The organism is Candidatus Chlorohelix allophototropha (assembly GCF_030389965.1).
Taxonomy (GTDB): Bacteria; Chloroflexota; Chloroflexia; order Chloroheliales; family Chloroheliaceae; genus Chlorohelix; species Chlorohelix allophototropha.
On the sequence record NZ_CP128399.1, the window covers coordinates 2358641 to 2820013 of the forward strand.

Annotated in this window: 387 protein-coding genes, 6 tRNA genes, 2 other RNA genes and 1 other annotated feature (2 of these 396 only partly in view); of the genes, 160 read left to right on the plus strand and 235 right to left on the minus strand. The window is 46.4% G+C overall.

Annotated elements, in window-relative coordinates; translation table 11 throughout:
* On the plus strand, positions 1-170 hold the end of the coding sequence (locus OZ401_RS10350) for a PAS domain S-box protein (RefSeq protein ID WP_341468157.1). 3265 nt of this gene lie to the left of the window's left edge; only the last 170 of its 3435 coding nucleotides appear in the window; its start codon lies off the left edge, out of view; it ends in the stop codon at positions 168-170.
* 27 nt (positions 171-197) lie between these two features.
* On the opposite strand, the gene OZ401_RS10355 is transcribed toward OZ401_RS10350, so the two are convergent.
* Positions 198-989, minus strand: coding sequence for an enoyl-CoA hydratase/isomerase family protein (locus tag OZ401_RS10355; RefSeq protein WP_341468158.1), 792 nt, complete (start codon positions 987-989; stop codon positions 198-200).
* A 189-nt stretch (positions 990-1178) separates the two neighbouring features.
* Between OZ401_RS10355 and OZ401_RS10360 the strand changes: the two genes are divergently transcribed.
* The 7 genes from OZ401_RS10360 to OZ401_RS10390 all read left to right on the plus strand — a co-directional run bounded on the left by OZ401_RS10360 (position 1179) and on the right by OZ401_RS10390 (position 8791).
* Complete coding sequence (locus tag OZ401_RS10360; protein WP_341468159.1) at positions 1179-2630, plus strand: FAD-binding oxidoreductase; 1452 nt, start codon at positions 1179-1181, stop codon at positions 2628-2630.
* A 9-nt stretch (positions 2631-2639) separates the two neighbouring features.
* Positions 2640-3986, plus strand: coding sequence for an FAD-binding oxidoreductase (locus tag OZ401_RS10365; RefSeq protein ID WP_341468160.1), 1347 nt, complete (start codon positions 2640-2642; stop codon positions 3984-3986).
* Positions 3987-4051: 65 nt separating this feature from the next.
* Complete coding sequence (locus OZ401_RS10370; protein ID WP_341469874.1) at positions 4052-5452, plus strand: (Fe-S)-binding protein; 1401 nt, start codon at positions 4052-4054, stop codon at positions 5450-5452.
* A gap of 114 nt (positions 5453-5566) precedes the next feature.
* Positions 5567-5911 (plus strand): cyclic-di-AMP receptor, encoded by a 345-nt coding sequence (locus OZ401_RS10375; RefSeq protein ID WP_341468161.1) that lies wholly within the window; start codon positions 5567-5569, stop codon positions 5909-5911.
* A 10-nt stretch (positions 5912-5921) separates the two neighbouring features.
* Positions 5922-7061 (plus strand): acetoin utilization protein AcuC, encoded by a 1140-nt coding sequence (locus tag OZ401_RS10380; RefSeq protein WP_341468162.1) that lies wholly within the window; start codon positions 5922-5924, stop codon positions 7059-7061.
* Positions 7058-7516, plus strand: coding sequence for a universal stress protein (locus tag OZ401_RS10385; protein ID WP_341468163.1), 459 nt, complete (start codon positions 7058-7060; stop codon positions 7514-7516). The genes OZ401_RS10380 and OZ401_RS10385 overlap by 4 nt, the downstream gene beginning before the upstream one ends.
* A gap of 12 nt (positions 7517-7528) precedes the next feature.
* Positions 7529-8791 carry a hypothetical protein gene (locus tag OZ401_RS10390; protein WP_341468164.1) on the plus strand — a complete coding sequence of 421 codons (1263 nt, stop codon included), beginning with the start codon at positions 7529-7531 and terminating at the stop codon, positions 8789-8791.
* A 41-nt stretch (positions 8792-8832) separates the two neighbouring features.
* Here OZ401_RS10390 and OZ401_RS10395 read toward each other — a convergent pair whose 3' ends face one another.
* Genes OZ401_RS10395 through OZ401_RS10410 form a run of 4 tightly spaced genes read right to left on the minus strand, consistent with a single transcriptional unit; the run spans position 8833 to position 13135 of the window.
* Positions 8833-9942, minus strand: coding sequence for a carboxylate-amine ligase (locus OZ401_RS10395; protein WP_341468165.1), 1110 nt, complete (start codon positions 9940-9942; stop codon positions 8833-8835).
* A 16-nt stretch (positions 9943-9958) separates the two neighbouring features.
* Complete coding sequence (locus OZ401_RS10400) at positions 9959-11368, minus strand: ATP-grasp domain-containing protein (protein ID WP_341468166.1); 1410 nt, start codon at positions 11366-11368, stop codon at positions 9959-9961.
* A gap of 55 nt (positions 11369-11423) precedes the next feature.
* Positions 11424-12404 carry an ATP-grasp domain-containing protein gene (locus tag OZ401_RS10405; protein WP_341468167.1) on the minus strand — a complete coding sequence of 327 codons (981 nt, stop codon included), beginning with the start codon at positions 12402-12404 and terminating at the stop codon, positions 11424-11426.
* A gap of 17 nt (positions 12405-12421) precedes the next feature.
* On the minus strand, positions 12422-13135 hold the full coding sequence (locus OZ401_RS10410; RefSeq protein WP_341468168.1) for an esterase family protein: 714 nt from the start codon (positions 13133-13135) through the stop codon (positions 12422-12424).
* Positions 13136-13660: 525 nt separating this feature from the next.
* On the opposite strand from OZ401_RS10410, the gene panC reads away from it, so the two are divergent.
* Positions 13661-14509: a pantoate--beta-alanine ligase gene (panC, locus tag OZ401_RS10415; protein ID WP_341468169.1), complete on the plus strand. Its 849-nt coding sequence runs from the start codon at positions 13661-13663 to the stop codon at positions 14507-14509.
* Positions 14510-14520: 11 nt separating this feature from the next.
* Here panC and OZ401_RS10420 read toward each other — a convergent pair whose 3' ends face one another.
* Entirely contained in the window at positions 14521-14925 is a 405-nt protein-coding gene (locus OZ401_RS10420) for a response regulator (RefSeq protein WP_341468170.1), read from the minus strand.
* 258 nt (positions 14926-15183) lie between these two features.
* Here OZ401_RS10420 and OZ401_RS10425 point away from each other — a divergent pair, with 258 nt between their 5' ends.
* Complete coding sequence (locus OZ401_RS10425) at positions 15184-15528, plus strand: rhodanese-like domain-containing protein (RefSeq protein ID WP_341468171.1); 345 nt, start codon at positions 15184-15186, stop codon at positions 15526-15528.
* Here the strand turns inward: OZ401_RS10425 and OZ401_RS10430 are convergent, their stop codons facing one another.
* The 6 genes from OZ401_RS10430 to OZ401_RS10455 all read right to left on the minus strand — a co-directional run bounded on the left by OZ401_RS10430 (position 15529) and on the right by OZ401_RS10455 (position 21956).
* A complete protein-coding gene (locus OZ401_RS10430) occupies positions 15529-15993 on the minus strand; it encodes a hypothetical protein (RefSeq protein WP_341468172.1) in 465 nt (154 codons plus the stop codon). It abuts the gene before it with no gap.
* Between the two features lie 17 nt (positions 15994-16010).
* A complete protein-coding gene (locus OZ401_RS10435; protein ID WP_341468173.1) occupies positions 16011-16439 on the minus strand; it encodes a type II toxin-antitoxin system Phd/YefM family antitoxin in 429 nt (142 codons plus the stop codon).
* Between the two features lie 55 nt (positions 16440-16494).
* Positions 16495-16932 carry a hypothetical protein gene (locus OZ401_RS10440; RefSeq protein WP_341468174.1) on the minus strand — a complete coding sequence of 146 codons (438 nt, stop codon included), beginning with the start codon at positions 16930-16932 and terminating at the stop codon, positions 16495-16497.
* A gap of 91 nt (positions 16933-17023) precedes the next feature.
* Entirely contained in the window at positions 17024-19075 is a 2052-nt protein-coding gene (locus OZ401_RS10445; RefSeq protein WP_341468175.1) for an amylo-alpha-1,6-glucosidase, read from the minus strand.
* Positions 19076-19101: 26 nt separating this feature from the next.
* Entirely contained in the window at positions 19102-20538 is a 1437-nt protein-coding gene (locus tag OZ401_RS10450; protein ID WP_341468176.1) for a DUF790 family protein, read from the minus strand.
* Positions 20539-20624: 86 nt separating this feature from the next.
* Positions 20625-21956 carry a GNAT family N-acetyltransferase gene (locus OZ401_RS10455; RefSeq protein WP_341468177.1) on the minus strand — a complete coding sequence of 444 codons (1332 nt, stop codon included), beginning with the start codon at positions 21954-21956 and terminating at the stop codon, positions 20625-20627.
* Positions 21957-22126: 170 nt separating this feature from the next.
* On the opposite strand from OZ401_RS10455, the gene OZ401_RS10460 reads away from it, so the two are divergent.
* A complete protein-coding gene (locus tag OZ401_RS10460; protein ID WP_341468178.1) occupies positions 22127-24898 on the plus strand; it encodes a transglycosylase domain-containing protein in 2772 nt (923 codons plus the stop codon).
* Between the two features lie 11 nt (positions 24899-24909).
* On the opposite strand, the gene ffs is transcribed toward OZ401_RS10460, so the two are convergent.
* The 9 genes from ffs to OZ401_RS10505 all read right to left on the minus strand — a co-directional run bounded on the left by ffs (position 24910) and on the right by OZ401_RS10505 (position 34267).
* An RNA gene (gene ffs, locus OZ401_RS10465) (signal recognition particle sRNA small type) lies at positions 24910-25003 on the minus strand.
* Between the two features lie 61 nt (positions 25004-25064).
* The gene (locus tag OZ401_RS10470) at positions 25065-25502 is read right to left on the minus strand and encodes a hypothetical protein (protein ID WP_341468179.1); all 438 of its coding nucleotides are present in this window, start codon (positions 25500-25502) and stop codon (positions 25065-25067) included.
* A gap of 20 nt (positions 25503-25522) precedes the next feature.
* A complete protein-coding gene (locus OZ401_RS10475) occupies positions 25523-26983 on the minus strand; it encodes a ribulose-bisphosphate carboxylase large subunit (protein ID WP_341468180.1) in 1461 nt (486 codons plus the stop codon).
* 192 nt (positions 26984-27175) lie between these two features.
* On the minus strand, positions 27176-27856 hold the full coding sequence (rpe, locus tag OZ401_RS10480; RefSeq protein WP_341468181.1) for a ribulose-phosphate 3-epimerase: 681 nt from the start codon (positions 27854-27856) through the stop codon (positions 27176-27178).
* Between the two features lie 217 nt (positions 27857-28073).
* On the minus strand, positions 28074-29177 hold the full coding sequence (gene gap / locus OZ401_RS10485; RefSeq protein ID WP_341468182.1) for a type I glyceraldehyde-3-phosphate dehydrogenase: 1104 nt from the start codon (positions 29175-29177) through the stop codon (positions 28074-28076).
* 28 nt (positions 29178-29205) lie between these two features.
* On the minus strand, positions 29206-31236 hold the full coding sequence (gene tkt / locus OZ401_RS10490; protein ID WP_341468183.1) for a transketolase: 2031 nt from the start codon (positions 31234-31236) through the stop codon (positions 29206-29208).
* Entirely contained in the window at positions 31233-32210 is a 978-nt protein-coding gene (locus OZ401_RS10495) for a phosphoribulokinase (protein WP_341468184.1), read from the minus strand. The genes tkt and OZ401_RS10495 overlap by 4 nt, the downstream gene beginning before the upstream one ends.
* An 18-nt stretch (positions 32211-32228) precedes the next feature.
* Entirely contained in the window at positions 32229-33260 is a 1032-nt protein-coding gene (locus OZ401_RS10500; protein ID WP_341468185.1) for a fructose-bisphosphatase class II, read from the minus strand.
* Positions 33257-34267, minus strand: a complete 1011-nt coding sequence (locus OZ401_RS10505) for a tagatose 1,6-diphosphate aldolase (RefSeq protein ID WP_341468186.1) — start codon at positions 34265-34267, stop codon at positions 33257-33259. The genes OZ401_RS10500 and OZ401_RS10505 overlap by 4 nt, the downstream gene beginning before the upstream one ends.
* 197 nt (positions 34268-34464) lie before the next feature.
* Here OZ401_RS10505 and OZ401_RS10510 point away from each other — a divergent pair, with 197 nt between their 5' ends.
* A complete protein-coding gene (locus OZ401_RS10510) occupies positions 34465-35364 on the plus strand; it encodes a LysR family transcriptional regulator (RefSeq protein WP_341468187.1) in 900 nt (299 codons plus the stop codon).
* Here the strand turns inward: OZ401_RS10510 and OZ401_RS10515 are convergent.
* A complete protein-coding gene (locus OZ401_RS10515; protein WP_341468188.1) occupies positions 35351-36265 on the minus strand; it encodes a LysR substrate-binding domain-containing protein in 915 nt (304 codons plus the stop codon). The two genes, OZ401_RS10510 and OZ401_RS10515, sit on opposite strands and share 14 nt — an antisense overlap.
* 2 nt (positions 36266-36267) lie before the next feature.
* Entirely contained in the window at positions 36268-37173 is a 906-nt protein-coding gene (locus OZ401_RS10520; protein WP_341468189.1) for a LysR family transcriptional regulator, read from the minus strand.
* Positions 37174-37300: 127 nt separating this feature from the next.
* On the opposite strand from OZ401_RS10520, the gene OZ401_RS10525 reads away from it, so the two are divergent.
* The 4 genes from OZ401_RS10525 (at position 37301) to OZ401_RS10540 (ending at position 40315) form a co-directional block, all read left to right on the plus strand.
* Complete coding sequence (locus OZ401_RS10525) at positions 37301-37609, plus strand: ribulose bisphosphate carboxylase small subunit (protein WP_341468190.1); 309 nt, start codon at positions 37301-37303, stop codon at positions 37607-37609.
* Positions 37610-37670: 61 nt separating this feature from the next.
* The gene (locus OZ401_RS10530) at positions 37671-38540 is read left to right on the plus strand and encodes an AAA family ATPase (RefSeq protein ID WP_341469875.1); all 870 of its coding nucleotides are present in this window, start codon (positions 37671-37673) and stop codon (positions 38538-38540) included.
* 266 nt (positions 38541-38806) lie between these two features.
* Positions 38807-39598, plus strand: a complete 792-nt coding sequence (locus OZ401_RS10535) for an SDR family NAD(P)-dependent oxidoreductase (protein WP_341468191.1) — start codon at positions 38807-38809, stop codon at positions 39596-39598.
* A 75-nt stretch (positions 39599-39673) separates the two neighbouring features.
* Positions 39674-40315: a TetR/AcrR family transcriptional regulator gene (locus OZ401_RS10540; RefSeq protein WP_341468192.1), complete on the plus strand. Its 642-nt coding sequence runs from the start codon at positions 39674-39676 to the stop codon at positions 40313-40315.
* Here OZ401_RS10540 and OZ401_RS10545 read toward each other — a convergent pair.
* The 3 genes from OZ401_RS10545 to OZ401_RS10555 are packed head-to-tail and all read right to left on the minus strand — an operon-like array spanning position 40305 to position 42449.
* Positions 40305-40784, minus strand: a complete 480-nt coding sequence (locus OZ401_RS10545; RefSeq protein ID WP_341468193.1) for a YbaK/EbsC family protein — start codon at positions 40782-40784, stop codon at positions 40305-40307. The genes OZ401_RS10540 and OZ401_RS10545 overlap by 11 nt on opposite strands.
* Before the next feature lie 13 nt (positions 40785-40797).
* Positions 40798-41901 carry an iron-containing alcohol dehydrogenase gene (locus OZ401_RS10550; RefSeq protein ID WP_341468194.1) on the minus strand — a complete coding sequence of 368 codons (1104 nt, stop codon included), beginning with the start codon at positions 41899-41901 and terminating at the stop codon, positions 40798-40800.
* A 50-nt stretch (positions 41902-41951) separates the two neighbouring features.
* Entirely contained in the window at positions 41952-42449 is a 498-nt protein-coding gene (locus tag OZ401_RS10555) for an MgtC/SapB family protein (protein ID WP_341468195.1), read from the minus strand.
* Between the two features lie 435 nt (positions 42450-42884).
* On the opposite strand from OZ401_RS10555, the gene OZ401_RS10560 reads away from it, so the two are divergent.
* Complete coding sequence (locus OZ401_RS10560) at positions 42885-43058, plus strand: hypothetical protein (RefSeq protein WP_341468196.1); 174 nt, start codon at positions 42885-42887, stop codon at positions 43056-43058.
* Positions 43059-43141: 83 nt separating this feature from the next.
* On the opposite strand, the gene uvrC is transcribed toward OZ401_RS10560, so the two are convergent.
* From uvrC to OZ401_RS10590, 6 genes are all read right to left on the minus strand, one after another.
* Positions 43142-45172, minus strand: coding sequence for an excinuclease ABC subunit UvrC (gene uvrC / locus OZ401_RS10565; RefSeq protein ID WP_341468197.1), 2031 nt, complete (start codon positions 45170-45172; stop codon positions 43142-43144).
* A 3-nt stretch (positions 45173-45175) separates the two neighbouring features.
* Positions 45176-45982 carry an alpha/beta fold hydrolase gene (locus tag OZ401_RS10570; protein WP_341468198.1) on the minus strand — a complete coding sequence of 269 codons (807 nt, stop codon included), beginning with the start codon at positions 45980-45982 and terminating at the stop codon, positions 45176-45178.
* Positions 45983-46000: 18 nt separating this feature from the next.
* Positions 46001-46621 carry an NUDIX hydrolase gene (locus OZ401_RS10575; RefSeq protein WP_341468199.1) on the minus strand — a complete coding sequence of 207 codons (621 nt, stop codon included), beginning with the start codon at positions 46619-46621 and terminating at the stop codon, positions 46001-46003.
* Positions 46622-46667: 46 nt separating this feature from the next.
* Positions 46668-47288 (minus strand): DNA-3-methyladenine glycosylase, encoded by a 621-nt coding sequence (locus tag OZ401_RS10580; RefSeq protein WP_341468200.1) that lies wholly within the window; start codon positions 47286-47288, stop codon positions 46668-46670.
* Positions 47289-47322: 34 nt separating this feature from the next.
* Positions 47323-47793 carry a hypothetical protein gene (locus OZ401_RS10585; RefSeq protein WP_341468201.1) on the minus strand — a complete coding sequence of 157 codons (471 nt, stop codon included), beginning with the start codon at positions 47791-47793 and terminating at the stop codon, positions 47323-47325.
* A gap of 84 nt (positions 47794-47877) precedes the next feature.
* Entirely contained in the window at positions 47878-49752 is a 1875-nt protein-coding gene (locus OZ401_RS10590) for an alpha-amylase family glycosyl hydrolase (protein ID WP_341468202.1), read from the minus strand.
* 113 nt (positions 49753-49865) lie between these two features.
* Here OZ401_RS10590 and OZ401_RS10595 point away from each other — a divergent pair, with 113 nt between their 5' ends.
* Both OZ401_RS10595 and OZ401_RS10600 read left to right on the plus strand, forming a co-directional pair.
* Positions 49866-51434: a hypothetical protein gene (locus OZ401_RS10595; RefSeq protein WP_341468203.1), complete on the plus strand. Its 1569-nt coding sequence runs from the start codon at positions 49866-49868 to the stop codon at positions 51432-51434.
* 112 nt (positions 51435-51546) lie between these two features.
* Positions 51547-53079 carry a hypothetical protein gene (locus OZ401_RS10600; RefSeq protein ID WP_341468204.1) on the plus strand — a complete coding sequence of 511 codons (1533 nt, stop codon included), beginning with the start codon at positions 51547-51549 and terminating at the stop codon, positions 53077-53079.
* A gap of 12 nt (positions 53080-53091) precedes the next feature.
* Here the strand turns inward: OZ401_RS10600 and OZ401_RS10605 are convergent, their stop codons facing one another.
* Positions 53092-55500 (minus strand): MMPL family transporter, encoded by a 2409-nt coding sequence (locus OZ401_RS10605; RefSeq protein WP_341468205.1) that lies wholly within the window; start codon positions 55498-55500, stop codon positions 53092-53094.
* Positions 55501-55860: 360 nt separating this feature from the next.
* Complete coding sequence (locus OZ401_RS10610) at positions 55861-56871, minus strand: alpha/beta fold hydrolase (RefSeq protein ID WP_341468206.1); 1011 nt, start codon at positions 56869-56871, stop codon at positions 55861-55863.
* Positions 56872-57159: 288 nt separating this feature from the next.
* Here OZ401_RS10610 and OZ401_RS10615 point away from each other — a divergent pair, with 288 nt between their 5' ends.
* Entirely contained in the window at positions 57160-60162 is a 3003-nt protein-coding gene (locus tag OZ401_RS10615) for a protein kinase domain-containing protein (RefSeq protein WP_341468207.1), read from the plus strand.
* 379 nt (positions 60163-60541) lie between these two features.
* The gene (locus OZ401_RS10620) at positions 60542-61159 is read left to right on the plus strand and encodes a DoxX family protein (RefSeq protein ID WP_341468208.1); all 618 of its coding nucleotides are present in this window, start codon (positions 60542-60544) and stop codon (positions 61157-61159) included.
* 176 nt (positions 61160-61335) lie between these two features.
* Here OZ401_RS10620 and OZ401_RS10625 read toward each other — a convergent pair whose 3' ends face one another.
* Positions 61336-61860: a methylated-DNA--[protein]-cysteine S-methyltransferase gene (locus OZ401_RS10625; protein ID WP_341468209.1), complete on the minus strand. Its 525-nt coding sequence runs from the start codon at positions 61858-61860 to the stop codon at positions 61336-61338.
* A gap of 182 nt (positions 61861-62042) precedes the next feature.
* Here OZ401_RS10625 and OZ401_RS10630 point away from each other — a divergent pair, with 182 nt between their 5' ends.
* On the plus strand, positions 62043-62336 hold the full coding sequence (locus OZ401_RS10630; protein WP_341468210.1) for a Nif11-like leader peptide family RiPP precursor: 294 nt from the start codon (positions 62043-62045) through the stop codon (positions 62334-62336).
* Positions 62337-62371: 35 nt separating this feature from the next.
* Here OZ401_RS10630 and OZ401_RS10635 read toward each other — a convergent pair whose 3' ends face one another.
* A complete protein-coding gene (locus OZ401_RS10635) occupies positions 62372-63061 on the minus strand; it encodes a Crp/Fnr family transcriptional regulator (protein ID WP_341468211.1) in 690 nt (229 codons plus the stop codon).
* Between the two features lie 115 nt (positions 63062-63176).
* Here OZ401_RS10635 and OZ401_RS10640 point away from each other — a divergent pair, with 115 nt between their 5' ends.
* A complete protein-coding gene (locus tag OZ401_RS10640) occupies positions 63177-63758 on the plus strand; it encodes a hemerythrin domain-containing protein (RefSeq protein ID WP_341468212.1) in 582 nt (193 codons plus the stop codon).
* 15 nt (positions 63759-63773) lie between these two features.
* A complete protein-coding gene (locus tag OZ401_RS10645) occupies positions 63774-64079 on the plus strand; it encodes a 4Fe-4S dicluster domain-containing protein (RefSeq protein ID WP_341468213.1) in 306 nt (101 codons plus the stop codon).
* Positions 64080-64241: 162 nt separating this feature from the next.
* Here the strand turns inward: OZ401_RS10645 and OZ401_RS10650 are convergent, their stop codons facing one another.
* The 12 genes from OZ401_RS10650 to OZ401_RS10705 form a co-directional block, all read right to left on the minus strand.
* Positions 64242-66428, minus strand: coding sequence for a hybrid sensor histidine kinase/response regulator (locus tag OZ401_RS10650; protein WP_341468214.1), 2187 nt, complete (start codon positions 66426-66428; stop codon positions 64242-64244).
* A 42-nt stretch (positions 66429-66470) separates the two neighbouring features.
* A complete protein-coding gene (gene kaiC, locus OZ401_RS10655; RefSeq protein ID WP_341468215.1) occupies positions 66471-67994 on the minus strand; it encodes a circadian clock protein KaiC in 1524 nt (507 codons plus the stop codon).
* A gap of 3 nt (positions 67995-67997) precedes the next feature.
* Positions 67998-68294, minus strand: a complete 297-nt coding sequence (locus OZ401_RS10660; protein ID WP_341468216.1) for a circadian clock KaiB family protein — start codon at positions 68292-68294, stop codon at positions 67998-68000.
* Between the two features lie 3 nt (positions 68295-68297).
* Complete coding sequence (locus OZ401_RS10665) at positions 68298-69146, minus strand: response regulator (protein ID WP_341468217.1); 849 nt, start codon at positions 69144-69146, stop codon at positions 68298-68300.
* A 191-nt stretch (positions 69147-69337) separates the two neighbouring features.
* Positions 69338-72199, minus strand: a complete 2862-nt coding sequence (locus tag OZ401_RS10670) for a response regulator (RefSeq protein WP_341468218.1) — start codon at positions 72197-72199, stop codon at positions 69338-69340.
* A gap of 43 nt (positions 72200-72242) precedes the next feature.
* Positions 72243-72611 (minus strand): response regulator, encoded by a 369-nt coding sequence (locus OZ401_RS10675; RefSeq protein ID WP_341468219.1) that lies wholly within the window; start codon positions 72609-72611, stop codon positions 72243-72245.
* A gap of 24 nt (positions 72612-72635) precedes the next feature.
* Positions 72636-72974: an STAS domain-containing protein gene (locus OZ401_RS10680; protein ID WP_341468220.1), complete on the minus strand. Its 339-nt coding sequence runs from the start codon at positions 72972-72974 to the stop codon at positions 72636-72638.
* A 2-nt stretch (positions 72975-72976) separates the two neighbouring features.
* Complete coding sequence (locus tag OZ401_RS10685) at positions 72977-73432, minus strand: ATP-binding protein (RefSeq protein WP_341468221.1); 456 nt, start codon at positions 73430-73432, stop codon at positions 72977-72979.
* A complete protein-coding gene (locus OZ401_RS10690; RefSeq protein WP_341468222.1) occupies positions 73432-74946 on the minus strand; it encodes a GAF domain-containing SpoIIE family protein phosphatase in 1515 nt (504 codons plus the stop codon). Before OZ401_RS10690 ends, OZ401_RS10685 begins: the two co-directional genes overlap by 1 nt.
* Positions 74939-75277: an STAS domain-containing protein gene (locus OZ401_RS10695; RefSeq protein ID WP_341468223.1), complete on the minus strand. Its 339-nt coding sequence runs from the start codon at positions 75275-75277 to the stop codon at positions 74939-74941. The genes OZ401_RS10690 and OZ401_RS10695 overlap by 8 nt, the downstream gene beginning before the upstream one ends.
* 8 nt (positions 75278-75285) lie before the next feature.
* Positions 75286-76494, minus strand: a complete 1209-nt coding sequence (locus tag OZ401_RS10700; RefSeq protein WP_341468224.1) for a glycosyltransferase — start codon at positions 76492-76494, stop codon at positions 75286-75288.
* Positions 76487-77257, minus strand: a complete 771-nt coding sequence (locus OZ401_RS10705) for a dolichyl-phosphate beta-glucosyltransferase (RefSeq protein ID WP_341468225.1) — start codon at positions 77255-77257, stop codon at positions 76487-76489. The genes OZ401_RS10700 and OZ401_RS10705 overlap by 8 nt, the downstream gene beginning before the upstream one ends.
* 554 nt (positions 77258-77811) lie before the next feature.
* Between OZ401_RS10705 and xylA the strand changes: the two genes are divergently transcribed.
* From xylA to OZ401_RS10765, 12 genes are all read left to right on the plus strand, one after another.
* Positions 77812-78981, plus strand: coding sequence for a xylose isomerase (gene xylA, locus OZ401_RS10710; protein WP_341468226.1), 1170 nt, complete (start codon positions 77812-77814; stop codon positions 78979-78981).
* Between the two features lie 17 nt (positions 78982-78998).
* Positions 78999-79346 (plus strand): hypothetical protein, encoded by a 348-nt coding sequence (locus OZ401_RS10715; protein WP_341468227.1) that lies wholly within the window; start codon positions 78999-79001, stop codon positions 79344-79346.
* A 350-nt stretch (positions 79347-79696) separates the two neighbouring features.
* The gene (locus OZ401_RS10720) at positions 79697-81160 is read left to right on the plus strand and encodes a M20/M25/M40 family metallo-hydrolase (protein ID WP_341468228.1); all 1464 of its coding nucleotides are present in this window, start codon (positions 79697-79699) and stop codon (positions 81158-81160) included.
* On the plus strand, positions 81160-82800 hold the full coding sequence (locus tag OZ401_RS10725; protein WP_341468229.1) for a hypothetical protein: 1641 nt from the start codon (positions 81160-81162) through the stop codon (positions 82798-82800). The genes OZ401_RS10720 and OZ401_RS10725 overlap by 1 nt, the downstream gene beginning before the upstream one ends.
* 43 nt (positions 82801-82843) lie before the next feature.
* Complete coding sequence (locus OZ401_RS10730) at positions 82844-83860, plus strand: ABC transporter ATP-binding protein (protein ID WP_341468230.1); 1017 nt, start codon at positions 82844-82846, stop codon at positions 83858-83860.
* Between the two features lie 9 nt (positions 83861-83869).
* Complete coding sequence (locus OZ401_RS10735; protein ID WP_341468231.1) at positions 83870-84613, plus strand: ABC transporter permease; 744 nt, start codon at positions 83870-83872, stop codon at positions 84611-84613.
* Between the two features lie 103 nt (positions 84614-84716).
* Positions 84717-85289 carry a DUF2378 family protein gene (locus OZ401_RS10740; RefSeq protein ID WP_341468232.1) on the plus strand — a complete coding sequence of 191 codons (573 nt, stop codon included), beginning with the start codon at positions 84717-84719 and terminating at the stop codon, positions 85287-85289.
* Positions 85290-85457: 168 nt separating this feature from the next.
* Positions 85458-85607, plus strand: a complete 150-nt coding sequence (locus OZ401_RS10745; protein ID WP_341468233.1) for a hypothetical protein — start codon at positions 85458-85460, stop codon at positions 85605-85607.
* 63 nt (positions 85608-85670) lie between these two features.
* Entirely contained in the window at positions 85671-86030 is a 360-nt protein-coding gene (locus OZ401_RS10750; RefSeq protein WP_341468234.1) for a hypothetical protein, read from the plus strand.
* 1 nt (position 86031) lies between these two features.
* Complete coding sequence (locus OZ401_RS10755) at positions 86032-86667, plus strand: class I SAM-dependent methyltransferase (RefSeq protein ID WP_341468235.1); 636 nt, start codon at positions 86032-86034, stop codon at positions 86665-86667.
* 215 nt (positions 86668-86882) lie between these two features.
* Entirely contained in the window at positions 86883-88244 is a 1362-nt protein-coding gene (locus OZ401_RS10760) for a TrpB-like pyridoxal phosphate-dependent enzyme (protein WP_341468236.1), read from the plus strand.
* Between the two features lie 173 nt (positions 88245-88417).
* On the plus strand, positions 88418-88717 hold the full coding sequence (locus OZ401_RS10765; protein ID WP_341468237.1) for a DUF2103 domain-containing protein: 300 nt from the start codon (positions 88418-88420) through the stop codon (positions 88715-88717).
* A gap of 2 nt (positions 88718-88719) precedes the next feature.
* Here OZ401_RS10765 and OZ401_RS10770 read toward each other — a convergent pair whose 3' ends face one another.
* The 20 genes from OZ401_RS10770 to mraZ form a co-directional block, all read right to left on the minus strand.
* Positions 88720-90126 (minus strand): glycosyltransferase family 4 protein, encoded by a 1407-nt coding sequence (locus tag OZ401_RS10770; RefSeq protein ID WP_341468238.1) that lies wholly within the window; start codon positions 90124-90126, stop codon positions 88720-88722.
* Between the two features lie 19 nt (positions 90127-90145).
* Entirely contained in the window at positions 90146-91240 is a 1095-nt protein-coding gene (locus tag OZ401_RS10775) for a saccharopine dehydrogenase family protein (RefSeq protein ID WP_341468239.1), read from the minus strand.
* Entirely contained in the window at positions 91241-92761 is a 1521-nt protein-coding gene (locus OZ401_RS10780; RefSeq protein ID WP_341468240.1) for an FAD-dependent oxidoreductase, read from the minus strand.
* A 1-nt stretch (position 92762) separates the two neighbouring features.
* Positions 92763-93845, minus strand: coding sequence for a cell division protein ZapE (gene zapE / locus OZ401_RS10785; RefSeq protein WP_341468241.1), 1083 nt, complete (start codon positions 93843-93845; stop codon positions 92763-92765).
* Positions 93846-94186: 341 nt separating this feature from the next.
* Positions 94187-95353 carry a cell division protein FtsZ gene (ftsZ, locus tag OZ401_RS10790; RefSeq protein ID WP_341468242.1) on the minus strand — a complete coding sequence of 389 codons (1167 nt, stop codon included), beginning with the start codon at positions 95351-95353 and terminating at the stop codon, positions 94187-94189.
* Positions 95354-95476: 123 nt separating this feature from the next.
* On the minus strand, positions 95477-96817 hold the full coding sequence (gene ftsA / locus OZ401_RS10795) for a cell division protein FtsA (protein ID WP_341468243.1): 1341 nt from the start codon (positions 96815-96817) through the stop codon (positions 95477-95479).
* A gap of 4 nt (positions 96818-96821) precedes the next feature.
* Positions 96822-97769, minus strand: a complete 948-nt coding sequence (locus tag OZ401_RS10800; RefSeq protein WP_341468244.1) for a PLP-dependent cysteine synthase family protein — start codon at positions 97767-97769, stop codon at positions 96822-96824.
* On the minus strand, positions 97769-98704 hold the full coding sequence (locus OZ401_RS10805; RefSeq protein ID WP_341468245.1) for a cell division protein FtsQ/DivIB: 936 nt from the start codon (positions 98702-98704) through the stop codon (positions 97769-97771). Before OZ401_RS10805 ends, OZ401_RS10800 begins: the two co-directional genes overlap by 1 nt.
* A gap of 6 nt (positions 98705-98710) precedes the next feature.
* The gene (locus tag OZ401_RS10810) at positions 98711-99868 is read right to left on the minus strand and encodes a D-alanine--D-alanine ligase family protein (protein WP_341468246.1); all 1158 of its coding nucleotides are present in this window, start codon (positions 99866-99868) and stop codon (positions 98711-98713) included.
* A gap of 4 nt (positions 99869-99872) precedes the next feature.
* Entirely contained in the window at positions 99873-100853 is a 981-nt protein-coding gene (murB, locus tag OZ401_RS10815) for a UDP-N-acetylmuramate dehydrogenase (protein ID WP_341468247.1), read from the minus strand.
* Entirely contained in the window at positions 100850-102226 is a 1377-nt protein-coding gene (murC, locus tag OZ401_RS10820) for a UDP-N-acetylmuramate--L-alanine ligase (RefSeq protein WP_341468248.1), read from the minus strand. The genes murB and murC overlap by 4 nt, the downstream gene beginning before the upstream one ends.
* 5 nt (positions 102227-102231) lie before the next feature.
* Positions 102232-102996 carry a hypothetical protein gene (locus tag OZ401_RS10825; protein ID WP_341468249.1) on the minus strand — a complete coding sequence of 255 codons (765 nt, stop codon included), beginning with the start codon at positions 102994-102996 and terminating at the stop codon, positions 102232-102234.
* A gap of 21 nt (positions 102997-103017) precedes the next feature.
* On the minus strand, positions 103018-104628 hold the full coding sequence (locus OZ401_RS10830) for an FtsW/RodA/SpoVE family cell cycle protein (protein WP_341468250.1): 1611 nt from the start codon (positions 104626-104628) through the stop codon (positions 103018-103020).
* A gap of 5 nt (positions 104629-104633) precedes the next feature.
* Entirely contained in the window at positions 104634-106043 is a 1410-nt protein-coding gene (murD, locus tag OZ401_RS10835) for a UDP-N-acetylmuramoyl-L-alanine--D-glutamate ligase (protein WP_341468251.1), read from the minus strand.
* 2 nt (positions 106044-106045) lie between these two features.
* Entirely contained in the window at positions 106046-107182 is a 1137-nt protein-coding gene (gene mraY / locus OZ401_RS10840) for a phospho-N-acetylmuramoyl-pentapeptide-transferase (RefSeq protein WP_341468252.1), read from the minus strand.
* Positions 107179-108660, minus strand: a complete 1482-nt coding sequence (locus OZ401_RS10845) for a UDP-N-acetylmuramoyl-tripeptide--D-alanyl-D-alanine ligase (RefSeq protein WP_341468253.1) — start codon at positions 108658-108660, stop codon at positions 107179-107181. The genes mraY and OZ401_RS10845 overlap by 4 nt, the downstream gene beginning before the upstream one ends.
* A 300-nt stretch (positions 108661-108960) precedes the next feature.
* Positions 108961-110820, minus strand: a complete 1860-nt coding sequence (locus OZ401_RS10850; RefSeq protein ID WP_341468254.1) for a peptidoglycan D,D-transpeptidase FtsI family protein — start codon at positions 110818-110820, stop codon at positions 108961-108963.
* A gap of 18 nt (positions 110821-110838) precedes the next feature.
* Positions 110839-111348, minus strand: coding sequence for a hypothetical protein (locus OZ401_RS10855; RefSeq protein WP_341468255.1), 510 nt, complete (start codon positions 111346-111348; stop codon positions 110839-110841).
* Positions 111349-111420: 72 nt separating this feature from the next.
* On the minus strand, positions 111421-112389 hold the full coding sequence (gene rsmH, locus OZ401_RS10860) for a 16S rRNA (cytosine(1402)-N(4))-methyltransferase RsmH (protein WP_341468256.1): 969 nt from the start codon (positions 112387-112389) through the stop codon (positions 111421-111423).
* On the minus strand, positions 112389-112832 hold the full coding sequence (gene mraZ, locus OZ401_RS10865; RefSeq protein ID WP_341468257.1) for a division/cell wall cluster transcriptional repressor MraZ: 444 nt from the start codon (positions 112830-112832) through the stop codon (positions 112389-112391). The genes rsmH and mraZ overlap by 1 nt, the downstream gene beginning before the upstream one ends.
* Before the next feature lie 591 nt (positions 112833-113423).
* Between mraZ and OZ401_RS10870 the strand changes: the two genes are divergently transcribed.
* Entirely contained in the window at positions 113424-114200 is a 777-nt protein-coding gene (locus OZ401_RS10870; protein WP_341468258.1) for an SDR family NAD(P)-dependent oxidoreductase, read from the plus strand.
* Positions 114201-114265: 65 nt separating this feature from the next.
* On the opposite strand, the gene groL is transcribed toward OZ401_RS10870, so the two are convergent.
* Both groL and groES read right to left on the minus strand, forming a co-directional pair.
* Positions 114266-115897, minus strand: coding sequence for a chaperonin GroEL (gene groL / locus OZ401_RS10875; protein WP_341468259.1), 1632 nt, complete (start codon positions 115895-115897; stop codon positions 114266-114268).
* Between the two features lie 44 nt (positions 115898-115941).
* Complete coding sequence (groES, locus tag OZ401_RS10880; RefSeq protein WP_341468260.1) at positions 115942-116238, minus strand: co-chaperone GroES; 297 nt, start codon at positions 116236-116238, stop codon at positions 115942-115944.
* Positions 116239-116636: 398 nt separating this feature from the next.
* On the opposite strand from groES, the gene OZ401_RS10885 reads away from it, so the two are divergent.
* Positions 116637-117512 (plus strand): decaprenyl-phosphate phosphoribosyltransferase, encoded by an 876-nt coding sequence (locus OZ401_RS10885; RefSeq protein WP_341468261.1) that lies wholly within the window; start codon positions 116637-116639, stop codon positions 117510-117512.
* A gap of 1 nt (position 117513) precedes the next feature.
* Here the strand turns inward: OZ401_RS10885 and OZ401_RS10890 are convergent, their stop codons facing one another.
* The 4 genes from OZ401_RS10890 to OZ401_RS10905 form a co-directional block, all read right to left on the minus strand.
* A complete protein-coding gene (locus OZ401_RS10890; protein ID WP_341468262.1) occupies positions 117514-117753 on the minus strand; it encodes a cytoplasmic protein in 240 nt (79 codons plus the stop codon).
* 24 nt (positions 117754-117777) lie between these two features.
* Entirely contained in the window at positions 117778-118623 is an 846-nt protein-coding gene (locus OZ401_RS10895; protein ID WP_341468263.1) for a metal ABC transporter ATP-binding protein, read from the minus strand.
* 77 nt (positions 118624-118700) lie between these two features.
* On the minus strand, positions 118701-119153 hold the full coding sequence (locus OZ401_RS10900; RefSeq protein ID WP_341468264.1) for a GNAT family N-acetyltransferase: 453 nt from the start codon (positions 119151-119153) through the stop codon (positions 118701-118703).
* Between the two features lie 9 nt (positions 119154-119162).
* Complete coding sequence (locus tag OZ401_RS10905; protein WP_341468265.1) at positions 119163-120413, minus strand: GNAT family N-acetyltransferase; 1251 nt, start codon at positions 120411-120413, stop codon at positions 119163-119165.
* Between the two features lie 169 nt (positions 120414-120582).
* Here OZ401_RS10905 and gcvPB point away from each other — a divergent pair, with 169 nt between their 5' ends.
* The 7 genes from gcvPB (at position 120583) to OZ401_RS10940 (ending at position 129766) form a co-directional block, all read left to right on the plus strand.
* The gene (gene gcvPB, locus OZ401_RS10910; RefSeq protein WP_341468266.1) at positions 120583-122052 is read left to right on the plus strand and encodes an aminomethyl-transferring glycine dehydrogenase subunit GcvPB; all 1470 of its coding nucleotides are present in this window, start codon (positions 120583-120585) and stop codon (positions 122050-122052) included.
* A gap of 160 nt (positions 122053-122212) precedes the next feature.
* A complete protein-coding gene (locus OZ401_RS10915) occupies positions 122213-123076 on the plus strand; it encodes a hypothetical protein (protein WP_341468267.1) in 864 nt (287 codons plus the stop codon).
* Entirely contained in the window at positions 123076-123768 is a 693-nt protein-coding gene (locus tag OZ401_RS10920) for a class I SAM-dependent methyltransferase (protein ID WP_341468268.1), read from the plus strand. The genes OZ401_RS10915 and OZ401_RS10920 overlap by 1 nt, the downstream gene beginning before the upstream one ends.
* Before the next feature lie 112 nt (positions 123769-123880).
* Positions 123881-125113, plus strand: a complete 1233-nt coding sequence (locus OZ401_RS10925) for a glycosyltransferase family 4 protein (protein WP_341468269.1) — start codon at positions 123881-123883, stop codon at positions 125111-125113.
* Complete coding sequence (locus tag OZ401_RS10930; protein WP_341468270.1) at positions 125110-127584, plus strand: glycosyltransferase family 4 protein; 2475 nt, start codon at positions 125110-125112, stop codon at positions 127582-127584. Before OZ401_RS10925 ends, OZ401_RS10930 begins: the two co-directional genes overlap by 4 nt.
* Complete coding sequence (locus OZ401_RS10935; RefSeq protein WP_341468271.1) at positions 127584-128267, plus strand: class I SAM-dependent methyltransferase; 684 nt, start codon at positions 127584-127586, stop codon at positions 128265-128267. The genes OZ401_RS10930 and OZ401_RS10935 overlap by 1 nt, the downstream gene beginning before the upstream one ends.
* Positions 128268-128272: 5 nt before the next feature.
* On the plus strand, positions 128273-129766 hold the full coding sequence (locus OZ401_RS10940) for a glycosyltransferase family protein (protein WP_341468272.1): 1494 nt from the start codon (positions 128273-128275) through the stop codon (positions 129764-129766).
* Positions 129767-129844: 78 nt separating this feature from the next.
* On the opposite strand, the gene OZ401_RS10945 is transcribed toward OZ401_RS10940, so the two are convergent.
* The 12 genes from OZ401_RS10945 to prfA all read right to left on the minus strand — a co-directional run bounded on the left by OZ401_RS10945 (position 129845) and on the right by prfA (position 145046).
* A complete protein-coding gene (locus tag OZ401_RS10945) occupies positions 129845-130852 on the minus strand; it encodes a copper resistance CopC family protein (RefSeq protein ID WP_341468273.1) in 1008 nt (335 codons plus the stop codon).
* Between the two features lie 142 nt (positions 130853-130994).
* Entirely contained in the window at positions 130995-131537 is a 543-nt protein-coding gene (locus tag OZ401_RS10950; protein ID WP_341468274.1) for a cyclic di-GMP-binding domain-containing protein, MshE-related, read from the minus strand.
* A gap of 146 nt (positions 131538-131683) precedes the next feature.
* On the minus strand, positions 131684-133147 hold the full coding sequence (locus OZ401_RS10955; RefSeq protein WP_341468275.1) for a UbiD family decarboxylase domain-containing protein: 1464 nt from the start codon (positions 133145-133147) through the stop codon (positions 131684-131686).
* On the minus strand, positions 133107-134105 hold the full coding sequence (locus tag OZ401_RS10960) for a P1 family peptidase (RefSeq protein ID WP_341468276.1): 999 nt from the start codon (positions 134103-134105) through the stop codon (positions 133107-133109). The genes OZ401_RS10955 and OZ401_RS10960 overlap by 41 nt, the downstream gene beginning before the upstream one ends.
* Before the next feature lie 30 nt (positions 134106-134135).
* Positions 134136-135011 (minus strand): hypothetical protein, encoded by an 876-nt coding sequence (locus OZ401_RS10965; RefSeq protein ID WP_341468277.1) that lies wholly within the window; start codon positions 135009-135011, stop codon positions 134136-134138.
* A 34-nt stretch (positions 135012-135045) separates the two neighbouring features.
* Entirely contained in the window at positions 135046-136527 is a 1482-nt protein-coding gene (locus tag OZ401_RS10970; protein ID WP_341468278.1) for a hypothetical protein, read from the minus strand.
* 122 nt (positions 136528-136649) lie between these two features.
* On the minus strand, positions 136650-137729 hold the full coding sequence (locus OZ401_RS10975; RefSeq protein WP_341468279.1) for a lysylphosphatidylglycerol synthase transmembrane domain-containing protein: 1080 nt from the start codon (positions 137727-137729) through the stop codon (positions 136650-136652).
* Positions 137730-137922: 193 nt separating this feature from the next.
* The gene (locus OZ401_RS10980; RefSeq protein WP_341468280.1) at positions 137923-139995 is read right to left on the minus strand and encodes a glycosyltransferase family 39 protein; all 2073 of its coding nucleotides are present in this window, start codon (positions 139993-139995) and stop codon (positions 137923-137925) included.
* Entirely contained in the window at positions 139989-142166 is a 2178-nt protein-coding gene (locus tag OZ401_RS10985; RefSeq protein WP_341468281.1) for a glycosyltransferase, read from the minus strand. The genes OZ401_RS10980 and OZ401_RS10985 overlap by 7 nt, the downstream gene beginning before the upstream one ends.
* Positions 142163-143053 (minus strand): glycosyltransferase family 2 protein, encoded by an 891-nt coding sequence (locus OZ401_RS10990; RefSeq protein ID WP_341468282.1) that lies wholly within the window; start codon positions 143051-143053, stop codon positions 142163-142165. Before OZ401_RS10990 ends, OZ401_RS10985 begins: the two co-directional genes overlap by 4 nt.
* 16 nt (positions 143054-143069) lie before the next feature.
* Positions 143070-143966 carry a peptide chain release factor N(5)-glutamine methyltransferase gene (gene prmC, locus OZ401_RS10995; protein WP_341468283.1) on the minus strand — a complete coding sequence of 299 codons (897 nt, stop codon included), beginning with the start codon at positions 143964-143966 and terminating at the stop codon, positions 143070-143072.
* A 15-nt stretch (positions 143967-143981) separates the two neighbouring features.
* Positions 143982-145046 (minus strand): peptide chain release factor 1, encoded by a 1065-nt coding sequence (gene prfA / locus OZ401_RS11000; RefSeq protein ID WP_341468284.1) that lies wholly within the window; start codon positions 145044-145046, stop codon positions 143982-143984.
* Positions 145047-145414: 368 nt separating this feature from the next.
* Between prfA and OZ401_RS11005 the strand changes: the two genes are divergently transcribed.
* Positions 145415-146269 (plus strand): sugar phosphate isomerase/epimerase family protein, encoded by an 855-nt coding sequence (locus tag OZ401_RS11005; RefSeq protein ID WP_341468285.1) that lies wholly within the window; start codon positions 145415-145417, stop codon positions 146267-146269.
* Positions 146270-146353: 84 nt separating this feature from the next.
* Here OZ401_RS11005 and OZ401_RS11010 read toward each other — a convergent pair whose 3' ends face one another.
* Positions 146354-147796, minus strand: coding sequence for an aspartate kinase (locus OZ401_RS11010; RefSeq protein ID WP_341468286.1), 1443 nt, complete (start codon positions 147794-147796; stop codon positions 146354-146356).
* A gap of 365 nt (positions 147797-148161) precedes the next feature.
* On the opposite strand from OZ401_RS11010, the gene accC reads away from it, so the two are divergent.
* The 6 genes from accC to OZ401_RS11040 all read left to right on the plus strand — a co-directional run bounded on the left by accC (position 148162) and on the right by OZ401_RS11040 (position 153467).
* Positions 148162-149688, plus strand: coding sequence for an acetyl-CoA carboxylase biotin carboxylase subunit (gene accC, locus OZ401_RS11015; RefSeq protein ID WP_341468287.1), 1527 nt, complete (start codon positions 148162-148164; stop codon positions 149686-149688).
* Between the two features lie 39 nt (positions 149689-149727).
* Positions 149728-150243 (plus strand): acyl-CoA carboxylase biotin carboxyl carrier protein subunit, encoded by a 516-nt coding sequence (locus OZ401_RS11020; RefSeq protein ID WP_341468288.1) that lies wholly within the window; start codon positions 149728-149730, stop codon positions 150241-150243.
* Positions 150244-150346: 103 nt separating this feature from the next.
* Positions 150347-152008, plus strand: a complete 1662-nt coding sequence (locus OZ401_RS11025; RefSeq protein WP_341468289.1) for an acyl-CoA mutase large subunit family protein — start codon at positions 150347-150349, stop codon at positions 152006-152008.
* Positions 152009-152124: 116 nt separating this feature from the next.
* Entirely contained in the window at positions 152125-152439 is a 315-nt protein-coding gene (locus OZ401_RS11030; protein ID WP_341468290.1) for a hypothetical protein, read from the plus strand.
* 265 nt (positions 152440-152704) lie between these two features.
* Entirely contained in the window at positions 152705-153034 is a 330-nt protein-coding gene (locus OZ401_RS11035) for a hypothetical protein (protein WP_341468291.1), read from the plus strand.
* Between the two features lie 163 nt (positions 153035-153197).
* The gene (locus OZ401_RS11040) at positions 153198-153467 is read left to right on the plus strand and encodes a hypothetical protein (protein WP_341468292.1); all 270 of its coding nucleotides are present in this window, start codon (positions 153198-153200) and stop codon (positions 153465-153467) included.
* 349 nt (positions 153468-153816) lie between these two features.
* Here the strand turns inward: OZ401_RS11040 and menC are convergent, their stop codons facing one another.
* Positions 153817-154926 carry an o-succinylbenzoate synthase gene (gene menC / locus OZ401_RS11045; RefSeq protein WP_341468293.1) on the minus strand — a complete coding sequence of 370 codons (1110 nt, stop codon included), beginning with the start codon at positions 154924-154926 and terminating at the stop codon, positions 153817-153819.
* Between the two features lie 26 nt (positions 154927-154952).
* A complete protein-coding gene (gene mshB / locus OZ401_RS11050) occupies positions 154953-155843 on the minus strand; it encodes an N-acetyl-1-D-myo-inositol-2-amino-2-deoxy-alpha-D-glucopyranoside deacetylase (RefSeq protein ID WP_341468294.1) in 891 nt (296 codons plus the stop codon).
* Positions 155844-156060: 217 nt separating this feature from the next.
* Between mshB and OZ401_RS11055 the strand changes: the two genes are divergently transcribed.
* From OZ401_RS11055 to OZ401_RS11065, 3 genes are read left to right on the plus strand one after another with little or no spacing between them, the layout of a single operon-like run.
* Positions 156061-156984, plus strand: a complete 924-nt coding sequence (locus OZ401_RS11055; RefSeq protein ID WP_341468295.1) for an RNA polymerase sigma factor — start codon at positions 156061-156063, stop codon at positions 156982-156984.
* Positions 156971-157561, plus strand: coding sequence for an anti-sigma factor family protein (locus OZ401_RS11060; RefSeq protein WP_341468296.1), 591 nt, complete (start codon positions 156971-156973; stop codon positions 157559-157561). Before OZ401_RS11055 ends, OZ401_RS11060 begins: the two co-directional genes overlap by 14 nt.
* Before the next feature lie 44 nt (positions 157562-157605).
* The gene (locus OZ401_RS11065) at positions 157606-158310 is read left to right on the plus strand and encodes an ABC transporter ATP-binding protein (RefSeq protein ID WP_341468297.1); all 705 of its coding nucleotides are present in this window, start codon (positions 157606-157608) and stop codon (positions 158308-158310) included.
* 2 nt (positions 158311-158312) lie between these two features.
* On the opposite strand, the gene OZ401_RS11070 is transcribed toward OZ401_RS11065, so the two are convergent.
* From OZ401_RS11070 to OZ401_RS11085, 4 genes are all read right to left on the minus strand, one after another.
* The gene (locus OZ401_RS11070; protein ID WP_341468298.1) at positions 158313-162194 is read right to left on the minus strand and encodes a CheR family methyltransferase; all 3882 of its coding nucleotides are present in this window, start codon (positions 162192-162194) and stop codon (positions 158313-158315) included.
* Positions 162195-162427: 233 nt separating this feature from the next.
* Positions 162428-163621: a lycopene cyclase family protein gene (locus tag OZ401_RS11075; protein WP_341468299.1), complete on the minus strand. Its 1194-nt coding sequence runs from the start codon at positions 163619-163621 to the stop codon at positions 162428-162430.
* A 232-nt stretch (positions 163622-163853) separates the two neighbouring features.
* Entirely contained in the window at positions 163854-164306 is a 453-nt protein-coding gene (locus OZ401_RS11080) for a DUF4395 domain-containing protein (RefSeq protein ID WP_341468300.1), read from the minus strand.
* A 205-nt stretch (positions 164307-164511) separates the two neighbouring features.
* Positions 164512-164718, minus strand: coding sequence for a DUF1059 domain-containing protein (locus tag OZ401_RS11085; RefSeq protein WP_341468301.1), 207 nt, complete (start codon positions 164716-164718; stop codon positions 164512-164514).
* A gap of 491 nt (positions 164719-165209) precedes the next feature.
* Here OZ401_RS11085 and OZ401_RS11090 point away from each other — a divergent pair, with 491 nt between their 5' ends.
* Positions 165210-167390, plus strand: coding sequence for a protein kinase domain-containing protein (locus tag OZ401_RS11090; RefSeq protein ID WP_341468302.1), 2181 nt, complete (start codon positions 165210-165212; stop codon positions 167388-167390).
* Positions 167391-167746: 356 nt separating this feature from the next.
* Here the strand turns inward: OZ401_RS11090 and OZ401_RS11095 are convergent, their stop codons facing one another.
* Positions 167747-167938 carry a hypothetical protein gene (locus OZ401_RS11095; protein ID WP_341468303.1) on the minus strand — a complete coding sequence of 64 codons (192 nt, stop codon included), beginning with the start codon at positions 167936-167938 and terminating at the stop codon, positions 167747-167749.
* Between the two features lie 1068 nt (positions 167939-169006).
* On the opposite strand from OZ401_RS11095, the gene OZ401_RS11100 reads away from it, so the two are divergent.
* Complete coding sequence (locus OZ401_RS11100) at positions 169007-169234, plus strand: hypothetical protein (protein WP_341468304.1); 228 nt, start codon at positions 169007-169009, stop codon at positions 169232-169234.
* Between the two features lie 264 nt (positions 169235-169498).
* On the opposite strand, the gene OZ401_RS11105 is transcribed toward OZ401_RS11100, so the two are convergent.
* The 9 genes from OZ401_RS11105 to OZ401_RS11145 all read right to left on the minus strand — a co-directional run bounded on the left by OZ401_RS11105 (position 169499) and on the right by OZ401_RS11145 (position 177653).
* A tRNA-Lys gene (locus OZ401_RS11105) sits at positions 169499-169571 on the minus strand.
* 167 nt (positions 169572-169738) lie between these two features.
* Complete coding sequence (locus OZ401_RS11110) at positions 169739-171622, minus strand: sialidase family protein (protein ID WP_341468305.1); 1884 nt, start codon at positions 171620-171622, stop codon at positions 169739-169741.
* 113 nt (positions 171623-171735) lie between these two features.
* Positions 171736-171993 (minus strand): hypothetical protein, encoded by a 258-nt coding sequence (locus tag OZ401_RS11115; RefSeq protein WP_341468306.1) that lies wholly within the window; start codon positions 171991-171993, stop codon positions 171736-171738.
* Positions 171994-172347: 354 nt separating this feature from the next.
* The gene (locus tag OZ401_RS11120; protein WP_341468307.1) at positions 172348-172923 is read right to left on the minus strand and encodes a DUF3501 family protein; all 576 of its coding nucleotides are present in this window, start codon (positions 172921-172923) and stop codon (positions 172348-172350) included.
* Positions 172924-172982: 59 nt separating this feature from the next.
* Entirely contained in the window at positions 172983-174323 is a 1341-nt protein-coding gene (locus tag OZ401_RS11125) for an anaerobic glycerol-3-phosphate dehydrogenase subunit C (RefSeq protein WP_341468308.1), read from the minus strand.
* 85 nt (positions 174324-174408) lie between these two features.
* Positions 174409-174834: a rubrerythrin family protein gene (locus tag OZ401_RS11130; RefSeq protein ID WP_341468309.1), complete on the minus strand. Its 426-nt coding sequence runs from the start codon at positions 174832-174834 to the stop codon at positions 174409-174411.
* A gap of 254 nt (positions 174835-175088) precedes the next feature.
* Complete coding sequence (locus tag OZ401_RS11135) at positions 175089-176051, minus strand: zinc-binding dehydrogenase (protein ID WP_341468310.1); 963 nt, start codon at positions 176049-176051, stop codon at positions 175089-175091.
* A gap of 15 nt (positions 176052-176066) precedes the next feature.
* Positions 176067-177293 (minus strand): ArsA family ATPase, encoded by a 1227-nt coding sequence (locus OZ401_RS11140; RefSeq protein WP_341468311.1) that lies wholly within the window; start codon positions 177291-177293, stop codon positions 176067-176069.
* Between the two features lie 231 nt (positions 177294-177524).
* On the minus strand, positions 177525-177653 hold the full coding sequence (locus OZ401_RS11145; RefSeq protein ID WP_341468312.1) for a hypothetical protein: 129 nt from the start codon (positions 177651-177653) through the stop codon (positions 177525-177527).
* A 162-nt stretch (positions 177654-177815) separates the two neighbouring features.
* Between OZ401_RS11145 and OZ401_RS11150 the strand changes: the two genes are divergently transcribed.
* The 3 genes from OZ401_RS11150 (at position 177816) to OZ401_RS11160 (ending at position 181624) form a co-directional block, all read left to right on the plus strand.
* The gene (locus OZ401_RS11150) at positions 177816-178970 is read left to right on the plus strand and encodes an IS3 family transposase (RefSeq protein WP_341468313.1); all 1155 of its coding nucleotides are present in this window, start codon (positions 177816-177818) and stop codon (positions 178968-178970) included.
* Between the two features lie 324 nt (positions 178971-179294).
* Positions 179295-180413, plus strand: coding sequence for a GGDEF domain-containing protein (locus OZ401_RS11155; protein ID WP_341468314.1), 1119 nt, complete (start codon positions 179295-179297; stop codon positions 180411-180413).
* Positions 180414-180436: 23 nt separating this feature from the next.
* Positions 180437-181624, plus strand: coding sequence for a metallophosphoesterase (locus OZ401_RS11160; protein WP_341468315.1), 1188 nt, complete (start codon positions 180437-180439; stop codon positions 181622-181624).
* Here OZ401_RS11160 and OZ401_RS11165 read toward each other — a convergent pair.
* The 21 genes from OZ401_RS11165 to OZ401_RS11265 form a co-directional block, all read right to left on the minus strand.
* Positions 181596-181988, minus strand: coding sequence for a Rieske (2Fe-2S) protein (locus OZ401_RS11165; RefSeq protein ID WP_341468316.1), 393 nt, complete (start codon positions 181986-181988; stop codon positions 181596-181598). The two genes, OZ401_RS11160 and OZ401_RS11165, sit on opposite strands and share 29 nt — an antisense overlap.
* On the minus strand, positions 181978-182511 hold the full coding sequence (locus OZ401_RS11170) for an NUDIX hydrolase (protein WP_341468317.1): 534 nt from the start codon (positions 182509-182511) through the stop codon (positions 181978-181980). The genes OZ401_RS11165 and OZ401_RS11170 overlap by 11 nt, the downstream gene beginning before the upstream one ends.
* A gap of 185 nt (positions 182512-182696) precedes the next feature.
* Positions 182697-184550, minus strand: coding sequence for an SUMF1/EgtB/PvdO family nonheme iron enzyme (locus OZ401_RS11175; RefSeq protein WP_341468318.1), 1854 nt, complete (start codon positions 184548-184550; stop codon positions 182697-182699).
* Between the two features lie 138 nt (positions 184551-184688).
* Complete coding sequence (locus OZ401_RS11180; RefSeq protein WP_341468319.1) at positions 184689-187154, minus strand: serine/threonine protein kinase; 2466 nt, start codon at positions 187152-187154, stop codon at positions 184689-184691.
* Between the two features lie 282 nt (positions 187155-187436).
* On the minus strand, positions 187437-188987 hold the full coding sequence (locus OZ401_RS11185; RefSeq protein ID WP_341468320.1) for a flotillin family protein: 1551 nt from the start codon (positions 188985-188987) through the stop codon (positions 187437-187439).
* Positions 188988-189027: 40 nt separating this feature from the next.
* Entirely contained in the window at positions 189028-189726 is a 699-nt protein-coding gene (locus OZ401_RS11190) for an NfeD family membrane protein (protein ID WP_341468321.1), read from the minus strand.
* A 72-nt stretch (positions 189727-189798) separates the two neighbouring features.
* Positions 189799-190314 (minus strand): GNAT family N-acetyltransferase, encoded by a 516-nt coding sequence (locus OZ401_RS11195; protein WP_341468322.1) that lies wholly within the window; start codon positions 190312-190314, stop codon positions 189799-189801.
* 5 nt (positions 190315-190319) lie between these two features.
* Entirely contained in the window at positions 190320-191183 is an 864-nt protein-coding gene (locus OZ401_RS11200; RefSeq protein WP_341468323.1) for an MBL fold metallo-hydrolase, read from the minus strand.
* Positions 191184-191219: 36 nt separating this feature from the next.
* Positions 191220-192419 (minus strand): trans-sulfuration enzyme family protein, encoded by a 1200-nt coding sequence (locus OZ401_RS11205; protein ID WP_341468324.1) that lies wholly within the window; start codon positions 192417-192419, stop codon positions 191220-191222.
* 12 nt (positions 192420-192431) lie between these two features.
* The gene (locus OZ401_RS11210; RefSeq protein ID WP_341468325.1) at positions 192432-193391 is read right to left on the minus strand and encodes a ribose-phosphate diphosphokinase; all 960 of its coding nucleotides are present in this window, start codon (positions 193389-193391) and stop codon (positions 192432-192434) included.
* Positions 193392-193553: 162 nt separating this feature from the next.
* Entirely contained in the window at positions 193554-193889 is a 336-nt protein-coding gene (locus tag OZ401_RS11215; protein ID WP_341468326.1) for a zinc-ribbon domain containing protein, read from the minus strand.
* A gap of 607 nt (positions 193890-194496) precedes the next feature.
* Positions 194497-195198, minus strand: a complete 702-nt coding sequence (locus OZ401_RS11220; RefSeq protein ID WP_341468327.1) for a response regulator transcription factor — start codon at positions 195196-195198, stop codon at positions 194497-194499.
* Positions 195199-195234: 36 nt separating this feature from the next.
* Positions 195235-197160, minus strand: a complete 1926-nt coding sequence (locus tag OZ401_RS11225) for a sensor histidine kinase (protein ID WP_341468328.1) — start codon at positions 197158-197160, stop codon at positions 195235-195237.
* Positions 197161-197205: 45 nt separating this feature from the next.
* Positions 197206-197577, minus strand: coding sequence for a hypothetical protein (locus OZ401_RS11230; RefSeq protein ID WP_341468329.1), 372 nt, complete (start codon positions 197575-197577; stop codon positions 197206-197208).
* A gap of 72 nt (positions 197578-197649) precedes the next feature.
* The gene (locus OZ401_RS11235; RefSeq protein WP_341468330.1) at positions 197650-198105 is read right to left on the minus strand and encodes an SRPBCC family protein; all 456 of its coding nucleotides are present in this window, start codon (positions 198103-198105) and stop codon (positions 197650-197652) included.
* A 134-nt stretch (positions 198106-198239) separates the two neighbouring features.
* On the minus strand, positions 198240-199268 hold the full coding sequence (locus tag OZ401_RS11240; RefSeq protein WP_341468331.1) for an ethylbenzene dehydrogenase-related protein: 1029 nt from the start codon (positions 199266-199268) through the stop codon (positions 198240-198242).
* Positions 199269-199296: 28 nt separating this feature from the next.
* On the minus strand, positions 199297-200217 hold the full coding sequence (locus OZ401_RS11245) for a c-type cytochrome (RefSeq protein ID WP_341468332.1): 921 nt from the start codon (positions 200215-200217) through the stop codon (positions 199297-199299).
* A 56-nt stretch (positions 200218-200273) separates the two neighbouring features.
* Positions 200274-200888 (minus strand): QcrA and Rieske domain-containing protein, encoded by a 615-nt coding sequence (locus OZ401_RS11250; RefSeq protein ID WP_341468333.1) that lies wholly within the window; start codon positions 200886-200888, stop codon positions 200274-200276.
* A gap of 84 nt (positions 200889-200972) precedes the next feature.
* The gene (locus OZ401_RS11255) at positions 200973-201887 is read right to left on the minus strand and encodes a cytochrome b family protein (RefSeq protein WP_341468334.1); all 915 of its coding nucleotides are present in this window, start codon (positions 201885-201887) and stop codon (positions 200973-200975) included.
* A 48-nt stretch (positions 201888-201935) separates the two neighbouring features.
* Positions 201936-202688: a selenite/tellurite reduction operon b-type cytochrome ExtP gene (extP, locus tag OZ401_RS11260; protein ID WP_341468335.1), complete on the minus strand. Its 753-nt coding sequence runs from the start codon at positions 202686-202688 to the stop codon at positions 201936-201938.
* A gap of 79 nt (positions 202689-202767) precedes the next feature.
* A complete protein-coding gene (locus tag OZ401_RS11265) occupies positions 202768-204612 on the minus strand; it encodes an FAD-dependent oxidoreductase (RefSeq protein WP_341468336.1) in 1845 nt (614 codons plus the stop codon).
* Positions 204613-205492: 880 nt separating this feature from the next.
* On the opposite strand from OZ401_RS11265, the gene OZ401_RS11270 reads away from it, so the two are divergent.
* On the plus strand, positions 205493-206569 hold the full coding sequence (locus OZ401_RS11270; protein ID WP_341468337.1) for a winged helix DNA-binding domain-containing protein: 1077 nt from the start codon (positions 205493-205495) through the stop codon (positions 206567-206569).
* A gap of 12 nt (positions 206570-206581) precedes the next feature.
* On the opposite strand, the gene OZ401_RS11275 is transcribed toward OZ401_RS11270, so the two are convergent.
* The 3 genes from OZ401_RS11275 to OZ401_RS11285 all read right to left on the minus strand — a co-directional run bounded on the left by OZ401_RS11275 (position 206582) and on the right by OZ401_RS11285 (position 210175).
* A complete protein-coding gene (locus OZ401_RS11275; RefSeq protein ID WP_341468338.1) occupies positions 206582-207706 on the minus strand; it encodes a tetratricopeptide repeat protein in 1125 nt (374 codons plus the stop codon).
* 110 nt (positions 207707-207816) lie between these two features.
* Positions 207817-208206 carry a hypothetical protein gene (locus tag OZ401_RS11280; RefSeq protein ID WP_341468339.1) on the minus strand — a complete coding sequence of 130 codons (390 nt, stop codon included), beginning with the start codon at positions 208204-208206 and terminating at the stop codon, positions 207817-207819.
* Between the two features lie 7 nt (positions 208207-208213).
* Complete coding sequence (locus tag OZ401_RS11285) at positions 208214-210175, minus strand: DNA repair helicase XPB (protein WP_341468340.1); 1962 nt, start codon at positions 210173-210175, stop codon at positions 208214-208216.
* A gap of 344 nt (positions 210176-210519) precedes the next feature.
* Here OZ401_RS11285 and OZ401_RS11290 point away from each other — a divergent pair, with 344 nt between their 5' ends.
* From OZ401_RS11290 to OZ401_RS11300, 3 genes are all read left to right on the plus strand, one after another.
* Positions 210520-211662: an ABC transporter ATP-binding protein gene (locus OZ401_RS11290; protein WP_341468341.1), complete on the plus strand. Its 1143-nt coding sequence runs from the start codon at positions 210520-210522 to the stop codon at positions 211660-211662.
* Positions 211663-211910: 248 nt separating this feature from the next.
* The gene (locus OZ401_RS11295) at positions 211911-214619 is read left to right on the plus strand and encodes a CBS domain-containing protein (RefSeq protein ID WP_341468342.1); all 2709 of its coding nucleotides are present in this window, start codon (positions 211911-211913) and stop codon (positions 214617-214619) included.
* Positions 214620-214733: 114 nt separating this feature from the next.
* Positions 214734-216020 carry a hypothetical protein gene (locus OZ401_RS11300; protein ID WP_341468343.1) on the plus strand — a complete coding sequence of 429 codons (1287 nt, stop codon included), beginning with the start codon at positions 214734-214736 and terminating at the stop codon, positions 216018-216020.
* 134 nt (positions 216021-216154) lie between these two features.
* Here OZ401_RS11300 and OZ401_RS11305 read toward each other — a convergent pair.
* The 24 genes from OZ401_RS11305 to OZ401_RS11420 form a co-directional block, all read right to left on the minus strand.
* Positions 216155-216226: transfer RNA gene (locus OZ401_RS11305), tRNA-His, on the minus strand.
* 4 nt (positions 216227-216230) lie between these two features.
* Positions 216231-216610: RNase P RNA component class A (gene rnpB / locus OZ401_RS11310), an RNA gene on the minus strand.
* 18 nt (positions 216611-216628) lie between these two features.
* A tRNA-Gln gene (locus OZ401_RS11315) sits at positions 216629-216702 on the minus strand.
* Positions 216703-216797: 95 nt separating this feature from the next.
* Positions 216798-217700 carry an SDR family oxidoreductase gene (locus OZ401_RS11320; protein ID WP_341468344.1) on the minus strand — a complete coding sequence of 301 codons (903 nt, stop codon included), beginning with the start codon at positions 217698-217700 and terminating at the stop codon, positions 216798-216800.
* Positions 217701-217807: 107 nt separating this feature from the next.
* On the minus strand, positions 217808-218350 hold the full coding sequence (locus tag OZ401_RS11325; protein WP_341468345.1) for a YceI family protein: 543 nt from the start codon (positions 218348-218350) through the stop codon (positions 217808-217810).
* Between the two features lie 87 nt (positions 218351-218437).
* A complete protein-coding gene (locus OZ401_RS11330; RefSeq protein WP_341468346.1) occupies positions 218438-219316 on the minus strand; it encodes a DUF2515 family protein in 879 nt (292 codons plus the stop codon).
* A 366-nt stretch (positions 219317-219682) separates the two neighbouring features.
* A complete protein-coding gene (locus OZ401_RS11335) occupies positions 219683-220951 on the minus strand; it encodes an IS4 family transposase (protein WP_341468347.1) in 1269 nt (422 codons plus the stop codon).
* A gap of 165 nt (positions 220952-221116) precedes the next feature.
* Positions 221117-221983: a HEAT repeat domain-containing protein gene (locus OZ401_RS11340; protein ID WP_341468348.1), complete on the minus strand. Its 867-nt coding sequence runs from the start codon at positions 221981-221983 to the stop codon at positions 221117-221119.
* Between the two features lie 189 nt (positions 221984-222172).
* Positions 222173-224092: an ArnT family glycosyltransferase gene (locus tag OZ401_RS11345; RefSeq protein WP_341468349.1), complete on the minus strand. Its 1920-nt coding sequence runs from the start codon at positions 224090-224092 to the stop codon at positions 222173-222175.
* Positions 224093-224252: 160 nt separating this feature from the next.
* Positions 224253-225074, minus strand: coding sequence for a ferric reductase-like transmembrane domain-containing protein (locus OZ401_RS11350; protein WP_341468350.1), 822 nt, complete (start codon positions 225072-225074; stop codon positions 224253-224255).
* A gap of 124 nt (positions 225075-225198) precedes the next feature.
* Positions 225199-226047: a hypothetical protein gene (locus tag OZ401_RS11355; protein WP_341468351.1), complete on the minus strand. Its 849-nt coding sequence runs from the start codon at positions 226045-226047 to the stop codon at positions 225199-225201.
* 2 nt (positions 226048-226049) lie between these two features.
* Complete coding sequence (locus tag OZ401_RS11360; protein ID WP_341468352.1) at positions 226050-226358, minus strand: hypothetical protein; 309 nt, start codon at positions 226356-226358, stop codon at positions 226050-226052.
* Positions 226359-226598: 240 nt separating this feature from the next.
* Positions 226599-227297, minus strand: coding sequence for a response regulator (locus OZ401_RS11365; RefSeq protein WP_341468353.1), 699 nt, complete (start codon positions 227295-227297; stop codon positions 226599-226601).
* Positions 227298-227633: 336 nt separating this feature from the next.
* Positions 227634-230285 (minus strand): pyruvate, phosphate dikinase, encoded by a 2652-nt coding sequence (gene ppdK, locus OZ401_RS11370; RefSeq protein ID WP_341468354.1) that lies wholly within the window; start codon positions 230283-230285, stop codon positions 227634-227636.
* 155 nt (positions 230286-230440) lie between these two features.
* Positions 230441-230881: an RrF2 family transcriptional regulator gene (locus tag OZ401_RS11375; RefSeq protein ID WP_341468355.1), complete on the minus strand. Its 441-nt coding sequence runs from the start codon at positions 230879-230881 to the stop codon at positions 230441-230443.
* 12 nt (positions 230882-230893) lie between these two features.
* Positions 230894-231889 carry a cysteine synthase A gene (gene cysK, locus OZ401_RS11380; protein ID WP_341468356.1) on the minus strand — a complete coding sequence of 332 codons (996 nt, stop codon included), beginning with the start codon at positions 231887-231889 and terminating at the stop codon, positions 230894-230896.
* Between the two features lie 311 nt (positions 231890-232200).
* The gene (locus OZ401_RS11385; protein ID WP_341468357.1) at positions 232201-233310 is read right to left on the minus strand and encodes a [LysW]-lysine hydrolase; all 1110 of its coding nucleotides are present in this window, start codon (positions 233308-233310) and stop codon (positions 232201-232203) included.
* On the minus strand, positions 233307-234158 hold the full coding sequence (locus OZ401_RS11390) for a segregation and condensation protein A (RefSeq protein WP_341468358.1): 852 nt from the start codon (positions 234156-234158) through the stop codon (positions 233307-233309). Before OZ401_RS11390 ends, OZ401_RS11385 begins: the two co-directional genes overlap by 4 nt.
* A gap of 18 nt (positions 234159-234176) precedes the next feature.
* Entirely contained in the window at positions 234177-234692 is a 516-nt protein-coding gene (locus tag OZ401_RS11395; RefSeq protein ID WP_341468359.1) for a hypothetical protein, read from the minus strand.
* A gap of 11 nt (positions 234693-234703) precedes the next feature.
* Complete coding sequence (locus OZ401_RS11400; protein WP_341468360.1) at positions 234704-235372, minus strand: site-2 protease family protein; 669 nt, start codon at positions 235370-235372, stop codon at positions 234704-234706.
* Positions 235373-235522: 150 nt separating this feature from the next.
* Positions 235523-236458 carry an alpha/beta hydrolase gene (locus OZ401_RS11405; protein WP_341468361.1) on the minus strand — a complete coding sequence of 312 codons (936 nt, stop codon included), beginning with the start codon at positions 236456-236458 and terminating at the stop codon, positions 235523-235525.
* Between the two features lie 269 nt (positions 236459-236727).
* Positions 236728-237852 carry an RNA polymerase sigma factor RpoD gene (rpoD, locus tag OZ401_RS11410; RefSeq protein WP_341469876.1) on the minus strand — a complete coding sequence of 375 codons (1125 nt, stop codon included), beginning with the start codon at positions 237850-237852 and terminating at the stop codon, positions 236728-236730.
* Between the two features lie 391 nt (positions 237853-238243).
* The gene (dnaG, locus tag OZ401_RS11415; RefSeq protein WP_341468362.1) at positions 238244-240262 is read right to left on the minus strand and encodes a DNA primase; all 2019 of its coding nucleotides are present in this window, start codon (positions 240260-240262) and stop codon (positions 238244-238246) included.
* Positions 240263-240765: 503 nt separating this feature from the next.
* Positions 240766-241545 (minus strand): metallophosphoesterase family protein, encoded by a 780-nt coding sequence (locus tag OZ401_RS11420; protein ID WP_341468363.1) that lies wholly within the window; start codon positions 241543-241545, stop codon positions 240766-240768.
* Between the two features lie 190 nt (positions 241546-241735).
* On the opposite strand from OZ401_RS11420, the gene OZ401_RS11425 reads away from it, so the two are divergent.
* Genes OZ401_RS11425 through OZ401_RS11435 form a run of 3 tightly spaced genes read left to right on the plus strand, consistent with a single transcriptional unit; the run spans position 241736 to position 246309 of the window.
* Complete coding sequence (locus OZ401_RS11425) at positions 241736-242890, plus strand: acyl-CoA dehydrogenase (protein ID WP_341468364.1); 1155 nt, start codon at positions 241736-241738, stop codon at positions 242888-242890.
* Between the two features lie 14 nt (positions 242891-242904).
* Complete coding sequence (locus tag OZ401_RS11430) at positions 242905-244062, plus strand: acyl-CoA dehydrogenase (RefSeq protein WP_341468365.1); 1158 nt, start codon at positions 242905-242907, stop codon at positions 244060-244062.
* Between the two features lie 33 nt (positions 244063-244095).
* Positions 244096-246309 carry a hypothetical protein gene (locus tag OZ401_RS11435; RefSeq protein ID WP_341468366.1) on the plus strand — a complete coding sequence of 738 codons (2214 nt, stop codon included), beginning with the start codon at positions 244096-244098 and terminating at the stop codon, positions 246307-246309.
* A 7-nt stretch (positions 246310-246316) separates the two neighbouring features.
* Here the strand turns inward: OZ401_RS11435 and OZ401_RS11440 are convergent, their stop codons facing one another.
* Complete coding sequence (locus OZ401_RS11440) at positions 246317-247228, minus strand: DnaJ domain-containing protein (RefSeq protein ID WP_341468367.1); 912 nt, start codon at positions 247226-247228, stop codon at positions 246317-246319.
* 181 nt (positions 247229-247409) lie between these two features.
* On the minus strand, positions 247410-248603 hold the full coding sequence (locus OZ401_RS11445) for an NAD(P)/FAD-dependent oxidoreductase (protein WP_341468368.1): 1194 nt from the start codon (positions 248601-248603) through the stop codon (positions 247410-247412).
* Positions 248604-248902: 299 nt separating this feature from the next.
* Between OZ401_RS11445 and bchG the strand changes: the two genes are divergently transcribed.
* The 16 genes from bchG (at position 248903) to OZ401_RS11525 (ending at position 270015) form a co-directional block, all read left to right on the plus strand.
* Positions 248903-249823: a (bacterio)chlorophyll synthase gene (bchG, locus tag OZ401_RS11450; RefSeq protein ID WP_341468369.1), complete on the plus strand. Its 921-nt coding sequence runs from the start codon at positions 248903-248905 to the stop codon at positions 249821-249823.
* 4 nt (positions 249824-249827) lie between these two features.
* Positions 249828-250691 carry an alpha/beta fold hydrolase gene (locus OZ401_RS11455; RefSeq protein ID WP_341468370.1) on the plus strand — a complete coding sequence of 288 codons (864 nt, stop codon included), beginning with the start codon at positions 249828-249830 and terminating at the stop codon, positions 250689-250691.
* A 168-nt stretch (positions 250692-250859) separates the two neighbouring features.
* Complete coding sequence (locus tag OZ401_RS11460) at positions 250860-251891, plus strand: transketolase C-terminal domain-containing protein (RefSeq protein ID WP_341468371.1); 1032 nt, start codon at positions 250860-250862, stop codon at positions 251889-251891.
* 128 nt (positions 251892-252019) lie between these two features.
* Positions 252020-253231 (plus strand): winged helix-turn-helix domain-containing protein, encoded by a 1212-nt coding sequence (locus tag OZ401_RS11465; protein ID WP_341468372.1) that lies wholly within the window; start codon positions 252020-252022, stop codon positions 253229-253231.
* 74 nt (positions 253232-253305) lie between these two features.
* Positions 253306-253761, plus strand: a complete 456-nt coding sequence (locus OZ401_RS11470; protein WP_341468373.1) for a GNAT family N-acetyltransferase — start codon at positions 253306-253308, stop codon at positions 253759-253761.
* Between the two features lie 181 nt (positions 253762-253942).
* Complete coding sequence (locus OZ401_RS11475) at positions 253943-255904, plus strand: GAF domain-containing sensor histidine kinase (RefSeq protein WP_341468374.1); 1962 nt, start codon at positions 253943-253945, stop codon at positions 255902-255904.
* 2 nt (positions 255905-255906) lie between these two features.
* Positions 255907-256551, plus strand: a complete 645-nt coding sequence (locus tag OZ401_RS11480) for a response regulator (protein WP_341468375.1) — start codon at positions 255907-255909, stop codon at positions 256549-256551.
* 163 nt (positions 256552-256714) lie between these two features.
* A complete protein-coding gene (locus OZ401_RS11485) occupies positions 256715-258085 on the plus strand; it encodes an alpha/beta hydrolase family protein (protein WP_341468376.1) in 1371 nt (456 codons plus the stop codon).
* A 485-nt stretch (positions 258086-258570) separates the two neighbouring features.
* Positions 258571-263175 carry an alpha-amylase family glycosyl hydrolase gene (locus tag OZ401_RS11490; protein WP_341468377.1) on the plus strand — a complete coding sequence of 1535 codons (4605 nt, stop codon included), beginning with the start codon at positions 258571-258573 and terminating at the stop codon, positions 263173-263175.
* A 140-nt stretch (positions 263176-263315) separates the two neighbouring features.
* Positions 263316-264446, plus strand: coding sequence for a VIT1/CCC1 transporter family protein (locus tag OZ401_RS11495; protein ID WP_341468378.1), 1131 nt, complete (start codon positions 263316-263318; stop codon positions 264444-264446).
* A 195-nt stretch (positions 264447-264641) separates the two neighbouring features.
* Entirely contained in the window at positions 264642-264884 is a 243-nt protein-coding gene (locus tag OZ401_RS11500; RefSeq protein ID WP_341468379.1) for a hypothetical protein, read from the plus strand.
* 74 nt (positions 264885-264958) lie between these two features.
* Entirely contained in the window at positions 264959-265921 is a 963-nt protein-coding gene (locus OZ401_RS11505) for a PAC2 family protein (protein WP_341468380.1), read from the plus strand.
* 198 nt (positions 265922-266119) lie between these two features.
* Positions 266120-266698: a nitroreductase family protein gene (locus OZ401_RS11510; protein WP_341468381.1), complete on the plus strand. Its 579-nt coding sequence runs from the start codon at positions 266120-266122 to the stop codon at positions 266696-266698.
* A gap of 20 nt (positions 266699-266718) precedes the next feature.
* On the plus strand, positions 266719-267621 hold the full coding sequence (locus OZ401_RS11515) for a phosphotransferase (RefSeq protein WP_341468382.1): 903 nt from the start codon (positions 266719-266721) through the stop codon (positions 267619-267621).
* Complete coding sequence (aroA, locus tag OZ401_RS11520; RefSeq protein WP_341468383.1) at positions 267618-268958, plus strand: 3-phosphoshikimate 1-carboxyvinyltransferase; 1341 nt, start codon at positions 267618-267620, stop codon at positions 268956-268958. Before OZ401_RS11515 ends, aroA begins: the two co-directional genes overlap by 4 nt.
* A 142-nt stretch (positions 268959-269100) precedes the next feature.
* Positions 269101-270015 carry an ATP-binding response regulator gene (locus OZ401_RS11525; protein ID WP_341468384.1) on the plus strand — a complete coding sequence of 305 codons (915 nt, stop codon included), beginning with the start codon at positions 269101-269103 and terminating at the stop codon, positions 270013-270015.
* A gap of 45 nt (positions 270016-270060) precedes the next feature.
* On the opposite strand, the gene OZ401_RS11530 is transcribed toward OZ401_RS11525, so the two are convergent.
* From OZ401_RS11530 to OZ401_RS11550, 5 genes are all read right to left on the minus strand, one after another.
* Positions 270061-271335, minus strand: a complete 1275-nt coding sequence (locus OZ401_RS11530; protein WP_341468385.1) for a DUF4097 family beta strand repeat-containing protein — start codon at positions 271333-271335, stop codon at positions 270061-270063.
* Positions 271336-271356: 21 nt separating this feature from the next.
* Positions 271357-272292, minus strand: a complete 936-nt coding sequence (locus OZ401_RS11535) for a DUF4097 family beta strand repeat-containing protein (RefSeq protein ID WP_341468387.1) — start codon at positions 272290-272292, stop codon at positions 271357-271359.
* Between the two features lie 119 nt (positions 272293-272411).
* Positions 272412-274013, minus strand: a complete 1602-nt coding sequence (gene serA, locus OZ401_RS11540; RefSeq protein WP_341468388.1) for a phosphoglycerate dehydrogenase — start codon at positions 274011-274013, stop codon at positions 272412-272414.
* Between the two features lie 191 nt (positions 274014-274204).
* Entirely contained in the window at positions 274205-274369 is a 165-nt protein-coding gene (locus OZ401_RS11545; RefSeq protein ID WP_341468389.1) for a hypothetical protein, read from the minus strand.
* A 69-nt stretch (positions 274370-274438) separates the two neighbouring features.
* Entirely contained in the window at positions 274439-274747 is a 309-nt protein-coding gene (locus tag OZ401_RS11550) for a hypothetical protein (protein WP_341468390.1), read from the minus strand.
* A 285-nt stretch (positions 274748-275032) separates the two neighbouring features.
* Here OZ401_RS11550 and bchU point away from each other — a divergent pair, with 285 nt between their 5' ends.
* A complete protein-coding gene (gene bchU, locus OZ401_RS11555; RefSeq protein WP_341468391.1) occupies positions 275033-276046 on the plus strand; it encodes a bacteriochlorophyllide d C-20 methyltransferase BchU in 1014 nt (337 codons plus the stop codon).
* A 77-nt stretch (positions 276047-276123) separates the two neighbouring features.
* Here bchU and OZ401_RS11560 read toward each other — a convergent pair whose 3' ends face one another.
* From OZ401_RS11560 to OZ401_RS11595, 8 genes are all read right to left on the minus strand, one after another.
* Complete coding sequence (locus tag OZ401_RS11560; protein ID WP_341468392.1) at positions 276124-276936, minus strand: hypothetical protein; 813 nt, start codon at positions 276934-276936, stop codon at positions 276124-276126.
* 79 nt (positions 276937-277015) lie between these two features.
* On the minus strand, positions 277016-277660 hold the full coding sequence (locus OZ401_RS11565; RefSeq protein ID WP_341468393.1) for a YczE/YyaS/YitT family protein: 645 nt from the start codon (positions 277658-277660) through the stop codon (positions 277016-277018).
* Positions 277661-277730: 70 nt separating this feature from the next.
* Positions 277731-278582, minus strand: a complete 852-nt coding sequence (locus OZ401_RS11570; RefSeq protein ID WP_341468394.1) for a lipoate--protein ligase family protein — start codon at positions 278580-278582, stop codon at positions 277731-277733.
* Positions 278575-279531, minus strand: coding sequence for a LysR family transcriptional regulator (locus OZ401_RS11575; protein WP_341468395.1), 957 nt, complete (start codon positions 279529-279531; stop codon positions 278575-278577). The genes OZ401_RS11570 and OZ401_RS11575 overlap by 8 nt, the downstream gene beginning before the upstream one ends.
* A 217-nt stretch (positions 279532-279748) precedes the next feature.
* Positions 279749-281377 (minus strand): molybdopterin-dependent oxidoreductase, encoded by a 1629-nt coding sequence (locus OZ401_RS11580; RefSeq protein WP_341468396.1) that lies wholly within the window; start codon positions 281375-281377, stop codon positions 279749-279751.
* A gap of 231 nt (positions 281378-281608) precedes the next feature.
* Positions 281609-284584 carry a hypothetical protein gene (locus OZ401_RS11585; protein WP_341468397.1) on the minus strand — a complete coding sequence of 992 codons (2976 nt, stop codon included), beginning with the start codon at positions 284582-284584 and terminating at the stop codon, positions 281609-281611.
* A complete protein-coding gene (murJ, locus tag OZ401_RS11590; protein ID WP_341468398.1) occupies positions 284585-286183 on the minus strand; it encodes a murein biosynthesis integral membrane protein MurJ in 1599 nt (532 codons plus the stop codon).
* A gap of 85 nt (positions 286184-286268) precedes the next feature.
* Entirely contained in the window at positions 286269-287648 is a 1380-nt protein-coding gene (locus OZ401_RS11595) for an AI-2E family transporter (protein WP_341468399.1), read from the minus strand.
* Between the two features lie 274 nt (positions 287649-287922).
* On the opposite strand from OZ401_RS11595, the gene OZ401_RS11600 reads away from it, so the two are divergent.
* Positions 287923-290433, plus strand: coding sequence for a S8 family peptidase (locus OZ401_RS11600; protein WP_341468400.1), 2511 nt, complete (start codon positions 287923-287925; stop codon positions 290431-290433).
* Positions 290434-290458: 25 nt separating this feature from the next.
* Positions 290459-291196 carry a hypothetical protein gene (locus OZ401_RS11605; RefSeq protein WP_341468401.1) on the plus strand — a complete coding sequence of 246 codons (738 nt, stop codon included), beginning with the start codon at positions 290459-290461 and terminating at the stop codon, positions 291194-291196.
* Here OZ401_RS11605 and OZ401_RS11610 read toward each other — a convergent pair.
* Positions 291193-292848: a GAF domain-containing protein gene (locus OZ401_RS11610; protein ID WP_341468402.1), complete on the minus strand. Its 1656-nt coding sequence runs from the start codon at positions 292846-292848 to the stop codon at positions 291193-291195. The genes OZ401_RS11605 and OZ401_RS11610 overlap by 4 nt on opposite strands.
* A gap of 469 nt (positions 292849-293317) precedes the next feature.
* On the opposite strand from OZ401_RS11610, the gene OZ401_RS11615 reads away from it, so the two are divergent.
* Positions 293318-294673 (plus strand): MFS transporter, encoded by a 1356-nt coding sequence (locus tag OZ401_RS11615; RefSeq protein ID WP_341468403.1) that lies wholly within the window; start codon positions 293318-293320, stop codon positions 294671-294673.
* On the opposite strand, the gene OZ401_RS11620 is transcribed toward OZ401_RS11615, so the two are convergent.
* On the minus strand, positions 294590-295879 hold the full coding sequence (locus tag OZ401_RS11620; protein WP_341468404.1) for an MFS transporter: 1290 nt from the start codon (positions 295877-295879) through the stop codon (positions 294590-294592). The two genes, OZ401_RS11615 and OZ401_RS11620, sit on opposite strands and share 84 nt — an antisense overlap.
* Before the next feature lie 103 nt (positions 295880-295982).
* Here OZ401_RS11620 and OZ401_RS11625 point away from each other — a divergent pair, with 103 nt between their 5' ends.
* Entirely contained in the window at positions 295983-298355 is a 2373-nt protein-coding gene (locus OZ401_RS11625; protein ID WP_341468405.1) for an ATP-dependent helicase, read from the plus strand.
* Between the two features lie 34 nt (positions 298356-298389).
* Positions 298390-299172, plus strand: a complete 783-nt coding sequence (locus OZ401_RS11630) for an alpha/beta fold hydrolase (RefSeq protein ID WP_341468406.1) — start codon at positions 298390-298392, stop codon at positions 299170-299172.
* Here the strand turns inward: OZ401_RS11630 and OZ401_RS11635 are convergent.
* On the minus strand, positions 299169-300188 hold the full coding sequence (locus OZ401_RS11635; RefSeq protein WP_341468407.1) for an aldo/keto reductase: 1020 nt from the start codon (positions 300186-300188) through the stop codon (positions 299169-299171). The genes OZ401_RS11630 and OZ401_RS11635 overlap by 4 nt on opposite strands.
* A 148-nt stretch (positions 300189-300336) precedes the next feature.
* Here OZ401_RS11635 and OZ401_RS11640 point away from each other — a divergent pair, with 148 nt between their 5' ends.
* Positions 300337-301020, plus strand: a complete 684-nt coding sequence (locus OZ401_RS11640) for an NUDIX hydrolase N-terminal domain-containing protein (RefSeq protein ID WP_341468408.1) — start codon at positions 300337-300339, stop codon at positions 301018-301020.
* Positions 301021-301134: 114 nt separating this feature from the next.
* On the opposite strand, the gene OZ401_RS11645 is transcribed toward OZ401_RS11640, so the two are convergent.
* On the minus strand, positions 301135-301386 hold the full coding sequence (locus OZ401_RS11645) for a hypothetical protein (protein WP_341468409.1): 252 nt from the start codon (positions 301384-301386) through the stop codon (positions 301135-301137).
* Positions 301387-301770: 384 nt separating this feature from the next.
* Between OZ401_RS11645 and OZ401_RS11650 the strand changes: the two genes are divergently transcribed.
* From OZ401_RS11650 to dinB, 6 genes are all read left to right on the plus strand, one after another.
* Positions 301771-302655: a PIG-L family deacetylase gene (locus tag OZ401_RS11650; protein WP_341468410.1), complete on the plus strand. Its 885-nt coding sequence runs from the start codon at positions 301771-301773 to the stop codon at positions 302653-302655.
* A gap of 21 nt (positions 302656-302676) precedes the next feature.
* The gene (plsX, locus tag OZ401_RS11655; RefSeq protein ID WP_341468411.1) at positions 302677-303696 is read left to right on the plus strand and encodes a phosphate acyltransferase PlsX; all 1020 of its coding nucleotides are present in this window, start codon (positions 302677-302679) and stop codon (positions 303694-303696) included.
* 234 nt (positions 303697-303930) lie between these two features.
* On the plus strand, positions 303931-305172 hold the full coding sequence (locus OZ401_RS11660) for a zinc-dependent metalloprotease (RefSeq protein ID WP_341468412.1): 1242 nt from the start codon (positions 303931-303933) through the stop codon (positions 305170-305172).
* 3 nt (positions 305173-305175) lie between these two features.
* Positions 305176-305817: a hypothetical protein gene (locus OZ401_RS11665; protein ID WP_341468413.1), complete on the plus strand. Its 642-nt coding sequence runs from the start codon at positions 305176-305178 to the stop codon at positions 305815-305817.
* 6 nt (positions 305818-305823) lie between these two features.
* Positions 305824-306927, plus strand: coding sequence for a DNA double-strand break repair nuclease NurA (locus OZ401_RS11670; RefSeq protein ID WP_341468414.1), 1104 nt, complete (start codon positions 305824-305826; stop codon positions 306925-306927).
* A 4-nt stretch (positions 306928-306931) separates the two neighbouring features.
* Positions 306932-308008, plus strand: a complete 1077-nt coding sequence (gene dinB, locus OZ401_RS11675; protein WP_341468415.1) for a DNA polymerase IV — start codon at positions 306932-306934, stop codon at positions 308006-308008.
* A 6-nt stretch (positions 308009-308014) separates the two neighbouring features.
* Here dinB and OZ401_RS11680 read toward each other — a convergent pair whose 3' ends face one another.
* Both OZ401_RS11680 and OZ401_RS11685 read right to left on the minus strand, forming a co-directional pair.
* Positions 308015-308710, minus strand: a complete 696-nt coding sequence (locus OZ401_RS11680; protein WP_341468416.1) for a response regulator transcription factor — start codon at positions 308708-308710, stop codon at positions 308015-308017.
* 48 nt (positions 308711-308758) lie between these two features.
* Entirely contained in the window at positions 308759-309367 is a 609-nt protein-coding gene (locus OZ401_RS11685; protein ID WP_341468417.1) for a 3'-5' exonuclease, read from the minus strand.
* 216 nt (positions 309368-309583) lie between these two features.
* Between OZ401_RS11685 and OZ401_RS11690 the strand changes: the two genes are divergently transcribed.
* The 3 genes from OZ401_RS11690 (at position 309584) to OZ401_RS11700 (ending at position 313993) form a co-directional block, all read left to right on the plus strand.
* On the plus strand, positions 309584-311251 hold the full coding sequence (locus tag OZ401_RS11690) for an AMP-binding protein (RefSeq protein WP_341468418.1): 1668 nt from the start codon (positions 309584-309586) through the stop codon (positions 311249-311251).
* A 227-nt stretch (positions 311252-311478) separates the two neighbouring features.
* On the plus strand, positions 311479-311709 hold the full coding sequence (locus tag OZ401_RS11695; RefSeq protein ID WP_341468419.1) for a hypothetical protein: 231 nt from the start codon (positions 311479-311481) through the stop codon (positions 311707-311709).
* Between the two features lie 112 nt (positions 311710-311821).
* Entirely contained in the window at positions 311822-313993 is a 2172-nt protein-coding gene (locus tag OZ401_RS11700; RefSeq protein WP_341468420.1) for a carboxypeptidase regulatory-like domain-containing protein, read from the plus strand.
* 34 nt (positions 313994-314027) lie between these two features.
* On the opposite strand, the gene OZ401_RS11705 is transcribed toward OZ401_RS11700, so the two are convergent.
* Complete coding sequence (locus tag OZ401_RS11705) at positions 314028-315932, minus strand: indolepyruvate oxidoreductase subunit beta family protein (RefSeq protein ID WP_341468421.1); 1905 nt, start codon at positions 315930-315932, stop codon at positions 314028-314030.
* 24 nt (positions 315933-315956) lie between these two features.
* Positions 315957-318092: a thiamine pyrophosphate-dependent enzyme gene (locus OZ401_RS11710; protein WP_341468422.1), complete on the minus strand. Its 2136-nt coding sequence runs from the start codon at positions 318090-318092 to the stop codon at positions 315957-315959.
* Positions 318093-318338: 246 nt separating this feature from the next.
* Between OZ401_RS11710 and OZ401_RS11715 the strand changes: the two genes are divergently transcribed.
* On the plus strand, positions 318339-318971 hold the full coding sequence (locus OZ401_RS11715) for an Lrp/AsnC family transcriptional regulator (RefSeq protein WP_341468423.1): 633 nt from the start codon (positions 318339-318341) through the stop codon (positions 318969-318971).
* A gap of 8 nt (positions 318972-318979) precedes the next feature.
* Here OZ401_RS11715 and OZ401_RS11720 read toward each other — a convergent pair whose 3' ends face one another.
* The 6 genes from OZ401_RS11720 to OZ401_RS11745 form a co-directional block, all read right to left on the minus strand.
* Positions 318980-319459, minus strand: a complete 480-nt coding sequence (locus OZ401_RS11720) for a HEAT repeat domain-containing protein (RefSeq protein WP_341468424.1) — start codon at positions 319457-319459, stop codon at positions 318980-318982.
* Positions 319460-319567: 108 nt separating this feature from the next.
* A complete protein-coding gene (locus OZ401_RS11725) occupies positions 319568-320056 on the minus strand; it encodes an NUDIX domain-containing protein (protein ID WP_341468425.1) in 489 nt (162 codons plus the stop codon).
* Entirely contained in the window at positions 320053-321531 is a 1479-nt protein-coding gene (locus tag OZ401_RS11730; RefSeq protein WP_341468426.1) for a thymidylate synthase, read from the minus strand. The genes OZ401_RS11725 and OZ401_RS11730 overlap by 4 nt, the downstream gene beginning before the upstream one ends.
* A gap of 22 nt (positions 321532-321553) precedes the next feature.
* Complete coding sequence (locus OZ401_RS11735; protein WP_341468428.1) at positions 321554-322621, minus strand: hypothetical protein; 1068 nt, start codon at positions 322619-322621, stop codon at positions 321554-321556.
* A complete protein-coding gene (locus OZ401_RS11740; protein ID WP_341468429.1) occupies positions 322618-324492 on the minus strand; it encodes a DUF3696 domain-containing protein in 1875 nt (624 codons plus the stop codon). Before OZ401_RS11740 ends, OZ401_RS11735 begins: the two co-directional genes overlap by 4 nt.
* 91 nt (positions 324493-324583) lie before the next feature.
* A complete protein-coding gene (locus OZ401_RS11745) occupies positions 324584-324745 on the minus strand; it encodes a hypothetical protein (RefSeq protein ID WP_341468430.1) in 162 nt (53 codons plus the stop codon).
* Between the two features lie 320 nt (positions 324746-325065).
* Between OZ401_RS11745 and OZ401_RS11750 the strand changes: the two genes are divergently transcribed.
* The 7 genes from OZ401_RS11750 to OZ401_RS11780 all read left to right on the plus strand — a co-directional run bounded on the left by OZ401_RS11750 (position 325066) and on the right by OZ401_RS11780 (position 331925).
* Complete coding sequence (locus OZ401_RS11750) at positions 325066-325335, plus strand: hypothetical protein (protein ID WP_341468431.1); 270 nt, start codon at positions 325066-325068, stop codon at positions 325333-325335.
* A 27-nt stretch (positions 325336-325362) separates the two neighbouring features.
* A complete protein-coding gene (locus OZ401_RS11755) occupies positions 325363-326697 on the plus strand; it encodes a phenylacetate--CoA ligase family protein (RefSeq protein ID WP_341468432.1) in 1335 nt (444 codons plus the stop codon).
* A 41-nt stretch (positions 326698-326738) separates the two neighbouring features.
* Positions 326739-327038 carry an EthD family reductase gene (locus OZ401_RS11760; RefSeq protein ID WP_341468433.1) on the plus strand — a complete coding sequence of 100 codons (300 nt, stop codon included), beginning with the start codon at positions 326739-326741 and terminating at the stop codon, positions 327036-327038.
* Positions 327039-327054: 16 nt separating this feature from the next.
* Positions 327055-327831 (plus strand): enoyl-CoA hydratase/isomerase family protein, encoded by a 777-nt coding sequence (locus OZ401_RS11765; protein WP_341468434.1) that lies wholly within the window; start codon positions 327055-327057, stop codon positions 327829-327831.
* A gap of 31 nt (positions 327832-327862) precedes the next feature.
* Positions 327863-328681 carry a 1,2-phenylacetyl-CoA epoxidase subunit PaaC gene (locus OZ401_RS11770; protein WP_341468435.1) on the plus strand — a complete coding sequence of 273 codons (819 nt, stop codon included), beginning with the start codon at positions 327863-327865 and terminating at the stop codon, positions 328679-328681.
* Positions 328682-328724: 43 nt separating this feature from the next.
* Positions 328725-329924 (plus strand): thiolase family protein, encoded by a 1200-nt coding sequence (locus OZ401_RS11775; RefSeq protein ID WP_341468436.1) that lies wholly within the window; start codon positions 328725-328727, stop codon positions 329922-329924.
* A gap of 141 nt (positions 329925-330065) precedes the next feature.
* Complete coding sequence (locus tag OZ401_RS11780) at positions 330066-331925, plus strand: hypothetical protein (protein ID WP_341468437.1); 1860 nt, start codon at positions 330066-330068, stop codon at positions 331923-331925.
* A 73-nt stretch (positions 331926-331998) separates the two neighbouring features.
* Here OZ401_RS11780 and OZ401_RS11785 read toward each other — a convergent pair whose 3' ends face one another.
* The gene (locus tag OZ401_RS11785; protein ID WP_341468438.1) at positions 331999-334953 is read right to left on the minus strand and encodes a fibronectin type III domain-containing protein; all 2955 of its coding nucleotides are present in this window, start codon (positions 334951-334953) and stop codon (positions 331999-332001) included.
* 455 nt (positions 334954-335408) lie between these two features.
* Here OZ401_RS11785 and OZ401_RS11790 point away from each other — a divergent pair, with 455 nt between their 5' ends.
* The 3 genes from OZ401_RS11790 to corA all read left to right on the plus strand — a co-directional run bounded on the left by OZ401_RS11790 (position 335409) and on the right by corA (position 339162).
* Positions 335409-336725, plus strand: a complete 1317-nt coding sequence (locus OZ401_RS11790) for a magnesium transporter MgtE N-terminal domain-containing protein (RefSeq protein ID WP_341468439.1) — start codon at positions 335409-335411, stop codon at positions 336723-336725.
* 12 nt (positions 336726-336737) lie between these two features.
* Positions 336738-338102: an Nramp family divalent metal transporter gene (locus OZ401_RS11795; protein ID WP_341468440.1), complete on the plus strand. Its 1365-nt coding sequence runs from the start codon at positions 336738-336740 to the stop codon at positions 338100-338102.
* 82 nt (positions 338103-338184) lie between these two features.
* Positions 338185-339162, plus strand: coding sequence for a magnesium/cobalt transporter CorA (corA, locus tag OZ401_RS11800; RefSeq protein ID WP_341468441.1), 978 nt, complete (start codon positions 338185-338187; stop codon positions 339160-339162).
* A gap of 45 nt (positions 339163-339207) precedes the next feature.
* Here corA and OZ401_RS11805 read toward each other — a convergent pair whose 3' ends face one another.
* The 4 genes from OZ401_RS11805 to OZ401_RS11820 all read right to left on the minus strand — a co-directional run bounded on the left by OZ401_RS11805 (position 339208) and on the right by OZ401_RS11820 (position 343156).
* Complete coding sequence (locus tag OZ401_RS11805; RefSeq protein ID WP_341468442.1) at positions 339208-340221, minus strand: NAD-dependent epimerase/dehydratase family protein; 1014 nt, start codon at positions 340219-340221, stop codon at positions 339208-339210.
* Positions 340222-340292: 71 nt separating this feature from the next.
* Positions 340293-341858, minus strand: coding sequence for an MFS transporter (locus OZ401_RS11810; RefSeq protein ID WP_341468443.1), 1566 nt, complete (start codon positions 341856-341858; stop codon positions 340293-340295).
* Positions 341859-342013: 155 nt separating this feature from the next.
* Positions 342014-342508: a 2-vinyl bacteriochlorophyllide hydratase gene (bchF, locus tag OZ401_RS11815; protein ID WP_341468444.1), complete on the minus strand. Its 495-nt coding sequence runs from the start codon at positions 342506-342508 to the stop codon at positions 342014-342016.
* Positions 342509-342646: 138 nt separating this feature from the next.
* Positions 342647-343156 (minus strand): hypothetical protein, encoded by a 510-nt coding sequence (locus OZ401_RS11820; RefSeq protein WP_341468445.1) that lies wholly within the window; start codon positions 343154-343156, stop codon positions 342647-342649.
* 357 nt (positions 343157-343513) lie between these two features.
* Here OZ401_RS11820 and OZ401_RS11825 point away from each other — a divergent pair, with 357 nt between their 5' ends.
* A complete protein-coding gene (locus OZ401_RS11825; protein ID WP_341468446.1) occupies positions 343514-344665 on the plus strand; it encodes an ArsA family ATPase in 1152 nt (383 codons plus the stop codon).
* 23 nt (positions 344666-344688) lie between these two features.
* Entirely contained in the window at positions 344689-345936 is a 1248-nt protein-coding gene (locus OZ401_RS11830; protein ID WP_341468447.1) for an ArsA family ATPase, read from the plus strand.
* A gap of 180 nt (positions 345937-346116) precedes the next feature.
* Here OZ401_RS11830 and OZ401_RS11835 read toward each other — a convergent pair whose 3' ends face one another.
* From OZ401_RS11835 to OZ401_RS11845, 3 genes are all read right to left on the minus strand, one after another.
* Positions 346117-346893, minus strand: a complete 777-nt coding sequence (locus OZ401_RS11835) for a helix-turn-helix transcriptional regulator (RefSeq protein WP_341468448.1) — start codon at positions 346891-346893, stop codon at positions 346117-346119.
* 2 nt (positions 346894-346895) lie between these two features.
* On the minus strand, positions 346896-347582 hold the full coding sequence (locus OZ401_RS11840) for a hypothetical protein (protein ID WP_341468449.1): 687 nt from the start codon (positions 347580-347582) through the stop codon (positions 346896-346898).
* 430 nt (positions 347583-348012) lie between these two features.
* Positions 348013-349599 (minus strand): sensor histidine kinase, encoded by a 1587-nt coding sequence (locus tag OZ401_RS11845; protein ID WP_341468450.1) that lies wholly within the window; start codon positions 349597-349599, stop codon positions 348013-348015.
* A 185-nt stretch (positions 349600-349784) separates the two neighbouring features.
* On the opposite strand from OZ401_RS11845, the gene cobS reads away from it, so the two are divergent.
* The 4 genes from cobS to OZ401_RS11865 are packed head-to-tail and all read left to right on the plus strand — an operon-like array spanning position 349785 to position 353020.
* On the plus strand, positions 349785-350549 hold the full coding sequence (gene cobS / locus OZ401_RS11850; RefSeq protein WP_341469877.1) for an adenosylcobinamide-GDP ribazoletransferase: 765 nt from the start codon (positions 349785-349787) through the stop codon (positions 350547-350549).
* 45 nt (positions 350550-350594) lie between these two features.
* Complete coding sequence (locus OZ401_RS11855) at positions 350595-351236, plus strand: histidine phosphatase family protein (protein WP_341468451.1); 642 nt, start codon at positions 350595-350597, stop codon at positions 351234-351236.
* 42 nt (positions 351237-351278) lie between these two features.
* Positions 351279-351968 carry a bifunctional adenosylcobinamide kinase/adenosylcobinamide-phosphate guanylyltransferase gene (gene cobU / locus OZ401_RS11860; protein ID WP_341468452.1) on the plus strand — a complete coding sequence of 230 codons (690 nt, stop codon included), beginning with the start codon at positions 351279-351281 and terminating at the stop codon, positions 351966-351968.
* A gap of 5 nt (positions 351969-351973) precedes the next feature.
* On the plus strand, positions 351974-353020 hold the full coding sequence (locus OZ401_RS11865) for a YihY/virulence factor BrkB family protein (protein ID WP_341468453.1): 1047 nt from the start codon (positions 351974-351976) through the stop codon (positions 353018-353020).
* Between the two features lie 49 nt (positions 353021-353069).
* Here OZ401_RS11865 and OZ401_RS11870 read toward each other — a convergent pair whose 3' ends face one another.
* Positions 353070-354080 (minus strand): MerR family transcriptional regulator, encoded by a 1011-nt coding sequence (locus OZ401_RS11870; RefSeq protein ID WP_341468454.1) that lies wholly within the window; start codon positions 354078-354080, stop codon positions 353070-353072.
* Positions 354081-354354: 274 nt separating this feature from the next.
* Here OZ401_RS11870 and OZ401_RS11875 point away from each other — a divergent pair, with 274 nt between their 5' ends.
* The 8 genes from OZ401_RS11875 (at position 354355) to OZ401_RS11910 (ending at position 363983) form a co-directional block, all read left to right on the plus strand.
* A complete protein-coding gene (locus OZ401_RS11875) occupies positions 354355-355044 on the plus strand; it encodes an SOS response-associated peptidase (protein ID WP_341468455.1) in 690 nt (229 codons plus the stop codon).
* Positions 355045-355368: 324 nt separating this feature from the next.
* Entirely contained in the window at positions 355369-356433 is a 1065-nt protein-coding gene (locus OZ401_RS11880) for a glucose-1-phosphate thymidylyltransferase (protein WP_341468456.1), read from the plus strand.
* Positions 356434-356461: 28 nt separating this feature from the next.
* Positions 356462-357469 (plus strand): dTDP-glucose 4,6-dehydratase, encoded by a 1008-nt coding sequence (gene rfbB / locus OZ401_RS11885; RefSeq protein ID WP_341468457.1) that lies wholly within the window; start codon positions 356462-356464, stop codon positions 357467-357469.
* Between the two features lie 126 nt (positions 357470-357595).
* The gene (locus tag OZ401_RS11890) at positions 357596-358363 is read left to right on the plus strand and encodes a hypothetical protein (RefSeq protein ID WP_341468458.1); all 768 of its coding nucleotides are present in this window, start codon (positions 357596-357598) and stop codon (positions 358361-358363) included.
* A 180-nt stretch (positions 358364-358543) separates the two neighbouring features.
* Entirely contained in the window at positions 358544-359545 is a 1002-nt protein-coding gene (gene chlG / locus OZ401_RS11895; protein ID WP_341468459.1) for a chlorophyll synthase ChlG, read from the plus strand.
* 275 nt (positions 359546-359820) lie between these two features.
* Positions 359821-360624, plus strand: coding sequence for a hypothetical protein (locus tag OZ401_RS11900; protein WP_341468460.1), 804 nt, complete (start codon positions 359821-359823; stop codon positions 360622-360624).
* Between the two features lie 11 nt (positions 360625-360635).
* On the plus strand, positions 360636-361568 hold the full coding sequence (locus OZ401_RS11905) for a glucosaminidase domain-containing protein (protein WP_341468461.1): 933 nt from the start codon (positions 360636-360638) through the stop codon (positions 361566-361568).
* Between the two features lie 36 nt (positions 361569-361604).
* Entirely contained in the window at positions 361605-363983 is a 2379-nt protein-coding gene (locus OZ401_RS11910; RefSeq protein ID WP_341468462.1) for a hypothetical protein, read from the plus strand.
* Here the strand turns inward: OZ401_RS11910 and prmA are convergent.
* The 8 genes from prmA to OZ401_RS11950 form a co-directional block, all read right to left on the minus strand.
* Entirely contained in the window at positions 363980-365002 is a 1023-nt protein-coding gene (prmA, locus tag OZ401_RS11915; RefSeq protein ID WP_341468463.1) for a 50S ribosomal protein L11 methyltransferase, read from the minus strand. The genes OZ401_RS11910 and prmA overlap by 4 nt on opposite strands.
* Positions 364999-365766, minus strand: a complete 768-nt coding sequence (locus tag OZ401_RS11920) for an alpha/beta hydrolase (RefSeq protein WP_341468464.1) — start codon at positions 365764-365766, stop codon at positions 364999-365001. Before OZ401_RS11920 ends, prmA begins: the two co-directional genes overlap by 4 nt.
* Before the next feature lie 12 nt (positions 365767-365778).
* Positions 365779-367338 carry an undecaprenyl-phosphate glucose phosphotransferase gene (locus OZ401_RS11925; protein ID WP_341468465.1) on the minus strand — a complete coding sequence of 520 codons (1560 nt, stop codon included), beginning with the start codon at positions 367336-367338 and terminating at the stop codon, positions 365779-365781.
* Positions 367339-367355: 17 nt separating this feature from the next.
* Complete coding sequence (locus tag OZ401_RS11930) at positions 367356-368390, minus strand: glycosyltransferase family 2 protein (RefSeq protein WP_341468466.1); 1035 nt, start codon at positions 368388-368390, stop codon at positions 367356-367358.
* 153 nt (positions 368391-368543) lie between these two features.
* Positions 368544-369713: a pyridoxal phosphate-dependent aminotransferase gene (locus OZ401_RS11935; protein WP_341468467.1), complete on the minus strand. Its 1170-nt coding sequence runs from the start codon at positions 369711-369713 to the stop codon at positions 368544-368546.
* A gap of 98 nt (positions 369714-369811) precedes the next feature.
* On the minus strand, positions 369812-371077 hold the full coding sequence (locus tag OZ401_RS11940; RefSeq protein ID WP_341468468.1) for an ABC transporter substrate-binding protein: 1266 nt from the start codon (positions 371075-371077) through the stop codon (positions 369812-369814).
* Between the two features lie 70 nt (positions 371078-371147).
* On the minus strand, positions 371148-371957 hold the full coding sequence (locus OZ401_RS11945; protein ID WP_341468469.1) for an ABC transporter ATP-binding protein: 810 nt from the start codon (positions 371955-371957) through the stop codon (positions 371148-371150).
* 18 nt (positions 371958-371975) lie between these two features.
* Positions 371976-373316: an ABC transporter permease gene (locus tag OZ401_RS11950; RefSeq protein WP_341468470.1), complete on the minus strand. Its 1341-nt coding sequence runs from the start codon at positions 373314-373316 to the stop codon at positions 371976-371978.
* Between the two features lie 221 nt (positions 373317-373537).
* Here OZ401_RS11950 and OZ401_RS11955 point away from each other — a divergent pair, with 221 nt between their 5' ends.
* The gene (locus OZ401_RS11955; protein ID WP_341468471.1) at positions 373538-374089 is read left to right on the plus strand and encodes a macro domain-containing protein; all 552 of its coding nucleotides are present in this window, start codon (positions 373538-373540) and stop codon (positions 374087-374089) included.
* A 15-nt stretch (positions 374090-374104) separates the two neighbouring features.
* Here OZ401_RS11955 and OZ401_RS11960 read toward each other — a convergent pair whose 3' ends face one another.
* From OZ401_RS11960 to OZ401_RS11985, 6 genes are all read right to left on the minus strand, one after another.
* Positions 374105-374764 carry an NUDIX hydrolase gene (locus OZ401_RS11960; protein ID WP_341468472.1) on the minus strand — a complete coding sequence of 220 codons (660 nt, stop codon included), beginning with the start codon at positions 374762-374764 and terminating at the stop codon, positions 374105-374107.
* 12 nt (positions 374765-374776) lie between these two features.
* Entirely contained in the window at positions 374777-375193 is a 417-nt protein-coding gene (locus OZ401_RS11965) for an acyl-CoA thioesterase (protein WP_341468473.1), read from the minus strand.
* Between the two features lie 91 nt (positions 375194-375284).
* Complete coding sequence (locus OZ401_RS11970; protein ID WP_341468474.1) at positions 375285-376439, minus strand: pyridoxal phosphate-dependent aminotransferase; 1155 nt, start codon at positions 376437-376439, stop codon at positions 375285-375287.
* Positions 376440-376504: 65 nt separating this feature from the next.
* Positions 376505-377902 carry an MFS transporter gene (locus tag OZ401_RS11975; RefSeq protein WP_341468475.1) on the minus strand — a complete coding sequence of 466 codons (1398 nt, stop codon included), beginning with the start codon at positions 377900-377902 and terminating at the stop codon, positions 376505-376507.
* Positions 377903-378042: 140 nt separating this feature from the next.
* A complete protein-coding gene (locus OZ401_RS11980) occupies positions 378043-379008 on the minus strand; it encodes a VOC family protein (RefSeq protein ID WP_341468476.1) in 966 nt (321 codons plus the stop codon).
* 48 nt (positions 379009-379056) lie between these two features.
* A complete protein-coding gene (locus OZ401_RS11985) occupies positions 379057-380754 on the minus strand; it encodes a beta-galactosidase (RefSeq protein WP_341468477.1) in 1698 nt (565 codons plus the stop codon).
* Between the two features lie 279 nt (positions 380755-381033).
* Between OZ401_RS11985 and OZ401_RS11990 the strand changes: the two genes are divergently transcribed.
* From OZ401_RS11990 to OZ401_RS12000, 3 genes are read left to right on the plus strand one after another with little or no spacing between them, the layout of a single operon-like run.
* A complete protein-coding gene (locus OZ401_RS11990; RefSeq protein WP_341469878.1) occupies positions 381034-381732 on the plus strand; it encodes a glycosyltransferase family 2 protein in 699 nt (232 codons plus the stop codon).
* Between the two features lie 54 nt (positions 381733-381786).
* Positions 381787-382674, plus strand: a complete 888-nt coding sequence (locus tag OZ401_RS11995; protein ID WP_341468478.1) for a hypothetical protein — start codon at positions 381787-381789, stop codon at positions 382672-382674.
* A 4-nt stretch (positions 382675-382678) separates the two neighbouring features.
* The gene (locus OZ401_RS12000; RefSeq protein ID WP_341468479.1) at positions 382679-383866 is read left to right on the plus strand and encodes a metal-dependent hydrolase family protein; all 1188 of its coding nucleotides are present in this window, start codon (positions 382679-382681) and stop codon (positions 383864-383866) included.
* Between the two features lie 50 nt (positions 383867-383916).
* On the opposite strand, the gene OZ401_RS12005 is transcribed toward OZ401_RS12000, so the two are convergent.
* The 7 genes from OZ401_RS12005 to OZ401_RS12035 all read right to left on the minus strand — a co-directional run bounded on the left by OZ401_RS12005 (position 383917) and on the right by OZ401_RS12035 (position 391850).
* Positions 383917-384843: a DMT family transporter gene (locus tag OZ401_RS12005; RefSeq protein WP_341468480.1), complete on the minus strand. Its 927-nt coding sequence runs from the start codon at positions 384841-384843 to the stop codon at positions 383917-383919.
* A gap of 157 nt (positions 384844-385000) precedes the next feature.
* On the minus strand, positions 385001-385843 hold the full coding sequence (gene rsmI, locus OZ401_RS12010; protein ID WP_341468481.1) for a 16S rRNA (cytidine(1402)-2'-O)-methyltransferase: 843 nt from the start codon (positions 385841-385843) through the stop codon (positions 385001-385003).
* Positions 385843-387675: an ATP-binding protein gene (locus OZ401_RS12015; RefSeq protein ID WP_341468482.1), complete on the minus strand. Its 1833-nt coding sequence runs from the start codon at positions 387673-387675 to the stop codon at positions 385843-385845. Before OZ401_RS12015 ends, rsmI begins: the two co-directional genes overlap by 1 nt.
* Before the next feature lie 203 nt (positions 387676-387878).
* Positions 387879-388886: an isocitrate/isopropylmalate dehydrogenase family protein gene (locus tag OZ401_RS12020; RefSeq protein ID WP_341468483.1), complete on the minus strand. Its 1008-nt coding sequence runs from the start codon at positions 388884-388886 to the stop codon at positions 387879-387881.
* A 131-nt stretch (positions 388887-389017) separates the two neighbouring features.
* Positions 389018-390130, minus strand: coding sequence for a 3-phosphoserine/phosphohydroxythreonine transaminase (serC, locus tag OZ401_RS12025; RefSeq protein ID WP_341468484.1), 1113 nt, complete (start codon positions 390128-390130; stop codon positions 389018-389020).
* Between the two features lie 201 nt (positions 390131-390331).
* Positions 390332-390976, minus strand: coding sequence for an SMI1/KNR4 family protein (locus OZ401_RS12030; protein WP_341468485.1), 645 nt, complete (start codon positions 390974-390976; stop codon positions 390332-390334).
* A 49-nt stretch (positions 390977-391025) separates the two neighbouring features.
* Positions 391026-391850 carry an SDR family oxidoreductase gene (locus OZ401_RS12035; protein ID WP_341468486.1) on the minus strand — a complete coding sequence of 275 codons (825 nt, stop codon included), beginning with the start codon at positions 391848-391850 and terminating at the stop codon, positions 391026-391028.
* A gap of 108 nt (positions 391851-391958) precedes the next feature.
* Between OZ401_RS12035 and OZ401_RS12040 the strand changes: the two genes are divergently transcribed.
* The 13 genes from OZ401_RS12040 (at position 391959) to mce (ending at position 405563) form a co-directional block, all read left to right on the plus strand.
* The gene (locus OZ401_RS12040) at positions 391959-393431 is read left to right on the plus strand and encodes a phytoene desaturase family protein (RefSeq protein ID WP_341468487.1); all 1473 of its coding nucleotides are present in this window, start codon (positions 391959-391961) and stop codon (positions 393429-393431) included.
* A gap of 201 nt (positions 393432-393632) precedes the next feature.
* Entirely contained in the window at positions 393633-394547 is a 915-nt protein-coding gene (gene pdxS, locus OZ401_RS12045; protein WP_341468488.1) for a pyridoxal 5'-phosphate synthase lyase subunit PdxS, read from the plus strand.
* A gap of 69 nt (positions 394548-394616) precedes the next feature.
* A complete protein-coding gene (gene pdxT / locus OZ401_RS12050; RefSeq protein WP_341468489.1) occupies positions 394617-395234 on the plus strand; it encodes a pyridoxal 5'-phosphate synthase glutaminase subunit PdxT in 618 nt (205 codons plus the stop codon).
* A gap of 38 nt (positions 395235-395272) precedes the next feature.
* A complete protein-coding gene (locus OZ401_RS12055) occupies positions 395273-396448 on the plus strand; it encodes a hypothetical protein (protein WP_341468490.1) in 1176 nt (391 codons plus the stop codon).
* A gap of 16 nt (positions 396449-396464) precedes the next feature.
* A complete protein-coding gene (locus tag OZ401_RS12060) occupies positions 396465-398234 on the plus strand; it encodes a R3H domain-containing nucleic acid-binding protein (RefSeq protein ID WP_341468491.1) in 1770 nt (589 codons plus the stop codon).
* A 14-nt stretch (positions 398235-398248) separates the two neighbouring features.
* Entirely contained in the window at positions 398249-398581 is a 333-nt protein-coding gene (locus OZ401_RS12065; protein WP_341468492.1) for a cyclic-di-AMP receptor, read from the plus strand.
* Between the two features lie 18 nt (positions 398582-398599).
* On the plus strand, positions 398600-399355 hold the full coding sequence (locus tag OZ401_RS12070) for a zinc ribbon domain-containing protein (RefSeq protein ID WP_341468494.1): 756 nt from the start codon (positions 398600-398602) through the stop codon (positions 399353-399355).
* A 3-nt stretch (positions 399356-399358) separates the two neighbouring features.
* Positions 399359-399661 (plus strand): DUF167 domain-containing protein, encoded by a 303-nt coding sequence (locus OZ401_RS12075; RefSeq protein ID WP_341468495.1) that lies wholly within the window; start codon positions 399359-399361, stop codon positions 399659-399661.
* A gap of 263 nt (positions 399662-399924) precedes the next feature.
* On the plus strand, positions 399925-400677 hold the full coding sequence (locus OZ401_RS12080; protein ID WP_341468496.1) for a dolichyl-phosphate beta-glucosyltransferase: 753 nt from the start codon (positions 399925-399927) through the stop codon (positions 400675-400677).
* Positions 400678-400680: 3 nt separating this feature from the next.
* The gene (gene tsaD / locus OZ401_RS12085) at positions 400681-401790 is read left to right on the plus strand and encodes a tRNA (adenosine(37)-N6)-threonylcarbamoyltransferase complex transferase subunit TsaD (RefSeq protein WP_341468497.1); all 1110 of its coding nucleotides are present in this window, start codon (positions 400681-400683) and stop codon (positions 401788-401790) included.
* Positions 401791-402007: 217 nt separating this feature from the next.
* Positions 402008-403675, plus strand: a complete 1668-nt coding sequence (locus tag OZ401_RS12090) for an ATP-binding protein (protein ID WP_341468498.1) — start codon at positions 402008-402010, stop codon at positions 403673-403675.
* Between the two features lie 60 nt (positions 403676-403735).
* On the plus strand, positions 403736-405040 hold the full coding sequence (locus tag OZ401_RS12095; protein WP_341468499.1) for an AAA family ATPase: 1305 nt from the start codon (positions 403736-403738) through the stop codon (positions 405038-405040).
* A 112-nt stretch (positions 405041-405152) separates the two neighbouring features.
* Positions 405153-405563: a methylmalonyl-CoA epimerase gene (mce, locus tag OZ401_RS12100; RefSeq protein ID WP_341468500.1), complete on the plus strand. Its 411-nt coding sequence runs from the start codon at positions 405153-405155 to the stop codon at positions 405561-405563.
* Between the two features lie 44 nt (positions 405564-405607).
* Here mce and OZ401_RS12105 read toward each other — a convergent pair whose 3' ends face one another.
* The 6 genes from OZ401_RS12105 to OZ401_RS12130 form a co-directional block, all read right to left on the minus strand.
* Complete coding sequence (locus OZ401_RS12105; RefSeq protein WP_341468501.1) at positions 405608-405976, minus strand: roadblock/LC7 domain-containing protein; 369 nt, start codon at positions 405974-405976, stop codon at positions 405608-405610.
* Positions 405976-406509 carry a GTP-binding protein gene (locus OZ401_RS12110; RefSeq protein ID WP_341468502.1) on the minus strand — a complete coding sequence of 178 codons (534 nt, stop codon included), beginning with the start codon at positions 406507-406509 and terminating at the stop codon, positions 405976-405978. Before OZ401_RS12110 ends, OZ401_RS12105 begins: the two co-directional genes overlap by 1 nt.
* Positions 406510-406530: 21 nt before the next feature.
* Positions 406531-407538 (minus strand): DUF4388 domain-containing protein, encoded by a 1008-nt coding sequence (locus OZ401_RS12115; RefSeq protein ID WP_341468503.1) that lies wholly within the window; start codon positions 407536-407538, stop codon positions 406531-406533.
* 214 nt (positions 407539-407752) lie between these two features.
* Positions 407753-409783, minus strand: coding sequence for a hypothetical protein (locus OZ401_RS12120; RefSeq protein WP_341468504.1), 2031 nt, complete (start codon positions 409781-409783; stop codon positions 407753-407755).
* Between the two features lie 22 nt (positions 409784-409805).
* Entirely contained in the window at positions 409806-410942 is a 1137-nt protein-coding gene (locus OZ401_RS12125) for a sortase (protein WP_341468505.1), read from the minus strand.
* Between the two features lie 306 nt (positions 410943-411248).
* Positions 411249-411321: transfer RNA gene (locus tag OZ401_RS12130), tRNA-Glu, on the minus strand.
* 129 nt (positions 411322-411450) lie between these two features.
* On the opposite strand from OZ401_RS12130, the gene OZ401_RS12135 reads away from it, so the two are divergent.
* Positions 411451-413805, plus strand: coding sequence for a glycoside hydrolase family 31 protein (locus OZ401_RS12135; protein ID WP_341468507.1), 2355 nt, complete (start codon positions 411451-411453; stop codon positions 413803-413805).
* A gap of 2 nt (positions 413806-413807) precedes the next feature.
* The gene (locus tag OZ401_RS12140; RefSeq protein ID WP_341468508.1) at positions 413808-414584 is read left to right on the plus strand and encodes a nucleoside phosphorylase; all 777 of its coding nucleotides are present in this window, start codon (positions 413808-413810) and stop codon (positions 414582-414584) included.
* A gap of 2 nt (positions 414585-414586) precedes the next feature.
* Here the strand turns inward: OZ401_RS12140 and OZ401_RS12145 are convergent, their stop codons facing one another.
* Positions 414587-415264, minus strand: a complete 678-nt coding sequence (locus tag OZ401_RS12145) for a thiamine diphosphokinase (RefSeq protein ID WP_341468509.1) — start codon at positions 415262-415264, stop codon at positions 414587-414589.
* A 103-nt stretch (positions 415265-415367) separates the two neighbouring features.
* Here OZ401_RS12145 and OZ401_RS12150 point away from each other — a divergent pair, with 103 nt between their 5' ends.
* Together OZ401_RS12150 and OZ401_RS12155 are read left to right on the plus strand one after the other, a co-directional pair.
* Positions 415368-415775, plus strand: coding sequence for a hypothetical protein (locus OZ401_RS12150; RefSeq protein ID WP_341468510.1), 408 nt, complete (start codon positions 415368-415370; stop codon positions 415773-415775).
* 3 nt (positions 415776-415778) lie between these two features.
* On the plus strand, positions 415779-417680 hold the full coding sequence (locus tag OZ401_RS12155) for an ArnT family glycosyltransferase (RefSeq protein WP_341468511.1): 1902 nt from the start codon (positions 415779-415781) through the stop codon (positions 417678-417680).
* 40 nt (positions 417681-417720) lie between these two features.
* Here the strand turns inward: OZ401_RS12155 and panB are convergent, their stop codons facing one another.
* From panB to OZ401_RS12170, 3 genes are all read right to left on the minus strand, one after another.
* Entirely contained in the window at positions 417721-418581 is an 861-nt protein-coding gene (gene panB, locus OZ401_RS12160; RefSeq protein ID WP_341468512.1) for a 3-methyl-2-oxobutanoate hydroxymethyltransferase, read from the minus strand.
* A gap of 58 nt (positions 418582-418639) precedes the next feature.
* The gene (locus tag OZ401_RS12165) at positions 418640-420871 is read right to left on the minus strand and encodes an amylo-alpha-1,6-glucosidase (RefSeq protein WP_341468513.1); all 2232 of its coding nucleotides are present in this window, start codon (positions 420869-420871) and stop codon (positions 418640-418642) included.
* Between the two features lie 145 nt (positions 420872-421016).
* Positions 421017-421089: transfer RNA gene (locus tag OZ401_RS12170), tRNA-Arg, on the minus strand.
* Between the two features lie 480 nt (positions 421090-421569).
* On the opposite strand from OZ401_RS12170, the gene OZ401_RS12175 reads away from it, so the two are divergent.
* The 10 genes from OZ401_RS12175 to OZ401_RS12220 all read left to right on the plus strand — a co-directional run bounded on the left by OZ401_RS12175 (position 421570) and on the right by OZ401_RS12220 (position 434063).
* Positions 421570-424134: an McrB family protein gene (locus OZ401_RS12175; protein ID WP_341468514.1), complete on the plus strand. Its 2565-nt coding sequence runs from the start codon at positions 421570-421572 to the stop codon at positions 424132-424134.
* 106 nt (positions 424135-424240) lie between these two features.
* Complete coding sequence (locus tag OZ401_RS12180) at positions 424241-425158, plus strand: SH3 domain-containing protein (protein ID WP_341468515.1); 918 nt, start codon at positions 424241-424243, stop codon at positions 425156-425158.
* Positions 425151-426839 (plus strand): RluA/RlmK domain-containing protein, encoded by a 1689-nt coding sequence (locus tag OZ401_RS12185; protein WP_341468516.1) that lies wholly within the window; start codon positions 425151-425153, stop codon positions 426837-426839. The genes OZ401_RS12180 and OZ401_RS12185 overlap by 8 nt, the downstream gene beginning before the upstream one ends.
* 45 nt (positions 426840-426884) lie before the next feature.
* A complete protein-coding gene (locus OZ401_RS12190; protein ID WP_341468517.1) occupies positions 426885-427700 on the plus strand; it encodes an alpha/beta fold hydrolase in 816 nt (271 codons plus the stop codon).
* Between the two features lie 101 nt (positions 427701-427801).
* Positions 427802-428524, plus strand: a complete 723-nt coding sequence (locus tag OZ401_RS12195) for a 16S rRNA (uracil(1498)-N(3))-methyltransferase (protein WP_341468518.1) — start codon at positions 427802-427804, stop codon at positions 428522-428524.
* Positions 428525-428680: 156 nt separating this feature from the next.
* Positions 428681-430321: an LCP family protein gene (locus OZ401_RS12200; RefSeq protein WP_341468519.1), complete on the plus strand. Its 1641-nt coding sequence runs from the start codon at positions 428681-428683 to the stop codon at positions 430319-430321.
* A complete protein-coding gene (locus OZ401_RS12205; protein ID WP_341468520.1) occupies positions 430322-431572 on the plus strand; it encodes a mannosyltransferase family protein in 1251 nt (416 codons plus the stop codon). It begins immediately after the preceding gene.
* Between the two features lie 80 nt (positions 431573-431652).
* Positions 431653-432327: an O-methyltransferase gene (locus OZ401_RS12210; protein ID WP_341468521.1), complete on the plus strand. Its 675-nt coding sequence runs from the start codon at positions 431653-431655 to the stop codon at positions 432325-432327.
* A 7-nt stretch (positions 432328-432334) separates the two neighbouring features.
* Positions 432335-433030 (plus strand): ribose-5-phosphate isomerase RpiA, encoded by a 696-nt coding sequence (gene rpiA, locus OZ401_RS12215; RefSeq protein ID WP_341468522.1) that lies wholly within the window; start codon positions 432335-432337, stop codon positions 433028-433030.
* Positions 433031-433070: 40 nt separating this feature from the next.
* Complete coding sequence (locus OZ401_RS12220) at positions 433071-434063, plus strand: 2-hydroxyacid dehydrogenase (RefSeq protein WP_341468523.1); 993 nt, start codon at positions 433071-433073, stop codon at positions 434061-434063.
* Between the two features lie 64 nt (positions 434064-434127).
* Here OZ401_RS12220 and OZ401_RS12225 read toward each other — a convergent pair whose 3' ends face one another.
* The 3 genes from OZ401_RS12225 to OZ401_RS12235 all read right to left on the minus strand — a co-directional run bounded on the left by OZ401_RS12225 (position 434128) and on the right by OZ401_RS12235 (position 436570).
* Positions 434128-434700: an ATP-dependent Clp protease proteolytic subunit gene (locus tag OZ401_RS12225; protein WP_341469879.1), complete on the minus strand. Its 573-nt coding sequence runs from the start codon at positions 434698-434700 to the stop codon at positions 434128-434130.
* A 188-nt stretch (positions 434701-434888) separates the two neighbouring features.
* Positions 434889-436322: a trigger factor gene (gene tig, locus OZ401_RS12230; RefSeq protein ID WP_341468524.1), complete on the minus strand. Its 1434-nt coding sequence runs from the start codon at positions 436320-436322 to the stop codon at positions 434889-434891.
* A gap of 176 nt (positions 436323-436498) precedes the next feature.
* Positions 436499-436570: transfer RNA gene (locus OZ401_RS12235), tRNA-Gly, on the minus strand.
* 594 nt (positions 436571-437164) lie between these two features.
* Between OZ401_RS12235 and OZ401_RS12240 the strand changes: the two genes are divergently transcribed.
* The 3 genes from OZ401_RS12240 (at position 437165) to OZ401_RS12250 (ending at position 441835) form a co-directional block, all read left to right on the plus strand.
* Positions 437165-439060, plus strand: coding sequence for a PrkA family serine protein kinase (locus OZ401_RS12240; RefSeq protein ID WP_341468525.1), 1896 nt, complete (start codon positions 437165-437167; stop codon positions 439058-439060).
* A gap of 69 nt (positions 439061-439129) precedes the next feature.
* Complete coding sequence (gene yhbH / locus OZ401_RS12245; RefSeq protein WP_341468526.1) at positions 439130-440302, plus strand: sporulation protein YhbH; 1173 nt, start codon at positions 439130-439132, stop codon at positions 440300-440302.
* A 69-nt stretch (positions 440303-440371) separates the two neighbouring features.
* Positions 440372-441835 carry a SpoVR family protein gene (locus OZ401_RS12250; protein ID WP_341468527.1) on the plus strand — a complete coding sequence of 488 codons (1464 nt, stop codon included), beginning with the start codon at positions 440372-440374 and terminating at the stop codon, positions 441833-441835.
* Between the two features lie 46 nt (positions 441836-441881).
* Here OZ401_RS12250 and OZ401_RS12255 read toward each other — a convergent pair whose 3' ends face one another.
* Genes OZ401_RS12255 through OZ401_RS12270 form a run of 4 tightly spaced genes read right to left on the minus strand, consistent with a single transcriptional unit; the run spans position 441882 to position 447592 of the window.
* Positions 441882-443279 (minus strand): alpha/beta hydrolase, encoded by a 1398-nt coding sequence (locus OZ401_RS12255; RefSeq protein ID WP_341468528.1) that lies wholly within the window; start codon positions 443277-443279, stop codon positions 441882-441884.
* 18 nt (positions 443280-443297) lie between these two features.
* A complete protein-coding gene (gene dprA, locus OZ401_RS12260) occupies positions 443298-444452 on the minus strand; it encodes a DNA-processing protein DprA (RefSeq protein WP_341468529.1) in 1155 nt (384 codons plus the stop codon).
* A 42-nt stretch (positions 444453-444494) separates the two neighbouring features.
* Positions 444495-447020, minus strand: coding sequence for an endonuclease MutS2 (locus OZ401_RS12265; RefSeq protein WP_341468530.1), 2526 nt, complete (start codon positions 447018-447020; stop codon positions 444495-444497).
* 2 nt (positions 447021-447022) lie between these two features.
* Positions 447023-447592 carry a CvpA family protein gene (locus OZ401_RS12270; RefSeq protein ID WP_341468531.1) on the minus strand — a complete coding sequence of 190 codons (570 nt, stop codon included), beginning with the start codon at positions 447590-447592 and terminating at the stop codon, positions 447023-447025.
* A 511-nt stretch (positions 447593-448103) separates the two neighbouring features.
* On the opposite strand from OZ401_RS12270, the gene OZ401_RS12275 reads away from it, so the two are divergent.
* Positions 448104-448724: a Uma2 family endonuclease gene (locus tag OZ401_RS12275; protein WP_341468532.1), complete on the plus strand. Its 621-nt coding sequence runs from the start codon at positions 448104-448106 to the stop codon at positions 448722-448724.
* Between the two features lie 346 nt (positions 448725-449070).
* Here OZ401_RS12275 and OZ401_RS12280 read toward each other — a convergent pair whose 3' ends face one another.
* From OZ401_RS12280 to asd, 6 genes are all read right to left on the minus strand, one after another.
* Positions 449071-449586, minus strand: coding sequence for a hypothetical protein (locus OZ401_RS12280; RefSeq protein WP_341468533.1), 516 nt, complete (start codon positions 449584-449586; stop codon positions 449071-449073).
* Between the two features lie 104 nt (positions 449587-449690).
* The gene (locus OZ401_RS12285; RefSeq protein ID WP_341468534.1) at positions 449691-449900 is read right to left on the minus strand and encodes a hypothetical protein; all 210 of its coding nucleotides are present in this window, start codon (positions 449898-449900) and stop codon (positions 449691-449693) included.
* Positions 449894-450400, minus strand: a complete 507-nt coding sequence (locus OZ401_RS12290) for a hypothetical protein (RefSeq protein ID WP_341468535.1) — start codon at positions 450398-450400, stop codon at positions 449894-449896. The genes OZ401_RS12285 and OZ401_RS12290 overlap by 7 nt, the downstream gene beginning before the upstream one ends.
* A 143-nt stretch (positions 450401-450543) precedes the next feature.
* Complete coding sequence (locus tag OZ401_RS12295; RefSeq protein WP_341468536.1) at positions 450544-451140, minus strand: hypothetical protein; 597 nt, start codon at positions 451138-451140, stop codon at positions 450544-450546.
* Positions 451141-451476: 336 nt separating this feature from the next.
* A complete protein-coding gene (gene thrC, locus OZ401_RS12300) occupies positions 451477-452751 on the minus strand; it encodes a threonine synthase (RefSeq protein WP_341468537.1) in 1275 nt (424 codons plus the stop codon).
* The gene (gene asd / locus OZ401_RS12305; protein WP_341468538.1) at positions 452738-453817 is read right to left on the minus strand and encodes an aspartate-semialdehyde dehydrogenase; all 1080 of its coding nucleotides are present in this window, start codon (positions 453815-453817) and stop codon (positions 452738-452740) included. Before asd ends, thrC begins: the two co-directional genes overlap by 14 nt.
* A gap of 84 nt (positions 453818-453901) precedes the next feature.
* Positions 453902-454129, minus strand: a binding site (T-box leader).
* Positions 454130-454260: 131 nt separating this feature from the next.
* On the opposite strand from asd, the gene OZ401_RS12310 reads away from it, so the two are divergent.
* Positions 454261-455208 carry an alpha/beta fold hydrolase gene (locus OZ401_RS12310; protein ID WP_341468539.1) on the plus strand — a complete coding sequence of 316 codons (948 nt, stop codon included), beginning with the start codon at positions 454261-454263 and terminating at the stop codon, positions 455206-455208.
* 1 nt (position 455209) lies between these two features.
* Here the strand turns inward: OZ401_RS12310 and OZ401_RS12315 are convergent, their stop codons facing one another.
* Complete coding sequence (locus OZ401_RS12315; protein ID WP_341468540.1) at positions 455210-457408, minus strand: hypothetical protein; 2199 nt, start codon at positions 457406-457408, stop codon at positions 455210-455212.
* A gap of 163 nt (positions 457409-457571) precedes the next feature.
* Positions 457572-461373 carry the 3' portion of a magnesium chelatase subunit H gene (gene bchH / locus OZ401_RS12320; RefSeq protein WP_341468541.1) on the minus strand. It continues 77 nt past the right edge of the window, so only the last 3802 of its 3879 coding nucleotides appear in the window; its start codon lies beyond the right edge, outside the window — the gene reads right to left on this strand; the stop codon is at positions 457572-457574.

Here is a 461373-nt window from a genome sequence, read left to right on the forward strand (position 1 = left end):
TCGAAATCGTGCATAAGCTCGACCCAAATATAAAATCTCTTGGAGTTACGGATTATATTAATGACCCAATAATGACGTATTACCGAGAATACGGTTTCGATGGTGCAATCTGCAAACCCTTTACACCATCACTTTTGGAACGAGCATTACACGAGATTTTAAAACCCTGAAAAGCCTGTTAGAAGCAAGGATATTCGCTATCTTCCCTCAAAACGTGGTTTGCGCTTTTCCATAAAGGCGCGGGCGCCCTCCTCAAAATCCTTGCTCTGGAAAAGCTGTACCAATACGGCATAAACATATTGGACATTACTCTCAAAGGTTTGATCAAGCCCTAAACGCATAGCGCGTTTGGTAGCCTGTATAGACAAGGGCGCGTTAGAAGCAATCTCAGCAGCAAGACTATAGCTCTCTTCCAACAAATTATCCGGTTCAATCACCCGGTTGACCAGACCAATAGCAAGGGCTTCATCTGCCGAAAGAGGAGCGCCACGTAAAAATATTTCGCTGGCTTTAGCCCAACCAACTATACGGGGCAACAACCATGTGCCGCCGCTCTCCGGCAGTACACCCAGTTGGGAAAAAGCAGGCGCGAGTTTTGCAGTAGTGGACATTAGGCGAATGTCACAGCCTAAAGTTAAATCCATCCCATACCCTGCTGCCGCGCCGTTAATGGCACATATAACCGGTTTATCAAGATTATGTAAAGCCAATGGAGGAGAATCATTGGGAATACTAACCGGGCTATCTTTAATCAGTGAGCGCAAACCTTTGCCGTCCGCCTCGTCTTTTAGGTCGTATCCAGCGCAAAAACCTCGCCCTGCCCCAGTTAGAACTACAACCCGAACTTCATTGTCCCGCGCCGCTTCTACCAGATAACGACTCAACATATCCAACATTGAGATGCTTAAAGCATTGAGACGATCTGGGCGATTCAGGGTAATAGTCGCAATATAATCCTGCTTACTGTAAAGCACATGGTCTGAACTCATTTGCTAATTCTCCTTTATTCTAAGCTCTGCTCTGCACATTAACGGATACTTACACCGATAAAGGGAAAAGTCAAGCCCCAATTTAAGAGGAGATTTTATTTACTTCTAAAATAAGCGGTACTGTGGTAAAATGGCGACAACTTCACCTTCATTCTGCAATAGAAACTGACGAAGGAGTCTCTTAACCCAATGGATAAAGCACAACTGGTTAAAGAGCTTATCAAGATTTTCGGCGAAGATAGTGTCTTGCACCATGTAGAAGATCTTATGGTGTATGAATATGACTTCTCTATTGATAGCAATCGCCCGGAAGCGGTGGTTTTGCCACGCAATACCGACCAGATTTCCCAACTAATGGATTTATGCGAAAAAAATAAAATTCCGGTAGTGCCACGCGGAGCGGGAACCGGCTTGAGCGGCGGCAGTATTGCGGTGCGAGGCGGGATAGTGGTTTCGCTGGCACGTATGAAGAAACTGGTAAAACACGAGCCTAAAAATCGCTATACGGTAGTTGAACCCGGCATGGTCAATTTTGACCTGAGCAACGAAATTGCCAGCACCGGCTATTTTTTTGCGCCAGACCCTGCCAGCCAACGCGCCAGCACTATCGGCGGCAATATCGCGCTTAACGCCGGCGGTCCGCATTGCCTCGCGCATGGCTCTACCACCAATCATATATTAGGGCTTGAGCTTGTTCTGCCCGGTGGCGAGGTAGTAAAAACGGGTGGGGCTGCCCCTGACCGTCCCGGCTACGACCTGACCGGCTTCATTGTGGGTAGCGAAGGTACGCTCGGCATTGTAACCGAGGCGACCGTCAAAATTATGAAGATACCGGAAGCGGTACAAACCTTCCTCGCCCTTTTCCATACAATTGATGAAGCCTGTGAAGCAGTGGCGCAGGTCATCGGCGCAGGCATAGTGCCTGCCGCGTTGGAAATGCTGGATAAGGTGATGATTGAGATGATAGAACGCGCCATGAACGCCGGATACCCACCCGATGCCGGGGCAGTTCTACTAATTGAGATAGACGGACTCAAAGAAGAATTAGGGGATTTACAGGATACCATAATAGATATTTGTCGCCGCACCGGTGCGTTTGACGTAAAATACGCCACCAGCGAGGAAGAACGACAGAAGTTATGGAAGGGGCGCAAAAGCGCCGCCGGTGCGCTTGGACAGGTTGCGCCTAATTTCTACCTACATGATGGAGTTGTGCCGCGTACCAAATTACCTGAAGTTATGCACAAGGTGATGGAGATTGGGCGCGAATACAATCTAGTAGTGGCAAATATATTCCATGCCGGAGACGGCAACTTGCATCCGAGCCTGCTTTTCGATGCGCGAGAACCGGGCGTTATCGAAAGGGTCATTGAAGCAGGTGAGAAAATCCTGAAACTTTGCGTGGATGTAGGCGGAACCATTACCGGGGAACATGGCATCGGAACTGAAAAGCAAGAGTATATGACTTGGATATTCAGCGAAGCTGACCTTGAGACAATGCGCAAGGTCAAAGATGTTTTCAACCCGAATGATACCGCCAATCCCTGGAAAGTCTTTCCCACTCGCCAGAGTTGCGGCGAAGTTAGCTTGAAAATGCGCATACTGAAATCAAAACCGGGTATGGAAGAAGCTTGGATTTAAGGGTGATTCATGAAAGCAACCGGAAATAAAAAGAAAACTCGCCCGACAGAGATAAAAAACTCGCCGGAAGCACACAAAGAAAAACTGGAAGAATTGGCAGTGGATGGGCAAATACCGAAAGCGGTTGCCTACCCTACCACTAATGAAGAAGCCTGCAATCTTCTCAGGGAAGCCGACTCAACTGGTAAGAAAGTCTCAATTCGAGGCGGCGGCACAAAGCAAAGAATCGGCAATTCTATAGAAGGGCTTGACCTTGTAATCTCAACCCACAAGCTTAATCAAATCCTTGAATATGAGCCTGCCGACCTGACTCTATGCGTGCAAGCAGGCGCAAACCTAGCGCAAGTGCAAAGTGAATTGGCAAAGCACGGGCAATTTCTGCCAATCGCCTCGCCTCTTTCCGCCAACGCCACTGTAGGGGGCGCAATTGCCAGCAACAGCAGCGGACCTACCCGCCTCCAGTACGGCGCGGCGCGAGATTGGCTTATAGGGGTGCGTTTTGCGCTGGCAGATGGCACACTCGCCAAGGGTGGCGGGCGCGTGGTCAAGAACGTTGCCGGGTTTGATATGATGAAATTGATGATAGGTTCTATGGGTACGCTGGCAATGCTCTTAGAATTGAATCTCAAACTATTGCCCTTACCGAAAGCGCGTGCCACTGCCCTAATTCCTTTTAGCGCGGAGCATGAGGCTTGTGAAGCCGCTTTACGCATTATTGATAAAGGCATTTTTCCTACCGCTGAAACAGTGTTAGATTCTAAAGGCGCAGAGGCTCTAGGCTTGGACGCACGTACTATCCTTCTGATTGAAGTCAGAAATACGACACAAGCAGTGGAAAGACAAATGCGCGAAATCCAGCAATTAGTCTGGCAATTGAGCGGCGCGAAGGTAGAGCGTATAAACGATGAGGACAGCCAATCTAAGCTATGGTCACCTGTCACAGACTTCGCCTATCGCGCAGCAGTGAACGCCCCCAATACGTTCGTAATAAAGATAGGGGTCGTTCCTACTCAAGTGGCAATGCTTATCAGACAAGCGCATCAATCTGCTAAGATGAATAATATTCAGGTTGAGTGTATGGCGCATGCCGGACACGGTATAATGTATGTGGTGGGCAACTATCCTGAAAAAGAGGAAGAATCAGCCTTGAAAGCTATTAAAGAGATTATTGCCAAAGCAGAATCAAATAGCGGTTCAGCGATAATAGAGCAAGCGCCACCAGCGCTCAAAGCGCAGTTTAAAGATATATGGGGCAATGCCTTGAGCCGTACTGAATTGCGGCTTATGCGCGAAATCAAGAAAAAACTCGATCCCAATCGTACTCTAAATCCCGGAAGGTTCGTTAATAGCATCTAAACCTAAGCGCGGTTTTTGTTTCGCGCCATTGGTAATTTGACGGCTACTAGAAAGTGGACTGAGTGATGGACACCGTAAAACTGGTTGACCTTGTGAAAGATAAACGCTTGCCCGGTTTCACCCAAGGGGAAGCCCCCAGCTACGATGATATGACGCGCTGTATCCATTGTGGGCTATGTCTGAACCAATGCCCTACCTACCGAGTCACCGGCAACGAAACAGAGTCGCCACGCGGCAGGCTCTATCTGATGCGGGCTTTTGCGGAAGGGCGTATTTCCGGGCAAAGCGAATCTCTGCAAAAACATCTAAACCAGTGCCTACAATGCCGCGCTTGCGAAAGCGCCTGTCCTAGCGGTGTTAAATACGGGCATCTGGTAGAACTAACCTCTGCTGAAGTTGCTCAACAAACGATTCAAAAGCAAAGCCGTAGCGAAAAGATCATCCGCTGGTTGGTATTCCGACAGCTATTCTCGAAACCAAAGAACCTAAGATATTTTGCGCTTGCCACCCGCCTTTACCAGCGTTCATCTCTGCAAAAAATTAATCGCGCCGTGGGTTTCTTACGATTACCTGCTTTATCTAAAATAGGGCTTGGTAAACTCGCTGAGCTTGAAGAAACAATGCTTCCGCCCATCAGCAAACCATTGTTTGAGCCGCCAGAAGAAGGGAAAGTTCCCGCGCTTACCGAGCAAAAATATCGGGTGGCACTGTTCAGCGGTTGCGTTATGAGCATCGCTTTCGCCAGCATTAATGAAGCCACCGTCAGAGTCTTGACCCGCAACTACTGTGAAGTGGTAGTACCCAAAAGCTTAAATTGCTGTGGCGCACTCCATGTACACAACGGAGACCGTGAATATGGCAAAGAAATGGCTATTCGCAACATCGAGGTGTTCGAGGAAAGCGAGCGCAAATTCGGCAAATTCGATGCCATTATCATCAATGCTGCCGGGTGTGGCGCTATGCTGAAGGAATACGGCGAATTGCTTAAAGCTGATAAGACAATGGCAGAACGTGCCGCAGCATTTTCGAGTAAGGTAAAAGATATTACCGAATTTCTGGCAAGTATTGAGCTTAATCGCAATTTTGGGCGTATTAATCGGCGTGTAACTTATCAGGACGCATGCCATTTATTGCACGGACAGAAAATCCAGTCTCCGCCACGCTCACTGCTAAAGGCGATTCCGGGAATTGAACTGGTAGAGATGAAAGATAGCGACAAATGCTGTGGCAGCGCGGGGATTTACAATGTAACCAATTCTGAATTGAGCATGCAAATCCTCGATGAGAAAATGAATAATGTAGCGGACGCACGCCCCCAATGTATTATCGTTGCCAACCCCGGTTGCCAGCTACAAATGAAATTGGGGGTAAAACGTGCCGGGCTAGAAAAAGGGGCGGGTAAACCGATTGAGGTAGCACATATCATAGAATTACTAGACGAAGCCTACCTAGCGGCTGAAATTTAAGAATAACCGCCTATAAAATACCTAGTGGTTGACTTGATTACTACCTAAACCTATAATGTGCCTGTACTTAGTGGTAGAATGATTGGGAAGTTCAATATTTAGGGGATTTCCATTATGGGAATGAAACTTGTAGTAGCAATTGTACAAAATGATGATGCAGACGAGTTAATTGATGCGCTGACATCATCAGATTACCGTGCCACTAGATTAGCCAGCACTGGCGGGTTTCTACGTCAGGGAAACACCACTATTATTGTTGGAATACCGGAAGAATCTGTTAACCAAGTGTTAAATATTGTTGCCGGGCATGCGCACCCTCATCATCAGAATGTCGTGCCAAATCCTTTCCCTACTCTTACAAGTGTTACGCTGCAAGCCGCAAATGAAGAACCTCCCGAAGTACAAACTGCAAAAGCGACTGTTTTTGTGCTAGATCTCGAACGCTACGAAAGAATCTGAGTATTATATAATGACAAATGAGAATTTAGGGCAATCAAAGAAACTAGCCATAGTGTACGGCCCGGAGTTACTCAACTATGATTTTGGACCGGAACATCCTTTTGGTTCAAAACGCGGGAAAGTTACATGGGAACTTCTCAAAGCCTTAGGCATTCCTGAACGAGAAGATGTATTAAATCTCAATACCAGAGAAGCATCAAACGAAGAATTGCGCTTGTTCCATACACAGGATTATATTGATTTTGTGGAGAGTGCATGCAAGCGTGGGTTTGGGTATCTGGATGGCGGCGATACGCCCGCAATGCTAGGCGGGTTTGAAGCTGCAAAAACCGTAGTAGGTAGTAGTTGGAGTATTTGCGAAGCGGTAATGAAGGGGCAAGCGCGTTACGGGGCTACCATCGTGGGCGGTTTGCATCACTCTTTTCCGGGACGTGCCTCTGGCTTTTGTGTCTTTAATGACCTAGCAGTCAGCATACAGCTATTACGGCGCGAGTTCAAACTAAAAAGAGTAGCCTATATAGACATAGATGCGCATCACGGTGATGGGGTGATGTACGGTTTCTATGAAGACCCGAATGTAATCTTCATTGATTTTCATGAAGATGGACGCTACCTATTCCCCGGTACAGGTGCAATCCATGAATTAGGGCGCGGAATCGCTACTGGTACTAAATTCAACATGCCCATGCCACCCTATAGCGGTGACCAGAGTTTTATACGAGCTTGGGATTCGTTAGTACCGCAATTGCTGCACGACCTCAAGCCCGAATTTATCTTGCTTCAAATGGGAGTGGACGGACACGGTGGCGACCCTCTGACTGAATTGAATTATTCCTCTGCCAGTTATAAACATATCATTCGTTCCCTGCGCGAACAAGCTGAAGAAATTTGTAATGGGCGGTTAGCTTTATTCGGCGGGGGTGGTTACAACCTAGAGTCGTGTGCTCTACGTTGGACTGAAATGATTGCGACCTTGATTGACGCTGAATTGCCGGATTTTCTACCGGATATTTGGCGCACACATTATAAAGAAATTACAGGGGAAGAAGCCCCGGTAACATTTCAAGAAGATTCCACCGGAGACAACACTCTTGTCAGAGTGTCTGAAATGGTGGATTGGTTTCGCATGAAAGGGTATTTACTCGCATGATTAAGCGAATCTTGCTTGCCTACGATGGCAGCCTTGGGTCGCAAATTGCGGCACAACACGCTGCTGAAATTGCTACACACTTTAATGCTGAAGTAACCATTTTGACTGTAGGCGGTCCGCTCTTTGGAGGAGTTAGCAAAGATGCCCCTATCGCACATATGAACGAAGCAGACTATGAAAAAGTGGCAGATGAAGGTCTTGCGATTCTAGCGGACAAAAAGGTACGTGCCCATAAAAGATTCCGCTGGATTGACCCGGCTGATGAAATTTTGCACGAAGCTTTGGAAGGGGGCTACGACCTGATTGTTATGGGGCATCGCAGCGCACATAGCAGTATTCGACGGGATGAAGGCATGCTCGGCAGTGTCGCTATTAAAGTAATTAATCATGCTCCTTGCTCAGTTATGATTGTGCGCCCTGATTCAAATCTCCAGCATCGAAGCAATATCGTTTAGCGGGGGTTCAGCTTGTACGAAATCAAACCAGAACGGCAGCTAGAATTATTGCGTTGGCTTATATCCTTTCAGGATGCCCAGTGGTTGATAAAGACCACTGCGGTCTTGGGAGGGGCTGAGGCGCTTAAGCTAAATAGCAAAGTTCGGAATGCGCTAGGCAAAACCGAAATGAAAGCTGTTCTGGCGTTGGTTGGTAAAAGCAAAGCCGATAACCTAGCCGACGCTTTTGAGATTCTCAAAACTTTCCTGAATCTAGCGTATGGAGAACGCGGGTGGAAGGGTGAATTTCGCCTCTTTTCCGATCACCAGGCTGAGATTGAGGTTTCTTCTTGGATCTTAACCGATAACCTGCGTAAAGCCACCAATTCCGGTATTGAAGCATTCAGCTTTGCGATCGAGGTGCTTTGGAATAGCTGGTTTGAGATGTTATTACCTGATACGCATGTTGAGATTTCCTCTAAGCTGTCAGGCACAAATGGACGCACCAGCGACCTGTTCTCTATTACTTGTTTTAGTGAATCATTTGACATTCCGCCCCAACCTGCCGTTGTAAATCCAGCGGTATCCGAATCGAATCCGGTGGCGGCGGCGCTACAAATCCCGCTTGATGATGAGAAACCAGGAACTACTCCTGTACCTCCCGCCAATACGCTAGTAGATTACACTACTTATACACCACCGATTGAGAGCAGGCACACGCCTCCTGTGTCGCCAACTGAGCAATTTGATAGCAAGTCAATCCCGCTTCCTGCGCCAATGCAAGGAGGAACATTATCGCAAAGGCTAGCTAACAAGCGCATTGGTAGTAATGAAATAAACCCCGAACCTTCGCACACCAATGAAAAAACGTCTGCAAATATTGTGCCGTTATATGACCCAAATGAAGCCCGTCCGCTGTATTCGGTTGATTTAGAGCGGAAAACCAAAGATGCGATAGGGCGGAGTGAACTCAAACGCAACAAACTGATGCAAAAACTTTTCCTCTCCAAAGAAGCGCGTGAATTGTTGGAAAACGCAGCGGATGAGGCAATTGTTCCGGCTTTTAATCTCGCAGCAGGTATCGAGAGCATTTTACAGAACCTGATTGTAGAGCGTAATCATAAGACTCCCGGCTATATCAGCGAAGAAGTGCATGTTATTGGCGGGGCAAATGGTGATTTACAAATTCTTGTAGGCAAGCGAGTTTTTAGCGCAGTGAGTGAAGTGCCACCCGGACATATCCGAGAATTGCTGAATGAAGCAGTAGCGCGTTGGGGCGAAAGCGCAGCAGGCTAATAAAACAGACAAGAGGCTTATAGCCCCTTGCCCGAAATAAACTAAAGACCTTCCATAGTTTCGGTCAAAATTCGATCTACAACCTTTTTAAAATCCCCGGTTTCGTGAAAAGTAGCGAGTTGGCGGTCAGCGCTGGTTCCGCCTTTAATGAGAGTGCGAACATAGTCAATTTCCCTGCGGCTACCTAACTCGTCAACCACTTCATCTACAAATTCCAGTAGTTCATTCAACAAATTATGCGCGCTGACTTCTTCTTGCTTACCAAGGTCAAGCATATTCCCCTCAGTACCATAGCGCACAGCCCGCCATTTATTTTCCATTATCAAGGCGCGGCTATAACGTCGCCAGCCGATATTTTGCTCACGCAATTTATAAAGTTTGGTACAAACCGCTTGAATTAACGCGGCTAAAGCCAAAGTTTCTTCCATTCGGGTTGGCATATCGCAGATACGCACTTCAATTGTGGTAAATTGAGGATGAGGTCGAACATCCCACCAGATTTTCTTGCCATCATCAATACAATGAGTATCCACCAGTGTTTGTACGTAGCTGTCAAAAGCGGCAAAACTTTCAAATTCTTCGGGTATGCCAGTACGAGGGAAACGTCCGAATACCACCGACCGGAATGATTTCAGCCCGGTATTGCGCCCCATCCAGAAGGGGGAACTGGTGGAAAGCGCCAATATATGAGGCAAGAAGTAGCGCAATTCGTTCATTATTTGTACGGCAAGGTCGCGGTCTTCTATACCGACATGCACATGCATTCCGAAAATCAATATCTCGCGAATAACATCCTGTAACTCTTCTTCCAAAATATGGTATCGCTCATGGTGAGTGATTGGCTGAGTCTGCCAACTTGTAAAGGGATGAGTACCGGCAGCGCCAATGGCGAGACCATGCTTGAAAGCAAGTTCTGCCAAAGTATATCTATTGCGAGTCAAATGCTCACGCGCCTCTGTAATGTTTTTGCAGATAGGGGTAACCGTTTCTACACAACTCATTAACATTTCAGGCTTGATATTGTCGCCCAATATAGGAGTGCCAACCGCAATAATTTCAGCATTGCGGGGGCTTAACTCGCGTGTGGTAGGATCTACCAATTGGAACTCTTCCTCGATACCTAATGTAAAGGAAGGTGTAGGGCGTCGCATACTTTACTCCATTTTATTACTCAATAACAAAAGTTGGTACAGTACTTCCGGTTCCTGCTGTAACATTTAGCAGCGATGCGGCAGACAGGCGCGTCAGCAACCCTGCTACTTCACCGTCAAAAATATAAGGGTCACAATCTACCAGTCGTTCCGCTAAAACAGTCTCACCATTATTCAACACGGGATACAGTTCTTTTGCCACCTTAACTTTCTCCTGCACCACAAACGGTTCGGTCAAGGCTGCGTCAAAAGCCGCTTCCCACGAAGCAGCGTCACTCTCCCAACCAATGGTAATACCCTTGCCACCGTACTCGTCATTCGGTTTCAGAACCAGCCTGTCCCTATTGTGCATAACAAAAGCGCGCAGGTCAATTTCTTCACCTTTGTAGGAGGTTTTTCCTTCGCGCACCCGTCTTGTCCATGGCACATGCTTCCCAATCAGTTCAAGTTGGAGTGAAGAAAAGTAACGATGATTTTGCTCATCAGTTAAAAGCCCGAAAATCATCTTCTTATGAAAGATTTTGCAGCGGAAACTGTTAATCATGCAAACCGCGCCATCCTCGTAGGCTTTGAAAACCGGTTTGCACTCCGCTGCCCGTTCGATTAGCTCGCTTCCTAATACCCGCTTTAAAATTAGATCTATTTCATAATCATCTTTACGCAATTTACCATTAGTATAGGTTAATTCACGCGGGTCACAGATGATGGCTTTCACACCGCGCTGTGCAAAATGCTCTTGCAAAAGCTCAAACTCGGTGCGGGTTGGCACATCATCCCAATCTACTATCGCTATTTGTGGCACTCGTTGCGGACGAGTTCCCAAATATTCACGATAGTTATTCAACAACATATCCAGCAATCTTGGCTTCACATCGATGTGGCTAAGCTGATATTTCTCGGTGAATTTTTTCATCACAGGCAAGGTGGTGAATAGTTCCGAGAGACCATCCTCATAGGTTGCGCCTGCGGGGGATTCGGCATTATACTCAACAAAGTGCATCGTCAAACCATCAGCATCAACGCTCAGGAAGCTGTCAAGACGGCTGTGCGCGCTCAAACGCTTATAGCCGGTATCAAACGCCATCAAGCGATGTTCTTCTTCTGTCAAGCCCACATCTTCCAGCAATCGCTCAGCTTCGGCTTTATCACTACCAAGCATAACATCGCCTAGGCATGAAATTGCCCCGGTCAACGCTTTGCACACTTCACGAATATAATTGAAATGAACCCTAGTGGTAAAATGAGGACGTAAAACGTTGCAAAGGGGCTTACCCCCAAAGGTTAGCTTTCGGGGTGGCATGCCATCCACCAGCAGTTGCCAGCTATTGGCAGTAAGCTCAGGGCTGCTGGTTATCAATGAGTGATAATAATCTACAGCTTCTTCAAGCCGCGCCGCTTCTTGCTTGATTTGCCGATTTGCATCCATTCTCTACCCCCAATCGAAGGAGCGGGGTATTTTTACCCCGCTTTTAACTGTTCTATTACTTTGAGTCTTGCACACGAGCAACTCTACCACCAAGAAGTGCATCCCAGCGATAACGTACCGGTTGAGGTTTGCGTTTGCCAGTGGCATAATCAATCACCAGATCGGTCATCGCTCCCATAACCCAATCAAAATAGATTTCGCCTACGCTCCAGTAATCCATATCCGGCGCAGGATTCAGGAAGTCAATAGCATAGGGTACGCCGTCACGAATTGCAAACTCAAGCGTGTTCATATCATAACCGAGCGCTTCGCATAATACCTGACAATCACGTACAATGCGGTCGTGCAATTCTTTCGAAAGATAATTGGGGTCAACTATGTATTTACGCTCAGACGGGTCATAAGGCATTACCTTAATATTATCACGACCGATAGCATAACAGCGCACATATTGGCGGAATTCAATAGCTTCTTGCAAAATCATTGTAAGCTCACCGGTTTGGTTGTAGCAACGCCACAATTGGTCCAAATCATGCACCTTATACACATTCTTCCAACCGCCCCCGGTTGCCGGTTTTAAGAAAGCCGGAAGCCCTGTATAAGCTACCACTTCATCCCACGGCAAGGGATAGGCTAAATTTCTCAGCGACTCGTCAACAATTCCTTCAACATACGCCTTGTTAGGTAGCACTACTGTTTTGGGGTGTGCTACCCCTAGTTTAGTGGCAATTGTTGACTCAATATATTTATCGTCAGCAGTCCACCAGAAAGGGTTGTTGATAACAATAGCTCCTTGAAGCACTGCGTTTTTCAAGTAGCTACGATAGTAAGGGACTTCATGGCTGATACGGTCAATGATAACCTTGTACTCACATGGCTCATCCATGTAAGAACCGCCGAGAGAAACCATCTCGGCAACAACCCCTGCATTTCTCGAATTAACGCTGTCTATGAAAGCCTGCGGAAAAGTGCTTTCCCGCCCAACTATTAGACCAACTTTCAGCGGTTCTTTTACTTTCTTTGCTTTGCTTGCCATTTCCTTCTCCAATGATCTTATAAATACTTACGAATCTGTGCTCTCCAAGCAGGCCAATCATGGTCGTAGCCACCCCAAATATCAAGACGGTGTGGTATACCCTTTAACTCCAGGATTCCGGCAAGTTGTCTTGTTTCGTAAAGGCAAACTGGTACATCCCATTCGCCCGCGATTAGAATAATTTCCTGCCTACGCAGTTTATTGGCAAAGTCTCCTTCACCTAACCCTCCGATATAATCCACCGGTACGTTATAGTAAACATCATTGTTAACAAAGCCGTCCAAATAGGTATGGACGTTATAGCGCCCGCTTTGCGCTACAATCTTGCGGATAACTTCTGGATGCCGGAATCCATAATTGATACTTTGAAATGCGCCAAAACTACATCCAGTTGTCATAATAAAATCGTTCTGGTTTTTATTTCTGATAAATGGCAAAACCTCTTCGGTCACATAACGGTCATAGGCAAGGTGGCGGCTGATTCGCTCTGAAGGCGAAACTTGGTTGTTATACCAGCTTTCATTATCAACGCTATCAATGCAATATAGCTGTAGCCAGCCATTATCCAGCCTATCCCGTAGGACTTCGACCATTTCGCTATCTTCGTACTGGTAAAAACGTCCCATTGAGGTTGGAAATACTATCACTGGAGCACCAGCATGCCCAAAAACCAGTAATTCCATGCGACGTCCGAGGCTGGAACTGTACCATTGGTGGTATTCTCTATTCATATTCTTCTTTCTGGCTGAACGGATTCCAAGACAAAACCTTGCAGAATTTAACATTCAGGTGGGAAATTGTCAACCTACACAAATTATATAGGTGTGCATCAGTTTTTCGCATTACAAAAACAGGATTAAGAGAATATAAAGCCCGACCGACCTTCATTTGACGCTAGGGAAATGGTTTGATCTAGGTCGCCAAAGCTTTTTTTCTTCTTTTTCAGCCGGGGATGGGGCAGTTTCTGTTTTTATTTCTGGCATAAGGGCTAAAGTAGAATGTGCAATAAGTTTATACATTTATAATGTTTCATTAACTTGAGCAAGTTTAGCGTAGAGCCGCTTGCAAAATACAAGAAGCAGAAGGTCAGACCAAAAGATGGCGTACTCACCAACAGGCGCAGGAATCAAAAATAACACTGCTGAAACGACAACGGCAATATATTGTGGCAATTAAAAATTGTGAAAGCCTGAACCTTTGGGTTATAATCGCTCTGATAATGCTAGATAGTGGTTATGTAATCAAAGAGGAACTAAATGGAGCTTATTACGAGTGTGGCGGAGATGGCGCTTGCCACCTCAAACTGGCAGGCTGTCGGCTTGAAAGTTGGATTAGTACCGACAATGGGATACCTGCATGAAGGGCATATTTCTTTAGCGAAACGTGCCAGAGCAGAGAATGATAAGGTAGTAGCCAGTATTTTTGTTAATCCCCTGCAATTTGGTCCTAAAGAAGATTTCAGCCGCTATCCTCGTGATCTCGAACGAGATTTGAATCTCCTCGAAGGCGCAGGAGTAGATGCAGTTTTTCATCCAACCCCGCAGGAAATGTATCCAGAAGGTTTTAATGCCTCGATTGAGGTGTTGGGTATTACTGATGTGCTGGAAGGCGCGCACCGCCCCGGTCACTTCAAAGGTGTAACCACAGTAGTGGCTAAACTCTTTAATATTGTATCCCCTTGTAAGGCTTATTTTGGTCAGAAAGATGCACAGCAGGTCGCGGTTATCAAGAAAATGGTGCGAGATCTAAACTTCCCCCTTGAAATTGTGATTTGCCCCACTCTTCGAGAAGCGGACGGCTTGGCGATGAGCAGTCGTAATATATATCTTAGTGTGGATGAACGCAAGGCAGCAACAGTTTTATACCGTGCGTTAACAGCGGCGCAAACCGCTTTTGAGAACGGTAATAGACAAGGCGATGCTTTACGAAAGCTAATGAACGAGGTTATAAGCTCTGAAACGCTGGCAAAACCGGATTATGTGAGTGTGGCAAATCCTGAAGACCTACGTGAATATGCCGGATTAATACCAACCGGAAAAGGGGTTTTGCTTTCGATGGCGGTACGTTTTGGTTCAACCCGGCTAATCGATAACTTCCAACTGTAGTGGGTTGCTAATTAATAACGTCGCGCTGCGTAATGAATGGCGTTAACCAATTCTTCCCCGCTAAAGGGCTTTACCAAGAAAGAAGAAGCGCCTGATTGCAATGCGCGATGATGATAACTTTCTTCATCCTGTACCGACATAATTATTACCGCAATTGAGGGGATGCGGGTTCTAATCTGCCGAGTGGCGGTTAGCCCGTCCATCTCCGGTAGATTAATGTCCATCAAAATTACATCTGGTCTAAGTTGGAAAGCAAGGTCAATAGCCTGCTTGCCGGTTCCGGCAGAACCAACGACCGCAATGTCATCCTCAAAACCCAACAAATTTATCAAGTTATGCCGAGTGCCTTTTGAATCCTCAGCCACTACAATCTTGATTTTATTACCTAAATTAGAGGTATTAAGCGGACCTGACATGTTGTTTACGGCGAACTTGCCGCTTCCTCCTTCTTAAATGAAAACTAAAACAACTTATAATGAGTATAGCAAAATTCTGGATTAATTTCATTAGTTAATAGCCTGAGAATTTGTTAATGCAAAAAATGGAGAATTTCTGGTAGAAAACCCGTTGCATTATGCTGTAATGCCTTGAGAATAGCGCTGAATTGCCTTAATATTAAGAGGATTTATTACTCTGGCTTAAGTTGTGGCGATTAAAGAGAAAGGCTTTTGTAAATGTCATTAGAACCTTATCATCCAATTGATGCGGATGCTGCGGAAGAATTGATCGCAAAGGGTGTGAAGGTGATAGATGTGCGGCAGCCTTACGAATATGGCTACGACCACATTGAGCAAGCCGTACTGGTATCGATTGACGGTCTTTACTCATTTTCTCAAGCGCTGAACCAACTAAATCTTTCTAAAGATGAGCCGTTAATATTTGTATGTGAAATGGGTCAGCGTAGCACTGCGGCTTGTGAGGTAGCGGCAATTGCAGGGTACACCAATATATATAATCTCTCAGGTGGCATGAATATGTGGCGTTATTCCGGTAAAATGGTAGTAAAAGGGCAAAAATAGTTATTGAGTAGGTTCTTCGCCACGCTTCGAGGCTTTTCGGGCGTTTTGATCCCGGTTTCTACCATTTACGATATCTTTAGCTTCTCGTATAACCTGTGCGAGAAGTTTTTTATTTTGGGCTTTATCTTCCGCAAATTCCGGGTCATTCATACTTGCATCTATCGTTTGGTTGATGACGATATCCACCACTTGCAAGACTTCTTCGGTGATTGAGCGGTTATCAAAGCCCTCGTAGAGCGAGCCTACCAGAACATTACTTGCAAATTCAGCAATTAATTCTGGTTGCGACTGCCCTTTCTGACTTATCTGAACCAAGTTTCCGAGTAGGTGGTATAGCCTTTCTCTTAAATCTTCAATCGGCACATCTGCAAAAGCAAAGCTATACATCACTTTAATGGAGGTAGCAGCTTTATCTACAATTTTATCTTCGTTTTTTTGGAGTATATTAGCCAGTGTATTGGGCATAGCAACAAATCTCCGGTTTATTTTATCAAGCGAATTCCCAACTTGGCAGCGGCTTCTTCTACTGAACCTTCCCGTAAAACCTTGGTTTCTTTTTCTTTATCAGGGTTACCGGGTAATGAAATCAGCGAAGGTGATTCGGCTGTTTCATCTGTGAAATCGTCCGGCAAGGGTAGATTATTCTCATTCGAGAGATGGTTATCCGCTCTTAATAATGAGTTTAGATAATCTTGAAAACTACTAGCCTCTAGTTCCGGTTGTCCAATGAACTCAAGAGTTCGTAAAGTTTCGAGGGTTTGCATGATGTCGCGGAATTTATCCATGCTTAACAGAACCGCCGAGGCTTGATTATTTCGTTTAATAATGAAGTGTGTTTCGCCACTATCCAGCATGTCGAGCAAGTGAGATAATTCGGCGCGTAGTTGTGTTGTTGTAATTTCTTTACCCATAATATGCCTATTGGATAGTTCTAAAAATGATCTCTGACCTCATTTATATTCTTACTTACTTTGATTTGCTGGTTTCGTCTATTATTTTGATTAGTGACTCAAGTTTGGAAATAGCTTCTGTAGCTACTTTACGCATGCTTACAAATGTTACCGGATCAATTTCCTTTGCCCAAAGTCGCATATCAGATTCACTGAGTTCATTCCATTTGGCATCCTGCTGTATGCGCAATTTGATCTTACGCACAGGATCATTTTTCTGAACCGTCCGCGGGTCAGGTGGTTCTTCTTCCTTTGTAGGTAGAATTCCCAGAACCGCTGCCAGTGCATCAACATCAGCAGTACGCACAAAGGGATTACCGGATTTCCCACCGAAACTTTTCAGTTTACCTTCTTGAATGTATTGCAGCACAGTCTGACGGTCAGTTTTGAGGTTAGCGGCGGCTTCTACTGCATCCATAAAAGCAGGTCTAATAATCTTGGAATCATTGCTCATGTTTTTTTGTTACGTTCAATCTATGAAATACTCCAGCAGTTTGAGGTATCATATCCGAAATTGGATTATTAAGCAACCATAATTGAGGTTACTATTCATTTACCAGCTTCCAGAGTCGCATAATTTCGGAGACACTCCATGCTTGAGCTATACAACCCAAAGGTCGGTGCGGTGGTTCAGCATCGAACACCTCGTTGATAGTACCGATTCCACCTTCTTTGAGACAATTTTGGAGGGGTAACAGGTAATTTCGAGCTGCTTTTTTATCCTTGAAAACCCGAAGATGCGCTTCAACAAAAGCCCCCAGCAACCATGCCCATACAGTACCATTATGATAGGCTTCATCTCTTTGTGCTTGATTTCCGGTATAACGTGCCTTATAACGTGGATCGTTCCGGTTAAGTGTTCGCAAACCGTAAGGCGTTAATAGCTCACGTTCGCAAATACTAATTATACTTTTAGCCTGCTTGACTAATTCTTCGGTTTCAAGACTCGCATAGGGGCTAAACGGCAAGGAAAGGGCGAACAGTTGGTTGGGACGAATCGAAGAATCATGCTTGAGTGAATTAATATTGGGGGCAGGCGCGTTTTCTGAATCTATCACGTCGAATAAATAACCGCCTTCTTTGTTCCAGAACTTTCCCAGAAAAGAGCGGCGGGCTTTATTGTACAAAGTATTATAGGTCTGGGTAGTTTTTAAATTAAGTTTACTCGCGAAATAATTCATAATTCCTAGCGCATTACACCAGAGCGCATTGATACATACGGGTTTTCCATGACGAGGTGTTACGACCCAGTTGCCGATTTTTACGTCCATCCAAGTGAGTTGTATCCCCGGTTCTCCGGCATGCAATAATCCATCACTGGGGTCAACCCTGATGCTGTAACGAGTTCCGCGCAGATGCCATTGTATAATTTCTTCAAGACTAGGGAACAATTCGCTAACCAGTTTTGAGTCGGAAGTTGCTTGGTAATAAGAATATATTGCTTGGAAGAACCAAAGAGTGGCATCGGCAGTGTTATATTCAAGTTTTTCCCCTATATCAGGAAAACGGTTTGGTAACATCCCTTCGCTTAAGTAGGCATTGAAGGTGCGCAGTATCGCGGAAGCTTCCCCAAAACGCCCGGTACTAAGTGTTAAACCCGGTAGCGCAATCATTGTATCGCGCCCCCAATCGGTAAACCAATGATACCCGGCAATTATAGTCAAGCCTTTTTCGTCCGCTTTTAGAACCTGCTCTACCGAAGGGCGTGCTACTATAAACTGATCGCTGGCGGCAGCAAGGCATTTGCCAAATTCATCGAGTTTGCTAAACGACTGTATTCCCAACATCCTACGTTGCTGGTTTTTTAGTGAGACTTCAAAATCCTCTTCCGGTGCATCCCCCAATGAGGCTACTAATCCTGCCGACTTACCCGGTTTCAATTCAACGGCATAGATTTGTGGTCCAAACAAATCTTCCAAATGATCTTGCCCACGTTCCATTTCAGCGCGATGGTAGAAGTTATAAAACCAATATCCAGTTTGAGTAGCAGACCAACCCTTCTCATTTTCAAAGCGAATCTGTAATGGTAAACCCGATTCTTTCCTGTAATATTTAAATCCGGAATTATTTTCCAAAATATCACAGTACCAGCGCAGTTCAAGATTAGCGTGAGCTTCGTCATGAGAATTTTTACGATTTATCAAGGGGCGCAAATGTAGCTCAAGCTTATCGCCTTGCTCTATTCCTTCCAGCCGATAACGTACATAGGTTGCGTTATAGCCGTTTGCCATCCAGACTATTTTTATGAGTCGGTAATTACCTACTTCATAGTGAAATTCGACCGACCAGTAATTTTGGATAAATTGCTTTAAATATCTATCACCATGTGGGTCGGCAACCTCATTTGACCATTCATTAACCTCCAGTGGATACACTACCCCATTTATTACTAGCTCTTCGTCAATTTTAGACAAAAGCACCGTGCGTTCGGTAGGTATCTTCTCGGCAGCCACCAGCAAGCCATGATAGCGGCGAGTATTTGCGCCAAAGATTGAAGCGCTAGCCCAGCCCCCCAACCCATTGGTAAGTAGCCATTCCCGGTCAAGCCCACCTTCCAGATCTTTCCAGTCCCCAGGTTTCAGTACCACCCGTGCCATTTGCGGGTACTCTCTATCTTGCGAACTCAAATAGCCCACCGTTCTAGTGCTTCCATTACTTGCCCCAATCTTGGAACGCCTTTGAAAAATATTACGGGATACACTGGCTCTTGCCCATCTTTACTAAAATGTTCTCGCCCACAACGAGTTCGTTCACTGACCATTACTATTAGGTCGCGCCTACCTGCTCTATTAAGTTTTGCAATCTTTCGTTCCAGATACTGTGGTTGCCAAAACCCCATTATTTCAAGCAATGCGCGCCGCCCATCGGTATGTTCAAATGAAAAATCAGGTATCATAACCGTGTCAAAAACCGGAATAATGCGATCCTCACGCTGGATAGCCCATCCTTTGCGCTCTTTCTGCTTTCCGGTTCCGAATTTTTCCTCGAAAGAAATAGCCAGGCTTTGCTCTAATTGGCTATCAAACTCACCGCTCCCTTTGAAATGGCTCCGTAGGTGCGGTTGCGGCTTTAGCTTGAACAAGGCGTTTTTTCCAAACCCTGTAACCAATTCGGCTTCAAGTTCCCAATCTGCTTCACATAGTAGCAAAGCCGGTAAGAACCGGGCAAACTGGATTCCATAACGCCGATCGGTACGCGCTAGAAAAGGCGAAACTGCGCCTTCCAGCAAGATTTCGTAGCCTTCTATTGAGCTTTCATTACCCTCAATCCCACTTTTCGAATAGAGTGGTCGAGTTTCATGCATCAAACCAAAGAGCTTGATGAATTTAAATAGGTCTTTATAATTGTCACGTACTCGGATTATCAGACGAGGTGCAAGATATAGTACCCCGCGCAGCAATTCGACATTATAACGATTAAGTAAGTTTTCAACGGTTAGTTCCGCTGATAGTGCTATTAGCTTGTGTCTGCCCGCCAGATCAGAAAAAAGGACATCGCCAACACGCAATGGCTCATCAGAGTTATTCAAGCTAAAACCGCTCTGGTGCGCGATACTACGCAATATCGTTTCTTTTTTGCTCTCTGGTAGCAGTTGAGCAAGCAGAGTTTCATCATGGCTGGCTACAGCTTTTGTAATTTTACCAGAACTGCCTGTTAAAGCTACTTTTAGAGCAGGATTAGCGAAAGGGCTAAATTCAGGTTTTACAACCTCACGCCACACTGCCAATCGCAAACGGCTCAGTTGCGCTAGTTCGCTTTGCTCATCTTCGTTTTCAGCTTCATTCGGTTGCCCTGTGATGGAACGGAATTCTGTAAAACTATCACAGATAACTTTTGCCAAACCATCTATTTCACGATAATCTAGCCGCGCGCCAGTAAAACGCGCCAGTCTTAAATCCAACTCGTCTCGACTAACATTTTGTTTTACGGCTTCCTGAAAAAGCCCGATCAGGTTCTGGGCACGTTGAGAATCGTCTCCCAATTGTGGACGCATCTGTTTGACAGTGGCAATACCACCGTTGATGTGCAATCGTGCCATCACCTGTGCCAGTTTTAGCATAGGCTATATCCATTTACTTGTAGTTTGCGAACTATGGTTGTTTCTATTATAGCAGATGTAAAGAAATATAAATTTTTCTCTGCTATTTAGCCCATTACAATTATGTTAGTAGCCTGCTGTGGAAAAAGGGTTTCAATCAAAATCCTGCTACGTTCGTTAGTTGGGTAGCAATCAGCAAAGGCGTAAATTAACTCGCTAAGGCTGCGATGACCAAATAGTAACTGTAAAAAAGTTAAGTATGGAAAAAGCGCATCGCCATCTTCAAAACTTTGAGGCTGGTAGGCTCTAATATCAGTCAGTTTGCCTTTTTCAAAAGTTAATTGCAAGTGGCTTACATAAAAATTCAACTTTAATGTACCCGAAAAACCTTCAAAGACACTACCGCTCAATCGTTTTTCTAATATTGGAGCAATCCGGCGTAAAAAGTCCGGCAAATCTGCCACCCGTATGTACCAAGCATACGGCTTGTTAAGCTTCTCAAGTTGTTTTCCCAATGCTTCATATACCGGGCTGGTTTCGCCTAGTGAGAAGATAGCTGCCTCGAAAGGTTTTTCCCGCCCCTTATTTCGTTCATTGGTCATTTCATTCAATACTCTTGTAAGATACTCACAAACAATTCTTATTGGATGACCGGACATTACCGCAACTTCGCATATATTGTAAGAATAGGTTTCTCCCGGCAAAGTGTTAAAATAACCTACCGGAACACCTTCCAAGGTTTCGATAAGCCAATACTTACGAAAGAACAGATACTTTTCATCGGTGAGGCTAATTTCGCGCTGCCAATCGGCATCGTTTCGCACCCGCCAAATCGGCTGGTCTTTACAGTAAGATTCATACAAAGTTGTTAAAACCGGGATGTCGTTTGGGGTGACGGGGCGATATCGATATTGCTCGGTTTCACCTTCAGCAAGTTTGCTTATATTGCGAAAATAAAAAAACTTATAACCGTTAAGGTTAAGCGCCATCTCATAGCCAAATTGTCGGTAATACCACGGGATACCGGTTATTGCCTGAATGATTTCACCCTTAGCCTTGCTAATAGCATGAATGGCTTCAAACTGGGCGCGTATTAGACCTTTGCGCCGATACTCAGGGTCAGTTCCAACTATTTCAGGTTGTCCAACTTTCATTTCAATCCCATTGAATGACCAGATTTGTGAAATCAGACAGAGCGTTGAAACTATTTTACAATCCTGTTTTTGATCCACTACTACCAGAAAATCATCCGGGGAAACACTTGGATAATCTCCCTTTATTAGCGCAAGTGTCCAGTGCTTTACTCTTTCTTCTGGCTTACCCGGTTGCCCATGAATTATAGAATTGAAGTTGGCAATTGCTTCAGCATCGGCTAAGGTAGCTTGCCTTAACAACAAACCATCACCAAGCTCTTTGGGTAATGTGTACTCAATTGACATTCTTATATCTCCTAAACTAAATTGATTAGCTGTGTATAGTATATCATAATTTAGTAATTGCTCAAATTTTTACCTATCAAAATAATTTAAGTTGTACCATAATCGAACATATATGTTATAATCTGGGCGGTGAAGTTGGTAATTCTCAAGAATACAAAGCTGGCAATGGTATGGACCAGTCCTCAAACGGAAACAATCGCTCCCATAAAAATGGCGTAAAAGGCAAGATTATTCCACCTAGAAGTAATCGCCCTACTCCACTACCGGTTCCGGGGCGCCGAAGCGCTAAACCAGCTTACCCTTTTTATGGTGTTTATTCCTCAAATCGTGTTCCCGCTTGGATTCTTAGAAAGAAAAACCGCCGTCCCCCGCGTGGCGGCAAAATTACTGTCCTTGTCCTGATATTATCCTTGGCTATTGGCTTCATTCTTATTGCTGGATTATTTCTTGCTATAGCCGGGTTGGGCAGTGGGGCGGCAATCTTGACTTATTCCTCCTATGCCAAAGGGTTGAGCCTTGATAAGGAATATGCCCTGACATTTGAAACAACCCGAATTTACGACCGCAACGGCGTTTTACTTTTTGAGAAACAGCCCGAAGCCGGAGCACGCGATTTTATATCATTTAAAGAAATTCCTAAAGTATTGGTAGATGCTACCGTGGCTGCTGAAGACCCCACTTTCTTTGAAAATCAGGGGGTTGATATGTATGCCATCTTAAGAGCAGTTTATATAAATCTTTCAAAGCAGGGTAGCTCTGGAGCCAGCACTATTACCCAACAGGTAGCGCGTTTGTTGTATTTACCACCGGAAGAACGCTATACTCCCACTTTTGAGCGTAAATTTCGCGAACTTATTCTGGCGACAATGATCACGGAGAAATTTACCAAAGAACAGGTTCTCGAAAAGTACCTCAATAATATTTACTATGGCAACCTAGCCTACGGGATTGAAGCTGCGGCTGAGGGTTACTTTGGTAAGACGGCAAAAGAACTCACACTGGCAGAAGCCAGTATGTTAGCAGGATTGCCGCAATTACCAAGCCAGTATGACCCCACAATAAATTATGATTTGGCACGTTTGCGGCAAAAACGTGTGCTTGAATTAATGGTTAAATATGAAAAAATCACCGATCAGGAAGCGGCAGATGCGTATGCCTATGATATAAAAGCACACCTGCAAGACCGCCGCGCCAAAACCAATACGATGCGAGCACCCCATTTCGTAAATTATATTCTGTCCGAACTTTCCAGCGATACTGGTTTAAAACAATTAACCGACGCGGGCGTTCTAATCAGTCCCGAGGATTGGGAACTTGGCGGTTTTGATATTTACACCACTATAGATGTACGGTTGGTGGATGAAGCCGAGAAAATTGCTCGAAAACGGGTTGATGAACTCAAACAGCAAAAAGCCAGCAACGCAGCTTTGGTAGCAATGCGCCCTTCTACCGGAGAAGTGCTTTCAATGGTAGGGAGCATTGATTTTTATAACAATGCAATAAACGGACAATTTAATGCAGCAGTTTCTTACCGTCAGCCCGGTTCATCAATAAAGCCTGTAACCTATGCCGCAGCAATGACCAAAGGTTGGACGGCAGCCACTGTAATTGCCGATACGCAGACGAATTTCCCCTCTGGCAATGGTCAGGCTTATTCTCCGGTTAATTCCAACGGCAAGTTTCTAGGACCTGTGACGCTTCGCAACTCCCTTGGTTCCTCCTTGAATGTTCCGGCAGTTAAAACGCTCCAGTTTGATGGAATCCAATACATGATGGATCTTGCCAAAGATATGGGCGTTCAGTTCCAGAAAGGTCCTGAATTTTATGGTCTGACCTTAACTCTTGGTGGTGGTGAGGTACGCTTGCTGGATTTAACAGGAGCTTACTCAGTATTTGCCAACGCGGGGAAAAAGGTTGACCCTGTATTCGTTCTTAAGATTACGAAACGCGATAAGCTGGTATATGAATTCAAGCCGGAGGATGTTAAACCGCGTCAGATTCTTTCGCCGCAAATCTCTTACGTTATTACCAATATTTTGAGCGATAATGAAGCCCGCTTGCTGGTTTTCTCACGTTCCAATCCACTAACATTATCGCGCCCTGCCGCTGCAAAAACAGGTACTACCAACGACTTTAAAGATAGTTGGACGGTGGGTTACACTCCAGACCTTACGGTAGGGGTCTGGATCGGCAATAATGATAATAGTTCAATGTTAGCGGTTGCCGGTAGTATTGGCGGTGGCTATGTTTGGCATGATTTCATGGAAACGGTGTATGGTACGCCAGAACTCAAAGCGGCAATCGAGCAAAAAGACAAGCCGCTAAAGCTTAACTTCGATAAACCCGATGGGCTTGTCACTGTAAAAGTCTGTGTGGATAGTGGGCTTTTGCCTAATGACAATCCGATTTATGATTGTCCTGACAAGCGTGATGAGATTTTCCCGGTTGAATTCGCTCCCAAAACAAAATCAACCTTACATCAACGTGTAAAAATCCCCAAGAAACAATTACCATCGGGTGTTACAACCCCTCCTACTACAACTACGACTCCCTCTGGTACTGGTACACCTAGTTCGGGTGATATAAAAATAGATGATCCGAATTACTGTGTTGCCGGAGATACTTACCCGCCTGACGCGGTTGAGGAGAGAATATTCTTTAACTATCCACCGGAATTGAAGGAATGGGGAATAAGAAATAACAGATTGCCGCCACCAACACAATCTTGCCTGCCATATGTTGCGCCGATTGCTACGCTAACACCGGATGCATTTCCAACGGCACAACCGGGAACCGCTTACCCGGGACTTACAAACCCAGCCATACCGACGAGTGGTACGCTGCCGGTTCAAACCCCAACTACCCTACGCCCTGAGACACCAACTGCTGTTCCCACTAACCGAAGCCAGACACCGCTGCCGACTCCAACCAAATCTGGCTGAAAAAAGGGCAAAAAAATATGCGTCACCCACCCATTACGCACAGCTTACGGCTGCTACTTTCCAGTCCTGACCGGGTTCACAGGCTCCTGCCGGATGACGCATTAAGAATATTACACCTATCGCTTGCTAAAGTCAAATTTTTCGGGTTCTAATTTTGAGATGAATTTTAATTATGGCGAGGCTGGAAGATTAAAGAGCTATTGGAAACAAGTTGCACCAATAATATTAAGCTATCCATCCTAACTTCTAATTTCTTAACCATACGATGCTTTGGGCTTAGCTCTCTCGTCATAATTTGTTTAAGAATTTCGCTAAGATTGGTGAGTTCGATTATAACCTGAGCGGTAAATTCAAAACTGGAAGTGGCAAGTTCGGAGTTATAAGAGGAGAAGTGGCGCCGGATTGAATCTATCAACCGCGCCACTTCTTTTCTGTCTCGATTTTGGATATATGCCAGCACTCCTGATAGGGCTATTTCGGCTCTTTCTGAAAGAGCCGTTTCACTTTCTATCTTTTGCCGTTGCTTAAGCAGTGCTTCTACCTGTTTGGAAATTATTTCCTCCCTATGATTTTGCAACTGCCTAATCAAAGATACGTCCGGCATACTTCCCTTTCCCGCTACTTTTATTGATTAGTCGGAGTTAACACCACATCCGGGGTATCAGTTGAGGTGTAGTTAAACTCGATATCTTTCCAAACATCCATAGCTGCTGCCAATTCGGGTGAATTTCGAGCTGCTTCTTCAAGGATGTCTTTGTCATCTGCCAAGTAATCCCGACCTGAGTTACGAGCCTGTACCATCGCTTCCAAAGCAACGCGGTTAGCAGTAGCGCCCGCTGCAATACCCAAAGGATGCCCGAAAGTGCCACCACCGAACTGCATGATAACATCATCTCCGTACAAATCCAATAGGCGAGCGACGTGACCTACGTGGATACCACCAGAGGCTACCGGCAATACGGTTGCAATATCTGCCCAATCTTGGGTAAAGTAGAGACCACGAGTAGGGTCTTGCTCAATATGGTTTTCGCGTAAAAGGTCAGATACGCCTGTTACAAGGTTTCGGTCGCCTTCCAATTTACCAAAAACGGTACCAGTGTGAAGGTGATCGCCACCAGCCAACCGGAGCCATTTAGCCAGTACCTTGAAGCTGATACCGTGATTTTTCTGGCGATCCATTACGGCGTGCATTGCGCGGTGGCAGTGCAGCAGCATTCCGTTTTCGCGTGCCCAGATCGACAGCGAGGTGTGAGCCGACCAGCCCATTGTCAAGAAGTCTGACATAATTACTTTTGCGCCGATTTCTTTGGCAAATTCGGCTCTTTTGTACATTTCTTCGATAGTACCGGCGGTCACGTTCATATAGTGACCTTTCTGCTCTCCGGTTTCCGCTTCAGCCTTAGCAGTGGCTTCCTGGCAAAACAGGAAACGCTCTCTCCAGCGCATAAATGGCTGGCTACCGATGTTCTCATCGTCTTTGGTGAAGTCCAAACCGCCGCGTAACCCTTCATAAACTACACGCCCGTAGTTTCTGCCGGAAAGACCGAGTTTAGGTTTTACGGTAGCGCCCAGTAAAGGACGACCGTATTTGTTTAGCTTGTCGCGTTCTACCTGAATACCATGCGGGGAACCCTGGAAAGTCTTAATGTATTGGGTTGGGATGCGCATGTCTTCTAGGCGCAGGGCTTGCAGGGGTTTGAAACCGAAAACGTTACCGACAATAGAAGATGACAGGTTAGCAATCGAACCTTCTTCGAAAAGCGCCAGATCATAAGCGATGTAAGCAATGAATTGGTTATCATTTCCCGGTACAGGCTCAATATTGTAGCATTTGGCTTGATACCGCTCAAGGTTGGTCAGTCTGTCAGTCCAGACTACTGTCCAAGTAGCGGTTGAGCTTTCGCCCGCGACAGCAGCAGCGGCTTCTTCGATCGGCACACCGGGCTGCGGAGTTACGCGGAAGGCGGCAAGCACATCGCTATCTTTTGGAACATAGCTTAGATTGAGGTAGCCCATAGTGCGATACTCGCGCACGCCCGCGCTGAACAACTGGTTCTGAGTATTTTTTCCATCTTGCACAGCCATCCTGTTATTACTCCTTCAATAATGTGCCAGCGAGCATATGATTGCCAGCCGGTATAAATTTCCAAAAATTATCGTCTTGTTTTTCTTTACAGCAGCGCTTTATTTGTATGGAAAAACTATAACATATATTACTTATAGTTTCCAGACCCAGAAATTGATATTTTCTATAGATTATTCTCTATAGATGGGATATCAAGCCGGTAGCGCTGTTTTGCATGCTGTCCGTAACTCGGCAACCGTCTCTCTAACTCCACGCTGCTTGTTAAACACAGCCGAACCTGCCACAATTACATTAGCGCCTGCTTCAACTACTTCACGTATATTAGAAGCGTTAATGCCGCCATCAACTTCAAGTTCTACGTCGGGCTTTACCTTTGAGATTAGCTCCCAACAACGTCTGATTTTATCAACAGAAGTTTTAATGAACGCTTGACCGCCAAAACCCGGGTTAACGCTCATAATTAAAACCAAGTCGATGTAGGGTAGAATTTCTTCCAGTACGGAAAGAGGAGTGGAGGGATTGAGCGATACACCTGCTCTGGCTCCGCAAGCATGTATTTGCTGTACAGTGCGATGCAGATGTGGGCAAGTTTCCGCATGTACAGTAATGATATTGGAACCGGCTTTTGCAAAGCTCTCAATGTAACGTTCTGGCTTTTCGATCATCAAATGCGTGTCGAAGGTAGCAGTGGTAACTCCTCTAATCGCCTCTACAATCAGTGGTCCAATTGTAATATTAGGAACGAAATGCCCATCCATAACATCAATGTGAATATAATCTGCGCCTGCCTGTATTACCTCCTCAACTTGACTGCCAAGTCGGGCAAAGTCGGCAGAGAGAATTGAAGGAGCTAACTTAAAACTATTGGGCATTGTAAGCACCTCTCGAACTTAATCAGGTAAAGCCAGCGTCATTGCCGTTGCCTGGCTATTTAAATTTTGGATAAGCCAAATGAGGTTTAGGCTGAGTTTTTATCTCGCGGAAGATATTCTATGAATTATCCTGAGATTAGCCGGAACAATAGATTCCAGTTTCATCTCAGGATAGATCTGTTTATGACTTTTATACTTCGTGGAGATTACTAAACTACTATAATGGCGGGCTTTCGGGAGCGAACCCACCCATTACTAGCGCTCTATCCAGACCTTCTTTCTCGACTGAATAGGTGCGATGAGGCGCTTCGGCATCTCCTTCGTGCGCTTGGATATAGGCAGCCAAATCTACGATACGGCTGGCGTAGCCCCATTCGTTGTCGTACCAAACCACTATTCTGGCAAGATTCTCACTCTCCATAATCGCGGTGCTGGCTCCGTCCACAACTCCAGAATGGCTATCACCTCTGAAATCGCTGGAAACAAGTTCAAGGTTGGTAAAGCCCATAATACCCTTTAACTCGCCTTCTGCGGCATCCTGTAGCACTTTGTTAATCTCTTTAACGTTGGTTTTGCGTTCGAGATTTACTGCCAAATCCACCAACGAAACCGTCAGAGTTGGAACGCGATAAGACATACCGTTTAGTCGTCCCGCCAGAGCCGGTATTACTGTGCCTAACGCTTTGGTAGCGCCGGTAGAAGTAGGGATGATGTTAGCTGCCCCTGCTCTGGCACGTCGCGGATCTTTGTGGCTACGATCAAGGATACGCTGATCGTTGGTATATGAATGGATGGTGGACATCATTCCACTTCTGATTCCGAACTCGCGATGTAAGACATTAGCTACAGGTGCGAGTGCGTTGGTGGTGCAGGATGCCGCCGAAACGATTTCGTGACTATCGGGATGGTAGTCGGTTTCGTTTACGCCCATTACAATCGTGATATCTGCGCCATTACTAGGTGCGGTTATCAATACTCTTTCAGCCCCAGCCTGTATATGGGCGGCGGCTTTATCGGCATTGGTAAAAACACCAGTTGACTCGATTACTAGATCAACCCCATAATCCTTCCAGGGGATTTCCAGAGGATTGGTATGGGAGCTAATCTCGATTGGATGCCCATTGACAACAATTTTGTTATTTAATACTTCCACACGTCCTGCAAATGGCCCGTAAGTCGAGTCATATTGAAGCATGTGGGCATTAATATCAGCCTCGCCTCGATCATTAATTGCTACTATATCGAGGTCAATGCCGCGAGCGATAGCGGATCGTATGATTAGTCGCCCGATCCGTCCAAAACCGTTAATTCCTATTCGCATTCTTATTCCTCCGGAAATAAAATGCTGCTTATTTTTTTACCAATTCAAGAGCTTTTGCTACAACATTGTCCGGAGTGAAACCGAACTCACGCAACAGTACTTTATATGGAGCAGATGCTCCAAAATGTTCTAAGCTGATAACTTCCCCATCAATTCCGACGAAGCGTTCCCAGCCCTGCGCAATAGCTGTTTCCACTGCAAGACGCGACCTGATCGCAGAAGGCAAAATAGCTTCGCGATACTCTTTGGTTTGTGCCAAAAATAACTCCATGCTGAGCATTGATACAACTCGTGTCGAGATGCCCTGTGCTTCCAGCAAGAGTCGTGCTTCAAGGCACAATGAAACTTCCGAACCGCTACCTAGCAGGATTAGTTCGGGATTACCGTTGTTGGCATCTGCCACTACATAAGCACCCTGTTCTGCCGTTCCCGGTCCGGTTGCTTTAGCGGCTACCGGAAGATTCTGGCGACTGAGTATTATTGTAGATGGTCCGTTCTTTCGCTTCAAAGCAATCCGCCATGCTTCGATTGTTTCGTTTGCATCTGCCGGACGCAAAACCACCAAATTGGGTATTGCGCGTAACGCAGCGATTTGTTCAATCGGCTGGTGGGTAGGCCCATCCTCACCCAACCCGATGCTATCGTGGGTGAAAATATATATTACGGGCTGATGCATCAGGGCGGAAAGCCTTATCGCCGGGCGAACATAGTCTGAGAATATCAAGAAGGTTGCGCCATAAGGACGTAAACCTCCATATAAAGACATTCCATTTAATGCCGCGCCCATCCCAAATTCACGTATACCAAAGTGTAAATTTCGCCCGCTGTAATCGCTAGAGCTATAATCACCAAAACCTTTTAATTCCGTGTTATTGGAAGGAGCAAGGTCGGCTGAGCCACCCAGCAAAGCGGGCAGTTTCGGCGCTAAGGCGTTCAAAGCTTTGCCGGATGCTACGCGGGTAGCAACCTCGGTTCCGACAGCAAACTCAGGCAAATTCTCATCCCAACCATCCGGTAGAGCGCCTGATAACAGCGCGTTCCATTCGGCGCTAAGATCAGGATATTCTTGCGAATATGTAGTTAGCTTTGCCAGCCACTCAGCCTGCAATTGTGCGCCTTTCCCGACTGCCTGCCTGAAAAATGCCAGAGCTTCATCAGGTACAAAGAATGGCTCAGTTGAAGGGTAGCCTAACGCTTGTTTGGTTAGTTTAACTTCTTCCTCGCCCAAAGGTGCGCCATGAGATTCATGGCTACCATGTTTATTCGGGCTACCATATCCAATTTCAGTGCGTACTGCAATTAGCGTAGGGCGATCTTCGACTGATTGTGCTTCAATAACAGCACGATCAATTGCTTCAAGGTCGTTACCATCTGAAACACGTCCCACATGCCAACCGTAGCTCTCGAAGCGTGCCAGCACATCCTCACTGCTGGAAACTTCTATGTCACCCTCGATGGTAATATGGTTATCATCCCAAAGACAGATCAACTTGCCCAACTTCAGATGCCCTGCAAGCGAACCGGCTTCGTGCGAGATGCCTTCCATCAGGTCACCATCAGAGCAAATCACATAGGTATAGTGATCTACCAGAGTGTTTCCTTCTCGGTTGAAACGCGCAGCTTTCCAACGCTCCGCCATTGCCATACCGACTGCTGTTGCCAGACCCTGCCCAAGTGGACCGGTTGTGGTTTCAACTCCGGCGGTAAGCCCATACTCCGGGTGACCGGGAGTAAGACTTCCCCATTGCCTGAAGGCTTTTAGCTGTTCGAGTGGTAAATCGAAACCATTCAGGTACAACAGGCTATATAATAACATAGATGCGTGTCCGGCAGATAGTACAAACCTATCCCGATTAGGCCACTGCGGGTCAGCAGGATTATAGCGCATATGTTTGGTCCAAAGCACGTATGCCATGGGAGCCATACCTAAAGGGGCGCCGGGGTGCCCGGAATTTGCCTTTTGCACCCCATCGATAGCCAACGCTCTGATTGTGTTTACACACAAATCCTCAAAAGCGCTGTTTTTCGTTACTTGGCTTACCTGTTCGGATACGCTCATCTAGCGAAACCTCCAACCGGCAAAGGACCGGAACCAGGCTTGGCGCCGGGATTGCGTGCTCTCAACAGGTGATAAACTAGGAACAATTGGGTTAAGGCAAGAGGGTGACTACGGCGGGTAACTAGACCAGCGGTATATTGACCCAATTCCTCTTCCAAATTATGTCCGGTCAGATGGAGTTCATCAATGATATAGCGCTCTAGTTTCAGAGCTTTTTCTTCGGTGATAAATCCAAAAATATCAACAAACTCGGCGACTTTTCCGCTCTCACGACCCATAGACAGACGCACACCACCGGAGCCATCAGGGCGAGTTACAACCTTGCTAAAATCAGGGTGCTGCAAGTTACCAGTCATGGTGAGCTTCACATTTAAGAAGGAATCTGAGCCACCTTCATTATTCGGGTCAGGGTAAAAGCGCACAATGGTATCGGCAAAGGCTCTCTGTGGGCGAATAAACTCTTGTGAATCTGGCTCACGTTTATCTAGGTCTGCCAACACTGCTTCTTCGGTATAACCACGCTTGGTGGTATCGCGGGTTATCTTCCAACGCCGTCGCAAATCTTCAGATGGATCTAGGAAGAGGCGAATATCAAACACATCGCGCATCTCTTTGGTGTAATAGGCAAGCAAGCCGTCAATAATGACGTACTCGGCGGGCTGGATATAGACAGGTGGGTCAAAATCACCACGGCTGTGATTATAAACCGGCTTAAGGATCGGCTTACCTTCTTTGAGCAGTTTCAAATGCTGCTCCATAATATCCATATAGTTGCAATCGGGGTGTAATGGAGTCAAATCCACGACCTTGCGCTGCTGGCGATTGTATTTGTGGTAGTCATCCACGCAGATAACCGTCACTCGCTCAGGACCTAACAATTGCTCAATACCCTGAGTAAGGGTAGTTTTGCCGGTTGCACTATCACCTACAACCCCTAACATTACCGGTCTTTTTGTTGAAACATCCAATTCCATTCTTTCTTACCCCTTTCCTTATCCAATTACAAACCCGGATGGGTCTTCGACCACAGTTACCGGATTATTTGAGACTAATTGCCATAACCTATTCCAGTTATGTTCGGTTTTGATGTGCTTTAAATTCACATCAGTACCAGAACTAAGCATCAATGAATGCGTGAATGCCCCGCTGCCTCTATATTTTACTCCTGCAAGTAGTACGCTATCGGTTATACCTGTAGCTGCAAAATATAATTCTTGTCCCTGTACCAAAGTATCGAGATCTAGAATTCTTTCTAGATCAATGTTGGCATCAATTGCATGTGTGTATTCTACCGGATTTTGTGGAGCTAGACGCGCCAGCATTTCCCCGCCCATCGCTTTGAGAGCACAGGCACTGATGAGAGTTCCGGTAGAACTGGCAATACCTGCCAACATATCGATCCCATAACCGCGTAATCCCACTAGCAAGCCCAATTTGATTTCACCTTCGTCAAAAAGGATTACTTTAGCGCCAAGAGATCTTACGGTTTCAATCGTAGTCCGATTAAATTGCTTGTTAAGGATGGCTACGTTTAAGGCTGAAATTTCCTTACCAAGCTTTTCAGCTACCTTATTAAGATTTGTTGCCAAAGAAGCATTAAGATTAATTACCCCTTTGGCAGCAGCCCCTACTGCTAACCGTTCTATATTTTGTACTGGATTAGTAGAGAAAAGACTGTTTTTCCCTGCCAAAGCTGCTACCGAAATGGCATTAGGCATACCTTTTGCCAGTGCTTCCATACTTTCGAGTGGAAGAATGATAAGGTCTTTTTCGGTGCTACCAGCTACCCCAATTTTCCGATTAGTATTCGAATAGCTACTATTTTCGGGGGTTAGCACTACCATATTTTCAATTGCCAGCTTTTCGAGGGAACGAAACATTTCTTCGGTCGCAGCCTGATAAGCTGCGTCTGCATTCCCTCTTCCAAACCACCTAGACGCTTCAAGGGCAGCCATTTCGGTAACCTTTACCAACTCCAAACCTAAGTGGTTAGTTCGATTATTTGCCCTGAAAGCGTTTGTCATACTGCAACTGCCTCTGTTTTATATGTTTTATGCCAACCTTCTGTAATAGGCAGGTTGGTGTAACGTTCATTCCAAGGTGTCGCCCGATAATTGGCTATAGCGTTCAAAATTCCCAAACGGCTTATAGCGGTAGTTTCTAGGAAGTTCTGCCGTTCCTCAGCAGTTTCTAGAGTCATACCTTCTTGCCAAATGGCGCGACCTACCAAAAACCCACTTGCGCCCTCTTCACAGGCAATCTCGACTAAGCGCTGGAAGGTATCGAAGTTTTCGGCTGCGCTGAGAATTACCCAAGGAACCGGAGAAATTGCAGTCAACTCGCGGCAATAAGCCCGCATCTTGCTCTCATCTTTTTCAAAATGTGGGTCAGAAGGAAACTCAGCTTTCAATAAATCGATACCTAAGCCAGACAAGCGGCGGGCTGATTCGAGCACAACTTGCGGCTTGTCAGCGGCAAATTCAGCCGATTCCTTTTTCTGTCCTTTAATTATTGGATAAGACATCGGCTCAAGTAAGAGAGCGATGTCGTGCTGGCGGCATTCTTCGGCTACTCTAACCACTAATTCTTCTTGTTGAGCGGCTACTGACGAATTCGGGTGATAATAAAGCAACAACTTTACTGCGGCTGCTCCCATACTCTTGATTTTTGGTATGCTCCAGCCTTCGGTAATCGGGGTAATACGGGCTTCATCCGTGCCTTCATAGCCCGATTCTTCCAATGAGACAAGCAACCCGATGTTACCAGGAAGCGCACCGGAAGCAACTATCTGGCTAGCTCCATACACAGGGTCAACGAGAATGGCGCTGGAATGAGGGGCAAAAACACGGGTCATTCGAAGCTTTTCGGTCACCACTTCATTGTAACCAACTTTGATATTCGGCATGGCAGCTTGAAGGGATTTTTTCAACGAGCCACGATGATCAATTGCGGTTACGGTAATGATGCCTTTTTCGTTAGACATCTGCTGCATTCCGCGAATTTTCCCAATGTATGTTGCACTGATACTCATCAACCATTCTCCTTAGTTTTCTGAATTATTATATATATATACTGGTAAATGAAAATCAACAAGTATCATTAAGATTTGACAGTAGACTTGGTGAAAGTTATGCTATTTCAGCAGTGATTTAGGAATGCTCTAAGAATAACAATTCTTATGCATAATGTCCAATACATAAACATTCCTTTATTCATAGGATAAGGTAAATGAATTATACTTTGCATCAGTTAAAAGTTTTCTATACTGTTTCAAATTGTGGAAGCTATACAAAAGCGGCGCAACAACTGGGTTTACAGCAGCCAACCGTTTCTGAACAGGTCAGCACCCTTGAAAAAACCTTCGGGCTTGATTTAATCGAGCGGATTCATGGCGGCTTGCGTCTTACCGATGCTGGAAAGGTTTTATACCAATCGGTGCAACATGTTCTCGGTGTATCTGATGATTTAGGACGGATTGTAGAACAGCTACGTGGGCAAAGTACCGGAACTGTACGAGTTTGTGCGGATACAACTGTGGGCACAAGCGCTATACCCGATGTTATCAGCAAGTTTCAACGATTACATTCTGGTATTCAAATAATTCTCGAAGTAGTAAATCGGGCTAAGGTAATTGAAAGACTCGAAGAAGGTAAGGTAGATCTGGCGGTTATGGGAAGACCACCCGACCTAAGAGGCTTGGAAGTGGAAATATTTTTACCGAATGAACTTCTCATGGTGGCTTCGGTGCGTCATCGTTTGGCATACCAGCTTAAATTGCCGCTCAGCGCAATTTCTGACGAGCGTTTTCTGGTGCGTGAAAGTGGCTCTGGTACTAGAACGGCGCTGATAGAATTACTTGAAACTGTGGGTATTAAACCTAAAATTGCAATGGTCTTGAGCCATAACGAAGCGATTAAGCAGGCAGTTATTGCCGATCTCGGAATTGCGCTAATGTCTCGGAATGTGCTTGAACAGGAACTCAAACTGGGTTTGATGACAATTCTCGACCTAGAAGGTTTGCCGATTATCCGACGCTGGCACGTTGTGTCGCCGCCGGGAAAACTGGTTTCTCCGGCTACGCGCGAGTTCAGGCAATTTTTAAAAAATTACCAGCCTAATTCAAAGTAGAATTGAAAATTCTGCCCCAATCCAGCAGGTAATCTTTAAGTACAGTTGCTGCCAGAGAAAGTTTGCGACCCTCGCGGCAAGCAATACACCAGCGCCGTCTTATTGGGAAGCCTTGAACTTGGAGTACTTTAAGGCTACCAGCCGCTACCTCAACCTCGATAGCTTGCTTAGGAAGCACAGTAATACCCATTTCTACAGCAACGCCCCGCTTTATAGCTTCAATACTACCCAATTCTACTAAGGTTTTGAATTCTACACCCAGTTCCTTTAGTACATTTTCCACATCAAGGCGTGTGCCAGACCCACTTTCCCTGATCAAAAGCGGTTCTTCCGAAAGCTCCGGTAATTTATATTGTCGTTGAACTTTATGCAAGTGATACTCAGGAGAAGCTACTACCACCAATTCATTTGGTAGAAACGGTTCTATAGAAAGCTCGTTTGTATGCTCTACAATACCCATTACTGCCAAATCAGCTTGATTGTTCAATAGCTGACGCTCTACCTGATGTCGGTTATTGATTTCTAGAAATAGTTCAATGTTAGGATAGCGCCGGTGATATTCACCCAATAAGGCAGGGACAATATAAATTCCAGCAGTGGTAGTGGCGGCTAACTGCACCGAACCGACCTTCATAGATTTAATATCAGTGACTACTTGATTGATAGAATCGTATTTTTCTAGGAATACAGTTACCTGTTCGTACAAAACTTGCCCTTCGGCAGTCAGAATAACCCCCCGTCCATATCGCGTAAAGAGACTGAAGCCAAGATTTTTTTCCAAGCTGGCAATTTGAGCGGATAGGGCAGGCTGCGAAATAAATAACTCAGCAGCAGCGCGTGAGTAATTTTCGTATTTTGCTACGGTTAGGAACATTCGCAAATGGTGCAGATTGAATTCCATCTTTATCCTCTCATAGATAAAGCCAACTCTAGAAAAGCGCGGGATGGCGGAGATAAGCGCTTTCGCTCAAGATGTACCAAATACCATTGTCGTTCTACCGGAAATCCTTGCACATCGAGTGTAACCAGTTTTCCGCTCGCTAATTCTAGTTCAAGAGTTGCCGAAGAAATGACCGCAACCCCAATTCCGGCGGCTACTGCCTGTTTTATCGCACCGTTATTACTAAGCTCCATTACTATTTGCATTCCTACCCCGTGCTGAGAAAAGATTTTTTCAGTGGAAGCACGTGTACCTGAGCCAGATTCTCGAACGATAAATGTTTCCTTGCTGAGTTCTTCTACAGGAATATCTTTGCGACCTGCCAAACGGTGTTCTGGATCGGCGATAACCACCAGTTTGTTCGAGCGTAAATGCAGGGCAGTCAGTTCTGGGGTCTCCAAAGTATGCCCCATAACCGCTAAATCAGCTTGATGCGAGAAAAGCTGATCTTGCACCGATGAACGGTTAACCACTTGCAAGCTAATTTTGATTTGGGGATAACGGCGTTTAAATTCGCCTAAAATTGCAGGGACAATATAAACACCCGCCGTTGTATCAGCCGCGATTCGCAGCCTGCCGCGCTCCATCCCCTGTAACTCTTCGATCACCAGCATTGCTTCGTCCATCTGGTTTAGTATCTGACGCGCATAGCGATATAGCTCTTCACCGGCATCTGTCAGGCTGAATTTTCGCCCGGTCTGCTCAAAGAGGGACACGCCTCTTAAAGTATCCTCAAGTTTTTGAACTTGCATTGATACGCTTGGCTGGCTAAGGTATAATACATCTGCTGCTTTCGAAAAGCTTCGCTGCTCCACAACTGTAATAAATATAAACAATTGGTGTAGGGTGGGGTAATTTACTCTTTCCATTATAATTCCTGAGTATTATAGACATTAGTTTATGGGAATTATTATAATCTACTCTTTGTATTTATACAACATCTATGATAAATTTTATTCACGGCAATAACATAATTTTGAAAGGATACGTGAGCTTATGAAGCTTGAAACTTTCTCTTACCTACCTCCTATGAATGAGGCGATGCTAAGAAGCCAGATCCAATATATGATCGATAAAGGCTATGCGCCTGCTATCGAGTATAGTGAGACTGTCGATACTTACAATAGCTATTGGAGCATGTGGGGCTTACCGATGTTCGAGATACGTGACGCGGCAGCGGTAGTTTATGAGCTTAAGGCTTGCCAGAAAGCCAATGACAATTGCTATATCAAGATTAATGGCTTTGATCCGTCAACACAGGCTCAAGCGATCAGTTTTGTTGCTTATACGCCAAACAAGGGGTAGTAAATAAGTGGAATCAACGCTTCTGCAAAATGATGAAACCAACCAACCGCCCGAACAAGTAATGGTAGATCTGCCGCAATCCAACCGTGACCGTCAGATTCACCGGATATTACAAGATTTTGATACCGGGATGATCGGGTTACAAGCTGTGAAAACCAGAATACGCGAGATTTCTGCATTCCTGTTAATAGATCGGATGCGTGAACAGGTTGGTTTAAATGCAGAACGCCCGGTGCTTCATATGAGCTTTACTGGCAGACCAGGCACCGGGAAAACCACTGTTGCCATGAAAATGGCGAGTATCCTTTATGAGTTGGGTTATATCAGGCGAAATCACGTAGTGGTTGTTACTCGCGATGACTTAGTAGGTCAGTATGTTGGACATACCGCTCCCAAAACTAAAGATGTTCTCAAAAAAGCAATGGGCGGGGTATTGTTCATCGATGAAGCTTATTATCTTTATCGACGGGAAAATGAAAGAGACTACGGTCAGGAAGCCATCGAAGTTTTATTGCAGGTGATGGAAAATCAACGCGATGATTTGGTGGTTATTATGGCAGGGTACAAAGACCGGATGGCTGAGTTTTTCGCATCAAATCCGGGAGTACGCTCACGTATATCCCATCACATTGATTTCCCTGATTATAACCTTGATGAGCTAATGCAAATCTCAGATTTAATGCTCAAACAGCAGATGTATTATCTAGATTCTGCGGCAGTTGAACCTTATCGGCAGCTGGTAGCATCTCAAATGGAGTTAGCCCATTTCTCCAATGCTCGTACAATCAGAAATTTGATTGACCTGCTAAAACTTCGACATGCCAACCGCCTGTTCATTGCAAACAAATCGGTTACTAAGGATGATCTGGCTAGATTGGATTTGCCTGATATCCCGAACGAGAGCTTAATTGAAACAGGTTCGGACAATTAATTTGTTCCAAACCTATTTTACATTGCTACAAACAAGCTGATTTCATTGCATCAAACAACACTCGCAGCACAGCGTTACTGAATATCAAAATAAACTAACCTTCCTAAATGTCTAACCTATATACCTAAAAGAGCGCATTCTTCTCTAAACGAAGCGGCGTTCTTTTTTTGTCATCCTCAATCCTTGACAACTGACCAACGGTCAGTTATACTTTATATGACCAACGGTCAGTTAAATTCACTAGATTTTGACAGAGGATAAAATAAATGAGCAACCAAAGTAAAACAGCGCTTATAACCGGAGCTTCCAGTGGTTTTGGAGTGGAATTTGCCGGATTTTTCGCGAAAGATGGGCATGATCTGGTTTTAGTGGCACGTAACGAAAGCGTTATGCTACAGCAAGCGGCAGCATTGAGCGCAAAATATGGAGTAAAGGTTAAAGTTTTACCTAAAGACCTTTCTCGTCCTGAAGCGCCACAGGAAATATTTGATCAACTACACGCTGATAATATTACGGTTGATATTTTGGTTAATAATGCTGGCTACGCGACCTATGGTAATTTTGTAGAATTAAATCTTAACGGAGAGTTAGATATGATGCAGGTAAATATGCAAGCTCTAACTCACCTGACCCGTTTGTTTCTGCCCGGTATGGTTGCACGCAGATTCGGTAAAATACTGAATATCGCGTCAACTGCTGCCTTCCAACCGGGTCCCTTGATGGCGGTTTATTATGCTACCAAAGCTTTTGTATTGTCTTTTTCCGAAGCTTTATATAATGAGCTAAGCGGAACGGGCGTAACGGTAACGGTACTTTGCCCCGGTCCTAGCCAGACCGGGTTTCAGAAGCGCGCTGCAATGGAAAAATCAAAGTTGGTTAGCGGCAAAAAGATAATGGATGCTACAACTGTAGCCCGTATCGGCTATGACGCACTGAATAAAGGGAAGATGACGGTTATTCCCGGTTTCCGCAACACTTTTATGATACAAATTGTTCGCTTTACACCCAGAAAAATGGTGCTCGGTATTGTCAGAAACATGCAAGAACGTACCCATTGAGCTAATCTAAAAACGTTATTGCCTTCCTTATTTTCTACTATAAGGAAGGTTTTTGCTATTTAAGGAGAAATTGTGATGAGGAGGGCGCGTAGCGAAGACCAGAAACAAACTCGCCGAGAGGAACTACTTAATAGGGCGAAGGAACTTTTTTCCGCATCCTCTTTCGAGTCGGTAACAATGGCGGACGTAGCTTTAAAAGCAGGCGTAGCGAAAGGTACACTATTTTTATATTTCAAAAGTAAAGAGGAGCTATTTTTGGAGGTACTTGAGCAATTATTGGAAGAGTGGTTCACCGAAATTGATTCGATGCTACCTGCTACCAATTCGGTGGATGATGTGAGCCGCTTGCTCTGCCAATCCCTTGAGAATCGTGCCATATTGACCCGTTTGCTGGCAATCCTTCATACCACACTGGAAACAAATCTTGCGTTTGATAGGTTGGTTAGTTTCAAACTTTTCCTACGCGATCATCTGCTTGCTACCGGCAATTTGCTTGAGCAAAGGCTGCAATTTCTTAAGCCGGGTGAGGGTGCTGTGCTACTTTTGCAGATTGATGCATTGATTATCGGATTAGGGCATCTTTCCAATCCCGGTGAAATTGCCTTGAAGGTGTTAGAAAAACCGGAACTAGCGACACTGAAAGTGGATTTCAGCTTGCAACTTTCCCACACCCTCAAAGTATTTCTACGTGGTCTTGAAGCTGAGGCTAAAGGCTGATTGGTATTGCTTCGACCAAAGCAATAAATGGTTCGGGCGGAACCTGAATATTGATTCCGCGCTGTCCGCCACTTATATAAATATTTTCCATGATCAAGGCAATTTCATCAATATAAACCCTCCAGCCTTTTTGCATCAACGCCAGTGGTGAAATTCCACCGATTACTAGCCCGGTAAGACTCTCCGCTTCTTTTTTGGTAGCCATCCGCACTTTTTTCTCACCGATTGCCAGCCCTAACCCTTTCAAGTTAAGCTCTTGGATAGAAGGTATCAAGACCAAAACCGGCTTGCTTTTACCACTTTCAGGTAATACTACCAGCGTTTTAAAGACCGTTTCCGGCACTGCACCGATAAGCTCTGCTACTTCCTCGGCAGTATGGAAATCGGCTGAATAGGTGAAAACCTCATAGGGAATATTAGCCGCCTCGAGGATACGAGTTGCATTATTTTTGACGGTATTTTTTGCCATATTATGAACCGATTTACCACAATATCTTGAGCACTTTTTCTAATTGATCGGGCGGTAGCAACGGGAACGGTCCCGAAGTTGAAGCTATTTCTGCTAGATTTATTTCGGTCAAGCCTACATCCTTCAGGTGTTGTGGTAATCCCAAATCCTGTACAAGTTTGTACACCGCTGCGGCGGCTGCCTTTGCCAAACCGACTTCCTCAGTAATTCCGGCACGATCAAGCTCAAGTACCCTTGCTATCTTTGCCAAAGCAGCAGCATGTTTCTCGACCATTAGATACATTACTGGAGCAAGTGTTATACACGAAGTTATACCGTGCGGAACATCAAAACTTGCGCCGATTCGCCTTCCCAAATTATGGCTCAATCCCATAGCAGCGCTCATCGAACTGAAAAAGCTCATCCATGCAGCTACCTGTAACTCACCTCGGACAGCCGTATCTTCAGGATTGGCTTTGCATTTCGGTAGATAAGCGAAAAGCTTGTGGATTGCCTCAAGCGCAAGGACATCATTAATGGGGTGGGCACCGGGCGCGTAAAGAGTTTCAACCGCATGGTCGAGCGCTCTGATTCCGGTGGAAAGCCATAAAACTAGCGGGGTAGAAAGCGTTAGTTCAGGGTCAAGAATTACGGTGTGCGGCACAGCCCTAGGATTAACGAAACCTGTTTTCATCTTGAGGGCTTCGTCGGTTACGCCCACTATATGGGTAAATTCGGCGGCAGAGAGGGTAGTCGGTATTGCCACATGCGGCGGCATCTTACCATGTTCTTTAAAAAGCTCAAGCGCAATGGCTTTAGTGCCATCTATCGGGCTACCACCGCCGACGCTCACCAACGCATCAATCTTATGTTGCCGAGCGATTTCTAGAGCGCGTTCTAGGTCGCTTTTTGGCGTATGCTGTCGAATCCCTGAGAAAGTAGCAATATGGTACTCGCCAAGATATGCTTCAATCTTCTTAACTACATCGGTTTGGGTAGCTAGTGTTTGACCTGTGACAATCAACACACGTTTCCCGCCAAGCCGTATGACTTCTTCTGACAGGCGGTGTGCACTACCTGCCCCAAAGATAACATGCTCCATCGGCAGATAATAAAAATCACCTTTAAGTTCGCTCATTTTCCCCTCTTTGCCCTAAATGTGAATTATAATTTCGAGTTGCTTTACAATTATAGTTCCTTATCATGCCCTGATTTATTGGGTATCTTATTAGAGTTATTGCCGTTTTGCACTTTGCGTTCGACCGGTCTTAATACTCGCAGCGTGAACCAGCCCATAAAAGCAACAACAGTCGCCATAACCAACATTCCAACGCCTGCTAACATCCCAACTGCCGCCGTTACCCAGATGCTGGCAGCAGTGGTTAATCCCCCCACCCTGCTTTCATTACGCCAGATTGTACCTGCGCCAAGAAAACCGATTCCGGTGATAATCTGGGCGGCTACACGGGCAGGGTCACCCACAGTTCCAAGATTGTTGAAACCGTATAGCGATACCAACATAAAAGCGGTTGAACCAAGCCCTACCAATATATGAGTACGTAATCCGGCAGGAACATGGGTTTGTTCACGTTCCCAACCTATAAAAGCGGATAGCAGATAGGCTATAACCAGCCTGAAAGTCATTTGAATATCAAGGGGAAGTCCTTCGAGGAATTTTAAATCCATTTTGTGCCTCTTCCTCAAAAATCAGGAGATTATAATTGGTGTTGTCATTTTGGTAGTGCCGCATAACGACGTGAAAACAGCACCTTAACAACAAAAGACTTGAAAATAAGCGTCCCTCAAGTCTAATTCTGGCATGAAAACAAATCAACTAAAACCAGAAAAACCGATGGACGTGGCGGAGCACTTCTGCCCCAATCCAAATTGTCCTACGGTCGGTCTAAAAGGTCAAGGCAACCGACCTGAAACCGCTTCTGAAGCAAAATTTCCTTGAATTGATGTAGCGCAGATATTGACACCTGTGCTAACAAGGCTATAATTAAATTACATGATATTCACTGACTGTCCTCAATTTTGACTCGCACATCTGTACAACCAAAGGCTCACCTCTATAGATCTACCCGATAAGGTATTAACTAGAAGAGAGGCTACTTTATTATGGATGACAAACAGGATACAAGAAACCTGCAACGTTATCTGTTACTGGCGTTGTTTGCATTTTCGCTGTTGCTGGTAACATTCCTTATTTTCGCGAATCTATATCAGGACACTTTCTTTAATTTCCTTACACCCGGTCAGCGTCCTCTGAATCAGTGGCCACGCTATCGGTAACCTGAAGAAATAAAATTGGGCGGGATTATTGCCCGCCTCTCTGTTTAATCAAAAGTTTTATAACTTTAGTGTTTTCGTGTGTCCTACAAATATTCGCGGAGTTTTGCCAACGCCGCTTTATTCATACCCTCTAGGGCGAGCAATTCTTCGTCACTGGCGTTTTTGATTTTCGCGGCGGTTCCAAAGGCTTTCAACAAAGCTTGTTTGCGGCGTGGTCCGATTCCGGGAACTTCATCCAAGGTGGATTTATAAGCCTCTTTGCTACGTACCTGACGGTGGAAAGTAATCGCGAAACGGTGCGCCTCATCGCGAATACGCTGCACCAGATAAAGCGACTCGCTGTTGCGTGGCAGATACACCGAGAGCGGTTTGCCCGGCTGGAAAATTTCGTCATGCTGTTTGGCAAGCCCCACCACCGGAATATCTTCCATCTCCAATTCTTTCATGACCGCCACCGCTGCACTCAACTGCCCTTTGCCCCCATCAATAATCACCAGATCGGGCAAAATTTGCCAGCTATAATCCACCTTGCTTTTGGCTTTTAACTCCGGTTTGGACTTCTTGCCCTTTTTCGCTTCCTTGCCGGGATGCCCACGCACGCCCCAATTGGCATCATGGGGGTCTTGCACTTCCAACCCTGCCTCTTGCCCGGTAAGCTCAAGCGCACCGTTAATAACGTCAAGTTGCGCCAAGGCTGCCTTTTCCTCTTCGCTTGCCATTTCGTTCATCTCGTCAACGGTTTTGGCGCGTTTGAAGCGGCGACTGAGTACCTCCTGCATCGAGGCGTAATCGTTTGCCCCTTCCACCGTCTTGATTTTAAACTTACGGTAATCGGACTTTTTGGGACTACCATCCTCAAACACCACCATGCTCGCTACCGAATTTGTACCTTGCGTATTGGAAATATCGTAGCACTCGATACGGCGCGGGCGAGCGGATAAGCCTAAAGCCTTTTGTAATTCGTTCAAGGCAAAGGTGGTTTTCTGCTCATCGTTCAACCATTTCAGACGGTTCTGTTGCAAAGCCTCAGTAGCATTTTGCGCCACCATTTGCACCAGCGCCTGCTTGTCGCCCGAATCTGGCACTAACAATTCCACCGAACTACCCGCCCTCGCGCTCAGCCACTCCTTCACCACTTCCAAATCGGAAGGGATATTTTGCAACAGCATGCGGGTTGGTATATAGGTCGCTTCGCTATAATACTGGGTGATAAAGCTGGTTAGAATTTCACTCGGTGTCTCGTCTTGCGTACCCTTCATAAAGAAGTGTTCCCGCCCTACCAATTTACCGCGCCGGATAAAGAAGATTTGCACTGCTGCCTCGCCCTCGTCCAGCGCTATTGCAATTACATCCTCATCATAAGTGTGATTGCTCACCACCTTTTGCTGCTCTGTCACCTGCCTCACCGAGATTAATTGGTCGCGGAAGCGAGCGGCGCGTTCAAAATGTAACTCCTCGGCGGCAGCCTCCATTTTTGCTTCCAGTTGTTGAACCACTTCATCGCTTTTGCCTTCTAGAAACATGATGACCTGATTGATAGCGCCGTTATATTCGGCTTTATCGGCGAACCCGGCGCAAGGGCCTAAGCAACGATGGATGAAATAGTCGAGACAGGGACGATCCTCCTTGCCATTAATAGTCAGGTCGCAATTGCGGTAGGGAAACAGCTTTTGCAATACCTGTACCGTGCGATAAGCAGAACCATTACCCGCAAAGGGTCCGAAATAACGCGCCCCATCGTCCAGTACCTTGCGTACAATAATGGTACGCGCCCAGTCCTCGTTTACCGTAACCTTGATATAGGGGTAGGTTTTGTCATCCTTGAGCAGAATGTTATATTTGGGGCGATGTAGTTTGATGAGGGTATTCTCAAGGTTTAAGGCTTCCCGCTCGGTATCCACCACGATATACTCAAAATCGTGGATGCGCCTGACCATCTCCTCTACTTTGGGAGTCTGCCCATTGAGCGAACCAAAGTAGCTCGAAACGCGGTTGCGCAGCGAAATTGCCTTGCCCACATAGATAATATTATTGCCCTCGTCGCGCATTATATATACGCCGGGTTTGTGCGGCAGGGATTTTACTTTCTCATCCAGATAAGTTTCGCGGCTCATGCTCTATTTCAATTCCTTCAAAAAAGTTACCAACGCCCGGTTGAAAAATTCGGGGTTCTCCAGATTTGCCATATGCCCGGCGTGCGGTACTGCGCTGAACTGCCAGTCGGGGATAGCCTGCGCCATTGCCTTAGCCTTATCCAAAGGCATTAGCTTATCATCTACACCGTGAATAATAAGAGCCGGAACTTTAATCTGCGACAATAGGGGAGTCGAATCCGGACGTTCCGCCAAACCGGGCAAGGTCGCAATAATCGTTTCTGGATGGATGCGCTCGATTATGCCCGATAATTGCGCCACCAAATCGGGCTTGTCGCGGTAGGTTTCGGGCGCGAACAGTCCCGGAATCATGCTTTCGGCAATCGCCCCCGAGCCTTTCTGACGCACCGCTTCCAGCGTTTTGTAGCGCAGGTTGCGCCCTTCCGACGTATCGGGATCGGCTTTGGTATCGGCAAGAATCATGGCGCGGATTCTTTGTGGGTACAAGCGATAGAAGGCGAAAGTGATATAGCCGCCCATTGAAAACCCCAACATTGTTGCCTTTTCTATTTTGAGATGATCGAGTAACGCTGCCACATCCACCGCTAATGCTTCCATTGTATTCACATCGCCGGGTGCAATTCCGCTTTTGCCAAAGCCTCGCAAATCAGGCGCAAGCACGCGCCAGCCCGCTTTCGAGAAATAATCAAGCTGTGACAGCCACATAGTATGGTCGAACGGAAAACCATGCAGCAACAACAAAGGCTCACCCATACCCGCTTCCACCCAGAACATCTCCACCCCGTTGATTTGCGCCTTCTTCTCTGACATCTCTATGATCTCCTTAGCTTAAACCAGCTTGTCCAGTTCAAATAATTCTTGCCAGTGCCCCTGCTTAATTTCCCCCAGAAAATTGTGCAGGATAAAAGCGGTTGCGCCCCAGATTACGTAATTGCGGTAGGTGTAAAAAACCATCTGACGCGAATGTCCGTTTATCCGCCAAGTCTCCAGCGTAAAGGCGCGGGGTTGCAGCAATTCAGGCAAAGGCACATGAAATATTTCACCCACTTCATAACCGTCCGGGATAAAGTTCAAAACTTGCGCCGGATTATGCGGTATCGCCACAAAAGGATGTACCATGAAATTGCTGACCACCGTATCGGCTGCCGGGAGTACACCCAAAATCTTCAAGTCGGCGGGGTTTATCCCAAGCTCCTCCTGAGCTTCGCGCAAGGCAGTAACATCTAGAGTAACATCTTCAGGGTCGAAACTGCCGCCGGGGAAACTGATTTGCCCTTTGTGGTTACGCACCTTCTGGCTACGCCGGATAAACAAAACATTGGGTTCACCCTCTAGCAACCGCACCAGCACCAGTATGGCAGCAGGTCGGCGCGTAGTGCCGGACGGTTTGAAATCGCGCTGCGGTACATCAATCGCGCTATCCTGCGCCTTTTTCTCTACTTCTCGCATATTTTTACTACCTCGGAAAAATTATAAAACTCCGGTCAAGCCACCCCTACCGCCGCGAAACGCAACGATTCTCCGCTACGTAGTAGCGCCAAGGCAAATCCTGACCCTGCGAAATACCGATGCGGGTGGTACTCACTATCTGGAAAGAGGGAAGGCGTATTTCGGGTGGCGGTTGCGCGATAAAAAGCGTTTCGCTTTGTAACCCTAGCCCGTTTAATGTACCATTGATTCCCAACGCAGCGGTCAATTTGCCGGGACCGTTCGCCAAATTGCGCTCTTCCGGCTTCACCTTCAACTCGTCCAATCGCCGCCGTTGACGCATCAAATCAAGACCCGCAACGGGTTGCAAGGCGCGCACCAACGCGGCTGCCGGAAAATCGTTGCGCTCGGTAACGGTATTAAACATCCAGTGGTTGCCATAGGTGAAATAGACATAGGCGTGACCGGGTGCGCCCCACATAGTTTCGTTGCGGGGAGTGCGCCCCTTGTAAGCGTGACAAGCCGGGTCGCCTTGTCCCACATAACCCTCGGTTTCCACAATTAGCCCTGCCGCGCTGCCTTCGTAGGTGTGGCATACCAATACCATTCCCAAAAGCTGTTGCGCTACTTCAAGTGTAGGGGCGTTGTAAAATTCCGGCGGCAATTTATGTTGTTCAAAGTAAGTCAACAGCGCGGTTTCTTCGCTTGCCCTTAAGTTATAGTTATAAACCACGCTGTTGCCAGAAATCTGCGAGTTGGCTTCTGGTTAAATCTTCTTCTGCACCGGACAGATAATAGCCGGAAGAATGTTGCAACAGGTCGTTGCTCGCTCCCAAAAACGCTAGATTGTCACTGGTACGCAGAATTTCAAGAAAATAAGCCAGATAGCCTTTTTCGCCCAGCAGCACCAGCGCAGCGCGACTGTAAAAAGCGGTGGCACGCGCCGAAGCCCATGCTTGCCATTTCCGCTCCCAAGCGTCTGAATCATCTATTTCGCCCGAAGGTTTGCCGCGTGCGTACACTGTATCCGCACCGCTACGCAGGTCGTTTAGGGCGCGAACCAAAGTCCTATACAAGGATTCAGCAACCTTCGCTTCGGACAAAGTAGGGGCTTTGCGCTGCCAGCTATCGCGCAAAGCGCACTGCTCTAAGCAATTTTCAAAAAATCTATCGGGGCTGGAATAAACCAACATAAGCGCATGCTCTCCGTTTCGTTTGTTATAAAATTAGTCTAGCAGCCGTGTCAATTGAGCTTAGCTGAATTTTTATAAATCTAATCACTTCATTATAAAAATATAGCCGTAATTAGAAGGAACTATCACCTTCTTACGTTCTCCCACCGCTTGAACCTGAATCTCATTCGGCGGGTTACCATCGGACAGGCGTTGCCGGTCATCAATCATTTCGCGATAGATTCCCACCAGCGGGAACGGCACTTCAAGCTCGCGATCAAAGTCGGAAAAGTTTAAAAATACCATTGCCACCTGTTCGAGTTCCTGACCGTTAGCAGGGGCGTGCCTATGGTAAGCTATCACACCATCGCTTGGTCTCGAATCACTAAAATAATAATAAGACTCCCGGCTGCGAAGGGCGCGACAATCACGCCGGAGGGTGCCCAATATTCGGTATAGCCGAATAAGCGAACGCCCGGCTACATCATAGAAATGCTCCCAGTGAACCTCCCGTTTGAAACCAATCCGAGCGTTGCCTGCTCCCGGCAGCGTGTAATTCTCGGCAATCTCCTGCCCCTGCCAAAGCATTGGGATTCCCTGACAGGTGTAAAGAGCTATTGCATAGGGCTGTAATTTGTAAAATTTTGAGCGGTCTCCAAATCGAACATCGCCCTGTACATTACTAGGCTCTAGTCCTACCGAAGCAATTAAGCGGTCGTGGTCGTGCGACTCAAGATATTGGAAAGGCGCAACTGCCATCGGGATAGTGTTAATATCGGGATAACCGGAGAAGCGCGTATCCAACAGATGGGCAAAATCGGCATCCACATAGTTAAATTTAGCCATATCGGCTACTTTGTTTAACAAACCATCTTGCCAAGTGGAATTGGAATAAGTGTCATGAATAATCCCACGCGGGTTATATAGGTCTTCGGCACACTGAATCACGCGGCTATAGTTTCCAGTGCCTTGAAATCGTTCAAAAGACTGCGACAGTAAATAAGTCTGGTAAACCAGCGTCCCGTAGTCCTTTAAGGGATTATTATTATAAAATCCCGCCACATTGTCATAGCGGAAGCCGTCAATGTGATATTCCCGTAGCCAGTGGTAATTAGCAGCCAAAAAATACTGCAAGGTGAAGGGTTTGGTAAAATCGGCTTTTGGTCCGTAGTCGCCATCCTGACCGATCATAGGGCTTTCCTTGCCGGTAGCCTGATAAAGCTGCTTATAGGCAAATTCAGGTGCGACATGCTGGTAAACCACATCCAGAATTACGGCGATTCCGTTCAGGTGGCAGGCGTTGACTAGACGCTTAAGCCCTTGTACCCCACCGCAACGCTCGTTCGGTGCAAAGTAATGTAAGGGACCATAACCCCAGTCAAAATCCAGTTTTGGGCTGGTAACAGGCATTAATTCCAGCGTATTCACCCCTAGCGATTTTAAGTAGGCGATACGCTCTATGACGCCATCAAAGGTGACGTTAAATTCCTCCACCTGTAATTCGTACACCACCAAATCATCAATCTCAGGCACTTTGAAATCCTTGTCGCCCCAAGCGAAACTGTCGGATATGTCGGGAAAATCAAAAGCTCCCAGTTCTCCCACATCAGTTGATAGGGCAAAAGGGTCGGTGAACCATTCGACCACTACCTGTCCGGCTTTCCGTAGCTGGTAACGATACAAGTAACGACCCGGTTCACCAAAATGAGTCATGGCGGGTGGGGTTGGAGGCAATTTTAGATTTTCTGTTAGGTTAACAGTAGCTTGCCAAAGATCAAGAGGGCTTCCGGGAACCCACTGCAAAGCCACATCGCGGGGAGGAATATCCGGGGTAAAGCGATCCTCTTTGTGGATTATCCTAACTATCACTTGGTATTGTTCGTCAGGTCGAATGCCGGGTAAGTAAAGTCCAAAAGTGGCGACCGGGTTATCATCGGCATCTGCCTGTACCGAAACGCTAATTTCCTTGAAATTAATCATCCTTTGTCTCCTGCAATAATAAACCAGAGAGTGCCAGTGACTGCATCAAATTTCAAGATAGAGGACAAACTTTGTGGTATATTTTACCTCAAAGAAATAAAAAAGCTAATCATATGTCAAATTCTGCGGAGTATATTTCGCAAGAAGTTCATACAAAAACTAAACGCGCTTTGCAACCTAATTGGCGGTTCTGGTTTTGCATACTTACCCTCCTGATTGCCGGGCAGAATATTGCACATTTGGTAAGCAATGCCCTTGCGCCAATGCAACTGGATTACAGCGAAGGACTGCTGCTCGGTGGCGTGGAGCAAATCTTGCGAGAGCCAAACCCTGCCGCCCTTTATAATTTCAAGCCAGATTTCTACGATGCTACGGTGTTGGCTTACCCGCCCCTATTTCCCTACCTTTCTGCCTTATTAGCTCGTCTTATGACGTTAGTTCTGGGGGTAAGCGGGTGGCTCGTACCCCTTTATGCTATGCGGTTGTTGTCGTTTACCGGACTGAGCTTAACCACTTATTTCATCTATAAATTGGCGCGGCTCTATAACCCAAGCCGCTTGGTTAGCCTTACTGTCGCTAGCCTTTTCCTGTGTGCTCATCCGGTAATTTTCTGGGGCAGCACCGGACGAGTGGATGCGTTGGGAATCAGCCTGATACTTGCCGGACTATATGCCACCCTTAAAAGCTTGAAGGCGCAAGAAAATCCGGGCTTAAACCTGTTACTACTTAAACCCCTGCCGTTATTCTGGCTGGCATTTTTCACAAAGCAATCTTTGGTTGCCGCTCCGTTGGCGCTTGCGCTTTACCTGTTTCTGGCAAGACGAAGACGGCACGCGCTTATTTTTGGCGGTATTTATACGCTTGCGGTTGGGTTGGGTGTGTTGGCGCTGTCGTTACTTACCGATGGACGCTATCTCTTCTTTATTACGATGGAGCGTTATACCCCGTTTGCGCTCGACCAGATGCTAGGTAACTGGATTCTATTCCTGCTGCTACAAGCGCCTATTATTACAGTGGTGGTGTGGCTATCACTGCCAATTGTCAGGCATCAAAACGCTTTGAGACTGCCTTTACTGTGGGGTGGGCTGGCTGCTACTACCGCACTGACCGTTGGTAAAACCGGCGCGGCAGACTATTATTTCTTTGAAGCTGTTGCCGCATTATGTGTACTGGCAGGGTGTCTGCTACTTCCCGCGACCGTGTTCAAATCGCGTCGGTGGGTATGGCGAGTAGCTACTGGCTTGCAGATATTGGTGCTGTTGGCTTCAATGATTCCGGTGGTGTACCAGCCCAACAATTATGATTACCTGAAAGAGCCGTTTCAACAAGCTGTTAGTTATGTAAAGCAATATAGTGACACAAATGAAAAGCTCTTTATCGAACTGAGCGGTTCAGCTTTTGCAGCAGGACGCGGCGAACTGGTGTTTGATCATTTTATTTTTCGCCAGCTTGCCAGAGTTGGGCAACGCGATGGACAGTTATTGATAGAAGATGTAAAGCAGCATAATTTCAAAATGATGCTCTTTGGTTTCGATGTTCTTCATGAAGAACGCAATGGGGCGTATCGCTGGCCCGAAGGATTTGAACAAACTGTGCGCCAGCATTACCGCTTGATAGATACTTTACGAGGCAGCGAAGGGCAGGATTACGCCTGGATTCTAATACCCAAAGAGGGGGAATAAAACAGTTAGTACCCAAATTCTAAAAGCAACCAATAAAGATAGTGCGCCCCAACTCAATAGCGATTCACATTGGCGCTGGCGTTGGATAATTTTCACGCTAAGCCTGACCGTATTGCCATTGGTTTGGGCATGGCTGGTTACGCCAGCAGGTCAGCAATTTACCGGGCTGCTCTTTAACGCCAACGATGGCAATACCTATCTGGCGAAAATGGAAGAAGGGCGACAGGGCGCATGGGTGTTCCATTTGGCACATACCAGCGAACAGGGGGGCAATGGAGCAATTACCTTTGTGTTCTACCTGCTATTAGGCAAGATAGCCGGGCTTCTCCACCTCTCCAATATTCTGGTTTTCCATCTTGCACGGGTATTGGGGGGATGGTTGCTTTTAGAAGTTAGTTATCGTTTCATCACCTTACTCTTTAATGAAATAGTTCGGCAAAGGTTGGCTTTTCAGTTGGTTTGTGTGGCATCCGGCTTTGGTTGGTTGCTGGTAGCCTTTGGCGTAAATGCGCCGGATTTCTGGGTGGCAGAGGGTTATACCTTTCTGAGCATTTTCGCTAACCCCCATTTCCCATTGGCTACGGCATTATTAATACTTGTGATAATCGAAACGCTATTGGGGCTTGAACAGCGGCAATGGTTGTATTATTTTAAAGCGGCAATTGCAACACTGATTTTAGGGTTTGTGCATCCCTTCCTGCTGATTACGCTTGCCGGAGTGCTGGCGGTTTATTGGTTTTGGTTGTCTCTCGCAAACCGCCGCCCGGATTGGTGGGGCATGCTTGGGCTAATATTGGTGGGGCTGACGGGTACGCCCGGACCTTTCCTGACATGGTGGGGCACAGAAAACGACCCGCTCTTGAAAGCGTGGATGAGCCAGAACCAGACCAGTACCCTTGATCCGCTAACTTCGCTGTCAGGTTACGGGCTGTTAGTACCGCTGTCGCTTATAGCAATATGGTGGATAGCCCGCCACCTACCCACGTTGGCTGGTAAAAATTCGCTTTTAAATCGGCGCTGGCAATTGGTGGTGATTTGGTTGTTAGTTACGGTAGGGCTGTTGGCATTGCCGCTAAATTTTTCGCGCCGCTTTCTGGAAGGAATTCACCTACCTCTGTGCTGTCTGGCTGCTGTGGGTTATTACTCTCTGGTTATAGAACGCTTCAGGTTTGATTTAAAAGGGCGGTTGCTGGTAGGAATAAGCGCACTATCTAGCTTGGGGATGGTAGTTATTGCAGTAGCTTTAATTTACCTACCACATGATGATTTGAACGACCCGGTGCGGGTGCCTTATCTAAGCGCGGGGGAAATTGGCGCGATAGAGTGGCTACAGCAACATAGCAAGCCAGAGGAAGTAGTGTTGACGGGCCCGTTGCTAGGCAATGTGCTGCCGGGGCGCGTGCTAATTCATGTTTTTTACGGGCATTCAATGGAAACAATTAATTCCCAACAAAAGCTGACAATTATGCAGCAATTTTTCGCGCTAGAAACTCCAGACTCAACCCGCCAGCAAATTATTCAAACATGGCATCTAAATTACCTGCTTTACACTTGGCGCGAACAAAAACTGGGCAAATTAAAGCCAGCCACAGAGGGCTGGCAACTGGTCTATTCCGCTGAAGGGGTACAGCTTTACCGCTTTTGAGGCTAGAGATATTTATTTGGTTTTTAATCTCTTACCGGGCCACCACGTAGCATCGCCTAACAACAATACCACGCCCGGTACTAATAGTCCGCGTACAATGAAGGTATCCAGCAGAATACCGACTGCAACCACAATTCCAAGTTGGTATAAATCCCGCAGAGGCAAAGTAGTCAGCACTAGGAATGTACCTGCCAGAATTATACCTGCCGAGGTGATAACCCCGCCGGTATTGGTAACTGCTTTCTGAGTACCTTCCACCAAACCTAATTTAGCAACCTCTTCGCGGACACGAGACATCAGGAAGATAGTGTAATCCGCACCGAGCGCCACCAAAAAGATAAAGGCGTAGAGTGGGGTTGCATATGACAAACCATCATCGCCTTGAATTGTGGTGAACAAGAACGAGCTAATGCCAAGCGCGGCAAAGAAATTGAGCAATACCGCTGCAAGCAGGAATAGGGGCGCTACCAAACTCCGCAATAGCAGACCTAGAATAAGCCCGGTTAGTAATATCACCAAGGGTATCACGATCAATTTATCATGATCACTGGCTTGGCGAGTATCATCCAATTGTGCCGTCATGCCGGTCAAACTAACGTTTTCACCCAGTCCTGCTTTTTGGGTGGCTTGCTTGGCTATAGTGCGGATTGGTGAAACGCTGTCAAGGGCTGGAACTCCATAAGGGTCGCTTTTTAGGGTGATTTGCAACCGAACTACCGTGTTGCTTGGTGAAATATAGGAAATTGTTTGGGCGTATAGTCCGATAATTTGGGGATTTAGCGAGCTTCCTCCCGGCATGCTCCCGGTGGTAGGCATCTTGCCAGACCTGATTGCCTCGGTAAGAGCGGGCGGCAGGGTTGCGAATTGCTGCTGCAAACTGGCAGGGTCAACCGAAGGCGTTTTACCATCCGGGCGGGTAGGACCACTAACCATCGCTACATTTGAATTAGTAGCAATAGCCTGACTAATCTGGTCTATTTCCACTAATTTCTGATAAGCATTAGTGCCATCTTTAAGCTGAATAACTACATCGAAGGGGGCAAGCGCGCCCGGTTCAAAGTTGTTGGCTAAAATCTTGTAACCGCTGGCAGAGGCAGTGGGCTGGCGAAACCCGGTCAGGAAGTTATAGACTTCATTTACACCGAGATTGCCCAAGCTAAGTATCAGCAAGAATACTAGACTTCCCAGAACTGCTACCAAAGGATGATGGCTTACCTGTCGAGCAAGTTTCCCCCAGAAAGTGGGTTTTGTACTAATAGCCTTATCCTTTTTGAGATCGGGGCGAAAAGGCCAGAAGGCAAAACTACCCAGTATCGCTAAGAGAGCAGGAACTAGGGTTAACCCGGCAATAAGCATAACCGCAATAGCAGTTGCCAAGGAAGGACCAAGCGAATGGTAAATACCTACTATCGCCAGTAATAGCACCAACAAAGCCGCTATGACCGTTCCCGCGCTGGATAAAATAGCGCTTGCCACTCCAAAATAAGCGTTGCGAAGGGCTGTTAGGCGGTCAGGCGCAGAATGTAGCTCTTCACGGTAGCGGGATATAAGGAATATGGTGTAATCGGTTCCCGCGCCAAAGAGCAGAATAGTCATGATGGAACTGTCCATCTGACTGATTCCGAAGAGATTGGCTTTAACTGCTAAAGCCAGTATCCCGCCGATTACGCTTTGAGTAATGCCGACTGCAATCAAGGGCAGTAAAGCTAAAACTGGAGAGCGATAAATCACAATTAATAATACCAATACAAGCGCAACCGTTGTAAGGAGCAAAGTCACATCAGTTCCGGTAAAAACCAATTGCGCATCTGCTGCCACTCCACCCGCACCGGTAACTTTGACCTGTAGCGACGAACCGTGCCCATCAAGCGGGTCAGTAAACGCGCGGATAGCCTTTACTGAATCGGTCAAGCTCTTATCGCTGGAGGATAGAATATTCAGCGAAACTATCATAGTCATAGTTGTACCATTCGCCGAAACCAATTGCGAACGGGACTGTGGCACGGTATAAATGGAAAGTACCTGCCCAACCTTGGCAGGCTGATTACCCGAAACCAACCAATCGCTGACTTTCTGGGCTGTGGCAAAATCACTATCAGTTAGACCGGATGGATTGTAAAATGCGATTATCGCGGGAAGACCTTTACGATCAGGGAAAGCCTGTTCCAACAATTTGGAAGCTCGAACCGATTCCTGATCACCAATGTCCGAAGCGAGATTATCATCATATAGGCTGGACAGTTTTGGCGGCAAACTACTCATTAAGCCTGTCAGTAAAATCCATACTATCAATACTACCCAACGCCCTCGTTTGCCGGTAACTAACTTACCTAAGCGATATACTGGGTTATTTACGGGCGGTTGGTTTCCGGTTAATTCAGGTTGTTGTACTGCGGAAGTAAAAGCGCTTTCTACCTTCATGACCTCATCCACCTCTGCTTTTTTAATATAGATACAGGGAGTCACGCCGCTTTGCTAAATTCGGCGACCGAATCTAGAGTTCGGCAATTTCGCAGTCCAGCTTGTCCCGTTTCAAAAACGTGGCTTTCTTTCTACTGTGACCTCCTGAGGGAATGTGTCCGAACTACTTTACTACTTATAATATCATATGCTGCTTGTCTTTGTAGCAAAACTTGATCAATCAAACTTGACTAGCTTGAGTAGGGAGCGAAGGCAAATGAAAGAGAGCAATACCAATTAAAGCCGATGCGACTGCAAAATAAGCGTTAAGTAGAACAGTTTCAAGCAGGAGGGCTTTAAAACCCTCCTGTCGTTATATCATTAAATCCGGGGGAGGCGCTCATGCGTGGAAGTGGCAGATTTGCCCAATGCGATTTGTTGCTCTACAAACTCGGTAAGGCGCGCATTGAGATCATCCGGCTTTTCATCCTGCGGACAATGAGCCGCATCCTTCACCAAATACACCTCCGCCTGCGGAATCAGCTTTTGCCATTGCGGCAACATTATTTCGGGCTTCATCGCGCGGTCATGCTCACCCCACATGATGAGAGTGGGTAACTTCAGGTCTCCCGATTTCAGAGGCAACTGGAATTTAGTGAAATTGCGCGTCACCGCTAGATAGGAAAAAGCCGCGCCGGGAGTACGCAAGGGAGCGTGGAACTGCTCTACCAGTTGAGGTGTGACTTTCCGCTTGTCCCAATAAGCCTGTTCCAGCCCGGCACGTGCCGCCCATGCCGATGCGCTCATCGCCAACGCCGCCGCTTCACCCAACAATGGCGCACTCAAGGCATTGAACATTAGCATGTCGAAACCGGGACGTTTTACCTTGCGCTCTTGATTTAGGGCTTCGACTTCCAGCTTGCCTTGATCCGGCAAGCCGGAGCTATCTACCAGTACCAACGCTTGCACGCGCTCAGGATAGTTCAGAGCGCATTGTATCGCCGCCATGCCGCCCATCGAATGTCCCACCAGTATCACACGTTCTTCGTCCTTGTGCGCCACCAGATCACGAATCTGCTTTGCCCATAGGTCAGCGCTGTAGTTTACCTTGCTACCGGGCAGCTTCTCGCTGTAACCAAAGCCCAACAAGTCCAACCCGTACATGCGGTAGCGACCGCGCAAACTTTTGAAAGCCTCTCGCCAGTGTTCAATGGATGCTGCGTAGCCGTGAATAAAAACCAAGGCGGGTTTATCCTTGCTCTGTTGCGCCCACACACGTTCCTGCGGGTCGGCAGCATCTAAATTTGGCAACGATTCCCAGTAGCGAAACTTACCGGGTTTCCAAGATACGTAATGTTCATTTATGTAAAGTTTCTCATCTTTGGAAAGCATATATGTTAACCTCGAATTGTGTAAACGAAAAAAGTACAAAGCTTTCCTATTCTATACCCTTTATAGGGATAAGAGATTAAAACAATTGGAATATTTAGCAAAGATATAGTTGGTTTTATGTTGACACTTTTATGTTTACTTGATAGCATAAATACACTATCCAAAGATGAGCGCATGTAGCCACAAAAACGAGTTTTGCTTCTTGCTTTATAGCTACTTTCGCGCACACATTCTTTATTTATGGGAAACCTACCTGCCGCAATTGGCTTAAGCAGGAGAATAGTTGGGATGATAGGTTCTTTGCTCAAAGGGAGATACCGAATCGTCAACCAGATTGGGGTTGGCGTTTCTTCGACTGTGTTTGAAGCAGATGATATTCAGACTGGTACTAGGGTTGCAATAAAAGTTCTAAAACCAGAGCTAAACCAGAACCTTACCTTTTTGCAACGTTTTAGACGTGAAACTCGCACTACACAATCGATTAGTAGCCCATACATCGTAAAAGTTTACGATTACGATGTGCAAGACGGTCACAATTACATAGTAATGGAATTAGTACGCGGAAAAACCTTGCGCCAATTGCTGGACGAAAAAAGCCCTTTGCCCATCATCCAGAGTTTGCGTTATACCATTCAGATTCTAGACGGCGCGACAGAAGCGCATCGCGCCGGTATCGTCCATCGCGACCTCAAACCTGCCAATATAATGGTAACGCAGGATGGCACGGTGAAGGTGATGGATTTCGGTATCGCTAAAGACGCAGCAATGACTTCGATTACTTCGGACGGTTCGGTTATCGGTACGCCCTACTATATGTCACCAGAACAGGTGAAAGGGCTATCGGTTGACCCACGCTCGGATGTGTACGCTATCGGCGCAATCCTTTACGAAATGCTGACAGGCGTACCCCCATTTGAATCCGAGTCCACCTACGCCATCATTACGATGCACATCGAAAAGCCGCCCACTCCGTTGAATGTAGTAAACAACAACATTCCGATGCTGCTTAACGCAATGGTACTGAAAGCGCTTGCCAAAAGACCGGAAGACCGTTATCAGAATGCCAGTGAAATGGCTTACGCCCTGCGACTCTACCCCGGCGTTACCAGCGAAGCCGCCCGCACCGCAGATGGTCCAACCGTGCCGATACCGCATTTGTACATGCCGCACCCTCCTGCGCAATCTGCGCCACCGCCCTTTGTACAGGAACTGATCAATAACGATCTTACTTCACGTCCAGATATGCAAGCGCCGCCTATCCAAAACTATAATCCTACCCCGTCGCCTTACGCGCAACCGTCTGTTCCGCCTTCTGGCTCGAACCCGCCTTATAATATGCAGGTTCCACCCCAATATGTCCGACAAAACCAGCCGCCGCCCTTTGTGCAGGAGCTAATCAATAACGACCTTACCAATCGTGCGGATATGCAAACTCCCCCTAAAAATGGGACTCCTCCGCCGCCCTATATGCAGACTCCTCCACCTTCTGGCTCGAACCCGCCCTATAACATGCAGGTTCCGCCTCAATATGCGCAAACCCCACCACCACCTTCTGGCTCGAACCCGCCTTATAATATGCAGGTTCCGCCCCAATATGCGCAGCAAAACCAGCCGCCGCCCTTTGTGCAGGAGCTAATCGGCAACGACTATACTATCCGACCGGGGATGCAAGCGCCACAACCCGTTCAGGAGCAAATCAAAAAAGAACCGACTCCGCCGCCGGTAGGCTATAATCCTACCCCACCGCCACCCATTCAAAACTATAATCAAACACCACCTCCGAACGGTCAAGCCTCGATGCCAACTGTGCCAATGCCGTTGGTTGGACGCACTCCTACACCTCCGCCACCTATTCAAGGTTATAACCCTACACCTCCTCCCATTCAGGGCTATAATCCTACGCCACAGCCGATAGGTTATAACCCTACACCGCTGCCACCTATTCAAGGTTATAACCAGACTCCACCTCCTGCTGCTCAATCGCCAATACCTGCGGGAGCGCAATCGCCCATCCCACCCGCGATTCAAGCGCGTACTCCTACGCCACCACCTATACCAGGTGTATCGGGTTATGGCAAAATACCCGCACCACCTCCAAACAAGAAAAAACAGGCTGTTCCTTTGTGGCTGCTTATCGTATTAGGGTTATTTGTGCTTGGGGGCGCAATTGCGCTGATAATCGTGCTGGCAAGTTCGAACGGGTCTAATACGGTGGCGCAGAATACTACTGCCCTGCCAGTGCCAACTATTCCCAGCACTTCATCGGGGACAACCACTGGCGCGCAAGCGACTACCGCAACGACTACCGCAACGACTACCGCCGAGCAAACCGCTTTAGTAGCCACTACTGCCGGAGCATCGCCTACGCCTGATCCCGATAACACCGCCTTCAATGCTGCTTCTGCTGCTTTGCAAGCCAAAGATTGGAAGACGGCGATTAGCCTGCTAGAAGGGCTTGCCGCCCATAACTTCAAAACGGCTGAGGTAAATGATCGCCTAAAATTGGCGTATTGCTCTTACGGACGCGAACAATTGGGCGCAGCCGACCCCTCCGAGCTTCAAGTTATGCTGGAAAAATGTCTTGCCCTCGACCCAAATAATACCGAGGCGAAAGATGCCTACGATCGAATTAAAAGCTACCGGGAAGGCGCAATTTTTGCTTCACAAAGTAACTGGGCAGCAGCTATACCACCACTTGAGAAGGTTTACGCTCTCGATGTGAACTTTCGGGATACCGGTGCACTACTGTTCAACGCCTACCGCCAGTATTTGGGCGCACTCACCGACTTACGTAGTTATAACGACGCCCTAAAAGTTTGTGACAAAGCGAGACAAATGACTAACGGAGCGGACTATTCACAAATTGACGCTTCTTGCAAGCGAGTGCAGCAATTAGCCGCACCCACTGTGCCTGCGCCTACACCAAAACGAGCGCCTACCGCTACCCCGCGCACCTGTTTTAGCAACTTCTTCGCCTACAACGTGGGGCAACCGGGTGTAAACAATGTGGCTGACCTTGGTTCTAGCGCTATCACGGGGCTTGTAATCAACCGCAACAAAGGAGCAATCGCCGGGGCAACTGTGCGAGTGAGTACGGGCGGTTTCAGTTTCACCACACAAACCGATGGAGGTGGACGCTACCGCATCGGCGGGCTTGGCAAGGGAGCTTGGAATGTCGTAGTAATCGCTGCGCCGGGCTACTCCATCTGCACCTCGCTTTCAGCAGCAGTCACGGTAAGCGGTGAGCCTTCTTTTGTCGCCTCCGCCGATTTCGTAGAATCCGAGCCATGATAAAACACGCCGTTTGATTTGAGGCGTTTAAGAAATAGAAGCAGGCAAGGGGCATAAAGTTCCTTGCTTTTTTGTTTGCCCTGAATCCATACTGTAAATGTAGTTGTACAATTGTAGTAAATCCCGCGTTTTATCTAAACAGCAGCCCTTTTGAGGTGCTCAAATACTAGAGAGCTTTATGGATAATAGAAAAGGCTGTAGCATCCTCGAATTGTAGTATAAACTACTAAAAATCAGTGAATATGCTATATAAACTGATGAATAACTCACTTTTTAAAGCCCAACCGGGCGATTGCTAAATAAGCCGTTGCGCAAGTGCATTTCTTTAGTTGGATTCAACTCCGGTCGCATATCTGAAAAGAAACAAAGTGAGGTAAAATTGGTTAAGCAAACAAGTGACAAGGTAGCATCCCAACAGGTTGATACATTAGTAGAGCACGAAGTTGAAACCACGCTTGAGGGAAAGCTTACACCGGAGATGGTGGAACAGTTCCAGAAAGAGGTTTTTGCTTGGAAAAAGGCTTACTTTAAACGCCACCCTATAAAAGGCGCGTTGATCGCAGCTTTTGTGACATTGCGTATTTTCTACGGTTTATTCTTTCTGTATGCTTTTTACCAGAAATTCTCAAAACGTTGGATGACTACGGATACTATGCAGAAACATTTCCGACAGCGTTATGAAGAATTAGAACCAAATTCATTCTCGGCGCGCTATCTGAAATTTTTTGGTCTCCCCTTCTACAAACCAATTGCTTGGGTTTTGGTGCCTAGCCAATTAATAATTGCGCTGAACATGGTCTCTGGAACTGCTACAAGGAAAACCGGAGTTTTATCACTCTTTATACTATTGAATATTGCTGCGGGTGGTTACGGCAATCCCACCTTACCTCCGTTCATAGTAAACGCTATCTTTCTGTCAGTATTGCCCTCCGGTCAATGGCTAGGATTTGACCGAAAGCTTCACGAACGGTACCCAAACAATTCTTTGTTCGTTTAGAAGCTAAAGCGCGGGGACGGTTCTATTCGCCCGACGCTACTACTAAGCAGAGCGTCTTACTTCCCAACCAAAGCTCTGTTATTATTTTTCTTAGGTTGGGAAGTAATTTGATTTTTCGCGATACTGTACCGGGCAAGAACAACATAGTTGGGGAATAGATAGGAAGATTACGCCTCTTACAGATCTAACATTAGCGGTTTTAAAATGGCTTTTTCGTGCTGAAGCAACCAGCGTTTGCGCTCAAGCCCGCCCGCATAGCCGGTAAGGGTGGCGTTTGCCCCGATTACTCTGTGGCAGGGTATCACAATTGCGATAGGGTTAAGCGAATTTGCCAAACCAACTGCGCGTGCTGCGTTGGGCTTACCCAATTTTGCCGCCACTTTGCCGTAAGAGGCAACTTCTCCCGCCGGTATATCTCGCAAGGCTGCCCATACCATTTGTTGAAAAGGTGTGCCGCCGGGATTTACGAGGATTGAATTAAGGCAATTAAAGTCTCCCGCTAGATAAGCGCGTAATAAACTGCTGAAACCACACGGGTCGGGACTTTCTTGAAGTTGGGTATTTTCGTAGCGTTGTTGCAACAATTTGAACATACGTGCCTCATAGCCGGTATAATCCAGTGCGCACAGGCGGTTGTTCTCTACTACGATTATTATTTCTCCAATTGGAGAATCTATTCGATCAACCAACAAGTTAGGCAAAACTCACATCCCCACAAAACATTGCAAAATAGAACGCTAGGGCAGTATAAGTCATTCCTGAATGTTAGTAAAACTAGCTGTTGTATAGGAAATAAGTACCGCATGTTTCAAATTTGATTAAAGGAAAGTTATAATGTATAAAATGTGCCGTAATTGAATTTGATAGATAAAGGAGTTAATTAATGTCGGGAGAAAATGCTTTCTCTTTTTTGCGTAGAATTGGTACTGACCTTGCACTCCAGAAGAAATTGATAAATCGCGGCAACTTCGGACCTGAGGTTTTGCTCGAAATAGCGGCGGAAGAGGGTTTTGTTTTCAACCTCGATGATTGGTTAACAGCAGTACACGCTATTTACGGGGAAACTGAAGAACTATCTGAAGATGCGCTTGAACAGGTTGCGGGCGGTAACTTCGATCTTTATAACAACAGCGCAGTTCAAAAAATCGTCAAGGTTAGCTATAACTGGATAAAATAGCCCAATCCGATTTAATACTTCTGTGAGAGGGCTTATTACAGGAAAGTTTGCAACTTCTCTTGGTCTTTAATCAATATGTAGCCTCGTTTCGCCTCAATTGCACCCGCTTTTTGCATAGTACGCAAAGCACGTCCCACCATTTCACGTACTGTTCCCGCCATCGCCGCCATTTGCTGTTGGGTAAATTGGCTGGTGACTTGCTCGCTTATGCCCACACCCAATATCGGCTCTTCTCCTAAACGATTCAGCAGAAGCTTTGCCACTCGCGCCGAAACCTGTTTCAGCGAGACTTCCGCGATAAGGGTGGTCAGATGTCGCAAGCGTGCCGAAAACACTTTTGCCACCGCGCGCGCCACCGCTGGTTCGGTTTCCAACAAGGTTCTGACCGTTTCTGCCGGTACTATCCAGATAGTACAATCATCAACCGCATCGACACTAGCCGGATTCTGCCCTCCATCAAAAACGGGTACTTCATTAAAAGAGGTTCCTGCCCCCGCCAATCTTAAAACTTGCTCGCGACCACCCGGTTCAGCCTTGAAAATGCGAACGCGCCCCTTCACCACGTAATATAAGCCTCGGCAAGGTTCTCCCTCAAGAAAAAGTATTTGCCCTGCCTCATATTTTTCCTCATAGGTGGTTGCCGCCAATCTTTCCAGCGTAAGACTATCCGTCTCTAACCCGGCAAAGAATGGAATACCTCTAAGCAACTCCTTATTGCTCACCATAACTCAATCTCTTTTACAAATAATTAGCTAAGCGACTTTTGTCCTATTCATCAGGCGCTTATGAATATATAGTTACCTTAAGTTTATCAGGTTTTAACAAATATTGGAGGAAAAGATGTTGCTTAATTCTATAAATAAAGGTGTAGCTACCGGCGTTCTGCGTGAAGAACATGAAGCTATATTAAAAGTAATGGGCTTCTTTGATAAAGCGCTCGACCGACTCGAAGCTACTAAGCCTGTTCCCCTAGATTTTCTTGAGGGAATTGTGGAATTTTTCAGCTTGTTTGCAGACAGATGCCATCACACTAAAGAAGAAGAAGTACTGTTCCCAATGATGGAAAGTTTCGGTATCCCAAGAGAGAACGGACCAATCGGGGTAATGTTGAATGAGCATACCTTAGGACGTGACTATGTGCGCCAAATCGGTGAAGGCGTTGCACGGCTGCAATCTGGAGATAATAGCGGCAACGCGCTACTAATTACCGCCGGAACTAGTTATAGTCGTCTGCTGCGGGAACATATCTTGAAAGAAAATCAGGTTCTTTTTATGCTGGCGGATAATGTTCTGGATGCCACCATTCAGGCAAAGGCGTTGGCGCAATTCGAGAAACTGGAAGTGGAAAAGATGGGCGAAGGTACTCATGAACGGTTGCATGCCCGGATTGATATTATGGAACAGCAAGCCTCAAACTGGTAACGGAGTGACCTTTTTATGGCTTATGTAATTACGCAAGCTTGCCTAGATGTAAAAGAGCGTGCCTGTGTGAGTGTTTGTCCAGTAGATTGCATCTATGAGGGTGACGAATCAGATCGGATGCTCTTTATTCACCCTGAGCAGTGTATTAATTGCGGAGCTTGCGAAATGGAATGCCCTCATTTTGCCATTTATTCTGAGGAGGATGTGCCTGAAAAATTGAGGGCTTTTGTTACTATCCAGCGACTCTTTTTTGAGGAACCAGCTAAAGCGCGGGAAGAGCTTAACCGTCTTTATCCACGTTCTAGTTGCGGTGTTCTCTAATGAGCTTGCGCTGACTATTTTGGACTAATTACTGCTGTGAAGTTTCCATATTAACAATAATGAGGTGGATTCAAGCCATCTCATTATTTATTTTTAGCACTATATGGGAGAACTAGACTCAGTTTTAGGTAATTAAAGTGCCTGAGTTGTTACAGATAAATACTAATTATCTAAAGCTACCCTGAGTATCTTTGCTAGAGATTTGAAAGTATATGGTTTGGGAAGAAATTGTGTTTTATTATCGAAATTTGTAGTATTGTTAACCATTTCAATACTATAGCCGCTGGTAAAGATAACGTTTACATCGTTGTCTTTCTCACGAATTTTTTCTACTAGATCAATGCCACTAATACCACCGGGCATTATTATATCGGTCAGTATCAAATCAATCTCTTTTTTATGTTCTTCCCACAACTTCATGGCGCTTGTTGCATTTTGGGCTTCCAAAATTTTGTAGCCGAGTTTTATTAAAATGCTTTTCACCATTGACAATACAATAACTTCATCTTCAACTAGAAGGATGGTTTCACTTCCACCTTTTACTAAAGAGTTATATTCTTTCTGCTGTTCATTTGTCAAAAGTTCACTATCAATAGGAACATAAATATTGAAAGTTGTGCCTTGTTCCAGCGTACTATAAACAGTTATCCAACCTTTATGCTGTTTTATGATGCCATAAACGGTGGATAAACCAAGCCCTGTACCTTTTCCCAGAGCTTTGGTGGTATAAAATGGTTCAAATATATGAGGCAATACCTCTGCACTAATGCCGCTTCCGGTATCGGATACGCTTAAGCAAACATGCTTACCTAACTGAGCCTCAAGATTATAAGTAACGTACAAAGGGTCAATGTCAACCACTGAGGTTGTGATAATCAACTGCCCACCCTTTGGCATTGCATCGCGGGCGTTAACAGCTAGGTTAAGCAAAACCTGCTGAAGCATTCCTTCATCGCCTCTAACCGACTGCAAATTTGGATAATAATTAACTCTTAAGGTAATATCCTCGCCGATTACGCGCCTTAACATCTTACTCATTTGTTCTATTACATCATTTATATCAAGCAAAGAGGATTTCATTACCTGACGACGGCTGAAAGCAAGCAATTGCTGAGTAAGGTTAGCTGCGCGATTTGAAGCCAACGATACTTGATTTAAATATTCGATACCATCCGAATTTAAAGATTGAGTATTTACGGTAAGGTCGGTATAACCCTGGATTGCCGTCAATATGTTATTAAAATCATGTGCCACACCGCCAGCTAATTGTCCAACCGATTCCATCTTCTGCGCTTGTCGCAATTGATTTTCTAGATTTAATCTTTCGGTTATATCAAAAGCATAGGCATGTACCAGTTGTTTTTCCACTATTGGGAAAAATGACCAAGTAAATGTTTTCCCATCTATCACATATTCTGGGGCGGTTATAGACTCATCGGTCTTCAAACAATTGAATACAATATTCTGCCATTTGGAAGGTAGTATTTCAGAGGGATGGTTCTTGTGTAATTCTCCGGTCAATCTTTCAGCCGCTTCGTTAAAATAGGATAATTCAGCATTTGAGGTAAATTCAATTACTGGGTTAGGGTTATAGCGTGGAAAAGCAGCAAGGCGACTTGCCAATTCTTCGGCAAGCTTACGCTCGCTCAAATCAAGTGAAATACTTAATGCGCCTAAGAAAACATTTGAGTCCTTAACAGTGGAAATAATTGTAAAAGTCGGAATTATGACCCCGTCTTTTCTTCGCCTTGCCAGTTCACCTTCCCAACTTCCGCTATTCTCAACTTTCAGGCGAATTTCATCCTTAAGTTGTTGGCTAATATTATCACCGGGATATAGTAGCGCAAATAAATCGTTAGCTTGCAATGAGTTACCGGACAATTCATAAAATTCTTCGGCAAACTTATTCCAGTAAATAATCTTATATTGATTGTCGGTGGCTAACACCGCATTACGAACATTGTCAAGCAATGAGGCTTGAAATCTTATTTTTTCCTCGGCAGCTTTCCTCTGAGTAATATCTGTCATTACTGCCAGATAGGCGGGGCTTCCTTCCCATGAGGTTTCAATAATATTCAATTCGGCAATAGTTCGCGCACCATCTCTTTTCAGAATATCAATTTCAGTAGTATCGCCTGAGAATACAGGGAAACCGAAAGGAAGACTGACAATATCCGATAGAGGGCGACCAAAAAGCTTTTCGGCTTGAGGGTTTGCAAACCTAACAAAACCTTCATGGTCTATTACCAAAACCGCGCTCAACAGCTTGTTTATAATATTCCTAAAGCGGTTCTCACTGGCAAGCAATTCGCTATCATGTTGATCAAACTCAACGTTGAGATCATTCATTTTTTTGTTCAAGTAGTTGTGCATGCTAATGGTATAATAATTTTATACTTCATCCTGAAACAAACTGCCAAGCCGCTCAACTTCACCAGCACTTACATGTATGGGATTACCGGCAATAATGCCTGTAATATTGCGGAAAGGTTTGCCAATATGCATACCTGAACCATCAATTGAGAACTCTCGAATATCTTTATCATGTGCGGAACCGCGCATTTTCAATACAGTTAAACCTCGGCGCATTTCACCAAACATTTCAACATAACGAAGCAGGATAATAGAATCTGTTATGGTTGAAATATGAGCTTCTGTTACAGAAGAACCGCCGAGCAAGGTAGGCGTTGTAGCAGTAAATAAACCAGCAATTTCTTGATGCTTAATAAAGGCAGTCAACCCTATTACGAATTCTCGGAATCCACGCATTGTTGAGACTCTCTCAAGCGCGGATAAGCTATCAATAGCTACTCGATTTGGGTGGAACTCTTCAATAATCATCTTCATTTTAATGAGATGATCTTCCAGTCCGGCAGTCTCAGGGTATTCACAAACTACTTTTAGTAGCCCGTCCTTTTCAAGTTGCTCATAATCCATGCCCCAGCCGGTTGCGTTTCTGAACAACTGCTCGCGACTCTCTTCAAAGGCAAAGAGCAAACAGCGTTCCTGATTTACTGCGCCACCATGAATGAATTGGGTGCTGACTAAGGTTTTACCCGTTCCGGTTGCGCCAGAGACGAGTAATATCGAATCTCTAAAGAATCCGCCACCACACATGTGATCCAATTCAGAAATACCGGAACTAATACGTACATTGGAAGAACGCTGCTTTAATTCCATTGCCGATAAAGGAACAATCATAATCCCTTCACCGGGAATAATTGTAAATGGATATTCGCCCTTTTGGTGGGTAGTACCTCTGAATTTTAAAATCTCAATGGTACGTCGTCGTTTTTCTTCTTCCAGCACATTACGCAAGATAATTACATTATCTGCTACAAACTCTTCGACTCCATAACGTGCAATCTCACCGTATTCATGAATTCGTTCAGCCGTTAATATAGCGGTTACACCCATCTTTTTCATAGCCGTAGCTATTCTGAACAGTTCATTTCTAATCAGGCTGTTGTCATTAAATTGGGTAAAAATTGCGCCCAGTGAGTCCATCGAGATTCGTTTAGCTTGGATACGATTTACGGCACTTTCGATGCGGGCTAACAAAGCACCCAGATCATAATTACCTGCAATAGTGGTTTCCGAACCGGGTTCAGGAGAGGCATCTACGAAAGCCCATTTTCCTTCTTTCTCCCAACTTGTGATGTTCCAACCTATTGCTTCCATATTCTGCCGAATATCAAAAGGGGATTCTTCAAAAGTTACAAAGACTCCACTTTCCTCATATTTATCAATACCTTCCGCCAGAAATTGGGCAGCAAAAATTGTTTTAGCGCTACCGGCTGTACCGGTTACAAGAGTTGTCCGATCCTTTGGTATTCCACCATTGGCGATAAAATCAAATCCCTCGATGCCGGTTTTAAGCTTCTGAATTAAGGGAAGAATTCCATTAGAAGACATTATCTATTCCTTTACCCTTTCCTCTACCGATATGTGGAGATCAAGACCAGTTATAACTTTATTCTTGTCTGTTAAATCTCCTATTACTCGTCGTGCTGGAGGAGGTATTTGCTTAACCAGCGTAGGGGTTGCTATGATCTTGTCTTCTTCAGCCAAATTAGGCCTTTCCAAAACATCAACAATTGTTATCTCATATTGACCTGGAATAATTTCATCACAAATTTGGTAAAGATTTGAGATAGCACGTTCGGATTTAGAAGTGTGACCAGTTATGTAAAGTTTAAGCAAATACTTGCTCATTATTTAAACTCCAGGCTCGCGTCCATTTACGAAGGATTTATTTCTGGTTTCATACACATAATAATTACGATAATAAGATACCAGATGCCCCATTAGTTCCAATAAGAGGTAACGACCTTCTTCGGCATATATTTTTGCTTGTTCGGGTGGGCGGCTAACGGTTGCTATTTTTAAAGCTTTTTGATGCAGCAGCACAATATCACGGGGACCGGCTTTCAAAAAACCCAATCCGTCTGCAATGCTACGCAAACGTTCAGAGATATTATGATTGACCTTGAAAATTTGCGATTCAACCGCTTCATGGAGTAGTTTCGCATAATCTTGTATCAGCTCAGAAAATGTATCAGTTGCAATTTCTGCAAGAGAGGCTACCCCAAAAGCCTGTGCCGTAATTCCAGTACCCGGTGGCGTTGAAAGCCTTTCAAATTCTTTATATTCTCTGCTTGCTGCTGTATTTGTGCCATTTCCTTGCACAAATACGCTGAACACCCGTCTAATGATAATATCATTATTAATCTGTCCTCGAACGAGATAATCTTTAGCGCCAATATCTAAAACTGATTCCACGAGAGTTTCTTCATAGTTATCAAGAATAACTATTACAGGTAGGTTGATGTTAATCTCGTGTAATTTCCTGATACTAGATTTAAGTACATCTAAAGTTTGTGAAGGGTAACTTAAGATTACTAAATCAGAATTCTCATTACTCAAGAGTTTTGTTGCAGTAGTCAGATCGGCAGTTGTGATCAATTCAAAGCGAATATTTTTGGATATATTGATACTAGATAGTGACTGAGTTAATTCGTCACTAGCTTGACCAATAACCAGAATACTTACTCTCTCTACACCCATAGTTGTAATTGCCTTACCAACACTCTTTTGTAGCAATGAAAACCCACAGTCGATTAGTACTATTATAGCATAGCCAGCTTTAAGTACATAAAATTGATTGTCCTTTCGATTTCATTAATATATTTATTTAGTTTCTTTTTTATTAATTCGTTTGTTTGTATTTAGATAATATTTTTCAAGGGGAATTAACCCTAGTCAGCCGAGGGTATCGGGGGCAGCCATTCACTTAGGTGCTTTTCGAGTTGCTGTAATGTAACAGGTTTGGCTATGTAATCGTCCATTCCAGCAACAATACACGCCTCCCGAGTTTCAGACATCACATTGGCTGTCATTGCAATAATCGGAATATGCTTACCGCTAATCTTCTCTTTGGCTCGAATCATACGAGTGGTTTCAAATCCATCCATTACTGGCATCAAACAATCCATCAAAATCATTCCATAATTAAAGCGTTCTAACGCCGCTAAGGCTTCTTCACCATTTGCAGCTATGTGCGCCGCATAACCCAGTCGCTCTATTTGGTTGGCAGCGAGTTTTTGATTGGCGAGTATATCTTCTACCACCAATATCATACGTCCGGCTTTTAATTCTTTTGTAAAAGATATTTTTGACCTAATAGCTGTTTTGGGCAGGCTTTTGCCTTGATTTCTTGATTTTCTTACCAACTCTTCAAGCGTATCTATAAGTGGTAATTGTTTAAATGGACGGTTCAAATCCACACTGAAATATTCACGCAATTCCTTACGCCCATCAAGGCGGCTTTCATAATCTGAAAGCAATATCAGATGTTTGGTTTTTAAGTCATGATTAGTTTTTATAGTCTTAGCCAGTTCTAACCCGCTCATATCATCCAAGTTGTTATCAATCAAACAAAAATCAACCTGTTCATCTGCAAGCCTAGAATTAAAATATTCCAAAGCAGCTTTACCGTTTGATAGCCGCTTAATTTCCAGTTTTATCGGCTCTAAATAACGATATATAATATCTCTTACATTTTGGCTGCTGCTCACCAAAACAAGCTCGCGTCCTCTGAGAAGTGAACTTTCAAGTATAGTTGCACCTTCCAGAACCTTAAAGGGAATTCTAAACCAGAAAGTAGTTCCCTTACCTTCTTCGCTCTCAACTCCAATTTCGCCGTTCATCTTCTCAACCAATCGGCGAGTAATCGCTAAGCCTAAACCCGTTCCACCATATTGGCGGGTAGTTGAATTATCTGCCTGCCTAAACGGCTGGAAAATAAGATCTCTCGTATTCTGAGGAATACCGATACCATTATCACGCACGTAAAATTTCAGAATACAGTTATCTTTAGTTTCCTCAATACAAACGACCTGTACTACAACTTCGCCTTTATCCGAAAATTTAATGGCATTGCTCAGTAAATTAAGCAGGATTTGCCTTAAACGTCCGGCATCACCACTAATACGTCTGGGTATATCAAGCGCTATATAAGTAAGGAGTGATAACCCTTTTTCAACTGCTTTTGCTGCAAGCAAATCTGCGGCGCTTTCCACTACGCTGGTAATTTCCACAGGTTCTTCATCAAAGATCAGTTTATCGGCTTCAATTTTTGAGAAATCCAGAATATCATTTATTATTGACATCAGGGAATTAGCCGAATCTTTAATAACTGTAGCAAATTCAAGTTGCTCTTCATCAAGCCCTGTATCTACAAGCAATTCAGACATACCAATGATACCGTTCATTGGTGTCCGAATTTCATGACTGACAGTAGCAAGGAACTCCGATTTAAGCCGGGAAGTTTCCAGCGCTTCATCACGCGCCGCCCTCAAAGCCTGTTCTATCTGGCGGCGTTCTGTCATATCTGTGACAACTGCCACCGAACCTATGACTTTGCCATCACTCCAACGCGGAGAGCCAGTAATAAGGGCATAAGTGTAAATGCCTGAACTATGGCGAAGGCGTATTTCATAAGTGAAGGTTTTGCCTGCTTTACGTAATTCCCATATTTGCTCCATATAGGGAATGTCTTCTTCAAAAACAAAATCGAAGGGAGACTTACCAATCAACTGGCTTGATTTATAGCCCAGTATTGCCGCATAAGCCGGATTGACATATTCGAACTTGCCATCCTGATCTGCCACCGTCAAGCCTTGCCCCATCGTATTCATCACTTTTAGGGCAAAATCTCGCTGGGTACGTAATTCTAACTCTATATTTTTACGTTCGGTAACATCCTGTGAAACCCCAAGAGTTTGGGTAAGCTTACCCGCAGCATCGCGTTTAAAAGCAATAACACGGTCACTAAACCAATGTAATTCGCCATTGGCATGTAACATCCGGTATTCTATCTCAACAATTTTTCCGGGGTCACTTTCTTGAAGAGTATTCAAGGCAGCGTGTAGTAAATGATAATCTTCAGGGTAGATTAACTTACTAAGTACACCTTCCCCGATTTCAGCAATTTGCTGCTTGGTATAACCCAATAATGATTCGATTCCCGAATTCACGTATAAATTACGATCCTTGACGGTATCATAAACATATAATAAGTAAGGGATAGTATGAGTAATGCTTTCAACGAAGCGTTGACTTTCCAGAAGTTCTTGCTGACTTTGTATCTTCTGCGCCAGCAATACTGTTAGGTCATTTTGGTTTAATTCATTCTGCGCTAGTAGAGCAAGGTCACGGAGGCTTTCTCTATCGGTATCGCCGAACTTACGTGGTACAGTATCTATCAGACAAAGTGTACCCATTTTATAACCTGCGGTACTCGTTAGAGGGTATCCGGCATAGAAGTTTATATGTGGCTCACCAATAACCAGTGGATTGTCAAAAAAGCGTGGGTCTTCTAGGGCATCTTCTACAACAAATATCGTATCACTTAGAATCGCATGAGCACAAAAAGAAACAGTACGAGGAGTCTCTCTTACATCGAGACCAATACAGGCTTTAAACCATTGCCGATTTTCATCAACAAGACTTACTAAAGCAACTGGAACATTAAATATGCGCGTCGCTAAACGAACAATGCGGTCAAAGCGTTCTTCGCTATTTGTATCAAGTAGATTTAATGCCCTGAGGCTTTTCAACCTCTCGGCATCATCGGCAGGTATTCGCGGTGTTAACATTTACCTATTTTTTTTCAAGCACTGAGTCAATCGTCTGGAGAATTTCACCACTACTGGCTGGTTTTGTAAGGAAGCCATTAGCGCCTTCTTTTCGGGCAATAATTCGATCCTCATCCTGACCGCTTGCAGTCAACATTATAAAAGGAATTGTCTCTAAAATTTTATCATGGCGCATCCTGCGCAACAATTCCATACCATCCATTCTGGGCATAGCCAAATCAGCTATTACCAGATTTACCGGGGATTTCTCAAGCAAAGTCAAGGCTTCTACGCCGTTTAAAGCCTGAAGAACATCAAAGCCATGCTTTCGAAGGGTAAATCCAAGCGTCCTATGAATTATAAGACTATCGTCAACTACCAATATCGTAGACATTATAATAACACCTTGAATGATAGGCTAGAAGCTTTTTCGAGCTTCTTCTGCGGTTTCAAAAGTATCAAAGACCCGATCAAACCGGGTTAGGCGTAAAATTCGCCGAGCCACTTCAAGTTTCGGCATTACCATTTTCACATCTCCCTCTAGTTGGCGAGCATGCTTTAGCAAAGTTACCATTACAGCCATTCCTGCACTATCCATAAATTCAAGATTAGTTAGATCAAGCACATAACGGGTAACTGATTGCCCTTGTAACTCATCCAATTTTGACCTTAATTGAGTAGCGGTAAATGCATCCAGTCGCCCTTCTATTTCCAGAGTTACAATCTTGATTACTTGTTCCAAAACATTGATTTTCATAATTATATTTCTTTCTTGCTTAGCGGAAGGATTTTTTCGATTGTCCAGCGATTGTAAATACCATCGCGCCTGTATTCAAAAGAGTCGGTCAGTTGCTCGACTAGAAATAGACCGTACCCATGTACCTGAGCATTCTCAAGGTCTGGAGTTCTTTTGACATTACTCTGAAAGGCTTTTCCGGTATCAGTGATTTCTACTGAGATACTTAAGGGTTCACTTATCACTCGAAACTCTAGCCAAATACGATAACCCGGTTTTTCCTCATAGGCATGTCCAACCACATTAGTACAAATTTCGTGAATAGCCAGTTGCAAACTATATGCGAGGGTTTCCGGCTCTTCTAGGTCTTCAATTCTTTCAAGGATGCCATTCAGCACTGCACCGAGCAGATTCAAATATTTATAATCAGCAGGCAATTCCAGTTTGATTAAAATTCCTGGGTCTTGTTTGTTGTTCATTACTCAATACCTTTCAAAACAACCAAGGTACGGTCATCTGATTGCTCAACTCCCGCTTCATGTTCCAGAACTTTTTTGAATAATAAATCTGATATGTGCTGCGCGCTTAAGCTGCGATTATTTTTTACCAATTCAAGTAAACGGTCATAACCATACATTTCACCTACACTATTAAAAGCTTCACTAAAACCATCGGTGGCAACTACAAGTAAATCACCATATTCTAGTTTTACTTCCTGCCGTTCTGATAGTGAAATCGGTAACACCCCCAATGCAGTGCCATCAGCTTCAAAGAACTGAATAGAGCCATCAGCCTTACAATATATAACCGGAGAATGCCCTGCATTGGCATAGCTCAAACACCGGGTAGCAGGCTCATAAAACCCATAAAAGGCTGTTATAAACATTGACAGGTCAGAGCAATCTCCATATAAATCTTCATTTACGCGGCTCATCAGTTTTGCAGGATCCATCGTTTTACTGAAGCGAGAGGCATTTTGAAAAGCTATACGTGCCATAGCCATCATTAGTGCGGCGGGAAGTCCTTTGCCAGAAACATCTCCCACCACAAAATTGAGAGATCCGTTTGATTGGCTTATAAAATTGTAAAAATCCCCTCCAACTTGACGAGCAGGACAAGATGCCGCATAAATATCTAGTCCTTTCACACTTGGAAATTTCTGAGGTAACAAGCGCAGTTGAATACTGGATGCCAACTCAAGCTCTGAACGCATGCGGGCTTGGGAGAGCGTTTCTGAATATAGAATGGAGTTTTCGAGTTGCGCTCCGGCGTATTGGGTAATCGCCTGTGCAAGTTTGATAACAGGCATGGAAAATGCCTCGGTATGATTAGCCAGCCCCAAACCGGCAAACGGCGCATTATTAACCGTTATTGGCAGAAATAGTAAATTTTTTGTTCCGTTACAGCCGCAATTCACCACAAGTGGTTTGCCGTTTGCTTGCGTCCTATGTAGCAGTTCCTGTGCTTGCTGCTCTTCGAGAAAATTCTCAGGATATTGAATCAACAGCGCAGGCTTGATCGGTTCAGCCAACAGCGCAAACGCTTTATCACAAGAACATAAGCGCGCGGCTTCCCGGCATAATGTAGCAAGTATTTCTTCCGGGCTTAAATAGCGGCGCATTGAACGAGAAAGATCGTAAAGAGCGAGAAGCTGATCCTGATTCTGAACCAGTTCAGAAGTTAACATCCCCAATTCCACTTCGTATCGAATCAAGTTATCCAAAGCGGTAGCGTCAGCTTCCAGACGATCAAAAACTAATTGCTCATCCAGTCCTTGAATGCGCAGTTCTCCGATTATCTCGCCATCTACCTCTAGAGGGGCTATAACCACCCCCGCTGAATTGCCGGGATAGTCCCAGCGCATAATTTGTTCGCCGCCACCAACTATTTCAAAGGAGGTTGCGCCCGCTGTATGCCACAAGTTAGCGAGTTTTTCAAAGTAAGAAAAGCGCGACATTACCAACTCGCGTAATGCCTGCAAAGCTTCATTCATCGAAAGCCTTGACCGCTTCCAACTCGCTAGCAAATATATCAATTGCCCGGTTGATTTTGGTTAGCTCAAAGATAATCCTAACCGGTTGCTGCAAATTGCAGAGGTGCAAATCTCCGCCCTTATCGCGAGAGTGCTTCATACCTTGTACCAGCGCAGCAAGCGCAGAGGAGTCAAGGAAATGTACCCCTGTGAGATTTATTACCAGCTTTGGTTTGCCTTGAGTTGTTTTATCTTCAAACCATTGCTGAACCGGTTTCAACTCATACGCATCAAAACGACCCTTTAATTCAAGAATTGAAACCTCGCCCGATACCCTACTGAACATTTCCATAATGAGCTTTACCTCTTAACTTTCGGCTTTTTTGAGACTAACGTCTGCATATGCAACAAATACCAATCCACTACATCTGAAACCGGCAACCCGGTAGCAGCAGCAAAGTTTTGAGAAGCAATCTCAAGACGACGTTCCGGATTATCCAATATATTCGCTATAGCATGCGCTAGACTTTCGGTATTATCCGGTTCAAAAAACTCCCCGGTAAAACCTTCTTCCGCTACTAAAGCGGCAAAATCCCCAATGTTTGGTAACACCACTGCGCGAGCATATTCCCCGGCTTGATGTAACACACCGGAACTACCGGTAGTGGAATTATAAGGAAAGACCACCACAGAAGCCTCACCAAATACTTTAGGCACATCTTCTTCAGCCACATAGCCGGTAAAGGAGATGGATTTTACCTCGGAGTAGGTTTGTTTAACCGACTCAAGATAGCCCGGAGAATTGGGGCTGTCAGTTCCGGCAATTACTAGCTCCATATTGGGATGGTTTTTAGCTTGCAGAATTTTATAAGCTTCTACCAGCGGTTCAACCTTTTTGTAAGTGCCGAATTTTCCAAACGTCATAATGCGTTGTGGACCCGGTGGCGGTTCAAAAACAGGGTCTGCACCAGCCTCAAATGAGCCATGCGGAGTCAGCAGCACATTTTTAGCTTTGTACTTAATCTCCAGAATTTCTACATATTTTGGAATGGTAACTGCTACCAAATTGGAGAGTAGCAATAAACGAGTGAAAATATAGCCAAAAGCGCGAATAGCTTTTTCCAGTAAGGGGTTCCCGCCAAAACCAGCTTTCTTTAGGTCAATTGTCTCCATAATGTTATGCAACAAGGTGACAACCGGGAAGCCCGCAAGCCTGACCAAAGCAGGGGTTGTAAGCCCCAAAGCCGCCGCTACCTTGCCACTGCCGAAACTGGCAAATTGGAGATTGAGCATTACAATATCCGGTTTTTCCTGCTGCACTACTTTTAATATGCGCAAAGCGTTGGTCTTTGAGTCAAAATCCCAGCAAGGGATAATACGAGTGGGCGCATAACCATCATTTTCAAACTCCGGATACTTCTCATTACCCGGCAAGGCATCAACCAATAGCACCAATTCTTTAACTTCGCGTTTCTGGCGTAGATAGCGCACAAAATGATAGGCATATTCATTGAGCGAACCTTTGCCGGGTGGAAAGGTTGTTACCAGCGCAATTTTATAACTAGGCATTGGAATACACCCCTTTTATATCGTTCATTTTTATTTTGACTAAATCACGCAAGAAACGTTGAACTTCTTTGGAGGTATCCACTTTCGAGCCGGGCGCATCGACCCATTCCACCGGGACTTCTGCTATTTTGTAGCCCAATTTTGAACTGAGGTAAAGTATCTCTAGGTCAAAGGAAAAGCCGCTGATAGTTTGTGCTGCGTATAGGCGGTGTGCCGCCTGCTTTGTGAAAAGCTTAAAGCCGCATTGCGTATCTCGCACACCGATTCGGAACACATAACGTACAATCCAACGCAAACCACCGCTCAGTATCCGCCGCAAAACGGTGCGGTGTGCTTCCTGTGAGCCACTAGCAGCCCGCGAACCTACCGCGACATCATATTTTTCTTTATCGAGCTTAGCCAACAACTTATTGAGTTCTTCAACCGGAGTGGAGTTATCGGCATCATCGAAAAGAATGAATTTGCCACGCGCCGCCAGCATCCCTCGCCTAACTGCGCTGCCTTTCCCGCCATTTTTTTCTGCTACCAACACTCGCAGATTCGCCAACCCAAGCTCTTTGATAAGCTTGACAGTGTTATCTTTTGAACCATCGTCAGCGATAATTAATTCCCAATCGTAACCAAAGCTGCAAACGTGCGAAGCTATCGCGCCAATTGTAGGCACAATCCGTTCTTCTTCATTATATGCAGGGATGACTATGGAGAGGTAAGGTTCGCCCTGGATAGCAACTGTTTTCCAACGTTCGTATGCATCGTAGCTCATTTTTAGCGCCCCTTAAAAACTAAATGTGATTATATTTTTAAATAATAACGCGGTTGTGTTACGGCATTTTTACAATATTATTACTCTAATATTAAGAATATTAATACCTCTTTAACTTTTTCGATAAAACCCAATGCTTGATATTATTTTATTACTACATACCATTTAGAACAATTGATATTGTAAAAGTTTAATATTTTTTTAATGCCTGAAGATAAATCCATATTGCTTGTCGATAGGTTATAAGCAGGCTACTTACTGAAAAATCGGATAGTAAGCGAAGCAATCTGTGCGCTTGGAATTGACTCCCCTTTCCGGTTGTGTTAAAAAAACCCTACCACTTTTTGCAGCCAATATATATTTCGCAACATTTAATAAAAGGTATTACTTTCACGCTCAGTTTGTGTTTAAGAAACCTAGAGTTTTGGGCACTTATTCCAATAACTATGGTCAAAATCTTAGCGTTAATTGGTATAATGTAATACCGCCTTTATGGTGACGATGATGTCAGACGAATTATTTAATGATACATTCGTAATAAGGAAGGGAATAAAATGGGAGACCAATTTACACCTACAAAAGATGAGAAATTTACTTTTGGTCTTTGGACAGTAGGTAATAGAGGAAGAGACCCCTTTGGCGAAGCGGTGCGCGATACCATTTCGCCAATTCGCAGTCTAGAAAAGCTCTCAAAACTGGGAGCATGGGGCGTAAATCTGCATGATAACGACCTCGTACCTTTTGGAGCAAGCCTTCAAGAGCGCAACCGGATTGTGAAAGAGTTCAAGAAAGCATTAGATGATACCGGAATGGTAGTGCCAATGGCTACCACCAATCTTTTTTACCATCCCGTTTTCAAGGATGGCGCCTTCACCAGCAATGATAAGCGTGTACGCCACTATGCGCTACAGAAAACCATGCAAGCAATGGATTTGGGTGCAGAAATAGGCGCAGAAATTTATGTGTTCTGGGGAGGGCGTGAAGGCACTGAGGTTGATGCCTCTAAAGATGCACGTGAAGCAATTAAACGAATGCGCGAGGCAATGAATTTCCTGTGCCACTATAACATTGATATGGGCTATGGCTATAAGTTTGCGCTAGAAGCGAAACCAAACGAACCCCGCAGCGACATTTATTTCCCTACCACCGGACATATGCTGGCGTTTATTGAAACGTTGGATCACGCTGATATGGTAGGCGTTAACCCTGAAGTAGCGCATGAGCAAATGAGCGGGTTAAATTTCTACCATGTAGTCGCGCAAGCAATCGAAGCGGGAAAATTATTCCATATTGATCTGAACGACCAAAAACCCGGTCGCTATGATCAAGATTTGCGCTTTAGCAGCGAGAGCATCAAAAGTATGTTCTATCTAGTTAAACTATTGGAAGAAAGCGGCTATAACGGACCACGCCATTTTGATGCGCACGCCTACCGTTCGGAAGATGAAGAAGGCGTATGGGCTTTCGCCCACGGTTGTATGCGCTCCTATATGATACTTAAAGATAAAGCGCGGCGTTTTGAAGAAGACCCTGAAATACAGGGTATTCTCAAGGAATTGAAATCATTAGGCAGCGATTCACCATTCGATACTGCAAATTACAATAGCGCTACCGCTGAGGCGCTCAAAGCCGCCAGCTTTGATATTGACAATATCGCCAAACTGGGCTTGATGTATGAGCAACTTGACCAGCTTGTAATTGATTTGTTATTAGGAATCCGCTAATAACTAAGATTGCTATTATGGGAACGTATCTCACGATACGTTCCCAACGTTTGAGCCGAAAGGAAAATTCCATGCTGAGTATGGCTGCTGCATTAAAAGGTTTCGAGAAAAACGGGAAAGTTTCCAAGCTCACCGATAATGGCGCTTACAAGGTTACTCTACATCGACAGCTAGAGAGGGAAGATCAAGGACAATTTCTGATCGAGGTTTATAAAGTACCACGTAAAGGCGAGAAAGCTCCTGAAAAGCCAGAGTTAAATTTGCGCTATGATAACCTGACTAAAGCGCTCTCAATTGCCAACCAAGCGCTCAGGGGAGGTCTTGATTCTTTGATTTTTTTCAATCGTCTTCCCCAAGATCGTTAAGGCTAATAGTTATAAATTTTGGAATTTAGTTTCAATGGGAATTTTGTTAGTAACTAAAAATGGTAAATATTGTAGCTCTATGCAAATTTTTACTATAAGCCAAAGCACATAATAGGCTCAACCTCTTGAGAGTTATAATGAACTCAAAATCACCTGCTTTGTGCCACTCCAAATTAATACTCATAGTTCGCGGGAATTTTAGACAACAACCGTTTCTCTGAATTCATACAAAAAATCAGCTACTTGCGCCGTTACACATCTTAAGCTAAACTTAATATTATTCGAATTATGTCACCTAACATTTATGATCGGTATTTAAGCCGCACATAATCGACAGGAAGGGGCTTGACATGTCCTCCGAAGCCGCAGGAAACATTGACCGGGAACTGGACGATTATATAACCGCAAATCTGCCCCGCTTCATCACTGAATTGGGCGCTTTGTGTTCTCCAACTACCACTCAATCTTCCCGTCGCTCGAAAAATGATCCTGACGATATCACCCGCCTTATTATCAATATGCTAAAAGAGCGTGGCTTGAAAACGGAGAACTGGTCTCTCAATAAACGTAGCACTATATTTGCACGTGGGGAGCAACGCTCTGAATCTAACACGCTGCTTTCATATAACACATATGAAATTATGCCACCCGGTCAAATGGATGAATGGCAGAGCGCAATGTTTGGCTTAAATGAGCGGGATGGCAAACTCTATGCTAAAGGGGTTGCAGATAATCGTGCTAATTTGGTTGCACGGTTGGCAGCCTACGAAGCATGGCGTGAAGTGTATGGCAGCGTACCTTGCAACGTTAAGTTTCTGGTAGAGGGACGCACCGGTGATGGGCAAAGTCTTGCCTCAAAACTTCTTGCTGAGAAAAGTGGAGTTTTAAAAGCCGATGCCTGTTTGTGGGATTCAGGGGAAAATACGCCTGAAGGTATTCCTGTAATAGGTTTGGGGCAAAAAGGCTATCTTTGTATTGAACTACGCAGCAAAACTCTTTCGCAGGATGGCAATAGCGCCCTCGCCGGGATTTTGCCCAGCGGCGGTTGGCGACTTATATGGGCGATGAGCGCTATCAAGAATGATAATGAAGATATCCAGATAGATGATTTTGATGCTGATATACAAGTGCCAACCCATGAAGACAGCTCATTTATTATGCAAACTGCCAAGCGTTATACAAATCGTTTGGAAGAACGGCTCACACGGTTTGGGGTAAGCGAGTACCTGATGGGGTTAAAAAGCTTACCACTATTGATAACCGAGTTCTTTACGCCTACCGCTAATATTACTGGCTTTGTAGGCGGCTATTTAGGCGATGATGTAAAAACGGTTTTGATGGCTAGTGGGCATGCTCGGTTGGATTTCAGGCTTGTGCCAAATCAAGACCCCGCTACTGCGCTAGACTTGATACGCAAACATCTGTACAATCGTGGTTATACCGATATAGAAGTAACACAGGTTGGAGTAAGCGAAAAACCCGTTCGCACCTCACCAACCCACCCCTTTGTAAAGCTAGCAATAGAAAGTCTCGGACAAGCGATTGACCTTGCCCCGCTGGTAATTCCTCTTGCACCCACAGTTGGTCCGATGCATGCCTTCAAAGAAGCGCTTGGAGATTTGCCGCTGATTTGTACCGGCACTTATTACGATGGGGCGCAAAGACAAACTGCCAACGAGAATATTCGAATCGCCGATTTCCTTAACCATATCAAATTTACTACCCGTCTATTGGGCAATCTTAATAATTACACTCGATCTGATGCGACCGAGAAAATTACAGAAACGGTTACCTCTAAACAGGCTTCTGGCTAATGCTTAGCTCAATTATAGCTTTTGCCCGATTACATCCGGGTTGGACACTATTTCTTGTTGCCTTGCTCTACCGCATTTTCACTGCCTCTTTCTATTCACAACCCGGTTATACCGACGCTTATTACTATACAAACTCGGCTATTCAATTCTGGAATGGCAATGGCTTTCGGGATGACTATATCTGGAACTATCTAGCACGTCCGCTACCGGAGAGCGTTATCGGCAACCCTAGCCATTCCTACTGGATGCCTTTTACGTCATGGCTCATTGCGGCAGGTTATTCACTGACTTTTGGGGAGAATTATTGGGCGGGACGTTTGCCGAATATGCTGCTAACCGCTTTGATTCCACCCCTTAGCTATCGTCTTGGGATGGCAGTTGGCGGCATTAGATATGGTTGGTTAGCCGGGGGGTTGGCAGTTTTCTGCGGATTCTATGCTCCGGTCTTTTCAATGCCCGATAACCATGCACCCTATGCTTTTATCAGTTTGCTATTTCTAATGCTGACAGCCGAGTGGATAAACCCGGGCAGTTTTTTACCAATGCCCCGCAAGCTTATTCCGGTAGCATTGGGGCTTCTGGCAACTATTGCTTATCTGACTAGGGTAGATGGAGTGTTTTTGCTGCTAGTTCCGCCACTATGTTTAGTATTGCTAAAAAAAGGCATAAACTGGCGCGGGGTAGTTCTGATGTTTGGAATAGCTGCTTTGTCGGTAATCCCGTGGATTGTTCGAAACTTCATAGTTAGTGGGCAGCTTTTCCCCGGTGGTGGCACTAAAACTATCTTTCTGAGGAATTACAACGACTTTTTCAGCTTTGATAAACCGCTTGATTTAGCCTATTACCTGAACCTCACAGACCCTTCCCCACAATGGGGTATCGGCGCATTGATCATGAGTAAGTTGAATGCGCTAGGACAAAACCTGCTGATAATTGCCCGACCTGCCATAATAATGTTTACACCGTTTGCCTTGTTCGGGTTGTTCAGCCGCAAGCGCAGCGATACTAGTCTGGTGGCGACCTTATATAAAGGGGCGTTATGGCGCAACCCCATATTACTTCCTTTTACTATATACCTCCTATTGCTTTACATAACTATGTCGCTAGTTTTTACTTTTCCGAGCTATCGGGGGAGTGTTTACCATTCTGGGGGTGGGTTACTACCCTATATTTATGTGGCTATCGCCGCAGGTATAGATTTGGTGGCGCGTTGGTGGGGTAAGTTAAGCCGCCCGCAAGCCGAACAGAGCCGCCGTAATTTTCTGGCGTTTGTAGTTATACTCGGTGCAATTTTAATTTCCATCGGCTGGACTCTTTCACAATCGGCTAATTGGGATGCTGATTATCGGGAATTGCAACAGGTGAGTGCGTGGCTGGATTCCAATACTCCACCCGGAGTAATGGTCATGACTCCCGACCCCACCGCTTACTGGTATGCAAACCGCAAACCCTCCATTATTATTAATTCTGACCCGCTCGATAAGGTATTACAGGTGGCGAAACGCTACAATGCAGGCTATTTATTGTTACAACCCATCGCTACCACCGCAATGACCGCTTTGTACCATGATAAAGCTTCCCCCGGACTTAAATATTTGGTTACAATTGGTACTTCGCAAATATACCAGATTGAACCTTAGCCTATTTTTACAAACGCTGCTTTCTGCTGTTATAATCAAGCACATGACTCAGACAAAGTTGGCAAATTTGCAGGGATTAGAATTTACCCCAAACCAAACGGTTTACGCAGTTGAACACATCGCTAAGCGTTACGGGCGCGGTAAAGCAGCACAATCGGCGCGTCCCGCCAATCTGGATATTTCTCTCGAAATAAAGCAGGGTGAAGTATTTGGATTATTGGGCAGCAACGGTGCAGGCAAAAGCACTCTTATTAAGCAGATGGTGAATTTGCTCTCTCCCGATGAGGGGCGGATTTCCCTTTTTGGAGTTGATATTGCCAAAAAACCCGACATAGTAACGCGCAAGGTGGCTTATATGCCCCAAAAACCTAACGCTCTGCTAGACTTAACAGCGGAAGAAGCCATTTATTTTACCGGGCATATGCGTGGAATGAGCAGACATGATGCTAAAAAAGCGGCTGCCCAGTTAGTTGAGCAATGGGGTTTGGGAGAGGTAAGGCGCAAGGCAGTGCGCAACATGAGCGGGGGGCAAAATCGGCTTGTCAGTCTTGCGATTACGCTGGTTGGCGACCTTCCGGTGATGATTCTAGATGAACCGACCAATGAACTCGATCCGGCTTTTAGAAGACAAGTGTGGGATCATCTGAAAGAGCAAAATACCGTACACGGCACTACCATCATATTGGTAACGCATAACGTGCAAGAAGCAGAGCATGTTATCGGGCGTGTAGCGATTATGAGCAAGGGGCGCATGGTTGGAATGGGGCGGGTTAGCGAGTTAAAGAGCAAAATTGACCAAAGTGTACGCCTTGAGCTATTTATAAAACCGGATCGCGCTGAAATTTGCGAGTCCCAACTGGTTGCGTTGGAGCAGGCGCGCCAACTGAAACCCTACCATTGGGTGGTGTTAGTGCCGCGCGAGAATGCCGAAGAAGATATTTATAAGGTATTAGGTGGGATACGGCTGGATAATCTGGAGGATTTCCGGGTGCAAACTGCTTCGCTGGAAGATGTATATATGGCTTTCACCGGACGCACTATCGAGGATGAGGACGAGTAGAAAATAACTGTGACACGCTTTTTCTCCAACTTTTGGGATTTGTTTCTAATTCAATTGGCTAACTGGCGCTGGTCGTGGGCAGCGACAATGATTAATGGGCTGCTTGTCCCGCTTACCACCTTCTTTTTTTTCAAACTGTTAGCCACATCGGGTAACACCGAGCAAGATTTATACTTGTTGAGCGGTAATATTATTGTTTCGCTGCTTTTTACCACAATGTATGGAACATGCGCTCGTTTTTCCTTTATGCGCACTTTCGGGGTGCTGGATTATTACGCTACCTTGCCGGTTTATAAGGGTTTGTTGGTGCTGGCGGTAAATGCCGGATTCCTAGTTTTAACCCTTCCTACCGCTTTATTGACTGTCTTGATGGGTCAGTATATTTTCAATATTACTATCAGCCTTTCACCACTGTTTTTGTTAATAGTGCCGCTTGCCAGCTTTTCACTATCAGCAGTAGGGGCATTGGTAGGAGTGACTGCGCCAAATTTCGATACTGCTACTTCAATTAGTGGGGTGCTTCAATTCATTTTCATGGGCTTAAGTCCCATCTTGGTAGCAGCCGACCGTTTACCCGAATTTGTCCAGTGGATTGGTAAAGCCTTACCAAGCACCTATGCTGCCGAAGCCTTGCGCCTAAGTTTGATCGGTCAATTTAACGAGAAATTCTGGTTGGATGTTGTCATCCTATTGGTAGTTAATACACTAATAATGCTATATGTGGGTAGCAAGATGGAATGGCGCAGCGCCTGATTAAAAAAATTTAAATCTCCTATTTTTACCCTATTTTTTCATTGGGTTTTCCATATAATAATATTGACTATAACTCGCCAATATTTTATTTCGATTACTATGAGTGAAAGTAGAGGGCATTGTGTCCGATTCACATTACCTTGCCAAACAAGTTACTTTTGAAGGCTTGATCAAAGGGTTGAGCATACAAAATGATAGTGTGCTTCTAGAAGAATTGCTGCATGTTACGGGCTATAATTTCTTCAAACCAGAAGCGAATTATCCATTTCGTGATTTGGTATTGTGTATTAATTTTTTAAGGCAGAAATTGTTTCCAGAATTAACCGATGCGCAGGCTTATTCTAAAATTGCCCGTGCTCAGGTAGAGGGCTACATTTCGCAAACAATCTTCGGTCGGATTACTTACGCTGCTCGTAAGGGTGGTGGAGGTTTTAAGGCACTCGAACTGGCAATTAAAAACCATTCTGCTAACTTTAACTTTGGTAAACGCACAATAACCAGCACAGGTGAAAATAAGGCTCAGGTAACATTTGAAAATGATCCTTCAAACCCTGTTTATGTTGCAGCAATGTTATCTGCCATACTAGAATTACAGGGCGTACAAGATATCAAAGTAACATACCGGGGTGTTGCAAAACATCATTTTATTTATGATTTAGGCTGGTTAGAGAAGTAAATTTGCCTTTTGAAAACTATTTGGCGTTTTTGGGATTTTACAGAACGCTACCTTTTGATATCTAAATTAACCAAAGGGCAAGAAGTGTTGCCATAACCTGCCCATACAAGTAATGTCCTAATTGAAGAAAGGCATTACTTGTATGAACCCTAACACGCTTAAAGAATTTTGTACGAAAGCTACGGTTGCACGGTTTGCCGCAGCGAGTGTGGGTTAGGACAGACGAAAAGGGGCATAAACCGGGTGGATGTGCGCTATATTGAAGAATGGCGACCTTATCGCCGCACTCGCGAACAGTTCGGGGAAATATTGGCATAGCAATTTTGAAGGCTGTTACAACCAAAGAGTTCAGGCTAAATCAACAAAGAAGGTGAGCTAGCAATGATAAACCCTAAAAGATACTACCGACATTTAAAAGAAACCTTGAAACACATTGAACGGTTGGATTGGTTTGCTAACGAAACTCACAAACATGGCTACGAAATCAAATATCTGATAAATCAGTTACAAGAGAAGGTTAACTCAAATAACAATGAGTTAAGTCAACAAATCGATCACCTACAGCAGATAATAGCACAACCGATTGCACAGAATCCTGAATATATTCTATCCTACAACCCGGAACTAATTCCCTCTAACGAATTACTAAAGCTGGAGGGAGTGATGGTAATGGAAGAGTGGTTTCGCTGGGCAGAAGAATGGAGTTGGCAGCAATTACGGGGGGCTGGAAAGAAACAGTAAGGTGCTTGAGATTGGGTGTGGGTTGGGACGTATCGCTTTTCCTTTGCGTTTCCTGATCTCACAATACGGCTCTTATGATGGCTTTGAAATCACTAGGGAAAAAGTAGATTTTCTCCAAGCAAATTTCCAGAAAACCTTCCCGAATTTTCGCTTTGTGTGGGCTAATATTCATAACACCTATTACAACCCATATGGCGAGATGGATGCCCGAGAGTATATATTTCCTTATACCGACAACAGTTTTGACCTAATCTATGCTGCATCAGTATATACTCACCTTTTGCCGGACTATACAGCACATTATTTCAGCGAAGCCGCGCGGGTTTTGAAAAAGGGTGGTCGCTGCGTTTTCAGCTTCTTCTTGTTAGATAACTACCAACCGGGACGGGTTCGACTTAATCTATTTAGCAGCCCTATATTTAATTTCGATTTTTCCTACCAGAATTACGGCGATGAATTTGCGATTGGGAATACGGAAAACCCGGAAGAAATGACCGCTTATCGCTTGGGTATGGTAGAACGATTTGCAGCAGAAGCCGGATTGGAACTAGCGCAACCGCCTATAGACGGCAAATGGTCGGGCAAGAGCCAGAAATGGCTCAGTACGCAGGATTTGGTAATACTGGTAAAACCTTGAACGATATGGAATATACAGAACTTATTTGATTACTCTGTAACCAAATGGTATAGTTAAGAAAGACACTTGAGGCAAAATTGCTTTTCGTTGTATATTCGCTCGGTCAGGCAAAAATAGGAATTCCGGTTTTCAAGTTACAATAGAAATAAAAGCTCTGCCCCAAACTACCGCTTAATGTGGCTAATACAAAGTGATTTCGCTCAGGAGGAACCCTTATGGTAGCTCATCCCACCAAAATCGAATTGGATGAAAAGGAAATGCCTACCGCCTGGTACAATATCCAGGCTGATTTGCCCGTACCGTTGCCACCACCCTTGCATCCCGGCACGCACCAACCAATCGGACCGGCAGACCTCGCCCCACTTTTCCCGATGGAATTAATCAAGCAGGAAGTTAGCACTGAGCGTTATATAGACATCCCGGAAGAAGTGCAGGAAATTTACAAGCTATGGCGACCAAGCCCGCTCTATCGCGCCCTTCGCTTAGAAAAATTGCTGGATACGCCAGCCAAAATCTACTTCAAGTACGAAGGGGTCAGTCCGTCCGGTAGCCACAAATCCAATACCAGCGTTCCCCAAGCTTATTACAACATGAAAGAAGGGGTAAAGCACATCACTACCGAAACGGGCGCGGGGCAATGGGGTACTGCACTCTCGATGTCTTGCGAAATGTTCGGGATTGAATGCACCGTTTACATGGTAAAGGTGAGTTACCAACAGAAACCGTACCGCCGCGCCCTGATGGAAACCTACGGCGCAAAAGTAATCGCCAGCCCTTCCAATACCACCGCTTCTGGGCGCAAAATCCTAGAAACTTCGCCTGACTCTCCGGGCAGCCTCGGCATGGCAATCAGCGAAGCGGTAGAAATCGCGGCGCAACGTGACGACACCCGTTATTCCCTCGGAAGTGTGCTAAACCACGTCTTGATGCACCAAACCATCATCGGGCAGGAAGCCAAACTGCAATTGGAGAAAGTGGGCGATTATCCCGATATCATCATCGGTTGCACAGGGGGCGGCAGCAATTTCGCAGGTATAACCTTCCCCTTCATCAAGGATAAATTCGCGGGTAAGAATATCCGCGTCATTGCGGTTGAGCCTGCCGCTTGCCCCTCTCTCACCAAAGGGGTTTACACCTACGACTTTGGCGATACCGGGCAGCTAACCCCGCTGGTCAAGATGCACACCCTCGGTCACGATTTTGTACCGGAAGGTATCCACGCCGGAGGGTTGCGCTATCACGGTATGGCTCCGTTGGTCAGTCACCTGATGGAGTTGGGCGCAATCGAAGCCCGATCGTACCACCAGAACGCCACCTTTGAAGCGGGTGTCACTTTCGCCCGGACGCAGGGTATCCTGCCCGGACCTGAGCCAACTCACGCCATCAAAGCAGCAATTGACGAGGCGATTCGTTGCCGCGAGGAGGGCGTTTCCAAAACCATCCTGTTCAACCTGAGTGGTCATGGGCACTTCGATTTAGGCTCTTACGATAGATACCTAAAGGGTGACTTGGTTGACATCGAATACTCAAGCGAGCAAGTGCAGGAAGCTTTGTCCCATCTACCGGTAATTGCATAGGTTATAAAATTGCCCCATCGCGTGGTTTTCGCAGCCATCTCACCGGGGCACAACTGCAAAGTAGCCGTTGCCAACAACGGCTTTTTTTATTCAAACAATTGGCAGGATTGCGAAAGGGCTTATAATAGAGATGGAAGTGAAACTAACCGATTATATAGGGGAAAGGTTATAAAGTGTCAGACAAACCACGCGGTTTATTGCGCGGCGCAAAGTTCAACGGCAAACATAGTACGGTAATTGCCCCGGCTTTTCCAGTTATCGAACTTTTACGCGACGATAGCCGGGTTACTAAAATCGTTATCGGGGTTATCAAGCCACGCAAGGGAAACGGTATTGGCTTGAAAGCCACCACTATTGACGCAGGTTTGCGGATTATGGTTTCCGGGCCGTCCAGTGTACAGCAGTTCTACGCCTATACCGCCGAACCGGAGGGGGTTACAACCGCGCTTGAACAATTGATGAGCGAGAGATAGAGTTAAAGGCTTTCTGCTATTTTCTTCAGAGCAAAGTCGTCTTCTGCTATCCCCACTTCGGCGGCAGCCTGTGCCACCTCCTCCAGCAAAGAATAGGGTGTTAGTGTGTCCGCGATTACCTCTTTTGTAACAGGCTGACTAACAGGCGTAAAACTCGAAAGCGGTTGCAGCTTTTCATCGAAAGCGGTGGGTGGTTCTGGCTCAATATCCGCTACTCGCCCCAACACCCGACACAAAAACAGATAATAATCATGCGCTGCATCCGAAAGACGCGCCTGTAATGCCACATGACGGCGGGCATTAAAGCCCAGTTGGGCAGCAAGGTCAGAGCGACGCACTAACAAGCGCAGGTATTCCAGAAGCAATTCTTCTTCGGCTTCGTCCACATCCACCTTAACGCAAGTGTCGTCCGGCAGTTCTTCAAATGCGCCCGTCCGCGACACCAAAACCGGGCGACTCGCGCCCATTATACGCAAAAGGCTAGCAGAGGTTTCCCCAGCGGTAGGGTAACGCATATTAATACACACATCCGCCGCCGCTAAATAATTGGCATATTTCTCACCACTAGCGTAGCCCGTCAACTCCACTTTGCCCTGCAACCCCAACGCTGTTATCATCCCCATTACATTGTAGTTGGGCGAAGGGCTACCGACCAGCACAAAGCGCGATTGGGGATACTCCCTACTGAAAGCACGAAAAGCCCATAGAGCGCTATCCAACCGCTTATAGGGGTTTAGATGCCCCAATGAAGTCAGAATAAACTCATCCTGCGCTAAACCAAGCCGTTCTCGCGCTATTTTCTTCTCTACCAGCGGGGGCAACGGAACGCCCATCCGCGCAATACCTGTGAGCTTTTCAGGGAATCTAGCTTTAATAAGCCCCTGCGCATAAGAACTATGCACCAACACCGCTTGCGCCGCTTCTATCGCCGGTTCGCACAGGGGGTAACGAAACAGCACTTCCGGCAAACGTCCCTTGATTACCTCACGCGCGGTAGCTTCGCCTTCAGTCCCGTAGTGTCTACCCATCTCGCGAATGTATTCTTGCGCCTTGCCGTTGTTTAGGTATTGACCGATCAAGAAGTGATGTAGCACGTAATCATGCAACACCAGCACGCCCTTTTTGCCGTATTCAAGCAGGCTGCGATATATATAGGCATGCGCCGCGCTGTTGCCCATGTGAAACAGATATGTATCATAATTACCCGCTTGAGCGCGAAACTTTGAAACGGGATATGTCTTGAACTGTTGCAATAAGGTCTTATTCGTAGGGTTTAGGTTTTCATCAAGGTACAGATCAATATCAGCATAACGGGCAAGATAGGGCAAAAGTTCTTCGCTGTAGTCGCTTATACCGGATTGCACCGGGTTTATCGGGCTAAAAAACGCCAATTTGAGTTTCGCGCTCAATTCAAATCCCTCTCACGCACTATTCTACTTCTACCTTTACGCCGCAGTTAGTAGCCAGATAATCCAACGCGGCGCGGGCTTCAAAAGCCTGTGCTGCCCCTAACACCCCGCCGCTTTTGCCCGGAAACTCACCTGAAAGAATTTGGGAGGCGCAATAAGCAATAATCTGAGCAGTTAGTCCGTACATATCCACACCGCTCAAAGCTACCCGGCGCGCCCCTTTGCGTCCCACTGCCTCTGCCACTACTGACCAGCGACTTGCCTCGCGTTGCTGTAAATCAGGTCCACCTTTTTTGACAAACGGTCGGACTATAACCCTAATAAGTTCACCAAAAAAGGGGAGTAATAAGAAGCTAATCCGTGATAACCAGTAAGTACCGCTCCCGACCGCCATATAGGTTTTTACATTGTTACACTTTATATGTCTTGGCAAGGTCAGGTTTTCGCCAAAAGGCGCGATAAGGGCGCGGCGTACTCCGAGCGGTGCTGGAAAGCGAAAACTCCGCCCTTCTGAAGCAATTAGCTTTATTTGAGTCTGGTAGTCCTGCCAAGCCAAACCCGGTTTGCGTAGCACTTCCAGCAACGAAAGAGTCGAACCGCTGCTGATGCCCCGACCTTTAAGCGCGACCGCATTTGCCACTGATATTGTATCCAGCGGCTCAAGCCCATTTGCCGCTAAGGTCGCCGCCCAATTTCCTAGCGCATACTCTACCCCGCAACCGGGAATTATCGCCACCTGTTTTTCCTGAGCTAGAGCATGGTAACGGTTAATCACCCGCGCCATATATTCCTGCTCGCCTGTTATATCAAGATAATGCACCCCCGCTTTAAGCGCGGCTTTAACCACCGCTTCTCCATACAGCGTGAAAGGACCTACGCAATTAACCAGCAGGATAGGGTGATTTTCAAAAAGAGCGGCAAGCGATTTGGGTTGCAGTGGATCGGCAACGATAATTTCGCAATGCTCAAGACCCGGTAAACGGCGCATTGCTTCCAGCCTTACCCCGTCGCGCCCCGCCAGCACCACTTCAAATCCGTGTTGAGCCAGTACAGGCGCAGTAAGGCTGCCGGTGTAACCGCTTGCCCCAAAAAGCACTAGCCTATTTCCTGACATTTAAACCCTCGCCGATGAAATCCAACCGCTAATCAGGCGGGCAAAAAATTCTGGTTTATCATACTTTTCCAGTTCAAAAACAGGCAGCCCCTTTTCTTCCAGCGCCGCATTAGCCGCCAATATTGCCGTAGCGACCGCCCGTTCTAGAAACAGGGCGGGCAAAGGATTCCGCACCCAATCGCCGCAACAGCTTAAACCCGGAAATGGAGTTCGCACGCCCATATGATGAGCTAAAGAACCAATTCCAAAAAGGGTGTGGGAGGGAGGGTTGCGTTGGAAGGTGACATGTAAAATTTTACCCTTCAACTTCGGAAATATCCGCTCTACCGCTTCCCGCGCCTGAGCAATAATCGTCGCATCATCCAGATCAAGAGTCTCCTGGCTGTAAATATGAGTTTCCAAAGCGCTACCGCCCGTTGCAGTATGCCATTCTTTGAACGAATTCAGAATACGATGCAGCCAGAAAAAGTTATCTAATATAAAATCGCCACTGATAATACCCGCTTCGGCAGTGCGCTTGCGAGGCGACTCGGAGAACCAAAAGCGCAAGACTCCCGTATGGCGACCTTCGGGCCATTTCATATCAGCAGTAATCGCTGCGGTGGTTGGGCTATTGTTAAAGATACGGCTGGCGGCGGGCGCATCGGTAGCCACTATTACATGCAATGCTTCGATTTTTTCCCCATTTTCCAGAAATACTACCCAACCTGTTTCACCCACACGTTCAAGCCGTTCTACCCTTGCGTCCTTACGAATCTCAGCACCAGCCCGAACAATTTTTTCTGCCATCGGCGCAATCAACGCGGTTTCCGGGTCGGTGGGCAAGTAGTGGAAACGCTGGCTGTCTCGCCGCAGCAGCGAATAAAAGCGTAAGAAAGCAATAAAACCCGCTGCCGGAACCTGATCTAGATGTGCCGATAAGCCACTACGCGCCAAAGTTGCTAGAAATGCGGTCATGCGCGGAGGCCAGCCTTTGCACAAATCCGCAACAGTTTTACCTTCTAAGCTTACACCTTCAACCAACGGGTCAATCGCGGTAGCAGTCAGCAAAGTACCTAGCACTACCGGGATTTTGAAAATATCACTGAAAGTTAGCATCCGCACGAAAGGGGGGTAAAATGACAACGCGCCGTAATGGAAAGGGGCAGGCCAAAGTATAGTACGACGCACACCTCGCCCCATCTCACAGCGTAGAATTTTACCGTTCGACTCACCGTGAACCCATTGCTGGCGATCTGCAAAAACCAGTTCCGGCATAAAGCCGTGCCGGGCAGCCATCGCTTTGAGGTTCTTGTATTGCCACCACAAGCCATGAATCCCATGTTCGGCAGGAAAGCTCCAGCGCCGCCCATCGGCAGAAGTAAGCTCAACTGCCGGTTTTGTACTCCAACGACCACCCAGAAAGGCAGGTTCAGCCTCCAGCACGAGCGGCAACAATCCCCGCTCGGTCAAATGTAAAGCGGCAGTCAGTCCTGCTACACCACCCCCGATTATCACACAGGCACGAGGCTCAGATTGCATTTTATATTCCTTCTGAAATTAACTCATGTAGGCGAGAGAGGCAACGTCGATACTTTTTAGCGTACCCTTTATCACGATATTCCGGCAAGAACAGGTCTGGTAGTGTGCATCTTGCCGACACCGCAAGTTTTACCCGCTGGTCGTACAGTTTGTCGATGAAATGTACGAAACGGAGCGCGTCAATCTGTTCGTGGAAAGGTGCAAGCCCTTCGATAAATACTACTTCCAGTGGCACAAGCAAGCGCGAGTAGCGAATAGGATGGTGCGCTGCCAAATGTTTTAGCAATTCATCAAAAGTGGTATATAACTTTGAGCTTTTAAGCGGCATATAGTGTGTGTAGGCGTTGTGCAGCGCAGCGGAATCAGACGCATAAATACCTTCCGAAAGGACATTCTCACCGTAAGCACGATGGCGATAATCCTCACCCTCTAACCTAATCGACTCGAAACTTTGGGCGATGATACCGATTTCACGCTTGAAATCATCCGCATTGAAACGCCCTTGTCCTAACTCACTTGGTAGCGTGTTTGAAGTGGTCAAGATATGGGTGTTGCCACCCTCCATCACACCTCGGATGAAAGTTTTGGCGAGCATGGTATTTCCCACATCATCCAGTTCAAACTCATCCACACAGATGAGGCGATAGGGTTTGAAAGCTTCTATTGCCGGTGCCATCCCTTTAGCACCAATCGCATAAGCCAGTTCTTGAAAGGAAAGATAGGCTTTGGGGGCAGGTGCTTCCAAATAGGCAGAAGCAAGAAGATGAGTTTTGCCCACCCCATAGCCACCATCAAGGTAAAGCCCCTTTATAGCAACCGGCGTTTTCTTCTTTAAAAAGCCAAGAAGACCCCCACGCTCGCCACGCTCTGCTTGTATCCCACTCACATATTCGCGTAGCCGTTGTAGTGTACTTGCTTGAGAAGGCTGCTTCGGGTCAGGACGATAGCTTTCAAACGAAACATGGGAAAAACGGGGAGTAGGCACAAAACCCCCGACCACCTCTTCAATACTAACCTCACAGTCAATCTGGTCAAAGGTCAGGGTACGGTTGGGCAATTCAAGCCCATCTTGTGATTTTTGCAACGATGTATTCACCTGCTGAGTGTAGCCGATTAATCAATACGCTGTCAATACTAGCGTGTTGAGAAAAGTGGAGAATTACTACTTGTAGTAAGCGCACATTTGTGCTATTTTATAGCAAAATAAAGCGATCCCTTGTGAGGACCGCTGCTTGGTTTGCGTTAAAAGAGAATGTATCAACGCACCTATCCGGATTGACGTTAGTAGCGTCTAGGATAAGAGGTCAATACAAAGATATGTCCATTGAAAAGTGATTTTGAGTTCCGGTTTAGGCGGCGATTCGCCCGGTTACCAGCGGGCGATATCTCTCACAAAACCGTAGTTTATTTAACTCAAAATCGGTGCTACTGATTCCCGCGGTTCTGGCGATAGCGTAGGAACGGCGGAATATCCAAATCATCGTTAGCCGCAGGGCGATAAGGATACGGCTCAGCCGGCGCAGTAGGCTGGTAGTTGGTCTTGCCGGAAGGCTGTTGCAACGGTTGGTTGGTATAGTGCGGCACTTGCACCGGGCGCAATTGCGGCTTGCGTACCGCATCAAAGCCTGTTGCAATCACCGTCAGCTTCACTTCACTACCCATACGTGGATCAATCACTGCACCGACTATAATATTAGCGTCAGGATCGGCGGCTTGCTGAATTATCTCCGCTGCTTCGTAAACTTCGAGAATACCGAGATCATCTCCACCGGTAATATTGAACAGCACTCCGCGCGCCCCTTCAATTGATAGCTCCAGCAAAGGACTTTCAATTGCCTGTTTGGCGGCATCAATACAACGATTATCGCCCGTACCATGTCCAATTGCCATCAAAGCAGACCCTGCATCGGTCATAATGCTCTTAACATCAGCAAAGTCGAGGTTGATTAAGCCCGGAACGGTAATCAGATCAGAAATACCTTGAATACCTTGCCGCAATACATCATCCGCAATTCTGAAGGCTTCTACTATGCTGGTCTTCTTATCGGCAACCTGCAACAGCCTATCGTTAGGAATTGTGATTAAGGTATCTACATGCTCTTTAAAGCGGGCAATGCCTTCTTCGGCAGAAGCCTTGCGGCGATTGCCTTCAAAACTAAACGGTTTGGTTACCACGCCCACGGTAAGCGCGCCGATTTCCTTAGCGATCTGGGCTATGATAGGGGAAGCGCCTGTACCTGTACCACCGCCCATACCGCTGGTGATAAATATCATGTCCGCGCCCTTTAGCGCTTCAAACAATTCCTCGCTGCTTTCTTCAGCAGCCTTAGCGCCGATTACCGGATTACCGCCCGCGCCAAGTCCTTTGGTAACTTTATCGCCAATCCGAATACGGGTAGGGGCTTTGCTATAGAGCAAGGCTTGAGCATCGGTATTCACTACGTAAAACTCAATACCGGTAAGACCACTCTCAATCATACGGTTCACTGCATTGGAACCGCCGCCACCTACGCCCACAACCTTTATCTGCGCGAAGCTTTCCAGATCCACGCTATTTATTAACTGCTGATCATGCATCCTTTTTGATGTCATTAGGGTTATCTCCTTTTAACGCAACCCGCTTGTTGCCGGTTTCTCTCTCCCCATTACTGTGCTATCCCCGACCGATAAACCCAGTTTGGAACTCAATACCCGGCTATAAGTCCCGATTAACTACTATTGTGACGGTAAAAAATTTCGCAACCAGCCAGAAAATTTCCTGCCAACCCCACCGCCGCCACTGCTGGCGCGGCGCGGTTCCTGCAAAATATCTTCGCCGTTCATCTTCTTCAGACCCCACAACACCAGTCCCACGCCGGCGCTGTAGGCGGGATTGTTCAAGGCGTCTCCGCCCATTCCACTCATCCCCCGTGGGACACCTACACGAACGGGCATTCGCAATATATGCGCCGCCGCATCGGTAATACCCGTCAAACTGGCAGAACCACCCGTAAGCACAATGCCTGCGGGGATCATCGCATCGTAGCCACTTTTCTTGATCTCGCCTTGCACCATCTCAAAAAGCTGGCGCGCACGAGCATAGATTACCTCATTCAAAGTTTTTCTGGAAACGCGCTGTTTACTACCGATTTCGAAAGCTTCCACTTCGATCATTTCATCCGGCTGTTCATCCACTTTAGGATTCTCATCTACTTTGCGCAATTTCCAGTTATCGTGTCCGTAATAACCCCCGTAATAACCCTTCATAGAGCCGATTACCGAAGCATCACCGTACTTTGTCTTCAACCGTTCAGCCGTTTCAAGCGGAGTACGCAATACAATGGCGATGTCGTTGGTAATATGATTGCCGCCAATCGGTAATACCGCGGTGTGCCAGATAGTACCGTCAATGTATATTGCAATATCGGTTGTGCCGCTGCCGATATCCACCAACACGACACCCAGACGCTTCTCCGCCTCTCCTAGCACCGCTTCGCTGGCTGCCAGCGATTCGAGTACCAACTCTTCCACTTCGATGCCTACGCGCTGTACCGCCTTGTAAAGGTTATTCAAAATGCTGACCGCTCCAGTAACAATATGAGTCTCTACTTCAAGACGGTAGCCACTCATACCGATTGGGTCGCGTACCCCATCCTGCCCATCAATTACGTAGGTGCGCGGGATAACATGTAAAACTTCGCGCTGGGGCGGTATAGCTACTGCACGAGCAGAGTCCATTACCCTTGCTACATCTTCATGCCCTATCTCGCGATCGAATTTGCTCACCGCAACCACGCCCCGACTATTGATGCTGCTTACATGGCTGCCCGTTACCCCTACATTAGCCGCGCCAACTTTTATTCCGGCAAGCCTTTCAGCTTTTTCCACCGCACTGGCGATACTTTGCGAGGTTTCTTCGATATTTACCACTACGCCTTTAGCCAACCCTTTGCTAGGGCTTACTCCGTATCCGGTAATATCAATATGCCCATCTTTGGTCACCTGCCCGATAATGCAGCTGATTTTAGAAGTGCCAATGTCTATTCCCACCAAGGGTTTTTCACGGTTAACAGCCATATGTTTACTCCACCAAATCGGTGCTCAGATACTTTAATCCGCTATCGCATACCAGCGTTACGATAAGGTCGCCCGGTAACGCCCGTTTTGCTAATTGCAGCGCGGCAGCTACGTTTGCGCCACTGCTGAAGCCCCCAAAGATACCTTCCTGCTTCGCCAAAGCGCGAGCAGTAAAAGTGGCTTTTTCATCTGTTATCCCGATAGTCCCATCGCAAAGCCCCGAATCCCACAAAGGCGGCATCAGCGCATAACCTGCGCCTTGCAATTTGTGCGCCGAATTTGTAACGGGCTTGCCCCCGATTACCTGTGCTGTTTCCGGCTCAACTACAAAACACTTGATAGCCGGGTTATAGTGTTTCAATGCACGCGCCGTTCCAACAAAACTACCGCCGGAACCGGCAATTGCCACAAAAGAAGTTACTTTACCGTCGGTTTGTTCCCATATCTCTTTTCCGGTTGCCAGTTCGTGCGCCGCTGCATTCGCCGGATTATTAAACTGGTCAGGGCGAAAAGCATTTAATTCCTTCACCAGCGCTTGTGTCCGTTCTTCCACCAGCGCCAAATCCTCGCCGCTAACTTTACCCGGTACGCTACCAATCGCCTGTGGCACTAGCGCTACCTCCGCGCCTAAACCTGCCAGCATTTTGCGCCGTTCAATACTGTTGCCTTCGCTCATCACCGCAACCATGCGATAGCCCTTGATGGCGCATACTATCGCCAGCCCTGCACCCATATTGCCGCTGGTCAGTTCGACCACCGTACCACCCGGCTTTAATAAGCCCTGCTTCTCGGCTTCCTCAATCATCCGAAGCGCAGCACGATCTTTAACGCTTGCGCCGGGATTTACCGACTCAATCTTAGCCAGTACCCTTGCCGGTAAGCCTTCCGCCAATCTGTCCAGCGCTACCAACGGGGTATTACCGATTGTTTCTAAAATACTATTAAAGAACATCAGCTTATAACCGGCTTATCGGTAAAGCGCAAATCTGCCAATGACCATTTCAAATCGGTTCGAGCCTGCAACGCCTTCAGCAAATTGATTTTCTTATCCAGTTCTGCGTCTGTTCCAAAAAGCGCTTTCCATGTTCCGGTTTTGCCATTTCCTACCACTATTAAGCCGGTTGTAGGCGAGTAATCCAGCGAGGTGATTTTTATACCCTCCGTTTGCAATCTATCAAGAATTGGGGCAGCACTTGAAACCGCGACCCCCTCCACCTTTTCACCTACCTTCTTCTGAGTAGTATCTAGGCTATTTATAACAGGCAGAGTGGAAGCATCACTTCTTGGTTGCGCGGAAGATTCAAGAATCACTCCATCAGGGTCAACCATATAGTACATGTCACCAATTTTCCATACAGCCCCGGTTTTACGTTCTATTACCTCAATTCGCAGTTCATTGGGTAGTGCCTTTGTCACCTTAACATCGAGAATATAGGGTTTCTGGCGCAATTTAGCAGCTATATCATCTTCCTTTAGCAAGAAATAATTTTGCTGATTCGCGCCAGTAGTATCTATAACAGCCTTTGCATCCAGATACTTGCTGCCAGTAACCTTAATGTTAGTCATTTTGAAATTCGAGGCAGTTAAAATCCAGTAAACCAGACCTAATGCCAAAACCAGACCGACCAATAAGGGTATTCTGCCACTTTTGAAATCGGCTTTGAGTGTATCACTAAAACGGCGCGAGCCGCGCACTCCGCTCAAGACTGTACTGGTCAGCTTAACCCTCTCAGGTTTTTTCTTTTTCTTGCGGGTTGGTTTTACTTTCTCAAACTCAGGACGTTCAATACGTACTTGCGGGCGCGTATAGCGTGAGGAAGTATAGGAAGGCTCCTCATTACTACTGCGCGGCACTCTGCTTCTGTATCTCGGTCCTCTTGAACTCATATCTTCCTAACCGGGTTTAACCTCATTGCGATTTTTATCGGCATGGCGTTCTATCGCCAACTCTACCAAACGATCAACCAATTGCGGGTAACTCAAGCCGCTTGCTTCCCACATCATCGGGTACATACTCAGCGAGGTAAAACCCGGAATGGTGTTAACCTCATTGAGAAATAGCTGCCCACTATCCTTATCCTGAAAGAAATCCACTCTGGTCATACCGGCACAATCCAGCGTCAGATAGGCTTTAATTGCCAAAGTACGGATGCGGTCGCTCAATTCTTCCGGGATTTGCGCCGGGATAAAAAACTGCATACCCTGACTATCAATGTACTTGGCTTTATAGTCATAAAATTCGGCGCTATGTGCCAATTCGCCCACCACCGAAGCTATCGGCTCATCGTTGCCCAGTACCGCTACTTCCAGTTCGCGCGGGCGTACCCCTTTTTCGACCATAATCTTGCGATCATAGCGAGCGGCGTTATCTATGGCGTTCGTCAGTTCACTTTTATCTGTAGCTCTACCAATGCCAACGCTGCTACCCATATTGACAGGCTTTACGAAGCAGGGATAGCCGATCTTTTCTTCAAGTTCCGCCAGAATTGAGGCTTTCTTTTCAGGTTTATCCCAATCGCGCCGCTTGAACGCTACATAGTCAATGACTGATATTCCGGCAGAGCGGAACAATTCGCGCTGCGCCACTTTATCCATCCCAACCGCTGAAGCCAACACTCCGGGTCCAACGTATGGCACGTTCGCCATCTCAAGCAAGCCCTGTAAAGTGCCATCTTCGCCGTAAGGTCCATGCAAAACCGGAATCACCACATCCAGACCGCTAGTTAACGTCTTTCCGGGCGATACAGCCAATCCAGTAGCAGTTTGCTCAATTGTCGCCAAGCCGTTTACGGTAGGGTCGCCCACGATTGTAACGGGCAACGCTCCGACAGTGGCTTCCGCCATCAACCGAGCAGGGTTTACCTCGCTCGTTCCTCTTTCGCCCAGATAAAGCCAGTTACCTTCAAGGGTAATGCCGATCAGGGTAATATCATATTTTTCAGGGTCGAGCGCTGCCGCAACAGATTTGGCAGAATTAAGCGATACTTCATGCTCTGCGCTTCTACCACCGAATATTAGACCAACTCTAATTTTGTGTTTTTCTTCGCTCATTTTATTAATTTAAGGGCGTGTCCCAATCGCCCAATATCTCCAATTCCAGTTCTAGTTCTGCGCCAAACTTTTCTTTAACAGTTTTTTGCGCCAGTTTTATCAACGCCATTACATCGGAAGCCTGCGCCCCACCCAGATTGACGATAAAATTTGCGTGTCGTGGCGAGATTTGCGCCCTCCCAATAATCTTACCCTTGAGTCCGACTTCCTCAATCATTTTGCCGGAAGCCGGGAAGGGGGCAGGCGGGTTCTTAAAGACACTGCCTGCGCTTGGTTCCTGCGGCTGTTTTTCGCGCCGCCAGTTCGTCATTTCATCAATCGTTTCTTTGAGGCTAATCGAATCGCCTTTACGCAATTCAAACTCCGCCCATAGAATCAACTCGTTACCCGGTTCGCCTATTGCCGCTTTATCCATACCTACGTGTTCACGCCAGCGGGTATGGCGGTATGCCATTCCTAATTCTTCAGGGGCAAACAACTTGCGCTCACCTTGCCGAGTGGCAACCGCTACGCGCCTCAGCACTTTTGAAAAATCGCTGCCATGCGCCCCGGCGTTGCTGACAATTCCGCCACCCACACTGCCCGGAATTGTGGCGGCAAACTCGAACCCCGCCCAACCCTCTTTTGCCATGCGCCGCGCCACATTCCCTAGTAATGCGCCGCTTCCGGCTTTTAGTACGGCGGTTTCGTCCGGTTGTGGGGTTATTGTAATTTCCGCCATCCGGTTCTCAACCGCCATTCCGCGCCAACCGAGATCACTTATCAGCACATTGCTGCCGTTTCCCAACACCAGCAACGGTACACTCAGTTCCCAGCAAGTGCGCAACACCGCCAGCATATCCTCTTCGCGGGTGATTCGAGCGAAGAAATCCGCCGCCCCACCGATTCGATATGAGGTATGTTTGGCAAGTAGCTCGCCCAGTACCAGTTTCTTACCTAAAACGTGCTCCAAAGCCAGTTTTGCGCCTTGAAAGTCAAAGCTCATAACAGCAAGTCTGCAATCTTCCAGATATCACCCGCCCCAAGCATCAGCAGCACATCGCCGGGCTGAAGAATCTCTTTCAATATGACGCTGGCATTCTGATATGTAACAACTTGCGTCACTTTACCGGGGTGCTGCATAAGGCTTAGAATATCCTCGCTGGAAACACCCAGCGTATCGGTTTCCCTCGTCCGAAATATTTCCATCAAAAGCACCCGGTCTGCCTGCGTAAATGCGGCGGCAAACTCATTAAGAAACGTTTTGGTGCGTCTATGCGTGTGGGGTTGGAAAAGAGCAACCAACCGCCTACCGCTATAACGCTGCCGTGCCGAGGCGAGCGTTGCCATAATTTCAGTGGGGTGGTGAGCGTAATCATCCACCACTAACACTCCGTTTTTCTCGCCCTTTACCTCAAAGCGGCGGGCAGTTCCCTGAAATTCCGAAATCAGTTCGCAAAATTTGGCGGGTGGTATATGCGGTGCGGCGGTTATGCACATCGCCAGCGCACCCACCGCGTTGCTCACATTGTGTAAACCGGGCAATGCCAGTGAAACCCGCGCTTGTATGTTTTTACCCTGCCAGAGCGTGAAATCATTACCACCCAGCGAATTAGACTCAATATTGGCAGCGCGCCAGTCCGCCATTCCATCCAGTCCGTAAAGATAAACCCCTGAACCGCGTTCCTTGAGGAATTGCTCACCCATCAAACGAGCATTCGGCTCATCGGCACAGAAGAACAAACGACGTGATTGGGTGGCAAACTGATGAAAAGCCGCCTTCAGGGTTTCAAAATCGCCGTAATAATCCAGATGGTCACCCTCTATATTATTCACAAGGGCAGCATCAGGGCGATACTCAAGAAAACGACGTGCATATTCGTCCGCTTCTACTACCGCGTACTCACCTTTACCCATTCCCCCGGAGCATCCCAAATCCCTTGAAATTCCTCCGATGTAAAAGGTTGGCTCTAACTCTGCTCTAGAAAGTAACGCAGCCACCAAATTAGTAGTGGTTGTTTTGCCATGGGTACCCGCTATAGCAAGGCAACGTTTGGAGTTGACCAGTAGAGCTACCATTTGTGCGTTTGTTAAAGTGCGAATACCGCGTGCCTGAGCTTCAATCAGTTCCGGGTTATTGGCAGTGGAAGCAGCGGTTGTAACCAACAAGGTAGCATCTTTTAGATTAGAGGGATCATGCCCCTCATATACCGTAACGCCACGCTGCCGCAGCCTTTCGCCATTCTCACCCGGTTTCAGGTCGCTTCCTGAAATTTTACAGCCTATATCCAGCAACATTTCTGCCAATGGGTACTGCCCTGCGCCTGCTATACCCAGCAAAAAAACGTGACTGGTATCGAGTTCATCTAATCCCGGCAAAGTTATCATTTCCTCAGAAATACATTTACCCCGATCAATAGTATCAGAGTAGCTCCTGCAAGCCCCAGAAAGAGTCTTACAAAATCAATGCCGCCTTCTTTGTTGGTGGGCGGGTTAAAAAATACCACAAAAATTAGATAAAACAGCAAAAACCCTCCCATTATCAACGGCAGATAATCCAACCAAGCAAGCAGTGGAAAGCGTTCGCCCGTTTCCCTAAGTTTAATCTCGCCGCCGCCGATCTGGGGAGCGCCGTTACCTCCGATCTGGGGTACGGCTATTTTTACGTTATCAAGAAAAGTCAGCCGTAAATCCTTACCCAGAATTTTAGTAATATTGCTGTATATATAATTTAAAAAGAACAAACCGTTGAAAAACCCTACCAACGCCCCCAACAGACTTTTATCGCTAGGTGGGCGGAACTTATTAGGTTTTCCCGGAACCGGCAACGGTCTTTTACGACCGTACAAATAAGCAAAGCCGACCAACAATAGGAACAATACGGTCTGTAAGCCCGTTTTGAAGTTGTTGTCGAGCTTGATCTGGAAAGCGCCGGTGCCTTTTGCTACTGCATTTACCCTATCACTGATAAATTGGGCAATAACATTAATAATACCTATTAAAATATCCAGTACGCCCGGCACGATGAAAGCGGTCACCACCAGAGCGAAGCTCCACACGAACTCGCGGTAAGAACCTCGTGCATAACCCCGAACTGTAAAGACCCCGATCAGAATCGTTACAATTAACCATAAAAAGCTTACGGTCATCTTTATTGGGACCCTAAGACCCTAGTCGTCAGTGCTGTTATTGCGCCGCGCCAGATTATTGTAAACTTTAGCCCAATCGCGCCGGGGCTTGCGCAGTTTTACGCCCCCTATTTGCGGCTTATCAGCCTGAGATTCAAAATCCAAAAAGGATTTACTGGCTACCGCAGGCAAGTTTTGCTTTAGCGCCAACCGTTGGCTATCTCGGCGGGCTTGCTCCTCGGATTTCTGTCTTGCCATTTCTATCTCAATTTGCTCGCGCCAAGCTATTTCGGCTTTTTCCTGCGCAGTGCGAACCTCCCAAGCTTTTCGGGCTGTTTCAAGGTCTTGATTTTCTTGCTCAGAAATAACCGTTTGATGCAATTTTTGCTGCGCTTCGCGTCTTTCTCTCTCAGCCGCACGTTGCTCACGCAATAAATCGCGTTGTTTGCGCTCAAGCTCTCGTTGTAATGCCATTTCAAGAATACGGGGATTATCCACCTGTTGCCTAGAAACATTCAGCAAAAGCCCAATCGCAGTCATTGAGATAGCCAGCGAAGAACCGCCATAGCTGATAAAGGGCAACGGAATGCCCGTAAACGGTACTAGGTTAGATACCACCGCAATATTAAGAAACGCCTGAAAAACAATATAACTGGTGACACCTACTGCTACCAATCGTCCAAAACCATCCGGCGCATGCAAAGCAATACTATAGCCCCGCCATGCCAATGCCAAGAACAGGAATACTACCAGTGCAGTGCCAACCAAACCCAATTCTTCGCCTAGCACTACAAATATGCTATCGGTATATTGAGTAGGCAGCCAAAAAAACTTGCTCCGCCCTGCCCCAAGCCCTACACCAAACAAGCCTCCTGAGCCTAACCCTAGCAATGCCTGAGCAGTATGGGTGGTAACATCGGACAACGGATCGAAGTAGGCTTTAAATCGCTCTAGTCGCCACGGTGAAGTAACCGTCATCAGGTATATAACGCTACCGGCAAGGCTAACGCCCGTAATCAAATGCAAAAGATTTGCTCCGGCTACGAAGAACATCGCCAACCCGATAAAGCCGATAACCAGCGAAGTACCCATATCCGGTTCGCGTTCGACTAACCCGATTATTACCCCAATGGTAATGGCAAACGGAAATAGCCCGTACCAAAACTTGCGAACCTTGTCGCCTTTGCTACTCAACCAGTGTGCTGCATATATAATCAGGATAAGTTTGCCAAACTCGCTAGGCTGGAACTGCGCCTGAACACTTTTACCAACCGGAAATATCCAACGCTTTGCACCAGCTATAGACGGTGCGAATTGGTCGGGTAGGATTAATACTAATATTAGCAGCGCCAATACACCGACCATAGCAATTACGCTATACTTGCGCCAAAAATGGTAATCTACTTTTACCCCAATAAAAAGTCCTACCAGCCCTACCACAACCCATGTAATTTGTTTGAACAAAATTGAGGCAGAGTTATAGTCTGGAGGAGTATTTACCGCTTCCACAAAACTGGCGCTATAAATAATTACTGTGCCTAGAGTCAAAATAACCGCTACCAGCACCAACAGCCAGTAGTCGGGTTTACCTCCGGTCAGAGATTTGACCAAAGCTTTATTTTGATTTGGTTTGGTTATATCTGTTGTAACCATTGTTTTTAAAGCCTGCTTACAATTTCGCGGAATCGCTCACCACGTTCAACCTCATGTGTGAAAAGCCCGAAACTGGCACAACCGGGAGATAGTAGCACTAGACCTCCCTCTTTTGCCAATTCTGCTGACAGCTTAACCGCCGCAGGAAAATCATCGAATGGCCCGTGTAACAGTTTCTCCGGTACGCCTGCCTGAGCCAAGGCTTCTTGCAAACGGGGAGTTGCACTCCCCTTAAGCAACACTACCGCTTTAACCCGGTTTTGCGGATTGGCAATGGCAGTAGCCATCCCCTCAAATTGAAGATTTTTATCCGCGCCACCCGCTATCAATACAATATCCTTGTTTTCGCTCTGCCGCATCGCTTCTAATGCTGCCAATACCCCTGCCGGAGAAGTGCTGGTAGTATCGTTAATAAAACGCACCCCGTTGATTTCTCTTACAAATTCCAGCCTGTCCGGCACACCCTTGAAATTCTCAATGCCGCGCCGGATTGCCTCAGTAGGCGCGCCTACCGCTTTTGCCAAAGCAGTTGCCGTAAGAGAATTCATCAGGTTATGTGCGCCGGGTAGTTTCAAGGTATTACTTGAGCAAATTTCTTCCTCGTTACCATCCCAATCGCGCCAGATAATCACTTCATCCTTCAAAAATGTCCCGGCTTTATCTTTAGGTAAAGGATTAAGAGCGAACCAACCTACCTTACCGGGCGCATCTTCGGCAAAGGTGCGAACCAACGCATCGTTCAGGTTGAGAAATACGACACCATCTTTACCCTGATTCCGATAAATCCAGCGTTTGGAGTTAGCATACTCTGCCATACTGCGATAACGGTTCAGGTGATCGGGCGACAAATTGGTCACTGCCGCATATGACGGACTGATACCCTGTTCTCCAAACCCTTCTAGTTGCCAACACGAGATTTCCAGCACTACCGGGGTGTCTTCCCCGATCTCATCCAGTTTGTTGAGCGCCGAGATTCGCAAGTTACCCGCGACTACTGTATCGCTGCGCCATTCTTTCAAAATCGCGCCCAATAATACAGTGCTGGTGGTTTTACCTCTTGTACCAGTCACACCTATAATTTTGTGTGAGCGACATAGTTTGTAAAAGAGCGTAAGTTCCATTTCAATTTGCGCACCGGCTTCTCGCGCCATCTTCAAATAAGAAGATTCGAGGGGCACTGCCGGATTTCTTATGACTAGTTCGGCGTTGCGAAAGTCTTCTTCGCGGTGTTCGCCAAATACATACTTTATGGGCAACCCTTCTAGCTTTTCGAGGGTGGGCTTTAACACTTCAGGGCTTCGTAGGTCGGTAACGATAACTTCAGCGCCCTGTGCCACCAAAAACTTCGTGACCCCTAGTCCGCCATCGTGCAATCCCAAACCCATTACCAGCGCTCTTTTACCTTTAAGTTCCATTTTCACAATAGCGCCAACGCTACCCCTATCATCCCCATTACCAAGCTAAACAGCCAGAACCGCATCGTTACCTGAGTTTCAGACCAACCGCTTTTTTCAAAGTGATGGTGTAGAGGAGCCATTTTGAACAGGCGTTTTCCGTCTGTCCATTTGAAATAAAAGACCTGCAAAACCACCGATGCCATTTCTAAGATGAAAATCCCACCTATCAAAGGCAACAATAGCCATTGGTTAGTCTGGAAAGCCAGAATCGCCAGTAACGCGCCTAGCGTCAACGAACCTGTATCACCCATAAAGACTTGCGCCGGATGGGCGTTATACCATAGAAAGCCCAGACAAGCCCCCGCTGCGGTAAAGCCGAGTAATACCACCTGCGGCTGTTCTTGCAAAAAACCGATAATAGCGTAAGCTACAAAAGCGGTGGCACAGGTGCTACCGGCGAGAGTATCAAGACCATCGGTAAGGTTAACCGCATTTGCCATTCCGGCAATCACAATGGTGGCAATCGGTACATATACCCAACCCAGCGATAGCGGTTCGCGCACGAAGGGAACATATACTTTTTGCAATTCCAACGGACCAAACAGGATTATTGCCGCTACCAAAGACATCACCAGTAGCCAGGCTAATTTAAACCGAGCCGTTAAGCCCCGCCGCGCCAGCCATTCACGCTTAAGGCGCTGCCAGCGATTTTCACCCGGTACAGGTACTTCACTGCCCTCGCGTCCAACTAGGCTGAGCATATCATCAACTGCACCAAGCAATCCGCAAGCAATCAACATTCCGATTGGGAGTAACACCGAGAGCCTACCGGTAGGTAGCAAGTTGAAAATCACCGTGACAATTAGGATTGAGCCAATTATCATCAAACCGCCCATGGTTGGCGTTCCGCTCTTTACCATGTGCGACTCAGGTCCTTCCAACCGGATACGCTTGCCAATTTTCTTGGCTTTAAGCCATACCAGCAAGGGCTTGCCGATTGCCCATGAAACCAAAAATGCCAGCGCACTCAGCAGTAAGCCTATAATCATTACAGGGGTTTCAAGCCCCTTACCCGGATTACTTTGACCTACTATCTCATACTGCTGCATACCGAGAAGCCAGCCTACCTGCGAACTCCAATCATTAATCATATTCATGGCTGACCTTCTAACAATCCGGCTATCACCTCTTCAAGAGCTATCCCACGTGAGGCTTTTACCAGCAAATAGTCGTTTTGTTGTAATAGGTCCCGTAATATTTGAGTAGCTTCGCGTTTGGTTTCTGTGAAAATAACCTGTTCTTGTCTTAACCCACTTTTTAACGCCTCTTCAGCGGTAAAACGCGAGGATTCCCCTGTTACTACCAGTATATCCACTACTTGGGCAGCACGCCTACCTACAATGCGATGCGCCTCCTCGGTGTAATAGCCCAGTTCAAGCATATCGCCTAGCATGGCGATTTTGCGCCCCTGCGTTTTAGTATCTGCCAGCAAATCTAGCGCAGCTACCGTAGATACAGCGCTGGCGTTGTAACAATCATCAATAATGACTGAACCGTTAAGACCGGGTTTCACCAGCACCCGTATCTGTGCGCTGGTATCTTTCAAACCTTGTTCAATTTCGTCCCAATTCAACCCACACAACAGTCCGATTGCACTAGCGGCTAATGCGGTGTACACATTATGGCGACCCGGCAAGGGTAGCCGTAAATGATATTTTAACCCTTTGTAATTAGCGGTAAAAGCGATACCTTCCAAACCATTGGTCTGAATATCACTCGCCCACAGGTCGAATGAAGGGTCAAAACCGTAGTAGAAAACCTGAGCCTGAGTTTGACTTGCCATTGCCTTGACAAGCGGGTCATCCCCATTCAGAACCGCCCAACCGTCCGGCGGCAAACTTTGCACTAACTCTGCTTTGTTTTTGGCAAGGTTTTCGAGACTGCCCATTCGCCCAACATGGCTATGGCTAACCCCTAGTTCAACCCCAATATGTGGTTTTGCAACAGCACAAACGCGAGTTAACTCGCCAAATTCCCAGCCACAACCCATTTCAATAACCGCTTGCTGGTATTCCTCTTGTAATTCGAGTAGTACCGGCATCAAACTATATTCATTGTTATAGCTTTTTGGCGATTTAAAAACGTGGTAGCGCTGGTTAAGCACTGCTACAGCCAGTTCTTTGGTGCTGGTTTTACCAACACTGCCCGTAATTCCAACTACATTGAGCGTAGAATATTGCGCCCGCCAATCGGCAGCCAGTTGTTGAAACGATTTGAGCGTATCCTCTACCGCTACGACAGGTACTGCTGGCAAATTTTCCTGAGTAGCAAGCCAATTCTTTCGCACTAATAATGTAGAAGCACCCGCTGCAATGGCAGCCTCAATATAATTATGACCATCGGTGTTTTCACCGGATAACGCTACAAATAACGTACCGGGAACTACCTGTCGGCTATCGTAAACAACTTTAGAATAGGTCGGATTTTCGCTTGTTAACGTGCTTATATCAGGATAGTTGGCGATGAGATGATTGTCGGGTAGATTTCCGCCCGATTGATTCAAACCCGGTAGCGGCATATACAGCTTGCCGCCCGTAGCTCGTATCAGTTCAGGCAAGGTGAGTAGCTTTTTCATTTATTAATTCAGCATCCTCATAAACAACGAAGAGGTTCTGATGAACCTGTTTGTGAATAGTAAAAGGCTTGCCGATTTTAACAGATAAGCTACGACCGTGCAATCTTGGGATAACTCGCTTCTATGGGATTTGTCACCTAATTATTACCCGATTTCAAACTCTAGTCAATCCTTTTTTTTATGATTTTGGTACTACTTTTTACAATAATCTTTAAATCCGGTTAAAATACCGGGGAAAAATGCATCCCGCCCTATTACGGGCGGGTGGTTGTCGGGAGAAGGAGCAGTAACCTTAGTCGGTTACTGGTTGGCAGGTGTCACCGGTTCGGTTGGTGGTATGTTGTAATATCGCAACAAGAATTCAACAATATTTTGAACCGCCGGTGCCGCCGTATTGGAACCAAAAGTATTGATATTGTCCAATCGCACCAATACGAGAAATTGCGGGTTATCAGCCGGTGCATAGGCAACGGTAGAACCAATATACATATCAGGACTGTAACCACCGGAAGGCAACGCAATTTGGGCAGTACCGGTCTTGCCAGCGATTCGATATCCTTTAACATCAACAAGATGCGTTTCGCCACCTGTAACCGCCTGAACCAGCACTTCAGTGGTGGTACGAGAGCTTTCAGGTGAAATTATCTGCCGCACTACCTGTGGCTTTGTCTCTTCGATTACCTTACCATCCCGCGAAATTTTGGAAACCACGTAGGGTTTAACCAATTTGCCACCATTAGCAACTGCCGAAACAGCCGTTACCAGTTGAACTGGTGTTACCGCTACCGCTTGTCCAAAGGAATTCATATCGAAATCGAGCATTGTCCAGCTTTTATTTTCTGGCCAGCGAATAATCCCTTCAACCTCACCGGAGAGATCAATCCCGGTAGTAGCGCCAATGCCGAAATTGTGCAGATAATTATAATATTTGGTTGGACCAAATTTCTCTGCTATCCACATTGCACCGACATTGCTAGAATGTTGGATGGTTTTGATAACAGTTTGATTGTCGTATCCAACCCTGTTGTAATTACAAACGGTATATCCGTATTTAATCACGCAACCCGGTAAGGTTCCGGCATTGGTTTCAGGAGTCACTGCACCGGTATCAATACCGATAGCGGTAGTAAATATCTTGAAAGTGCTGCCGGGTTCGTAAACGTCACTTACGTTCGGATCGCGAAATCGGGAAGTATCGGTCTTATTGAAATTGTTTGGATCATAATCCGGGTAACTTACCCACGCTAGAATTGCGCCTGTTTGCGGATTCATCACAATTGCGCTAGCCGCCGTTGCTTTCCAGCGGAACATAGCTGCCAGAGTTTCGCGCTCTACCTTACTCTGAATGGCGCTATCAATGGTCAGGGTCAGGTCGGCGCCTTCAACGGAGGGGCTTATCTGTTGCGCACCTAGCGCAATCGGGTTACCGGTGGCATCGCGTTCTGCCAGAATCTTACCGGGCTGTCCGCTCAACTCATCATTATAGTAACCCTCAACCCCATACGCCCCTTTCATCTCAAAATTAGTAAAGCCCAGTATATGCGCCAGTAATGTACCATTAGGATAGACTCGGCGTGGTTTCGGCTCTAAATAAATACCATCCAACTTTGCCGCACGAATTTGCTCAGCAGTGGTAGCATCTACTTCTTTAGCAATCGTATTCCAAGTATTTGTGCCTTCTTTATTAAGTACCAGCGCCGATTTTATTTGGTCTCTTGGTACATTTGGCAATAGCTTCTGTAATTTATCCAGATTCTCAGTAAGTTTTGCTTCAGTAAGGTCGCGTGGCACACCCCAGACTATATAAACAGCCGAGTTTCCTGCCAACAACATATTATTAGCATCATAAATCAAGCCACGTCTAGCGGTAATTTCGCTGGTCTGAAGATGCAGTTGTTTGGCGATACCAGAAGTGGTTGAGGCTTGATCTACCTGCCAGTGAAAAAGATTAATTACCAACGCAAATGCCACTAGTGTAACTACGCCGGCTGTAAGTCGCGTGCGAGTATAGGGAGAAAGACCCCATTTCTTCCGACGGGGCGGCAACGGCTTCCTCTTAAGCTCTGGCTCAGGTACTGGCAATTCCGGCGCATCAATAGTTGGCGACTGGAAGTCAAACCTGAGTGGTGTGCGATTACGGTAGCGAAGCTTATCGCTCACAGTGCTATCTCCTGCTGCCTAATTTAGTCTCGCCGGTAGATTATCGCGCCAACGACTGGGTAACATTTGGCTTAAAATGCGCCACCAATCACTAACCTGATAAAGACGTGGGTTTTTATTAGAACCATCTACCGCGCTAGGTGGCGCTGCCGGAATATCCATATAAACAAATTTGGTAGCTTCGGTCATATGGAGCTTTTCACGAGCTTCTTGCTCAATACGCCGCAAGTTCACCAACTTACCGATGTCCGCATTTATAGCTTCGGCTTGCTGGTTTAAAACTGCTTCCCGCTCATCAATTCTCTCTATATCATAGCCAAGTTGAACAATGGTACTGGTTTGGTTAAGCCAGATCAGAGCGGCAGCAGAAATCATCAGCCCAAACAGTGCAATTCGCACCGCCAATTGCATATTTCTGGCTCGCCTAATTAGCTGTTCGCGAACAGCTTTCATCTTAAATGCAGCTACCGTACCTATGAACCCGGTGTTTGAAGGGCGAGCGCCCGGATCGTCCATGGGAATTTGCATGCTATCCTCAAATCCTGCAAGCAACCTGAATTGCTTTAATCTATATGAGTTTTCAGTATGCCGGTAGGGTCCCTATATTTTTTCTGCTATTCGCAGTTTTGCGCTACGGCTACGCCGATTAGAAGCTTGTTCTTCTGTTCCAGCTTCCAGCGGCTTTTTCGTAATAATTTTGAGCGTTGGTATTTTGGCTTGCGCCAGATACACCGGAACGCCCGGCAAATTCTCTCTCTCACTAGCAGCATCTCGAATGAAATGCTTTACAATACGATCTTCCAGCGAGTGGAATGTGATAACCACCAGTCTTCCACCCGGTTCGAGTGTTTCCATCGCCGCATCTAGTCCTGAACGGAGATTTTCTAGTTCGCGGTTAACAGTTATTCGCAATGCCTGAAATACTTTGGTAGCCGGGTGAATCGGCTTTTTTTCACGCCCTACGCTTCTACCGCCCGAAACTCTTTGGAGTAAATGCGCCAGTTCCAAAGTAGTTTTAAATTGAGCGTGTTGGCGTGTCTCGACAATTGCTCTGGCAAAGCGGCGCGCTTGCGGCTCTTCTCCGACCTCGAAAAAGATTTTTACCAAATCTTCTTCGCGCCATTCATTTACAATGCGAGCGGCAGTCAAATCTCCCTGAGTTTCTCCTAGGCGCATATCCAGCGGACCATCTCCTTGAAAGGAGAATCCGCGAGCGGGGTTATCCAGTTGCATAGAACTGACCCCTAAATCCAGCAAAACCCCTTGCACCGGCGAAAAATTTAATTCGCGTGCTACCTGCGCCATCCCGGAAAAATTACTTTGAACCAGCTTTGCATTATCACTGAAAGGTTCTAGCCTTTTTCGAGCAATCTCCAAAGCAATTGAATCAACGTCTAGTCCTAAAAGTTGACCGTCAGGGGCAATTCGCTCCAGTATTCCAAAAGCATGACCACCTGCGCCCAATGTGCCATCTATGTAGCGACCGCCCGCTCTTAGATTCAGAGCCTCCAGCGATTCACGCCACAATACCGAGAAATGAGGAGAGTTGCCTAAAGGCTGGGTCATCATTACACCAATTGTAGGTTGCCCATACGTGCCGCCATTTCGCTGCCTTTCTCTTCGACCACTTCCTGCTCATGCTCCCAGCGTTCTTTACTCCAGATTTCGATACGGTTATTCACGCCTATTACCATTACCGTTACATCTTCGCCTTCAATGGCGGCATATTTGCGTAATTCCTGCGGAACAGTAATGCGCCCCTGCTTATCAAACTCGCATGGGGATGCGCCGGAAAAGAAATTGCGCTGTAAGGCGCGAGCATCTGGATCGGTGGTGGGAAGGGCTTCATATTCGGAGGCAAGTTTCTGAAACTCGACATCGGTGTAAAGTGCGAGGCATTTATCTACGGAGCGAGTAATAAACATTCCGGCTTCTAGTGCATTCCGGAACTTGATAGGAACGGCAAGCCGACCCTTGATATCTACATTATGTTCGTAGCTACCAAAAAACACAGCCTTACTCCCGAAATAGGCTCTCTTTTACACGCAAACTTACAGATTCAGAACGATTTAAGTAGTAAGTGTCCCCACAAATCACCACTTAATGCCTCAAATCACCACTTCTTGAGGTAATTATACATAATATTCTATGTATTACAAGGGTTTTTATGATTTGACTCAAAAAGTTTATAAATTTGTAAGGAGGGTAGGTCAAATTAAACCCCGACGTGGTTATCAGATTAGTACATACGTGCTAATAGTTTACATGTAACCGATTGTTAAAGTGCTTTTGTCCCGTGGGAATTAATTATTTCTGGGGTGCAGGTCCCATTGTTCTAGGGTAATACTTTGCAAATAAAAAGAACCCGATTTGGAACCCGAAAGGTGGACCGAATTTTTGGAGAGACCGAGAGGACCGAAAATGACCGATTTAAAGCAGTATCATAGGATATTACACAAGTTATAACATAGTTGACCTTAAAGAGTCAACTGCGAATTACTGCCATTTTCCAGATATTTCCGGCTTAAACTGCCCTCTGCTCAAATCTTGGTATAATACTCCTTACATTTCCAGCCTAATACAATTTAGAGAGGAGTAACGAGATGAGCGATAGTGGTTTTGATTTGTCCGGTAAAGTAGCAGTAGTAACAGGCGCATCACGTGGTATCGGAGAAGCAATTGCGGTGAGATTGGCAAAAGCCGGAGCAGACTTAGTAATTGCCTCACGTAAAACAGAAGGGTTAGATGAAACTGCCGCCACTATCGAGGCATTAGGCCGAAAGGCGCTGATTGTTCCCACTAACACCAGCAATAAAGATCAGGTATATGCGCTAATAAACAAGTCTATAGAAACCTTTGGCGGTATAGATATTTTAGTAAACAACGCCGCCACTAACCCACATTATGGTCCCTTGCTCGAAAGCGAAGACAGCCATTGGGAAAAAACTATTCAGGTCAATTTGCAGGGCTATTTCTGGGCAATTAAAGCCTCCGTGCCTTCAATGCAAAAGCGTGGCGGTGGCAAAATAATTAATGTAGCTTCTATCGCCGGTCTGCATTCGCTCGCATGGCAAGGTCTGTATGGCATTACTAAAGCCGGAGTTATTCATATGACTATGACACTTGGCAATGAATTGGGTGCTTCAAATATACAGGTAAATGCAATTGCGCCCGGCTTTATCAAGACTAAGATGAGTAGTGTACTTTGGCAAAATGAAGGACTAGCCAACAAAATGATTGCTCAAACCCCTGCCGGACGTATCGGCGACACCGAAGACATAGCAGGAGTAGCCTTATTTCTGGCATCTTCCGCTTCTAATTATATTACCGGGCAAACGCTTGTTGCGGATGGCGGTATTACAAATGTCTATACCTCTTAAATAGCACCGCAATAAAAAAACCCTCTCCTGAGAAATTCAGGAGAGGGAGAGCGGTTAAAGCTCTTTTAGTAATCCATACCACCGCCCGGCATCGCGGGAGCAGCCGATTTTTCTTCCGGCAGATCAGTGATAAGAGCTTCAGTGGTGAGTATCATACCGGCAATTGAAGCGGCATTCTCAAGAGCGCTGCGAGTTACCTTTACAGCCTCGATAATACCTTTTTCAATCAAGTCCACATATTCACCGCTAATCACATCGTAGCCGAGGTGAGGGTTCTTCTGCTCGGCAGAAAGGCGCTGTACGGTCTGAAGAACTACCGAACCATCCTGACCAGCGTTTACGGCGATCTGGCGCAGTGGCTCAGTTAGAGCGCGGCGTAGAATGTTCACACCGGTCAATACATCGCCAGTTGCTACCACGTCCTCAAGGGCGCTGATAGAGTTGATCAGAGCTACACCACCACCGGGCACAAAACCTTCTTCAACCGCAGCACGGGTTGCGCTCAAGGCATCCTCAACGCGGTGCTTCTTCTCTTTCAGTTCGGTTTCGGTGCTGGCACCTACACGGATTACAGCAACGCCACCCGCCAATTTAGCCAACCGCTCCTGCAACTTCTCACGATCGAAGTCGCTGGTGGTGGTTTCAATCTGCGCCTTAATTTGATCTACGCGAGCTTTGATATCTTTCTCGTCGCCATGACCTTCAATGATAGTGGTATCATCTTTGGTTGACACTACACGACGGGCTTTGCCTAAATCCTGGAGGCTAGCGGAGTCAAGTTTGCGACCCAATTCTTCGCTGATAACCTGTCCACCGGTCAGTATAGCAATATCGCGCAACATTTCTTTGCGGCGATCGCCGAAACCGGGAGCTTTAACCGCCAGTACGTTCAAAGTACCGCGCAGTTTGTTCACCACTAAAGTCGCCAGCGCCTCACCGTCAACATCCTCAGCAATAATCAAGAAATTCTTGGTCATGCTCAAAGCCTTTTCAAGGATGGGCAGCACTTCGGAAATAGCGGAAATCTTCTTATCGGTGATTAGAATTAACGGGTCATCCAGTACGGCTTCCATTCGCTCTGAGTTAGAAACGAAGTAAGCGCTGATATAACCACGGTCAATTTGCATACCTTCGGTATATTCTTTTTCGTATTCACGACCGCGACTCTCTTCAACGGTGATAACCCCGTCCTTGCCGACCTTCTCCATAACATCAGCAATCAAGTCGCCAATTTCGGCATCGGCAGCAGAAATAGTTGCAACCTGAGCTACTTGCTCGCGGGTGCTTACTTCGCGGCTATAGCTTTTAAGTTTTTCTACAATTGCATTGGTACCAAGGTCGATACCTTTTTTAAGCTGCATCGGGTTTGCACCGGCAGCCACGTTGCGCAGACCTTCATGCACAATGGCTTGAGCCAACACGGTTGCAGTGGTAGTTCCGTCACCGGCAACATCATTGGTTTTGGTAGCGGCTTCCTTAAGAAGTTGCGCGCCCATATTTTCAAAAGGATCTTTGAGTTCGATTTCTTTAGCAACAGTTACACCATCATGGGTGACGGTAGGGGCACCGAACTTTTTGTCCAAGGCTACGTTACGACCCTTAGGACCAAGGGTAGTCTTTACCGCATTCGCCAGAATGTCCACACCGCGTTTAAGCGATTGGCGCGCCTCATCTGCATTTTGCAGCTGTTTCGCCATTATTATTTCTCCTTATTTATTTACTGATACAATTGAATAAAGGCTTATGCTACGATTATTGCGAGGATATCTTTCTCACCGAGAATCAGATATTCCTTACCTTCATGCTTGAACTCGGTACCGGCATACTTGGCATATAGCACCTTATCGCCAGTCTTAACGTCCAAAGCTACCCGCTCACCCTTATCGTTCAAACGACCAGCACCAACTGCAACTATTGTGCCTTCTTGGGGTTTTTCTTTGGCGGTATCAGGTAGAACGATACCACTCTTGGTCACTTCTTCTTTAGGAGTTGGTTCGATCACAACACGGTCGCCCAACGGTTTGAGAGTGACTGCCATTTGAGTCTTGCCTCCTTCAAAATTTGTCTTTACTCCACTCGGCAAGTTACCGAGCTTCATCATATTAGACATTGGTATTAATATGCCTTATTAGCACTCACATGTTGCGAGTGCTAACTCTAGTGCTATGTTATTCCACTTGACCTTACCACGCAAGAATGCTTAGCAGTATTTATAAGCATTTATATAATTATTTTGAGTTTATTCTCTATTCAAATCTTAGTTTTTCTTCATTTTTTAACGATTTTAGCAATTGAGGCATTAGAGTGCTAACTCTAATACAACTCTTACAGAAGTTTGACGCACTGCCACTAATTGGGTATCATCCTCGATAGTTTAGCAACCAACCTCCAAGAAGGTTTGAGCCAGTTTCTTTTGAAGGAAGGAATTTTCGAGATTTGTCTACCATAAAATACCTGATTCTAGCTATGAGACCCAAACAATGGCCCAAGAACGCGATTGTTTTTGCTGGTGTTGTGTTCGATAACCATTTGTTTCAATACAGTTTTCTATTAAAAGCCTTTGTTGCCTTTATTCTTTTCTGCTCCATAAGCAGCGCAGTTTATTTGCTAAACGATCTGGTGGATATTGAGAAAGATCGGCAGCATCCCAAGAAACGTTATCGCCCGTTGCCTTCTGGCAAATTAAAACCACGAGTAGCATTTCTAGCAATGATATTGCTGGTAGCTATTACCATTCCCATCAGTCTTCTGCTTTCGTGGAAATTCGGGGCAATTATCAGCACGTACTTCATTATCCAGATTGCCTATAGCTTCTACCTGAAAAATATAGTGATTATAGATGTATTTACCATTTCCTCTGGCTTTGTGCTACGAGCAGTAGGGGGCGCATTTGTAATTGAGGTAAATGTGTCGGTGTGGTTGTTGGTTTGTACTATGCTGCTATCGCTCTTTTTGGGGCTGTCAAAACGGCGACATGAACTGGTATTACTGGCAGATGGAGCAACCGACCATCGCCGTATTCTGAAAGAGTACACTTCGGAGTTAGTACAGGAAATGATTTCGGTGGTAACAAGCTCAGTGGTAATCGCCTACTCGCTCTATACGATAACCGCACCTAACCTGCCCAAAAATAATTTGATGCCCCTCACCATTCCCTTTGTACTTTACGCCATTTTCCGCTACCTTTATCTAGTGTACCGAAGAGATGAAGGGGGCAGCCCTGAAGAAACGCTATTGAAGGATTATCCGCTACTTATTGATATTTTCCTGTGGGGTATTACTTCAATCGTAATTCTGTATGTTTTCAAATAACTCAAAACCACTTCTTCCGAAGCTCACCTAAAACCTTATCGGTGAATTGGAAGCCCGCTTTCGAGCCAAGCACCGCGTCTATCCCGCAATAAGGGCAGATCGCGGTAACGCCTCCATCAAACCAGACCTGAATTTCAGAGGGGTCAAAAACTTTGCAGCAATGGTAACAGGCTGCCCGGTCGCTTTCTTCTAATTGTTTGCGGTTATTAAACGAAAATTCAATAGCTTGTTCAGATTTCATTGTTGTAGATTTCTAGCTAGATTTTTAGTCGAGGATAAAGGTCGAAGATTCGCCTTGCAAAGAAACAGCCCGCCCACCATAGGTACGAGCCAAGATTTCGGGTGTAAAAACCTGCCGCGAGGTGCCAAGCGCAATCAACCCACGATTGATACAGGCAATATTGTCACATTCGCGGGCAGCCGCATTTAAATCGTGGGTTGCCATCAGAATGAGTTTTCCATGCTTACGTTGGTGCTTGATTATATTAATAATCACTTCCTGACTGGTGGTATCGACTCCGGTTAGCGGTTCATCCAGCAAAATAATCTCGCCCTGCTGTGCCAGCGCCCGCGCCACAAATACGCGCTGTTGCTGTCCACCGGATAGTTGGCTGATTTGGCGATGCTTCAGTGGCAACATATCCACCGACTCCAACGCTTCCTCAACCACTACGTGGTCATCTTTTCTCGGACCACGCACCCAGCCGATACGACGATAACGCCCCATCATAACTACATCTTCCACAGTAACCGGATAATCCCAGCGTACTTCCTCTTTCTGAGGTACGTAAGCCAGTTTCAAACGCGCCTGTTTTGCCGGAAGACCATTAACCAGTACCCGTCCGCGATAGGGAGTTAAACCCAGTATGCTTTTAATCAGGGTGCTTTTGCCAGCCCCGTTAGGTCCGATTATGCCTACCAATTGTCCGCTGCCGAGCTTGAAACTAACCTCCGAAAGAACGGTGTTTTGCCCATAGGATACCGACAAATCCTTAAGCTCAAGCAAGGGATTATGTCCCTCTTCGTGGCATTCGGGTCCGCACTCCTCACCGAGCGAAATGCTGCGCAGATCGGGAAAATTTGATAAGTTTTTAGGCAATTTATCTGACATTTTCAGCTACGCTAACAAAAGCAATACACTCAAAAACGATTTTGATATATTGTATCAAAAAGGCGCTGGAATGCCAATTAAATATTTGAATTTTGCTTGTATATATCGGGTCGGGTAATTTCCATCATTCGATCAGGCACTTTTAACGGCGTAAAACCATAGCGTTGGTAAAGGCTATGAGCATCACGGGTTGCCAACGAAAAACGGCGCAAACCTTGCAAATCCGGGTGAGAAACCACACATTCCAGCAACCATTTGCTAAGACCCTTACCGCGATGCTCTTCCAATACATATACATCGCCGAGATAAGCATAGGTAGCACGGTCGGTGATTACTCGGGCTAATCCAACCTGAAGTTTATTATGGAACAGTCCGAAACATAGCGAGTTGAGCAACGATTTTTCCACTATTTCCAGCGGTATTCCCTCCGCCCAGTAGGAACGACTCAGATAAGCTTGTATTGCTACGGCATCCTGTTTTGCCGGGTCGGTACTGATAATATATTCACCGTTATGATATTCTTGAAACATAAGCTAACCTCAAAGTATAAAGCGCATATTTGAACGCAGACGTGGGAAAAGAGTGCGCAATAATTCCCAGTTATCCCCTTGAGCATATAGGTCAGGATAAATCCCTGCAAGCTGGTTCAAATCGCGATAGCCAAAGAACAGTTTTGGTAGAAGATCGGGCGGGATACTGATTTTTAACTCACCTGCGCTTGGAAGGGTATTTATCTGTATGATCTTGCCGGATTCAAATTTTAGGCAAATGCCGAATCTATAAAAACCAAGCTCAAGGTCGCGGGTTAATTCGGCAAAAGATGAAGCGGAAATTCGTTTCTCAAATTCACCTTTTAGCTCGGTAAAGCCTCGTAGTGGGTCAATCACTTTGATATACCAACCATAGTTGTTCTGAAGTAGCGGGCTAAGTTCTAGCATCCAACGCCCCTGTGTGGTTTCAGGGTCTTGGTCTAACTTCAAAGCATCCAAACCGGGCATTTCAAGAGCGCGCGCAATCAGTGCTGCGGCAGCTTCTTCGGTTCCGTAAAAGTTCCACATCCTCAATTTGGGGAGCTTACCGCTAAGCGAGGCTATACCAAGTACCTGACCATTCTTTAACGCAACCCAATCTTCAATTCCATTGCTTATTAGGTTATAGGTACGGGCGCGCCATCGCCAAGTCTCCTCACTTAACTCGTTATAAATATCAATCCCCCGGTTGCGTGCTTGCTGCAAACGAAAGATAGCCGGAGCATCAGCCTCAACCAGCGAGCGTACCTCAATTCCGTCTTGTACCGGAATTTTACCCAAATGCGTTTCGACTTTTAGATTTCCAATACAATGCATATCCACAGCATATTCATAACCAAAAAGTCGGTAAAAATAGCCAATCCCACCGATTATACCAAAGGCATACCCTCGCGCCTGCATCCAGCTTTCGATTACTGAAAACATAGCACGTATAAGCCCACGGTTTCGGTAATCTGGATGGGTACTTACAAATTCGGGCATCCCTACCTTTAAAACCGTGTCGCCAAAGTGTCTTTGTGTTTCCATCAAACATAGAGCAGAAACAATAGTATTCTGCAAATCGTTGACAACCAGAAAATCACTTATCGAAAAATTGGGATAGGGTAAAGCCAGCAAATATTTGATTTCTTCATACGAATCTTTGCCTAACACGTTACGTTGCAAATCAAGCAAGTTTTCGAGGTCTGCCGGATTCGCCCGACGCAAAACCAAATCTCCGGGCAAACTAAGCGATAATTCGCTCTCCTGTAAAGTATCCATTAAAAAATTAGTCCTTTTATAGCTTTCAAATTTAATCAATTCTGAGAATTATACTATAATCAGCTAATAAAGCAAGATTGCCGAGTATTACGGCATAATTGATTTATGTTATAATTATTGCAATCTGCGAAAATCCCGATAATTGCTTTTGAAGGAGATTTTACCTACTATGACCGCTGCCCTTGAGCCTCTAATCTACGAAATCAGCACACCCGGACGCAAAGCCTATTCGCTGCCCGAACTGGATGTACCCACCACCACTTTACCAGATAATTCATTTCTGCGTGATCCAGATAAAATCGGTTTGCCCGAAGTAGCCGAACTAGATATGGTGCGTCATTTTACCCATCTATCCCGCTTTAATTATTCCATAGATGGGGGCTTCTATCCTTTGGGTAGCTGTACCATGAAGTACAACCCCAAATTAAACGAGGATATAGCGCGTTTGCCCGGATTTTTTGATGTTCACCCCCTACAGAGCGAAGATACGGTACAGGGCGCACTTCAGGTACAATACGATTTGCAGAAAGCGCTGGCTGAGGTTTCTGGGTTTGATGCGGTTTCCCTGCAACCTGCCGCAGGGGCGCAAGGCGAGTTGGTTGGAGTGCTTTGTATCCGCGCTTACCATCTGGCACGTGGCGATAAAGCCCGTACCAAGATTCTGGTTCCAGATGCAGCACACGGTACTAACCCCGCAACCGCTGCCATATGCGGGTATCAGGTTATAACTATTAAATCGGATAGTCGGGGAAATGTAGATTTAGCGCATTTACGGCAAATGGTCGGTCCTGATACAGCCGGGTTAATGCTCACCAATCCAAACACACTAGGGCTATTTGACGAAAATTTGCTGGAAGTCTGCGAAATAGTGCACCAAGCAGGCGGTTTGATGTATGGAGATGGCGCAAACTTCAATGCAATAATGGGCATTGCCAGACCGGGTGACATCGGTTTTGATGTTATGCACATTAACCTTCACAAAACCTTTAGCACTCCCCATGGTGGTGGTGGTCCCGGTAGCGGACCTGTTTGTGTGAAAACCCATCTTGCCGCTTACTTGCCCGGTCCGGTCGTGGAAAAAGAACTTGGCGAAAATGGTGATGCTCGCTATTATTTCAAGCATCTGCCTGAATCTATCGGTAAAGTTCGCTCTTTCTGGGGTAACTTCGGGATGCACGTGCGCGCCCTTACCTATATACGGGTACATGGAGCAATTGGACTGCGCCAAGTCAGCGAAAACGCAGTGCTGAATGCCAACTACTTGATGCACAAACTAAAAGGAGCGTATGATTTACCGTATGATCGCACCTGCATGCATGAATTTGTGTTGAGTGGGCGACGACAGAAGGCAAAAGGCGTTAAAACGCTGGATATAGCAAAGCGCCTGTTGGACTATGGCTATCATGCACCTACCATCTACTTCCCGCTAATTGTGGAAGAATCTATAATGATTGAGCCAACCGAAACCGAGAGCAAAACCACCCTCGATCAGTTTGCCGTCGATATGCTTAAAATCGCGCAGGAAGTGGATGACAGCCCGGATTTGGTTAAGAATGCCCCCTATAATACGCCGGTGCTGCGCTTGGATGAAACTACCGCCGCCCGCAAACCGGTAGTGCGCTTCCGCTGCTTCGGCTAGAATAAGTCCGCGTGGTGGAGGGCGCGCCTTCACCACCACCCTTTGTAGTCTTGCCTACTTCAAGCCATCTATACGGGGCTTATAATTGCACTCAAGTCGAGTGTAACGATTATCGGCTGGTTTTGGTTATGCTCTTTAATTGTGCAAAGAGAGGTAATTCATGCGGTTGGGGCTGGTTCAAAAAGGAAACTATAAAACCCTCGAATTCGCCGATTTATCCGGCTATATGTTGGAAGTGAACGGCTACGTTTACAATTTTACCAATATAATCAATACCACCCGTCGCCGTGTAAAAGAATTATGGCAATTTGACTGCCCTGCCGACCTGATTCAAAACCGCTTGCATTTTGGCGAAGAACAGTTTATGAACCGCTATATGCGTGGCGAACATTACGGCGCTTTCAACCGTAGCGTCGGGGCTTATGTTGGTCTGGGACTCTTGCCGGAAGAGGAAACCTATAACCTAGTAATCCATGAAATAGCCCACGAAATGCACTACCGGGATGGCAATTACAACCGCGCGGATGAAATATTGCGCGAGCTTATAGCGATAATGGCAGAATCTGAGTACGGAATTCGCCAATTCCCCTACGAACCACACTACACCAGCCAGCAATTATTAATACAATTGATGGAACTACCCGGATTTGGGAAGCTGTCTTTTCTGGAGCGGTGGAAAATCGTAGGCGGAGTGGTAGATATAACCGGAATTTCATATCTTATAAATCGCTATTTGGATGAACGCGATGGTGGGCAGTTGCGCGCATGGATAGCACGCTGTTGCCCCTCAGAAGAACATGCCCGCACTATCCTGAATGCGCTTGCCTCAACCACCGCGTATTATGCCCTCTTTAACCGCCAATTAGTTATGAAGCGGGTTCAGCTAATACAGGGTTGGAATGTGCTAAATGGGCAGGAAGTCGCCGCTATTAGCCGCGCCCTGATGACTCTCAAAAATCTCGATCGCAATAATCCCGGAGAATCTTTAAGTAACTTAATAAACCAAGCCTTTAATAACTTCTGATGTCGCAAGAAATATTGCAGGAACAAATTGAATATTACCGCAAACGTGCCGAGGAATATGACGAGTGGTTCTATCGAAAAGGGCGCTACGACCGTGGCGCTGAGTTAAATCAACTCTGGTTTGACGAAGCAAAACAGGTAAGACAAGAATTGCTGCAAAACCCGCCCGTTGAAACCGCCCTTGAGTTGGCTTGCGGAACAGGAATCTGGACGCAAGAGCTTGTAAAGGTAGCACGCAACATCACCGCGTTGGATGCTTCGCCCGAAGTGATAGAAATAAACAGAACGAAATTAAACAGCCCGGCAATTACCTATGAACAGGTTGATCTTTTCGAGTGGGAACCACAACGACAATACGAACTGGTATTTTTCTCGTTCTGGCTATCCCATGTCCCACCGGAATTGCTTTCCGCTTTCCTGAACAAAATTTACCGCGCTACCAAACCGGGTGGGCATTGCTTTCTGATAGATTCTCGCTTAGAGCCAACCTCAACTGCAAAGGACGCGCCTCTCCGTGAGGATGAAACCATTTACCGCACTCGTAAATTGAATGATGGCAGTTCTTTCAAAGTAGTCAAGATTTTTTACGAGCAAGCTGAACTCAGCGAGAGCTTAAGCGCCGTCGGATTTGTGCCTGACATCAAAGTAACTCCCCATTACTTTATTTATGGTAGTGCAACCAAACCCTCTTAGCGAGTATTCTTCGCTTGTTGCTAACCTTTCTTGTCAAACCCTGCCACTTGATATAAACTTAACCTTCAAAACTAAAAGAATTATAGCTGATTGGTGACAACGCTTGAGGATTTTGATTATCACCACAAACGGCATTACCAGAGAATTCGTAAGCTGGCCCGAACGGGTCTATGCGCGCGCGTTGGTAAAAGCCGGATATGAAGTTAGCGCCTATGTCTATCTAGGAAATCAGAGTTGGAATAAAGAGAAACGTGAAGTAATAGACGGAGTTGAAGTTAAACGCCTTCGACATCGCCAGTGGCTTTCATTTGATCTGATCAAGTGCCTGCTACGTGACCAGCGTCCAGATGTAGTGCATCTTTATCATCACAGTAATCAGTTCAACTATCTAGCTACCCTCATTTGCCGCATGCGCCGTATTCCGGTAGTGCTAAGTCCTTTGGGTATGCTCCACGACCCTTATTTAGTGGACGACCGCGATAGACCGCTGGAAACTCCTCCGAAATACGATGAGATAATTACAACCCTACCCCAGCTATTCAAGTCGTTGCTGCATCGTTTTAAGCCAAAGCGCGCCATTAAAAATTACCTGTGGCATGCGCCTATCCTTCAAGCGAAAAAAGTAGTGGCGCTATCCGAGCATGAGCGAGAGGTACTGATAAAACTGGGTGTCAAACGCGAGCGCACCGAAGTTATTCCAATTGCGCAAGATCAGGATTGGCTGGAAGGAATTGAGCCTGCTCCCAAATCGCATGATGAACTGCGAATATTCTATTTGGGACAGCTAAAATACCGCAAAGGCTTCGACTTGCTGGCAAAAGCCATTCCAGCAATTATTCAGCAATACCCACAGGCACGTTTCATCTTTGCCGGGCATAGTCCCATCCATCGAGACGACCTTCTGAGTATTGTGGATGAAACGGGTATGCGTGGTTACATCCAATTGCCCACTCACTTAAGCGAAGAAGAAAAAGCTGCCCTGTTCCTTAGCAGCGATTTATATGTACTGCCTACCCGTTATGAGGGATTCGGGATTCCCTTGCTTGAGTCTATGAGCGCAGGTTGTCCGGTAATCAGCACCCGTATTCCGGTAATTGATGAGATTGTAACTCATGGGGTAAACGGGCTATTATTCGATTATGACAACGCTGCCAGTCTTGCCAGTACGATTAATCATGCTCTGGAAAATCCTTTTCTGCGTCATAAATTGTCCGAGAATGGCAAGGAAGCGGTGAAGAAATATTTCACTCCTCAGATTATGAAGCAATTCGAAAAACTTTATAGTGAGGTTTGTACTAAACCCTACAAAAATGCCACAGCTTCAGGTGCAGAAGACCCTAGATGAGAATTTTATACGCCATAATGTCATACGGACCGCAGGTTATCGCCAGCGAAGTACACAGCGAAATTATCAGCCATTATCGCCAGAATGGACATAAAGTAGATGTAATTAGCCTTGCGGATTACAGTGGCAGCGGGGAAGTAGGCGCTAAAGCCTTCGCCAACGAAGCGGGCGAGGTAAAGATACATGCAATCAGGTTTAAGCGAAACCTGTTACGACGGGGTTTGCGCTGGCTTTGTGGTAGAACTATCCGATATGCCTTCTTTCTGGAACTGCTTTGGGGATATGTAATCTTTCTGTGGAAGCATCGCCGAGATTATGATTTTATCCATGTCGAAGCGGCTTTCCCATTAGGCGCAGTGGTAGCTATTAGCTCATTATTAATCAAATTGCCCTTTGTGGTGCATTTGCAGGGTGCAGATGTTACACGACTGCCCGAATACGATTACGGTTACGCCCGTTATTTTATGCCGCGTATGCTGGCGCGATTTGCCTTTCGGCGGGCATTGGGTATTCGCGCTATTTCCGAGGTAAACGAAGCCTACGGCTTGCAACTGGGCGCAAACCCTGACAAGATGACCGTTATCTTGCTCAATATCAGCGACAATGTATATCCGTCCGCTGGCTTAGATTTGGCAGAAAACAAAAAACGTTACCAGCAAGAACTTCGCGAACGTTATGGTTTAAATCCGGGACCAATCCTGATCTCGTTTGGTCGTTTGCACCCGGTAAAAGGCATTGACTGGCTGATTAAAGCCATGCCCGAAATTCGGCGACGCTATGGTGATATAAACCTGTTGGTGTGCGGTCCTAGTCGTATTACGCCACGCTTTGGGGATTATCGCCGCTATCTAGAAGATTTAGCGAATAAAGTGGGGGCAAAGGAAGATGTGGTTTTCACCGGGAAAATCGACTTCAGCCGCTCGCAGGATTATCTGGCAGGAGCCGATTTGGTAATTGTGCCTTCTTTACGGGAAGCTCTCAACAAAGTGGTGATGGAAGCGGCGGCAGTTGGAACTCCTTCGGTAGTCACACGCACCAGCGGGGTGGCTTTGTATGCTTCTAAAGCAGGGGCAGCAATCAGCGTTGACCCCTTTAGCGCGGAGGCATTGGCGGAAGGCATTCTCGAAGCCTTGCCAAAGCTCAACGAAATGGGCAAGCAAGGTCCGGCTTTCGCGGTGCAATATAACTCAACCCGCACCGGAGAACGTTTGTTGGAGTTTTATAAGGGACTCCTTGACCCGTCCAAAAAGAAAAAAACTAACTTCAGGCTTTGCTATGTAGCTTATCCCTCCAGCCTGACCTTGAAATCGGCAAACGCCATCCAGACTTATACCACTTGCCGCGAACTCAAGCACCTGAATCAAAGTACCGAAGTGTTGATACCACGCCTGTTATCACGCCCTAGCCGCTTTGCCGACCTTGAAGTTAGAGCGAGGCACTTGCCACGATTACCTCTGAATTATTTCAGCAATTTCCCGCTTATAAAGAAATTTCCTTGGAGCTACGCCGAGCGGGCTTTCTTTGCGCTACTGGTGGGTTTCTGGCTAGTAATCAAACGGGTTTCAGGGCGGGGCTACAAGGTTATCTATTCGCGGGATGTTATCGTTACTTATTTCCTTTTACGTTATTGGCGAAAACTAATCGGCGCAAAAATAATCTACGAAGCGCACGACCTAGAACAGCGCAACCCTAGCCGCGCTAAAAGCCTTAAAGGCTGGCTAGAAAAAGTAGATCACACTGTAATGGGCAAAGCCGATGGGGTAGTTTCACTGACACAAGCTTTTGTAGAGTATGCCACTGCACAGGGCTACCGGGCTAAAAACAAAGGCTTTACGGTTATCCCCGATGCTTTCGATGACAGCGTTTATCGCACACAATCGCAGCAGGAAAGTCGCAAAAAGCTGGATATACCGCTCGATGCCTTTATCGTTGCCTATAGCGGTCTTACTTTCGCTTACCGCAGTTTGGATAAATTGCTGGAAGCCTTCAGTATCTTTGTTAAGCAAGAAAGCGCCAATGCCTACCTTTACCTAGTAGGGGGTCGCCCTTTCGAGCAAGAAGAAATGAAAGCGATAGCGATAAAACTGGGAATATCAGAGCGAGTAAAATGTGTGGGGCAAATCGCGCCGGATAGGGTAAATCTGTATCTGAATGCTGCATCGTTGCTGGCAATTCCCGACACCGTAACCGATATTACCGCATCGCCGCTCAAAATGTTCGAATATGCGGCAGTAGGGCGACCTGTAATGCTACCTGAGCTACCCGCTTTGCAGGAAATTCTGGGGCAAAACGAGGCGTTTTATTTCAAGCGGGGCGAGGTGACCGCTATGAAAGAAGCATTATGCCGGGCTTATTGTAATCTGGCAGACGCAAACAAGTTGGGAGAAAAGGGCAGGTTGAAGGTGCTGACGCATACCTATGCCAACCGCGCCCGCGCTATATTGGATTTTGCAGCAGAAATTCAGGGTTGATGTTGGAAACGCGATATAACGAAGAGTATTTTTCAGGGCAAATCAGCAAGTCAGAGGAAAAAGCCGAAGTCCAATATGGGCGTTTGCTACATTACGCCGGAATCGGCGCAAGTACGCATCCTCGTTTTCTGGATGCTGGATGTGGCGCAGGTCCGGCGTTGGGTTATCTACAGCGTTTGGGCTTTAGCGTAACCGGTAGCGATTTGGTGCTATATCCGCTGTTGGAAGCTCGTAAGCGCGCCCCGCAAGCTAAGTTGGTGGCAGCAAATCTTGAGAATGGTTTGCCTTTCGCCCCCAATTCTTTCAATGTTGTGCTTGCCAGCGAGGTAGTTGAACATCTACACAATCCCGCCAAATTAGTAGAAGATTGTTATCGTGCGTTAATGCCGGGTGGTTGCCTGATTGTCACCACCCCAAGCCTTTGGGATATGCGCCGATTTTGGGCTAAAGCGCGTGGGAAAGTTTGGATTGGATACCAAGATTCCACTCACATTAATCTGATGACCCCACCCCAAGTAGTGCGCCTCTTCAAAGAAGCCGGATTCGGCAAGGTGAAGTGGCGTAGCGGCATGAAACCGATGTGGTCACGTAGTATCCGCAAGTTGGGCTGGTCGCTCAATATACCCTACCCGCCCATTGTAGGTGGGGGCATTGCAGCGGTGGCATATAAAGGAAACCAGTAACACTGATGAACGATGCCGAAATTAAGCCACAGCCTGCCGCTTCCAAAAGCGTCTCAAGGATAAGAAAGCTCTATAACCGGGCGGACAAAGGGATATTGGCTTTATGCCTCGTCTTTATACTCACCATTCCCTTGTTTACTGCCCGCATCTACGCCAGCGATGAAATCCAGTATTTCTCATACTTGCATTCTATAGTCTTCGATTTCAATCTGGATTTTACCAATGAATACGAATATTTCATCAGCATAAATCCCCCCAAATATGAGAGCTTCAAGAAAGACCTGCTGGACAAGAAAAACGAGAATAACCTGCCGATAAATGTTGCCCCAATCGGTTCAGCTTTACTGTGGTCACCCTTTTACCTTACAGCACATGGGATTAGCTCGTTGGGAAACGCTGTCGGCATCAAAGCCTTTAACCCTAACGGGTATTCACCTTTCTATATTTTCTCTGTAACTTTCGCCTCGCTGCTGTATGGTTTTGCCGGAATCATAATGTGTTATCTACTGGCTCGCGAGTTTTTATCGCGCTTTTGGGCAGCCTTCGGTTGTATTGTCATTTGGCTCGCTTCGCCCTTGATTTTTTACATGTCAATAACCCCGCCGATGTCGCATGCCAATTCCCTCTTTGCAATCTCACTTTGGGTTTTTGTATGGTATCGGACACGGGGCTGGAAAATAGAAGAAGCCGGACGGTTTGTACCGGGAAAGCGCAGTTTAAAAGCATGGTTCGCGCTGGGCGTGCTTGGCGCACTAATGACAATGGTGCGTGAGCAAGACGGTACGGTTATGGTAATAGTGGCGATTGAGGCGCTATTCAGTTATCGTTTCTGGTTACGAGAACGTAACTGGAGCGAAATACGCCGCTTTTTCGGCAGCAATCTGCTATTGGTAGTCGGACTAATAATTGGTTTTATCCCTCAAATAATTACTTACCAATTCCTCAATGGGCATCCTAGCCCTAGCACTATAGTAGGCAACAAACTTCGATTTCTGAACCCTCAATTGCTGGGCTTGATGATTGACCCTGATCATGGGATGTTTCTATGGGCGCCGGTGCTGATTCCCGCTATAGTAGGCATAATAATGATGTGGTTCAACCGCAAGTTGCGCTTCATTGGTATAGTGCTGTTTGCCGCCTATTTTGCCGAACTCTATATTTCTGCTTCCTTCCTGACTTGGACGATGGCAGGCTCTTACGGAGCACGCCGAATGGTAGGAGTAAGCCTAGTATATATCGTAGGAATAGGCTATCTGGGTTGGTGGTTGGCTGAACATCGCCGCTGGATGTCTCGTTGGGTAGTAATCGGGTTAGGTGTTCTCTTTGTAATCTGGAATTTTGGGGTAATAGTGCAGTTCAGCGCAATACGAAACGAGCAATCTCGCCAAAATCTAGACCCGGCAAGGGTTGTACGTGACCAATTTACGGTAGTCCCCGGTAAGATAATAGATACAGCCACTAAGTTTTTCACCAAACGAGAAGATTTCTTCAAAAAGTAACCTCCACTATTTAATAAAAAATCCTCCCTGCACTAGTTGCAGAGAGGATATAAGAATCAGCTAATTGCTAGGTTCTAATTATTTCTTCTTAGCGCGACGTTTTTCCCCGCGTTTGGAAAGGCCGCGTGGCTTTTCACTACCATCGGCAGCTTTATCCTCGCCTTCCGAGGAATTGCTGCTACCAGCATCTGCGCTCGCATTCGAAGTAGCTACAACTGGGGTTGCTACCTTCTTGGGCTTATTCTTCAACTGCAAAGCTTCCCATTCAGCACGTACCTTGGGGAATTTTCGCGACATATAAATAGCCCCGCGAACTATCAGGAAAAGGAAGTAAATCGCAATCGCATACAAGAACACACGCGCGTTGAAGGGCTGTAATACCGCAATACGGCACAAGAAAAATACAAAGGCGAGGCTAGTTATTATCGCCAGATTTTTGCTTGCCTGCGATACAACGGTAAAAACCAGGCGGTTTTTACTAAAAAATTGGTAACGACCATAGAAATAAAAGAAGTTAGCTACAATTGTACCCAGCAAAGCAATAAAGAAGTAAATGGTACCCAGTGGTGGGTAATTATACCCCTTCCAATCGCTGGTAAAAGCAGAACTTGGGGTGGTAAAGAGGTAGCCTAAATCAAAAACGCTTTTTCCCTGTGGGAGAATAAAGAATTGGGAAGAACCTGCCCCAACCGAACTATCTGCCTCGGAAACAACCGTATAAGTAACCGTATAGCGGTCAGAGCCGAGTTCTTGCCGTGTGGGCAAATCCGCAAACATCTCAGTAGGGTTATCAGGGTTAACTTTAGGGTTGATTATTACATCTTTATCAACGCCATCTTCGCGTTTAATACTAAAAGTGCTGGTATCCGCCTTCAACTTCTCATTAAAAGTAAGCGTTACCCTTACCGGTAAATTATTATACTCAAGGTAAGTATTAGCTTCAGGCGAGGTCTTGATTAGTTTTGGTTCCGCCCTGGCAGCAGGCATCATAACAAAAACAAAAAAACATACTCCCAGCAGCGCCGCCACCAGAAGTATTAGCTTGGGTTGTTTCTTTACAGAATCTGCCAAAAGTCTAGTAGCCATTAATTTCTCCTGAAAAATTATCCACCGGATTATAGCAGCTTTCCCCTGCCCATGCAACCGGATTTTAAGCCTGCGGGTTCAAAGGGTAAAAAAAACCCGGTAGTTAGCCGGGGTTTCCATTAAATATTTTTAGAAACCATGCCTAATCCATAAAACGATTATTATACTCCGTATTTAAATGGTCAAGGGCTTGTTTTAGTTGCTTTTTGTCAATATAGCCAAAAGAAACCAAAATATCTCCCAATCTCTCCTTGTGACCATGCTCTCGGAGGTAGTTTTGATAGTGCAATGCTGCCTTAAGCTGGACTTCAGACAACCAATTTTTCTCTAAACAATATTGACCCAAACGCGGGATTGTGGAATTTGGATCCGGCTCATTGCGCCATTGGCGAACCAAGCGTGAACCGCTTAACAAGTTATCCAACTCATCACACCGCTTTTGAGCCATTTCGTAATAAGTTCGAGCAACCTCATGGTGTGGATTGTTCTGTAAAACAGCCAAAAGATAATTCCGAGCGTCAAATGGGTCGTTCGTTAGAGTAGCACACCACAATAAGGCTGTTTCATTAAATTCATCCAAAACAAGAGCTTGCTTGAAATAAGAAAAAGCTACCTGTTTATTGCCGTTTCGAGCCTCGTTGACTCCCGCTACTAATAATTCGCGAATTTTTGTAGAATTTGCCATAGCATGCATAACACCCTTTTCCCCCTCTATGTCACAATAAATTGCTATCTGGTTATACCTTTTAATTAAGTCATTATTAAATAAAGAGGGTTACTTAACGCTAAAAAATACATGAAATGACGATTAAGATGTATTAATCCGATTAATTAGTCTATACCGAAACTAGCCCATTTTTCGTCAATTAATTTAACCAGTTTATGAGGTAACTCAGAAGCAGATAAATACTGGTTTGGTTCAACTTCCCCCGGTAATTTGTTCGTACTATCGATACCAATTTTACTACCCATTCCGGGTAAACGCGAGAGTCTATCCGTTGTTGGCAAAAGCCCGTTTACTAGAATAAGGTCTCTAGAAAGATCAACACGGTTGCAAACACGCCACGCCACAGTCGCATAATCGTGCAAATTACAATCTGTATCAACAACAATAATGTATTTTAATTCGCGTAAGCGAGTCATCCCCCACAGTGCATACATAACCTTTTGCGCTTGCCCCGGATAACTTTTTTGGATCGAAACCAACGCTATACCGTTTCGAGCATTACCCGGCGCTAGGTTAAGATCTACGATTTCGGGTGCAACTACCTTTACAAAGGGCAATAACATTCTTTCAGTCACCCGAATCAGTTGGGCTTCTTCTTGCGGAGGTTGCCCCGATATTATATCTACCCACAAAGGATTACGCCGATGTGAAATAGCCGAAAGTTGAAAGCCTATCGCCCCTTTAAGCTGATGATAATAACCGCTTGAAAGCGCCACAGTCTCTGTCTGATTTGCTGAATGAGGTTCAAGAATCCCTTCCAGTACAAACTCTGCGCCTGAAGGTATATCTAATCCAACCTTTAAACCTTTAACAGTTTCGTAGCGAACGCGCCGCATAAAACCCGCCAATGCCAAGCCATCGACTTCAAGGGGTAAAGCCGCGTGCGCAACCGCCAATAACGAAGGGTCTTCTCCGATAATAATTGCCGCTTCGGTTGGTTTTGTAATCGCCAAATCGCCCGTAGGCTCAACCAGCAAGGCTTGCCGATTAGCTTGAATTAGCAACCCCGTAGATGCCATTTTTTGCTTGCCAGAGGTGGGGTCGATGTAAAGCAAACTAGCACGTCGGAGCGATACACCGGAGTCCGAGGCATTCCAGCGTAAAAACGGCAACTGGCTAAAGGAGGGGTTATGAACCTCGCTGACTTCTTGGCAAACAGCCGACTTGATTTGTCGGGGACTATATTTATCAAGCTCTGCACTTTCTCCAAAGAGAAACTGACGTATTCCCAAGCCCTGCGACAAACTGGGTTTAAATAACTCGACGACTCGCTCTGTTAGCTGACTTAACTTACCGACACTAAAAGCCCAAGTGAGGCGCTCAGCCGAACCGTAAGAGTTAAGCATTATCGGAAATTCACTTCCGCTGATTTTCTCAAATAAAAGTGCGGGACCACCTTCAGGCAAACGGCAAGCCCTTTGAGCGATTGCGGCAATCTCCAGTTCACCGCTAACCGATACACCTATCCTACGCAACAAACCGCGTTTTTCTAAAAAAGTTGCATATTCTTGGAAACCGTTGTACAAGCTATTCTCCTCGGTTAGGCTTAGTAGCAGCGGGTAAACCACCAGCCGGGTGTGCTTCCAATACGCTCCGCTCTATGGCTTCCACCAACACTTCGGTAGCAATTGCCCCCAGACAACTCAGCCCAAAGGGGTCAATAACCTTTTCACTTTCAGGAGCAATTGAGAGGGCAAACACGGCATCGCCATCGAACATAGTATGAGCAGGTCGTATAGCTCGGCTTATGGCATCCTGAGCCATCTGTGCCAGTTTACGGGCGGCTGCCTTGTTCAAAGGTGCATCTGTTGCAACAACCGCCAGCGTGGTATTGACACCCGCTTCAGGTTGCAGCGAAAAAGAGGTTTCTAGCCTGAGTTGCCGCATTGTATCCAACAATTCTCCACTGCTATGGTCGCACAAACCGCCAATCATTTTATTCTGGCTGTAAACATCACCGAAAGCGTTTGTAACTACCAACGCGCCTACAGTATAAACGCGCAATTCTGGTTGTTTTAGCCATACTTTGGAAGAAGCTGTGCCAACCCCGCTTTTCATCGAATGTGCTACACCCATTAATTTACCGACTGACGCCCCGGTTCCAACCCCATGATTCCCTTCCAGCACTTCAGTTCCTGCTAGGGTACAAGCAATATAACCCATTTGTTCATCGGGATAATGCTCGGCAGAGCCTAGCCCCTTGTCATAAATTACCGCTGCCGGGACTATCGGCACAATGCCATGCGAGGTTTTGAAACCGTAGCTATGCTCACTTAACCACGACATCACTCCAGAAACCGCCGCCAAGCCAAAAGCGCTACCCCCACACAAAGCGATAGCATGTACCGCTTGTACCAAATTTGAAGGGTCTAGCAATTCGGTCTCGCGAGTACCGGGTGCACTACCTCTTACATCCACACCACCCACCGCCCCCTGTGGGCATAAAATTATTGTACAACCCGTAAGCGCTACTAAATCCTGTGTCTGCCCTACTTTGATACCGGGCACATCAGTTATTGAACCCATTAATTGATTCTTTCCAATGTAATTATAAATCTATACTAGCCCTAGATTTGTAATAATTGCCAAAACTACCAGTACAGCAACAAGCAAAGATACTGAAACGATTATCACTGAAATCCCGAATATCTCAGTTAAAAAGAAAAATACCAAAGGTATCAACACCAGCATACCCACCAGCGCCAGACCAGTCCAGCGTTTGTGCCTACGCCACTTGCGCGCGTTTGGTGAAATGCTTTTCTGAAGATTCTGTTTGGCATGCCAGTAAAGTTTTACCCCTTTTTCACGCTCTTTTTCGCTTGGAGCGAGGTGCTTCAGAAATATTGAACGCGCTTGTTCGATTTGGTTTTTCTCAATCGTATACTGGGGGTTAAAGAAAATTTCTAGAGCTTCAACCGCTTCTTGCCAATTTCCTTGCTTTGCCATTTTCACGCCATACCAGTAACGCGCCGTATAATTAGCGATTATTTCTTTCATAGCGATATGCTGGTCTGCCTGACAAGCGGTGCAAAAATATTCCAGCACGTACAAAGGGCGTTGACAATTCAAACAGGGTTGGGTCAAGGCTTTGCCACAGAATCGACAAGCCAGAGACTCAACGCCATAAGCCCGATTAATAGTCTCACAATATGGACAATAAAGGTTCGGATAGGATAAGGGTTCGAGCAATTCCGTAAAAATTCGAGTGCCGTTTACCCCTTTACCCCACTCAAAGTCAGTTGGTTTACTTTCTCCAGGAGGGTATAAAGCGGAATTATTCGCAGTAGTTCTTCTTACCAACCGTAAAAGACTCTTGCAGGAGTTGCAACGCGCTATCTGAAGTTCCGCAAGGTATTGCTCAGCTTCAAGCATAGTGCCGCAGGAAGTGCATACCGGAACTGTTTTATCATTTTCACGGATAAGCTGGGTCATAAGCCTTAGCCCCTCCCACACAAAATTACCTGAGCTAGAGTAACTGCAGTAGTGAGCCGCGCAAGCTTTCTGCAAAGCTAAGTGGGTCGTCCTTTATAGGAGGGCGCAGCGGTAATTCCAGAAAGTGCTGGACATTTCCATCCGCAATTAATCTAGCTTCCCCTTTGCCCGGATATATTATACCCCCTGCAGCCACCGCAAAATCATTCATATATGCCAGCATCTTATATACGTCTTCAGGGCTAGCAAACGTTTCACCTTTGCGGGTTTCTTGTAAGGCATATTTCATATCCAGTAATACACGCTTACCTGTTTTAATAACTTCAAGCTGCAAATCGGGACGCGCCGTGCCACTTCTTTTTGCCGAGTACCAACCCCCTTGAATCCCCCGATTGTACAATAAGCGATATTCTGCATTGGCAAAATGATATCCTCCTTTATTGCCATCTTCCCAGTATTCCAACCCCAATGCCAGCGCCACCTCGCAAGCACACCACAATTCATAAACCTTGCTGGTAGGCTGCAAACCACAGCGCGCCAGTTCTGACTCATCTTCGGGGAGTCGCACGTAATTTGAACAATAACGTTGCCATAATTCTAGCAAAGCTAAATAAGCCGGATTCCGCGCATTGCGGCACATTTCCGCCAATAATGGCGCAAAATCATCCGAGGCTGGTTCAAAACCGGGCAAATAATGGGGTAGCATTCCAAGATAGGGATTATCAGGAAATAAGCGGTGGTGGTTAGCGCTTTCTATTAAAGCGGGTAAGACCCTTTTTAGCCCGATAGAGGCATACGTGCCCAATTCCACTAGCCTTGAAAGGTTTTGGATTTGCGTAGCAAGCTCAAAATGAAAATAAATCAGCAGCATGTTCGGTAAAGTGGCAAAGGATTTGGGGGCGTTCGACCACTCGTGGCGCAAACCCACCGATTCAGGGCGATTGAGCCATTGCTGCAAGGTTGCTCCCCAACGTACCGCTCCTTTTATCATCCCATAACCTGAATCGTGCCGTTCGGGAGTCATATAATCCAGTTTTTCCAACAAGAGCGGGCTAAGCGCTTGCAAACGTTCGCTGAAGTAGCGCAATTTCTCGGCGGTGTAATCTGCGCTGAAAAAATCAAAGGGAGGAGTATTTTGCTCGGCATATTCCAACCTAAATCCATTAGGAGCATCTAACCTTGCTAACAGTTGGGGCAATCTTTCAGTTTTTATGTAAAGTAACTCATCAACGCTGAGTTTTTCTGGTTGAACGGTTATTTTAAGGCGCGTTTCCGGTTCGGTGGAGAAAACACAAAATTCCAGTTCTCCGGCATAATCCTCCACGCCCCACTCGAAAGCGAAAGTCGCACCCGGCGCAAGCCTAATATTGTCACGCAAAACACGCCGAGCAAGTAGCACCGACAGGTTTTCTACAGGGGCAGCGCCGGAGTTATGAAGGCGCAATTCTAACCTTGCATATTCCGGGACAACCAGTGCAATCTTTTTTTGATAGTAAGCTTCTAGTAAAATTGTCATTAGCGGTTCTTTTCAGGCTATTAACAAAGCAGACCCTTCACGTTATGGCGCGAAAGGTCTGGAGTTCACTTGATGGTATAGCCGGACACTATATTCCAGCAAACAGTACCTAGCATTATCTTCTATTTATTGCGGGTGGGAGTTACTTCTATCGCATCTGGCTGCAAAAGGTCTTGGTGAGCAAAGTGTTTTTTCTCATCTTCAAGCAATTTACGCTCTCTTTCGGCTTCTTTCAGGGAAAGATGCTCTTTCAGCCAATAGTATAGACCTAGCAGAGTCACGGGGAAATAGAGCGCCGCGTGCAATAAAATTACGTAGCTGGCTGCCAGATTGGCAGGAATTAAGAAAATACCAACTAAAACCTGTTTCGCAGCAAAATCAAAAGGTCCAAAATAGCCGGGGGTGGAAGGAACTAGCGTAAACAGATTTGCCACTGCCAGCGTTAGAATTATAGCCGTAAAACTGAGGCTCAGTTCTGAGAAAGTCAGCGCCACAAACCAGTACATCGCCCCTTCACAAGCCCAAGCCAAGATTGACAGAGCAAAAACCGCCAGTAAATCGCGCCATTGCCGCAAAACCTGCAAACCATCGATAAAACGGTCGGCTAGACCTTCAAGTTTGGGGCGGATTTTGCCGGGCAGTAATTTCAAAACGAATCGCTCCACTGCCAGAAGCAAGCGGCGATTACTGGCTAAAAACAGAAACACCACGATGCCGAGCAGAAAAACTGCTCCAGCGACTCGTTCGATCCCGGCAATATCGCCAGTCAAGTTCACTGAGAACGAAGCAATCGCGATAAACAGCAACATGGTGATTCCATCCATGATACGCTCTACCACGATTGTCGCCAACGAGCGTGTTTTACTCAGATGCTCACGGCGATCCAGTATATAGGCGCGTACCACTTCGCCCATCCGCACCGGTAAGACGTTGTTAGCCATATAGCCAACCACTACCACCGGATATAAGCGACTGACCGGAATACTTTGCAGCGGTTTTAGCAGATAATGCCACCGGATTGCGCGTACGAACACGCCAAGAAAATACACTAAAAGAGCCGGTATAAGCCACCAATAATTGGCTTTGCCTAACGCATCGCCTATCTTATCTAATTCCTGTCCCCGAAAAGTGAGATACAAGAATCCTACGCCGACCAGTAGACCAAACCAGAACTTCAGCTTATCTTTTTGAAACAAACCCATCCTGAAACTCTACATCCTTTTTGCGCCAGTGCCGCAGTGATTTTTTATGACCGCTAAAACTATAAACACCACAAAGGGAGTTTTGGTTGCGCCGGGTAACTGTATTTCGGTAAATTTCTGGAGTAAGCAGTTCTCCCTTGCGCGCATTATACCTTAACATCTGAAATTTCTCACGTCACACTATTTGCGCCTTTTACTGGCGTAACACTACCGTAACCGGCAATGACAATAGCACCTTATTTGCATTTGTCAGGAGATTTTGCCCTTCTCTACCAGAGACCAGCACTTTTTGTTCCGGTTTCCCTACCGGATTGAGTGAAACTTCGAGTCGATATTCCCCTGTCGGAACTTTAATGTAAATCTCACGGTAGTCGCGCACTCCTCGATAGGGCTGCCATATACTGGTAGGATAATAGCCACTCAAGGCGCGAGTAGTATAATTAGTAGCCGTATCTTCTCCATTGGAAGTTACCAACCGTACCGAAATCTCATAATCGGTAGTATCCGGCAGCAATTTTCGAAAATAAAGCGTAAGATGCAGATTATCGCCCTGTTGTACCGTACCTGTCGGCAGAATTCTACCCGCCCCATTGGACAGATAATCATAACCTTCTAGCAAAATTGTGTTGCCAAATTTATAATCGGTTAGGCTAGAACGAGGGTAAAAATCCACGTTTGTACCGGGAATCTGGGCAAAACTATATTTAAGAATTTCCACTCCTACAAATTCCAGCGGGTCTCCAATGGTATAGGTGTTATTATCAAACCAGACTTTGCGCAAAAACTCTTGTGGGTCTTCACGTTGGTAGCGTTCAGGAGAGATTACCAACCACGCGCGTTCGTATGAACGAATAGAACGTTGCACATAATCGTTCAGCGCAATGTCGTCCGTATCACCAACAGCTTTAGGCGCGAGTATCGATTCTGGAATCGTCTGAATTGCCACATCGGAACCGGGCTTGAGGTAATAACGAACTGCCGTTTCGAGATAACCCGGCACCACAAATACAATATCACCGGGGCGCAATTGGGCGGTTAGCTGTTTCATCGCCTCGCGCCAGTCTTCTTTTTGCGCTTCTTTGGAATAATTAACGTTTACCAACGCCACCAACGCCATCACCAGCACGAAAGCCAGTCCCAACAGTGCAAATACCATAGTCATGCGGCGTGTTGCCAACCATACCAATCCCATAGCCGCCAGAATGTAATAAGCAGGCGAAGCAATCAGCAAGTAACGCTCTGCAAAAAGAGGTATGCGAGTGGTGAGAAGGTAAAACGACAATATCGGCAATACCAGATAAAGAGTTAGGAAAATTGCAGGAGAAAAGAAAGCATTATTTTCTGTTCTTGAAGGCTTGCGCCATACTTTAAACAAACCGAGAATTGCCAAAACCAAAAATACCAGCGCCCCGATTGTTTCCCACGGTTCAACGCTGCGATTTAAGGCAAACCGGCGTAAAAGGCTATTAAGCATTTCTGGCAGACTAACCGGAACGAACCAAGTTGCGCCCACCGTCCCATCCCAAAGCGCGATAAGTTGCCAGAGTGCCAGCGGTAAATAAGGCAGAGTCAGCAAGCCAAACGAAATCAGAATGCGCTTCCCGTTATAAAGATTTGGCGATTTCTTATACCAACGCAAACCGAAATAATAGGCTATTTCTACTCCCACAATCATTGCCGCCATTACATGGATGTAAAAACCAAGCGTGGTGATAATGATATAGGCAACCCACCAACGCCAGCGGCGATCTTCCAGCGCCTTCAGAAAAAGCCAAACCGAAGCAAGAGTCAGGCAAAGCGCCAAGGGGTACATCTTGGCATCTTGCGAATACCACACGTTATAGGGCGAGAGCGTAAGCAGTAAAGCCGCAAGAAGCGCCACCTTTGTCCCACCCAATTTTCGAGCCGCCAAATAAAGCAACGGAACGGCGGTTGTACCTGCCAATAACGAAGGAGTACGCACTGCCAACTCGCTATTCCCGAAAATTTGAATCCAGAAATGCATCAGCAGCGTATAGAGCGGGCCGTTTTCACCGGCTTTGAAGAAATTTTCGAGGATTTTCCCAAGATTATCGGAAGCGCGCGCCACTAGGTCAGCTTCATCAAACCAAAGGGATTGGTTGCCAAGGCTATTGCGACGTACCAAAAAAGCCAGCCCGGTTAGTAACCCAACCGCTAACCATTCCAATTGATATGAGCGGTGGGAAAGTGCTTCCCAACCTTTTTTAAAGGCATTGGCGGATACAAGACTGGAACGATTTAACAAGCGGAAAAGACCTCCAGAAAGGATTTAGCGATGGTTTGCCAATCGAAATGGCGGCTAAAAGCCAAAGCATGGCTGGAAAGAGAAGCGCGTAAATCCGGCTCAGTCCGCAGCTTTCTCAAAGCTTCTGCCAGTGCAGTGGGATTCTCGAGTGCAACGCTTAAAACGCTATTATCCAACAAACTCAGAGCTTCGCGTATGTTATCGTAAGCTAATGAGTTTGTCAGCCACGCCTCAGAAGCGGAATTGCGGTTAGTAGTTAAAACCGGAATACCATGCGCTAAAGCCGCCATCAAGCTACCCCTTCGCAAGCTAACTCCATCCCGGAAAGGAAAGGCGACAGCATCGAGGGCGTATAGAGCGCGGGAAGTTTCGGAAGACGAAAGGTATCCCGTCCAATGAATGTATTCAGCCAAACCAAGCCGCTCGATTTGCGCGAAAAGCTGAAGGGCATAGGGGTGATTGGTGACATCCGTTTCGCCGGTGCTACCTCCAATAATAACTAGCTTCCAGCCCTTTTCGTTCTTCAATAACGAAAGCGCGTCCAGCAAATTATCAACACCTTTGCTATGGTTCAACAACCCGAAATAACCGACCAGAAAATCATCCTCACCCGCGCCCCATTTCCCGCGCTCTGCCTTTTTCTCAGCCTCGATTAGCGGTTCAAGTGGGGTAATATTGCTGCCAATCGGGATTAATTTCAGATGGGACGCAGTAACGCCACCCTCAAGCGCGTTATGATAATCTTCCTCATTGGTTACCACTGCCACATCACTATCTTTCATTAGCCTGAGATTTACCCAACTTCTTACTTTACCCGCTTTCGGAAAGAGATAAGGTTCGCGCAAGTCGTGGAAAGTAGTTACAATAAGAGGGCAATTTCTGCCTAATTTGCGCTTGAGGTAAAGCGGTAAAAAATTAACGGCGGGGTGTAGCTCATACGCGCCGGATTGGTACTGGATATTCAGCACATCGGCGGGGTACTGCTCCAAATAGGAGGCAACCTGACGTAAACTACCCCAATTCCACACCTTAATAGGACGTACTACCCGATAAGTTTGTGCTACCAGTTGCTCTTCTTTACCCCGTACTCCGGTTAGCACCCGTACCGACGCAACCTGAGCCAGTTCACTTGCCAAGCAAGCGGTATAATCACCAACGCCACCCGGTTGAGGCGGAAATTCTGCGCTCAACAGGCAAAGCCCTTTGCTAAAAGATGGACGCGGGAATTTGCTTGGTAGTAATCGGGTTGCCAGCACTGCTCGAATTAGGGATAAACGTTCGCGGCGCAATTGCGGTTTGTGTCGCACCAGTAATTTCGCACCCTCTTCAAGAAATTGGTAACGATAGGTCATTAATAGATATTGCCGTAACGCCCAACCTATCACCATCCCATGATGTTTGCGAAAATAGCTTGCCTTGCTGGTGTTAAAGTTGATATGCCTACGAGGCACATCCTGAGCGCTGCTGCGCCCTTCTAGATGAGTTACAGCGGCACGTGGCTCAAACCAGACTTCCCAACCTGCCGATTTAACGCGACGGCACAAATCCATTTCTTCGCTATACATAAAGAAACGTTCGTCAAAGCCGCCGAGTTGCTCCAGTATTGCACGTCTAACTATAAAGGCGGCGCCAACTAGCCAGTCCACCTCCTGCGGACGGGCAAAATTAAGCGGCACATCCTCAAAATAATAACGTTTGAGCAAAGACAAGTTCTTGAAAGGCTTATAACGTTGTAAAACAGTGCTTTCTATCAGTGCCAGTTTAAATGAGGGAAAACGTCGTCGGTTAGACTGGAGGCTACCATCACCATAGCGCAGCAATGGACCACAGATTCCGGCGCGAGGGTGCTGTTCCATGAAAGTTAGGAGTGTAGATATTGCGCCCGGTTCAAGGCGGGCATCGGGGTTTAGAAAAAAAACATAGTTGCCGTTTGTACGTTGCCAACCCTGATTACAAGCTACCGGGAAACCGTAATTTTCAGAATTGGGGATTACAAAAACCTGTGGGAATTTCTGCTTGACCAGTTCTACGCTGCCATCGTGGCTGGCGTTATCCACCACCACTACTTCGAGGCTGATGCCTTCAGGCACATCTGTATACAGGCTGTTCAGGCAATCTTCAAGCAGGGTAGCAACATTATAGCTGACAATTACAACGGAAAGATCAATCATCTGGAATGGTCGCGGTGCAATATAGTTCGCCAGAACATGCCAGTTAATATGCCGAAGCTATATACTTGTTCAAAAATTATATAGAAAGGCTCTTTTTCCTCAATGGCGCGGGCTATACCCCTTTTCAAAGCGCCCGGCGGTGAGCGTCTGAGCCATTCTTTAGTAGAATTAGGCTGTTTATCACTCTTGCCAATCCATTGGGCGCTGGCAAAAACCTCTGCGGCTGAACCCGGATTATAATGATAGCAAAGCGCTCCCGGTACGCGACTGGCTGTTTTCCCCAACTTTTTGGCTACAGTATGGTCATCATGATAACCGGTACTATCGAAACCACCTACAGACCAGAAATCCGTGCGGCTTATTGCCCTGAAAACAGTGCTTTCTTCCTCTTTCAAGTCGAACGGTACACGGCAGTTTATCGGGAGATAATAACAAACACTCCAAGAACGTGACCACAGGTTATCAGAATTGGCAACGAACTCATCTAGCGTAAAAGTACCGACCACTTCCCCCTTCTCAATAGGAGTGATAAGCTTTTCTAGGAAATCTGAGGCAAACTTCATATCGGCATCTAAAAAACTTAACAAGTTGCCGCGCGCATGAGTTGAACCCCAGTTTCGAGCCAACGCAGGCCCACCATGTTTTTGCTTCAGGAATTTGACTCGTTCAGGCAACCGATCAGCATATTCTTGCAAAATGCGGGGGGTTTTATCCTTTGAACCATCATCCACCAATATCAATTCGTAATCTTCAAGTGGCAAGGTTTGATTTAAAAGACTGTCTAGGCACTCTGCAATGTGCAATTGCTCATTATATGTAGGAATGATTACCGAGAGCCTTTTAGCGGCTTTACCTTCGGCAAGTGACAATGGATTATTCGGCTGCATCGTGCTATCACCCATCTTATATGCTTGTCTGAGTTTCAGTAATTGCCGGCGTAATTTCTTGTTCTACCTCAATAATTACCACACGATCGAGTCCTGCATAATCCTTATGAATTTCAACATGCGAGCCGGGGAAAAAATGCTTGCTAAGATTCTGAACATCATTAGCTTGATCTGCACCGATTTCAAGAGCAATAAAACCGGGGCGAGTAAGCCCGGATTTTGCCTGTGTGAACAATTCTCTGAAAATCGCCAATCCTTTAGGTCCGCCATCAAGCGCAATATTAGGCTCAAAACGCGCTACATTCGGCTCAACTTGCGCTATTACAGTGTAAGGGGGGTTTGAGATAATAATGTTGGGTTTGGTATCCAAAGGTTCTATCAGATTGCCATGTAGAAGTTTTATGCGTTCTGCTACCCCATGACGGCGGGCATTGATTGCCGCTACTTCAAGAGCTTCATCACTAATATCGGTGGCATAAACATGCAGATGGGGGAAACGAACTGCAAGATATACGGCAATTATACCGCTTCCGGTTCCCACATCTACCAGCACAATCTCCTGATCCATCCACCCTTTTTCCTGAAGCTTGTTGATAGAAAACTCAACCAGCAATTCGGTTTCGGGACGTGGTACCAACACCCGCTTATCCACATAAAAGTCCAACGCCATAAACTCGCGGGTATTAGTAATATAGGCTACGGGTTCACCTTGGGCGCGTCTCTCCACCAGCAGGTAATATTCCTGCGAAGTGTGGTCATCCACCTCATCATTAAGCCGGGCATATAATTCCGCGCGACTCAAATCCAATTTATGTCTGAGAATTACCTCAGCATCTAATTGGGCGGTACTATCTCGCACCTCTACCAGTCGCTGTACTGCTCTGGCAAGTAAATCCTTTACCCTCTGGGTCATGACAAAAGCCTGAGATTAGCCCACTCCGGCAAAACGCAACCGCTCCGCCTGGTCGGTGGTTTGTAAGGTATTGATAAGATCATCGATTTTGCCTTCTAGAATACCCGGCAAGTTACTCAAACTCAAGTTTATCCGGTGATCAGTAACCCGATCCTGCGGGAAATTGTAGGTGCGTATCTTCTCGCTACGGTCACCCGTACCGACTTGGCTAAGTCGTTGCTCCTGCAAATCACTCTGGCGTTTGCTCATTTCTGCTTCGTAAAGGCGGGCACGCAACACTTGCATAGCCTTAGCCTTGTTTTTTAACTGGCTTTTCTCATCTTGGCAAGTTACTACCAGTCCGCTGGGTAGGTGAGTGATACGCACCGCACTATCGGTAGTATTTACACTCTGCCCGCCATGCCCGGTACTACGATACACATCTATACGTATCTCATCGTCACGTACTTGAATATCCACCTCGTCCGGTTCAGGCAAAACGATTACTTTGGCAGTTGAAGTGTGAATGCGCCCGTTCGCTTCGGTAGCAGGGACACGCTGTACCCGGTGAACCCCACTTTCATACTTGAAGTGGCTGTATGCGCCTTTACCCTTTACTTCAAAAACAACTTCCTTAATATTACCTAGACTGGAAATATTGCCATCCATTACTTCAATTTTCCAGCCCTTCTTTTCAGCATAGCGTTGGTACATACGAAACAGATCGGCAGCAAATAGCCCAGCTTCATCTCCACCAGCGCCCGCTTGAATCTCCACGATTATATCGCGTTCATCATTGGGGTCTTTGGGCAGCAGTAAAACCATGATTTCCTGCATTAATTTTTCGCTTATCTGCTTTTGCTGCTCCACCTCTTCACGGGCGAGTTCCGCCATTTCCTTGTCGCTGGTAAGCTGTTCGGCTTCTTTAAGAGCGGCAATTGCAATCTTGTATTCTCGAAATTTTTCTACAATCGATTCAAGATCGGAATATTCTCTGCCGTAGGTTCGCATCTTTTCGTTGTCCCCAATATTATCGGGGTCAGACATAAGTTGCCCTAATTGCTCGTATCTCTGTTGTATTTGTTCTAACTTATCGTACACCTTACGGTATCCTCCATTTCGGTTAATTATTATAGCATAACATATTTCCGCGCACTAAAGCCGGTTATCTTCATTTGATAAAAAGGGAAGTAGAAAACCCGTCATAAAGGGTGTGCTAAAAACCCCTATCGGGGTGAGGTAGAACCGCTAGTGCCAGGAAAGAGAAGCAATAATCGCATTGCATCGCAAGGCAGCCCGTAAGGAGGTATTTTCTATAAGATTTGTATGAATGTTGCGCCAGTTACCGCACATTTTATAACACCTCTGCTTAAATTATAGCATAAAGCGCAACGGCGTAAACTTTATGTGTGATAAAATTATCATATCAGCGTTAATTGTTCTAAGCCCAAACAAAAGCGAGTCAGAATATGTCATTTGAACCTGAACTGGATTTCGGATTTTTAACTCAGAACCAGAAACCCAAACCCATTTTCTCTTACAGTACCAGCTTGAAGTTAACAGAGGACGATCCGACCACCCTTTTTGAATCCCTGAAAAAACACGGCATTACCGGAATTGACCTTGCCGGTGCATGGGGTAAGGAGCTTTACGAACTTACCAACGAAGACCTGAAGCGATTGGAAAAAATTCTCAAAGAGACCGAGTTGGCAATCAGTCGGGTTAATTCTCAGATTGGTGCAATTGGAATCGAAGACGCTTTCGAACCGGAAAAACTCAAATTTGAACGGATGCTTGAAGTTGCAGACTGGTTTGGAGCAAGCTACATTAAAGTTAGTTCCTTTAAGGGTGATGGCACGAACCCTGAACAACTAGCAGAAGCAATCAAGCGCCTCAGCGAGTTGGCGGAACTGGCGCAACCGTGGGGAATAATTATGCTCCACGAGAACGCTCCGGGGTATATCGGGGATAAAGCCGAGCGATGTAAGGAAATAATCTACGAGGTTGCCAGTAGCAATCTGCGCACCTCTTTTAATCCGGCGCAATTCGTGGAAGTAGGTGAAAAGCCGTTGAGCGAAGCGTATGAGCCAATGTTAGCCCAATATACCTACGTACAACTGGAAAGTAGCCTGTTTCAAAGTCCTGAAACCCTTGAACAAAGCGAGTTGAAGGAACTGCTTGGAACAATGTGGGAAAAGGGCTACCAAGGTTATTTAAACCTTGATACAAGAAAAAGCGGAGCGTCCCAGTTAAATAGCTTCGAATCTCAACTTCATACCCTGAGAGAGCTTGTAAAGGCAGTTTCAAGCACTGAAACGGTCTGATAATAACTAAAGGGCAGTAACATTCGCTACTGCCCTTTTTAAACCCAGAATAAAGGGCTTTCCAGCTACCAAAAATCGGATTAATTACTTTGCCGGTTGGTATCGCATGCTCTTACCCAAGCCTGTCAGGGAAATAAATTCATCATGAATTGCATGAACCGCTGCTTTTTCATCTGAGACAGAAGTAATCAGACTGATATTCAATTCGCTGCTGCCCTGTGCAATGGCAATAATGTTGATATTCTTGCGACCAAGCGTACTAAACAAGCGTCCTGCCACACCCGGCGTACCGCGCATGCCTGCCCCTACCACCGCAACAATTACAATATTATCGTCAAGACCAATTGGGTCAATTTCCTTACGGTGAATTTCACGATCAAACTCACGATTTAGGCTGGCAACTACGGATGGGGCAACCTGCTTTTCTACTACAAAACAAAGGTCGTGACCGCTGCTGGCATGGCTAATCATCAGTACGTTGGCATTATGGTCATGGACACGCGCAAAAGTACGAGCCGCGATACCGGGTACGGTAAGTACGCCACCACCCGCTACTGTAATCAAAGCCAAATTGCGAGCGCTGGTAACAGCTTTGACCACTCCTTCGGCTGATTCTTTTGGATTATCAATACGTGTTCCGGGAAATTCCGGATTCATCGTATTTTTGATATAAAGCGGAATATTCTTTTCAACCGCAGGCATCACCGTCAAGGGATGGATTACCTTTGCGCCAAAATAGCTAAGTTCGCCTGCTTCGGCATAACTGATTCGCCGCAAAGAGCGGGCGTTGGATACAAGACGCGGGTCGGCAGACATTACCCCATCAACATCAGTCCAAATCCAGATTTCTTCACTATCCAAAGCTGCACCAATTATACTGGCGCTATAATCACTACCACCACGCCCTAACGTAGTAGTAATACCATCGGCGGTTGAACCGATAAAGCCCGTAACTACCGGGATAGCGCCTTGTTCTACCAAAGGAATCAGTTTCTCACGACACTTAAAAGTGGTCTGCTCCATCTGTGGTACGGCGCTGGTAAAAGTACGGTCAGTTTCGATCAAGGTTGTGGCGCTAACCGCTTCGGATTTATAACCGATATCCCTAAGAGCCGCCGCGAGTATGGTACTAGATAATTTTTCACCGAAAGCTGCTACTGCATCCAAAGAACGCGGGCTAACCTCCCCCAATAATTCGATACCGGTGAAGAGCCTTAAGAGTTGGTGTAAGAGCGTAGCAATCTCGCTGCGTAGAGACGAGCGTATATCCGAATTATCTATCGTTTCATCCACAACCTGATGATAGCGGTTATGGAATTCGGCGATTAATTTATCGGCGCTAGTTCCAGAACTAGGATTGGACTCGGCAAGTTGGCGAGCAGTATTTAATAACCAATCGGTTGTACCCGCCATTGCCGAAACTACTACTACCGGCTTTAATTCCAGATAACCCCCGACCAACTTTGCTACATGGCGGAGCCGCTCTGAGTTTCCTACAGAAGTTCCACCAAATTTCATAACTATCATTTTCGAGCCAATCCTCACTTTCAGGACGCATTGTTAAGTTATACGGTTAATCTGCCAAACAATGAGATATTTTACTACAACCGAGACGAATAAACCATCTAACGACAGTAGTTATACAGGGCAGATACAAGTTCGGCATAGAAGAAGATGGGGTGGGCTTACTTAATAGTCCACCTCCAGGAAACAGGCGCCATTCCCACTGTGAGGTACACTAAACCTACTTTGCAATTTTACCCCAAATAGTTGATAATATAACCATTGTTATGACCCCTGAATACCATTTTTCACGGGTCTAAACACTTACATTTGCTTTGCGGTAAGAGGTAATAGCCGCACTCATAATCTGAACTCGAGGTAGAGCAGAGATGTTGAAAAAAGTGCTGATCGCCAACCGTGGCGAAATTGCTATTAGAGTTATCCGAGCCTGCCGTGACCTCGGTATAGCCACCGTAGCAGTTTTCAGCGAAGCTGACCGCAAAAGCCTTCACGTCCGTTACGCTGATGAGGCTTATCTAATAGGACCTGCCCCAGCTAGAGATAGCTACCTGCGAATTGACCGAATAATTAACGCAGCGAAAAAATCGGGAGCAGATGCTGTCCATCCCGGTTATGGTTTTTTATCTGAACGAGCAGAATTTGCCGAAGCTTGTGTAGAAGCTGGCTTGGTATTTATCGGTCCCCCTGCCGCCGCAATCCGAAATATGGGTGACAAGGTAATGGCAAAACAACTGGCACGTGCTGCTGGTGTGCCACTTGTTCCCGGTACAGATGCAGAAGCGAAAACCGCGGCAGAAGCGAAAAGCATTTCAGACGAAATCGGTTATCCTGTATTAATTAAAGCCGCCGCCGGTGGTGGTGGCAAAGGTATGCGCGTAGTGCGTAGCTCGGATGAAATCGAGTCGGCGTTCGGTGCCGCCACCCGTGAAGCGGCTAATTCCTTTGGCTACGGTGGCGTTTACATCGAGAAATTGTTAGAAAACGTCAAGCACGTCGAAATCCAGATAATTGCAGATTCCTTTGGTAATGCTATCCATCTTGGAGAACGTGAATGTAGTATGCAACGCCGTCATCAAAAAATGCTGGAAGAAGCGCCCTCTATGGCACTTGATGATGATTTGCGCAGACGTATGGGCGAAGTGGCAGTAGCCGCTGCAAAAAAAGCGAACTATGTCAACGCCGGCACTATTGAATTCCTTGTCACCAACGACAAGAAATTCTATTTTATGGAAATGAACACTCGTCTCCAAGTTGAGCATCCTGTTACCGAACTCATCACTGGAGTCGATATTGTTACCGAACAATTAAAAATAGCCTCAGGCTTACCCCTCAGCTACAAACAGGAAGACATTGTTCTTAAAGGTTGGGCTATCGAATGCCGGATCACAGCGGAAGACCCTTTTAATAACTTCCTGCCTTCGATTGGTATAATTGAGCGCAATGTATCCCCCAATGGACCGGGCATAAGACTTGATAGTGCGGTTTTCGATGGGTATGAAGTATCGCTTTATTACGACCCAATGATCTCGAAATTAATTACCTATGGCAATGATCGTTTGCAAGCAATTGAACGTATGCAACGGGCGTTGCGCGAATATCGTCTGTATGGTATCAAAACCACCATACCTTTCCATCAACAATTGCTGGCTTCCGAAGCTTTCCAAAGTGGCGAATTTTATACCACTTCACTGGAAACCAACGCGACCCTAAAGCCTAACCAGCAATATCGTCCAATTGAACCTGTGCTAGCAGCAATTGCCGGAGCCTTGATAGAAGAAACCGTCCAAAACGAAGAGCGTCAAGGTAAAGGTGTAGCACATTCTATTGTAAACGGAAATGTTGAAAAGTCTGGATGGAAAGAAGTAGCGCGACGTGAAGTGCTGCGACGCGGTTAACTAAAAGCGGTATTTGAACTTCTAGTCAGGGAAAAGCATATGATATATTATTGCAAAGCAGGCGATCAAGAATTCAAGCTTGAACTAATTACCGACTCCACCGGGAATACTACTGTAAAATTACCAGATGGAAGAGAGTGGGCGGTCGACTTTACCCGTGTAATCGGAAACAAACACTATTCGATGCTGGTGGATAATAAATCACACGTAGTTTATATGAATACTCGCGAAGGTGCCGATTATCAAGTTTCAATAGATGGGCAGCCTTATTCTATAAGCGTTGAAACCGAGCGTCAGCATCGTTTCGCAGGCTTGACACAGGCTTCAGCAATAGACTCAGGTGAAATCAAAATTAAAGCGCCAATGCCCGGGCTGGTTACTATTATTGGGGTAAAACCGGGAGATCAGGTGGAGCAAGGACAACGAATAATAGTGCTTGAAGCCATGAAAATGGAAAATGAATTGAAAGCGCCTCGTCAAGGCGTTATCAAAGAAATTATGGTTAGCGCAGGGCAGACTGTCGAACAAAACAAAGTTCTGCTTATCCTAGAATAACTATTTTTAAGGAACTTATTGACTCCGCAGGTTTAATGCCTGCATAATTTCCACAATATGGCAATAAAGCAAGGTCAAAATTAAACTTGGTAGGAGCATAAAGATGTCCACCTCTGGCGAAATTACCAGTAAAAGAGAACAGTGGGAAGAACAGTCGGTAAAACCGGTCTTGAAGAAATCTCCCGAACGCAAGGCAAATTTCCAGACTAATAGTGGCTTAGCATTAAAACGACTATACACGCCCGAAGACCTGCAAAATCAAGATTACGAGAAAGAACTGGGTTACCCCGGACAATATCCCTTCACCCGTGGGGTTCAATCAACCATGTATCGCGGCAGGTTCTGGACAATGCGCCAGTACGCCGGATTCGGTAGCGCCGAAGAGTCCAATAACCGTTATCATTACCTATTAGGTCAGGGACAAACCGGTCTCTCGGTAGCGTTCGATTTGCCTACCCAAATGGGCTACGATGCAGATCATTCGATGTCGGATGGCGAAGTGGGTAAAGTTGGGGTGAGTATCTGCTCATTGGATGATATGGAAGTTTTGCTAAAGGGCTTGCCACTCGACAAGATTACTACCTCGATGACCATTAACTCCACCGCCTCGGTGTTGTTAGCGCTCTATATCGCCGTAGCCAAAAAGAACGGCGTACCGCTTAGTAAAATTGGTGGCACAGTCCAAAACGACATCCTCAAAGAGTACGTAGCACGCGGCACTTATATCTATCCATCTCGCCCAAGTATGCGCCTGATTACCGATATGATTGCCTTCTGCACTAACGAAGTGCCGAACTGGAATACTATCAGTATCAGCGGTTATCATATCCGCGAAGCCGGAAGCACTGCCGTACAGGAAGTAGCTTTTACCCTTGCTAACGGCATTGCCTATGTGGAAGCGGCAATTGCCAGTGGACAAGACGTTGATAAATTCGCTTCACGCCTTAGCTTCTTCTTCAATGCCCATAACGAATTTCTGGAAGAAGTAGCTAAATTCCGCGCCGCCCGCCGACTGTGGGCGAAAATTATGCGCAATCGTTTCAAAGCCCAGAACCCCCAGAGTTGGATGTTGCGTTTCCACACCCAAACCGCCGGTTCTATGCTAACCGCGCAACAGCCTGAAAATAATATTGTGCGGGTTACGCTCCAAGCGCTAGCATCTGTCCTCGGTGGAACTCAATCTCTGCATACCAACAGTATGGATGAGGCATTGGCGCTACCTACGGAAAAGGCAGTGCGTATAGCCCTACGTACTCAGCAAATCCTAGCTTACGAAAGTGGAGTTGCAGATACAATTGACCCGTTGGCAGGCAGCTACATGGTAGAAGCGCTCACTGACGAAATAGAGCAAAAAGCCCAAGAATATCTCGATAAAATCGATGAGATGGGCGGCACGCTCAAAGCGTTGGATCGAGGCTTTTTCCACAATGAAATAGAGGACGCAGCCTATCGCTGGCAGGAAGAAGTAGAAACCGGACAGCGTATAATCGTGGGCGTTAACAAATTTGCAACGGATGAAACCGCCACGGTTGATCGTCTAAAGTTGAATCCTGCGCTACGTGCTGAACAGATTGTACGCCTGAATGCACTGAAAGCCCGCCGAAATAGTGAGGTCGCTACAGCGAAACTAGAAGCCCTGAAAACTGCGGCTGAAGGTACTGATAACCTGATGCCCTATATAATTGATTGCGTTGAAAACCTTATAACACTGGGCGAGATTTGCAACACCCTACGCGGAGTATTCGGGGTGTACCGTCCTTCCTAAGTCTTATACGACTCTAACACAACGATTAGCCCGGTTAAATTCAGCCTATGCTATAATGGCGAACACCGGGCTTTAATATAGCGCGAATTATAGTTAAAAAGGAGCGATAAATTACGATGGGCATTCAAATTGCAGTTTTAACCGGCAAGCCGGAAGAAAAGAAAAAGGGCGGCGTCGGTATAATGCGACAAGCCGAGACTGAAAAGGAAGAAAAGCATCCTGAAGTTAGCCTGGCTGAGCTTGTCAGCAGTGTACTGGCACAGGTTGGAGCAGGAGTAAGCGTCGAAACCGAAGTAGAAATTGAAATTACCGGAGTAGTGGAATTCGCCGACAAAGATGGCAAAATTGGCGCTACCTTTGATATTGGCAATGAAACTCCCGGTAGCCGCGCAATGAAGCTGAAGCTGAAAAGCAAGGTAACCCCTAAGTAATATAAATCGATGGCGGCAGGCTCGTTCCTGCCGTTTTTTTTGTCCGCTTTCCCTACGAGAAATAGGTCTAAAGTCCAATAAATTTCATGGTTGACAGTTTCTAATATCATGCTATATTTAATCGTGCAGAGGTAGTGTAACTGCCACTCAAAAGCATCACAATAGCAATTCCTGAAGGGTTGTTAACTCAAATTAAATAATTTGGGCACTCTTCAAAAACTATTTATCAATGGATTTTTTATGGCAAGACAGAAAGGAGCAGAAGATGTCGAATTTAATACATTCAAATAGCATCTTCGCGACCCAACTGAATAGCCTGAACGGCAGCCGAATACGGCTCGGCAACGCAGGATTTGCGTACGCCGAAGTACGCGGCATTGCCATGCCTTCCATTGATAGTGGCACGCCATGCATCACCGCTGCGTTCAATGGCAAAGTAGGTGGGGGGACTCCGTCCTTCACACGGAAGCCGGGTAGCGATGGATTGCTAGGTAATAACGGATTAATTAACAAAAGCATATTCGATCATAACCCTTATCCAGTGGGGTTGTACCATTCGCCGCAAACAGCATCAGGAGGAGGTACAACCAGCTAATAAGCCGTAAGGCTGCTACCGGGAAATCCGGTAAAGCCAAAACACAGCTTAATAGATTTGTACTAACCTACAAATCTAAACACTGGTCGAGGGTGTAAGTTCCGAAAGGGAATTACACCTTTTTTGTTTGCCAAAGATATCAAACACAGGAGAACATATAACCATGTTTGACAACGAGATAAATGAGTTAATGACTCAAACGATCATTGCCGACCGCACCTTCAATAACAAACGTGCGCTCAACCGTTTCTTGAAAACCCTTACTCCTGCGCAAATCGTCGAAACCCAGATAATGGTCGATGATGAGATGTTCGTGGTTTTCTTCCCGGTAAGCGCCACTTCTTCCGAGCGACACTTCGATACCAACGAGGTAGCGGGTGCCGCTTCGGCAAAAACGCCAATGGTTCGCGCAAGGGTTGAAGTACCTATCTAGGTCTTGTCACCCGATAGTTTGTAAGAAATAAGCAGTATTAGTGAAACAATAGGTAGTGTAGCAGTGTCAGATAAGAGCAGAGGAGATAAAAAACATATGGATAAGACAATGATCAGACTCAAAATTATGGGAATATGCGTGGCAACATCAATTTTTATTGTGGTGATGTTGCTAATGCTGGTAGTTCTCGCCTGGCCTCACACATTTTAACTTCTGGAGGGCAAGCATGAGAATTAACTGGATTTTGGAGAGCCATGTTGTTGGAACATACTGTCGTGGCTCTCTCTCCAACATCTACTCCCGCATAAATAGCGCAATCCTCTAAAATTATTCCAATTTCAAATAAGTGTTATGTAAAGTTGTAAGTGCCTGCTAAATGACGCTTCAAGGTTTCCTCGTTCACTTCATAGCCAATACCAGGATTATCGGTAGGAACGGTGATACGCCCATTGGGAGCTAATACCCTCGGCTGAGTCAGGTCTTCTTCAAAATATTTATCGCTACCGGAAACATCACCGGGCATAGAAAAGTTCGGCAAGCTACACAAAGCAACATTATGCGCGCGCCCGATTCCGTATTCATGCATACCGCCGCACCACACCGGCACGTCGTATTGCTGGCATACATCATGGATTTTACGCGCCTCAAGCAACCCACCCACTCTACCGGGTTTGATATTTATGACCCGGCAGCTACCCAATTCGAGAGCGTGACGAGCATTCTCCACCGAATGGATACTCTCATCAAGGCAAACCGGAGTCTCAAGTTCTCGTTGGAGAAGCGCGTGATCTACTATATCATCATACGCTAAGGGTTGTTCTATCATCGCCAAGTTAAAACGATCAAACTGCTTGAGATGTGCTATATCTTTTAGCGTATAGGCTGAATTGGCATCGGCGGTAAGCGGCACATCTGGATAATGCCGTCGCACCTCCGCCAACACTGTAAGGTCACGACCGGGCTTTATCTTGAGTTTGATACGTTTATAGCCTTCCGCCAGATATTTTTCAATCTTTGAGAGAAGCGTATTGATATCCGGTTCGATGCCGAGGCTTACCCCGCTTTCAATGTAAGGGCGAGTGCCGCCTAACATTTTTGAAAGCGAAATCCCTCGACTTTTTGCCAGCAAATCCCACACCGCCATTTCCAATCCGGCTTTGGCAAAATTATTGCCGCGCACCCACTCATAAAAGCCCGTGAATTCTTCGACCGTATCGAAAGATTTGCCGAGAATGGCAGGAATAAGAAAATCGCGTTGCATGTGAAGGCAGGTTTCGAGGGTTTCGGGGCAATAGTCCGGTTTACTAGGGCTGGCAGTTTCGCCCCAACCGATTGCCCCGCTTTCATCGTAAAGCTTGATGATTAGGTGATTTAATTCGGATTTGCGACCAAAGCTGGTTTCAAAAGCATCTTTCAAATTCATTCGGACGTGATAGAGTTCTATTCGAACCAGCTTCATTTCGCGTATCCTTCCCTTTTGTATTTCTAGCGAATCCCGGCAAAAAGGTCGTCTTCCATTCCCATATTCTCAGGATCGGTAACGCCCGATTTGCCTTGCGCTAAATGATAATACTCGTAGCCCATGCCTTCTTTAAGCATTTCAGGAGGCATTTTGTACCACATACTATCCGGCGAAATTTGGGTTTTGTGGACGCTAAAAGCTTTGAGCTTCTGGTCGAAATATTCGCGCGCATCATAGCGGGTGGTAACGGTGGCATCAGGGTCACCCATCGACTCAAAATCCATTTCCGGGTTACTCCACGGACCGTCGATTCCCATAGAACGCGCCTTTTCCGCTGCCATCTTGAACATAGAAATAGGTAATGCGGTGTAATAGAGCTTGGAAGGTTGCCACGGTTCAAGACCAAGATCGGGATAAAAGCGTTTGTCTCCGGCAGCATTAAAAGCTATAAGAGCAACCCGATGTGCTTGCACATGATCTGGATGCCCATAACCGCCCCATTGGTTATAGGTAGCTATAACTTGGGGGCGAAACTCGCGGATATACTTTACCAGACGTTTAACCGCATCATCAAAATTTGCCTGATAGAAACTTTCGGGATTTGTATTAGGCTCGGTGCCAACCATCCCGCTATCTCTAAAATCGAGGAAGCGCAACTCGCTTATGCCCAAAATCGCTACCGCCTCGCGCAATTCGCCTTCCCGCACTTTCCCCAAGTTTGCCGCTACCTCTTGGCGGGCTGCTTCATCCAACGTAGGATCAACAATATCGCCTGCTTCGCCTCTGGTTGCTGTCACCAATATGGTACGCACCCCTTCGGCAGAAAGACGCGCCATTGTGCCGCCTGTACCAAAAACTTCATCATCCGGGTGGGCATGTACCGCCATAAAAGTCAACGGGATATTATCAGCCATTTATGAATATTTCCTCTCAAAATATGTGTCCAATATAATGAACTTTGCGCCCCTTCTTTTTACAAATCTGGCGCAAGTAATAGTATATCCTTTTTTTAAAGAAACGGAGGGTGTATTAACCGACTCTTTAGAAAAAGATAAATATAACCGATTAACGAAACCTTTTATGCTATAATTTCGTAAAAATTATAGCTGACTAAGCAAAAGGATAATTTCAATGGAGCGCCGCGAAGGCGATGCGGATAAAAAGAAAGAACCCGATGCATTATCGCTTAGTAAGCCTGATCCGAATGAGTTGTTCGGTTCAGAGGTGAATTACTCGGCAGATATTCCACCAGAACCAAACCGTTCGGGGGAGAATGATGAGGGTGCAGTGACCAGTGCAACGTTTGCGGCAAAGCCGTTTACCAGCACATTTCCGTTTGCCAGAACTAACAATATAAATAGAGTAGAACAAACCGCCACGGCGAATCCGGTTTCGGAAGCGAATCGCAAAGATGAGAATCTGGTGCAGCAGGTGCTAGGTGGTAATCAGGATGCTTTCGCGCAACTGATTGAACGCTATAAAGTAGCAGTTTTTAACCTCTGTGCCAGAATGTTGAACGATCAGAATGAGGCGGAAGATGCCTCGCAGGAAGTTTTCCTACGCGCCTATAACCAGCTTCATACCTATCAAGCGGGAAGGCGTTTCTCAACATGGATTCTATCCATCGCTTCACACTATTGCATTGATATGTTGAGGCGACGGCGACCTGTAACCGATTTGGATAGTATTGCTTTTTGGAAACCGAGCGACCTTCCGGAACCTGAAGAATCTGCTGTCATCAGCGAAAACCGGGACGAGGTGCGCGAATTACTACGCAAGTTGCCGGAAAAGTATCGAAGCGTGACGATTCTGCGCTATTGGCAGGATTTGAGCTACGAGGAAATCGCTGAAACTACCGGGCTTACAATAGCTACCGTTAAAACGCGCCTGTTTCGCGCCCGCGAATTGCTGGCTAAAGAATTGGATAAGCAACACCGCAATGGTGGAGATGCCGGAAGTCGTAGCAAGGATGAAAAGAAGTTTCTGAGAGGTAGGTTTGGGCTGAATAGCGCCAAAACCAAAACCACAAAGGGGGATAGCAATGTTCTGCCGTGAGATGAACCAACATATCTCGCCATACCTCGATGGTGTACTCAACACCGCACAGACCCAGAAAGTCGAGGCACACGTAGAGATTTGCCCCAAATGTCGCCATAGCCTCTCATTGATGCAAGAAATTCCGAAAGCCCTGCACACTGACCGAATGCTAGCTCCTAAAGAAGATTTTACTGCCGCCATAATGCAGCAGATTATTATCAATCACCATTTAAGTTCCAGCTTAGGAACAACTGCCCAACCTGAAACTGTAAGAAAGGTGGCGGAAGTCGTGCCGTTTGATGCGGCGCGACATAAAAGAGCCGCCCGCGCTTCCACAACGAATTATGTATTACGTTTTGCGGCTATGGCGGCGGTTTTGATGGTTATGGTTGGGGTAGGGGCTTATCTCAATGTGCTAACCGGAAATGGTACAGGCGGAACGCAGGCAGCTTTTGGCGCAGCTATTGGGAATTTTGCCGGATTGCTGGCGGATTCGGTGCAAAGCCCCTTGATTCTTTTGCTAGGGGTAGCGCTAACAGCCGGGATTATCATAGCAACATGGTGGTTTATACATCGCACTCAAACGCGGCACTAACAATTCGCAAGGGTTGGTTTTAACGCCAGCCCTTTTTGGTTCTTATGAACTCTCCTCTGATTATCCTTTCCGGAGTCGAAAAATCTTATCCGATGGGTCGGCGACGTTTTCAAGCGTTGCGGGGTATCGACTTGCAAATAACCGCGGGCGAATTTGTAGCTATAGTAGGACCTAGCGGTAGCGGTAAATCCACTATTCTCAATATGATAACGGGAATTGATCGCCCCACTGCCGGAACGGTGACAATAGCGGGGAAAGAGCTAAACCGTTTGAGCGAAAATGCGCTTGCCCGTTGGCGTGGGGAAAACGTAGGTATTATCTTCCAGTTTTTTCAGCTATTGCCCACCCTAACCGCCTTAGAAAATGTAACAATGCCAATGTACCTACGCGGTAATGCTTCAAAATGGCGTGGACAGCAAAGGCATGTGCGGGGTAAAGAAAGCCTCGCGCTGGTCGGGCTTGCCGATCATGGCGACCATCTGCCTTCTGAGCTTTCGGGGGGAGAGCAACAACGAGTGGCGATGGCGCGGGCGCTGGCAAATGACCCGCCGATATTGGTAGCAGATGAGCCGACCGGCAACCTCGACACTGAAACCGGGCAAATGGTTTTCGACATTTTTCGCCAACTTGCCGAAGAAGGCAAAACCATTATCTTTGTAACTCACGATCCTATGCTCGCCACTAAAGCACACCGCATCATCCACGTTCGCGATGGTCTAATCATAAAGGACGAGGCGCAGTTCAATTAAGCTCACACAGATGGTTTCGGCACCTCAACCGGAAGATTTGTTACAGTTTTAGCAGTATCCCCAGATTTTTCGGTATCGGAAACAGGCAGGTAAAAATAAATGGTAGTGCCTTTTCCAAGTTCCGATTCTACCCCCAAATAGCCATTGTGTCGGTTGATTATCGAAAAGGCAACCGTCAAACCCAAACCGGAGCTTTTTTCTTTAGTGGTAAAATATGGCTCGAAAATACGCCCTAGAATATTAGACGGGATGCCGATTCCCTCATCTGCCATACTCACCTTCACATAGTTACCATCGGGTAGGGGTATCTCTGAATTCAAACTTATATGCACAATGTTTTCGGCTTTAACCGTCAGAGTGCCACCGCTGGGCATTGCTTGTACCGCGTTCAATACCAAGTTTTGTATGACTTGATTGATTTGTCCTTCATCAATATGAACCTGCCACAAATCTTCGACGCAGCTTAGCTTATAAGCTATAGTTGTACCGCGCAACATGATATAGAGCCATTCCTCCAGCAGAGGCGGGAGTAGCTCAGCATTTTTAATCGGCGCGCCACCACTCGCAAAGGTTAAAAGTTTTGCAGTTAGTTCCCTAGAACGATATGCTGCCATTTCGGTTTCGTTAAGCAATTCTCTTAAAGACGCGATATTCGCGATATTCGCATTGTCGTCCAAATCCATTCTTGCCAACCCCAGATTACCCACAACCACTTCCAGCATATTATTGAAGTCGTGCGCAATACCGCCTGCTAGCAATCCCAAGCTTTCCAGTTTCTGTTGTTCCTGTAACTTTCGCCGAGTAATATCCCCAAAATAGAGGGTAAACCCGCCATCCTCTGCCGGGTACATATTAATTTCATACCACTTCTCGGTCGAAGCTGCAAAAGCTTCAAAATCAACCGCTTTGCGCTCCTTTTGAGCTTTATTAAATACTTCATGCACCGTACTTGACTCGCGCAGTACCGGAAATTCTTCCAAGATATTTTTACCAAGTAAGTCTTCCTGATTTTTTCCCAAAATTTCTTCCGCTTGCAAGTTGGCATAGGTAATGAGACCATTTGAATCCACCGCAAAAAAGGCATCGCTGATGCTCTCCAGAATGCCGATAACTTTCTGGTTCGACTTTAATAAAGCCAACTCGGCTTCTTTGCGCTCGGTAATATCACGAATGACCACTACGCCCGATATAAATTTATTTTTAGAGTCCAGTACCGGCTGCCCAACCGCTTCATACCAGCGAAACGCTCCATCCTTTAAGCGGGCGGTAAAGATAGTTTTAAATTTCTCTCCCCGTGCGGCACGGGCTTGAGGGATAGTGGTTGCGGTCAGCTTCGTTTTTCTATCCTGATTGAAAAGTGTTGCATTAGAATTCACAAATTGTTCCCGATATGCCTCATTGGTCACCAGCATTGTACCTTCCGGTCTTACTACCACTACCGCATCATTCATACTGGCGAGAATCATAGAGAGTTGAGTACGTTCCTGCTCGCTTAGTTGTTTTTGCGTTTCCAGCGTTTTGGTCATCTTTTGTAGTTCGGTAGTGCGGATCGAAAGATCGGAATTGGCAGTATTTAGCTCCTCAATCGTAGCTTGCAACTCCTCATTAAGAGTCTCCAATTCCTCGTTGGTAGCTTGCAATTCCTCGTTCAAAGTCTCCGCTTCTTCGGTAGCCGCCTGTGCTTCTTCATTTCTCAGAAGAAATTCCTCATTCAGCCGTCGCATTTCTACAACGGCATTATTCAGACGCTCATTTTCCACTAACAAAGAGGTGTTGGTTGCTACAAGAATTTCCATTTGTTTAGTATGGCGCAACATTGTTTCTTCTGCCTGCTTTTTCGCCTCTTCTAGCGCCTTATTAGTCTCCTCATAGCGAGAATTAGTATATTCGAGTTCTTTATTGCTAACCTTTAAAGCTTCCAAGGATTGTTTCAATTGGATAGCGAGGTTACGCTGCTCGTTATTTGCCTGTTCCAGTTCAAGCCGATAGCGATACGAATCGGTAATATCGGTTATAAGAATTAATGCCTGCGAGTTCGGGAAATTCTTTGATTCTTCTGATACCAACTGAGGATAGCACTTGATTTGCAAATAAGTCGGCTCACCCGTGGTTATATGGGGTATTTCCACATCCGTTAATTCGGTTACCGTTCTATCACGTAAAGCGGTAGTAATAAGCTTGGCTAGTTCTCGCTCCGGCAAGCTTTGCGCCAGATGTATCAAATCCTCACCGACTGCGGCAGAATGAACCCCTAGCAAACGACGGGCAGCAGAGTTGATTTCCTGAATATCAAAATGTCGATCAACCACGATTACCCCTATCGGTAGATTCAACAGCAGAGTTTCTTTAGAGGAACGATTGTGCAAGACTTCCAAATGAGCGCGATCGAGTTCAAGGTTGGGTATGCGCACGCGACGCAGATCAGGGCGTGGCAGCGCTTGAGTAGGGATTGTGGCGGGAAAACGCAGCGGTTGGAGTATCCGCCGTTGCCCAAATCTCCTGAAAATCTTATGAGTAGGATGTTCCGGTAAAAACAAGTCAGAAAGAGGGTTAGCCGTTTCGGTTTTGCCGAGCGCAAGGAAACCGCCATCCCGCAACGAAAAGGCAAACAATTGCAGCGCATATTGTTGCAAATCTCGCGAAAAATAAATCAGGACATTGCGACATACTACTAGGTCAATGCGGGGGAAAGGTGAACGTTGACCCAAATCGTGTTCGCCGAAAACTACCAAGCTACGTACCTGCTTTTTTATCTCGAAACTATTATCTAATTCATTGAAATATGCTCTTATAAGTTCAGGCGGGAATTTTTGCAAACTTTGCTTGGGATACACCCCCTGTCGCGCGAAGGCGATAGCGGCGCTATCCAAATCGGTAGCAAAAATCTTGACGGTGAACTCGTTAAGTTCCTCTCCCAAAACCTCGGCAACCAGAATCGCCAGCGAATAAGCCTCCTCACCGGTGGCGCAACCTGCCGACCAGATACGCAACTCTTTGCTATGGGCGCGGCTATATTCCACTAATTCCGGTAAAATCTGCTCGCCCAAATAGTCGAAAAATTCCGGGTCTCGCCTAAATTCGGTTACTTTAATTAGGAAGTTGTTAACCAAAAGCCCGTATTCTGAGGGGTTATCTTTGAGGTATGTAATGTAGCCCTTCAAATCTATAGAGTTAGTGGCAGCAATTCGCCGTTGAATACGCCGCAGGATTGTTGCCGGTTTGTACGAGCGGAAATCCAAACCGCTGTGCTCTCTTACTAACTGGAGAAAGGATTGTAACTCCCCTTCGCGGGCAGAATGGGAAGTTACTTGGATTCCGGCAACTAGATCGGAAATGATTGAACCGATTCGGTTGAGATCGGCAATTATATCAACCGATTGAGGGGAAACTGCCATGGGCATGCCCGGAAAAGCCGCAGTAATCGGGTCTTGAATTATTACTGTACCGCCCAAGCGGCTAACCTCAAATGCACCCAAACTACCGTCCGAACCTGTGCCGGTCAAAATAACCGCGATAAGCTTCTCACCATAGATTTGCGCCGCGCTAGTGAGTAGTAGATCAATTGAAGGTTGGGAATGCCCGTTGGAAACATTCAGCACCTCCACTTCATCCTCATTAATCTGCACATGGCGGTTGGAGGGCACTACATAAACTGTGCCGGGGAGCAACTTCACACGGTCGGTAACGGTAACAACCGCTAATTGAGTGTGGCGAGCAAGTATTTCTTCAAGGTGGCTGGGGCGTTTTGGGTCAAGATGTTGCGCAATTACCAAAGGGAGGGGAAATTCTTTGGAAAGTGAGGCAACTAGGCTTGTCAAAGCTTCAATCCCACCCGCAGATGCCCCGACTACAACTAGCTGAAAAAGCTGTTCAGAATCAGGCATAAGCCGCCTCTTTCATTAATGTAGGTGCATTTATATGGGAATATTTTGCAGGAGAAAGTAAACCCTAAAATTAATGCCTTCTATAATCCATAGTTTAATTATTAAAGGTATGTATCTACCTATAATTATATGCCCAACTTAACAAAATTAAAAGGGGGGGGGGGTAGAAATTTTGAAAAATTTTGCGCATAATTCGCCAGAAAAGAAACTACCGTTCAGCGGTGGAACTGACATTAAGCTTTCTCAGCCGCCTTGCTTTCCTTCTTCTCATCCGTCAAAACGACCCATAAGAAAAGATGCTTGGAAGGGATAGATACTACCATTTTGGTGACTTCCCAGAAAGAGGCGCGTTCATCCAAAAAGCGAAACACGCTGCGAGCTTGATTATACTTGAACATCCCGGTAAAGACTCCCTTCATCTTTCCGGTAAAGCGGTTCATTGCTTCCAGCATCAACGAATCCAGCACATAGTAGAAGGGCTTAGGACGAGGCACTTTAAATGGATGGTTGTATTTCAAGAGCGAGGCGACAATTGCCTCCGTATCATTTTGAATCCGGGTAAAAGCATAGCCGGAGGAAGGTTTGACCATCCCCCCTGCCGTACCGATAGACATCACAAAACGCCCACGCCGCCGCTTGAAATGGCGATCAGACAGCACAAGGGCGCCGCCCTCCAACGTTTCCACCTTGTAATCCGGTATTTTCAGAACATCTTTCACATAGGAATGCATTATCCCATCATACTCGGTATGCCTTAAACCTACATATTCAATCAAGGCGCTTCGTGGCGAAAAGGGTAATAGATAGAAAAAACGCATATCGCCCGATTGAGGGATTCGGAAATCAAAGAGCGTGGCGCTATCGGGATTGAAAGTGTCAGTGGAAGTCTCAATGATCCAGCCTTTGAAATATTGCCTTAGAACTTGGTTGCCAAATTCCGGTTTATGTTTCAAGTCCGCCGGTCTAAAGCGACTATCGAAAACCCATTGCCCGTAGAATCTTTGCCCTTCAATATATACATATGCGCCGTATATGCCGCTTTCAACCCGCTCAACCCTACCCTGCGCCAAATGCACATTGGGTAAACCGGAGAGCTTATCCCACATGAAGCGGTAAAAATCTATACCCCTGATAGTCTTGTAGGTCAAATCACCCAAATCAATATCTTTCTCAAAATCCTCGCTGGCAAATCTTATTTTTTTCCAAGAGTGATACACAATCTCATCAAAAGGGGTGGGGCGGTCAGTCCAAAAACTTAAAGTGCGATCGTTCCGGTTTTTCAGGCGCTGCTCAACTACCAACACTGAGCGATCAGAAAGGGGGCTGTTTGCCAAGCGATATAGCAGGGATAATCCGGCTATACCACCGCCAATAATAATATAGTCATACTTTTTCGTACTATCTGCTTCAAAATACCCTTCAGCCATTTTTTTCTCCGCCACTATGGATTGCCTCGCTGAAATTTAGACAACTAGGTAAGCAGTTGAGTTTCGTGCAGCGCTGATAAGATTATACGAAAAAATAAGTCGGTTTTGAACCGATATAAACTAAAGAAACTCCTGATTGCGCAGGAGCTTTTGGTCTATCAAGGTTCTATCAGTGGTTAACACACTCGCCATTGAGCATGTTAGATATTTTCAAAGAAACAAGGCGAAGTGTCTAGCGTCCGAAAAGCTTATACCTGTTTATCTTAAACTGGAAATACAGGAAGCAGCCGACACAAAAGCCCAACAAGGCTACCGTTGCTGCTACCGCTACCATTAATGCAAAAACCCATCCTACAATTGTATTGCCCGTTAGAAAGGCGACCTGTGCCGACCCTAATAGAATAACCGCGATGCTATTGTTAAAGCGCATCAAACGACGGTCTTCTCTGGGAGCATCGGGAATTTGCTTGGCGAACACTCTTATCCCAACTTGATAAATCACGCTGGTAGAAGGGCCGAATAGCACGGCAAAAAGCAGGATTAAAAACAAAGCAGTGGTGAACAAGGGCTGCTGAAACGCCACACCCACTACAATGCCGGTTACAATAGTGGCGCGATTAAGCGTAACAACGGGCTGTGGAATATCTCTTATATCATTTGTGATGCTTTTGCTAGTATATGCCATAATCTCGCTACTCCTGAAGATTTGTTGAGTTACTTTGTCAGTATTGTATGGTATATAATAACAAGATATATCAAGTAAGTCAAGATTAAATTCGGATTTAATAAAGCAATTTCTCTAGCTAGACGGAAAATAAAGACCCGACCATAGTTGGTCAGGTCTTAAATCTCTACTGTTCAGAATTGAGCTAAAGCTTCAAAAGCTAATACTAGAGAACTTTTTCCACATCTCGGATTTTGCTGATAACCAAGTCTTGCATACCCGCCATTTGTTCTGGAGGAATACTAGCCAGCACATCGGGATGAACGGCTGCAGCATGTGCGAACGCGCCAGCACTCACCTCCTCGTTAGTTTCGCCCTTCATCACAAAATCGCAATCCATATCCATATCACGGCAGTGAAATTCTTTGCTCATCTATTTTGTCCTCTATCAATTCTAGCTAAAGTACCAAATAACAAACTGGGTAACCGCTGTAATGGTACACAGTATAGAAGCTCCTGTAAATTACAATCGTTGTACCGGGTTTTGCTATCTAAATGATAGAGGCAAGCCGCACGGCAAGAAAGTTAATAAGAGCAAACCGGATTAATCAAGACAAATCAGATTAAATTGGTTAGAATAGACAATATAAATCTGGAGAATCGGTTATCATAACTGAATTTGAAAAATCAAGGCTTTTGTCCAATTATCCGAAAAGTTTTGCCAGTAGAAATAGGCTTTTATATTCTTTCAGCCTATTCATAAATACATCCACGTTTTTAAAGATAAGCTACAGGTAGAACGAAGCCTGTCACCTCATAGAAACCTTTCATAATTAAATTCGGTATTTATCAAGCGATTAATTAAATACGGGGATTCTATCCCTATCTAAAGGTAATAAAAGTCAGAAGTAGCAGGTAAAAACAGTGTCAACCGGCGATTTAAAGCAATTAGGGCAATATGAAATCAGAGGATTGCTAGGACGTGGCAGTGTCGCTAAAGTTTATCGAGGCTTCCAGCAAAGCCTAAACCGAGAAGTAGCTATAAAAGTTATTTCCAGCCAATTTGTAAAAGACCAAAACACTTTGGAACGTTTCAAGCGAGAGACTCAAGCCATCAAGAACCTTCGCCATCCCAATATCCTAACGATTTATGAGTTTGGTCAGGAAGGAAATAGTCCTTACCTTGTCACCGAGTTAATCAACGGGCGAACTCTTAGGGAGTATCTGGGAGAACCGCAAGATTTGCGTTTTACTTCGAAAGTGCTAAACCAATTAGCCAGCGCGCTTGATTTTGCTCATAGCAGCGGAATTATTCATCGGGATGTAAAGCCCACAAATGTATTAATGGATGCTCGCGACCGGGTAGTTTTGAGCGATTTTGGAATTACCAGAATCTTGCAGCCGGAAGGAGCAGTAATTACAGCCGCCGGGAAGGGGCTTGGTACGCCCGAATATATGTGCCCTGAACAGGGCATAAATGAACCGCTAGACGGGCGCTCTGACCAATATTCGCTAGGTATTATCATTTACGAAATGCTGACCGGCACAACCCCTTTCCACAGCGATACACCGCTGGCAGTATTGATGAGTCATGCCTACAAACCCTTGACCGATCCGCTTTTAATCAATCCCAAACTGCCGCCGCAAGTCGCAGAAGTAGTCAAAAAAGCCTTAGCTAAAATACCCGCCGAACGATTTCGCACCTGTAGCGATTTCGCCAAAGCGTTTGAGCAGGCAATCAGTCCACTGTTCCCGCCCGAAAAGACTTTGCCGAATACCCAACCGTTGATACCTAGTCAGATGGGTATTGAAACGATTGCTATTTCACCGTTGGAGCGTCCACCTACTATACCGCCAACCACAAGCGGTAATAACAGAGGAGTCACGCCCCAACCGCCTGTCAAGGCTTCCACGCCGATTCCAAAGCCTAACACGCCGATTCCACCCGGCAATTTCCCGCTAATACCACCGCCGCCTGCCACAATAGCAGCAAATTACCAACCCCCGAAGGATAAGAAGAGTCGCACCGGACTAATTATCGCAGGTGTAGTGGCGATTGTGCTAATAGCCGCAGTAATAATCGGAATCATTGTACTCACAGGTGGTAGCAATTCCGGCGCAACCACTCAAAGTGTAATTACAAACACGGTCACTGCTACCACGCCAGTCACTACTGCCAAAGCCACTACTACAAGTGCCGCTACCGCTACAACTACGGTAGTTAATACCCTACCACCCACTACCACGCTACCACCAACCACCACCACTGTAGCCACAACCGCTACAACTACAGCAGCGCCTACCCCTACTCTTTCCGATGCCGATGTGCAACTATCCGACACTTTGAAAAAGGTAATAGGTGGGTTACCCCCTACTGCCGCTGTTATTGTTATTCCTACCGCTACCCTGAAAATAGAGCAGAACGCCACTAAGCAAACTCCGGCGGGTAGCATAATTATGCTATGGATAGCCGCTACCCTCTTTGATGAAGAAGCTGCCGGGAGAATTAATCTAGCTGAGACTTTTACAATTAAAGCCTCTGATCAAATAGAGGGAACGGGAATACTAAAACAAGCGCAAAATGTAGGGAAAACACTGCCTTACTCGGAAATTCTGGATGATATGTTGATTTACAGCGATAATACCGCTGCCAACATAATCCTGAATCACTTGGGGGGTTTTCAGAAAATTACAGATTACCTTAAAAGTAATAACTACACCCAGACTAATATTAAAGCTAAACCCGGAACAGCCGCAGAAAAAGATAATGTAACCAGCGCGATTGATTTAGCGCTCTTTCTAGATAACCTACTAAAAAAGAAAGTGGTTAATAGCACTAGCTCCGATAAAATGCTGGCTTCACTTAAGAGCCGCCGCGCTTTTGAGGGGAACGATACCAATTTCTTCGGACGCTTATTGCCCGATAACCTTGAATATGGTCATATCAGCGGTATTCTGCCAAATGTCAGGAATGATATAGGTTTTTATACTGGCAAAAACAGGTCGGTTATTGTGATAATTTTGTTATCAGATATTATCAATGAAGCTGACAGCGAAACAGCCATAGGTAATGTATTGGATCAGATTTTCAAAGCAGTACCTTAATCTACGGAAATAGGCAAATTAAGGTAAAAGCGTTACAGTACTTTTTGGCGCTTGAGATTCGGTAATGTGGTTGCTTTAATTAATAGGATTAAAGGAAGTCGCATGCCGAGTAACAAGCGTCGAAAATCAAGATTGCTTTGGCTAGTTATACCAGTCGGAATTGTACTACTGACAGGCATAATGTTCTTAAACCGGATTAGTAATGTACAGGGAAGCACGCCCCAATTAGGAGGTTGCGCGATGTTCCCTGCCGATAACATATGCAACACGCCTATCATTATGGAATATAACGAAATTGACAGGGTTGGTTGAACGATAAATAATTGACACATCCCTACCTATTGTGTTAAATTATTTTAATCCGCTCTTGCGATAAAGGTCTGAACACCTGCATTGCAGGGATGTAGGGCTACGCCGCGTTTGCCGGAACGTAAAACCGGATTTGATGCGATGGTGTAGGCTGAAACGACCACCAACGGCGCTTTATCACTGGTAAAGCTGACACGTTGCCGATGCCAACCTAGCATGGCAAATGAGCAAATTTTCATGCTCCCTATACTGGTAATAGGTTAAATCCAGCAAATGTCAAGAAAGCTACTGGCGTTAGTCAGGGCTTTTTTGTTTTAAAGGAATCTGGTTATTAAAGTAAATTAATGTTAGTATGCACAAAGTCATAAATCACTACATGCCATAGGAATAGTCATGCTAACGTTAATACAACATCTCGATGCGGTACTAGCCAAGATTCACAAAGACACAATGGGTGAGGTTTTGGAAATATATATGTGTAAAGAAATGAGTACGCGCCTATTGTCTGAAATGGGGTCAAGATTAGCAGTTCTCAAATATAAGGGGCATCAAGTCTACATAGACAATTCACTTGAGAATGGTAAATTTATAGTCAGAGCGCCAATGTTATACAGACATTGGAAAGTAACTGTGCGATTAAGCCAGTAGTTCCACAGCGCTACCGTAAGCCGAGTACACACGTGGCTTACGTTTTGTGCTGGATAAGAAAAATTGAAACTGAACAAAATGTCTAAGCAAACCAACTCTCCGGCGCTATAATTAGCAATATGCTGTATTTCTTCGTCACTTACCTTTACAATACGACACAATTACATCCTTCGCTAAAGGATACTAACATAAATGAATTCTACCGAACAATTCTAGATAACCTTTTTGACGGGGTTTACCTAGTTGAGAAGAATCGAACTATAAGCTTTTAGAACAATGGAACAGAACATATCAGTGGTTACACCAGCGCAAGCCATTCGCAAAAGCGATTATGTAGGACGGTGTGGTAGAGGAGAATTCCTAATCATACTACAGAATATTAAGCCGGAGACACTCGAAAAGTTGGCAGAAAAAATATGTACTATTGGGTAATAATGCCAAGAGAACTTATCGTAAGAGCCGAGACTGTACGCAACCCTTTCTTTTCACTGATACAAAAATTAGTATGAATGGATTTACTAGTAGTTATATATCTATTCTATACCAAAATACACCAAGTTTATAACCCAACTCTGGTAGATTCAAAATATAATGTACATAATATCAATAGTATCGTCCTAGAACTACAAGCAGGACAAGTATGTCCGAGGAGGTAATCTATGATAACTGAAACATATCTAAAGCAGAATACAAAGAACAAAGCCAGTTTCGGTCAAGATTATCTCGCGGGTGTATTACCCCCAGATGGCGGAGAACAGTTAGGACTGGATGATTGCGAATTTGCAGCCCTGCTTCGTTGCCCACTACCAAACAATCGTGAAGGATGGAAGCAAATAGCGAACTCATTCGGAGTGAAAGTTGAGAAGCTATTGAAGTTGGCATGCTAATATTTATTTAGGTCATAACTTTGGGAGAGTAAGCGGTTTTTGGAGAGAGTCGGAGAGTAGCCAGACTTTTTTCTTTTACTGCCTCGTCCTGCTCTCTTTATACAGTTCTAGATTCAGGCTGGTACAAAGTAGGTGCAAGCAATCCGAATCTGATATAGAATAAATCTGGATCATGGTTATATCACCACAGCTGAGCAGTGGTAAGAGGTTCTTTTAAAAATCAGTGGAAGGGAAGAATGAGAAGGTGATTGCAAAGGGGTAAAGTGACCGCGCCGGGACTCGAACCCGGGACCCACTGATTAAAAGTCAGTTGCTCTACCAACTGAGCTACGCGGTCAAAAGTAGCCCTGATTATACTTCTAGATAGAACAGATGTCAAACGTATAAGCTGCGGGTAATTGGTCACCCACATTGATTAGGGCGAATAATACAGGCAAAAGCAGCAGCAGGAGGATGAATACCAGCCCGCATTTGGAAATCTCAAGAGCTAACGCGGTATTTGCCCTAGCTCAGCCAACCTTTTTCTCGCAACAGCGCATTGCCGAGCAAGCCAAGTAATACCCCAAAGCGAGCATCATAGTTTTCGGGATGCCATTCCAACCGCGCACGCTCGAAATATTGCACTACGTAGGTTTTGCCGTCATCTGGGTTCACCTCATAAAATTCCTCACTGATGGGATAGCCGTAGATCGAAAGACCGCCTTTAGCATCCCAATACACCTTAAAAGTATTACGTAGGTTGTGTCCGGTTTCGGGGAAATAACTCGCATGCGGATAGTTCTGATTCTCGAAGCGATTGAATGCGCCATGCCCAACCGCTCGTTTATCTGCGCTCATCTGCACACCTAGCAAGCCCAATTGAACCTCGTAAGGCGTGCCTTTGTTTTCAGGATGGTATTCAAAGCGGTTGCGCTCGAAATATTGGACGATGTAAATCTGCCCATCGCTAGGGTTCACCTCGGGGAACGGCTCAGTTTTGGGAAAGCCGAATTGGGCAATCCCTCCGTTTGCATAGAAATATTTCTGGAACATACCGCTCAGGTTGTGCTGTGTCTCTACGAAGAAATCGCCACCCGGCGCGTTGTTTACCGATACCGGAAGCACCTGCGTCTTGTCAGCAATGGACAAATCCATCGTATAAACCCGATTGTCCTTGATTGCCACCAATTTGTGTGGCGAGTAGGGTGTAATAAGAATCAGCGGCATATTTGCGCCTAGCTTCTCCCAATTTTTGCCGCCATCCTGCGTACGCCACAAATCGCCTGAGCCATCATTGTTGCTGAGCAGCAAATTGAAGGGCGCATCGGGGATAGTACGCAAAAACGGTTGGGTATATTTCCCATTATTCAGCCATTCCCAGCTATAGGGTAGGGTGAGGGACTGCCAGCTATTACCGCGATCCTGCGAAAGCGCAAGTTTGGCGCGATCTTTATTCTCTTTTTGGTATTGCATAGTCAGGCGCACCAGCCCAGAGTTTGTCAACACGGCATCTTGGCGCTGGATTTCTGAGATATTCCCGTAAGGAGTAAAGTTACGACCACCATCGGTTGAGATGGAAAAATAGGTAGCGCTGCCCGAACCGCCACACATATTGCTGTAACCGAAGCCTATAGTGTTTACAGACATGTCATGACTCTTAAAATCGGTGAGCCAGCCATGCCCGGTCAGTCTATCAGTATAGCAACCACCGCCGCTGAGGTTGCCGCGCTTCTCCCAATTCAAACCAGCGTCCGGTGAGAAATAAAGATTATAGATGGAACCGCCATTTGCCATTGTATCCAACACCAGCGCATATATTGCTCTCCCATCGGTGGGGGACACCACCAGATCGACGATTTTCGAGCCGAGCGGTTGCCCGCGCTGTTCCCAGCTTAAACCACCATCGGGGCTGGCGAAAATCTTAGTGGAAAATTGTGCCACATTATAGGCAGGCACACGCAGTTCAACATATTCGAGGGAGTAACTTTGGAGCGTACCGTCCACCGCAAAATGGGTGACGGGATGTGCAAGCGAACGACCCGTTCCTCCGTTTTTATCGAAAAGAGTAGCAGTAGAGGGATTAGAGCCTTGAAGGGTATAGAATAAGCCGTTAGATTGGTTACAGAGGTTATAGGTGGTCATTGTCCCGGTAAGCTGACCTGTATTCAGGTCAAGCAGGGTTGTGCCGATTTCGCCCTTACGCGCTTCGTTGTTACTCGACCAGATCAAGCCAGGGCGATTGCCATCGAAACAGATCAGACCATTAGCGAAACGTGCCGGTAAAACTATGCCGGTATCGCGCCAACCCGCCGGGACTTCCGCCGCTTGCACCGGGATACCCACCCACCAGAACAAGGAAAACCATGTCGCCGCCAGCATCCCTACATAAATACTCTTGCTTTTTGCCATAACCTGAATCTGCCTTTCGCATTTAACAGCCCTTTTCAGCTATTAAACTAAACGCGCAAATTTCAGATTAGTTACGAATTAGCGGCGCACGATTGTAAAGTTATCTTGGAATACTAATCGAATTTTCTCACTTTTTCGTAGTTGGTGCTTGAGATAGTCAAAAATTGGTTTTCGTTAAACCCTAACTTTTCAAGTAACGTTGGGTTCAAGCCAGCATATGCCTGTACTTTGACGCTTCCATCTTCGGAATCAGATTTCCAAACCATTCCAATTCGGATGGTTCTACCTTTAAATTTGAAGGCTACCAGCGAATAGCGCGGAATTGGTTCTGAATTTTTTGAATCACTTGAAACACGGATTAAATATTTCACGTTGTTACCTCAATCAGGTACTTTAAAATCATCATTCGGCAATTCTATTGCCCTTTGTGAAAGAACAGGCTAACTGCAAAATAACTACTAGAACCGTTTGTTTAACGTATGACCGTTGATAACTTGAAGAATACTGATTACTTAAAACTGGAAGCAATTAAGTCAAAGCCAGAAAGGTTCTAAGGTGAATTTTGCAATTCTGAAACAAATATTTATTTTTTCCCTGACAGAATAAAGTATATCACCTTCTGCAAACTAGAACAAACCTCCTGACTTTTTAGTTCAAAAGGTTACTGGAAGGTTGAGTTTAGGCAAGGAGGTTGCTGCTACTCCTTGCCCTGAATCGGATAGTAACTACTCGGGGTCTTTGGCTAACTCAAGCCGCATCGGTATGGGGATTACCGCCCGCTCACGGTAGTTCGGGTGGTCAAACTCCAGTGCCACTTCTACGATCGGGTCTTTAAGTTGCGCCACCTGTGGGAGCGTAAGTTGGAACCGCACGTAATGTACGGTGCTAAGTCTCTCGGCGGTACTGCGCCCTTCCTCAAAGCGAGCAGGTACTCGATTCTCACCGATTACCAGCGCTAGATGCTCCTCTATGCCTAACAGCGTGCTAAGACGACGGCGCAACTCTTGCGGATTGTCAATTTCGATGAATAGCGTGGCGCTCAACTCCAATTGACCGGGCAACAACGGATTATAGGTGTCCAGTTCTTCCTGTATCTGGTGATCGTGTACGATTCGCTCAGCCCGCATCATCTCCTGTACCTGAAATAGCAGAGTATCGCGATTTTCAAAGACCAGCGTGATAATATCGCCTACGCCAATTCGGCGCAGCTTCTTTAGCTCGATGATACGGCGGCGGAACTCGTCGCGCACCTTTTCGTAGGCGGCAATATCTTTCACATCCGTTAATTCCAGCGCCCTCATATTATTGGCACTTCCTCTCTGGTTATGGTTCAGGCAGGGGTTTTAGCCCTTTACCGCCCTTACTTCTTTTCTTTCAGACCGTAGGCTTCCGCTACAATTTCAATCGGGTGCGAGGCAGGTCTGCCGGTGCCTTGCTGGATTTGTAAACCGGCTAACTGGCAATCGGTCACTACCCGTGCCTCTTCACGTTTTTTAACTTCCTCAAATAACCCGCTGCCGACCTTCATTCCTGCCTCATAATATTCTTTGCGCATGCCCCAACTTCCGCTATGCCCGCTACAGCCCTTATCTATGAAGGTGATGTCGGTGCCAGGAATGCTCTTGAGCAAGTCGAAAGAACGCTTCCCGATTGCCTGATACTTGAGATGGCAGGGCATATGGTACACTAACTTGCCCGGCGCGTTTTTGAAGTCGGTATTGAGCTTACCGGCGCGTTTCATCTTGAACAGGTATTCCAGTGCATCGAAAGTATGCGAGGCTACGTTGTCGGTTTTCGCACCCGGTATCTGATCTTTGTATTCCTTGCGCAACATCATGCCGCAGGTTGGCTCAGGTACAAGTACATCGTAACCTTGCTCTACGTATTTATCCAGTAGGTTAACGTTATGCTGCATCATCCGGCGCGCCTCATCCACGTCTCCGGCATCAAGCGAAGGCATGCCACAGCACCGTTGTCCTTCGGGCACTACTACCTCGACATTGTTTTTCTCCAGCACTGCCACCAAATCCTTACCTATTTCTGGCGTTTGGTAATTAACCATACAGGTGTGAAACAATGCAACTTTACCGTTGGTAGCAGTTTGCCCGGATGTTTTCTTCTGAGCCAATCGCTTCTTCCACCATTTCATAAAAGTCTCGCGTTGGAATGCTGGCAGAATGGCACGATGATCTATACCGGCAGTAGCTTCAACCACAATACGCCCTAACATGTTAGTATTGGCAAAATTGGCAACCGGGGCAATCAATGAGCTTACCTTACCCAATAACTCAGGGTTGCTCAGTATTTTTTCGGTTAGCGTTAATTTCTTCTTTTTAGCCCGCTGCGCACGGTCGCGCTGCACCAGTTTTGGCAGATCAATCATAAATTCATGAGGTGGGGTGTAGGGGCATTTTACAAAGCACAGCTTGCAGTTAAAGCACAAGTCCACTACCCGGTCTGTTTCCTGCCGTGTCATTTGGTGTGCGTCACCATCATATTTATCAATAAATTTAAAGAGCGTGGGGAAGCTAGGACAGTAGTTGACACACATGCGGCAGCCGTGACAAATGTCAAACTGACGAATCAATTCTCGCCGGAGATTCTTGCGATCCCAGAATTTCGGATCTTTGTAATTGACAACGCTTGAGTTTAATGCCCCTAACGCTTGCTCAGATTCGCCTGTGCTTTCAAAGCCTTCCATATACCCATCCTAAAATAGATTAGAGATTTTGGCAGTAAAAGGGACACGGTAAGCCGTGCCCCAACCTTGATAAGTTCTAGGATTATTAATCGACACCGAGGTTTGCAAGACCTTTAGTGAAGCGACCAGCGTGGGATTTTTCGGCTTTGGCGAGGGTTTCAAGCCACTCGGCGACTTCGGCAAAGCCTTCTTCGCGGGCAGTTTTGGCAAAACCGGGATACATTTCGCTGTATTCGTAGGTTTCTCCAGCGATTGCCGATTTCAGGTTGGCAGCGCTATCGCCTACAGGCTCACCTGTAACCGGGTCGCCCACTTCCTTCAAGAAGTCGAAGTGACCAAAAGCGTGTCCGGTTTCGCCTTCGGCTACTGAGCGGAACAGCGCGGCAATTTCCGGCTCGCCTTCAACATCGGCAGCACGAGCGAAATACAAATAGCGGCGGTTTGCCTGCGACTCGCCTGCAAAGGCTTCTTTTAAGTTTTCGTGGGTTTTGGTTCCTTGCAAATTAGCCATTACCAGTAATCTCCTTCTTTCGATTATTATCTATTGAGATTCCTTCAATCGATAAGAGGCTACCATGAAGCATCGGCATCCTCGTAAATATTTCACAGGGTTAACTATTTAAGAATGGTTCTTAATTAGGAAGATATACTAAAAAGGTTGGGTTGTCAAGTAGGGAAAAGGGAAGAATTTGTTATGTTTTTTTAATTTATTTTGAGCCTTTGCAATAGAGGGGTTTAAGCCCCTCATTTCATACAACTTGTACACTATTGCCAATTAATCAACGCTTTTAGGCAATAAGGATTATGCAAGGCGGAGGCATAGGCTTCCTGATATTCAGTTACCGGGTAGCGATGTGTAAACAAATAACCCGTCTGGATTTTATTAAGATGCATCGCGTTCATCACTGCGGGAACATCTTCCACCGCCCATTCGCGGCTGGTGTGGAACGATAATTCTTTGAGGAAGGGCCAAGCGAAATCAAGGTCGATACGACGGTAAAAACCTAACAACAAGACCCTGCCGCGATCACGCATTGCAGTGACATTTGTGCCGATAACTTCCATTTTGCCGGTAGCGTCAATCATCACGTCCACCTTAGCAGGGAGTTGGGATTTCAGGGAGGTGGTAGTAATATTGACTTTAATATCACCTACTATAGCCTTATCCAGCCGATCTTGAACTGTGTCGCACACAATCAGTTCCGCCCCTTTGAGTTTGGCAGCTTGAGCAGCCAATTGCCCGATTGGACCTTGACCCATTACCAGCACTAGTTCGCCCGGTTTGATGTCAATCAACTCCACGCCATGCCAAGCGGTAGCCGCCGGTGCAATTGCCACCGCCGCAACCGGGTCAAGTCCGTTGAGCAGATATGCCTTGCTGTAGTGGGTAGTAATATAACTGGCTTGACCACCCCATGCGGGTGTTACCCCTTCATAGCCGTAACTGCCACCTACAAATGCCAACTCGCCGACATAATTAGGCGAAACTGCTGCTCCAACTTCCACGATTTCGCCTACTGTTTCATAGCCGGGTATGCAGGGAAATGGCAAATTAGCCATCTCTACCAATTGTCCCGCCATCAAAAGTCGTTCAGTGCCAGCCGAAATTGAGGTGTAGAGAGTACGTATCAGCACCTCCTCTGGCGCTAATTCGCGTAAACGAACGTCAGAGAAGGTCATTCGGTTTGGAGAGGATACTACAATAGCTTGCGCTGTGCGAATTATCATAGCAATTTCTTCTATCTATTTACGAACGTTACCAGCAGGTTGCGCTTTGGATGTATCAAATACGGGCTTGGGTGCGGCAAATATAACATCCAAAGTATCGCCGTTAAAAGTAGCGTCTACCGCCGTGCAACGTGCCAGTGCCGTTGGCAACACAATAGTGCGCCTATACCAGCCCACCTCAATTACAAGGTCATCGCCGGTCTGCATCAACTTAACATCATCCTCAGTAGCAAAAGGCAGTTTCAGGCGCATGTTGTAGTTATCACCTTCTTTAGTGATTTGCTGCGCTTGACCCTTGAAATAAAAGAGAGTAGGGTCACCCTTCTCGCCGAACAACTCTATACCCAGTTGGCGAAGCATTTGCTCACCCACTATTTCATGTTCAAACTGAGGAGCGGGAAATAGTGGCAGGGGCGCAAAGGAGTCATTAACCTCTTTACGATATTTATCCTGCATTTCCGCGACATGGGCGCGAGCGGGCGAACGTTCAATCATTTCGGGGGTTAGCACCCGATTAATCATCACCGCATCCACGTTGTAACCGAACAGGTTCAGGTAGGTAAGACTGCGTTGCGCCTCGCGAATAACCATTCGCTCAAGGTTGACCACGATACGAGCTGAGCTGATATTAGGGTCACTGATAATATCACGCACCTTTTTCAAGCGTTCTAGGATGTCTTCGAGGCTACTGAACACGTCATCATTGGCGAGAGGTAAATTAGTAACTTTACTAAGAAGGGGACGTGCCAATTTCATAACGCTACGCAGAGTCGGGAAGATTTTTTCAAGCCACCAATGTAGCGCATCGGGCAGGCTTAGCAAACGCAGAGTTTCTCCGGTAGGAGCGGCATCAACGATTATTACATCATAATTACCGCTATCATGGTGACGTTTAATTTGAATCAGGCTAAAAAGCTCTTCGGTGCCGGGGATAACCGCCATTTCCTCAGTAGCAATATCATTATGCCCTTGCCATGCCAACACTTCCACCAAGAAATCCCGAATAATGCCCCAGTTGCGTTCCATCTCGTGGAGAGCGTTAACTTCCTGTGCCCACAGATTATCTCTTACTTGTACAGGGTCTGGACCAAGCGGTTTGTCTAGGGAATCGGCAAGGCTATGGGCGGCATCTGTACTCATCACAATAGTGCGATAACCAAGATCGGCGCAACGATGAGCAGTAGCGGCGGCAATACTTGTCTTACCTACGCCGCCTTTGCCGGTGTAAACGATGATTCTCAAATGCTTACCCTTAATTTCTAAACTAAGTATGCTTGCTAAGCAGTCGCCCGTGATTCCAACAAGCGTATTAGTGATAGCTGAATGAATTATAACATATGCTTTGGTTACTGAAAACCAATAGGCAAATGTAAGTAAGATTGGAGATACACGCAAATAACAATTAAGCAGAAGGAACCGCTAATGCTTGCTAGGTGGTTCAGAACAGTTATACCCCTAGCAGATAGCGCGTATTCAAATCGAACTGTTCAGGGTGCAATACAGATAGCCCTTTTCGTCCAGTATCTTTTTCTCAACCTCAGAAAGAATACGAGGGTTTACTCCCAACCCACTCAAAACCTCTTCGATTGTAAGCTGTTGCATAACTCACTTCTCCTCATTCACCAATAGTATAAAGTATTACGTGGGGTGAGGTACAATAGAGAGATTTTCCAAAAACAAATGATAGTTATGCAACTAAATAATATAATGAACCAGAAGAACTGAACAACTAAAAAGGGTTTGGTAAGGTGTATACTTAAAAACATGACAACACCTAGAAAAAAGTATTCACCCACATTTAAGTCTCAAAGAGTGCAAGAAGTGCTGGAAGGTAATAAAACCCTTACCCAGATAGCTTCTGAATATGGTATTCATCCGAATATGCTCACTAAATGGAAACAACTGGCTCTAAAAGGTCTGCCACAATCCTTTGATGAGCGTACTCAGAAGCAAATCGCGCTGCTGACCGCACAGTACGAACAAGAAAAAGAACAACTTTACGCCGAAATAGGTCGCCTGACTACACAGCTCAGGTGGTTAGAAAAAAAAGTGAAGCAGGCTTTGCCCAGGTCGGTCAGATTAAGCCTAATCGAAACCCAAAAAGCTGAACTTTCACTCTCAAAACAAAGTGAGTTGCTAGGAATTAGCCGTTCCAGTTTGTACTACCGCTCAGTAGCACCAACCGAACGAGAAATTGAGCTCAAACACCGAATTGATGAGATTTACACCGTTTACCCTTTTTATGGATATCGGCGAATTCATCAACAATTACTGCGGGAAGGCAAGCACCTCAACCGCAAAACGGTGCAAAACTATATGCGGGAGATGGGGCTAGAAGCAATCTATCCTGGTCCTAATCTTTCGAAACGAGATCAAAAGCAGCGGGTATATCCCTATCTCTTAAGGAACCTGGCTATAACCAGACCCGCTCAGGTATTCGGTACCGACATCACATATATCAAGCTCAAACACGGTTGGCTTTATCTGGTGGCTGTCATCGACTGGTACAGCAGATATGTGGTAAGTTGGGAATTATCTGATACTCTGGAAATCGATTTTGTGCTTAGAACTACCGAGCGAGCGTTGGCGAAGATAAAACCGGAGATCTTTAACAGTGACCAAGGTAGTCATTTTACCAGTCCTAAATACACTGCTTTGATATTGGGCGCAGGTGTAAAGTTAAGTATGGATGGACGTGGGCGAGCACTAGATAATGTTTTCACCGAAAGGCTCTGGCGTTCCTTAAAATATGAGTGTGTTTATTTAGCACAATTTGAGAACCCCAAAGAAGCAAAGCTAGGGATTGGTGAGTATTTCGATTTCTACAATAATACTCGACCTCATCAGGCTTTGAAATATCAGACACCGGCTCAGGTTTATTTCAATACCGTGACACCAGTAATTATGTTAAAGAGCTAAAAAGAGTTACTAGCTATTTAACATTATTAGTTCTATAGAAAGGACTGTATCACTCCTTAACCAAGCTTTTATTTTTGTCTTGACAAACTGGGTCATTTCATAATATTGGGTAATCACTGTGAGCTAAATTATAGTGCTTAACTTTTCTTTTAAATATAATCTAACTATTGATACAAATAGTAAGGCAGTACGTAAGGTTTATTTTCTAAAATTGTACCAATAAAGCGTAAAAAACTAGCAGAGTACAAAACGTGGAATAGTTGCTGCCAAATCACGCCTAAAGCGTGCTTTTCGCTAGAACCATGCTGGAAGTGTCATTATAAAATGCTCAAGGTATCACGTCGTTTTAACTTGTTTCATCAGTGGATACATTCATACATACCTTATAAACCCGCCCATACTGAAACTGCGCCGGTATTTTTTTCAATCTGGGCTTCTTTTCTGTTAGCTTATATTGTCAATATCATTTTTTTCTACACCCCTGATAATATTTTCAAAACTCTTTTGCTTGGCGTAATCTGGATAATCCTGCTGCCCGCTGATTTTTTTCTACCCGGACCATCTACCACTATTTCATTAAGAATTGCTTTTCTGGTAGGAGAAACTATTCTAATGATGAGTCTGGGTATATTTGATAATTTTACGATCACGGGCTATATGCTTTTTGCGTTGGTGGGACAGGCTGCTTTTGTGCTACCGGTTTATGCCAGTCTGGGCTATACTTTGTTCCTCGGAGTTTGTTTTTATCTGGCGCTCGCCCTACCCTACCTAACAGACAACAAGCCCTATCTATTTGAAATTTCATGGCTAATCGGCGCCATCTTTACGTGGGCGGCTATGACCTTAATGCGCAAAGCGCGTGACCAACACGCCAAAATTGCAGAGCTTAACGCTAAACTGGCTGAAACCCATAATCTGGTGCAAGCACAGGCTGAAATGCTGGCACAACAAGCCATTGAGGATAGTTTAACCGGATTAAATAACCGGCGGTATCTCGATGCAGACCTTCCGAGAGAATTTGAAAGAGCACGTCGCCTTGAACGTAAGCTAACCCTGGCTATGTTAGATGTTGACCACTTCAAGCACATAAACGACCGCTTTAGCCACCATACAGGCGATCAGGTATTGGTAACGCTGGCAAATATTTTCAGACAAAATTGCCGTACTGCCGTTGATAGTATTGTAAGATACGGTGGTGAGGAATTTATTATCTATTTCCCCGAAACCGATCTGCATACTGCTGCAAATATTATTTGCGAGAGAATCAGGCAAGCTACCGAAAATTATAACTGGGATTGGATTTCTCACGGCTTGAACGTAACTTTAAGCATCGGTCTGGCAGAAGCTGATAAAGTATCTAACCACATCGAATTGATTAAAACTGCCGATAGTAAGCTGTATGAAGCAAAAAATGGCGGGCGCAATCGCATCTGCTTTGTATAAAGGTGCTTTTTGGAGGTTTGTTTTTGCTTGGCTATGTTTTTGGAATATTTAACAGTGACCCTTTAGTACAACTAAAACTTTTAATACCGTTTATTCTGCTCTCTATTGGGTTTGGGCTGTTAGGGGCTATTCGGCTTCACCGTCTGCACAAGGAGAGTAAGCGTTTCATCGGGCATTTGGTAATGGCAACGCTGAGCGCATATTTCGTTTTCACGTTATTGATCTCGCTATTGAACCCCACCGGAACCAGTTATGGGGCAGCGCAACCTGTGATTATAGTTTTCGGGGTGCTTTACCTTTTATTGTTTGGCTTTACCCTACTTCTATTCTCACTATTGGTAAAAATAAAACGCTTGCACCAGAACTGGAAATTTTTGACCCGCGCTTATTACGCCGGACATTTGGCGTTGTTGCTGTTGCTTGGTTATGGCGCGTATATCGAGCCGTTCTGGCTGGATACCACCTATACTACCCTGCCTGCCTCCAGTTTTGCCCCCGGTTCGCCTCCCTTGAAAATCGTGCTGTTCAGCGATTTGCATATGGAGCGATGGGGACGGCGCGAGGATGAGGCGCTTGCCGCTATCCGCAAGCTTGAGCCTGACCTGTTGCTCGTCAGCGGCGATCTTATAAACGTTGACCATTACCAGCCTGAAACCTACGCCGATATGCACCGTTTTTTTATGAATCTTCAGGCACGTTACGGGGTGTACGCGGTGGGCGGTTCGGTGGATGATATTGCGGAGACACGCGCAGCTTTGCAGGGTACACCCGTCCATTTCCTCAACAATGAAATTGCGCGGCTGGAAATTAACGATAACAAAATTGAAATTCTCGGTATCCCTAGCCATTACCGGGATGACGGGCAAATGCTTGAGGATTTAAGCGCGGAGTTAAACCCGGATGCTTACAAAATCTTGCTCTACCATACGCCCGATCTTGCCAAAGAAAAAAGCCTTGCTAATATAAATTTGTATCTGGCAGGACATACACATGGCGGGCAAATTGCGCTGCCCTTTGTAGGGGCAATTTTTACCGCCAGTCGCTACGGTACGGAATATGCGGCTGGCTTGTACAAGTTGGCTAATCCGGGCAATACTAGGCTTTACGTGACAAGGGGCTTGGGCTTTGAGGGGATGAATACGCCGCGTATTCGGCTTTTTGCGCGTCCTGAAATATCGGCGCTTACGCTTGTTCCGCCGAATCGACTCTGAAGGGTTTTACGTTAGTTATATCGACCCAGATTTCGCCGTCCTCCACCTTGAGCGGATAGGTGGGCAGGGTTACGGGAATGCCGCCCGGCGCTTCGTTCTCGCCTGTTCGCACGTTGAATTGCCAGCGATGCAGATAGCAGCGCACCAGTTCGCCCTTTAAATCACCCGACCAGAGGGGCCAACCTTGATGGGGACACCACGGTGAGAAGGCGTAGTATTGCCCACTCACGTTTGCCACCGCCACTTTCGCGCTTCCGGCTTTTAGTTCTTTTATTTGTCCCGGCTTGATTTCCGAAGCGCGCGCCACTTTCACGAAGCCGCTTTGCGCCATTTCGTTTTCCTTCTTGCCCTGTTTACGGAACATCGGGACGCTCCGGCGTAGTAGGTTGCCAGCGCAACGGTTGCCATTTGGTGGTGAGATATTCGGGGTAGATAAAGTAACGCGGCATTGCCTTACCATGAATAAGATAGTTCAGAAGCCCTTCGCCCATGCTAGGACGGTGGATATATTCCGGCACTTGCGCGAAAGGCACAAAGCGCACCTCTTTTACTGGTCCGTTCACCTCCGCTATCGGCTCAGGTGCAACCTCTGGCGCGGTTAAACTCACTTCGAATACCAGCGTGACAAATTGCTTGTGCGCTATCTCGGAACGAGAATCAACCGCATAGAGCAGTTCGCCCACCGTCACCTGCAAGCCCGTTTCTTCCAGAAACTCGCGCCGCAACCCCTCTTTATGCTGTTCGCCTGGTTCTAGCCTACCGCCCGGCAGCGACCACATTAATTCCGGGTAGCCATAGTCGTTGGCTACCAACAGCACGCCGCCCTGATGCGCCAGCACGCCCTGCGACACTCGATAATATTGCCATTCTTGTTGTATTTCGCTCATGCGCTATATTTTAGCAGGGGGCGCGGGAAAAACAAAATCAGCCACAACCCAAAATTTTCGGGTGGCGCTACGCGCGTACGGAGTTCTCTTTACCCTTCCCTCTTTGACCTTACCCCTCTCCCAAGATTTTTGGGTTAATTTAGAGGAAAGAGCGCCAGAGGCTCAGAGTTCAGAGGATTCAGAGTTCAGAGTGGCGCAATAGCGGAACACACCACCAACCGAAAACCGAAAAAGTCGCTAACGCTGAGCGGAGTGCTGTTGAGGCTGGACACGCAGGACGCAAGAGATCGATTGAAGAAGAAAGACCCACCTCGCACCACGAACCACTCCCCGCTGCCGTCCACCGCCGCTTCCGAAGGCGGCTGACGCCTGTTCAAGCACCATTCCCACAAGTTCCCACTCATGTCTCTTGCCCCACATACCGCCGCTCCCTGCGGATACATGCCCACCCCAACCGCTCGTTGCAGACCCACTTCCCTAATGTTGGCATAACCTTCCTGCCACTTCCCCCAAGGATACTCTCGCTGTTGGCTGCCACCCTGCGCCGCCCACTGCCATTCCCATTCGGTCGGCAGACGCACCTGAGCATTTTCGCCCACCACTAATGGCTGGCTCGCACCGCCCGGATTGGGCAATTGCAAGCCCTGCATGCGCCGATTCAGCCATCGCCCAAACGCCATGCTCTGATACCACGAAATATTATCGCGCGGGTTACTCAACCCTTTTTGCTTTTGCTCGCTCAACTTTTGGGGCTGGTATTCTTTCGGGAAGCCCTGCCACCACTCCGGGTTGTTATAGCCATCTGCCGCTTGGGCAAAAGCATCATATTGGGCGTAAGTTACCTGATATTTAGCAATATAAAAGGGCTGAATTTCAAAGGGCTGTTCCCCAATTTTCAGCGTACCACCCGGAAACACCGATAGCCATGTTATATCGGGTACGCCATTGGCAGCTACTCCCACGCCGGGACGCGGATCGCCGATTTCGCTCAAGCGGTCACCGATTTTCAGGCGGCGTTGGTGGTCGGTACTGAGATTCTCCAGTTCGAGCAACAGGTGTTCTTGCTCTTGCTTCAGAAGTATCGGTTCCAGTTTTGCCAGCTTATCTTTTGCCATAAAAATAAACGGCTCAACCGCATAGCGTAATGCCGCTTCAAAATCGACTTTAGCCGCCAGCCACTGCTCTAATGCCAGCAACGTCAGCCCACGCCCGTATAATAGCTCGTGGTCATCGGCGCTATCCTGTAAGGCGGCATTGTATTTTTCCAGCGCAGCTTTTATATCAGCCATGCCCTGCTGCCGCTTGTTGCGTTTAAGGTAGCTATCGCCGCGCCAGTAGTAAGGGTGCGGATAGTCAGGCGCAAGTTTTATGGCGGTGGTCAGGTCGGCAATAGCCGAGTTATAGTTAGTATGATTGTGGTGGACAACTCCCCGCCAATAGAAATACTCAGGCTCATGGGGGTTCAGGTGAATCGCGCTGGTCAGGTCGGTAAAGGCTCTTTCCAGATCGCTTTTCTCAAAATGGGCTTGGAAGCGGGCGTAATAGGCGGCAGCAAGGCTTTTTTCAAAATCTGGATTACTGGAATTATGATTTAGAATTTCCTCACCGAGCGAAATGGCGGTCTCCCAATCGCGGTTAAATACCGACTGCTCAAACTGTACCAGCAATTTTCTATTATTGGGGGCAGTGTTGGGCGCAATCTGCCGGAGCTTCTGTTCGAAGTCGGCAACTTCCTTTTCAGCATCCTGAATCTGGATTAAGACCTGTGGAGGTACGTTGGTATCACCGAATACAGCCCTTTGCTCTTCCAAAATTGCCAAACGGCGTTTGGTTAGTTCCAGCAAGTTTTGCAAATTCTCGCGCTCACTCATGCCGGACTCCCTTCTGCCCGGTTGCGAAAACACGCGGTGGGGGTGGACTTCTCCGGCATAGCGGCGTTGGTACAGCGTTGGTTCAGAGTAAAGCGCATTGGTACAGGTATCCCCTCGCGTATAATGGCGTGGCTTGTTTGCGGCTAATAGTGTAAGTTTACTAAACATAGCTATTATAGCAAATTGCTTTTGGCAAAGGAAACGTAATACAAACCGAACGTGGTTTTGTACCAACAAATAGAGATTTTAATAGGGGAGAATGGCGGCAAGGAGTTTAAACCCCTTGCCTCAATCCTTGTTCCAAATTTACAGCTTGACGGTTTGGCTGGCGCTTTGCCCGGCTTTAATTTCAATGGGTGCGCCTGTCACTTTAACCCCGTTGGTGTAGCTCACCTCTACCTCATAGACACCCGGTAGCAACACAAAACTGAGTTTGGCTTGCCCGCCGTCCTGCGTGATAACGGTATTGTTATCGTCCTGTTTGTAAACTCTTGCATAAACATCACTGCCTTTTATAGCGCCGCCATTGGCAAGCGCAACTTCAAGCTCAAGATGCCCCACCCCTAACACAACCGTCTGGCTGGTTGTTTGCCCCTCTTTTATCTCAATAGGTGCGCCGTTCTGCTTGATGCCATTGGCATAGCTCACTTCCAGAATATATGTACCGGGCAGCAGAGTAAAGCTCAGTTTATTTGCGCCGCCGTCCTGCGTTATTACCGTATTCGGGTCGTCCTTTTTATATACTCGCACATAGACATCGCTTGTTTTAGCGGTTTTACCTTCCACTTCAAAAACATCCAATTGTGCTTTGCCTATTCCGAGATTAATACTTTTGCTGACAGTTTGTCCTTCTTTAATTTCTACAGGGGGCAAAGTTTGCTTGATATTGTTAGAGTAACTAACCTCTAAATCATACGTACCGGGGCGCAGCACGAAGCTCAGTTTATTTGCGCCGCCATCCTGCGTGATAACAGTATTGTGGTCGTCCTGAGTATATACCCGCACATAGACATCGCTTGCTTTGGCGGATTTACCAACGCTTTCCTGCACCTCAAGTTGCGCCATGCCCACATGTAAAACCACGCTCTGCCGACTGATTTGTCCTGCTTTTACTTCAATAGGCGCACTCACTTGTTTGATACCGTTGGCATAGGACACCTCTAATTCGTAGATTCCGGGAGGTACAGACAGATTCAAGCGGCTATTCCCTCCATCCTGCGTAATTACATTATTGCGATCACCTTGCAGGTAAACCTTCACGAAAACGTCGCTACCTTTTGCCAGTTTACACACCGTTTCTAGCACTTCCAATTGAATCTGCCCTTTTCCGGCTTCTAGCGCAGGAGCAGGAGCAGGTGACGGTAAACTGCTTGGACAGGTGGTGCTACCGCTTACCGTTCCACCAGCGGGATTACTGGATAGAGGCGCAGATGTTCCGCTTAAAGCGGTATTGTTGCCCGGAGTAAGCGTAGCAACGGTTGCGGCTGCCACTGCTGTTGGTTGAGTGGTAGAACTAGAATTGCTAGATAAGAGCAAGAATATGACAAGCCCGCCACCCACCAAAAGCAATAGCACGATTCCTATCAAAATCAAAGACAACGAAGAGGAACGGCGAGGGGACGGGCTTACCGGGTAGGAATATGGGGCGCTAGGTGGCGAGACAGGCGGTTGCCAGTTTCCTTGTGAAATTAAAGGCATTAGGGCAGGCGGTTGCTGCCAGTTGCCCGACTGGCTTAGTGGTACAGTTGGAATTTGGGATGATACCTGAGAAACTACTCCCGGCATTGGCGGTGGGCTGGCAAAAGTAGGCTGAGTGGTATTAACCTGAGAAACAGGTGCAAATGGTTGGCTCGGCGGTTGGGCATAATTGCCGGTGGGTTGGGCGGAAGGCTGAGCACTCCCGGTAACAACCTCGCGGAAACGCCGGGCAAACTCTCCGGCAGGGCGAATGCGCTGTTTAGGGTCTTTTGCCAGCACTTGCGCAATTAAAGTGTCAAGAGCAGGCGGGTACACAAGCTCAGGTGCGCGTTCGGAGAGCTTCGGTACGGGTTGGTTAAAATGCTGCCATGCCAGCGACTCTTGATTGCCCTGATAGGGCGGGTAGCCCGTAATTAGCTGATAAACCACCACCCCAAGCGCGTAAATATCGGTAGATTTGCCAACCTGACCAGCCCATTGCTCCGGCGCCATATAAAGCGGCGTTCCACTGGAAGTGGTGCTAACCATAACTGAAGAGGCAGTGCTACCAAGCGCGGAAGCCAATCCAAAATCTGCCAACATCGGTCGCCCGGCTTTATCCAGCAAAATATTCTGCGGCTTGATATCGCGATGCACCAATCCCTGATTATGGGCTTCGTCCAGCGCATTAGCAATATTATCCAAGTATTGCGCAACTTGTAACAGGGGCATTTGTACCGGAGGAAGCGCAGGATTGGGGCGAATCAAACCTGAGAGCGAACCACCCTCCGCCAATTCCGTGACAATATAGGCGATGTTCTCATCCAGTTCAAAGTCAATCACTCTTAAAATATGTGGATGATTAAAGCGTGCCAGCACGCCCGCCTCTGTGCTAATTTCTTCCCGCACATGCGGATCGGTAAGAAATTGAGGATGCAGCACTTTAATGGCTACCCCACGCACAGGCTTGAATTTAGTATCTTCCGCGTAAAAAACCTGCCCGAATGAACCACGCCCTAGCATTTTGCCAAGACGATAACGGTTACCCAGCAATGCATTTTCATTCAGTAAGTTCTGAAACCATTGATCTTGCATTCCGAATCCTTCTCCTGATTGGAATATATGACTGAATTCTGCTTTCAGTTTGTTTGTTACGGGCTAAAGTGTGTTGCTATTCTACAATGTTTTTCTACTCAAATGCACTAGACAATGGATACTGCTTTGGCAAATTTTCGGATAAATACAAGGGCTTAAGCCCATTGCCTGTTTTTCTTCTTGAATAAAAAGAGGTGAGTGACCTACCGCTACCTAATATTTAGGCTAACGGCGATCATCCACCCCTTTATTCCAGATTCCTTTTACTGACGTGTAACAACGTTAGTTAGCGTTTTGCGCATCCGGCTTTATCTCTTGTACAAGCGCGTCCACATGTGCCGAACCGTTTGAATTGCCGTTGCCGTTAAGGGCTTGCTTGATAGCCGGAATTTGTTCCATTAAATCTGAAATCTTCATCCCGGTAAGCGATTCAAACAAAGCAGGCACTTGCGCCATCATCTTTGTAACATCGCCTGTAATCTGATTTGCGCCCATACCGCCACGTCCGTTGCCCTCTCCGGTGCTGACAATCGTTATCTTGTCCACCTTTGAGAGCGGTTCGCTCATTGCCCGCGCCAGTTCAGGGATACCGGTCAACAATTTATCCAGAATTGCCGCCTGATTGTACTCATGATAGGCGGCAGCTTTGAGATTCATCGCTCCGGCTTCGGACTCGCCCTTAGCCTTGATAACGATGGACTCTGCCAAACCTTGTTGCCGAATCGCTTCCGCCTGACCTTTACCGCGTAGCACCACTACATCAGCATCAGCCTGACCTTGCAAACGTACTGCTTCCGCTTGTCCGGTGGCTTCCAGAACCTTGCGATTGCGTTCTGCTTCCGCCATAGTTTCGATTTTTCTTCGCTCAGCATCAGCCTGCTTCAGGATAGTAGCGTTCAACTCCATTTCGCGGCGCGCAATTTCGGCTTCCTGTACTTTGGTTTCCTCTTCCTTGCGAACCAGTTCCACCCTTACTTTCGCCTGCATTACCTGTTGTTCCATTATGGCAGACTGAATATCGTAAGCTTTATCCGCACTGGCTTTTTGTTGTTGCACCGAACCCATATACTCAGCGCGTTTTAGTTCAAGGTCGCGAGTAGCTTCCGCCTGTTTGGTTTGCGAAGCGGTTTCCGCAATTACCCGATCTTGGTCAGCTTCCGCACGGGCAATGCTGGCTTCTCGCAAAGTCTGCGCTCGTTTAATGGCGGTATCGCGTTCAGCTTCGGCAGTTGCCACATCCGCATCGCGCTTGATACGCGCAATATCGGGCTTGCCCATATTGGCGATATACTCGTTTTTGTCGCGCACTTCGCGAATGGTAAACGAAATAACTTCCAATCCCATTTTATGGAGATCGTCGGTACTATTGGCGCGCATACGTTCCGCTACCATTTCAGGCTCTTTTACAATTTGCTCAACCATCAGTTGCCCGATAATCCCGCGCAAATGTCCTTCCATCACCAACCGGATTAAACCCTCGCGTTCTCCCGGAGATTTGGTGAGAAATTGCTCGGAGGCGGTACGAATACTGATTGGATCATTTTGAACTTTGATTTGGGCTACCGCTTCAACCATTACTGCTACACCCTGCCGGGTATAGTATTCCTGTTGGGGCGCAACATCAAAGCTCATCAACTCAAGCGATAGCTTTTTTGATTCTTGAATAAAGGGCCATACCACGCGCCCTCCCCCTACCGTCACCTGTGTGCCGCCACCGCCGAATACGATTAGGGCTTCATTGGGAGCAACTTTCCGGTAGAGTGAAACGGCGAGAACTAACAGCAGCAGCACCACCACGCCTGCCACCGAACCGACTATAACTGGTAATTCCATATTTCCTGCCTTTCAGCAATCGAATCCCCACGATTTTAATTTACGCTTTGTCTTTTTCCTGCTCAAGTACGGGAGCCTCTATCAACACGCCCGATTCTTCCCATTTTTTCTGCTCGTTTCCCGCCAACAATTCCTCAAGGTTATCTACCACCGCGACTCCATCTTTGGCGCTGAGAATTACCACCTGCAAATTATGGGGTAATTCTTTGTCTTTAACGCTGCGCGCCGGAATAGCGCGGGTAGTGCCAAATTTGGTGTAGGTTACCTCCCCCAAACCACCTTTGAAGATTGTGCCGGTTACTTTGCCAACTGTGCCAGAGAGGTTATAATCCTCCTCGCGCATAACCGGAGTTTGCGCCGGAATCAGCAATTTAACAATAAAGAGGTAAACCAAAAAATAGGCTGCCAGCCCGATAGCAAGTGCGCCCGGCACTGTAAATATTTCCGGCACACCATATTCGCTTAGAATAAAGCCGCCTGCTCCGAAACAGGTTAGAAAAGCTACCAGCGCATTAAAACTAAACCAGCCAAACCCGCCCGCTCTTCCATTATCATTATGTCCTGTGCCATGGGATTGAACGGCATGGTGTCCGGCGTGAAAATGCGTAGCCCCGGAATCATGCGCAACCTGGCTATCATGCCCGCCAAAGTGGCTGAAGCCGCCTAGCAAGAACGAAGCAACGGTGAATACCAATCCGAAAATGAAACAGCCCAGAAACAAACCACTTAGCCATTCCATGTCTGCCATCTCCTGCCGAATTAATCAATTACTCATATTTAATACGATGCCAGCGATTGGAAAGTTGCGATTCTAAAGGAGTTTGTAATAAATCACGGTATCGGTAAAAGTGCCGTCTGCTTCAATAATGTATTCAGGAATTACTCCGGCGCAAGTGTAGCCTTGTTTTAGGTAAAGTTGTTCGGCAGTATCGCCGCTTCTCGTATCAAGAAACAGTAAGCGACATCCTCGTGTCTTTGCCACAGTCTCAGCCGCTGTAAGAATGGTGCACCCATAGCCCAATCCGCGATATTTGGTATGCACCATTAGCTTTTGCAATTCAACCCGATGCGAACCGTTTTGCTTGGAAATGAAGGATAGCTGAGCGCTGGCTACAACTTTGCCTTGCGTATAGCCTATCAGCAAAGTGCGGTAGCCTCTATCCAGTTCTTTAATTATATCTTGCCAATAATCGGAAGCAACTTCATATTTCAAGGGACTCCAAAAGCCAATCGAAGCTCCACCATCGACCGAATCCTGTAATAGTTCGATCAGTCCGGGCAAAACTTTTAAAGCAGTGGCTATATCAACTATTTCGACTTTTTCCATTATACTCAAAACATGCTGGCTTGATAATAGTATTGTTCTGTTTCGTAAACGAGGCTCGGTTTGTCGCGCAGTGCAATATTGAGCGGAAAACGCTCGATACCCGCTTCTTCTAGCAGCTTTGTGATGGTAGCGGTAGCTTCTTGCGGGCTGTTGTTCTCACTCGATAGATGCGCCAACCACACCGTATGCGCTAAACCAGTGTTTTCGAGGCAATAGCGCAAGATTTCACCGGATTGGCGATTGGAAAGATGCCCTTTATCGCCCGTAACCCGCTTTTTCAAGGTGTAGGGGTATTTGCCAGCCCAGAGTTTTTCTTCTTCATGATTCGCTTCAAGAATTATCAAGCGACTCTGCAACAGCGGTTCGTAAATTGGGGAGGTGGAACAGCCCAAATCGGTAAGAATTACCGCCTGTACGCCGTCAGCCTTAAAAGTATAGCAAACCGTTTCAGCAGCATCATGCGAAACGGGAAAACTGTTTATTTCAATCGAACCGATGGTAGTAGCTTTCCCGGTAGGAAATAAGCGAGTGTTGTAAGTACGACTTTCTGGTGGCATGGTAGTGTTGGCACGTTGTTGGGATAGCTTTTCTATCTTTGCCCAGCGCACCGCTGCCTCATCAAGCGTCTTTTTATTGGCAAAAATGGGGATACCCCAACGGCGCGAAACTTGTCCCGCCCCACTGAGATGGTCATGATGATCGTGGGTGAGGAAAATGCCGCTTAATTCGGCAACATTAACCCCTTCCAGCGCCAGAAATTTTTGAAGGGCGGTAGCCGATAAGCCGCAATCTATCAGCAGGCTATGACCACCTGCCTGAACCAGATAACAATTTCCGCTGCTACCGCTAGAGAGCGACTTTACCCGCATAATTTTCTTTCTACAAAACTACTCAATAAAACCGGGCTAGAGAACGCTCAAAGCCTGTTCAAGGTCGGCTATGATATCTGCCGGGTCTTCGATACCCGCCGAGATACGCACTAACCTATCGGTAACACCCACTGCATTGCGTTGTTCGAGGGATAAATGGCGATGGCTGGTCATAGCCGGATAGTTAACCGTTGTAATTACATCGGCAAGGCTAGGAACATATGGAATATGCTCCAACGCTTTAATGAAACGTTGCACCTCTTCTGCGCCGCCCTCTTTGATTTCAAAAGCAAGCATACCGCCAAAGCCTTTGGGCAACTGGCGTTGCGCTAGTTCATGTCGGGCGTGGCTTTCCAGACCGGGATAATGTACGCGGCTAACCTGTGGTTGCGCTTCTAGCCATTGCGCGATTGCAAGAGCATTACGGCAGTGTGCGCCCATTCGTAGGGGTAGGGTCTTGAGGCTGCGCACATTCATCCAAGCATCAAACGGACTCATGGTAAGACCGATAAGTTGCGCACTTTCGGTAGCCATTTTAACAAAGTTCTTATTACCGCTCAAAATACCGCCCAACGCATCGCTATGTCCGTTGGTATATTTGGTAGTGGCGTGTACAACCACATCCACCCCATATTCGAGCGGACGCAGCAGCGTGGGTGGGGTGAAGGTGCTATCGACAATCGATACCAGCTTATTCTCGCGTGCCAAGTTCGCCAATGCCGCCAAGTCTGCAACTCCCACCAACGGATTACCTAGCGTTTCAAAGAAAATAGCTTTGGTATTGGGTTTGAGCGCAGCTTTGACCGCTTGCTCATCTGACAGGTCTGCAAAGGTTACTTCGATACCAAAGCGAGATAATTGCTTCAAAAACAGTGATACAGTAACACCGTAGATGGACTTCTCCGCAATAATATGATCGCCCGCTTGAGCAGCAGTAATTAAAGCGGTGAAGATGGCAGCCATCCCGCTTCCGGTAGCACGTGAGGCTTCCGCCCCTTCCATTTGAGCGAACGCCTTTTCAAAAGCAGATTGGTTTGGTCCAGAAGAACGATAATACACCCAGCCTTTGCTGGGGTCGTGGTAAATGGAGTTGGCATCTTCTACGCTATCAAAACCCCACACTGTTGTTTGATAAAGCGGCATCGCCAAGGGGCGACCAGCCTGAGTGATTTCTATTTCACCCGCGTGTGCCGCCAGTGTTTCCTGTGAACGTTTTGCGCGCTTCCGTTGCAACATCTGATATTCCTTTCACTTCCACTTGGGGAACATCGCCCCTACCGATGCGCCTGAGTGAACACGCATGATACCCTCTCCCAGCAACCGAGCAATTGATATAACCTTTATCTTATCTAGCTGCTTAGTAGCCTGAAGTGGGATAGTATCGGTTAAAACCAGTTCTTCAATACAGCTATCCTTTAGCCGCTGTACAGCAGGCCCACTCAGTACCGCATGCACGCATCCGGCATAAACAGCGGTTGCGCCGGCTTTCTTCACAGTATCGGCAGCCTGTGTAATTGATCCAGCGGTATCAATTTCATCATCTATCAGAATAGCTTGCTTGCCTTCTACCGAACCGATTAGATTCAACACGGAAGAGCGGTCATCGTTGCCCATACGGCGTTTTTCCACAATTGCCAAAGGAGCATTAATCAGTTGAGCAAAGTTTCTGGCGCGTTTGGCGCTGCCAAGGTCGGGCGAAACTACTACCGGGTTGTCTAGCCCTTTATCTTTGAAATAGTCTGCCAGAATATGAATTGCGGTGAGGTTATCAACCGGAATATTAAAAAAGCCCTCAATCTGACCGGAATGTAAATCAACGGTCATAAGACGGTGTGCGCCCGCCACTGTTATCATATCTGCAAGCAAGCGCGCTGTAATCGGCACACGGGGTTGGTCTTTTTTGTCGGTACGACCATAAGCGTAGTAAGGCACAACTGCTGTTATTCGCCCGGCAGAAGCGCGTTTGAAGGCATCTATCATGATTAAAAGCTCCATGATAGAGCGATTTACCGGAGTGGATAACGGTTGTATGACGTAAATATCGTTACCACGCACACTCTCTTCAATTTTACAAAAAATATTCTCGTTGGAAAATTCAAAAACCTGAGCACGTCCTTGAGGGATATTGATATACTCACAAACTGCCAGCGCGAGCGCCGGGTTAGCATTCCCAGAAAATACGCCTACCTCATTATAAAGAGAACCCACTCTTTAAAACCCCTTCCAATTCACTAAGCTTTTAACCAGCACGCTTAGGTAAGTATAGCACAAAACCGGAATAGCTCAGGTAGTAAGGAAGCAAAAACCCCTTCCGTTAACTATATAAAGGAAGGGGAAATTATTCAGTTTTTCTATTCTATTGTTCTAAGCCTAGCGTGAAGCTCCCGCACCTGCTGAAGTACGGCTGCGGTCGAAGCAATCGCTGCAAAAGACCGGGCGATCATACTTGGGCACAAATGGCACGGTGGTTTGCTTACCGCAGGAGGCGCATGTTACCGGATGGCGGACACGCTCGGAACGTCCGGAACGATCTGACGAATTGGAAGAAGCGAAATTACCAGTTGACCGGCGTGCCTTGCGACAGTCAGTACAACGGCTTGGTATATTCACTAATCCTTTTTGAGCGTAGAACTCTTGCTCACCGGCAGTCCATGTAAACGAAGCTCCGCACTCGCGACACTGTAGGGTCTTATCCTCAAAACTCACCTTGGGCCTCCTTAAGAAGTAGCCGTGAAATCCCTGAAACCGGAGATTGCGATTGTAAAAGTTTGTCTAGCTTCGATAAATGTATTTGATAACATTTATCATAAAAAGAACTTGCTCATCTTAGCAGCTAACACATGTCCCAGTTGATAATAGGAATTGCTAATTAATATGCAACAAGCTAAGTATAGCGATGTGGACTGGGACATCCGGTCGGGGGCGGACAGTCGAAAACCACCATTGCCAATTAGAATACATTGCAAGCTAACCAAGCAAATTCAAAGTCGCCTGATTCTCAGGTATTTGAAGCTCCAAACTATAACTGGTTATTTTGTGTGCGAGTTCTAAAATGAGTACAAAGTAAATACTAGCAAAACTTTTTTACAAATGCAATACTTTTTTAACACATAGTTAAAATTTATTCACCAAATAAAGGTCTTTTCAAAAGATTTAGCCGGATTCTTCCTTTATACACACTGGAACGGCTTCAGAAAAGCGGTTTATAGGGAACTGCTATTTTTTAGGTCATTTATTGAATATATTTCTGTGCGCATATACAGTTCCCATCCTGACAGGAAATTTGTACAGAATTTAGGTTCATAAGGAAGGTTTACTCTGGCAGCGCGGTAAAGCGATAGCCCTTACTCCGCTCGGTATAGATAAATCTAGGATTCTGGGCATCATCTCCCAATTTCTCGCGCAAATGACGGATATGGACTTTAAGGTATTCCAGTGCATCCTGATATTGCGGTCCCCATACTTTGGTTAGCAAGTATTCGTGGGAAACCACCTGACCGGGATTACTAGCAAGCAAATACAACAAATTGTACTCAATCGAAGTAAGCCGCACCTGCTGATTATCAAGGGTTACATTTTTAGTCACAAAATCAATCTTCAGACCCTGGTATTCCACCATGTTTTTAATAGCGGTGGTTTTGGAACGCATAGTGCGCCTTAATTGCGCCCGGATGCGTGCCATCAATTCAAGGGGACTGAACGGCTTGGTAATATAATCGTCTGCGCCTGCTTCCAACCCACGCACCTTCTCGATTTCATCATCCCTGACCGTCAGAAAAATAATCGGCACATCAATATTCTCGCGGCGGATACTACGGCAAGCTTCCAAACCACCCAAGCGCGGCATATTCATATCAAGAATTACCAGATCAGGATTCTCTTTGCGAAATAGTTCGACCGCCATTTGCCCATCTTCCGCGCTGATTATTTCCCAATCAGGTGAGTTCATCCTAAGCCCAACGCTGATAACTTCCACCACGTCTGGTTCATCATCGGCTATCAAAATTTTTACCATAACACTTTTTTCTAGTCTTGATTTTTCAAGATAGCTTTAGTCGCGCACCGCTGTAAGCGAGCGTTTCTTCGTGCTTGTTATAGGCACAGTAACAGGCAAATTAAAATAAAAAGCGCTACCCTCACCGGGGGTACTCTCAACCCAGATACGACCACCATGCAACTCAACCAGACTTCGCGCTATACTCAAACCCAAACCTGTTCCAATCTTGCTCCCCTGAGTATTGTGCGCCCGATAAAACCTCTCAAAAATTTTCTCTTGCTCTTTTTCAGCTATCCCCGGTCCATTGTCACTGACACACACTACTATATTTTGCGATTCCTCCCGCGCTTCAAGCTTAATTGTACCCCCATTCTGGGTATAGCGGTTGGCATTTGATAGCAGGTTTGTAACCACCTGTTCTAATCGCCTGCGATCACCGCTAACCGTTGCTAATTTTGGAGGAATCTCTACCAATAAAGTCTGATTCTTACGATCAGTCAAGGGACGTATAGTTGCCACCACATCCTGTAATACTTCCGAGAAATTAACCGAATGTAGCGAAAGTTTGAGCCGCCCATTTTGAAGTTTTGCCATATCCAGCAGGTCATTCACGAGGCTGTTAAGGCGGTCGGTGTTGCGCTCGACATTCTTAATAAGGGTAGATTGGGTAGCGCTTAATTCTTCGGGTGGTTGCGATAGCAGCAAAATAGTAGAAGCTTTTATGGAAGTCAGCGGAGTGCGCAATTCATGGGACACTACCGACAGAAAATCGCTCTTTAGCTGCTCTAATTCTTGTAAACGTTGCACATTTTGGCGTTCAAGCTCATATAAGTAAGCATTCTTTATTAGCAACGACATTTGTCGTCCCAACGCTCCTAGCAATTCCTGATCGCTTTCCTCGAAAGCCGGACCGTTCTGGCGCAAAATCGACAAACCGCCGCCATCTCGGTCATCCCAGTGCAAAGGCACTACCAAAATTGCTTCCTGCCCGTTATCCTGAACTATTCTTAGCGGCTTTCCTTCGATTACCACCGTTTCCAGATCGGCATTGCTCAATACCAACGCGCCCGCCTGAATACCGCCGCGTGAGTCGTTCGGTAATGGTTCGTAGGCAGCATCAACACCCGACCATGAAGCGCTGATAGTCAATTGCTGGAACTGGTCGCGTCCGGTCAAGAAAGCAACACAAGCATCAACATCCAAAGCTTGGGGCAAGCTTTCTACTGTTTTTTGCATCAGCTCTTCCAGTTCGAGGCTGGCGTTCAAACGTTCGCTCAAGCGATTCAAGGCGGAAAGAGCTTTAACCTGATGGTTCAACTGCGCTGACAAAGCCTTTTCACGGCGTGCCACTTCTCGTTGCTGTTGCAAAGCGCGGGTCATAGAGCTTCCCACGCTCACGAACACGAACATTGCCATTACTTCACTGATTACAATGGTAAGGTGCAATTCATTCCAGATAATGTGACTTATGAACATCGTGGCAGCAATAAACATTGCACCCACGCCTGCCGTCAGAGTCATGGCATTGCTAGAGTTGAAATCGAAACTGGCTTCCACCACGATAAGATAAATTAGCACGAGGAAAGGGCTGTATATACCACCGCTGATGCCAATAGCGAGACATGTCACCGCTGCATCAAATAACGAAATTGGAATGTTACCGTTGGGTTGTCGATAATGATAGCGGAGTAGAATAAAAACGCCATTGCCAATTGCCACCAGTGCGGTGAATTGGAAAGCCCGCCACATGTTTTCGGGGTTTTTAACATCCCCGGCGAGGTAAAGTTGCAGCAATAAGCCCAGACCCACCACCAACCAACGCAAAATTACAAATACCCGCTCCACAGTGAAGGGGATATTGTCGCCGGATTGGAATGAGCTTCCCGCCTCGTTTGCTGTATGTTTGCCAGCCAACCTGCCGAGTCGAGCGCTTATATTCGCCGGTTTTAAAGCGATCCGAGTTTTTATACGGGGTTGCAAATTTTAATACTCCAGACTAGCGCGAGCAAGTTGCTAATGCGCCTCTTAACTTCTGGAGACAGGATCAGGTTTTTGTTCTAAGCCACCGGATGTTGCGGAGTCATCCCAACCGCTATCCTCCCAGATTCCGGTAGCTTTAACGCGGTTATTTTCTTTGGCTTTTTCCTGCTCTTGTTTATTTGCCAGCCATTTGGCTTTACGTTCTTTGTAGTTAAGGAAATAAAACAAGCGGTCTCCCGCTATGTAGCCTATTAGAACAGGCAACAAAAATATTGCCATATCTACTGCGCTACCACCGCCGGGAATTGCGCCCTGCCCGAAAACCGCCACTCGTAGGTTTGCCAGCCCATAATAGGCTGCTACAAATACATCAAGCCCGATAAAAATAGAAACCAGCAATTTTACAATTTTTAACATTTGTCTGTATATCTTGGAGGGTTCGCTTCTCTCTAAAAAGAGTGCGAACCATCATTAGTATTCAGGAAAACTTTAGGGAATTAATCTGGTAGCTTCCGTATTAATTTCTCGTTCAACTAGGATTTGAATCCCAGCCAAAACTTTCTGCCAGTAACGCTGCCTTGCTTCCCGCTCATTTTCTCCGGGCAGATTCTCTTGGTGAAAACTGATGGTAGTTTTGTTACCATTCGGGATTGTCCTAACCTGCACCGTGGAAGCTTTTGACCAGCCTTTCGGCTGCCAAGTTAAACGGATATTTACGCCGGGATTAATTACCTTGATTTGTCCACTTATTCCTTCATCTGTTTGGTATCTTTCGCCCTTTACCAAATTCAAATGCGGGGTTTTTCCAAGCCATAGGTTTATTACTTCCGGTGAGGTAACAAGCTCCCAAGCTTTCTGATGGGAAATCGGAAAGGATTTCCGAACGCCTATCTCAAATCCGGCAGACTTTGTAAGTCCCAAAACCTTTTTATCATTTATAGCCATATTTTTAAACTGTTATTTACTAACCCCTAGCTTCCACATAATTATAACTCAAGAATTGCTTTAATTTCCCACAATTTCGAATTTGAAACTAATTTTGTAGAATAGACTCCCCAATAGTTTTTATGAGTTGTAGCCTACTTTTCGTGATTTGCCTGGGGTAAAAATCTCCAAGCTGCGAATATGCCACCTATTAGTACAAGTGCCCATAACCCTAAATTTATCAGGTCGGAAACCAATTGAGGTGACTTGTCGCCTTGCTGTAAGGTCAGGTCAACCCAAGCAGATACCGCCTTCTTGCTCAAACGCTCGCCCTGTCCGCCATCCCAAACCGCGAAAGCTACCTGCGTACCGTATTCGTCACCCGCCTTCGTACCTACCAAATCAACTGCGTTTTTGCGATCACTCAGTTTTTCTTGGCGCATAAAAATCAGAGTCCACGTTTTGTTGACCGGATCGTAAACGGCTTTGCTATCAGGGTCATACTTTGCCGGGTCAATCAAGTAAGCGGGGTTTGGTCCGACCCAGTTTTTAGCGGCTTTGAGACCGCCACTGGTTAAGACCGGCTCAAAGCCTTGCGCACGGGTAATATCAGCGTCACGCTCTGCTTTCCATTGCCAGATATTGACTAGCGCATCGATTTGACCCATGCAGCGGAAAGCTTGCCGCCCTACGTGCTGTTCAGGGTCGAGAGGGAATTCGATAGCCGCCGCATCGCTAAAGGTTTGCTGAGTACCTTGGACTGTCTCGCCTGTATTTAGGGAATCATCTTTCCACTGTAGCCAGATAGCAACATTTTTACCATCGTGCGCCGCTTTTGCCCTTATTTGGGAAACCGAACCGCCGTATTCTTTTACGAAAAACTGCGCGCTCAGAGGTACAATTGCCGCTTCTACCTTCGCGCCACCCGGTAGTGTGGCGTTGTCATCCCAAACAGGCGCATTGGGGTTTAAAAACGTGCTACCTTGATCAGGCAGATAAAGTGCTACTAATTTATTTGTATCCGCGCTTACGGGCTGAAAATTTACAGCCCACATTAACATAGCCAACGCAAAAGCCATGCCGATTACCGCTACTGGATACATCCGGTTGGAATGATGCACAGGGACGGGCGCAGAGGTTGTAAGCTGGCTTTGTATCTTGTCTGTTATATCAACTGTCTCCATAAGATCTCCATCCTTACCAGAAAAACCGCTACTTGGTAGGTGTAGGCGTGGCTTGATCTAGCGCCTTGACTGTTACGGGCGCTCTTTTTAACTCAGAAATATAGTCCACGATTGTATTCCGCTCGTCTACCGTCATCTGGATTGCAGGCATCCAAGTGGGTTGCATCGGCCAAAACTCGGTTCGCGCGGTAGAATATTGGCTGAACCATGGTTGCACGTTCGGTCCTCGGTTGCTATCAGGAACTTTAGTAGGATCTTCAATCCAAGTATAAAGCCAATCACGGGTGCGACGGCTGCCCACTTCGGTAAGGTTTGGAGCAAGCGTAGTTCCGGCGCTGCCTATAGCGTGGCAGTTGAGGCAACCCTTCTGCATTATCAGCTTCTTGGTACTAGCAAGCTCTGCATCCAGCGCCGCTTTCTGTTGAACTCCCGCAGGAGTAGTCTTGTCGGCATCGGGATATTTGGCTTTCTGTGCGGCGTTTGCCGGAAGGTCGGCACTAAAGTTAGGATTCTGAGTATAAGTCAGCACCTGCAAAACATCATCCCAGTTTCCGTAGATAATATAAGTAATTATGAAATCAATTTGCTCATCGGTTAAAGGACCACCAAAGTTGCGAGACCAAGCGGGCATCGCTATACCCGGTTGAGGACTGAATTGACCACGAGTCATGGCTTTGTTAATAAAATCGTAAGTAGAATTGAAATCAAAGTTTTTGTCGCCCGGTTTCCAGCTTGGACGATTAAGGGCGGGACCAATTGCGCCTTCTCCCTTTGGTCCATGACATTGAGAACAGTTTGCCGCAAAAAGCTGCGCCCCCTTCAGAATCTCTTCATCCCGGTTTGATATTGTTGTTAGAGAAGCACGACTGTTATCGTTCAAGATATACAAGAGCATCCCCAGCACTACGGCAAGCGCAAACGCAATGCTCATCACCATTCTGGTGGACATTTGATTACCTTCTATTTCACTAACCCTGGTTAATTCAAGAACTTCAAGCTATCGCTTTAAGCCTGAGTCTGCATTGAAACATTATGTTTTTCGCGACGAGTTATTTTCCCAGTATCCACAATTACTCTACCGCCAGTGGTAGTCATTGCCATATAATCCAACGGGCGAGGAGCAGGTCCACCAAAGTTTTGACCGCTATAAATGTAGAGAGAACCATGGCAGGGACAGTGAAAAATCCCTTTATAGCTTTTGCCTTCGTAAGTGCCGCTTTCATCCGGCGCCCAAGGTACGGTACAACCAAGATGCACACACTTCCAGTAGAGCGCCATAAAACCGCCGCCATCCTCTTTCCGCAAATGTACCAACCATAAGCGACCATCCGATATTTTTGTGACAGTACCTTCTGGATAATCGGTAACAGCGCCTAACGCAATTTTGCTACCGAAAGTACCCACTTTCTTAGGCCAGAAGAAAAGCAGAAAGGTTGCCGCGCCCCCAATGGTAAAAGCAGTCATAGTACCTAGAAAGGAATTGCGCATAAAGCGGCGGCGGGTTATTTTTGCCTCTTCTTCCAGTTCTTGAGGTGTAGGCTTATACCCCCCGCCATCCTCGCCGGTTTGCTCTGGGGTGGTTACAACTACCGGCTTACCATCCTTATATATAATTGCCATTTTTAAGAATCTCCCTCAAATTACCCGGATGATAATTTCTAACCGGAATAAGCTGGTAACAATTTTTCAAAAGTGTTGCCTGAATTAATGCTTAGGAGGCATCGCCCAAGGCCAGAAGAAATCCTGACCGGGACCACGCATTGCCGTACCAACTATAGTTAGAATGAAATAAGAAATTACAAAGCCAGTGAATAATGCCTGGAATATATCCCGACGGTCTGCTCCAAACCGCTTTCGCACTATAAAAGCCAGCAAAGTGGCTAGCCCAAATATAGCTAAAAGCGGTATTACCCAGTTACCTAACACTACATCAAGGCTGGTAGGCGCGAACCCAAATTTATCGGTAGGATCGCCACCCATAATCGGCACTTTTATGCTGGACAGGAAAGTAGAGCGCAAAATCTTATTTAGGTTAAACAGCACGTCAAAGGCAATGAGGAAAATAATCCAGCCAGCAGTAAAAACCGCGCTGAAAATTACCACCGCTTTACCTCTGTCGCTTGTAAACCAGCGCCCCATTTGCCCGGTTCCGGTATCAAAGTAGGGTATCAGCCCAATCAGCAACAATGCGCCGCTAGGAATAATAACCCCCGCCAGAGCCGGGTCCATATGCAGCAAAAGCTCTTGCAAGTTTAAGAAGTACCAAGGCGCTTTGGAAGGGTTGGGAGTTTGCTCCGAGTTAGCAATACCTTCCAAAGGCGCATAAATCAACGCCGAGGTAATGAACAATGTTATGGTAAAAACTATGGCGCATAGGAACTCTATCATTACCAGATGAGGCCACACATGCACAATGGTAGAAGGTTCTTTGTAAGGAGGCGTATTGACCGACTCCTTTTTAATTACCGCCAGCAAACGATGGCTACGCGCTTTATCAAGTGGATTGCTAGGGTCTTGTCGTTTGCGACGGGCAATTTCACGCTCTGCTTCGGTACTGGCATCGACAGTAGCAGCAGTTTGTTGACCCTCTGGATTTGCCTTACTTTCAATTTCTGCCATACGAAAACTACTTCCTACGGGGCTGATTCAAACACCCGGTTAGATTAACTACAAACCGCCGCTAAAACCATCTTTGCGGACACGCCAAAAGTGTACTGCCATCAACACGGCGGCGATCAATGGTAAAGCAATCACATGGAGTGTGTAGAAGCGTATAAGCGCGTTCTGACCGATTTCATACCCACCGATGAGCAGGAATTGGGCTTCAGGACCAAGAAAAGGAGTAACTTTTGCGATATTTGTACCGACCGTAACCGCCCAGAAAGCCAGTTGATCCCACGGCAATAGGTAGCCGCTAAAACTGAGCAGGAAGGTTACTACCAATAGTAATACGCCCACAATCCAGTTAAACTCACGGGGAGGGCGATAGGCGCGAGTGTAAAACACGCGGCACATATGCAGAAAGACAGTTATAACCATTGCGTGCGCCGACCAGCGGTGCATATTGCGCAAGAATTGTCCGGCAAAAACTACCGTTTCGAGGTCTTTTATATTCTGGTAGGCTTGCGTAACCGAAGGCACATAGTAGAACATCAAAAGCACGCCGGAAACGGTTAGCACCAGAAAGAAGAAAAAACTCAACCCACCTAGACAGAAAGTATAAGTAACTTTTAGGGAAGCACGGCGGATTGTAGTAGGATGCAGATGAAGGAAAACATTGCTCATAGTCGCCAGTGAGCGAGTACGGGCGCTATCGGGCCAACTATGTCTGAAAATGCTTTTCCAGACTCTAGAACCAAACTCCTCAGTACCTTTGAGGAAATTTTGAACAAATTTCTGGGAATCTTTATTGGTAGCCATTCTCCGGCTTCTCCTCTTGTGAGAAAATGCAATTGGAAGACGGGAGATGACCTGGCTAAGTCATCTCCCGCAACCAAGTTTATTTGGGAATTGGCGCGCTTAAACCCTTTTCACTGACATACCAGTGGTCTTTCGGGTCGCTGTAAACAAAGCGTGCCATTTTAATTGCCTGAGTGGGACAACGTACCACACACAAACCACAACGAATACATTCATTCTCATCGAGAATGAGGGTCTGAGCTTCTGACAAAGCCGGGTCAACCTGATATTGGTCTGCCCCTGCAACCCCCATCAGTTCGCTCAGCGGAACCAGACGGATGATTTTCTCAGGGCAAACATCTACACATGCGGCACATAAAATACAAAGGTCGGCATCTATCAGAATGTTATAGGCGCATTGCAGGCAGCGAGTGGCTTCCTTCATCGCCATTTCACGGGTAAAGCCCAGTTCAACTTCTATTTCAAGATTCCGGCGCATGTCCTGACCCCAACGGTTCTCAAGCGGAAGAGTCGGCATGGGCTGGCGATCAAGTTTTTCATAGTCAAGGGTGCGGCGCCAGACTTCCAGCACTTCATGATTGCTCCGACGGCGGGGCGGTCTGTCTCCGGTAAGAAATTCATGAATACCGTTCGCAACTTTGTGACCATCCGCTACCGCCGAAATAATATTGCGCGCGCCTTCGGTATAATCACCACCGGCGAAAAGGCGCGGAACGGAGGTCATCCACGAATCTGGATCGCGCCAAACGTTGCCGTTCTTGAGAACCCGCACACCTAATTCCTTCGGGAAGAAATTTACGTCACTCGATTGCCCGGTTGCCGCCAACACTACATCGCAGGGAATTATAAATTCGCTACCCGGCACAGGGCGGGGAGAACGGCGACCTTTGGCATCGGGTTCGCCCAGTTTGTTGCGAATCATTTTGATAGCAGTAACTTTACCGTTCCCATCACCCAGTACCTCAACTGGACTTACTAACCACAAGAAATCAATATTCTCATATTCCATTTCTTCCATTTCGGTTTCATCCATAGGGGCTTCTAACTGGGTGCGGCGATAGGCAATATAGACTCTTTCTGACCCCATACGTAGCGAAGAGCGGGCGCAGTCGGAGGCGGTAAAGCCCGCGCCGATTACAACCACGCGCTTGCCTACTGTGGCATGTTCGGGATGGTGGAAGTTGATTTTTTCCAGCCACGATAGACCGTACTCAAACCCTTTCAGATTTTCGCCGGGGATACCAAGCTTAGAAGGTAGTTGGCAACCGGGTGCAAGAAATACCGCGTCAAAATTCTTCAACAGATCGGTAACCTGCACATCCTTGCCAACCCGCGTGTTAAGATGAATCTCAACACCAAGCGCATCCATATATTCATCTATTTCGTTCTGTACCACATCGCGAGGCAAACGCCAGATTGGAATACCACCCACCAGCATACCACCCGGTTCAGGGAACATATCGAACACTACGGTGCGATAGCCCATAATGCGCAAGTCACGCGCACAGGCAAGACCGGCAGAACCTGCCCCAACAATCGCAATCTTTTCCTTGCGAGTAATGGGGGGACGCTTTGGTACAAATTTATCACTACGGAAATCGCTGGAACTGCGTTTCAAATAACAAATACGAATAGTTTTATCAATCAAACCTCTCCGGCAAGTGCTTTCACAGGGACGGGCGCAAATACGACCCAGAATACCCGGAAATACATTATCACGCCGATTCAGCAAATAAGCTTCATCAAAACGCCCCTGCGCTACCAAACCAATGTAGTTACTCACATCGGTGTGAGCAGGACAGGTATATTGGCACGGTATATTAGTGCGAAACCAGTCGGTATCGGGCAATTCAGTTGGGTATGCGCCATCAGACGCTTCTGCAAAGCGAATATCCGCGTTTTTCTGAAATTTGTCATTCATCATTCTTCTTCGTCGATGCCTCCGGTTGCCTTTTGAATATACATTACGATTAAAATTGAAATCACTATCATGGCAACAACTACGACTAACTCAAGTGACTCACCGACTACCATAATATTTTACTTCCTGTTCTGAAGTTTGTAAGAGCCGGTAAAGCTCAAATAATAGGCTTTGAAGATTAGAATAATATTGGAAGCAGCAGCAATTTCTAAACAGCGGAGATTGGCAGTTAGCGGTCGGGGTTTACCCTTATTTACCACTCTTTTACCAGACTTTAACCTTAAATTGATTATAGCACTCCGGTTTGAGTTCGTCAAGGCTATCAGTGACTTTTATCACATAACAATATCCCATCAGTAAGCTATAAACAATGCTCGTTGCCATCCTGTTCGGCTTCCGCTTCTACACTTCTAATCCAATACTTGAGCTATAGCTATTAGCTATTTTCTCAATAAAAAAATAAAATGCAAACACTAATGAGCTTGCTATAAAATTATACCAGAACCGCTAATAATGGAGTACTCTTATCCGATTTACCACTAAAGTAGCCTGAAGCCAGTATTTATATACTATAGCAGTATGTTTTCGCTAATGGATTTAGATAATAATACTATCTTTGCTTGGGTTTACTAGCATAGGAAATTCAATGTTTAGCCCGTATTCAAATAGTTTTTCTAACAACAGTTTGAAGCTTGGTAGCACATCACCAACCTAATACCCCATTCAAAGCTTTATATAACAAATTTTTCTGGTAGCTATGGTATATTTTACCTCAAAGAACTTAAAAGGCTTATTAAAAAAGGATTTAAAAGTGCGCTATCCCGCTTCCCAAAGCTTTAATATTAACCCTCAAACCAAATCAGGCTACGGAGTGTGAGAAACTATGACTGCCTTTGATATTGCACAATATCGGCTGTTCAATCAAGGTATCAGCTTTGCAAATTTCGACAATCCGGCGCAGGTTGTATTTCACATGGGAGCAGTGCAGGCTCAAGATTATCCCGGCGCGCTGTGGTCGCTAGGTCTCCGAATGAAGGAAGCTACTCAGGCAGTGATCGAACAAGCCATTACTGCACGTAGCATCGTCCGCACTTGGTCTATGCGCGGTACGCTTCATTTTGTGGCAGCCAACGATGTCCGGTGGATGCTTAAATTCCTGACCCCACGAATAATAACCGGAAATGCCGCCCGCTATCGAGAATTGGAACTGGATGATGAAACTTTTCGGCGCAGTGAAAAGGTTATCAGCAAAGCTTTGGTGGGCGGCAAACAATTAACCCGCCCGGAAATTTTCGAGGCGTTGGAACGTGAAAATATCTCTTCCAAAGGGCAGCGCGGTATCCATATATTAGGGCGGTTATCTCAAGAAGGGTTGCTCTGTTTTGGCGCACATCTCGGAAAGCAGCCGACTTTTGTTTTGCTGGACGAATGGCTTCCACCTTCCAAAGATTGGAACATAGAAGAAGCGTTGGCTGAACTTACCTTGCGCTATTTCAACGGGCACGGACCGGCTACACTCCTTGATTTAGAGCGATGGGCGAGTTTGAGGAAATCGGAAGCAAAAGCGGGGTTGGAAATGGTAAAGTCACAACTGCGGCAAGAAAAGGTAAACGGGCAAATTTATTGGCTGCCCCCAGTTGGGGGGGATGAGCTAAAGCAGAATCAGGCAATACATGTGCTACCGGGCTTTGATGAATACCTACTCGGTTATAAAGATCGCAGCGCAGTATTAGATCCAGAACATTTTCAAAAGATAGTACCGGGCGGCAACGGTATGTTTATGCCTACGATAATTAGTAATGGTCGGGTAGTGGGAAAATGGAAACGCGAGGTTAAAAAGGATAAGCTCTTAATAACCCCGTCTCCTTTTAATACGCTGAGTCCGGCTGAAACTCTTGGTTTCAGAGTAGCAGCCGAACGCTATGGGCATTTTATGAATAAGCCGATAGAAGTAAATTAGTCAGGCTTTTTTCTAAGCCGCCGACTCAAGCTCAACCGTCTGTATAGGCAAGAGCGGTAGGCAAAACGCACTGGAGAGCAAATCCAGCGGCGCAGCAGGAGTGCGATAGGGACCTGCTGCCAACAAACCGAGCGCGCCGGGAGAGGTTCCACCTTTTCTGGCAAGCATGCTCCACATTTCATCTTCAGTGCGACCTTGAATCTTCACAAGATTCTGAATCAACTCGCGCATCAGCACTTCTTTTACCACGCTGTTCTCGCTAGAAAGCTTGAGCAAAGCAACTGCCATTCCGCATAGCTGAAAAATACCGGAATTCTGCTCATACTCGCTGCTAACCTCGTTGCGATGCCAGTGCCAAATACCTTTATCAAAACGGGGCGCAACCTTGCGATAATAACCATTAAAAGTAGCCACCGCTTTTTCGATTTGGCGCAAAGCTAGTTCAAACTCATCTAACCGGAGGTAACAAACCGTCAAGCTTACTCTTGCGCCCAAATTGGCAGAGTCGAAACGCAATGCTTCTTTATAGAAGCTTGCCGCCTTCTCCCACGCACTATCCTTCATATGATAATGCCCTCGGTAGGTTTCTGCCCAGCCCAGATAAAATTTCAGGTTGCGGCGTTTGTCTAGCGTTTTTGCCGAAAGCAAGCGCCAGCGTAACTGTTTTGCAACATCTTCCAGATCGCGCATCTCGCGCACTTGCTGAAACAACGCTGAATCCTCGGTGGACGGTGCGCCGCGCATATCCTTAAACAAACCAAACAAGCTTGCCAGCAGATAAGCGGTAAAAAACACTCCCAATGCCACTATGCTTAGCAACAACGCTAACCACCATGCCGCAATACTGAAAAAAAGAAAGGTCAGGCTGACATAGCAGACAGCCAGCACTGCATTAACCAACGCGACTCGACTTGCCCGTTTGGTAGTAAAGCCCTCCCCAACCTCGCGTCGGTACTCCACAACACTCAGCCCGATTTCGATGAAAAGGATAGAAGCGGCTAAGAGTGCTGCAAACGGCAACAACAGTATCAACACAATCAGGGTGAGCTTGGGCGCAAGAAATTTCAGCGCACCAGCATTTCCTAATACGAATTTGCGGAAAGCTCGCCCTTCCGCGCCCCAAAATAATTTCAACATATATGTTTGTCCTATTTTTGTTCGAGTTAATTTTAATTATTGTATAGGTATATAAAAGAGAAGACAAGATATTAATGTTAACATTTTACGTTAGCGGCAAGTGAAGTTAATTAATATTCGTTGCGGAAAGGGCGCGACTCTGCTTCTAGAGCGGCTGCAATTGAGGCTTGCTGTTCCTCAGGGGTAAGGGGTTTTTCAGACTCAGCGAGGTCTTTTTCTTGCAAAATCTGGTAATAGGTCACTTTGCGCTCTGCCATTTCTTTAAAAACGGCATCGCGCTCGGCTACTTCCGCACGAACCGGGTAACGAACGCGCCAGAACAGGAAAACGAATAGCCCAACGGGTGGGGTGATTATGCCAATGAAAGCCCAGAGCCAGCCTTGCATCCCGCGTTTGTCCGCTTCAACCCGCATCCACAGCGCCTGAATGAGCCATGCTAGGGTTAGAGCCAGCAAACCCGTCATCGCCCCGATATTTTTCAGCACCTGTTCCCAGTTCATGCGATGCCTACTTTATTATACGCAGATGGTTGCGTTTTCGTTCCTCTTTTTTCTGACCATTAGACTTTGCCTGCTGCTCAACCCGCGTTTCCAATTCTTGAAATTCCGATTCTTCTTCAGTGGGGCTATCCTCATCCAAATCGGGCGTGGGCGGGTGATGTAACGCCTCAAGGTAGGCAGGTTCTACTGGCGGCGGAGGCAATAGGTGTGTTTCCAAATCTTTCACTGTAAATTCCTCACCGTAAACGCCCAGAATTTGTTCCAAAAATTCTTTGGAGTCGATAATGGTGTAGCGGTAGCCCTGCTCAGTTAGGAACAATTGGCGGTTGGCGGCGAAATCCTGATCGCGGGTATCGCGGGTCACAATCGAATAGAAGTAAGCTGGCAACCCGTTTGATTTGGGGCGCAGAATACGACCCAAGCGTTGCGCCTCTTCTTGTCGCGAACCGAACAAACCGGAAACCTGAATCGCCACATTCGCATCGGGCAGGTCTATGGCGAAATTGGCAACCCGGCTTACCACCAGCACCTTGATTTCGCCCGATTTAAATTGTGAGTACAGCTTGGCGCGTTCCACGTTGGGAGTTTTTCCGGTAATCAGCGGTGCGCCGATCATAGCGGCAATGCGCCCCAACTGTTCCAGATATTGCCCAATAACCAGCACATGATCTTCGGTGTGCTTCCGCAGAATAGCGTTTACCAGCGCATATTTACGCGAACTTATCGCCGAGATGCGATATTTGACGCGATTATCTTCTTCCAGCACATACTCCATGCGTTCTTCTTGCGGCAAATCGGTACGAATCTCGTAGCACTCGGCGGTGGCAATCCAGCCGTTTTCTTCCAGTTCTTTCCACGGCATATCATATTTCTTGGGACCGATGAGGGAAAATACATCGGTTTCGTGATTATCCTCGCGCACCAACGTAGCAGTAAGACCCAAACGGCGGCGTGCCTGTATCTCGGCAGTAATCCTGAAAACTGGAGCGGGTAGCAAATGCACCTCATCATAGATAATCAAGCCCCAATCGTAGGCAGTAAACAATTGCAGGTGTGGAAACGCGCCCACTTCGCCCGTTTCGCGATTAACCGTCATAGGGCGGTAGGTAATCATTTGGTAGGTAGTGACCGTGACAGGCTTGATTTCTTTTTTATCGCCGGTATATTCACCCACCTGATCGGCGGTAAGCGTGGTTTTATCCAGTATTTCGGTAATCCATTGCCGCACCGCGATGGTGTTGGTGGTGAGAATGAGGGTTTGAGCTTGCACCAAATCCATCACACCCATACCCACAACCGTTTTACCCGCGCCACACGGTAGAACGATTACCCCGCTGCCACCACTAGAACTACCTCCCGCATAAAAACTGCCTGCCGCATCCATTTGATAATCACGCAAACCAAAGGTTTTGCCACTTAGGGTAATATTTCGCAGTGCAACATCAAGCCGTTCCCCATCCACATAACCCGCGAGGTCTTCGGCAGGATAGCCGAAAGCCACCAGCGCCTGTTTTACAAAGCCTCGCCGCGCCGGGTCAATTTCAATGGTGTGTTCGTCCAGCCGTTTCCACACATATTCCGAAACGCTTTTGCTGCGTTCCACCTCAGTAATTAGTAGTTTATCCGTGCTACGCAAAACCATACGCCCGTTATCTACTTCCAGTTTGATGCGCCCGTAGCGAGAGATATAATCTTTGATATCAACTATGATATTACCGGGCAAGGGGAATTTGCTATAGCGGGCAAGGGCTTCCACGATTAAATCCGCACCCATGCCCGCCGCCGCCGCATTCCACAGAGATAGCGGAGTAATTCGATAGGTATGAATATACTCAGGGCTTTTCTCCAGTTCGGCGAAGCGGCTTAGCTCATTCCGCGCATCTTCATACTGAGGGTTATTTACTTCCAGAAGCACGCTCTTATCGCTTTGGATAATCAGCGGGTTTAGCGGGTTATAGGTCTGATTCACGTTTAATTACCTTTTCAGTCAATTTTGGTTTTCTTTGAGAATTATATCATAAGGTTTTGGTAAAGAAATTTTCACATTCCTATTGACAAAATGCTCAAAAACCGATAGGCTAATATGGTAAAACCCTTGCAAAGTTCCTCAGATTCTAATTTTGAAGAATACCGGGATTCTCCCTACACTTCAAACCAACCCGATGGTCTGGCGAGCGGTTTATCAATAAGCGGTTTCCGGTGATTGCGTTTTAATCACCCCCCGATGATATCTGGTGCCTGAGCACGACTCAGTGGCTGGCGCGTCGGTTTACCGAAAAGTTCTGTTCTTGATATGCAAAGGAGAAATGACCCATGGCAGGTCTAACGCTCGAACACGTCTACAAAAAGTACAGCAACGAATTTATCGCGGTTAAAGACCTTAACCTCGAAATCAAAGATCAGGAATTTCTGGTTCTGGTAGGTCCTAGCGGTTGCGGCAAATCCACCGCACTTCGCATGGTAGCCGGTCTAGAAGAAATCTCCTCTGGCAACCTTGTAATCGCTGGCAAGCGCGTCAATGATGTGCCCCCAAAAGATCGCGACATAGCGATGGTATTCCAAAGCTACGCGCTTTACCCCCATATGAGCGTTTACGATAATATGGCATTTGGTTTGAAGCTGCGCCATACCCCCAAAGACCAGATTAAGAAAAAAGTACAGGAAGCCGCCGATATGCTCGAAATCGGTCACTTGCTGGATCGCAAGCCCAAGCAACTCTCCGGTGGTCAACGCCAGCGCGTGGCGCTAGGTCGCGCTATCGTGCGTGAGCCAAAAGTGTTCTTGATGGATGAGCCACTTTCGAACCTTGACGCTAAATTGCGCGTCGCCACCCGCACCCAGATTAGCAAGTTGCACCAGCGCCTGATGACCACCATCATCTACGTTACCCACGACCAGACCGAAGCTATGACGATGGCTGACCGTATTGTGGTTCTAAAAGATGGCATTTTGCAGCAGGAACCTGACACCCCGCAAAACCTTTATGACTTCCCTGACAATATGTTTGTCGCAGGCTTTATCGGTAGCCCGCCTATGAACTTCTTTGATGCAGTTCTCACCGGGGACAGCCAGACTCAGTTCCTAGATGCCGGTACTTTCAAAATTAAAGTTCCAGAGCAATTCAAGCGCGACCTCGCTTCTTCCCTTAATAAAGAAGTAGTTATGGGTATTCGCCCTGAACATATCAGCGACCAAGCTCTATCAGCGCAAGATTCGAACGAATTCAATACCGCCAACGTGAAGGTTGAAGTGGTTGAGCCAATGGGTAGTGAAGTTTATGTATATCTTGCCAGCGGCAAGCATAACTTTATCGCTCGACTCGACTCGCGCACCCGCTCCCGCCCGAACGATGACATGAAGGTAGTGTTTGAACTGAACCAAATACATGTGTTCGACAAGGTAACCCAGAAATCGCTGGTGACCCGCCACAATGTCGAGCGACCTAACCGAGGTTAAGATTTTCGTAGAATAAGTATATCAGGCAAGGGGTTTTTACTCCTTGCCTTTTTTATTTATAAATGGTTTTAACTCTTTGTAGCACCAAGTTCCAATCCCAACAAAACGTTCGAATGTGAAAGCCTTCTTTGATCTTGGAGGGGCAAGCGTTTTAAAAATGCGCAATAATTTTATCCTTTTGGGCTATAATAGGCAGGTAATAATTATACAGAACCAGATTAGAGTTTTTTCGAAGGAGCATTAGCGCTTTGTCTTTCGCGATTCCTACCTTTCTGCCTACGCTTGAGCAAATCCTTGACCCAAACCCTTTGATTCTGCCCCTTGAAACCCCGGTAGATCAACTATTGAACTTGCTTGGACAATCCAAAAGTTCTTGTGCCCTTATAATGGAGGGTCCCCGGTTAATCGGGATTTTTACCCAACGCGATGGGGTGAAATTGGCTGCTTCCGCCGCTGCGTTAAAAGACATAGAGGTTAGTAAGGTAATCACCCGACACGTTATCACTATTGCAGAAGAGGATTTTGTAGATATTTTCTCCGTGCTGCGCCTGTTTCACCAATTCCATATCCGCCACCTGCCCGTCGTTGACCAAGAAGGACATTTAACCGGAATAATAACTACTGAAAGCATACGCCAAGCCCTCCAACCCTTGAATATGTTCAAGCTCCGTGAGGTTAAGGATGTTATAAATAATCAGGTGTATTATATCTCGCCACAAAACTCCGTTATGGATGTAGCCCGTATGATGACGGAACAACGGATTAGTTGCGTGATAGTGGCAGAGTTGAAAACAGGGGCAGGGGTTATACCGCAAGGTATTATCACCGAAAGAGACATTGTAATGTTGCGCTCTCAACACATAGATTTTGAGCATACTCCGGCGCAAACAGTTATGAGCAGCCCCTTACATTTGCTGAAATCCGAAGATACTCTGTGGCATGCGCATCAATTAATGCAGCAACTACAGGTGCGTCGCCTCGTGGTGGTGGGAAAGCATAGCGAACTTGCCGGAATTATCACGCAAAGTGACTTGATAAAATTGCTCGACCCGGTTGATATGGTTACCACGTTGGAAATGTTTCAGCGAACAATCCAACGACTGGAAAATGAAAAGCTCGATTTGCTTGAGAATCGCAACAAAGACCTAGAGAATATGGTAACGGAACGGACAGGTGAACTGCAAACGGCAGTAGAGCAGACACAAATCGAGCTTGGCATCCGAAAGCAAACCGAAGAAACCTTGAAACGGGCAAACCGAACAAATAAAATGCTCGGTGAAGCTAACGAAGCAATGTTAAAAGCCTCAGATGAAACGGCGCTATTGAAAGAAATCTGCCGCATTACTGTAGAAGAGGGCGGTTATCCCCTTGCATGGGTAGGATTTGCGCGAGAGAAAAACGAGAATGTGGTTCAGCCGATGGCATACTGGGGAGAGGGTGGAGATGCCCTCGAAAACTTGAGTGAAACTTGCGCTAACGCTACTACAGAAATCGACCCAACCTGTCGCGCCTTTCAAACATCTCGTCCGGTGATATGCAATAACTTTCAAGGAAGTTCAAGCTGTACTGCCTGGCAAACTTTCGCTATACAATTGGGTTTTACCTCTTCAATTGCCTTGCCACTGATTTACATGGAAAAGTTATTGGGCACTATAACCATTTATGCCACCGCCCCAAATTCCTTTTTCCATGAGGAAGTGGAATTATTGAGCAAGTTGGCGGGAAATCTAGCTTATGGCATAACTACCTTGCGCACCCGCCAAGAGCGAGAAAAGGCAGAAGAGCAACTCCGCCAATCGCAGAAAATGGAGGCGGTTGGCAGGTTGGCAGGAGGGATAGCGCACGATTTCAACAATATACTCACCAGCATATTATGCGAAAGTGACTTTTTATTACAACTCCTTCCTACGAATAACAGTTTGAGAGAGGGAGTCGAAGAAATCAAAAAAGGAAGCGAACGAGCAACTGAGCTAACTCGCCAACTCTTGGCGGTCAGCCGCAAGCAAGTGCTACAACCCCGGTTGTTTAATCTGAACGATACCATCCAGAACACCGAAAAAATGCTCCGTCGCGTTATCAGAGAAAATATCGAATTACAGGTGATAATTAAACCGCAAATCCCTGCCATTAAAGCCGATCCCGGACAACTTGTTCAGGTTATCTTGAACCTTGTAGTTAATGCCAAAGATGCAATGCCCAAGGGCGGAAAACTGGTTATTGAAACAAGCGTTGTGACAATGGAAGAAGAATATTTCAGCCAGTATTCCAGCCTGAAACCGGGACAATATGTGCTGTTATCTGTAACAGATACCGGGCTAGGTATTGCGCCGGATATTCTACCCCATGTTTTTGAACCTTTTTTTACAACAAAAGAATTGGGCAAAGGCACAGGTTTAGGGCTTTCGACCGTGTACGGGATAATCGAGCAAAGCGGCGGACACATTGAGTTGCACAGTCGGTATGGTTTCGGCACAAGTTGCAAAATCTATCTTCCGGCAAGCAAAGCTGAAGCGAGCAAAGCTTTGAAAAGGCAAGTTGAAAAAGTTGCAATTAAGGGCAACGAAACAATCTTGGCAGTGGAGGATGATGACAAAATTCGGAAAATAGTTGGCTTAATACTAGAGAAAGCAGGCTACAAGGTGTTAAGAGCCGCCAATCCAGAGGAGGCTCTGGAGATTTCCAGAGAATACAACGAGCCAATACATTTGTTGATAACCGATTTTATTATGCCCGGCAAAAGTGGATTAGAACTGGCGAAAGAAATTGTACAAATGCGACCTTCTACCAAAGTTCTGCTTATGTCCGGTTACGGCGACAAAGGCTTTTCTATCGATAAAGAACTGGAATCAAAAATAGATTTTTTACCGAAGCCTTTTACATCCAGTAACCTAAATGACAAGGTACGCGAGGTGTTAGGAAATTCGACGCTGACTATACCGGTTTCCCCCCCTATATAAGCTCAACCAAACTCCAGTCGCACTAAGCATGATAGGTTGATTGACTCCTCTAGATGGGTTACAATTCGCCATGCTGAAATTACCCGACAATTTTGGCGAAAAAGAGGATAAATAATGGAACGATTTGCCCGCACCGGTTACAGCGAGGCGGAGGTGGAGGCGGTTGCCGAACGTTATCTGCAACAGTGCCACACCGAAGAACAAGAACTGCTCAATAATAACCTTCTGGATGAACCCACCCTTAATTCGCGCCTAGAAGAGGTGCGCGATAAAATCAAGGTTACGCAGGATTATCTGGCGCGGTTGCGCGGCGAGGAGGTACTCGATCCGGATGAGGCGAGGCTGCGCCACGAAATCGAGACGGACAGCGCGCGTGGTTTAATCGCGATGGATACGGTCTATAACTATCTGCGCCCGGATATTCACCAGTTCGAACGAGGCGAGGGCATTGTACAGGGCAACAAGTTTATTCTGCAACGCAAAGAAGGTCGCCTAAGTCTGCAAATCCCGCTGCCCGGCTTCGAGCCGCTGGATGAGGATGAGAATCCACCCCTGTTGACCGAGCAAGAAGTACGCCGCGAAATGGCAATGGTGACGGTGACGGAAATTGCCCGCGCTGCGCTAGGCGATTACGCCGCCCGTGTGATGCATCTGCTCTTTGAGATTGCCAATGATTATCCGCACTGGCGCACCCCGAATATCACTTTCTCGGTCAATGATTTTCTCGACCGTCTGGGCTATGCCCGTGACAAGCGCGGCATCCACTACAGCAAAAACCGTCGCTACCTAATGCGCACGTTGGTAGCGTTGCTAACCACTCAGATTGCGGCGGAACGCCCGGTATATGATAAGGGCAAGAGTTATCGCGCTACCGTCCTACAATCGCTGCTTACCAGCATCCGCACGCTCTACGATAACGAGGAGGAGGCGAACCGCAATCTCTCCACATGGGAATTGTTCGAGAAGGGCGTACCGGGCGATATTATTCAGGTGCAAATCGGACAAGAATGGTACGAAGGCGTGCGGCGGCGCGATGGCAGACCGGGCAACAATTACACCCTTGTGCCGCGCCTCGCCGAACCCAAAACGCTGGCAAATCCGGTTCACACCCGCACCGAAGATCGGCTGGAAAGCTATCTTTATACCCGCTACAAAGAGTTAAAGTATAGCAAGTTGAGCATTGGGATTGCACGAAGCACCGCGTTAGAAAAAGCGGGCATCACCACCAAAAACGTAACGCGCGCCACTCAGATTTTGCAAAAAGCGCTGGACAAGCTCCAATCGAAAGGGGTTATCATCGGCTACAACCCACAGCCTTTGCCCCTCCGCTCTAACGAGGTGTTCACAGTCGAGCTAAACGAGTCGGCTTTCTACCAGCGGCGTGCCGCCGAGAAGAAATAAAGGGGGAAATTCAGGTCGTTACATATATAACAGCCTAGTTAAGGGATTTTTTCGGTATCAAGGTTTTTCCAGAAATAAAAAAGCTCCTATATTTGAGTATAGAAGCTCATTTAGCCTTTTGTAATAAGCTAGAGGGTGGATGATGGGTTTCGAACCCACAACCCCTTGATCCACAATCAAGTGCTCTGCCATTGAGCTACACCCACCATAACGGGTAGAAAGAGAGTAAGCCGAGTTCTGTTCATGGCAGTCATCTATCTCGGTACTTTGCAGCACCGGTCGTGTCGTCGCCTCCACGACTGCTCTCGTCTTCTGGCTCCGGCGAGCAACCGTCTTTATCCGCCAACTCGGAGATTGCTACAGGGAGGATTGCCCTTTTCACCCCCTTGCTTTCGCAAGGGTTTTCGTCTCTGTTGCTCTGCCTGTCGCTGCTCTTACTTTTCAGCAAGCTTAACGACCGACCCAATCTGGACTGTCAACGACCTCGTAAGGTCGCTTCTCGCGCTTAAACTTTCGTCTCCACACGACACCCCGCTCTTTGTAGCTCGGACTTTCCTCTGGTTTGCACCAGCGACTGCCCTTCTCCCTACCCGATACTCTCAAACAAATGGCTCGGGTGCAGGGACTCGAACCCCAACTGACAGATTCAAAGTCTGCTGTCCTACCATTAGACGACACCCGAACATTGCCTGTTCAAGCCAAACAATTATAGCCGATTGGTACGCGAAATGCAATCTTTTGAAGCTGGTTTTTTTGTTGACTCTCACTTTGTCAGTCCTAAAATCGTATGCCGTGCTTTTCTAAATATGGAATCAGCGGGGAAGGCTTAAAACCGAATTCATGCTCAATCACATTGGGATCGGCAGCAACATTATCAAATGAGAACATTTCAACAAGAGCCGGAGTAAGCGGAGGTTTGGGTAAAAGATTAAAAATAGTTGCGCCAATCCATGCCGCCCATAAGGGCACTGACATTTTTAGTCGCTTTTTCTTTATGGTAACAAGAATCAAATCAATCAATTCTTTATATGTATAATTCTCAGCACCTACCAATTCGATGGTTTTTCCGATTTTATCGGTACGTTCTGAGGCTTCAACAGCCGCACGCACCACATCCCCTACATAAACGGGTTGGAAGCGTATTTTTGAACCACCGATCATTGCCGCAATTGGCGCTTTTTTGATAATACGTGCCTGTGATTCAAAGAACTCAGAGCCGGTTCCGAATACAACTCCGGGTTGCAAAATTGTCCAAGGGATAGTGCTTTGGCGAGCAGCTTCTTCCATTTCCCAACGGGTACGCATATAACTTCCGGGCGTGCTTTTTATCGTACCTAAACCATTGCACAGCACCAAGCGTTTTACTCCCGCTTGCGCAGCCGCTTCTATTGCGTTATAGGTGCCTTCCGCATTGATTCTCCAGTAGATATTCTCTTTATTTTTGATATTGGCGGTTAGGGCAGCAAAATAAAATAGCGTATCCACGCCTTTCATCGCATTGGTTAGGGATTCCCGATCAAGTATATCGCCCACCACCAGTTCCAGACCGGGCAATTGCGCAAGTTCGAGCAGTTTGCTATTTTGGCGTACTAACGCTCTCACCTGCCCGGGATAGCGTTCTACTAACGCTTTTACCAAGGCACGCCCTATAAATCCGGTACTACCGATAACCAATTTCATAATCAATACTCACTCATACAATAAGGGTTTTGAGTATTATAGTTTAAACGCAAAAAAAATGCGCGATAGCTCAACAACCGCGCATGGAAAAATATTCGGTATTAGGACTAGGCAGCAACAGTCACAGCACTCTCTCTCGCCGTATTGATAAGAAGTTCGATCTTTATCTGATCTCCTACCGCTACACCACCCGCTTCGATAGCGGCATTCCATACCAAACCAAATTCCTTGCGGTTGATTTGAGCGGTTGCTCGGAACGCTGAAAAATTCCCTTCGAAAGCATTACTTTTACGTCCGGCATAATCTACCTCAAAAGTAACCTCTTTGGTTACCGTTTTAATAGTCATGTTTCCGATCAAGCGGTATTTATTATGACCAAGCGGTTTAACCTTAGTGCTTTTGAAGGTCATATAAGGATAGTGCTTGACATCAAAGAAATCCTCAGACCGTAGGTGTTTATCACGGCTCTTGTCATCGGTCTGGATGCTACCGGTATCTACTGTAGCTTCGATAATGGAGTTGGCTGGATTTTCTTCATCCCAATCAACCATTCCGCTGATTTTGTGGAAACGACCTTTCACAGTTGAGAACATCAAGTGCTTTACGCCAAACACAATCGCTGATTTTCCGCCATCTATATTCCAAATCATTAAAAACCCTCCAAATTCAAAACGTGTAATAACTTTACAGATAAGGTTCTGAAAGCGCTATTTATATCAAATCGACTGTAAAGAATATTACGCCGCTATTTTCTTCAACAACAACTCAACTTTTTTAGGGTACTTAGTTTCAAATGCCTTCCAATCAGGCATAATGAAATCAGTACACCATTTCCAGCGGTCTTTGAGCTTTGCAAGGTTTGCATTAGGCACACAATCCTTGAATCGCTTTTCAACTCCCGGAACAGGTGAAGTAATCAGAACACCGGTAAGGTTATGAGAAGTAGAAATCAGTTCCCACAAATCCTCATTCCGTTTCCCGGCATAAAGAGCAGGATGTACAATATCCCATTGTTCGCGTTGCAAAATATCAATGTTAGCCTGCCAGATCATATCTTGGTTTCCGGTTTTCTTACCTTCATCCAAGAGCCTCCAGGCTTTAATAGCTTTTTCAGGAAGGCCACCTTGCAAGTAAATCCGCTCTAGTTCTTCCAGACCGGCATCACGATAAGCCAGATGCTGCCAGTACATATCGGTAAAAATAAGTTTGTTACCTTCAGATACTGCCTTATAAAGATATTTGATTTCTGAGGAAATCAAATAAAGAGGCAGGGCAGTGCCAAAACTGGCAATAAGTGTGCCAACAGAAGCTTTAGAGAGATTACGCAATAATTCCATTTTCTCGCCCACATTGCGAGAAGCAAAGGATGCCAGACCCGCCCATTTGAAAGTTGCCGGGTCGCTAAGGTACATTTCAGCATAAGCTTTATTGATAAGCTTGTTTCTTGCTAGGGGTATATCCAATGCCGGGCGATTCTTATAAGCTTTAGCCACCTTGCTATTAGCCAGTCTCACCCACTTCTGCTTATAGGGAGGCTCTTCCGTTTGCTCTACCGGCACATTATTATTTAGTTCTATTTCTGTAATTTCTTTTTCTGCTAATATCGAGTTGGTCATTTTCTTCACCCATAGCTGAGAATAATAAGTGCGTACCTTATATAGAAATCCATTTGCATAGCATCTTATGAATAATTCTTGTACAAATGCTATATCTTATGCTCTACAACTATTGTACAGCATTTATAATTTTGCTCTGTACAGAATTAGAGAAGAATCCATAAGATAAATACAAGAAAAGTTAATGTTTGGTAAACATTTAAAAAGTTAGTGTGTGTTTACTTTACAAATAGATGTAATAGCAGTATTTGAAGACGCAGCAATTAGAACATTATAAAATCATAGGGGATTAAACTTGTATGTGCAGGTAAAGACAGCACAATGAGCTAAGGGCATAGGTTACAAGTTAAGGTAGCAAAGTAAATGTCAAATAAGAAGAGGTCTTTTGGAAGGGCGTTTGACAATCCCTAATAACTTGGCATTTTGAGCCAGATACTGAGAAACACTCAAGGTTTCTCCCCGCTTTAAGGCCTGGCTGTAATGGTATAACCCCCGATAGACCATTTCTACTGAGATTGCCTTAAAAGGTTGTTTTAGTTCTTCCGCTACGCTGTCGGTCAAGTCTATCAAAACACAATACAATAACCAGGTAGCCCAGACCTGCAGGCAGATCGCATTTATGCTGCCGGCGTGAAAATAAGCCAGACCCAACTGCCGTTTTACTACCTTAAAAGCCTCCTCGATCCGCCACCGCTGGCGATAAAGATAGGCTATCGTAGCTCCAGTTAAACGGGACCTCTCCAACACATTGCTCAAATAACAATAACTTTTCCCCTCCCATTCCACTGCCACCAGACGCAGTACCTGCTCACTTTTCTCTTCTTTGGAACCCACCGCGATCAACCACTCCCGCACTCCCTCCTCATTGGTTAGCGCTTGCACCACCCGGTAGTCCATCCTACTTTTTACCCGTGTCACAAAGTACTTGTGCTCCACCGTCAACTGCCGGTAACGGCCATAATTTACAAAGCCCAGATCAAACAGCGTCAAACTCTCTGTTTCCAAAGTCTCGATAATGGCTTCCCACCAGCTCTGATCGTGGGCTGCGCTATTTTCACCATACCAGATTTTGAGGGGTAACTGGCTGGCTACATCCAGCAAACCCATCATTTTCCCCGCTAAGACGCTGCCTTCTATTTCTCGCAGTAAACCGGTTTTCTTGATCAAAGCATCCAGGGTGGAACCATCCACCGCGGCCACCCGGCTGAAGTGGGCTAAAACCCTTTGCAGCTCAGGTGGCAGAGGACGCTGACGCTGGCGCCAACGCTGGTGCATCAGGGGCAGCACTTCGTTTAGGACCGCTTCAAACAGAGCCGCTGGCATTTCCCGCAGGCGTTGACTGATCGCTTGCTGAGTGACCCTGATCGGCGGCTGCCATAACATTCCTTCTTGCTTGATTACTCTGACCGCTTCAGAGACGGCCCCGATCTGACGCCAGATCAGACTGAGGACGAAAGCCAGCATTACTGGCAGGGTCAGAGTACGCGCCCGTAAGCCCATTTCCTGATAGAGCCGGATCAGACTAAAAGTGTTGGGTTGCACCACTTCCGCCAGCAGTTGCTCGATTTCTTCGGGCGGGGGAGCGATCGTGGGTCTTTTTGAGCGATCAAGGGCGATGGCTCTGGTATGCCGCACACTACTCGCTTTTTTTGGTGGTTTTTCTTCTTTTTCCATCGCCCTATTGTAATTGGAATAGGGCTTTTTTTCACCTCGTATTGATTTGACTTATCTCCTAATCCCTTAACTTGTAACTGATGAGCTAAGGGTAATTGCTACAAATTAGGTGATATGGTAGCATCATTATCCGTCCTTACCTAGTTGTAGCTTTTTCAAGGCTCTTTGTGCAAATTCACCTAGTTTATTATCATGCCAATTTCTATCGGCGTAGCTCTCCATATCTCCAAGTACACTTTCAAGCACTTTCTGTATATCAGGAGTTAAAATACCGATTTTCTCTATACTTTCAATTGCACGTCCTCTCACATCCTTTATTTCTGTTTGATCAAGTACAATCTCGACTAAACGATCCAAAGCCTGAGGACTTTTCACATCTCCAAGAGCCTCCACTGCAAATTCTCTTACATTATCATCAGAGAATTTCGATAATTGCAGAAGTGGTTCAAGAGCCCTCTCATCACCAATACTGCCAAGTGCCAAGGCGATTTCACTCAAAATCCCACTTTCTTCCAAATTCTCGTTTATAGCCTGAGTCAGTGGTTCTATAGCAAAAACATCTTTGATTTTCCCTAAATTAGCAGCAGCAAACTCACGTATATCAGCTTCTTTATCGGTTCGTAACAATTTGATCATGAGTGGAAGAGTTTTATGAGTTCTAAGACCTTTAGCACCAAGCGCAATTATACAAGCTATACGTACTTGTAAATTAGTATCCTTGTGAAGCGCTTTAGTTAAAGGTTCAACTAGCCTTTTATTCGATAGATTACTCATAATTAATGCAGCATCATTCCGTACCTTAGGATTAGCATCTTTAAGTGCTTTAACCAAACTACTAACAACTAGTTCAGAATTGAGGAATTCACTCGTGTCTTTATTCATTGAATGAGTTAATCGTTTAATTTCAACCATAGTACGCTCACGAATAGTAGGATCAGCTGACTCCACAAGTGCCATCTTGCCCATAATTAGTTCTCTTTTATTATCATCCACTAATTTCCCCTCCTTTTTTGGTTGCTATGTCGTTAATTTTCTCAAATGTGCCTGCATTGGCAATTACTACTCGGATAAAATACAGGCTTTTCGTTGCCAAACAAGCATTTTTACCGAAAATTGCTCAGCTTGATTAGCCTCGTCATTAGCTTGATAAATTCAGTTGGAGCTTAAGTTGTCACTGATGAGCTAAGGGTTACACTTGTAGAGTTGCATCTTTAGCAGTTGAGGAGTGGTTTGCCATTGATTGGGGGTTATCGGCTGGCAATTATCGCTAATCCAACGTGTCAAAGCATTGGTATAGCTTGTAACAAAAGGATTTCCGGTAGCGGCGATCTCCTGTGAATATAAAGCCTGAGCTTGGCTTTCTTGCAAATTACTAACAGGAATAAGGAACAATTTTACTTCTCCCGCCTTTACTCTTGCAGCCAACGATTGTGGGGTAAGTATGGCAGCATAGCCCGAATAACCGCCCATAGCCATTACCGCTTTATCGGTAGCAAGCGCTATCGAACCGGCATCCTCTATCGAAGAAGTAGCAATGAAAAAACGCTCATTTGTCGAATTGGCATTCAGGAAATCAAGCAATGTTTGGTCAGGCTTGGGTACTATGAAATTACCCTGTTGAATAGGATTAGGACCTGATAAGGGGAATTCTCCGCCGTTATTGGGAGTAAGTGAAACGCTCACCCACCATAATGGCACTAGCAAAAGTGTAACCAGCGTTATAGCGCTTATAACTTTAAGATGCTTTTGAGGAGGATTACGCAGTAGCAAAATTCGCATAGCCCCAAGTAATAAAACCCCTGTAACGCATAGGGCTATTAGCAAGGGGAGTTGCCAATTATTCCAATCGGGAAAGCCCGTCATAATAATAACTTGCTCTAGCGCAGTTGCGCCAAATGCTACTACCAGCAACCACCCGCGCCAAGTAGGAATTGCCATATCTCGCCACAAAGAAACTACGCCACAGCCTACCAAAGCACAAGTTGCAGGCGCAAACACTGCCATATAATATTGGTTAAAGCGAAGCGCTACGCTGAAAAAAGACCCTGCCGTAATAAGCCAACCACCCCACAGAAGTAAAGAATATTGGGATTGTGACAAATAGCGGCGCTTTAAGCTCTGTCGCAAGTTACCCCAATCGACTTTCCACAGCCCCGCCATTAAAGAAAGGAGGGCAAAGGGAAGAAACCAGCCAATCTGACTAGCCAGCGGTGGTTGAAAAAGGCGAATCGGACCGGGATCACCCTTATCATGTTTGATAACGGGGGGCTTACCACCATAAGAGGGTTCTCCGAACAAACGTTGAGTACCGTTGTAATTAAAGGTAAGATCAAATTCAGAATTTGTGAGGGTGGAATCAACATAAGGACGCTGCGGGGCAGGGGTAAGATCAACTGCAACAATCCAGACCAGTGACACACATATAATGACAAGAAGCATCAAACCGAGATTTAGAAAACGGATGCGCCAAGCCAATTGAACACCAAAAAGATAAGTAGCAATTAGAACAGGCACAACCAACCAAGTTTCCAGCCCCTTTATATTAAAACCAATTCCAATAAACGCTCCACCAACCAATAGCCAACTCAAGCTCCTTTGCTCAATTGAGCGTAGAATTGCCCATGTCGCCAGCAATACGGTCAGAACTACCAAACTCTCAAGAATATTCGAACGATTGGTGACCACATTAATCGGTGAAATAGCCAGCAGAGTAGCAGCGATGAATCCCGCAACCACACCAGCGGCTTTTCGCACCAAAAAATAGAGAATAGCTACAGACCCAACCCCTGCTAACGCTTGGGGTAACATTAGACTAAAGCCGTTAAAGCCGAAAAGCAGCGCACTGGTAGCCTGTATCCATAAGCCCAAAGGTGGTTTATCTATACTTATAAATCCGGCAGCATCAAATGACACATAGAAAAAGTTTTTCCATGACACCAGCATACTTTTTACTGCTGCTGCATAATAGCTATTGCCAAAACCATTTTGGGAAAGAAACAGAAAGTTCAGAAGTGCAGTTAACGATAAAACTGCCAATAAAGCTATAATTTCGATGCGTGAGATTTTGGATGTAGCTACAGTGCGGGTTTGCAGCAAAGTCATGTACTAATACCCTCAAGCTGGAAAGATCGTCTATTTTAATACAGAATACCATTCAGTAAATACTTAAGCAAGGATGTCTTTTCTATCCGTTTATCAATTATATATGCCCCCAGGCAAAAACCCGGAGGCATAGTTATAACCGATAATATATTTTGAAGGCTTAGTTCACAGCACGTTTCTTTAAGCTCTGGAACCAGCTTTTGAAAATTCGAACTTCTAACAGGATAAATACGGATACGCCGGTGACAATATACATATTGATTGCCCAATCCGCTTTACTATCAGTTCCTGTTAATAAACCATGTGCTAGACTTGCGGCAAAAACAGCAAAACTTAGATAATGAAGCATTTTCCAAGCTTTATAGCCAATTTTATCGGACATATAAACACTTATCACCACCGCCATGATTCCATAGAAACTCAGTGTGCCAATACCTGTGAAAAGCGGGCGATAAGGTCCGGTAAACGGAACAATGCAATCTACCAAGCTGAATTTAAGGTAATTATCCAGCATTAGCCCGACCACATGCATAATAAGAAATACCAACGTAATCAGCGAAAGCAAGCGATGAAAGTAAATCACAGCAGCAGAATGGATAAAGCGTGGCAGCAGACGTGAGCTTGACAATAACCCTACCGCTACACTGGCATATAAGGTCAAATAAGCAATAACGCCACCAGCGCGCGCCATAATCCAGGGGCTTTTCTCGGCGAAGCCTTCCCCCAGAGATGTACCCATCTGTGCGCTTAAAATGTCTTTCCAATGACGACCAAGCAAGCCGGAAATTGCGTCACGATAAGTAGTATTGGCAAGGGTTGTTCCCGCAAGGAACACTCCAAAGATAAGAGAAGCTACCATCAAATTAGTTAAAACCATTTTACCGGTGCGGGTGACGGGTTTTTCAGCATGGGCAGGAACAGCCAATACCCTTCGTCGATCCTTAAATAAATGATGGTCTAACATACTATGTTTTTCGCTCATACTGCCGTCTCCATTTTCAGATTTAGAACTCCACAACGGAAAAAGTTACTGTTAAGATTGATAAATAATGCACTGTTATATCAGGTTGCTCCCCTCACAAGAGGGGAGCATTTCCCAACCAATTCTAGGAAGGCTTGGTTGTGGGCGCAGGCTTCGGCGTTGCGGTCGGCGCAGGCTTCGGCGTTGCGGTCGGCGCAGGCTTCGGCGTTGCGGTCGGTGCAGGCACCGGAGTCGCGGTCGGCGCAGCCGGTGGCGGGGCACTGGTTGTCTGAGCCGGTGGCGGTGGCGCTACCGTAGTCTTAACTGGCGGTGGCGGAGCACTGGTTGTCTGAGCCGGTGGCGGCGCTGCCGTGGTTTGCTTCGGCGCTGGTGCGCTGGTAGGCTGCTGAACAGGCGGTTGGTTACCGTTGCTCGGCGGGTTAGTTGGCGCGGAAGTCGTACCACCCGGAGCGTTGCTGGTAGGTACTACTGCCCCTTTACTATTTGCAGGAGGCGGAGCGCCAGCAGCAGGGGTGTTAGAACCGCCACTACCATTTGGGGTATTGCCGGGCACATTCTGATCCTGGTTAGAAACCGGGTCTTGTCCCGGAATGGTGCTACCATCCGGCGAATTAGAGTCAGTAGTGGAATCGCCAGAAGTATCAGTAGTATCACTTCCATCATCAGTTGTATCATCAGTAGCATCCGCACCTGCAACTCCGGGGGTTACAGTCCCATCTGCACCAACCACAGCAGTTTTAGTCTTAGGCTTGCTATTGGTCTTCTGACCAACTACCTGTTGAGTAGCTGCCGGACCAACCTTTATGGATATAGAATGAGAGACATCGGCACCTATCTGGTAACACAAGAACAGAAAGAGTAGTCCGACTATCAAAAAAGTTGCGATATTTACCTTCATCAAGCCCGGCGATTTGCGAGGCGGTAGTTGATTGCGCGGAAGTTGATTCCTGACATCAGGTCGTTCTTTAAGCATTATTATTTCTCCCTATCTTGAAAGTGAGCGCCTTCTGAAATACCAAGCGAAGTGTTGGTACCGGGCAAATTAATCACAGGCAACGAATTGATAATGTTAGGCTGCGAAACTGCGTTATTTGGCGCGTTCAACTTGAAATCCCTCAAAGGGCTGAAAAGTTTCAGTTGCTCCAGACTGGTAACACTAGCAGTCTGCACCTCCGCAACAGGGGTTTCCTTTACCATAACATGAGAACTAATGCCGAAATTGAAAATCAATATCGCCAGTAGTCCCAGTATGATACCGGGGAAAATCTTCTTAGTTTCCTGCACGCTTCTTTTCTCCTCAAAAATTACAATAATAAGCCAAGCGCTACTAATAAATTACAGCGCCACTAAGGTTCATAAACCTTATTACCGGAGGAATATAGTTATAATTGCGGGTAGTAGCTTGCTACTAGCCCATTCAAGCAGAGTAGTATTAGTTATTTTGATTCTAGCTTGATACAATGTGACTTTCAATGCTGATACAGTACTATGCGATTAGCTAAAAAGTACTGTATTAAAACTTTTTTATTCCATCGTCGCTACTGGTACTTTTATCCAACCATAGCGCAGCGCTGCTAGAACCGCTTGTGTGCGATCATTTACACGCAACTTTTTCAAAATATTGTTTATATGCGCTCTTACTGTATGCTCGCTAATGCTAAGAGTTGAAGCAACTTCTCGATTAGGGCATCCGAAGGCAATCGCCTCAAGGACTTCCGATTCGCGCATAGTAAGAGGATTTAATCCGGTAGCGCCGGAATTCGCGCCACCCTTATTCTCTTGGGAACGCAGCATATTGGAAGTAGCAACAGATGTAGTCAAACTTGGTTGCTTTTGTCCTACTTCAACCATAAGCTTCAAAATTTTCTCAATATGGGTTGTTTTGGAACAATAACCAGCCGCACCGGCTTGGAAAGCGTTCACAACCTGGTCATCATCCTCGTACATGCTCAAAATGATTATTTGAGTATCAGGAAATCTTTTGACAAGCAAACGAGTTACATTTAAACCGTCCATATCAGGCAGATTGAGATCACATATAACCAGATCAGGTTTTAGCTGTTCAGCCATTGCCAAGGCTTGATTGCCAGTGACGGCATTACCGACAACTACAAATTGTGGTTCAAACTCAATGATATGCTGAAAACCGACAATAAATAGAGGGTGATCATCCACCAACAAAATTCTAATCTTTTCTTCTCTCGAATTTGTTTTTATGAGCACGGTTGATCCTCTCTAGCTTAGAAAAAATCGTTTTAGTTTGGATATTATCCAATTACTATCTATAACACCGTAGAAGGCAAAAAGTAGCGGGTAGAATTGCGTATTTTAATAAACTTTCGATTAAGAGAATCTCTCATTTTCGCATCATATTAGCCTTTTCGCTGTATTTGAACCTGAGAAAATAAAGAAAGCATAAAGATGGTTCTATTATTTGTTTTCGTCACTTTTTAAAACCCTATAACTAATCAGAGATTAATTATACTTGCCTCAAAATCCCAGAAATAAAAAAACCCCCATCATCTAGTAACAGATGACGGAGGTAAATAAATCAGTAAACTATTTGTCGCGTACAGTTTCACCAATCGCGGCTTGTGCGGCAGCTAAGCGCGCAATCGGCACACGGAAGGGCGAGCAACTTACATAGTTGAGATTAATCTGGTGACAGAACTCTACCGAGCTTGGCTCACCACCATGCTCACCGCAGATACCGACCTTTAAATTAGGGCGAGTGCTGCGTCCGCGTTCCGTTCCGATCTTCAACAATTGCCCTACGCCTTCACGGTCAAGCGCCTGGAAGGGATCATCCTTCAGAATCTTGCGCTCTACGTAAAGCGGTAGGAACTTACCGCTATCGTCACGGCTCAAGCCAAAGGTGGTTTGAGTTAGGTCGTTAGTACCAAAGCTGAAGAACTCGGCTACTTCGGCAATTTTATCGGCAGTTAAAGCGGCTCTTGGCAATTCAATCATAGTACCGACTGAATAAGCTAAGCCTGCTTCTTTAACGCCTTCTTCCAATGCAACCCTTTCAACTATATCGCGCTGTAGCTTAAGCTCGTTCACATCACTAACCAGCGGGATCATAATTTCAGGGTGAACATTTACGCCTTCCTTCTTTACTTCCAACGCAGCTCGGAAAATCGCACGCGCCTGCATTTCGGTAATTTCAGGATATTGGATGCCGAGGCGACAACCACGGAAACCTAGCATTGGGTTAGACTCTTTTAGATACTCAATGCGATTCTTGACTTTTTCAACGCTGATTCCCATCTCTTGCGCCAGTTCTACAATTTGTGCATCCTCATGAGGAAGGAACTCATGTAGCGGCGGGTCAAGGGTGCGAATGGTAACAGGAAAACCGTCCATCGCCTTGAAAATACCTACAAAGTCTTCCTTTTGATAGGGCAGAATCTTTTCAAGAGCTTTTTTGCGATCTTCTTGATTATCCGAAAGGATCATCTCGCGGATCGCCATAATGCGATTACCTTCGAAGAACATGTGCTCGGTGCGGGTAAGACCAATACCCTGTGCGCCAAACTCACGCGCTTTGAGAGCATCTTGTGGCGTATCGGCATTGGCACGTATCTGAAGTTTGCGGAACTTATCTGTCCATTCCATAAGTGTTGCAAAATCACCACTCATTTCTGGAGCGATAGTTTTAACTCTACCAGCCAACACGCGCCCTTCATTCGAGTCTACATCAAGGGTAATCCAATCGCCTTTTTTAATCACTACATCGGTATCATCAATGCTAAAGCCTGATGCATCTTTGGCAATATGAATTGAGCCTGCCCCTACGATACAGCACTTGCCCATACCACGTGCCACTACGGCAGCATGGCTGGTTTTACCACCAAAGGCAGTCAAAATACCGCGTGCCGCTACCATACCGCGAAGGTCTTCGGGTGAGGTTTCCCGACGAACCAGAATCACATCTTGTCCGGCATTACCAAGAGCCTCTGCTTCTTCGGCAGTAAAGACAACTTGACCAACTGCTGCACCGGGACTACCAGCTAACCCTTTGGTAATAAACTTAGCATGAGCTCTCGCCACGGGATCAACACGTGGTAATAACAACTGAGTCAGATCATCGGCAGGAACTCTTTGCAATGCGGTAGCTTCGTCAATTACCCCTTCGCGTACTAGATCAACCGCAATTTTCACAGCGGCAGGACCGGTGCGTTTACCGTTACGGGTTTGGAGCATGAAAAGTCTGCCCTTTTCGATGGTAAACTCCATGTCCTGTACGTCTTTATAGTACGCTTCCAAGCGGTGAGCAATCTCACGGAACTGTTTGTAAACACCGGGGAAGTTCGGGTCATGTTCCATGTCAGAAATGGGGTGGGGGGTACGAATACCGGCTACTACGTCCTCACCCTGTGCATTGGGCAAATATTCGCCGTACAGCACATTCTCACCGGTGGCAGGGTCACGGGTAAAGGCTACACCAGTACCGCTATCGTCACCCATGTTACCGAATACCATCGTTTGTACGTTTACGGCAGTACCAAGAGCATCGCTAATTTTGTTAACTTGGCGATAATAAATGGCGCGATCATTGTTCCAACTGGCAAACACGGCTTCAATTGCGCCTTTGAGTTGTTCCAGCGGTTCTTCAGGGAAAGGCGAGCCAGTTTCCTTAAGCACAATCGCTTTAAACTCATCTTTTATAGCACGCAAATCTTCCGTAGTAAGGTCTGTATCTTTGGCTTTAGGCCCAATCTTGTGCTTATATGCATCCAGAACATGCTCAAAACTGTCCTTGTTGATATTCAGCACCACGTTACCGTACATCTGCACGAAACGGCGGTAAGCATCGTAAGCGAATCGCTCATTGCCGGTGCTAGCTATCAAGCCTTTAATAGTGGTGTCATTTAAACCGAGATTGAGAATGGTATCCATCATACCCGGCATTGAGAATTTCGCACCACTGCGAACAGAAACCAGCAATGGATTGACCGGATCACCAAATTGACGATCCATTTGTTGCTCTACAACCTTCAGAGCATCCATCGCCTGTTCCCACATTCCATCAGGGAACTTCTTGCCTTCATCATAATAAGCGTTACATACTTCGGTAGTTATGGTAAATCCGGGGGGAACGGGCATTCCCGCGATTGTCATACCTGCAAGGCCAGCGCCTTTGCCACCAAGCAGATCTTTCCAACTTGCGTTGCCTTCTCTAAAGAGGTAAATCCACTTCTTTGACATGCTAATTTTTCCTCCGATGCAGTTTTCTGCTAATTCGTCTTTAGTGCGTTGCAAGCATTGTACTACTTTGGCTAATGACTGGCAAGATTAGGACTGCTCGAAGATTTTGAACACAAAAAGAAGGCGCATACAATATGCGCCCTACCTTGCAAAGGTTAAATATGATACATAACTTGCGTTTGTAGCGAGTGGTGACGATCCATTAAAGCTTGTAAAGAGGTGGATTTGAGCGTACTAATTATTTGCTGCTCTACCTCATCCCAGATAGGATTGAGAATTTCGTCAACCTCCACCATGCTTTTTTCTCGCAAATCGTTAGAATATTCTACAGGCGAGAGAGAACCTTCCAATTCGCTCAAAGCATCATAAAGGGTGATTTGATGGGGGGGACGCGCCAAAACGTGCCCACCCTGCGGGCCGCGCAAGCTATGAATTAGCCCCGCTTTTCGCAAAATTATCAACAACTGGTTAAGGTAATCCTCCGCAACCTTTTGAGCTTCAGCGATCTCGCGGCTACGGCGGGGACGGCTGCCATAGTGCATTGCCAAATCAAATAAGGCACGCAGACCGTATTCCCCTTTACTGGAAATCTTCATTTTACCCCCTGATTAAACCTGTAAAGCCTCGCGAATATCGGCGAAAAGAATAGTGCTAAGATAACGTTCGCCAGTGTCCGGCAATATTACCACAATATTTTTCCCCGCGTTTTCAGGACGTTTCGAGAGTTGCAAGGCTACCCAAGCAGCAGCGCCGCAACTAATGCCTACCAGCAAACCTTCTTTACGCATAATTTCTCTGGCTGTTTGGATAGCATCATCATTACTAACCTGCACAACCTCATCTATCAAATCACGCGCCAGCACATCCGGTACAAATCCTGCGCCAATACCTTGGATTTTGTGTGGTTTGTGCGTACCACCGCTTAACACCGGGCTATCAACAGGCTCAACCGCTACTATTTTTACGCCGGGTTTGATTGATTTAATAACCTGAGCAATACCGGTAATTGTACCACCCGTACCGACTCCACCGACAACTATATCTACCTGACCATCGGTATCGTCCCAAATTTCAAGAGCGGTGGTATTACGATGAATTTCAGGGTTAGCCGGGTTCTTAAATTGCTGAGGCATCCACGAATTAGGAGTTTCAGCCAGCAATTCTTCCGCTTTGCGGATAGCGCCGGGCATACCCTGTGAACCGGGAGTAAGCACTAGGTCTGCACCATAAGCTTTCAGCAACATGCGACGCTCGATACTCATCGTATCGGGCATACAAAGAACTAACTTGTAGCCTTTTACTGCCGAAACCCAAGCAAGCGCGATACCGGTATTACCACTGGTCGGTTCAATTATGGTGGTCTCCTGAGTAAGCACCCCACGCCGTTCCGCATCTTCTATCATGCCAACCCCAATGCGGCATTTCACACAAAAACCTGGATTAAAAGCCTCCAACTTGGCAAGCACATTTGCTACGCCATTTTCATTAACTTTATTCAAGCGTACTAGAGGGGTATTACCCATTAACTCTATAGCATTGGCAGCAATTTTGGGACGATGCCGTCGTCGCTGCACAAGATCATTACTTGCATCTACAAGGCTCATTTCTCACCTTTTCCTCATTACTAAGGACTCTCGTTGCTCTCCGGCTAACTATTCTATATTTAGGGGTTTTGCTGTACGTAAGGGAACAAAGGAGTAGCGAGAGTGTAATTTAATTATTCTAAAGTACAATCTTGAGTAGAATACTCAATTTAGTGTACATCTGGTATTATAATAATGTTAATTAGGATTGTCAATAAACCAGAGATTTGAAACGAGGCTATTTATCATTAAAATGAATGTGTAGTAGGAAAGTTTGTTAGGGATATGTCGTGTTTAGTGTGGTGGGCATTTTTCTAATGCCCGGCAATTTCCTATAATTCCAGCAACATGCGGGTGATGATATTAGCGCCCTTCTCTAAGTCGCTAAGGCTGGCATGCTCATTCGGGGTATGGTCGAGGCTGCTATCGCCCGGTCCGTATGCAAGGATAGGGCATTGCCAAATGGGAGCAAGCACGTTCATATCGCTGGTTCCCGTTTTATAACGAAACTTCGGTTGTCCACCTTCACCACGAATTGCGGATAAGAAAGCTCTTACCAGCGGGTTATTTTTCTCGCTACGCACCGGCGTTTCCTCGCCGCTTAGCTCAAGTACCGCATCACCTCGCCAAGCATCTAGCAAGGTTTTAAATTCTTGTATGGAAAAACCCACCGGAATCCGAAATCCAATATATAGATGTGCTACTTCCTGAAACCCGTTAGCTTGGCTGTTAAAATTGCGTAGGGAAGGTTGCAAAGTTTCGAAAATACTTTTACCCGCGTTTAACTCGGTTGCATATGCCTTGATTTTATTCCAGAAATCCACCGCCTCCTCGCACGCGCTAGGACCATCGGCGGCAGTATGTTTGGTGTCACGGCTTAAAGTATAATCTAGCAGCAAACGTCCTTTGTAACCCAACGTGATATTAGACCAACCACTAGGCTCACCGATTACACAAAATTCCGGGCGATAGCGGTTTGCGGCATAACGCGCCCCCTTACTGCTGGCGGCTTCTTCTTCCACTGCTCCCACCAATACGATGCGTTTTCCATCGGCAGATAATTGCGCTTGCTGACGCACCAACGCGGCAGTACCTAGGGTGAAAGCCGCAAAAGGACCTTTAGCATCAACCGAACCGCGCCCGTAAATAGTATCGCCATCTTCCATAAGCTGAACCGGAATAAAACCCGGTACAGTATCGATATGCCCTAACAGCACTAAAGTTTTAGTAGCTTGCTCCTCTGTTGCACCGATTTCGCCTACCGCATTCCCGGCTTCATCTACATAGGCTTCTCGAAAGCCCCACTCTTGCATCTTGCGCACCAAAAACTCGGCAACAGCACGTTCCTGATAGCTAGGGCTGTAAATTTCGAGCATTTCCTGAAAAAAAGCCACTCGTTCCTCACTGGATATCGGTTGCGGTAAAGTAGTAGGATCGGTCATTCTACGTCCTTCATTGAAGTAATGTATATCTCACCAAAAAGTTCGTCTTGCTGTGCTACTACGGCATGCCTTCGCAGTAGTTCTAGCAATGCCATAAAGGTAACTATAATCTCAAGCTCAAGCCGAGTTTCGGCGCTACGAGACTCAAACAAACTGCTAAAAGCAAGTTGTTTTTCATCTTTTAACCGGGCTTCAACTAACTCAATACGTTCTTCTATTTTAACGCTGCGCCCCAATTGTTCCTGATTCACTGCCAATGGCAATTTTAACTGTTCCCTTTGCTGAGCAGCCAATCTGCGTTTTACCAGCGCCAGTAAATCTTGCAGTTTTACGCCATGTAAAGCAAGCCCGCTCTTACCATGCCCCATTTTTTTCAGCGCTGCGTTTAATTGTTCTAGTTGTAATTCAGTAGGTCCGCTACGTTGGCTGCTATAAGCCCGATAGCCTGATTCGTGGCGTTGTTGCAGAAATCGTGCCGCCTCTTTTATGCGCTTATATTCGCGCAACTGGGCGATCAGTTCCTGAGCATCGGTTGTGCTTTCTTCCGGTTCCCCCAGACGAGCGGGTGGAGCAGGTAATAGCGCAGCGCTTTTTATCAGAAGTAATTTGGCAGATATAACCAGAAATTCTGAAAGTTCGGCAGGATTGATTTCGGTTAGCTGGTCTATATAAGCGGTATATTCTTCGGCAATATTTGCCAAGGAGATTTCTGTAATGGGCAATTCGTTACGCTCAATCAACTGCAATAACAAATCCAACGGACCCTCAAAATCAAAGCCCGGTAAGCGCACCTGATAGCGATATACCGTCATCCCAAATACATTTTTCTGGCGAGTTTGTTTTTCCATTAGCTTTCAGCTATCAAGTTAGTTTGCATCGTCTGCCCCTTTCAACGCAGTAAAAGCCGGGTCATTATCAGGAACACGCCCTGCTATAAGCGCAACCACACGCGGTAAACTACCCACCGCTTCTGCCAATTCTGCGCTACGTTGTTCGTGGCGAGCTTGTAACCAGAATACATAAAGCCAACTGCTTGGATCAGGCTTTGCCACTTTATATAGTAGGGGCTTACCACCGATTTTCTTTAGCGCCACCACCAGAATTTTATCCCACAGGCTAATGTATCTGCCCGAAAGGGGGTCGCGTTTGCCTAAATCATGCAACAAGGCTGCTTGTAGTAAGGCTGTATCTGTCTGATGCCCTTCTTCCCAAAGCATACGACAAACTCTATAAGCATGATGCTGCTCGTAAAGAGGCAAAGCAAAAAATAACGTGGCTTGCTTCTCACTCAATATTTGGTGTACAAATTCGGACTCAGCCTGATTAAAAGGGCGCGCCCGGAGTGCCATTAGCAATTGCTTACAACGGTAACGAACATCCATCTTTGAATCTACTATCCTAATGGTATTCCAAATAATCCGCATACCGCCCGTACTATTGGATTAATAATAAAATCGAAAATTGGGTTGCCGCCTCTGGAACTAAATATACCGAATAAAAAAGGAATGAACAGGACAACAATTACCAGTATGAGTGTGCCGTAAGTTTCATAGCTTTGCAATTTCACATCCCATTGAGCCGGAAGTAAGCCCTTGATGAAATAATAGCCGTCTAAAGGTGGGATTGGAAGCAGATCAAAAGCAAACAGAAGAAAATTTACCAGCACCAAGCCGGACAGAAAGTTTGCCAGCAAATCAGTGCTTTTAGCATTTCGGATATAAGGGCTTGCCGCCAGCCAAATTAGCCAACCAAGCAGCAGATTTGCAAGGATACCAACTGCCGATACAAGGGTAGTACTGCCACGCCCGCCACGCAGGGCATTGGTATTCACTTCAACGGGCTTGCCCCAAGTTATAACCGGGTAGCCTACACTAGCCATAAAAGCTAACACCAAGCCTAGCCCATGATGATGAGCAGTGGGATTAAGGGTAAGCCTTCCTTGTGAGCGGGGGCGCTTATCGCCGAGCCGATCTGCTATTAGGGCTTTAAGGTATTCGCGAATTGCAATCCCAAAAATAAAGGCTACAACCCAAGCTAAAAAAACAGCCGTTGAAAAAGTCATCTAAAACTCCTGCCGGATTTACCATCTGGTCTCATTGTATTATCTAAACATATGCCAGAAATTATAGCATATCCCTGTTTATTACTTGAGATATTCTTCCGGTTGGGAAGTTTCGTGATTAAACTAACAAAGCGTTTGTAAAGCGCAACGTTATAATAGCTCCCGATTGAAAAAAGCTACAGCCCGCCGGGCATATTCATCGGGATAGTCTTGAAAACTGCGCACATGCTTCGATCCCGGTACTAACCAGCTTTCTGCCACATTCGCGCCACCTGATTTAAGCAATATTTGAAATTCGGAGACCGGGATTTCTTGGTCTTTTTCAGCGTGAATCAGAAATACTTTTCGCTCTCCTAGTTTGGTAATAGCAACTTCTGGATTAGATTGATCTACATCCAAATCATACATGAGCTTCGCCATTAGCTTGATTCCGGGATAAAGCAGTATGGGCATCCCGGAATCAGGATAGTATTTTTCATTTATCACCCGGTCAAGGCTACCATAACTGGATTCGATTAACCCGGCTTTAATATCGGGCGTTTCTGCCATTGCCATTAGCGCGGTAGCAGCGCCCATACTCCAACCTACTACCCCGATATGATTGGGCGAAAATCCTTTACTCTTCAGAAATTCCACTGCCCCAACTACATCATATTTTTCTTTCCAACCAAAGGTATAACGCTCACCATCGGACAAGCCCTGACCTCTGGTATCGAAAAGCAGAATATTAAAGCCTTGCTGCCAGAGACGCTGACTCACCGGAAGCAGAAAAGTGCGAGTGCCATCTTTGGAATGAACCATAATCAGCGTTTTCTGCGAATTCTGGCGTGGTATCCACCACCCTCTAATTGTTAGCTGCGCGGAATCGCTGGTCTTGAAAGTAATTTCTTCATAAGGCATCCCAAATGTAGTAGGAGTATTAGGACCAAGATCGCGGGTGGCGCTGGTGGTAAAAACGCTGGCAGCATAGGCACATATTCCGATATAGATTGCTATTACGCCCAGTACCAACCCTGTCAGCGAAATTTTGAACCGCTTTGTTTTGTAAAAGGCTCTCTTTTGCTTAACACTCGTCTGTATTTTCATAGCAGCTTCCTTTCTTTGCCAGTAAAAATATTCTCCGGTTAGAACTTTACGAACAAACGAGAAATCTTCCTCCAACCTTAGTTTAGCTGTAACCCGACTGCATATTACAGCGTAATTACTGTCAATTACTGTCATTTCGAGCTTGAATCATACATGAGTAGGATTGATTTAGGTGCGGTAGCAAACCATTGGGAAAATTAGCGGTGCTATAGAAAAGAAACTCAGGGGATAAAAAATCCCCCTTCGCAGTTTGGAAGGGGGAGCATTTCTTACTCTAAATAATCCTTGAGTTTTTTGCTGCGGCTGGGGTGTCGCAATTTCCTCAAAGCTTTTGCCTCTATCTGGCGAATGCGCTCACGGGTTACCCCGAACTCACGCCCAACTTCCTCTAGTGTGCGGCTACGCCCGTCATCTAGTCCAAAACGAAGTTGCAATACCCGACGTTCGCGCTGAGTTAGGCTGTCCAACACATCCTCCACCTGTTCTTTAAGTAACTGGTGGCTGGCGGCATCGGCAGGAGCAAGCGCTTTTTGGTCTTCAATGAAATCGCCTAGATGCGAATCTTCTTCTTCGCCGATTGGCGTTTCAAGCGAAACCGGCTCTTGCGAAATTTTGATAATCTCGCGCACTTTCTCAGCCGGTAAGCCCATCTCGCGAGCAATTTCATCGCTGGTTGGGTCACGACCGAGTTCCTGTACCAACCGGCGGCTGGTGCGAATCAAACGATTGATGGTTTCAACCATATGCACCGGGATACGAATTGTACGTGCTTGGTCAGCAATTGCACGAGTAATCGCTTGGCGAATCCACCAAGTAGCGTAGGTGCTGAACTTATAGCCTTTGCGATAATCGAATTTCTCAACTGCACGGATTAGCCCGATATTGCCTTCTTGAATAAGATCCAAGAGTGACATACCGCGCCCGATATACTTTTTGGCAACGCTAACAACTAACCGCAAGTTAGCCTCGGTTAGATGGCGACGCGCTTCATCATCTCCGGCTTCCATCCGTTTCGCCAAATCTACTTCCTTAGCAGCAGTTAGCAAAGGAACTCGCCCAATCTCTCGCAGATACATACGAACCGGATCATCAATGCTCATGCCTTCTAGGTCGAAAGCAATATCTAAGTCAGGATCAGGCTCATTCGAATCTTCACCCTTACCACGTGGGTTAAATTCTTTAGCATCGTCCAATATTTCAATGCCGAGTTCAATAAGTTCAGCATAAACATCTTCTATTTGCTCTAGATGTGACTCCGGCTCAGGAACCGCTTGCAGGATCTGATCTTGGGTAACATAGCCCTGTTTTTTGCCCCGTGCCAGCAAATCACTGAGATTGCTTACAGGTTCTAAAGCTTCTAAGGCTTTATCGGGGCTAAGGACATCCTCGTCCATCAATACCACATCCTCATCCAGCAAATCAGGTTCCAAAAGATCCTCTGGCTCTACTTCTTCCTCGGCAGGTTTTTCAGCCAGACCGAGCAAGCGATCTACATCGTCGACCTCCTCAACAAGAGTATCTCCTTCGTAGTGCCGCTTGCGCTTTGTATTACCCATTATTTTCGCACTCCCCTATCCCCTAAAAGAATATATTTTTAATCAAGCAGTTTGCGTTTGTAATTATTATTTGATATATTGAGCTTGTTTGAAGCATATGTACTCAAACATCATATGCTGGTCTGGTTTTGGCTTCGCAACGTTTGCGCCAATAGAGACCTTTGTTTAAGTTGGTTTGCTTCCAGACCATAACCACATAAACTATATGATTCTCTAGTATAACCCCTAATTACCGATCACGACTATCTTTAAAAATAACGCTCAAGCTGGGTTGGTTATTAAAAATTTCTACCCTAAGCTGGTCGGCTTGCCGGAAAATTTCATCTTCATTTTCCAACATGTTTTCGTTAGCGCCATCCGCATTTTCGCCAGTATTTGCCAACTCTTCGCAATTGCGTTGCATCTCTACTAATGTTGGTACGAAATCCATTGCCCTAGAGTTACGCAAGCGCCTCAGTTGAAACTGAAAAGCCAAACTTACTTCACCATATGGGTCAAGTTCCGGTTGCGCGTTTACATCTTCCATAAGCTGCGCAAAGTAGCTTGCCATCTCCGGAGTAAATGATTCTTCTACTTCAGTTAATGAAACCCCATGTTGCTTGGCTTCAATCAATGATTCATACAGAAATCGATTTTCGCCTTTTCTAAAATCATCAGAAGAAACCTGTTTATCCTCTTGCCCGGTATTATCGAGAGCTTTCGAATAACGCCACACGAAAGCAAGGAGCTTGTCCTCGTAATCCAGTTGGCGACGCGCTCCTATTTGGATAACCCGTGGTGGAGTTTCTTCACTTGTATCTATATCAACGCCAGAAACCGTGTTATCGTTCCTGCTTTTTTCGGCAGAAGGTTTGGAATATTGTGCTCTGGAAACCCGCTTTAACTCAGCATATAGCAAATCCGCGCCGGTATTGGTTATTCGCGCCAGTTTCTGGATATAATGTTCACGTTCTATACGATCGCGTACTTCCAGAATTACCGGAATAAGGATTTCTACTGCTTCACTCTTGCCCCGCGCATTATTTAAGTCCATTGAAGCAGCTACACTAGTAAAAGTGTAATCGACTACCGGAACAGCGCGCGCGATCATTTCTTTCCAACGATCGGGACTCTCGCGAACCACTTCATCAGGGTCTTTGCCGGTCGGTAAAATCGCTACTCTTATATCGGCATCGAGTTGCTGTTCGAACTGAATCAGCCCTTTGGGGTTAGGAACCGCAACGCTATAGCTATCAAAACCTCGTTTTAGCACTTCAATGCCTTGCAAAGTTGCTTTCTGTCCGGCATAATCGGCATCGAGCGCCAACACTATACGTTTGGTAAGTTTCTTTAATGATACAACATGCTTTTCGGTCAAAGCCGTTCCCAAAGGCGCAACCACATTACTAAAACCTGCTTCGTGCGCCGCGATAACATCCATGTAGCCTTCAACCACTACCGCACAATCACTGTGGCGGATGCTATCCCGCGCTAAATCAAACCCGTAAAGTGTGGCGCTTTTGTCAAACAGAAAAGTTTGAGGCGAGTTCAGATACTTTGGCGCATCGGAAGGTGCGCCTTCAAGCACACGACCCCCGAAAGCGATAATCTGTCCTTGCCTGTCTTTGATCGGAAAAATCAGCCGACCCCGAAACCGATCGTAATAGCCGTCCCCATTTTCTCTTTCGCCCACCAGCCCGGCTTGCACCAATTCTTGTGGTGAGAAGCGACCTTTGGCGGTAAGATGTTTAAATAAATTATCCCAACTATCCAGAGCATATCCAAGCCCGAACAGTTCAACAGCTTTTGGTGTTACCTCACGTTTCGCCAAATAGTCGCGGGCAGCCTGACCCTCATTGGATTTGAGCAACAAATGGCTAAAATAGATTGCCGCCGCTGCATTTATTTCTTTAAGACGTTCTTTAAGCTGCTGTTGAGATTGGATTTCAGGATCGGGGGCGATTTGTGGCTCGCGTTCAGGCAAATCCACTCCCGCCCGCTTTGCCAGCATTTCCAGCGCTTCGTTAAATTCCAGCCCTTCGGTTTTCATGGTGAAGGTAAATACATCGCCGGATTCATGACAGCCAAAACAGTAATAGCTCTCAGTTTGGGGAAATACAAAAAAACTTCCGGATTTTTCACCATGAAAAGGGCAAAGACCTTTATAATTTTTCCCGGATTTTTTAAGCGGGACTCGCGCGGAAATATGATCCACCACGCTCAAGCGTCGCTTAATTTCTTCGATGTAGTTAGGCACAAAGCCATTCATACGCATCGCCTTTAGCCGGTAAAACCTCGATAACCCTAAACAGTCAGCCCCTATTAATACAAAATAATACTGCCGCCCTTAAATTCAAGGTCGACATATAAAAAGGATTTTGTTTTTTTTATTCGATTCAGGGCACCGGTAGAATATCGGATATCCCTAAGCAGTAAGTGCCAAGATTCGCACACTATTATGTACGTCTTTTGGGTGACCTTTTATTCTACCCCTTTTTACATTCAATTTTCAAGTGGTTTTTCCACATATATTGTTCCAGTTTGGTGTATAACTATGTGCAAAATTTGTGGGCAAAATGTTTATTAATCAAGCGTCTTGGAAAAAACAGGGGGTAGCTCGAAGAATTTTTGGGCGATTCAGCCCTTAATACTAGCATTGGAGGGTGAAATTACTAGGATTTCGGGTGGCGCTGACTAGCTACCTCTATGAGAAAAGGCAAGTATCCGAAAACTGAACAAAGTTTGAGGAAAATTGCCTCGGGGGAGCTTTGCCTAAACCAAATGGATACTGGGCAGTTGCAACCCGGCACGTCGTAAGACTGGCGCTGACACATTATAAACCGGGATGCCTTTGCGGGTCAGCCCATTATAGCTGCCACGATGGGAGTGCCCATGAAAACATACGGTTGCGCCTTCTTCATCCAAGGGTCTGGCAAGCCATTCCGCCCCCAAAACCCCGTATAGTTCAGGCGATTCACCTTTCAGAGTATCTTTAATCGGTGAATAGTGCATTATGGCAACTTTAAGCGGCGTATTGAGAGAACGCAGCCCTTTAGCCATCCTACGTACATCCTCAGCGGTTTCCCGCATTACCGCTTTGCCTTCTTCCTCCCCAAAGGCAGAAATTACGTTGGGATTGAAACCGCCCCAAAAGCCTTTCACCCCTACAAAACCAACTTGGTCATTATAAACAAACAGGTTGTCATCCCCAAAGAAAACGCGCACCCCTGCTTCTTGCATCAATTGAACCAATTGGCGTTCTTTCCCACTATGGAAATCATGATTACCCAGCACTGAAAGAACCACTACACCCTTTTGAAGGGCTGGTTTAAGGGCAGCAAGAAATACTTCCATCTCAGTAGTGCGCCCGTTGTCGGTAATATCTCCGCACAGAATTAATACTTCTGCACGTTCATGGACACCCGAAAACAAGTGTTTCATCTGGGAAAATGAGCGTTCGGTACAGTGAATATCACCGATAGCCGCGATACGGATGGGCTTAGAATGGGCAGGTGCGATCGCTGAACCGATACTCTGTGAAGGCGATTCCATTTATGTAAAGCTGTTTCTACTTGGCTTGAATCTTAACTTCGATCATTTGTAATGGTTAACATTCTACTATGCTGATCACGATTTGTCATGCAACCGGATTTTAAAAATGGTAAAATGACAGCGCTGTCGCGGAAGATAAGTACAAAACTAGTGCGGAAAGCCACATAGAAGTGGCGGGGAGTGCAAATATATGGATTTCCAGCTAAGTGAAGAACATCAGCTTTTCCAACGTACTGTTCGTGAGTTTGCTGATAAAGAAATAGCTCCTAAAGCCCTTTATTATGATAAAAACCACGAATTCCCATGGGAAAATATCAAAAAGATGGCAGCGTTAGGGCTATTGGGAGTGCCTTATTCCGAAGAATGGGGCGGCGCGGGCGGTGATAGCCTGATGTATGCCATAGCGGTTGAGGAAATCAGCCGTGCCTGTGGTAGCACCGGAATTATTCTAGCAGCACATACCTCCCTTGGATCTGCTCCCTTCTATCTATTTGGTACGGAAGAGCAAAAACGGAAATATCTGATTCCGCTGGCACGCGGTGAAAAGCTCGGTGCATTTGGTTTATCAGAAGCTGAAGCTGGTAGCGACGCAGCAGGAACGCGCACAACCGCTGTACTTGATGGTAACGAGTGGGTTATCAACGGCACTAAAAACTGGATTACCAGCGGTAGCCTCGCAGATACTGTAATCATTACCGCAATGACCGACAAAAGCAAAGGGGCGCTTGGCATATCGAATTTTATTGTTGAAAAAGGTACGCCCGGTTTCAGCTATGGTAAAAATGAAGAAAAGATGGGGTTGCGTGCCTCTGTAACCAGCCAACTTTTCTTTGATAACTGCCGTATCCCCAAAGAGAATATCCTAGGACAACCTAATGATGGCTTCAAGCAATTTATGCAAATTCTGGACGCAGGGCGCATCAGTATCGGCGCGATGGCGCTTGGTATAGCGCAAGCCGCCTATGAAGCTGCGATTCGTTACGCCACCCAACGCCACCAATTCGGGCGACCGATCAGCGATTTCCAAGCGATTCAGTTCAAGCTGGCAGATATGGCGACTCAACTTGAAGCGGCACGTCTCTTAATTTATCGCTCTGCTTGGTTAAAAGATAAAAAATTACCCTTTGGCAAAGAAGCAGCAATGGCAAAATTGTTTGCCAGCGAAGTAGGCGAACGTGCCTGTCATCAAGCGATTCAGATACATGGAGGCTATGGTTACGTCGAAGAATATCATGTCGAGCGTTACTACCGTGATATTCGTCTCTGCGAAATCGGCGAAGGTACTTCTGAAATCCAACGAATAGTCATAGCACGCCATCTGTTGCGCGAATTGAAGCATCAATAGGATAAAACAAAACTATGGATTTACATCTTACGTCAGAACAGGAAATGATTCGCCAAGTAGCCCGCGAGTTTGCCGACAAAGAACTATTACCCACTGCTGCCCATTTTGACGAATTGCAGGAGTTCCCTACTGCCCTTTGGAAAAAGCTCGGCGAAATGGGCATGATGGGTTTGGTTATCCCTGAAGAATGGGGCGGTGCAGGGGTGGATACGGTTAGTTATGTGCTGGCATTAGAGGAAATTGCGCGGGGAAATCCTGCGCTCAGTACCGCTATGTCGGTAAACAATTCGCTAACTTGCTATGGTATCTGGAAATTCGGTACTGCCGAACAGAAGCGCAAGTATCTGATACCGTTGGCACAAGGTCAAAAGCTAGGCGGATATTGCCTTACTGAAGCCGAAAGCGGAAGCGATGCTGCTAAAATGCGCTCTACAGCGACCCTTCAAGGGGATAAATACCTTCTGAACGGTTCCAAGATATTTATAACCAGTGGCATCTCCGGGCATATCTATCTGGCTTTTGCCATAACCGACAAAACGAAGGGTTCGAACGGTATTTCCTGCTTCATAGTAGAGAAAAGTTTTCCCGGTTTCAAAGTTGGTAAAAAACTGGACAAATTGGGGATGCGCGCCAGTGACACCACCGAGATAATTTTCGAGAATTGTGAAGTGCCGGTTGAAAACCTCCTCGGAGAGGAAGGGGCAGGATTTAAACTTGCCATGCAATTGCTGGACGGTGGCAGAATCGGAATTGCAACCCAAGCGTTGGGTATCGCACAAGCCGCCTACGAGTTTGCCTTACGTTATGCCAACGAACGGCAACAATTCGGGCATAAAATATATGATTTTCAGGCGATTCAGTTTATGGTGGCGGATATGGCAACCCGTATAGAAGCCGCCCGTTTGTTGGTATATAAAGCAGCGAGCATGCGAGATCAAGGCAAAAATGTGGGACTTGAAGCCAGCATGGCAAAGCTGTTTGCCAGCGAAACCGCTATGAAAGTCACTACCGATGCCGTCCAAATATATGGTGGTTACGGGTATATCAAAGAATATCCGGTTGAGCGTTACTTCCGAGACGCAAAGGTTACAGAAATATATGAGGGTACAAGCCAGATTCAAAGGTTGGTAATTGCCAGAAATCTGCTCAGGTCGCTTGCCGGTTCACACTAGCCAGCGACGTGCCCGAATTTAAATGGAGGATATTTGTCAACCACTTCTCAGGATAATTTTCAAAACAGGGCGCAAATTATTCCTGCAACCTTGAATCATAGGTTTTCCACTTTATCTATAATTATCTGGCTGCTGCTAACGGTTTTCTCAGCTGTTTTGCTTTACTCAATTACTCGGCGAGTTACATTCCTCGCCGATGATTATATTTTTCTAGGGCAACTTACGTTTACCCATCCAACATTTGCCGATAACTTGAGTTGGTTTGGGCGTGATTGGGGAATAGGGGCACAGTTTTATCGTCCGTTGGTAAGGCTTGGTTACTATTTTCAATTTCTGATTTTTCAGGATAACCCCACCGGATGGCATTTGGTTTCGGTAGCCTTACATGCCGCTAATGCCGCACTAGTATGTTTGATCGGTTGGCTGATAAGCAAACGAACAGTGGTAGGCGGGGTAGCCGGGCTGATATTTGCCCTCCAGCCGATTCACAGTGAACCAATCGCTTGGATTAGTGGTCAGGGTGATTTGCTGGCAACGTTTTTTGCGCTTGGCAGTCTGATATGCTGGATAAAGTATCGGCAACACCCTAAACATGCCTTAAAATGGTACATTGCAACATCAAGTCTATTTGTATTTGGGCTGTTCAGTAAAGAAGCCGCCATAGCCATTCCATTGGGATTGTTGGCGTATGATTTTGTAACCGGAGGGCTAGATCTCTTTTGGCAACACAACAAGTTTTCTAGAGCTGCATTGCAGCGGTTGATTATTGCCTATATCCCGGTTTTATCCATATTTCTTGCTTACCTGATTCTCAGGATTGTGCTTTTTAAGGGTCTGGGTGGTTATGGTGGCGAGGCAGGACAAAAGCTAGATTTTGGATTGCTTGTGAGCAATTACACAAACTGGCTAATTACACCTTTTCAGTTCTCAGGCACTACCGGGCTGGTTTTAGTAGGACTTATTATTGCGTTTACAGCGTTAAGCGCGGTTCAAGAATGGGAGCGATTTCGCCTTCAACATGGTTTATCCCTCGATACCGAACCAACCCGCCCAACCAAAGCTGCCTTGCCTGCTGAGAATGATGAATTAGATGATCCGAATTTTCCTATCTTCCCTCAAATTCAACTTACTCCCAAACCTGTAGAAGCGCCAGTTATTCCAAAGTTTCCTTCACCGCCCTACTATACAATGCGCACCGCTGGCTTTGGCTTTCTTTGGATAATTCTCTTTCTTCTATCGGTGCTATTTACCCTACCGGCAGAACGTTTTACCTATCTACCAAGCATTGGTTTTGCGCTTTTTACCGGAGCGATCATAGCTCCTTATTTTGCCAATACTCAATCAAAAACCCGCACTTTCATGGAATTGGGTTTTTGGCTCAGAGTAATTGCAATAATAGCCTTGCTTGGTTCATATGGCGCAACCAGTTCTGCCAGAATCCAACAATGGTTGGATGCCGGTAATACCTCACGTCAGATTCTAAATCTGACCAAAGAAGTCATACCGAGCGTGACAAATTATGTCCACATTGTGAGTGAAGGAGTACCTGATAGTAATGGTGGTGCATTAATTTTCCGAACCGGATACCCTGATGCAATCCGGTTGCTCTACAAAAATCGCACAATTGATGTGGAAAAGGTTGATAAACTGCCTATTTTGCAAGATCGCCTTAAAAACTCAATCTTCCTCGAATACAAAGGCGAGAATCGGTTGATAAACCATACCGAAATCGTGGATGCGATGCTAAAGCGCAACGAGGCGTTAAAGCAGAGCAAATCTTTTCTTAGCTGGAGCTTTGAACTTAGCGTTTCCGGCAATGCGGTTTCAGGTAACTGGTTTGATCTAAATAATACTGGTTCATTAGTCTCGCAAGATACGGGTTTGTCCGTCAACGCCTCACGAGGTGTTTTGCTGCAAAGCCCCGATTTTACACTTGCGGCTGCGCAAGTGGGTTCGTTGGATATTACAATGAAAGTTGCCTCAAAAGGGCGCGCCTATCAGGGGCAAGTAACTTGGCTAACTAATAGCTCACCCGACACTGCCTCCAAAACTACCGTTTTCTTCGACATCATTGCAGACGGGCAATTTCATACTTACCATATATCACCCGAAGTTGCGCGTAATTTTGGCTATGCCGAACAGGTAGCGAGGATCAGACTTAGCTTACCAGATGGGCTTGAAGATGTAATAATCAAGAAAATTGAGCAGTTCCAGCTACCGTTCGATTACCAAACGCTTCAAAAGTAGCCGGATTTCATTGAGGCTTGGGAATTAGCTTGCAGTACAAGTTCCCACGCCGATGTGAAGAACCTTTCAAAAGCCCATGCCGCCGAATAGTGATAGTTTCACCGCTAAGGGAATGCGCCGGTATTTTAAATATTAGCTCGCCTCCCTCCGGCGCGGGTAAAGCCCATTCTCCCCCCTTTGCTAAGACCTCTAAAGGCACTTCAACGGTAGTATATAAATCACGTCCTTCTATCTGGAATTGTGGGTGTGGCAATAGTTCAACCAGAACGTGAATACTGGTTGCATAGGGCATATGTAGCGGATGCGGAACATTATCTATCCAATGACGCATTTCTATTCGCATCGACATATCCGGTAACATTCCGGGTGGAATATTTATTTCTAATATTTCAAAAGAAACCAGAAATCCGTTACCATCACAACGAGGGCAGGTTTGAGCTTTGTGAGGTAGTACACGTGCCCCTCTGCAACGCCCACAAGTGTGAGTTTGTCCAACGTTGATAGTACGTTTCGCTCCTCTAAAAAGCTCTTGTAAAGTAATTCTGACCCGGTAACTCAAGTAAGAAGTACGCGGCATATGCGGTTTGCTCATAGAGCAGCGTTTGGGGGTTGAACGCACTTCCTGTTGATAAGTTTTGGTGGCAGCCGCAGCATAGGCGCCAACCCCAAACCAATCGTCTTCCGATTCAACACTATGGGATGTAGCGCTTTTTTGAAGGATGGAATCGTAGGCAAGCCGTTTTTGAGGATCGCCAAGAATTTCGTAAGCCTGTTGTATAGCCAGAAATTGATCTGCTGCCTTGGGGTTGTCAGGATTCAAGTCAGGGTGAAATTTCTTGGCTAAACGCCGATAGTTTGCCTTTATTTGTTCGGGCTGTGCCCCTATATTTACTTCGAGTAATTCATAATAATTTTTCATATCTATCGAATCTGTATTTTACTAAAAAAAGGAACTTAAAAAAGGGCTAAAAGGCTGTATTCAAGCCTTACTACTTTAGGTTATAATATAAAAGAACAAGCATCCATCATTCCTTAATTCAGCTTTTGAATAAAAAAACGCGGGACTGCTCCCGCGACTCGTTTCTATAGCAGCCTGAACGCTAAAGAACATTTCTTTCCCGATTATAATTTCCGGTACGGAATCTTTCGATATTGAGTTCTGCCACCTCCACCGTTTTGATATCACCGTCAATTATGAGTTCGGAAATTGAAAGTCCAACCGCAGGGCTTTGCATGAAGCCGTGCCCGCTAAATCCGGTGGCAAGGTAGAAATTATCTAATTCGGGAACTTTGCCGATAATACCGTTATGATCCGGCGAAGTATCATACAAACCCGCCCAACCGCTCAGGATACGCGCACGCTCAAGCGCCGGGACTCGATACATAGCGTGTTCCGCCACCGTATCAAGCCAATTCCAATCCAGTGTTATATCAAAACCGGGTTTTTGAGTAAGGTCGCTTTCTCCCATCAAGAAACCGGGACCTTCCCGCCGAAAATGAAAGCCGTTTAGCATATCAATGACGAAAGGAATTTGCGCCGGGATTTCTGAAAAAGGCTCAGTAAAGAAAGCCTGCCGCTTGACCGGCTCAACCGGGATTTCTACATCTAGCATCTCTCCTAAAATGCCACTCCATGCTCCGGCACAACCCACCACTATTCCGGCAGAAATCTCACCCCGATTAGTTTCAAGGCTAAGCAATTCCCGACCGCGCCGTTTAATAGCGGTAACCTCAGTATTTTCCCAAACTTTGACCCCCATTTTGCGGGCTTGTCTAGCGTAAGCGAAAACTACATCGGTGGTGCTGGCATAACCATCGGTCGGACAAAAAGTTGCGCCGATGACATCCTCAGTCATTAGAAAATCCCACCTTTTCGAAACTTGTTCATTTGTCAGAACTTCAACCGGTACACCTAGACCTTGCTGAAGCGCCGCATTTTTCTTGAAGACTTCCATATCTTCAGGTCTGGTAATAAGAAAGAGGTAGCCAACCTGTTTGAAATTTGCGCCTGTTTCGTCCGGTTCCATCCCAAGCCGCTGGTTAAAATGTTTGAAAAAATCCACCGAGTATATACAAATACGAATATTGGCTTTAGTAGAGAATTGCTGCCGCACTCCCCCTGCCGCTTTCGCGGTTGAACCTGACCCTAACAAATCGCGCTCAAGAATTACTATATTGGTACAGCCACGTTTTGCCAGATTCCAAGCAATACTAGTTCCCAATACTCCCCCACCGATTATTACGACATCAGCCTTTTGGGGAAATGTTTTAGAACTGGACAGGATTTGTGACATCTTACTACCTTCTAAATACTGAAATAATTCTGGCAAATCATAGTGTGCCTAATGTAACACCGCTAGCTATCTCGGTCAATTGTAAATTGTTTTAAAATTCTTTCTATTGTATGAATGCACATAATTTCATGAAGAGTTGCTACTTGAAGTTTGTGTTTTAGACTACCGCAAAGTAACACTTGAGTAGTATAATCTGAATATGAGGTCAGTGGTAAACTCATATTTTTAAAATTATACTGCAAAACAAGAAATTACTGGGAATGAGATCACAAGAAACTTTAACGAAAAATAAGCCTAATATGCCAAAACCTGCAAAATCCACCTTGCGAGGTCACTTGGACTTGCTTGATCCGGTAACATGGGTAGCAGGACCACAAGGTTTTATAAGTGGTGCTGTAGCAAGCGGCGGGATGCAGCTGGATTGGAAAACCCTAGGGCTGATGATTATCGGCTCAATTCTGGTAGGACCACTCCTTATTGGTTTCAGCCAGTCGATCAACGATTTTTTTGATCGTGAACTGGATGCCATTAATGAACCGACACGCCCGATTCCGGCAGGGTTGGTAACTTTAAGGGGCGCTATTCTAAACTTCACGGTTATAGCAATACTTGCAATAATTTCGGCAGTTTTGCTGGGCTTGCTAGGTGGGCAAAACCCCGGGTTTATCATTCTAGTGACTATCCTAGGTCTAATACTAGGCGCAATGTACAGCATACCGCCCTTCGAGTTCAAACGCAACGGTATAACCGGACCACTTTCAGTAGGAATAGGCTATAACCTGATGACCTGGATGACAGGTAATATGGTATTTAGCGATTTCAAGATCGAAATATTTGTGGTCGCGTTAGTAAATGCTTTTGTGGCAGCCGGTTTGCTAGTACTGAACGACCTGAAGAGTATAGAAGGGGATAAGAAACTTGGCTTACGCACCTTGCCCGTGATGCTAGGCGTGAAAAAAGCCTTGTGGGTCTCATATATCTATATTGACTTGTCACAAGCAGCATATGCGGTGTATCTTGCTGCTATTGGGCATTACTGGATAGCATTAATACAAGTGGTGGCATTGGTATTCCAGTTTTTAGCGCAACGCCCGTTATACCTGAACCCCACTCACAAACAATACAAAAAATATTTGCTTACAGGCAACGGCTTAATTGCAGTAGTAGTATTTATTTCTGCCCTTAGTTTTGGTGGTTACGACCCGTTTAGAACTTGGTAAAGAAATGGCTTACGTTAAAATTGGACAATCCAATAGCCCTATTTTTTATGAATTAAGCACACCTGCCGAACCAGAGGGCACTGTTATATTCATTAATGCGTGGTGTTCATCAGCACGGTATTGGAAAGAAACAGTAAAAAGGATTTCGTCCCGTTTTCAAACCCTGACTTATGATCAACCGGGTATCGGACGTAGCCTTTCAAAAGAAAAACCATTACCAGCCACATATAAAGGCACAATTGATAATGGCAGTAACGAAGTGCTTGAATTAATCGAACACCTTCAACTGCTAGATAAACCTGTACATGTGGTGGGACATTCATTGGGCGTCGTTATAGCAACGCATCTCGCTACTGTTTTGGAGTCACGTGGCAAACTGGCAAGCTTAACTATCATCAATTGCGGTAGTTTTGAAATCGAGGATCGCAAGGGCGAAATACTTATACCCTTTATCAAATTAGTGGTAAACGTAAAACGTATCCTTGAACTGCCGGGTTTGCGACAATTAACTATCCGTAAGTTGACCGCACGCCCAATCGAAAGCATCTACGAGCAATTCATTATTAGCGATATGGTAGCTTCAGATATACGTATAGCACGTGAACTAGCGCTTTCTTCACTTACTCCTGTCAATCTAGAACGCTACCATCACGAAGTTGATGCGCTTAAAGCGCCGCTTTTGCTAGTAGTGGGTGATCGAGATGGAACGATTCCACCTAAGGGAATGTACAACATTAAACGTTTCAAACCAACAGCTAATCTTGTACCATTTCCCGACTGTGGTCATTTTCTTATGCTTGAACGACCTAACCGTTTCGCCGAAGTGTTGTTGCAACATCTAAGCCTTAATGTTATATCTTTTCGTTGAAAACCATTTAGTTAGTCAGTACATTTTAATCGACAATAAGAACAATAATATAAACTGGTAGCCCAACAAAATAATCTGGAGAATCCCAGCATAATGTTTCGGTATTAATTCGCAAGAATATATCTCCAGATTTCGGGTAATCACCTGGCTCGAAAGGAGAAATTTGCCTTGAGCCGAAATGCAAACAAACAAACTGTACCACGTAAACTCCCCCATGTCGTCACTTATGAGGGTGATGGTTTACGACATTGCCTGTTTGACCTACTCAAGTCTAATAGAAACGTGATGTTTCTAGCTTCAGGACAGGCAACTCATAGTTTTCCCACACCGGGAAACCTACTGGCACAAATAGCGTGGGAAGTAGGGAACAGGTATCCACCTCGCCTGTTTGGACTTGGGGAATTTTTACAAGACCTTGTACCCACTTCTATTAATTTAATCGCGCAAGGTTACCATCCATTGGTAATAATGAACACCACCGACCTTGCTCGCAATTATGCCGGATTATCGGCTGCCTGCGCGGCTAATATACCGATTACTTTTATACTCATCGCCGGTAAAGAAAACGGTCAAACTTGGCAACCGGCTGGCGTAAATGAGTTGTCGGTGCTTTTGACTCTTCCAAGTTTAAATATCGGTGAGCCATCCGACACGGTTGAGCTACGCCAGATGATTAAAACTGCGCTCTCCCATGAAGAGGGACCAACCGTTATTCGTTATATCCCGTTCGAGTTTGGCAAATCTATCGTCAAACCAAATCTCGGACCTATTCCCGGTCTTGGTAAAGGGCATATGCTCAGACAAGGCAAAGAAGTAGCATTAGTTGCTCTTGGGGATAGCGTCGAAGTCGGGTTGCGAATTGTGGAAGAACTTGAAAAGCAAGGACACGATGCAGCACTGTTAGAAGCACGATGGGCACGTCCGCTTGACCAACCACTCCTGAATGCAGTAGCGCACCACTTCAGACGCTTAATAACGCTAGAGCGCGGCGAATTAAACGGCGGATTTGGCACAGCAATTCTTGAGCATTTTGAACGGCGTAATGAGCAAGAAATTGTGGTACATCGGGTAGGGCTGGGAAGTCGAGAAAGCGATGATGTGTTTGCTTTGTGCGCTGAAGTTATTCGCTTTATCGATATTTACAATGAAAAGCAAGGATTTCAGCTACCTGTCGCTTTAAAAAGAAAATTTAGCAATTAAGTCTTTATTTCTTTTATCTAATAATCTAAGCAAAGCCGGGAGGGAACATTTCCACCCCCGGTTTTTTATTAATCGAGATATTATATAATACCTCGCGATATGCTATAAATTAAAGGAGATTTGAATTTATGCAACTGAGTCGCGACTCGGTGCGATTGATTATGCTGGCTACCCAAAACTTGCTAGAACCTCCCAAGGCTACCTCGGACAAAGAAGGTGTACTTAACACCATTCGACAAATGGGGGTTTTACAAATAGATACCATTAATGTTATAGCACGTAGCCCGTATTTGGTGCTGTGGAGCAGAGTGGGTGAGTATAATGCTACATTGCTGGAAAGCCTGCTGGCGGAAGGTAACCTTTTTGAATATTGGTCGCACGAAGCCTGTTTTTTACCAATTGAAGACTACCCCCTATACCGCCGGCTGATGCTGGATAAGCGCAAAGGATGGCATCCCGATTCTGCATGGGTTGAAGAAAATAAAGCTGAAATAGAGTATGTGATAGAGCGAATTCGCAATAATGGGGCGGCACGTTCGGCTGATTTTTTACGAAAAGATGGCTTAAAGGCAAGCGGTTGGTGGGATTGGAAACCGGAAAAAATTATACTCGAATATCTCTTTAATTCAGGAGAACTAATGATCGCGGCTCGTCCAAATTTCCACCGTGTATATGAGCTAAGGGAACGGATTTTACCCCATTGGGAAGATTCTTCCACACCCGCTTATTCCGAAGTAATTGAAGGATTGGTACTTAAAACCGTGCAAGCGCTCGGTATTACGCATCCCCGCTGGATTGCAGATTATTTCAGGCTAAAAAAGAAGGAGATTCCGCCCTTACTCGAAAAGCTGGTTTCAGAAAACCGTCTTAAATTGATCGAGGTAGAAGGTTGGGATAGTTCCGGCTATTACCACCCTGATAATCACCCGCTAATTCAGCAAGCGACAGAAGGTAGTCTAGACGCAACCCATACTACCTTGCTTTCACCGTTTGACCCGCTGGTGTGGGACAGAAACAGAGCACGGGAATTATTTGACTTTAACTATACTATTGAATGTTATACGCCTGCTCCCAAGCGTCAATATGGCTATTTCTCTTTGCCGATATTATGGCGAGGAAAATTGATCGGACGGCTCGATCCCAAAGCGCACCGACGTGAACGACTCTTTGAAATTAAGAGCTTGCATTTTGAACCACAAGTACAGATAACCGATGAAATAGTAAAAGACGTTACAACCGCAATAAAACAACTGGCAATTTGGCATAAGACTCCAGAGGTGATTATTCGGCATTCCAACCCACCTGAACTGGTAGAATTATTCTCAAAAGAGATTAATTAGAATCAAAGCCTATTTCTTTTAGATAGTTGGATATGATGATTACTACGCCTGAAATAATAATTAAAGAGGCTACATTGGAAGATGCTCCACTGGTCTATGGCATAATGATGCAAGCCTTTGAAGCTTATAATACCAAGCTCGCAGTACCTTCATCTGCGAATAGAGAAACCGTTGAGGATGTCGTTGAAGTAATGAAACAAGGCGGAGCGTTACTTGCCTTTGATAAAACAACAGCGATAGGCAGCGCGCGCTATATTCTCAAGCCAGATCATTTGTACGTGGGAAGAGTTTCAGTGTTACCAGCCTATCGCAAACGTGGAATTGGCTTGGCTTTAATGCGCTATTTTGAGCACATTGCATTTTATAATGGACATCGCGAAATAAGATTGGGAGTGCGGCAATCCCTTCCTGAAAACCGACAATTTTATTTAAAATTAGGCTATCAAATCACCTCCATTGAGCCGCACCCCAAAGGGAACGACACAATTCTCTGGATGAGTCTTAAGTTAGCTGACTCCTCACCTCAATAAATGTTTAGTCTAAATTACAACTCAATCTGAATAAAACGTAATGTTTAGCTATTGATTTAACATTGCATTTTTGATAGATTGGGTATAATGTGCTGAGTTTTCTGGAGATATATGTGGGCTATGCCTAACATATAGGTCGTTATTGCGATCAAAAACCTTGCAAATTGCAGAAAGAATCCCTATGAAAAGGGTCCTCTTAACTAAAAGTGCGCTTCATGACCTTTTAATACTCTTCACAATAGCATTTTTCGCGTTTGTACTGGCTCTAATATTTGATGTCTGCGAAACTCTAATAGAATTCACGTTGCGCTACAAAGCGTGGCATATGGATGAAATCTGGAGTGTCTTGATATTATTAGGTTTTACCTCAAGTATTTATTTCCTTAGACGCGGTAAGCAACTGAGAAAAGAAATAAATCAGCGTAAATTTACCGAAAATCTTTTAGAAGGGCAAAACCGGATACTAGAAATGGTAGCCTCCGGTGTTGAATTACCCAACATACTTGCAAAAGTAGTTGGGGTGATTCGAGACCACTCCAGCGAAGCGGCATGTTGCATTATGCTGTGGGAACACGAACGTAATATATTGCGTATAGGAGCTTCTTCAGGGTTACTGCCAAGCTTTGTGAAAGGTATTGATGGGATACCGATTAATCCGAGTGGGAATTTATGCTGGAGTGTTTGTACCTCTGGAAAACCCATATTTGTAGCGGATATATCTAATAACGCGCAATGGAGCAATCATTGTGAAGTAGCGCGCAACCATAATTTGCGTGCATGCTGGTGTATCCCAATATATTCTTCCGCTGGAAATGTAGTAGGCATACTTTCCATATATTTTGAAACACCAAAAAGCCCTGAATCTCGGGATATTAACTTGATAGAAACTACCGCTCGTTTGGCGGGAATTGCGATAGAACGCTGTAAAGCGGAAGAATCGTTGCGCCAATATGCTGGGCGACTCGAAATTTTACGTGAGATTGATCAAGCGATTCTTTCTGTGAATACACTTGAAGATATTTTGAGTGAAAGCCTTTTCCAAATCCGAACATTATTACCCGTAGATTGGGCTGGAGTAGCTCTTTTCAATCAGGATACGACCCAGATACAATTGTTCGCTTCGAGTGACAATAAAATTTCTGGCATGACTGAGCTTTACGATTTACCTTATGACCAAAACATTTTATACGAATACAATAACCCGATTGAAGACTTGGAGCAGTATCCGGAAAATAATGAGTTTCTTCAAATACTTCGAGAGCAGGGATTGCGTTCATTGCTATATGTGCCGTTGATCTCTGGAGTTAAAGTGGTGGGTTCTTTGTTATTAGCAAATCGAGAACCGGGTATCTTCAATGTTGAACAAAAAGAAATAGCCCGTGAAGTAAGTATACAGTTAGCAGTAGCCATACAACACGCCCGACTTTTTGATCAATTACAGAATACCCATCAACGCTTACAGAGTATGTCGCACAAATTAGTAGAAACCCAAGAATTAGAGCGACGCCATATTGCCCGTGAGTTGCACGACCAAATCGGTCAGGCTCTAACTGCCCTTAAAATTAATCTGCAAATCTCACAAAAACACACACCCGATCAAACCCTTCAACCCTATTTTGAAGATAACATCGGCATTATAGAACAAACTTTGCAACAGGTAAGAAACCTTTCGCTGGATTTGCGCCCTTCGATTCTTGATGATTTGGGTTTGGTAGCGGCTTTACGTTGGTATATTAACCGCTTTGCGCAGCGCAGTGGTGTAAATACACAACTTGAATCAGATCATTTTGAATTCCGCTTGCAACCGGAATTGGAAACGACTTGTTTCCGTATTGTACAAGAGGCTCTGACAAATATCGCCAGACACGCAGAAGCCACCACCTCAAAAGTATCAATTCATTTAAATGGCACGAAAATTGAACTGAAAATTATAGATAATGGCAAAGGCTTTGAAGTTAAAGAAGCTATCTCACGTGCCGAACAGGGAATGAGTTTGGGAGTGCTAGGGATGGAGGAACGCGCTACCTTATTGGGCGGAAGTCTAAAAATAGAATCGACTCCTAATAAGGGAACTTGTATTCTAGCTGAATTTCCCTTGCAGAATCTCAAGCCGATTTACCACAAAATGGGAAGAGTAGCATAACGATGAGTACTCTGAAAATAATTCTAGCTGAAGACCATAATCTCGTAAGAGCCGGTTTGATTGCCCTATTACATAATATCCCCGGTGTAACCGTTCTGGCTGAGGCTGCTAATGGCAAAGAAGCATTGAATCTTGTTGAGAAGCATAAACCAGATGTATTATTAACCGATATAACGATGCCTGAAATCAACGGGCTGGAATTGGTTAGAAAGTTAAAACAACGCTCGAATGTAAAAATAATTATACTGTCTATGCATTCAAGTGAAGAATATGTCTGGGAAGCCCTTGATGCCGGAGCAAACGGTTATCTGCTAAAAGATGCCGGTATCAGTGAACTAGAATTGGCAATTAAATCGGTAGCGATAGGGCAATCCTATTTAAGCCCGGCTGTTTCCAAACATGTAATAGGCAACTATATCCGTCGAGTGAACTGTGAGAGCAGTTTATTTGAGAAACTTACGCCCCGTCAGCTTCAGACTTTGCAATTAGTTGCCGAAGGTTGTACTACAAAGCAAATCGCTGAGAAACTAAATATCAGTGTAAAAACAGTAGAAACACACCGTACTCAGTTAATGGAGCAATTGAGTATCCACGATATAACCGGATTAGTGCGCTACGCAGTAAAAATGGGACTCGTTTCTGCCTGATTTTATTTGTTCTTTTACTTATATTTACCCTTTGTTTTATATTCACCTATTATGATAAGAAATAAAGGCAGGTGCTAATATATTATACTTGCCTATTCTTCCCTCGGCTTGTCCTATGTTGAGCAGAGGATACCCGTAACTACTCAACAGGAGGCATAATCATATGGCTACCCTTACACTGCAACCTGAACCAGATACTGCTCCAGATAATCCAGATAATTATAATTACACTACCTTAACCCCAGATGACCTCTTAAAAGCAATAGATAAGTTCAATTACAGTCAACCCGTTAAAAGCAGCCTTCGCAATCTGAAGAGCAATATTCTGGTAGATGATCCGGTAATCGAAACAGACGAAGCAGGCTCTCTAACATTGACCGGTACAATCGGGAAATCGAGATTTTTACTGAAGTTTCCGCCAAAGTGGAATCATGAGTTGGTTTTATTGGTGCATGGCTATATAGACCCAGGCACTCCAATTAGCTTAGAGCAAATTGGGCTAGATCAAATTGATTTAGGAGTATTAAATAGCGCTTTTGAACAAGGCTTTGCCTATGGATACTCTACTTTTGGAAAAGTTGGTTACGCAGTAGAAGAAGGCACCAAACATACTTTATATATCAAGAAGTTGACCGAAGTCTTGGGGTTGGAACGCGCTTATCTTTCCGGTCGTTCAATGGGCGGTAACATTACTATCGCTTTGCTGGAAAAATACCCGCGTGAGTTTGCAGGGGCGCTTACTTATTGTGGAGTAATGTCCGGTTGGTACGAACAGATAAAATATCTGTCCGATTTCAGGGTAATTTATGATTATTTCACCAAACCGCTTGGCGCACCAATCACTCTCGCGGGTTGTGGCGACGTATTGACTGTGGTGACATTGCCCAATCGCCAAGAAGTGATCAATTCGGTAAGCGCCCTGTTCTCTATGGCAGAAATAAATATGAACACCAGCCCGGCAAACTCTACAATGATAAACATTATCAAACGCATTTCATTGATAACAGGGGTTAATCCCGATCCCATATCATATATGACTGTGTTACTCACCAATACAGTAGGTCTGAGTGATTATCTTGAGACTGCCAGCGCTAACGGCTATTCCAACGAAAACAAGGTGTATAAGTATCCGCCAGAATATATACCCGCGTCAGAAGATATAAAAGCGCTAGAAACCTTGAATGATTGTGTGCAGCGATTACCCTGCAAGCGGGTTGCTACTGCTTACCTTAAACGCTGGTATACACCTACAGGGAAATTCAGAGCTAAATTGCTAGCTCTACATAACCTCAAAGACCCCTCTGTTCCTTTCATCCACGAGCTAAAGCTGGATGAAATGGCAAGGAAATTTGGAAGCAAACTGGTGGTCTGGATAGCACCTGATAAGCCAACTGTACCCGGTGACCCTGAATCAGGTCCCGGACATTGCTTTTTTACGCCAGAGCAAATGAGTTTTGCCTGGAAAGAGTTGAGAAATTGGGTTGAGACTGGCAACCTGCCCACCGGGGGCTTTCCAAACGAATTAATGAGTTGAGTTTGATTATAAGCCCTCCGGCTTGAACCGGAGGGCTTTTTTAAGATTCATTATTGGCACAAAGAATACCCAGTTTCTTTTAGACTTCTTTCAATAGCTTTACAAAGTGTCATTGTACTTGTTGACAAATGGTTAAAATCGGGTTAATATTTATTTGCGATTTCTTTACATTCCCTCTCATTTCACTCATCTGTAAGTTTGTTGCCAGCTAAATATCAAGCATCATTACACTTTGTTCTAGTTCTACACTAAGTTTGAGCTAATTACTCTCAAAATGAGCGGGAAGTGTTGAATAGGAAAGTTTTAAATTAAAGCCAGTTTCGTGTTTTCGCTGATACCTTTTTAGTCCACTTCAAACCTTTTTTAACTCACGCCAGCTAGGAACTGCTTAGGCATAAGTTTGTTGTGGCTATTTTCTCATCTCAGGCTCAAGGAAGAGAGCCTCGCATAAATCAAAATCGCAGATTTATAACAAGGAGAGGTTGATGAGAACTAACCAAAAACGGCGGGCTAGCCATACGCTAGTAATGCTGTGTATGCTACTTTCGAGTGTTTTAACTACTTTCAGTGGCGCAATTTCATTTGTACAAGCTGCCAACACGCCCAACCCAACAAGTGTTACTATTGCGGGAAGTTTGCAAACTGCAATAGGTTGCCCCGGCAATTGGGATCCTACCTGTGCATCTGCCCATTTGGATTACAATACAAATAATGATGTTTGGGCGAAAAGCTGGGCAGTTCCTACCGGAAACTATGAGTATAAAGCGGCGCTCAATAATAGTTGGAACGAAAACTATGGGCTTAATGCTGCCTCGGGTGGCGCTAATATTCCCCTCAATCTTACCGCTAACACCTCGGTAAAATTCTATTATGATCACAAAACCAACTGGATTACCGATAATGTTAATTCGATAATTGCTACCGTTCCCGGCGATTTCCAGCAACAACTGGGTTGCTCTGGCAATTGGGATCCTTCTTGCTTACGCACATGGTTAGAAGACCCTTCGGGTAGTGGCACTTACAGCTTCGAGACTAAGAGTCTTTTGAAAGGCTCATATCAAGGCAAAGTAGCTATCGGCGAAAGCTGGAACGAAAATTACGGGCAAGGTGGTCTACCCGGTGGCGCTAATATTAGCTTTGTCGTCGTGGCTGACCATGCCAAAGTAACTTTCAAATATGATCCGAAATCCCATATCTTATCAATCAGTTCAGGTCACCAACTTGATAATAACGTCGAATACGATGGGCTATCCCATAACTCACGCGACACCCTCTATCGGACACCGAGCGGAGCAGTAAACCCCGGCACTCCGGTATCGCTTCGTTTCCGCACTTTCCACAATGATGCGGCTAATGTAACCATTCGCTTATATGATACTGCTATTGGGCATGAAGACAAAGAGCCAATGACTATAGCCGCCAGCAATGTAGATTGCTATGACCCGGCGTTAACCAGTAATGGGGATACCTGTGATTTCTGGGAATATACCTATACCCCTAGCGCATTAGGCACAGTGTACTATCGATTTATTATCACCGATGGCACTGCCACCGCTTATTATTCGGATAATTTGCCACGCTACGGCGGTTTGGGCGAAGCTACCCCGAACGAACGCGATAACGGCTTCCGCCTTAATATAGTTGATCCCAAATTTAAGGTTATTCCTTGGGTAGAGAACGGGGTCATGTATCAAATCTTCCCCGACCGTTTCCGCAACGGCGAAAATGGCAACGACCCTAAACCCACCGATCCCCGTTATGATTACCCTGCACCCGCCAACGCCACTCCACAGCAAATTCAGGCTGCTAACGACGCTCAAATAATGCTCAAAAACTGGAGTGACCTACCCGAAGGTTATTGCCGCGCCTACACCAATCTAACTACACCTTGTAATGAATCTGCTAAAGGGCGCGACTATTTCGGTGGTGACTTGAAAGGTATTATAGAAAAACTCAATTATCTAAAAAATCTGGGTATTACGATTATCTATCTAAACCCGATTTTCGAATCAGGTTCTAATCATGGCTATGATACCCGCGACTATACCAAAATTAGCCAGTATTTCGGTACCAACAGCGATTTCAAGGATTTAGTTAAAGAAGCAGATGCTCGTGGCATCCAAATCGTACTGGATGGCGTGTTCAACCACATGTCTTCGGATAGCCCCTTCTTTGACCGCTACCATCACTACTCCACCGTTGGCGCATGCGAGGATGTTAATTCACAATACCGTTCTTGGTTTGTATTCCACGATGTCACGCCGGGTACTGGAGTTTGTGTAGATAGTCAAAATCGACAGAATTCGGCTACATACGATGGTTGGGCAGGCTTCGATTCAATTCCGGTAATCGTCAAGCGCGATGCAACCAATCCTAACAAACCTTACGCACCAGTGGCAAAATACTTCTATTCTGACTCTAAAACCAGTATTGCAAATATTTGGTTGAAAAGAGGGGCAGCCGGTTGGCGGTTTGATGTCATGACCGACCCGTCATTCCCCGATTCGTACTGGCAACAATTACGTACAATTACCAAAGGCATTGACCCCGATGAAATTATCATTGCCGAAGCATGGCACTGGTACGATAATTTACCCTTAACGCATGGTAATGAAGCTGATACTGCAATGGGCTATCGGTTCCGCAACGCCGTATTAGGTCTGCTTGGCGCAGTTGATAACAAGGGGTTTGATGAAGAGGGTAATCCTAACTTACCTCCTTCAACCTTCGCCAAACGTATGGATTCTATGCGTGAGGATTATGCCGACGCTACTTATTACACCTTCCAGAACTTGCTCGATAGTCACGATACCAAGCGATTGCTCTGGAGTCTTACCCCCGGCAACGAAAATCGCCAGGATAAAGAATTCAACGCTGCTAACCTAGCATTGGGCGAGCAACGTCAACGTATTGCGGCGCTGGTGCAAATGACCGTACCCGGTACTCCAACTATCTACTACGGCGATGAAATCGGGCTTACCGGAGCAGATGATCCGGATGACCGCCGCACCTTCCCTTGGAGCGACCTTGAAAACGGGCTGGTTGATACTCGTTGTACAACTGCTGCTTCTACCTCAGCTAAAGGTAAGAAAGATCCCTACTTTGGGGCTTGTGGCGACCATAGCCTGTTCGACTGGTATCAGAATTTAATTCAGGTTCGCAAGTCTAATCCGGTATTGCGTAATGGTAAACTTACTTTCCTGCTTACCGATGATACCAACAAAACGTTGGCTTACGCTATGCGAAACGGTAACAACCTTGCGATTATAGTCGTCAATCGGAACGAGTCTGCCACCCAAACTATCACAGTACCTACCGGCTCGTACCTACGCGATGGCGTAAACTTGACCGACAGTATCGGTGGTGGAAGCATCACCACAACTGCTGGAAAATTCAGTGTAAATCTTGCGCCATTAGGTGCAGCGATATTCCTAATGAAATCGGGCACTGATATTACCGGTCCCGCTCCTTCTACAAAGCTAACGGCTACTCCAATTAACGGAGTAACCAGCAGTGTAACCCTGAGTTGGAAAGGAAACGCCGATTCAGCCAGCTACAATGTATATCGCAGCGTAGTACATGGGGGCGGCTACGTCCTGATTGGCAATAGCACCGTTACTTCTTTTACCGACACCAAAGTTACCAACGGTACAAGCTATTATTATGTGATACGTGGTGTGGATAGCCTCGGCAACGAAGGCAATAATTCCAACGAGGCAAATGCTACTCCCGCTTTCCCAATCGGCTATGCGGTGGTGCAGTGGCCCAAAACCATCACTCAAAATATCACCTCAAATTACGTGACTGTTTACGGACAGGTATGGATTAACGGTTTGACTGACGCAAACCTTGATCCTAGCCTCGTTAAAGCTCAACTGGGTTATGGTGTTTCCGGTAGCAATTCCGCCACGTGGAGTTGGGCACCAATGAGTTTCAACGTTAAAGCGGGGAACAATTATGAGTATATGACCGGGCTTCGTGCAGATAAGGTTGGTATTTACAATTATCTAGTGCGTTTCTCGGACGATGGTGGTAGAACATGGGTTTATGGTGATCAAAATGGGATTGGTACGACTACTCCGGGCGTACTTACCCTGAATCCAAGTTCTGATACAACAGCCCCTAGCACTCCAGTGGCTTCAATTGATTACGGCGCTGCAAGCCTGACGGTAAGTTGGACAGCCTCAACCGACCCAGATAGTCCGGTGGCAGAATACCGTATCTATCGGGGTACTTCGCCCGGAGCAGAAGCGGCTACTGCCCTTGCGATAGTTTCGGGTAGCACGTTATCTTATCAGGATAATTCGGTTGCAGCAGGCGTAACCTACTATTATGCCGTTAAAGCTTTTGATACTTCTTTAAATGCCTCAGCCCCATCTAACGAAGTGTCGCACATCGTTACGCCAAAGATAGTCCAAGTCACTTTCCGGGTAAAAGTTCCCGCCTTCACCCCGTCTAGTGATCAGATTTATATAACAGGTCAGGCAGGGGGAGTATCTCCCGACCCATTGTGTGGCTATTGCGGTGGCAACTCATCAACAGTAATGACCGAAACTGCGCCCGGTTCGCATATCTGGCAGATAACGCTGGGTATCCCCGAAGGCACGGCGATTAATTACAAGTACACTCGCGGAAACTACAACTTTGTAGAAGAGTGGGGTACAATTGTTGGTTTTACCAACCGGGATGGCGGGCTACACGTTCAAGCGGTCAGTCCGACCAATCTAACTCAGTTAGTGGATGATACCAGTGATACAAACCCTGATGACAATCATAAAGCGGTACAGAACTGGCGCGATGCGTTGGTAACCGGCACAACCGCTTCTACAACCGCAATTGGGGTTACTTTCAATTGGGATGTAAAACCTACCGGAACTGATTTCTCCAATGCAATTTCAGTTACAGGCTCCGGTGGGGCTGTTGCGGGAACGATTACCCACGATAGCGCAAACAATAAGCTGGTTTTCACACCCACAACGCCACTTGCAGCGGGTACTTATACTGTCACAGTGAACAATGTGGTTTCTTTGACGGTTCAAAATGACGGTGTATCAATTAGAACACCTTACACTTTCACCTTTACTGTATAGGTGATATATAGAGGAACCGACCTCGAAAGGGTCGGTTCTTTTTTATTTAGCAAATTTCAAATTGCTTTGTAGCAAAACTAACAAGGGCAATTAAGGATATAATATTATGACGATACTAAAACAAATAGAAAGCTAGATCAATGGCAACAAATATTCGCGTAAAACAATATCGTGAAAACTGGCAGTCAGAGATGGATAATGTGACGTTATATCGCGCCCTCTCCGACATCGAAAAACAACCGCAGCTAAAAGAAGTATACAAACGTATGGCTGACGTAGAAGAAGTTCATGCCAAGTTGTGGGAGAGCAAACTTAAAGAATTCAATCCGGTGTTTCCCGCACATAACCCGGGTTGGCGAGCGCGAGCGCTTATCTGGCTGGCACAGAAATTCGGCACTCAATTTGTTCTTCCAACCATCGCTAATCGTGAGCAGGTTGATAGCCACGCATATGATAAACAGCCTGAAGCACAAGCCGCCAATCTCCCCCGCGACGAGCAGACACATGCGCTGTTATTACGTACTATCACCGGAGCATCTCCCGAAGGAATGGTGGGCAGCCAAGTAGCCCAACTGGAAGGACGGCATCGTGGCTCAGGCGGTAACGCTCTAAGAGCCGCGGTGTTAGGCTCCAATGACGGGCTGGTATCCAATTTGAGCCTTGTTATGGGTGTGGCTGGCGCGGATTTGGCAGGGCATACCATTCTCATTACCGGAATTGCCGGGTTACTGGCAGGAGCATGCTCAATGGCGTTAGGGGAATGGCTATCCGTGCAAAGCGCTCGCGAACTGTACGAGCGACAGATTAGTATTGAAAAACAAGAGTTGACGGAAGCCCCTGAAGTGGAAACCGAAGAACTAGCATTAATCTATCAAGCTAAAGGATTGCCAAAAGAAGAAGCGCAGGCGCTAGCTCAAAAATTGATTGGCGATAATAGTACCGCGCTGGATACACTCTCTCGCGAAGAACTGGGTATAGACCCTGACGAATTAGGCGGTTCGGCTTGGGTTGCGGCTGGAACTTCATTTTTATTATTCGCGCTTGGCGCAATAATTCCGGTATTACCCTATTTCTTTGTTTCGGGACTAATGGGCGCAGCAATAAGTGGGGCGTTGAGCGCAGTTGCGCTATTCTTGATAGGGGCAGGTATAACACTGCTAACCGGACGCAACACCCTGTATTCCGGCTTCCGGCAAGTGCTATTCGGTTTACTGGCAGCAGGTGTAACGTTTGGTGTTGGCAAACTTATCGGTGTAGCATTAGCAGGATGAGCCTTGCTCTCTTAAAATTCACGCAAAAGGAATTTACATAGGCTTAGCTATGCTCTATAATAAGTAATGTATCACTTGCCACTGTCATATTAACTGTACCGGCAAATAAAAAAAATAATACTAGCCCGTTAAGCTGGCAAGCAAATAGTACGGGCTGGAATAGTGGTCTAGCAAATATTTTGCAGGAGGGCAAATATGGGCATTGGCTGGTTGGCTATGATACCCGCAATAATACTGGCGGTTGTTCCTTATCTTATTATTAAAAAAGGGCGCTGGTGGCCGGGCGCATTTGGTTGGATGCTAATAATTTTAGCCATAGGTGTTCTGGCATCGGAAGGTTTCCGCAATCTAGGACCTGTTGGTTTAGCCGGGATTTTTTTTGGAACTGTTCTGGGATTCGCTGGACTTTTAGGCGGACCAAGCAGTCCGGCTAGATAGAATCAGGTCTGCGCCGAGCAGCTGAGGCGGGCCTGCAATAAGGCCCGCAATTTTATTTTTGGGGGCAAAACTTTATGGGTTTTATCCAGACTATCAGCGAGAATTGGCCAGAGCTTGAGAATACTCTGCTTGTTGGCGCATTCTCTGGCTGGAATGATGCTGCTGCAGGCGCAACAACTACAATTCGGCTACTTTCAGAAAAATCTCAGGTGGAAGCTTTTGCTTCAATTGATCCCGAAGAATTTTACATGTTTTCCGATACCCGCCCTGAAATTAGCATTACCAAGGAAGGCTTGCGCGAGCTAACCTGGCCCACTATCGAATTTTCGGCTGCTAAATACGTACCGGGCATAAATCGTTCCCTCGTTACTGTGACAGGAATAGAACCCGATCTAAAATGGCGAACTTTCACCGATACGTTTATTGAGATATGCAAACGCTGTAACGTCACTGAGGTGATATTGCTTGGCGCAATGGTTGCGACAGTACCGCATACCCGCCCTGTTCCACTCAGTGGTTGGAGTACCATTCCAGAACGCCAAGTTTTACTTGAGCAATTAGGTGTGACCCGCTCTCGCTATGAAGGTCCCACCGGAATGGTAGGCACGCTACTCACACGCTTTCAAGCTGAAAATATTCCATATTCTTCTATCTGGGGCGTATCGCCGAGTTACCTATCGGTCAGCCCTAACTGGAAAGTAGCCGAGCGGTTGTTGGGTGCATTAAATCGTATTTATAACTTTAGCATGGATTTGAGCGAGTTGAGTACGCTTTCCCTGCGTTTTGAAGCGCAAGTCGCCGAAGCAGTAGCCCGGCAAGCAGACATCGCTACCTTTGTACAAGCATTGGAAGAAAATTACGATAGGGGCTTTAAAGACATATCGGGGGATGATGACGAGGGTGATGAAGGTTGGGGCGATGGCAGCCACGAAGAAGAAGGGGAGTTACCTAGCGCCGACATCCTAATACAGGAATTGGAGCGACAGCTTCGCAAACAGCGCGAGAATAACAACGATAGAGGTTCTTCAAATACCTAATACCTCTGGCATCTGTTTATCGCCTTGCATCCGGTTAGCTATAACGGGGCAGGCGATTTTTTATTGGCTAATTCTCATTATTAAACCTCTCTACTCCTTTTAATGTTCATAATTGGAAAAGCGAGAAATCCCCACCTGATTTATAATATAACAGCATGAAATCCTAAAGCTCTGATGTAAAATATAGAGAGGTTAGAGATGAACGTACTGGAAGCTATCAAATCAAGGAAAAGCGTCGGCAAGGTCACTGAGAAAAAGCCTACCCGCGCACAAATAGAAATCTTGTTGGACGCGGCTTGCCAAGCGCCAAACCACCATATGGTTGAACCGTGGCGTTATTTTGTAGTTGCAGGTGAGACGCGGGCAGAATTGAGCAAAATCATGGGCGAATCGCTTAAGGCAAAGCTGGGAAATACGACAGACGATAAAGCGCAAGCATTGATTGAAAAAGAATGCCACAAACTATTGCGCGCCCCAGTGGTGATTATCGCAGCTTCGCTAAAGCCTTCTTCCCCTAAAGTTGTTGATATTGAAAACGTGGAAGCTGTAGCAGCAGCCGTTCAAAATATGCTACTGGCAGCGCAAGAAATCGGGCTTGGCGCTATCTGGCGAACGGGTGACCCGGCATACGATCCGGCAATTAAGGCTTTTCTAGGTCTAGAACCGGAAGAACACATTGTAGCTTTTGTTTATTTAGGCTATCCGGCTATGCCAAATACCGAGCGCACCTCTAATCAATTCGAAAATAAAACCCGGTGGTTGGGTTGGGAAGATTAGAAGCGTGTAGCGTTAAATAAATGTCGGATTATAGACTTAGAAAATATCGTGCCGCTATCAAAGAACATTTCCCAGATTTTGAGGTAAAGCGAGTTGCTTACCTTGCGGAAGGTTGGGATAGCGTCGCCTGTCAGGTAAATGGGCAGTATATTTTTCGCTTTCCGAAACGCCCGGAGGTTGAGCTAGAACTAAGCAAAGAAATAGCCTTATTACCTGAACTCGCACCACATTTGCCTTTGCCGATACCGCATTTCGAATTTGTAGCAAAGAGTGGTGGGAGGTTTTTTCCTTTTGTTTTTGCTGGATACCGCAAGTTGGTAGGAATACCGCTGGAAGATTGCCCGATTGGAACCGAAAAAGAAGAATGGTGGAAACAGTCGCTCGGTCATTTTTTAAGTGCCCTACACCGCTTTCCGGTGGAAAGAGCGCGCGAATTGGGCGTTAGAGATATGGCGCTGGTATCGCAACCGACTAAGCCTTATAATTGGCGCGATAATGTTTTGGCTTATTATCATTTGGTGCAAAATCAGGTTTTGGGGTTACTAAGCCAAAGCGAACGGGAAAAATTGATGGGTCTTTTCGAGAGTTACCTGCAATATGAACCCGGTTTTTCCTTTGAGCCAAAGCTGATACACGCCGATATTAATCCCGAACATATTCTGTTAGACCTAAAGAAAAAGACGGTTAGTGGCATTATTGACTTCGGAGATTGCTGTATTGGCGACCCGGCGCTGGATATACCGGAGGGAGTCGAACTGTATTACGGTGGTACATTAGGGGAAGGGTGGCAAAAGCGTCGTGAATTTTATCGACACTTATCACCTTTAGATAGTATTATTTTCGGCATTGAACACGATAGCCCTGCGCTGATTGAATTGGGCATAAACCTATTGCGCGATATATTAATTGAGGAGAACCAATGAGCCGGAATCAAGCGGTACTGGAAGCAATTGATCAACATAGAATAAAATTAAGAGGGGCTGCCCAATTACGAGGCGAACTAACCGTACCGGGGGATAAATCCATCAGCCACCGTTCGGTTATTTTTAATGCTATAGCAAGTGGCGAAGCTTTTATCACCAACTTCCTGCCCGGTGAGGATTGCCTAAGCAGCATCGAATGTATGCGCGCGATGGGAGTTGAAATAGAGCTAGATGATACAGCCCGCACCGTCCGAGTCAAGGGCAAAAGCATCAGAGGCTTAACCGAAAGCGCCGAAGTGCTGAACGCCGGAAATAGTGGTACAACTACGCGCCTGCTCACCGGTTTACTGTCAGGACAAAACTTCTACAGCGTGATAACCGGAGATAGCTCATTACGTAGCCGCCCAATGGGGCGAGTGATAAACCCAATGCGACAGATGGGAGCGCAAATCTGGGGACGCAAAGGTGATACCCTTGCGCCGCTCAGTATCAAGGGAACAACGCTTAAGGGTATAAATTATAGTTTGCCGGTAGCCAGCGCGCAACTTAAAAGCGCGATTCTGCTGGCGGCGTTATATGCCGAGGGAGAAACCCATCTTAGCGGTTTAATTGACAGCCGGGATCATACCGAGCGCATGCTCAAAGCAATGGGTGCGCCTTTGCTGGTAAGCGCAGAAGAATTGGTGATGAAAGGGCCTGCTACCGAATTAATCGCGCAAAATGTAAGCGTTCCCGGCGACATCAGCAGTGCAGCTTTCTGGTTAGTAGCGGCAAGTGTTCACCCCGATGCCGACCTGACTCTAAAAAATGTTGGGGTCAATCCCACTCGTACCGGTATAATTGATGTATTAGGTGAGATGGGCGCAAATATCACCCTGATTAATGAGCGAGAAGTTGCCGGCGAACCGGTAGCCGACATTCGAGTTGTATCGGCTGAATTGCGGGGTACAAGTGTAAGCGGCAACCTGATTCCCCGCTTGGTTGACGAGATTCCTGCTCTGGCAGTCGCTGCGATTCTAGCGCGTAGCAATACCTGTATCAGTGATGCCGCAGAGCTTAGAGTAAAAGAGACCGACCGAATTGCTACTATTTGCAGCGAGTTAGGACAGTTAGGAGCAATCCTTGAAGCTCATCCGGATGGTATGACGATTCAAGCAGGCGCAAAATTGCGAGGCGCAACTGTGCAGAGTCATGGAGACCACCGAATGGCAATGTCGCTGGCAATTGCCGGGCTATTACTCCCTGAAGGTGAGGAGCTAGAAATAGCTGATTATCGCTGTGCAGATGTATCCTACCCCGGCTTTTGGAGTGATTTGGAAAAAATCATTATAATATAAGAATTGCAAAGAATTTGTTAAGAAAAGTCTTGAATATTTATTTTTAATAAGGTAAAATCGTATCAAATTATTCCAATTCTGTTTGGGTGAAATGTTTCAAATTACTATATAAATAGATTTAGCCACAAGTTGGGATAACCAGATGAGACTTAAAGTTGGTCTGTTAGATCTGGGAGAGATGTTGCGCGATGTTTCCAAGCAAGCAACGGTAATAAACCCACTTTGCCGCATCAAAGTTAAGGGCTTGAACGGAGCAGTAATAAGAGGTGATCGAGTTCATCTTGAAAGCGCTTTGCTCCGGTTAATTGAAATAAGTGCATCCTACTCACCCGGAAAATGTGAATTAGCCTTAAATCTGTCGCTTGTTGATGAAGGACTGGTGGTAGATATTTGCAACACCACTTTCAAGCTTTCTAATGAGCAACAAAGAAACCTCCACGATTCTTTCCATTTTTACCGACCCACCAATAAACACATTGGTAATTTTGCCAGCATTCGAGATGCAATCGAAGAGCATGGGGGCAAAATTTGGATTAGTGGCACCGATAAAAATTTCTCCATATTTTTCAGTCTCCCTTTTCGAGAAATGGAAACCCCTTTAGCCGAATTCGGAGAGGATCCTACTCCCTATAAACTTCCACCTTCGATAGCCTTAGATTTCGAATTGAAGCGCTCATCGATATTGCTTATCGGCGATAATCGAGATGTGCTTTCACTTCTAAAAGTATCATTAAACGAGGCGGGTTGGCGCGTTAACATTGCCCGCAACGGGGTGGAAGCAGTGGAAAGCATAGCAAAACAGCGTCCTGATCTAATATTGCTCGAATGGAAGTCGACCAGTCGCGATGCTCACAAAATACTTGATCGATTGAGAACTTACCTAAATATTCGACCCGGACAACTGATAAAGCCGCCTGTTGTATTGATGTCTTCCGATAACCTTTCCCCAATGGATTGGTCAAAGATTAAAGATATGGGTATAGCCGGATTCTTGAATAAACCGCTCGATTTTGAAGAGGTCAAACGGGTACTGGCGAATATCTGGAATAATAATTAAAAAAAGCCCTTGTCCTTCAATTAGACAAGGGCTTTTCTTGAGAAGCTAATTGCTAACTTGTACGCTTCCGAGGTTGCTACCTGCTTGTATCATTGCCCCGCCTGCGCCAATTAATCCTCTGAAACTATTTTTAGTCTGCATATAAACAGTGCCAATCGGTAAGCCTACCGAAACAGTGCCTACACTGCTACTTGCTTCTAACGCAAAGGATGAACCGGGCGCAAGCCGCAATTGCACGCTACCAAGGTTACTATGTGCTTCACTATTAATCGAGGGTGTACTGCCCTGATAAAAAACCGAACCCGCATCAGTAGTTAGTTGGAAACCGGGGGCAGTAACATTATTAGCGTAAACGCGCCCTACATTAGTACGTAGCTCAATTACTCCATCGGAGTTGAGGTCGTACACTTCTACGCTGCCAGCATTGGTTCGAGCTTTATAAATCCCACAATTCACACCACGCGCCCTGACATTTCCTGCACTCGATTCAAGGTAAAACATCTCTGCGCCGCCGCCAGTCAACTCAACTTTGCCAAGATTAGTTGTAGCGCGTACCTGACCTGCCGCTATTTGCTGTAGCGTGATACTCCCACTTTGGCTAGTCAAATTTAGATTCTTGCCCGAACTGAAATTCTCTAAAAAAATATTCCCAAGATTTGAACGAGCCGCTAATTCAGCTTGGATGTTTTTTAAGCTCAGTTCGCCGCTTTGTACATTATAAACACCCGGTATATTCTCTGGGACATTTATTTCCAAATCAACCCTGCTTACTTGACCCAACGCGAAATTAATTTTTTCTCTGGTTCCGGCGTATATTCGCAAAACGCCGCCTTCTTGTATTCCGGTAACTTGCATATTTTCAAATTCGCTACGCCCTTGCAACGGGTCTTTAACCCACACTCGTTTATAGCCACTAACGGTTATTTTTTCCAAACCGGGCTTGCCGATAACCTTTACATTTCCAACTTGCACATCTAACTGGATACTATTTAATTGACTGTTTATTTCAAATGCTAAATTCACCGGCTCGGTTTGTTCCAAACCACCCCAATTAAATTTAACTCCCGGTATTGTGACTTGCATTGTATTTCCTTGTACACCTCTTTGCCTATAAGGACGTTGGTACGTCCTATTATAATTATTTGAATTGAAAATGCCTGATTTTATGCCCCAATATCCCAATCCTCCCAGAATTGCGATATTAGCCATGAAATTCAACAGAGTTAACCAGTGCCCGGTTAGTATTAACAGAATTGCTGCAATTCCCACTTCCAGTGCCAGTGCAACCACTAGCCATTTGATTGTCAATTTCGGGTTCATGGTCTGTAACCTCTGTCCCTGTTACTCGACAGTAACACTGCCATTGTTAGTTTTAATCTTGATGTTTGGTGCATTGTTATTTGAAAAAAGCGTTTTGTTATTGTTCTCGCGACGCACAGATAAGCCCGGTATATTAAAGTTAATGCTGCCATTATCGGTACGGATTTCATAGCTGGCTTTATCGGACGTGCCTTTGAAGCTAAATCGAACCGAACCATTGCTACTTTGCACGCTACCACTATTGACCTGACTTAAAGCACCGGAAAGACTTATAGAGCCATTATCACTATTAACCTGTTCGATACCTAAAGTACTGTTGATTGCCTCTATCCTGCCATTATTGGTTTGAGCCGAAAGAGTAGCAGTTACCCCATCCAGATTTATAGAACCATTACTGCTGGTAAGCTCTAGCCTTTGTGCTACTAAATTCTTGACAGTAATGCGCCCATTATCAGTTCCCAGAGACTGATTTCCAGTCGCTGTATTGAAATTAGTCACTAGTATCGCACCATTATTTGTTTTTATTCGATTTAGTAGATTAGAAGGCGCCGTTATAGCTAAATCCACTCGGCTTTCACCGAAACTGATTCCAAAAGTAAAGGTAGAACCAGGATTAGCCCGAATAACCAGATTATTACCCTCAATCTTGGCGCTATAAGAGATGCGGTCAAACGCATCTTCACCCAAGCTACGGGTAACTTTTGTCGCATGTACTGTTACCTGAGTAGCAGTAGAATCCCCGGTTACCTGAACAGTGCCATTGCCACTCTGAATGTCCAGCGTAGCGCCGGGGTTAATGTTAAAGGTTTCATCAGGTAAAATCACTCGTCTTTCGTCACCAATATCGAGGGTGACTAGCCCTTTGAATCCGCCCGGTGCAGTCATCACAATTGCAACTGCGCCGGAGATTTCGGCTAACAGAAAGAGCAATAATATCGGAACTACTACCCTGTGCATACTACCTGCCTTTCAGTTCAAAATCAGTTTTTCCTTAACTGCATTATTTGACACTGCCTAGCACTTATTTGTTTCAACAAAAAAGCCCTCCCCTAAAAGGAGGGCTTCTTTGTTTACTTTTATCCCAAATTTACAAAGCGCAGGTTTTGCATACCATCCACTTTGCTGAGCGATTCAACTACAGTCGCCGGAACTTGATCGTCGATACTCAAAATCATGACAGCTTCACCAGAACGAGAGCGCCGTCCTACATCCATAGAGGCGATATTTATATCGTGCTCTCCTAGCATTGTGCCAACTTTGCCGATTATACCGGGACGGTCGTTGTGACGACTCACCAACAAATAGCCCAGTGGCGCAACTTCTAATGGAAAGCCGTTTATACGCACAATGCGCGGTTCTCCGTTTATCACTGACCCCTCAAAATTGTTGGCGATACCGTTACCATCACTTTGCACTTTAAGGCTAATAGTTCGCCCGCTATACTGCCCTTCAAGCTCGGTACAACTGTCAATAATCTCCAACCCTCGCCGTTCTGCTACATAGCCGGCATTTACTAGATTGAGAGGCTCATCGCTTTTTTCATCTTTTAACAAGCCCATTAAAGTAGCTGCGGTAAGCAAGTGGGCATTATTCGGGCTTTTCTCCCCATGCACCGTAATTTCTAGTTTGCGCAATATTCCATCTGAAAGAGCGGTAGCAAGTCTGCCCAGTTTCTCGGCTAGAAGCATATAAGGGCGCAATTCCAAAAGGGTTTCCTTACTCATTCCGGGTAAATTTACCGCATTGGGAACCAACTCTCCATTAAGAGCCGCTATCACCGACTCTGCCGCATCTACTGCTACCTTGACTTGGGCTTCTTCGCTGCTTGCGCCTAGATGTGGCGTGACTATCACATTATCGAGACGTGACAACTTATAGTCCGATGGGGGAGGCTCTTGCTCGAACACATCCAGACCTGCCGCCGCTACTTTGCCACTGTTCAAAGCATCATACAAAGCATCTTCATCAATGATGCCGCCGCGTGCCGCATTAATGATGCGCACACCGTCTTTCATCTTTGCGAATGCTTCCTTACCGACCATATGGTGAGTTTCTGGAGTTAAGGGAGTATGGACTGTTATAAAATCGGCGCGACTATATATTTCTTCCAGAGGAACCATTTCTATACCGATTTTTTCGGCATAAGCAGGTAAAACAAAGGGGTCAAAACTGAGCGGCTTCATACCAAAAGCGATGGCGCGACGCGCAATTTCCGTACCGATGCGCCCTAGCCCTACAATACCGAGGGTTTTCCCCATCAGTTCCACACCAACAAATTGTTTGCGTTCCCATTTCCCACCCTTAAGGGTATTATTTGCCAACGCCAGTTTGCGGGAAATTGCTAGCATCAGGGTGAAAGCCAATTCAGCCGCTGCGATAGTATTACCCCCCGGGGTGTTGACCACAATCACACCCCGTTCGGTGGCTATTTCTACATCTACATTATCAATACCCACTCCAGCGCGGGCAACCACTTTCAAACGAGTAGCAGCTTTTAAAACCTCGGCGGTCACTTTGGTTTCGCTTCTCACAATCAAACCGTCATATTGTGAGATTATTTTCAGTAGTTCTTCCTTGGGTAATCCGGTTTTTACATCCACCTGAATATTACCCGCTTCTGTCTGAAGTCGGGCAATACCCTCTTTGGCGATAGGGTCGCTTACCAATACCTTAAACATTAACCAGTTCTCCTCCAAAAGTGCGGGTGCGGTTTAACCCTCAAGCCCTCGAACCCGCTTGTAAAATTTTAGTTGCGACCGGTTAGCCGGGAAAAGCCCGGCGCGCCAGTAAACATAGCAAAGGTAGACTACGCCCAATGGTAAGCCCGCCAGGAAACCGCGTAAATAAGCCTTAAATAACCGTTTTTCTCTCATTTTACTGACCGGATTCTTACATCGCTATGGGGCCATAATCCTAAACGCCGAAAAAGCAGGGCTGCCAAAGCCGCCCCTGTCACAAACCCAAGCGTCCCACCCCAGAAAGAGGCAAACTGCCTTGTCATATCCCGACGTTTCATTGCTGTAATTTCTGTCAATACAATCTACTGCACTCTCTTGAACTTAAACGATAGAATAGCACATCCCAAACTTTCGGGCAAAACCAGCTAAGATTGATAATGGTCGTAGTAAAAGGTATCCAGCAGCGTCTTTCCAATAAAAACAATGGTAACGAAAACAACCAAGGGGTTTTTCCAACTATAGAAGGGTAACGAAATTGAGTCTGGCAAGATCAGCAGGATATAAGCCACCATCCCGGCTAACACAATTCTGAATACAGCGCCCAGAATCCGTCTGCCGATTCTCACTACCCGACGTGAGCGAAAGCTCGTAACCGATTCGGCTTCAATCACTAGCTCATCAGGTAAAGGATGCCATTCGCTGGGAGCGTTTTCATCAAATTTATCCAGACTCATGATATTTCACCCCTGACAATTAATTATTAGAATACCATTATACAGCCTGACGCAAAATAGCCTCGCCCATATCTACAATGCTACTTGTATTCGATTTTATTCTGATAAGTAGTAAGGTTGAACATGGTAGTGCAGACTGAGTGTTGTATAAGCTACACTTAATAAGGTTTTGGAATGATAAGATATTGCCATATGAGAACATAACAAAGGAAATATTACCGTCTTTAACACCACCTGAAAATGCTTTTATTCTGGCGCATTCGGGTAAGGAGGAGCTTAACTGATATGGATGACTCATCTCTTTTTGATGCTAACCAAAAAGTTTATGATATGGTTTTCAAAAGCACTGTAGACTTTTTTTGTCTCAAAGGCGCTTTGGATCTCAATCTATTTGAGGCACTAGCGAGTGAGCCTTTGTCTATTGAAGACTTGGCAAAAGCTACAAAGTCAGTGCCACTTCGCTTGAACAAATTTCTAATGTCTTTGGATCAAATCGGGTTAGTTGAACAAAAAGATGGAAAATGGGGGTTAACTCCTTTCTCAGTACAGTTCTTCACTGCCCCAGAACAACACCGAAATTTGACCTTTGTGCCATTTATGGATTATCTAGGCAAAATGATTGAACCGTATTATCTGCGTATGGCAGATGTAGTACGGGGAGAGCGGAATTTCACCAGCTTCACACCATATCCGCCTCGCACCAGAGAAGACAGCGATTTCTACGAAACCCTGCATCGCAGCAATACCTTTTATCCAACCAAGCTGTTGGTGGAACGAGGCAATCTTAAAGGGGTAAAGCATCTGGTAGATATGGGCGGCGGTATCGGTGATATTGCTATTGCGCTTTGCCGAGCGAATCCAGACCTCACTGTGACTCTCATCAACCTGCCTAGCGCAATTGATCTGGTCAAAGAAAATGTAGCTGATAAGGGATTCTCCGACCGAATTACTCCGGTAGCAATTGATATGTACCGCGAACCACTTCCCAAGTGCGACGCAGTATTGATAAGCCGGATTCTCTATCCTTTTGGCGAACAATTCAGCCGGATGCTGTGCCAGAAAGCCTATGATACGCTAGAACCGGACGGGCGTTTATTGCTGCTTGATATGAATATCAGCGACGACCATAGCCCTAATTACGATTATCTAACTCACTACTTGAGTTCGGTCGGTACTGATTTCGTCCAGATGGAGTTCAAGCATCACAACACCTATAGCAAAATAATGGGTGAAATCGGATTCAAGGATATCAAGTTTGACGATGCATGGGATAATATTTTGTTCCAAGCAGTAAAATAGTGCTATAAACCGAAACCGTCGCCCTGTATCAAAAAGGCGACGGTTTTTTCTTGCCAATTTTGCGGTAGTCGGCGTTTCTAGAGCGGTACGGTAGTAGAAAACATTATCACGCGCGAGACTATTTCTCCTGCCAACACCAACGCCAGCGCAACATACAAGAATCCGGTACTAGACATGTGCGCCTTAAGTTTACAGGTTTGCCACGTCATTACTGCCAACACCAGCGGAAAGGCAATTCCTACCAGCACTCTCACCCAGAAAAAGATGCCGAATTTATCCCATAACTCGGTTGTACCGCTGTTAGCCCAAGGACCAATATTAATTATTACCAGAAGTGCCTGTGTGACTAGCCCCCAGAAAAAGAGCGTATTAATCCGCGACAGGGGAGCTACCGCCATAGTAGGGCTTACTAAATACCAATGCCCTAGCAACATTCCATCCATTACTGCCCCTAAACTGGCAGCACCCGCAAAAAGGCTTAACGGCGCTACCCAACCACCCAGATAATCACCCCTATATAGCATCGCATATGTCAATAAGGTGATTATACACGCCAAAGCAGCTATTACTCCCACTACCCGCCTAGCTTTAACTGTACCTACTAATACCATGAGATTGTAAATTACCAACGCCCCAATCGAAATATTCAAAAAAAGGGATTGCGCCCCTGACCATGAACTATCGGTGGGATAAAGGGCTTCGCCGGATTTGAAAGAAACCGAGCTTTGCACCCAACGCGCCACGATAGCTGCGCCGAGAGAAGTTAAAGCGCCGGTTATCAAAAAACTACCGCCAATCTCACCTTTGAAATCGGTAATTACCATCACCACAAACGAACCGACTGCCAGTTCAAGCATCAGGGTGTATATGACCAGAGGAAGAGTTTCCATATTAATGAACCCGCTATTTATCTTTTGTCAGCACCAATAACCACTTCAACGGGTTTATTTTAGCATAAAGTGGTTAAGTTCAAATATCCTGTAGTGATGCGGAGGTATTAACAGGGCGGTGTATTTTAACCCCAAAAAGATGATAGCTCAATTCAACTACCGGACCGATTCCAAAGGCAATTGCCAGAGTACCGATTCCGACCACACCGCCCAATAGCCAACCCGCCAGAACAGCCAAGATTTCCAGCATTGTTCTGATGAGCGCAACCCTATATCCGGTTTTACGAACCAGTGCCACCATCAAGCTATCACGCGGACCGATTCCCAGAGCAGGGCGAGTATATAAGCCCGCGCCTATCCCTGCAAACAGGAGGCATGCCAAAACCAACAAATATTGCGCCCATAAGCCAAGTGCGCTAAAAGTAGCCAATATCTCGCTTTTCAGGATTATATCTATCCAGAATCCAATGAAAAATATGTTGAAGAGAGAACCGATGCCCGGTTTTTCTCCCAGCCAAAAGGCTATAAGAAGAATCACCACTCCAGATACTTGGATGACCTGACCAAGAGTTAGAGGAATATGGAAGCTGATACCCTGATGTAACACGTCCCATGCAGGTAATCCTAAATTAGAAGCTACCGAACATGAAATTCCCACCGCAAAAATGAACAAACCACCATTCAAGACTAACAGTCGCCAAAGTAAATTCAGTAAGCTTTTCAAGAGGAAACCTTGTCACAAAATTTAGAAGGAGCTATAACCCGATAAGTGAATTATAACAGATAGACAAGCTCTACATAAGGCGTTGATATTTGGCTGTTTCCAATTCGTGCGCTTGTGCCAGTTCTGCTTCAGTCCAGACTGATTCGGTGAGGATTATATTATATTTTTGTGCCAGTGTTGCCTCAAAAGCTGAGATTATCTCGGTCGGTTTAAACTTACGCTCGTCAGCGGCAGACTCAAGAGTGGTCATGCGGGTGTCTAGCAAATTCACTAATCGAGTTTTTTCAGATTTCTCCAGCGCGAGTGACCCCACCAACCTGTCCGCTTGCTTTTGCAAAGGCAACCCACATTGTAAAAGCGTGCCGACGCGCCGCCTTATCTGGGACAACCCTACCAGTTTCAAGCCTTCTGCGCTAACCACTTCGTAAGGGGAAAGCGTTCCGAAGCAAATCAGGTTGGCAAGGCGGTAATCTTCGCGTTCCTGTTCAATTTCGCTGTCACGAGCGGTTCTTTGCTCACGCACTTCTGTAACTTTAGCGAGGCGCCCCCCCTCCAAACCCAATTTAGAGAGGCTTTCAAGCCACACTTCACCTAACCAACGATAGGTTTCCACCACATCGGTTGGAGCAAGCGGATGCTCTGGAGGAAGCGCCACATCCAAACTCAGGAATGACGGTTCTGCCAAAACCAACGCGCCACCGGAAGCACGTTTATAGATTTCCAAGCCCTGAGCAACACAAGCCCTACTATTAAGAATTTCAAGCTTTTGTGCCGTTCCTAGTATTAACGCCGGAACATGCGCGCTATACCACCATAGTGTCGGTTGCTGCACCTTCTGCAAAAGGCTCTCGCTCAGAGCCAACTCGCGACTTACCCCATAAGCAGCCAAAGCAGGGGAAAGCCGTCGCCAGAACTCAGCCATTTGCTTGAACCTGATCAGGATTTTGGAGCCTGCATACTCGTTGGATAACTTCTACCATACGGCGGCAAGCAGGGGGCAAATAAGCATCACGCCGAAATAGTAAGCCGGTACGCATAATCAGGTCTGGTTCTTCCACCGTCAGGCAAACCAGTTCACCAAGCCGCACTTCGTCCGCCACCAGCAGTTCTGGCAAGAAGGTTATGCCTAACCCGCGCCGCGCCAATTGCACTGCTACACCAATGCCCATCAACTCAATCGAAGTTTGTACCTTCATTCCGAACAAATTGTAGGCATGCTCTATTTGCTGGCGAATACCATATTGGCGATAGGGCAACACCAGCGGTTCTCCTAAAAGCTCTGGTAGCTTCACTTTTTCGCCTCGACTTGCTCTATCGGCTAGGCGATGGCGACTGGAAACAATCAGGCGCAGATTTTCGCTATAAAGATGCTCTACCTCGAGTTCTTCTACTTCTACGGGCAAAACCGATAAAGTGAGGTCGAGCAAGCCCATTCGAACACTTTCTACCAGCGTTTCGGTAGGTAACTCTACGATTTGAAGTTGAACACGAGGGTACAGCCTGCGATATTCCTCAATTATGGCAGCGAGATGCGAGAAAGTCGAGGCGGAAGTAACACCTAATATTACGTGTCCAGTCGTCACCTCCCGAATCTCATCCATACTGCGTTCTGCCAATTTTAATTCGTTCAGAATACGTTGTGCATAAGCCAGCAATTGTTGCCCCGCTTCGGTAGGCTTGACTCCCTTGGCGGTGCGCTCCAGCAATATAATACCAACCGCATCTTCCAGTTTCTTGATCTGCCCGCTCAAACCGGGTTGCCCCATATTCAGCACTTCGGCGGCACGGCTGAAACTATGTTCCTTTACAACGGTGACAAAGTAGAGCAACTGGCGTAACTCTATTCGCTGTGCCAACTCACGCTCCAACATTGCATTTTTCCCTTCTCAATCATTCATCGCTATTTTACCAGCAAATCACCCCTGTTTCAGTGATTGACGTGATTTGGGTTTCCGCTTAAGAGAAGATTTCGGGCAATGGATTTAAGCCTCTTAGCTCTATTCCGAATTCGTTTTTACTGTTCTAGTTGCTATAAAATAAACAGAGCGTAAGCAATTTTTCTCAATCGCTTACGCCATCGTCGTTAAGCTAAATAATATGTACGTTTACACTATGATAACCGCTAGAGCCACTGGGGAAAGGCGCAGCATTATCTTTAAGCTGTGGCGCACCCGTACCATCAGTAGCACGCACCGTTAGGGTCACAGTCTTGCCTGCTCCCACCGGAGTCCAATCAAACTGCCAGAGTTGCCAGCTATTCTGATTTATAGCTTCTTTAATTCGCGCCTCTTGCCATGTTTTTCCGCCATCGCTACTTACCTCTACTTTTTTGATACCACGCGCCCCGGCAAAGGCAAAGCCATGCACAGTGACAGGTTCGCCACTGCGCAAATCCTCATCGGCTTGGAGAGAAGTAATGGTAGATTCGGTTTTTATTATAGCAAGGTTATCCCAACCCTCCTGCTGCCAGTAGCCTTCATATTCGGTATTAATCAGTGTTATTGAACGAATCCATTTGGCATTTTTCATACCATAGATATCAGGGATCAAGGCGCGCACCGGGAAACCATGCGCTTGGGGCAAAGGCACGCCGTCCATCTCCCACACTAAAAGGGTATTGGGGTCTTGAGCTTTATCTAGCGTAATACTATCAGTATAGCCGTCCGCACAGGTAAACACCAATTTCTTTGCGCCCGACTTTACCCCCACTTGCGCCAGAATATCCTTTAGTGGAGTACCTTTCCACTCGCCATTCCCGATTAGTTGCCCCCCAACCGGATTGCTGATACAAGTGAGGGTATGGGTACGGGTTACTGCGGGTAATTTGCTTATAGAAGCATAATCAAAAGCAATGGGCTTATCTACCATACCGTTTATTTCGAGCTTCCAATCCGTAGCGTTTACATTCGGGTCAATCACATTTTTGCTAACACCGTAGAAAGTATCAACCGGAGTGATTTCCCCCTTGAGTTTGTCACCTTCGTATCCAGCGCCCAGATTAACCCAATAGCCCGGGTTTTTGACTTTGAATGCGCCTACTCCAATTCCGGCGGCAAGGGCAACCACAAAGAATGCAGTCAAACCGAGGATGAAACGGCGACGACCCGGCACATTCCCAATTTCTTCATCGCTCTCGTCTTCTGCGCGCCGGACAGATACATCTTCAGAAGATTCAGGCATGAGCTTCAGGAAAAAATAACCTAAAGCTAAACCGTAAAGCTGAAATAGTAGGAATGAGCTAAGCAGGATAATAACTTGATCCTGACCCAGATCAGCGCCGACAAAGCCTGCGCCCATCAACGGCAGACCAATAAGTACCGTCACCACCCAAATACTGACGCTAAGAATGAAGCTATTGCGCCAGAGCATTTGGCTGTTCTCAATTCGCGGCACAAACCAGATCAAAAAAAGCGCCAATAAACCACCCGCTACAATTTGTCCCAGTAATACGCCATAAAACAGCAGAGTCTTACCCATTGGACCTATGGACTGAATGAAAAACTCCTGAATTTGCGCGGGAAAGAGGGTTGCAAGCTTATCCGAGAGAATATTAGCAAGGCTTCGAGGGACTAATCCTGCAATCTGCGCCAAGAGCATCGTTAAGGTCATAGTGGCAGAGGCAAACGCGCCTGCCCCAAAAACTGTCCATCTATGTTTTTTATTCTCGAAATTGTAAAGACCGGGGTCACTTCCGATTCTATTTTTTGTTAATGCCATCTCTATATCTCCAGATTATTTGCTTTTAATAGCCAAATTTATACGATAATTGTACAACATGCCGAATATTTAGTAAGCTGTAAAAACTTAACAAAGTATTACAAAATAACCTTTGGCTTTCTTATAGCTCTCGTCTATTCCTTTGAATGCAAAAAAAGAAGCCTATAGATATAACAGGTGTTATAGGCGTATGCATAATGTGGAAATATCAGCAGAAAAGAAAGTTATCTTTTACTTGAGCGGTGGCAGAAAGAACAAAGGGCGGTCAGGCAGCATAGTAATGTCACTAAGTCGCTGACCTTCAAGGCTAAACTCGTAGAGACGCGCCACGCCTACCTGCGTATTCAAGGTAGGATTCTGGGGGTCGTTGCGCCACAGAGCAATGAATACTGCCCAATCGCCGTCTCCGGGGCGTATCACTTCTGCGCCCATATCCACCCGATTACCGTCCACTGTAACGGAAGTTTCCTGACGCTTGGGGTCAAAAGTAAATTCAACCTTACGAGCAGTCTGCGAACCTGGCAGGGCAATAGACCAGTTACCAAAATGTCCGGAGGGATGGGTACCCCAGGGACGGCGATACACGTCCAGCGTCAAGGTGTATTTACCGGGAGTCTCCGCGCTCAACGAAGGAGTCAAAATCTCAAAATTGCTAATAAATTTATCGCCATCCTGTCGGCTGGTAGTATTCAAAATAGCAGGGTTACCGCTGGCAGGAGATAGAGCTTCAGTATTCTGAGAGGTTGCGTCAAGCAACTCTACGCGACTCAATTGTAAGCTCTGTCCGGGTGAAGGCTCAAGCGAAATTTTCTCACCCGCATTGAGATTGGAACTTCGCCAGTTCGTCAGCCCGGTTGCTAAATTCAAAGTAATCTCGCGGTTGCCTTGTCGGATAATAGCCTTTTGTGGGTAAAAAGTTGCCAGTGTCAGGTTCAAGTAACTACTAGCCCCACTCGCGGTTTTACCCTTACCAACGCTATTGCCATTAAATTTGACCTCGTTTTTCCCGATTTCAAGCTCAAGTTGCCCTTTTAAAGTGGCATAATCTCTTAAAGAGGCAGCGCGCCCAACATCATAGGCGACAAGTGAGGGTTCTTTGCGCTTGTAAAATTTTAGCCCATTACCACTCCAAACTTCATCGGTTGCGCTAAAACCATAGGGGGAAGGGTCTTCGTCTGCACCAAACAAACCATAATCCACCGCAGTTCCGGTGGGTGGAGAAGACGGGAAACGATAGCCCACGCGGTCATTGCCGTACAGCTTATGCCCGAAACGCTGGAAAATGGTCTGGGTAAATTCAATTGTAGCGGGTTGGGTACGACGGTAATCGCTGGTTATAACATTTGAGCCAGTTGGAATACTACGCGCCAGATTCAACATCCAAGGGTCAGCTGCGAGTTCATAAACCTTGATTTTATCAGTCGAGAAATCTGCTGCCTGCATCAATTCTTTGGTACTCTTGATTCGCGACTCGATTTTATCCCATGCGCCCGAAGGCAACGGCGTATTCTCATCATTAAGGTGGTACACCACCCAGCGAATACCCATACCCTGTAACAGCGCAAGCGATTCTTTTGAGGGGAAATTATCGGTTATATCGCGCATATCACCATAGACAGGAGGTACATAACCGCTCATACCACCCACTAACGGTTGGAAATTCGACAAGCTGTAAAAATTGCGGATGGCAGGGCTATTGCGAGGGTCGCGTGGGAAGGGTAATTCTATTACTGCCCCAGAATTTTCAGGTTGTGCCAACCAGCTATAAACCCGTGGCGGGTTGGGCAGGATTTTAGGGTTAATATAAGTAATTTCGCTATGATATTCCCAGAACGCGCCGAATAATAGGATTGCCATAAGCCCAAACGGGGAAAACCTACGAACATTGCGGGAAAAACGCTGCCAGAGTGTAACGCCCGCTGCCAGAAAAGCAACTCCCATACCCGCCAGCACTGCCACCACCAACGTAACAAACAAACCGTAGCGCATAACCGCCCGCAAGCCCTTCCAACCCGGCACATAATCGAAGAAAAACCCGTAAGGCATGGGTATTTCTGCGCCCCATGCCTTCAACGCAGGACCGAAGCTCATCAGCAGGGCAAATAATGCCACCCCAAACCAAACCCACCCTTCGCGCCGTAGCTGCTTTATTGGTGTAGGTTCGTCAACCACGCTAAATTCTTTCTTACGGCGGCGCAAGAACCCATAAACGAGCGGACATACTAGCCCAATCGTGCCAAATACCAGCCCCAATGCACCCGGAAAGAGTTTGCGCTCACCTCCAGTACCCCCGAAACGGCTCAGGGTATTACCCCAGAACAGGTTATTATCGGTGGTTGCTAGATAAAAACGATAGTTGGCTGAAAATTGCTGCGCTTCGCTGCGGGTACGTTCCGCCGATTGGAGAGAAGTAACCTCGAAGTAAGGGAACGCTACCGGCAATACAAGCAAACCCACCAACCCAAGTCCTAAGACCAATTTTAGCAACAAGGCTGGAGAGGGTAGCCGTTTGGTAGAAAGTTGCAATAACATCACGAAAACGGCAAACACAGGGGCGGTATAGAGCAGATAATAGAAAGTGGAATAAGCCGTTAAGGTGTAGAAAAAGACAAACCCTGCTACCAACCACCAGTCGCGTTTTATCGCCAATTTGAAAGAGCCTGAATCCTGTAGTACCAACCGTCGTAACAGCAAAAAACACAGGGGTAACCACTGCGTTGAAAGTACATTTAGCTGGCTGATACGCCCGATTCGATAAGGCGCAAAAGCAAACACCATGCCAGCTACCAGCCCGCCCAATCTACTCCCGCTAATATCTTTCACCAGCAGATACATAGCCCAACCGCTCAGGGCAAAACTGAACCAGGTTAGAACATTATAAGACAACACAATATTGCCGCTCAGGAAGAAAATCGGCATTGCCTGAAGCGCGGGCGCAATCATGGCATCGGCAAACGCCAGCGAATTGGTATAGGGATAAAACAGATTAGCATTGAACAGATTGGCAGGGTCGATGGTCAAGCTGTGAATCGTCCAGCGCATTGACCACATCTGAAGCAGACTATCGCCTTCGGTGACGGTGGAAACTGCCATGTAAGCCGAGAGCGGGTACATTATAAAGAAGGAAACAAACAGGAAAAAATAAAAAGAAAGCGCATCCGGATGTAGTAAGAAATTCTTAGTTTTTATTGCGAATGACCTTGCCATTTAGCCCTTTAATTTACGGCGCACTGCCCCAACCACCAGATTCAATTCTTCCACTTTCAAAAGGCGTAGCGTCAGCAAGTACACCACCGCCCCGCTAGTTGTTCCTACCGCCAACCCTAACAAGTTGGGTAAAAAACCGCTCGCATTAAACCCATTCGTTAGAAATCCAGCCACCAGAAAAGCTACCGCCGCCATCAGCAACGCACCTAACCCACTTTTTAGAAGAGTGTAGAATAAGCCATTGCCCCGCAAAGTGCCGAACAAACGGCGTAAAAGCACGAACATCACCAGCATATGCACCAGTTGTTGCAAACTATTCGCCAGCACCAAACCAAGTATGCGTAATGCGCCCACCGGCAGTAACCATGTGCAAAGCAAAGCAACTGTGAGGTAAACCAGATTGGAGAATACCCCCACCAGTACCGGGGTGAGGGTGTTCTTGCGGGCGTAAAACGAGAAAATGAGCATTTGGTCAAGCGCGGCAGCAGGCACACCGGGCAAATAGCCCAGCAAAGCCACTAGCGTAAACCACTTACTCTCATCGTTGAAAGCGGCGCGCTGGTAAATTACGGTGATAGTAGGCAAGGCTAAAGCCAGCAACCCTAGCGTAGCCGGAATGACCAGTACCAATAACAAGCGTAAACCACTCATAAGGGTAAAGCGGAAATTCTCCTTATTCTCATCATCTGCCAACCGTGAGAGAGTGGGCAAAATCGCCAGCGAAATGGCGCTTCCCACCAGACCTAGCGCAAATTGCTGGAGATTGGTGGCGTAGCGCATCGCCGGAATCGCCTCTGAACCGGCTTGGTTAGCCAAATTGCGGTCAACCACCAACGCAAGGCTGGTTATAAGCAGTCCTAGAAATATGGGCAAATAGAGCTTTAGAATTTGTCTTACCGCCGGATGATTCCATTCAAGCGAAGGCTTTAAGGGGATATCGCGTAAACCGGGCGCTTGCAGTACAATCAACAGGAAAGTGCCGAATAATACACCTAGCACCATACTCCATACGCCAAGCAACCAGCCCAACGAAACAGCCACAATGATAATACCCAGATTGCGTGCCGCCAGCGAAATTGCCGACCAGACGAAACGTTGCAAGGCTTGTAACGCCGCCGTCATTATCGAGCTTACCCCTAAGAATACAATCGCCAGCAGGATTATGCGGGTTAAACCAACTGTAAGGTCTTTTATATCGTCTGTTTCTTTGGTAGCCATAAAGCGGGCTAAGGGGTCGGCAACAAGTTGCAACAGCGCTACTACTCCAATGAGGAAAAGCAAGCCCAGCGTAAGCAACACATTGACCACTCGCCAGAACTCAGCGCGATCTTCGGCGCGGGCGGCGTAGCGACTAAGAACCGGAACAAGGGCGGAACTTATCGCCCCGCTCACCAGCAAATCGAAAAAGATGCTCAGGGTATTATCGGCTATGACAAAGGCAGTGGCAAAAGCAGTAGTACCAAACAATGCCGCCAACACCGCATCTCGCAAAAGTCCGAAGATGCGGGTTAGAATATTACCCAAAGAGATGATTATTGCCGCGCGGATGATTCCTCCGCTAAAGCGGCGTGGGGATGGCGTTACTTTGACTTGTGACATTAATCCAGTCTGATAGCTATAACAATATCAAAAATACTCAATGATTATGGGTCACAAGCCTTGTATCGTCAAGTTTGGGATATAATCAGTCTTCGTTACCGAAGAAATGTTCCTGTTCCTGTACAACCACCGAAAAACCAGAACCGCGTAGGGTATGCGCGGTTGGCTCATCTTCCCCTACGAAAAATGCCACATCAAGTTTGCGCGTGGCTCTTAGTTGCTGGATATGGGTAAGGACTTCAGGTTTGCGCAATACTTCGCTTTTTGCACCGACAAGTAACAAGCGGGAACCGGATTCATAACGATCTAGCGTCTCTAGAAGTTCGTCACTATCCGTGCCGGGTTTCAGGATAATTTTTTGGCGATCGGCATCTACTAATTTGTAATAGAGATAACCAATCACGATTTTCAGAACCGCCACTACCGGAACTGATAATAATAAACCCATCGGTCCTAATAATGCCGCGCCTGCTATGGTTGAGAAAATCACCAGAAGCGGGGGAAGTTCCAGAATTTTGCCGACCAAATTCGGAATTACCAGATAATCCTCTATCTGACGCAATATAAATAGTGCAATCGCAACTACTATTGCCAGCATCACACCGTCCAAACCAAAGGATAGGTTTGCCCCATGTGGCTGAAAATATGCTACTAAACAGCTAATGCCGATTGCAAGATAAGGTCCTACAAACGGTATAAGCTCCAAAACCCCTACCATGATTGCCAGTAAGATAGCATAACGAATGCCAAGAATTTCCATTATGATAAATGAACTAACGCTCATAATCAGCACTAGGAAAAACTGCGCCTTGATATAGGCACCTAGAACCCGGTCGGCGCGCTCAAACAAGTCCAACATTTCATTGCGCGCCATTAGTGGAAGAGTATCCAAAAAATGCAGAAGTGGGCGAGCGCCCATTAACAGAAAGTAGAAAGTTGCAATCAAATATAATAGGAAATCAATAAGAAACCGGAAAGTGCCGGAAAGTAATTTTGGTCCGATTTCCTGCGCTATTTCAGGGAGACGATTTACCACCCCATCAACTGCACTGATTACGGTATCCGATTGTACTTCTATACCAGCAATATTTACGGTAGGGTTTGCCCCTAGATTATCCTTAACGGATTGCTGAATTTTTGGCACATCTTCGGACAGTATTTTTGCTTCCTGCCTTACCGCTGGAACTAACCAAGCTATTACCAGCACCAACACCACAAAAAATATCAAATAAAGAACTGCCGACCAAACCCAACGAGGTTTTCCGGTACGCCAAGTAAGATATTTAATAGGGTCATTAAAGATAAAAGCGGTTACCAATGCCCAGATAAAGGGCGGTAATATTTCACCTATTTTTAAAAAGAAAGCCACCAGCAACCCTACCACTATAAAAACTATCAGACGCTTCATTGTGGGTGAAAACTTTAATTCCTGTACAGATGGCAGCTTTTCGGTGTTATTTTGCATTGATTTTTCTCCAAAAAAGACGCGAATGAGAACGAAGTTTTACTTTCATCTTTTGATGATGAGACAAGCTTGATAAAATTAATGCGAATACAAATTTTTTGCGAACAAGTTACAAATTAGAGTAAAATTAAATCGAATTATACTCTAGCCCTTTATTCACAGCAATGAAACCGCATATCAAACCTTTTCAGACGGACATATTATCTTTATAATAAGGGGACAGTATTTCTAATTCTCAGCAAATATTAACCACAGACAATGGAGAAACCAAAGTATGCCCATCCGCAAGTTCAAGGTAGTATTTCTGCTTTTGATTACTTTGCTCGTAGGCTTGCTGATGCAGGCGTGTGGACCGGAGCCAACTCCTGCCCCGACTCCAGAACCTGTCCCCAAGGAAAGTAAAATTGATACTGTGCTGCTCGGCGTGCTGGTTAAATATGCCACCGCTGAAGGTACAAAAGAGCAGAAATTGCAATTGGCGATCGACTATGCCCGCCAGCAAAATATTATTGACAACCAAGATGAAGTTAACTTTGAACTGGAACTGAACGACCCAACTGCCCAGAAACCTGTAACCGAAAAGGTTACAACGATGGGTGGGAGAGTTACTAACTCTGCCAGTGAAGGCAATATTGTAAAACTACGGGTCAAAGTCCCGGTCAAAGTGTTTGTGGACTACGTAAATTCATCCAGTCAGGATAATTACCTTTCCGATTTGGCTGGCTTCAAGGGCGTAATTGGCATCAACCTTTTATATCCGCGCACTATCCAAGAATTTAACGGGTTACCTCAAACCCTTGAGGCACTCCAACAAGTGGGAAATCTGGCAAAGAATGAAGGCGTTAAAATAATGCAAACCGATAAGTGGCAGCAAGCCGGTTTTACCGGTAAAGGCGTGCGTGTTGGCATTATTGATGGTGGGTTTAAATTCTTTCAAGATTTACAAGGCAGCTATTTACCCCGCGACTTCAATCCGGTAGATATTGATAAAGAGGTCGGCGGAGATGGCATGCTGGAAGATGATGTGCATGGCAGCGCCGTATCAGAAATTATCTACTCGCACGCGCCGGATGCTCAGTATTTTGCCGCCGCAATTGACGGTAGCGATGATCAATTTTCGCGGGCTATCAGTTATATGGTTAGCCAGAAGGTCAATATTATCTCGATTTCTATGGGTGGACACGGCACTGCCGGAGACGGTAGCAGCTTTCTGGAGAAACAAATAGAGCGGGTCAGGCAGGAAAATGGGATTCTATTTGTGTTTTCAGCCGGAAACGAAGGCTCATCGCACTATACCGCTTATTATGAGCCTGACTCCAGTGGTTGCCATCAATTTGCGCCGGGCGTTACCCGCATGGCTCTAGGAAACCCATCAAGCGCTCCCTTTCCCGGTTATGTGATGCTAAACTGGGAACAGTGGCTAAACGGGGGTATCAATCCCAATGCTACCGACCTTGACCTATTTATTACCGATATAAACGGAACCACTTTGATAAGTAGCACCGGCGACCAACGTTCCCGTACACCCAAAGAATACGTACCCTTAAAATTAAATCCGGGGCAATTAGTTTATATCAAAGCGTGTGCCAAACGTACCGGGGGGAAAGTAGAACGTTTCAGGCTGCATATCTTTAGTCACGATTTGCCCCTCCAGTTTGTTGTCCCACGCATTGCTGTCGCTGATCCGGCTTCGTCTAAGGGCGCGCTGGCAGTAGGAGCTACTAATTATAAAACAGATGCAATCGAATACTACAGCAGCCAAGGACCATTAACAAACGGTGTATTTAAGCCTGAAATCTCAGCCCCTGCCAGTGTAAGCAGTGGGGCTTATGAGGAAGAAGGCAGCAGTAATTTCCCAGGCACCAGTGCAGCCTGCCCGCAGGTTTCAGGCATGGCAGCAGTATTGAAAAGCGCCAATCCCAATCTGTCTATAGACGATTTTACGACAGTAGTGCTGGAACACGTAAAAGACCTAGGACCGGTAGGTCCTGATGTTGCCTTTGGATACGGACGCGCCGATGCCGGAAGCAATCCGGGGGCTGCCAACGCCAAACCGCAAGGTAAATTACCTCCCGCTCCCGCTCCCAATAAGGAACCGGATATAAATCCAATCGTGATTGTAACTTTAAATTCGCGTTTTGCTTACCCAACCCCTGTGGCAACTCCCCGTAAAGTTGTTGCAACTACTTCTGCGGGTACAGCTAACACTACCTCTGCGCCAATTACCGATGCGCCAATAACGCCCCAGCCGGTGGGCAATGTCGCCTTTGAAGACCTTTTCAAGGATACCAACAGTGGATTGCCAAATGGGGGTGCAACTCTCTATCAAAATGGGCGTTACAGTGTGAAAGCAACCACTAGCCAGTTGGTGTGGGGCGTTTATCCCAATAACAAAATTCAGCCTCAGTCCTTTAGCGCGGAAGTGTCGGTACAGGGAATTAATAGCGATGCCGGACTATATGGGCTTGTATTCTGGTATCAGAATCCTAGCAGCTATTATCTCGCCAGCGTAACCGGAAGCGGTCAGGTGCAGGTCAGCCAATTTAACAACGGCAACTGGAAAGAAATTCTGCCATGGACGAAGATTGGAGCATGGAAAGCGGGTGCTTCAAACCGTTTCACTATCCAAACCACCGATGGGGGCTTGAAAATTTTCGTGAATAACCAAGCGGTAAATGCACAACCGCTTAAAGCTTCAGGTTCAGGTTCAATTGGTTTTGCAGCAGGTAGCTACGGTGGCGCAGTGGAAGCGAGTTTTACCCAATTCCGCTTGACTACGCGCTAAGTTAGCATAGCAAGGAGTTAACAAAATGAAGACTGTCCGCGTACTGCTTTTAATTTGTGTGCTTGAGGCATTATTAGTAAGCTGCACAGATAGTAGTGGACAGTCTTCAGTTGCAGTTGAAAACTCTGAAAGGGACAACAGCTACGAGTGGCAATATCGCTGGTTAAAAGGAATCCCCTGCCGCGCGCCTTGCTGGGAAAACATCGTGCCAGAGCAAACAACGGCTGAGCAAGCTTTAACAGTTATGCGAAATAACCCACTTGTTAGCAACCCTGATAATACCCTGCATCGTGCAACTCCTGACTTGGGATTCCTTGATTGGGATTGGACAGGTAATCCACGCACTTCAAATGCTACCGAAGGAACCGGGGGCATTTTGCTGTATCACAAAGATTTACCCATAAACACAGTTATACTGATTAGTCCCCTATTTCCACACCCCTTTACCTTTAGCGAAGTAATCCAAGCCTATGGAGAACCCAGCCATATAGCAATTTTACCTGTTAAACAGCAAGACAAAATTTATTACAATACCTATATCATCTATCTATATAACGGGTTTGTACTCAATACACGCACTTCTTTTGAACCCGATATTTCAATAGACATGGCGCTAGAAGGTCTTGCATTTTTTGAACCGGGTGTAAACGGGTTAAGTACCTATAGTGAAAAATTACCCGACCAAATGGTTGAATGGAATGGCTTCAGGAATTTCATGTATTACTGCCGATCGGACAACGATGGTGAGTGTGGGGTGAATTAGGGCTTACTGAGATGCGGGTTTATTACCCGAATACCCGGTACAGGCTCGGTAGTAGCCAACCGAACAATTTGCTGGTAAGCACGAATACGTGAGGTCATTTCGAAAATCGCTTTTTTCATCTCTTCAAAAACTTCGGGGGTGGGTTCTTCCCCAAAATCGGTAATCAACTCTATTTCTGCTTGGAGCAAAGTGAGTGGCTGGCTAAGCTCATGTGCGGCGGTTCGTGCCATTATCAGAGCCGCTTGTAGTTGTTCTTGCTTATGTTGGTTTTCAATTTGTCGGGCATATTGAACTGCATAAGATATTTGGGCTGTTAACATTTCAGCATAACGTTCGTCATCTTTAAAGAAAATTTTGCTCTCATAAGAGAGCAGGCTTAATACTCCTAAAAACTGGTCTGCCGCAAACATTGGTATGAAAATCCCGGATTTCCATTTTGGATTGGGGTCAATGGATACGCCATGTAGATGCTGCCGGAGTGAGGTTAAATCTGGAATCATCAAGGTTTGCCTTCGAAGCGCCACATTGCCGGTAATACCAACCCCGACTTGCATTTCCTTGAGCCAGTCGGGTGCATTAGCATCGTCTCTGGTATAGCGTGAAGTAGAGGTATTCTTAGCAGCTTGAGAGATGTCAAGGAAGATCTCTAAATTGAGGAGCTGTGGATTATTCTGATTTACCAAATGAATCGAACCCCGCTCAGCCCCTAGAACCTTCATTGCGACTTTAAGAGCATATTCGGTAGTTTTATCAATTTCGGTGTTAACGCGCAAACTACGATTAATCTCCTCAAGAGTTTCGAGTTCGTGATTGCGGCGTTCAAGCTTTTCATTTAACTTGGCAAGGTCACGATAAAGGCGAGCATTATGGATTGCTAAAGAGGCGAGTGACGTAAATTCTTTTGCCAAGGCAATATCATGCTCAGTCCAGTTATATGCCTTGAAGTTACTAGCCCACATTAAAGCTATCATATCATCTTTGAGGTAAATCGGAGCCGCCAGCGAAGCAATTATACCGCTAGTTCGAATCATATCATCAATATCAGGGGAATGTTCAAAAGATTGGTCATTGAAATAATCGTTGGTATAAGCAACTTGTCCGGTGGAATATGCCCGCCCACCTACCCCTTTGCCGGATAAATAACTTGGTAGAACCGGAGCATAATTAAAAGTTAAGTTGGGGCTTTGATTATCACCTACAAGTATATTATTTTCTATCAGCCCGATTGTAACTGAATCAACCTCCAGTAATTCCTTAGCACGTTCGCTAAGGAGATCTAGCATTTCATTTAGATCAAGCGTAAATAGCACTTTACGGCATAATTCCAACAAAACTGATTTACTATCGTTAAGGAATTTTATTTGTTTAATAGAACGAGCATTCTTTATAGCTGCACCGCCAATATGGGAAAGCTCACTCGCACGAATGAAATCTACTTCCTGCCATTGATAAACTTCTGGTTTGAATATTGCAAGCAGTGCAATCACTTGATTGTCAGCAAGCAGTGGCACAATCAGCAGAGCCTTACAATCAGCATGCTTCATCATCTGGTTGATAGTTTCGCTATGCTCAAAACTGGTATCCTCCCAATAGTTGGGGATAGCAATTATACTTTTACTATCAAAAGCTTTGTTAAACAAGCCAGTTTTCATAATGAAAGGGCATGCTTTACAATCGCAATTGACGATGAAATCGCCTTTTAAACAATATATATCAGCTAATTCTTGCGGACTATATACAACTATAGGGGCGGTTTTTGCTTGGTATGTTTTGATGGCAAAATTGGAAAGAATCTCAAGGGTACTAGGTAGGCTAGTTTCAGTTAGTAATAATCTGGATAATTCGTAAATTTCCAGTTTAATTTCATTGTGGAGTTGGGATTTGATTAATTGGTAATAGTTAACAGGAATATCCATATCGCTAAATTTGAGTTATAACTTAACCAGAATATACTAACGATTATTAATTTAATTTAATTTAATGCGTTTTACTTAATTATAAAGCCCTCTGTAACTTATAGCAACCTCAGTTAATAAAAATAGGCAATAAGTAGCATAAAAAGCTGGGGAAATATGGCTATACTAATTAGAAATTCAAATTTAAAGTTGCTGAGGAGAGGTGATGGGTAGGGGGCAAATTTTAGCAGAAAGAGCCATTAGACGCGCCGGATTCAGAGTTGAGGGCTTACCTCGTGGAGTCTACAACAATTTCTTCTTCGAGTTTTTCAATGCAGTCTTCTGGCAAAGTCTCGGCGCACCGATGGTACTTTTCATCCGGCAAAGTGGTGGAAGCGCCTTTGCGGTAGGGCTAATTTCTGCGATGCCGCTTATTCTTATGCCCATAACGCTGGCTTCAGCCCGGTTCGTCGAGAGATTCGGATACAGGCGTACCGCGCTAACTTTCTGGACTCTACGTTGGGTGCTCAGTTCTTCAGTAATCTTGATTGCTCTAGTGAATATTCCGGGGTTCGATAGCCTACGCGCCGGTTTAGCGCTGGGAATTCTAGGAATCTACCACCTGTGCCGCAACTTTGGTATATCGGGCTGGATGCCTTGGCTTACCCTAATAATCTCTCGTGAAAAGCGTGGTCTTTACCTAAGTCGCGCCACTCTATTCTCAAACCTCGGTAGCGTATTAACCTTCTTGCTGGTAGGAGCAATACTTGGTCCAAACCCGGCGCTGGCTACCTTTGCAATAGTATTTGGGTTGGGAACTCTAGGCGGGTTTATAAGTTCTTTTTTTATGATACGGGTTGCCAAAATACCGCCCGAAGCGATTACTACTACTTCCCAAAGCGCGCGCCTGAGTTTCTCGCAGAGCATGAAAAGTTGCTTTGCCCAACCGGGCTTTAAAACCTTTGTGACAGTACAGAGCTTCTATGGGGTCGCATTTTTTGGGATACCTTCGCTCAGCTTGATTTATCTACGCGAAAAAGTTGGCATTAACCCTAGCTTGATTCTGTATTTTTCTACCGCAGGAGTAGTAGGTGCTTCGATTGCTTCGGTGGTTTGGGGTCGTTGGATAGACCGCCGACAGAGTGTAATGTCATTGCAATTACTGGCATTTTCAGGGTTGTGTTTTAACTCTTTACTTTGGTTAGCCTTGCAATTACTCCCGGCAGGCTTTAACTATTTAATGGCAGCCACGCTATTGTTTCTCAGCGCAATCTGGATTGCCGCCCTAAATATGAGCCAATCGCACAGCATTATGACCCTTGCTCCGGAGCAAGATCGGGTAATGTTCCAGAATATCGCCACTTTTATTACTTATATCTCACAAGCACTTGCGCCTATGCTATGGGGCTTACTACTGGATTATCTCGATCATAACACGATTGAACTGAATATTGGCTTACTAAAACTGAGCGCGTACCAGATTTTTTTTGCCGCCACGCTAGTTATCGGCATAGGAGGCGTGGCTATCGTCGCTCGTTTCCTGCTGCAAAGCCGGAAATTCGCGCAGAGTACGCAGCGGTGAAAATATTACTGCTAAACTGCCTAACAACATGCCAACTAAGGCTATCAGCAAGGTCAGCCTGACACCTAACCAGCTTCCCAAAAATCCGGCTACTAGTGGGCCTATGGGGCTGATTGCGCCGATCAAAAACTGCATACTGGCATTTGCCCGCCCTAGCAACCTATCCGGTACTACCGACTGGCACAAACTGGTGGAATGAATCAAAAAGACCATCAGGGTAGCATCACCCAACAGTTGGGGCAAAGCCATACATACTATTACCAACCAAGGCGAACCACCTGCCAGAGGTATCAGAAACGGTACCAACTTGCCAAGAAATAACGCCACCAATAGAGAGTTGCCCAAGCCCAATCTTTTCAGCATTGGTGTAGCCAGTAATGTACCGAGTAATGCGCCAATCCCACCTAGCCCGATTATAAACCCCAGTATTCCCGGCTCTAATTTTAAATCGTTTACGGCGTAATATACATAGAAAGTGCCGATGAAGCTGCCAAAAAAATTGGAAATTGCGCTATTTATCGCTAACGGGCGCAAGTAGGGGTTTGACAGCACAATGGCTAACCCTTCTCTTACTTCTCTCCAAAAGTTAAATTCGTGATGAGCAGAAATAGATTTGGTTTCGGGCTTACGAATTAAGCCTACACCTAACGCCGAAAAAAGATACGAGATTGCGTCAAATGCTATTGCGAGGGGTGCAGTTAACGTTTGTACCAGCACTCCCGCCAAAGGAGGCCCGCCTATTTCCGCCAGCGAACTACTAGCTCCTAGCTTGCTATTGCCCTCCACAATGTTTTCGCGCTCTACCAGCGATGGAAGGTAGGATTGGCTTGCCACCTCGAAAAAGATGGTAAATACCCCTACAAGCAACGCCACTACATAGAGTTGCCACATGGTAAGCAACCCGAATAGAGCGGCTACCGGAATCGAGCCTACCAGCAAAAATCTGCCTATATCGCACCAAATCATAACGGGGCGACGCTTTACGCGATCTACGAGGACTCCGGCGATTAATCCCACCAACAAAACTGGTAAAGCCGCCAGCGCAGTAAGAAATCCAAGTTCAGCCGGACTTGCTGCCAACACCAGCACCGCTGCATAGGGCAAACCTTCGCGAGTAATGCGGGAGCCAAACTCCGAAATCATTTGCCCTGTCCACAACTTCATAAAATCCGGCTTACGCCATAAGCCGCCCAAATGTATTTTCAAGAAACAATCCTTCCAGAGGGTTAGCCATTCCTATACATGTGTGCTAAAATTCTAACGCTTTTTGGTAATTTTTGTTCTTTATTTCTTGGGGAGTTTTTTTCAAGTGGCGGCAGGTATTCTTGATGGGTTAAACCCGGCGCAACGTGACGCAGCAGCAACAATTGAAGGTCCTGTCTTGATTTTGGCAGGACCGGGCAGCGGAAAAACCCGCGTGCTGACTCAGCGTATTGCCTACATGCTGAGTGAGGCACAACCGCGAATTGATGCCTATAATATCCTGTCGGTAACCTTTACTAATAAAGCGGCGCGTGAGATGAAAGAGCGCACCGAGAAATTGCTTGTAAAATATCTGGGGCAGGAAAATTCTGCTGCCAAACGTCTCACGCTCGGCACTTTCCACTCTTTTTGCGTACGGGTATTGCGCCAAGATGCCAATTATATCGGGCTTGATCGCAATTTTGCCATCTATGATGACGATGACCAGACCGCGCTGGTTAAAAGCTCTCTCAATAGCCTCGGTTTGAGCGACAAGCAATATAGCCCCCGCGCTTGTTTGAGCATGATTAGCTCCGCAAAGAATACACTACAAGAGCCACGCCAATTTCGCGAAGTGGCACAGACCTATTTTGAAGAAATAGCGGCGCGGGTTTACGAACGTTATCAGGAATTGCTACGCACTAACCGCGCTTTGGATTTCGATGATTTAATCGGGCAGACAATCCGGCTATTGCGCGAAAACAAAGAAGTGCTGGAACGCTATCAAGAACGTTATCGCTATATCATGGTGGACGAATACCAAGATACTAACCACGCCCAATATCAGTTAATCCACGCCCTTGCCGACAAATACCAGAATCTATGTGTGGTGGGCGACGAAAACCAGTCTATCTACGGCTGGCGGGCTGCCGATATTCGCAATATCTTGAATTTTGAAAGCGATTACCCACAGGCAAAAGTTATTGCCCTTGAGCAAAACTACCGTAGCACCCAGACGATTCTGGATGCTGCCACCGCTATTATTGCCGCCAATACGCAACGCAAGGATAAAGCCCTTTGGACTGAAAACGAATCGGGTCGCCCTATCCAAGTATTTGAAGCATACAACGAAATGGAAGAAGCCAATTATGTAGTAGGCGAAATTGACCGATTGCAGGTTCGAGGCGAATTTAAGCCTAAAGATGTAGCGGTATTATATCGTACCAATGCCCAAAGTCGCGCGCTGGAAGAAATGTTCATTCGGCGGGGCATCCCGTATCAGTTAATCGGCGGCACGCGCTTTTACGAACGCAAAGAAGTAAAAGATGCCTTAGCATTCTTGCGCCTGATTCAGAATCCCTACGACAGCATCAGCTTTACTCGCATCATTACCAATACGCCCGCCGGAAAGGGTATTGGTCCGCGCACTCTGATTGATCTTAGCCAATGGGCTAATCAAATGAGCTTGCCGATTTACGTAGCCTTGCAACTGTTACAAAGCCAAGAGGCGGATAAACAAACCCGCCGAAATGCGGGCGAACCGGAAGAAAGTAACGAAGAGGATTTACTACCGCCACTCAACGTTGCGCCAAAAATCAGGAATGCGCTGCTGGATTTTGTGAACTTGCTGGAAGCCTTTATTCGGGCGCGTGGCGAAATGACCTTGCTCGAATTGTTCGATTACGTAATGGAAAAATCGGGTTATGAATTAAGCCTGCGGGACGGCAGCGAAGAGGGCGAAGAACGCTGGCATAACGTTCAGGAACTTCGCACCGTTTGCCAAGAATACAACCATATGCCGGGTAACGACGCTTTGCCCGCTTTTATGGAAGATGTGGCGCTAGTAGCGGACGTGGACAAGTTTAATCCAGACGCCGATGCCGCAACGCTGATTACCTTGCATGCTGCCAAAGGGCTGGAATTTCCGGTGGTTTTCATCGTGGGCTTGGAAGAAGGCATCTTACCCCATAGCCGTTCCCTCGAAAACGAAAACCAGCTTGAGGAAGAACGCCGCTTGCTTTATGTGGGTATCACCCGCGCCAAAAATCGGCTCTATCTGGTGTATGCTTTCCGACGCTCACTCTACGGTGGACAAAACATCCCAACCAAACCTTCGCGTTTCTTGCTGGACCTACCTTCCCAACTAGTTAAAGGTTACCAACAAGCCCCCACCGGTAGCCCTCATGGTGGGCGTGGCACGGGTAGTCGTGATACGTTGTGGGGTACGGATGTAAACCGCACCAATTGGGGCAATACCACCAAACCTGCACCCGCCAAACCTGCCGCCCTTTCAAAACCAGCTACACCGACCCGCCCTGCCGCCACCGGCAATATCAGCTTGAAGTTTAAAGCAGGCGAAAAAGTGCTGCACCCCAAGTTTGGCAAGGGTATGGTGGTATCGAGTCGTATCAGTGGTAACGATGAAGAGGCTACAGTTGCCTTTGAGGGGCAAGGTATTAAAAAATTGATGGTCAGCCTCGCTAACCTTCAGAAAATTTAATTGTAATGGGTTTTCTGAGGAGTAATAGTAATTTATGTCAAACCAAATAACTGACTCTAGCAATATTAGCCTGATATTGGTACATGATGCTTGGCACGGGGCATGGGCGTGGAAGGGAGTTATCGCTTATTTAGGAGAGCGGGAATGGCGCGGACTTGCGCTGGATTTGCCGGGGCGTGGAAACCAAGCGCGTTCCCCTAAGCCTAGCCTGCAAAGCTACGCCGAAGCGGTAGCTGCTTTTGCCGAATCCGCCCCTACTAAAAATTATATTTTGGTAGGATATGGCACGGCAGGCGCTATAATTCAATTAGCCTCTGAAATGCTTTATAAGGGCGAAGGTTCGAGGTTGTCCGGTCTTATCTTCGCCGCTGCTTATGTTTTACAAGATGGGGAAAGCGTTACGGACAATATGCCACCCCAAATGGCAGACTATTTCCGGCAACTTGCAAGACAGCACCCGGAGCAGGCAATTGATATGGCAGCGATGAAAGATTACTGGTTAAACAGCGTTATAAATGACGACAATCGTTATGCTGATAGGATACTGGCACGACTTGCGCCTGAACCGCTTGCACCGCTTGAAGATAAAATCAGCCTACCCGGTTTTTTCAAAAATCATCCACCCTGCGGCTATTTAAGCTTGAATGATGACCTTACGCTTCCACCGGGTTTATATCATCCGCTTATGTCAAGTAGATTAGGAGCGCATCGCCTGTTCACAGTAAACGCCGGACATGAAGCGGTTATCATCAAACCGCGTGAAGTTGCCGAGGCGATAACCTTTCTAGCTACCGCCTTGCTCAAAGACCCACACTAGCGACGATATTCTGCGCCACAATCCCCGATCAATTGATATAGGTCATTGGATTTTGACAATACTTCCTGTAACGCAGCCTCATCCTCACCATCCAATTTAAGCTTAAATACACGCGCATTATCTTCAATATGCTCGGTAATACCCAAACGCGCGCCTACTATTACGCCGCCTACCGCCGTTTGGTTCAGGATATAGCGCATAGCTACGTTGGAAATACTCACATTGTGTTTGACAGCAATACGCTTAAGAGTTTGCAAAAGTTGTTGGAAAAGCTTCCAACCGCCCCAACCATCCACCATCTGTTTATATTTACGTAGGCTGACCGTATTTAATGCCGCTCCACTCGGTTCAGGCTGATTCAAATAGCGATCTGAAAGCAATCCCCCACATACAGTTCCATATGTAAGCAGCTTTATATCATGCTCGTCGCAGAGTTGTGCCATTTCCACCAATGGGCGCATATCAACCGGAGAAAATTGCACCTGATTGGTCGCTATTTTTATCCCCTTGTCGAGAATAATCTGCAAATGTGCTGTGTCGAAATTTGTCAGGGAAACGAGATGGATTTTGCCTTCATTTTGTAGCTCTGCCAGATACTTTAGGGCTTCAAGGTAGTTAGTATCACTGTAATCCCACCAGTGAAATTGCAACATATCCAACGCTTGCACACCCATGCGGCGCAAGGAAATGTTGATATTATCTTCGACAATTTTACGGGTCATTTGTCCGGGACTCGGCACCCACTTGGTAAAGGCTAGTGTCTCCCAAACCGCCTTCTCACCCTTGTTTATGGCTAACTGTCGCCGGAATTGTCCTATGAAATCTTCAGCCGGACCATAATGATCGGCTAAATCCCAAGTGGTGAACCCGGCTTCATAATAGGCGAACATGCTATAAACCGCACTTCGTAAGTTAATCACCCCATGTCCGCCCGATACTTGCCACATTCCGTTTAAAATTCGGCACATTTTAATTCCGGGCGCAAGTTGTAGGTAAGCATCATAATCAAGCGACATCTTTTATCTCCATACCTGAGTTGGGTTATAGTACCTGAACAGCGCGATAATCTTAACAGTGTAACACGTCCATTGAAATCTCACTAGGGTGGTGAAATAGCGAAGTTTTCAGGTATAATGCTCAATACCATATGAGGGAGCATAAATTATGGATTTTTTCGAGGAACTTGCCCACAAAATCACCGCAATATCTTCTGTAGCACGCACCGGACTGGCATGGAGTAAAGAACTATACGAACGAGAACGATACGAGCGTATTCTTGAGATTGCGGCTGAAATGGCAGAATTAATGGCAAGCAATAATCCTGAATATGAAATAGAAGAAAACCTATCCCGACAATTACTACAAAGTTGGTTGGAACAGGTAAAACCCGGTGTAGCAGGCTATGTAACACCAAAAGTCAGCACCGCTGCGTTTTGCTTTGATGCTGAAGGGCGTATGCTAATGGGTAAACGTGGCGATAGCGGATTGTGGTTTATTCCTACCGGGTGGCTCGAAGTGGGACTTACTCCTGCTGAAAATGTGGTGAAAGAAGTGCTTGAGGAAACCGGAATCGAGTGTCGTCCCTTGCGCTTGGTAGCAGTGCGAGATACACGGCGTGGGTTACCGGGAATCACTGCCACACACCCCGCAATATTACAAAATATTTCAGTAGTTTTCATGTGCGAGGCATTGAGTAGCGAGTTTAAATTGCATCCCAAAGAAACGCTGGAAGCAGGGTTTTACCATGAAGATGAAGCCCTAAATCTGGTAGTGGAACGGATTGCACCGCTGATAAAAGTTGGGTTTGCGGCGTGGCGGGGCGAAGTGATATCACCATTCTTTGATTAGTATTAAGAGTTGATTTATTAAATTAAATAAGCAACCTTCTCTGCATCAGAGTGGTCGCTCATTTAAAAAATCCTATATTAAGCCTGAAAAATTTCTTCAAGGCAAGTTATTTAATCAGGCAGTTTCCTGCAACCAAGGGCAATAGTATCGACGATATTCAGCACGTCGTCCATCGAGGGATGCCGGTAATGTACCGGGCACATCGAGGGTAACTTGCCGCCAACCATCAATTTCGACATAAGTACCCGCCGGTACAAGCTGCCCCGCTCTGAATATTTCTTCGTCTTCATCGTTGAAGGCGGTTTGGTATCTGAAAGTGACAGTCTCGCTACCGGGTGACTGGGATTTAAGTTCTCTAGAGATCATGGCTGTTAGCCTCCTTGCTAGCGGCGTCGATCACCAGTGATGAGTGGAACAAACATCGTACCGCTCTGCTAGTCATCCTTCTCGCATTCTGTGTGTTTGTGGACAACCCTGTCCAGTTCCGTTCCTAGTAAAATTTTTCACATAATGATGTGGAGAACAAAATGTGGATCAATTATGTAAAAAGTAGAACCTCAGGAACATAGGGTTAAAATTAACAAAGCGTTAACAGAAAATTCGCTTATTACAAATTTATCACGTTAATTTATTTAAGTCAATACTACATAACCTACAATAAGTTAAAATAAGCAAATTTTAAGGTTTTTTTAATGGGTTTTTAAGCTGTGAAGAACTTACGATGAAAAAATAGAAAGGTTAAACTTAAACATGTCTAAATTTTCACAAACAATAATGGCGGTTCACGCCCACCCTGATGATGAGTGCATTGCCGGAGGAGCTTCCCTTATCAAATATCAGGCAGAAGGCATCCAGACCGTATTGGTCACATGTACAAATGGGGAAGAGGGCGAGATACATGACCCGAACCTTGACCCGGAAGAAGCAAAACCACGCCTCGGCGAAATACGCTTGGAAGAGCTACGACGCTCAGTCGCAATTATGAATATCGGCGCTCTCGAATTGCTAGGTTATCGGGATAGCGGGATGGTTGGCAGCCCTGCCAATGAGCATCCGGAATGTTTCCACAAAGCGGATAGGCAGGAAGCAATCGGCAAGTTGGTTAAACTGGTGCGAAAATATCGCCCACAAGTAATGATCACCTATAATTCATTTGGCGGTTATGGTCATCCTGATCATATAATGGCGCACAAAATCACTGTAGCTGCCTTTGATTACGCCACCGATACCAGACGCTATCCCGAAGCCGAGTTTGGCGAGGCATGGCAGCCTAGCAAGCTCTATACCACTGCTTTTACACGCAGTAGCTGGTTGCAACTATGGGAGATATTGAAGAAAGATGGGCGTGAATGGCCCTTCCAGCGAGAGGGCGCGCCTAAAATTGATGAGAATAACCCACCTGAGTTCGGTTCGCCTGATAACGAAATTACTACTATAATTGATGTAGGAGATTACTGGCTTACTGCACGTAAAGCGATGGCAGAACATCGCACCCAGATAGATTATAATAGCCCCTGGATGAAAATGCGGGACGAATTTGGTACACTTCTGGGAAGTACGGATGCCTTTATCCTGTTCAAGTCAACAATACCGGCGCAAAGACCCGAATATGACCTTTTTGCCGGGTTGCGGTGAAATATTGGGAGCTTTAAGAGTATGAAAATCGTGTTGGATGCAATGGGTGGCGATTATGCACCACAAGAACCGGTGGCAGGGGCGGTGCAAGCCGCCCGCGAATACGGAATCGAAATTATCCTTATAGGGCGCGAGTCTGAGATTAGAGCAGAATTGGCAAAACACGAAACCAGCGGCTTAAAACTAACGGTAGTAAATGCCACCGAAGTAATCGAGATGACCGATGAGTCGGTTCAAGCCATTCGCGAGAAGAAAGACTCTTCGGTGGTAGTTGGCTTGAATTTGGTAAAGCAAGGCGAAGCAGATGCATTTGTTTCTGCTGGGCATAGCGGCGCGACTTTTGCGGCTGCCAGCCTCCAGTTGCGGCGGGTACGCGGCGTGGAACGTGCCGGGTTAGCGACTGTTTTCCCAACTAAAACCGGGTTAATATTGGTCATAGATGTGGGCGCGAATACCGAAGTACGCCCTGAATTTCTAATTCAGTTTGCACAGATGGGTGCAGTTTATGTGGAGAAGGTGTTAAAACGCCCTAATCCTAGAGTCGGCTTGCTCAGCAATGGCGAAGAGGATAGCAAAGGTACGCCTTTGGTAAAGGAAACTCATCAGCTATTACGCCAAACTTCCGGTATTAATTTCATCGGAAATGTGGAGGGGAAGGATGTACTGGCGGGGCTTGCCGACGTGGTGGTTACGGATGGATTCACCGGAAATATATTGCTCAAAACCGCTGAAGGCACTGCCGATGTGATGCTTCATTTATTAAAGCAGGAATTGACCGCCAATTTATTCTTCAAGTTGTTAGCGTTAGGTCTTAAACCTGCCTTTAACAAGGTAAAGAAAGCGCTTGACCATGAGGAGTTCGGGGGCGCACCTTTGCTTGGCGTAAACGGTGTGGTAATCATTTCACACGGGCGCACCAAAGCAAAAGGCATCAAGAACTCCATCCGGGTAGCGCGGGAAGCAGTACAGAACAATACGCTAGAAACCATTAAAGGCTTATTTGCGGAGGCAGCTAAAGCCAAAGCCGCCACGCGCGAGTAGCTATAAATCTTCTGATTACCCCCTTTTCCTAGCAGGAAAGGGGGTTTTCTCCACAGTACCAATTCGCTATTTCCACCTTCTCTCCCTGCTATGCAATTTATTTTACATTGACATAGGGCGGTTTAATGCTTATGATGAGGCAACATTTAACCGTTTCTAGCGTATATAGCAGCAGCGGTAAAAGCACTTATTCCTCCCCTTATCACGGGGACACTTTTGGCAAGGAGTATTCTTATGGCAGTAGATAAAACCAATAAATTTAGTGAGGATGAAGATAGAGGTAAAAGCTCAACTATCCGATATGGGAAAATTGCAACCGGATTAGGGCTGGCAACTGCGGCAGCTTTTGGGGCGGTATGGGCTAACTCCCGCGCCCGTGATGTCGAACGTAACGGGCCACCCTCAATGATAGATTGGAATAAAGTACGCGATATTGCCGAACGGATGAACCCGGAAACGGGGGCAACGGCAGAATGGCGCAATAAATGGACAACCTATTATAGTGAACTCACCCTTAAAGTAGTGCCAATTATAGAAGAATATGCAAATACAAAGCTACCCCGCCAGTTGAACACCGTGCGAGCGGTTAGCCGGAATGAATGGGTTGAAGCAAATATCAGCAGCTTTCGTCAGCTTTTCGAGCCAATCGAACGGCTAAACCGCGATTCAATGGGCAGCAGCAGCGCGGCAATGCAAGCAATGGTGGGCGGCTTTAACCAGTTACTGGTTAGCGGTGAAATGGGTATTTTGCTAGGCTATCTTTCTCGCAGGGTGTTAGGGCAGTATGATTTGAGCCTGTTAGGACGCGAACCCGTAGCAGATGGACGTGTTTTCTTTGTAGAGCCGAACATTGGCGGTGTGGTTAACGCCCTGAATCTGAATGGGGACGAGTTCCGCCTGTGGATTGCGCTACACGAATCAACCCATGCTTTTGAATTTGAATCGCATACTTGGGTGCGCCGCCACTTTAACGGAATCCTCGAACGCTATTTCAGCTATCTCACCGAAGATTTGCAGAATATGCGTCTGAACAAACAACGCTTGAACAATTTTCTGCGCCGAATACGCGATAATAGCCAAGGTTCAAGCTGGATTGAACGGGTTATGACTCCCGAACAACGCACTCTTTTCTCAGAGTTACAGGCTTTGATGAGTATTGTAGAAGGCTACAGCAACCACGTCATGAACGCGGTAGGTGAGAAACTGATGCCGAACTATAACACCATCAAAGAGCGCATTGAGCGTCGGCAGAAGGATCGAGGTATTATTGATAAACTCTTTATCAAGCTCACCGGACTTGACCTGAAAATGGAGCAATACCGTTTAGGCGAAATTTTCGTGGATAGGGTAGTAGAATTAAAGGGTATTGATTTTGCCAATCTTATGTGGGATCGCCCGGAATATATTCCTACGTTAGACGAAATCAAAAAGCCTGAACTGTGGGTGAAGCGCATTGAGAAAGCGCAGGCAGCCTAAGAAATGAGCTACCGCCCTCCCACCTCTAACCCGAATTATATCTCTCCCGGTCGCGTAAAGAACAACCGTCCGGGAGTCCCATGGTTGGCAGGCTGCGGGTTATTGGGGTTAGGATTCTTGTTAGGGGTAGTTGGTTTAGTGGTAGGGGCGCTTTTCTGGTTTGGTTCGACTGCCAGCAACCAACCCTTGCCAACACGCCAACCCCTAGCAGGTGTACCCGATCTTTCAGCTACCCTAAGCGAGTCATATCTCAATGCTGAAATAGCGCGCGAGGCAAAATCAAATCCGCTAAGTATTGTCGGAATTGTGAGTCTTAAAGATATAGTAATAAAGATTTTGCCCAATGAACAAATTCAGGTTGATGTTAAAGTGGGTAATGCGCTGGTTGATTTTGATGTTAGCGTTTTGGAAAGCATCGGCGTTGTGAACGGTCAGATCGCAGTGAGAGCGATTGGCGAACCTAAAGTTGGCAAGGGCAATCTTCCGGTTAATGTAAATACAGTTGTTCAGATTGTAAATACAACCATAGTAGAACCGCAAATCAATAACAATGTCGCCACCATCAAAGTTAATGAGCGACTGTTGCATTTATTGGACTTACAGACTGCCAACGGGCAAATCACGGTGCGTTATCGCGCTCAATGATTGGTTATGCCGCTAAATCCCCAAGAATTAAACGACCAAATTGAAAAACAAGCCGGGCGACTTAAAGAAGAAGCGCGGCGGCTGGAAAAAAACATAGCCGAAGCGGTGGAATATTATCGCGCTGCCGATGAATACAAGTTGTCGGTTATTGCTAAGGAACATTCCCGGCGCGATGAAACGCTAGCTTACCCAATTTCAGGACTAAATGAAGTTGTAGCTATCAACCCCTCAACTACCGACTATTGCGTGGTAGCCACCGACAGTTCGCCTATTCCACCCGACCGCCACAATGGCACAGCCCACTTTTACGTCATAAATATTGGGCGCGTAATGTTGCGCTATGGCGAAAAGCCCACCGCCGATCTGGATAGTCTCACCTTCTTTGAAACTGAAGACGCTACCAACGAAGAACGCGAATACACCAAAGCCTCGTTACTGGACACCGAAGCGGCTTTGAAAGAATTGGAAGCCGCCTACGAACTTGCCCTCAAACATCAAGCCGATCTGGTATTTCGGGATGGGCCGCTCACTCTTTGGCGCAGCATCAATCTTCGCAGCAAGGAAGGAACCGAACTGCGAAACCGCTATTACAGCCTGTTGGATCAATTCGACAAAGCGCAGATTCCAATTGTCGGTTACATCAGCAACACCCACAGCAATGCTGTAATTGAAACGCTGCGAGCAGCGGTGCGCGAGGAAAGCAAAAGTGGTAGAGTTTTTGGCGGCGTGCAGGATCGCATGCTTTTCCAGAATTTGCTTAAACCTGACACACGCGGAACAATTTTTGCCTCGACCTTGGGCGAACCCAAAGAATTGCGTGAGTATATCGACCGCATTTATTTCACCTATATGCTGACAAAGTACGAAATGGTGCGAATTGAGTTTCCGCAATGGCTGGCGCTGGATACGGAAAAGCTGGCAAGTACGTTATCGCTGGTTTTGCGACAGGTAGAGTTGGGGCAAGGCTACCCGGTAGCCTTGATGGAAGCACACGAACAAGCCGTGCTGCGGGGCGATGACCGCGAGCTATTGCGCTTGCTATTGGAAGATCAGGGCTTGCTGCTCACCGAGTCGGAAAAAGGGCGCAGTAAGCGGCTGCGGAGTATTTAGCAGTATGGACTGGACACGTTGTATCGCCCATCTTGACCTTGATGCTTTCTATGCCACCGTCGAAGAGATTATGAACCCCGAAATCAAAGGCTTACCCATCATGGTTATTATGGGCGAAGATACCACCAATCGGGGGGTAGTAGCAACCGCCTCTTATGCCGCGCGACAATTCGGGGTGCATAGCGCAATGCCCGTAACACAAGCGCGGCGACTTTGCCCGGACGGAATTTATCTACAGGTGCGGCACGACTTATATAAAGAGTTTTCGCGCCGGGTTATGCAGTTACTCGAAGGGCAGGTTAATGCGCTGGAACAAGTCAGTATTGACGAAGCGTATCTTGACCTAAGCGGGCAACCCGATCCGGCTGCTTTAGCGCAAAATTTGCAAGAGCAGCTTATAACAACCACCGGCTTGAGCGCGTCGGTTGGAATTGCCACCAACAAACTGGTAGCTAAAATGGCAAGCGGTTTCAAGAAACCGGGGGGCTTGACAATGGTAGAGCCGGGTAAAGAGTCAGAATTTCTCCGCCCCCTACCGGTAGGCAAACTCTACGGGATTGGACCAAAAACGGCAGCGCGCCTGAATTCCAAAGGAATCCAGACTATCGGCGATCTAGCAGAAGCCGACTTGGAGCAATTGCAGGAAGATTTTGGACCAAATCTCGGTTTGGAATTGCATAAGCACGCAGCGGGGCATGATGACCGCTCAATCGAAACCAGCCGTGAGGCGAAATCATTCTCTTACGAGCGCACCTATTTTGTAGATGTCACCGATTCGCGTCGCCTCTGGAAACATATACAAGAGATGGCGGCAGGGTTGGAAAACCAATTGAAAAAGCGGGGCTTATTGGCGCGTACCACCGGCATCAAGTTGCGCTTTGCAGATTGGCGCACGGTGACACGCGCCGAAACTCTGCTATCCCCTACCGATAACGCCACCACCATTTCCGCCAGCGCCGCCCGCTTGATGAAGCATACTTGGAAACGGGGTACACCTTTACGCCTGTTAGGGGTGCGAGTTAGCAACTTTATAGAAGTAAATGCCACGCGCCAATTGCAATTGCCGCTTGAGGTTGATTAGGCGCGTTTACTGTACCACCAGTTTGTAACCGACTCCCCACACCGTCTGGATTTTAACTTGACTGCCTTCGAGTTTTTCACGCAAATGAGTGATATGTACATCAATGGTGCGACTATCACCGTAATATTCGTAGCCCCACACTTGATTTAATAATTTCTCGCGGTCAAATACGCTGTTAGGACTTTGCGCGAAGGTAGTTAGTAGTTCAAATTCTTTGGCGCGCAGTTCAACATTGCGCCCGGCAATTTCAACGGTATGTTGGCGCAAATCAATCACTATGTCACCTACTATTATCCGATTTTTATCAGAGTGGTTATCCTCAACAGCAGGCATAGCAGTATAGCGGCGCAAAACCGCTTTGACCCGCGCTACCAATTCACGCGGGTTAAAAGGCTTGGTCAGGTAGTCGTCTGCGCCGAGTTCAAGACCCACGATGCGATCAACATCCTCGCTTCGGGCGGTCAACATGATAATAGGGACATTGCTATCTTTGCGAATCTGGCGTGTGATTTCCCAACCATCTACTCCCGGCAACATCAAGTCCAAAACAATCAAGGTGGGGTTACGGCTGCGAAATAGCTGCAAACCCTCGTCGCCATCCTCAGCGGTAATTACCTCAAAGCCCTCTTTGGTGAGGTACATTTTGGCTAAATCGGCTATATTTGTTTCATCATCAATTACCAGAATTAACGGAGTTGACATAATAGCCCTTTCAACCTAACTGACAAACAATTACTACTATTAAGGAAATTATAGCATGCCATCCCGCATCATTGCCACGAAAACATCATAAGTGGCTTCGGCATCGGATAAAGCGGTATGCGCGGCGCGATTGGATACGCCGAAATAGCGGCAGCATTCGCTCAAACTAAAACGGTTAAATTTAGGGTTAGAATAGTATCGGGCATAGGCAGCGGACATTACGTCAACACGGTGGTAATAGAAAGGGTCAGGCAATTCTACCGTGTTAAAGCCAATCTGAAGAAAAGCCCAATCGAAAGTAACGTTAAAACCCATCAGAACCGCACCGCGACCAATCTCGGAAAGTTGGGTTAGCGCTTCTTTCAAATCAATGGCGTTCTCCCACTTAACCGGGTCATAGCCACAGATTTTTAGGGCTTCGGGCGAGGCAGTTTCAAAATGTACCGGCTTAACCTTACATTCAAAGGTTTGTAATCTGGTGAAGTCCGGTTGTGAAACCAGCACTGCCCCTATTTCTAGAATTTCCTGAACGCCGGGAATCAAGCCGGTAGTTTCTAGGTCGAGAAAAAGAAGGGGACGATCTCGCATCGGTCCTTTGGTTATATTGTCCTTATCCGCTTTGGTTCGTGATACCGATTTCACAGGTTGGTCGCTCAAAATGTAATCCTTTCAAATTTAACAATTGCGCTATATTTTTATAGTGGTTGCGCAAGGCATTTCAAGCATAGCCCTTGATTTGCCGGGTGTCAATCTGTGCGTATGAATTTGCCGAACATTTTGCTAAGGGTTAAAATACATAGCAGTAATCTCCATGTTTTAGCTAGTAATGTTGTACGGGCAGGTAAACGTCAAAACAACTCGAAGGAGAAAGAGATGAGTATCAACGCGGATACCGCAAATATCGGCGACTACGAGACAACATACCGTGATTTTAAGCTTGAAGTGCCTGAATTTTATAATTTCGGGTACGATACGGTTGATAAGTGGGGTGAAGACCCAAATCACCGCGCAATGCTGTGGGTCGATGAAGACGGCAGCGAGCGCACTTTGAGTTATGCCTATTTCCGCGACCGTTCAAATCAGGTAGTAAATGCTTTACATAGCCTCGGAATGCGTAAAGGCGACCGGGTTATGATTGTTATGCCCAGAGTACCGGAATGGTGGGAAAGCCTGCTCGGCATGATAAAGAGTGGGATAATAGCTTTACCCGGAACTACCCAACTTACCCCCAAAGACATTACTTACCGTTTGCAATCCTCAAGAGCGCGCGCCATTATCACCGATGTGGAGAATGCGCCGAAATTTGAAGAGAGTTTGCCAGATTGCCCCGGTATCGATTTCCGAATAATTGTCGGTGGGCAACGAGAAGGTTGGCTAAACTTTGCTGATTTGGTTGACAAAGCAGCTATCACCGTCAGCCCTGAAGTAAAAGTACAAACTAGTTCTTCCGACCCGATGTTACTCTATTTTACCAGTGGCACAACCGGATATCCTAAAATGGTTTTGCATACCCATAGCAGTTATCCGATTGGACACTACGGTACCGGCACGTTCTGGTTGGATTTAAAGCCAAACGACCTCCATTGGAACCTTTCAGATACTGGTTGGGCAAAAGCCGCATGGAGTAGCTTTTTTGGTCCGTTGATTTGCGGGGCAGGTATGTTTGTTCATAATACCAAAGGGAAATATTCTGCCAAACTGACAATGGATTTATTGAGCAAATATGCCGTTACGAGCTTTTGCGCTCCGCCTACCGCCTACCGCATGCTAGTTGCAGACGATATTAGCGGGTTTGATACTCGCCATCTACGCAGTTGCGTAGGCGCAGGCGAACCACTCAACCCGGAAGTAATTGAAATCTGGAAGAATATTACCGGACATACCATTCGCGATGGCTACGGTCAAACCGAAACTTGTCTGCTGGTAGGTAATTTCCCCGGTATGGAGGTCAAAGTCGGTTCGATGGGCAAGCCCGCTCCCGGTTATGTGGTAGATGTGTTGGATGACGATGGAAACCCTGCCCTTCCCAATAAAGAAGGCGATATCGGCGTTCGCATCAAACCAAATCGCCCGGTGGGTCTTTTCCAAGAATACTGGAATAACCCAGAGGCTACCAATGCTTCCATTCGAGGCGATTGGTATCTCACGGGTGACAGAGCATACCGCGATGAGGATGGCTACCTGTGGTTCGTGGGGCGTGCCGATGATGTAATTCTCAGCGCAGGGTATCGCATTGGACCATTTGAGGTGGAAAGCGCGTTGGTAGAGCATCCGGCAGTAATGGAATCGGCAGTGGTAGCTAAACCGGAACCGACCCGTGGCGAAATCGTCAAAGCCTTCGTCATTCTCAAACCGGGAATCGAGGGTACACCCGAACTTGTCACCGAAATTCAGGATTTTGTAAAGCATCTCACCGCGCCTTACAAGTATCCCCGCGAAATTGAATTCGTCAAGGAATTGCCCAAGACCATCAGCGGCAAAATCCGGCGAATTGAGTTACGCGACCAAGAAAAGGCGAAGTATCAGAGCGAGCATCAATAAGCCAAGCTTTTAGAAATTTTTCAGAAGGAGTCGGTTCATACCCGGCTCTTTTTCTTTTCTACCTAATCTAAACCTACTTGAGTGATTCTTCCCACCACTAATCTGTGATGTAGCTAACTTTAATCAAAATATAACGGAGCTATAATAGTAGTTACCAAAAACAATAATTGCATTTTTAGGGGAATGACTTCAACTTCCCCGCAAATATAAAACAGGGGGTAAAGAAAATGGCAGCTATTTCAAGTAAAAATTTCAGAATGGGCTTACTATTGAATGCTTTGCACACCTTTGGAACTGGGCGTACCAAAGCTGAAACCAAAGCACAAGAAAATAGCCTAGCGAGAATGGCTGATTTCAGTTGGACTAATGGACCTTCAAATGGCTTGAATAACGCTTTTCGCTGGCAAGAAACAGCAGATGGCAAGCTAGTCGCCCATTGCGAAATCGAAGAAGCATAACGCCAAAAGCCAACTTAATTATAATGAAGCCCGGATGTCCGGGCTTTTTTAGTCAGCATGCGATAAAATTAACTCGCTATTTTATATAAGTCGCTTTGTCATAGTAAGGTATATGATGAAAGAAACAGCCGCCAAAACCGATACCCCCACAGGTGCTAATCCATTAAAGTCGCAAGGGTCACTGCTGGTGGCGATATTAGTAGCAGTAGTAGCATTTTCTTTATGGCTATTGCTGTGGCACTTGTTCATCGGAGCAGCGCAATGGTACGCACTGGCATTGTCGCTGACGGCTGTTGCCTGTTTTGTGCCGCATCCTTTGTTACGCAATTATCCCTCACCTAAAAAGGGCTTGCATATTCTGGGCTGGCTATGCCTGTTTCTGAGTCTCGCCACAGCTTTTAGTCTGGGCGCATTCTTGCCTTTTGGATTCGCGGATATAGTCAGCCCCGCGCTCGGTAAATTCGGGGGATTGGGTGCGCTATTGGTGCTGTTGTTATTGGCAACTACACGCGCGGTTTTACTTCGAAAAAGCGTTTATCTCGACCTAGCAATTTTTTGCGGAGTGGGCGCAATATGGGTAGCGATTAATACCGAGGCACAAGCAGCCTTCCCCCCGCCGCCTACCACAGTTATTCAGTGGGAAAACCTTTTATTCAGTCTTTTCTGGTTATCGCTCTTTTTAGGCAGTACCGCAATTAGCTTAAGCCTGTTGCCAAAAGCGCGTTGGGTGGCAAGCTCATTCTGGCGTTGGTCGCTTGCCTGTAGCAGCAGTGGATTCGGATTAGGTTTTTTCTTCGGGCAGAGCGAGATTGCTATATTTTGCGGAATAGCCTTACTGATTGGGTTGGGACTGACAAGCTATTTCAAGTTGAGACATAGCACAAACAAAAGGTTGGCATTGATAAGGCAAGGGCTGATACAGTTTGGCGGAATAATCCTGATAATCTTCAGCCTTGCAATTGCCTTTATAGCCGTATCTGAGCAACTCGAAGCGGTTTTACTGCGCAATACGCTGGAACGTTACGCCCAAAAGGGCTGGTGGTGGGCTTTCGGGGAAGACCGTTTCCCAGAACAGCGCGGTCTTAAGATTGACCCGAAACCAACAGGAGCATTGACCGGGTTAATTACCGATTTACAGGGCAAACCAATCGAGGGCGCGAACGTGGTACTGACCGATGCGGCAGGCTTTACCTTTACTACCGCCAGTGGCGCAGATGGACGCTACAATTTGCCCGGTGTTCAGGCTGGCAACTATTTGCCGATGGTAGCGCGGGCAGGGTATCTTGACGCGGTTTCCACTTCCAATAGCCCTTTCGGACACTGGCGGATGGTGGCTACCGTGCGCTGGAACGCCATCACTTCCAACGTGGATTTTGTAATGCAACCGCGCGAGGAGTATCGAATACAACCCGGTAACTCGCTTAAGCTAGAGGATTCCACCGAAACTTACCGTGATAACCCTGTGCCAAGTCCAGCGTTAAGACGCATTTTCAGCTTTGAGAATAACGGGCTGACCAAAAGCGGGATAGTGTATGAGCCGATGCCCGATAAAGGGGCAGGGCCGTTTCCTATTCTGTTAATCGTATATCCCGGTGCGGCAAATGCTTGGGAAGGAGTTTCAATACCACTGGCAGCGCAAGGCTTTGTGGTAATTGCCTACCAACCTGAGCTATTCGGTGAGCATCCCGAACGCGGTTTGAACCTACGCGGTGATGTGAACGATATGTTGCAAATCTACAATTACGCCAAAGCGGGACAGTTCTCGACAAAAGGCGACCCGCAAAGAGTGGTCATAACCGGGGGTAGCGTTTCCACCGTCTATACCTACTTGCTATTGCGCGAGATTGAAAATAGCGCTCCCGCTGAGAAAGCAGCCGTAAAAGGGGCAATCAAATACGGGGGGCTGGCTGATTTATACCGCTACCACTACGATTGGGACAGAGGCGCACTTTATATTGATCCCGGTATTCAGGATTTGGAAAGCCTGTTGATTGCCTTTGGACGACCTGATTTGCGCCCGGAAATATACATGCTTTTCAGCCCGGTCTATCACCTGCAACAGGGTTCGTTGCCACCCTTGCTGGTAGTACATACCAGCAAAGATACCATCGTTCCGGTGATCCAGACTGAAATTCTAGCGCAAATTATGGAAAAGCTTAATGTGCAGCATAAGCTCTTGATTTATAAAGACATTGAGCATTATCTGGATACCAGCAAACGAGACCCCGCCCAACTGGACATGCTAAACCAGACTATCGACTTCCTGAAACAGGTCACCAATTAAAAAGGGATGCGTTTGTTGCATCCCTTCCGATTAGTTAAGCTTTAGTGGAAAGTGTTTTGGCTTTTGGTTCGAGACCCTTAATTATCTCAGGGATAGGCGTGTTATTCTTAAACTCGCCCAACGCCCAATCAGCCAATTGCTCCGCCCAACCGCTGCCCCGGTCGTCCTGCGCCACCAAACGTAAGGCGCGTTTTCCCAACGCAAGAGTGAGCGGATAAGCTGATTCCTCATTCCCGGTTTTGCATTTAGATTCTACCTTGATTGAAACCTCTAACACCTTTATAACAAAGCGGTCGTGCGCTTCAAACATCTTGCGGCGAGTATCGCCATAGCCTTTTACTAGCCTGCCGCTTTCCACCACCAACATTGCTAGTTCATAATCCAGCAAGGCAAATTTCTCTACATCGCGCGTGAAATTGCCTATTTGTTTCCACTCGCGGTTAGCGCGATGCGAAACCGGACGCAGAGGCTTGAACCAAGTCAGGAAAGCAAACGTTAGGTAACCGCTAAAAGTGTTGGGCTGTGGGTGTAATTGCAAGGTGAAATATTTCTTTTCAGCCCAAGTCCCAATCCCGGTGAGCTTACCTAACAATAGCATTGGGCTGACCAATGCGTTTGGAAATATCCCATAAATTTCAGGTGCATCCGGTTTCAGGTAATCAGTCAACACCAGCACTTGCCCATCCGCGACCTTCATCTCCTGCCGGATGCGGCTAAAGCGACCATGCTGAATTTTAAGGCTTGCCACCCGCACTGCATCCTCATAAGTAGTACGCATAGACAGTACACGTGCGTAGGCTTCGGTAAGTTTCCATGCGTGAGTTTCACTATCCAGCTTAAAAACTCGCGCTACTTCTTTCAGATAGCGACGAGCGTAAGCTAAATTCTGGTAATCAGCGCACTGGTAAGCCGCTTCAATCAACGCCCAGTGCAGTTTTTCAGGGAATTGCGCCTGAATCTCCGCTGTCAAAGCGCGAAAATCAGCTTTCCATTTTAGCGGCAACTCGTTGCTGTGCCGTTCTATTAGTGCCGCTACATCTTTCTTTTCAGCCCGGTTGCCCGAAGAATGAGCGACAGGGATCAAGTTGATAGTGCGGCGCGGTTTGGCAGGAACAGGTTCACCGCTATCCGCCGCGCCATTAGCATTAAAGAGCGGTTTGGGAAGCGCGGCTAGCGAACGAGGCAAAGGGTCTTGTGCCGGTTCCGGTTTGGCTTGGGTAGCGTTAGCCTCACGTTGTAATTCTTCGATTTGATAGCTACGCCCAACCTCAAAGGCTTTCAGGTTCATCTCCACCGCCAGTCCGAATTGTTGGATGGCGTTGCGATATGCCTCTACCGGGATTGGCAGCACACCGGGCAAAACCGATAGTGCCCCTAACATAAGGGCGTTAGAGGAGAGGTCGCCCAAGCCATGCTGCCGGGCGATTTGCGGAACATCAATTATCGAATATGCTCCCGACATTTGCGCTACCGCTTCAACTATTTTTTCGGTGGGATAGCGCCCATCAAAAGCGGGCATTTTCTCGCTGGTAGTATAAAAACGCTGGCTATTGGCAACTACGGTCGTGCGCTTGCTGGCATAACCCTGTTGCACCAACCGCCCCAGTTCCAGCAATTCCTGACCAAGCAGCACATCCACCATGCCGGGGAAAGGGTGTTGCCCGAATACTGCTTTCTCCAATTCGGCAATAGGATTCTCTATCTTGTTATTCTCCGGCAACGAGGCGATTTCCATGTAATAGCTGGTAGCCCCGCCACGTTGGGAAAGACCCGGCAGCGAAACCGACTGAGCGCGAAAACCGCTCAAATCGGCGGCAAGAAATAGCCATTCTACCAACACATTGCCGCCCTGCCCACCGATAGCCCCCACCAGAATCGTGGTAATCTGGATGGTGGGTTTATACCTTAAACGCTCTATTTGGGTTACATCCTGAAGCATCTTATTTATCCTTCCTTATGAGCTTTATACTTCTGCTCCAAAAACCAGCTTTATCAATTTCTGATTGACTTTCTGTTTGAGCCGTTCCAGCCGAGAAGGATTAGTGACCACTTTCGCCTCATAGAAGGAAGGACATAACACGGCGGCGTGTGCTACTTCTCCACACAAACCGCAACCGACACATGTATTGCTGATAGTAGCGATAGGGTCAGCGCGCAAGGGGTTGGGATTATCCTTTATGGTCAGTGAAGGGCAGCCGTTCACGCGAATACAGCTATGGTCGCCGGTACAAACCGCGTCATCTATCCCAAAACGCGATTGCTCAACCCGCTTGCCCTCATCCAACCGCTCTTTCTTTTCCACCTTTTCGTGGCGTTGTCGCTCTAGCATACATTCGCCCACCGAGCGAATGACCTTTAACTCCGATTCTTCGCTGGAGAAAGCCTTGTCCAGCACTTTTACCACTTCGCCCACTTTGTAGGGGTTTACCTCCACCACATTTTTAACCCCTGCCGCATGCAACGCCATTTCAATGTCCATTGCTTTAAACTTTTCGTGACGGGCATTTTCTTCGGTGCCGGGGTTTTCCTGCTGTCCGGTCATAGAAGTCCAGCCGTTTTCAAAAATAACCATTGTGGCATCTTGACTGTTAAAAGTGGCGTTGGCAATGCTGGTGGTTAGCCCGCTGTGCCAGAAAGTGCCATCTCCCAGAAATCCGACTGTTTTCTGCTCGGTCATTCGCGCCATTGCTCCGGCGCTGGCAAGCCCTGTGCCCATTCCGGTACAGGTATCGGTCATTTCAAAAGGCGCGTACATACCCATAATGTAACAGCCGATGTCTCCGGCATAATGCGGTAAGCCGTGCTTCTTCTCGGTCAATTTGAGAGCAGAAAAGATGGGACGCTCTGGGCAGCCAGTACAAAAGTGGGGCAAGCGTAAAGGCAAGCTATCTTCAAATACATTCGCCGCATCATGCAAGTGCTGTGCCAGTTCCGCAGCAATACCGGAGAAATACGTAGCGCCACCTGGATACACTTCTTTAGAAAGCCATGCAGTTACACTATTCAAAAGAACTGTCGGGGAATATTCCCCCGCTTCGGGCAATACGCCTTTGCCGAATATCTGCAAGTCGTGCAAGCGATGGCTCTGGGCAATCGCCCTGATTTGAGTTTCAAGGCTATCCGGCATGCCCTCTTCTACTATCAATACCTTTTCTTTATCGCGCAAAAACTCCACGATTTCTTCGGGAACCAGCGGGTGTATCACATTCAGGTTATAGATTGGGAAATTGCACTGCCCGGTATTATCGGCTTCGCCCAAAACCGTAAGCGTCCGCAGCAAGGTGTTATAAAGCATGCCCTGTGTAATAAAACCGATGCGTTCATTTTTGCCGGGGAAAAAGTCGTTCAGCTTATTCTCGCGGATATAGCGACGGGCGGCAGGCATGCGCTCTTCAAATTTGCGTCTTTCCTGCACCTGACTATAAGGAGGTAAGGGGATTTTGGTCAGTTTATCTTCCCAGCGGGTTGCCTTGTGGTTCATATTGAACTGCGGAGTGGCATTATCTTCACAAACCAGCGAACCTTTCATGTTTCCAGTGCGAGTGCGGAAAAGATACATTGCGATTGTGCCGCTCACTTCGCTCAACTCGAAGCCCTTTTTCACCATATCTGCCATAAGCTGAGAATCGGCACGGGGATCAATACATAAAAGACCCGATTTGTGAGCATAGGGTAAGGTCTTTTCGGCAACGCTAGTGCTGTTCAAACCATAATCTTCGCCTACGAACACCATTGCGCCCCCGATTAAGCCGGGTTGCGAAATATGCGCCAGCGCGTCTGCACCTACGTTGTTGCCGACCACCTTCCAGTTTACGGCACCGCGCACGGGGTTATTGACCGAAGCCTGCAATAAAGCTGCTGCCGCTGCCTCATTTATCGAGCCTTCAACGTATACGCCGAGAGGTTTTAGAAATTCCTGATAACTGTCTGAAATTGCATCATAGAGGGAAGAGGTGGGCGCACCGGGGTAACCGCCGAGGTAACTAACACCGCTTTCAAGTAGCGCCTTTAGCACCACCACTGCCATGTCGCCCTTAAGCACCTGCCCCTTTCCGAAATTGAGTTGACGGAGGGTTTCAGTGGAAAAATTTCTGCCCATTTACACTACTCCTTGATTCTCTCAAGACCACCTTGTCATGAGATTGGGCGATAAACTTGTTAAGTAAATCTCCAGAAAATGTTGTATTATATGAATAATACATTAATGCTTGTATGTCAAGCAACTTTCCGACAATCTGACAAGTGTTATAGATAAATTCTATGCAAAGCGTCGCCACTTGAGCCTATTTTGTTGCATAGTTAATAAGCGAATAGTAGCGTTAGAAGTTTTGTAGGGGGAATGGTAATGGCTGATAATTTTAACGGTAAGGAAAAATATCAAAATGAATTAAAATGGGGGCGTATGCCCGAAAGCTGGAGAGTAGGCGCACGCGAAGATGCCGGAATCGAATCGGCAGGGCAACCACCGCTTGACCAGTTAGATACTGCCATTGCACGTGCCCTCGAAAAGGATAGTCGGATTAGCTTGCTGGAATTATCGCGGCAGCTTGGCACTTCTCGCACCACCATCTCGGAACGACTAAATCGGCTGATTGAGCAAGGTGTCATCAAAGGTTTTCATGCTCGACTGGATTACCGAAGGCTTGGCTACCCGATAATTGCTTTTGTAGGGTTACAAACTTCGCAATCGCAAAAAGCGGTAGAAGTAATCGAGGCGTTAAAGCAAATACCCGAAGTGGAAGAACTGCACACTGTTACCGGGCAAATCGATATGCTGGTTAAGTTGCGTGCGCGAAGCACCGAACATTTGCAGCACATCCTGATCTTCAAAATCCAATCTATCCCCGGCATCGGGCGCGGCGAGACCATGCTGGCGCTTTCTTCACACCAAGAATGGGCGCCTATCGGTATCGCCCGTCAGCCTGAAACCGATATGAACGGCACAGAGTTTGTCTCGGATGAGGAAGCCGCGAAATAACGGGATATTCAATCTTTAAGAGTCTGCAATAACCGGGCAGCCTCTTCCCTGATTCCAGAGTCAATGTGGGTTCGAGCCATCTTTAGCGGCGCAATGGCGCGCCTATCTCCCATACGCCCCAATGCAATAGCTGCATCGTAATAAGCCCCATCTGCCGGGTCATGCAAGACCGCCAGAAGTGCGGATGAAGCATGCACATCCGCAATCTGCCCCAACGCCCACACCACAACCCGGCGTGGAGCAGTATCATGCTTATCCACGCTAGTCAGCAATTTCACCAGATAACTTACTGCCAGCGGGTCACCAATCTGACCGAGCGCCGCCGCCGCAGTAAAGCGCACATTCGGTACACTATCTTTCAGCAACTCGATGAGATACGAAACGGCGCGCTCATCCCGCATCCGTCCAAGGGCAGAGGCGGCTTGTCGGCGCTTTTCAGGGTCATAGTCGTGCAAAGAACTTATAAGAGTGTCAAATTGATCGTTCATAGGATAGCTGCCAGTATTAGAAACCTTGTAGTGTTTTTAAAGTTAGGTCAATTTTATAGCGATTCGAGGTTTTTATCAATCCTTTTAAAGGAAGAGGCTGAAGGAATTTCAGGGAAGGTGCTCTTGCTCGATTTCTACGCCCAGATAGCGGGTTTCTAGCGAGTCGGAGGAAATATCATCCCAAAAGCGATCTTTCAAATAGGTGGGATAGACCGGGAGGTTTACTAATTCGTGGGCATGGAACCAACGGGTGTGCCTTTCCAATTGTTGCGGGTCGGTAACATCTGCAATAGTGGTGGCGCTCAGTTCACCCGTAAAGCGGCTGATTAGAAAAGCTAACTCAAGATGGTGGCGATGGCGGCTTGGTTCAATAAATTCTCTGAAATATAAAAGCCGACCTTCGGTTTCTACTTCAAGCCCTGTTTCTTCTCGAAATTCTCGGCGCAACGCCTCAAAAACCGATTTGTCCTGTGATTCTTGCCCACCGCCCGGTAATGTCCAGAATTCTTCGTGGCTATCGGGAGTATGCTCGTGTACCAGCAAAAGCCTGTTCGCCGCATCAAGCATGACTCCGGCTACTCTGATACGATAATTCAATTGAACTCCAACTCCTTATCCTGAGTGTAGTTCAAACCCAGCTTTAGCGCAATTTCCGCTTTCTGCAACTCGCGCCCCAAATAGCTGTAATGCTCTTCCAGCGAAGCCAATTTTTCGTGGGCAATCAATAGGCAAAGCTGACGGGCAGTTTTCCCCTCAAAATAATAGGGTGTATTACCTTCGATGGTGCTATGCTGCACCTTAATCAAACTCCGTTCGCGTTCAAGCTCGATGATAAAATAACCACGCGGGTCGCTACGCCAATCTAAGCGGCGTTTCTTGAAAGAGTCGATGGTATCGAGCGCGAATTTCCACTTATCGGCATAAATATGTGCCGAGTGTGAAATGATGGTAAGCGCACCAAGCCTCAAGCCCGTGTCGTCCGCGATTTCCTTTTGCAGTTTGCGCAAGGCATAGGTATTTTGTGCCCACGCGGTGTAAATATCGTGACTACGGAAACGGGCGGTCATATAAAGTGCGCCATCCTGTACCCCTGCCGAAACTTCCAGCAAACAGGGCGGGTTATCACCCACGCTATCCTGTTCGACATCCCACGTCACCGCCACGGCGCGGCGGGTATGGTGCGCCTCGCGCAAACGCTCTTTCATCCGCGCAATTTGGTCGTGACCTTCCTCACCGAATGAACGCAGCCGTTCTCCATAGGTATAGGCTATTCCGGGTTCTTTCTCCGCGCTCAGGATTTTGGGATAGTAATTTTCTAGTTCGGCGCGACTAAAAGGCAAGTAATCAGCCCAAACGATGTCATCAGGGTTTTCATCGGTGATTACCGCTACCGTATTGTAAATCTCGCGCTGTTGCTGAGAATACTCAGTAGGCTTGATTTGCCCGAAGCGCATCACCAATTGCATTACTTCCAGCCATGTTTCGGCAACAGTTTCGCCCTGTACCCGAAATCCGGTGCGTTCGCTGGGTAGCGCCTTGCCGCCTTCTGGGGCAAGTTCGGGGAAAGTGCGAGGTTCGGCAAAAGGAGGAAGCGTAGCCAACTTAGCCAGTTCTAGCTTGATTTGCTCGGCAATTGCTTCGGGGTTTTTAGGATAGCCTTTAGCCGGACGCAAGTCAATGAGTTGCACCTGTTGGCGCAATTCCTCCCACGCTTCGAGGGGAATACCTTCATCCAGTTTAGCCTGTGTGCCGGGAATAGTATGGTTCGCGCCAAGCCCTTTGGCAAAAAAGCTTGCCAACGCTTCCCCGGTAGAGGATTGGTCAGCGCCACAAAGTATAAGGTAGCGTATTTGGGGAAACATGAAGATATTACGCGCCATCAGGTTGATACCCGCAAAGCTGTAAAGGTTGGCGCAGATGAAATAATCCGCAGTATCCAGTTTTTGGGCTATCAGATGACGCTGAGTCCAGAGGGTGCAAATGCCCACATTAGATTCAGGGTTGCCGATTTGGAGGTCTTTATAACTTATAAGATCGGTCAAATTATAAGTTGCGCCAAGTTCTGCGGTCATTTATTGCTATCCCAAAGCTTTGTTAATTATATTTTGTAGTTGGAAGATGAGGACCAATATATCCAATTATAATTTTACTTTCTGTAGTGGTTTGATATGGATAAAAATGCAATCTCCAAGCATTTTGTGGGAGTGAACAATGCCATTCAAACGTTCTAGTTTGACCATCGGGACAAACAAAAGTTCGTTTAGACGCATATTCTGCATTATTCATTGTAGACTCGCTTTCCTTTCGAGGTTCTCCACTTACTTGTGAAAAATCAAATGATCCTCGAGTCCGAGTACATGCTACCCTTTCAAGCTCTAATAATCGTTTTTTTATTGATCCAACCAGCTGATTTCCGTTAAGTAAGCCTTTTAGAGCATTACCAACTGAATCACAAAAATCTAATGATGGGAAAAATTCGTGTATGTTATCCCATAAATCTTTACCGTTATTAATCTTATCCAGCCGTTCAGCTTGTTCGGATGGAAGGTCGGTAGGTGAGAAAATTAGTGGGAATTTTTCCCGGATAATTTTGTCTGTAGGTAATTGTATATTTGGATCGATGGTTTCAATTTCTACCTCTATGTCAAGATGAGTAGAAACAGAAGTTAATTTTAATGTTGCTATATTTAATCCTATACCAAAACTATGTTGGTGAAATTTACAGGCTGTTGCAGTTGTTAATAACTCACCAATTCGCTTTTTATTTTCTTCAAGAATTTGTCTAAAAATAAATTCATTTGGCAAAATTTCAATTGTTTTATGTATGGCTAAATGCCCTAAGGCATCAAATTTATTTTCTATGTCACCAATAATGGACTCTTCATCATTATTTTTATCCCTAAAAAACTGATTCAATTTTTGTGTAATCGATATAATTCTTTTGCTATTAATCCCATATCTTCTAAAATCTTCAAACATAGGGAATTTTTGATTATTTATAAGATTGTATGTACATTTCGTGGAATGGAACCATTTATATGGCGAATTTGTGGCTTCAATAAGCCATGCCTCAAGAGCATCTACCCATTCTTCAACTGTAATTTTTTCAGCAGTATCAGAGGGTAATGTCAAAATATGAGGGTCAATAAGAAAACTTATCAAGACCTACCCTCCACTCGACTAATAATACTCTCTGATGTAATGATGCTTTCTTGAATTAAGGTTTCATCAAAGAACCCTTCAGGCCAGTTTTCGATAGCGCCATCTGATGAAATTTGGATTTTTTCAAAAGTGGTAGAGCCTGAGTCATCTTGCTTGGCAAAATATATAACGCAGTCACTTTTTTCCTGACCACCCGCTTGGACAATATGTAAACGAAGTTGGTTAATTAGGTTTTCACTATGAGTTTCAACCAAACATTGTTTGCCACACTTAACCAATCCCACTAGAAAATCTCCTAATCTTGATTGTACTCTAGGATGCAAGTGGAGTTCCGGTTGTTCTACAATTAATAGTGTTCCTTTTGGGGCTAATAAACCCATTACCAGAATTGGGAGTATTTGGCTTACACCTACGCCAACTGCAGTTAGAGGCAAAGGGGCATTACCTTGCTTTGGAATAATTTGCCAAATTACGCCAGTTTGTCCTGCAACCTCAATTTGGACGCGCTCTCCGACATTTAAATACTTAACCCAATTATCCAATGCATTTTTTAATTTATCCTTGTTTATATGTGATTCATAAGGATTATAATACTCTACAAAGTTATTTTGATTCGTATCATAAACATAGGCTGCATATTCTCCTCTGATACCAACATCATCAACTTCACTGCTTGGAGAAAATCTTTGCGCAGCTTGGGGATCTGCACGTAATGGACCTAAATAGCGAATTCGTCGTGTGAAATATTTGGCGATGTAATCTGATATTCGCTGCCATACTTCTAATTCAGGATTTTCAAAGGAAATTATTTCAATTCCCTCATCACTGCTATTAGGAAGTTCTTCATGTTTTAAGTATTCTTCGGTTATTAACGCTAGTATTAATCTATAGGCTGAAATAGTATTCCTTCTAAGGTGTAAGAGTTGTATTTTTTGGAGCCACTTGAATAAATCAAGTAATTTATCTCCTTCAAAGGAGGGGCTTATTTCAAGTTTATTCAACAAATCAAAGAAGTTTTGTTTGAAGTCTGAATCAAGCTCGATATCTTGAATCTCTTTATTTAAGGCAGTTGATCGCGTTGTTTTAGGAAAAGAAGTCATTTCTCTTAAATTCACTCTTCTCTCGAATAAATCAGAAAAGTATCTTTCATACTCTCTTTTTTTACGTTCTACCAACGAGTATTTTCCATAAAATCTTCTCGGGATAAAATGAGAAAGAGAAACTAAATATTCTTTCTTTTGTCCACCTTTATCAACTTTTACGAAGTAAGTTTTGTCGTCATCACCAAACAAGGATTTATAAATATTGTCTGGGATAACATTCGAAAAAAAAGTTCCCCTTAGTGTTTGATCCATTTCGGCAATATTTAATTGGTGCAGATTTTTAGGATTATTTTCTTCCGGGAAAAGCTCCATTTGATATAGCAACGATCTAGTTTCTAATTTTATAGATTTAAGAGATATTTTTGAAGCTTGATCACTTGAAACAGTTTGTTTATTTGGGATTAAACCACTAAATTTAGCGGAAACCTTTACAGTATCATTCAATGATTCTCTGGGTTTTCGCGAGGGAGCTCGGTCTATTGGTACTATTTGATCTAAATCCAATTCAAAATCAAGCTCGATAGTTTTATTTCTTGATTTGTTTTTTAATATATCCTTAAATTGACCAAGTTGAAGAAATAATCCATTAATTATCAACGGGCGATCAGCAATTGGGTTACTCAGTGTTTGAGCAACCATCAAGATTGACTGTAGAATACTACTTTTCCCTGAGCTATTCTGTCCCGATAGCACAGTAAGCCCTGCTAATTCAAGCTCACCTGAGTCATCTATTGGTTTAAAACGTTTTATTCTCCACATCTTTAGCATAAATCAACCTGCCTTACTTGTTATAAATTATAAAAATTTCTTAACATTTGGATTTTTCAGTGCAAAAATAAGTTTAGAGCAATTCTGAAAACTAGAGCGCAAAGAAGGTTAAATAAGTCGCGTTTGTAACAAGCAAGTCATTACAATGTAAATATTCACTTCCAAATTTTGTAGATTCAGAACTGCCGATTTGTAGGTCTTTAAAACTGATAAGGTCGGTAATGTTAAAAGCTGCGTCAAGCTCTGCGGTCATTTATAACTACCTCCCTGAAAACGACTAATCCACAAATTTGTGTGGTTATCCACAACTGCTAGGCACAAGGCATTAAAAAATTACTATATATTGTGGATAACTTAGAAGGTCTAACATGTTTTACCATAATGAGCGGGATATGTCAATATAATTCAGTGGGTAAACGGTGGGTAAATATATTTACCTGATTTTCAGGTTATACCTTGACAGCCCCCGCAACGGGGAACATAATATGCTACAGAATTTTCACTATCGTGCAAATTTCGTTGTATGTTGTGAGAAAAGACTCAAGCAGCTATATTTGCTCTGAGGTAGTACAAATGCTCCCGCGTTCAATGTTCTTTACGCTTTACGGGGTTTATATCCGGCATTTTGGTGAAGAAATCCGCATGGGCAGCCTGATAAGATTGCTGGCAAAGGATTGGCGCGGCGGTGAAGCTTTTGACCTTTTCCGGCGCTATGACGGTTTGTTAGCTGAAGGAGCAGGACGTTATTTTTATCGGCTTTATACGCCTGATGTTTCAGCCGCCCTCGATGAAAAAGCTATTAGAGGGTTACGCGCTCAGCTTGACCCTTTCAGCGTTAGTTGAAAATATGACAAAAGTGAGATGAATAGAATGTATTTCAACGCCGAAATAGAAACTATGCCCCGCGATGAGTTGCGGAAATTGCAACTGGAACGCCTTAAACAAACGCTTGGCTATGCTTATACAAAAGTGGCTTTCCATCAGCACCAGTTTCAACAAGCCAATGTTACGCCTGATTCGTTGCATACGCTGGAAGATTTGAACAAATTCCCCTTCATAACCAAACCACAATTGCGAGAAAATTACCCGTTCGGGCTGTTCGCGGTCAAGCCCAACGATAAGGATAAAATAGTGCGTCTGCACGCTTCCAGCGGCACAAAAGGCAAACCGACAGTAGTGGGTTACACCGCCCACGATATAGAAGTATGGGCGGAGAGTTGCGCCCGCGCAATCGCCTGCGCGGGAGGCAAACCCGGTGATGTGTTGCATGTGGCATATGGCTACGGGCTTTTCACGGGCGGGTTAGGCTTGCACTACGGAGGCGAGAAACTCGGCGCGTGTGTGATACCCGCATCTGGAGGCAATACGCCACGTCAGATATTATTGATGCAAGATTTTCAAGCGCAAGGGCTGTGCTGTACCCCTAGTTATGCCTTGAATCTGGCAGAATATCTCAAAGAGCATAATATCCCGTTGGAAAGTCTGAATCTCAAGTACGGTATTTTGGGTGCAGAACCCTGGACTGAGGAAATTCGGGTCAAGGTTGAGGAGGGCTTGGGCTTGATTGCGCTGGACATCTACGGGTTGAGCGAAATCACCGGACCGGGCGTATCAATGGAATGTCCGTACAAACAGGGCTTGCATATCTGGGAAGATTATTACCTACCGGAAATAATAAACCCTGCTACCCTCGAACCCTTACCGGACGGTGAAATCGGCGAACTGGTCTTTACTACGCTGGCAAAAGAAGCCATCCCTATGATTCGTTACCGCACCGGCGACTTGTGTAACCTAACCTACGAAAAATGCGATTGCGGACGCACGCATGCCCGCATGGGCAAAATCAAAGGGCGCATAGATGACATGCTGATTGTGCGTGGCATCAATGTTTTCCCTTCCGAGATTGAGCGCGTGCTACTGGAATTTGAGGAACTCGCGCCACATTATCAGATTGTGCTGGAGCGCCCGGAAGTGCTGGATGTTGTGACGGTTCATTGCGAATCCACCACCGCCTTTACAGTGAGTGTCTTCGGAGATGCCGAGCATGACGAGGAACATCATCTTTTGAGCAGTTTGCGTCAACATATTATGTTGAAACTGAGAGAGGGTCTGGGAGTCAGTTTGCAGGTGAAAATCAACCCACCTCACACCATTCCCCGCAGCGAAGGCAAAGCGGTGCGCGTAGTGGATAATCGACCAAAATAAAATTCTTATAGCTAATAATCGTGAGGAAAAACATGGTTGTTATGGTAGCGCTGTACAAAGAACCCGCCAACCGGGCAGAATTTGATAAATATTATTGGGAAACACATTTGCTGCTTGCCGGAAAAATCCCCGGCTTGTTAAAAAGTGAAGTATGCACCTTTTACGAACTAGAGGGCGGGGGTGAGCTTCCCTATTACCTAATGACCAAACTTTATTTTAACAGCAAGGAAGAAATGGCAGCCGCTTTCGCCACCCCTGAAGGACGCGCTACCGCCAAAGACCTGCGGAATTTCACCACACCGAGCAGTGTCACCATCACTTACGCCGAAGTTAAAGAATAAGAAAGGGTATGGATAAATGGGCTTTGAGAATATTATCTATGCGAAAGTGGGAGTAGGTATCGCTAAGGTAACGCTGAATCGCCCCGAAGCGATTAACGCTTACACGCTGCTGATGCTAGGCGAGATGGCAGAGGCGTTTGCACAAGCCAAAGCCGATTCTGAAGTTCGCACCGTTATTCTGACCGGGGCAGGGCGTGGTTTCTGCGCAGGGGCTGACCTACGCACCACCAGCACAATGGATTTTGAGAACGCACTACGTACCTATTATCGCCCTATGATTGAAGGCATTACCGGAATGGGTAAACCTGTAATCGCAATGGTAAACGGAGTAGCAGCGGGCGCGGGTATGTCCACCACTCTCGCTTGTGATTTCCGGGTAGCAGCTACTAACACACGCTTTGTAACCGCCTTCTCTAAAATAGGGTTAGTGCCAGACGCGGGTATGTCATACCATCTACCGCGCCTTATCGGAATTGCCCGCGCTCAGGAAATGATTTCTCTGAACCGGGATGTGAGCGGGGAAGAAGCGGTATCAATAGGCTTAGCAACCAAAGTAGTAGCCCCTGAAGAACTTGAAAAAGCTACGCTGGAAATGGCGCACTCGCTGGCTAATACCACTACGCTGGCTTTTGGCATAACTCGCCAGATGTTGCATAGCGCCTTGCAGATGACTCTGGATGAAGCGTTGGCACAGGAAGAAAAGAATCAGGCAATTGCCGGAGCGAGCGAAGATTTCAAAGAAGGGGTAGCCGCCTTTATGGAGAAACGCGCCCCAAATTTCAAAGGGAAGTAATTTTTTGAAGTAGTTGTAAGGAGAAGTACAAATGGCAACCACTATTACTATGAGTGAAGCTGAGATTGAAGCGGCAATGCTGGCAAAAATCGAGAATGGCGAAAAGCTTGAGCCAAACGACCCGATGACCGCCGAATACCGCGAGTTGCTGCTGAACCTGCTTACCATGCAAGCGGATAGCGAGCTTTCCGGCGGGTACGGCTATATCCCATGGATTAGCCAAGCGCCCACCATCGAGGAAAAATTGATTGTTGCCAATATTGTGCGGGACGAGATTTTGCATGGCAAACGCATGTATAAATTGCTGGAAGATTTGGGGGTAGAAGTCGATTCGCGTATCAGGGAAAACGATGAAGCTTTTCTGTATCGGCTGGACGATAACAGCGCCAACATCGGGACACAACGCGCCAAAACCGATAAGCGGGTTAACATCTTCTACTACCCGATTGAAACTTGGACTGATTTTATAATGTTCAATTTCTGCATGGATCGCGGAGCGGGTCACCAATTGCATGATGCGCTACATTGCAGCTACGCACCATGGGCGCGGGTCACCGAACAAATCTTCAAGGAAGAGGTAACACATGTGGCGCATGGCGAGAAGTGGGTAAAGAAATTGGCACAAGACCCCGCAACCCGCGAGGAATGTCAGCAAACCTTTAACAAATGGTATCTGCGCACGATGAACATATTCGGGCGCGGTAACAGCCCCAAAAACGCGCTGTATCGCAAATATCGCCTCAAGTTGCGCGATAACGATGAAGTGCGCGATACTTTTCATCGGGAAGTGGTTGAATTGGTTACAAAGTGGGGGCTGACCGTACCGGAATGGAAACCGGAGAATATATAACGAGCGTTATATATTCAGCCGAGAAAAATAAGGGAAATAGGCGATGGAAGAAGCGGTAATTGTCTCGGCAGTGCGCACCCCTATTGGGCGGTATGGAGGCGCATTGGCAACAGTGCGCCCGGATAATTTGGGCGCAATCGTTATTGCCGAAGCAATCAGGCGCACAGGTATAGAAGCAAGCATGGTTGAAGATGTAATCTTCGGCTGTGCCAATCAGTCGGGCGAAGATAACCGCAACGTGGCACGTATGAGCCTTTTGCTGGCAGGCTTGCCCATTGAAACGGCGGGTGTAACGGTGAATCGTTTGTGCGGTAGCGGACTGCAAGCGGTAAACGATGCGGCACGTGCCATCAAAGTGGGCGAGGGCGAGGTACTAATAGCTGGCGGAGTAGAGAGTATGACCCGCGCTCCTTTTGTAATGGCAAAACCCACCGAGGCATGGCAGCGGGGCAACCCAACTTTGCATGATACTACGCTCGGTTGGCGTTTCATCAATCCGCGCCTTTCCGAGATGTACTACCCTTACAACATGGGCGAAACCGCCGAAAACGTGGTGGACAAGTATAAAATCAGTCGAGAAGATCAGGATTTGTTCGCCTACAATTCGCAGAAGCGCGCCACCAATGCTATCGGTGAGGGAAAGTTCAAAGCAGAGATTGTTCCGGTGAAAGTGCCCCAACGCAAAGGCGAACCGTTTCTGTTTGATACGGACGAACACCCCCGCGCCGATACTACTTTGGAAGCTCTTGCAAAACTCAAACCCGCTTTCCGCAAGGATGGAACTGTAACCGCCGGAAATAGTAGCGGCATCAATGATGGGGCTGCTGCGCTGGTGCTGATGTCCGGCAGCAAAGCAGCACAATTGGGTTTGAAACCTTTGGCGCGGATAGTGACATCAGCGGTGGCAGGGGTTGACCCGGCTACTATGGGGCTTGGACCTATTCCTGCCAGTCGCAAGGCGTTGCAACGCGCCGGGCTTACGGTAGCTGACTTAGATTTAATTGAGATTAACGAAGCCTTTGCTAGCCAAAGCCTCGCATGTATGCGCGAACTAGGACTCGACCCCGAAAAGGTGAACGTGAACGGCGGCGCAATCGCGCTAGGGCACCCGCTTGGTTGTAGCGGGGCGCGCATGCTTACTACTCTTTTATACGAGATGGAACGGCGCGGCTCAAGATATGGGCTGGCGACTATGTGCATCGGGGTAGGGCAGGGCATCGCAACTATCATAGAACGACTATAAACTCCCTTATCTCCTGCTTTTAAAAGACCCTCGGCTTGTTATTTTACCGAGGGTTTTTAGTTTCTCCAATTTTATAACTTGTCGAGGATTAGTGCGTTTTATTATTTAGAGAATCAATTATTTACTCTTAAAGAGGTCAATATGAAAACTCCACTAATCCGGTTTGTATCAATCCTTCTTTTTACCGCGCTGTTGTTACCCCTTGTTACGCAACCAGTTTCTGCCACACAACCTTTTAAAATTTGGGAAGCAACCGCACTGGTTCTCAAGAATAGCGAGTCATATTGCCTTGATACCGGGCAACCGAATCGTATGCTGGTTTATCAGTATGACGCAACCACTACCACTTTAAAAGAAACTTATCTGGTTGATTTGAAAACCGGACAACGCACTTTTCTAAATAGCCATGCCTTTTCACAGTGCGCCCCCAACGGCATAGTTTACGCTGAACCGCAAGACCGCAACGATCCGGGCGTTTTTCGTTACAGTACCACAGAAACGGGCGAATCTAAGCTCGCCTACAAACCCACCTTCATTGCGCTCGATGGCAGCCGTTATCTTTACAACTTTACCCCGGTTTCTAACAACGAAAGCCAAAAATCAAAAATTCTGGTGAGCCAAGATGGTGGCTTGAACTGGCAAGAGATAGGACAGCAATTTAACGGTATGGTGCGTTCCTTTGTTGTAACCAACAGCGATGCTCGTTCAGCTTACGCGCTAGTACAAGACCCGCAAACAGGGTCTGATAGTACGCGTAATATTGCAATTTACCTCACTCAGGATGCCGGGGCAAGTTGGAGCAAACGTTTTGAAGGAACCGCGCCCTATGATTTCTCACGCGCCGGTATTGCGGTTTACCTGACTAATTTGAGCCAGAATCCACAAATACCTGTAAACGTTATCGGGCTTATATATGAGGGAGGTGGATTCGGTTCCAGCAATGTACGGGAACTAAAAGTATCCGTCAATGGCGCGGCTTCCTTTACCTCGCTAGGCTTCAATAGAATGTCAAGCGCCGTAACAGCTTATTATAGCAATGGGAAATTGCTACGAATTAGCAAAGGGTATCCTTATAGCCCGGCTAATACCAAACTGGATTATTCAAGTGATGGGGGTGTAAATTGGCAAAATTTGAGCTTACCGAACGAGTTGGCAAGTGGTAGCGATTATAGTGTTTATTTGCAATTTTACCAATCACCGGTAGTCACATCCAACATCTATGCCAGCCGCAAGGAGGGCATCTGGATGTCGCCTGATTTGGGGCAATCGTGGCAAAAAATAACCGGAAACCCGCCCGGTCTGGGGCTTATATTTTCACCTTACGCGCCTTCCCGAATTTATACATTGGGAGAAGACCAACGTTTCTACAGCCTAGATGTTTCCGAATACGACAAATCGCTTACAGCAGTAGCGCCTGATAACGACCTTTCCGGCGAGAATTTCTTTTTCCCTCAAACCGGGCATAACCTGAACGGGATATTCAAACAATACTGGCGGGACAAAGGTGGGCTAATGCAATTCGGTTACCCTCGCACAGAGCCTTTCTATGAGGTCAATCCCGCCGATGGCAAAATCTATCTAGCGCAGTATTTCGAGCGCAACCGTTTTGAATACCATCCCGAATTGTCCGGGACTCCCTACGAAGTGATGTTTGGTTTGCTGGGCAACCAGCTAACGGAACCGTTACGCCAAGCCGGGCATGGGGCATTCAACCGCTTCGAGGATATGCACTATCCGAACGCAACATGGTTCCCCGAAACCGGGCATAACCTACGCAACTCTTTTAAAGGTTACTGGGAAAGTCACGGTGGACTGTTTATGTATGGCTATCCTATCAGCGAGGAATATTACGAGCTTAACCCGGATGACGGTAAAAGCTACGTGGTACAATACTTTGAGCGGGCGCGCCTTGAATGGCATCCTGAGTTAAGCGGAACTCCATTTGGGGTGTTGATGGGCTTGCTGGGCAACGCTCTATTAAGAAACAAAGAGTGGCTATAAATAACGCAATTAAAAACCCCTCTCCTTTTTACAGAAGAGGGGTTTTGTTATTTCAAAGATAACTTGTGCTGGACTAGGATTTCCCGGTCTTTACACAAGTCATTACGTCTCGCCCAGCGTTGGCTACTATCTCTCTACCAGTAAAGTGGTGGACATAGAGACCAAATAAGGTGACCCCGTTCAATTTCAAACCATCTAACTGCATTGAACCGGGTAATAAAACGCCATTACCATCTAGCTCCACACCGGGACCAGTTGAGCAACTACCAACAATAGTTGTGCCTTGATTGACGGTGGCGAAAGCAGCAGTAGGACTTGTTATAGTAACCTTGGTTACACTAAAGGTTATTATTTTATTGGTAGCGCTACCATTAGCTTGTGCAATTGCCCAAGATAATGTATTGGCGGTATTACCAGTACCGTCGTCAGTTCCTACACTCACAACCCACGGCGTAGCGCCCGGTGTGGTAAGTACACCCGCTTGTGGAGAAGGATCTGAAGCTCCATCGGATGTTGGCGCTGAAGCACGTACAAGGCTTGAATTAATTGCTTTTACCCGATATAGGTACAATTTACCAGCAGTTAGCCCGGTATCGCTGAACGTGGTAGTGGTTGGGCGACTGGCAGGGTTGCTAACTTCCGCCCAGCCTGAACTTACACCTACTTGCATACGCTCTACCACATAACTACTAGGAGAACCAGAGGGAGCAGTCCAATTCACCGTTAGAGTGGTGCCAGTAACACTTGTAAAGTTAACCGCTGTGGGCGGTGCAAAGGCAGTAGTAGCAGCGACAGACCCCGATGCGGTGCCGTTGCCAGACGAAAAACCTTGTATCTGAATATTGTAGTTTGTGTTAGCGGCAAGACCGGTTGCTAAAAAACTGTCGGTCGCACCCGTGCCGGCAAGAGGCCCTACGCTAAAGGTAAGAACCGGAGAAGCGCCGATTTGGAAGATGATTCTATAACCGTCTTCAAAAGTTGAGTTATCAGTCCACTGAACCAATTCTTGACTGCTACCACGAGAAGCGGCAATCACATTATTCGGGGCGGTAGGCGCTATTTCTGAGTACACAATATTGGAGTAATCAGAATAGATAGTGCCTTCCGTTGAGCTAGGAGCGGTTTCATAAGCCTTTACGCGGTAAAGGAAACAACACCCACCAGCCAAAGCGCTATCAGGATAACTGGTAACGTCACTTTGAGAAGGTCCTATTTGTGAAAAAACAGGGGGAGACGTTAAAGTGCTACGCTCAACAATGTATCCTGTATTATGTGTTGAATTATCAGTCCAACCCACAGTAATAGAACTCGCAGTGGAAGTGACAGGTTGTAGATTGGAAGGCGCATTCAGCACTGTAAATTGATGGGCAGAAGAAGAGACTAGATCACCTGCAGGCGCTCCCAACGCCGTCACCTGATATTCGTAGCCTGTACCTTCTGATAAGCTCGTGTCATCAAAGCTGGTTTTTGTGTTGCCAGTAAAGGGACTGCCGGTTACCGATGTCCAAGTACCACCTGCCGGGTAAGGGCGACGTTCAACTTTAATGCTTGTCGCGTTAGGCGAATTATTTTGCCAAGACAGAGTCAGAGAAGAATTTGTTACATTAGAGAAAGTCAGGTTCGAGGGTGCAGCATCAAAATAGCCACCGCCTGCACCCGTTACTCTTGAAATGTAAAAACGGAAGCCCCCGGAGGTGGTTACTTTCTTACCTGCAATTGTCAGTTGATTATTGTACCAACCAATGCTGGCTCTATCAATATTGGTACTGGAATCGGCAACACTGCTGTTAACATCGCCGGGACCAAAGGTAACGCCACTATCGCTGGTATACAGGTAAAAAACCCCGCGAACGTTTACCTGGAAAGCAACATAGACTGAGCCGTCGCCCGTACTCACTGCCGAATAATATTTTATGAGATTATCGTAGTTATTGGGGTTAACAACATTAAGCGTGCCAGTTACGCAGCTTCTAGTCGGATTATTGATGGGGTTAACAGTATTCCCGGCAGAACCACTCCAGCCGGTTGTTTTGTCATATTTAATCATGCTGACACAGGTTTTCCCGGCAAAAACAAAGGCGTTGCCCTTGTTATCCACCCCAATACCGGGCCAAGGGGATAAACTTTCGAGGTTATAAGAATAAATTGGTCCCCATGCTCCACCTATCCGCGCGATTGTTTTGTGACAAGGGAACTTAGTGCCAGTGCTGGTAACCGAATAATCTTCTCCGCAACGGTATGCTAAAAACAGGTTACCGTCCTTATCAGCCACCATATTAGGATATCTGAAGAAGGTAGTATCGGTTGGTGAAACCCCAACGCCGGAATTGCCATTATTGATGGGGTCATTACCCCAGTTTGGGCTAAGAGCGCTGGTCTCGGTTACATCTATCCGCCAAGTATCACCATAATTTTTTCCGGTTTTGGCGCTATAAGCTAGATATAGCTTATCAGGAGCATTCGGATATAAACTGGTGGTAAGTGATACATATTCGCAAATTAAGGCACCACATACATTGTTCATTATTTGTATGCGTGAGGAAGGAGCCTCTACATAACTAGAGCCGTTCCAATTATATTTAACATAGTACAGCCTGTTTGATCTGCTATAGACAATGTGAAGGTCGCCACGGCGATCAAAAGCCCCGCTAAAGTTAGGGTAACTAACTCCACCATTAGGCCATGAGTTTACTTCGACATAACTGCTATAGTTATCATGGCTGGAAAAAAAGAAAACCCCACCCGTTGCACTAAAACTTATGGGGTTACTGTTAGGATTATCAGAACTGAAAAAGCCCAATACTACAGTATGCCCGGTTACAGGATTAATAAGAGTCTGTGGAAAATCCAGCGTTGCCATAAGCCCATTGGTAGGGACTTGTGGCTGAGGAGTCCAAGTTACGGCAGCATGGGTCTGGTTTGATGTGCTAAAAAAAGTGAGAAAACCGAGGAAGGCTATTAGCAAAAAGGCTATACCGCCGATTAAAAGAGTTCGGCGGCTCAAACGAGGCGATTCGGTTCTAACCATTAAATAAACTCTCCTCTAAAGGTTGCCACAAATGACAATCTCTGGTAATTCATGCAGTTTGAAGCAGCTTGTGAAATGCAAGCTCAGCCTCATACTACAATCCCTCTTGGTTCATTTGTACAGGAGCTTTAAAGATCACGATGTCGAGTATATCACAAAGCTAATTTTCAATTATTAGATAGGCTCACAATAAATGCAGCCTACTTAGTAGTTAATTGTTATTATAACATACCTGAAAAAGCCGGGTTTCACTATAAAATAGGCTGTAAGAACAAAAACAATGCAGATTAGCTAAAAAGTACTATGCCACTATTTAGCGATAGGGATATTTCTGAACACTTGTTTATGTAACTTGTCAGCCGGGCAAGCAAACGCTTATAATATAATTAACCAGCCTACTATCCAGTGAAACTACTCAAATCTCATTCTCAGCACATAAGCTCGAGGAAATCCAGATGAATTTAATGTTCTTCAGTTTGCTGGTTGGCAAATCTATACTTGACAGAAATGGAGAGAAGATTGCCAGCCTTAAAGATTTGATTGTGCGTATAAATCCAATCGTTGGTAAAAGCGAAGAGAAATACCCACCTCTCGCCGGAATATTGGCGCACTCCAATAGCCGAGAATTCTGGATTCCGGCTTCACAGGTGCAAGAATTTGAGCAAGGTAAAATCAGACTGCATGATGCGAAGGTGAGCCTTGAGCGATTTGAACGCCGAGATGGCGAAATTCTACTGTACAAGGATGTACTGGATAAACAGTTAGTAGATGTTGAGGGGCGGAGGGTCATTCGGGTAAATGATTTGGCATTGGGCAATGCTCCCAACGAATTAACGCCCCGTTTGGTAGGAGTAGATATTTCTTTTCAAGCGTTGGTACGGCGCATTTTACCGTTTGGCGGAACCCCCAGAGTAAGTCGCTTGAGCCGAAATGAAAACCTGCTCGACTGGGCAGATGTAGAGTATTTTGCGAGCAGCGCGCCAAGCGTGCGTCTCAATGTTTCTCATGCGCGCTTGGCAAAAATGCATCCGGTGGATATAGCGCGGTTGCTGGACGAGCTTTCCTACGTGCAGGGCGCAGAAATTGTGAACGCCCTTGATGATGAAACTGCCGCCGATGCGCTTGAAGAGATGAACCCGGATTATGCTGCCGATATTCTGGAAGGTTTGAGCGAAGACCGCGCCGCTGATATTCTGGAAGAGATGCAGCCGGACGATGCTGCGGATGTTATTGCCGATTTGGACGAAAATAAAGCACAGGCATTATTGGAATTGATGGAAGAAGAAGAATCAGAAGAAGTGCGGGAACTGTTGGCTTATGATGAGGATGCCGCCGGTGGTATCATGACCAACGATTTCCTGATGTTACCTGATAATCTTGGTGCTTCCGAAGCGCTCCAAACCATTCGTGAACTTGAAACCCAACCCGAATTTGTAGATTATATTTATGTGGTTGAACCGGATAGTGAAAAACTGGTGGGTGTAGCAGCGCTTCGGGATGTTGTTTTCTGCCAACCGCGCACTACCTTACTTTCCGAATTGATTGTACGTAATTATATAAGCATGAAAACCGATTCAAAAGCAGAGGATGCAGCGGCAGTGTTAGCAGATTACGGCTTTCGTGCCTTACCAGTGCTTAATGAGGAAGGCGAAATCAAAGGTATTATCACGTTTGATGATGCGCTTGATCTAATCTTACCTGAAGATTTGCGACGACGACTGCCGAATATTTTTAAGAACCATCGGGGTATGGTAAGTTTCGTCAAAAAATAAAAGAAGGGTTTCGTGGCAAAAGAAAATCAGGACAAGGTAGGGAATGTAATTACAACCCCCAATGAAACACCCGAGAAGAATGAGCCGCGTCCGGTAAGAAAAGGGCGGTTTTTCTTTTTTCTTGGTATGCTCGGTCCGGGATTAATTGCGGCAAACGCCGGGAATGATGCCGGAGGAATTGCTACCTATAGCCAAATGGGGGCGCAATACGGTTACAACCTCTTATGGGTGATGATTGTCATTACCTTCTCACTGGCAGTAGTGCAAGAAATGTGCGCCCGCTTGGGGGCAGCAACCGGTAAGGGCTTAAGTGCGCTGATTCGCGAAAACTTCAGCATTCGCTGGACTACTTTCCTCATGTTGGCGCTCCTGATTGCCAATGCCGGAACAACAATTTCAGACTTTATCGGTATCGCCGCCGCGATGGGCATCTTCGGTGTGCCTGCGTGGATTAGCGCGCCGGTTGCCGGGTTAACGCTGTGGTTCTTCATTGCACGCGGTTCTTATGGTAGAGCCGAAAAAATCTTCCTGTTTATGACCTTTGCCTTTTTTGCTTATGTATTCGCCGCAATTGTAGGGCATCCTAATTGGGGCGAAGTTGCTACCCACGCCCTTACCCCAACCATAAAAAGTGATAGCGCTTATATTCAGACCATTATGGCGGCAATAGGTACAACCATTACCCCCTATATGCAATTGTTTTTGCAAAGCGCGGTGGTGGAAAAAGGGGTGACGATGCGAGATTATGGCTACCAGAGATTGGAAGTTTATCTAGGGTCTATCTTCTCAAATACAATCTCCGCCTTTATTATAATTGCTTGCGGCGCCACTATTTTTATGAGCAGCCCGATTATAAACGGTGAGCATCAGGGCGTGGAAATAAATACCGCCAGTGATGCAGCCAAAGCGCTTGAGCCGCTTTTGGGTAGCTATGCTACGCAGGTGTTCGCGTTAGGTTTATTGGGCGCATCGCTACTTGCCAGTGGCGTGTTACCGCTGGCTACTTCTTATTCGATTTGTGAAGCATTCGGTTTCGAGAACGGCATTTCCTTCAAATGGAAGGAAGCGCCCGTCTTTTGGAGTATTTTTACCTTCCTGATAGTCGCCGGGGTGGGTGTCACTATTATCCCCGGAGTTTTGAATTATACCGTAGCGATATTGCTCATAATCCAGATTGTCAACGGTATGATTTTACCCTTAATACTGGTAGCTATTTTGTTGCTCATCAACAAAAAATCCTTAATGGGTAAATATATCAATGGTAAAATTTACAACATAATAGCGTGGACAACCGCTGTAGGCGTGGGAATTCTTTCAATTATACTCCTGACCGTGACTGTTTTTGGACTCTTCAATGTAAACATATTGCCTTCATAGCAAGGTATAATCAAAAATGGGTATTCCCCCCTTTTTCAGCGGTTTCTAATAACTTTACCCTCAATCTAATGGAGTAAAGCGTGTGATAAAAGCCTTAGTAGCGGATACGCAGACTCATAACTCCCGCAATTTTCAAGATTTGGATAAGATTAGCGACTTGTTGAGCGACTCTGCTAATTTTTTCTGGCTCGACCTCTCTTCCCCCTCGGAGGAAGAGTTAAATATGGTGGCAAAGGAATTCAACTTCCACCATTTAGCCATGGAAGATGTCACTCATCGTCTCCAACGCCCCAAGATTGAAGAATACGAAAACTATTTTCTGGGAATCTTTTACTCTATCAGTTTGAAGGATGAATTTAAGGAACTAGTTTTCCATGAATTAGCCTTTTTTATCGGGGCAAATTATTTGGTAACTATACATTATGAGCCAATTCCTGAATTGGCAGAAGCAGAGGCGCGCTGGAAACGTAACAATGTGCAGACAGTCAAAATGATAGGACCAGTTGTCTATGCCATGCTTGATACGTTGGTAGATAACTATTTTCCGATTATGGATAAAATGGTGGATTATGCCGAAGAGTTAGAGGATGATATTTTTCAAGGCAATGGCATGCACACCAAAGTAACCGGCAAACTGTTAGAGCTTAAAAAGTTGTTTTTGCAAATGCGCCGGATAATAGCGCCTGAACGTGATATTCTCAATGTGCTGACCAATCGCGATAACCGGATTTTTGGCGACGATGCCCTGTTTTACTTCCGGGATGTTTATGACCACCTAACGCGGGTCACCGATACCCTTGACCTATACCGCGACCAGATTGGTAGCACTATGGAAGCAAATCTATCGGTTGCGTCAAACGATCTCAATAGCGTGATGCGTACTCTTACTGCTTTTTCCATTATCCTTATGACCGATGCCCTGATAAGCGGGATATATGGGATGAATTTTGAGAATATACCCGAACTCAAATGGAGTTTCGGCTACTATGGCGCGTTATCTTTAATGGTGGGCATCACCGTAGGGCTTGTATTTTATTTCAAAAGAAAGAAATGGCTTTGAGTAATTGCGTCTTTACTCGATAACAGGATGCACACCTGTTCTTTTTCATTTTTTGTTCCAAGCTTCAAGAACTTCTCGTTCTTTATCCAAAGAGATTCCGGCGTAGCGCAGCACTTCCGACGGGCGCACCCTATCCCACTCAAAGGTAGCTCGAACAGTTTCCGCCAACGGGCGGATGGTCAAGCCTTTTGAAAGCGCTTTGGTGATATTTGTTGCGCCCAAAGCTCTGGACATTGGATCAGAGGCGGGAATCCAAAGCGGTAAACCCAACCATGGCATTATTTTCTCATCCAATATAAATTGATCGTCCACCCAAGTTAAGTGAGCGTTACCGCCACAAACTCGATTAGATTCTTCGAGGAACACACCCATTGTCAGGGTATAATCTGGTCCGGTAAAGTTAAAGACCCCTGTTTCAAGCTTCTCCGCCAGACGCAGCGTACCCTCGGCTAAATCGCGCACATCAATAAACTGAACTGGACGCGCAGGTGAACCGGGAGCAAGCACTTCTCCACCTTGCGGCAGCCGATGTACCCAATAGGTGAAGCGATCGGAGGGGTCGTAGGGACCAACAATCAAGCCCGGTCGAATTATCAACGCGCCGTCCGAAAACTGCGCCTGTACCTCTTTTTCGCAAAGGGCTTTTAGTGGACCGTAATTCTCCGGCGAAATCTCACGCGGGGAGGAGGTTTTTTCTACTTCCTCCTCAGAAATTGTAGCCAGTTCGTCTTCCTCAACCAAGCCAGTTTTACCTTGATCGGCATAAACCGAAATGGTAGAGATAAATACATAGAGTCGAGCGGAACCTGCAAGCAAACTTGCTGTTTGGCGAACCGCGCCCGGCAAATAGCCACAGGTATCAATTACTATATCAAAGCTACGCCCTGTTAGTGCGCTTAAATCTTGTTCGCGATCACCTAATAGCTTTTCGACTTGGGGAAACTGGTCAGGATTAGTGCGCCCCCGGTTAAAGGTGGTAACGTTATGCCCGGCTTTGAGAGCTGCTTCTATCAAAGGATATCCCAAAAAACGAGGACCACCGATCAATAGTAGCTTCATTATTCAATCCGCTTTCTTTATAAAAAAGAAACCCGCCCCGTAAGTGGAGCGGGTAAGAATTCTGAATTATCTTAAGCAACACCACCGGCATTAGTCCCTGAAGCTACAGCAATAGCCTCTTCTGGATGAATTGCGGCAGTAATTTCAGCAATCTCTTTCTGGAACTGCGGAACACTTACTCTAGTAAACAAGGCAAGCGCCAGAGCCGTACCAATTGCCTGAGTGAGAAATACAAAGCCATAGCCTACGCTCAAGTTATTGGGGAAAGCATTGAAGGCGAAATCTCGCAACGCCCCTGCGCCCAAATTAGCCAGTCCGGTTCCAAACGCCTGAGCAATACCCCAAACCCCGATGTACAAAGCCGCGTTCGCCTTATCAGTAATATCCATCATTGTACCGATTAGACCGGGAACACTTGTGCCTAAACCCAATCCCATAATTATCAGCCCAATGGTAAATATTGATTTATCGCCTGCAATTGCGGCATCCCAAGCTTTGCGAGCCGCTGCGTAAGCATCTTCACTGATCAAACCGCTGGCATGAGCATTGTTGGCAGCATCATAAGCTTGAATTGCCGCCTGATCTACTTTGAAGATGAAACCAGAAACAGCTTGGAGAAGCATTCCAATAACTGCTACCCCCAAACCGCCATAAATTGAATAGCGTTTGTTTATCCACAGGGTTACTACCCCGGCTCCGATCATAGCCACCAAAATCGGCCCATTGAGAGTTGCCTGAATTGCGCTCCGTTCGGCGACGGTCATACGATACACATTACCGGCATAAGCAGGCGCGAGGATATCACGCATAAAGGTAAAAGCGCAATAAACAAATAGGAAGCTCAAAAAGACCCGCGCTTGCCTGATACTGGTAACTACCTTAAATGCCTGCCTGAAATTGACATGGGTACGTTTGTGGTCAATTGCACCCTCACGACGTGGCTCTATCATAGAAGTTCCAATAACCGACAGAAATACTAGTACCAGTAATATTGCCGGGAAAAGGAAAAGGAAAATAGGATACAGCGAGTTGTAATCAAAGCTGCGTCCTTCGTTCTCCGGCAGAATAACCCGTCCTACAATGGAACTGATAATTATTCCGGCAATTAGCAAAGTCCAGCCGATAGAAGCCAGAAAACCGCGCACCCGTTCGGAGGTGGTATCCACCAAAACTGCCAGCGCAGCAGTACCCATTATGGAAATGCCGGTGCCGTTTATCAAGAATACCAGAATGGCTACAATAACCCAGAAAAAGTTACTTTGATAATTGCCGGTATTGGCTACTTCTCCGGTAATACGATGGAAGTTCGGGTCGCGCAATTGCTGCACCACCAGCAAGATAAGCGGATATGAGCCGGCTAGAGTTATGCCGCCAATCGCTATGAAGGGCGCGCGGTGCATTTTGAAAATGGAATAGCGGTCTGACAAAGAGCCGATATAACTTCTGATAGGTTCAATGAAATAGTGGCTACCTAGCAAAACACCAACAAGAATAGCAGGTACGCCCAGTTCGTTTATCATAACCGGGTCAAGGATACTACTTATAATTCCGGCGGAGAAACCGGAAGCCACCTGAAACATCAGAACTAGGAAGAAAACCAGCCCAACCAGAAATTTATTTCTTTTCGCTATTACCATATTTCCCAACTCCTAAAATATATCGCTAAAGGTGCAGATCACTTCCCCCGAACATTGATTATTTTTAAATAAAGGGTCAACCCCTTCTAGCTTGTGCAGAAAGGGTTGGGATGTAAAAAATTTCAATTTTAAACGGATTGCTCGGCTTTTTGACGCTAGACTGCCGGTTTATCAACCGTTTCCAAAGTAGCCATAGTGCCGCGTTTCTTGTGATGCTGACGATTTACAAGCCATTTCAAAACGTATTGTGCAGCATTTAGCAGATAGCTTACATAAGCTATTACTACCAGCAGCAACAGGGTTTTATGATCCCTGACCCCAAATAACAAAGCTACCAAATAGATTGAGTGTGCAACCATTACAATGGTAGTAATAAAATCTTCCCAGAAAAATTGGGGGGCAAAATACCAATGATCGAAAACATCTTTCTCCCAAAACATTCCGGTAATGCACATGAAATAGAGAAAAAGGATTTTGAATATAATAGTAGCATTGGTAATGTCGAACAGGCTATCGGAGAAGAAAGTGCCGATTACAAATCCGAGGCTTATGAGGAAAACCAGAAATTGAAAGGGCGCACCCCAGATTTGTACTTTTGTCCAAACACTGTTAGCTCTTCGTGCGTACTGTTCAGGTGTGTAGGTACTCATCTTTTACCTTTTTGGGTTTGATGTGAAAAAAATTCAGGCTTCTATAAAAATCTTACTAATGAAAAGAGGTGTAGTATGTAGTGGCAACTACAAAAGCTACACCTCGGTACCTCACCTGGAATTTAAAATAAAACCCTTTTACTTGTTCGGCATGTCTAGTTTGGAACCAAGCTTTCCAAGCATAGTACCCCGATCAACTGGCAAGTCAAACTGGGATACTTCATGTTCTTCTTGGTCTTCTTCGAAAAAGGAAAAAGGCGCACCGGGACTCGAAGGACTGAGCGAATGTGCTTGGAAATAGTTAGCATGCCAAACCGCATGTATTTCGGAACCTTGCTGAATTTCCTCTTCAGTAGGAGCCGGAGCTACCTCGGCAAGCCCGGTATAAAGCTTTATGCGTTCTTCTTCGGTGAAAAGTTCCGGCGGAACTTCATGACGCAAATACTCTTCCATCCGTGTGTAGAAAAGAGCGCGTTCAATTACCGGAAAAGAACCATTTATCAAGCGCAGATTGCCCAGATACGCAATAGTACGCTGGCGAGGCTCACCGGCGCCGTTTTTATAGCTTTGAACGAGGTAAGCATCGTAAAAGGTAATTTTAGCAAGGTCTTCGTTCTTGTGACGTCTAATTACCCATTTTACATACATATAATCTATTCCCCTAGACCGTTTATCCAGTATTTGAGATGCAAATCTTACTTCAACTTCACTCGAAGAGGTATTCGGTTGCAGATAGGCTTAGTATAGCAATGAAAATTAGGGGTTTTATGTAGTTGGGACTACCAAACTGGGGCTTAATAGATTGCCAACTGCATGATTAAATTAAGCCTTGTAAGGCTATCCCTTCCCTAGAATCGTAGTTCACGCTACAGACTGACTATCTGTTTACCTATAAGCTATTGGTAATCAACCCTTACCGGCTTTTGCCAGTTCTAATTTTCTTTTGCTATTCATATTTTTTACCCCTAGAGGGTACTGTGTTTTAGTATCCAGGGAGATGTCACTATGCGAGTCATTTTATATGTAGGTAAAGGTGGGGTCGGAAAAACCACCATTTCAGCAGCTACCGCTGTACGCGCCGCCCAAATGGGCTACCGTACATTAGTTGTAAGCACGGATACAGCACACAGTTTAGCTGATGCCTTTGATCTTAACCTTAAATCGGTTCCAGATAAAGTAGCAGATAACCTTTGGGCACAAGAGATAAACGTTCTGGATGAAGTACGCTCGAATTGGGGCAAGCTGGAAAGCTATTTTGCTACCATGCTTAAGAAAAAAGGCGCTGATGATGTTATTGCTGAAGAATTGGCGCTTCTGCCCGGTATGGATGAATTGATCAGTTTGCTTCAAATTCTACGGCATAGCCGGAGTGGTGATTATGATGTCATCTTTATTGATGCTGCCCCTACCGGTGAAACTGTCCGGCTTTTAAGTATGCCCGATATGTTTACTTGGTACTCTGATAGGGTTGCAACTTGGCATAATAGCACCATGAAATTAGCAGGGGCTATAATCAAACCGTTAATGCCGCGCAACAATGTTTTCGACGCAATACCCGATATAACCCAACAGGTTGATTTGCTGCGCACTACACTTACCAGCCCTAAACAAGCCTCTTACCGGATAGTAGTTAATCCCGAAAAGATGGTGGTTAAAGAAGGGCAACGTGCTGCTACCTATTTGAGCCTTTTTAACTATCCGGTAGATGCAATTATCTCGAACCGGATTTTACCTGAAAATAGCTCTGATGCGTTTTTCGCAGGAATATGCGGAAGGCAAAAGGAATATCGGGATTTGATTTATAGCAGTTTTGCGCCACTCCCCATTCTGGAAGTACCCATGAAGGGACATGAGGTTACCGGGATCAAAGCGCTAGGTGACTTGGGAATGGAAATATACGGTGATCGCGACCCTACGGAGTCGTTCTACCGTGGCAAAGCGCAAGAAATCGTCAAGATTGACGGCGAATATATATTACAGCTTGCTCTTCCTAACCTTGAAGTGGACAAAGTGAATATGGTTAAGAAGGGTGACGAACTCTTCGTTGAAATTGGTAATTTCAAACGGGATTTATTGCTACCACATGCGTTAGCCGCTCGCAACGCTAAATCAGCACGGTTCAAGGATGGAATACTGCACGTACACTTTTCTAATTAACTGCGAGGAGAGGTTTTGAAAAGATGGGTACCAGAGTCATAATTTATAGCGGCAAAGGTGGGACGGGCAAAACCACCATTAGTGCCGCAAGTGCCAGTCTGATTGCCAGCCGCGGGAAAAAGGTGCTGATTATGTCCAGCGACCCGGCACACTCTCTATCTGATGTTATTGGAAAAGCGATTAGCCGAGATGAAGTAACCGAACTAGCGCCTAACTTATTTGGTCTGGAAGTAGATACAGTCTACGAGATGCGGAAAAGCATGGGCGGGTTTCAGAAATTTATGGCAAACGCCTATGAAGGGCGTGGCGTGGATAGTAGTGTTGCCGCCGAACTCAGCAACCAACCCGGTATGGACGAGATTCTTGCACTGAACCGTTTGCTTATAGAATATAAGAGCAACAAGTGGGATTGTATAATTGTTGATACTGCTCCCACCGGCAATACTTTGCGTTTATTGGCTTATCCCGAAATGATCATTGGAGGCACAAGCGGTAAAAACTTCTTCAAGGTTTACCGTGGCTTTAGTAGTTTCGTGCGCCCTTTCCGCCAACAAACCCCTAATGATGAGTTTTTCAAAGAAGTAAACAACTTGATGGAGATGATGAATGAGCTAAGCGCCTTCATCGTAGCCGATGATGTTTCAGTTCGTTTGGTATTGAATCCTGAAAAACTCCCGGTGATGGAAACTAAACGCGCCTACACCTTTTTAAGCCTTTATGGCATCAAGATGGACTCGGTTATAATCAACAAGATTCTACCCAGAGAGAAACAGCTTGGCGCCTATTTTGATTATTGGGTGGAGTTGCAGGCAAAGTATATCAAAGAAATCGAAGAGAGTTTTAACCCCATGCCCATCTTTGGTTCTATATTGGAAGATGAAGAGCCGATAGGGGTTAATAAGCTTATACCGGTTGCAGACAAACTTTTTGGAACGTCTGACCCAATACAAAAGTTATACGACCATCCGCTCATATGGCTGGAAGAAATGACTGCAAATCCGCGTGCGCCTAAAGAAACGCATCGAAGACTTTGTGTGCGCTTACCTTTCATCGATGAGCAGGACGAATTATACATCGCACATAACGGTACGGATGTAAATGTAACCGCAGGACGACTACAAAGAGCAGTTTCCCTACCGAGGGTTTTAGTACACAGCGATTTGGTTAATTTTTATTATGAAGATGGCATTCTCAAAATGGAGTTTTCGGAAAAGCCTCCCGAAGAGATTGCGTGGACAGACGACCCTTTTTTCGTAGGAAGTAACAAGTAAATAGGAAACAAAAAGCCAGGTTCTAGACCTGGCTTTTTTAGTTTAGCTCTTATTTTTTTCCGGCTTCTCGCTCGGTCTTGCGACGATCGCGTAACTTCTTGCTTTTAGCTCGGTGCTTTTGAATAGCTACCTTCTTGCGTTTATTCATTTTATCCTCCTAACTATATTTTGAAGCTTCTATTACTCTTCATTCTCCGGTCTTGGTCTGAACGGGGGTCGGGGTCGATAATTGCCCTCATTCCCACTATCGCTATTGCCGCCACCGGGCGGTCTCGGACGGTAACCACCCTCATTCCCGCCACTGCCACTACCACCACCGGGCGGTCTCGGACGGTAACCACCTTCATTCCCGCCACCGCCACTACCACCACCGGGTGGTCTCGGACGATAGCCACCTTCATTCCCGCCACCGGGTCTGGGACCTGGGCGTGGGCCTGATCCAGTGTTAGGACCGGTTGGTCTGCCACCACCGGGTCTAGGGGGTCTACCTCCGCCTCCGCCGCCATTAAACGGTCGTCTTCCACCACCGCCACCTCCAACAGGTCTACGAGGTGCGGAGGGTTTAAGTGACCACCATTTTTTGATAGCGTGACGTTGCAGGATAGTTTTAATACCGCTATTCAACTCAACAATTTTAATTATGCTATTATCTGCGCCATCAACAGTCCCTAATAAAGTTTCACCGTTCATAAGCAGGAAACCCATTTGTGGGCGGCGTTCGTGCTTTAGCGTCTCTTGCAAGCGGGAACTAGTGCTGCGTGCATAATCGCTAAACTCATCAACCGGAATACCAAAATATTCAGCTAAAGAACCACGAGAATGTACATCTCCAGCATGTTTCTCCAACTCAATAGCATGGATATAATGCTCAGGCAAACCTACTTCCGACGCTACCTCACGAGGGGTAATGCCATCCTTCAGAGCGCGAAGATAAATTATATACGAACCGAGGCTCATAATTATTCGCCTCCCTTACCTTCGTTAGCCTCAGCAAAAGCGTCTGCCTTGCGGTAGAAAGCCATTGCCAGCTTGCGCAAAATGATTTCCTGCTTGGTTTCCTGATCAATGATATGGACGGTAAAAGGAGTAAAATCTACCACCACGCCGGTAAACTCTTTGCCGTTCAAAAAGGTGAAGGTTAACGGCACTTTTAAATCACGCTGCTTGCGCAAATAAGCAGACTCAATGTCACCCAATTGCTCAGCGGTATATTTCATTACCGGCTTAGACTGCTCGCCGCCTTCCTTAGCATCACTGCTATTTTTCCCTTCTGCCTTGTTAGTAGGACGAGGCGCGGGAGGGGCAGGACGAGATGCCGGAGGATTAGAAATTGCCGGGCGTGGGCTAAAATTGCCGGGAGCAGCTTGGGTAGGGCGTGGAGCAGGGTTATTATTTAGCCGTGGCGCAGCCTGACTCGGAGCCGGTTGCGGTGGGTTTTGCGGCGTAAACTCATCAAGGGGAAGGTTATAGTAGGCGGCGAATTTTTGGCGCTCAACATCGGTAGGTTCGCGTTCGCCTTCTTCCAGTTGAATAATGCGATCACGACTGATTTTCAAGTCGGCGGTTAGATCTACGTAACCTTTTTTGTGTTGTTTTTTTAGTTCTTTGATCTTGCGACCAAAATTGAATGCCTCAGATGAAGACATCTGGCAGCGCCTCCATATAGAAGTCCTTCCTCAGAAAACCTATTTCGCCTGCGCCATTTGCAAGATAGGGAATAATAAAACCCACTAGCGGAGGAGTCGGGGCGAAATTAAAAAGAAAGACCTCTCTAAATTATTTAACCTGATCAACTGGTTTGTGAAAAAAGCCAACAGAACCGCTGGCTTCTTCGCGACCGGATTAGCCACATGATAGCCTACCCTCAAATGCTTGTCAACCTAAGAAATTTCATTATTAGTCAAGCAAATCTGTTAAACAAATTATAGTTAGGTGCAGTTAGTTTTTTAAAGACTAAAGCACCTATCAGCTAGTTTTCAAATAACAATAGTATGGTCTTTAGTCAATAGGCTACATGGGAAGATAAGCACTGCGAAGTGAGGAAGTGTAGCCGGATTATAAAACCCGGCTACACTTTTATTCCTTGTGGGAAGTAGGCAGGGTAAAATAGAAGGTAGTACCCTTGCCTTCTACCGAGCTAAAACCTATATTACCACCCATTAACTTAACTAGACGTTGGGTAATAGACAAACCCAGTCCGGTTCCGCTAATCCCACTACGTTTGCTGGCGCTACTTCTGAAAAACCGATTGAATATTTTCGCTTGCTCTTTCTCAGGAATACCCATACCCTCATCGGTAATACGTACTTCAACCATTGGGCGCATCGCGGAAGCATTGTCAGCCTCGTCCGTAGGTGGAACTGCATTTTGAACGATAATATTAATCTTGCCACCCTTAGGCGAGTATTTTATCGCATTACCAATAAGATTCATTAAAATCTGATTGAGTTTGCCGTAATCTGCCAGCGCATAGGGATGTTCAGCCTTAATAGCCACTTCAATCTGGTGAGGAGATTTTTGTTGCAGCTTCAAATTTTCTAAAACCTGCGTAATAGTGATATTCAAGTCGATTTCGGCTACTTTTATTTCAAGGTTGCCTTCCTCAAGTCGGGTTAATTCGAGCATATCATTGAGCAAAGCTCTCAAGCGTAAAGCTTCCTGATTAATTTGCGCTATCCACTGAGGACTTTCTTCAGGAGGTAAAGAGGGTTCATTTAGTATTTCGGTCATATTCAATATAACCGCGATAGGATTGCGGAGTTCGTGGGAAACCATTGATACAAATTGGTCTTTTAAGCGATCTAATTCGCGGTCACGAGTAACATCGCGTAGCAGAAAACCCGTTCCGATCTGCCTACCACGAGCATCGTCAATCGGAAAAAGGGTCATTCGGATTTCACGTACCGGACGGTTGGCAAGTCCAGCAGAAGGATCGACACCAAGTTCACCGGAAGACTGAATGAAAGGAGCAGGGCGCAAGTGCTGAATGATTTCCGATTTTATAGCGGCAAGCGGTCGTTCAAGGCTAAATTCAAAACTGGGCACTTGTCCTTGAGAACTATATTGCCGAGCAGCCACCATACCCATCCTGAAACTTTCCCGGTTAGCAACAAACGGTCTGATTTTAGCAAGCCACTCCTCAACCGTTTTTAATTTCTGCTCAGGATTATAAATACCGCACCACTTAAGCAATTCGTCGGTGCGTTTATTCGAGTGAATTATGGTGCCATCGAGTTCCGCCAGCAACAAGCCGTCACTCATACCTTCTAAGCCACTGGTGAGAGCAAGGTGTTCTTCTATATATTGGACAACCTCATTTTGAATAGCCTCGCGATGCTTAGCAGCCCGCATATTTACGGTTCTAGCGCTGATTACCAACACTAAGGCAGCGCCAAAGGTGGATGAGGCTACTACAACTGCCAATAGGAGCAAAAGTTCGCTATTTAGAAGGCTACCGAAAAATAGCAAGCCCACCAATGCCAGCAGCACAATCCCCAAATATAACCAGATATCGCTAACTGTCAGGGGATGCGGTTCTATTACCCGATTTTTTGCTTTCGCAGGCTCGAGCAATAGCGGCGGTTCGGATATTTTATCTACTAGTGGCTCGAATAGATTGCTTTGCAAACCAATTCTATTTTCAGAGCGGTTTAAATAACCCAAGCCTGTATCTCCTATACTATATTGAAATCCTAAGCGAAGTTGTGGAAGCACAGGCACAAATATAAGCAATATACTGAAAACCCAATCTGTTGGGATTATGCCACAATTTGATATTTTAGACAATGGGCGTATAATGAAGCGATTAATATCTGGCTTAATATGAATGACGGTTAGAATTGCAAATAGTGCTTAGCTTTCTGGTAGCAGTTCAATTCCTCACGACTCTGCCTGTACCCCTACGACGACAGGCAAGCTCAGAAGATGTAGGCAGGGCAGTTCGTTATTTCCCAATTGTAGGGTTGTGGCTAGGAGTAATGTTAGCCAGTTTGAACTGGCTGCTTAACTTTTTTATGCCTGCAAATATCGTGGCGACCTTACTTGTAGCTTCGCTGCTTGCCTTTACCGGTGCGCTTCATTTTGACGGTTTTCTAGATTCATGCGATGGTATGTTCGGTTACCGCACCCCGGAGCGGCGGCTTGAAATTATGCGAGACAGTCATGTTGGAAGCTTCGCGGTTGCAGGTGGCTGGGTTTTATTAACCCTTAAATATGTCGCGCTTCTCAACATTCCCCCCGACCTGATGACCCCGGCACTATTACTTGCTCCGGTATTAGGGCGGTGGGCGCTAGTCACAGCGGTGGTTATATTTCCATATGGACGGGATAGCGGATTGGGTATTCTGTTCAAGCAGCACACCGGAAAACTAGAAATGGCACTGGCTGGACTAGGAGTGTTGGTATTTTCGCTATTAACATTGCGGCTATTTGGAGTGGTGCTAGTATTAACTAACTTCGTTTTTGCTTACCTTTTTGGTAAGTATGTAATGAGCAAACTGCCTGCCGGTTTAACGGGCGATAGTTATGGGGCTATAACCGAATCCAGCGAGACGCTCGCCTGGCTTATTATCGGGGCGGCGGCGGGTGTGATAAAATCCATGTGGTTTCTATAACCAAATACTTCTCAAAACCTTTTATCCTTTACAGGTGATAAGAAAATGCCGAAGCTGATTCTGGTAAGGCACGGTCAAACCGATTATAACGCGCAACGTCGTTATCAAGGACACACCGACATCCCACTTAATGAAATGGGTTTACGTCAAGCCAGAGCTTTACAAAAACGCCTCTCTCATTTAAAACTCACTGCTGCCTTTTGTAGCGATTTGAGCAGAGCGCGTACCACTGCCCAAATTGGGCTGGAAGGGCATTCTCCCAAACTGGAAGCGGAAATATTGCCCGGTCTGCGTGAAGCTTCCGGTGGCAGAGCAGAGGGGTTAAATTATAATCAAATGCTGGAGCAATTCCCCGAAGAAACTAAGCTCTGGCAAAGTGATCGGTACAATTATAGCCCGCCCGGTGGTGAAAACCTGAAGACTGTGCTTGAGCGGGTTAGCCAAGCAATTGATTATATTACCAATAAACATCCGGGCGAAGATGAAGTGGTTTTGGTAGTGGCACACGGGGGAGTAATCGGCACACTTCTTTGCCATTATATGGGGATGGATTTAAACCGTATCTGGCAATGGCGGGTAGATAGTTGTTCGTTGAGCATCGTCCACCTTTACGATAATGCTTCAATCCTGTCGCTGTTTAACGATACATCCCATATTGACTCTATGGATTTAAGTGAAGGTAAATAGGAATTTCTTGTTTTCTGGAAAGGTTTTTGAATAGTAGCGATAATGTCAAAACCATCGAAAGAGCGCCTAATAAGCCTTGTTTTGGGTGGCGCACGCAGCGGCAAAAGTACCTTTGCCGAGAAACTGGCAAGTTCCCGTGCGAGCAACCTCGCGGTGTTATACGTAGCAACGCTTGAACCTTATGATGCCGAAATGCAAGAGCGCGTAGAGCGACATCGTGCCAGTCGTCCCGATACATGGCGCACATTAGAAGCCCCTCTGAATTTGGCTGAAACAGTTCGTCAAGGATACAAGGGTGAGAAATTGGTGCTGCTCGATTGTCTCACGCTTTGGACTACCAACCGCCTGATGAGCATAACACCACTGGATAAGGATGCTGCGGGATATGTCTCCCAAATACCGCCTGAAGACGACCTTGCGCTCGAATCTACTACGCCTACTACTCCTGTTGAGGTTACTTCCCCAGATTATTTTGCCGAGGAACGCGCAATGGCTCAGGAACTCGAATCACTAGTGGCTTGGTTACGTGAGCAGAATTGCGGACTAGTAATGGTTTCTAACGAAGTGGGAATGGGTTTAGTACCGCCTTACCCACTGGGACGCGCCTATCGAGATGCGTTGGGACGCTTAAATCAGGTTGCTGCTAACCTCGCAGATGAAGCTTTTTTTTGTATTGCCGGTATTCCCATTGATTTGAAAAAATTGCAATATAATTTTGACGAGGATATCTAAGGGCTATGAAAGGGATTTTCTCGACCCTGAAACGAGGTTTGACCAAATTTCTAGAAGATCAGGGCACAGGCTGGGCGGCGGCAATCGCCTATTATGCGCTGGTCTCTGTTTTTCCGCTTATCATTGGCGTAGTTGTAATCGCTACTTTAATCATTCAGGACGATAATACCCGTAAGGATATTACTAAAAGCCTGATTGAAGCTTTCCCAAAAGCCGATCAAGCCGGAGTAAACATCAATGAAATCATTAATAATTTCATTGATACCTTGAGTAAAGCTGCTCCTGTTCTAGCGGTAGTATCGGTGATTGGTACTCTATGGTCGGGTAGTGGCGTGTTAGACGGGATTATGACTGCTGTAAATGTTGCATGGGATGTAAAAAGAGACCGACGGAGCTTTTTTAAGAAAGCAGTGATACGCTTTGGAATGTTGATAGGGCTAGGTATTCTGTTTATTATCTCCACCGGCATGGGATTTGCCATTCAGATTATTCGAGGGCTTGATATTGGTATCCTCGGTATTAGCACTAATAGTTTTAGTTTGCTTTGGGATACAATCATTTTCATAGTACTTTACTTACTCAATGTAGCAATTTTCATGGTTATTTACCGACTCGCTCCCGATCGAACGCTAGAAAAACGAATCCGCTGGAAACCAATACTATTGGGTGCAGTGATTGCAGCGTTTCTTTTTGAGATCAGCAAATTGTTGCTGACCTTCTTCCTAACCGGATTCGGAGGCGCACAAAGCTATCAGCGTACATATGGAGCTATAGCCGGAGTTATCATTTTCTTATTCTATGTATATGTAAGCGCTTGTATTCTGCTGATAGGGGCTGAAATAGCGGCAGTAGCTACGCGCAAGGCAGAAGTGGAAGCAGGAGAATTGCGAGAACCGGAGATAAAGAAAACCAACTCGAATATTCTGACTCCTGTGACTGTGGAAATTGCCAAGCCCAAAGAAACCAAATCGGGTTTGTTACCCGCCTTTTTCAGTTTGGCAATAGTAGGTCTGTTTATAGTAGCAGGACGCAAACGCAGCAACCGTAAATAAAAAAGGCGCAGACTTTATCTGCACCCCAGAGTTTTGCTTTCAGAAATAGCTAATCTTTTGACAGAACTTTTTCTACTAATGCAACGCTCTGTCGCCCTTCGTCCCCAAAATAAACCGCATTTTTGAAAAGCGCATGCAGATTGGGGTCTTCGGTGAAAGCACGACCAGCATAAGCAAAAATAATACCGGGCAGCCAATATTGCTTTACTTTTTCTATCACTGGTGATATTTCTTGATGGAGCGCAATAGCGGTTTCAGAACGACTTGCTGAAAAGACCACCATAGCGGGCTTCAAACGGCGTAAATCTTTTTCGAGATCAAGCGCCGGCACATTTTGCCCCAGATAAAGCACCCGCCAGCCATTTCTACGAAGAAAGAAGGTTGTCATTACTACCCCTACTTCATGAAATTCGTGAGGAGCGCAACCTGTTAGGATTAGCGGTCCTGTTTCCAGAACCGGCAGCGAATTGATCATCGCATTCAGACGAGTGCGGCAGATGTTGCTGGCAAAATGTTCGGTGGCAACTGTTACTTCGTTGCGCATCCAGCGATCACCGATTTCGTAAAGTACCGGTTGAATCAAATCCACACAAACTTCTTCCGGTGGATAAAATCCGGCTGCTTCAGAAATAAGGTTATCGGCGGTCTGTTCATCAAATTGTAGGAAAGCATTCATCAACTCATTGCCTAGTACGCTCATAGAACGCACCTCATTTAAACGAGTATTCTTTGGATGGCTTCCTCTGCCGTTGGTTTTCGTAGAATTGGAACGAGCTTGGCGGTTTTCGTACTGCATCACCTCTAGAACAGTTTCTTCCGGCTGTGCCTGCAAAAGAGTGCTGGCTTGACTAATTGACATTCCTTCTTCAAGGCGATTCCTCAACCACATAACACGATAAATATCTCGCTTGGTATAGCGCCTATGCCCACTCTCAGTTCGCTGTGGAGTGAGAATTTTGTAGCGCTTCTCCCAAGCGCGTAGAGTAGGTTCGGTAATACCTGCCATATGCGCTACCGCTTTAATGCTATAAATAGGGAGATCGAGGGTGTTTTCTAACATTTTGAAGTGTTCCTTTGAAGGGAAGCCATCTGTTGCGGCCTATAGGTTTATTTTGCCAGCCTTTTGTAATTATCACTTTGAGAGTAATATAGAAGTTATTATAATTCTTTATACTAAAATTATATCACTCGACATGCCTCTGTCAAGATATTGTATAACATTTCTATTGCTGCTGCTGTAGCTATTGATACTTTCAAGCCTTTATTGTCCAATTTGTGGATTAATTATAGGAGAGTTTTGATTAAATGCTTTTTAGTCGAATGGAGATAATTATATGTGTGGTCGATTCGCCCTGAAAGCTAATATAGATTCTATTGAAGAGCGGTTTACTGCTCAAGCTATGTTTAGTAATACTGACTTTGCGCCTAGTTTCAATATAGCGCCTAGCCAGGTTTGTCCTGTTATAGTTGCGAGTGAAAAAGGCAGGCAAATAAGGTTAATGAAATGGGGCTTGATACCAAGTTGGTCAAAAGAATTTAAAGCCAATTATTCAACGATTAATGCAAGGGTTGAAGGAATAGAAACCAAACCCGCTTTCCGTAAACCGTTTAAATCACAGCATTGCCTTGTACCGACAAATGGTTTCTTTGAATGGAAAAAGCCGGAATTGGCTAAAGCGCCTAAAGTTCCCTACTTTATCACTATGCGAGGAATGGATACGCCACTCTTTGCGATGGCAGGTTTGTACGATATATGGAGAGATGAGCAAGGACAAGAGTTGTATAGTTTTACAATAATTACAACCGAAGCAAACGAACTTATCAAGCCTTTGCACGATCGAATGGCAGTAATTTTGCCGGAAGAATCTGAAAGTATCTGGCTGGATACCACCAACACCAACCCTGCAAAGCTTCTATCTATACTCAAACCCTTCCCACCAGAATTAATGGCAACGTATCAAGTCTCAAATCAGGTAAATTCGCCCTACAACAATACTCCCGAATTAATCGAGCCGTTGCTTTAGTAAGGCAGGGCTGTTGCGAGTTCGGAAAGGAGGTGCAGGCGGAACGCCTGCCGGGGTGGCAAGGGGTGTCCCCTTGAACTTACCCTCTCCCCTCCTCTCCGGCGGAAGCAATAGGTTATTGCCCTAAAAACGTTTCTTGCAACAGCCCTGTTTAGCAAGGTGTAGTTGTTGTAATATAGATGGATATCTAAACTCATAGAATTTTAGTGTGCTTTGAGTAAAATTGATTCGGTTAAGGGATAATTGCGTAGTATAATTGCCTCGTAACCAGTAAATGCAATATACGTTAACCTAATTGTCATCTTGAAAGGAGGACTCTCCAGCGTGAAGGGATTAATCCTCAGCGGCGGAAAAGGTACGCGGCTGCGCCCCCTGACCTATACCAGCGCCAAACAGCTTGTGCCGGTAGCTAACAAGCCGGTCTTGTTCTACACCATCGAAAACCTCGTGGAGGCTGGTATTTCCGAAATTGGGATTGTAGTAGGCGATACCGCCGCCGAGGTGAAAACTGCTGTTGGTAGTGGTGAAAAGTGGAATGCAAAAATAACCTATATTCAACAAGAAGCGCCGTTAGGATTGGCACACGCTGTAAAAATCTCACACGAATTTCTTGGAGATGATCAGTTTGTAATGTATTTGGGCGATAATATGCTTGAGCAAAGCATCCGCCCACTGGTTGAGGATTTTAAAACAGGTAAATGCAACTGCCAGATTTTATTAAAAGAAGTTACTAACCCTCAAAGCTATGGGGTTGCAGTTTTAGCGGGTGATAGAGTGGTAAAACTAGTTGAAAAGCCCGCAGATCCACCGAGCAACCTGGCGTTGGTGGGTGTATATATGTTTGACCACAATATTTTCACCGCAGTTAACGAAATAAAACCAAGTTGGCGAGGCGAACTAGAAATCACCGATGCAATTCAATACTTGGTGACTAACGGTTATAATGTCAAACCTTTTGTGGTAGAGGGTTGGTGGGTCGATACCGGAAAGCAAGCCGATATGCTAGAGGTAAATCGTCTCATTTTAGACCGACTAGAACGCAATGTTTCTTGCTATGTAGATAAAGATAGCCGCGTTGAAGGCAAAGTGGTTATCGAACAATCAGCCGAAATTATTAATAGTGTAGTGCGTGGTCCAACAATTATCGGCAGGGGCTGCCGGATTATAAACAGTTACGTAGGACCATATACGTCGATTAATCATAACTGTACAATTAGTGATAGCGAAGTTGAGCACAGCATTATTCTTGAAAATAGCCAGATTCATGATATCCCCAGTCGGATTGAGGATAGCCTTATAGGGCGAAACGTGGTAGTGGAAAAATCGCCCATCAAACCCAAAGCCTTAAAACTATTACTGGGCGATAACAGCCGGGTAGGAATTCTTTAATTTTTTAGAGGAGAGTTATATCAGCTTTATGAAGAAAGTCTTAATTACTGGCGGTGCGGGCTTTATAGGCTCGAATTATGTCCGCTATATGCTTGAAAAATACCCTGATTACCACGTAGTAGTGCTAGACAAATTAACATACGCCGGTAATCTGGCAAATCTGGCAGATATTGAACAAAATTATGGGGATCGCTATACCTTTGTAAAAGGCGATATTGCCGACCCGGTAGCAGTTGATCAGGCGATGAAAGATTGCCAATACGTTTTGAATTTTGCTGCCGAAAGCCACGTTGACCGCTCAATTGAACAGCCCGGTCAATTCATCATGACCGATGTTTACGGCACTTTTGTACTTCTGGAAGCTGCCAAAAAATATGCGGTAGAACGTTTTGTGCAAATTTCCACCGATGAGGTTTACGGACATATTCCGCAAGGTTCTTCTAAAGAAGGCGATCGCCTCGAAACACGCAGCCCCTATTCTGCCAGTAAAGCGGGCGGTGAGCTTATGGCGCATGCTTACTATGTCACTTATGGCGTTCCGGTGCTGATTACACGTGGTAGCAATAATTATGGACCATATCAGTATCCTGAAAAGCTTATCCCGCTTTTTATCACCAACGTAATCGACAATATTCAGGTTCCGGTTTACGGTGATGGACAGCAGATTCGCGACTGGATTTATGTGCTAGATCATTGCAGCGGTATAGATTTGGTACTACACAAAGGTCAACTCGGTGAAGCTTATAATGTAGGTGGTGGTAACGAACGCACCAACCTTGAAATAACTCATAAGATTCTTGAATTGACCGGAAAACCGCTTGACCTTATCAAATACGTTAAAGATCGCCCCGGTCATGATCGACGCTATTCACTGGATACCACCAAAATTCGCCAATTGGGTTGGGAGCCGCAATTCACTTTTGAAACGGCGATGCGCCAAACTGTCGAGTGGTTCCTGAAAAACGAGAAGTGGTGGCGACCGCTTAAATCAGGAGAGTTCCAAGAATACTACCAACGTCAGTACGCCAATCGCTAGGCATAATTAGAAATAGATTAGTTTCAAGAGCAGTCAGTGGGCTGCTCTTTTGTTTTTCTTGAAATCTGAGCCGCAAGCAGCTAAACTAAGCGATACAAATATGGTACTTAATATGGGGAGATCAAATTGAAGAAAATCTACGTTCTGCCACTAATAATTTGTTGTATATTGCTTGTTTCTTGCGGTGAGAATAGCCCAACAGCGGCAAAATCTCCTTCTCCTGCGCCAAATGCAACTATTCGCCCATTGACCACTTCTCCAGTAACAACCGGGGCGGTTACTGCTGCTACTATCGCTATCAGCAATGCTACTGCTACCCCCATTCCCCCAAATGTCATAACTATTCCGGCATCCGGCAGTTACACCGGTAGTCTGGAAGTATTTAAGAAAGTATTCGAAGCAACCGGAAAAGCTAATTCATATCGCTTCTCAGTGGTTTCCACCGGAGTCAGTTTGAGCGGGGTGTTTGTTAAGCCCGACCGCATTTCGGGGAATCTTGAAACCGGGGGGCAAAAAGCTCAAGTAGTACTTATTGGCAAGGATTTTTACTTTAGTGTGGACGGCAAGAGTTGGCAGAAAAGCTCAGGCGACACATCCTTATCCGACATAACGGCACGCCTGAATGAGGTAATACCCTCTAACCTAGCCGGTAGCCAATTTTATCCACAAAGTGATGAAAAGCTCGATGGTAAGGATGTGGGTGTTTTCGTGATAGAAACCGGTAGTCCCAATTCAGCATTAGGCACAGCGATTAATAAAACCCGCATGACCTACAAGTATGATAAACAAACCTTTCAAGTAGTGTTGGTACAGGTTAAAAGTGGCAGCAGCGATGCGGAGATACGGTATAGCGACTACGATAATCCGACGCATAAGGTGGAAGCTCCGGCTTAAGTGTCGGGTTGCACCTCACAGCAAATGGGCTTTAAATAAGACGTTACGAGCAAGGTTCGAAACCGTCAAACTTGTAAGTTGTAGGTGTAGCCTCTACTACGGGACTATGATATTGCCTATGCTAACATAGCAATATCCTGAGAAATCTTGTCTTTTTGCCATTAGAAAGCCTTTTATTCTATGAACAACGAGCGAAAAAAACACCCCCATCTGCAAATTATAAATCCTTCCGATACCCCTACCGATACCGAATACGAAGTTAATCAAAGCGCACAGGTGCTTGTACGAAAAACGCAAGAGGTTAAAACGGCTGAAGTAGCCAAACCGCGCTGGGGTATTTATCTGAGTATAATGAAACCCATTACTTGGGTTCCAGTAGTATGGTCATTCCTATGTGGTGCAGTTGGGTCGGGTGGTTTGCGACTCGATCTAGAAATACTGTTAAAGCTATTAGTCGGTTTGATTTTATCCGGGCCGCTGCTGTGTGGAATGGGTCAGGCAATAAATGACTATTTCGACCGGGAAGTGGATGCGGTTAACGAACCATCAAGAGCAATTCCAAGCCTACGTATCACCCTGATGGAAACCTACCGTATTATCGGATGCTTGGGCTTTTTAGGCTTATTATCGGCATACTATCTTGGCACAGTAGTGTTTTTCCTTTCTCTGGCAGGAATAGGCTTAGCACACGCTTATAGCGCACCACCGCTTCGACTCAAGCGTTTTACGTGGCTTGGTCCACTTACTAGCGCAGTCTCTTATATTGCCTTCCCGTGGTTAGCCGCCGCCAGCATTTTTGGAGAAATCAATCCGCGCGTATTGATTATAATATCAATCTATTCGCTTGGTGCTACCGGAATAATGATTTCTAATGATTTCAAAAGCATCGTGGGAGATTACGCGCTAAAACTGCCAAGCGTCCCGGTGGTTTACGGCACACGGATTGCTGCCAGAATTACATGCGCCCTTATAGATGGCGCACAATTGGTAGTAATAGGGTATCTCATTTTTGCCGACCACCATTTTCTTGCAGCAGGCGTAGTTTTGCTGTTGATGTTGCCGCAACTATTTTACCAGAAAGCGTTTCTTGAAAAGCCTTTGGCAAAAGCCATCTGGTATAACTCACACAGCCAGATATTCTTCGTAACAGGCATGCTGGTGGTAAGCGTTCTGGCATTTTAACCTCAATAACTTTTTAATCTAGGTGTTTTTTCTTTGCCTCTATCGCTAGAGGCATTTTCTATTAGCTTTGAAATCCCAAAATGAATTTAGAACGAATTTGCGGAAAACCTCTTGACAAATCCGCATAATTGTTCTATATACATGGTAATTAGAACATTTGTATGCTAGATTTTATGTTCTGGAAAATTAGGATAAAACTAGAAATTCGCCCTATACCTATGCTCACCTGCTACTGCTCACAAACTACAGGCAGGTCCTAACCTAAAAGGAGTTAAATGATGGCTAATCCGGCTCGTAATTACTCGCATTATGGTGATGATTTTGAGGAAGATGAGGATCAAACCTTACCGCCCCGACATGCCAATGTACCAGGATCGGCAAGAATGGCTATGCCTGCTTACAGGGTTAATGTAATCGGTCAGGGTGAAAGCGCCGCCGCCCGTGTCAATATGCCACGCCCACTGCCAAACGTAGCGCCACCAATGCAGGGACGTGCCAATGTACCGCCTCAGGTTATGATGCCCCGCCAAAGAATGGCGTTACCCGCGCCCCGTTATAATCGCCCACAACCTAAAACTCTAAACAATCGTTTTGCTCTGCTAGATAAACTTAGTCTAGCTAATATTGCGCCCTACAAAATGCTGTTGGGGGTGATCGGTGGGTTAGTGGCAATAAGTATGCTCATTTTACTGGTAACTACTGTAATCGGTTGGTGGAATATCTGGCAAGATGATATGACTTACGGCAGACCACGCACTATGCAGCTTAGCGGTTGGGTAGGGCATAACGAGCAAACCGGGGAACCCACTAACTTTATTGCGCAAAACATCAATGGGGAAGTTAACATCTACGAAATCCCCGGTGGCGATACATCAAAGATGACTGTAATTAAAGGACCTCGCCTTTTTGGAAAAAATGCCGACCTTACTCCGGTCAAAATCCGACTTGAAGATGTAAATACTGATGGGCATGTAGACCTGATAGCAACTGTGGATGGTTCAGAATTGGTTTATATCAACGATAGCGGCAAATTTCGCCCGGCATCTGGCGATGAAGTTCGTCGGATTATGAAAAAGTAGGGAGGCTCTCAGTGGGGCGAGAAGCTACAGCCAGAACATGGGATTACTGGGATGACGAAGAACAAGATTACAAACCCCGGCACGTTGAGAGAAAAAGACCTCCCGCTATCCGTCCGGCAAGTATCAAAGTCATTTACCAGCCTGAACTATTCAAAGTAGCTCCAAAGGGGAGCTACACTTATGAGGAAACATTACAAGCACAACCGTATACTCGCCAATGGGCACAATATGAAATAAATGAGACATTACATTCAGCAGCTTTTACCAGCCCTAAACAAGCCTCGCTCCAAAGCAGCTTTCATGAGCTAAAAGCTCTGGTGGTTAACCTATACCAAACCATGCCTTACCGTAAATCATTAGGCTGGGTTTTTACAATAGGATTGGGGTTATTTTTGGTAGTAAGCTTTTTTGGCTGGATTCAGAACGCCACCGCGAAAGCGCCCCGTTACACTACTTTTGGTCAAAGCAGTGTTGGGCAAATTACTAGCCAAAACGCAACAGGCGCGATTTTAGGCGCACCTAGTATCAGCCCTGAAAAGATTGATTCGGTGCTTGGAAACTACAAATCCCCGGCAACCGGAATGGGACGAACTATGTACGACTTGGGTATCAAGTATGGTATCGATCCGGCATATGCGCTTGCTTTCTTCATCCACGAAAGCTCAGCCGGGACACAAGGAATTGCTACTGTAACCAAATCCATCGGCAACATTCGCGTCACGCCCGGTTATGAGAATTATCAAGGTTTTCGCAAGTATCCGGGATGGGATGCAGGTATTGAGGATTGGTACAAGCTGATAAAAAACCTGTATGTGGACGGCTGGGGATTGAATACTGTTGAGAAAATTGTTCCGGTTTATGCGCCTGCTGCCGATAATAATAACCCTGCCGCCTATATCAAGCATGTAAACAACCTAGTGGCGCAATGGCGTTCCGGGAGTTAGCCAAAATAACCCGATAACCTTAACTGAGTATAGTTTATGATTTTTGCGAAGCCACAACCAAAACGTGATTTGCCCATCCATAGCCCCGGATTTCTCAAAGTTCGCCCGGTTCTGAATCCGGGAGGTGAAGAGAGATTCGGGGTAATTGAGCTTTCTCAGGATTGTGCCCCATACGTTTTCTTTTCTGAAAAGAAAAAAACAAAAGGGGTAAAAACTCTGACCGGGGGATTGCGCTTGTCAGGTTCGCGCCTGAACTTGGGACTAACTGATGAAAGAGAAGAGGCTGATTTTTGGCACAAGCTGACTGCCTCATTACCTGAAGGGATAGCAGCTCAGTATATTTTACGCCGTAAGCCGGGAAGCCTCAAAAGCCATTATGAGCAGTTGCGAGAACAAGTATTACAACGCCTGAATGATGAAGAATCGGCTTATTTATTTCTGGAAGATTATCTGGAAAATCTGATATACCCTGTCGAGGAAGCCGGCTTAACCGATCAGGAATTTTACTTACTGATCGGTGCGCCTAGTGAAGAAGCAATGGCGGAGCAACTTGCCTTGCTCTTTACCAACTTGCCATGTGATGCTACCCCGCTTTGTGCTGATGATCTTCAAAAACTTCTAAACGAATACGGCACTAATCTCGAACCAGCCTGTAATAAGGATTACCTACAAACCACCGATATCCGCGCTTATTGGACGCTAGTCGCGCCACCCCCTTCGATAGAGGGAGGATGGACGCGCCCGATTCTGGAAAATGAGACGCTAGCAAATGCGCGCTTCGATATTGTGGGACATATTACACCCGGCAAACCCGACGCTGCCTTGAGAACCGTATTGGAAAAAAGAAGTGCAGCCTTATTGGAAATGCTGGAAAGTGCAGAAAATGTTGGTACTAAAAATGCAAGCCGTGAGTTGAGCGAACAACTACACGAAGTAAATAAACGGCTTGCCACGCTAGAAGATCAAGGTCAACGTTTTTACGAGGTTAGCCTATGCTTTTCGCTATATACCGATTCTGAACACTTTGCCGAGCAAGTCGAAAACTTTGAAATAGCTTTGCTGGAGGCACATCTCACCCCACGCCGGGTATGCGGGGAGAGTGGGTTGGAATTGGCGTGGCGCGATTGTGCGCCGATTAATCTATCCCAACTGGCGCGTCCATTTGTAGTGGGCGAACATCCTGCTGTTGAGCAAGTACGTCAGAATGTACCTACCGCCGGTAAGTTGCTACAACTCGCCACTTCCGGTTCTAGCGTTGAATGTACCACGCTGGCAGGGTACAGCCGAACAGGTGAAGCATTTTACCTGAAACCTGATTCTAAATTAAGCCTCTTTCTATTAGGTGAAAAAGATACCCGTTATTACGAGGCTGCCCACAATATGACGCAATATTTAATGGCGATGCGTTTCCTGCAAGGGCAGAAATTTTGCGTTTTTGATCCTTCTGGAAAATGGCTGGTTACTGCCCGGCAATTGGGCGGTTTAAAGACATGGCAACGCCCTCACCAATTTGTCGATTTGTTATCCGCCAACCCTGAAAAACTTCAGACGCTCGCTCAAATCGAAAAATGGATTGAATATACCGGGTGTTTTTTGAGCGAACTGCTTGGACTAAAAGGAGACGTTGGACTGGAATCGCTGTTACTTGGAGCGGTGGTAGCCCAACAATATGAGAATATTGCGCTAACCCCTGTATCGCTGTGGGAACGCGCCCTTGTCGATAATAATGAAATACTGGCAGAAGCGCTTTCACGGTTGGTACTGGATGGAGATTTAGCATGGCTCTTTGCAGTTCCCACCGAACAAATCCAACCTAATGAACCATTGCTGGTGTTCGGCTTTGAACCGGATGAGATTAAGGTTCTCCCCGAAACTACGCGCCGAGCAATAATGACACGGGTTTTTACAGAAATAGCAGGACGGCTGCCCGACCATATTAGCATAGTAAGTGAAGCCGATTGGCTATTACAAGACAAAGCCTTTGCCGGGAGTCTTTTTAAAACAATAAAACATGGTCAAAAGATTTGGGCGATTGCCGATAATTGTGAGGAACTGCTAGTTGGAGCAAACGGGACAGGGCGGTGGTTACTTGAACAGGCGCAAATGCACTTGTTTTTCAGGCAGGAAGGGGCAGGGCTTATCGGAATAGCCCGCCGCCTTAACCTGCCCGCGCGTGGTGTGAAAGCTATTCGCGAACTGGCAGCAGGCGCAGCGATTGTAAGGCAAATTGAGAATGAACAGGTTAACTTGAGCGCGTTTGAACCACTACCCGGAGATTATATCGGCAGGCTTTCCGGTAAAAAGGCTACGCGCACTCCCGAAAAATTACCTGAGTTTATCCGCACCGAGCTTGAAAAGCTCTTTACCCCTAAAAAAGTTGCCCCGTTATTGCTTAAAGCCAGACTCGGTGCTTAAGCGGTTTTCTCTGCCAGCAACGCCACCCAATCGTTTTCGCTGCGGCGTTCCAATATCTTCAGCCCTACCTGTTCAAATGCCTGAACTACTTCCGTTTCTTTCTCGGAAATAATACCGCTTACAATCAGCTTCCCACCCGGCTTTAACGCCAGCGCAAAGGCGTTAGCCAGCGCCCCAAGCACTCGCGCGATAATATTAGCCAGCACCACATCGTAAGGCGCGTTGGTTATCAAGGCTTCCGGTACGCGCTGCGCATCCTCTGGGAAACTGTAAAAGCCGCCGCTAGCGATACTTTTCTCCACTGCCAGCGAACCAGCCACCACTATTACGCGCTCTTCCAAACCGTTGCGAGAAACATTTTCAGCGGCAGATTGTACCGCTACCGGGTCGGTATCAACCCCAATTGTTAAGGTTGCGCCTAATTTCGCGGCAGCAATAGCCAATATCCCGCTACCTGTTCCGACATCGAGAGCTTTAATGCGCTCATCACCCTTTTGCGCTAATAGCAAGGGAATTTGTTCTTCAGCCAGCAAAAGGCAAAGACGGGTGGTAGGGTGCAAGCCCGTTCCAAAAGCCATACCGGGGTCTATTTCCACCACTATATCATCCGCTTCCGGGACATACGGCTGCCACGGTGGTTTGATTACGGTGCGTTTTCCCAACCGATGCACCTGATAGTATTGTTTCCAAGCATTAGCCCAATCTTCCTCGCGCTTCTCGGCTACCTGCAAAGCCTCTATGTGCAACATTCGCCCCAGATACCACAAACCTTCTCTCAGTTTTTGAACCTGCGCTTGTTGTTCTTCGGAATTTTCAGGGCTAAGCGGCAGATAGGTGCGCACCGTCACCAAACCTTCGGGGTCAATCTCCGCACCACCATCGGGACCGGGTTTTATTGGCTCTTCGATAACCACCCCTTGATTGTAACCATAGCGTGTAAAAAGTTCGGTAATGGCTTCCACTGCTTCTGCTTCCGCCACTACCGCTAATTCAAGCCAACTTGAGGCTGTATCGTTCATGCTTTTTGTTTTTGTCCTAACTCGCTTGCAGCACGGTCGTGCAATTTAGCCACAAATTTTTCAATTTCGTCCAGCACTTCCGTTTTTTCGCCATCCCGCAGCATTTCATGACCGCTACGGTAAAACCATTTCAAGGTTTTTTCTGTGCTACCAAGATTATCGTATAACCATTGCTGAATTTTGGGGTCGATGGTGCGGTCTTTCTGGGTAGCAATCACCAGCGTGGGGATTTTAATTTGCGCCATCAAATTGGGCTTGCGCATCCGTTGCTGGTAGCGATAAAGTTGTAACGCCGCGTGGGTAGGAATCCATTTATAGTTCTGATTGGTCTTTAGCATGTCCGGGTCACAGTAATCGGCGGGATTGAATTGGAAAACTATCTTTTTCTGGAAACGCGCCAGCAATGGCAGCAGATTCGTACGCGGGTCAGAATATTTTAATGCAGCAACGATAGTCACCAAACCAGCCAATTGCTCTTGATAGGCAAGTGTTAGGTCAAGCAAAACAACGCCGCCCATCGAAAGCCCTATAATTACAACCTTATCCGCCACCTGTAACAGCTCTTTCAAGGCTTTTTCCGCATCGGCGTACCAATCTTGCCAACTAACCTCTTGCAAGTCTTCAGGCTTGGACATATGACCCCGCAGCACCGGCATTCGGTAAGGAATACCCAGTTTCTCTAAGCGGTCAACAACCGGGTCGATGCAATTTATATGTGAGCTTAAACCGTGCAGTAGCAAGCAGCCAAGCGACGCTTTTTGCATAATCTATTTCTCCTAATACGCATTTTTATCCGTAAAAATCACTATCAAAGTTTTTAGCATTATCTTAATGTCGAATAGAATTGACCAGTTTTCTACATAGTACAAGTCGTAGCGAATACGCTCTTCAATAGAGGTATCCCCACGCAAACCGTTTACCTGCGCCCACCCTGTTATACCCGCCTTTTCTTTGTGGCGACGGCTATAACGAGGGTAGGTTTGGCTAAATTCTTCTACCTTGAAAACCTGCTCCGGTCGTGGTCCTACGATACTCATATCACCGATTAGCACATTTATAAACTGAGGCATTTCATCTAGGCTAAAACGGCGCATAAATGTGCCTATTTTGGTACGGCGTGGGTCATTCTTGACAGTCCAGCCCGGTCCGGTTTTTTCGGAACTAGCACGCATCGAGCGAAACTTCAACACAGTAAAAGGCTTGCCATCCAACCCTACGCGCTCTTGCGTGTATAAAACCGGTCCTTTAGGGTCGGTAACTTTTATTAGTAATGCCTGCAAAAGCAGCAAGGGTGAGGAAAAAATCAGTATCAAAGCGCTGATAGCAACATCCATTGCACGCTTAATGAAACGATTTACGCCACGCAAGGAAGAATCTTTTACGCTCAAAAGCGGGAGACCGGTAAGCTCACCGATAGCGCCATCGTCAGTTGTAATCAATTGGAACGCATCGGGATATATCCAAATGTTTACCGGCAAATCTTCGCATTTATCTACAAAGCCTAAGAGGCTATCCTGTGAAGCTCCACTTATAGCAATGATAACCTCGTCAACATGGTAACGAGGCACAACCTCACGCAAATCGTTTAGCTTACCAACTATCTGCAAGTTTTTGCTAATATTTTCTAACAGGTCATCCGATAGCACACCAACAACCCGATAGCCCAAACCGGGAGATTCGGCTACCTTACGAGCAATCCGCTCGGCTACCTCACCGCTTCCAACCAGCAATAATCTTATTTGAGTTACACCTTTACGGCGTAGGAAACCAAGAACTGCGCCAAAAATAAAACGCGCTAGAGTAGTAAATACTATTATAAAAACCAGCGAGTAAAGCAAAATCTGGCGCGAGTATTGAAAACTACCGCCCAAAATCACTGAATTTAAAGCAATAGCCAGAATTATCCCAAGGGTAACGGCAGCGCAAATGCGGTAGAACTCATCTATACGGCTGTATCCTCGTTTGAGACGGTATAGCCGTCGGTAGTAGAAGCCAATCAAAACAGTGGCTACACTTACCGGCAAAATAACTGCATAATTTGTAGGAGAATAAGTGATTAGCGGGCCACCAAAAGGTACTTTGGCACGAAGCCCGTAGGCTGCCACAAAACCTAACGTAATCATCGCTATATCAAGTATGACCAAAGTAATAAAACCGAAGATTTGGGCGAAGTCTCCAGCGAGCTTATGATATTTGGTAAGAGTAACCAAATCAGTGTCCCCCGAAGAAGCATCGGCAGCAGCAGATAAACCTGTGAGCAGTGTATTTGCCGGGAGGACAGGTGGTGCCTCTAAACCGGCAGAAGGAATATTTTTGGTTGATTTTTGACTACTCAAGATTTGCCACTGATATATCAGGATACGCGACGTTGTTTTTTAGGGCGAAAATAATTAATTGCCAAGGTAAGCCCGGCTTTGCCCCAAATGCCGCCATATATAAGCCAGTTAAGTAAAAAGAAGGTTTGATTGGCGTAATGCTTACGGTAAAAAACATCCATTGCATGGTAGAAATTAATGATTGCCCCGGCAGGACGCTGTTTACTACTTTCACCCTTCAGGTGCAGCACAGTAGCAGCGGGGTTGTAGAAGATTTTCCAGCCTTTTTTCTTTATCCGCAAAGCCCAATCCAAATCTTCACCGTACATAAAAAACTTCTCGTCAAGGTAGCCGACCTGTGCCAACGCTTCAGCTCTCACCAGCATAAATGCGCCACATACGCTATCCACTTCATATAACTTATCAGGGTCTAAGTAGGTTAGGTTGTAACGTGCAAACAGGCGGTTTTTAGGAAATAGCTTGCTTAATCCGGTCATACGCCAGAAAGAAATTTCAGGAGTGGGAAAACTGCGGCGGCAAGCCAAATCTAGTTTTCCATTAGCGCGCACCAGTTTCGGACCAACTGCGCCAGCCAGCGGGTTAGACTGCATAAAATCGTACATGATTTGCAGCGCATCGGGTGGCAATACGGTATCAGGATTTAACAACAAAACGTAATGTGCTTGGGGACAACAGCCTGAACCGGGATTATAACTGTCAAGGGTTGCACCAGCGAACAACGGGCAAACCTGTCGCAAAGCTAGGTTGTTCCCGAAGGCGAAACCACCGTTTTCTTGGCTGGCAATTAAATGCAGGTTAGGATATTTATTCTCGAACTCGCGCCTGACCATCTCTGCGCTATCGTCTTGTGAGCCGTTATCCACTACATAAACCCGGTAATCGAAGTTGCAATGGCTGGCGAAAATAGAGTTAAGACAATCGCGCAAGAGCACAGGGGTTTTATAATTAACAATAATAATATCGAGGTCGGTTACAAACTTTCCCGTTTCATTTTTAGGAGCGAGGTCGGTCGCAGCTACCCTCTGCGTGGCGCTTAGTTCTGATTCAGGCAATTTTCACCCTTTGTACCAGATTTACATTAATGCAGCCTAAATTATCTTGACGATGGGATTATAGCAAAATCCGGGGTGGTTGGAAATAGCTGCATAAAGCCTGATTGGGGAGGCGTAATTAACCATAACTCCCCAGACAGGCAGACGCAATTTTTAACGGGGCTGCAACTTACTCAATAATTCGGCGGCAAGATCGAGCGTTTCAGGCTTCTTACAGAAAGTAAAGCGTACTTTGCTTTTACCAAATTCCGGGTGACGGTAGAAGCTGCTGCCCGGTACTGACCCCACCCCAATCTCGTCCACCAAATAGCGCGCAAAAGTCATATCATCGGGAAAACCGAAGCGGCTTATGTCGGTCATAATGTAGTATGCCCCGTTGGGCTTATAAACCTCGAAACCAGCTTTTTCCAGAATACCAACCATTTTGTTGCGCTTTTCCAGATACATATTTTGCAAATCATGATAATAACTGTCTGGGAAAGCCAGCGCAGTAGCAGCGCCCTCCTGCAAAGGAGCAGCCGCACCTACTGTAAGAAAGTCGTGAACCTTGCGAATGGCAGATGAGATATGTGGCGGCGCGATTAACCAGCCAATACGCCATCCGGTTGCGCTATAGGTTTTGGAAAGCCCGCTGATAGTAATCGTATGGTCGTACATACCGGGTAGGGTAGCAAGGCTGACATGCTCGCCTTCGTACACCATATGCTCGTAAATTTCATCGGTAATCGCCACCACGTTCCATTTCTGGCACAACGCACCGATAAATTCCAATTCGGCACGGTTGAACACTTTCCCGGTTGGGTTGTTGGGTGTATTAATAATAATAGCGCGAGTTTTATTGTTAAAGGCAGCCGTCAGTTCATCCTCATCGAAATGCCAATCCGGTTCATGCAAGGTAACGAAACGCGGTTGTGCGCCGGAGAGAATCGCATCCGGACCATAGTTCTCATAGAAAGGCTCGAATACAATAACCTCATCGCCGGGGTCAACTACTGCCAGCATGGCTGCCATCATCGCTTCGGTTGCGCCACATGCCACCGTTATTTCGCGTTCTGGGTCGGGATGAAAACCGCTAAACTTTGCTACTTTTGCCGCAATCGCATGGCGCAGCGATTTAGAACCCCATGTGATGGCATACTGGTTTATATCGGCGTGAATAGCGCGACTGGCAGCCTCTTTCATCGCGGAGGGCGCGGGGAAATCCGGGAAGCCCTGTGCCAAATTAACGCCGGGCTTATCGCCCCTTGCCAGAAAAATACGAGTCATCTCCCGAATAACCGACTCAGAAAACATCCCGGCTTTCTGCGAGATACGTACAGCCATAATTTCTCCAGTTCCAGAATAACAGTTGATGGTAAAAAGATAGGCATCAGGTTAAAGGGTTAAGCAAAACCCACACCTGATGCCTGATAATTCTAAACCTATTTGTTAGGCGTAATCTTGTCGTATTTGACCGAAGCTTTGCTCAGAATAGCATCGGGCAATTTGACACCCATCAACTGAGCGCCCTCAAGATTTACTACCAAACCGAAATCCTTTTCCTTTTCAATATCTACTTTGCTGGCAGCTTCGCCGTTTAGAATGCGTGAAGCCAGTTTAGCGGAAGAAACGCCGTTGTTATAGTAGTCAATGCCATAAGCCAGCGCAACCCCACGCGGACCTGAGGAGGGATCATTGGAAATAACGGGCTTCTTCTTGGCAATTGCCACCTGCACCAATGCTTCCAATTGATCTACCACCGATACGTCGGTAGTGCTGAAGAATACATCCACCTTATCGGCAATTGATTGGGCGGCTTGTTGCACTTCCTCACGCTTGCTGATAGGCGCTTCAACAATGGTCAAACCAAGACCCGGTGCTTCTTGCTTGGCAATATCGGTATTAACCGCGCTATTCTGCTCGCTAGTAGTCCAGACCAGACCAATATTCTTGGCATTTGGCGCTACTACCTTTGCATATTCAAGCGCTTCCTTAATCGGAGCAAGCGCCTGCACGCCTGTCACATTGCCATGGTCGGTAGGGGTTTTTACCACATCCTTCAATGCCACGTAAGGGTTAGTAGTAGCATTGAAAACAATCGGAGTGTTAGGGTTGGTATTGTACATATTAACCAACGCCTGTGTACCTACCGCCACAATCAGGTCGGGTTTTTCATCGCGGAACTTGTCACCGATGGTTTTCAAGCTGGGGATATCGCCGTTAGCATCACCCAAACTGTAGGTTACGTTCTTACCTTCAATAAAACCGCAAGTAGCCAAGCCCTCTTTAGTACCTTTAATAGCGTTGGAAAGCGCGGGAATGGGCGCTTGCACTGCAATGGCTATTTTGTAAGTCTTGCCATTGGTAGCAGCAGCGGTTGGCGCGGTGCAAGCCACGCTCTTGGCAGCACCACCTGCTCCGGTAGTAGCAGCAACGGCAGTGGTTGCGCTTGCGGTAGTGACTACACTGGCTGTAGTAGCGCCTGCGGTAGTGGCTGCACTCGCTGTTGTCGCACCAGCGGTGGTTGCGCCTGCGGTAGTAGCAGCGCCCGCTGTTGTCGCAGCTGCAGTGGTAGCAGCAGCGGTAGTAGTTGCGGGTACAGATGTAGCGGTATTATCACCGCAAGCCGCTAAAAAAGTGACCAGCGCAAGACTCAACGCCAAGAATAAAGAAACCCGGCGTAGGTTAAAACTAGCGAATTTTCTCAATTTCATCTCCTCCATAAATATCAGACGGGACAACCAACAATAGGTTTGGCATTAAAACCGGATGGGAAGGCTAACTTAACAACAATTCATCATCTACTATAGAGTCATCCAGCTTGCCCTTTCCGCGTAGCTCCGTAAATTTATTAATCAGGTCGGTAACGGTAAGACGGGCGCGCTCTTCACCTCTCAAATCTAAAATTATCTGCCCCTGATGCATCATCAGCGTCCGAGTTCCCATCGAAAGCGCCTGGCTCATATTATGAGTCACCATTAAAGTAGTTAAATGATAGTCACGTACCAGCTTGTTAGTTAACTGAAGCACCTGTTCGGCGGTAGCAGGGTCAAGTGCGGCTATATGCTCATCCAACAACAATACGCGGGGCTTGGTAAGAGTCGCCATCAAAAGGGTAAGCGATTGGCGTTGCCCACCTGAAAGCAAACCGACCTTGCTTTGCAAACGATCTTCTAAGCCCAAACCCAGCAATGCCAAATGTTCCCGAAAAACAGGGCGATCCTTGCGCCGTAGCCCTTGCCCCAACCCCCGCCGTTTGCCTCGCAGCAACGCAATCGCCATGTTCTGTTCTATGGACATTGAGGCGGCAGTGCCACGTAACGGGTCTTGAAATACCCGTCCGACTAACCGAGCGCGGTGATGTTCTGCCCAGCGAGTGACATCGGTATTATCTATATAAATCTTCCCCTCATCTGGTTGGAAAACGCCTGCCACCGAATTTAGCAGGGTGGATTTACCCGCCCCATTGCTACCAATAACGGTCACGAACTCGCCAACCTCCAGAGTCAGATCAATACCGCGAAGGGCTTTGATTTCGTTAACATCACCGGGGTTAAAAGTTTTGTGAATTGAGTTAAGTTCTAACATATTGTCCAATAAATGTTATCAGTGTGCCGTCAACGCTCGCAAGCCCAGATTACGCCGCAAGCTGGGAATAACTAGGGCGATTAAAACCAGCAAAGCCAGCGCAATCTGTATATCACCCGCTTCCAGCTTCACAATCAGGTTTTTGTCGAGTTCCCAATTAAAGATATAGATTGGAAGGTAATACAACAAGCTGCTCAAAAGCGCACCGACAAAAGCTCCCACAAAGATACTGGTAATGGTTATCCAGCGCGGTGTAAATTCATTCAAGGTGAGATAAGCCAGCCAGCTAACGAAAGCGACGGAAAGTAGTGTAACCAACAAGCGCAAGCCAACCGCTTGAGTCAGGGCGAGATTGAATACACCTGAGAAGATAAAGCGATATACAATCGCGCCGATTACCGCACCTGTCAAAGCAAATAAAGTGGTGCGAGGAGGCAGGAAAGTTTCGCCGATGATTACCGCCGCCACGCCTGTAACAATAATGCCCTGCCCGGCTGTTACGCTGGCGCTACGCTGATATTGCGCTACAAGCGCCCCACATAGAGCTATCATAGCGTTAGAAAGCATCAGCACCATAATTTTGGTGTTATTGGTATTTACCCCCAATGCCCGGATCATATTTTCATTATCCCCGGTAGCGCGCATGGCAAAGCCGATTTCGGTATTAATCAACCAGTTGATAAACAGCACAATCACAAGCGCAATCGCCGCCATCACGCCCATCTGCACAAAATCGCCTTCCAATGTGCCAAGCAACTTGCGTGGGTCGGGTTGCCCTAGCAGCGTGGTTGTTACCTGATCGAGAATCGTGGAAGGAGTAGAGGTTAGATTTGCAGCTAAAATACCCTGATTATTGATGGCGCGTAGGTTGATGCTGTATAAAGCCGCTGAAACCAAAATCCCGGCTAGAATACCGTTTACCTTGAAACGAGTGTGGATTATTCCGGTAGCCATACCCGCTAACGCCCCGCATAATGTCGCAACCAGCGTGGCTACCCAAGGGCTACCAAAAAAGCCTCCTTCCTGAAACCGAATAAGCGCAATAGTAACGCATCCGCCCAGCGCATAACTACCCTCGATGGTCAGGTCGGGAAAACTCAGAATCCGAAAAGTGAGATAAACACCGATAGCCACTCCCACAAAAGCAAACCCAAAGGTGAAAGCGCCGCGCCATTGTGAAACTTCGGTTTGGAGAGTCAAGTAACCGGCAAGAGCGAGAGCGCAAACCCGCAGCGACCAACTGCTTAATAAGCTTAACTGGTGGCGCGATAAGTTTGGATGTACAACAGCTTTAGAAGGAACAGGCGCTCCATCAGGTTTTTTTATGGGGGGTTCAGTGCGGGTGCGCCATGCTTTCACTTAGCAACTCACTCCTTGTTTAGCAGAAACTCAAAATAATCCACTTGTTTAACATTCAGGCAGTAGGTTATATAGCGAGTCGGGATTTTCGCATATTATAGCTTAAGGCAAAATAGCTAACAACCCGAATGCGAGCAAATTGCAGATTTAGTTGATTGAGTTCCTTGGCAACAACGCTTATTATAGACTCAGCTTAATAAAATTCAAATAGGAGGAAGCTTATGGCAGATGAATATGTGGTGGGGAAAACAAAACTTAAAATTGAACGCAGCGATATTGTAAAGGCAGGCACAGAAGCCATCGTCAATGCCGCTAATTCAGCACTAGCAGGCGGTGGTGGGGTTGACGGCGCGATACATACTGCCGCAGGTCGTGAACTTTACGAATTGACGCGCCCTTTCGGCGGCTGCCCCACTGGCAGCGCGGTAATAACGGCGTCAGGGCGTATCCCTTTGCCCACCCGTTATATCATTCATGCGGTAGGTCCGATTTATGACGAATATAGTGCGGGTGAAAGCGAGCGTTTGTTGGCGAGTGCTTACCTAAAGTCGTTGGAATTGGCGGAGGAAAATCAGCTAAAGAGTGTCGCTTTTCCCTCCATTAGCACCGGCGTTTATGGATACCCCATCCAACGTGCCGCACCGCTCGTATTGCGCACCGTTAAAGAGTATTTAGAGAAAAAGGGGGGGAACACTACGCTGGAATTGGTACTATTTGTACTGTATGGCGAAAGAGATTTAGAAATCTATCGCAATGCGCTGGCAAAACTTTGAAAATAAGCGGGTATTTTAGAGCGGATAACCACAATCGTAGTTGAGGGTGCGGCGCATTTGACGAGCATGATTGATAAGACTTTTCAGGCGAAGAGCGGGTGGAGAGAGCATTTCATCGGTCTTACCCGCTTCAAAATAATTATCAAAGAAAGCTACTTCACTCACGTCAAAATTGTTGCCGCCAGATAATAAAATGCCGCCTACGACCCGAACCAGATAAAAATGCAAAATGCCATGTACAGGTTGCCCGGTAGGCATCACTATAAAATCATCCCAAGAATCTACAAGCGGGCCAAGCTCAACCTCAAGCCCGGTTTCTTCCATAAATTCCCGCTTGAGCGCATCGGGTTGCATTTCGCCACGACCCATTGCGCCACCGGGGAAATTCCAGTAAAAACTAAGGGAGTTATTACGAACCATCAACACGCGGTCTTCTTGGTCAAAGAGCAAACCATAGACAGCGGGTCGCCAAGCTAGGCTCTGGGGTGGAAGCCAGCGCCCACCCGGTATCAGTGGGTTGGATTCCCGGCAATATACATACCTGTTACGCGGAGTCACAAGTTTGCCGGGAAGCAGATTTTTAAATTCGTGCCATGCCTCAGCTTGTAAATGATTGCGGAATACCGAATCTGAGGCACAGCGTTTGAGAACTCGCCAGTAAAAAGCTAGAGCCACTTTACCTGCATCTTATTTTGCCTTGAGAAGTTTAGCCATCTCTTCAGGAATCGAAATAGATTTAAGTTTACCGACATCATCGGGGTCTTCCATTTTTATCCAGATGCGCAATTCATAACCACTTCCTACCAGCACACCCTCTTTGAAAAGATGATGTTCCAGCTTGAAGGTCTTTTCCTTAAGATCAACTACCTCAGATTCGATATGTACAATATCATCATAACGCAAAGGTCGGATGAAGTGGCAACCACATTCGACGACAGGTTGTGCCAACCCATAATGTTCTAACAATTGGCTATGGGTAAGACCAACTGCTCTCAGTAATTCATGAGTTGCCCGGTCAAACCAGCGGAAATAGTTGGGGTAAAACACTACCCCACGAGCATCCGTATCACCAAGATCGACCCTCAATTCAATCGTATTTTTCATCGCTGTTTTCCTTTTCTGAATACTTCAGGTTCAGAACTGCCTATTAGTAACAACGGGTTATTTTCATTGCTTACCCGCCAAGTATCTAGATCTAAAATCGGTGCGAGTCGATGAAGTTGCAAATACGGGTGACACCTTCTACCAGTGCGTCCTCAGCAGTAGCTAGCGAAACACGCAAGAAACCACCTGACTCGGGACCAAATGTTGCACCCGGCGCACACGAAACCTTGTGCTCAGTAACTAGAGTGCGAGCCACATCATAGCTATCAAGTAAAGTTGTGCTAATATCAAGCATTACATAAAAAGCGCCGCTAGGCTTGTATTGGTACAAACCGCGTTGCTTTAAAATATCACATACCAGATCGCGGCGGTGGCGGTAGCTCTCGCGCATTTCCGCTACACAATCCTGCGAACCGGTTAAAGCAGTTAGAGCCGCCATTTGGTTGGGTGCTGCGGTACAACTTAGCATCGGCTCAAGACTACGCGCCAACAAACCGATAAAGGGTTGCTGCGCCACCACATAACCTACCCGCCAACCGGTCATGCTGTAGGTTTTGCTGAAGCTGTAAACCCCAATAACACGTTCCGGGTCAAACAGGGCTGCCGTAGTAGGAGCACCTTCAAAAATCAATTCTTCGTAAACTTCGTCAGAAATAACATAGAGGTCATGCTTACGGGCAAGTTCCACTATCCCCTGCACTACTTGGCTGGAATAAACCGCTCCGGTGGGATTGCTGGGATTGCAAAGCACAATCGCCTTTGTTTTGGGCGTAATCACTGCTTCTATTTCGTCCAGTTTCGGTACAAAATCGTTTTCAGCGCGGGTGGGGTAAAAAGTTGGCTTGCCGCCCACCAAGGTCACCTGATTGGCATATATAGGCCACCCGGGATCAGGCACTAATACTTCATCACCGGGGTTAACCAACGCCATAAAGATTCCCATTAATCCCGGAGTAGAACCGGGCGTTACCACCACATTATCAGCAGTAATATCTCGGTAATTATTGAGTTTTAGAACTTTTTGCAAAATAGCTTCGCGTAAGACGGGATATCCGGCAAATTGAGTATATTTAGTATGCCCCTCGCGGGCGGCTTTATTGGCAGCCTCTACAATATGCTCAGGAGTTGGAAAATTGGGTTCGCCGATTTCAAGACGGATACAACCGGGCGTTTTTACCGCCATTTCCATAATCTCGCGGATACCGCTCCGTTTCGTCTGTTGTGGTCTTGATGCAAGTTCTTTCATTTCTCTTCCATTCTCTCCAAAAATTACAGAGCCGCAGTAGCGGCAAGATTCCAAATTCGGTGCAATCAGCTTACTTTTGATTTTGCCGGGTCTTTTACTCCTCTTAAGAAGAAAATCCCAAGTAAAAAGAAGCAAGTGCCCATCAAAAACAGTGCAGTGTACCCTAGGTGCGGCAAATTGAATAAATGCGTGCCAATTGCATTAAAGCCATCCCGCATTCCCCCTCCCAAAAGAGCGGCAAGCGCCTGAGAACCTGCACCCGCTAGATTGGAAATACCCATAAAGCGTCCTGCCGATTCTTGCGGAATCAGGTCGGTTGCCAGTGCCCAATCTAGGCTGTTGAATGAACCGGTAGCAATCCCGATCAAACTACCGTATAGCATCACCTGAGTCATATCGGTTGCCGTTGCTAATAATACCATGCCTGTCGCACCGATGCCGCAAGCAATAATAATCAACCGCTTGCGTCCTATCTGATCGCCAAGCCAAACAGCAGGCATAATAGAAAGCAAGCTGCATGTGATTATCACCACACCTAGCAAAGTATAAGATTCGGTCAAAGTACCTTCGCGCTTACCCATAACGTCTTGAAGGTAGTAGAGTGCAAAAATAGTGAGAGTTGCCAGCGCCGTCAGCACACACAGTCGGGAAACAATAAACCTAATAAAATCAGGATAGTTACGCAACTCATGGAGCACTTTCAAAATTATCTTAAAGTTACTGGTAGATTCATGAGTCCTGCGCAAGGGTTCTTCCCGAATTGTAGTGAAGGTCGAAACCAGCGTCACAATAACAACTAGGGCTATAAGCAGCAAGGCAAGTTCAATCCTACCCAAATCAATAAATAGGGTTGCTACTGCCAATCCACTTACATTACCCAGAATTTGCGCAATTCCCATTGCGCCACTGGCTCTACCACGTCGCGAAGGCGGCACACAATCCGGAATAATACCTTGGTAAGCACCTTGCACCACATTATCAGAAAACTGCAACAAAAGGTAAAAGAGCAATAGCATCCACCAGTTACCGAAGAAAACCACCATTGCTGCCATTATAATAAGCACCAGCACTACCGAGATTCCGCCCACCAGCATATAAGGACGACGTCTGCCCCATAAGTGCTGATTTACATCGCTCAAAGCTCCGGCGGCAGGTTGCACTACTATTGCCACCACCATACCCAGAGCGGTGATAATGCCAAGCATCGTACCTTTAATATCTTCAGCTATATAACGGCTATTAAGGTTCGGTAATATAACGCCATTCACACTACCCCAGAGATAACTGATGCCTAACCACATCAGGCTAATCCAGATGTAATCAAGAAATTTGAAATTTGCGCGGGTGCTACCTTTAAAGTCTCTTTTTGTGGTTTTAGGAGGGGTGGGTTTTAGATTGGGGACTTTTTCCAGAGCAGCAGCCTGCACCTTACCATGTTCGGGGCGCTTGAACAGTTTCGACATTAAGAAGAAAAGCCTTTACTATTTCGATCAGTTCGCTTACTGACGCAATTACATTATATTGATTCTTATGACTCTAAGTAAAGCACACAAGTGGTCAATATACTGCTTTCGGAGATATCGGCTTTGTTAGATTTGATTTATCAACGCAAATAAAGCGAGTGAGGCGGTGGCTCTATAACCCTTGATATATTGCCTTCTGGATCAGTAATGGAAATCCAAATGCCGATATCAGAGTCTTCATGTGGGCCGCTGAAGGAAACGCCTCTAGCAGAGAAAATGTGCGCCAATTCCTTTAATCCGGTTGCCCGAAATCCTATCTGAAAAGGAGTATCCTTACCCCACACTCGCGCCCGATGCTCGTCAGGCTTGATACCTCCGGGTGAAAGCGCCAAGCGCGTACCCTCACTAAAAAAAACTGCGCCCATACCAGAATTTTCTGACTCCTGTTGTAGCTCAGGCTTTGAACCATTTTCCTGCCATACCTTTTCGGCGCGCTCAGTTATAGGACGAACCCCACCACCAAGGTCAACCAGAGGCAAACCCAGCAAGTCACGATAAAAGCGTAGTTGTGCCTCAAGATCGGCTACCGCTAACCATAGTACCCCTAAATGTTCAAAACCGCTTGATCCTATCGGCGCAGAGTTGCGAGTTTCAGAAACCTGCCAGATATTACGCTCAGGGTCAAAAAAAAGCAGATTTGATACCCAACCCTGATCAAACATCTGAGTGATTGGGACTTCGCGCTCATTTAAATTGGCGTAGATTGCCGCTAAGTCGTCCACCTGAAAGCCCGGTATTAACGCTACATCAGGGCTACCCCGGCGCGGTTTGGGCAAATGCGCCCATGTAACCCGCCCTTCTACAAGTTCAAGCAGCACCGGACCACAGTTAAAAATAATATGATGTCCCAGAGCAGTATTGCCTTCATCAACAAAGCGTAATCCTAGAGTACGTTCCAGAAAGGTGGCTTCGCCTAACACATCGTTAGCTTTCAAGCCCAGCCAGAAAATCCCGGTAATACGTGGTTCATGTAAGCGTGAGTAAGCTTTGGAGAGTGAAGACTGAGAAGTAGCTTTATTCTGTTTTTTTCTTCCAAAAAACCTCAACCTTGCGCTGACCTTATGAAATAAAAAACTCGAAGTTGCAAGTTTATTCTAACCGAATTCGGGAAGAGCAGGATTATAATAATCGTTGAGGTTAGGTTGATTGTTGCTTAAGAGTCGGTTTTCAAGCCGCAAACGTTCGTTACCCAGTAGCCCGAACAAGATATAATCCGGTTGACCATTTGCACCGGGATGTAGTTCCATCCGCGCCCGTTCAAAATACTGTACCTTATATACCCCGCCATCATCAGGATTCGCCTCATCATAAACGCGGGTCTTGGGCAAACCGATAATCGCCAAACCGCCTTGTTGCAACCATGCCTGAAGGAATAAACCACTCAGGTTGTGCTGTGTCTCAGGGAACCAGTAGGTATTCTGATTCTTTTCTTCTGGCATAGCGGGGCTATCCAGCGGTTGCCCGCGTTTATCCACCCAACCTCTATCTAACAAAACCTGGTTTCCTAACAAGCCGAACAGCACTTCACTGGTAGTACCCTTAAATTCAGGGTGGTATTCCATGCGCACTCGCTCGAAATATTGCACCAGATAATAATTGCCATCGGCGGAGTTGCGTTCATAGAATTGCCCGGTTTTAGGGTAACCGAACAATTCAAGACCACCTTTTTCCCACGCTCGTTTAAAGACATCGCGCACGGTGTGCTCGGTTTGTGGGAAAACCAGTACATTGGAATTGGCATCAGGCGCAGCCGGAAGAATCCGCTTATTATAAACCCGGTAGGTATCATAGTAAGGCTGCTTTGGCAAAAACTCATCGTTAGGACCTAAAGTGCGCCCATAGAGGTCGCCTTTTACCTTCAACAGCCCAAACCTTTCACCTTCCCAATCGTGCAGCATATGAACATGAAGCATGGTCAGATAGGGGCGTTGTTGCACATAAGCAAAAGCGTCGAGCAAGGCGAGGCTCTGCTCCTGCGGAGTTCCAGTCCACCCTACTTCGGTTAACCAAATCGGCTTATTGGCATCACCCATTTCTACCATCAAGTTCCGCAATGCCTCAATGCCGGTTTTATTGATGTTCATTATCTGCCCGTTTTCAGGGTCTTTCATTCCGATCAGATTGTAAGGGTGATACGCAACCGCATCCCACGGACGCATTCCGTAAACCATATCGCAATAACGATAAAGCCAATCGGTGTACTCTTTTCCGCTCAGGCTAGTAGCTGCTACATAAACGGTAGGGTCGGCACGCTTGGCAGCATCGTAAAAACCCTTGAGCCAGTAAGCATAATCGCTAATGTCACGGCTACCCATATAGGGCCATAAATCAGGCTCGTTCCAGAACTCCCAGTTGCGTACGAAGGGATAGCGTTTTATTGACGCGAAAGCTACTTGTGCTAGGTCTTGAAGCGCATTTGGGTTAGGCTTACATCTGAAATCTTCTTTGACACATTCGCTTTTGTTCAGGCTCGCCCAAGGTGGTATTGTTACAAATTCGGCTACTACCTCGAACCCTTCATCGTTCAGGCGACGCAACAGTCGATCTTCGCGCGACCAATCGTAAACCCCTTGTTGCGGTTCGATTACCTTCCATTCAAAAGGGAGTCGAACGGTAGTTACTTTAAGATCTTTATAATAAGCAATAAAACGATCTTCAAACATATCTAACCACCAAGGATGGGCAGCAATACCGAATTTCTGGGAAGCTGGCGCAGTTGGCATATTTATTACGCTAGGCTGAAAAGAGTAATCAATGTTTTCGGCGGCGTGGAGTGGTAAAGGCGAAAACATAAGAGATAAATCTAGGGCTAGAAGCAAGCCTAGAATATAACATGATATACGTCTGTTATTACGTTTTGAGGATATATATTCTTGTCTAAACATGGAATGTTATATGCTAAACTATTTTGCGACGCTTGACAACATCTTCTTAGAATGGCAAAATCAAGCTCATTATCTATTTAGGCTAAGCAAATTATATCAGCAGTTTCGTCCTATTCGGTCATAAAGTCAAGGAGGTTCCCAATAACTAAGCCAATATCCCAAGAGCAAATTTTTCTCTCCGTCATAATACCAGTTTATAACGAGAAAGATACTATCCGCGAAATAGTAAAACGGGTGGAAGCAGTTTCAATTCGTAAGGAAATCATTATAACCGATGATTGCTCCACCGATGGAACACGAAATATCCTGAAAGAAATGGAGCGCGAATACACCGCACACCTTGAATCTGACCCTAACAACCGAGTGCGCTTTTTGTACCACGACAAAAATATGGGGAAGGGCGCGGCGTTACGTACCGGTTTTAGCAATATTGCAACTGAATCTACTGTAGTTGTAGTTCAAGATGCCGACCTCGAATATGACCCCAATGATTACGAGGCGCTTTTAAAACCTATTGCTGATGGCTATGCTGATGTGGTTTATGGTTCGCGCTTTAAGGGACCTGGTAGAGCCTTTATGTTCTGGCACATGGTTGCCAATAAATTACTCACCCTGCTTACCAATATCTTGTACAATACAATCCTGACCGATATGGAAACCTGCTACAAGATGTTTCGCTCTGATGTAATTCGGGGAGTCAACTTAAGGGCAAACCGCTTTGATTTTGAGCCGGAAATTACCGCCAAGATTCTAAAACAAAAACTTAAAGTATATGAAGTGCCTATTCATTATTACGGGCGCGATTACGCTGAAGGTAAAAAAATCGGCTTGAAGGACGCTTTTGAAGCAGTTTTTGCTCTGATTAAATACCGCTTCAAAGATTAGGAAAATACGGGCGAAGTCTCGCTTCACAACTTTTTGTAGTTAATGGTTTAGAAAATGAGTAATTCGCCTGTCCGAACCTTTTACGTCAGAAAAGTCCAGAGCATCGAAGAATTTCGCGCCTGCCAGCAAGTGCATCGCCGGACATGGGGACTCAACCCAGAAGATACCGTATTACATCTGCCGTTGCTGGTTGGTTTGCAAAAAAATGGTGGGCTGGTATTAGGCGCATTTGCTAATTCTGCGAGCAATGAAGAATTGGTGGGCTTTGCAGTAAGCTTTATCGGTCAGGACAGCGAATCACATCGCTTTTATCACTATTCCCAGATAACCGGAATCCTGCCTGAATGGCAAAGTCAGGGTGTAGGGTTTGCCCTGAAAACCGTGCAGAGAGAAGAAGTGCTGGCGTTAGGTTTTGATTTAATACGCTGGTCGTTCGATCCCCTCGAATCGCGCAACGCTTATTTTAACCTAACTCGTCTGGGCGGGCTAAGCCGTCAGTATATACCCGAAATGTACGGTAAGGGCTGGGGCGGGTTATACGGTCAACTCGATACCGACCGCATGATAATTGACTGGGAATTAAGTACACCAAGGGTGATAGATAGGCTGGAATCAGTACGCAAGGGTGATACTTTACCCGGTATTCCAGAAGATGCAGCCAACCTACTTGAGGTAGAGTGGGCTGAAAATAGGTATCCCATAATAAGCGGTGATAATACCTCCTCCACCGCAACTCATCTTAAAATGGAAATCCCTTATAACTTCCGGGAATTAGAAATAGCTTATCCGGAAGAAGCGAGGCGGTGGCGCGCTCAAACCAGAGCTTTATTCCTAAATTATCTGGCGGTTGGTTATCATGTAAATGGGTTTGCCAGCGTCAGAGACGAAAGAGGGCTACGCGCCTTTTATTTGCTCACCGATAATAACCAGCAGTGGAGTTAAATATATGAAGTTACTCAACGCTCGTCTGATTGACGGAAAAGGAGAGCTTTTCGAACGAGTCGATATAGAGTTAGAAGGCTCTCATTTTGACCGGATAAGCCCATCCACAGAACATGCTTCCTCAGATTCAGCCAACCATCAAATGTCCAATATCATAGATCTGGAAGGTAAAACTGTAATTCCCGGTCTTTTCAATTGTCACATTCATCTCGCGATTAACCCCTTCGTGCGACTTGAAGATGATTCGCGTGAACCAGTTTCGTATCGGGTTCTTTGCGCGGTCAAACGCGCCGAAGCTATGCTCAAAGCCGGTATCACCACTGCACGTGACCTTGGTGGGCAGGATTATAGCGAGATGGCAGTTAAGCGTGTTATCAACGAAAACCTTTTTCCCGGTCCGCGTCTGTTGGTAAGCGGCAAGGTACTTACTATGACCGGAGGGCACGGTTACTGGATTGGAATTGAGGTGGACGGTAATGACGAAGTGCGTAAAGCCGCCCGCCTGAATCTTAAAATGGGGGCTGATTGTATCAAAATGATGGCTACCGGTGGGGTAATGACTCCGGGGGTTGACCCTAACAACGAGAGTTTGCTTGAAGAAGAATTACGCGCCGGATTCGAGGAAGCCCACAAAGCCGGGAAAATAACCGCCAGCCATGCGCAAGGCACAAGCGGAATCAAAAATGCCATTCGTGCCGGAGTACGCACTATCGAGCATGGGGTTTACCTTGACGATGAAGCGGTTCAAATGATGGTAGAGCGCGGCACTTTCTTTGTCCCAACCCTAGCAGCGCCCATGCAAATTTTGGAAGCAGGCGAGGAAAAGGGTGTTCCTAAATACATGGTGGACAAAAGCATGATGGTTTTCGAGTTCCACCAGCGCAGTGTGCAAATGGCGTACAAAGCGGGGGTTAAAATCGCTTGTGGTAATGATGGCGGCACGCCCTTCAACCCGCAAGAAGATATTTATACCGAGATGCGCTTGCTCGGTGAAGCCGGAATGAGCAATATGGAAGTTATTAGTGCCGCTACTTCGGTTTCGGCAACCGCTATGAAACTGGATAAAGTAGTGGGTACGGTTGAAGCCGGTAAATTTGCCGATTTCGTGGTATTGAATGGTGACCCATTAATCAATTTGTCCACCATCAAAACTCCGCATATGGTCTGGAAAGAAGGGCAACGCTTTCTCTAAAGCGGGATATAAAAAAGGGACGGCGCAAAACCGTCCCTTCTCATGTCTATTTACTTGCTTTTGATACTCTCCCCGATTCCGCTTACTACCATCCCGGCGAAAATGAGCAAGCAGCCCATCATAGCAGGAAAGCTCAAGGTTTCGCCTGCTATTACTACTCCGAACAGCCCTGCCCATGCCGGTTCAAGCGCGTAAATCAAGGTAGCGCGGGTGCTGCTGATAAATTGCTGCGCCCTATTCATTACCGATAAAGCAAAGGCGGTAGCGATAAGCCCCATAAAAAGCGCAGAACCCCACGCTGGAGCGGGAGCAATTACTAAAGGCTCTCCGGAAATGAACACCGAAGCTAAACTTAACAGCGCAGTAACACCGATTTGCACGGTTGTCAGATTTATCGCATCGGCTTTAGGCGCAAACTTGCTGACAGTTACAATATGTAAGGCACATGCCACAGCACAACCCAACACCAGCAACTCACCTATGCCAAAGTCAAGGTTAAAGTTGTCATTTATAGACAGCAAGCCCATACCGAGCGTTGAAAAGAAGACTCCAAGCCAGATTAAGGGAGCAGGAAAGTGGCGTAGCAAAAATATTGCCATTATTGGAACCAGTGGCACATACAAGCCCGTGATAAAACCCGCTTTGCTGGTAGTAGTAAATTGCAAGCCTACGGTTTGTAGAGCAAAAGCGGCAAATACAAACACACCGATGATACTGCCTGTAACCAGTTCCCGGCGAGTTATCCGAACAAGGCGTTTGCGGAAAATTATCGCCAGCGCCAACGTCGCGATGGTAAAACGCATCGACAAGAAGCTGAAAGGCTCGACCAACTTGATGCTATTTTGAACCAGTAAAAAAGTGCTGCCCCAAATTACAGTCAGAAAAACCAGCAGCGCATCCCAGCGGATTTTGCGCCAGAATCCCGCCAAGCCAGAAGTAGTTCCGATCCTGTTATCAAGCTCCAGTTCGATGGTCATAAGAGTATCCTATAAAATATAAGCAGTTTGTGTGTTGTCTAAGCCCAAAAATGATACTATTAAAAGTGTTTTTTAGGAATAGGCTACTATGCCGATTTTGGTATGCGGCTTTTACTGAGGGCTGTTAGGTAGTTCAGTTTGAAATAAGGGGAAAGGCTCAGAGCTTGAGCCACAAATCATATACCTTGCGATGCGGTAAGCCCAGTTCTTGCGAAATATGCTCAACCGCTGCTCTTGCCCGAAGTCCGGTTGTTTTTAACGACCGTAACTTTTCCAGAATCTCTTCCTCACTTAGAGCTTGTACAGGGGTAGGCATGATTTCCGGCTCGGCGAAAACCAGCGTAAATTCTCCGCGCGGGGCTATTTCTTGAAAATGCGCAATAGTAGAGGAGAGCTTTTCACGGCGCACTTCCTGATGCAGTTTGGTCAATTCACGACAAGCTGCCACCGAACATTCTCCCCAAACTTCAAACGCAGTTTCCAAAAGAGCAAGCAAGCGATGCGGCGCTTCAAAACAAATCAGGGGGCGTTGCTGTAATTCCGGTTTGAAATGTGCCAGCCAATCACGCAACTCTCTTTTCTGACGTGGTGGAAACCCGGCATAGGTAAAATCGCGGGGTGAAAACCCACTCAGAACCAGCGCCACCAACGGGGCAGCCGCACCGGGCGCAGCATCAACAGGTATATTTCGTTCCAAACAGGCGCACACCAATTCCCAACCGGGGTCACTCAGACAGGGAGTACCAGCGTCCGAAACCAATGCTACGTCTTTACCCTCGTTTAGCTTTTCGAGAACGCTATCCAGCCGAGTCAGTTTATTATGTTCATGATAAGCAATAGTGGGAGTAGGAATCTGGAAATGGTTGAGCAAGTGGCGAGTATGGCGGGTATCTTCCGCCGCAATCAAAGTCACTTCACGCAGGAGACGTAAGGCACGTAGGGTAATATCTTCAAGATTCCCAATCGGAGTGCTGACAACGTAAAGTGTACCGAGAGGCATTAGGAATTTTTCTCTGAAAGTTTTTTCTGCGCTTCAATACGCCCATTTATGAACCGTGTCGCTATTCTGACAGTTTCATCAGGGTTTGTGCCCTGAAAGTCCACGCCGAGTTGCGCCGCTAAATCAGGCAGATCGGTGAACAAACGACCACCCACCCCGATTAGCATGTCAGGGTAAGCCTCTCGCACTTCCTGTACCACGCGCTTTATTTCGACAAGATGCTGTCGAAGCGAAATACTAAGTAATAGCAAATCAGGTTTGCTTTGCTCAATAGTAGTGATAAAAGCAGACACAGGCACATTTGCGCCTAGATTGGTAGTTTGCCACCCAGCCCGCGTAAAAGCGTTTGCCACCATTGTCAGCCCCACCATATGCTCTTCTCCAGACACCGTTCCGACCATAACCCTTAGTCCGCTAGAGGGAACGGCGGTGGTTTTAGCGCGTGCCAGAAAGTCGCGGATAACACCAACCGCGAGATGCTCATCACCAATTCCAATTTTTCCCTGATGCCATAGTTCACCCACTTCGTAGAGGGTATCACGTAGCACATCATCCAATTGGTTTGAGGGTAGGGTACGTTGCAGGTAATCCAGATAAAGCTCGGCTTCAGTTGTATCTTTACCCTGAACTAGCAAGGACTTGAGCAATATATCCTTGAAAATTTTGATTTCGCGGTTGGGGAAGATGTGAACCGGGACAGTGAAGAAGAAGGTAGTACCTAACCCTAGTTTGCTCTCCGCCCAAATGCGACCGCCCATCAATTCGACCAGATTGCGGGTAATGGCAAGACCTAGCCCAATGCCTTTTACCTCACGGGTTGAACCATTACGAACCCGATAGTATTTCTCAAAAATATGGGTCTGATCACCTTCAGGAATACCTACGCCCTGATCACTGATACTGATTTGAATAAGTTCAGAATTGGTAGGGCTGACATTAACCCGAATGGTAATGTTGCCGCCTTTAGAGGAATATTTGATGGCGTTGCCAATAATGTTGTTCAATATTTGAATTAACTTATCGCGGTCGGTGCGGGCAGCCGGAAGATTCGATTCAATTTCAATTTTGAAGTTGTGGCGGCTGCTACCGACTCGCAAAATCTCAACTACCTGACGGATGACCATTTCAAGATCAACCCGTTCGAGTCGCAAATCAATACGCCCACTTTCGATATGAGCAAGACTAAGCATATCCTCAATCAAACCGGATAGACGTACACTTTCGCGATTTATCATTTCCAGCCACATGCGTTGGCGTTCGGGAGGAGCATCTTGAGTGAGTAACAATTCGCTGAAACCTTGAATTGCGCTGAGAGGTGTGCGCAACTCGTGCGATACCACTGCCATAAACTCGTTTTTAATCTGATCTGCCGGGGGTTCGTAGCGACCGTCTTGCAGCATCAAACCGCGCCCAAGCCAAGCCCCATCTTTATCGCGAACTGAAAACAGAACGAACCGAGCATGGGCATCTGCCATCGGTTCAGCCCCAACCGGAGTCGGCACCACTAATGAGACATCAAGAATAACTGGTTGTTCCGGGCGGGTGTTGAGTAACAGGTTATAAAGCTGTTTTGGTTCGCGCGCACGCAATAATATTTTTTCAAGCGCATTCTGGAAAGGCTGCCCGATTAATTGGCTGGCAGGATAACCCAGCATATCGCATGCCTTCAGATTGGTGAAAAGCACTTCATCAACCCGGTCTGCTACTAATAAGCCATCCGGAAACGACAACGCCATCGCCAATACTGCTTCAACACGTAGAGACTGCTCCGTCTTTTTATCAGACTCGTGCATGCCAATTTGCTCTCTTTCGTGAAGTTTTTTATCTATCATAAATCTAACCTTAGTATAACTGTTTTTTAAATATCTTAAAATAGAAAGGCACTCAGAAATTCATCAAATTGCTACAATAATTTTATTATTATAATAAAAAGGGCGTGTATTGGCAAAAACACACCCTGAAACTTATACAATTCTTTTTTATCTAGGTCTAATGGTATTCAGACAGCATTTACCGATAAGTAAAGCGCTGATTTTCAGAGATTGGAAATAATCTGCTCTTTAACACGGGCAGTATTGGCAGTACCTCCCAGATCAGGGGTTAACACTCCCTGTCGAATGGTTGCCGCCACGGCAGATTGCAAGCGTTGGGCAGCAGCATTTTCACCGATATGTTGCAGCATCATCACTGTTGCCAGCAATGTGGCAAACGGATTGGCTACGCCCTTACCCGCAATGTCGGGGGCGCTGCCGTGAACCGGTTCAAAGATTGCTCCGTGTTCACCGATGTTACCGCTGGCAGCTACGCCCAGACCGCCTACCAGTTCAGCCGCTTCATCCGATAGAATATCGCCGAACAGGTTAGTGGTAACAATAACTTCAAAGTTCTGCGGGTCTTTTATCAGGCGCATCGCCATTGTATCCACCAGCAGTTCCTGAACCTCAATCCCGTATTGTTCATCGTATTCTTTAGCTACGGCTAAGGCGGTTCGGCGGAAAAGACCATCGGTTAGCCGCAAAATGTTTGCTTTATGCACTACTGTCACTTTGCGTTTACCGGTGTGACGTGCCAGTTCGTAAGCGTAACGAACGATACGCTCACTACCTTTTTTAGTGATAAGACGTTTGGCGACGGCGTAATCTCCGAAATCTTCTTCCTGACCGATATATAAACCTTCGGTGTTTTCACGCACCACATAAAAATCCAACCCCTCTCGGTAATGCCCACCCGTCAAACCAAGTGAATGAACGGGGCGTAAGTTGGCATAAAGGTCGAGTTCACGGCGGAGAGTTACCACCGCACTGCGATAGTTCGGGATGTCGGGAGGAGTAGTAACTGCGCCGAAAATGGTAGCATCGGCAGCGCGGGCAGCGTCAATAGTCGTTTGTGGAATAGGGTCGCCCACCTCTTGAAAACAGGCGTAACCTGCCTTTGCCTCGCTAAAATTGAGGTCTAGCCCCATGTGTTGCAAAATAGCCACGGCGACATCGACTACTTCTGGTCCGATTCCATCGCCCTTGAGTATCAAAATGTTATGACTCATTGGTGGTTAACATGCTCCAAATTTAATTGATGGCTTTCTATACCGCCTCCAGCGCAAACTACCCAACTGGAGTTCCTCGCGAAAAGGACTCACCCGGCGGCTGTGTTATGATACCGCCGGATTAGTTAGCTTTAGCCGTTTTTAGCCTGAAAATCTTTCATAAAGGCTACCAGCGCTTCAACCCCTTCTTTAGGGAAAGCGTTATAAATCGAGGCGCGCAAGCCTCCCACCGAACGATGCCCTTTCAAGCCGTCCAGCCCGATAGCGGTAGATTCTTTAACAAATTTCTTCTCAAGCTCTTCGCTGGGTAATCGGAAAGTGACATTCATTAACGAGCGGCTAGTCAGTTGTGAGTGACCTCGATAGAACCCGCCGCTGGCATCAATCGCTGCGTATAATAAAGCCGCTTTTTCCTGATTGCGTCGCTCGATTTCGGGCAAGCCACCGATGCTCAATAGCCATTTCACCACCAAACCGTTCACATAAATTGCAAAAGCGGAAGGGGTATTAAACAGCGATTCTTTTTCTGCCATCAAGCGATAATCCAGCATTGAGGGCAGATTCTTTGGTACTCGCGCTAACAGGTCTTCGCGCACAATCACAAGGGTTGTCCCCGCGATACCGGCATTTTTCTGCGCACCACCGTAAAGCATTGCATATTTGGTGATATCAAGCGGGCGACTCAAAATATCCGAGGAAGCATCACACAGCAACGAAACGTCGCCTACTTCTGGTTCTACAAGGGATTGTGTTCCGTAGATAGTATTATTTGAAGTGAAATGTGCATAAGCATCTTGTGGGTCAATCTGAATTTCGTTCTGGGTAGGTACACGGGTAAAATTCTCGGATTCGGTGCTGGCAGCAACCCGCGCTTTGCCGAGTTTTAGCGCCTCTTTGTAAGCGGTTTGCGCCCAAACGCCGCTAATAATATAGGAGGCTTCTGCTCCGGCAGGCAAAAAATTCATAGGAATCATAGAAAATTGCAAGCTTGCGCCACCTTGCAAATACAACACCTTATAGTTAGCGGGGATATTCAGTAAGGTGCGCAAATCTGCTTCGGCAGTATGGATGATTCCCTCAAAAGGTGCGCTGCGATGGCTCATTTCCATTACAGACATACCTGCTCCGGGGTAGGAAAGCAGATCACGCTGAACTTGCTCCAACACTTCCAACGGCAATACCGCAGGACCTGCAGAAAAGTTATAGATGCGCTCAACCTTAGTTTCTTTTACGGTCTGTGTCATTTTTTTGACCTCATTTAGTAAAATAATAGCAAATTCCGGCTTTGCGACATTATAACACAGCGTTGGGTGTGGAATTTCTGGTAAGATTAGCGTTTTGTGATAATTTTCGCATAGTTTTTAAACTGCAAGTTTTGCAGCTACGATACCGCTAATATTATTCAGATTGTGCAGTGATTTTGTTTTATTTGAAAAATACAGGGGTTAGTTACCTTCGAGAAATTTTATTTGAATGGGGCTACCGTTAGGCAAGTCGCGGATTTGTCGTGCCAAATTAGCGCGTGATTTCATTCCTGCCACCATATTCTCGCTGTAAAAATTCGTAAGCTCGTACTTACCCCCCGCCACGAATGGAACTAGAGGTAAGATACGGTGGTCTGCCAGCAAACGTCCTTTTCTATTCTGCCATTCGTGTGCAAAGATATACCCGGTTTCATATTCGTAGTCACTGAGTAGCAAGCCCGCCCACTCTTCCAAGCTGGAAGATATTTGTACACTATCGCCCGTTTCGGGATTAAAACGCCAGACGTAGCCATCTTTTAAACCAAATTGCTCGCCGAAAGCATCCTGCGCGAAAAAAAGAAAGCCCTCTGCCATATCACTGTACTCACTTCGCCAGAGTGTTTCACTATTCCAACGTTGCAAGTTATAAGTGTGAAGGGTATTGCCCACCGGGAAAACATGTAGCGCACTTTCAAAGGCAAAAAAGCCGTTCTTTTGCAGACACAACCCGGCAAACTCGGCACTTAAAGTTCCGGCTTGCTGAGCAATATCTTCGGGGAAATCGATTAGATACGCGCCGAGCGGATCGCTTCCAAATTCGAGCAATTTTTGAAGATTATTTCCCATGTTGCGCCTCAGTTAATAATTTTGAACTGCCCATGAGAGCTAGTAAGCCTCACTCATAGCTCTCCCATGCCGTATGCTCAGGGATTACGTAACCTTGTAAGCGATAGAGCGAACCCGCGCCATCCACTTTTAAAGTCTCGCCGGAGATAAAGGCGGCGGCAGGCGAAAGCAAAAAGGTGACAGCGGCAGCAACTTCGCGCTCAGTACCCATTCGCCGCGCCGGAATATCGCGGGGCAGTTGCTGGATCAGCGTTTGCACCTCCGGGGGGTATTTCGACATGCCGCTGGAATTGATCAAGCCGGGCGCAACCGCATTGACGCGAATTGCATAGTGTGCCCATTCCAGCGCCAGCGTTTGCGTCAGGTTCACCACACCCGCCCGCGCCGCCCCAGTGTGCGCCATATTGGGAAAGCCACGCCACATATCTGCCACAATATTGACGATTGCGCCACCGTGTTCTTTCATCCAAACGTGGTGTGCTGCCTTACACATAAAGAAAGTTCCGGTCAGGTTGGTTTCAATAACGGCGTTCCAACCTTTAACATTAATCGCTTCGGCAGGAGAAAGAAATTGCCCGCCTGCATTGTTCACCAGCGCATCCAAACGCCCGCACTTTTGCAGAGTCTGCGCGAACAATTGCTTAACCCGTTCTTCGTCACGAATATTGCATACAGCAGAGTGAGCTTTACCGCCATCCGCTTCAATTTCCGCTTTTACTGTATCCAATTTTTCTAAAGTGCGCCCGCAAATTATCACTGTCGCGCCTAATACTGCCAGTTCACGAGCAATCGAGCGTCCAATACCGCTACCACCGCCCGATACCAGTATTACCTGACCTTCGAAAAGCCCCTCGCGAAAAATTGAACGTAGCATCCCTTGCGCTATCTCCTCTTAGAAATACAGTTACCTTTGCAGTATAAGCTAATTCGACTTATTATATCCCCGTAATGGTCTAAGTGACACCACAGAACGGAGTAAACATTGGCACAAGTAGCGATAGCCGGAGCAGGAATGGGTGGTTTGGCAACCGCAATCAGATTGGCAGCAGCCGGGCACAAAGTTCAAATCTTTGAAAAAAACGAGCAAGTAGGCGGCAAGCTCAACTTGCTAGAAAAAGGCGGCTATCGCTGGGACACGGGTCCCTCACTGATCACCATGCCATTTGTATATGAAGACCTGTTCAGAGTAGCCGGACGTGATTTCAAAGACTATGTAGAACTTGTCCCGGTAGAACCTATCACGCGCTATTTCTACCCCGATGGAGCAATTTTTGATGCCAGCGATAGCCTCGCCACCATGACAGCCGCTATCGAAAAACTCAGCCCGCCGGATGTAGCGAACTATTATAAGTATATGGCTTACAGTCGCCGCCTATACGACCTAACCGCCGAGGTGTTCTTATTCAACGGCTTTAATAACTTGCGCGACCTGCGCCAGATGAGCCTGCCAAATACTTTCAAGATTGACCCCTTCCGCACGGTGCATCAAGCCAACACCGCTTTTTTCAAGGATAAGCGGTTGGTACAGCTTTTCGATCGCTACGCCACTTACAACGGTTCTTCACCCTATCGCGCGCCAGCCACCCTGAACGTAATACCCTTCGTGGAATTGGGGTTGGGTGGTTGGTATGTGCGGGGTGGCTTGTACAAGTTGGCACAGGCATATTTGAAACTAGCGCAGGAGTTAGGGGTAGAAGTGCGTACCGGGGCAAAGGTAGAGCATATCCTGACCTGTAAAGGCAAAGTGTCAGGGCTGCGCTTGGAAAGAGGCGAGGAAATAGCAGCAGAAGTGGTTATCTCCAATACGGATGTGAGCTACACTAACCGTCACTTGCTAGGGCAAAAACGCGAAGGCTGGCGCAAATACACCGGGATAGAGCCAAGTTGCAGCGGTTTTGTGTTATTTCTAGGATTAAAGCGGCAATATAAGCAATTGCGCCATCACAATATTTTGTTCAGCCGCGACTACCAGAATGAGTTCGCCGATATTTTCGAGCGCAAAGTACCCCCGCAAGACCCTACCATTTACATCTGCTGGACAGGGCACACCGACCCAGCACATGCCCCACCGGGTAGCAGCAACCTGTTCGTGCTGGTCAATGCTCCCTATTTATCGGAAAATTTTGAGTGGACTCCAACCGCTTCAAAAACTTATCGCGACTTGCTCATCCGCCGGATGCAAGAAGGTGGTTTAGAAGGGCTTGAAACAGCGATCGAGGTTGAGCAACTAATAACCCCGCACGACTTAGAACAGCACTATAACGCTACACATGGCGCAATTTACGGACTAAGCAGCAACAACCGTTTCAGTGCCTTCCTCCGCCCACCTAACCGCTCTTCAAAGCTAAAAGGGTTGTATTACGCCGGAGGCAGCACCCATCCCGGCGGCGGGGTGCCGTTGGTAACGTTATCAGCCAAAATTGTGGCAAAATTGGTTGAACAAGACTTGCGCTAAAGGGTGCCGAACGTATAAGTGTTGTCTTTTATGTCTAAAAATTGTAAAATGTGGAAGATAAAAACGCTAAAAGGGGATTTTTAGGTATTCCAGCTTATACATGCAACTTTGCTTGTCTGTTATAATAGCCCGGCAACATAAAGTTCAGTAAACGGGTAACCTATCTCAAGAATCTAAAGTGATGGAGGAAGTACACTTAAAATGGCAACAACCGTATCGGTTAACGGCGCAAACGTACAAAAATCCACCTGGGCTACCAAAGTTGGTCTAGCTCAAATGCTTAAAGGTGGCGTAATTATGGACGTGGTAACGCCGGATCAAGCTAAAATCGCCGAGGAAGCCGGCGCAGTAGCGGTAATGGCACTGGAGCGCGTTCCTGCCGACATCCGCAAACAGGGCGGCGTTGCCCGAATGAGCGACCCTGACCTGATTAGCAAAATCAAAGAATCGGTCACCATTCCGGTAATGGCGAAAGCACGCATCGGACATTTCGTAGAAGCGCAGATTCTGGAAGCGCTTGGCATCGACTATATTGATGAAAGCGAAGTGCTGACTCCCGCCGATGAAGAGTATCACATCAATAAACACGATTTCAAAATCCCTTATGTATGCGGTTGTCGCAATCTGGGTGAAGCGCTTCGTCGCATTGGAGAAGGCGCAGCCATGATTCGCACCAAAGGGGAAGCCGGAACCGGAAACGTGGTAGAAGCAGTGCGCCATATGCGCGCGGTAACCAGCGAAATTCGCCGAATCAAGTCAATGGGTAGTGACGAGTTAATGGTAGTGGCAAAGAACTTGCAAGCGCCCTATGAACTGATTGTGCAAATCCACGAAACAGGCAAGCTCCCCGTAGTCAACTTTGCAGCCGGTGGCATAGCTACCCCTGCCGATGCTGCCCTTATGATGCAATTGGGCGCAGAGGGTGTGTTCGTAGGTAGTGGCATCTTCAAAAGCGGCGATCCGGCGAAAAGGGCGCGGGCTATTGTGCAGGCTACTACCCATTACAACAACCCTAAGATTATTGCGGAAGTATCGCGAGACCTTGGCGAGGCGATGGTCGGCATTGAGATTTCGCAAATCCCGCGTGATCAGGTATTGGCGGAACGCGGCTGGTAAAATTAAAAGAAGCGGAATTACAGCAATGCCCACTGTAATTCCATTCCAATTTCAGGTACTATTAGTCTGGTGAAAAAAAACTTAAAAATAGGGGTTCTTGCCCTGCAAGGCGCATTTATAGAGCATGTTAAAATGTTGCAGGGCATAGGCGTCGAGGTTAGAGAAATTCGCCTACCCGAAGACCTAGTAGAAGTTGACGGCTTGATAATTCCGGGTGGTGAAAGCACCGCTATAGGCAAGCTTATGACCCGTTGGAATCTGATTGAGCCGATAAAAGAAATGGTGTCACAAGGCAAACCCGTATGGGGAACTTGCGCCGGAATGATTTTACTGGCAAAGGATATAGGCGGGCTTGACCAGCCTTTACTAGGTTTAATGGATATTAAGGTAAAGAGAAACGCTTTCGGTTCTCAGCTTGATAGCTTTGAAACTGATCTGGAGATAAAAGGGTTAGGAAAACCCCAATTTCATGCGGTTTTTATCCGTGCCCCCTTTATCGAAACTGTAGATGAGAGTAAAGGCGTAGAAATACTCGCCACGCTACCCGACAATAGGGCAGCAGGGCTTGATGAGAGTAACACAGCGATTGTGGTAGCGCGCCAGGGAAACTTGTTGGCAACTGCCTTCCATCCCGAACTAACCAACGACCCGCGATTCCACCAGCTTTTCCTCAGCATGGTGGAATAGCCCTATCACAGGTTTACTCACCAAGGCGGTGAACCGGTTTGATTAGAAACCTGCACTTTAGCGATTTTCTAAAGCTTGGACAGATGCATCAAGCAGAGGTAGGACTTAACCTGCCTAATGCTATTATGTCGCCGCCTTCGCCACTTACCGCGGCATTGCTTCAGCAATTACCGGTGCAACACCAGAGTTCTTCGGTTTACATCTACGAGGAGAGTAGCAAGCCGGCTGCTTTTCTGCAAGCCCGCACACGCCACCGCCGCGAAGAATGGGAAGTCATCTCGCTCGGTACTATCGGAGCAGTATTCTCCAGCCTTGAATCTCCACAAATTGAGGATGAAGAAATCGGTATCGAAACTGCCGAGTCAATTATCGAAGAAGCGGCTGAAGAAAAACAAGAACAACCCTTGGACTTGAATAACGCTTGGTTGCAACTAATTGAGCATACGATTAGTGAAGCGGGCGAAAAGGGAGTACAGCGTATATACGCGCGGCTCAGCACTGAATCAGCGGAACTGGGCTTATTCACCAGTAGCGGCTTTCACGCCTACACCCATGAATCGCTATACATGGTAGATCACCGCACCAAAGCGAGAAAACCCGCCGATTTACAGTTGAACCAGCAACGCAAACGCGATTTGTGGAACATTCAGCGATTATATGACGCGGTAACACCCAATCCCGTTATGCATGCCGAGCAACTCCGCAGCGATAGTTGGGACATTAGCCGCAACTACTTCCCCGGAGCGGAACGCGAAACCGGCTGGGTTTTGAGTGAAGAACAAAGCGAACGAGCAGGCGCTTATATTCGCATTACCAGTTACCGCAACAAGCATTTGTTGCGGATAATGAACGTAGATTTACCACGCGAACGCCTGCCCGAATTATTTCTTTATGCCCTTGCTTGCATCAAGGCAAGTGAGGATACTCAGGTATTCTGCGCGGTTCGAGATTACGAAACCGAACAGGAAACTGTGCTGGAAGAACTGGGATTTAAATATTTTGCAAGGCAAGCAGTGCTGGTAAAACACACCGCTCACTTAATCAAGGTAAACGAGAAAGCGGTAGCACATGCCCGCGACCGCAGAATCGAATTGCCGCAGACTACTGTGAGCGTATCCAAACAGTCGCCAGATTTGCAAAATAATATTGGTTCCACACAAGTCCCGAAAAAGCCAAGTCGGGCAAATAAGAGACACGGCAAATCTACTATTTGAGGTAACCCTGTAATATATGATAGAAAAAACTTATATTGTCGAAAAGGAAGCTTTACCCCATGAGAAAGCTATCACCGATGATCTTGAACTACTCTTAGTGGCGTTGCCCCCTCACATCCGGCGTCCCCTCGAAGAACAAAAACAACGCAGAGATGACTTGCTTGAAGTGATTATGGATTTGGGGCGCAAGCCCGAAGCCCGTTATACCAACGAAGAGCATTTTCTAAGCGAGCATGAAGTCAGCGAAGAGGATCTCCATTACGTTGTTTCCCACATCGGTAATTTTGGAAACGATAACCGGGCGGGAATCGAGCGTACTCTGCACCGCATTTCATGTATCCGTAATCGAGGCGGAAAAGTGGTGGGGCTTACTATCCGTATCGGTAGGGCGGTTTACGGCACTATTAAAATTGTGCAGGATTTTATAGAGTCGGGACAAAGCATCTTGCTGGTAGGTAAACCCGGTGTCGGTAAAACTACCTTGTTACGCGAAACTGCGCGTGTGCTGGCAGACGAAGCCCGTAAGCGAGTGGTTATTGTCGATACCAGCAATGAAATTGGTGGTGATGGAGATATTCCGCATCCTGCTATTGGGCGATCACGCCGTATGCAGGTCGCACGTCCTGATTTGCAACATAGCGTAATGATCGAAGCGGTAGAAAACCACATGCCGGAAGTAATCGTTATTGATGAAATCGGCACCGAACTGGAAGCGCAAGCAGCGCGTACTATTGCAGAACGCGGCGTGCAATTAATCGGCACTGCACATGGTGTATCACTTGAAAACCTAATGCTCAACCCTACGCTCTCCGATTTGATCGGTGGCATCCAGAGTGTAACTTTGGGCGATGAGGAAGCACGACGGCGCGGTACTCAAAAATCCGTGCTGGAACGTAAAGCCCCGCCCACTTTCGATGTGATGGTTGAAATCCGCGATAGGTATAAAGTAGCAGTTCATCTTAATGTTGCCGATACAGTGGACGCAATTCTGCGTGGTCAGCAATATACCACCCAAGTTCGATACCGCAACGAAAAAGGCGAAATCGAAATATACGAGGAAGAATCCGAAAGCGAAACGAACCAACCGGAGCGCAACACCACACTCGATTTCGGAATGACCAATATTTTCGGTTATGGCAGTAATTTGAAACATGGCGCACCAGAGCGGAGTAGCAAACCCCACCGGATGCCCACGCAAAGGGGGGAACCAACCCTGATGCAAATCAATGTGCCGTCTGTAAATTCACGCAACGGAAAACCCGAAATCGTGCCGGTTGGTAACGCCAAGCCGCTGCGTATTTTCCCTCATGGCATCAACAAAAATCGACTGGAACAGGCAATTAAAGATATGGGTATTCCAGCCGACCTAGTGCGGGAGGTGGAAGATGCAGACATGGTAGTTACCCTGAAAAATAATTACCGTCAAAAACCGCTTTCAATCAGGCAAGCAGAAAGCAGTGGCGTGCCTATCCATATTTTGAAAAGTAATACGCTGCCCCATATTAAAAACCATCTTGCGGAAATATTCGGGCTTAGCCATTCAGATGAGGATGATCCGCGCCACAAAACGGACAATAGCCCGGTAATGCTTGACCCTGTGAAACGTGCTATGCTTGAAACAGAAGAAGCAATTTCGCATGTTATGGAACAGGGTACGCCTATTGAACTACCGCCACAAAACGCTTTTATTCGTCGCTTGCAACACCAAATGGCAGAGCGTTACAATTTGCTTTCAACCAGCAAAGGACGTGAGCCACTCCGTCGGGTACGGATTTACCCGCAGTAAGGGATATTTACACTATGAAAATGGTCATAGCTGTAGTTCAAAGTAAAGATGCTGGTACCTTAGTAGATAAGTTGGTTGCCCGCCGCTACCGAGTAACTCGCATTACTACCAGCGGCGGCTTCCTTCGAGAAAGCAACGCCACCTTGCTTATTGGTGTAGAAGATGAACTGGTAAATGATGTGGTTTCGATTATTCGCGCTACCTGCCAGACACGTAATCGCTACATCAGCCCACTACCACCGATGACCGAGCCGGGTGGCGATATATATGTGCCAAATCCAATTGAGGTTCAGGTAGGGGGCGCGACCATTTTCGTGGTAAACGTTGACCAATACCTACGAATATAAAGCGCAAAGGAATCTAAAATGCCCCAGGATTTAATCAATCAGGTTCAAAGTATATTGAATAGTGTAGTGGCGGTTCTGCAAATTATCGCCACATTCCTGATTGCCTTTCTGGTGATAATCTGGCTTACCCTTTGTTTCTGGACTTTTCGCGATATACAATCACGTACCCGCGATATTGTAGCCCAGATTTTTGCTACCCTATTGGTAGTTTTTTTCAACATACCGGGAGTATTAATCTACTTGCTGGTGCGTCCTAAGCATACCCTTGAACATGAATACGAACAAAAACTGCAAGAAGAATATATGTTGCAGGATTTGGAAGAGCGGGAGATTTGCCCCACTTGCCGAGTTAAAACGCAGCCTGATTTCATGTACTGCTATAGTTGCCGCACCCGTCTGCGCAAAGATTGCCCCAGTTGCGGGCAGGTAATCAAACTGAAATGGCACAATTGCCCCTACTGCGGGATGGCGCAAAAACCGCCTAGCCGCGAAGAAACGCTCAATCGTATGAGTTTGCGTCCCGGTGCGCCACAGCGACCTGCTGCGGCAGCTACTACGGCGTTGACACGCGAGGATGTGGAGGATACTTCCCTTGCAAATATTCCGCAAACTTCCGGGCAACGATTCAAAGCCCCTTCCCTACGCGCCGGATATGCCGATGACTTTGAAGAGTCTGCTAACCTTCCGCTAGATGGTAATAATCACAATGATATTACCCGCCCGGATTATAGCCGCTACAAACCTCCCACCGAACGCGACCTCCGGGAAGAATAACAAATGTCCGCTTCAAATATAATCCAGCAAGATAAAGAGGGCGTAACCCTTTGGGTTAGAGTCGTGCCACGCAGTTCCAGAAACGGCGTTAGTGGAATAATCGAAGGGGCTGTAAAAATAAACCTGACTGCCCCCCCGGTTGATGGCGCTGCTAATGAGGCGTTACAGGAAACGCTTGCCAAGCTGTGTGGGCTGCATAAAAGGGATGTAACTATTTTGAGTGGACATACAGCCCGACAAAAACGGGTATTACTCCACGGCGCAAAGTTGGAGCAAATCAAAAAAACTTTGGGCTTACCGGACTAACCAATAGGGCAGTTGTAGAGTCGGAAAGGGAGTGTAACCCTACGGGTCAGAACGCCTGCCGGAATCGCAAGGGTTGTCCCTTGAACTCACCCTTTCTCCTCCGCTCCGGTCGGTGCAGCAGGCTATTGCCCTAAAACGTTTCTTGCAACAGCCCTAGAGCCGAATTTCAGAAAATAGGCGGGATATGCTAAAATTAGCAAGCTTAGATTGTAACTTTTCCATAGTTAAACAAAAATCTTAAAAGAAGGATAACTTTAGAAACTATGCCGGATAAAGACGCGCTGGTAGAAATAGTAATACCGGTCTATAACGAAGAAGCGATTCTTGAAAAGAGCGTAACCACCTTGCGCGATTATCTAAGCCAGCATTTCCCATATCGCTGGAGAATAACCATCGCCAACAACGCCAGTAAAGACCGCACCCTTGAAATTGCACGTCACCTTGAAGCGACCTACCCTGATGTGCATGTGTGCCACCTTGACCAGAAAGGACGTGGTCGGGCGTTACGCACCGCATGGAGTCAGAGCGATGCCGATGTGGTCAGCTATATGGATGTAGATTTAAGCACCAACCTGCAAAGCTTCTTGCCCTTGGTAGCGCCGATAATTACCGGGCATAGTGATATGGCAATCGGCAGCCGTCTAGCAAAAGGCGCGCGCGTTACCCGGCAGTGGAAACGTGAAATCATCTCTCGTATCTATAACCTCATCTTGAAGCTCTTCTTCTGGAATAACTTTACCGATGCTCAGTGTGGCTTCAAAGCCGGACGCACCACCATTGTAAAAAATTTGCTGAATCAGATTGAAAACCAAGAGTGGTTTTTCGACTCTGAAATGCTTTTGCTGGCAGAAGAAAAAGGGATGCGCATCTACGAAGTACCAGTAGATTGGATCGAGGATTTAGACACTAGAGTGAATATTTCAAAAACCGCCACCGAAGACCTCAAAGGCTGCGTGCGGGTGTGGAAGCAGCGGAGGGAACGCCGCATGCATGAGAAAAAATTTGCCAAAGTTTAACGTATGAACATTCTTGCTCTCGAAACAAGTTGTGATGAAACCAGCGCCGCTATCGTGCGTGACGGGCGGCATATACTGGCAAACGTAATTGCCTCTCAGATTGATATACACCAGAAATATGGCGGAGTAGTGCCAGAGGTTGCCTCTCGTCAGCATATTCTGTATATCACCCCCGTTCTGAAAGAAACGCTGGAAACTGCCAACTTAAGTTGGGCTGAAATTGACGCGGTAGCAGTTACCAACGGACCCGGACTGGCAGGCGCGCTGTTGGTTGGAGTAAACGTTGGCAAGGCAATTGCTTTTGCGCGCCAGAAACCGCTAATTGGGGTAAATCATCTGGAATCCCACATCTATTCCAACTGGCTAATTCCACCACAAACGGGCGATAAAGCGCACCCTGCCCCTCAGTTCCCACTGATATGCTTGGTAGTATCGGGCGGACATACTGAAATTGTACTGATTAGCGGGCATGGACACTACAAATTACTCGGCAAAACGCAGGATGATGCCGCAGGAGAAGCCTTTGACAAAGTAGCCCGCTTGCTTGGCTTGGGCTATCCCGGCGGACCACTGGTAGAACAAGCGGCGCAATCGGGCGACCCAACCCGCTTTCCTTTTACTCGTAGTTGGTTACGCGGTACTTACGACTTCAGTTTTAGCGGCTTGAAAACAGCCGTATTGCGAAAAGTCGAAGAATACCGACCCGCGCCTCCCAAACCTGCCCCTTTCTCTGGAGGAAACCAACAAGATAAACCTATCAAGCAAACCCCACTGGCTTTGAACGGTGATTTACCAGTCGCCGATATTGCTGCCAGTTTTCAGCAAGCCGCAGTAGAAACACTGGCAACCAAAACTGTAGCCGCTGCCGAAGCGCATGGGGCAAAAGCGATAATAATTGCCGGTGGAGTAGCCGCAAACAAGGCGTTGCGAGCAGCGCTTTCCGAGCAAGCTGCCCATCTCGCCAAACCTATATCTATCAGTTTCCCCCCTCCCATTTTGTGCACCGATAACGGAGCAATGGTTGCCGCCGCCGCCTATTTCAAGTTCAGATATGCCAAAGAGGCAATTGCCGAGTTGAGTTTGGATATTCGCCCTCAGTGGGAACTCACCTAGCCAAAAAGTACTACGTAATTACTTGAATTAGGTTGATACATTTTATAGGACTTTTTTAGTATTTCCTTGCTATATTTCTCATTTCTTGTTACCCGTTACAATCAATATAGTAAAGTATTACAGTAGTGGTTGGCTTACTCCTGATTTTAAAGCCGACTCATTTCCCACAAAACTCTATATTATTCAGAATCTCTAACTGAATAGAGGGTAATTAAAAATGCAGTTCTTAATTGAGCAAACCGCCGTAGAAGAAATGAATCGGTCAAACCTTACCCCCGATTGCTATGCGCGGGCTAACAACTACCCACATCATTTCTGGAAAAACGGTGAGAAAAACCTTGTTGTAAGAGCGCTCTATTCGGCTATAAGTGAAGCAAAAGTAAAGGGCGATATGGAATCGCTAGCTCACCTAATGCTGCACGAAAAACAGGTTAGAGAATGGGCAGCGGAAATGGAACGGCGCAAACAAGGTTTGCCAATCAGCGATGAACTGAAAGATTATCCGCATTATGTTGGAACAAGCGAAAATAACCAAGAAGAAGAGAATGAACCTGCCCCGGAAGAACCGGCTTATTTTCCCACAATTCCTAACAACTTGGAAGATTTAGGTTTGAATCGGGGTTTTGTATCGGAAATGCTATTGCGCTGCATTTATTTTAACGGTCGTATCACAGGAAATAAAATGGCTGCCCGCTTACGCATACCTTTCTACGGCATTATTCGAGAGTTGCTGGAAGAAATGCGGATGCAGGAATTACTAGATATCGGCGGGATGATTGGGTCAGGAGATGGCGGCTACGAATTTGTACTTACTCCTAAAGGAGTTCAGCGTGCCAGTGAACTGCTGGAAAAAACCGCTTACGCCGGAGCAATGCCCGTACCATTGGAAGAAGCGATAAAAGCCATTAAACTCCAGACCATTAAAAATGTAGTGGTCACTCATAAAAATATTCGCAAGGCTTTCGCCGATCTGATTATCCATGACTATGTATTAACCCAAATCGGTCCCGCTGTAAATTCCTGTTCTTCGGTCTTCTTATTTGGCGCGGCAGGCAATGGTAAAACTTCCATCGCCGAGCGCATCACGCGCCTGATGGGTGGCGATATTTACGTACCGCATGCTATCGAATCCGATGGGCAAATAATCAAACTCTACGACCCGATCAACCATGTGGCAGTGGATGATCCCACTTTGGATAAAAATTTGCCCTACGATGCGCGTTGGGTACGCATCAAACGCCCGGTGGTAGTTGTGGGCGGGGAGTTAACACTGGCAAGTCTCGACCTGATTTATAACGAAAATGCCAAAGTTTACGAAGCGCCTTTCCAGATGAAAGCTAACGGCGGTATCTTCTTGATTGATGACTTTGGTCGCCAGCAATGCCGCCCGATGGATTTGCTCAATCGCTGGATTGTACCACTTGAAAAACGCTACGATTACCTTACGCTGGTAACCGGTAAAAAAATGGAAATGCCTTTTGACCAGTTGATAGCCTTTAGCAGCAACCTTGACCCGATGGATATTGCAGATGAAGCCTTCTTGCGGCGCATCAAGTACAAAATCAACATCGGAGACCCAGACGAAAAGCAGTATCGCCAAATCTGGCAATTGGTCTGCAAGAGCAAGAAAATACCCTATGATGAGAAAGCGATTGACTACCTGATTGAACGGTATTATCTACCGCACAATCGCCCCTTCCGCATGTGTCAACCGCGTGACCTAGTTGATCAGATAGTTTCACTGGCGAAATACAATATGGAACCGCCACGCCTTACACCCGATTTGGTTGATAGCGCTGCCGCCACCTATTTTGTAGATACCAAAGGGCGAAACATGGTCACAATGGCAGGCGAGGGTCACAGTCAAATCCGCAAAGTAAGCTGATATGCTATACTAACAGGGATTGGGTGTTATCATCTCTGTTAGTATGAATTCAAGGATTCTGTGGAACTTAGCCTCTACCAAGCGCAATTATCAGCCAACCATACGCACCTTTTTATCCCATGTCCAACTGTAATAATTTTATGCGGACCTAGTGGCAGCGGTAAAAGTACCTTTGCCACTCGCAATTTTCCCGCTACTTGGATACTTTCCTCTGACAAATTGCGAGGGCTGATTAGCGATAATGAGCGTAATCAGGAAAGTAACAAAGACACCTTTGATTTGCTCTATAATTTGCTAGATACCCGATTACGCTACAAGCGCACTACAATAGTGGATAGTACGGCACTGAGAGTGCAAACCCGCCGGAAATTGCTTCAAATTGCTCACCGCCACGATTTCGCAGTTTTATTGCTATTAATAGATGCCCCCGAAAAACTCTGTCGTGAGCGTGATGCTGCCCGGATAGACCCACCGCCGGTAGGTGCAAAGGTAGTAGCAGAACAATTTAAGCTATATTGGGAAATCGAAAAAACCGCACAAAAAGAAGGCTTTGAACAAGTAATCAAACTAAACCAACATGAGATTTCCAACCTTCAAGTGGAAATCGTGCCACTCTCGCTAGAGAAACCTGAGCAACGCGGTCCCTTCGATATAATCGGAGATATTCACGGCTGTTACGATGAGCTTTGCGAATTGCTCAATAAACTTGGGTATCAGTTGGAGAATGGCGTTTACCAACACCCGTTAGGCAGGCGCACCATTTTTCTGGGTGATTTGATAAATCGCGGACCTAAAAATCTGGAAGTTTTACGGTTGGTAAGTGCTATGGTAAAAACCGATAACGCGCTCTTTACTCCCGGAAACCATTGTTATGCCTTATATAAATATTTTCAACAACCTGACAGCGTGGACTCCAATAATACCTGCGAGTGGATTGAACGTTTGAGTGCAAAAGAGTATGTGGAAGCAAGCGAATTGATCAATGCACTTGTAAAAGACGCACCACCATACATGATACTTAACCGAAATAAATTGGTGGTAGCGCACGCCGGTATCGAAGACCACATGATCGGGAAACTTACCACCCGTATCTTTAATTTCTGCCTGAACGGTGAAATATTAATTACACCGGAGGGCAATAAACAGCGCAAAAACTGGGCAGAAAATTATCGGGGCAAACCCTTGGTAGCCTATGGACATACGCCCACCACTAAACTCCTACCCGAATTTCGCAACAATACCGTAAATCTGGATCAGGGTTGCGTTTACGGTGGACGACTTAGCGCAATGCGTTATCCCGAAATGGAATTTATTCAGGTCAACGCTCATGCTGCTTATGTAGAGCGCAAAAAGCGAGGTGTTTGATGGTTCATGCAATTAGTTCAAGCTACACCAACTATTCAGAGTATCGGCTATAATAAAAGTAGTAACCGAAACGTTATTTGTACTTTCTCATCCTTACAGTAGGAGTCTCGAAATGGCAATAAATAAAATTGACCACATTGGTATTGCAGTTAAAGATTTGACTAGCTCTTTGAAATTTTACGAGGAAGCCTTAGGGCTAGAAAACATCGGTTTTGAGGTAGTGGAAGAACAGGGCGTGCGGGTAGCTTTCCTGACTGTGGGAGAAAGCAAAATTGAATTGCTCGAACCTTTGAACGAAGAGTCGCCAATAGCCAAGTTTATCGCCAAGCGAGGTGAAGGCATCCATCACATTTGCCTTGATGTTGAGGATGTGCCAGAAGCTTTGGGCGAACTCAAAGAGCGTAATCTGCAACTTATTGACCAACAACCGCGACGGGGCGCACATCATAAAGATATTGCTTTCGTTCACCCCAAATCCAGCAGCGGCGTACTTATCGAGTTAAGTATGGACGGCAAAGATTAGGCAACAAAAAAGGGCGGCTTGAAAACCGCCCTCCGCTTTTTTCTTTAGAACAGAACCTTCGCAATATCGCGCGCTGCCCGCTTCATGTAATATTGCACCATGCCTAGTTTCGCTTCTCGTTTTGAAATAACGGTCAATACCGCATCCTCACCTACCGCCATTAGCAATATATCACCATCGAGACCGCGAATAAATACCTGTTCCAACAAGCCACGATTCAATTCACCTGAAATGCGCATTGAAAGCGCCAGCAAAGCCGCGCTCATGGCGGAAACCCGGTCAGGCTCCACAGCATCCGGCAGATTCGAGGCAATAATTAACCCATCGAGGCTTACCACCGCCGAGGCTTCAATTTCAGGCGCAGCCGCCTGAAGCTTACGAAGATGCCCTACCAGCTCCTCACGGCGATTCATCAATCCTCCTCCGCATCAGCCAGAATAGTGTATAAAAGTTCGAGCAAAACTTTCTTGACACTATCCCGATCCTTTGACACGCAAGGAATGACCTTAACATCACTACTAAGACGAAGCGAGTAGCGAATATCCTCTGGAGACCACGCATTCTCTAGGTCTTGTTTATTGCAGGCTACAATAAAAGGGGTTTTACGGTATCCAGTGAAAAATTCAATGATGCGGATAGTTTCGCGGAAGGTATCCGGGCGGGTGCTATCTATCAGCACAATCAAGCCAAGCATCCCCTCTGACAAAATCTCCCACATAAAATCAAAGCGTTTCTGACCGGGTGTGCCAAAGAGGTGCAATACCAGATCATCCGCAATAGCGATTCGACCGAAATCCATCGCTACAGTGGTTTCTTTCTTTATCAGGCTGGTTTCGTCGGTAGCTTTTCGCTCGGTAGAAACGACATCTATTTCGCTAATAGCCTTAATAAATTCGGTTTTACCGGCTGCGACTGCTCCGGTAATAACCATCTTCACAGTTTGCACGAACTATAAGCCCTCCCGGCTTTACCGTCTGGATATGGCATCTATGATTCTGCGAATCAAGCTCTTTTTAAATGTCTGCGGTGGAAGAGGCGGACTTTGAGCCGATAGTCCGGGTCCCGGTGCAGCATTCACCCCTACCGCATACCCTGGGTTATACTGCCCATTAACCGGAACCTGAGCGCGTTGCTGCACAGGCGGTGGTACAGCCTGCGCTGATTTAGCCGGGGCAGGCGCGGGCGCAGTGACCGGTCTGGGAGCATTAGGACTGGCTAACCCAGTTCTGGGATAACCACCATTTAAAGCAGCTTGGGGCGGTTGCTTGGAAATAATAACCAGACCCGCCGACAGGAAACCGTACAGGATACGAGCAACATCAAATTCGCTCAGGTGTGTAAGTTGGGCAATCTGGCGAATCGAGTGCAAGCCATTGATACGGGCAAACACGCGCCATTCATCAGGTGTAAGGTTTACACCCTTAGCTTTTTCATGCGGCTGATCGCTAAAACGTACCACCACATCCAGATTCGGAATTCTATCACGAATTCGAGTCCACTCGTCAATGCGGCGCGTACCCTCCATAATGATATTTTCCACGCTCAGAGGAATAGTCAGGCTTTCGGGGGGAGGCTGCACATCTTGCTCAAATTTGAAATCCCCTTCGTTCCAGTTAAAAAGCCCGTAGGTTATTTCCTCAATTTGCAAACGCACGCATTTATTAATTTCGTCGGTAGAAATAATATTATTGCTTACCAGTATTGCACCCAGAGGCTTGTTTGGCTCGCGTGTGTGCTGGATACGTAAGGCATAGTTTACCTGTTCCTGAGTGATTCGACCCATTCGTACCAACATATCACCAAGACGTTCTTCTTGCCCGAAATGGGAAGCGTACACCAGTTTACCTGTCTGGAAATAAAGTTCGGCGCGATCTCCGGGTCTTTGCAAAGTAAGACGCCCGGTCTTATAGCCCCGGTCTACGAGGTAGAGAAATTCAGCCAGACCGAAGTCTTTAAGATTTCCTACTAGCGCCATTAGTGAACTAGCTCCTTAGAAAAAAGTTAGAAAACTCAGGAATAAAATCACCCATTAGTTGTATCGGGTATTTTTTTGATTTACCTGATTCAGACAAGTATTCCGCGTTCTTAAAATTATAACCTTACCTAAAAATAAGGTCAACGCTCTAAACCATATATTTAAAGCGGTCTCACCGTTAATTCCACAAGCCAGTGGCGCTAATACAACTATTTTAACGATCTTGTCGCACCAATCTGAAGCGACGACCAGCTAGTGTCAGAGCCGCCAATACCAGTCCACCGATTGGTAATTCACCGCCGGTTTTTGGCAATTGCTTGCTAGCATCGCTGCTACCGCCTGAACCGCTGCCGGTGTTATCGGGATTCGCATTATTCTGTGAAGGACCAAAGGTTGGTGGCACCCCGATAATTTCGGTGCCACCGGCAGCGCCACCCGGCAATCCGGTTGTAGTAGGGCTTGCAGCAGCCACTGTAGTAGTCGTTACCGTAGTGGTACTAGCGGTTGTGGTAGCCGTTCCATTAGTGGTAGCACGACCGGTAACGGTAGGAATAACTATCGGACTACTTTGTGCTCGTGTAGTAGCGGCTGGAGCAGCCGTTGTAGTAGGAACAGGCGTTGGTGTAGGAATTACCCCAATAGCGAAGGTAAAGCGCTTGTTGGAAACACCGTTTCCTTGTGAACCACTAACGTTAACCTGAGCTGAAAACTGACCATTTCCAAGTTTACCATCTGGTAAGGTGTAGCTTGTAGCCCCGCCAAGATCACCTGTATCAAGCACCATCTGACCGGTGCTATTGAAGAAAGAAAGCGAATAGCGTTCTACCTGAGTGCGCTTGAACCATTCAAAGGTAAAGGGAGTAGTGATACGTAAACCGCTAGCGCCCGGAGGTCCGATGCTGACATCGGTTACATCAATATTATCAACACGGGTAATTGAACCGGAACTAAAACTGAAAGAAGTAGTATTGAAACCACGCAAGGTTGAGCCACCCGGGTCTGAGTTGCGGAAGCGCAGATAATAACTTTCACCTTGCCCGGTACTACCCAAACCGCCAAAGAAAAATTGCCCGCTATTGTCTATAACTGCACTTGCTAGCACTTGTTCGCCCCCGGCTCTAACCCAGATTAAATCAATGGGAGCGCCTGCTACCGAACCATTTTTGTTTATTACTGAACCGGCTACTACACCACTCCCACTTGGAGGAGTGAGATTGACAGTAGCAGCAGCCTGTGTGGTTATTGGTTGTCCCGGTAAGGCGGGTGTTGGTGCAGGAGTATTGGTAGGGGTGGCGCTAGCTGTTACACCCGTTGTTGCTGTAGGCAGATTAGTCGGTGTGTTGGTCGGTGGAACCGGTGTGTGTGTTGGTGGAACCGGTGTATTTATTACTATTGTAGTTGCCGTTGGCGTGGATGTCGCTGCCCTAGTCGCGGTTGGTGCCAATGTTGCTGTGGCTGTTGCAGTCGCAGTTGGTGTTGCGGTTGCCGTTGGTGTCGCAGTCGCCGTGGCTGTTGCAGTCGCGGTTGGTGTCGCAGTTGCCGTGGCTGTCGCAGTTGGTGTTGCGGTTGCCGTTGGTGTCGCGGTCGCAGTTGGTGTCGCCGTTGCGGTTACACCTGTAACTGTGAAATCCACAGGAGTAGACGAAACCGCGGAAGAAGTAGTAAACGGATCGGAAGCATTTGCAGTATTGGCTAAAAATTGATTAGTATATGGTCCGGGAGTGGCAGGCGCAGTGCAATCAACCTGCGCTACAACATCTATATTCACTGTTGAAGTAACTACCAGTATCAGCATCATTGTGCCTGAAACCGGGAAAGTAGAAGAACCGTTGGCGATAGTTGCATTAGTTGAAGTTACCGAGACCCCAGAACAGGTCATACCTATTGAGAGATTATCCTGAATCGTTACAAGGGTTTGGTCACCACTATTAGCTCTAGTTCTGAACAAAAAAGTAAATGAAATATTACCGTTCGGGGAAACGGTGGGTGTACTTACGCCTTTACTAACATTTTGCAAACCGGGCGGGGCGAGTTGAGCTCCGACTGCAAGCGGTGCTACAAGGGCAGCGCTAAAACTCAACAAAGGTGATATTATCAAAAGCAAGGAAAGAGCAAGCCCGGCTATTTCCCACTTAGTCCAATTTAATCGTATTCGTCTCTTGCTTTTTATTCTTTGCATATTCACATTATTATTCTTTGAGTTTGATTTCTCAGCAGGAGACCCCTTTTTTTTAGCCCCGTTCATAGGTTTGTCTCTCCCTTGACGATCACCCGACCAATTTAGCTTTAACTACCAATCGTCTGGTTGCCAACCCCACCGGTGTACAAGTTATTAAGGTTGCCATACCTTCAGAGGTAGGAGCCATCACACGCACATCAGTTGGCGCTACCTCTATAATTTCCGAAACAATATAGCGATAAGAACCGGCGCTGGAATATACTTTTATTTCATCTCCCGGTATCAATTCATTTAACCGCAGAAAGACGCTACCTCTGATGTCACGATGCCCTGCCAGCACCATATTACTACTATCACCAGCATTGGCAGTTCCTTGATGAAATCCAACCGCATAATCTGCTACCTGCCAGTTACCAAGATTCACTATGACTTCTTGAACCGATGAGTCTACTCCGATTTTAGGCACTACCAACCGAGTAGGGGGCGCAAATCTAGGCTTGCCGGGTTGAACCTGTGTTGCCTGAACAATATAAGGCGTAGGAGTAGGCGCAACAGCTATTTGGCTGGCGCTTAGCGTTTCAACCAGCAACAAAGATCGTAAAGTTGGCGTAGGTGGCACCGGCAAGGGCGTAGCTGTTGGCGGCACATAGATATTGCCTTCCGCCATCACATTGAGAAAAAGCCCATCCGGGCGGCTTGGGCTGACATTTCTGTGATCGGAACCTGAAAAATCAATTGAAATTCCGAACTGTTGCAAAGCCCAATTGCCAACTACCACCATCACTGCAATTATTACTAAACCTTCCAGAGTCCAACCAATAAAATCAAGCAGCGAACGAGAACTATTTGTGGCTCTGGTTTTTACTGGAATATCACGAGCGGTTTGGAATTCAGGCGGTTTAAAGCGGCGGGTGTGATCATCGCCGAATTTGGCAAGTTCAGAAGCGCTCTTGGTATCCTCAAGCTTGCGATCCAGCAATACATCCTGTTTAATTTCAACCGGTATTGCTGAAATATCCGGTTTATAATTTACAGGCTTGCGTCCGGCTTCATGACGCAATCGCAAGCGACGCTGTTCATCTAGTTGCTTCTTTGCCAACCAAATTTCGCGCTCTACCGAAGAAAGTCTTTCGAACTCTTCGGCGGATAGGTCTAATCTACCCTTGATAGTAGGATTGGAAGGGAAATTCTGCGCGGATCGATTTTGTGCTCCGTCGCCTTGCATCCAAACTGCCCGACCGTTCTGATGCTACGCTTTTTTGCAGCGCAGGTGAGCTTTCAGTAAACATAACTAATATATCTCTCAACATAACATAACATAACACGCTCAGTATTGCAATAGTATATTATGCACAGTACAAAAAGTGTAATCGCATTTATATATTTTGTGAAAATAAATTGAGTAATGTATTTTCATTATTCAGTTGCCAAGTTAGCTGAGTAGGAAAATAACTTAACCGCAGCCCAAAAGGCTGTCTTTTTATAGACAAATTGAGAGAAGTGAAAATGGATTGGCTGAAAAAAAAGAGGATACGCGTACGGGGATTCGAACCCCGGTTACCGCCGTGAAAGGGCGGTGTCCTAGGCCTCTAGACGATACGCGCACAGTTTGACGTGTCTCGAAAGCCCCTATAATATATCACGGCAACGGAAAACGTGCAAGTTGGTCTTAAAGCGATTATCTTCTCTTCTAATGCCTAAAGTTAAGACTTTGATAGAAAGGATTAGTTGTTATGTCCACACAATCTCTATCAGCCGGGAAACCCGGCAACCTCAAGGGTTTCTGGCAACAAGGTCAGACTTTATTTTTGGATTATGAAGGGGCAGTGCTGTCTATAACAGTGCTCGATAAAAATATGGTGCGTTTCAGGCTTGCTCCGGGAGGCACTTTTGCTAAGCGCCGAAGCTGGTCTGTAACAAGCCCCGATGAAGATTTTCCAGCTTCTCCCTATACTTTTACCCCAACACCCAATGGAATCGAAATAACTACCGAGACGCTATTGCTCAAACTGAGTAATGCAGGTGCAAGGATTTCGATTCTGAACAATCAAGGCTTGCTGATTAATGAAGATAGCAGCGAAGGGGCAGTCTTTTGGGAATCGGAAGGTAAAACCATTTGGCGCAAAACGATGCCGGAAGATGAGCATTATTACGGGTTCGGTGAGCGCAGCGGGTTGCTGGACAAACGCGGCAGGCGCTACACCTGCTGGACTACCGACCCATGGCAATATACTTCCGATCACGGACCGGGCGCGGACTCGCTATATCAGGCGATTCCGTTCTTTATGGCGCTACGCCAAGAAACTGGCTGTTATGGAATTTATCTGAACAATACCCACCGCACCGCTTTCGATATGGGAAACCCGCGCTCGAACCAGTACAGTATCGAAATCGAAGGTGGCGAAATGGACTATTACTTTATATACGGACCTGAACCGGCACAGGTGCTTGAACGCTACACCTTCCTTACAGGTAGGATGCCCATGCCTCCGCGTTGGGCGTTAGGCTATCACCAGAGCCGTTGGAGTTATGATAACGAACAGATTGTGCGGGGGATTGCCAGCCAATTCCGGGAAAGAGGTATCCCCGCTGAAGTAATACATCTAGACATTGACTATATGGATGAGTTCAGGGTGTTCACATGGAACAAAACCAATTTCCCTGACCCGGCAAAACTGATTTCTGATTTGAACGCGCAAGGTTTCAAGGTCGTAACAATAATTGACCCCGGTGTTAAGCATCAGCCTGAAGGCGGTTATCATGTCTATTCGGAAGGTTCAGCCCAAGGTTACTTCATTACCAACCCGGACGGAACTGAATATACCGGATGTGTATGGCCCGGTACGAGCGTTTTCGCCGATTTTACCCGCACCGATGTGCGAAAATGGTGGAACGACCAGCATAATGAGCTATTAGCTGAAGGGGTAAAGGGCATCTGGAACGATATGAATGAACCTGCCATCAGTCAGTACCCTTTTGGCACACCCAATAACCCGGTTGCTAGCCCGTCATTAGATGCGCCTATGGGTGACCCGGAAGAGCGTATAACTTTTGCCGAGGGCAAAAATGTTTACGGTCTCTTGATGGATCGAGCCACGCACGAAGCTATGTTGCGCTTTAACCCGAACGAACGCCCCTTCATGCTAACTCGTTCTGGGGCTGCCGGTATTCAGCGATACAGCACTGTTTGGTCGGGCGATAACCTCACGTTGTGGGAACATTTGGAAATGAGTATCGCGGAAATTTGCAACTGGAGCTTATCGGGAGTTGGTTTTTCGGGCGTGGACATCGGCGGGTTTGGCGGACATGGTACGCCTGAACTATTCGCCCGCTGGATACAATTGGGCGCATTCTATCCTTTCTCGCGCGGTCACAGTATTGAGAAAGTATCCCAGAAAGAGCCGTGGACATGGGGCAGCGAAGTGGAAGAAATTAGCCGCCGCGCTCTAACTCTACGCTACCGCTTGATGCCCTATCTCTACTCGCTGTTTTACACTGCCGCGCAAACGGGCGCACCTATCTGGCAACCACTTCTTTATCAGTTCTCCAAAGATACTACAACTTATCAGATTTCAGATCAGGTAATGGTGGGGCATGCCATTATGCTTGCGCCGATTTGCCGCCCCGGACAAACCACCCGCGCCGTGTATATGCCAGAAGGAGTCTGGTACGATTTCTGGAGTGACGAACGCTTGACCAAACCCGGTTACAGATTGGTGGAAGCCGAGCTTGATACAATCCCTATGTTTATGCGTGGCGGAACCATTGTGCCTTTTGGTACTGAAATGCAATACAGTGACGAGAAACCGCTAGATTTAATAACACTAGAAGTTTACCCAGATGCTAATGGAAGCGCCACCGGAGTGCTATATGAGGATGACGGGCATAGCTTCGGCTACCAGCACGGCGAATTTTGCCTGACTCGCTTCCAATGCGCTGTCGAAAACGGAAAGACAAAGATTTCCGCACAGCGACAGGGACAATATGCCCCTGCGCCACGTGCTATCGAGATATGGGTACATGGTGAGGGTGAAGCACGTAGCTACCAATTGCCACGCGACAGTGGCAACTGGCAAGTAGAGGTTTAGCGATGCCCTACCCCAACTATGACGGCAAGCATGATTTGGAAGCGTTCATCACGCCGCAAGATTTCGTGAAATATGCGCGTAGTCGCAAGTCTATTCCTGAAGAAGACCTAAACGTGGGAGTAATTCTTTGCTACCAGCGAAGCCTGCTAAAACAGGTGCTGGAGAACGAAGAAACTGAACCGCTCAAGGTCACGGGTGCAAGATTCCACCTACTTAAAAGCGCCGAAAATCGAGTGGCTATGTGCGGTGGGTTTGGCATTGGCGCGCCGATAGCCGCTATCATTATGGAAGAGCTTATTGCGCAAGGAGTGAAGAAATTTATCAGCATAGGCACTGCCGGTAGCCTTCGTCAAGAAGCGGAAATCGGCGACATTGTAGTGTGCAATCGCGCTATCCGAGACGAGGGAGTGTCACACCATTATCTCGAATCGGGCAAATATGCGCTGCCCTCTGCCGCTTTAACGCTTGCCTTCAAGCAGAGCCTTGAAAAAGCAAAAGTGCCTTTCAAGGAAGGGGCGACATGGACAATTGACACACCATATCGTGAAACCATAGCCGAAGCGCGTCATTACCAGAGCGAAGGGGTTTATACGGTGGAAATGGAAGCATCTGCCCTTTGTGCAGTGGCGCAATGTCGCGGCGTTGAGTTGGCAACCGCTTTCGCCATCAGCGACTCGCTGGCAGATTTAAAATGGCATCCGCATTTCGACTCGCCGTTGGTAGAAGAAAGCCTATACCGTTTGTTTGAAGCAGCAAAAGCGACATTGCAACAAGTATAAACCTAACTTTGGGCAAAGGTGTGGATTATTAACAAACGTCCTTCTTCAAGGCTGATTTCTGCGCTCTCCGCCAACATCACATTGCTGATTCCGCGCGAAGGTCCAAAATAGAGCGTCTCGTGGCGCAAGGGATAATAAAGATTCTCGGTATAAACGCCGGTGGCATCTCCATTAAAAGGAAAAAGTGAAACCAGTTCACCCTTTTTGCCTTCTAAAAGCAGTGGGGAATCGTCAGGGCTTAAAAGGAATACTTCCTCATTCTCGGATAGGATGCGAACGCGAGCTTTGGAGCGTGCAAGGCTTGGCATTGCCAGCAAATACAAATTGCCTAGCGTATGATCTAGCCGTCCCCCTACGCCACCCACGATAGTTATTTCGGTAGCTCCCTCTGACAAAGCCCGCTCAATTGCCAATTCAAGATCGGTTTCGTCCTTCTCGGCGGGATGGGAATCAACTTTAACAGAAGGACGCGCCGTCAATTCACGCAAAACGGCTGGAGCAATACTATCCATATCACCTACCAACCAGTGAGGCAGCAAATCCCATGCCAAGGCAGCTTCTCCGGCGCTATCGGCGCATATCAACAGTGCGCCTGCGGCTACTGCCTCTTGCGTAAACTTTTTCAGCCGGGAATTATTAAGAGGTTGCGCTATATAAGCTAAAATAATCGCCTTGCGCATAACTTTCCAATCTTCTAGATTTGAGCAGGATTTCATTTTACGTTGCTCAAAAGGGGATTGTATAAAAAGGGGGGCGTATAGTCAATCATGGTAGAATTAGAGCATGGCTAAAAGTGGGCAGTCAGATCAAAAAAAGCAGAAGTTTCCAAACCTGCAAAGTGGAGATACCGATAGCAGGCTTGAACGCGCTTTCCGAACATTGGTGGGTGCGGCACGTCCCCAAGATTTCCGGCGCGCGCAATTTAAAGCTGCGCTTCGAGAACTGGGGTTTGTATGGGTTGAGGGGAAAGCCACCAACCCTGCTACACCGGGCAGGGCAATTCCTCTACCGTCTAGTGTTGAGGGCGACCCGTTGGAAGAAGCTTTTAGTTTTATTAATCAGAATTTCCCCGAAGTCGAATTTTACCTACCTTATATAACTGCCAAAGCCAGATTGCTGAAACACCTGAAAGCGGGTGGCAGCCTAGAACCTGAACCTGAGTACGACGAGGACGGATTCTTAAGCGGTTAAAGCATGCAATTTGTTCCTACCAAAGCAGCAGTAGCTGATTCTGAGCCAGACGCGAAAACGCAAATCTTGAGGTGGTTAGCTATACCGCTTCTCGCCTTGTTGGGCTATGGAGCTTGCCTGAGCTTCAATTTTTCCGGTGAAGATTTTGTATTTATCCACTTCACTGCGGAGGGGCAGCCCTTCTACGAACATACCCAAAACCAATTTTTCCGCCCAATTCCAAACCTAGCATGGTGGCTTGATTATAACCTGTGGGGCTTAAATCCCATGGGCTATCACCTTACCAACCTGTTATTGCATGCAGCCAATAGCTTGCTGGTTAGTTTGCTGGCGCAAGTGCTGGCAAAAAATCGGCGGGTTGCGCTGGCAACAGGCGTACTTTTTGCGCTAAGCCCGATTCATGCCGAAGCGGTTATCTGGATTTCAGGTCGCCCCGATCTTATCGCCGCGTTCTTCAGCTTGCTGGCATTAGTGGCGGGTTTGTATTTTTTTGAGAATCGCAAGTTGTGGTTATATCTCCTGTCGTTGCTGGCGTTTGGCGGCGCGATATTCTCAAAAGAGTCGGCGATAACCTTTCCACTAGTTTTACTCGTAATCGGTTGGCTGGCAAATAAACCGGGAGCACGTTCCAAAACCGTTTTGTTATACCTGCTACCCTACGGATTGGTAATCGGCTTGTATCTGGCATTACGAATCGAGGTATTGGGCAGTGTGGGAGGTTACAACAATAACGGACGCGACTTGTTCTTTATTAGCTGGAATGGAACGCTTGGTTCATGGATTCCACTGCTTTTCCCCCTAAATCTGAAAAGTGTGGGGCTAATTCCCGCGCTGGCAATCGCCGCATTACTAGCTTCTGGATATATAGGCTTGGGGTATTTGTTATGGCGGCAACGCTCGTTGCAAATCAGGCAAATTCTCCCTGCATTGGGCTTGTTTTACTTGAGCTACCTTCCGGCGCTTGACACGTCGCCCGTAACCACTGACTTGCTGCAATCCCGCAATCTATATCTACCTTCTGCCGGGTTCTGCCTAGCGTTAGGCATATGCTTCAACTGGCTTCAAACCAGAAAGGCAACGCTTCCCACTCTAGCAGTTTTAATTTCAACCGTAGCGGGGCTGGCGCTGGCGCTTTTGCCTTGGTGGCAATCCGGTGCAGTGATTAACGACACAATAGAGCAAGTAAAAGAAGCTAATTTGCCGCTTTCTCCCGGCGATACCATCTATTACGAGGGGTTGCCCGACAGTTACAACGGCGCTTATCTATGGCGAAATGGGTTGAACGAAGCCACCCAACTAGTGCTACAGACCGGAGTAAGCGGTTATAACCGCACTGCCAGCTTAAAGATTGATTATCGTCGTGCAGATTCCGGTCATATATGGTTCGTGCGGTACGCGCTGGATAAAAACGTTCCGGCATTGCGACGCACCTTTGTATATGCGGTTTCCCAGCAGGATAGACAATATGCTAGTACAGAAAGCAAAAGTTGGGATTTTTCCGGTTGTGATACGCAGGGTTGGGAATGGGAAGATTCATCGCGTTTGAGTTGCGAGAACAAGCGGGGGTTTTATTACTATCTCTACGGAGCTAAAACCACTTTCAGCTTAGAGAGTCCCGGATTCGAGTCAGAAGCCTCGCCCTTATACCTACAAATGGATGTGCTAACCAACTATGATTTTCAGCAGCCTCAAATATTAAGCGAAATAGGCTTGTCAGAAGGCGATAAAATGCCGGACACATACTTTAACTTTGACCTGAGCGCGGATGGGCGATACCGTCGCTATTTCTTTATCCTGCCTGACATGCCTGACCATAAAAATCCGTTACACCTCAACCTTAGAATTAATAAATGCCGTAACGATATTTTGTGGCAAAATTTCAACTTGGTGAACTTACCGAAATAAAAAAAGGGATACGCGGCGGCGCATCCCTCCAAAGTCTTTATTAGGCGTAGAGCCGCGCAAGCACATCATCTTTGATGGTAAAGGTGTGTTCAGTCGCCGGAAACTGCCCGTTCACCACCTCATCGCGGTATTGCGTCAGCGCATCCTCAATCATGCCGTAAACATTGGCATATTTTTTGACGAAACGCGGCGTGAAGCGGTCAAAAAGCCCAATCAAGTCGTGCATTACCAGCACCTGTCCATCACAACCTGCGCCAGCCCCTATACCGATGGTGGGAATCTTGATTGAATTGGTAATCATAGTAGCGAGCCGATCAGGAATTGCCTCCAGCACGATGGCAAAGCAACCCGCTTCTTCCATCGCCTTGGCATCTTCCAGCAAACGGCGTGCCCCTTCCTCATCCCGCCCCTGCACCTTAAAGCCGCCGGTAGCCGAGACCAATTGCGGCAACAAGCCGATATGCCCCATCACCGGAATACCGCTTCGCACTATTGCCCGCGCAATCTCAGCCTGATATACGCCACCCTCTAGTTTAACCGCATCCATACCCGCCTCTTTGAGAAAGCGAACAGCATTGCGGATAGCCTCTTCCGATCCGGTCTGGTATGAACCAAAAGGCATATCACCCACCAGTATTGAATCTTTTGCACCACGCCTTACCGCTTTACAGTGGTGTAGCATTTCTTCCATAGTGACAGATACGGTGCTATCGTAACCCAACACTACCATTGCCAGTGAATCGCCTACCAATATCATATCCATACCGACTCTATCAGCAATCAGAGCAGAGGGATAATCATAGGCAGTAACCATTGCGATTTTGGGTGCGCCAGCAGTAGCTTTACGCCCCATTATTTCAGGAATGGTTTTTTTCTTCGATTGAGTTAGAGTCTTTGCCATTTTTATTGCCTTTCTATTTGCCTGTCGCCCGTCTTGCGGTGCAACGGCACTATATAATTCAACGACTCATGAGTACAACCTCAATGTCGCGCTCATTATCCAGTATTTCAAGTTGGTAACGATGTTGATCACGCCGACTAACCCGCAAACTCACAGGTTGGTTGCCAATGTTCAAGCCTTTCAACTCCACCCAATCTATATAAGGAGGAAAATAAGGTCGTAAGATTACCCGGCGCAAAGTAGCATTCACTTCAAGACCAAGCATAGTTTGAAGAAAGAGAAGCGCCGCACCAGCAGTCCATGCTTGCGGGCTGCAACTGACCGGATATTCGGCGGGTGCGCTATAGTAACGGGTATCCTGCTGGAAGCCGCAATATAGCTCAGGCAACCGAAAATAAGTGAAACGTTGCGCCGCATTGAAAATCTGCGAAATTATCGAAATAGCCTCTTCATTATGGCGAACTCGCTTTAAACCCGCCGCTGCCAGCGAATTATCATGAGGCCAAACGCTGCCGTTATGGTAGCTCATAGGGTTAAACGAAGGGGCGTTGGAACTGAGCGTGCGTAAGCCCCACCCACTACTCATATCTTCGGCAGTAAGTTTTTTTACCACTGCTTCCACTTTATCATCCGCCACAAGACCACACCAAAGACAGTGGGCAGGGTTCGACGTAATACTAGAAATTTGCTTTTTATCACGATCTAAAGCCTGTGCAAAAAACTGCGCTTCCGGCATCCAGAAAACCTCGTTAAAACGTTGTTTGAGAGTTTCCGCTTCACGACGCAAACGAGCCGCCCATTCGTGCTCACCTTTGCGTTCAAGTACTTCTGCAACGCCAATTTTCGCAGCGTAAACGTAACCTTGCGCTTCCACCAACGCGATGGGTTGTTTTGGTAATGACCCGTCTGCCATCAATAGCGAAATAGCGCTATCCTTCCACCCCTGATTTTTAACGCCGCGCTCGTTATGGCAATCATATTCAATGAAACCATCACCATCTCGATCACCATAATTATCAATCCAATCAAGCGCGGCTTTGACATTTGGCAGCAACTCACGATATAAGCTGTCACTATCCAACCAGCACATGGTTGCAGCAAAGAGCATCAGGAAAAGAGGGGTGCTATCCACCGCACCGAAATAGGGAATATGCGGCATTTCATGGAGCAAGGTCATTTCGCCCGCCCGCATTTCGTGCAGAATTTTGCCCGGTTCTTCTTCATTCCAATCGTTTACCACCTTACCCTGATGTTGTGCCAAAAATCGCAGAGTCCCAACAGCAATTTGGGGGTCAAAAATCAGAGTTTGAAGCGAGGTAATAATCGAATCGCGTCCAAACGGAACGGCAAACCAAGGTATGCCCGCAACCGGAAATAATCCGGTGGGCAATTCTTCCATCAGAATTCGCAAATCGTAGATGCTGCGCTGCAAAAAGGCGTTAAAGACTTCATTATCGGTAGAAATTACGGTGGCTTCTTCAAACCAGCTTTCGTAAGCCACTTTCATGCGGCGCGCGCCCATATCAAAGCTATGTGCCAGCGCATTCTGACCATTCCCCAAACCCTGCGGTATAACGTGGTAAGTTACCGCCAATGGAGTGAAAGGTTTCAAAGTCAGGACGAAAACAGCATCAGCCGCTGCCGGGTGAACCGTAGGCATCGCCGAAGCAGAAGTAGAATCGGGCAGGCTGGCACGTTGCGCCAACACTTCATGGGTAGAGCTATTCAAACCCGTAACCGGGATAATTTCATCGGGTGTGTGATCGAAAACAATGTAGGTATAGCGCTCCTGACCATCCAATCCGGCATAGCTAAAACGCAAACGCTTGCCGTCCCATAACGGTTCCTGAATTTCTCCCCTTTTGGCACGGTTATAGCCGCGCACATCAAACATATCGCGGAAATCGCTGCCAAAGCGCAAGTTCAAAACCAAGCGGACGGGAAAAGAATTATAGTTGTAAAAACCGACTCTTTCGTGTAGTCCATCTTCTATGAAGCGATTACGGCGAATACTGATAGTACGGGGCAAAAGGGTGATAGTTTCACCGGGTGTTTCTGCTGGAATACGCATCAAAGGATTCGCGCTTTGGATATTGCCCATGAAGTTAAATTCGCAGGAAGAAGTAAGTAAAACGGGCGTTTCACCACTTACCTTCATCTCCAATATACTTAGGTAGCGCGTATCTTTATAATATATACCTAGCCCTTCTTGGTCATGGTATGGCACATCACCATCCGTATGGCTGACCATAAAGACAAGGTTTTCTTTCAAAACTAACTTGGCGGTCACTAAAAATTATTCCTCCTCAGAACCCCCATGGTGTTAGTGGAATCATATCACATCTTGCTAACTATGCTAGCCCAAAAGTAATTATAATCCTAGATAGGAATAGTGAAAATGCCGGGAGTTTACTGAAAAGAAAGAATTGAAGTAGTAGCCCCGAGAGGACTCGAACCTCCGACGCAAGGTTTAGGAAACCTTCGCTCTATCCACTGAGCTACGGGGCCATGCACAAGCCATATTAGCAACAGGAAGCAGGGGAGTCAAGTTTGGAGTAAAGTAGAGAAATTTGTTATAAAAAAGTACAAGACCCGGCACTTAATGAGGGAGCACTCGGGTCCCGCTGCTTGAGGAGGATAGTGGTTGAACCAACAGACCACGCTATAAATATAGCGCGCTTGTTTGTGCAAATCAACGGCAAAGCGCACAAATTTTAACTATTCTAATGTGTGGTTAGTAACAAATTGTGCATAAATCTAATCAAGATTAGCAATCTTGTTAGCCAATTGTGCAATACTCTAATATTAGAAGATGCACTCAGGTTGTAAATAGTGCAATTTTAGAGGTTATCACAAAAATTATAAATTCCTAGCCTGTTTGGGCTTCCTTTTTTACATTTACAGGCATTATTAACCCTACTTGACATATCTGACAGGTCAGTTAATATGTCAGCAGAAGAAACATTTATGCTAAGCCTGACCTAAATTATGAGTGAGAAAGTGGAACGGAAAGAACGGTTAGAATCTGCGCTAAGCGAATACCGCCGAGAGCGCACCGATAATCCCCGCTTTTATTATAACGAACTGGTAGAACGCAGTCGCGCTACTGCCCGGTTTCGCCCTGTAATTGAAAACTTTATAGAGGGCAAGTTGAGCTTGTCTGAATTCAAAACCGCCGCTTCCGGTTTTAGTCGTTCCGAACAAGCATCCGCACGTGGTCGCACTCAGGGTCGTTACTGGCGTTTCAGCGGAGCAGGCAGGCTCTTCCTTGATAGCCTTTTCAAACGTGCCGAAGATTGTGGCAGGTTAAACGCCCTTTCTCTAATTCTCCAGAATATTCTGAAAACACCCGGTTCGCTGGAAGAAGCAGGGCAGAAATTCGATAGGTTGGAAAGTTTCTGGAACGAAATAACCGAGCAAAGCTACGCAAAGGGTACGCCAATTGGATTAATGACCTATACGATTAGCTATTTCTGGGCAGTGCAGGGTGAAGATTTCCCAATATACAGTCGGGAAATTCGGGAAGCGTTGCAACGCTTCGGACATTTGGGGGCAGCAAGCGATAAATCATCGGCGATTGTGTACAATAATTATTTCATGGCTTCTATGCGATTGGCACGCAATTTCAAGCTCAGTTTATGGGAATTGGAAAGCTTTTTGCATTGGGATGCGCAACACGAAGCTTTGGAATTTAAAACAATCCTGAAAAGTGCGGGGCGTAAATCCCCGGCAGGGCGACGCAACCATTTTGCCCGACTTGAAGCACTTAGGGCAGGGCTTGAGGGACTTTTGCGCCGCGAAGTAGCAAGCAATCTGCGAGGAATCAGCGGTACAGGTGGCGATATTGAAATCCTCCAATTTCAGGAATTGGAACTGCCCTTGCGACTCGAATTAAGGTTGGAAAAATTGGTGCGAGCGGGAGCAGTGTTCGATGGCTTCAACCCTGCCGCGCTGGTTAGTAACGCTGGAGAAGCAGTAGTAGAGCAGCTTAACGGTTTTTTGAGCGAGCGCCGCGAATACGCCTTCTTTCATGACCCGGAACAACCATCGCTACAGCCCAATCTGGCAGCCTTAAGCCGGGAATTTCATCTATTGCAGGTTTTTCCCTCGCTAACCGAACCGGAAGTAACACCGATTGAAACTTTGGTAGCCGAATGGCGGGTATTATACCCCTTCGCACGCAGCCTAGCACAAGCGCTGGAGGAAGAAAAGCCGAGTTATTCTGAAGATCAAATGTCAGTCGATGAAGGATTCGCTTACCCGGTCGAGCGAGAGAGCCTAGAATGGTTAGTTGCTGAGGATACAGGTTCGTACTCCGCCGAACCTCGCGATGACTTTTCTGCACAGCAAGCAACTGAAGACTTTTATATCAATTTTTTACAAGACGAAGAAAATATCAGACGCACCACTGAGTTGCAAATTTTGATGCGTACCGCTATACCACCACTCACTCCAAAGCAGATGGAAGGGTTAACAGCATATGTGGAATCGCGCCTTGTGGTGGATTCAGGCACAATTCGCGAGATTATCACCCATCTCCAAGCAGGCAGGAATGTTCTTTTGTACGGACCGCCCGGCTGTGGGAAAACTCGTCTGGCGCGCCTTATTGCTGGTCAAATGGGCGGACGTGACCCCGGCTGGACTCCCGAAGAAGAAGCCGTTAACTATACACTGGCAACCGCTACCGCCGAATGGAGCATTTACGAGGTCATCGGCGGAATACGTCCGGGTCTTTCCGCCGAGTTAGAGCATATCGCGGCGCAACCGCCTGAATTGGTGGGAATGCCTTCCGAACGCATTCAGTATTTTTTTGAACCGGGAGTGGTATCTCGCGCTGTACTCGAATGTGAAACAAGCTTGCGCACTAACCTGAGACCACATTATCTAATAATTGATGAATTTAATCGCGCCAATCAAGAGCGCGCATTTGGCGAGCTATTTACCTTGCTGGAATATCGAGATCGCCCGCTATTGCCAGCACGCCGAATAGGTAGACGCTTGCCGCTTTATATTCCTGATTCGTTCCGTATCATCGGCACAATGAACTCAGACGATAGAAATACCCTTTTCGATTTAGGTATGGCGCTGCGACGACGATTTGCACTGGTGGAAATAGGATTACCAAATCGAAAAGCCGAGCGGGGCTTTCTACCACGTGCAGTAAAAGCCCGTCTGCCTGAAACTGAGCTTGATTCGCAAGGCAATTTCGCTAACCCTGTTATGCAACAAGCGTTGGATACACTTTTGGAACTGGTAGAAGCTATTCGACCTGACCTAACTGACCCACAACAAAATGGGAAGAAAATCGGCACAGCTACGCTCATAGAATGCCTTGTTTTCTGCGTTGTAGCCTCCCGTTACTACCAGAGTTGGCAAGATGCGCTTGAAGATGCGCTACTTGATAATTTGCTACCCCAACTAGATCGTTCTACTTCAGGTGTCGCACGTGCTCTGCAAGCCCTCGCAAGCAACCCGATTCTTAGGGACTTGGGGCGGGTTAGAGCGAGCCTTTTACGTATGTCAAGAAATAATGCCCAATATTTCCAAGCTTAATATTCATTGAAAACGCTCTTACACAATTGAAAATGTATTTGACTTGCTTAAATAAATATTCTAAACTGGTTGAAATTATTAGAAAAGTTGGTAAGCTGCGGAGAAGATGGGAACAGAACCACGCGAGTTTAAAAGCCTGCCGCGTAATCGCAAGTGCGGTAATTGCCGTCATTTTGAGCCAGCGCCCCTTTGGCGTAAAGGCTGGTGCCGCAATTCCTTGTTATATCCTGTTCATGCCAATCACCTAGTCGATAGTAACGAACTTGATTGCGAAAAAGGTTTTCGTTCCCGAATCTACTGGGAACCACTACCATTAGGAGATACACCTACCCCTTCGCGCCCGATGTTAAATTTTCAAGGAAAAATGGCGCGAAATACACCACCACTTCAGCCTTTAGGTGCGAACTTTAAACCGCAAGAACACGGCACAAACCAAAATGAGGAGTCTGAACCACCCGAACCCTATACCCGCTTGCCTGTTTATAGGGATGAAAGCGGTTGGCGCTCAGACCTTAGAAAACGGCTACCCTTTACCGAAAACTGGTCTCTTGAAAAGTTTGAGCTTTCACATCTCGCTTTATGGGGTGCGGCTATTTTTCTGGTACTGGTTGTAATAATAATTTTCCTCGGTAGCCTCTTTAACAAGCCTGCCGAAACAAACCCCAATGCTTCAATAACTTCGGCGGTAGCTACTCAAAATGCCCAGAGCGCGATTCTGGCAGGCGGTAGTAGCTCAGTATCTCAAAATCAAGTTACTGTGACTGCTTCTCAAGTTAAATCGTTAACACCGCAAGCGCCAACACTAGCACCGCGTACCGGCAAAGCAGCAGGGTTGGGCGGGGAAACCTTGAATGTACGCACCGACCCAAACACTACCTCGAAGGTGCTAACTCAATTACGCGAAGGCGACCGGGTTATCATTCTGGAAGGTCCGCTCGATTCAGGCGGGCAGACTTGGCTAAAGGTAAGTGCAAACGGTCAAGTGGGTTGGGTCAGTAAAAAGTATATACTGGCGGATGCCTAAGTTGAACATCCCAATACTTTTCCAAGACGATCACCTTATCGCCATTAATAAGCCTGCCGGATTGCTTACCCACCCGGATGACCCACAAGACGCTTCTTCTACCGATGTGGTTTCGCTACTTAAAGCGCAAAACCAGTTTGATTACCTCGGTATTCACCAACGACTCGATCGGGAAGTATCGGGTGTACTGGTTTTTGCGCGTCGCAAAGAAGCAAATGCCGGTCTAGCACAACTTTTTGAAGGACGTGAAGCTCGCAAAGAATATCTGGCAGTAACCAGAGGTACTTTGCCGAATCATGCAGGTACAATTGACTACCCGCTAAAAGGCGCGAAAGGGCAAGCCATACGTGCTGTCACCCGTTATCGCGTGGAAGCTACTTCCCCTGACAAACGTTTCTCACTGGTGCGGCTTGAATTGGAAACCGGACGCACCCACCAATTGCGGATTCACCTGTCGCAAGCGGGTTGCCCGATTGTGGGAGATTGGCTATATGGGCAAGAAACAGCCGCCGTTTTCCCGCGCCTGTTGTTGCACTCTGTAAAATTAGCTTTTCCCCACCCGCTAACCAAACAAAATCTTATAATCGAAGCCGTACCCCCAATAGTGTTTGAGCAGGTTTTGAGCGGGGAAATTATCACCGTACACGAATTGCTGGCTAAGAAGGGCATAACTGCACTACGCCAAGAACACCTGCCCGGTTTGCGTAATTTGTTGGCACTAGCATTGGAAAGACGCGCTCCTTTCTCTGACGACCCGGAGAATACCGCTTACCGTCTGGTAAATGCGCTAGGTGATGGTTTACCGGGATTCTCGCTCGACCGATTCGGAGAGGTGCTGGTATTGAACCTGTACGAGCCAGAATTGGATGCTTCGCACCCTGCCTTGAAAATATTGAAACAAGCGATAAATTCCATCTTTCCGGGCAAATCGATTTATGCCAAGTTTCGCCCTGTCACTGCCGCGAAATTGGGCGACTCCGCGCCACCGGAGATTGCTGCTCCCTTACCACTGTCAGGAGAAGCTTTTCAGGAAGTGACCGTATGTGAGAACGGCTTAAAATATCTGATTCGTCCGGGCGAAGGCTTAAGCGTAGGTTTGTTTCTGGATATGCGCCAAATGAGAGAGAGAATACGACAAAGCTCCGCTGCAAAAACCGTCCTCAATTGTTTCAGCTATACCTGTGGCTTTGGCGTGGCAGCAACGGCGGGTGGCGCAACCCGTGTGCTTAACCTTGATGCTTCTAGAACCGCGCTGGATTGGGGCAAGCAAAACTATATTGCCAACGGCTTTACGCCTGCCGATTTTGATTTTGTATTCGGCGATGTTTTTGATTGGTTGGAGCGTTTCGCCCGCAAACAGCAAACCTTCGATCTGATAATCCTAGACCCACCCAGTTATAGCTCTACTCGTTCTACCCGCTTCTCTGCCGAACGCGATTATCATAAACTAGTGGAATTAGCCGCCGGAATACTCGCGCCCGGTGGCACGCTGGTAGCCTGTACCAATCATGCCGGACTTGAGCGCAAAACTTTTCGGCAACAGGTCTTGAAAGGGATGGCAGCAGCGCGCCTGCGTTGCCTAGACTCCGCTCTTTCCAGCTTTGAAGAGCCTCAACTGGACTTTCCACATACCCAAGAGGGTTATTTAAAAATCATCATAGCAAGACCGGATAAGGTATAATAGCAGCGTTGCTTTTCGGATAGATTTCTGTAGGCTTAGCACACAATGGCTATTTTACGAGCTGGTGAAGTTAATATTCACTATAAACTCACCGGTCTTGCGTTAGCTGAGCCGGTAGTCTTTATCAGCGGACTTGGCGCAGATTGGACTAACTGGAATAACCAGCTTAATGCTTTTCAGGATAAATACCTGTGCCTCGCATTTGACAACCGTGACGCTGGCTTGAGTGATAACAGCCCTACCCAAGAATATGAAATCAAGAATATGGCACGCGATACCATAGAGCTTACCTACGCGCTTGGGTTGGATTACGCCCATTATGTAGGTCATTCGATGGGTGGCGCAATCGCGCAAGAGATCGCAATTCGTTACCCCGAACGGGTTGCCAGTCTGACTTTGGTTTCTACCTTTGCTCGCCTTGAGCCATTAGGAATTGAGATTCTAAAAGATATTGGACCACTCAACACGCTGGCAGAAAATGGCTTTCTTTCTGAATTGATCGGACCAATCGCTTATAATATGAAATCGCTCAACGATCAATTGTTAATAGGCTTTCTGCGCAATCAGGGAAGACCCCTTAACGCCCCTACCGATGGTTATAAGCGTCAGTTACGTGCCGTTATGCTACAGGACACCAAAACAGAGCGCCTTGCCACAATTAAAGCCGCTACCCTTGCACTCGCCGGAGAAAGCGATTTGGTCACTCCCCTCAGTGGAATGCAAAAAATAGCGCAAGCAATACCTTCCGCGCTATTCTACTCATTCCCTAATACCGGGCATGCGCCACACGTGGAATATACTTACGATTTCAACCGCTTGTTACTAGCACACCTAGAAGCAAATACCTTTAAGCGCGCCTGATTTTTTACCTATTTGAACGATACTGGTAAAATTAGGATGCCCTTTGTGGCGACAAATGCGTACGAACTATTCCTACATGATGAAAGAATAAATAGGTTAAAATGCACCGATTCTTTGTCTCGAAAGATTTACTCGAAGGCGGCGAAATCCGGCTTGAAGGAGAGTTAGCGCACCAACTAAGCCGGGTGTTAAGGCTAGTACCCGGCTCACAAATTCTGCTGCTGGATGGGGAAGGTTACGAAGCCGAAGCCAAATTACTCAACGTACCTAAAAGTGAAGCGGTTACGGCGCAGGTGGGTGAAAAGCGCAAGGCTTCTGGCGAACCGACTCTTAAAATTACGCTGTATCAAGCTTTGCTCAAAGGTGAAAAGTTCGATTGGGTGCTTCAGAAAGGCACTGAAGTGGGGATATGTAGTTTTACTCCGGTGGTAACCGAGCGTTGTATCAGCGAAAGGGAACGCCCCGAAAGATGGCAAAAAATCGTGCGGGAAGCTGCCGAACAGTCGCGACGAGGACGCTTGCCACAGGTACATGAAACTGTCAGCTTACAGAAAGCCTTGAAGGAAATGAAAGAGTCAACACTGGCGTTGGTTGCATGGGAAAATGAGCAACACCAGACGCTTAAGCAAGTCCTTAATAGTGTTGAGAAAAAACCGGAGTCGCTCTCCTTGCTGATAGGACCGGAAGGCGGTTTGAGCGAAACGGAAGTGCAAGCGGCATGCGCTGACGGAATAAGTAGCGTTACGCTTGGGGCACGGATTTTACGGGCAGAAACAGCCGGAGTAATAGCCTCGGCACTGGCATTGTATCATTTTAACGAGTGAGCTAACAAAGTTGTCGGAATTTTGGCGACTGTTTCAAATTATAGTATCCCAATAATTTTATGCTATAATTATCCGCAATCGCCTTGGGTTGGGATTATGAAGCTCTTTTAGCTTACACTCATTTTTAAATATTCAGAGGAGAAACTCCGCTTAGTGATGCCTTTTCTTAAAAAGAACTGGAAGTGGATTGCGGCTGGAACCGTTGTATTGGTCATAGTGCTTATCGCTTTCCTGTCTTTTCGTGTGGTAAGTTTTATCAGTGCTACTACCGGTGGGGGACGAATTGCCAACGAAAATGGCACACCTACACCTGATGCGCCCGCAACTGCTACCGTACAAGCACGTTTTAACGAATTATTTGGAACTCCAACTCCGCTAGCGGGATCAGCTAGTAGCCCAACTGGGCAAACTCCAAGCCCACAGGTAAATTTCAATACTTCTGATGTGGTACAGAAAATTAAAAAAGGCGAACCCATCAGCATTATGGTGCTAGGCTATCCGGGGGTTACCCATGAGGGGCAATGGCTCACCGATACCATACTAGTTATGCGCTACGACCCAAAAACCAAAACTATGCTTCAGTTCAGCATACCCCGCGACCTGTACGTTTACGCGCCGACAGGTGGTGCAAACAACGGCAGATGGATGAAAATTAACGGCATTCTGGGCTATATAATGGATTGGAATAAACCAACTCAGGATTCACTTGCCGCTAAATATCGCTGGACGGACGATACCAAAAAATTCGACAAGGGCGTGAATCTAGTAGCCGACACGGTTCAGGATATTCTGGGCTTCCCCATAGATTACTGGGCAACTATAAGCTTTGAGGGTTTCCGCAAATTCATTGACTCAATGGGTGGCGTAGAAGTAGATGTGGAACGCTACTTTATTGATAAAAAATATCCCAAGAACGACAATGATAAAGTTGACGCAAGCTATATAACGGTCGAATTTCAAGCCGGCAAACAGCTTATGAACGGGGAAACCGCAATTCGTTATTCGCGTAGCCGCAACAGTGATACCCCGCTAGAGGGGGGAGATTTTGCGCGTAGCCGTCGTCAGATGCGCATGATTCAGGCTGTAAAAGACAAGGCGCTGCGTGAAAATCTGATACTTAAATCGCTGGATTACATGAATGCCTTGCAAGGTAATATCCGTTTTAGCCTTGAATTTGGAGAATTGACCGCCCTTGCTAATTACTTCAACAGCCCAGAAGGTAAAGCGTTGGCTACTGACATCAAATTTAGTTCTGAGGTTTTGACCAATACCTATGTGGAAGATACCACCTTCCCGGATTGGGGTTATGCCCTTATTCCCAAGGAAGGGCAAGGTAAATACACCGAGATTCATCGCTGGGTGCAAAGCGTAATTGCTAACGCCGATATACGGCGGGAACAAGTTCGAGTACAGGTGTTGAATGCCAATGGTACATCCGGTTTAGCTTCAAAATTCACCGACTTCCTGATGTCACAGGGTTTCAGAATTGCAGATGCACAGGACGGTGACGCACATGATTTCACCGAGATTGTGGATTACACCATGGGGGCAGCGCCAAATACAATCGCACGCTTGAAATCGTATTTGGGCAACTTGCCAAATCTGAAAATTACGCAGATATCGCCCGATAAAAAACCAAAGAGCGTTTCTACCGATACCAATATTCAGCTTTATCTTGGTAAAGATTTTAAGGGTACAGCCAGCAATGCCAGCGGTGGGGTGGTTGTAACACCAAGCGCTGAAACACAAAATACCGTTGCCAATATTAATCGGCGTGAGGGATTTAAGGCTGCTTAGATGGCTAAACGCACGGAAGAAAACCGCCAGAGTGTAGCTTTGTCAAAACGGCTGCACTCTTTTTATTCTGTGTTTTCAAGCTCGAAAGAACCGATTTTCACCTTCATTGGTTTCAGGCTGGCAATCGGAATGTTACCCTTTTTTGCGTGGGTGCTTTTCCCAACTATTGCTCCCCAAAGCCGCTCCGGTTATATTCTTCCTAATCTGAATTTCTGGGGTGAAAGGCTGTTGGGGGTCTGGTCGCACTGGGACGGCGAGTGGTTTCTAAAAATCGCGGAACAGGGCTATCGCGCTGACGATGATACGCTGGCTTTTTTCCCACTCTACCCTATTCTGGTAAAGGTGTTTGGGTTTCTAACCGGTGGCAACTACCTACTGGCAGCTACATTAGTTTCCGGCGGGGCAGCGCTGGCAGTATTTGTTTTAATGTATGAACTGGTGCGGCGCGATTTCGGGACAGAAACCGCGTCACGTGCTCTACTCTACCTAGCAATTTTCCCCACCGCCTTCTATTTGTCAGCCGCTTACAGTGAGGGCTTATTCTTGGCGCTCACGCTTGGGGCTTTCCTCGAAGCACGCCATAATCGTAACTTTTGGAAGGCGGGAATATTGGCAGGGTTGGCAGCATTGACCCGCAATTTGGGGGTAGTGTTGATATTGCCGCTGGCATGGGAATGGTGGCGACAATGGCGCGAGGGTAGGCAGGGCTTCAAAGACCTGTTGCCCTTGGTTTTTCCGCCGCTGGCGTTGGCTAGTTGGCTGGCTTATGTTGGCGCTAATTTTGGCAATCCTTTTCTCATTTTTCAAGTACAGACCAATTGGAATAGGCGCTTCAGTCTCCCTTGGAATACGGTGGTGGATGCCCTCCGTATCTTTTTTACCCAACGCGGTCTTGATGGTTTCGCGCCACCCAACGCCTTCTGGGAAGACCCTACGCTGATTGACCTGCCTTTCTTTGGGTTGGCAACTTTGTTACTCTTATGCGGTTTCTGGCTGACATACAAAAAGCTAATGCCTTTCAGTTATATGATTTTTGCTACAATCGGGCTAGTATTCCCGCTGTTCTCTCCGGCACAGCGTGTCCCCTTGTTGAGCTTCCCACGCTTCGCCTTGATACTCTTTCCACTTTTTATCGTACTGGCGCATCTAAGCGGTCGCTGGCGTTTCCTACACCATACGTATCTTTTCTCTGCCGCAATGTTGCTAGGCGTATTCCTAGCACGCTTTGCCAACTGGTACTGGATTTCCTAATACTTTCAAGACTGTAGCTAGGCTTATAATCTGCTATAATTGCAATAAGAGTTGTCAATTTTGTGGAGAGAATAAGCTATATGGTTGATTCTTTGAGCGGCGGTATCGGCAGGCAGGTGGATACTTATATCCAAAACCTTTTCAATCCTTCCGACCCTGTGCTTGAAAACGCTCTGGCAGAACTGGAGAATGCCGGACTTCCCCCTATTAATGTTTCACCGAATGAAGGTAAATTGCTCTACTTGCTGGCGAGCATCAGCGGCGCTCGTACTATGGTGGAGATTGGTACATTGGCGGGTTATAGCTCAATCTGGTTAGCACGTGCGCTACCGCCAGAAGGCAAACTAATTACGCTTGAAATCGATCCTAAACACGCCGCAGTAGCACGCCACAATTTTGAGGTAGCAGGTCTTTCCGCCAAAATAGAGTTGCGCTTGGGTTCCGCGTTGGAATCCTTGAAAGCGATGCAGGAAGCAGGAGAAGGTCCTTTTGACTTATTCTTCATAGATGCAAACAAAGGCGGCTATGAAGCTTATCTTGATTTGGCTTTACAACTCTCGCATCCTGGCACATTGATTCTAGCAGATAATGTGGTTCGGAACGGTGAAGTAATTCATTCTAACCCGGCAAATGGTACATCTCAGGCTATTCGCCGTTTTAACTACAAATTGGCGAACACCCCAAATCTTGAGAGTATTATTTTACCGATCATTCGCGACAAATTAGACGGCATATCAATTTCAATAGTACGATAGGGCAAAAATGACACAAGACGAAATGAAAATGGCAGCGGCTAGTTACGCACTTGACCGCTTTATAACCAGCAATATTTTCTTGGGATTGGGCAGCGGTTCAACCGCAGAAATTTTTCTGGCAGAACTGGCGGCGCGGGTCAAACGCGGTGAGCTTGAAAATATCACCTGCGTGGCAACTAGTGAAAGGGTGGCGAGTCTGGCGAAGGGTTACGGCTTGCAGGTGCAGGAGCTAAATGATGTGCGGGGCTTGGACGTAACCGTAGATGGTGCGGATGAGGTTGAACCTAGCACTTTCAATGTGACTAAAGGACGCGGCGGCGCACTTTTATGGGAAAAGTTGGTAGCTAACGCCAGCAAGCTTGAAATAATCATTGCCGATGAAACCAAACTGGTGGATAGACTTGGCACGAAAATGCCCATCCCGGTTGAGGTAATTCCTTTCGGATGGAGCCATGTCGCACAAAGCCTGCGGGATATGGGCAGTGAGCCAATACTACGTCAGCGCGAAAATGCACCTTACATTACCGATAGCGGTAACTATATTCTCGATTGCCAGTTCTCCAATATTGAGAATGCCTCAGAACTGGGGGATAAAATCAAGGATTTAGTGGGTGTAGTCGAACACGGGCTATTTATTAACATAGTAGGACGTGTGGTGATTGCCGGAACAACGGGAGCTTACGAATTACCCTTGCCAAACTAAAGTCTTTGTCTCAGTGTAGAGCGAAGAAAGGAATTCAAGGATGAAACCCAAGGTTTATTTAACACGTGTTATAGCAAATGAAATTATGCAACGACTGCAAGACGCAACCGAGCTGAAATTCTGGGCAGAAGATAGACCTGTTCCGCGAGAAGTGCTACTCAAAGAAGCGGCGGATTGTGTGGGCGTGCTATCAATGCTGACCGAACGAATTGATGCCGAATTTCTCGATGCCTGTCCGCAGTTGCGCGTAGTTAGCAACCATGCGGTCGGCTTTGATAATGTGGATGTAGCAGCTTGTACCGAACGTGGCATTCTTGCAGGTAACACCCCCGATGTATTAACTGAAACCACCGCCGATCTGGCTTTCACTCTGATTCTGGCAACTGCCCGCCGTGTACATGAAATGGTGGACTATGTTAAACAGGATAAGTGGCGTACATGGGGACCGCTGGATAATCTAGGGGTAGATGTACATCACGCTACGCTGGGAATTATGGGTATGGGTCGAATCGGCTATGCAGTGGCAAAAAGAGCTAAGGGTTTTGACATGGAGCTTATTTACCATGACAGCACTCGCAGCGTGATAGCCGAAGAAAAGTTAGGGGTCAAGTTTGTAAGCCGGGAAGAGTTGTTAAACCATAGCGATTTCATCACCTTGCATGTGCCGCTTACTCCCGAAACTCGACATTCCGTAGGTAAAGCCGAGTTTGAGCAAATGAAGGCTTCGGCGATTTTGATTAATACTTCGCGCGGTCCGGTAGTAGATCAAGCAGCCTTGCTGGAAGCACTCAAGAGTGGTCAAATCCGAGGGGCGGGTTTGGATGTAACCGACCCTGAACCGATGCGTGCCGACAATCCGTTGCTGGCGTTGCCACAGGTAACAATTCTGCCGCACATTGGCAGCGCCACATTGAATACGCGCACAAAGATGGCGGACGTAGCAGCCCGCAATCTGGTGAACGGACTTCTGGGTGAGGAAATGGTCAGTTGCCTGAACCCACAAGCGAGAGGCATCGGCAGAAACAAAAGCTAAACTCTAAATTTCAAATAAAAAACCCCGCCTCTGTAAAAGGGACGGGGTTAATTTTATATCGGGTTTATTCGTCGCCGTAAATCGCGTCGATAATACCGTACTCTTTAGCTTCCTGCGGAGTCATATAACGATCGCGCTCGAAGTCATGGCTGATTTTTTCATACGATTGTCCCGTATGCTTCGCCATAATCTCGCGGGTGCGGCGTTGCAAGTCCAGCATGAAACGCGCTTGGATTTCGATGTCGGGCGCTGAACCACGCATACCGCCGAGCGCAGGATGCTGGTGAATCACGCTGTGAGGCATCGCGATGCGCTTGCCTTTAGCACCTGAGCACAACAGCACAGTTGCCATACTGGCAGCCAGACCCATACAAATGGTAGCTACTTCAGGGCGAATGAACTGCATTGCATCATAGATAGCTAGACCGGAAGTGATAGCGCCACCGGGGCTATTGACGTAAAGCTGCACATCTTTTTCAGGGTCTTCATGCTCTAGAAACAGCAATTGAGCAATCAAGACGTTAGCAACTTGATCCTCGATTTCGGTGCCGAGGAAAATGATGCGATCTTTAAGTAAGCGGCTAAAGACGTCATACTGCCGTTCGCCTCTACCGGTATTTTCAATAACGTAAGGCATAATATTGGAAAACGGAACTGGAGAACTTCCGTAAATTCCATGTTTATTTATGTTGGGTACATCAAAGTTGCCCATAATTATCTCCTTATAAAAATTGGTTATCTTTGTACGTCATCGGCTTCGGAGAATTCTTCAGCCTTTGCGTCTTTAGCTCTAGTCCGGGACTTTGCTTTAGGTTTTACTTCAGCTTAGGACTCGGTTTCAGCTTCAATTACTTCTGATTTGAGTTCCTCGGTTCCGACAGCGGCTTGAGCATCAGATACGCTCTCAGCAACAACCTGTATGCCAGTAGATATCTCAATAAGCCTATCTGCTAACTTTCGGCTGAATAGATTTTCGCTCAGGTTTTCGCGCATTTCTTTTTGGTTAAAAATATCGCGCAGGCGTTTCCTCTGTTCTTCTTTTTGTTCTTCAGGTGCGCCAACACTGTATTCGTTAACCATGTTCTCAACTTCGCGGTCGGTTTCTTCTCCAGAAACAGCGACACCTTCCGCAGTAGCAATTTCCCGCAACACCAAAGCGGTATTGAGTCGAGTAATAGCCTGCGGACGGAGTTCCTCATGGAAATCCTCATGAGATTTACCCATGATTGCGAGATACTGGTCAAGTGATAATTTCTGTTGCTTGAGGCGATTTGCTAAATCTTCCTCCAGCATACCGATTTGAGAATGAACCAATATTGGTGGAACCTGAACAACAGATAGGGCTACTGCCTCTTCAATAAGAGTGTCTACTAACTTCCGTTTCGCATCACTCTCTTTTTGAGACTTCTGGTTTGAGAGGATACGTTCTTTCAATTCATCAAAGGTTTGAACATCGCTTACGCTTGCAGCAAAAGCATCATCAAGCGCAGGCTCATTTTTAACTTTAATACTCTTGAGAGTAACCTTGAAAACAAGAGGCGTTTCGGCTTCTGCATCTTCGGGGGTTTCTTCGGCTTCCGCGCCTTCCTCAGTAGGGGCAACTGCGGGTTTCTGGCGCTCAATTTCAATGGTCTTTTCTTCGCCAATAGCCATACCCGGTATCTGTGCCTCAATCTGGCTCAGGAGTTCGCCTTTGCCAAGCACACCGGTGCGGTTGACTGGTTCACCGGAAGGCTCGCCGTCTTTGATGGTAAGCATATCAATTTCAACTCGATCGCCATCCTGAGCAGGGCGTTCAGTTTCTGGTTCTTCCCAAGTGCTCTGCTGATCACGTAGGTTATTAATTACTTCTTCGATTTCCTGCTCGGTAACTTCAGGAATAACGAGTTCTTTCTGGATACTCTTGTAATCGCCGAGGATTACGGTAGGCTCAACCGGAATAGTGGCTTTTATGGTAAGCGGGTCATTCGACTCGATTTCCATTTCGGGATCGCCAATAGCTTTAATCTGGTTGGTATCAATCGCTTCTTTATAAGCTTTAGGAAACAAAATACGAGTAGCTTCTTCTGCAATAGCTTCGGGACCTACAATGCGCTCTACAAGAGCACGAGGCGCTTTGCCAGGACGGAAACCGGGAACACGCACCCGGTTTGAAAGATTTTTAGCAGCTCTACCCTTTGCATCTTCCAATTCGGAAGGCTCAATTTCAATCCGTACAATGTACTGGCTTTGTTCGTCTTTCTCAGCGGTGATTTTCACCAGATTTCTCCGTCCTTATCCTTTTAGATTTTTTAACCCAAAGGTATGGTACAATCCTATAGGGTCACTCTGTTCAGCGATTATAACAAAAAATGATGGGTAAGAAAATAGCGTAAGCTGGCGTTAAGCCGAATCTAACACTACTCTAACACCATCATCTCGAAGGCAAAAAAAGAAGCGGAAGACGAGATTCGAACTCGCGACCCTCTCCTTGGCAAGGAGATGCTCTACCACTGAGCCACTTCCGCTTAACAAAATATTACTTTTAAAGTTGGGTTTAGAAGCGCCCGTTTACGATTTGTAATTATAGGTGGCAGCACCTGATTTGTCAAGCGCGAAACCGGAGCAAAATTAATTCGTATTATTACTCAAGAATCACGTGTTTATATCACTCAAACAACGCGACTATTCTTGATATTTACAATTATTTCGTGTAATATTTTTTTAGCAAGCTAATCTTGCAAAGTACAATTTGACCACAAATTCCCGCAGGGCTTTGCCCGCCTTTTAGTCGGGTAACAATTGGAGTAATAAAAAAGCGCCGCACGTCAAGGTCTTTTCTTTAGAAAACTGGCAACCAAGCCTGACCTGTAAGCCTTTCTAAGTTTCACGAGGGTTTTTAACCTCTTAACTACCCATTACAAATTACAAATAAATTCAGGTTCTGGTTGGTCTATCGATCCAACAATAATGCCCAAGTTTATAGGCGGTAATATATTTTCATAGCTTCATTCTTGGTACAACCTGCTTTGGCAGGCAAATCCGAAAAGTGTTGTCCTACCTAGCATTTCAGCCACAAAAGTGTCAGGTAAAGGCAACAACTGAAAGGGGAGTTTCAACTTATGGACTTGCTCAAGCGTCTGGAGGACTATCGCAATCAAGAGAGAGAGCTGAACTGGGAAGGTACTTTTGCTGACTATTTTGAATTAGTCACCAAAACTCCTAAAGTAACCCGGCTCTCTCACGGTCGCATCTACGACATGATCATGTCCGCCGGGGTTGAAGTTGGTAAAAACGGGGATGTTAAATACAACTTCTTCAACGACGAGATTTTCGGGTTGGAAAAACCTATCTCGCAGATTGTGCAATATTTTAACTCGGCTGCCCAACGCCTCGAAGTACGCAAGCGCATTCTATTATTGATGGGCCCGGTTGGGGGTGGTAAAAGCACTATTGTATCGCTTTTAAAGCGTGGGCTAGAAAAATATAGCCGCACAGCTGACGGCGCTGTTTACGCTATTAAAGATTGCCCGATGCACGAAGAGCCTTTGCATCTTGTGCCCGAAGACCTACGCGCTGACATAGAGCGGGATTACGGCATCTATGTTGAAGGAGATCTATGTCCACGTTGCCGCTGGAATTTGACCCATCTTTATGAGGGCAAAATAGAAAAAGTTCCGATAAAGCGATTCCTTTTGAGTGAAAAACATCGTCTGGGCATCGGTACTTTTACTCCCAGCGACCCCAAGAGCCAAGATATTTCTGAACTGGTAGGTGGTATTGATCTCAGCACTATCGGCGAGGTCGGAACCGAAAGCGATCCACGCGCTTACCGCTTTGATGGCGAATTGAATATTGCCAATCGCGGTTTGATGGAATTTATCGAAATGCTGAAAAGTGACGAGAAATTCCTGTATGTGCTACTTACGCTATCACAAGAACAGAATATAAAAACCGGACGCTTCAGTATGATTTACGCCGATGAGGTGGTAGTCTCGCATACTAACGAGAACGAGTACAGTTCATTCGTTGGTAATAAGAAAAGTGAAGCGCTCCAAGACCGCATTATTCTGGTCAAAGTACCTTATAACCTGCGAGTCAGCGACGAGGTGAAAATTTACGAGAAGCTAATCTCTCAAAGCGCTCTCAAAGACGTACATATTTCACCACATACGCTGCGTGTCGCCAGTATGTTCGCCCTTCTAACCCGCCTTGAACCACCTAAGAAAGCGGGCATCAACTTGATGAAGAAGTTAAAGGTTTACGATGGCGAAGAGGTGGACGACCTAAAGCTAAAAGATGTTAAAGAATTGCAGGAAGAGACAGTGCGCGAGGGCATGGACGGTATCAGCCCGCGCTATGTTATCAACCAGCTTTCCAACATACTATCTAAACAGGGTGCCAAATTCATCACGCCGATTGACGCTTTGCGAGCTTTGCGGGATGGGTTAGAATCACATACCAGCGTAACTCGCGAGGAACGTGAACGCTATTTGAATTTCATCAGCGAAGTGCGCAAGGAATACGACGAGATTGCCAAGAAAGAAGTGCAAAAAGCCTTTGTTTACAGCTTTGAAGAATCGGCGCGTACCTTGCTGCATAATTATTTGGATAATGTTGAAGCTTACTGCAATAAAGTCAAGCTCAAAGACCCTATCACCGAAGAAGAACTTGACCCGGATGAAACGTTGATGCGCTCTATTGAAGAGCAAATCGGCGTTACAGAGAACGCTAAGAAAACCTTCCGCGAGGAAATCCTGATTCGTATCTCCTCGTTGGCGCGACGTGGTCAAACTTTCGATTACACCAGCCATGAGCGTCTGAAAGAAGCAATTGAGAAAAAGCTCTTTACCGACCTGAAAGACATTGTAAAAATCACTACCAGCGTTCGTACACCCGATAAGGAACAGTTGCGCAAAATTAACGAGGTAATTGACCGCTTGGTCAAAGAGCAAGGCTATACTGTGGATTCTGCAAATGCGCTGCTAACTTACGTGGGCAGTTTGCTGAACCGCTAAGTTTTACCGGGCGGGAGGTTGTTTTCTCCCGCCACTTCCTCAGCTTTCCCGAAGGGAGTCAAAAATTATATGTCCGATACAATCACTTTCTCCAAAGGTATGTTTTCCATTACTAAACAAGATTGGTCTTTGCACCGCAAAGGTCCAATTGACCAAACACGCCATAAAGAGAAAATTAAAGAAGCGATTAAAAAAAATCTTTCCGATATAGTAAGCGAAGAAAATATAATTCTGAGTGATGGCAAAAAAACCATCAAAGTGCCGATTCGCTCACTGGAAGAGTATCGTTTTCGTTACGACCACAACCAGAGCAAAGGGGTGGGGCAGGGCGAGGGAAACTCGAAAGTGGGAGATGTAATCGGTCAGGATCAAGGGGATGGAAGCGGCAAAGGTAAAGAAGCGGGCGACCAACCCGGCGTGGATTACTATGAAGCCGAAGTGAGCATAGACGAATTGGCAGAGTTAATTTTTGAAGACCTTGGCTTGCCCAATCTCGAAGAAAAGAAACATCAGGAATTAGAAAGCGAATCGGTGCGCTTCACGGATGTACGCAAAGTCGGCGTACTCGCAAACCTAGATAAAAAGCGCACCATAATGGAAAATATCAAACGCAATGCAATGGCAGGGGATGCGCGGTTCAAAGATGTGAAAAACGATGACCTACGCTTCAAAACGTGGGATCGCGAGGTCAAGCTTCAGTCCAATGCCGTTGTTATCGCTATGATGGACGTTTCAGGCTCAATGGGCGATTTCGAGAAATACATTGCGCGGAGTTTCTATTTCTGGATGGTACGCTTTCTCCGCACCAAGTATAACAATGTGAATATCATTTTCATCAGCCACCACACCGAAGCTAAAGAGGTAACCGAAGAGGAGTTCTTCAACAAAGGCGAAAGCGGCGGTACACAGGTTTCCAGCGCATATGAATTGGCGCTTTCGATTATTGATGAGAGGTTTAATCCTCAGGAGTGGAACATTTACCCCTTCCACTTCTCCGACGGTGGCAACCTTCCATGGGATAATGACCGCTGCGTAGATTTAGTGCTGAAATTCATTGATATTTGCAATATCTTCGGATACGGCGAAATCCGTGAAAGCCATTACAGCCTGATGAGTACCCTGATGTCAGCTTACAGCCGGGTAGATAACAAAAAGTTCGTAGGTGTAACTATCTCCGATAAAGCGGAAGTTTACCCCGCCTTGCGTCGCTTCTTCTCGGAGAACGAAGTTACAAAAAAATAGGCTTTGGTCGGGAAAGATGCTGAAATATACTGTTGCGCCTGATGTTAGCGCTGCAAGAGGAAATTGATTATGGCAGATCTGGATATTTTAGACCCTTCTAACTCTTCACAAGACGACCGTGATATTGCCGAGTTAGGAGAAGCCATTGATACATGCTTGGAACTGGCGCATGGTTTTGGGCTAGACCCTTATCAGGTGCATTTTGAGGTGGTTCCGGCTTATATAATGTACGAGTTTGGCGCGTACCTTATACCGGGGCGTTTCAACCACTGGACGCACGGCAAAGCCTATTATCGGATGAAAACCCAATACGATTACGGGCTTTCCAAAATCTATGAAATGGTTATCAATAGCAACCCTGCCACCGCCTTTTTGATGGAAGCCAACAGCCTGTGGCAGCAGAAAATGGTAATTGCCCATGTGCTTGGGCATGTGGATTTTTTCAAACATAACGCCTATTTCGGACATACCAACCGCCAAATGGTAGATATTGCCAGTCTTCATGCCGAACGCATCAATAAGTATGAATATGATCATGGCACGGAAGAGGTAGAAAAATACTTAGATGCAGTGCTTTCGATTGAAGAACATATTGATACCACTGTGCGGATTAGACAAGAACTGTCCCTCCCACTGGAGACTTCTAATTCGCAGCCCGAATCACCTTATGCCGACCTGTGGGATTTAGATAATCAAACTAAGGACAAGGCTAAACAGGCACAGAAGGACAAAGAAAAAGCCCGCAAGAAATTCCCGCCCAATCCTGAAAAAGACTTGCTCCGGTTTATCATGACCTATAGCCGGGAACTGGAAGATTGGCAGCGCGATATAATCGAGATCGTGCGGAATGAGGCGCTATACTTCCTACCCCAGAAACAAACCAAGATTATGAACGAGGGGTGGGCTTCCCTGTGGCATCAGCGTATTGTGCGCGAACTGGACTTCAATGACTCGGAATACACTGAGTATGCCCAACTAAATTCCGGGGTACTATCCCCTAACCGCCGCAATATTAACCCTTATTATATAGGTTGGAAAATCTGGGAGGATATTGAGCGACGTTGGGATAAGCCAACCTCAGAAGAAAAGGAACGCTTGAAAAGGCAGGGCAATGAAGGGCATAATAAGATTTTTGAAGTGCGCGAACTGGACAACGATATTTCTTTTCTGCGCAATTACCTTACCAAAGACTTGATCGAAGAGCTTGATCTTTACCTGTACGAAAAGCGAGATGATCAATGGGTCATAGTGGAGAAAGATTGGCAAAAGGTACGCGATGGATTAGTTGCCAGTATGACCAACTTCGGTGACCCTTATATCGTAGTGGAAGATGGCGACTACAAACAGAACGGCGAGTTATATCTAAAGCACCAGTTTGAAGGTACGCCGCTAGATGTCAGTTACGCCGAAAAGGTGCTGCAATATGTTCACCACCTCTGGGGGCGTGGAGTACATCTTGAAACAGTGACCGATAACAAGAAAGTATTGTACAGCTTCGATGGTCGTAGCAACACCCGCCGCACGGTGAATTAGGAGAAATCCTCAGAAGGGCGCGAGGTTTTGTGAAGCCTCGCGCTTTTTAATTCAGCCAGTCAAATCCGTTGCAACCACCCACCAAGCGACTAATATTGCCGCTTTCATCCAGTACTACCAACGCACCGCTTTCAATCTCCTGAAAAGCCAGTTGCTGACCATGATTTATCCAGCGAGGTTGGCGGGTTTCGGTGCGATTTGAAGCCATACCGATATACAGGCGCGGACGTTGAGGGGGAGAAACAGTATCAACCAAAGCCAGTCGAAACGCGCTGGAAGGCTTTACCGGGAATTGTAGCTCAATTTCGTAGGCAAGACGCTTTCCATCATCCGACCACGCCACCCCAACCGCGGCATCACCACCGGCTGTCACCAACTTAGGGTTTAAATCCTCAGTCGTTACTGTCAGTACCAAACCCACGCTTCCTCCGCTTTTGGTCAAAGCATCCGCGCTAACGGTGAGGCGTTTGCCATCAGGATGCCACGCAACTTCCTTGAAATAGCGTAGAGTTACTATTTGCCCTTTTAAACCATCTTCCATATCGGAAGGCAACGTTATTTCGGGCTTTTTCACAGTGTCCAGTAAGACCCGACGAGTGTTATTCTGAATGGTATAAAGCACCAAACTATTAGGGCTACGGCGTGGCTTGTGGGTTGAAGGGTCAATGTCATCATTATATTGACCGGGCATAACAAAAAGAAGGCGCTGACCATCTTGTGACCAAGCCGGGTTGTGCCCATCGGTCAGTTTTCGCTGCTTATCGGTAGCCACGTCATATAGCCAGATCGAGGGTGTATCGTACTCGTTGGCGATACCATCCCCGTTATCATCGGTAACGCGAGTAAGCGCCAAAGTTTTGCTATCAGGTGACCAAGTGGCACTCAAAATAGTGCCGCCTGCTTCTGTTACAGGCTTAAGCACGCCACCCGCAGAAACCAGAATAAACTGCTTGCGCAGGCTAATTGGATCGGTACGAAAAAGAGCAACCTTGCTGCCATCAGGCGCTACTTTAGGTTCGCTGAAAGAATAGCCAGATAAAATGTTGCGCTCGTCCTTGCCGTCTGCACTCAACCAGAACAACCCCACATTGGTAGCTACCACAAACCCGCCTTTAGGCAAGGGCTGGCTTTGCTCTACCGGAGTGATCGGTGCGGGAGTAAGACCGCGCAAGGGGGTCTGAGAGGGCGCAAAAACGGGCGTGGCTGTGGGGGTGTGTATATTATTTATTACTCCGGGAGTATCAAGCGCAAGGGTTTGCTGTTCTGCTTGGTAAGTACTCACCGGGTCAATCTCAGGCGTTACAGTGCCTTGAGAAATAAAAGTAGTGGCTGTGGTGGATAGAGCTACCGGAGTGGGAGAAGGTGATTCAGTGTCCGAACAAGCAGAAAGCGCTATATTCAGGAGCAAGCACAAAAGCAGCAAGTATTTCGGGCGAAGGTTCATCTAAATTTACAAACTTCCTCAATAACGGGTAGGCACAGCAAGACAGTAGCGCATGCCGCCAAGATTCTTTACTTTGCCTTTCAATTCCATCATGGTAAGCGCACCTGAAACTACCGCTATGGAAATACCACATTCCAGACTTATTTCATCAATATGGCGCGGTTCTCCGCCCCCATTGCTAATAGAGCGAATCAGGGCACGCTCTACATCATCATCGCCTGTAATTTCAGAAATTTCGGGCAACCCGGTTTGGGCAAAAGATTGTTGCGCCAATCCAAGCGCCTGCATTATATCAGATGCCGAACTAACCAGTGCAGCGCCTTGCTGGATTATAGCGTTTGTACCCGCGCTGGCAGGGCTAAAAATTGAACCGGGAACCGCCATAACCTCGCGTCCTTGTTCATTGGCATAAGTAACGGTTATCAAAGCGCCACCGCGCTCGCCTGTTTCTACCACCAGCACGCCAAGCGACATACCGCTGATAATGCGGTTGCGGGGTGGGAAATTATGGGCATCGGGCTTGGTTCCCGGCGCATATTCTGAAATAATTGCGCCACGCTGCTCTTGCAAAATTTGCTGGATTATTTTGCCATTCTCAGGTGGGTAAACCACATCTACCCCGCAACCCAAAACCGCAATAGTGCGCCCGCCCGCTTCCAACGCAACCTGATGAGCGCAAGTATCAATACCCCGCGCCAACCCGCTTACAATAGTTAAGCCCGCCCGCGCCATCTCGCCCACCAGTTGGGTGGTGACGCTTTTACCGTAATGAGTGGCTTTGCGCGTGCCAACCACCGCTAACGCCAAGTCATCCTGAGCGGTAAGTTGACCCCGGAGATAAAGCAAAGGAGGCGCACTCTCGATTTCGGCAAGACGGGCAGGGTAACGCCCATCACCGATAACCAACGCTTCTATTCCCATTTTTGCCAGCTTTTCCATTTCGGCATCAGGGTTAAAAGTGCGGCGCAATTGAATAATCCGTTCGATAAGCTTGGCTTCAAGACCCGCGTGCATCAGGTCTCCCATCCCGGCGTTCCAAGCTTTGGATAGCGCACCGAAATAAGCCAGAAGCCGCATCAGGCGGCGAGGTCCGATTCCTTCTACCCGGCTAAAAGCCAGATAATACTTTTCTTCACCCGGAATAAAGGAGTTGGGGTCTTCAACCAGTGGCATAGAAAACTATCCGGTAGGAACAATATTGGCAATTGCCAAGTTTCAAGTTGCCAGAGTAGCGACAGTTACGCCGTCACCACCCTCACCGTTTTCGCCGCTGCGAAAAGATTTTACCAGTGGGTGCGATTTCAGATAGGTACGTACAACCTGACGTAACGCACCCGTACCTTTGCCATGCACCAGCCTGACAAAAGGCATGTTAGATAGGTAAGCATCGTTCAAATAGCGATCCAACGCCGCTGCTACCTCTTCCGCCCGCCAACCGCGCATATCCAGTTCCAGCGAAACAGTTTCGGACAGTTCGGCGCGGCTTCGGGCATTAACCCGGATACCGCTTTTTTCAGCCGCTCCGTCAAGATCGGCACGCTCCCGAAGAGTCAACGGCTTATCAGATGAACGGGGCTTGCCGGGAAGGCGTTTTAAGTCCAGCGATGAAATTTTAACCTTGAAGCTACCGAACTGTACCTCGTAGATACCCTCAGTATCTGGACCAGCCAATAGCACGCCTTCCTGTTGCAAACTGATAATTTGCACCCGATCTCCCGGTTTCAGTTCTCCAATAAAGGGTTCGGGTTCGGACTCAGCGCGGGTTTTAGCCTGAGCCTTTTCGCGGGCGCGGCGTTGCGCTCTGCGTTGCAATTCGAGCGCGAGTTTTTCCGCTTCTGCCAACGCTTTACGTTGCTTCTCCAACTCAGCCGCTATTTCGGTTTTCTCACCAGCCGCGCGCACTGCCTGATCAATATCAACAAGCCGTTGCCGTACTGCCCGACTCTCCTCACGCATCGCAATCAGGTCTTGCTCGAATTCGAGACGAGCTTCCTCTCTAGCGGCTGCCGCTGCTTTGCGTTTCTCATCCTCTATATGCCGTAGTTGCCGATTCAACTCGTCTCGCTGTCTTTCGATTTCAGCTTTCAGCTTCATAGCTTCATAGCGAGCTTGCCCGGCTTCATCGCGCTCGGACTGGATTTTTGAAATTAGGGCATCTACCTGCACATCGTCACTGGATACGTAGGTACGCGCTTGCTCGATAATACTAGCGGGTAAACCCAAGCGCGAGGCAATCGCCAGCGCATTGCTGCGACCGGGCAAGCCGATATCCAGAATATAGGTAGGCGAAAGGGTTTCCACATCGAAACGCACGCTGGCATTCTGCACACCCGGAGTCAGGTAAGCGTAGCTCTTCAATTCGCTATAGTGCGTAGTGATAGCGGCATGGGCTTCTCGTTGCAAAATATGTTCAATCAGGCTTCGCGCTAGGGCTGCGCCTTCGGTGGGGTCAGTGCCCGCGCCCAGTTCATCCAGTATCACCAGCGTATTGCGGTCAATTTCGCCCAGTATGCCGATGATATTGTTGATATGGCTGGAAAAGGTGCTGAGGCTTTGCTCAATACTTTGCTCATCGCCGATATCGGCAAAGATTTTTTGGAATACCACCGTCTGGGAACCCTCTTCTACCGGCAAGTGCAAACCCGCCATCGCCATAAGAGTCAACAAAGCGGCAGTTTTCAAGCTGACAGTTTTACCGCCGGTATTAGGTCCGGTTATCACCAGCACCCTAAAATCCCCACCCAAGTAGAAATCAATCGGCACTACTTTTCCACTGATAAGAGGATGACGCGCCCGAATAAAATTCAAAAGGTGGGTACCTTCCGGTAAAACCACACCGGGAAGGGGGATAGTAGCCAGTTTCGGTTGGGTAGCGCGCAAATCGGCGGCATAACGCGCCTTGGCAAAAGTTAGGTCGAGTTCAGCCAGCGCCTCAACCATTTGCAGCAGTTCCGAAACGTGCCTTCCCACTTTTGCGGCTAACTCGCGCAAGACCCGCTCGATTTCATCTTTTTCGTCCAGTTGCAGTTGCTTCCACTGATTGTTCAGGTCAAGTGTAGCCAACGGTTCCATATACACCGTTTGCCCGCTGGCAGACTGGTCGTGGATGATGCCACGCAATTGCCCCTTAAATTCAGCTTTGACCGGGACTACATAGCGCCCATTGCGGAGGGTAATAATCGACTCCTGCAAAAGCGTTTGGTATGAGCTTGAGGAAATAATGGAATTAAGCTTGTCTAACAACCGCCCGTGTGTAATGCGTATCTGTTCGCGAATACGCCTTAGCGCAGGGCTGGCAGAGTCCAGTACCGTACCATCTGAGCTGATTGTTTGCTCAATTTCGCCTTCAAGTAGCGGCAAATCAGCCAGTCGCGCCGCTATCTGCGACAGATAATAAAGTGAGCCATCCTGATTAGATTTCATAATGGAATGGCGCAGGATACGGCTGCTTTCGAGGGTAGCGCGAATTTCCAGAAAGGCGGAAGGGTCAAGCGCGCGCCCGATTGCTGCAATCCTTACGTTATCGCGAATATCACGCGCCCCACCGATAGTAGTTTCAGGGCGTTTTTCCAGCAAGATACGCGCTTCCGCGGTAGTGTCGAGGCGAACCTGCACTTCGGCAGAGTCGGTGGAAGGGCGCAAAGTTTCAAGCAAGGCACGTCCGGCGCTAAAACTGGTATAGCGCGCCAAGCGCTCCAGTACCTTGTGAAACTCCAGCACCCGCAAAGTTCGTTCGTTCATTGTTATCCGAAGAGAGGGTTATCTTTGAATACGGGTATCTGAGCTACCGGCAACCAAGGCGAGAGAATGTTTAAATAAACATATCTGAGTGATCTAAGAATACCGAAAATTATTGAGGCATCAAAGCCTTCTCGGATTGAATTGCTATAATTATTCGGCTGCCCGGTACTGAGCCAGACAATCATAACCATGTTTCTGACCACAAAAGCAAGTACGAACAAACCGAAGATTCCCGCAAACATTCCCAGCGCCAGTCCACCCAATTGGTCAAGGTTAGCCAAACGCTTGGGTATATAGATCGTTTTAGTAAAGCTCCAGAGAATAAGGGTAAAAACAATACTCCACACCACCCAGAGCGTAAAAAACCACACAATCTGGTTCGTAGCGCGTGAGGTAGCGTTTCCGGCAGTAGCGGTCAAATCGGCAAAGACGACATAGAAAAAAGTGGCAATCTGTATTCCCAGATACATGCCTACTATACCGGTCCCGACTTTGACCAGACCCATATTGAAACCCATAAAAGCGATAATCAAAATAACTAACAGTAGTATGAAATCAATTATCAGTCCCAAGAGGGCACCCCCTGTCGGTAACTAAAAGTAGTCCTGATTATAAATTATTGTCAACTAACGCTATTGTAAAGGTTTTTCTAAAGGCACGCAACAGATTGAATTATATCTGGTAGAAAAGTCCGGTAAAAAAAGGGGAAGGGCGACTTCTCAAAATCGTCCAAAAGACCCGGTAATAGCCAAACTCACGCTGCCAAGCGGATCTCTGTGCAGACCACAGTCCCGCCTGTAGCCAATTGCTTGACCGCTATTACTTACCGCCGAACTGGAGGTGTTCCTTCCTTACTCTAGCGCTATCCTCTTCTCAACTTCCACCCACATAATAGGCGGTGACGCCGTTCCGCCCCTTCGCTACTCTCGCCCCACCTCCGTTACCCCATCCACTAGCGTGCTGACGCTCACCGGCTTGCAAATTAGCTCACAACATAGCATCATATGCGCTAGTTTCACATGCTACAATAAAGAAAGCGAAGTTTTCTCAGGTCGTAGGCTAGTGAACATTGGAGGCGGGAGCATGTTTCAGCCCAACAAACCTTTCTACCCAGTAGAAGAATATCTCTGGAAAGAGCAACGAGCCAATATTAAAAACGAATATTTCGATGGGCAGATTTATTCGATGGCTGGTGGTAGCCCGGAGCATAGTCAGATTCAGGCTAATATCATTCTAGAACTGGGTACACTTTTACGAGGTAAAGATTGCCGGGTATTAACCAGCGACCTTAAAATTGGGGTGGAAGATAAGGCTGAGCTAAAAGCGCGAAGTGGGCGAAAAAAAAGCAGGGATTTTATCACCTACCCGGATGCCAGTGTGATTTGTGGTCAACTGCAATTTTATCGTGGGGATCGTTTCACGGTTGCCAACCCACTTATTCTGTTTGAGGTGCTAAGCCCTTCAACTCGCAACTATGATACCAGCTTCAAATTAGAGCATTACCAGCGAATTACCAGCCTAAAAGCCTATATCATGCTTGATTCTGAGAGGATTTGGGTGCAGAGTTGCCAGCGGATCGGGGATGAAAACCGCTGGATTCTGGAAGAGCCTTTGGAAGATTTAGAAGATGTGCTACGGTTGGAAGCTTTAGGACTGGAAATACCCCTAAGTCAGCTATATGAGCGCGTAGAATTTGAGGAATAACCCGTGAGTTCAATCGCGGCACTTGCCTCCTAGAGTTTGAACTCGGCGAAATGCCGATAGGTTTCGAACGCAAAGTGGAATATGCCGTTGGCATCGTAGCCGTAGTTCTGTCCCCCCACGCTTGATGGAGTATGCGGTCGCGGCTGCCCGCCCACCGGATATGCTTCCGTCACTCCAGCCTTTGAGGTGATGTTCCCGATGGTGTCGTACTGGTAGCTCTCGTCGTACCCCGCCGGCCCGAAAACTGATAGATTTTGAGGATATTAAACAGCTTTGCGATCAAACTAATCAGATCAATTTTATCAATTATCTTGGTTATAACCAGTCTACACTAATACTATTTCATCTAAATCGTAGAGTAAAAAATATCGCTGTTAGCAACTAACTGTAAAGATTTGAAATAGTGAGATCTTCTATAATCTTCCTCATAATACTTAAAATCGTCCCCACCTAGAAGATCCTTGAAATCTTCGGGAAGGGAAGGGCGATATAAGGCTAAAGCGTATTCTGGGAACAGATAAGAATAACCTAACTCGAAATCGTCCTTGTCATATGGCGTTTCTTTACCTAATATCTCAATTAATTCTTCAACTCTAATATTGAATATATCAATGTTTCGATAATGTACACTAATTTCCTTATTTACATCCACTCCAATCTGTATAACCTTACCATCACTGGCTGAGTAAGCAACTACATAAGAATTGTGGTAATAAAAGGTCTGGTTCTCTTCACCCGGTGGTACACCTTCTGGAAGTACTGATGATGGTGCAACAGGCATTGCAGCATATACTTCAGCTCTAGTCATATCGAATTTAACTGGGCCTATACCCACTTTTGGTAATAATTGATATACTTCCATTTGTTACCTTTATAATCTATCGTATCGCTGGAGACGAACTTTCCAACTTGCGGGTCATATGTAGAAGAGTAGCCCTGTCCCGTCTAGCCTCTGCCCTGTGTAGTTCATACTGGTCTGGCTGATGCCTCCCAGCCACACCTTGCCCCAAGCGTTATACTCCACTCCTGCTGGCTGGCAACTGTTCCACTGCTATCAGTAGCAAGGCTCACACTGCCAAGCTGGTCTCCGTGCAGACCACAGTCCCGCCTGTATCCAGTTGCTTGACCGCTATTACTTACCGCCGAACTGGAGAATTTAAGAAGTTTAACTACCACAATAATTTCAAAGGCAAATTAAGCTTAATTGACTCCTCTGATCCTATTTTCAGCGTAGTGGCCAAATCTAAGATATCATCCCAAGTATATTCTGGATTATTAGTAGGAAAATTTAAGGCTAATAAACTCTTCAAGCCGTATATTTTAGTCTGCTCTTCCACCTTCCTTGTTACTCTACCTATCTCTTGTTGGAATACATAAGACGAACCTACCGAATAAGTACCGTAGCTTTCATCTTTAAGATAAAATGGTTTATCAAAAGAAGCCGGAATAAAAAAGACTGTACCTGTATAGCAACCATAATACTGGGGGAACAAATTATATTCTTCCTCGGTAGCAAGAAAGGAGTCAAATTCTGGGTAATTCAATGGGAATTTTTCGCCTCTTATAATGGCCAAGCTAACTCTCTTGAGAGCATAAAATCTGCTTGCCATGGCTGAAGTTTCTATAGACCCAGTAATTTCTGAAGGCTCTTCCCAGGGTATCTTTTCCCAACCCATATATTCACGAATCTGCTCTACCCTTTTCCTCTGGTAAATAACCCGTGCAGGTGGACCACCTACTCTTTTTATAAGTGAAAAGGGGTCTGTCTATAATACTAGCAACTTCAATTCCTATTCCCATTTTTAAGTACCACGATAAATTATTCTGCCTTAATCAGTGGAGCAATGATATTTTCACAAAAGTAATTGTATAAAACTTTACGTTCTTCGTCTTTTACAAAATCCCTTTTTGCGTCTTCTCGCAAACCATTTAACATATTTTCAAGGGTTGTTTCATCAAATCCCATAAAAAATCTCAATGTTTCTTCATCAAGTGAGATTCCCTGAGAATCTGAGATCTTCAAATGCAAAAATTGCTGTAACTGAACTATTTTAGAATTTCTAATTTCATGCAAATTACTAAATTTTATCGGTAATTGTAAAATCTTAAGGGTAAAAGTTATAATGGAGTAGAGTACAAAATCTTCCGATAAGGTTTTTGTAAGTTTAACACATAATTTCTTGAATCTTTTGTAGCTATAATTTGGTACTTTCAAGGGCATAAATAGCTCAGTGTCGCCTGGATCGAAAAAAACTTTAGGTTCTAAAATGGAAAAATAAGTTTGTGGGAAAATAGCATCACGCTTTTTAGGGTCTATTTCATCAAGTATCTCAAAAAACATAGAGAGCTTAACAAAAGGGGGTTTTAACAAGTACTTAATGTGTTCGGGATGAAAAAAAGCTAGTTCATTCATCATACAATTTTACGGTATCTTCTACTGAAAACATAAACAACACAAATTGATAGGCGTTCGTCTGGTAGCGGACAATCACTCTGAACTTGGTTAAGTTCCTTTTATCTCTTGTGTCCGATCTAGTCCTATCCCTTACAATTTAAATCATTCCAAATGCCTCTATAAAAGCATCTTTTCTACTCGATTTGGGCTATAATGCTGACCTCTCGCTTAAGCACCTTTTAAATACTAATCAACAATAAGCCCAATTTCATGTGCTAAAAATTGAGGGAACTCAAAGTTGTCACTACCCTAATGAAAATTTATAGTGTTTTGCCTCCATCGGCTAAACCGCCAGCATTAATTCTCTTCCAGCAACTTCATCAAATCGTCCAGCGTACCTGCCATTTGCACCAAAGGATTTGCACCGGGATTCGCCGGATTGCTGTGGTAGTTCACAATACTATCGGCATCTTTCAGGATATGCCCGGTCATGATTGCCACTACCCGGTCGCCCTTCCCGATAATTTCCTTCTCGCGCAGTTTGCGGACACCTGCCAGAGTTGCGCCTGCCGCCGGTTCGCCACCGATACCGCTGCGATCAAGTACCGCCTTCGCCTCCATTATCTCGGTGTCGGTTACCATATCAACCACGCCGTCCGTCCACTCAATGGCGCGGCGGGCTTTGGCAAGGTTCACCGGATTGCCGATGCGGATAGCGGTTGCCACCGTTTCAGGTTTTTGTGCCTTGAAGCGGGTAAACTCGCTGCGATAATATTGGTAGAAAGGGCTTGCTCCTTCAGCTTGAATAGTGGCAATACGTGGCAGTTTTTCGCCAATCAAACCGAGTTCGCGCATTTCCCAAAGGGCTTTGCCAAAAGCGGAGGTATTGCCGAGGTTTCCACCCGACACCACAATCCAATCCGGCGCTTGCCAATCCAATTGCTGTAGCGCCTCGAAAATGATAGTTTTCTGCCCTTCCAACCGGAAAGGATTGAGCGAGTTTACTAGATACACGCCCTTTTCCTTGCTCACGCGCCTTACCAATTCCAGCGCATCATCGAAGCTACCCTCGACCTGTACGGTTTTAGCCCCGTATGCCATAGTCTGGCTCAATTTGCCTAGCGCGACCTTGCCGGAAGGAATGAAGGTAAGGGCTTTTAGTCCGGCACGTGCGGCATAGCCCGCCAGTGAAGCGGAAGTATTGCCGCTACTGGCACAAGCCACATATTTTGCCCCGATCCAGTTGGCGTGGCTGATACCCACCGTCATGCCGCGATCTTTGAAAGAACCGGTAGGGTTTTCGCCTTCGTGTTTGAGCCACAGGTTTTCCAACCCTGCCCACTTTGCCAGGCGCGCATCCTCATAAAGATTTGTGTTCCCCTCGTTGCGGGACACAATCGCTTCGTTGGGAAAAGGCGCAACCAATTCGCGCCAACGCCATACGCCGCTACCGTTGGGAAATCCGCGCTCAACTCGCCGCTTCTCAGCCCACTCGCGGGTGATAACCCCTTTCAAAGCTTCGAGGTCGTGTTTTACCTCTAGCAAACCGTCACAAGTTTCACAACCCGATATTGCAGCGCTAAGTGCATATTCGCGCCCGCACTGGATACAAACCACTTTAGTTTCCAACATAGCCTTGCACCGTTAGAAGTTCTGCATTGAGAATGCTGGCAGCAGCCGCACCACGAATAGTGTTGTGACCGACCAGTACGAATTTATAATCAAGGATGGAGCAGTGACGCAAACGCCCAACAGTAGTTGCCATCGCGCCTGCGCCTTCGCGGTCTAAGAAAGGCTGCGGACGATTATGCTCATGGCGCAACAGTACCGGATTGATAGGCGCATTGGGCAATTGCAAACGCTGCGGTTCACTTTGGAAATTCTGCAACACTTCGGCTACTTCATGTAGGGTGGTTTTACGACCTAACTCCACCGAAACAGTCTCGGTATGAGCTTCCCGCACTGCCACGCGAGTACAAGTAGCGCTGATGGCAATTTCTGCATCTACAAAGCGGGTATTGCTCTCCACCAGTTGCCCTAACAACTTAAGCGGTTCGCTTTCGACTTTGCTTTCCTCACCGTCAATGAAAGGGATAACGTTATCCACGATGTCCAACGCGGAAACGCCCGGATAGCCTGCGCCACTGAGGGATTGCATACTGGTTACAAGCACCTTCTTCAATCCAAAAGCGTCCTGCAAAGGCTTGAGCGCCAGTACAAGGTGAATGGTAGTACAATTGGGGTTGGTAATAATAAAACCTTTGTCCCAACCGCGCTGCTGCTGTTGGTAACGTAAAATCGAAGAATGATCGGGGTTTACTTCAGGAATCATCAATGGAACATCAGGGTCGGTGCGATGATTGCGAGCGTTGGAGAAGACTTTGTAACCTGCGGCGGCGAATCTTTCTTCGGTTTCGCCTGCAATATCGCTAGGCAACGAACTGAAAATTATCTCGCAGTCCCAGTCTTTGCCGGGTTCGCCTTCTACCAGTTCAATATCGCGCACGTACTTAGGTACATCAGACGATAACCGCCAACCGGGAACAGCGCCATATTTCTTGCCCACGTTGCGCCCGCTTGCGCCTAACGCCGTTACCTCAAACCAAGGGTGTCCATCTAAGCATTGCAAAAAACGCTGCCCAACCGCACCGGTTGCACCCAGCACGCCTACTTTAATCGGTCTCGCCGGTTTAAACATATTCTTTTCCTCCAGAATAGTGTCTTTCTACCGGGGCATCTGAGTTTATAAAATAAAAATCCCCTCGCCCCGACCTATTTATTAAATAGGGACGAAAGGTTTCTTCCGTGGTTCCACCCTACTTCAACCTGCAAAATGCAAGCTCTCATTGGCAGCTATAACGGGCTTTTCCCGCACTCTTTGGGCTTTAGCGCTTAACAGAGCGATTCGTGGGTGGTATTCGCCGGGCTTGCAGTAAAGAGGCTTTCAGCCGATGACCTCTTTTCTCTGAGACCTTTGTGCCGGGTTACTTTTCCCAGTCAACATGTTAAAATATTCAATTCAGCGTAAGTATAGCTTTCAGAGGGTCAGGAGTCAAGCCGCCAAAAAGCTGTATAATCTTAGAGTCAAAACTGAAAATGAGGTAGAGCTAACCGCTTTTTATAAATCTAAAGGTGAAATAATTGGCAGAAAATAACATACAGAGTACCGTAGTATTACGAGACGGAGTGAAGCTTAACTATCGCAAATGGAGTGCGCTCGATAATAATGCAAAGATAAATACGCCGTTTTTATTATTACACGGGTTGGCTTCCGGTTCACGCATTTGGGACAAGGTGGCGACTGAGCTTCTGAAAATTACATCCGCCCCGGTTTATGCGCTAGACCAGCGCGGACATGGGCTAAGTGACAAACCCGATAGCGGTTATACCACCGCGCAAATCGTGGAAGACGTACACTCCTTTGCCGAGTCTCAAAACCTGATTTCTGAGCGTCCGGTTATCGTGGGGCATTCGTGGGGCGCAACTATAGCGTTGGCGTATGCAGCAACCTACCCTGACTATGTATCTGGTGTGGCGTTGGTGGACGGTGGAATGGGCAACATGCGTAGCCGCCCCGGCATGGATAACTGGGAGGAAGTGGCAAAACGCCTTGCCCCACCGGAATTTGCCGGAACACCCCGTCAGACCTTTCTAGATTATTTTCGCAAGGGAGGACAAGCGCGGTTCATTGCGCCAGTCTGGGATGCACAGCTTGAAGAGATGGTGCTGAACATTGTGGAACTGCGGGAGGATGATACGGTTGCGCCCCGTTTGAGCCGCCAGAACCACATGCAAATTCTGCGCTCGATGTGGGAATCCGATAACCTTGCCCACGCCGCTAATATTCACAGCCCGGTGTTAATGATAAGCGCCGAACCAACCACTACGCCCGATATGTTACCAGAAGATGAGCAACAGGCAGGTTTTATCAAGATGAAGCGAGAGGGGGCAGAGCAACTAAAAGCGGCGTTAGTCAGTTCACCCAAAGTAGAGTTTATAATAATGAGCGAAACCATTCACGATATCCCATTGCAACGTCCTGTTGAACTGGTAAAGCTTTTTAGCCAATTTTTCTTTACGAGGAATTAAGCTACCCTTTGTGTGACAATGGGGTTAAAGCCAAAGAGTCGGTAAACTGAACGTTGCGAACACCAAAGCTACGGCACACCCCGTTGTGGTAGATATGGCAGGCTTCTAAACTGACAATTTCCAGTGAATTATCGCCTTTTTGCAGGGCTAAATTCTTCAGGTCAATGGTGTATATCTGTGAAGGCTGTTCTGCCTTTACAGTAGCAACCACCGCACCATTCAAGCGAACCTGTATAGTTTTGGGTTCATCAAAAGGTCTTATTTCAACACTAAGTGAGCGTGAAACCTCACGTGGTGAGTAAAGTGAAAGTACCCCTGATTGCAATACCGGTCGTTCTACTACCCCATCTTTTAGTAGAGTCATTTCACCAAAAGCCCAACCAGAAACCAGACGAAAGCGAAACTTCTCAGATTCTAAAGGCTGTCCAGACTCGATTTTCCATGCAGCAAAACCCTCCTGATTGTTATCGTAGAAGGGCGCACCCAACTTTTCCAGTAAAAATTGATACAGTTTAGGATAGATTGCTTCACCGCTATTTCGATGTAATACCACATAGCGAATGTTATTTTGTTGTAAGCCAGCCTTAAAGCCTTCTTCCACCGGATAAATCTCGCGTTGAGTCAAGTCAAGAAAGCTATACCACTTGTCGGAATAAAGCTGAGGAAGATTAGGCAGAGTTTCAACGGAGTCCCATGCTTGGGTAGTAGTACGAGATAAATAGCCAGTCACAATCGGGCGTTGGTGCAAGGTTTGATAATATTGGTAATTAGCATAGGGAAATACCGGCAAATCAAGCACTTTGCCCGGTTCTTTGTCCTGAGCCATTATCTGATATAAAGGTGAGTTGGGTATTTTTACAATGGGATAAGGAAATGAATAGGGCAAATGCTCAACCAGAGATAAGCTCATCACCAGCGCCGCCAGCAGTGGAGCAAAATAAAGTGGCGCTCTTTTTTTTGCCAGCCATAAAAATAAAGAGTTTGATGAGTAGGCGGAAAGTAATGCCAATGCAAACATTGGCACAATTGCCATACGGTCGGGAGCGCGGAAAAAAGAAAGAGCAGACCAACCATAAATCCAATTATAAAATGGCAATTCTCTATAAGATACACCACCTATCTGTATGGCAGGTCCTAAGGATAATAGCAAACCGCTAAAGCCAAATATCAGCCAGAAAAGACTATTTTTATGGCGATTTGAACGTGGTAAAAATGCGCCGATTCCTAAAATGATAGCTACAAAACCCAAGTAAGAGCTTATTTCCTCGCTAGTAAAGTTATGATAAATAATTGAGGAGTTATTACCAAAAAGAAAATTGGTTTGATCAGGTACAAAAAAGCTCAATAAATCAGCCGAAAGAGAATAAGTAGTCCCTTGCGAAGCGTTTTTGAAGGCTGCTTGCACATCTGGATCAATCTTGAGATAAACCGATAAAGGTAGGAAACATAGTACGCATGTAACAATCAGAATTAATCCGCCCAATAAAAGATTATTTTTTATTTTGAACCATTTGAAATCGCTTAGTAACTTACCTAACAAGAAAAGAATGGCAAAAGGCAATAGAAAATATGCCATTAAATATTGGTCAGTTAGGATTAATAATGACAAGCCTAAGCTAGCTAATAAAGCGTTAGCAATAGTAGGTTTTTTATAAAAGATAAATATACGCCATACCATAAAAGGAAGCGCATAAAGTGTAGCCAAGCCTAAATGATATTCGGCTCTATAAAAATGATACGTGCAAAAATCGAAAAGGAAGCCAGCAACAAAGCATGCCAGTTTATTGGATACAAATTCTGCTGCTAGAAGGTACATAGTAAAACCGCTAAAAACGAAACCCACTAAAATAGTCAGATTAATTGCCCCAAAGGGACTCATAAAATACATGAAAAATAGCCCTAATACCATATTTGCTTGATGTTGTATTAGGACAGCAACCTGTGGTAGCAAAGCAAAAAGATAATTGGTGTAATTTGGGTCCTGACCTGTGGAAAGAGCATGTTGAAACCACCAGAGTTGCCAACTACTAAAGAGCATATCACCTTCAAAAGTAGGACCAAGCTTGGAATCATTGAGATGAAACACAAAGGGAAATGTAATAATTATGCTAAGCAGTGTATAAGCCAGCAACGCCACCACCCAATGATAGCGTGCTGCCCAAGTAGCCAGTTTAGCGGTTTGCGCTCGAACACGAACCATTGCTGTGAGATTTTTTTGTGAGTAGGCTCTCATTTAATCTAAAACCTATACCTGATAAGTTAATAGCGGATAATTGATTTTACCCGCTAAACATTATAACCCGGCTAACATAAAAAAGGGACGCATTTTAAAGCGTCCCCTTTTCACAAATTATTCTCAGCCGCTATACCAAGCCCTCTAATCTATCTTCGAGGTCTTCGTAAATATCACGCAGTTGGTTGATTACATCTTCATCAGCCTGCCACAAACCGCGCCCGTGTGCTTCCAGCAAACGTTTGGTCATATTGTGAACGGCTTGCGGGTTAGCCTGTTCAAGGCGTTTACGCATCGCCTCGTCCAGTACGAAAGTTTGCCCGGCTTCGTCATACACCCAGTTATCCACTGCGCCAGTGGTAGCATCCCAGCCTAGCATATGATTAAAACGAGTGGAGATTTCATGAACACCGCTATGGTCGTATTTGAGCATGCTCTCGTACCACTTGGGATTAAGCAGTTTGGTACGGTACTCCATTCGCAACAGCGTACCGACATCGTTAATCTTGGTTTCGCTGGTAAAACTCTCGATGTAGTTGAGCTTTACCTCTTTGCCGCTGCGTTTCTCCGCCATCATCTTGATAGTACCGCTGGCGCTGTAGTAGTGCTGGATGTCACTGATACCGTACTCTACGCTATCAATTTCTTGAGCTACACGTTCAACTGTACCTAGAAGCCTTTGCATAGTTGCGCTATAATCCTGCCCGGCGCGGTCGCCGCCGTAAGCATAAGCGTTACGGCGCAGGTACACTCCTTCCAAATCATCCTGAGATTCCCAGCTACTATCCGTAACCATATCGTCCACGTAAGTGCCATAAGTGCCGGAAGCCTGACTGAAAATACGTGCAGTAGCCTGATCGAAGGTAACGCCGTCTTTTGCCATAGACTCATTCACATGTTTGCGAATAAAGTTCATGTTTTCAGGCTCATCGGCGCTAGCAGCGGTGCGTACCAACTTGTCGAGTAAATCGATATTCATCTGGAAGGTATCGCGGAAGATACCGCTGGTATTCATCAACACGTCAATACGCGGACGACCAAGTTCAGACAATGGAACTAACTGGTAAGAGCTAACCTTACCCTGCCCGTCTTTGATCGGACGCGCTCCCATCAAGGCAATAATAGTGGCGATAGCTTCGCCTTTGGTTTTGATGGTATCCAAACCCCACAAAATCTGTGCAATGGTTTCAGGATAGCTACCGTTGTTCTCGGAGCGGTGTGTTTCTATCAAGGAATCGGCAATTTTGTGACCGCGCAACCAAGCGGCATCACTAGGAATGCGCCATGGATCGAGGCTGTGAAGGTTGCGTCCGGTGGGCAAAACCGCCACACCATCCCGAATCAAGTCGCCGCCGATACCGGGGGAAATAAACCCACCGCTCAAGCCTTTTAACAGGTAATCGAGTTCGCGATCATTATTGATCAAACCAACCAGCATTTGCCGCCCATAAGCCATAAGTTCTTGAGCAGCTTGCTTCTCGTCAGAAGTAAATTTATCGGCGTTAGGGACACGTCCGTTCTGAACTATAGCAGCAGTTACAAATTGCTCACACCAGTTATCCACTTTCTCTTTCAATTCCATCGCTACACTATCCCCCCGACGCGCCCGCCCGCAAAGGCTTTCGTAGTTATGGGTAAAGCCGACGCTACCGCTGTCAGCCGCAGCCGCAGCAACGTCGGTTTTGAAGAGACTCAGCGCTAGTTGAGCCAGCGAATGACCGTTGCGCTCTAGTTTGAGGGCTTCAGCAATCAGCGCGACCTGTTCAGTAGCAGAAGGGGCATCACCCAGCACATGCAAATCGCCTGTAATCAGGGTTTGTTCCATTTGTCCCAGATAAACCCAAACGCGGCTGGCATAATCCGCAAAGCTCTCACCGTCAAGCTTGACAATATCATCGGAGAGGTGGGTCAGGTCGAGTTTCAGAAGAATCGCATCGGACAATTCAACATTATGCTGACCATCACGCCAGTCATTCAGCAGGTCTTTGAGAGCCAGAAACTCTTTGTATAACCCGGCGCGACTGTAGGGCGGAATTGCATGGCTGACGATTACAGAATAACCGCGCCGCTTGGCAATATTCGCCTCGCTAGGGTTGTTGAGTGGGTACACATACAGACTGGGGATTTCGCCCAACACGGTATCGGGCCAGCATGTCTCGGTCAGACCAAGTTGCTGACCGGGCAACCATTCTGCCGTACCGTGCATACCCATGTGTACCACCGCATCGGCTTTGAAAGTGTTTTGCAGCCAGCGATAGAACATGATGTACTGGTGGTGAGGCGCGTTTTCCTTATCGAATAACAGGCGCATCGGGTCGCCTGAAATACCCAGGCGCGGTTGCACCCCTACATAAACGTTGCCGAAATTAAGTCCACCCAGCAGAATCTTGTCGCGTCCGGCAGGCGCAATTTCTCCCGGAGGGGCGCCCCAACGATTTTCGATGCGCTGTTGCTGATATGGAGTATTTTGCTTGTAGAAATCCTCTACCGCCGAAGTAATTTTGGATACGCTTGGGTCATCCTGATTCAGTGATGCTTGCAAAAGCTCAATCAATTTTTCTTTGGTTTCGGGAATATCGCCAACCGTGTAGCCATCTGCCTTAAGCCGATGCAATAGCTTAAGAGTAGAAGATGGAACATCCAGCAAAGCAGCGGTGGCAAGGTTACCCTGCCCGGTGGGATAATCGTAAACCAGAATCGCAATTTTCTTTTCGCGGTTGGCTTTTCGCTTCAGGGTAGTCCACTTGCGCGCCAGCTTTACCATGCGATCTACACGATCGGGCAAAAGATCAATCGCCTGACCGTTCACCCCACCAAGCACCACTGGGGCAATCGCGCCATCTACTTCGGGTAGAGAATAGAAGAATATTTGCGATACTGGGTTAACGCCCTGTTCCTTCCAACTCTTGATATCCTGTACTAATAGCGGTTGACTTACGGTGTAGGCTACATCTAGTTTGCTGAGAATATCGTTACTGGCTTGTGCTGCCAAGCCGGGCTTGGTGCTTCCGGCAGGCCCGCCAACCAGACCAAAGCCAAGTGTGCTAATCAGGTAATCCACCCCAAGTTCAGTCAAATAATCGCGTACCGCCACGTGACCTTCGACCCCTGTCACCGACAGCGGAAGAACCCGCAAACCCTCTTTTTCCAAGGCGCGGATTATATCGGCAATATATTTATGCCCGTTCAGCAGATGGAGTCGGAAAAACAGAACCCCAACGGTGGCTTTACTGCCTTTTTTGCCATCCCAACGCCCGGTCTTCTTTTCCCAATCAAGATAATCCTTACTTTTGGCAACAAATTTATCTAGGTCAGGATGCCAGAAACTGATAGCCGGCAATTCTAGTGGCTCTTCTATTTTGGCAATTTTATAACCAAATAGTTCGCGACCGATGAAACGGAACATATTGATTACGTTTTGGTCGCAATTGTTAGTCCAATAGGTGCTGATGGTCATCCAGTGCTTTAGGTCTGCCATCTTACCGCTGTTAGGCATAAACTTCATCAAGCGGTTAGTAAATTTCTGGAGTTTGATATAGCTATAATAAGCGTCTTCCTCGCGCCCTTTTACTAACAGATTGGCAAGCGCTTTTACCGGTTTAGGCATTTCCCCTTTGCTACCATCCGCTTTTTTGGTAGAGTAAGACCCGACCCGGTTTAGCTCCATCGCTTCAGGGGTACTTTCAAAGACGAGCGTCACTTTAGGTTGGGCTTCTGCCAGTAAACCTACCAACTTCTCGGACAACTCACCACCCTGAATAAGTGCGCCAAAAAAGCAATCGCATTCTTTGATAGCGGCGAGCGCTTCAGGATTATTTTTTTCAACGGCAGTATCGGGGAAAACTTTAAAGTCGAAACCGGGCATATCCACCGCAGCACGTTTGCCTAAATCGGTTAGATGAGCCATATTGTAAGGCTCCATACCCAGAACC

What these genes read in the sequence shown, in the direction of transcription:
- OZ401_RS10355 (WP_341468158.1), bottom strand. Translation starts at nt 989, where the DNA reads ATGAGTTCAGACCATGTGCTTTACAGTAAGCAGGATTATATTGCGACT.
- OZ401_RS10360 (WP_341468159.1), top strand. Translation starts at nt 1,179, where the DNA reads ATGGATAAAGCACAACTGGTTAAAGAGCTTATCAAGATTTTCGGCGAA.
- OZ401_RS10365 (WP_341468160.1), top strand. Translation starts at nt 2,640, where the DNA reads ATGAAAGCAACCGGAAATAAAAAGAAAACTCGCCCGACAGAGATAAAA.
- OZ401_RS10370 (WP_341469874.1), top strand. Translation starts at nt 4,052, where the DNA reads ATGGACACCGTAAAACTGGTTGACCTTGTGAAAGATAAACGCTTGCCC.
- OZ401_RS10375 (WP_341468161.1), top strand. Translation starts at nt 5,567, where the DNA reads ATGGGAATGAAACTTGTAGTAGCAATTGTACAAAATGATGATGCAGAC.
- OZ401_RS10380 (WP_341468162.1), top strand. Translation starts at nt 5,922, where the DNA reads ATGACAAATGAGAATTTAGGGCAATCAAAGAAACTAGCCATAGTGTAC.
- OZ401_RS10385 (WP_341468163.1), top strand. Translation starts at nt 7,058, where the DNA reads ATGATTAAGCGAATCTTGCTTGCCTACGATGGCAGCCTTGGGTCGCAA.
- OZ401_RS10395 (WP_341468165.1), bottom strand. Translation starts at nt 9,942, where the DNA reads ATGCGACGCCCTACACCTTCCTTTACATTAGGTATCGAGGAAGAGTTC.
- OZ401_RS10400 (WP_341468166.1), bottom strand. Translation starts at nt 11,368, where the DNA reads ATGGATGCAAATCGGCAAATCAAGCAAGAAGCGGCGCGGCTTGAAGAA.
- OZ401_RS10405 (WP_341468167.1), bottom strand. Translation starts at nt 12,404, where the DNA reads ATGGCAAGCAAAGCAAAGAAAGTAAAAGAACCGCTGAAAGTTGGTCTA.
- OZ401_RS10410 (WP_341468168.1), bottom strand. Translation starts at nt 13,135, where the DNA reads ATGAATAGAGAATACCACCAATGGTACAGTTCCAGCCTCGGACGTCGC.
- panC (WP_341468169.1), top strand. Translation starts at nt 13,661, where the DNA reads ATGGAGCTTATTACGAGTGTGGCGGAGATGGCGCTTGCCACCTCAAAC.
- OZ401_RS10420 (WP_341468170.1), bottom strand. Translation starts at nt 14,925, where the DNA reads ATGTCAGGTCCGCTTAATACCTCTAATTTAGGTAATAAAATCAAGATT.
- OZ401_RS10425 (WP_341468171.1), top strand. Translation starts at nt 15,184, where the DNA reads ATGTCATTAGAACCTTATCATCCAATTGATGCGGATGCTGCGGAAGAA.
- OZ401_RS10430 (WP_341468172.1), bottom strand. Translation starts at nt 15,993, where the DNA reads ATGCCCAATACACTGGCTAATATACTCCAAAAAAACGAAGATAAAATT.
- OZ401_RS10435 (WP_341468173.1), bottom strand. Translation starts at nt 16,439, where the DNA reads ATGGGTAAAGAAATTACAACAACACAACTACGCGCCGAATTATCTCAC.
- OZ401_RS10440 (WP_341468174.1), bottom strand. Translation starts at nt 16,932, where the DNA reads ATGAGCAATGATTCCAAGATTATTAGACCTGCTTTTATGGATGCAGTA.
- OZ401_RS10445 (WP_341468175.1), bottom strand. Translation starts at nt 19,075, where the DNA reads ATGGCACGGGTGGTACTGAAACCTGGGGACTGGAAAGATCTGGAAGGT.
- OZ401_RS10450 (WP_341468176.1), bottom strand. Translation starts at nt 20,538, where the DNA reads ATGCTAAAACTGGCACAGGTGATGGCACGATTGCACATCAACGGTGGT.
- OZ401_RS10455 (WP_341468177.1), bottom strand. Translation starts at nt 21,956, where the DNA reads ATGTCAATTGAGTACACATTACCCAAAGAGCTTGGTGATGGTTTGTTG.
- OZ401_RS10460 (WP_341468178.1), top strand. Translation starts at nt 22,127, where the DNA reads ATGGACCAGTCCTCAAACGGAAACAATCGCTCCCATAAAAATGGCGTA.
- OZ401_RS10470 (WP_341468179.1), bottom strand. Translation starts at nt 25,502, where the DNA reads ATGCCGGACGTATCTTTGATTAGGCAGTTGCAAAATCATAGGGAGGAA.
- OZ401_RS10475 (WP_341468180.1), bottom strand. Translation starts at nt 26,983, where the DNA reads ATGGCTGTGCAAGATGGAAAAAATACTCAGAACCAGTTGTTCAGCGCG.
- rpe (WP_341468181.1), bottom strand. Translation starts at nt 27,856, where the DNA reads ATGCCCAATAGTTTTAAGTTAGCTCCTTCAATTCTCTCTGCCGACTTT.
- gap (WP_341468182.1), bottom strand. Translation starts at nt 29,177, where the DNA reads ATGCGAATAGGAATTAACGGTTTTGGACGGATCGGGCGACTAATCATA.
- tkt (WP_341468183.1), bottom strand. Translation starts at nt 31,236, where the DNA reads ATGAGCGTATCCGAACAGGTAAGCCAAGTAACGAAAAACAGCGCTTTT.
- OZ401_RS10495 (WP_341468184.1), bottom strand. Translation starts at nt 32,210, where the DNA reads ATGGAATTGGATGTTTCAACAAAAAGACCGGTAATGTTAGGGGTTGTA.
- OZ401_RS10500 (WP_341468185.1), bottom strand. Translation starts at nt 33,260, where the DNA reads ATGACAAACGCTTTCAGGGCAAATAATCGAACTAACCACTTAGGTTTG.
- OZ401_RS10505 (WP_341468186.1), bottom strand. Translation starts at nt 34,267, where the DNA reads ATGAGTATCAGTGCAACATACATTGGGAAAATTCGCGGAATGCAGCAG.
- OZ401_RS10510 (WP_341468187.1), top strand. Translation starts at nt 34,465, where the DNA reads ATGAATTATACTTTGCATCAGTTAAAAGTTTTCTATACTGTTTCAAAT.
- OZ401_RS10515 (WP_341468188.1), bottom strand. Translation starts at nt 36,265, where the DNA reads ATGGAATTCAATCTGCACCATTTGCGAATGTTCCTAACCGTAGCAAAA.
- OZ401_RS10520 (WP_341468189.1), bottom strand. Translation starts at nt 37,173, where the DNA reads ATGGAAAGAGTAAATTACCCCACCCTACACCAATTGTTTATATTTATT.
- OZ401_RS10525 (WP_341468190.1), top strand. Translation starts at nt 37,301, where the DNA reads ATGAAGCTTGAAACTTTCTCTTACCTACCTCCTATGAATGAGGCGATG.
- OZ401_RS10530 (WP_341469875.1), top strand. Translation starts at nt 37,671, where the DNA reads ATGGTAGATCTGCCGCAATCCAACCGTGACCGTCAGATTCACCGGATA.
- OZ401_RS10535 (WP_341468191.1), top strand. Translation starts at nt 38,807, where the DNA reads ATGAGCAACCAAAGTAAAACAGCGCTTATAACCGGAGCTTCCAGTGGT.
- OZ401_RS10540 (WP_341468192.1), top strand. Translation starts at nt 39,674, where the DNA reads ATGAGGAGGGCGCGTAGCGAAGACCAGAAACAAACTCGCCGAGAGGAA.
- OZ401_RS10545 (WP_341468193.1), bottom strand. Translation starts at nt 40,784, where the DNA reads ATGGCAAAAAATACCGTCAAAAATAATGCAACTCGTATCCTCGAGGCG.
- OZ401_RS10550 (WP_341468194.1), bottom strand. Translation starts at nt 41,901, where the DNA reads ATGAGCGAACTTAAAGGTGATTTTTATTATCTGCCGATGGAGCATGTT.
- OZ401_RS10555 (WP_341468195.1), bottom strand. Translation starts at nt 42,449, where the DNA reads ATGGATTTAAAATTCCTCGAAGGACTTCCCCTTGATATTCAAATGACT.
- OZ401_RS10560 (WP_341468196.1), top strand. Translation starts at nt 42,885, where the DNA reads ATGGATGACAAACAGGATACAAGAAACCTGCAACGTTATCTGTTACTG.
- uvrC (WP_341468197.1), bottom strand. Translation starts at nt 45,172, where the DNA reads ATGAGCCGCGAAACTTATCTGGATGAGAAAGTAAAATCCCTGCCGCAC.
- OZ401_RS10570 (WP_341468198.1), bottom strand. Translation starts at nt 45,982, where the DNA reads ATGTCAGAGAAGAAGGCGCAAATCAACGGGGTGGAGATGTTCTGGGTG.
- OZ401_RS10575 (WP_341468199.1), bottom strand. Translation starts at nt 46,621, where the DNA reads ATGCGAGAAGTAGAGAAAAAGGCGCAGGATAGCGCGATTGATGTACCG.
- OZ401_RS10585 (WP_341468201.1), bottom strand. Translation starts at nt 47,793, where the DNA reads ATGTTGGTTTATTCCAGCCCCGATAGATTTTTTGAAAATTGCTTAGAG.
- OZ401_RS10590 (WP_341468202.1), bottom strand. Translation starts at nt 49,752, where the DNA reads ATGATTAATTTCAAGGAAATTAGCGTTTCGGTACAGGCAGATGCCGAT.
- OZ401_RS10595 (WP_341468203.1), top strand. Translation starts at nt 49,866, where the DNA reads ATGTCAAATTCTGCGGAGTATATTTCGCAAGAAGTTCATACAAAAACT.
- OZ401_RS10605 (WP_341468205.1), bottom strand. Translation starts at nt 55,500, where the DNA reads ATGAAGGTAGAAAGCGCTTTTACTTCCGCAGTACAACAACCTGAATTA.
- OZ401_RS10610 (WP_341468206.1), bottom strand. Translation starts at nt 56,871, where the DNA reads ATGCTTTCCAAAGATGAGAAACTTTACATAAATGAACATTACGTATCT.
- OZ401_RS10615 (WP_341468207.1), top strand. Translation starts at nt 57,160, where the DNA reads ATGATAGGTTCTTTGCTCAAAGGGAGATACCGAATCGTCAACCAGATT.
- OZ401_RS10630 (WP_341468210.1), top strand. Translation starts at nt 62,043, where the DNA reads ATGTCGGGAGAAAATGCTTTCTCTTTTTTGCGTAGAATTGGTACTGAC.
- OZ401_RS10635 (WP_341468211.1), bottom strand. Translation starts at nt 63,061, where the DNA reads ATGGTGAGCAATAAGGAGTTGCTTAGAGGTATTCCATTCTTTGCCGGG.
- OZ401_RS10640 (WP_341468212.1), top strand. Translation starts at nt 63,177, where the DNA reads ATGTTGCTTAATTCTATAAATAAAGGTGTAGCTACCGGCGTTCTGCGT.
- OZ401_RS10645 (WP_341468213.1), top strand. Translation starts at nt 63,774, where the DNA reads ATGGCTTATGTAATTACGCAAGCTTGCCTAGATGTAAAAGAGCGTGCC.
- OZ401_RS10650 (WP_341468214.1), bottom strand. Translation starts at nt 66,428, where the DNA reads ATGAATGATCTCAACGTTGAGTTTGATCAACATGATAGCGAATTGCTT.
- kaiC (WP_341468215.1), bottom strand. Translation starts at nt 67,994, where the DNA reads ATGTCTTCTAATGGAATTCTTCCCTTAATTCAGAAGCTTAAAACCGGC.
- OZ401_RS10660 (WP_341468216.1), bottom strand. Translation starts at nt 68,294, where the DNA reads ATGAGCAAGTATTTGCTTAAACTTTACATAACTGGTCACACTTCTAAA.
- OZ401_RS10665 (WP_341468217.1), bottom strand. Translation starts at nt 69,146, where the DNA reads ATGGGTGTAGAGAGAGTAAGTATTCTGGTTATTGGTCAAGCTAGTGAC.
- OZ401_RS10675 (WP_341468219.1), bottom strand. Translation starts at nt 72,611, where the DNA reads ATGTCTACGATATTGGTAGTTGACGATAGTCTTATAATTCATAGGACG.
- OZ401_RS10680 (WP_341468220.1), bottom strand. Translation starts at nt 72,974, where the DNA reads ATGAAAATCAATGTTTTGGAACAAGTAATCAAGATTGTAACTCTGGAA.
- OZ401_RS10685 (WP_341468221.1), bottom strand. Translation starts at nt 73,432, where the DNA reads ATGAACAACAAACAAGACCCAGGAATTTTAATCAAACTGGAATTGCCT.
- OZ401_RS10690 (WP_341468222.1), bottom strand. Translation starts at nt 74,946, where the DNA reads ATGAATGAAGCTTTGCAGGCATTACGCGAGTTGGTAATGTCGCGCTTT.
- OZ401_RS10695 (WP_341468223.1), bottom strand. Translation starts at nt 75,277, where the DNA reads ATGGAAATGTTCAGTAGGGTATCGGGCGAGGTTTCAATTCTTGAATTA.
- OZ401_RS10700 (WP_341468224.1), bottom strand. Translation starts at nt 76,494, where the DNA reads ATGCCTAGTTATAAAATTGCGCTGGTAACAACCTTTCCACCCGGCAAA.
- OZ401_RS10705 (WP_341468225.1), bottom strand. Translation starts at nt 77,257, where the DNA reads ATGAGCTACGATGCATACGAACGTTGGAAAACAGTTGCTATCCAGGGC.
- xylA (WP_341468226.1), top strand. Translation starts at nt 77,812, where the DNA reads ATGGGAGACCAATTTACACCTACAAAAGATGAGAAATTTACTTTTGGT.
- OZ401_RS10715 (WP_341468227.1), top strand. Translation starts at nt 78,999, where the DNA reads ATGGGAACGTATCTCACGATACGTTCCCAACGTTTGAGCCGAAAGGAA.
- OZ401_RS10720 (WP_341468228.1), top strand. Translation starts at nt 79,697, where the DNA reads ATGTCCTCCGAAGCCGCAGGAAACATTGACCGGGAACTGGACGATTAT.
- OZ401_RS10725 (WP_341468229.1), top strand. Translation starts at nt 81,160, where the DNA reads ATGCTTAGCTCAATTATAGCTTTTGCCCGATTACATCCGGGTTGGACA.
- OZ401_RS10730 (WP_341468230.1), top strand. Translation starts at nt 82,844, where the DNA reads ATGACTCAGACAAAGTTGGCAAATTTGCAGGGATTAGAATTTACCCCA.
- OZ401_RS10750 (WP_341468234.1), top strand. Translation starts at nt 85,671, where the DNA reads ATGATAAACCCTAAAAGATACTACCGACATTTAAAAGAAACCTTGAAA.
- OZ401_RS10760 (WP_341468236.1), top strand. Translation starts at nt 86,883, where the DNA reads ATGGTAGCTCATCCCACCAAAATCGAATTGGATGAAAAGGAAATGCCT.
- OZ401_RS10775 (WP_341468239.1), bottom strand. Translation starts at nt 91,240, where the DNA reads ATGTCAGGAAATAGGCTAGTGCTTTTTGGGGCAAGCGGTTACACCGGC.
- OZ401_RS10780 (WP_341468240.1), bottom strand. Translation starts at nt 92,761, where the DNA reads ATGCAATCTGAGCCTCGTGCCTGTGTGATAATCGGGGGTGGTGTAGCA.
- ftsZ (WP_341468242.1), bottom strand. Translation starts at nt 95,353, where the DNA reads ATGACATCAAAAAGGATGCATGATCAGCAGTTAATAAATAGCGTGGAT.
- ftsA (WP_341468243.1), bottom strand. Translation starts at nt 96,817, where the DNA reads ATGGCTGTTAACCGTGAAAAACCCTTGGTGGGAATAGACATTGGCACT.
- OZ401_RS10800 (WP_341468244.1), bottom strand. Translation starts at nt 97,769, where the DNA reads ATGTTCTTTAATAGTATTTTAGAAACAATCGGTAATACCCCGTTGGTA.
- OZ401_RS10805 (WP_341468245.1), bottom strand. Translation starts at nt 98,704, where the DNA reads ATGAGTTCAAGAGGACCGAGATACAGAAGCAGAGTGCCGCGCAGTAGT.
- OZ401_RS10810 (WP_341468246.1), bottom strand. Translation starts at nt 99,868, where the DNA reads ATGAGCGAAGAAAAACACAAAATTAGAGTTGGTCTAATATTCGGTGGT.
- murB (WP_341468247.1), bottom strand. Translation starts at nt 100,853, where the DNA reads ATGAGCTTTGACTTTCAAGGCGCAAAACTGGCTTTGGAGCACGTTTTA.
- OZ401_RS10825 (WP_341468249.1), bottom strand. Translation starts at nt 102,996, where the DNA reads ATGACCGTAAGCTTTTTATGGTTAATTGTAACGATTCTGATCGGGGTC.
- OZ401_RS10830 (WP_341468250.1), bottom strand. Translation starts at nt 104,628, where the DNA reads ATGGTTACAACAGATATAACCAAACCAAATCAAAATAAAGCTTTGGTC.
- murD (WP_341468251.1), bottom strand. Translation starts at nt 106,043, where the DNA reads ATGGAACTTAAAGGTAAAAGAGCGCTGGTAATGGGTTTGGGATTGCAC.
- mraY (WP_341468252.1), bottom strand. Translation starts at nt 107,182, where the DNA reads ATGAATATGATTAATGATTGGAGTTCGCAGGTAGGCTGGCTTCTCGGT.
- OZ401_RS10845 (WP_341468253.1), bottom strand. Translation starts at nt 108,660, where the DNA reads ATGAAAAAGCTACTCACCTTGCCTGAACTGATACGAGCTACGGGCGGC.
- OZ401_RS10855 (WP_341468255.1), bottom strand. Translation starts at nt 111,348, where the DNA reads ATGCAAATTCCCATGGACGATCCGGGCGCTCGCCCTTCAAACACCGGG.
- rsmH (WP_341468256.1), bottom strand. Translation starts at nt 112,389, where the DNA reads ATGATGACCCAGCCTTTAGGCAACTCTCCTCATTTCTCGGTATTGTGG.
- OZ401_RS10870 (WP_341468258.1), top strand. Translation starts at nt 113,424, where the DNA reads ATGAGCGATAGTGGTTTTGATTTGTCCGGTAAAGTAGCAGTAGTAACA.
- groL (WP_341468259.1), bottom strand. Translation starts at nt 115,897, where the DNA reads ATGGCGAAACAGCTGCAAAATGCAGATGAGGCGCGCCAATCGCTTAAA.
- groES (WP_341468260.1), bottom strand. Translation starts at nt 116,238, where the DNA reads ATGGCAGTCACTCTCAAACCGTTGGGCGACCGTGTTGTGATCGAACCA.
- OZ401_RS10890 (WP_341468262.1), bottom strand. Translation starts at nt 117,753, where the DNA reads ATGAAATCTGAACAAGCTATTGAATTTTCGTTTAATAACCGCAAACAA.
- OZ401_RS10895 (WP_341468263.1), bottom strand. Translation starts at nt 118,623, where the DNA reads ATGTCAGATAAATTGCCTAAAAACTTATCAAATTTTCCCGATCTGCGC.
- OZ401_RS10900 (WP_341468264.1), bottom strand. Translation starts at nt 119,153, where the DNA reads ATGTTTCAAGAATATCATAACGGTGAATATATTATCAGTACCGACCCG.
- OZ401_RS10905 (WP_341468265.1), bottom strand. Translation starts at nt 120,413, where the DNA reads ATGGATACTTTACAGGAGAGCGAATTATCGCTTAGTTTGCCCGGAGAT.
- gcvPB (WP_341468266.1), top strand. Translation starts at nt 120,583, where the DNA reads ATGACCGCTGCCCTTGAGCCTCTAATCTACGAAATCAGCACACCCGGA.
- OZ401_RS10915 (WP_341468267.1), top strand. Translation starts at nt 122,213, where the DNA reads ATGCGGTTGGGGCTGGTTCAAAAAGGAAACTATAAAACCCTCGAATTC.
- OZ401_RS10920 (WP_341468268.1), top strand. Translation starts at nt 123,076, where the DNA reads ATGTCGCAAGAAATATTGCAGGAACAAATTGAATATTACCGCAAACGT.
- OZ401_RS10930 (WP_341468270.1), top strand. Translation starts at nt 125,110, where the DNA reads ATGAGAATTTTATACGCCATAATGTCATACGGACCGCAGGTTATCGCC.
- OZ401_RS10935 (WP_341468271.1), top strand. Translation starts at nt 127,584, where the DNA reads ATGTTGGAAACGCGATATAACGAAGAGTATTTTTCAGGGCAAATCAGC.
- OZ401_RS10940 (WP_341468272.1), top strand. Translation starts at nt 128,273, where the DNA reads ATGAACGATGCCGAAATTAAGCCACAGCCTGCCGCTTCCAAAAGCGTC.
- OZ401_RS10945 (WP_341468273.1), bottom strand. Translation starts at nt 130,852, where the DNA reads ATGGCTACTAGACTTTTGGCAGATTCTGTAAAGAAACAACCCAAGCTA.
- OZ401_RS10950 (WP_341468274.1), bottom strand. Translation starts at nt 131,537, where the DNA reads ATGGCAAATTCTACAAAAATTCGCGAATTATTAGTAGCGGGAGTCAAC.
- OZ401_RS10960 (WP_341468276.1), bottom strand. Translation starts at nt 134,105, where the DNA reads ATGGGTTCAATAACTGATGTGCCCGGTATCAAAGTAGGGCAGACACAG.
- OZ401_RS10965 (WP_341468277.1), bottom strand. Translation starts at nt 135,011, where the DNA reads ATGACCCAGCTTATCCGTGAAAATGATAAAACAGTTCCGGTATGCACT.
- OZ401_RS10970 (WP_341468278.1), bottom strand. Translation starts at nt 136,527, where the DNA reads ATGACAATTTTACTAGAAGCTTACTATCAAAAAAAGATTGCACTGGTT.
- OZ401_RS10975 (WP_341468279.1), bottom strand. Translation starts at nt 137,729, where the DNA reads ATGGGTTTGTTTCAAAAAGATAAGCTGAAGTTCTGGTTTGGTCTACTG.
- OZ401_RS10985 (WP_341468281.1), bottom strand. Translation starts at nt 142,166, where the DNA reads ATGATTGATCTTTCCGTTGTAATTGTCAGCTATAATGTTGCTACCCTG.
- OZ401_RS10990 (WP_341468282.1), bottom strand. Translation starts at nt 143,053, where the DNA reads ATGCAGCCGAATAATCCATTGTCACTTGCCGAAGGTAAAGCCGCTAAA.
- prmC (WP_341468283.1), bottom strand. Translation starts at nt 143,966, where the DNA reads ATGACCCAGAGGGTAAAGGATTTACTTGCCAGAGCAGTACAGCGACTG.
- OZ401_RS11005 (WP_341468285.1), top strand. Translation starts at nt 145,415, where the DNA reads ATGTCATTTGAACCTGAACTGGATTTCGGATTTTTAACTCAGAACCAG.
- OZ401_RS11010 (WP_341468286.1), bottom strand. Translation starts at nt 147,796, where the DNA reads ATGATAGTTATGAAATTTGGTGGAACTTCTGTAGGAAACTCAGAGCGG.
- accC (WP_341468287.1), top strand. Translation starts at nt 148,162, where the DNA reads ATGTTGAAAAAAGTGCTGATCGCCAACCGTGGCGAAATTGCTATTAGA.
- OZ401_RS11020 (WP_341468288.1), top strand. Translation starts at nt 149,728, where the DNA reads ATGATATATTATTGCAAAGCAGGCGATCAAGAATTCAAGCTTGAACTA.
- OZ401_RS11025 (WP_341468289.1), top strand. Translation starts at nt 150,347, where the DNA reads ATGTCCACCTCTGGCGAAATTACCAGTAAAAGAGAACAGTGGGAAGAA.
- OZ401_RS11030 (WP_341468290.1), top strand. Translation starts at nt 152,125, where the DNA reads ATGGGCATTCAAATTGCAGTTTTAACCGGCAAGCCGGAAGAAAAGAAA.
- OZ401_RS11035 (WP_341468291.1), top strand. Translation starts at nt 152,705, where the DNA reads ATGTCGAATTTAATACATTCAAATAGCATCTTCGCGACCCAACTGAAT.
- OZ401_RS11040 (WP_341468292.1), top strand. Translation starts at nt 153,198, where the DNA reads ATGTTTGACAACGAGATAAATGAGTTAATGACTCAAACGATCATTGCC.
- menC (WP_341468293.1), bottom strand. Translation starts at nt 154,926, where the DNA reads ATGAAGCTGGTTCGAATAGAACTCTATCACGTCCGAATGAATTTGAAA.
- mshB (WP_341468294.1), bottom strand. Translation starts at nt 155,843, where the DNA reads ATGGCTGATAATATCCCGTTGACTTTTATGGCGGTACATGCCCACCCG.
- OZ401_RS11055 (WP_341468295.1), top strand. Translation starts at nt 156,061, where the DNA reads ATGGAGCGCCGCGAAGGCGATGCGGATAAAAAGAAAGAACCCGATGCA.
- OZ401_RS11060 (WP_341468296.1), top strand. Translation starts at nt 156,971, where the DNA reads ATGTTCTGCCGTGAGATGAACCAACATATCTCGCCATACCTCGATGGT.
- OZ401_RS11065 (WP_341468297.1), top strand. Translation starts at nt 157,606, where the DNA reads ATGAACTCTCCTCTGATTATCCTTTCCGGAGTCGAAAAATCTTATCCG.
- OZ401_RS11070 (WP_341468298.1), bottom strand. Translation starts at nt 162,194, where the DNA reads ATGCCTGATTCTGAACAGCTTTTTCAGCTAGTTGTAGTCGGGGCATCT.
- OZ401_RS11075 (WP_341468299.1), bottom strand. Translation starts at nt 163,621, where the DNA reads ATGGCTGAAGGGTATTTTGAAGCAGATAGTACGAAAAAGTATGACTAT.
- OZ401_RS11080 (WP_341468300.1), bottom strand. Translation starts at nt 164,306, where the DNA reads ATGGCATATACTAGCAAAAGCATCACAAATGATATAAGAGATATTCCA.
- OZ401_RS11085 (WP_341468301.1), bottom strand. Translation starts at nt 164,718, where the DNA reads ATGAGCAAAGAATTTCACTGCCGTGATATGGATATGGATTGCGATTTT.
- OZ401_RS11095 (WP_341468303.1), bottom strand. Translation starts at nt 167,938, where the DNA reads ATGAAAATTTGCTCATTTGCCATGCTAGGTTGGCATCGGCAACGTGTC.
- OZ401_RS11100 (WP_341468304.1), top strand. Translation starts at nt 169,007, where the DNA reads ATGATAACTGAAACATATCTAAAGCAGAATACAAAGAACAAAGCCAGT.
- OZ401_RS11110 (WP_341468305.1), bottom strand. Translation starts at nt 171,622, where the DNA reads ATGGCAAAAAGCAAGAGTATTTATGTAGGGATGCTGGCGGCGACATGG.
- OZ401_RS11120 (WP_341468307.1), bottom strand. Translation starts at nt 172,923, where the DNA reads ATGAGGGCGCTGGAATTAACGGATGTGAAAGATATTGCCGCCTACGAA.
- OZ401_RS11125 (WP_341468308.1), bottom strand. Translation starts at nt 174,323, where the DNA reads ATGGAAGGCTTTGAAAGCACAGGCGAATCTGAGCAAGCGTTAGGGGCA.
- OZ401_RS11130 (WP_341468309.1), bottom strand. Translation starts at nt 174,834, where the DNA reads ATGGCTAATTTGCAAGGAACCAAAACCCACGAAAACTTAAAAGAAGCC.
- OZ401_RS11135 (WP_341468310.1), bottom strand. Translation starts at nt 176,051, where the DNA reads ATGATAATTCGCACAGCGCAAGCTATTGTAGTATCCTCTCCAAACCGA.
- OZ401_RS11145 (WP_341468312.1), bottom strand. Translation starts at nt 177,653, where the DNA reads ATGCAACAGCTTACAATCGAAGAGGTTTTGAGTGGGTTGGGAGTAAAC.
- OZ401_RS11150 (WP_341468313.1), top strand. Translation starts at nt 177,816, where the DNA reads ATGACAACACCTAGAAAAAAGTATTCACCCACATTTAAGTCTCAAAGA.
- OZ401_RS11155 (WP_341468314.1), top strand. Translation starts at nt 179,295, where the DNA reads ATGCTCAAGGTATCACGTCGTTTTAACTTGTTTCATCAGTGGATACAT.
- OZ401_RS11165 (WP_341468316.1), bottom strand. Translation starts at nt 181,988, where the DNA reads ATGTTCCGTAAACAGGGCAAGAAGGAAAACGAAATGGCGCAAAGCGGC.
- OZ401_RS11170 (WP_341468317.1), bottom strand. Translation starts at nt 182,511, where the DNA reads ATGAGCGAAATACAACAAGAATGGCAATATTATCGAGTGTCGCAGGGC.
- OZ401_RS11175 (WP_341468318.1), bottom strand. Translation starts at nt 184,550, where the DNA reads ATGTTTAGTAAACTTACACTATTAGCCGCAAACAAGCCACGCCATTAT.
- OZ401_RS11180 (WP_341468319.1), bottom strand. Translation starts at nt 187,154, where the DNA reads ATGCAAGATCAATGGTTTCAGAACTTACTGAATGAAAATGCATTGCTG.
- OZ401_RS11185 (WP_341468320.1), bottom strand. Translation starts at nt 188,987, where the DNA reads ATGGAATTACCAGTTATAGTCGGTTCGGTGGCAGGCGTGGTGGTGCTG.
- OZ401_RS11190 (WP_341468321.1), bottom strand. Translation starts at nt 189,726, where the DNA reads ATGGAATGGCTAAGTGGTTTGTTTCTGGGCTGTTTCATTTTCGGATTG.
- OZ401_RS11195 (WP_341468322.1), bottom strand. Translation starts at nt 190,314, where the DNA reads ATGGAAAAAGTCGAAATAGTTGATATAGCCACTGCTTTAAAAGTTTTG.
- OZ401_RS11200 (WP_341468323.1), bottom strand. Translation starts at nt 191,183, where the DNA reads ATGCGGGTAAAGTCGCTCTCTAGCGGTAGCAGCGGAAATTGTTATCTG.
- OZ401_RS11205 (WP_341468324.1), bottom strand. Translation starts at nt 192,419, where the DNA reads ATGTTGCAACGGAAGCGCGCAAAACGTTCACAGGAAACACTGGCGGCA.
- OZ401_RS11220 (WP_341468327.1), bottom strand. Translation starts at nt 195,198, where the DNA reads ATGGTAAAAATTTTGATAGCCGATGATGAACCAGACGTGGTGGAAGTT.
- OZ401_RS11230 (WP_341468329.1), bottom strand. Translation starts at nt 197,577, where the DNA reads ATGTTAAAAATTGTAAAATTGCTGGTTTCTATTTTTATCGGGCTTGAT.
- OZ401_RS11235 (WP_341468330.1), bottom strand. Translation starts at nt 198,105, where the DNA reads ATGGCTATAAATGATAAAAAGGTTTTGGGACTTACAAAGTCTGCCGGA.
- OZ401_RS11240 (WP_341468331.1), bottom strand. Translation starts at nt 199,268, where the DNA reads ATGGAGACAGTTGATATAACAGACAAGATACAAAGCCAGCTTACAACC.
- OZ401_RS11245 (WP_341468332.1), bottom strand. Translation starts at nt 200,217, where the DNA reads ATGTCCACCAGAATGGTGATGAGCATTGCGTTTGCGCTTGCCGTAGTG.
- OZ401_RS11250 (WP_341468333.1), bottom strand. Translation starts at nt 200,888, where the DNA reads ATGGCAATTATATATAAGGATGGTAAGCCGGTAGTTGTAACCACCCCA.
- OZ401_RS11255 (WP_341468334.1), bottom strand. Translation starts at nt 201,887, where the DNA reads ATGGCAGAAATTGAAAGTAAGGCAAATCCAGAGGGTCAACAAACTGCT.
- extP (WP_341468335.1), bottom strand. Translation starts at nt 202,688, where the DNA reads ATGGCTACCAATAAAGATTCCCAGAAATTTGTTCAAAATTTCCTCAAA.
- OZ401_RS11265 (WP_341468336.1), bottom strand. Translation starts at nt 204,612, where the DNA reads ATGATGAATGACAAATTTCAGAAAAACGCGGATATTCGCTTTGCAGAA.
- OZ401_RS11270 (WP_341468337.1), top strand. Translation starts at nt 205,493, where the DNA reads ATGACTGCCTTTGATATTGCACAATATCGGCTGTTCAATCAAGGTATC.
- OZ401_RS11275 (WP_341468338.1), bottom strand. Translation starts at nt 207,706, where the DNA reads ATGTTGAAATTATTTTGGGGCGCGGAAGGGCGAGCTTTCCGCAAATTC.
- OZ401_RS11280 (WP_341468339.1), bottom strand. Translation starts at nt 208,206, where the DNA reads ATGAACTGGGAACAGGTGCTGAAAAATATCGGGGCGATGACGGGTTTG.
- OZ401_RS11290 (WP_341468341.1), top strand. Translation starts at nt 210,520, where the DNA reads ATGGCAGGTCTAACGCTCGAACACGTCTACAAAAAGTACAGCAACGAA.
- OZ401_RS11300 (WP_341468343.1), top strand. Translation starts at nt 214,734, where the DNA reads ATGGAACGATTTGCCCGCACCGGTTACAGCGAGGCGGAGGTGGAGGCG.
- OZ401_RS11320 (WP_341468344.1), bottom strand. Translation starts at nt 217,700, where the DNA reads ATGAAATTGGTTATCGGTAGTACCGGATTTATAGGGCGTGCCTTGGTA.
- OZ401_RS11325 (WP_341468345.1), bottom strand. Translation starts at nt 218,350, where the DNA reads ATGATTTGGAATATAGATGGCGGAAAATCAGCGATTGTGTTTGGCGTA.
- OZ401_RS11330 (WP_341468346.1), bottom strand. Translation starts at nt 219,316, where the DNA reads ATGACCAACTCGATATTAGCAGAAAAAGAAATTACAGAAATAGAACTA.
- OZ401_RS11345 (WP_341468349.1), bottom strand. Translation starts at nt 224,092, where the DNA reads ATGACTTTGCTGCAAACCCGCACTGTAGCTACATCCAAAATCTCACGC.
- OZ401_RS11350 (WP_341468350.1), bottom strand. Translation starts at nt 225,074, where the DNA reads ATGAGCGAAAAACATAGTATGTTAGACCATCATTTATTTAAGGATCGA.
- OZ401_RS11355 (WP_341468351.1), bottom strand. Translation starts at nt 226,047, where the DNA reads ATGCTTAAAGAACGACCTGATGTCAGGAATCAACTTCCGCGCAATCAA.
- ppdK (WP_341468354.1), bottom strand. Translation starts at nt 230,285, where the DNA reads ATGTCAAAGAAGTGGATTTACCTCTTTAGAGAAGGCAACGCAAGTTGG.
- OZ401_RS11375 (WP_341468355.1), bottom strand. Translation starts at nt 230,881, where the DNA reads ATGAAGATTTCCAGTAAAGGGGAATACGGTCTGCGTGCCTTATTTGAT.
- cysK (WP_341468356.1), bottom strand. Translation starts at nt 231,889, where the DNA reads ATGAGCCTTGTAGATGCAAGTAATGATCTTGTGCAGCGACGACGGCAT.
- OZ401_RS11385 (WP_341468357.1), bottom strand. Translation starts at nt 233,310, where the DNA reads ATGACCGATCCTACTACTTTACCGCAACCGATATCCAGTGAGGAACGA.
- OZ401_RS11390 (WP_341468358.1), bottom strand. Translation starts at nt 234,158, where the DNA reads ATGGAAAAACAAACTCGCCAGAAAAATGTATTTGGGATGACGGTATAT.
- OZ401_RS11395 (WP_341468359.1), bottom strand. Translation starts at nt 234,692, where the DNA reads ATGGATGTTCGTTACCGTTGTAAGCAATTGCTAATGGCACTCCGGGCG.
- OZ401_RS11400 (WP_341468360.1), bottom strand. Translation starts at nt 235,372, where the DNA reads ATGACTTTTTCAACGGCTGTTTTTTTAGCTTGGGTTGTAGCCTTTATT.
- OZ401_RS11405 (WP_341468361.1), bottom strand. Translation starts at nt 236,458, where the DNA reads ATGAAAATACAGACGAGTGTTAAGCAAAAGAGAGCCTTTTACAAAACA.
- rpoD (WP_341469876.1), bottom strand. Translation starts at nt 237,852, where the DNA reads ATGGACGAGGATGTCCTTAGCCCCGATAAAGCCTTAGAAGCTTTAGAA.
- dnaG (WP_341468362.1), bottom strand. Translation starts at nt 240,262, where the DNA reads ATGAATGGCTTTGTGCCTAACTACATCGAAGAAATTAAGCGACGCTTG.
- OZ401_RS11420 (WP_341468363.1), bottom strand. Translation starts at nt 241,545, where the DNA reads ATGGAATCGCCTTCACAGAGTATCGGTTCAGCGATCGCACCTGCCCAT.
- OZ401_RS11425 (WP_341468364.1), top strand. Translation starts at nt 241,736, where the DNA reads ATGGATTTCCAGCTAAGTGAAGAACATCAGCTTTTCCAACGTACTGTT.
- OZ401_RS11430 (WP_341468365.1), top strand. Translation starts at nt 242,905, where the DNA reads ATGGATTTACATCTTACGTCAGAACAGGAAATGATTCGCCAAGTAGCC.
- OZ401_RS11440 (WP_341468367.1), bottom strand. Translation starts at nt 247,228, where the DNA reads ATGAAAAATTATTATGAATTACTCGAAGTAAATATAGGGGCACAGCCC.
- OZ401_RS11445 (WP_341468368.1), bottom strand. Translation starts at nt 248,603, where the DNA reads ATGTCACAAATCCTGTCCAGTTCTAAAACATTTCCCCAAAAGGCTGAT.
- bchG (WP_341468369.1), top strand. Translation starts at nt 248,903, where the DNA reads ATGCCAAAACCTGCAAAATCCACCTTGCGAGGTCACTTGGACTTGCTT.
- OZ401_RS11455 (WP_341468370.1), top strand. Translation starts at nt 249,828, where the DNA reads ATGGCTTACGTTAAAATTGGACAATCCAATAGCCCTATTTTTTATGAA.
- OZ401_RS11465 (WP_341468372.1), top strand. Translation starts at nt 252,020, where the DNA reads ATGCAACTGAGTCGCGACTCGGTGCGATTGATTATGCTGGCTACCCAA.
- OZ401_RS11475 (WP_341468374.1), top strand. Translation starts at nt 253,943, where the DNA reads ATGAAAAGGGTCCTCTTAACTAAAAGTGCGCTTCATGACCTTTTAATA.
- OZ401_RS11480 (WP_341468375.1), top strand. Translation starts at nt 255,907, where the DNA reads ATGAGTACTCTGAAAATAATTCTAGCTGAAGACCATAATCTCGTAAGA.
- OZ401_RS11485 (WP_341468376.1), top strand. Translation starts at nt 256,715, where the DNA reads ATGGCTACCCTTACACTGCAACCTGAACCAGATACTGCTCCAGATAAT.
- OZ401_RS11490 (WP_341468377.1), top strand. Translation starts at nt 258,571, where the DNA reads ATGAGAACTAACCAAAAACGGCGGGCTAGCCATACGCTAGTAATGCTG.
- OZ401_RS11495 (WP_341468378.1), top strand. Translation starts at nt 263,316, where the DNA reads ATGGCAACAAATATTCGCGTAAAACAATATCGTGAAAACTGGCAGTCA.
- OZ401_RS11500 (WP_341468379.1), top strand. Translation starts at nt 264,642, where the DNA reads ATGGGCATTGGCTGGTTGGCTATGATACCCGCAATAATACTGGCGGTT.
- OZ401_RS11505 (WP_341468380.1), top strand. Translation starts at nt 264,959, where the DNA reads ATGGGTTTTATCCAGACTATCAGCGAGAATTGGCCAGAGCTTGAGAAT.
- OZ401_RS11510 (WP_341468381.1), top strand. Translation starts at nt 266,120, where the DNA reads ATGAACGTACTGGAAGCTATCAAATCAAGGAAAAGCGTCGGCAAGGTC.
- OZ401_RS11515 (WP_341468382.1), top strand. Translation starts at nt 266,719, where the DNA reads ATGTCGGATTATAGACTTAGAAAATATCGTGCCGCTATCAAAGAACAT.
- aroA (WP_341468383.1), top strand. Translation starts at nt 267,618, where the DNA reads ATGAGCCGGAATCAAGCGGTACTGGAAGCAATTGATCAACATAGAATA.
- OZ401_RS11525 (WP_341468384.1), top strand. Translation starts at nt 269,101, where the DNA reads ATGAGACTTAAAGTTGGTCTGTTAGATCTGGGAGAGATGTTGCGCGAT.
- OZ401_RS11530 (WP_341468385.1), bottom strand. Translation starts at nt 271,335, where the DNA reads ATGAACCCGAAATTGACAATCAAATGGCTAGTGGTTGCACTGGCACTG.
- OZ401_RS11535 (WP_341468387.1), bottom strand. Translation starts at nt 272,292, where the DNA reads ATGCACAGGGTAGTAGTTCCGATATTATTGCTCTTTCTGTTAGCCGAA.
- serA (WP_341468388.1), bottom strand. Translation starts at nt 274,013, where the DNA reads ATGTTTAAGGTATTGGTAAGCGACCCTATCGCCAAAGAGGGTATTGCC.
- OZ401_RS11550 (WP_341468390.1), bottom strand. Translation starts at nt 274,747, where the DNA reads ATGAGTCTGGATAAATTTGATGAAAACGCTCCCAGCGAATGGCATCCT.
- bchU (WP_341468391.1), top strand. Translation starts at nt 275,033, where the DNA reads ATGGATGACTCATCTCTTTTTGATGCTAACCAAAAAGTTTATGATATG.
- OZ401_RS11560 (WP_341468392.1), bottom strand. Translation starts at nt 276,936, where the DNA reads ATGGAAACTCTTCCTCTGGTCATATACACCCTGATGCTTGAACTGGCA.
- OZ401_RS11570 (WP_341468394.1), bottom strand. Translation starts at nt 278,582, where the DNA reads ATGGCTGAGTTCTGGCGACGGCTTTCCCCTGCTTTGGCTGCTTATGGG.
- OZ401_RS11575 (WP_341468395.1), bottom strand. Translation starts at nt 279,531, where the DNA reads ATGTTGGAGCGTGAGTTGGCACAGCGAATAGAGTTACGCCAGTTGCTC.
- OZ401_RS11580 (WP_341468396.1), bottom strand. Translation starts at nt 281,377, where the DNA reads ATGGCATTAACAAAAAATAGAATCGGAAGTGACCCCGGTCTTTACAAT.
- OZ401_RS11585 (WP_341468397.1), bottom strand. Translation starts at nt 284,584, where the DNA reads ATGGCAAGGTCATTCGCAATAAAAACTAAGAATTTCTTACTACATCCG.
- murJ (WP_341468398.1), bottom strand. Translation starts at nt 286,183, where the DNA reads ATGTCACAAGTCAAAGTAACGCCATCCCCACGCCGCTTTAGCGGAGGA.
- OZ401_RS11595 (WP_341468399.1), bottom strand. Translation starts at nt 287,648, where the DNA reads ATGCAAAATAACACCGAAAAGCTGCCATCTGTACAGGAATTAAAGTTT.
- OZ401_RS11600 (WP_341468400.1), top strand. Translation starts at nt 287,923, where the DNA reads ATGCCCATCCGCAAGTTCAAGGTAGTATTTCTGCTTTTGATTACTTTG.
- OZ401_RS11605 (WP_341468401.1), top strand. Translation starts at nt 290,459, where the DNA reads ATGAAGACTGTCCGCGTACTGCTTTTAATTTGTGTGCTTGAGGCATTA.
- OZ401_RS11610 (WP_341468402.1), bottom strand. Translation starts at nt 292,848, where the DNA reads ATGAAAACTGGCTTGTTTAACAAAGCTTTTGATAGTAAAAGTATAATT.
- OZ401_RS11615 (WP_341468403.1), top strand. Translation starts at nt 293,318, where the DNA reads ATGGGTAGGGGGCAAATTTTAGCAGAAAGAGCCATTAGACGCGCCGGA.
- OZ401_RS11630 (WP_341468406.1), top strand. Translation starts at nt 298,390, where the DNA reads ATGTCAAACCAAATAACTGACTCTAGCAATATTAGCCTGATATTGGTA.
- OZ401_RS11635 (WP_341468407.1), bottom strand. Translation starts at nt 300,188, where the DNA reads ATGTCGCTTGATTATGATGCTTACCTACAACTTGCGCCCGGAATTAAA.
- OZ401_RS11640 (WP_341468408.1), top strand. Translation starts at nt 300,337, where the DNA reads ATGGATTTTTTCGAGGAACTTGCCCACAAAATCACCGCAATATCTTCT.
- OZ401_RS11645 (WP_341468409.1), bottom strand. Translation starts at nt 301,386, where the DNA reads ATGATCTCTAGAGAACTTAAATCCCAGTCACCCGGTAGCGAGACTGTC.
- OZ401_RS11650 (WP_341468410.1), top strand. Translation starts at nt 301,771, where the DNA reads ATGTCTAAATTTTCACAAACAATAATGGCGGTTCACGCCCACCCTGAT.
- plsX (WP_341468411.1), top strand. Translation starts at nt 302,677, where the DNA reads ATGAAAATCGTGTTGGATGCAATGGGTGGCGATTATGCACCACAAGAA.
- OZ401_RS11660 (WP_341468412.1), top strand. Translation starts at nt 303,931, where the DNA reads ATGGCAGTAGATAAAACCAATAAATTTAGTGAGGATGAAGATAGAGGT.
- OZ401_RS11665 (WP_341468413.1), top strand. Translation starts at nt 305,176, where the DNA reads ATGAGCTACCGCCCTCCCACCTCTAACCCGAATTATATCTCTCCCGGT.
- OZ401_RS11670 (WP_341468414.1), top strand. Translation starts at nt 305,824, where the DNA reads ATGCCGCTAAATCCCCAAGAATTAAACGACCAAATTGAAAAACAAGCC.
- dinB (WP_341468415.1), top strand. Translation starts at nt 306,932, where the DNA reads ATGGACTGGACACGTTGTATCGCCCATCTTGACCTTGATGCTTTCTAT.
- OZ401_RS11680 (WP_341468416.1), bottom strand. Translation starts at nt 308,710, where the DNA reads ATGTCAACTCCGTTAATTCTGGTAATTGATGATGAAACAAATATAGCC.
- OZ401_RS11690 (WP_341468418.1), top strand. Translation starts at nt 309,584, where the DNA reads ATGAGTATCAACGCGGATACCGCAAATATCGGCGACTACGAGACAACA.
- OZ401_RS11695 (WP_341468419.1), top strand. Translation starts at nt 311,479, where the DNA reads ATGGCAGCTATTTCAAGTAAAAATTTCAGAATGGGCTTACTATTGAAT.
- OZ401_RS11700 (WP_341468420.1), top strand. Translation starts at nt 311,822, where the DNA reads ATGATGAAAGAAACAGCCGCCAAAACCGATACCCCCACAGGTGCTAAT.
- OZ401_RS11705 (WP_341468421.1), bottom strand. Translation starts at nt 315,932, where the DNA reads ATGCTTCAGGATGTAACCCAAATAGAGCGTTTAAGGTATAAACCCACC.
- OZ401_RS11710 (WP_341468422.1), bottom strand. Translation starts at nt 318,092, where the DNA reads ATGGGCAGAAATTTTTCCACTGAAACCCTCCGTCAACTCAATTTCGGA.
- OZ401_RS11715 (WP_341468423.1), top strand. Translation starts at nt 318,339, where the DNA reads ATGGCTGATAATTTTAACGGTAAGGAAAAATATCAAAATGAATTAAAA.
- OZ401_RS11720 (WP_341468424.1), bottom strand. Translation starts at nt 319,459, where the DNA reads ATGAACGATCAATTTGACACTCTTATAAGTTCTTTGCACGACTATGAC.
- OZ401_RS11730 (WP_341468426.1), bottom strand. Translation starts at nt 321,531, where the DNA reads ATGACCGCAGAACTTGGCGCAACTTATAATTTGACCGATCTTATAAGT.
- OZ401_RS11740 (WP_341468429.1), bottom strand. Translation starts at nt 324,492, where the DNA reads ATGCTAAAGATGTGGAGAATAAAACGTTTTAAACCAATAGATGACTCA.
- OZ401_RS11745 (WP_341468430.1), bottom strand. Translation starts at nt 324,745, where the DNA reads ATGACCGCAGAGCTTGACGCAGCTTTTAACATTACCGACCTTATCAGT.
- OZ401_RS11750 (WP_341468431.1), top strand. Translation starts at nt 325,066, where the DNA reads ATGCTCCCGCGTTCAATGTTCTTTACGCTTTACGGGGTTTATATCCGG.
- OZ401_RS11755 (WP_341468432.1), top strand. Translation starts at nt 325,363, where the DNA reads ATGTATTTCAACGCCGAAATAGAAACTATGCCCCGCGATGAGTTGCGG.
- OZ401_RS11760 (WP_341468433.1), top strand. Translation starts at nt 326,739, where the DNA reads ATGGTAGCGCTGTACAAAGAACCCGCCAACCGGGCAGAATTTGATAAA.
- OZ401_RS11765 (WP_341468434.1), top strand. Translation starts at nt 327,055, where the DNA reads ATGGGCTTTGAGAATATTATCTATGCGAAAGTGGGAGTAGGTATCGCT.
- OZ401_RS11770 (WP_341468435.1), top strand. Translation starts at nt 327,863, where the DNA reads ATGGCAACCACTATTACTATGAGTGAAGCTGAGATTGAAGCGGCAATG.
- OZ401_RS11775 (WP_341468436.1), top strand. Translation starts at nt 328,725, where the DNA reads ATGGAAGAAGCGGTAATTGTCTCGGCAGTGCGCACCCCTATTGGGCGG.
- OZ401_RS11780 (WP_341468437.1), top strand. Translation starts at nt 330,066, where the DNA reads ATGAAAACTCCACTAATCCGGTTTGTATCAATCCTTCTTTTTACCGCG.
- OZ401_RS11785 (WP_341468438.1), bottom strand. Translation starts at nt 334,953, where the DNA reads ATGGTTAGAACCGAATCGCCTCGTTTGAGCCGCCGAACTCTTTTAATC.
- OZ401_RS11790 (WP_341468439.1), top strand. Translation starts at nt 335,409, where the DNA reads ATGAATTTAATGTTCTTCAGTTTGCTGGTTGGCAAATCTATACTTGAC.
- OZ401_RS11805 (WP_341468442.1), bottom strand. Translation starts at nt 340,221, where the DNA reads ATGAAGCTACTATTGATCGGTGGTCCTCGTTTTTTGGGATATCCTTTG.
- OZ401_RS11810 (WP_341468443.1), bottom strand. Translation starts at nt 341,858, where the DNA reads ATGGTAATAGCGAAAAGAAATAAATTTCTGGTTGGGCTGGTTTTCTTC.
- bchF (WP_341468444.1), bottom strand. Translation starts at nt 342,508, where the DNA reads ATGAGTACCTACACACCTGAACAGTACGCACGAAGAGCTAACAGTGTT.
- OZ401_RS11820 (WP_341468445.1), bottom strand. Translation starts at nt 343,156, where the DNA reads ATGTATGTAAAATGGGTAATTAGACGTCACAAGAACGAAGACCTTGCT.
- OZ401_RS11825 (WP_341468446.1), top strand. Translation starts at nt 343,514, where the DNA reads ATGCGAGTCATTTTATATGTAGGTAAAGGTGGGGTCGGAAAAACCACC.
- OZ401_RS11830 (WP_341468447.1), top strand. Translation starts at nt 344,689, where the DNA reads ATGGGTACCAGAGTCATAATTTATAGCGGCAAAGGTGGGACGGGCAAA.
- OZ401_RS11835 (WP_341468448.1), bottom strand. Translation starts at nt 346,893, where the DNA reads ATGAGCCTCGGTTCGTATATAATTTATCTTCGCGCTCTGAAGGATGGC.
- OZ401_RS11840 (WP_341468449.1), bottom strand. Translation starts at nt 347,582, where the DNA reads ATGTCTTCATCTGAGGCATTCAATTTTGGTCGCAAGATCAAAGAACTA.
- OZ401_RS11855 (WP_341468451.1), top strand. Translation starts at nt 350,595, where the DNA reads ATGCCGAAGCTGATTCTGGTAAGGCACGGTCAAACCGATTATAACGCG.
- cobU (WP_341468452.1), top strand. Translation starts at nt 351,279, where the DNA reads ATGTCAAAACCATCGAAAGAGCGCCTAATAAGCCTTGTTTTGGGTGGC.
- OZ401_RS11865 (WP_341468453.1), top strand. Translation starts at nt 351,974, where the DNA reads ATGAAAGGGATTTTCTCGACCCTGAAACGAGGTTTGACCAAATTTCTA.
- OZ401_RS11870 (WP_341468454.1), bottom strand. Translation starts at nt 354,080, where the DNA reads ATGTTAGAAAACACCCTCGATCTCCCTATTTATAGCATTAAAGCGGTA.
- OZ401_RS11875 (WP_341468455.1), top strand. Translation starts at nt 354,355, where the DNA reads ATGTGTGGTCGATTCGCCCTGAAAGCTAATATAGATTCTATTGAAGAG.
- rfbB (WP_341468457.1), top strand. Translation starts at nt 356,462, where the DNA reads ATGAAGAAAGTCTTAATTACTGGCGGTGCGGGCTTTATAGGCTCGAAT.
- chlG (WP_341468459.1), top strand. Translation starts at nt 358,544, where the DNA reads ATGAACAACGAGCGAAAAAAACACCCCCATCTGCAAATTATAAATCCT.
- OZ401_RS11900 (WP_341468460.1), top strand. Translation starts at nt 359,821, where the DNA reads ATGATGGCTAATCCGGCTCGTAATTACTCGCATTATGGTGATGATTTT.
- OZ401_RS11910 (WP_341468462.1), top strand. Translation starts at nt 361,605, where the DNA reads ATGATTTTTGCGAAGCCACAACCAAAACGTGATTTGCCCATCCATAGC.
- prmA (WP_341468463.1), bottom strand. Translation starts at nt 365,002, where the DNA reads ATGAACGATACAGCCTCAAGTTGGCTTGAATTAGCGGTAGTGGCGGAA.
- OZ401_RS11920 (WP_341468464.1), bottom strand. Translation starts at nt 365,766, where the DNA reads ATGCAAAAAGCGTCGCTTGGCTGCTTGCTACTGCACGGTTTAAGCTCA.
- OZ401_RS11935 (WP_341468467.1), bottom strand. Translation starts at nt 369,713, where the DNA reads ATGGCTGTACGTATCTCGCAGAAAGCCGGGATGTTTTCTGAGTCGGTT.
- OZ401_RS11945 (WP_341468469.1), bottom strand. Translation starts at nt 371,957, where the DNA reads ATGTTAGAACTTAACTCAATTCACAAAACTTTTAACCCCGGTGATGTT.
- OZ401_RS11955 (WP_341468471.1), top strand. Translation starts at nt 373,538, where the DNA reads ATGGCAGATGAATATGTGGTGGGGAAAACAAAACTTAAAATTGAACGC.
- OZ401_RS11965 (WP_341468473.1), bottom strand. Translation starts at nt 375,193, where the DNA reads ATGAAAAATACGATTGAATTGAGGGTCGATCTTGGTGATACGGATGCT.
- OZ401_RS11970 (WP_341468474.1), bottom strand. Translation starts at nt 376,439, where the DNA reads ATGAAAGAACTTGCATCAAGACCACAACAGACGAAACGGAGCGGTATC.
- OZ401_RS11975 (WP_341468475.1), bottom strand. Translation starts at nt 377,902, where the DNA reads ATGTCGAAACTGTTCAAGCGCCCCGAACATGGTAAGGTGCAGGCTGCT.
- OZ401_RS11985 (WP_341468477.1), bottom strand. Translation starts at nt 380,754, where the DNA reads ATGTTTTCGCCTTTACCACTCCACGCCGCCGAAAACATTGATTACTCT.
- OZ401_RS11995 (WP_341468478.1), top strand. Translation starts at nt 381,787, where the DNA reads ATGAGTAATTCGCCTGTCCGAACCTTTTACGTCAGAAAAGTCCAGAGC.
- OZ401_RS12000 (WP_341468479.1), top strand. Translation starts at nt 382,679, where the DNA reads ATGAAGTTACTCAACGCTCGTCTGATTGACGGAAAAGGAGAGCTTTTC.
- OZ401_RS12005 (WP_341468480.1), bottom strand. Translation starts at nt 384,843, where the DNA reads ATGACCATCGAACTGGAGCTTGATAACAGGATCGGAACTACTTCTGGC.
- rsmI (WP_341468481.1), bottom strand. Translation starts at nt 385,843, where the DNA reads ATGCCTCTCGGTACACTTTACGTTGTCAGCACTCCGATTGGGAATCTT.
- OZ401_RS12015 (WP_341468482.1), bottom strand. Translation starts at nt 387,675, where the DNA reads ATGATAGATAAAAAACTTCACGAAAGAGAGCAAATTGGCATGCACGAG.
- OZ401_RS12020 (WP_341468483.1), bottom strand. Translation starts at nt 388,886, where the DNA reads ATGAGTCATAACATTTTGATACTCAAGGGCGATGGAATCGGACCAGAA.
- serC (WP_341468484.1), bottom strand. Translation starts at nt 390,130, where the DNA reads ATGACACAGACCGTAAAAGAAACTAAGGTTGAGCGCATCTATAACTTT.
- OZ401_RS12030 (WP_341468485.1), bottom strand. Translation starts at nt 390,976, where the DNA reads ATGGGAAATAATCTTCAAAAATTGCTCGAATTTGGAAGCGATCCGCTC.
- OZ401_RS12035 (WP_341468486.1), bottom strand. Translation starts at nt 391,850, where the DNA reads ATGCTACGTTCAATTTTTCGCGAGGGGCTTTTCGAAGGTCAGGTAATA.
- pdxS (WP_341468488.1), top strand. Translation starts at nt 393,633, where the DNA reads ATGGCAACAACCGTATCGGTTAACGGCGCAAACGTACAAAAATCCACC.
- OZ401_RS12060 (WP_341468491.1), top strand. Translation starts at nt 396,465, where the DNA reads ATGATAGAAAAAACTTATATTGTCGAAAAGGAAGCTTTACCCCATGAG.
- OZ401_RS12065 (WP_341468492.1), top strand. Translation starts at nt 398,249, where the DNA reads ATGAAAATGGTCATAGCTGTAGTTCAAAGTAAAGATGCTGGTACCTTA.
- OZ401_RS12070 (WP_341468494.1), top strand. Translation starts at nt 398,600, where the DNA reads ATGCCCCAGGATTTAATCAATCAGGTTCAAAGTATATTGAATAGTGTA.
- OZ401_RS12075 (WP_341468495.1), top strand. Translation starts at nt 399,359, where the DNA reads ATGTCCGCTTCAAATATAATCCAGCAAGATAAAGAGGGCGTAACCCTT.
- OZ401_RS12080 (WP_341468496.1), top strand. Translation starts at nt 399,925, where the DNA reads ATGCCGGATAAAGACGCGCTGGTAGAAATAGTAATACCGGTCTATAAC.
- tsaD (WP_341468497.1), top strand. Translation starts at nt 400,681, where the DNA reads ATGAACATTCTTGCTCTCGAAACAAGTTGTGATGAAACCAGCGCCGCT.
- OZ401_RS12090 (WP_341468498.1), top strand. Translation starts at nt 402,008, where the DNA reads ATGCAGTTCTTAATTGAGCAAACCGCCGTAGAAGAAATGAATCGGTCA.
- mce (WP_341468500.1), top strand. Translation starts at nt 405,153, where the DNA reads ATGGCAATAAATAAAATTGACCACATTGGTATTGCAGTTAAAGATTTG.
- OZ401_RS12105 (WP_341468501.1), bottom strand. Translation starts at nt 405,976, where the DNA reads ATGAATCGCCGTGAGGAGCTGGTAGGGCATCTTCGTAAGCTTCAGGCG.
- OZ401_RS12115 (WP_341468503.1), bottom strand. Translation starts at nt 407,538, where the DNA reads ATGGCGCTAGTAGGAAATCTTAAAGACTTCGGTCTGGCTGAATTTCTC.
- OZ401_RS12120 (WP_341468504.1), bottom strand. Translation starts at nt 409,783, where the DNA reads ATGAACGGGGCTAAAAAAAAGGGGTCTCCTGCTGAGAAATCAAACTCA.
- OZ401_RS12125 (WP_341468505.1), bottom strand. Translation starts at nt 410,942, where the DNA reads ATGCAAGGCGACGGAGCACAAAATCGATCCGCGCAGAATTTCCCTTCC.
- OZ401_RS12135 (WP_341468507.1), top strand. Translation starts at nt 411,451, where the DNA reads ATGTCCACACAATCTCTATCAGCCGGGAAACCCGGCAACCTCAAGGGT.
- OZ401_RS12140 (WP_341468508.1), top strand. Translation starts at nt 413,808, where the DNA reads ATGCCCTACCCCAACTATGACGGCAAGCATGATTTGGAAGCGTTCATC.
- OZ401_RS12145 (WP_341468509.1), bottom strand. Translation starts at nt 415,264, where the DNA reads ATGCGCAAGGCGATTATTTTAGCTTATATAGCGCAACCTCTTAATAAT.
- OZ401_RS12150 (WP_341468510.1), top strand. Translation starts at nt 415,368, where the DNA reads ATGGCTAAAAGTGGGCAGTCAGATCAAAAAAAGCAGAAGTTTCCAAAC.
- OZ401_RS12155 (WP_341468511.1), top strand. Translation starts at nt 415,779, where the DNA reads ATGCAATTTGTTCCTACCAAAGCAGCAGTAGCTGATTCTGAGCCAGAC.
- panB (WP_341468512.1), bottom strand. Translation starts at nt 418,581, where the DNA reads ATGGCAAAGACTCTAACTCAATCGAAGAAAAAAACCATTCCTGAAATA.
- OZ401_RS12175 (WP_341468514.1), top strand. Translation starts at nt 421,570, where the DNA reads ATGAGTGAGAAAGTGGAACGGAAAGAACGGTTAGAATCTGCGCTAAGC.
- OZ401_RS12180 (WP_341468515.1), top strand. Translation starts at nt 424,241, where the DNA reads ATGGGAACAGAACCACGCGAGTTTAAAAGCCTGCCGCGTAATCGCAAG.
- OZ401_RS12185 (WP_341468516.1), top strand. Translation starts at nt 425,151, where the DNA reads ATGCCTAAGTTGAACATCCCAATACTTTTCCAAGACGATCACCTTATC.
- OZ401_RS12190 (WP_341468517.1), top strand. Translation starts at nt 426,885, where the DNA reads ATGGCTATTTTACGAGCTGGTGAAGTTAATATTCACTATAAACTCACC.
- OZ401_RS12195 (WP_341468518.1), top strand. Translation starts at nt 427,802, where the DNA reads ATGCACCGATTCTTTGTCTCGAAAGATTTACTCGAAGGCGGCGAAATC.
- OZ401_RS12200 (WP_341468519.1), top strand. Translation starts at nt 428,681, where the DNA reads ATGCCTTTTCTTAAAAAGAACTGGAAGTGGATTGCGGCTGGAACCGTT.
- OZ401_RS12205 (WP_341468520.1), top strand. Translation starts at nt 430,322, where the DNA reads ATGGCTAAACGCACGGAAGAAAACCGCCAGAGTGTAGCTTTGTCAAAA.
- OZ401_RS12210 (WP_341468521.1), top strand. Translation starts at nt 431,653, where the DNA reads ATGGTTGATTCTTTGAGCGGCGGTATCGGCAGGCAGGTGGATACTTAT.
- rpiA (WP_341468522.1), top strand. Translation starts at nt 432,335, where the DNA reads ATGACACAAGACGAAATGAAAATGGCAGCGGCTAGTTACGCACTTGAC.
- OZ401_RS12220 (WP_341468523.1), top strand. Translation starts at nt 433,071, where the DNA reads ATGAAACCCAAGGTTTATTTAACACGTGTTATAGCAAATGAAATTATG.
- OZ401_RS12225 (WP_341469879.1), bottom strand. Translation starts at nt 434,700, where the DNA reads ATGCCTTACGTTATTGAAAATACCGGTAGAGGCGAACGGCAGTATGAC.
- OZ401_RS12240 (WP_341468525.1), top strand. Translation starts at nt 437,165, where the DNA reads ATGGACTTGCTCAAGCGTCTGGAGGACTATCGCAATCAAGAGAGAGAG.
- yhbH (WP_341468526.1), top strand. Translation starts at nt 439,130, where the DNA reads ATGTCCGATACAATCACTTTCTCCAAAGGTATGTTTTCCATTACTAAA.
- OZ401_RS12250 (WP_341468527.1), top strand. Translation starts at nt 440,372, where the DNA reads ATGGCAGATCTGGATATTTTAGACCCTTCTAACTCTTCACAAGACGAC.
- OZ401_RS12255 (WP_341468528.1), bottom strand. Translation starts at nt 443,279, where the DNA reads ATGAACCTTCGCCCGAAATACTTGCTGCTTTTGTGCTTGCTCCTGAAT.
- dprA (WP_341468529.1), bottom strand. Translation starts at nt 444,452, where the DNA reads ATGCCACTGGTTGAAGACCCCAACTCCTTTATTCCGGGTGAAGAAAAG.
- OZ401_RS12265 (WP_341468530.1), bottom strand. Translation starts at nt 447,020, where the DNA reads ATGAACGAACGAACTTTGCGGGTGCTGGAGTTTCACAAGGTACTGGAG.
- OZ401_RS12275 (WP_341468532.1), top strand. Translation starts at nt 448,104, where the DNA reads ATGTTTCAGCCCAACAAACCTTTCTACCCAGTAGAAGAATATCTCTGG.
- OZ401_RS12280 (WP_341468533.1), bottom strand. Translation starts at nt 449,586, where the DNA reads ATGGAAGTATATCAATTATTACCAAAAGTGGGTATAGGCCCAGTTAAA.
- OZ401_RS12290 (WP_341468535.1), bottom strand. Translation starts at nt 450,400, where the DNA reads ATGGGTTGGGAAAAGATACCCTGGGAAGAGCCTTCAGAAATTACTGGG.
- OZ401_RS12295 (WP_341468536.1), bottom strand. Translation starts at nt 451,140, where the DNA reads ATGATGAATGAACTAGCTTTTTTTCATCCCGAACACATTAAGTACTTG.
- thrC (WP_341468537.1), bottom strand. Translation starts at nt 452,751, where the DNA reads ATGTTGGAAACTAAAGTGGTTTGTATCCAGTGCGGGCGCGAATATGCA.
- asd (WP_341468538.1), bottom strand. Translation starts at nt 453,817, where the DNA reads ATGTTTAAACCGGCGAGACCGATTAAAGTAGGCGTGCTGGGTGCAACC.
- OZ401_RS12315 (WP_341468540.1), bottom strand. Translation starts at nt 457,408, where the DNA reads ATGGTTCGTGTTCGAGCGCAAACCGCTAAACTGGCTACTTGGGCAGCA.